Below are 439,382 nucleotides of genomic sequence, written 5' to 3' on the forward strand. Positions count from 1 at the left end.
GCCTGGTACTGGGGCTGTTCGCTGTCGTGACGGTTGGCGCCGTTACAGTGCTGCAACAATTCACTGCAGAGCGCATCGAAGCGTCGGAACGTGCAGCGCAACTGCGCGCCTTGAACGAAATCCTGCCGAGCGGCAGCTATGACAACCAACTGCTCGACAACAGCCTTGAGGTACAGGATCCGCTGCTTGGCACCCGGCAGCCATTGCCGGCCTATATTGCCCTCAAAGAGGGCAATCCGGTGGCGGTGATCCTGCAAGCCGTAGCGCCGGATGGCTACAGCGGCGCGATTCACCTGCTGATTGGCGTGCATGCAGACGGTCGGGTTGCCGGTGTACGCGTTGTCGCTCACCGCGAAACCCCAGGCTTGGGTGACAAGATCGAGCTGAGCAAAAGCCCCTGGATACGCACTTTTGAAAACCGATCATTGAACAATCCAGAGGCATCAGGCTGGGCCGTCAAAAAAGACCGAGGTGATTTCGATCAGTTCGCTGGTGCGACCATCACGCCGCGAGCCGTTGTTGGCGCCGTGCATCGAGCTCTGCAGTATTTCGATGCGCATAAACAGGAGCTGCTGACGGCTAGCACGGCACCGATAACGGCTGATCAGGCACTGGAAAGCGAGGTCGAACCGGACGAGGTAACTACCCATTCGCGTGCCGGTGCCGCCGCGACCCGGGACGACCTGCAAGCCGACGACCCTCAGCCCGAGCAAGAAGGCCAAATACAATGAGCAACCCCAGCTACCGCGAACTAAGCGTCAACGGCCTGTGGAAGAACAACCCGGCATTGGTCCAGCTGCTGGGACTTTGCCCCCTGCTCGGCGTAAGCAACTCGGCAGTCAACGCCTTGGGGCTGGGGCTAGCGACTGCCCTTGTTCTGGTGTGTTCGAACATTGGCGTGTCGCTTGTTCGAGGGGTCGTCAATACCGCAGTGCGCCTGCCGGCGTTCGTGATGATCATCGCAGCCCTGACGACCTGCATCGAACTACTGATGCAGGCCTATACCTACGAGCTCTACCAGATCCTCGGCATCTTCATTCCGCTGATCACCACCAACTGCGTGATTCTCGGCCGAGCAGACGGCTTCGCCGCCAAGCACAACCCGTTGATAGCCGCTTACGATGGCTTGCTGATGGGAGTGGGATTCGCGCTGGTGCTGGTGGTGCTGGGAGGCTTGCGAGAACTGCTCGGGACTGGCGCCCTTTTCGCCAACATGCATTTGCTGTTCGGACCCATTGCTGCCGACTGGCAAATCACAGTATTCACTGACTACAAGGGATTTCTCCTGGCAATCCTGCCGCCAGGCGCTTTCATCGTGCTGGGCCTGCTTATTGCGCTAAAGAATCGCATCGACCATCAACTGGCCGAACGCGCCAAGGTCAAGCAGCCGGACGCGCCCGTGCAGAGCCGTCGTGTCCGCGTTACCGGCGTGATCGAATGACCCCGGACGGAACGCGATCATGAATGCTGCAAAACGACTTGAGATCTTTCGTCGCCTTCACGAGGACAACCCTGAACCGAAAACCGAGCTGGCTTACAGCACGCCGTTTGAACTACTGATTGCAGTGATCTTGTCAGCGCAGGCGACGGATGTTGGCGTCAACAAGGCCACCGCAAAGCTCTACCCGGTTGCCAATACGCCAGAAGCCATTTATGCACTCGGCTACGACGGGCTGTGCAGCTACATAAAGACCATTGGCCTCTATCCTAGCAAGGCCAAGAACGTTCTCGAGACCTGTCGCATCCTGATTGAAAAACACGACAGCCAAGTTCCGGACAATCGGGAGGATCTCGAAGCACTGCCAGGCGTAGGCCGCAAGACGGCCAATGTAGTTCTGAACACCGCGTTTCGCCAGTTCACCATGGCGGTGGATACCCACATATTCCGTGTTGCTAACCGCACTAATATTGCCCCCGGCAAGAACGTGCTCGAAGTCGAACGCCGGCTGATCAAGTTCGTTCCCAAAGATTATCTCCTCGACGCCCACCACTGGCTGATCCTGCATGGCCGCTACGTCTGCAAGGCACGCAGACCGCAGTGCGGTAGCTGTCGTATCGAAGACCTCTGCGAATACAAACACAAGACCACTGACGATTAAGCCTTTAGACGAAAACCTGTCGCCTGATTGAAAAAATCTTTTTTACGGCCCTCACATTTGTCGCTATAAGGTGCGCCAACAGCGCGCCTATGCCGTGGAGTACTACAAGTGTCCGAAAAAGAAGATATCCAGATCGAAGACGACTTCGTCGCCGAAGACGAAGATGATGCTGCTGAAGCTCCGGTTGAAGTCGCCAAGACCAACCTCACCAAGCGCCGCATCATTGATAACCTTCTCGAAGAGCGCCGTTTACAGAAACAGTTGAACGAGTTCGACTTCGACCTTTGAAATGAAAAAGCCCCGATTACGGGGCTTTTTCTTGCGAAGGCTGTCAATCCCGGCGCGATGGTGAAAGCAGCTCGACCTTGTAACCATCCGGATCTTCGATGAACGCCAGGATACTGGTCCCATGCTTCATGGGCCCCGGCTCGCGGGTAATCTTGCCACCACGGCTGCGAATATCCTCGCAGGCTTTGTAGACGTCCTCTACTTCGAGTGCGATGTGGCCGTAACCGTCGCCCAAATCGTATTTTTCAACGCCCCAGTTGTGCGTCAATTCCAGCACGCTGTTATGAGCTTCGTCGCCATATCCTACGAAGGCCAGGGTGAATTTGCCCTCAGGATAGTCCTTACGGCGCAAGAGGGTCATGCCCAGCACTTCGGTGTAAAAGGCGATGGATCGATCCATATCGCCGACACGCAGCATGGTATGCAGCAGTCTCATGGTGTGGTTCTCCTCATTTTCGGCAAGGCAAAAAGCATAACCCCGGCTCGTGGCCGGGGTTATGTCAGAGCCGCGCCCGTTCGGTTTAGAACTGGGTCCGGCCCTTGTTCGCAGCAATGCGCATACGCAATGCGTTGAGCTTGATGAAGCCCCCTGCGTCAGCTTGATCGTATGCGCCGGCATCGTCTTCGAAGGTTGCGATGTTGGCATCGAACAGCGAGTCGTCCGATTTACGGCCAGCAACAATGACGTTGCCCTTATAGAGCTTCAGACGAACCACGCCGTTCACATTGGTCTGTGACGCATCGATCATCTGCTGCAGCATGCTGCGCTCCGGGCTCCACCAGTAACCGTTGTAGATGAGGCTGGCGTACTTGGGCATCAGCTCATCTTTCAGGTGGGCGACTTCACGATCCAACGTAATGGATTCGATGGCCCGATGGCCCTTGAGCATGATGGTGCCGCCGGGCGTCTCGTAGCAGCCACGGGACTTCATGCCCACATAGCGGTTCTCGACGATGTCCAGACGACCGATGCCGTTCTCGCCGCCGACCTTGTTCAGGTACGCAAGCACTTCGGCCGGGCTCATATCCTTGCCGTCGATCGCAACGATGTCGCCTTTGCGGTAGGTCAGCTCGATATAGGTGGGAGTGTCCGGCGCAGCTTCCGGCGACTTGGTCCAGCGCCACATGTCTTCTTCGTGCTCGGTCCAGGTGTCTTCCAGCACGCCGCCCTCGTAGGAGATGTGCAGCAGGTTGGCATCCATGGAATAAGGCGACTTCTTCTTGCCATGACGCTCGATCGGGATCGCATGTTTCTCGGCATAATCCATCAGCTTCTCGCGCGAGAGCAGATCCCACTCACGCCAGGGTGCTATCACCTTGACGCCCGGCTTGAGCGCATAAGCACCGAGTTCGAAACGAACCTGATCGTTGCCCTTGCCGGTGGCGCCGTGAGAAATGGCATCGGCTCCGGTTTCGTTGGCGATCTCGATGAGACGCTTGGCGATCAGCGGACGTGCGATGGAAGTGCCCAGCAGGTACTCGCCTTCGTAGACAGTGTTGGCGCGGAACATCGGGAAGACGAAATCGCGGACGAACTCTTCACGCAGATCATCGATGTAGATTTCCTCGACACCCATGGCCTTGGCCTTGGCACGGGCTGGCTCGACTTCCTCGCCCTGACCGAGGTCAGCAGTGAAGGTCACCACTTCACAGTTATAGGTGTCTTGCAGCCACTTGAGGATCACCGAGGTGTCCAGGCCACCGGAATACGCCAGGACCACCTTCTTTACGTCGGCCATTGCCATCCACTCCCGGGATTTTAAGGAAAGCGGGGATTCTACTGGTCGCGACGTATGTTTTACAGGGGCGCGAGTGCCGCCAGGCATCAGGACGACGGAGCGCTCCCTGCAGCAGCGGCAGTGGTGGTCGCAGGGCCCCGCTCTAACTTCAGCGTCACCCGGCGATTCTTCGCCTTGTTCGCCTCGCTGTTGTTTGGGACTACCGGATAGCGCTCGCCATGAAAGCGAAGCGTGATCTGCTCCTTCGGAACCCCATTGGCAATCAGGTATTCCTCGACCGCCAGCGCGCGACGGCGGGAAAGGTCCCGATTGGTCAGCCGGTTGCCGCTGTTATCAGAGTGCCCGTCGAGCTGGATGCGATTGACGCTTGAGTCAGCCTTGAGGAACTGCAGAATGATATCGAGCTTTGCCTGCCCAAGCGCATCCAGCGCGATGTCGCCGGAAGGGAAACCAATCTGTGACTGGCGGACCTGGTCGAAATTGACTGGTAACAGCTTCGCCGCACAGGCGCGAAATTCTTCGTAGGCCTTAGCGAAACGCGCAGGTAGCAGCCGCACCTCCAGTGACTCGCCCCCGTGCAGTGTCCGGTGACGCACAACCGGACTGCGCCCCTCGAGAAGGCCACTGAGCAAACGCCCAGCTTGCAGTTGTGAACTGTTGAACGGGATTTCCCCGCTGCCAATAACAGAGACCATGCCCAGGTCGATGTCGCCCCGCCCCGGCTGCCATGGCGCAGCTGCAGCAAGCAGGGTTGCATAGCCATTGCCCATCCAGCGATCAGGCGACTGCAAGCGAAAGATCGCCTGCTCGCCAGCACGCCGAACAAACTCACCCGCCCCAAAGCCGGCCACCGGTTGGGTCAACCGACACTCGAACTGGTCGCCCTCCACCTGCCACTGCACACGCTCCAGACGGGTCTGGAACGTAAGCGCGTTGGCCGGTGAGGCCAGCAGACAGACGATGGTGAGAAGGCGCAAGCGCACGGTAGGCTCCACGATGAACTACATTCAAACGGGGTATCGGTGCGTGCCTGCAAAACTTGAACCGGTAACGGCAACGGTCGCGCTTGGCATGTGGGCTTTTGTTTTGGCCAGACATCCCGGCTGCGGCGATTTTTTTACAGCTTTCCGGTAGCATTCCCGCACGTTTTACCCGCCTGGAACCCTGCATGTCCGACCGACTGACCTTACTGCGCCCCGACGATTGGCACATCCACCTGCGCGACGGCGCAGCGTTGCCTCACACCGTGGCGGACGCCGCACGCCAGTTCGCGCGCGCTATCATCATGCCGAACCTGGTTCCCCCGGTTCGCAATGCGATCGAAGCCGACGCCTACCGTCAGCGTATTCTCGCAGCACGGCCGGCCAGGAATGGCTTCGAGCCACTGATGGTGCTTTACCTTACCGATGGCACGCAGCCCGACGACATACGTGCAGCCAAGGCCTGCGGCTACGTTCATGCGGCCAAGCTTTATCCGGCCGGCGCGACAACCAATTCGGCCTCAGGTGTGACGCGCATCGACAACATCTTTCCGGTGCTGGAAACCATGGCTGAAGTCGGCTTGCCGCTACTGGTGCACGGCGAAGTCACACGCGCGGAAATCGACATCTTCGATCGCGAAAAGTACTTCATCGATGAACAGCTGAGCCGCGTGACCGAGCGCTTCCCCAGCCTCAAGGTCGTGTTCGAGCACATCACTACCCGCGATGCAGTGCAGTTCGTCGAAGGTGCCAGCAGCAACGTAGGCGCTACCATAACCGCACACCACCTGCTCTATAACCGTAACCACATGCTGGTCGGCGGTATCCGCCCGCATTTCTTCTGTCTGCCGATCCTCAAGCGCAACGTTCATCAGGAATCGCTGCTCGACGCAGCCACCAGCGGCAACCCGAAGTTCTTTCTCGGCACAGACTCCGCACCGCATGCCCAACACGCCAAGGAAAACGCGTGCGGTTGTGCCGGGTGCTATACCGCGTTTGCGGCAATCGAGTTGTACGCTGAAGCGTTCGAGCAGCGCAAAGCACTGGATCGTTTGGAAGCCTTCGCCAGCCACTTCGGCGCCGACTTCTATGGCATGCCCCGCAACACCGACCAGATCACACTTGTGCGTGAGTCCTGGAGCGTTCCAGCCAACTTGCCATTTGGCGAACATAACGTGGTGCCGTTGCGCGCCGGCGAAACCCTGCAATGGCGGCTGGAGACAAACGCATGAGTGACGAGCAGTTCGACGACGAACTCGAAGGCAACCTCCCCGGAAAGCCGCGCTCGCCCATGGCAAGGCGCTTCCGAGGCTTCCTGCCGGTGGTAGTGGACGTCGAGTGCGGGGGATTCAACTGCGCCACCGATGCGTTGCTGGAAATCGCTGCGGTAACCATAGGCATGGATGAGCAGGGCCTGCTCTACCCACAGGAAACCCAGTTCTTCCGGGTGGAGCCCTTCGCCGGTGCCAATATCGAGGCCGCCGCACTGGAGTTCACCGGCATCAAGCTGGATCACCCGCTGCGCATGGCTGTCCCTGAGTCACAAGCGATGAACGAGATCATCCGCAGCGTGCGCAAGGCGGTGAAATCGGCAGGATGCAAACGCGCAATCCTGGTTGGCCATAACAGCAGCTTCGATTTGGGCTTTCTTAACGCAGCCATTGCTCGCTGTGACATCAAGCGTAACCCGTTCCACCCTTTCTCGAGCTTTGACACCGCCACCCTCGCCGGCCTCGCCTACGGCCAGACGGTGCTGGCCAAGGCGTGCCAGGCTGCCGACATCGACTTTGATGGCCGCGAGGCCCACTCCGCCCGCTACGACACTGAGAAAACCGCAGAGCTGTTCTGCGGCATCGTTAATCGCTGGAAGGAAATGGGCGGGTGGGAGGAATTCGACGAGTAAATCGCAACAGGACGTGCAATCGCGGAAATAAAAAAGGCCAGTCAGTCGACTGGCCTTTTTGTCCTCATCATCGATTACAGCGGTTTGCCGCGATTGCCGTGCTCGGTGACAAAGGCTTGCATGGCCTTCAGGTCGTTGCTCAGGACCGTACAGCGCTCGGGACGCTCGAACAGGTCAGCCAGATGAGCCGGTAACTCCAGCGCCTTGCCTACGCCAGCTTTCTCTACCGCCTCCGGGAATTTGACCGGGTGCGCGGTGGCTAGCGTCACCATTGGTATCGCCAGGCTGCGGCGGCATTCACGCGCCGCGTAGACGCCGATCGCCGTATGCGGGTCCAGCAGCTCACCAGTGGCCTCAAAGACCTCGGCGATGGTTTTGCATGTCTGCTCATCGTCTACGGCAAGCGAATCGAAGAGCTTGCGTGCTTCGGTCCAGCGCTCTTCCTCTACCGAGAGTTTGCCGCTGGCTTTGAAGGCACTCATGAGTTCGGCTACCGCAGCACCATTACGGCCGTGAAGGTCGAATAGCAGGCGTTCGAAGTTGGACGACACCATGATGTCCATCGACGGTGAAAGCGACGGATGCAGGGTGTCCTTATCGTAGCGGTTGCCGCTCATGAAACGATGGAGGATGTCGTTGCGGTTGGTGGCGACCACCAGCTGGCTGATCGGCAGGCCCATATTGCGTGCCAGATAACCTGCGAAGATGTCGCCGAAATTACCGGTCGGCACCGAGAATGCAACCGAGCGAGCCGGCCCGCCAAGCTGCAGCGCCGCATGGAAGTAGTAAACGATCTGGGCCATGATTCGCGCCCAGTTGATCGAGTTGACGGCGACCAGACGAGTACCTTTCAGGAAGCCCTGATCGGCGAAGCTATCCTTGACCATCTCTTGGCAGTCATCGAAGTTGCCTTCGATGGCGATATTGTGGATGTTCTCGCCAGAGATAGTGGTCATCTGCCGACGCTGTACTTCAGATACGCGGTTATGCGGGTGCAGGATGAAGATATCCACGTTATCGCAGCGGCGACAGCCTTCGATCGCCGCTGAACCAGTGTCCCCGGACGTCGCACCAATGATTACGACCCGCTCCCCGCGCTTTGCGAGCACATAGTCAAGTAGACGCCCTAACAACTGAAGGGCGAAATCCTTGAACGCCAACGTTGGACCATGGAACAGCTCGAGCACCCATTCATTGCTATCCAGCTGGCGTAGCGGCGCGACGGCGCTATGCGCGAAGACGCCATAGGTTTCTTGCAAAATCTGTTTGAAATCTGCATCCGGAATACTGCCGGCAACGAACGGGCGCATCACTTTGAATGCAAGCTCGTGATACGGCAGGCCCGACCAGGATGCAATCTCCTCGACGGTGAACCGCGGCAGATTTTCTGGCACATAGAGGCCGCCATCGCTGGCCAGCCCGGCTAGCAGTACGTCTTCGAAATTCAGAGCGGGCGCCTGGCCACGGGTACTGATGTAGCGCATTGTTCAAACCTTCGTTGGAAGCGAATTGCGGGAGCGCTCACGCAGCCCGGCATTGCTGATTAGTTCAGTTGCTCGACCCGGATGCGCACCACGCTGCCGACCACGTCGGCCAGCGCTTCGAGCGCCGCAATGGCGTCGTTGATCCGCTGCTCGACTACACGGTGCGTAACCAGAATGACGGGCACCAGCCCATCCTGGACCTCGGCTTCCTTCTGCATGATCGATTCGATGTTGATGCCACGCTCGGACAGGATGGTTGCCACTTGAGCGAGAACGCCCGGATGATCTTTGGCCTGAATACGAAGGTAGTAGGCACTTTCACAAGATTCGATCGCCAGGATCGGATGGGCAGAAAGCGAATCAGGCTGGAACGCAAGATGCGGAACGCGGTTGTTAGGGTCGGTGGTCAGCGCGCGCGCAACATCGACTAGATCCGCCACCACAGCCGAGGCGGTTGGCTCCATTCCGGCGCCAGCGCCGTAGTAGAGGGTCGAGCCAACAGCATCGCCGTTGACCATGACCGCATTCATTACACCGTTGACATTGGCAATCAGCCGATCCGCAGGAATGAGCGTCGGATGAACGCGCAACTCGATGCCCGACGCCGTACTACGAGCCACACCTAGATGCTTGATGCGGTAGCCCAGCGCTTCGGCATAATTAACGTCGGCTGTGGTTAATTGTGAGATACCCTCGGTATAGGCCTTGTCGAACTGAAGCGGCACGCCGAAGGCAATAGAAGCAAGGATGGTCAACTTGTGGGCCGCGTCGATGCCCTCGACATCAAAAGTGGGATCAGCTTCCGCGTAACCAAGCTCCTGGGCTTCCTGGAGAACGTCCTCGAAGGTCCGCCCTTTCTCACGCATCTCGGTGAGAATGAAGTTGCCAGTGCCATTGATGATGCCAGCGAGCCAATTGATCTGATTACCAGCGAGGCCTTCGCGGATCGCCTTGATGATGGGAATGCCGCCCGCGACCGACGCCTCGAAAGCGACGATCACACCTTTCTCACGCGCTTTAGCGAAGATTTCGTTGCCATGGACTGCGATCAACGCCTTGTTTGCAGTGACCACATGCTTGCCGTTCTCGAGAGCTTTGAGCACCAACTCACGAGCCAGGGTATAGCCACCTATCAGTTCGACAACGATATCGATCTCGGGATTATTGGCCACTTCGAATATATCGGCGGTAATCGGGGTGTCGCCGGTGTCGCACTTGGGGTTTGCACGACGAGCCGCAATTTGCGCGACTTCAATCCCACGGCCTGCTCGGCGTGCGATCTCCGCAGCATTGCGCTCGAGCACATTGAAGGTACCGCCACCGACGGTTCCCAACCCACAGATGCCCACTTTCACCGGTTTCAAGATGCGCTCCCCATTGCCAGCGAACGGCGCCACACAGCGGCCGAACAAAAGAGTCGCACATTACGAAGCGAGCGAGATTTAGTCAAATCCGCGGCGACGGTGAACGCCGCTAGTCAGCGTTGTCCTGCAATCCTAGACGCTGATGCCATTGGGCAAGGGATTCGTCCGGATACTCATCGAAACAACGATCGTCGGGCCCAACCTGTGGTTCTACCCAGGATGCCTTGGAGCCGAGCATCAGATGGGTGCACTCTGGTGGGCTGGGCAAGTCGCTGTCTATCGCCGAGGCCAGCGGATGGACAAGATCGGGCCAGTTCGGATCCCACAGCCAAAGCGCACTACCACAGACTTTGCAAAAGTGGCGCTGACCATCGCTGACCCGGGCTGAGCCGGTTTCAGGATCGATCATTCGAGCTTGATAAACGCTCAGATTCTCCCGACCCTCGACGGCGAGGGTCCGATTGTCTCCGCCCAGATTGATTGCATAACCGCCCGCCCCAGCCGTCTTGCGACAGATTGAGCAATAACAGCGCATGAACGGATAAGGCTCAGCCGATTCGAGTGAAAAACGAACAGCCTTGCAGTGACAGGAACCTTCAAGTTTCATCTAATCGCCTCCTCAGTGCACCTTCTAGCTTTGAACACGGGAGGCGTTACAGTTCCAAGGTCCGGTAAGGAGTGGCTACCTTATTGCGTCGGCGCCACCCCCACCCTATCAGGCTACTGCGCTCTAAGGGCCAGCTCTGCGAGCTGCGGTGCCGGCTGATAACCAGGAATGATCTGACCGTCGGCCAGAATGATCGCTGGGGTTCCTTGAACGCCGATCAACTGGCCCAACTCATATTGCTTGGCAACCGGATTCTCGCAACTGGCGGCCGGGACCTCCTCACGGGCCTTGGCTTTGTTCATTGCTGCTTGAGGATCTTTCGCGCACCAGACACTGGTCAGCGTATTGGCACCATGACTCCCCATCCCCTGCCGTGGGAAGGCCATGTAGCGAACCTCGACACCCAGCCGGTTAAGCTCGGCGACCTCGCTGTGTAGCTTCTGGCAGTAACCGCAGTCCGTATCGGTGAAGACGGTGATATGAGTCTTCGGATTCTTGGGTGCGAAGATGACCATCTCGTTTTCAGGAACCGCCTCGATAGTCTTTTCAACGGAGCGGTTTTGGGCCTGCTCGGTCAGATTGGAAGCTTGGCCGTCCTTGAACTGAAACATGTATCCCTGAATCACAAACTGGCCGTCAGCGCTGGCGTAGAGCTGCCGCCCACCTTTGAGCTGAACTTGATACACACCGTCCATGGGGCTTTCGGCAATCGCCTCGATTGGCATGTCGGGCTGGATGGAGTGGAGCGAATCACGAATGGCCTTGTCGGCATCGGCATCGGCAGCCAGAGCAAAAGTGCTGGCAAGGCCGAGCGAAACGGCAGCAAATAAACGAGTCACGCGCATGGAGTCTCCTGGCGACTTCGATCGAGGGAAAGGCCAGCAGATTAACATAGCCCCAACTATCGAGCCCGAGGCGTCGGCTGCCCGTGCAATGACTTTGTGGGACGCCGCGCACCTTTGCGCCCGCCGTCAACCGCGCGGGTGATGTTGCGCATGCAGTTCTTGCAGACGCGCGCGCGCGATGTGCGTATAGATCTGCGTGGTCGACAGATCGCTGTGGCCCAACAACATCTGGACAGTTCTAAGATCGGCGCCGTGATTGAGCAGATGCGTGGCGAATGCGTGACGCAGGGTGTGCGGGGAGATGGACGCCGCTATTCCAGCCTGGCGTGCATGCAGTTTGATTCGATGCCAGAACGTCTGACGTGTCATCAGATCGCCACGCCGGCTGGGAAACACCACATCGCTGGGCTTACCTGCAAGAAGCACCTCACGCGCATCGCGCATGTAACGCGTAACCCAATGCAGCGCCTCTTCACCAAGGGGAACCAGTCGCTCTTTGTTGCCCTTGCCGAAGGTGCGTAAGACTCCCTGCCGAGTATTGATCTGCTCCAGGCTCAGACTGACCAGCTCCGTTACCCGCAGCCCGGTTGCATAGAGCATTTCCAGCATTGCCCGATCACGCATCCCCAGAGCATCCCCTATATCCGGAGCGCCCAACAGCGCTTCGACATCAGCCTCCGAGAGCGCTTTCGGCAAGGGACGCCCAAGCTTCGGTAGCTCGACCCGCAGCGTCGGGTCAACCGTAATCACGCCTTCCCTGAGCAGGAAACGATAGAAGCCACGAAGCCCGGACAGCAATCGGGCGGTAGAGCGCGCTTTATAATTGGTAGCCAGACGCCAGGCGAGGTGATCGAGGATCATCTCGCGGCCTGCCTCTACCAAACGAACACCGCGCTCATCGAGCCAGGCATTGAACAATGCCAAGTCGCTGCGATAAGCGTCGCGGGTATTGTCTGAGAGCCCCTTCTCTAGCCAGAGAGCATCGAGAAAATGGTCGATCAAGGGATCATCAAGAACAGGCATTGTCGGGCGCCATCAGAATGGAGCGCTAGTGTTCCACAGCCGGCTGCCGTCTCGCCAGAATGCTTGGTCATGTCTTACGGCCAGCTGAGCAAGCGCCGTCTATGCAGGGAATAACGGATTACATAAACGAAAAAAGCAGCCCGAAGGCTGCTTTTTTTTGCTGGAAAAAACTTTCTTAGGAAAGCTTTTCCTTGATACGTGCCGCTTTGCCGGACAGCGCTCGGAGGTAATACAACTTGGCCTTGCGAACGTCACCACGACGCTTGACGCTGAGGCTGTCGACCATCGGGCTGTAGTACTGGAAGGTACGCTCAACACCAACGCCATTGGAAATCTTACGTACAGTGAAAGCGCTGTTCAGGCCGCGGTTACGCTTGCCGATCACTACGCCTTCGAAGGCCTGTAGACGCTCACGCTCGCCTTCTTTTACCTTGACCTGAACAACAACCGTGTCGCCGGGGGCGAACGGGGGTAGTTCTTTGGTCATCTGCTCTGCTTCGAGCGCCTGGATAATCTTGTTGGTCATGCTGTGCTCCTAAGACAAGCCTTCATGGCGTGCCATCGATACGTTAACTATCGTCCCGCTGACGGATGTATTCCTTCAGCAGCTTTTGTTCTTCCCCAGAAAGCGAGCGGCTATCCAGAAGATCAGCGCGGCGTTCCCAGGTCCTTCCAAGGGATTGCTGCAAACGCCAGCGCCGGATGTGTTCATGGTTGCCGCTTAGCAGCACCTCAGGAACACGTTTATCCGCATACACTTCCGGTCGTGTGTAATGCGGGCAGTCGAGCAGGCCGTCTGTAAACGAGTCCTCCTCGGCGGAATCAGCATGACCCAGCGCCCCAGGGAGCAAGCGGGTCACCGCATCGATCAGCACCATGGCCGGCAATTCACCGCCAGACAGGACGTAGTCGCCAATCGACCATTCCTCATCGACATGCGCTTCAATGAAGCGCTCATCAATACCTTCGTAGCGACCCGCAATCAGGATAAGTGCCTCATCCTTCGCCAGGTCGCGGACATCAGCCTGTTTCAGCTGGCGTCCCTGAGGCGATAGGTAGATCACCTTCGCACTCTCGCCAGCGGCCTGCTTGGCATCCGCCAAAGCAAGCTCGAGTGGCTTGATCTTCATTACCATACCTGGGCCACCGCCGAACGGCCGATCATCCACCGTCTGGTGGCGATCCTCGGTGTAGCTCCTGGGATTCCAGCATCTGAGCTGGAGAAGCCCCTGCTTGACCGCGCGACTGGTGATACCAAAGTCTCGGATAGCAGCGAACATCTCCGGGAAAAGACTGATCACTTCGACGCGAAAACCGGACATGTCACTCAGAAGTCCGCATCCCATTCGACGTGCATCTCGCCTGCATCCAGATCGACCTTCAGCACACAGGGGTCGGTATAGGGCAGCAAACGCTCACGATCATCCAGGCTGCCGTCGAACGGCTTGACCACCAGAACATCGTTGGCACCTGTCTCAAGAAGATGATCCACCCGCCCGAGCACTTGCCCAAGCTGGTTGATTACCGTCAGTCCCTGAAGCTGGAACCAGTAATAGTCGTCGCCAGACAAGTCGGGCAGTTCGCTACGAGGAATACAGATCTCGAAGTCGGCGTAAGTGCGCGCCTCCTCACGATCAGTCAGCCCTTGAAGCGTAGCCACCAGTATTTTGCCCTGGAGACGACCCTTGACCAGCTCAACCTGCTTGACCTCATCGCCTCGCCTCAGCGTCCAGCGCTTATAGCCCAGCAAGTTGTCAATCGGATCGGTAAAGGAATAGACCTTAACGTCACCACGCACGCCATGCACCGAAACGATCTTGCCGATGACGATCAGGTCTTCGACCGGAGCTGACGTTGCGTTCATGGATTTAGGCAGCAGCCTTGGATGCTTCCTTCAGCAGCTGAGCAACACGCTCAGACGGCTGGGCGCCCTGGCTCAACCAATAAGTAGCACGCTCCTGATTGACAGAAAGCTTCACTTCCGCACCCGAAGCGATCGGATTGAAGAAACCGATACGCTCAACGAAGCGACCATCGCGCGGGTTGCGGCTGTTGGTCACGGTCAGGTGGTAGAAAGGGCGCTTCTTGGAGCCGCCACGGGCGAGACGAATAGTTACCATGTGAACATCGTTCCTGTAGTCGGTACAGCAAATCTGGATTGCAGGGCCCAAGGCCCGAAAGGCCGCATATTCTAAGGATTATCCGGACTTTTGCAAATGGCTTTTTCAAAATGGACTGCAGCCCCCGCGCCAGGCCTGCTCCGCCTGAATCGCAGGCCCGGTATCGCGCCGCGGCGCAGCTAGAAACTAGAACTTGGGCATCCCGCCGCCGCCGGGAAACATGCCGCCCATACCGCGCATCATCTTGGCCATGCCGCCTTTACCGCTGACCTTCTTCATCATCTTCTGCATCTGTTTATGCTGCTTGATCAGACGACCAATGTCCTGCACCTGCGTGCCTGAGCCCATGGCAATGCGACGCTTGCGCGAACCACTGATAATGTCGGGGTTGCGACGCTCCACAGGTGTCATGGAGTTGATGATGGCTTCCATCTGCTTGAACTGTTTCTCTGCCGCACCCTGGGCATTGCCCATCTGCGACAGGTTAACGCCGCCAATCGATGGCAACTTGTCCATCAAGCCACCAAGACCACCCATATTCTTCATTTGCTGGAGCTGGTCGCGGAAATCCTCAAGATCGAAGCCCTTTCCTTTTTTGAGCTTCTTGGTGAGTTTCTCGGCCTTTTCTCTGTCAAGCGTCTGCTCTGCCTGCTCGATAAGGCTGAGCACGTCGCCCATACCCAAGATCCGCGAAGCAATACGGTCCGGGTGAAACGGCTCAAGCGCATCGCTTTTTTCACCCATACCGAGGAATTTGATCGGCTTGCCGGTGATCTGACGCACCGAGAGTGCGGCGCCGCCTCGTGCATCACCGTCGACCTTTGTGAGTACCACACCGGTCAGCGGCAGCGCTTCACCGAACGCCTTGGCAGTATTCGCCGCGTCCTGCCCGGTCATCGCGTCGACGACGAACAGCGTCTCGGCGGGCTTGATAGCGGCGTGAACGGCCTGGATCTCGGCCATCATGTCAGCATCGATAGCCAATCGGCCGGCGGTATCGACCAGTACTACGTCGATGTACTTGAGTTTGGCCTCGCGAATGGCCGCCAGGGCGATCTCGACAGGCTTCTGGCTGCTGTCCGACGGAAAGAAGGTAACTCCCACCTCGGCGGCCAATGTCTCTAGCTGCTTGATAGCCGCAGGACGATAGATGTCGGCCGACACAACCAGCACGGACTTCTTCTTGCGCTCCTTGAGGAATCGGGCCAGCTTGCCCACTGTAGTGGTCTTGCCTGCACCCTGAAGACCCGCCATCAGCACCACAGCCGGCGGCACCACTCCAAGCGAGAGATCTTCATTGGCCGCGCCCATGAGCTCTTCGAGCTCAGCCCGGACAATCTTCACAAATGCCTGGCCTGGCGTCAGGCTCTTGGAGACCTCCGTACCGACGGCTCTGTCCTTGACCTTGGCGACGAACTCCTTGACCACAGGTAGCGCGACGTCTGCTTCAAGCAGCGCCATGCGTACTTCCCGCAAGGTGTCCTTGATGTTTTCCTCGGTCAGCTTGGCCTTGCCGGTCACATGGCGAAGCGTTTGCGAGAGGCGGTCGGTTAGGTTTTCAAACATGTGCCAATTCCACGCTGGGTGTGGTTAAGGGAGCGGATTATAGAAGCTGCGAGCCCCGGCCCGGTACCCCGCCACTATGCATTTCATCAATGCCCGCGAAACCAACTATGCAGAAGTGCCCTAAAAGCAAATTCGGCAAGCCGGTTTACGACTGCGATACCCGCAACAGACCGCACAGTTCGCCCACTTTTGTGCATCCGGTCTTTGTGCCACACTCAACGCCTTTCGAGCCTGCTAACAGACCTATGCACCCTCTGCTCCCGAGCTTAGCTGCCGCCTGCCTTTATGCTGGCGTCACCGGATATCAAGGCCTGCGCCTGGCGCAACGCACCGTTCCGGACAAACGTCTGCTTCTCGTCCTGGGCGCCCTGGCTCTCATTGCGCATGGGGTGAGCCTGTTCATCCAGTTGCTCTCGCCGGATGGGCTGCACCTTGACTTTTTCACGGCTTCGAGCCTGATCGCGGCGGCAGTGATCCTTCTGATTCTGCTGGCGCTGCACCGCATGCCGGTCGAAAACTTACTACTGCTGCTTTTCCCGCTGGGCTGCCTGACTGTTCTGTTCGCGCAGTTCGCGCCATCCGGCACAGTGCCGGCCATCAGTGAGCAGCCGGGCATACTCGCCCATATCCTGTTTTCCATACTCGCGTATGGAATGCTGACGATCGCTGTCTTTCAGTCACTGCTGCTGCTCTTGCAGGACCACCATCTCAAGCACAAGCACCCCTCCGGTCTCATCAAGAACTTTCCGCCGCTTCAAACCATGGAAAGTCTTCTTTTCGGATTTCTACTCGCGGGCTGGCTGCTGCTCTCCGCATCGCTGGTCTCTGGCTGGCTGTTCCTTGACAACCTTTTTGCCCAGCATCTGGTGCATAAGACCCTGTTGTCGGTGACTGCCTGGGTGGTTTTCGGGCTGCTGCTCTGGGGTCGCCATCAATTGGGCTGGCGAGGCTACACGGCTATCCGCTGGACCCTGGCGGGCTTCTGCTTGCTGATGCTGGCCTATTTCGGCAGCAAGCTGGTACGCGAATTCATCCTGCATATCTAGGACCACCACGTGGAGAACTTACACCCCGGCTTTCTGGTCGGCATGCTGGTCTTTTTGCTGTTGTGTTCGGCTTTCTTTTCGAGCTCAGAAACCGGGATGCTCAGCCTCAATCGCTATCGTCTGCGCCATCAGGCCAAGGAAGGGCATCGCGGTGCGAAACGGGCAAGCGCGCTGCTAGAGCGCCCGGACCGACTGCTCGGCACCATTCTTGTCGGCAACAACTTCGTCAACATTCTCGCATCGGCGATCGCAACCGTACTGGCTATCAAGCTGTGGGGCGAAGCCGGCATTGCAATCGCGACCATCGGCCTGACCATCGTCCTGCTCATTTTCGGCGAGATCACGCCCAAGACTCTCGCTGCTTTGCGGCCCGAGTCGGTGGCTTACCCTGTCAGTCTTCCGTTGCTCATGCTGCAAAAGGTGCTGTACCCACTGGTGGCCTTGCTGAGCTGGATCAGCAACGGCCTGCTCAGGCTACTTGGAGTCGATCTGTCCAATAAAGGTAGCGACAGCCTTACCACCGAGGAACTGCGCAGCGTGGTGCATGAGTCCGGCAGCGATATGCCGATGAAACGACAGAGCATGCTGCTTGGCATTCTCGACCTCGAACGGGTCACCGTCGATGACATCATGATTCCGCGAAACGAAGTGGCGGGTATCGACCTCGAGGACGACCTAGAAACCATTGTGAGCCAGTTGCGCACGACGCCACATACTCGACTCCCGGTATTCCGCAAGGATATCAACCAGATTGAAGGCATCGTGCACATGCGCCAGATTGCACGTCTGCTCAGCCATGACCAGCTGACACGGGAAAGCCTGCTGGCGGCCTGCGACGAACCCTATTTCATCCCGGAAAACACTCCACTCTCAACGCAGCTGGTGAATTTTCAAAAGCAGAAACGACGCATCGGCATCGTGGTCGATGAGTATGGGGACGTGCTGGGAATCGTCACGCTTGAAGACATTCTCGAAGAGATCGTTGGCGAATTCAGCAATCAGGACGCATTGCGCAGCCCTGACATACACCCTCAGGAAGACGGCACACTGGTGATCGATGGTGCCGCCTATCTTCGTGAAGTGAACAGAGCCCTGGGCTGGCATCTTCCATGCGATGGCCCCAAGACCATCAATGGGCTGATCACCGAAGCGCTGGAACATATTCCAGATAGCGGCATCTGCCTGCAGATCAACCAGTACCGGCTGGAGATCCTGCAGGCCGCTGACAACCGGGTAAAAAGCGTACGCGCGTGGGTCGTCGAAGATAGCCAAGCGGCGGTCGACGCTCAGTAGTGCGCGTCGACCGGTGTGCTTACGGCTGCTAGCCCCTACAGCTGAGTATCGATTGCCGAGGCCGCTCGTGACGCCTTGGCGCGCGCAGCCTCTATTGATGCATCTCGGGCCAGCGCGACGCCCATGCGTCGCTGCCCACTGACACCAGGTTTGCCGAACAGCCGCAGCGCAGTATCAGGCTCAGCCATCGCAGCAGCCAGATTGCCGAAGCTCACCTGCTCTGACTCTCCTTCTACCAACAAGACTGCAGATGCCGATGGCCCGAACTGCCGAATCGCAGGGATCGGCAGACCGAGAATCGCTCGCGCATGCAGCGCGAACTCGGAAAGATCCTGGGAGATAAGCGTGACCAGGCCAGTATCATGAGGGCGCGGAGAAACCTCGCAGAACCAGACTTGATCGCCCTTGACGAATAGCTCGACACCAAAGATGCCGCGGCCACCCAATGCATCGGTGACCGCTCGAGCTATGCGTTCTGCCTCAGCCATTGCGCCGGCAGCCATGGGTTGCGGCTGCCACGACTCCTGATAGTCGCCCTTTTCCTGCCGATGCCCGACAGGCTGGCAAAAGGTGGTGCCGCCCGCGTGCCGAACGGTCAGCAAAGTAATTTCGTAATCGAAATCGATGAAGCCCTCGACGATCACGCGACCTTTTCCGGCCCTCCCCCCTGCCTGGGCGTACTCCCACGCCGAAAGTACATCGTTTTCACTCCGCAGAACCGACTGACCTTTACCAGACGAACTCATGACCGGTTTGATCAGACAAGGGAAACCAAGCACAGCGGTCGCTGCGCGACATTCGTCCAGAGAGTCTGCGAACCGATAAGGCGAGGTAGGCAAACCCAGCTCTTCTGCAGCCAAGCGACGAATGCCCTCGCGGTTCATGGTGAGCTGCGCGGCGCGGGCAGTGGGGATGACGGTATAGCCTTCGCTCTCCAACTCGACCAGAGTTGCGGTCGCGATCGCCTCGATTTCCGGCACGATGAAATGCGGTTTTTCATGTTCGATGACTGCTCGCAACTCAGCACCATCCAACATGTCGATGACGTGATGTCGATGTGCGACCTGCATGGCCGGGGCATTGGCGTAGCGGTCCACAGCGATGACCTCGACTCCTAGACGCTGAAGTTCGATCACCAATTCCTTGCCGAGCTCACCGGAGCCGCAGAGCAGCACGCGGGTGGCGCTGAGGGAAAGCGGCGTACCAATTCGGGACATGACATTCCTCGATATGCAGAGATGTTAATTAGGGCCGCCGGCACGTAGCCGTCGATGCTAGAAAAGCAGCCCGCTCGCGCGTGCACGCTCGTGGCAGCGCAGCAGCACCTGACGTCGTTCGAGATTGTCCATCCGGCTCCAGCGGCCGATCTCCTCAATGCTGCGCTGGCAGCCGGTACAGATCTCGTCTTCGTCCAATGCACATACGCTCACGCAAGGAGAAGCGACCGGCTTGTCAAGGTCAGTCAATCGTTCTGCTCCACAAGATCACGCGCATAGCGCTGAGCGTTGTGCACGTAGTGGGCAGCGCTCGCCTCGAGCATTTTCTTCTGTTGCTCGGTCAATTCCCGCACCACTTTGCCAGGCGACCCCACTACCAGCGAGCCGTCTGGAATCTCTTTGCCTTCGGCGATAAGCGTATTGGCGCCGATGATGCAGTACTTACCGATCTTCGCGCCGTTGAGGATTACTGCATTGATACCCACCAGGCTGTAATCGCCAACGGTGCAACCGTGCAACATGGCATTGTGGCCCACCGTAACGCCCGTCCCCAGTGTCAGGGGAAACCCCATGTCGGTGTGCATGACGCTACCATCCTGCACATTGCTGTTTTCACCGATATGGATGAGCTCGTTATCCCCACGCAGCACCGCGCCGAACCAGACGTTCGCGCCCGCTTCCAGGCGAATCTTGCCGACCAGTGTGGCGCTCGGCGCGACCCAGCTCTGTGGATGGGTTTCTACCCGGGAATCACCAAGGCGATATTTCACGATCACGTCCTCTTCTTGCTCAAGTCGATGTATGAAGCAGGCGGACGACGCATCTCGATACCGGCGTCATACACCAGGTTGACCAGCTCGACGATCATGATCGCTGTCAGCCCCCATATTTTGTACTCGCCGTATCGATAAGAGGGGACGTACCACGCGCCACCCTGATAGTCGATTCGATGGGTAACTTCGCGTGCGTCCTGGCAGAAGAAATCCAGCGGGACGGAGAATACCGCTGCAATTTCCGCGTCATTGGGTCGATATTCGACGTAATCAGGAACGATGCCCACGTATGGCGTGACATGTATACCGTGCAAGGAAACGAGACTGCTGAGCGGCCCGACGACCTCGACGATACCCGGCGCAAGCCCAACCTCTTCCTCGGCCTCCCGCAAAGCGGTGTGGATAAGGTCTCGATCTTCTGGATCGCGCCGGCCGCCAGGAAATGCCACCTCCCCGCCATGGGTGGAGAGGCCGCTGGCTCGCAGAGTGAGCACCAATTCGGGCGAATCACCCCGGGTGATTGGCATCAGCACGGCCGCTTCGGGCATCCGTCCTTCCGGCTCCAGAAGATGCGGAGAATAGTCACGCACCCGTTGGAGAATCTTGTCCAGCATGAAACTTCTCTATTTATCTTTACCAGGCATCATGGCATGAATCATCAAGGCGCCCAATACGGACAAAGTCGAAAGCCAGCCCAGCTGCGATTCAACGCAACCTTGCCGACGGCATCCATTCAGGTTGACAAACTTCCTGCGGCAGACACGCTCTGACCAATAGCCAGATCGGCCAGACGACTTCGTTCAGCTCATACAATTGCAAAAGGAATCCTGATGAAATTCTGCAGCCACTGCGGCGGTTCGATCACTGAGCGTGTGCCCGAAGGTGACAACAGGCTCCGTTTCGTCTGTTCATCCTGCGAAACGGTCCACTATCAGAATCCGCGAATCGTCGCTGGCTGCCTGCCGGTCTGGGAAGATCATGTGCTGCTTTGCCGCCGCGCAATCGAACCCAGGCGCGGATTCTGGACGCTCCCCGCGGGCTTCATGGAAAACGGCGAAACAGTGCAGGAAGCTGCGGTGAGAGAAACCCTGGAGGAAGCCTGTGCCAGAGTCTCCGATTTAGAGCTCTATACGCTTTTCGATCTGCCGCATATCAACCAGGTCTATATGTTCTTTCGCGCCTCACTGATCGACGAGCATTTCTGTGCCGGCGACGAGAGCCTTGAAGTCCGACTATTTCGGCAGGCCGACATCCCTTGGTCTGAGCTGGCTTTCCCGACTGTTGGGCGTACCCTAGAATACTTTTTCGCCGACCGGGTGCAGCAGACCTTCCCGGTGCGTAACGAAGCCATCGAAGCGATGCGGGTGGCGCGCAGACAGGTCTGATGTCGTAAGGATTCAGGAAAGCTCATGCGCTGGCTGTTAGCGATCTTCTGCATTACGTTTGCTGCCCTCACCCACGCCACTGCCGCGCCGGCATTCGACGATACTTTCATCGACAAGGTGCTGGTGATCAAATCCGAGCGCCAGCTTCATCTCATCAGCCGCGGCACCACGATGAAGAGCTATCGGGTTTCGCTTGGCAAACAGCCCGGTCCAAAAGAGCGCGAAGGCGACCAGCGCACCCCCGAGGGTTTTTACTGGATCGACTGGCGCAAGAACTCAGACAAATACAACCTTGCGATGCACATCTCCTATCCGAATGCCAAGGATCTAGCCCGTGCCAGCAGCGAAGGAGTTCGGCCAGGCAGCATGATCATGCTTCACGGCACCCCGCTGGACGAGGAGTATCCTGAGTGGTTCTTTCATACTCTCAACTGGACCGAGGGCTGCATCGCGCTGAAAAATGATGACATGCGGGAAATATGGAATCTGGTGAAGAACGGTACGCTGATCGAGATCCGCCCTTGAGCAGGCGCGCAGAACTGGAAGAGAGCCAGACAGCGCGGTAACGTGAATCCTCTCACCTAGCCCCGGTCACCCATGACGAAGACTCGCCTAAACCAACAGTTACAGCTGGACAACCAGCTGTGTTTCGCGCTCTATTCCGCATCGCTGCAGATGACCAAAGCCTACAAGCCACTTCTCCAAGCGATTGGGCTTACCTACCCGCAATACCTGGCGATGCTGGTCCTCTGGGAGCGTGACGGCATCACGGTTGGGGAGATAAGCGCTCGGCTTCTGACCGAACCCGGATCATTAACGCCGCTGCTCAAGCGGCTTGAAGCAGAGGGCCTTATCAGCCGCACCCGCAGCAGCAACGACGAGCGCGTTGTCGAACTTCACCTCACGGAGGCCGGATGCGCTCTCGAAAAACAAGCAGCCGACTTCCCTGCTTGCATGCTCGAGTGCACCGGTCAATCGCCTGATACCATCATGGCGCTTCGCGACCAACTTGTTTCCCTTCGCAATGCACTGCTGAAAAGCAACTGACTGCCCGGCCCCGGCCGTCCTCCACTTAACGCCACGAAACGGACACTGATGATATTTATCTTGCGCGATAAATATCATCGCGATAACTTTACCTCAACCAAATCAAACCCGGAGGAATCGAGCCATGCAAACACTCAAGCCCCTTTACACTGCCACCGCTACTGCTACTGGAGGTCGCGATGGGCGTGCCGTGTCGTCTGACAATCTGCTGGAAGTAAAACTTTCCACTCCGCGCGAATTGGGCGGCCAGGGTGGCGAAGGCACCAACCCCGAGCAACTCTTCGCGGCTGGTTACTCCGCTTGTTTCATCGGTGCGCTCAAGTTCGTTGCCGGACAGCAAAAACAACAGCTGCCCGCCGAAACAGCAGTAACAGGAAAGGTTGGAATTGGTCAGATCCCCGGCGGATTTGGGCTTGAAGTAGAGCTTGATGTCAGCCTGCCTGGGCTTGAGCAGACCGCAGCGGAGCAATTGACCGAAGCGGCTCACAAGGTTTGTCCGTATTCGAACGCGACTCGTGGCAATATCGAAGTACGACTTAACGTCAGCGTATGACCGCATCGGCGGTCGCCCTGCCATAGAAAACCCCGAGCTCGCATGAGATCGGGGTTTTTGTTTATAAGCTGTCAGAACTGCATATCTGACAGCCGCCAGACTTCGAACGCTGGCGTTTCATAGGGATGCGCCCGCTTTAGCGCCTTGACGCTGTCGTGAATCAACTCGTCTGCGACCACCAGCTCAACCTTCCACTCCGAGACTGACAGCAACTGGCCAATCTGTCCGAGAAACGGCTGACTGCCTTCGAGCGGGCGATACTGGCCATGACCAAGTACCTGCCAACAGCAACTGTCATAGCTACCGATTTTCCCGGCCCCGGCTGCAAATACCGCTTTCTTGACTGCGTCCAGATGGCTTTCCGGAACATAGAAACACAGCTTGTACATCGACTTCTCCGCACAGAAAACCGTTAGCCGTGCATGACTCCATGCGACATCTATAACGTTCAGGCTCACCCTTAAGCCCCAACCCGATCAAGCTTAGACGCAGAGCCCCAATGCTTGGTTCAGGGATCGCTGGCGATCAATTCACAGGCAATAAAAAGCCCGAGACACATAAGCGCTTCGGGCTCCCTTTACTCAATCCAGCTTCAATCCACCCAGACCCTGGCGTTGCGGAACATGCGCATCCAGCCGCCGTCCTCTTGCCATTCGTCAGGACGCCATGAGTTGGTAACAGCGCGGAAAACCCGCTCCGGGTGCGGCATCATGATGGTCACACGCCCATCGCGGGTGGTCAGGCCAGTGATGCCACGCGGCGAACCGCCCGGGTTGGCTGGATAGCGCTCGGTGACCTTGCCGTGGTTGTCGACGTAACGGAGCGCCACGGTTCCGGAAAGATCGGCTTCGAGCAATGCCTCCTCGCTTTCGAACTCGGCATGGCCTTCACCATGGGCGATAGCAATCGGCAGGCGGGATCCGGCCATGCCTTTCAGGAAGATGGAGGGAGAATCCTGCACCTGCACCATGGCAACCCGGGCTTCGAATTGCTCCGAACGGTTGCGCACGAAGTGCGGCCAGGACTCACTTCCAGGGACTAGTTCGTGAAGGTTGGAAAGCATCTGGCAGCCGTTGCATACGCCCAAAGCGAAGCTGTCCTTGCGCTCGAAGAAGCTGATGAAATCCTCGCGGGCGCGGCTATTGAAAAGAATCGACTTGGCCCAGCCCTCACCCGCGCCCAACACGTCGCCATAGGAGAAGCCGCCGCATGCGACCATCCCTTTGAAACGCTCAAGGCTGATTCGCCCGGAGAGGATGTCGCTCATGTGCACGTCGACAGCGGCAAAGCCGGCACGGTCGAAGGCCGCCGCCATCTCGGTCTGACCGTTAACGCCCTGCTCACGCAAGATTGCCACTTCGGGGCGCACGCCGCGCTTGATGTACGGCGCAGCGATATCGTCATTGACGTCGAAGCCGAGAGTGACGCTAAGGCCTGGGTTATCCTCTTCGAGCAGCGCGTCGAACTCCTGGTCAGCACAATCGGCGTTATCCCGCAGGCGCTGGATCTGATAGCTGGTTTCGGACCACTGACGCTGCAGCAGACGACGGTCGCCGGAGAAGACATCAACGCCTTCAAACTTGATCGCGACATGTTCATTGTTGACTGGCTGGCCGATGACCGACACACAGTCGGCGAGACCTGCAGCGCTGAATTGGGCGAGCACGACCTCGGTGTCGCCCTGGCGAACCTGAACCAGCGCACCCAGCTCTTCATTGAACAAGGCGGCAGGGATCTGATCGGCACTCTCCACCAGCGCGTCAAGGTTGAGATTGAGCCCGCAATGCCCGGCGAATGCCATTTCCAGCGCGGTTGTCAGCAGGCCACCGTCGGAGCGATCGTGATAAGCCAGTAACAGCCCATCGGCATTGAGGCCCTGAATCACGGCAAAGAATGCCTGCAAGTCTTCGGCATCATCGACATCCGGCGCTTTTCGCGCCATCTGGCCGTAAACCTGTGCAAGGATCGACGCGCCCATGCGGTTCTGTCCACGCCCCAGGTCGATCAGGACCAGATCGGTTTCGCCCTTATCGAGCCGCAACTGAGGCGTCAGGGTCTGGCGAATGTCCGCGACTGGGGCAAAGCCGGACACCACGAGCGAAAGCGGGGAAGTCACGCTCTTGTCGACGCCCTCTTCGCTCCACCGGGTTTTCATCGACATGGAGTCCTTGCCGACCGGAATAGTGATGCCTAGTTCGGGGCAAAGCTCCATGCCAACAGCCTTGACCGTGTCGTACAGGCGCGCATCCTCGCCCGGATGACCTGCTGCCGCCATCCAGTTTGCGGAGAGCTTGATGTCGGAGATTTTTTCGATACGCGCTGCCGCGAGGTTGGTCAATGTTTCACCAATCGCCATACGCCCTGAAGCCGGTGCGTCCAGAAGCGCCAGCGGAGTGCGCTCGCCCATCGCCATGGCTTCGCCGGTATAGACGTCGTAACTGGTCGAAGTCACCGCACAATCAGCCACAGGCACCTGCCAGGGACCTACCATCTGGTCGCGCGCCACCATGCCGGTGATGCTGCGATCACCGATGGTGATCAAGAAGCTCTTGCTCGCTACGGCCGGGTGATGCAGCACTCGGCCGATGGCCTCGGACAGGTCCACCTGATCGGCTGCGAAATCATCGCCGAGCTCGGCTTCGCGATTTGCGCTGCGGTGCATACGGGGCGCCTTGCCCAGCAAGACATTGAGCGGCATTTCGACCGGGTTGTTGCCAAAATGGCTATCGGAAACTGTCAGGTGCGGCTCAGCAGTGGCTTCGCCTACGACAGCAAAGGGGCAACGCTCGCGCTTGCAGATCGCCTCGAAACGCTCCAGATCGGCAGCATCGACCGACAGCACATAACGCTCCTGAGACTCGTTGCACCAAATCTCGTGCGGCGCCATGCCGGGTTCGTCATTCGGCACATTGCGAAGCTCGAAGCGCCCGCCGCGGCCCCCATCGTTGACCAGTTCTGGGAAGGCATTCGAAAGGCCGCCCGCGCCGACGTCATGTATGAACTTGATCGGGTTCTTATCGCCCAGCTGCCAGCAACGGTCGATGACTTCCTGGCAACGCCGTTCCATTTCTGGGTTGTCGCGCTGCACCGATGCGAAATCGAGATCCGCCGAGCTGCTGCCGGTAGCCATGGACGAGGCCGCGCCTCCACCCAGGCCGATAAGCATTGCAGGACCACCCAGCACGATCAGCTTGCCGCCCACCGAAATCTCGGCTTTCTGCACATGGTCTTCACGGATGTTGCCCATGCCACCGGCGAGCATGATCGGCTTGTGATAGCCGCGGACCTCTTCGCCATGCGGGGTGCTGATCGACTGCTCGAACGTACGGAAGTAACCGCTCAGCGCGGGCCGACCGAATTCGTTGTTGAACGCCGCGCCGCCCAGCGGGCCTTCAATCATGATGTCGAGCGGAGTGACGATGCGCTCGGGCTTGCCGTACGGCACTTCCCACGGCTGCTCGAAACCGGGAATGTTGAGATTCGAAACAGTGAAACCGGTCAGACCCGCCTTCGGCTTGGCGCCACGGCCGGTTGCGCCTTCGTCACGAATTTCACCGCCTGAGCCGGTGGCGGCGCCCGGGAACGGCGCGATGGCGGTTGGGTGGTTATGGGTTTCCACCTTCATCAGGATGTGCACCGGCTCCTGGCTGGCCGCGTACTCGCCTGTTTCGGGATCTGGATAGAAGCGTCCTGCCACGTTGCCGACGATGACTGCGGCATTGTCCTTGTAAGCCGACAGTACGCCTTCGCCATGCAACTGGAAGGTGTTCTTGATCATGCCGAACAGAGACTTTTCCTGGCTCTCGCCATCGATGTCCCAGCTCGCGTTGAAGATCTTGTGCCGGCAATGTTCAGAGTTGGCCTGGGCGAACATCATCAACTCGATGTCATGCGGATTGCGCCCCAGGTCGGTGAAACTGGTAACCAGGTAGTCGATCTCGTCCTCAGCCAAGGCCAGGCCCAGCGAGACGTTCGCCTGCTCCAACGCAGCGCGACCACCACCGAGCACGTCAACGGCGGTCAGGGGCTTGGGCTGGGCATGGTTGAAGAGGCTTTCGGCTTCTTCGAACCGCTCGAGTACAAGCTGGGTCATGCGGTCATGCAGGGCGGCGGCGATCTGTCCTGCGTCGGCGTCGGACAGCTCTCCTGAGACGTAGTAAGCGATGCCGCGTTCAATCCGATGAATCTTCTCGAGGCCACAGTTGCGCGCGATGTCGCTCGCCTTGCTTGACCAGGGGGAGATGGTTCCGAATCGCGGAATCACAAGGAACAGTCGGCCGGCTGGTTCCTGTACCGGTACGCTCGGACCGTACTTCAACAGCCGGGCGAGCACTTGCTCCTCGTCCGCGCCAAGCGTGCCGGATAATTCGGCGAAATGAGCAAACTCGGCGTACAACCCGCTTACAGCGGGGACCTTCGCGGTCAGTTGTGCCAGGAGCTTACCGTGACGGAAGGCGGAAAGAGCGGGAGCGCCGCGCAGGATCAACATCGTCGGAACAGCCTCGGAGGGGGGAGCAGTCGGGCCGCGTATTCTAGCCCATGACAGCGTCCGAGGCTAAGGGCGCTGCAAGGGAAGCGAGCAGGATCTGGCGATACCGGGAGCAGACCCAAAGTGGATGCGCGAGAAGCGACATCCACTCGGACCTTGGTCGGCGTCCCGCCGCATGTCGTCAGTGCAGGATCTGGCTCAGGAAGAGCTTGGTGCGCTCATTGTTCGGCTGGGTGAAGAAGGTTTCCGGGTCGGCTTCCTCCACGATCTCCCCTTTGTCCATGAAGATCACCCGGTCAGCGACCGTGCGGGCGAAGCCCATTTCATGCGTCACGCACAGCATTGTCATCCCGCTTTCAGCGAGGCCGACCATGGTATCAAGCACTTCTTTGACCATTTCAGGATCCAGTGCCGAGGTAGGCTCGTCGAAAAGCATGATCTTGGGCTTCATGCACAGGGCCCGGGCGATCGCGACACGCTGCTGCTGGCCGCCCGAAAGTTGCCCCGGGAATTTCCCGGCCTGCTCAGGAATGCGAACTCGCTCCAGATAGTGCATCGCGATTTCCTCTGCCTGACGTCGCGGCATTTTGCGGACCCACATTGGCGCAAGGGTGCAGTTCTGCAGCACCGTGAGATGAGGAAACAGGTTGAAGTGCTGGAACACCATGCCGACTTCGCTGCGGATCGCCTCGATCTGCTTCAGGTCATTGGTCAGTTCTTCACCGTTGATCACGATGCGCCCCTGCTGATGCTCCTCAAGCCGATTGAGGCAGCGAATGGTGGTGGACTTGCCAGACCCCGACGGACCGCAAAGGACGATGCGCTCACCCTGGGTGACGTTCAGGTTGATGTCCTTGAGGACGTGAAACTGCCCATACCATTTGTGTACGCCTTGCATCTGGATGACCGGTTCACTGGCCCGCTCAGGCTGCTCGGATTGAATGCGTTTGTCGTTCATGATGCTGTCCTTAATTCCGGTGGCCGGTGTCGAGCTTGCGTTCCAGATGCATGGAATAGCGCGACATACCAAAGCAGAAGATCCAGTAAACCAATGCTGCGAAAACGTACCCCTCGGTCGACATCCCTAGCCAGGCAGGGTCGGAGGTGGCGCGCTTGATGCTATTGAGGAAGTCGAACAAGCCGATGATGATCACCAGGCTGGTGTCCTTGAACAGTGCGATGAAGGTATTGACGATGCCTGGAATCACCATTTTCAGCGCCTGCGGCAGGATCACCAGCACCATGCTGCGCCAGTAACCCAGGCCCATCGCTGCGGCCGCCTCGTACTGCCCCTTTGGGATTGCCTGCAGACCACCACGCACCACTTCGGCGATGTAGGCAGCTTCGAAGAAAATCACCATGACCATGGCCCGCATGAGCTTGTCGAGGTTCATGCCTTCGGGCAGAAACAGCGGCAGCATCACCGATGACATGAACAGCACCGTGATAAGCGGTACGCCTCGCCAGAACTCGATGAAGGTTACGCAAAGCACCCGGATGGCCGGCATGTTCGAGCGCCGCCCTAGCGCCAGCAGGATGCCCAGGGGCAACGCTCCGGCTATGCCTACCGCTGCGATGACGATGGTCAGCATCAACCCACCCCAACGGCTGGTCGGTACTGTTTCGAGCCCCAGGAAACCACCGTGTAACAGCCAATAGGCGACCAGCGGATAGATCACCAGAAAGGCGATCCCGTAGCTTGCCTTATGACGCATCTGCCGCAGGAACAGCGGAGCTGCACCGATGACGGCAAGCCAGGCTGTGGCATCCACACGCCAACGCAGTTCAGGCGGATAGAAGCCGTACATGAACTGGCTGAAGCGCGTCTGGACGAAAACCCAGCAAGCGCCCTCGCGAGAGCAGTCGGCGCGCGTCTCGCCAGTCCAGTCGGCCTTGATGATCGCCCACTCGATGAGGGGTGGAACGATCAGCCAGATCAGATAGATGCCAACCAGCGTCAGCAGCGTGTTGATCCAACTGGAGAACAGATTGGCCCTCATCCAGCCCAGGACACCGATATTGGTGGATGGCGCCGGCAGGTCCGGTTTGAAAGTATGAGTTGTCATGCGCTTGTCCTTACCGCTCGATCAGCGCAATGCGCTTGTTGTACCAGTTCATCAGTAGCGAGATGCTGATGCTGATGGCGAGGTACACACTCATGGTGATGGCCATGGTTTCGATGGCCTGCCCGGTCTGATTCAGCACGGTGCCGGCGAACAGCGAGACCATGTCCGGATAGCCGATAGCCGCAGCCAGCGAGGAGTTCTTCGCCAGATTGAGGTATTGGCTGGTCAATGGCGGAATGATCACCCGCATCGCTTGGGGGATGATTACCAGACGGAGCACCCGACCAGGGCGCAAGCCTAGCGACGCAGCCGCCTCGGTTTGGCCATGGCTGACCGATTGAATACCCGCGCGAACCGTTTCACCGATGAAGGCTGCGGTATAGACCGACAACGCCAGCACGATAGAGACCAGCTCCGGGATAACCACCCAACCGCCGCGGATGTTGAACCGCTGCAACTCGGGTACTTCCCAGAGAAACGGCGCACCGAACAACATCGAGCAAAGTGTGGGGATACCGATGAACAGCGCAAAGCTGGCCCAGAAGACAGGGAACATCTGCCCTGTCGCGTGGCGCCGCGCTCGTGCCCAGCGGTTGAGCATGACGATTGCTACCAGCGCCACGAACAGCGCAATCCAGAACGGCCAGAAGCCGTCCCCCGCGCTGGGCGATGGCATCTGCACGCCGCGATTGTTGACGAAGACCACGTCCCACAGGCTCAAGCTGTCTCGCGGACCCGGCAGTGGTGCGAGCACGGCGAAGTAGACGAAGAAGATCTGCAGCAGCGGCGGAATGTTACGGAACGTCTCGATGTAAACAGTGGCGATCTGACGAATCAGCCAGTTCGGAGACAACCGGGCCACCCCGAGAATGAAACCAATGATCGTCGCCAGGATGATCCCGACAACGCTCACGAGCAGCGTATTGAGCAACCCAACCCAGAAGACGCGACTATAGGAGTCGCTCTCGCTGTAGTCGATCAGATGTTGAGAGATGCCGAAACCGGCTGCATTGTCGAGAAAGCCGAAGCCTGACGTAATGCCCCGATGGGCGAGATTGGTTTGGGTGTTGTGGAACAGAAACCAGCCAACTGCAACGACTGTGATAACGGCAATGACCTGAAACAGCCAGGCACGCGCCTGCGGATCCGTGAGCAACGAGCCGCGCGCTGCCCCCGATTTAGCGATGGTTCGCATCAAGAAACCTCATACGGCACTGCCGGTGCAAAGGCACCGGCAAGGCTCATCCTTGAAACAAGGCCGGCTGATCACCGGCCCAGCTCGGTCAACGCACCGGAGGTGCGTACTGCAGACCGCCATTGGTCCAGAGCGCATTGAGACCGCGTTCGATCTTCAATTCACTGCCAGAGCCAATGTTGCGCTCGAACACTTCACCGTAGTTGCCAACCTGCTTGACGATCTGTACTGCCCAGTCCTTCGGCAGCTTCAGATCCTTGCCGTATTCACCTTCTGCGCCCAGCAGACGAGCCACGTCAGGGTTCTTGGTGCTCTTTGCTGTTTCCTCGACGTTCGCCGCGGTGATGCCCAGTTCCTCAGCGTTGATCATCGCAAACAACGACCAGCGGACAATGTCGAACCACTCTTCGTCGCCTTGACGCACGGCTGGGCCAAGCGGCTCCTTGGAGATGACTTCAGGCAGCACGACGTAGTCGTCCGGCTTGGCCAGCTTGATGCGCTGGGCATACAGCTGCGACTGGTCGGAGGTGAGCACGTCGCAACGACCGGACTCAAGCGACTTGGCGCTCTCATCGGAGGTGTCGTAAGTGATCGGGGTGTACTTGAGGCTGTTGGTGCGGAAGTAGTCGGAAAGGTTGAGCTCGGTCGTAGTACCAGCCTGAATGCAGACAGTTGCGCCGTCGAGCTCCTTGGCGCTGGAAACACCAACCGATTTGTTTACCAGGAAGCCCTGGCCGTCATAGTAGGTAACGCCGGTGAAATTCAAACCCATCGCCGCATCGCGTGAACTGGTCCAGGTGGTGTTGCGCGACAGCACGTCAACCTCACCGGATTGCAGCGCAGTGAAGCGCTCCTTGGCGGTCAGCGGGCTGTACTTGACCTTGCCTGCATCACCGAAAACAGCAGCCGCCACCGCGCGGCAGATATCCACATCGATCCCTTTGTACTCACCCTTTGCATCGGTGTACGAGAAACCCGGCAACCCGTCGCTGATGCCGCACTGCACGAACCCCTTGCTCTTGACTGCGTCAAGAGTCGCCCCCGCCTGTGCCAAGCCGCTAGCGCCTAACAATGCTGCAGCGCCAAGAACGGCCAGTGTGGATTTAGCCCTAATCATCGAAACCTCCAGTTTGCTTTTATTCTTGTGGTTAGCATCTTCTGCCTGGATCACAGGCTGCCGCTCGATGTCCGTCGAGGGGACGAAGAAGAAACTGACCTCAGTCTAGCCGCCGTTTGGTTATCAGCAACACCCCCGATGTGCTTTGTCTTTAGGCGTACTGAAGACGTGCTCACACATCGGATAAATGAATCAAAGCAAGCGCCGTACCAGAATGTGAACGCGGCCGCGCTCTAAGCCTTGTGCTTCATTACAGCGCCCGCTGCAGGTAACCTCGCCGCAATTCGCAGCATTTCACCGCCGCGCCCGCACCAAGTTGGCGCGCACCACCCGAACGGAGCCCCTAATGAGTGACCCGCTGATCATCGAGCCCTCTAAAACAGCCGACGCATGCGTAATCTGGTTGCACGGCCTGGGCGCCGATCGCTACGACTTCCAACCCGTGGCCGAAGCGTTGCAGCAACGTTTGCACACGACCCGCTTCGTATTGCCTCAGGCGCCAACAAGGGCGGTTTCCATCAACGGCGGCTGGGCCATGCCGAGCTGGTACGACATCCTCGCGATGAGCCCCGCCCGGGCCATCGACCAGGCTCAGCTGGAGCAATCGGCACAAAGCGTGATCGACCTGATCGAGGCGCAGCGCGACAGCGGTATCGACCCCGCCCGAATCTTCCTGGCTGGTTTCTCCCAGGGAGGGGCCGTGGTCTACCACACCGCTTTCCTGCGCTGGCTCGGCCCACTGGGTGGTGTTATCGCGCTATCGACCTACGCACCGACGTTCAATCCAGACTTGAAGCTCTCGCCAGCACAGACCGGCTTGCCGGTGCTGGTGCTGCATGGTTCGCGGGATGAAGTAGTGCTCCCGGCGATGGGCCGTGCCGCTTACGATTGCCTGATCCAGAATCAGGTGAAGGCGCAATGGAAGGATTACTCCATGGCCCATGAAGTGACACCTGCTGAAATCCGCGATATAGGAGATTGGCTGGCGGACCAACTGGGCTAGAAACCCCGTAATGGCTGACTTTGTTCAAAGAAAAATGTGACGTTGCGCGCCTGTCCCTGTCAGCAATTACAGCTACGCTTGTCGGGGGTAGATTAATACTCGATGCACCTGCACTCGTAGCGAGCATCGCGGCCAGAAGAAGCCGACCTAGCCAGTAATTGGACGCGTACGATCTCATGACGAGGAAGTCAGCCAATCGGGTGTTGCAGTCATGAAGTCAGCCGAATGGCGGGTCGAGATGCAGCACCTCAAAAAGGTAAGGCTGTTGGACCGGGTGGACGAACCCTGTCTACGGCTGTTGCAGGAAGTACTTGAGCCCTATGAGATCGATATGGGTGAGCTCCTGCTTTCCCCGCTCGAACACAACCGGTACCTCTACCTACTTCTCGAAGGCGAACTGGCTGTCCATCTGGACACGCTCGATGGCAACCCGGTTCGTGCTATCGGACCTGGCGACTGTGCCGGCGAGATCAGCTTCATGGACGATCTGCCCCCATCAGCTTTCGTGGTTGCACTGAAACCTTCGATCCTGCTGCGCGTACATCGTCGCTCGATGCAGTTGCTGACCCGCTCGCCACAACTGATGCAGAACCTGGCCGAGTTACTCTGCCATCGGGTTCGCCTGAGTGATCGACTGATCATCAACAGCGAACAGAACGCGAACATCGACAAGCTGACTGGCTCTTTCAACCGCCGGTGGCTTGAGCATATCTACGTTCGCGAGAGTGCCCGTTGTGCCCTCAGCGGTCAGCCACTGTCGCTGCTCATGCTCGACGTGGATCGGTTCAAGGATTACAACGACAGACACGGCCACCTTGCGGGCGACCATGCGCTATGCCTGGTGGTCAACACGCTCGGCAAGCTGCTCCGCCCGGCTGATAGCCTGGTGCGATACGGTGGCGAAGAGTTTGTGGTGCTGTTACCCGAGATGGCACTTGAAGACGCAAGGAACGTCGGGGAGCGGCTACGCCAGAGCCTGGAAGACATCGTATCCTTTCAATCGCCGATCGGCCTGCTGCCCGGCGTGACCATTTCCATCGGCGTTGCACCCATGCGAGTCAACGATGATCTGGACAGCCTTATCGACCAGGCTGACCAAGCGCTGTATCAGGCCAAGGAACAAGGACGAAATCGCGTCTGCGGATAATATTTGGTGCTGGATCGACGAGCTTTGAGCAGGTCTTCGCCGTCTGTGTGTCTTGCATTACACTGATGGGCAAACCTTAAAGATAAAGACGAGAATACCGTGCTCAAAGCACTCAAGAAGATTTTCAGCAAAAGCGCGGCCGAGCCCACTGCCTCCGAGTCTCGCAGCAGTACTGCTACATACACCGAACCCAGTACATCGCCGCGTCCTGCCCCCCCCGAGAGACAGGCTGAGACCGCCCCAAGATCCTCCGCCAAACCGCGGTCTGAACGCACCCGCAAACCTGCCGCTCCTCCCGTCCCGGCCTGGAAACTGGATGACTTCGTGGTAGAACCCGTTGAAGGCAAAACCCGGTTTCATGACTTCAAGCTCGCGCCCGAGCTGATGCACGCGATTCACGAGCTGGGCTTTCCGTACTGCACCCCCATCCAGGCGCAGGTATTAGGCTTTACACTGAAGGGCCGCGACGCCATTGGTCGCGCGCAAACCGGCACGGGTAAAACGGCTGCGTTTCTCATATCAACCATCACTCAGCTGCTGCAAACGCCACCGCCAAGTGACCGCTACATGGGGGAACCCCGCGCGCTAATCATCGCGCCGACGCGCGAGCTGGTGGTGCAGATCGCCAATGATGCGCTGAACCTGACCAAATATACCGGCCTGAACGTGATGAGCTTCGTGGGCGGCATGGACTTCGACAAGCAGCTCAAAGCGCTGGAATCACGCTATTGCGACATCCTGGTCGCAACCCCGGGTCGTCTGCTGGACTTCAACCAGCGCGGCGAAGTGCACCTGGACATGGTCGAAGTGCTGGTACTCGATGAAGCGGACCGCATGCTCGACATGGGTTTCATCCCGCAGGTACGCCAGATCATTCGCCAGACCCCGCCGAAGAGCGAACGGCAGACGCTGCTGTTCTCGGCGACTTTCACCGAAGACGTGATGAACTTGGCCAAGCAGTGGACCACGGACCCGGCCATCGTCGAAATCGAAGCGCTGAACGTAGCCAGCGACACCGTCGAACAGCATGTTTACGCCGTCGCAGGCAGCGACAAATACAAGCTGCTTTACAACCTCATCACCCAGAATGACTGGACCCGAGTGATGGTGTTTGCCAACCGTAAGGACGAAGTCCGGCGCATAGAAGAACGTCTTACGCGAGATGGCATCAGTGCGGTGCAGATGTCAGGTGACGTTCCGCAGCATAAGCGCATTCGTGCGCTCGAAGGTTTTCGCGAAGGCAAGATTCGCGTCATGGTCGCCACCGATGTCGCAGGCCGCGGCATTCATGTTGATGGCATCAGCCACGTGATCAATTTCACCCTGCCGGAAGTACCCGATGACTACGTGCATCGGATCGGGCGTACAGGTCGAGCCGGCGCCAGCGGCACATCGATCAGCTTTGCCGGCGAAGACGATTCATTTGCCCTGCCAGCAATCGAGGCGCTGCTGGGACGCAAGATCAGCTGTGAAATGCCGCCGGCGGAATTGCTGGCACCAGTGCCGCAGAAACGCTAACGCTCGTATGACGCAAAAGGCGAGGCCATAACCGGCCTCGCCTTTTTTATTATTAGATTGCCTCGCGCTGCGACAGCACTGACCTGCATCACCATGTGTTGCGCATGAGCACCTAAAGTGAATGAAAGCCACTCACAGCGGGAGCCTTTTATGGATCGCATCGACACCATGCTGCTACTGATCGTCGCGAGCTTCATTCTTATGGGGGCAGGCTTCAATTTTCGCGAGCACAAGTGGGGCGTAGCACTACTCGGCCTGGGGATCGTCTCGGTGCTGTCGACCCTGCTGTACAAACTGCAGATCACTTTCAGTTAGTCGGCCGCGCCACCCTTCCAGCGGTCGGCGGCGTCCCGATCGCTGCACCGCCCTTCTACCCAGCGCGGCCCGTCCGGCGTGTCTTCCTTCTTCCAGAAGGGCGCGCGGGTTTTCAGATAGTCCATGACGAAACGACAACCATCGAAAGCGGCTTCACGATGGGCACTGGCCGCTCCGACAAAAACGATCGGCTCTCCCGGGCCCAGATGCCCGACGCGGTGCAGGATCTCAAGCCTGAGCAGGGGCCAACGTTCATTCGCTTCATCAATGATTTTCTGCAACGCCTTTTCGGTCATGCCTGGCGCATGCTCAAGGAACATCCCGGCGACGTCCCGCCCGTCATTGAAATCGCGGACGTAGCCAACAAACCCCGTCACCGCTCCGACACCAAGGTTGGCGGCATGAAGCGCGTTTAGTTCGCTACCAGGGTCGAACGCTGCTTGCTGGACGCGTACTGCCATGCTCAGCCTCCGGTTACCGTAGGAAAGAACGCCACCTCATCGCCATCGGATAGCGCTTCGGTCAAGCTGCATAATTCCTGGTTTCGAGCACACATCAGGTTCTGCTCGGCCAAGACATCCCAGGCGGCACCGCGTGCCGCCAGGCGAGCACGCAGATCATCGAGGTTGCGCAGGGAGGCGTCCCACTCCAACTGTTCAGAATCGAGCCCCAGGATTTCGCGGTAACGGGCGAAATATTGAACCTGAATCATGCCGACACCTGCCAATGGCCACTCTTGCCACCCAACTTCTCCAACAACCGAACGCCGTCGATGACCATGCCTTTATCGACTGCCTTGCACATGTCGTAAATGGTCAGTGCGGCGATACTCGCAGCTGTCAGCGCTTCCATTTCCACGCCGGTCTGACCAGCCAGTTTGCAGCGTGCCTCGATCCGCACGCAGTCTTCACCATCCGCTTGCAGATCGACCTTGATGCTGGTCAGTAGCAGCGGATGACAAAGAGGGATAAGTTCATGAGTTTTCTTCGCCGCCTGGATGCCAGCGATACGCGCCACTGCAAAGACGTCTCCCTTGGGATGGCCACCCTGCTGGATCATCTGCAGGGTTTCAGGAAGCATGCGGATCCTGGCCTCCGCTACCGCCTCGCGAGCCGTAACGGCCTTGGCAGTAACGTCGACCATGTTCGCCCGACCCTGGGCATCTAGGTGAGTAAGCATAGGTTGGCAGCTCCGGATATCGATGCGGCATTGTAAACACAATGGCCGCACCGCATCCCTGCCCCGCCAGATTTACATATGAGCCTCGGCGTACTCGGCCAGCACCGAGCGAGGCACGCCCTGAAGCGTGATGTGCATCCCGTGCGGGAAGTCCTTGAAACGCTCAGTGAGGTAGGTCAGGCCCGAACTCGTCGCGGAAAGATAGGGCGTATCGATTTGCGCAAGGTTGCCGAGGCATACCACCTTCGAACCGCTGCCAGCCCGCGTGATGATGGTCTTCATCTGATGCGGCGTCAGGTTCTGGCACTCATCGATAAGGATGAGACTTTGCTGAAAACTGCGGCCACGGATGTAGTTGAGTGATTTGAACTGCAGCGGGACCTTTTGCAGAATGTAGTCGACGCTGCCGTGAGTGCTTTCATCATCCATATGCAGTGCTTCGAGGTTGTCAGTGATCGCCCCAAGCCAAGGTTCCATCTTTTCCGCCTCGGTGCCCGGCAAAAAGCCGATGTCCTCATCCAGCCCCTGTACGCTGCGTGTGGCGATGATTCGGCGGTAGCGCTTGCTCACCACCGTTTGTTCGATCGCAGCGGCCAGGGCAAGAATCGTCTTGCCTGAGCCCGCAGCGCCCGACAGATTTACCAGATGAATATCCGGATCGAGCAAGGCGAACAGCGCCAGCGCCTGATGGATGTCACGCGGCCGCAGACCCCAAGCTTCCTGATGCATCAGGGGTTCCTGGTGCATGTCGAGCAATAGCAATTCGTCAGCCTTGATGCCTTTGATCCAGCCTACGAAGCCCTGCTCGTCGAGAATGAACTCGTTGATATGTACGGCTGGCAGATTGTCGATCAGCTGCACCCGATGCCAGGTTCGACCGTGCCCTTGATGCGTATCGACCTTACTGACCCTGTCCCAGAATGAGCCGCTCAGACTGTGGTATCCGCGCGACAGCTGCCCCACGTCATCAACAAGCTTATCGGTGTGGTAGTCCTCCGAAGCTACGCCACAGGCTCGGGCCTTGAGCCGCATGTTGATGTCGTTGGTGACGAGCACCACCGGAACGCCTGCGATACGACGTTGCAGGTCCACGACCTGATTGATGATCTTGTTGTCATTGAGGTCGTCAGGCAAAGCGCTGGAGTCCGCACCCTTGCTCATGAGGATAGAAAGGCTGCCACAGGGACCGCTCTTCTCACGCTGGATCGGCACACCCAGTTCGACCTGTTCAGGCGTCGCATCACCCAGCACCTTGTCGATCAAACGAATCGCCTGCCGACACTCAGCCGCAACACTGTGCTTGCCTGCTTTGAGTTGATCCAACTCTTCGAGCACGGTCATGGGGATAGCGACCTGGTGCTCTTGAAAATTCAATAACGCGTTAGGGTCGTGAATCAGAACGTTCGTATCCAGAACGTAGAGGGTGGGCTGAGTTGCGCGGGGTCTGCCGTAGTCATCCATACGCGATCACCTTTTTCGAGCCGGGACGACGGAGGGCCGAATGCGCTCCGCCGTAGAGAAAACCACCGTGCGCAAGGTGAGCGGACTTGGGAGGCAGGGGCTTGGGGCCACCCAGAGGCCGCCACCTGTGAGTGCAGGTTTCGGCGGTCTTGCATCTGGTAATACCGCAAAACAGATGACAGGAAAAAGTCTTTTTCGGGCAGATGACGTTTTTTTTTCGGAACGACGAATAGCGCTTGGCGCATGCTGGACGGAGGACTAGGCTCAGTAATCAACCTGCGCCCTTTCGCCGCAGCGATTGACCTCAGCGGTTACATGCACGAGCTTCGCAAATCCCGCCAGCTGTGCCTTGTAGTGGTCCGCTGAATACGGCTGGTGTGTGACAACGCTGAAAATGCAGCTGTACTGCGCACGTCCCACTCGCCAAAGGTGCAAATCGACCAGCTCTGTATCAGGCACACACTCCAACCTTTCCCGAACCTGCTGCACCAGCGGATCGTCCATCTCCCGATCCAGCAGTGCCTTGGTGGTATCGCGCAACAATCCCCTGGCCCACATCAGGATGATGATCGCGCCGACGATGCCCATCAGCGGATCCAACCAGCCCCAGCCGAAGTACTTACCGCCAAGCAACGCAATAATCGCAGCCACCGAAGTCAAAGCGTCAGTAAGCACATGGATGAAGGCCGCATGGCGATTAAGGTCCTTCCCTGAATTTTGATCGTGATCGTGATCGTGATCGTGATCGTGATCGTGATGAGCATGCTGATGTGGCTGGTCACGTAGCAACCAGGCCGATAACAGATTCACCACGAGCCCTAGCGCAGCCACCCACAACGCTTCGTTGAAGCCGATACGCGCAGGCACCCAGAACCGCAGAAGCGACTCGCCGATCATCAGCAGTGCAACCATGACCAGTACCAGCGCACTGGCAAACCCTGCCAATACCTCGATCTTCCAGGTACCAAAGGCGAAACGCCGATCATGGACGTGCCGTCGGGCAAACGCATAAGCGACGGCGGACATACCTATGGCCACCATGTGCGAAGCCATGTGCCAGCCATCTGCAAGCAAAGCCATCGAATTGAACAGATACCCGGAAACGATCTCGGCGATCATAGTCAGGCCCGTCAACACCACTACTGCCCAGGTTCTCTTTTCTGAGCTCTGCTCCAGCGGCCGGTAGTCGTGGGATGGCTGCCACTGCGAGTGATTGCAATTGGTCATCCGTTCTCCTTTCAATAACAGGTAGGCGTAACGCACTCCCGGCGCAATGCTGGGGTAATCGAGTCCATAGCTGGAGCGTCGACAGCGATACGGCCTAGAATCGCCCCCACATTAAAGGAGACCCTTGCATGCTGATGGTGATTTCCCCGGCCAAGACCCTGGATTACGACACCCCGCCGTCTACTCGACGCTTTACTCAACCTGAACATCTTGACCACAGCCAGCAGCTGATCGACCAACTGCGCGAACTGTCGCCTCAACAGATCAGCGAACTGATGCATCTATCCGATAAGCTCGCCGCTTTGAACGTGGCCCGGTACGGCAGCTGGAATGCCGACTTCAATCCAGACAACGCCAAACAGGCACTACTTGCATTCAAGGGCGACGTCTATACCGGCTTGAATGCCAGCGACTTCACCGAGGATGATTTCGAGTTTGCCCAGCGGCACCTGCGCATGTTGTCCGGGCTTTATGGAGTGCTACGGCCCCTGGATCTGATGCAGCCCTACCGCCTGGAGATGGGCACTAAGCTCAACAACTCTCGCGGCAAAGACCTCTATGCGTTCTGGGGCGACCGAATCAGTCAATGGCTCAACGAGGCGCTGGCCGCGCAGGGCGACGATGTGCTGTTGAACCTCGCTTCGAACGAATATTTCGGTGCCGTTAAGCGCCAAGCGTTAAACGCTCGGATCATCGAGGTCGACTTCAAGGACATGAAGAACGGCCAGTACAAGATCATCAGTTTCTATGCGAAGAAAGCACGCGGCCTGATGAGCCGCTATGTCATCAAAGAGCGTATCGAGGACCCCGAGAAACTGAAGGATTTCAACTACGACGGGTATTGCTACAGCGCTGACGATTCATCCGCTGAGCACTTGGTGTTTTTGCGCGACGCCACGTCCTGACACCTTGCCTTCCGTCCCCCTCGTCGACCAAGACGAGGGAAAGCGCCGTACACTCCCGCAACTCCCCCGTCCCTCAAGCCACTTACTCGCCGCGCCGTCAGTTCTCATCAGTAGAACGTGACGCTCTGCTTTGTGCCAAAAAACTCTCCGATCAGCGGCACAGACGCAGGGAACTAACCCTAGGCACCCGCAATCATAAGCGCGTACCGGCATTTCCAGATGGAAAGGGACGTCGCACATGAACGTGCAGTGGAATTCAAAACAGGATTTTCAAGGTGTCAGCCGACGCAGACCTGAAAGGTCGCCAAGCATGACCAACCGATTACAAACAGGCCGGACCAACGCAGCATCGGTGTTCACCGTACAGCGTAGGCAGCGCCAGCTCCAGGCAGAGAAAGCGCGTGCAGAACAGACGCCATCCTGCTTGTGGCAGATCGATAGAGGGTTCGCACGTACCCCTTTCAGCACGGCGATCAGCTCCGCGAGCTTTAACGCGGCATCAATCGACTATCAGGCAAAACCCCAAATTTCAGGCTCGGAGCACGCAGTTCGCCCCGAAGATTGTTTTCCTGCAGGAAAACGAAACTTGACGGCGCGCGGCACCTGAAGGCCCGACCAACAGATGTACGGTGAGCATGCATGCCCATGCCGCCCAAATGGACAAGAAGAACTTCCCCTTCTCAACGATTCAGGAGAAACAACATGATTCCGGTCATCCTCTCAGGCGGCAGCGGTTCCCGGCTTTGGCCTCTTTCGCGTAAAGCGTTCCCTAAGCAGTTCCTCGCTCTGACAGCCGAGCAGACCTTGTTCCAGCAAACCATCGAGCGTCTGGCCTTCGAAGGCATGCAGCCTCCCTTGCTGGTCTGCAACCAGGAACATCGTTTCATCGTCAAAGAGCAGCTGGCAGCACGCAAGCTGAGCATTCAGGGCCTCATGCTCGAGCCTTTCGGCCGTAACACGGCCCCGGCGATCGCCATTGCGGCCATGAAACTGCTTGAAGATGGCCGCGATGAGTTGCTGCTGGTCCTTCCAGCGGATCACGTGATCGAGGACCATAAAGCGTTTCAACGCTCCCTGGCGCTGGCGACCAACGCAGCGGAAAACGGCGAGATGGTCCTGTTCGGCATCCCTGCGACGAGTCCAGAAACCGGTTACGGCTACATCAAGTGTGACCACACTCAGCGCAATGGCCTACCTGAAGGCGTCAATCGCGTTACCAACTTCGTCGAGAAGCCCGACGAGGCGCGCGCGCAGCAGTACGTTGAATCGGGCGACTACTATTGGAACAGCGGCATGTTCCTGTTCCGCGCCAGCGTGTTCCTGGAAGAGCTGAAAAAGCACGACCCGGACATTTACGACACCTGCTGGGTCGCTCTGGAGCGCAGCGCCAAGAATGGGGAAGAAGTCTTGATTGATCCGGCCACGTTCGCGTGCTGCCCGGACAACTCGATCGACTATGCCGTGATGGAAAAGACCGAACTGGCCTGCGTCGTACCGATGTCAGCTGGCTGGAGCGATGTCGGTTCCTGGTCGTCTCTCTGGGACGTGCTGGAAAAAGACGAGAACGGCAACGTGACCAGAGGCGATGTGATCGTCGAAGACAGCCGCAACTGCCTGGTACACGGCAACGGCAAACTGGTCACAGTGGTTGGGCTGGACAACATCGTTGTGGTCGAGACCAAGGACGCGACAATGATCGCGCACAAGGACAAGGTCCAGGACGTCAAGAAGCTGGTCAACAAGCTCGACGCCATGAAGCGCTCTGAGACGCAGAACCATTGCGCCGTATACCGCCCATGGGGCTGGTACGATTCGGTCGATATGGGCGGCCGCTTCCAGGTCAAGCGCATTTGCGTGAACCCGGGCGCGCAACTCTCCTTGCAGATGCATCATCACAGGGCCGAGCACTGGATCGTCGTTTCCGGCACTGCCCAAGTCACCTGCAATGACAAGACCTTCCTACTGACCGAGAACCAGTCGACTTATATTCCGGTGACGTCTATCCATCGTCTGGCCAACCCGGGCAAGATTCCGCTGGAAATCATCGAGGTTCAGTCTGGTAGTTATCTAGGCGAAGATGACATCGAGCGACTCGATGACGTTTATGGCCGTGCGCCCGACAACATTGCCAGCCAGTCTCGCTAAATCGGCAATGTGATGAAGACCGCGCCAATTTCTGGCGCGGTTTTTTATTGCTTAAAAAAAGGTGGGCGTAACTGAACGCTACTGCAGCTTTCCTGCAGAGCAAGGCGGTTACTGAGAACAACAAACGAGACATTCACTGGTTTTTCTTTGATACTTGGGTCCGGCATCAGGCGGACACAGAGGCTCCAAGTGGCTCGACTAGAGCTACCTTGAGGAGGCGCCGCCGGATTCGGCAAGTGTAACTTCTCAATAAGCTTGTTCGATTCCGCCCGCTTGCAATGCCGCCATTCAAACCTTTTAAATAGGCCGCGCCTCTGAAAAGCTGCGCCACACCTTAGTGCGCTGGCGCCTCGCGTCAGCAGTTTCAGAAAGGAAAATAAAGAGTGACAAAAGAAGAACTACGCGCCGAATTGGAAAAGCAGGCCAACCGCTTCAAGACGGTATATGGCGGCGAGATAACCACTTATGCAGCGCAACCCGATCCAGAGCGCAAGCCTTGGCGTAAAAAACAGACCATCCACGATCAGGCTTTTAAGAAAGAACTGGAAAAGATCGAGAAAGAGATCGCGCAGAAAGAACCACTCGCCGATTGAAGCCGGCACCATACTTCACATTAATGACATTGTTTCAGGCAATCATTTCAGCCAGTGCTGATTGCTCAGAACTAGCGCTTTTTGCCAAGAAGAGAGCCCATCAACCCCCTCGCCAGTTGTCGTCCCAGTTGTGACGCAGCCTGACGCGCTGCGCTCTTGACCACACGTCCGACAAGATCGCCTAACGCATCGCCGGGCGCCGCCGCGGGTTTTCCACTTTTCACCGTAGGCTCGGCTACGGCCGCCTGTTGCGCACGTTCGAGCAAGATTTCGTAAGCCGACTCTCGATCAACAGCTTTCTCGTAGCGCAAACGCAATGGTGAGGCGGCGATCAACGCACGTCTTTCATCCTCGGTTAGCGGCCCAATCCGAGATTGCGGCGGCGCGATCGCTACGCGCTGCACTATGGTCGGCACGCCCTTGTTTTCCATCCCGCCCACCAGCGCTTCGCCGATTCCCAAGTCTACCAGGCAGTCGAGAGTAGAGAATGCCGGATTGGCACGAAAGCCATCCGCCACAGCACGCAGGGCTTTCTGTTCCTTTACGGTATAGGCCCTGAGACCATGCTGGATACGTAGCCCCAACTGCGCCAATACTTCATCGGGCAAATCGGTCGGCGACTGGGTAACGAAGTACACGCCGACGCCCTTCGAACGAATCAACCGCACGACCTGTACCAGCCGCTCCTGCAGCGCTTTCGGTGTATCGCCGAATAACAGATGCGCCTCGTCGAAAAACAGCGCCAGCAGCGGTCTGTCTGCATCGCCACGTTCGGGCAATTGCTCGAACAGCTCGGCCAACAACCACAAGAGGAAGGTGGCGTAGACCTTCGGTGCCTGATGCACGAGCTGACTGGCGTCCAGCAAATGAATAGGTCCGCGTCCATCGCTGGCCGGCTGCAAGATATCTTCCAATGCCAGCGCAGGTTCACCGAACAGAGCCTCGGCCCCTTGCTGTTCAAGCGTAGCCAGACGCCGCAGTAGTGCCTGGGAGGAAGCACCGTTCAACAGCGCCTGATCATCCCCCAGCGCTGTCGGATTTTGCTTGAGATAACCCAGCAGCGCCTTGAGGTCCTTCAGATCCAGTAGCAGCAAGCCCTCACTGTCAGCCACCTTGTAGGCGGCATAAAGTGCGGCCTGCTGGCTATCGGTCAGATCGAGCAAACCACCAAGCAGGAGTGGGTCCATTTCGGTGAGCGTTGTGCGCAAAGGATGGCCGGACCGACCATGGACATCCCAAAGAGTGACGGGATATGCCTGCGGCTTGTGATCAAGCCAGGGCATGCTGGCGATACGATCAGCGATCTTGCCATGCGGCGCTCCGGCCGCCCCCAGCCCGCAGAGGTCGCCTTTGATATCGGCTGCGAAGACAGCGATCCCCGCGTCGCTGAACTGCTCGGCAAGTCGCTGGAGGGTAACAGTCTTGCCTGTACCTGTTGCACCGGCAATCAGGCCGTGGCGATTGACTAACCGTAACGGGTGGGTGTTCGGCTCGCCAGACGCGTCGGCACCCAATACAAAACGATCACCTTCACTCATCAGATGAATTCCTTGACGTGGTGGCGTAGAACTGGCGATAGCTGTTCGCTGAGCGGAAGCGCGATATTCATCTGTCGGCCTCAGTGGCATGGCTGAGTTCTGCTCCTTCCCTCCGGCGGTGGAGCGGTACAGCTTCCAAAGCTCAGCAGCGCCCGGGAAGTCCGTACCGAGATCCGGCCCCAGGTACTCTGGATCGAACCGTTGCGTACATCCGGCGCCAATGATTGGCGGCGCGGTTGCACCTGCTTTTTCCATTGGATCGGTCACTCACACCTCCGCGCCGGAGTGGCAGTCAGTTAAATACCAACGTCTTGTTGCTATGAACCAGTACGCGCTCCTCCAAGTGATAGCGCAGCCCACGCGACAGCACCATCTTTTCCACATCCTTGCCCAGCCGAACCATGTCCTCGATGCTGTCACGATGGCTGACGCGTACCACGTCCTGCTCGATTATCGGGCCAGCGTCCAGCTCTTCGGTTACGTAATGACAGGTTGCGCCGATCAGCTTCACGCCCCGCAGAGAGGCTTGATGGTATGGCTTGGCGCCAACGAAAGAAGGCAGAAAGCTGTGGTGAATATTGATTACGCGCTGCGCGAACTCTTCACATAACTCCGCCGGCAGAATCTGCATATAACGAGCAAGCACAATTACATCCGCTTGTTGTTCACGGACCAGGCGTGACACCTCGGCGAATGCCTCTTCCTTGCGCCCAGGCTCAACGGGCACATGAAAGTACGGAATACCGTGCCACTCGACCATGCTGCGCAAATCATCGTGGTTTGAAATGACGCAGGGAATGTCGCAATCCAGCTCGCCGCTGTGCCACCTGTGCAGAAGATCGGCGAGACAATGCGACTCTCTACTGGCCATGAGTACGACGCGCTTGCGCTCTTGCGAATCGGTAATTCGCCACTCCATGGAGAACTCACGGGCAATCGGCGAGAACGCCTGACGGAAGCCATCGAGATCGAAAGGCAGCGAGTCGGCGCGGATTTCATGGCGCATGAAAAACCAGCCACTCTGATGGTCCGAGTGATGGTTGGCTTCCGTGATCCAACCATTGTAAGTAGCCAGGAAATTACTGACCTTGGCAACGATGCCAACGCCATCGGGGCAGGCAATGACCAGCCTGAACGTGCGCATGAATAAACTCCGACATGTAAAAGGTCGCGCATTCTAGCGCAGCGAAGAAAACCGCAACCAGATGATTGGCCCCCAGGCATTGAACGACCGAGCTGTGCGGATGCCCTATTCCTCAGCGAGCGCAGGGCTTTACTGTTAGTTTTTATAACCGTAGCGCTGGCCTATCACCCGTTTCCTAAGAGCGCTGCGGACCTTGGCGGTTAATACGCAGCCGCTAACATAGCTGGAAATATTTGATGACAACCCGCTCTACGCAACTTTCTCAGCGTGAGAACCAGCAAGTCATTGAACTAACTGGTACTCAATAAAAAGTAATGGTTAAAAACCATAACTTTATTCAACGCTATATTTACTTGTGCATTGCAGCTGTCTATGATTGGCGACACTTGCGTTCAAACCTATACCAAGGAAGTGACATGTCGCTGATCAATGAATACCGCGCCACAGAAGAAGCTATCAAGGAACTCCAGGAACGCCTGAAGTCTCTATCGGCCGATGACAAGCTGAAGAAAGAGCTCGAGTTCGAAGGTAAGCTGCGTGAACTGATGGGTGAATATCAGAAGTCGCTGCGCGACATCATCGCCCTGCTCGATCCAGATGCCAGAAACAGCAAGACAGCGCGAGCCACGAAAACACCTACGGCGACCAAGCGCGCCCGTCGCGTCAAGCAGTACAAGAACCCGCATAACGGCGAAGTTATTGAAACCAAAGGCGGCAATCACAAAACCCTGAAGGAATGGAAAGCCCAGTGGGGCTCCGACGAAGTTGAGGGCTGGGCCACTCTGCTCGGCTAAAACTTTCGCTCTATCCAAGCCATCTGAAGCTTCGAAACGAAGCCAGATGGCTTTTTTGTGGTTGGAAGAAAGATCAGCGAATGTAGCGCTTTCGCAATTCATTGGCGTGCGCTGACCATTGCTGCAGTAGAACCAGCTGCTTCGAGCTCGCTGATGACTGCAGCGCCTGCACGGCAGCGTCGAATTGCTGCAGCGTGTTTGGCGCGCCGAATTCAGGAAGAGTTAAGCGTTGCAGGCAAAACGTATCCCAACGCATTCTTTCCTCGGCCGAAAGGGATTCGGGGTAATTACGCGCCCGATAACGAAAATGAAGTTCTGGCAAACGTGCATCGTCAAAAGACGGCGCATCACCTGAATACCAGTCCCCAGTACGGACCTGATCACAGAGCCGACGATCCCAATCACCCAGAAACCCTTCATATAGCTGTTGTTCGGGATCCACCAGCCCCGCGAACGCCTGCTCCTCGTAAACATCGGCGAGCTTCGAACTCCACTCAGGAAGGCGGTCACGCAGCTCTTGAGCGCGGCACTCGCAACACTGGAGATCGAGACCAAGCCGCTCGATATCCGACTCACGCAAAACATTCATGGGCACCAGAACCGGGCATTTATTCACGTGCACCAATTTCAACGGGGTCGGAAGTTTGTCCCCCAAGTCTTCCCTCCGGGTATACAGCCGGTGACGAAGGTCCTCGCCGGTTTCCTCCCACAGCGGGGAGCACTCGGCGTTCAGGTCACACACGATCAGCGCGTTGCGGTTGCGCGGATGCCACGCCAGCGGCAGGACAACCGATAGATAATGCCGGGCGGCGGAGAAGCGCCCGGAAATGTGCACCATCGGCCTGAGCAGCTTGATCTGCTCGATGACCGCGCTCTTGCGTCGCAACTTGTACAGGTAGTCGTAGAGTTTTGGCTGGCGCTGGCGTATCAGCCTTGCCAGGGCGATGGTTGCGCGTACGTCCGACAGCGCATCATGCGCGTGCAGATGTTCGAGCCCATTGGCCGAACTCAGCCGCTCGAGCTTGAGCGAAACGCGACCGTCTTCCTCCGGCCAGATCAGCCCTTCGGGTCTCAGCGCATAAGCAGTACGAACCAGGTCTATGAGATCCCAGCGGCTGTTGCCACCCTGCCACTCCCGCGCATAGGGATCATGGAAATTCCGGTACAGGGTGTATCGCAGCACCTCATCGTCGAAACGCAGGGTGTTATAGCCAGCACTACAGGTGCCCGGCTGGGCCAGCTCTCGATGCAGGCGCGCGACAAACTCGGATTCAGGCAGGCCCTTTTCGGCCAGAGTGCGCGGAGTGATGCCAGTTACCAGACATGCCGCAGGGTGCGGCAAAATATCGTCGCTCAGACGACAATAGATATTCAGCGGCTCGCCGACTTCCTCCAGCGCCTCGTTAGTGCGAATGCCAGCGACCTGCAGCGGTCGGTCGCAGCGCGGGGAAATACCGGTGGTTTCGAAGTCATACCAGAAGATGCTGGACGTCACGGGAGCCTCCCTATCAATCTTCGGGCGCAGTCTAGCGCGCCTGAGCGCTGCAACCGGCATCCTGGCCCAAATCAGAGCAGAGCCTCTGGCCGAAACAGACAGTTCGGTGGTTTCATAGTGCCTTGCAGCGGGGCTGATCGTACCTATGTGCGCTGATCGACAAGTCGACCAGATGAGCGTCGCCCCAAGCGATCCCCCACCTTACTCGTCATCGAGCACAGCCATTGCCTCCTGACTCACCACCTCTGGACAACACATACCGGGTTGAAACGCCAGAGGGCATCGACCTGGTGCTGCGTCCAGCCGGCCTGGTGCCCCGCGTCCTGGCGTTTGCGCTTGATCTGGTAATCCGCCTGGCTCTACTGGCAACGCTGGGCCTGGGGCTGGCGTCCTTGGGTCAGTTCGGCATGGGCGCCGGTGCGCTGCTGATGTTTGTCGTGCAGTGGTGGTACATGGTGCTTTTCGAAGTGCTGAACGATGGTCGAACGCCAGGCAAACACTGGCTGGGCCTGAAGGTGATTCACGATGACGGCACTCCGGTAGGCTGGGCCTCATCGCTAACACGCAATTTGCTGCGGTTCGTCGACATGCTGCCGTTCGGCTACTTTCTCGGGGCTATCTGCTGCCTCTGGCATCCGTCGTTCAAACGCCTCGGCGACCTGGCAGCCGGCACGATGGTTGTCTATCGCGAGCCGGTAGGCACGAAAGCGCTACTTCCGAATGTCGATCCCGTTGCGCCGCCCTTCCCGCTCGAACTTTACGAGCAACGCGCGCTGATCAGTTTCGCCGAGCGGCAAGCAAGCCTGTCGCCCGCGCGCAGAGAGGAGCTGGCTGGGATTCTCGCCTCCCCATTGCAAACGACACCCGAACTGGCCGAAGCGCAACTCCATGGGATCGCCCGCGGCCTGGTAGGCCCGGCATGAAACAGAGCCAATTCCAACGCCAACATCAGAGCGAATGGGAGGCCTTTGCCAAAACGCTCGATGCCCTTGAGCGAGGCAAGCAGTCCTCTGCGATTTCCATCGCGGGTTTCCCCGCTGCCTATCGGCGCATTTGCCAACAGCTCGCGCTGGCTCAGGCCCGCGGGTACAGCGCTCAAGCGGTCAATGATCTGCAGTCGCTGGCACAGCGCGGGCACCAGCAGCTTTATCGCCACCGCAGTCCTCTGCTTGGGCGCCTGTTAGGGTTCATTTTGGGCGGCTTTGGTCGATTAATCCGCCAGGAATGGCGGTATATCGCGGCAGCTAGCCTGCTGTTCTATGGCAGCCTACTTGGCATGACTGTGCTTGTACTGATCTTTCCTGAGCTGATCTATAGCCTCGTCAGCCCGGATCAGGTGGCGCAGATGGAGGATATGTACGACCCCGACGCCAGCCGCCTTGGCCGCTTCGGCGAGCGTGGTTCGAGCGATGACTGGATGATGTTCAGCTACTACGTCATGCACAACATCGGCATCGCCTTCCAGACGTTTGCCGGCGGCCTCCTGTTCGGCGCGGGCAGCGTCTTCTACCTCTTGTTCAATGGCCTGATCATAGGCGCCATCGCTGGTCATCTGACCGGAATCGGCTATCACGAGCCATTCTGGTCGTTCGTGATCGGGCACGGAGCCTTCGAGCTGACGGCCATTACGCTCGCAGGTGCAGCCGGCTTGAAGCTCGGCGCCGCACTCATCGCGCCCGGGCGACTGAGAAGAACCGATGCCCTTCGGTTAGCAGCCAGGCAAGCGGTACGGCTCATCGCTGGCGCCACACTCATGTTGCTGATAGCCGCATTTGTAGAAGCGTATTGGTCATCAATGACTTATCCGTCAGCGCTGGTGAAGTACGCGGTCGGCTTGCTGTTATGGCTGATGGTAGGCCTTTATCTGCTGATGAGCGGCAGGAACGACCATGCAACTGAATGACGCAACCATGGCGATCCGTCCCCGCAGCGCCTGGGAGGCATTGGATCTGGGGATCCTGCTGGCGCGTCGGCACGCCGGGCTGCTGATGCTCAGCTGGGCGCTTTTGACCCTGCCTGTGTTTGCGCTGACCAGTGCCCTGCTGTGGCAACACCCGACGCTGTCTCTGCTGCTGTTCTGGTGGTGCAAGCCACTTTATGAGCGTCTGCCGTTGCTCATTCTGTCCCGCTCGCTGTTCGGTGATACGCCAACCCTGCGCGAAAGCTTCAGGGCATTACCCAGCGTGCTGCGCCCACAGTGGTTTTCTAGCCTGACATGGCGTCGTTTCAGCCTGACCCGCAGCTTCGATCTGCCGGTCGTTCAGCTCGAAGGCCTATCAGGCGCGACCAGACAGCAACGTCTGAGCGTGCTGAGGCAACGCGACAGCGGTCCTGCACGCTGGCTCACCATCGTTGGCGCCCACCTTGAAAGCGGCCTGTGGCTGGGTGCGCTCGCGTTGCTTTACATGCTGATTCCGTCACAAATGCTAGCCGACTGGACCTGGCGTGACTTATTGAATATGGAGGGCAACTGGCTCTGGTTCGAGCATCTGACCAATCTGCTTTACGTGCTGGTCCTGATGATCTGGGAGCCGATTTACGTTGCCAGCGGTTTCAGCGTCTATATAAATCGCCGCACCATACTCGAGGCCTGGGATATCGAGTTGAGCTTCCGCCGGTTACTTCAGAGGCTCGCACCGCTGCTGCCCGCGGTAGTGCTCGCCATGGGTCTATTCCTCAATCCATTGGCAATGGACGCCCAAGCGGCGCCGGAAGTCGAACAACTGCCCAAATCTCTCGAGCCCGAAAGCGAACGCCTGCTCAATCAACCGCTGACCGGCAAAGATGCACGCGAACAGATCTCTCACCTTCTGAATCAGCCACCGTTCCGGAACCAGGAGACGGTCACCCGCTGGCGCTTCGGCGATGACCAGACCGAGGGGGAACCCGGCTGGCTTGCGCAACTGCTCGATACCTTGCTGGGAACAGGCGGCATGCAGCGCAGCGTCGAGCACTTGGCTTCGGCGATAGAGGCACTTCTCTGGGCCACGCTTTTCGGCCTTATGGCCTACACCATCTGGCGATATCGTGACTGGCTCAAGTTGCATGTCTCGCCATCTCGCATAACTGGCAAAACGCGACCAAACACACCTGCTGTTATGTTCGGCCTCCAGCTGCAGCCTGAAAGCCTGCCACCGGATATTGCCGCAGAAGTCGAACGGCTTTGGCCGGACCACCCGCGCAAGGCGCTTGGCCTGCTCTACAGAGGCCTGCTTAGCCATCTGTTGCATGAACACCAATTGCCGTTGAGGACCGCCCACACCGAAGGAGAGATTCTCGCGCTGTTGCGCCAGTATGATCCGACGCTGCTCAGATTTGCCGAAGCGCTCACGGAACACTGGCTGAGGCTCGCATACGGGCATCAGACTCCGCCTGATTCCGTTAAGGACGAGCTATGCGAGCAGTGGCGAGCCCTGTTCACAGGAGCCGCAGCATGAGCCGCCGTCGCATCTCCAGCCTGCTGCTGGTCGCGGTGCTGATCGCCGCCTTGCTGGCCTTCGCTGCCAGCAAGGCAACTTCTTATAGTGAAGTGATCGAACACGGGCCAGCACCAGAGGTACGCAGTACGCCGTATCTGGCAGCCGAGCAGTTCCTCGTCGCCCAAAAACGCGCGGTCGATCGTGCAGACAACTTGGCAGCATTGGGCGGGTTGCCGCCGGAAAACCGGATTTTGTTATTGCTGGGCGAGCGCGCAGACATGACCCCGATGCAAGCGGAGCAGCTGCTCGAATGGGTGACCAATGGAGGCCATCTGGTATTTGTCGCAGAGCGCATCTGGGACGAGCGTTCGGCCAGTAGCGGCGATCTGTTGCTCGACGCCCTTGGTTTGCAGCAGTACGAAACGATCGCAGAAGAGTCAGCTGATTCAAGCAAACAATCGGGCGCCGATAGGAATCTTGAACTGACCCGGCTATATCTTGAAAACGAGGAAGCACCGGCGTATCTCGCTTTCGACACCAGCTTTCACCTCTACGATGCGGGTAAGAAAGCGCACGCCTGGGCCAACAGCCAGGGGGCCACGCATATGCTGCAACTGCAGCACGGAGCAGGCCTGATCACGGCGCTGACCGACAGTTGGATTTGGCAGAACGACAGAATCGATGGCTATGATCACGCCTGGCTACTCTGGTACCTAACGCAGGACCGGGAGGTGACCTTTGTTTATCGCACCGGTCACGACAGTCTGGCCAAACAGTTGCTAAAGCACTTTCCCGAAGCACTGCTGGCATTGCTGTTGATCCTGGCATTCACGCTATGGCACCTGTCACATCGTCTGGGGCCGCTCATCGAGACTACCAATCACGGCCGGCGGCAGCTCGAGGAGCACATTCGGGCAAGCGCGGATTTTCTCTACCGGCGTGCCGGTCAAGGCCATCTGCTGACCAGCCTGCAACACGACATCATGCGGCAGGCACAGCGCCGACATCCCGGTTACGAAACATTGGCCCATGACCAGCAATGTCAGGTACTGGCGGCATTCAGCGGCCTTACCATCGACACCATTGATCACGCCTTACGGCCGCCAACGCCCAAGCCGGTCAGCGTTGCCGAGTTCACCTCACAGGTTGCCCATCTGCAAACCCTCAGGAATTCTCTATGAGTGAAGCCACAAGCGAACCGAATCAGGTTGCCCAAGACGCCTCGCCTGCCGCCCATGCAAGCAGCCAGCTCCAACGCGCCACTCAACTGGCACAGGCGCTACGGCAGGAACTGCACAAGGCCATCATCGGCCAGCAGGATGTTGTCGATGGCGTGCTCACCGCCCTGATCGCTGGCGGACATGTACTGGTCGAGGGCGTCCCGGGGCTTGGCAAGACGTTGCTGGTACGTGCCCTGGCACGCTGCTTTGGCGGAGAGTTTTCGCGCATCCAGTTCACTCCGGACCTGATGCCGAGCGACATCACAGGCCATGCTGTCTACGACATGACCAGCGAGCAGTTCAAGTTGCGCAAGGGCCCGGTATTCACCAACCTGCTTCTGGCCGACGAGATCAACCGCGCGCCGGCAAAGACCCAGGCGGCGCTGCTGGAAGTCATGCAGGAACGCCAGGTCACTCTTGAGGGCCGAGCACTGGCCGCACCGCAGCCCTTTCTCGTAATGGCCACGCAGAACCCGATCGAACAGGAAGGCACCTACCCGCTACCGGAAGCAGAGCTGGATCGTTTCATGCTGATGTTGCGCATGGATTATCCGCTGGCCGAAGAGGAGCTGGAGCTGGTTCGCCAAGTCACCCGCTCCGCGCGCACCGACATTCTCGACGTCAGTGGGCTTCGAGTTTTGCTGCAGGCAAAGGACGTCCAGGCCCTGCAGAAGATTGCCAGCGACCTGCCGCTCGACGAGCAAGTGCTCGATTACGCCGTACGCCTCGCACGCTCGACACGCGACTGGCCGGGCCTCGTACTTGGGGCAGGTCCGCGGGCGTCTATCGCGCTGGTTCGTTGCGCACGGGCTAGAGCGTTGTTGCGCGGGGGTACATTCGTGACCCCCGACGACGTGAAGGGCTGCGCTCTGGCCGTACTGAGGCATCGCGTACGACTCTCGCCCGAGACAGATATCGAAGGCGTTTCAGTTGACCAGTTGCTCCGCCAGTTGCTCGATCAGGTGGCGGCGCCAAGACTGTGATTCGATCCGCTTCGAGGAGCACGCGATGAGTCCATCACGGCAAATGGTCTACGGGCTGATCGCGCTGTTCACCCTTGCACTGACGCTGGGCTTGCTTTCAGCGCTTGGCAAGCCAACACCTGCCGCGGCCAGCACCGCTTGGTGGGGCTTGCTGCTATGCGCCGGTGCGGTAATGACCCTCGACGCTTGGCGCCTGAGTCGGCTGCCATCACCAGCGCTGCAACGCAGCCTGCCAGGTCACCTGGCACTGGGTCGCTGGCAAGAAGTGCGACTTCAGCTTCACGCCGCACCAGTCGGGCCAATGCGGGTCGACATCTTCGACCATGTGCCAGTCGGCATGACGCTCCAGCATCTGCCCCAGTCAGTGAGGCTTTTGCCCGGCGAACACTGCGAAATCAGCTACCAGCTTTGCCCCGATCAGCGCGGTCACTTCCGTTTCGACAACTGTGAGCTTCGACTGCACAGCCCGCTGGGGTTGTGGCGCCAGCGTCGCCTGCTGTCATTGACCTCGCAGACGCGCGTATTTCCTGACTTCACCCGTCTGCACGGTGCACCGCTAATGGCTGTGGATAGCTGGCTGAGCCGCCTCGGTGTGCGCCAGCAACCACGACGCGGCCTGGGCCTGGACTTTCACCAGCTCCGCGAATTTCGCGAAGGTGACACGCTCCGCCAGATTGACTGGAAGGCCACAGCGCGTAAGCGCGCGCCCATCGCTCGCGAGTATCAGGACGAGCGCGATCAACAGATTCTGCTGATGCTAGATTGCGGCCGCCGCATGCGCAGTCAGGACGGCACTTACTCACATTTCGATCATGCGCTCAACGCGAGTCTTTTGCTGGCCTACACCGCCTTGCGCCAAGGCGATGCGCTGGGCCTGTACACCTTCGCAACCGAGCAGCCGCGCTTCCTCCCGCCGGGCAAGGGGCAATCGCAGCTCAGCGCATTGCTCAATGGCAGCTACGACCTGATCAATACCCGACAACCCGCAGACTTCATGCAGGCAGCCAGCGATGTGCTGAGAAAGCAGAAGCGACGGGCACTGGTAATCGTTCTGAGCAATCTGCGCGACGAGGACGATGAAAACTTGCTGGGTGCGGTTCGCCAGCTTTCCCAGCGCCACCGTGTACTGGTGGTGAGCCTGCGCGAGTCCGTGCTCGACGAACTTCGCGAGCGGCCGCTGCGCACGTTCGAGGACGCGCTAGCCTACTGTGGGACCATGGATTATCTGAGTGCCCGCAGCCGTCTGCATGAACGGCTGCAAGCCCAAAAAGTGCCGGTACTAGACGCTAGACCCCAGGAGCTGGGGCCGGCGTTGATCAGTCGTTACCTGGCGTGGAAGAAAGCCGGCTCATTCTAGCGAACGTGTCGTTCAGACGCCGTGACAGCGGTCCTGATCGGCTGCCCGGCTGGGTGGCGCCTCACCGTGTGGCAGACGAGCCGGTGGAATGCTCAACATCGGACGAAAACTGAAATAGTGATGCAGCGCGTCGATCATGTTGCGGATGTCGCTGGGCGGTGTGTTCAGCACGAAACCAGAGTCGAAGCTGCCTGGCGTGACGTCCTCACGAGACCAGCGACAGGTGGCGCTGAAGTCGATAAAGCGCAGCTGACCGTGCTGACCAGGTATCTTCAGGCGCATATCGAAACGCGCATTGGTCATCATAGGATAAGGGCTGATGAGCATCAGCCCGGTCTCTGACAAATTGCCGATAAAGCCCAGCGGCTTATCGGTAAACCGATTGAAAACGTTGAGGTAATACGGCAGCTGGTGCCGCTGGATACTGCGTTGATTGAGCATGTTCATCGGTTCCGGGCCTGCCGCCAAAATGATCGCCGCGACCGTTGCCAGCCGCTCAGCTGCAGTTCTGACCGATACGACTGGCCAACTGCCGCCGCGTTGCCCCTATTTCTTCATCACTGTAGTAGACCCGCTCACCCTTTGCATCTTCACGAAAGTAGCGTCCACCTTCGGACAACTGCGACAACTGCTGCTTCCACTCGCTGCACGCCCGCTCACGCTTTACGCGCCACTCACCTGCGGCCTGTTTAGCGGCCTGCTGCTCCTGCCGTCGAGCGTCGAAGAACCGCTCGGTCCGCGCTTCCCGGACACGCGTCGCCTCGTCGCGCTCGATGACCTGGGGCCGCACCTCAACCTGCTCGGCACCAGGGCGCGAACGAGAGTCGAAGTGCACGTTTCCCTGGGCATCGACCCAGCGATAGATCTCGGCTGTCGCCCAGGGCGATACAACAAACGCTACCAATACAATCGGAGTGATGCGCATGGGTTCCTTCCCGCCCAGTCAGTCATAACTGGTTTTCTGCTTCAAGGTTTGACGGCGTGGGTCACCGCCCGTTCCTCTGGCTGATAGTGCCCTAACTGACGTAACGTCTCCAGCCTCGCGCGACCACGGAACGCATATTCGGTGGCCGGATAACGGGTCTGAATGAAGCGATAGGTTTCCACTGCATCGACGAAAAGCCCGAGGCGCTCCAGGCACTGGCCGCGCAGCAGAGATATCTCGGGTTGAAGATTATCGCGCGGGCGACTGCGTCGCTCTGCCTGAGAAAGTTCGAGCATTACCCGGTCGCAATCACCGAGCTGATAATGCTGATACGCGGCGTCCAGATGACGATCGAGTGCGTTTCTGCTGCTGCAGCCTACGCTTAGGGTGGCCAGAAATAGAATGACAAGAGTGCGCATGGGTAAGAATCCTCCGATCACCGCATATCGACCACCGCGGGAAGAACTGCAGCCCGTTCGGCGCTTTTGTTAAGCCTTCAAGGGCCTCGCAGCTCTCGATCAAAGAGTAGTGCAACCCAACGATGACTACATCCCCACGGCATAGTAGCCTGCCGGCCATTCTGAAAAAGGAGCATTGAATGATTTCGCGCCGTACCAAAATCGTCGCCACACTGGGCCCTGCCAGCAGCTCGCCCGAGGTGCTGGAAAAAATGATCGTGGCCGGACTCGACGTCGCACGCCTCAATTTTTCTCACGGCGCACCGGACGAGCACCGCGCTCGGGCTCAACTGGTACGGGATATCGCCGCCAAGCACGGCCGTTTCGTCGCCCTGCTGGGCGATCTGCAAGGTCCGAAGATCCGCATCGCCAAGTTCACCAACAAGCGCATCGAGTTGGCTGAAGGCGACAGCTTCCGCTTCTCCGTCACCCACCCTCGTGATGCCGGCACCCAAGAGGTAGTCGGCATCGACTATCCCGACCTGGTGAAAGACTGCAGCGTTGGCGACGAGCTGCTGCTCGACGACGGTCGTGTGGTAATGCGAGTAGACAGCGCCACCGCGGATGAGCTGCATTGCACCGTGCTGATAGGCGGGCCGCTTTCGGATAACAAGGGCATCAACCGCCGTGGGGGCGGGCTGACCGCGCCGGCCCTGACGGCAAAGGACAAGGCCGATATCAAGCTGGCCGCCGAAATGGATCTTGACTATCTGGCTGTATCCTTCCCGCGTGACGCGGCCGACATGGAGCTGGCCCGCCGCCTGCGCGATGAAGCCGGTTCGAGCGCCTGGCTGATTGCCAAGATCGAGCGTGCCGAAGCGGTAGCCGATGACGAAGCCTTGGATGGACTGATTCGCGCCAGCGATGGCGTGATGGTCGCCCGGGGCGACCTTGGTGTTGAAATCGGCGATGCCGAGCTGGTGGGCATACAGAAGAAAATCATTCTGCACGCACGCCGGAACAACAAGATCGTGATCACCGCGACCCAGATGATGGAGTCGATGATCCAGAACCCAATGCCGACTCGCGCCGAAGTGTCCGATGTAGCCAATGCGGTGCTCGACTACACCGATGCGGTAATGCTCTCGGCCGAAAGTGCCGCAGGCGAGTACCCGATCGAGGCAATCAAGGCCATGGCGCGCGTGTGCGTTGGCGCCGAGAAGCACCCGACCAGCATCAAGTCCGGTCATCGCCTTGGCCAGAGCTTCGAGCGCAGCGACGAGAGCACTGCGCTGGCGGCCATGTACACGGCCAACCATTTTCCGGGCGTCAAGGCGATCATCAGCCTGACCGAAAGCGGCTATACCCCATTGATCATGTCGCGGATTCGCTCGTCGGTTCCGATTTTCGCCTTCTCACCCCATCGCGAAACCCAGGCACGTGTGGCCATGTTCCGCGGCGTGCAGACCATTCCCTTCGACCCGGCAGCGCTACCCGCCGACAAGGTCAGCCAGTCTGCCGTGGATGAATTGCTCAAGCGCAACATCGTCAATGTTGGTGATTGGGTGATCCTGACCAAGGGAGACACCTATCATGGCACCGGCGGCACCAACACCATGAAGATCCTGCGCGTCGGCGACTCGCTCAGCTGATCAATCTTCCCTTCAGGCACGACCTCTGCCGGTCGTGCCTGTTGGCATGGCAACCTCTCAGCCTTCTACCTGACGCGTGATAAAAGCGTCACCCAATATCTGCCCCCTGGGCAACCCCGCCAGAAACATCCGCTTTGAGCAGGCATCGACGAAGTCACTGCCTCCGCAGATCAACGCCATCTCATGCCGCGATGTCACACGCAAGGCTTGCAGGCGACCAGCCAGTTGCTCACGAACGATCATCTCGACACTAAGGTTCGCATGCTGTTCGGCAAGATCTGCCAGGGCGGCCTGGAGATAGGAGTGAACACGACAGACGTGTATCAGCCGGATCGGCCCTTCATGCCCCTGCCGCAGTGCTTCACGGAGCACTCCCCAAAGCGGCGCGAGGCCAGTACCGGCGGCCATCAGCAGCAGCGGACGGCTCTGCCAGTCCGGATCGTAGCGCAACGCTCCGGCATGCAACTGGCCAAGCATCAACTGATCACCCTTGGCCAGCGAACGCGCTACGTTGCTGAAAGCGCCAGGGCGCGCGCAGTCGATATGGAACTCGAGCCAGCGCTCATCAAAAGGGATACTGGCCAGCGAATAAGGCCGCGCCAGGCCGTTGGCCGACCACAACAAAACATGCTGACCGGCGTGATAGCGCAAAGGGCGTTCAGGTATCAGCCTTAGCCGAAGCACATGTTCACTAAGCCAATCGAGCCCCTGCACATGTGCTGGCAATCCCTCCCTGGCGGGATCGAAAACGGCGACGCTGAGGTTTTCACTGACGGAGCACTGGCAGGCCAGCCGCCATCCTTCCAGTCGCCGCGCAGGATCCAGGGCCTCCGGATGAGCATCATCCGGTTCACCATCGAGGCACCGCACCAGACAGACATGGCAACTACCAGCACGGCAGCTATGGGGCACGTTGAGACCGGCGCCATTGAGAGCATCAAGCAGATTGGTGCCGGTGGCCACCGTCCAAGTCATGCCCTGGTGAGTGATCTCAGGCACTGGTCGTCGTCCAGCTTGCCTCACAGCGGTTGCGGCCGTTGCCCTTGGCTCGATAGAGTGCCTCATCGGCACGCTGCAAGGCCTCGTCGAGATTGTCGCCGGCTCTGAGCAGCGTCAGCCCTACCGAGAGGCTGAGATGGCCAGGCTGCAGCTTCACATCCAGCGGCTGGGCATTGGCAAAGGCTTCGCGCAAGCGTTCGCAGCAGGCGCTAACCTGATCGGCATCGGTATGCGGAAGTAACAGAACAAATTCTTCGCCGCCGTAACGCGCCAGGATGTCCCCATCACGCAGACAGGAACGCGCCACGGAGGCGAAGGTTTGCAATACCCGGTCGCCCGTCGCGTGCCCGTGCAGATCATTGATGCGCTTGAAGTGGTCAAGGTCGATCAGTGCCAGACCTGACTGGTGCGCTGCCCGTAACCGACTAAGCTCCGTCTCGGCCAGGCGGATGAAGTGCCGCCGGTTATAGAGGCCTGTCAGCTCATCGGTCGAGGCCAGATCCTCCAGCTGCCGCATCATGCCCCGCAGCGTTTCCTGATGCGCCTGCAGGGCGAAACGACGTTGACGCATCCGCTGGCGCAATTTGTACACATACCCGACAAATAAGCACATCCAGATCAGTGTGACCAGCAACACGCCGGTCTGCAGAAGCGCGGCCTGGGGATCGGTCAAACGCCCCTGATATGCGTCCAACAGCGACATGCTGCCAAAGCTGAGCAGCGCCAGAACGGCGTAGCGCGCGAACTTTTTCGGCGGCAGGAAAACAGCGAACATCAGCACCAGCACATACAGCACCAGCAGATAGCCGCGGTTCTGACCCAGATTGAATAGAAAAAATGTCAGCCAGACCAAGGCCACCAGAACCTGAGGTTCAGTCAGGCTAGGATCTCTGAAGCGCAGGTTGTGACCTTTGTAGAAGACCCAGAACAAGCCCAACTGGCTGCACAGGATCAGCATGGATCCGGCGATGGCAGTTTCAATCGGCGCCTGGTAGAAGCCACCGACATACGTAATCCAGGTCAGCAGCAAGGCAAGGCCATAGGTGGCAGCAGCCATGCCGAAGCGCTTGGTTACCAACAACTGCAGCGCCTGCTGATCGCTCTCATCACGACTCGCGCGCATGGATTCCTTCCCATAATGGCAATCCGACACACTTTACGCTGAGCCTTGGAAAAAGCCCATAAGTCGCCGGATCAGTGGTACAGCGAAACACCATCTGCCGGCACTGTAGCCGGCAGTTCACATCCAACCTGTTCATGCTCATCGACCTCGCGCCATAGCCGAGGCAACGATCCGATCTGGCGCAAAACCCTTGTTTTTGGGCAGCGTCATGCCAGCTTTGTAGTGCATCCCTTCACCTTTGGTCCGTCTGTGTTCCCTTCGTCACGGCAGGTTATACTGCCGCGCCTTTTTCAACCTGAGCGCGCTGGTTGCCTTCCTCGGCGCGCCTTGTCTCCGCCCCGCCAAGAGGACGCGCTGCATGACCGTGATCAAGCAAGACGACCTGATACAAAGCGTTGCAGACGCTTTGCAGTTCATCTCCTATTACCACCCCGTCGATTTCATTCAGGCGATGCACGAGGCCTACCTGCGCGAAGAGTCTCCAGCCGCACGTGATTCAATGGCGCAGATTCTGATCAATTCGCGGATGTGCGCGACCGGTCACCGGCCGATCTGCCAGGATACCGGCATCGTGACTGTATTCGTTCGCGTGGGAATGGACGTGCGCTGGGACGGCGCCACCATGAGCCTGGACGACATGATCAACGAAGGCGTTCGCCGTGCCTACAACCTGCCGGAGAACGTTCTGCGGGCTTCGATCCTTGCCGACCCCGCAGGTTCCCGTAAGAACACGAAAGACAACACCCCCGCCGTCATTCATTACTCCATCGTTCCCGGCGACAAGGTTGAAGTGGACGTCGCAGCCAAGGGCGGCGGCTCGGAAAACAAGTCGAAGATGGCCATGCTTAACCCGTCCGACTCCATCGTCGACTGGGTTCTCAAGACCGTTCCGACCATGGGCGCTGGCTGGTGCCCGCCCGGAATGCTCGGCATCGGCATCGGCGGCACTGCCGAGAAAGCCGCGGTGATGGCCAAGGAAGTCCTGATGGAATCCATCGACATCCACGAGCTGAAGGCCCGCGGCCCGCAGAACCGCATCGAGGAGATGCGTCTGGAGCTGTTCGAGAAGGTCAATCAGTTGGGTATCGGCGCACAGGGCCTGGGCGGCCTGACCACCGTGCTCGACGTGAAGATCATGGATTACCCGACCCATGCCGCTTCCTTGCCGGTATGCATGATCCCCAACTGCGCCGCTACGCGCCACGCACACTTCGTGCTCGACGGCTCCGGCCCTGCTGAGCTGACCCCGCCGCCGCTGGACGCCTATCCGGAAATCGTCTGGGAAGCCGGCCCGAGCGCGCGCCGCGTCAACCTCGACACCATCACCCCGGAAGAAGTGCAGAGCTGGAAGCCGGGCGAAACCGTCCTGCTCAACGGCAAGATGCTCACCGGCCGCGATGCTGCCCACAAGCGCATGGTCGACATGCTGAACAAGGGTGAGGAGCTGCCAGTGGACCTCAAGGGCCGCTTCATCTACTACGTCGGCCCGGTCGATCCGGTTGGCGACGAAGTGGTTGGCCCGGCTGGCCCGACCACCGCGACGCGCATGGACAAGTTCACCCGTCAGATTCTCGAGAGCACTGGTCTGCTGGGCATGATCGGCAAGTCCGAGCGTGGCCCGATTGCCATCGACGCTATCAAGGACAACAAGGCCGTCTACCTGATGGCGGTCGGCGGTGCGGCTTATCTGGTTGCCCAGGCGATCAAGAAGTCCAAGGTACTGGCATTCGCCGAGCTTGGCATGGAAGCGATCTACGAGTTCGAAGTGAAGGACATGCCGGTCACCGTTGCCGTCGATACCAACGGCGAGTCGGTGCACATCACCGGTCCGGCGATCTGGCAGAAGAAGATCGCGGACAGCCTGGCGGTCGAAGTGCAGTAAGCGTCACGCCAAAAAAAGCCCGGCTAGAGTGCCGGGCTTTTTGTTTGCGTGAAGGTCAGCGATTGAAGCGCTCGACCAGTGCTCGCAGTCCACGTGCCGCGCCTTCCAGGTCGCGACCGCGCTGCATGGTCAGATCCGCCTTGCTTACGTTGCTATCGGTTGTCACGGCAATGCTGGTGACCTGCCGGGCGATATCTTCCGCCACATGTGCCTGCTCCTCGGCCGCAGCGGCCATCTGCTGACTCATCCCGGTAATGCGATTGACCGCTTCCCGAATCCCCTGCAGGGCTTGCTGGGCTTCGATGACCTGGGCCAGCCCTTGTGCGGCTTCCTTGTCGCCAACCTGCGCAATCGCAACCGCTTCACCTGCCTTGCTGGTCAGGGACTGGATGATGCCCTGGATCTGCTGCGTCGAATCTCGGGTCTTGCTGGCCAGCGCGCGTACCTCGTCCGCAACCACTGCGAAGCCACGGCCCTGCTCGCCAGCGCGCGCAGCCTCGATCGCGGCATTGAGCGCCAGCAGATTGGTCTGCTCGGCGATGCTCTGGATCATCCCAGCGGCCGACATGATCTGCTGGGTTTCGCCGGCCAGATCATTTACCGCATTGCCGATATTGGTCACGGTGTTGGCGAGCATTTCCATCGCCTTGCGCGAACTGGCGGCGACCCGGTCGCCTTCGTTTGCCAAACCGTTGGCCGTACCCGCCTCTATCGCGGTCTGCTGAACGTGACTGGCAACTTCGGTGATCGACGCCGTCATCTGGGTGACTGCGGTTGCGGTCATATCGGTTTCACCGAGTTGCTGGCGCAGATCGTTCTCGGTCTGGCTAGCTAGTACGGAGGTTTCCGCCGATGCGCTTTCGACCTGCTCGGCCAGGTCGGAAAGACGAGTCAACGCAGTGCGCAAACGGGCGTCTTCACTGATCAATGCCATTTCCAGCCGCGCCGCGTTACCGAACTGAGGGGTATAGGTCAACGCGACGACCGGGTCGGTGAATGCCTGGGGAACACGGTCCAGAATCCGTTCGAGCTGTCGCTCTGCGGAGACATGGCAGCTAAGACCCAGCGCGAAGAACAGGCCAAGCACCACGACCACCTCTACCGCAGGCGGTAACCAGAACATCCCCGCCGTCGCCAGGACGGCAGCGCTCATAGGCAGCGCCAACGCGCGCGCCCAGCCAGTGATCCGGCGCGCGAGCGGGACGGCAGGCTGCCCCGCGCGCAGCCGCGCATAAAGCGCAGAGGCCTGCGCAACCTGCTCAGCAGTCGGCTTGACCCGCACCGACTCGAAGCCAGTCAGCCTGCCGTCGTCGAGAATTGGCGTGACATAAGCGCTGACCCAGTAGAAGTCGCCGTTCTTGCAACGGTTCTTGACCACCCCCATCCAGCTCTTGCCGGCCTTGAGGTATCCCCACATTGCCTGGAACACCGCTGGAGGCATGTCCGGATGGCGAACCAGATTGTGATCACTGCCGATCAACTCATCTCTGGCATAGCCGCTGATCGCGACGAATTCATCGTTGCAATACAGAATTTTGCCCTGCGTATCGGTAGCAGAGATCAGTCGCTGATGCGCCGGAAAGCTCCGCTCGGTGTTGCTAACCGGCCCGTTATTTCTCATTTCTGATCTCCGTGATGGCTATTTGATTCCAGACAGACCCACCAGTCATGACGAATCAATCTGTTACAGAGATCGGGCGGAGATCGACGAACTTGAGCGAATGCGGTGATTATCTGGGAGGTGGCTGACCAGCGGAATGCAGCAAGGAAAACTGTTAGCCGATCAAACGTTCCCGATTTGGCGCAGCTGCACGAACAGGGCTTCGACCTTTGCCCGAGCCCATGGGGTTTTCCTGAGGAAGGTCAGGCTCGACTTGATGCTTGGGTCGCTTTTGAAACAGCGGATGTCGACCCGCTCCGCCAAGCCGTCCCAACCTAGATGCGCTTGAAGCTCGACGAGAATCGCTTCAAGCGTTACGCCGTGAAGGGGATCTTTTGCCTGGGTCATGGAGTTCTCGAGCGTAACGGCTGAATAAAAGGCCCGCCAAGCAGGTCGCAAGCGCGGGCCTTCCGAACGGCGCGACATCTTACAGGGTGATGCGTGTTCCTAGGAGTTCCAGGAACGCTGTCAACCAGGCAGGATGAGCGGGCCAGGCGGGAGCGGTCACCAGATTACCTTCGGTGTGAGCCTTATCGACAGCGATGTCGACAAACTCGCCACCAGCGAGTCGTACCTCCGGTGCGCAGGCTGGGTAAGCGCTGCAAGCACGCCCTTTGAGGACATCAGCCGCGGCGAGCAGTTGGGCGCCATGACAGACCGCCGCGATCGGCTTTTTCGCTTCTGCGAAATTCTTCACCAGTCCCAAGACCTGATCATTGAGCCTCAAATACTCAGGGGAGCGACCACCTGGCACAACGAGGGCGTCATAGTCTTCGGCGCGGACCGCAGCGAAATCGAAATTCAGCACGAAGTTATGCCCAGGTTTTTCGCTGTAGGTCTGGTCACCCTCGAAGTCGTGGATGGCGGTACGCACCGTATCCCCGGCTTTCTTGTCAGGGCAGACTGCGTGCACGGTGTGGCCCACCATCTGCAACGCCTGAAATGGCACCATGGTTTCGTAATCTTCGACATAGTCGCCGACCAGCATCAGAATCTTCTTCGCAGCCATAAAGTACGCTCCATTGGTTACATCGTTTCAAGGACGGCTCGGGCGGCGCCGTCAGCCGCTTCGGTTGAATATGTTGATCACCAGGCGATCCAGCAGCCCCCACATGCGTTGATAGATGCGCTGGCTCAGTGGCCGAGAGTGCCACTGCTGAAGGTCGATCTCGATACTGCGGGAGAAATCATCTTCGAAGCTTTGCGCCACGGAGGCGCTGAAGGGCCTGTCGAGTGTTTCGAGATTGGCCTCCAGATTCCAGCGCAGATTCCAATGATCGAAGTTGCATGAACCAACGCTGACCCAGTCATCGACCAGCACCATTTTCAAGTGAAGGAAGTGTGGCTGATATTCATGAATTCGCACGCCAGCCCGTAGCAGCCGCGGGTAATAACGCTGTCCTGCATAGCGAACCGATGGGTGATCGGTATTGCGGCTGGTCAGCAACAGCTGCACATCGACACCGCGCCTGGCTGCGCGCATCAGCTCCCGACGCACGCGGCCGGTAGGCAGGAAGTATGGCGTCGCCAGCCAGATCCGACGCTCCGCACGGCGCAGGTTACGGAGCAGGCTATGGAGGATGTCACGGTGCTGGCGCGCAGCCGAATAGGCGACTCTCCCCATACCATCGCCGACTAGCGGGTTGGCCGGCACCTTGGGCAGCCGCTGCGGTAGCGGCAGCTGCCAGATGCGTTTTTTCAAGCACAGCGTCCATTGCACGTCGAAAAGACGACGCCAGTCGGTGACCAGTGGACCGGTAATTTCCACCATTGCTTCGTGCCAGTGCTCGTCGGAACGTTCGGGATTCCAGAACTCGTCCGTTGCCCCCGTGCCGCCGACGAAACAAAGGCTGTCGTCGACCACAATGAGCTTGCGGTGATCCCGGTGCAGGTTTCGAAACTTCAGATTGATCTTGAGCGGGTTGTACAACCGCAACTCGATGCCCGCATCGGCCAACCGCTGCCTGGCCTTCTGCCCAAGCTTGAGGCAGCCGAAACCATCGAACAGGCAACGCACCCGTACCCCGCGCTCAGCAGCAGCCACCAGGCTGTCAAAGAGTAGCTCGACGCACTGGCCGTCTTCGACCAGGTAAAGTTCGATATCCACCCGCCGGTCGGCAGCCTCGATGCTCGCCAACATGCGTGGGAAGAACTGCGGCCCGTCGATCAGCAACTGGAAGTGATTGGCATCTCGCCACGGGAAGACTTCCCCGGCGAGCATCATGAGCGGCCATCCCGCGCGGGCGATGAACACTGGCCGAGAATCGCGATGCAGCTCAATAGTGAAATCCTTGTCCAAATGGATACGCAGAATGACGCAGGGTCGACCGTCATTGAAAAGGCGGAAAATGAGCCGCCCGCTGCGGCACGCCTGTTATAGGTCCGTGGCGCTTCGATAGGTTCCCGAGCCCGAAGCGTTAGCTCATTCGGTCACGTCGCCTTCGGCAGTCAGGCCGACCGCAGCTGCAGCCTGGGCCAGGCGTTTGGCCTGAGCGGCACGGGCCAGCTGCAGCACGCCCCGGTCGCGGTGCCAGAGTTGACGCCACTTCGCCGGACCATTGCCCAGCGCTACATCGATGTCACCGGCAAGGGTGTCGAACTGAAGACTCAGCGACGCCAACAAAAGGTGTGTGGCTGCATCTGCCGGCGAGGATCGTGAGCATTCAGCCGCCCCGGCAAGAATGCCAGCCAACTGTAACTGGAGCCGCTGGGGCCAGCCCTCCTCCAATCCGATTCCGTAGAGCCAGCTGACCAGCGCGGTCAGCACGTGCAGATCTTCCAAGGTTCTGAATGGCTTGACGTAATCGTCCCAGCCGTCGCCGTGCAAGCGGCGGCACGGCGCGCTTTCAAGGTGCAGGCGGCCGTGCGGAATATCGGGAACCACCGGCAACGGCGGGCCGATCTCGACGTGTACGCCCAGCTCACCGCTGTCAACAACGCACAGGGTCAGCCGTGGAGAATCACCTGTCGGTTCATCGCGCGCCGGGACCAGCAGCCAGTTCGCTGCGGGACCCCCGGTCACAAAATCCTTTCGCCCGGACACCTGCTGCCCGGATAGACGCGTCTGCATGTCAGCCGGGCGCAACCTACGATTCTCCGTTGCGCACAAGGCACCGAGCCCATCTGGCGCCTCCGGCCAGAGGCGACGCAACGCTGCCTGGTAGCCGGCAAGGAAGGCTAGACCGGGCGTGATCGAGACACGGCCACCCAGCACTGCGAGCTCGAAAGGGTCTGCCGCATCCTGTGCTCGCAGGGCTGCGAACCAATCGTCCAGCGCCGCAAATTGCGGCAGGCGTTGCTGCGGACCAAGCAGATCATGCCAGCGCATCGATCGGACTCCAAGGTTGAACCCAATGCTGAGAAATCGTGATGCGCCGTCATCCAAGCATCATCGATTCGTAACCGCCGTGACACCACCCCTGCATAGCCTGAGCCGGCATCAGATTGACGGAACGCCAACCATAACAATCAAGCGCTCCGAATGCATTGCCACGCCAAGGCTGACCAGGAGACAGGGCATGACCACCATTGATTTCCCTCGCACCACTCGACGCCTGCAAGCGGAGCGTCTACATGGACATGTGGCACTTCGTGAGGCTCAGGCGCTGCGTTACAGAGTATTCAGCGCCGAGTTCGGAGCGCTGGCGCAAGGCACCGAAACCGGGCTGGACTGCGACGAGTTCGATGTCCACTGCAGCCACATAGGCGTACGCGATCTCGATAGCGGCGAACTCGTTGCCACCACTCGACTGTTGGACAATCTTACGGCCCGCGGGCTTGGACGTTTCTACAGCGAAGGGGAGTTCAACCTGGACGGCCTCGCCGAACTGGATGCGCCCATTCTGGAGATCGGACGCACCTGCGTGCATCCGGCCTACCGCAACGGCGCAACCATCGCAGTGCTCTGGAGCATGCTGGCAGACGCACTCAACCAGGGCGGCTATCGCTATCTTATGGGCTGCGCAAGCATCCCCATGCGCGACGGCGGCATCCAGGCCCACGCCATCATGCAGCGCATCCGCGAGCGCTACCTGAGCACCGAGCTGCTGCGCGCCAACCCCAAGAACCCGCTGCCCCTTCTGGAAATCCCGGAAAACGTCATTGCCGAAACCCCACCTCTCCTCAAAGCCTACCTGCGGCTTGGGGCGAAAATATGCGGAGAGCCTTGCTGGGACCCTGATTTCCAGGTGGCCGACGTGTTCATTCTGCTCAAGCGCGACGAACTCTGTCCGCGCTATGCCAGGCACTTCAAGGCAGCCGTCTGATGCGCCGGCTGAGGCTTTATGCGCGTCTCGCCCGGCTGGCCGCTGTAGTGGCGATCGGGTTGATACTGGCGAGCGGTTTACGGCTGCAAGCCGTGATCGGCAAGTCGCCGAGACATGCGGCGCGCCACTGGCTCTGCCGCTGGTGGCTTGCGCGATTGGCAGCAGCCTTACCCTACAAGGTGCACCTGACAGGCGTTCAGCCTAGTCGCACAGCACTGTGGCTCTCCAATCACCAGTCCTGGGCGGACATCCCCCTGCTTGGCATGCTGCAGCCGATGGCGTTCCTGTCCAAATCCGAGCTGCGCCACTGGCCCCTGCTTGGCTGGCTAGCCGCCGAGGCTGGCACCTTGTTCATCAAGCGAGGCAGCGGTGACAGCGGCATGCTCAACCAACAGCTGGGCGAGGAGCTCCGTCAGGGACGCAGCCTGCTGATCTTTCCCGAAGGGACTACTACGAACGGCGCCGCGCTGCGTACTTTCCACTCCCGCTTGCTGGCGTGCGCAATTGAAACCGGCATGCCCATACAGCCTGTAGCGATTCGCTATTTGCGCAATGGTGAGCTTGACCCCATCTCGCCCTTCATCGGCGACGACGATCTGCTGTCCCATCTAATCAGGTTATTGGGTGCAGACCATGCGGCAGTAGAGATTCAGTTGCTACAACCGATCGATAGTCGCGGCATGGAGCGCAACCGGCTCGGCCGCGCCTGCCATGCGGCCATCAGTGAAGCATTGTATGGTCCTGTCCCGGTCAGGGAGGCCGCCTGATGCAAGCTCAGCGCAAGCAAGCGCTGCTAGACTCGGCGTATGAACTATCTTGCACATCTCCACCTTGGCGGCTCCCAACCTGGCGAGCTGCTCGGCAGTCTGTACGGTGACTTTGTCAAAGGGCCTTTGCAGGGCCGCTGGCCGGCTGACATCGAGGCCGGCATCCGACTTCACCGGCAGATTGATGTTTTCACTGACAGCCACCCGGTCGTCCTGCAAGCCAAGCAGCGCTTCCCTAAGGAGCGCCGTCGCTACGCCGGCATCCTGGTCGATCTGTTTTTCGACCACTGCCTGGCTGCAAACTGGACTGACTATGCCGACGTGCCTTTGGACGACTTCACCACTCGGGTCTACCGGATACTGCACGAGGAGGCCGAGCTGCCCGGCACACTGGCGCTGATCGCACCACGAATGGCAGCTCAGGACTGGCTCGGTAGTTATCGGGAGTTTGCCGTCATGGAGCAGGTAGTGGCAGGCATGAGTCGACGACTGTCACGCCCGGAAGGGCTTGTTGGCGGGGTCACTGAGCTGGAGCGGCTATACGTGCCACTCCAGCAAGACTTCGAGGAGTTCTATCCGCAACTACAGGCGTTCGCCAAGAGCAGAGCTGCCCAAGATAACGGCGCGTCTTCGCCTTAGGCAGGGTCAGCCACGCAAGGCTGCGATGAAGCGCTCCAACCAGGGTTCGGCGTCCGATTCCGGCGTCACTGTTTCGCTGGCATCAAGACGCAGCATTTCCAGTACTTCCCGCACGCCCAATTCCGCGTACAGCTCGCGGATCAGCTCGCCACCACCGCAGAACGTATCGCCGTAGCTGGCATCACCCAGCGCTATGACGCCGCCAGGCAAGCCCTGCCAGGCTGGAAACTGGTCGCGAATGGCGGAGTAAAGCGGTACGAAATTATCCGGAAGCTCGCCCATCCCTGTAGTGGCCGTCACAACCAGCAGCGCTTGCGGCGCAAACTCCTGAATCTGCGCAAGCTGCGCGCGTGGATCGTGCCAGGCCTCGAAACCAGCGGCCTTGAGCACCGTGGCGGCATGACGAGCGACGTCTTCGGCAGTGCCGTAGACCGTACCGGAGAGGATGGCGACTTTCATGCTGGGCTCCATGCAGATTGAGGCCGAGCATTATGCCGCATTCGACACACCTGATTGGCATCCAGAGCTCTACACTTCGCTGACAGACCGGGGAATTTTTCGGCAGATACATTGTCGCAAGGCCGTCCTGGCAGAGGATCTCACGGAAACCGTCTCGACCTACGAGCGCACCGGAGCGACCGAGGCATGGGCAGGCCTGGCCTGTTGCCCTGAGAGGGAAATCGAAATGCCAAAAAAGACCGTTCTGACCAGCGCCGAGCTGGCCTATATAAATGATCTGGTAAGCAGCACCTCGACCGAGTCCGGGGAAGCCCGCGCAGGTTTCAACGTGGACGGTGGCGAGAAGGCCAACGGCCTGCTGCTGCAACTGGCCGCCAAGGCCAATCTGACCCTGGAAGCCGAGCTCGAAGACTATTGCATGTCATTCCCGCTGAAGCTCACCCAGGATGAGTTCCAGGCGATTCACCTGCGCCTCGCCCCGCCGACCATATATGAGCGGGGCCCGGTGCTGCGGGCTTGGCGCCTGCATCTGGACGAGCCATTGCCGCTGCTCTCCGATGACGGCAACGAAACCGCCCTGAGCGTCCATGAGCTCTCACCAAATGGTTTGCTGGTGGATGTCGGCCCCAAGAACGCACCCAAGCATCTACACATGCATCTGGCTCTCCCGGGTGAGGGTTCGCTTGAAATCGACGCGCATCGAATTCGCGATGCCGAGGGCGGGATGACCGCCTATGAAGTGGAATACCCGCAAGACAGAGATGCTGAGCGCATCCGCTCGTATCTGTATGAGCAGCACCAACGACTTCATCCGGAACTGCAACCGGAACTGCCTAGCGAGATGCTCGCAGCAACGCCCGAGCCGTCCTGATCGATCCTTCCAAGGTGGGCCGAGCCGCTCCCTGCAGCGCCTACGCCCTCCTTGGGTTAAGCTGGCGCTCGACAAATGCCGCATGAACGCGGCATGCAAGGCTCAGCTCGACAACGACGCATGAAACCATGACCCAGCCAACGGCCCCAATCCTGATCACAGGCGCCAGCCAACGCATCGGCCTGCATTGCGCCGAGCGCTTGCTCGATGAAGGGCAGTCCGTCATCGTCAGTTACCGCAGCCCTCGCGAAGGCCTGGATCGGCTTCGTGAGCGTGGCGCTATGACCTTGCATGCGGACTTCTCCGGCGTTGACGGCATACTTGCCTTCATAGCGACGCTAAAGCAGCACGCGTCGGTTCTACGCGCCATTGTTCACAACGCATCGGACTGGCGCACCGACACGCCGGGCGAAGAAGCAGCGGTGTTCCAGCAAATGTTCGACGTCCACATGCTCGCGCCCTACCTGATCAATACCCATTGCGCCGAACTGCTGGGGCATGGCGGCCCGGCAGACATCATCCACATCAGCGATGACGTCACTCGAGTGGGCAGCAAAAAACACATCGCCTACGCTGCCAGCAAAGCCGGACTGGACAACCTCACGCTATCGTTCGCCGCTCGACTGGCGCCAGCAATCAAGGTCAATGGGATTGCCCCGGCGCTGATACAGTTCAACGAAGGCGATGACGAGGAATACCGCCGCAAGGCGTTGGCAAAGTCCGCCCTTGGTATCGAGCCCGGCGCCGAGGTGATCTACCAGAGCTTGCGCTATCTGCTCGATAACCCCTATGTCACCGGCACTACGCTGAGCGTGAATGGCGGCCGTCATCTGATCTGAGGCGCGAAGGAATGCCAGGCGGCCGACGCGGTGCGTCAACGGCATCAAGCACGCACCGAACTACTGCACTGTAACCAAGATGATCATTCAGCACGTCGAGGGCAACCGATTCGCGCTGCGCGAGCGCCTCACGCAGGAACCTCGATCTGATCATGGTGCTTCCGCAGGTACGCTACGCCGAAGTGATAGATAAGCCCTGCGCCTTGCGTATCGCCGGATCGGTATCTTTCACCCTGACGGCGCATCGCGACTGCTGACCCTGCCATCGCAGCATTCCACCATTGACCGTAATCGCTCAGCTCATTGCGGATTGACGTCTCTCACACTCGATGCCGGCATGCAGGTTAAGTTGTTTGGTCGTATGGCTCAGGGCAACTGTGGAGGTTATGATCCCGCCGACGTCTGCAACGCCGAGACCCATCTCATGAATGATCAAGAACGCACCGAACTCGAAGCCGCGGCCTTCCGTCGTCTGGTCCAGCACCTGCGTAGCCGCCCGGACGCACAGAACATCGACCTGATGAACCTGGCTGGTTTCTGCCGCAACTGCCTGTCCAAGTGGTACAAGGCCGCAGCCGATGACCTGGACATCGAGGTCAGCATCGATGAAGCCCGTGAAGAGGTGTACGGCATGCCTTACGCGGAATGGAAGAAGCGCTACCAGAAGGAAGCAACACCAGAGCAACAGGCCGCTTTCGACAAGAGCCAAAAACCATGACCAGCCTCAGGGATTTTCGCGCCAGCCTGCGCAACCGCAATCACCCCTTCAGCGAAACGCTGGCGTTCATATCCAACGCCTACGACTATCAGCCGAGTCGCTTTTTCAATGGCAACGTTGAAAACGCCGCCGGTGAGAACGAGGGGTCATGTAAGACGCTTGGACTTGCCGTTCTGGAAGGCTTTTCCACCGAAGAGGCTCTACTGGCGTTTGGCGAGCATTATCAGTCGGTACTGGAAAATCCAAGCGGCACCGACCATCGCAACATTCGAGCACTGATGGAAACCGGGTTGCCGGGCGTGCGCTTCGATCAGCAGCCGCTGAGACGCAAACCCGTCAACTTCGAAGAGAAATAAAAAAGGGCCGGCCATGCACTTGGGGAAGGCTTGATAGCGGACGGCCCTGAAACCAAAGAGGCGTTTTCGAGACCAAGTGTCGGCTTCAAGCGCAACGGCAGCCATTCACCAATATCGATTGCTCATATAGTCGAAGTCTATTGAACGGCCGCGAAGGCCAGCCTTTTCCCTGCAGGGCAAAGCGGGTAAGGTCCTGTCCGTTCCCATCCTGAGTAAACTATATGCCCATCACGGCACTTTCCGGCCCGCAGTATCTGCGTGAAGGCCTGAAGCTGATCCTCAGCCCCGGGTTACGTCTGTTCGTCATACTCCCTCTGACGGTCAACCTGCTGTTGTTCGGCGGCCTTATCTATCTTGCCCTTAGCCAGTTTGGCAGCTGGGTCGATACATTCATGCCAAGCCTGCCCGAATGGCTGATGTTTCTGGAATACATCCTCTGGCCGTTATTTGTCGTCCTCGTCGTGCTGATGGTGTTTTTCACCTTCACCATGCTGGCGAACATCATCGCCGCCCCGTTCAATGGCTTTCTTGCCGAGAAGGTTGAAACGGTAGCCCGCGGTGAAGACAGTTCCCCGCCCTTCAGCTGGACCGAGCTGCTGGCCATTCTTCCCCGCACGATCGGGCGCGAGGCGCGCAAGTTGGCCTACTTCGCCCCCCGTGCGGTGGCATTGCTGATTCTTTCATTCATCCCGGTGGTCAACCTGGTCGCTGCACCTCTGTGGCTTCTATTCGGGATATGGATGATGGCGGTGCAGTACATCGACTACCCGGCGGACAACAACAAGATGAGTTGGGCAGAGATGATGATCTGGCTACGCCAGCGACGCTGGAAGAGCTTGAGCTTCGGCGCGGTGACCTACGCTGCACTGCTCATTCCGGTGCTGAACCTGCTGATCATGCCGGCGGCTGTGGCAGGCGCGACGCTATTCTGGGTCCGCGAAGGCGGAAAGAAACACCTTGTACCGGTGAAAGCCCCGTAAGGGCTGGCTGAGTAGTTGCATAATTCCGCGGCGCGCACGCCAAGCGCACCGCGGGATTGGTCGAAAGCGCTTACGCCAAGGTTTTCAGCGCCTCTCGGCTGAACGGCAGAATGTCCTGCATGCGTCCTTCACGCACTTTCAACGCCCAATCAGGATCACAGATCAGCGCACGACCCACAGCGACGAGATCGAACTCCTGCTTGTTCAACCGCTCGAGCAGCCCTTCGATATTGGCCGGTTGCGCGACCTTGTCGGTTTTGACCATGAACTGCAGGAACTCGCCGTCCAGTCCGACACTGCCGACAGTGATCGTTGGCTTACCCGTCAGCTGACGAGTCCAGCCAGCCAGATTGAGGTCCGAACCTTCGAATTCGGGCTCCCAGAAGCGCCGCGTCGAGCAATGGAAGATGTCTACACCGGCCGCCGATAGAGGCGCGAGAAACTCGCCCAGCGCATCAGACGTCGTGACCAGTCGCGCCGTGTAGTCCTGTTGCTTCCACTGAGAAAAACGGAAGATTATTGGAAAACCCTCCCCTACCGCTGCTCTGACTGCTCTGATCAGCTCGATGGCGAAGCGCGAGCGGTTGGCCAAGCTACCGCCATATTCATCGCTGCGCTGATTGCTGCCTTCCCAGAAAAACTGGTCGATCAGGTAGCCGTGAGCACCATGAATTTCTACCCCATCCATGCCGATTGCTTTGGCGTCTGCTGCGGCCTGAGCGAACGCGGCAATCACTTCCTGGATGTCTTCTTTGGTCATGCCATGCACGACCACCTGGCCATCCTTGACCTTTTCCATCGGGCCATAGCCGGGCACGTCAGCTTCTGGTTCGGTACCTATGCGCCGCACGTTGCCCACATGCCAAAGCTGCGGGACGATCTTGCCGCCCGCGGCATGTACGGCATCAACCACGTCTTTCCAGCCCGCCAGCGCGTCGTCTCCGTAGAAACGCGGCACATGCGGATAACCATTGGCCGCCTTATGCCCTACCGTAGTGCCCTCGGTAATGATCAGTCCGACGCCTGAAGCGGCACGGCGACGGTAATACTCGACCACGTCGGCAGTCGGCACACCATTGGGTGAAAAGGACCGAGTCATCGGTGCCATGACCACGCGCGTAGGGAGGCGCAGGTTACCGAGTTCGAACGGCTGGAACAGAGCATTTACGGCAGCAGTCATCGTTATCTCCTTGTTGGTTTCAATCGAAAGGCGACCGGTCGTCTCACCCGTCGCGCAAAAAAAATCAGCGAACCTTCAGCAGACGCTCAAGTTGGGCCAGGAAGATCTCCAGAGGCGCGACCGAACGGCCAACCTTCATGCGCAACAGCGCGCCTTCCCAGGCGTTACCGATAAACTCTGCCAGCGCATGGCAATCGGTGTCCGAATCAAGCTCTCCTTCGAGCCGAGCTTGCTCGAGGCAGTCAGCCAGAGTGCTGACCGATTGCGTCAGAATGCTTTCAACTCGATGGCCGATCGGTTGCGAAAGCTCCGCCATTTCAAAGCTGAGACTTCCGATAAAACAGTGGTACTCCGGGCTCTGCTGGCGAGAGAAGTGCGCCAGCAACTCAGCGTAGTAGCCAACAATGCGCTGACAGGGAGGTGAAGCCAGACTGGTAAGCGCTGACCGATAACGTGCGAGTCTGGGCGAGTAAAGGTACTCCAGTGCCTGCAGCGCAAAGTCTTCCTTGCTGGCGAAGTAGTGATAAAAGGAGCCTTTGGGGATGCCGGCAGCCTTGACGATCTCCAGCACACCGGTGCCGTGATACCCGCGACGTGTCATGACCTGCGCGCCTTTGGCCAGGATCAGGTCACGCTTGTCGTTTCGAGCTTGAAGATTCATGGACCGAGCATATGACCGGTCGTCTAACGCGGACAGTACTATCGACCGTGTTTATTTTGAGGAAACTGCCGAGACGATAGCGCGGCTCGAAAGAGCAGCGGATGGACCAGTACCAGACGCAGCGGCTGGGCGCTTAGCGACTGGCAACCAAGGTCAGGCGAGTGCGCTTTCGATGGCCTGTATCAGCGCTGGGTCATCTGGCGCCGTGCGGGGTGAAAACCGCGCCAGCACTCGCCCGTGCTTGTCGACGAGAAATTTTTCGAAGTTCCAACTGATGTCCCCAGGAAAATCAGCCCCCTCGCCTGCCAGCAGTCGATACAGCGGATGCCGATGAGCGCCGTTGACTTCAAGCTTGCTGCTCAAGGGAAAGCTGATTCCGTACTGCTCATTGCAGAACTGCAGAATCTCGGCATCGCTTCCGGGCTCCTGCGCGGCGAACTGATTGCAAGGAACGCCCAACACGCCGAATCCACGATCTTTATAGCGCTGATGCAGTTCTTGCAAGCCAGCATACTGAGGAGTCAATCCGCATTCGGAGGCGACGTTGACCACCAGTGTCAGCTGATTTTTGAAGGGCGCCAGGGGCAGCTCCTGGCCAGCGAGGCCGGGTAGGACCAAATCATGGAACGCGCTCATCTCACTTCTCCAGAGGGTAAAAAAGCGCTCCGGCAGTACCGAAGCGCTTCCATTGCTCGATCACCCGGATCGAAGCCAGTCGCTGCCTGTACGCGTTCCCGGCGGGGTATCAGTGGTGATGACCACCTTCACCATGAACGTGACCATGTGCAATTTCTTCATCGCTGGCCTCGCGCACTTCGACAATCTTGACCTCGAAATTGAGGCGCTGCCCAGCCAGCGGATGGTTTCCATCGACGATGACATCGTCGCCCTCAACGTCACGGATGGTGACGATCTGCATACCGCCATCCGGGCCCGAGGCATGGAACTGCATACCGACTTCCAATTCGTCGACGCCTTCGAACATCGCGCGATTAAGGGTCGCAACCAGCTCGGGGCTGTACTCACCGTAAGCATCCTGCGGCTCGATGGCGACCTTCACCTCATCACCGCCCTGCTTGCCTTCCAGAGCTTTTTCCAGGCCAGCGATGATATTGCCTGCACCGTGCAGGTAGACCAGCGGCGCGCCGCCGGCAGAGCTGTCGATCACTTCACCGGCATCATTGGTGAGTGTGTAGTCGATTGACACAGCCTTGTTAGCGGCAATCTGCATGAGGCGAAACCTTTATGGAGGAATGTGATGCCAAAGTCTAACCGCGAGCTGCGCCGATTGCGAACAGAGCCCGGATAAACGGGACCATTCTTGATTCAAACCAACTTTCTCGAACACCTGCCTCGGACGGTGTCGCATACAACCTTTGGAGAGCATCGAAACGGCCCAGTCTGTGACAGAATCCGCGACGCAAGCTAAGCGATCTATATCAACAATTACCACGCACCCAAGGAGCACCGATGTCGGCTCGAAACATCCTGGTGATTAACTGCGGCAGCTCGTCGATCAAGTTCGCGCTGGTCAACGAAGCGCAATCGACCTTTCCTTTGCAAGGCCTGGCCGAACGCCTCGGCAGCCCGGAAGCCGTGCTCCATTGGCAATTGGGCGACACCAAGCAGAGTCTGGACATTCCAGGCGCGGACCATCGCGCAGCGTTGGAAAAGCTGCTGCCACTGGCGCAGGACGCCGCGGGCGGCAAGCTCGACGGCATCGGGCATCGGGTCGTGCACGGAGGCGAACACTTCACTGGTTCGAGCCTGATCAACGAGCAGGTGCTCCAGGCTATCCGTGACAGCGCCCAACTGGCGCCCTTGCATAACCCGGCCAACCTGGTCGGTATTGATGCCGCCATTGCGCTGTTCCCAGGTCTGCCACAAGTAAGCGTATTCGACACCGCATTCCACCAAAGTATGCCGGAACACGCGTTCCGCTACGCGGTGCCGGAGTTCCTCTATAAGGAGCACAGCGTCCGCCGCTACGGCTTCCACGGCACCAGCCACAGCTATGTCAGCAAGCGTGCCGCCGAGATGACCGGCCTGCCAGTGGACGACAGCAGCTGGCTTACCGCTCACCTGGGCAATGGGTGCTCCACCTGCGCCATCGTCAATGGTGAAAGCCGCGACACCAGCATGGGCCTTACCCCGCTGGAAGGCTTGGTGATGGGCACCCGCAGCGGCGATGTCGACCCCAACCTGCACAGCTATTTGAACCGGACGCTGGGCTGGAGCCTCGAGCAGATCGATCGCATGCTCAACCATGACAGTGGCCTGAAGGGCCTCTCAGGACTGTCCAACGACCTACGTACGCTGCAGGAAGCCCGTGCCGCCGGGCACGCCGGCGCCAACCTGGCATTCGAAGTCTTCTGCTACCGCCTGGCCAAGTCGCTCGCGAGCATGGCCTGCGCCCTTCCGAAGCTCGATGGGCTGATCTTCACCGGTGGCATCGGCGAGAACTCCACAGCCGTGCGGACCCGGACGCTGGAACACCTCAAGCTGTTCAACTTCAAGCTGGACGAAGAAGCTAACGCGCGCTGCACCCGCGGCGTGGGTGGGGAAATCCAGGCTCCGGGCAGCCCGAGGGTGCTGGTTGTGCCCACCAACGAAGAACGCCAGATCGCGCTGGACACGCTGGCGCTGCTCGACGCCTGATTGCGCGCCGACAGTCATGCTCATTGCACGGACCCGACGACCATCCACGGCGTCGGGTTTCGTCTACCTGGCATCCCCCTTCGCTAGATAGGAGATCATCATGCATACGCTCTTTCTCGCCCCCTGCGGTTTCGGTGGCGGCCTAAACTCCATCAGCCTCGGTCTGATCCGCGCCCTGGAGCGCGCCGGACTGACGGTGGGGTTCTTCAAACCGATCGCCCAGCCCTTCCCGCTGGACCAGGGCCGCGAGCGCTCCTGCGTTCTGGTTGAACGCACCCTGAGCATCACATCGCCCGAACCGTTGCCGCTGGAGCAGGTTGAACGGCAACTGGCAGACGGGGAGCTGGATCTGCTACTGGAAGACGTGGTCAGTCGCTACCAGGAAGTAGCCGCCGGCAAGGATGTCGTCATCGTCGAAGGCATGGTGCCGACGCGCGAGTTCAACCACACCTCCCGGATCAACACTCATCTGGCCAAAAGCCTGGATGCCGAAGTCATCCTGATCGCCGCACAGAGCAACGACACACTCAAGCGTCTGGCCGAACGTATCGAGATCCAGGCGCAGCTGTTCGGTGGGGCCAAGGATTCGAAGGTGCTGGGGGTGATCCTCAACAAGGTCAAGAGCGCCGAGGGCGTGCCTGCCTTTGTCGACCAACTCAAAGCTCAGCTTCCCGTACTAGGGACTCCGGACTTCCAGCTACTAGGTGCGATTCCGTTCGACGAGACGCTCAACGCGCTGCGTACTCGTGACATCGCCGAACTGCTCGGCGCCAAGGTGCTTCATGCAGGCGAGTCGGAACAACGCCGCGTCAACAAGATCGTCCTCTGCGCCAGAGCTGTTCCCAATACCGTCCAGCTGCTCGAGCCTGGGGTTCTGGTCGTAACACCGGGTGATCGCGACGATATCATCCTTGCCGCGAGCCTGGCATCGCTCAATGGCGTCGAGCTTGCAGGCCTCCTGCTGTGCAGTGATTTCGCGCCCGATCCACGCATCCTTGAACTGTGTAAAGCGGCGCTCGATGGCGGTCTTCCAGTGATGACCGTCCAGACGGGTTCTTACGATACCGCCACCAACCTGTTCGGCTTGAACAAGGAGACTCCGGCTGACGACATCGAGCGCGCCGGCCAGGTCACCGACTTCATCGCCAAGCACTTGCAGCCTGAGCTGCTGCGTACCCGCCTGAGCGCACCACGCAGCGAGCTGCGACTGTCACCTCCCGCGTTCCGCTATCAGCTGGTCAAGCGCGCTCAGCAGGCGAACAAGCGTATCGTGCTCCCGGAAGGCAACGAGCCCCGCACCATTCGCGCGGCTGCGATCTGCCAGGAACGCGGCATAGCCCGTTGCGTACTGCTAGCCAAGCCCGAAGAGGTACAGGCCGTCGCCCGCGAGCAGGGCATCAACCTGCCGGCAAGTCTGGAGATTCTCGATCCGGACCTGATCACCAACCAGTACGTCGAGCCTATGTGCGAGATGCGCAAGGCCAAAGGCCTTACACCCGACGATGCCCGCGAACAACTCAAGGACACCGTCGTATTGGGCACCATGATGCTGGCGCTCGATGAGGTGGACGGCCTGGTTTCAGGCGCCGTGCACACCACCGCCAACACCATTCGCCCGGCGTTGCAGCTGATCAAGACGGCACCGGGATACAGCCTGGTATCTTCGGTATTCTTCATGCTGCTGCCTGACCAGGTACTGGTCTACGGTGACTGCGCAGTAAATCCCAACCCGTCCGCCACCGAGCTGGCTGAGATTGCACTGCAGAGTGCCGAATCGGCCGTTGCGCTTGGCGTCACGCCGCGCGTGGCGATGATCAGCTATTCCACCGGTACATCTGGCAGTGGTGCTGAAGTGGAGAAGGTGGCCGAGGCAACGCGCATCGCCCAGGAGCGCGCGCCCCAGCTACCTATCGACGGGCCGCTGCAATACGACGCGGCATCGGTTGCCAGCGTTGGCAAACAGAAAGCGCCGAACAGCCTGGTTGCCGGGCAAGCCACGGTGTTCATCTTCCCTGATCTGAACACTGGCAACACGACCTACAAGGCCGTCCAGCGCAGCGCAAACGTGATCAGTGTCGGGCCGATGCTCCAGGGCCTGCGCAAGCCGGTCAACGACCTGTCCCGCGGCGCCTTGGTTGATGACATCGTCTTCACCATCGCCCTGACCGCTCTACAGGCCGATAACCAGAAAGCCTGACCTGCGACGCCCGGCCCTTCGTGGCCGGGCTTTCCCAACGTCTGGCAACGTTTTACCTTGCAGTTCATCGCACAATCGGTACGCTTGCCGCCGTTATTGACGGACATACGAGCCAATTGATGCTGCGCATCCTTCCTCCCCCGCTCAGGGGCGTTCTCGCGGGCCTGACCCTGGCGCTGAATACGCTGTTCTGGTGCTGGCCGCTTTTCATCCTTTCGCTTCTCAAGCTGGCGTTACCCGTACCGCGCATCCAGCGCGCCTTGCGTTTTGGCATGCACTGGATCGCCGAGTCGTGGATAGCGGTCAACAGCTTCTGGATGGACCAGGTACGACGTACCGAATGGGATGTGCAGGGACTGGAAAAAGTAGACCTTCAGCATTCCTACTTGGTTACTAGCAATCACCAGAGCTGGGCAGACATCTTGATGTTGCAGTACCAGCTGAACCGACGGATGCCGATTCTGAAGTTCTTTCTCAAACAAGAGCTGATCTGGGTGCCGGTGATTGGCCTCTGCTGGTGGGCGCTGGAATTTCCGTTCATGAAGCGCTTCAGCAAGGAGTACCTGGCCAAGTATCCCGAGAAGCGCGGCGAAGACCTGGCGACCACGCGCAAGGCATGCGAGCGCTATCGCACCAACCCTGTATCGGTATTCAACTTCATCGAAGGCACTCGCTTCACCGAGGACAAGCACATCGAGCAAGGGTCGGCCTACCGCTATTTGCTCAAGCCGCGCGCAGGCGGCATTGCGTTCGTGATCGATGCCATGGGTGAGCAACTGACCGCGCTGATCAACATCACCATTCACTACCCGAACGGCAATCCAAGCTTCTGGGATCTACTGTGCGGAAGGGTTAGCCGGGTGGTGATGCGAATCGACTCCCAGCCGATCCCAGCCGAATTCCTGCGCCGAAGTTATGATCAGGATGAACGCTATCGGCTTAGCTTTCAGGAATGGGTCAATGAGCTCTGGAGCGCGAAGGACGCAGAACTCGAGCAACTGCACCAGCAATATCCACCGGGGCGCGAGTCCTAGTCTGAGCAGGCGGCCGGCTAGCCGGCCGTCTGGTGATCCAGCTGGTTCCAGTCAACTATGCGCGGAAACTCCAGGGCATCCTCCACCGCCAGGCCCGGCGCCACCAGGAAGCCCTGCATCACCTGACAGTCATGGGCAAGCAGCCATTCACGCTGGGCAAGCGTTTCGACGCCTTCGGCGATCACTTCCAGCCCCAGGTTCCGCCCAAGGTCGATGATGGTGCTGACCACTGCCGCATCACGCGGCGAATCGAGCATATTGGCGATGAACAAGCGGTCGATCTTCAATGTATCGAGATCGAAATGGCGCAGATACGCCAATGACGAGTAACCGGTGCCGAAGTCATCCACGGCCACCCTGACGCCCAATTCACGCAGCTGGCGAAGCTTTTCGCAGCTCTGCTCGAGGTCCTGCATCAGCGCCCCTTCGGTCACCTCCAACTCCAACTGGCGGGGATCGAGCTGGTACTCTTCCAGCAGGCGCCGCAATTCATCGATCAATCCAGCCCGGCCGAATTGCACGGGGCTGACATTGAAGCTCAATACGAGCTTGTCACCGAACCGCTCACGCCAATCGCGGCATTGAGCTAGGCCTTCACGCAGTGCCCATTCGCCGACCCGATCGATCAGCCGGGTCTCCTCCAACAGGGGAATGAAGACATTGGGTTCAACCACGCCGCGGCCGGCATAATCCCACCGCAGCAGCGCCTCGAACCCACGCAGCTCGCCGCTTTCCAGCATGATCTGAGGCTGATACGCCAGGGCGAACCCGTTACGCTCGATGGTGCTACGCAGGTTTTCTTCCATCATCAGTCGCGCATGGGCACGGCCATTCATTTCGCTGGAGAAAAACCGATACTGTTGCCGGCCGTTGCGCTTGGCTTCATACATCGCCATGTCAGCCGAACGCAGCAGCTCTTCCACGCTCTGCCCACAATCAGGGAAATGCGCGATCCCGATACTGGCACCAAGAGTCACATCGGTACCTTCGATGGTATGGCGCACGGAAATGAGCTCAATGAGCTTTTCCGCGACCTTGGCGGCGTCTTCTGGGTGGTCGAGTGAATCCAGCAGGGCAGTGAATTCATCACCACCCATTCGCGCAATGATGTCGTAAGGGCGCATGCAGGCTTCGAGCACCCGGGCCACACGACAAAGAATCTCATCGCCGGCGTCGTGGCCGAGCGAATCGTTGATGCGCTTGAAACCGTCGAGGTCGATGTAGAGGATCGCCATCCGCTTGCCGTTGCGGTCCACGCGGGCAAGGGCCGAATCCAGCGCCTGGTGAAAGCCACGTCGGTTGAGCAGGCCGGTGAGCGAGTCCGTCACCGCCTGGGTTTCCAACTGCACATGCAGGTTCCGCACAACCGACATATCCAGCGCGATCACCACCATCGATCGCTGTTGACGAGGCAAGGGGGATGACGACAAGGCCACCGGCAGAGTGCCGCCATCGGCCGTATACAGCTGCGCCTCGTGCAAGCGATAAGTATTGCCGCTGCGCCACTGCTTGTAGAAGTCCGTGTCGCGCCATGCGCCTGGCATCTGTGGCGAAGCGAGATGCTTCACCAGTGTTGTCCCCTGCAGGTCTTCAACGCGCGTATGCAGCATCTGCGCAATCGCCGGATTGGCGAAACTGATGTAGCCGTCCTCGCCGACTACCAGAATGCCCTCGGCTGCATTGTTCAATACCGAAGCGTTGAATGCCCGAGCGCTATCTAGCTGCTGGCTGAGCAGTTGCAGATCACGCCTGTTGTGCTCATGACTGAGCAGCGTATTGATCTTGTGCTTGAGCACCTGCGGATCGAAAGGCTTGAGAATGAAGTCAACCGCCCCCGTCGCGTAGCCACGCAGCACCGACTCGCGGGTATGCGCAATGGCCGAGACAAATATGATCGGGGTGTAACGTGCATGCGGGCTACCGCGCATCAGACGCGCGACCTCGAAGCCATCCATGCCTGGCATCTGCACATCAAGCAGCACCAGCTCGACATCCAGGTCTAGCAGCGCTTGCAGCGCGGCCTCTCCGGAGTTCACCGTATGGACCTGCCAGTCGCCATCACCGAGGAGCGCTTCCATTGCCACCAGGTTTGCTTCTCGATCATCGACAACCAGCAACGTCCGGGTACGCGGCTCAGATTTTGTCTGTGCCCGAGCCATTACCTGGCTCCCCGCACGAGAGCATAATTAATTCCGACTTCGACGGTGTCAGCAAGAACACCAATCCGGCTTGAACGATGCGTCACATACTTCTCCTTACGGACTCTCGTGGGAACCATCGTTTGGTTCCAGGCAACGCTTCAACATTTCGACCAACTGGGTCCGCTCGACCGGCTTGAGCAACACATCATCGGCCCCGGCCGCAACGCTCTTGTCACGCCCCTCTGAAAGATCACCAACCACCAGTGCCACGATAGGCACCTGACAACCATAGTCGCTTCTGAGCTGATGAATCAGTGAAGGGCCGCCGTTATCCGGCACTGATATGTCAACCAATGCCAAATCAAACGCGTCTTCATCGAATCGTTCAAGTGCCTCACTACGAGTGGTCGCTGGAACCACCTGCAAGCCCTGCTCATCGAGCAGCGCACTGATCGAATAGATTGCTCGTACGTCAGAATCCACCAACAGTACGCGCTGGCCCAGCAGAGGATGCCCTACGTCCTCCAAGCCCAATGCCACGGCCTTGACCGCGGTGGGCTTCAATGCATCTTCCATATGCTCCATTCCTTCTGTTTTTGACAACACTACTGATGAATAACGTTGAAGCCTCTGCAGATTCTTTTCCGACAGGGATTCTCGGCTGTTCAGTACAACCCTTACATCCTTGAGCGAGCGCAGGCGGTCGAGTGCTTCTAGCAGATCCAGCCCATCTTCTCCCGGCAGATCGAAGTCGACGATCAGCACGGTGTAGCTGTGTTCGGCATAAGCCAGCCGAGCTTCCTCGCTGCGCTGACATTCAGTGACGCGGTAGCCAAGCCGCTCGAAATGGTCACGCAGTTGCCGACGCCGCTCTGTGTCGGTCTCGACCAGCAGCAGGCGTATCGAGTTGTCTTCCTGCTTCGCCAGGTCGACGAACAGACGCTCCAGCTCCGATTGCGCCACGGGCTTGAGCAGATAGCGTGCATCGTCATCGGACCAGCCCTGCGGCTGCGGAACGCAGGAAATAATGTAGACCGGCATGTCCTGGTGGCGAGGGTCGGCGCGCAGCGTCCTGTGGACCTGCCAGCCGCTGATATCCGGCAGCAGAATGTCGAGAATGACGGCGGCGAAGCGCTCCTGCCCCAGAGCATCCAGCCCCTCTTGCCCAGTTCCGCAGATGACACTGGAAAACCCGTGCGACTGGCCAACCTCGGCGACTACCGAAGCGAAATCGGCATCGTCCTCGACGATCAGAAGAGCGCCACCCTGGCCTCGCCGTTGCGATGGCCGCAACGTCCTGACTTCGGTGGTCGGCGCGAGCTTCAGTGGGAGGTCGACTGTAAAACTGGAGCCGCGGCCCGGAGCGCTCTTAAGCCGGATGCCGCCGCCCAGCACTTCCGCCAGCTGCCGCGCAATCGACAGTCCAAGTCCCGTGCCGCCGTATTGCCGGCTGATTGAGCCGTCAATCTGTTGGAAGGCCTGGAATATGCGCTCATGCTGGTCTTCGGCAATACCGATGCCGGTATCGGTTACGCAGATCTGCAGCATGTCCTCATTGATCGGCGGCTCGCCGCTCACCCGAGAAACGTGAATATCAACGGAGCCTTGCTCTGTAAACTTCAGGGCATTGGTAACGAGATTACGAAGAATCTGCTGCAGCCTCGCCCTGTCGCTGACCAGCAACTCAGGCACATCGGGGTCGACTCTGGACCTCAGGCTCAGCCCATTCTGCTGGGCCATTGGCTCGAGGCTGGTTACCAGTTCCACCAATAGCTCGCCGAGATTGAGCGGCTCCAGCTTGATCTGCATGTGCCCGGCTTCGATCTTTGCCAGATCGAGCACATCGTTGATGAGCTGCAACAGATCGTGCCCAGCGCGATGGATGATGTCCGCGTGCCTGACCTGTTTCTCGGTCAGATTACTTGCCGCGTTCTGCCTCAGCTGGTCACTAAGGATTAGGATACTGTTGAGCGGAGTACGCAGCTCATGGGACATGTTGGCAAGGAATTCGGATTTGTAGCGATTGGCGACCATGAGCTCATTCGCCTGATCACGCAGCCGCCGCTCGGCTGCCTTGCGGTGGCCGATATCGGTCACGACCGCTTGTACCAGTTGCTCGTCGCCACTTCGCAATGGCGATATACCTACCTCGACAGGCAGCAGGTGCCCATCCCGGTGGCGGCCGAACAGCTCTCGGTTTTCACCCAGCCTGCGCGACTCAGGGGTTTGACCGAAACGGTGGCGAACTTCGATGTAGGTCTTGCGCATCGACTCAGGGATGAGCATTTCCACAGGCTGATCGAGCAGCTCCTGCCGGCTGTAGCCAAACAGCAGTTCGGTCTGACGATTGACCATCACGATGCGGCCATCATGGTCGAACAGCAAAAAAGCATTGGGGGAGGCTTCGACCACGTTGCGGAAGCGCTCTTCATCACGCTTTCGCTGTTGCAGATCGACCAGATTCAGCAAGTGATGGACCGTTTTGTCGCGCTTGAAACTGGTCAGGCTCAGAGACACAGGTATGGGCGTACCGTCTTCGCGCAATGCCTGGCTTTCATGCTGGTTGGTCTCTTCGCGTGGACCTCCAGCCGGACCATCCAGCGCACCAGGCACATAGCGACCGAGCCGTTCGCCCGCGAGCATCCCCGCGCTGCTGCCCAGCAGAGCTGCGGCGCTCTGATTCGCAAGCTCGATTCGGCCCTGGTCGTTGCACAACACCGTTGCCACTGGTAGTTGTTCAATCAGCTGCCGGAACCATGCCTCGCGCTCCTGGAGTTGCGCGCCGAGCGCCTGACTACCGCGCAGAGTACGCTCGCGCAGGAACAGATAACCGCCTATCAACATGGAGAATAAAATCGCGGCAGTGAGCGCAGCCGCGAGATTGAAGGCGCGCCCGACCCGATTCAGGATCGCTTCGTACTCCGGCGTGCTGGCGACTTCCAGCTGCCAGCTTCGACCGTACATGTAGATGTTGCGAGTGCGATGGAAGCCGGCATCGGCACTCACCGGAGCACGACCCACCAGCAATGGCTCATCTGGCTCTGAGGCATCGAACAACTGAAGCTGGAACAGTTTGCTACGCGAACCTAATACTCCTTCCATCAGGTCCGTCAGCCGAAAGGCGCCGTGCAGCGTGCCGGCAAAAGCGCTCTGTCGCTCTTCCAAAGTCGTTACTGGCGCACCGGCTCGATAGAGCGGCAGGTAAAGCAGGATGCCAACTTGCGCGTTCTGCTCGGTCTCCTGCTTGAGCCGCAGAGGGCCGGTGAGCATTGGGGTTCCGATATTGCGAGCAGCGGTGATAGCTTCCCGGCGCGTTTCCTCACTCAGCATGTCGAACCCAATGACCCGGCGGTTGCGCCAATCCAATGGATGTATGTAATCGGTGATCAGGTATTCATCACGCTCGCCCGGCGGATATACCCTGAAGTCACTACGACCGCCCTGCTGAATTTTGGTGATCACTTCGCTGAGCGTGTCGGCACGCGCATAGCGGGCAAGCGCGATAGCTTGAATACCCGGGTAGAAGTCTTGGAGTTGGAGCTGATCGGACGCTCGGTTCCAATCCTGCAAGGTGACGTTATCGCTGCCGACGAAAAGTCCGGCCAGACCGCGGAGGACCATTTCATAAGCGCGCATGCGCTCTCGCAGATTATTTTCGACGTCATTGACGGCCAGGTTGAACCGCTGGGCCTGTTCGGCACGCACCCGTGATTCCTGTACCTGCCATTGCCAGACGACCCATCCTCCGAGCCCGGCCATTAAGGCCAATGTCACTACCAATGGCAGCCAAGGCTTACGAGAATGGAGAGCGGAACGATCATCCATTCGACCTCCTCAGTGCCACAACATGGCGCGCTGTCACGAGTCTCAGAGTCGCGATTTGCTTAGAGGTTCAATGATCAATGGACAAAGATATAAAGCTGACGTCACAAAAATGGCAAAGGCAAGACCATTGCGGTCTTGCCTTTTTCTAAACAGCTTACAGGGGACGCAAATTGATCTCGACGCGACGGTTCTGCGCACGACCTGAAGCGGTATCGTTACTGGCGATGGGTTGGCTTGGGCCTGCGCCGAATGACGATATGCGAGAACCTGCTACACCGTTGCCTTCAAGATAAGCAGCTACGCTGCGAGCGCGGCGGTTCGATAGATCCTGGTTCAGCTGCTGCGAACCCGTGCTGTCGGTGTGGCCGACGATATCGATGCCGTTCTTGTTGAACTCTTTGAAGACCTGAACAAGGGAATTAAGCGTAGGGTAGAAGCTGCTGGAGATATCAGCCGAATTGCTTGGGAAGGTGATATTGCCCGGCATGATCAACGTCAGGTTGTTGCCGTCGCGTTGAACTTGAACGCCGGTGCCTTGCAAAGTCTGGCGAAGCTTGGCTTCCTGGGTATCGACGTAGTAACCGTACCCACCACCTGCAGCTCCGCCAACCGTTGCGCCGATCAGTGCACCTTTGGCGCGGTCCTTCTTGCTGGACGTGGCAGCACCGATCACCGCCCCACTGACCGCCCCGATCCCGCCGTAGACGCCGGCTTTGCCAGCTTCTCGTTCTCCGGTGTAGGGATTGTTGGTACAGCCAGCCAACAACGCAAGGGTGGCGGCAACTACGGTCAGGTTAGTCATCTTCTTCATCATTACTTCCTTTCATCTGCGGGACGCCAGCCTGTCGAACGACGTTCCACAGCTGGAATGCGCCGATAGGTTAACACTCGTCCGACCGCAGAACCGGAACGTGCCGACGAACCCGCGATGAAACGTCGGGGCCAAGCCCTTGGTTGTGCCTAGCCACTGAACAACATGGCTGGATGATCCCGGCAACACCTCATCAACGATGCACAACTGGCGCAGGCCGGAGAGTTCAGCCAGGCCGCTTCCCGTATATGTTACGTATACAGGTCGGGCGTTCTGCGCCTGGCGGACAATGCACCGCTTAGACGGAAGAAATCGCGCTGCTGCCCTCCTCCAGCCAGCGGGCGATGTCTATCCGGATGCGTTTCTTGTCGAGCTTGCCCACGCTGGTTTTGGGAATGTCCTCAACCACAGCGATCTGCTGCGGAATCGCCCATTTATTGATCTGCCCCTGCTCCACAGCCGGTTCGAGAAACTCCTGCAGCGATCGAGCGTCGAGCTGTCGGCCTTCGCACAGGACGAGCAGGGCAAATGGCCGCTCGCCCCAACGCTCGTCAGGCACCCCAACCACCGCGACGTCGCGGACGGCCTCATGACGGCTGATCAAGCCTTCGATGGCCAGCGAGGAAACCCACTCGCCTCCGGTCTTGATGACATCCTTGATACGGTCGCGAATATCGATGTTACCCATCTCGTCGATGGTCGCTACGTCGCCGGTATGCAGCCAGCCCCCGGCCCAGAGATCTTCGCTCTTCTCCGGATTGCCCGCATAGCCCTGGGTCAGCCAGGGTGCTCGAAGTACCAGCTCACCCTGGGACGCGCCATCAGCAGGAAGGAAGCTGCCGTCCGGCGCCTGGATCGCGGCATCAACCAGGACCACTGGCACGCCCGCCTTGAGCCGATAATTCGTTTGTTCGTCTTCACTTGCCTCGCGCAGCTCATCATTGATATGGGCGCCAGCGATCAATGGGCATGTTTCAGACATCCCGTACGCAGCAACCAGTTGCATACCGCAGGCCCGGGCCGACTCATAGAGGCCGCGCGTCAGCGCACTCCCGCCGATAGTGATTTTCCAGCCGTTGAAATCCGTACCCTGCGCCGCCTTGGCCTTGAGCAGCATCTGCACGATGGTCGGAACGCAATGGGAAAACGTCACCTTTTCCCGGCGCCACAGTTCGATCAGCAACTCCGGATCATAGCGCCCCGGATAGACCTGCTTGAGGCCCATCATGGTTGCAACGTACGGAAGCCCCCATGCATGTACGTGAAACATTGGCGTGATGGGCATGTACACGTCGCCAGCAGCCATTAGCTGGGGATTCTCGCGACAACCAACGGTCACCGCGCCGGCGAGCGTGTGCAGCACCAATTGCCGGTGAGTGAAATACACGCCTTTGGGATCGCCAGTGGTGCCGGTGGTGTAGAAGGTGGTCGCCACCGAGTTTTCATCGAAGTCGGGGAAATCGTAGTGGGGCTTTGCCGATGCCAGCAGGTTTTCGTATTCACCGACACAATTAGGCAAATCGCTGCTCTTTTCCTCGGCGTCGGTGATCAGCAGGGTTTTATCGACGGTTGTGAGCTGTCCGGCGATAGCCTGATACAGGGGCACGAACTCGCTATTGACGAGAACAAAACGGTCCTCGGCGTGGTTCATGGTGTAGAGGATCTGCTCGGGCGAAAGGCGCACGTTGATGGTGTGAACCACGGCGCCAATCATCGGGATCGCGAACATGCACTCCAGGTAGCGATGACTGTCCCAATCCATCACAGCGACCGTGTCGCCCGCCTTGACACCAGCATCGGTCAACACATTGGCCAGACGGGCAATGCGCTCACCCAGGGTTCGGTAGTCGTATCGCAGCTGATCGCGGTAGACGATTTCACGGGTACGCTCGTAGCGCTGCCCTGACAGCAGCAGGCTCTTGATCAACAGAGGATACTGATAGGCATTGGCGGCGGGTTTGATCACTCGTGTCTGCAACATAGGGCTTCCTGTTATTGATGTTATGAGATGCACGCTAAGCAAGGTCGCGACCGCTCACCGGGCCGGGCCAAGCCGCATTCACGCGGGTCGCCGGCGTGGCGACTGCTCGATCGCAGTTGGATGCGCGCGAAGCGGCAGGCCACGCCGTTCAGGCGATTTCGCTGGCCGCAAGCCGAACCCCAAGCCCGATCAACACAGCGCCAGTGACCCTGTCGAACCAGTGCCCCATGCGTGTGAAACCGGCTCTGACGCGCTCACGGCTGAACAACCAGGCCACCAGGCAAAACCAGAAGCCGGTAGCGAATGCCAGATATACCCCATACCCTGCCTGAACCGCGAGCGGGGTGTGGGGGTCAATAACAACCGTGAATAACGAGAGAAAGAACAGCGTGGCTTTAGGGTTCAGGCCATTGGTGACGAAACCGATGGTGAACGCCCGCCGAGGTGACAAGGCCGCGCCTGAGCCAGAGGTCGGGATGTCCCCTACCGCAACGGGCTTTGCTCGCAGCGCCTGGAAGCCGAGATAGAACAGATAACCCGCCGCCAACCATTTGAAGAGGTTGAACAGCACGATCGACTGCGAGACGATCAGGCCGATCCCGAGTAACGAATAGGCGACGTGTACCAAGATTCCTCCGCCCACACCGATGGCAGTCCAGCTGCCACTGCGCTGTCCTCGAAGCACGCTTTCACGAACGACCACCGCAAAGTCCGGACCTGGACTGGCAACAGCCAAAAGGTGAACCAGCGCCACGGTGAGAAATTCCGTCCAATACATCGAGTAACTCCGTATTTCCGGGGCGGGTCAACCACCCGCCGATTCGAATGAGTAAAGTCCATGAGCAATCGCCGCGCCGTATTCCTTGACCTGCTTCCACTCGACCAGGGTGACCTGGACCTGTCGCCTCTGCAGTCAGCGTTCGCTGAACTGGTCTGCCACGAGCACACCAGCGAAACGCAGATCATCGACCGACTGGAAGGTGCTCAGGTCGCAATCGTCAACAAGGTCGCCTTGAGCGCCGACGTGCTTGCCGCCTGCCCAGAGCTCAAGTTGATTCTGGTCGCTGCCACGGGCGTTAACAACATCGACCTGGCAGCTGCAAAGCAACACGGCATCGCCGTATGCAACTGCCAGGGTTACGGCACCGCTACTGTGGCTCAGCACACGATAATGCTACTACTCGCGCTAGCCACGCGACTCCCGGATTACCAGGGCGCCGTGGCCCGCTGCCGTTGGCAGGAGAGTGGGCAGTTCTGCCTGCTGGATTTTCCGATCGTTGAATTAGCGGGCAAGACTCTTGGTGTGCTTGGGCATGGCGAGCTTGGTAGTGCCGTAGCCCGACTGGCAGAAGCGTTGGGCATGCGTGTCGTGACCGGCAATCTGCCGGGCCGCACGCCACGCGATGGTCGCCTGGATCTCGATGAACTACTGCCGCAAGTCGACGCCCTGACGCTGCACTGCCCGCTCACCGAGCAGACGCGCAATCTGATAGGCGCGCGCGAGTTGCAGCTCATGAAGCCATCGGCATTCATCATCAACACCGCGCGTGGCGGACTCATCGACGAGCAGGCCTTGGCCGATACCTTGCGCAGCGGCCATTTGGGCGGCGCCGCTACTGACGTTCTTACCAGCGAACCGCCGAGCAATGACAATCCCTTGCTGGCAGCGGACGTGCCGCGACTTATCGTGACGCCGCACAGCGCCTGGGGCAGCCGCGAAGCGCGTCAACGTATCGTTGGCCAGCTGAGCGAGAACGCCGAAGCATTCTTCGCCGGCGCGCCCAAGCGTCAGGTGGGCTGACCCTTCTACCACCGGGCGGAACGCTGATAAGCTCGCCAGCTTTTGCCCGGAGGCATCATGGATCCCCGTAGCGAAGTACTGCTGCGTCAGCCTGAATTATTCAGCGGCAAACTGCTGCTTGCCGGGCTACCAGCTGATGATTTGCTGGGTCGATTGCCCGACTCCGTGGGCTGGAGCTGGCATGCGGGCGATTATCAGAAGTTGCAGGCGCGCTTCGCAGGTCGTTGCACCTTTGCCGTTGAACCACCGGCAACGGCATTTGATACCGCCGTGCTGTTTCTACCCAAGTCCCGCGAACTCACCGACTACCTGTTGCACGCGCTGGCCGCCACATTGCCGAGCCGGCTGCTCTATCTGGTTGGCGAGAAACGCGCCGGTGTCGAACGTGCCGCCCGCCAGCTCGCTCCCTTTGGCGAGGCGCGCAAGCTCGATAGCGCTCGGCACTGCCAGCTGTGGCAACTGAGAGTGACGAACAGCCCAGACGCCCCAGATCTCGAAAAGCTCGCTCAACGATTCGACCTCAAGCTAGACGACGGCTCCTTGGCGATCGTCAGCTTACCGGGGGTGTTCAGCCACGGCCGGATTGATCGGGGCACAGCTCTGCTGTTGGAACAGCTCGACGGGCTCCCACCAGGTCGGCTGCTCGATTTCGGCTGCGGCGCAGGGATCATCGGCGCATCGCTGAAACGCCGCTACCCGGATAGCGAAGTGGTAATGCTGGACGTCGACGCCTTCGCAGTCGCCAGCAGCCGCATGACCCTTGCGGCCAACGGGCTGCAGGCGCAAGTCATTGCGGGCGACGGCATTGACGGGGCACCTGGGGAATGCGCAGCCATCGTCAGCAACCCGCCATTCCACCAGGGCGTTCACACCCATTACGAAGCCAGCGAAACGCTCCTGAAACGGGCCGCAACCCATCTGCGGCCTGGTGGCGAGCTGCGACTGGTGGCCAATGCGTTTCTCAAGTACCCGCCGCTGATCGAGGCCCACCTGGGCCGATGCGATACGTTAATCAGCGCAGACGGCTTTCGTATCTACCGCGCGCAACGTGCATGAATTGGCTATTGCGCGACTTGCACAACGGGCGGCCCTTGGGCAAACTCGCGCCCGTCCTGGGGGAGTAGTCTCCGGCGAGCGCCCAGCTTGCCTGGCATGCGTCAACATACTTGGTCCACAGACCATGGTGCATGCGACCCGCGCGGCCTGCCTACAGCCCGTGCCCGGTTTGACAAGACCCATGACACGTACACCTGACCCGGGGCGGGCAGGCGGTGCGTGTCATGGTGATTCGTCGACCCGCCCCCGCAAGGAAGTCTGTTGGAATCGTTCTACATCCCCACCCTGATCGTTGCGCTCGCCGAGATTGGCGATAAAACGCAGCTGCTCGCACTGCTCCTGGCTGCCCGCTATCGAAAACCCATCCCGATCATAATGGGCATCGTGGTGGCGACGCTCGCCAACCATGCCGCAGCTGGTGCCGTCGGCAGCTGGGTTTCATCGCTGGTCTCCCCCGCCATACTGAGCTGGATTCTGGCCGCCTCATTTGCGGCTGTTGCGTTGTGGACGCTGGTACCGGACAAGCTCGAGGAAGAGGAAGCCTCGAGAGGCCGGCGCTTCGGCCCCTTCGTCGCGACGCTGATCGCGTTCTTCCTGGCCGAGATGGGCGACAAGACACAAGTCGCCACCGTCATGCTTGCCGCGCAATATCCCGACTTCGTCCTGGTGATCATCGGCTCGACGCTCGGGATGCTGATCGCCAACGTACCTGTGGTACTGGCCGGCAACTTCGCCGCTGACCGGATGCCACTCACGGTTATCCGCCGAATCGCCGCCTTCGGCTTCGCCGCTTTGGCGCTATATGCCGTCTTCCAGGCGTTACGTCTGAGCGGCACGCTTCCAGTCTGATACACAGCGCAAATTGCTGCATCAGGTGTGCTGTTAGAGTGCGCGTTCACCGCGTTCTGGCGGCACACGAGGGGAGCAGGCGGCATGTCACCGGAGGAACGAAAACGGCGGGTTCAGCAGCATATCGACCTGAGCTGGAGCAAAGGTCGGCTGGCACTGGCTGAACAGCTGCAGAGCCGTTACTTCAGCTACAGGAGCTCGTTCATCTCCCAGCCGGTCAACAGTGCCGGTTTTGGCTTGATCGTGCGGGAAATCCGCCAGGCCATTCCGGACTTGGAAGTCGCAGTCGATGAGTGCCTGAGCGAAGGCAACCGTGTCGTGACGTCCAGCACGCTGTTCGGCACTCTGGAGAAATCCGTCTTCGGTCTCGCACCGAGCGGCAAGATTCTCACGGTCGCAGCGATGTCGATCTGGACGCTCAACCCGAGCGGCGACATCGAGGAGATCAATACCCTCTTCGACCTCGAAAGCGCCCGCAGCCAATTGGGCCTGGAAAGCCCGATTCCCGTGACGTTGCCACCGACCTGATCAGGTGGTGGCAACCGCAGTCATCAGCGGCGCTGCTGGTACAACGGCATGACCTTCGGGATGGTCTGCTGCAGCGCTTGGGTCCGACTACTTGAAGATGGGTGAGTGCTGAGGAATTCCGGCGGCGCCGAGCCACCAGCGGCACCCATCTTCTGCCAGAGGCTGACCGCCGCATTCGGGTTGTATCCCGCACGCGCAGACAACTCCAGGCCGATCAGGTCCGCCTCGTTCTCATTGCTGCGGCTGTTAGGCAGCGTCATCAGGTATTGCACACCCATATTGGCCAGCTGAAGGCTGCCGTCGCCAATGCCGACCGCCGAACCGAGTTGCGTAGCCATCTGCACACCATAAGCCTTGGACATGGCTTCGCGCCCATGCTCGCGCAGGGCGTGGGCAATCTCGTGGCCCATCACGGCGGCGATCTCGTCATCGGTAAGCTTCAGTTTTTCGATCAATCCGGTGTAGAAAATGATCTTGCCGCCCGGGCCGCAGTTGGCATTCAGCTCCGGACTGTCAATCACGTTGACCTCCCATGCCCACTGCGCCGCATCAGGACGGAATGCTGGCACTTCGGCAATCAGCCGTCGAGCGATGGCGTCGACGCGTTTGGCGACTGGGCTGCTTTTCTCCAGCACGCCTTTCTTTTGGGCTTCACTCAAGGTCTGCTGGTAGGACTGGGCGTACATCTGATTGACCTGTTCGGTCGACAGCATGCTGAACATGTATTGCTTGCGTTCAACCCCGACCGCACCGCCGCTGGTGGTGTTTACGGCCTGACAACCAGCAAGCAGTGAGGCTGCCAGAAAAAGAGCTAATGGATGCGGCTTGAACATGGCGCGTCTCCCGAGAATTCAGCGCCGTATGCTAGAGCCAGGCTGCGCCTCGGGCAACTGCCGCTGGCGTGCAAGCACCGCAATCTAGTAAGCAGATACGCAACAACCAGAACTTCATCGCGAACTTAACTTGGCCACGCCACGCGTGATCAGTTCACCGGCGTCAGACATTCAGGCGCGTCGAGTTCTGGGTCATTGACGAACGTTGCCAGCGGCCGCTCGCGGAGCGCCGGCTGCGGCGCGCTCAGCAAGGTATCCAGCGTTTCGAGTGGCGTCTGCGGATCGAGCCAGGCGGCCATGGCTGCCTGGTCCAACATCAGCGGTCGCCGCTGATTTGCCGCTGGATGCGTCACCACAGCGGCGCTCAGATAAGTGCGCCCTTCTACCGGATAGGCTTCCCAGATGGCCGCGAAGTACATCAGCGAATCATCAGACGTCATCCAGTAGGGACGCTTGCGCGCCGTGCCGCGCCATTCGTAAAAGCCATTAGCCGGCAGCACGCCTCTTCGCAGTCGATACGCGTCGCGAAACATCGGTTGTTCGGAGAGGGTTTCAGCCCGCGCCTGCGCTGGCGTTCGGGTGAAGTCAGCCAGCCAGGGCGGGGTCAGACCCCAGCGCACGCTGCTCAATTGCAGTTCCTCCTCTACTTGACGCAGCAGCAGTACCGTTGCACCAGGCGCAAGGCTCCAGTGAGGTTGCTGATCAGCAGGGAAACCAGGCAGCGCGGCGAAGGTGGGACTCCAGCGAAACAGGGCGAAACGGCCACACATAGATTCGAAACTCGTTTAGGAAAGGGTCCGACTGAGCGCTGGAGGCCAGCCAACCTCGAATCAACAGATCAGTTCTCCGGGATAGCTTTCGGGTTCGTCTCCGGGCAGCGGCTCGGCGCCATTGTACTCAGCGATCAACCGACGCGCGCGTTCGGCCTCGTCATCGGCCACCATAAGGCTGAGCAGCCCGGCGACGGGCAACTCACCAACAGCACCGATCAAATGCCTCCCGTTGAGATACACCTCGATGCCCTCGGCGATCAGCATGCCGCGCAGCATCTCGGCTTCGAGCAGGTCACGAGGCTCGTATATCCGCTGCATCTATTCATCCTCCCGCAGCACGTCGAGCTGCCAGTCATGGCCATCGGTCCGTAGGTCGAAGACGATCGGCCGGCAACAAACGGAGCAATCTTCGATATAGCGTTGATCGCCGCCGCTCAGATCAAGCAACGCCTCCACGCCTTCGCCACAATAGGGGCATTGATAGTCCTGTGATTCGAGCATCAGCGTCTCCTGCTTCAGTTGTCGCTATAATCGCCGCCAGTCTGTTGACCGCCCACGCGAATTGCCGTCCGCGTAGCCGAGTCGTCCTGGTACGCACATTGATTTACCGCAGCTTGCGGCAATCTTGATAATGCCAAGCGCACAGACACATTCGACCCGAAACCACCGGGGTTATTCAGTTGTTACCCTTACAGAGAGCATGATGGACGAATTCGAAGCCATCCGACCTTATGCCGATGCGGAAGTCCCTGCCGTGATGGCGCGACTGTTCGCCGATCGGGAATTTCTCGACATCCTGGCGCGCTTCCGCTTTCCCCGGCTGGCTGGCCCTATGGGCTGGATGCTTAAACCACTTATAGCTCAACGACTGCGGCGCGAGTTCGCCGGCATTCATTCGGTCGACACGCTCCAGGCGCGAATCGAGATGTACCTTGATCGCACCATCGAACGGGCCACCGATGGCATTACCTATTCAGGGCTGGAAAACCTGCAGCCCGGCCGCGCCTACCTGTTTATTGCCAATCATCGCGATATCGTCATGGACCCGGCTTTCGTCAACTACGCGCTCTATCAGACCAAGATGCGCACGCCCCGCATCGCCATTGGCGACAACCTGCTGCAACGACCTTTCGTCAGCGACCTGATGCGCTTGAACAAGAGCTTTATCGTGCGCCGCTCGATCACCGGACGACGTGAAAAATTGGCCGCGTATCAGGTGCTTTCGGCCTACATAAACCATTCGATACGCAACGACGGCGAGTCGATCTGGATTGCGCAGGCTGAGGGGCGCGCCAAGGACGGAGACGATCGGACTGACTCGGCGATCCTGAAGATGCTGCACATGAGCCGTAAAGACGAGCCTTTTGCCGACTCGCTGGCCACGCTAAGACCTACTCCAGTGTCGATCAGCTATGAATACGACCCCTGCGATCAGGCGAAGGCACGCGAACTCTATATACGCGCCACCACGGGCAGCTACAGCAAAGCGCCCGGCGAGGATGACACGAGCATCGCGCTCGGGATCACCGGCTATAAAGGACGGGTGCACGTCAGCTTCGGAAAACCCGTTACCGAAGTGCCAGAGGATGCCAAGCAGCTGGCTGTCGATATCGACCAACAGATTCTCGGCGACTATCGCCTTTTCCCAGTGAACTACCTGGCTTATCGAATCTGGAACGACCGAGACCCTGAGATCACGATTCCTGATCTAGGGGATTTGTTCACCCCCGCGGAAATCGAGCGGGCCGAAGCCGAATGGGGCAAACGCCTCGCGGGCTGCCCAAGCGTTCAGCAACCCTACCTGATTCAGCAGTACGCCACTCCGGTCCGTAATCAATATCGATTGAAGGCCGGGCTTAGCCTCTGAGCGTTTGCCGGACCCGGCTGCCTAAACCAGCCGGGTAAGCGAAGACAACAGCCAGGCAAGCACGAGGCTGCCAGAGCCGAACGCATAGAAGAACTTGTCGATCGGCTGTATGGCCGCCCCGCCACGCGACCTGCCCATGCCCACCTGGCTCTCGGCCAATTGCCCAGTAGGGCCGGCGAGCTGCCGGCGCCAGCGGGTAGCCAAAAGCAACCAACTCCCGCATAACGCAATCAGCAGCGCCATCGAGTTGAGCATGAATGCAACACTTGCCAGCCCGGGAAAATCGATACTCAGTGACAACCGAACCTCCAAAAACACTGAACGCATGAGCCCGCCGATGGGCGTCGACGCGGTTGCGGAGTCTATCGAAGCGGCAGTAAGGGCTCAGCTGATTTCCGACCAAATGGAAGGCAACCAAGAGATGGCAATTTGCCGGGTATTTGCGCCATTTATGCAGATGGGAACCGTCCCGATTGTTGACTTATAGTCCGTCGCAGCTTCACCCTCTCCTTGCCTCGAACAACCGAAATAGAGCGTGCGCCTGGGTTGATTAACCAGGCGGGACTGCCGCGGGGTCGAGCAAACGGCTACTTGTAATAGCTGCGCATCTGGCGTGATTACCGGGCTAGCAGCCCGCCACCTCCTTCGTGGAAGTCGCCACTGGCAAGCGCCGCGCTTACGGCATCGCTTGCCGGGAATCCGTTACTAGATCAACAGGACCGAACAATGAATAAGAACAAGTTTAAGTCGGGGGCCCTCACACTCTCTTTGCTGGCAAGCGCTGTGCTGGCAAGTGGAGCCATGGCGGCTGTATCTGAATCGGAAGCAGCCAAGTTGGGCGAAAGCCTGACCCCAATTGGCGCAGAAAAAGCCGGAAACGCCGCGGGGACCATTCCTGCCTGGACGGGCGGGCTTACAACGGACGCCGCAGCCGTAGGCTCGGATGGATTCGTCAGTGATCCTTATCCGAACGACAAGCCGAAGTTCACCATCACTGCGCAGAACTTCGAGCAATACAAGGACAACCTGAGCCCTGGGCAGATCGCCATGCTCAAGCGCTATCCAGATACCTATCGCCTACCTGTATTTGAAACCCGCCGCAGTGCCGCAGTGCCTCAGCGCATTTACGAGGCAGCGGCAAAGAACGCGACGCAGACCAAACTGGTCCGTGGCGGCAACGGTCTGGAGAACTTCGATACTGCCGTAGCCTTCCCGATCCCCCAGGACGGCATGGAAGTGATCTGGAACCACATTACCCGTTACCGGGGCGGTTCAGCCCGCCGGACGGTGGCTCAGGCGACGCCTCAGGTGAACGGCAGCTACAGCCTGGTCAAGTTCGTCGACGAAGTCGTCTATACCGACACCCTGACCGACTACAACCCCGAGAAGCACAGCAATGTGCTGTTCTACTTCAAGCAGCAGGTAACCGAGCCGTCGCGCCTGGCAGGCAACGTCTTGCTGGTCCACGAAACGCTCGATCAGGTCAAAGAGCCGCGCATGGCGTGGATCTACAACGCTGGACAACGCCGCGTCCGTCGTGCGCCTCAGGTCGCCTATGACGGCCCCGGCACGGCTGCAGACGGTCTGCGCACTTCCGACAACCTGGATATGTTCAACGGGGCGCCAGATCGTTATGACTGGAAGCTGGTGGGCAAGAAGGAAATGTACATTCCGTACAACGCGTATCGCCTGGATTCACCGCAACTCAAGTACGACGACATCATCAAGGCCGGCCACATCAACCAGGACCTGACCCGCTATGAGCTGCATCGCGTATGGGAAGTCGAAGCGACCCTCAAGAAAGGCGAACGCCACATCTATGCCAAACGTAACTTCTTCATCGATGAAGACACCTGGCAGGCTGCGGTTATCGACCACTACGACGGCCGCGACTCCCTATGGCGCGTAGCTGAAGCACATGCCGAGTACATCTACAACGCCCAAGTGCCTCTGTATGCCATGGAGACGCTGTACGACCTGATTTCAGGCCGCTACCTGGTCATGGGTATGAAGAACGAGGAAAAGAACCCCTACACCTACAACTACAACGCCAACTCGAACCAGTACACCCCGGCTGCACTGCGTAACTCTGGCGTACGCTGAGTCACAACCTTCGGCATCCGTGCCGAGCGAACGCCCCGCATTAGCGGGGCGTTTTTATTTCCTGCTTATACCTCTGCTCGCATTCCGACGGTCACCGGGCCGTACTGGAAGGCCGTTACGGCGCACATCTACCGATGCGTCCAGTGGCCAGGCCAAAAAAAACCCGCACCTTGATGCGGGTTTCTTTTTTTGCCGACGGCTAGCTCACACCGACTACTGCGATAGAACCTGACCGATGCTCTGATCGCGGAAGGCGCGGCTCAACGCATCACTCAACACATCGCTGACCAGCTTTGTGTTGGTCTGCTCGTTAGGTGCCATACCGAATCGCTGATTGAGCGATGCACCGTAGCGTCCTGTATAGCGACGGCCACCATTCTGCACCTCGACGCGGAAGGTCGCGCCGATGGTCGCCTCGGTCACGTACAGGCCTTCCTTGGGCGACTGGTACTTAAGCTCGGCGAGGGTCACGGTCAGTTGCGGGGCGTTATAGGCGTTGGGCGACGGGGTGAAGCCAAGCAGACGGACTGCAGCTTCGGCTTGCGCCTGCAGCTTGGGCACTACCTTGTCTTTCGGAACGATAACGGCGCTGGTTTCAGGGTAGAGCCCACCGCGGGTACCGAGCGTAGGCGATGGCCGACCATCCACAACCCTTACCGATACGGGCTGACCCTGACCGACGGGGTTGATGGTGCCGTTGATTTTAGGATTGGGGTCTAGCTGCTGAGGGCTGTGAGCACAACCAGCCAGAGCCAGGGCTGATACGGCGGCAAGACTGAACAACAAGCGTTTCAGCATGCTGTCTTTCTCCAAATCAAGGGATGAATGGCGCGCAGTATAACCAGCCCTGCAAGCGCCTGACAGCGGAGGCGACAAAGACCAGGGCTGCAGCGTTTTTATACCCTTCATCTAACGGTAACGCAGGCGTGCGATAACCCGAGCAATTCCCTGAGGACAACTCTCATGTCGCTGCTGACTGCACTGTTTCGGCGCCCAGTTTGTCGCCACTACGCGCTGCTAGACGAAGCTCAATGCTGCCGCATGCTGCTGACCGCCGCAGAGCCGCCTCAGAACGGGCATTGGGTCCAGGTCGACGAACTCCGTTTAAGCTGGATTGGCCGCCCATTACCGCAACAGGCGCGCCAAGACGAAATTTCACTCTCGCATTGAGAGCAATAAAAAAAGCCGCGCGGCTCGTCGAGCAGCGCGGCTTCGGCTGACAACTGGCGCCAGGCTTAGTCGGCCAGTCCCAAGCGCTTGTCGACCATGGCGGTCACTTCGCGATAGGCCATGGCGTCGGCCTCCAGGACCTTTTCCCGTGCCGGGAACATTTCAGCCAGCTTGCGGCTCCAGGCTTCACTTTTCGCCTTCTCGGGAAAGCAGCGCTCGATCAGATCGAGCATGATCGAAACGGTGACCGAGGCGCCGGGCGAGGCGCCCAACAGTGCGGCGATCGAACCGTCCTTCGCCGATACCAGCTCGGTACCGAATTGCAGGATGCCGCCTTTCTTGGGGTCTTTCTTGATGATCTGCACACGCTGACCTGCTACTTCCAGGCGCCAGTCTTCAGCCTTGGCCTCGGGATAGAAACCGCGCAGGGTTTCCAGCCGGTCTTCCATGGATTGGCGGACTTCCTTGATCAGATAGCGGGTCAAGTCCATGTTGTCCCGCGCAACGGCAAGCATTGGCTTGAGGTTGGCAGGCCGGATCGACATTGGCAGATCAAGCGGTGAACCGTGCTTGAGGAATTTGGTGGTGAATCCAGCGTAAGGCCCGAACAACAGCGATTTTTTGCCGTCGACGACGCGGGTGTCAAGGTGCGGTACCGACATCGGCGGTGCGCCAACGGCTGCCAGGCTGTACACCTTGGCCTGGTGATGCTTGACGATTTCCTGGTTGTCGCAGCGAAGCCACTGACCGCTGACCGGGAAGCCACCGTAACCCTTGCCCTCTTCAATATCGGACATCTGCAACAGTGGCAGCGCCGCGCCACCTGCACCGAGGAAGACGAAGCCGGCATCCAGCTCACGGCTGCCGCCGTCGCGGGTGTTCTTGATTTCAACGCGCCAGCCTTTGCCATGGCGCGCAAGGCCGGTGACCTTCTGGAAATAGGACATCTTCACGCCCGGTTTGGCCGCGAGATAATCCAGCATCTGCCGGGTGAGCTCGCCGAAGTTCACGTCAGTACCGTTCATGGCACGGGTCGCGGCAATGGGCTCGTCGACGGGCCGACCAGGCATCATCAGTGGCATCCACTCTTCCATGGTCGACCGATCTTCGGTGTAGACCATGTTCTCGAACGCGTGATGGGTTTTCAGCGCGTTGAAACGGCGCTTCAGGTAGTCGATGTTCTTGGGGCCGCGGACGAAGCTCAGATGCGGCACGACATTGAGAAAGTCGCGCGGACTGCCGAAGCCTTCGCGGCCGGTCAGATAGGCCCAGAACTGCTTGGAGACCTCGAACTGCGTATTGATGGTGACGGCTTTCTTGATATCGATCGAGCCGTCTTTGCTGTCTGGGGTGTAGTTCAGCTCACACAGGCCTGCATGGCCGGTGCCGGCGTTGTTCCAGGGATTGGAGCTTTCGACGGCCCCGGATTCCTGCAGTTCTACAATTTCCAGCCTGATGTCGGGATCGAGCTCTTTAAGCAGTACGGCCAGAGTCGCACTCATGATGCCGGCTCCCACCAGCACCAAATCCACGGCTTCGCTATCGTGTTGCGTCATTAACGCGTTCTCCAGAATCACAGCATTAAACTGTCACGACCGCAGTACGCGATCATGTAGAACCACCAGCCAGGCGGATAGCGACGGAGGGGTCTCTATACCGCTGCTCGGGCTTGTGCCCGAAGGCAGACACCGGTGGCGTCTGCCCGCTGTTGAGAGAAAGGCTTTTGGCCTTCTCCCTCTCGCTCCGATGCCTCCCGGAGCAGGGCCACGGGCCTGGGCTCTACGGGATGCGTGCAGCGAGAAAATCATTGTGGCCGCCGGTTGCTCAGCCTATATGCAGTGTCACCAGCCCCGGGATTCCCGATTGCAAGACCGATGTCAGCCGCGGGCGGCTTTAACCAGTTCGATGTAGGGCTCGGCCCGGCGCTGATCGGCGATCAAATCGACGAAGTCATGCCCATTGGCGTCCTTCGCATTCAGGTCCAGTCCGGCTTCGACAAAGAATCCGAGAAAACGCTCGAAATCATCAACACGTAGACCGCGATAAGCCTTGATCAACTTGTGCAGCGACCGAGGTGTGTCATCAGCCGGCTCCGGTTCGAGAAACAATTTGATCGACTGATCGCTGACTTCTTCGCCGATCACTTTCTGCTTGTCTTTGCGCATGGTTTCTCCGATCCGACGGGCCTTACGGGGGCGGCAGTTTACTCCGCGGGACGAGCGCACTCAACGCGTCCGGCGCCGATGCGACCAAGGTCGTACACGAAAATCCGCGATTTGCCCGGGATGTTGCGCTCAGCCGGTCCGACGCCATCAGACCTGTGCTTATACTGGCGCTTTGCGCACATGGAGTGTCTGGCATGAAGCTTCCGCCGCTATTCGCCGCCTGGCGTCAGGCCTTGATGTCGGGCTATGGAGGCCAAGCGCTGCAGGGCGACATCACGGCAGGATTGACGGTGGGCATCATTGCCATCCCGCTGGCCATGGCGCTCGCGATCGCAGTCGGCGTGGCGCCACAGCATGGCCTCTATACCGTACTGGTCGCTGCTCCGCTGATTGCGCTGACGGGTGGCTCCAGGTTCAACGTATCAGGCCCGACGGCCGCGTTCGTGGTCATCCTGCTGCCCATCACACAGCAGTTCGGCCTCGGCGGTCTGCTGCTCTGCACCATGCTGGCCGGCTTGATCCTGATCGCGCTCGGGCTGTTACGCGCAGGCAGGCTAATCGCCTTCGTGCCCTACCCCGTCACGCTGGGGTTCACGGCAGGCATCGGAATCGTCATCGCCACACTTCAGCTCAAGGACGTGCTTGGTCTGACGCTCACCGAGCAACCGCAGCATTATGCGGAACAGTTGGGCCTGCTGGTGCGCGCCCTGCCAAGCGCCCAGCTGGGGGATGCGCTGATCGCCGCTCTCTGCCTGACCGTCCTGATCGTCTGGCCTCGCCTGGTGCCGAAGGTGCCGGGGCATCTGGTAGCGCTGATCGTCGGCGCGATGGCCGGCATGCTGCTCGAGTCGTCGGGGCTTGCGGTTGCCACACTGGGCGAACGTTTCAGCTATATGGTAGACGGGGTAACACATCCCGGTATCCCGCCATTTCTTCCTGACTTCGCCTGGCCCTGGCTGTTGCCCGGCCCAGACGGCCAGCCACTGGTTTTGAGTTTTGAGCTGTTCCATCAACTCCTGGCTCCAGCGTTCGCCATTGCCATGTTGGGCGCCATCGAGTCATTGCTTTGCGCAGTAGTCGCCGACGGCATGACCGGCAGCAACCATGACCCGAATGCTGAGCTTCTGGGGCAAGGCATCGGCAATCTTGTCGCCCCGCTGTTCGGCGGCATCACCGCAACCGCCGCCATCGCCCGTACGGCCACCAATGTGCGAGCGGGTGCCTTTTCTCCTTTGGCGGCAATCATTCACGCTGGCGTCGTATTGGTTGCCATTCTGTGGCTGGCCCCTTTATTCAGCTATTTGCCGATGGCGGCTCTCGCTGCGCTGCTGTTGATGGTGGCGTGGAACATGAGCGAAGCACCGCATGTGATCAAAACACTGCGGATTGCACCGCGCAGCGACGTCCTGGTGTTGCTGACCTGCCTGGTGCTGACCGTGCTGTTCGATATGGTGCTGGCAGTAGGTGTGGGCTTACTGCTCGCGGCGGGCCTGTTCATCAAGCGCATGAGTGAACTGACCGACACGACCAGCTTGCGAGAAGGCCAGAGCGAGATATTGAAGGACCTGCCCGAGCACGTGGCGGCCTATGCGATTCGAGGCCCGCTTTTTTTCGGCGCTGCAGAAAAGGCCCTGAGCGTTTTGCGACGATTCAATCCGGACGTGTCGATCGTGATCGTCGATATCAGCGCTGTGCCGATGCTGGACATGACCGCTCTGGCGGCTCTGGAAAACGTTCTGCTGGACTACCGCAAGCAAGGCATTGCCTTGATTCTGTGCGGCAGCACCGCGCGGCTGCGCCTCAAATTGCGCCGGGCCGGCATTCACAGACTGGAAGGGCAGCTCTACCACGTACGCGATCTTGCCCAGGCGCGGGCGAAAGCGCTGCGCCTGCTACCCCCAGCCGCGCTCGACGTCACCCGCTGACGTGAGCATGAGGGCGCTTCGCGCGCCCTCCAGTCGAGGCCTAGCCTGCGTACTTCTGCAGATTGGCCATCATTTCCTTCAGTGCTTCCATGTTGTCAGCCGGGTGCGCTGCGTTCTCGAAATTGCAGATTTGCTGCCAGTTGGCCGCGACATCTTCCGCGTCGAATCCGGCCTTCGGATCGAAACCTGCGCCCAGGCTGCGCTCCCAGCGCACCTTGCCCATCCAGCCACCGCCGACTTCGAACAAACCGGATGTGTCCTGGCACTGCTCGCTGGCGAGGTAGATCACCAGGGGGCTCACCAGCTCGGGCTTGAGCTGTTCGAAGACCTGCGGCGGGATCAGGCCTTCGGTCATGCGAGTGCCGCCGGTTGGCGCGATGGCGTTGACCAGGATGTTGTTCTTGCGCCCTTCCAGCGCCAAGGTTCGGGTGAGGCCGTACAGGCCCAGCTTGGCCATCCCGTAGTTGGACTGGCCGAAGTTGCCGTAAATACCGGACGTGGACGCGGTGAAGATAACCCGGCCATAGGCTTGCTCGCGCATGTAGGGCCAGGCGGCCCGGGTGACCTTGTAGGCACCCTCGACGTGGACCCGGTAAACCAGATCCCAGTCGGCGTCATCCATCTTGTGAAAAGTCTTGTCGCGCAGGATGCCGGCATTATTGACCACCACATCTATGCGGCCGAAGCTGTCCAACGCCTGCTGAACGACCTTGTCTCCATCAGTCACCGAATCATGGTTGGCAACTGCGGTGCCGCCAGCCTGGCGGATCTCTTCAACCACGCGATCAGCCGCTGAGGCATTGGCACCCTCGCCCTGGGCACTCCCGCCAAGGTCGTTGACCACGACCTTCGCGCCGTGACGGGCAAACAACAGTGCATGCGCGCGGCCGAGGCCACCACCGGCACCGGTCACGATCACCACCTTGTCTTCAAAGCGAATGGCTTCACTCATCGAGGTTCCTCCAGCAGATTGTTATTGAATGGTTGCGAAAGACTGCGGCGAGTGTCGGCGAGGCCAGAGCCGCCCACAATCAAACCGCCACGACTGAATGCCCGGGCATAAGGCTGCGGGATGATGTCGCGAATCATGGGGCGGTCAGAAATGACTGAATAGCCTCGGCGACTCGTGCCGGATCTTCTTCCTGCGGCACATGGCCGAGATCGTCGAACATCACCAGCTGACTGTTTGTGATGTCCTCGTTGAAGCGGCGCGCATTAAGTGGCGGGATCAGCCCGTCGCGCCCACCCCAAATGATCAGCGTGGGCGTCTGGATCGAGGCGATCCGCTTGGAATGGTCCACTGCCGGCACCTGTTTGAAGCGCTCGCGCAGCGCCTCACGGTTCCCTTCACGCAGGGTCAGCTCATAGTAGCGATCCACCAGCTCGGGGGTCACCTTGGCTGGGTCACCATAGACGCTGCGAGTGCTGGATTCGACCAACCGGCGCGGCAGGATGTTAGCCATCAACGGAGCCAGTGCAGGAATGCCTGCCAGCTTGAAGCCGAGCGGCACCGAGGTCGACTGACGGGGATAGCCGGCTGCATCGATCAGCACCAGCTGCGCCACACGTTGCGGCTGGTCCAGCGCCATTTCCCAGGCCAACTGGCCGCCAAAGCTGTTGCCGACAAACACCGCTCGTCCAACGTCCAAGCGATCCAGCACGGCGGAAAGAAACTCGACATAGTGACTCATGCGGTAGTTGCCGTCCGGAAAGGGCCCGGTCAGCCCAAACCCCGGCAAATCCAGGCTGATCACGCGCCGCTGCTCGCTCAACCGATCCACCACGCCTTCCCAGGTATGCAGACTGGCTGATGTACCGTGCAGGAGCACAAGTGGGACCGGATCCTCACTCGGACCTTGATCACGCATGTGGACCTGCAAGCCAGAAATTGGAATGAAGGTGGAAGGCTCGGGGGCCCAGCGTTCGGTCAGGCTTTCAACCGGACGTGGCGGCGCCCAATTGCGTATCACAAGCACCGAGACGGCCAGGGCGAGCAATACGATGGCAGCAACTACTACCCTCAGAATGACTTTCAATCTGTTGTCCTTGTTTGCTGGAAGCGGGCATGAGATTAGCCCAGACACCCCTTTTCACAGCAAAGCAGATCGCTGACAACCGAAACAGCGGCGTCTAGCCAATCACAAGCACCATCATGCGAGCGGCGCGCGAGCGTAATCGGTTATCAGACGAGGCAGGTTTTCCAGCGACTCGGTGCACTGAGCGGCGCCAAGCTGGAGGGCTTCTTTGGGCATTCCGAATACGACACAGCTGGCTTCGTCCTGAGCCACTGTACGTCCGCCTGCCTCGCGCATGGCCAAAAGACCGCGTGCTCCGTCGTCGCCCATTCCGGTCATGATCACGCCCAGCGCGTTGTGGCCGGCATGTCGCGCCACGGACCTGAACAACACGTCTACTGAAGGCTTGTGCCGATTGACGGGGGGCCCATCCAGTACCTCGACGAAATATTGCGCACCGCTGCGTTTGAGTTGCATGTGCCTGCCACCAGGGGCCACCAGGGCCAGCCCCGAACGCACGCGATCCAGATGCCTGGCCTCACGCACCTCGATCTGGCAGAGGCTGTCGAGGCGCTGGGCAAAGGCGGCGGTAAATTTCTCCGGCATGTGCTGCACGATCACGATGCCTGGCGAATCGACGCGCAGCTGTTTGAGCACCAGTTCCAATGCCTGGGTGCCGCCGGTTGACGTGCCAAGGGCTATTACCCGGTCAGTCGTAGTCAGCGTACTGCTGCCGGAATCTGCCATGCGCGGCACCGATGGCGTGGCGGCGCGCGGCGTGGCGACGCGGGGCCGAGTGGCCGCGGCCTGCTGGATCTGCTTGATAAGATCACCTGAGAGCTGCAGGAGGCTATCCTTCAACCCCAGCCGGGCCTTGGTGAATACGCCGACGGCTCCGGCCGACAGCGCATCGAGCGTGATAGCAGCGCCCGCCTCGGTCAACGTCGAGCAGATGATCGTCGGAGTCGGCCGTTCAGCCATTAGCTTTCGCAGAAAGGTAATACCGTCCATTCGCGGCATTTCCACGTCTAGCACAAGCACATCGGGCCAGTTTCGTTGCATCTTCTCCATCGCAAAAAGAGGATCTGCCGCCTGGCCAATCACTTCGATATTCGGATGGTTCTCCAGGCACGCTGACAGGACCTGACGTACCAATGCCGAGTCATCGACGATAAAGACCTTGATCATGCCGTGCCCTCGAGCAATTCAGGGGGGGTGAAGGACTGACAGGCCAGGAGCCCGTCCCGGCCATCAACTGTCAATCGCCGATAGCCCATGCCGCCGAGTTGTTGATCATCGACACGCCAGCCGAACTGACCGAACCGCTCCCGTGCGAAGGCGATGTTTTTCAGCCCTATCTGCAGGCTCCCAGGTCGGCCTGGCTGCAGGCAGGTGCCGCCACCATAAATACCTTTGCGATACTCCTCGGGCGCCGTGCGGTGGCGAACCATATCCTGCTGCAGAAGTAGGAACACCGCCTCACCGCTGCGCGTGTCGTTCTGATCGAAGGCGCCGCCCGGCACGACGAAGTGGCTAACGGCGAGTATGCGACGCTGCGGATGCCACAGAACGATAGCGACGCACGAGCCTAGCAGAGTGACCACAGACCCCGGGTGCTTACCAAAAAGGTACTCGCCGGGCAGGAGAAAACGTGGCGCAGTCATAAGCGTTCGAAGACCGATGAAGCAACGCTGCGCAATGGCAGCCCGAAGCCATGCAGGCTCTCCGCATGGCCGATGAACAGAAGGCCGCCAGGGCGCAGGCGCTCGAGCAAGCGGGCGACGATGGCGCGCTTATCCTCTGCGCTGAAATAGATGAGCACGTTGCGCAGGAAAATCACGTCGAAGCGCCCTATGTCCTCGGGCATCGGCCGCATCAGGTTGAGTTCGCGAAAACGCACCCGCTCGCGCAAGCCCTGGCCAAAGCGAAAAAAACCTTCGTGATCGCCGATACCGCGCAGGCAATGGCGCTTGAGCCAGCCGGGCGGAAAGTCGCTCGACTCGTCCAGCGGGTAGATGGCCGCCTCGGCCTTTTCCAGAACCGTGCGGCTGAGGTCGCTGCCTAGAATCGACCACTCCGCTGGCCCATGCTCAGCCAGTATCATTGCCAGCGTGTAAGGCTCCTCGCCTGATGAGGAGGCTGCGCTCCACAGGCGTAACGGTCCACGCCTGCCATCCAGCCAGCGGGCCAGAAACTGGAAATGCTGCGGCTCACGGAAAAAGTAGGTTTCGTTGGTAGTCAGCAGATCGATGACCAGGCGCTGCTCAGCCTGCTTCGTTGGGTCCTTGAGCAGCATCAGGTATTCGCCATAGCTGCGTAGGTTCAGGGCCCTTAGCCGGCGCATCAGTCGACCGGCGACCAATGGCCGCTTGCTATCGCTCAGATGGATGCCAGACGCCTCGACCATCAGTTGCTGCAGAAAGCGGAACTCCTGGTCGCCCAGGACCGGTAGGCTCGACGCCGACATCCTCAGCTTGCCTGCGCCATCGCCTGGCTGATCTGCAGGATGTCGTCCAACGACAACACCTTGCGCACGTCCAGAATAATGGTGAAGCCGCGTTCGTCACGCGCCATACCGGCGATGAACTCCGTGCGAATCCCGGCGCCGAATCCCGGCGCGGGTTCGACGTCGGCGGCCTGGATGTCGAGCACCGCGTCAACCGCATCGACCACCAGGCCGATGCGTTGCAGCGATTCGTTCAGTTCCAGCTCGATGATGACGATGCAGGTTCGCTTGCTCGGCACCGTGCGCTCCATACCGAAGCGCGCGGCCAGGTCCAGCACCGGAACGACGTTGCCACGCAGGTTGATGACCCCGTGGATGCACGCCGGCATCATCGGCACACTCGTGATCTGCCCGTACTCGATGATCTCCCGTACCAGCTCGATGGGCAGCGCATAGCGAGCCTGGCGAACCCGGAACGACAGGTGCTGGATGTCGGCCGGCGCGGTGCTGACGGCACCGCTTACCTGTGGAAGGTTCATCTGCGCCTCCTTATGTGAAGCTGACGAACTGACCGTCGTCAGCCATGACGGTCGGCTTGCGTGGGCTACGTACAGAGCGGTTACCGCTGGGTTTAGCACTGGGAGCTTGCGGCTGGCGACCGAGGCTCTGCGGGGCGACATCACGTGCATCCAGACGGAAGAAGCTGATCAGCTCCAGCAGTTGCGAGGCCTGGGCGTTCATCTCCTCGGAGGTGGCGGCAAGCTCTTCGGACGCCGAGGCGTTCTGCTGGGTGATCTGATTCATCTGGCCCATGGCAATGTTGATCTGGCCTGCGCCGGTACTCTGCTCCTGCGAAGCCGCGGTGATCTCCTGCACCAGGTCGGAGGTCTTCTGGATGTTAGGCACGATATCGTCCAGCAGGCGCCCGGCCTGCTCGGCCAGCTGTACGCTGCTGCCCGCTACACCACCAATCTCCTGCGCAGCGACTTGGCTGCGCTCTGCCAGCTTGCGCACCTCGGCGGCTACTACTGCGAAGCCTTTGCCATGGTCACCGGCACGCGCTGCCTCGATGGCTGCGTTGAGCGCCAGCAGATTGGTCTGGTAGGCGATGTCGTCGATGATGCCGATCTTGTCGGCGATCTGCTTCATGGCAACCACCATGTCACGCACCGCACGGCCGCCGGCTACCGCATCGTTGGCTGCCTTGCCGGCAATGCTGTCGGTGATCTTGGCGCTTTCGGTGTTCTGCGCAATCGACGCCGACATCTGCTCAACCGAGGCCGTGGTCTCTTCTACGCCGGCCGCTTGCTCGCTGGCTGCCTGGCTCAGCGATTGAGAGGTGGCGCTGACTTCCTCGGAGGCCGAGGACAGGGAATCGGCAGCGCTGCGGACATCGCCCATTACACTGCGCAGGCGCTCAGTCATGTTTTTCATGGCGTTGAGCAGCTGACCGGTTTCGTCCTTGCTGTTGACCTCGACCTCGATACCCAGGTCGCCGGCGGCGAGCGAATCGGCGACCGATACAGCGCGGTTCAGCGGCCGGGTAATGCTACGGGTGACCAGAATGCCGATGCCGAAGCCCAACACGGCGGCGATGATTACCAGTGCGATCATCTGGGTTCGCGAACTCAGATAGATGTCGGTGATCTCCTCGTTAGCCTCTTTGGCACGCGAGACCTTGCGCTCGACCAGTGCGGTCAGCAGGTCGTCGGCCTTGTTACCGGTTTCACGCAGTTGCGGCAGCATCACCGATAGCTCGTCGGCCGAGCGCACCTCGCTGGATGCCTCACGCAGCTTGAGCACCTGCTCGACGATCTGTACATAGGCGGCCATAGGCTCGCTGAGCGCTTCGAACTGGGCGATTCCTTCGGCGGTCACGAAGCTAGGGCGGGTGAGCTCGATGTACTCGTACATCTTGCTGATCGCGGCGCGGGTCTGCCGAATGGCGTAATCACGCTCGTCCAGACTCGTGGCAAGCATGCTCGAACGCAAGCCACGACCGACGTAGATCAGCTGCACATTGGCCGACTGGATATTGTTCAACGCGATCAGCTCGCGGTCATACATCTGGTCGGACAGTTCGTTGACGTGGGCAAGGTTGCGAATACCCAAAAGGCCCACGGTGACCGTCAGCGCCACCACCACCAGGAAGCCAGCGATCAGGCGGGCCCCTATTTTGAAGTTACCGAACAATTTCATGGTGTTTCTCCTTACTGGCCTGCGAGGTCCTGGCGGGATTGACTGATGCGCTGGGCAGCAGGACTCGCGTCGACGTGGTTTTGCAGGTAACGGAACAGACTGGGAATATCCAGGATCAGGGCGACTTGCCCCGTTCCAAGAATGGTGGAGCCACCAATGCCTTGCAGGTGCTGGAATAGCTGCCCGAGAGGCTTGATGACGGTTTGCAGTTCACCGTGAAGGTGATCGACGATCAGCCCGGCCTGTTGGCGCCCCTGGCTGACGACAATGATGTTGCGGCGCTTGCCGTGGCTTTCTGGCAGGTTGAAGTGGGCTGCAAGAGAGAGGCAGGGCAGCGGCTTGCCGCGCAGATTGAGGTAGCCGTAGGCGCCTGAACTCAGCTGTTCGGCGTCCATCTCCAGACATTCGGTGACCATATCCAGCGGAATGACGAAATAGTCGTCGTTGAGGCTGACTAGGAAGCCGTCAATGATCGCCAGCGTCAGTGGCAGACGAATACGGAACGTACACCCCTGTCCTTCACGGGAGTCGATCTCGATGGTGCCGCGTAGCGCATCGATGGCGCTGCTCACCACATCCAGCCCCACCCCCCGACCGGATAAGTCGGAAACGCTTTCTGCGGTAGAAAAACCGGCTGCAAAAATGAGCGCCTGGATATCCTGTTCGGGCAGGTTTGCCTGCGCATCGATCAGGCCGCGCGCGATCGCCTTATCACGAATACGCGCTGTGTTGAGGCCGCGCCCGTCATCAGCGACTTCGATCACGATCATGCCCGACTCGTGATAGGCGTTCAGTCGGAGGTTGCCCTCGACGGGTTTGCCGGCTGCGACCCGGCCCTCAGCCGATTCGATGCCATGGTCGATCGCGTTGCGTACCAAGTGGGTCAACGGATCGGCTAGCTTGTCGATTACCGCCTTGTCCAGTTCGGTGTCGGCGCCGCGGATCTCCAGCCGGATGTCCTTACCCAGTTGCTGGCTTACATCGCGCACCACGCGCTGGAAGCGGTTGAAAGTGTCGCCAATCTCGATCATGCGCAGCTTCAGCGCTGCCTCGCGGATCAACTCCACATGCTGGTTGACCGTTTGAGTGCTTTCGATACAGCTGGCATCGCCGTGAGCGCGCGCACGTAGCTGTGCACCGGCAGCGCTGATGACCAACTCGCCAACCAAATTGATGAGTTCGTCCAGCTTGTTTGCAGCCACACGGATCTGGCTGTTTTCCTGGCTGCGCTTTTCGCGGGCAACCTGTTGCTTGGCCAACGCTGCATTGACCACTTGTGGTGCTACCAGCCCTTCGTTCACCAGCACCGTACCCAATGGCGGCTTGACCTGCGCACTTTCGGCTGCCTGCAGCGCCAGCCCTTCTTCGAGTTCTCGCTCGGTCAACAGGCCGCTGGCGACGAGAATCCGGCCAATCTGCGCATCGGTTTCCGGCAGCTCATGAATGAGCTGCAGGTAATCCTCAAGGGCGCTTGTCGGAGGGAGAATCCGCAGGGTGCAGAAGTCTTCGATGAACTCGAAAACCTCTTCGATCTCGGCCTTTCCAGCCGGCGTACAGAGTGCGATTTCCAGCCCGAGGTAGCAGGTCTCAGGTTGCAGATCAGCCAATGACGGCAGGGACTGGCTAACCGTCTCCAGATGCAGGATGTCGCCGAGGCGGCTGAGGTAACGAACGAACGAGCTAGGCTCAAATCCGTTTCTCAGCAGATCGGCATGGAAACGCAATGAAATGTGCCAGGCCCCGTCAGCATCACAGGTGGCGCAGCGCTCCAGAAGTCCGCGCGTACCGCAAGATTGTTCAGGCAGCATAACGACCGGAATATGGGTCGCCTGTGCTGCGGCGCCAGTGCAACTGGCGAGCTCGGCCAGAAGCGGCTGCTGACGGCTATCGTCAACCAGCAGCTCGCCCTTGTCGGTGTCGATCAGCTCGATCATGGCGCTGACTTCGTCCAGGCAGCGCAGCATCAGCGAGATAAGATCTGGAGAGAGGCTTTGCGCACCGTCACGCACTGCCATCAACAGGTTTTCCAAATGATGGGTAAAGCTCACCAGCGGGCCAAGCGAGAACAGCCCAGCCGAGCCCTTGAGTGTGTGCATCGCCCGGAATAGACCATTGATGGCCTGCTCGTCGTTGGGAATTTGATCGAGCTGCAGCAGGTACTCTTCTGCCTGCTTGGCCAGATCACGGGCCTCCTCGACAAAGCTCAGCAACAGCTGACTCCATTGTTCGCCATCAAGCATCACGGTCTCCCTTCAGCGATGGGCCGGTAGTACGTCGGGGTAAAGCGACTTCAGGCGCAACAGTTCGATCACCTCGGTCACCGGCGCAGTCGGGGCATGCGTCTTCAGGCTGCCACCGGCCTTTTCGAAATGGCGTTGGGCGGCAAGCAACAGCTGCGCGCCCGCGGTATCGAGCTCTTCGAGCGCTTCGAGATCGAGCACGCACGGGCTCGCATCCGCCTTCTCGAGCATTTTCAGCAGAGTCACGTGGGCCTCACCGACCTCGTAGATGGTCAGGCTGCCAGTCAGGACGAGCCTGGCTGGAACAACGCTGCGGTCATAGGTAAGTTCGAGCATGTCAGCCGACCAGCTTGTCGACCGCGGTCAGCAGCTGCTGCGGCTGGAACGGCTTGACGATCCAGGCCTTGGCGCCTGCTGCCTGCCCTTCGGCCTTCTTGCCCTGCTCACTTTCAGTGGTAAGCATGACGATGGGCGTGAATCGATAGGCCGCATTGGCCTTGACCGCTTTCACCAGGCCGATGCCATCCAGATTGGGCATGTTGACGTCGCTGATGATCAGATTGATTTTCTGCCCGTTGAGTTTGGTCAACGCGTCCTTGCCATCTACGGCCTCGATGACTTGATGGCCCGCGCCGGAAAGGGTCATCTTCACCAGCTGGCGCATGGAGAGCGAGTCGTCGACGATCAGAATGGTCTTGGCCATGTATGAAGCTCCTGTTGAATCAGAAAAAGGTCACGTCATCGCTGGAGCTCTTGCTACGGGCTTTGCCGTGGCGCTCCTCGTCGGTAGTGAAGTGTTGGTGTAACTCTCGCAACCAACGCTGTGGGTCGTTCACGCAGTCGTCACCGGTGCGCACCGCCTGATCGAGCCGCTGCATGTCGTGCTGCAAGTGGTCGAGCATTTGGTCTGTGCGATCCTGAAACTGCAGGCTGACAACGATTTCCTCGATGGTCCCCTGCGTGACGCGGGTCTCCTGCTGCAGCTGCAGCGAAGTAACCGACAGCTCATTGAGGCTTTGTCCCAGGCCATGCATGACGTCGCCAGCAACGGTGTCGAGATAGCTCAGGTTGTCTCGCTCGCTGGTCGTCAGCTCATCGGCTGCAGTCACGGTCGCCCGAATCGCCTGATTGATTTCACTGACTTTGCTGCCCATCCGATGGCCTGTCTCGGCTGATAGGGTCGACAACTTGCGGACCTCGTCAGCCACGACGGAGAACCCACGTCCGTAATCGCCGGCACGGGCAGCTTCGATGGCAGCATTCAGCGCCAGCAGGTTGGTCTGGCTGGCAATGTCTTGCACATGCTTTGCCATTGCCTGCAGCTCACTGGCGTAGTTGTTGAGGTCGCTAATGGTGCCCAGCAGTTCTGCCTTGCGTCCGCTGGCGGAATGAAACGCCGAGGTGACTTCGTTCAGCCGGGTCTGCGCCTGGCGCAGGCTGTTGGCCATGCCGTCGCCGCCGATAACGTTGTCCGAATTGCTGAGTGTCTGGCTAAGGCGAGCAGACAACCCGGCGAAATGGTCGAACAACTGGCGCACGCTGTTCTGCTGGATGTCGCGGACTTGGCCGATGTTCTTGTCCCACGTCGGCAGGACCGCACTGAGCAGCGGTTCGACGGACGGCATGGCGACAGACTGTGCCGCCACAGGCGAGACGCTTTCCCGTACGCCGGATGCTTGCGGCTTCAGGAACAAGGCGGAGGCGATGCAGACAGCGCTGCCACCCCCCGCAATCCATGGGGAGCCCAGCGCGAGGCCTGCGAGCCCGGCGGCTATTCCAATCCAAAGTGCTGTGTATGCAAACACGGTGCGGCCTCGCGGCGGAGAGTCGAATGGCCGGCACGATAGGGGCGACACGTTACTGGCGGTATCAGGCAAAACCCTAGGGCGCCGTAGGGTGTCATAAGGCTAAAGTTTTCGTCGTCGGTGCCGGTCCCGCGGGACTGGCTGATTCAAGGCAGGGTTGCGGGTACTGCCCTGCCGACTAGGCTGAATAGAGCCGTCGCATAACACCGATAAGGCGCAGTCGCTTACCAGATGCCACAGCTTGCAGGTGAAAGTCTTCCAATGACGGTGCGTGCTCCCGATGTAGCTGGACCTATGAGCGCTTCCCGCCGCCTGTTGCGGTGGTTTCCGTGGGGTATAGCTTCGCTCCATGCGGTCGCGCTTCTAGTTGGATGGGTGCTCGTCGGCGCGCGCACATCAGATGCAATGCCCGTACTGCTATTGGCTTTGCCGGTGCTTTCCACCAGCGCGATGTGGATAGCCGCGTACGCCTGCATGCAACGCATACCCGAGCACCGAGAAGCAGTGGCAGGTCATAAACCTCCACCATCAAGCCCCATAGGCCCACTCCCCGTACCGCAAACGCGCGATACCAAACAGGGGGCTTACGAGCGCATGATTGCCAGTCTGCCTGAGGGGGTTGTCATCATCCGCGATGGGCGAGTGCACTACAGCAATGCTGCAGCGTGCGCGATTTTCAACCCCGCGCATACGATGATGTCGGCGTCACGGGAACTCGATCAGTACTTCCATATCTCGCTCCTATTTGAGGAATCCGAGCGGATACGACAGCTGCAGCATGGCCTCATCGATGCGGCGCGCTTTCGGCACGTCACGCTCCAACGTCTGGATGGCAGTCCTTTTCAGGCAGAGGTAACTGAGATATTGCTGGAAAACGATGGGCACCATGACGTGCTGCTCATGGTGCGTGATATCAGCGAGTCGGAGCGGATACGGCTGGAGCTCGAACAGGCCAACCAACGACTACAGCATCTCTCGCAGCGCTTGATGGAAGTGCAGGAAGCCCAATGTCGCCAACTGGCGAGGGACCTGCACGACGATATCGGGCAGCAACTCACCGGCCTGAAACTGCACCTGCAGCGCCTGGAGGGGTCGCTGTCACATGAGCCATCGCTGGCGTCCCTGGTCGGCCAGCTGACCGAGGCCGTGGACGAGGCACTGAACAAGGTACGCAGCCTGTCGCTGGCGCTGCACCCCCTGCAGCTTGAAACACTGGGACTGCAAGCCGCTGTCCACTGGCACCTGTCACGCTTTCTTGAGGCGGGACAAACGCGCTGGTCGCTTAAGCTCGACGGTGAAACGGTCGACCTTTCTCCCGATATCGCGCTAGTTGCGTTCCGAATCATCCAGGAAGCGGTGAACAACGTCGCCCGTCATGCGCGTGCCGGCACGGTAAACGTGCGAATCTGTCGCACCGACACGGCGCTGCGCGTCGAAATTGTCGACGATGGAATTGGTTTCGACTATCTAGCGGCGCGCGCACGGGCGCAGAGTCTGGGCCTGACCAGCATGGAGGAGCGCGCCGCAGCGTTAAGCGGAGAAGTCAACATTGCAAGCCTCAGCGGGGGCGGCACGCGGGTGACGGTGAGACTGCCGATACCGGACACGCCCCCGCACAATGGAGTACGAAGATGAAACGGGTAGCACTGATCGACGATCATGGACTGGTCAGGGCGGGCCTGCGGGCGCTGGTACAAGACCAGCCTGGGTATGAGGTAGTAGCAGAGGGCGAGGACGGGAGCGAGGTTCACGCCATCCTGACCGAATGTAATCCGGATATTCTGCTCCTGGATATCAGCATGAAGCACATGAGCGGCCTGGACGTTCTGCGTCAGTGGCGCGCCGAATTTCCCAATGTGCAGATCCTCATTCTGTCGATGCATACAACAGCCGACTATGTATTGCAGGCCCTGCGCCTGGGTGCCAGTGGTTACCTGCTCAAGGATGCAGCCGCTCAGGAACTGGAGATGGCCCTCAGGGCCTTGTCTCGCAACGAGTCATATCTAAGCCCGGGCATTGCCCAGACAGTCATACAGTCGGCCGTGATAGAAGGCGGCCCACGCGAAATACCCAACGCCCCAGCCTTGACGCCACGTCAGGTGGAAATACTGCGCCTGATCGTGCGGGGTGTCTCCACAAGGGATATTGCCGGCGGTCTGGGTCTGAGCGTAAAGACAGTTGATGCCCATCGAGCCCAGATAATGGATCGCCTCAATCTCAGAGACGTGCCGTCGCTGGTCCTTTACGCGCTGCGCAAGGGTTTGGTAAGCCCTGACGACTGACCGAGTCCATCATGCCGGCATCCGCTCGGATGCCGAGGGATGCTGTCGTGAGCGATCGCAGGATTGACGCTGACATCATTGATCAGTTTTTAACCAAAGAGCTAAGCGCCGCGCAGTCAAACGCCCGACGACTTATCTCCCCATGTTATCCACAAAGCGCTCCACAGCTATCTTGGAAAACAACATAAACACATGTTATGGAGCTCGGCGGCGGTCATCTCTACGCTTTTTGCTTTTATATCAAGCGGTTCAAATCGTCGGACAAACTATTGATCAAGATTCATACAACGTCCTGGAGAGCAGGTCGCTAGCGGTCTACCGCAATGTCTTAAGAGCTTATCCACAGGTCGTTGCACAGCGGACGGGGATAACTGCATGTGCTTCTGGAAAGATGCGGAAACGGCGCCACAAATGCCAGCGAGGCGCTTAGCTCACAGCACTGCTACCAACGAACAAGCCATCCCACTCTTTAGCGTGGCGACGGGACAATGCTTGATGTGGATTCGCTATCAAATAACCCCACATCCCCACATCGCAAGTTGATCAAAATATGGCCACTTCTGTGTAAGCCAGGGTTGACGCACCTTTGGGGCAGTTCACCGCTTGTTATCCACAACACCTTCCACAGCATCCGTGGATAACAGCGACGGCTCGGTCTCGCTTAAAATAATCTATTTAAATCAGTGATTAACGGTTGACAGATCTAGGTCATGGGCGACCGAAATCTATTTCATCAGGCTTGTATAAAATTTGCTCAGCGCCCGCTAAGGCTGGTCTTTCAGGGCGTAGAGACATCAGTACATCGCTTATCCACAGGCTGACCCACAGCAATCTGGGATAACTGACATCTCTTGCCTACTCCTATATTCCTGGCCTACTTGGGGGAGAATTGAAGGATGCCGAACTCTACCCTCAGGATTTGCTCCAAATATCTGTCGACCATATCTGGTACGCGGAGATCTCATGCCTGCTACTCACCCGCCATGTAACAGGAATCGCTCGCTCAACCTGTCAAGGATCGCTACCCGATGATGGCATTTCTAGGATTGGTCCTGGCTGCATTCATCTGCTTTTCGCTGGTGTTCTTCATCAAGCAACGTCAGTACAACCACCCCGCGTTGCGCATGCCTTACCAACTCAAGAAGCCCTTCTTCGAAGCGGAGGAGCGCAACCTGCTAGGTCTGCTGCAACAGGCAGTGGGGAACGAATACCGGATTCTTTCCAAGGTGCGACTCGCTGATGTGATCGAAGTGACTGCTATTCCGAGGCGGGCGCCTTGGTACCGAGCGCACAATCGGATATCCGCGGCCCGCTTCGATTTCCTGCTATGTCATCCCGAAACTCTGGACCCCCTTTGCGCGGTCGAGATGGAGCCGGCAACCGAAGCCAATGCCTTCCTCGACGAGCTATGCCAGACGGTAAGCTTGCCTCTGGTGCGTCTGAAGCCTGAAACCGCCAGGGCCTACGATGAGGTATGCGCCGCCATCGAACGCGCACTGACAAGCCACCCTCCAAGCAAACCGCCCGTCTAACGCGACGAATCGCACCTCTATCCCATGGTCGAAACAGGCAATCGGCGAATGCCCATCGCCGGTGCGCTCGCGCGCTGTTTCTTTCAAAACAAAGGGGATTGCCATGAAGTACTCACTCGCATTGTTGCTGGCCGGTGCCAGTACGGTCTCATTTTCGCTCCACGCGGCAGAGGGCACCGAGCAGTGCCGGGCTGTGGATGAAGCGCAGGTGTCTGCACTCTTTCAACGTTGGAACGAAGACTTGGCCAGCGGCGATCCTAAGCAAGTGGTAGAGAACTATGCCAAGGAGTCGATACTGCTGCCCACCTTGTCGAACCTGCCCCGACGTACCGCAGAGGAGAAACAGGATTACTTCGTCCACTTTCTGGAAAAGAAACCCAGCGGCAGTGTCGATGAGAGGATGATCCAGATCGATTGCAATACCGCAGTTGATGCCGGGATCTATACCTTCTCCTTCGCTGACGGTAACGAAGTGAGGGCACGCTATACCTTTACCTACAAGTGGTATCCGGAGAAGGATCAATGGCTGATAACCAGCCACCATTCCTCGGCAATGCCTGAAATAGTTCCGGTACTCGATTAACCGCCAGCGCTGCCGGCTCAAGCCGGCAGCACATCCGACAATGTGACACCTCACGAATAGCTGCTACCGACAGATCAAACCATGTAGCCCGAGGTGAGCCCTTGCGCCACACCCTATCTTCTTCTTACGTGAACATTTGATGCTGCTGAAATCGCGGATATCCTCCCTCGTTGACTTGGTTTCAAGATTGATTCGCCGATATCCCGGCACCGTCGCCCTCTTTGGTTTCTGTTCGGGTATTGCCAGCTTCGTACTGGTGGAGCGTCACGCTGGTCTGGCGAAAGTCATTGCGGTGATCATGCTGGTCAGCTGGCTATGGCTGATGCTGGAAAATAGCCTGCGTCTAGGCCTTGAACGCTGGTTCGGGTGGAAAGTACCACCACCTCTGCTGCGCTACGTGACGCAGATGGTGCATCAGGAAAGCCTGTTCTTCATCATCCCGTTCTTTTTCATCACCACCACCTGGAACAGTGGCCAGTCCGTATTCACCGTCCTGCTGGGCGTCGCAGCGCTGATATCGCTTGTCGATCCGCTCTACTACAAGTGGCTTGCACCACGCCGCTGGGTCTACCTGTCGTTCCACGCCCTGACACTGTTTGCCGTGCTGCTCACGGCCCTGCCGATCATCTTTCACCTGACCACGCCGCAGAGTTATCAATTGGCATTGGGTATCGCCGTAGCGCTTGCACTGCCGAGCCTCAGCGGGCTGTTTGCAACCTGGAATTGGAGAAGTGTATTGGGCATGTTGGCCCTCGCATCTGTGGTTGGGGTTGCAGGCTGGATGGGGCGCACCTGGGTGCCACCAGCGACGCTATGGCTGACGGACGTGGCCGTTACCACCACCCTTGACGATGCCTCTCGCAAACCCGGCAATCGCCTGCGCCAGCTGACCAATCAGCAACTGCATGGCAATGGCCTTTATGCGTTTACAGCAATCAACGCGCCGCGGGGCTTGAAAGAGCGGATCTACCATGAGTGGACGCACAACGGCCGACGGGTCGACCGCATTCCGCTTGACATCAGCGGTGGTCGCGAAGCGGGCTATCGTGCATGGACGCACAAGCGGAATTTCCCGGAGCATGCCGAGGGCCGGTGGCGTGTGCGAGTGGTCACCGAAGCCGGGCAGATGATCGGCATGCTTCGTTTTCGGGTGGTCGAATGAACCGCTGAAGCCAGACGGCACTCGAAAGTGCGAACGCCCATCGCAGAATGCAAAAGGGAGGAGCGCATGGAATGGTGGGACATATTCAGCCGCACCGTGGCATCGGAATTCTCCGACATTCCTGACTTCGAGCATGCCGTTCGCGTTTCGGTGCGACTGATTCTGGCTGCATTCCTCGGCGGCGTACTTGGCTATGAGCGAGAGTTCAAAGGCAAGGCCGCAGGCTTGCGCACACACATGCTGGTGTCGCTCGGCGCCGCACTTTTCGTCCTTGTCCCCCTTGAAGGCGGGATGGAAATCGATGATCTGTCACGGGTGATGCAGGGCATCATCACTGGAATCGGCTTTCTCGGCGCGGGGACCATTCTCAAAGGTAGCTCGGTGCAGGACGTCAAAGGCCTCACCACTGCCGCCGGTATCTGGCTGACCGCTGCCATAGGCGTTGCCGCGGGGCTGGGGCATGAGTCCACTGCGGTAATGACCACCGCCTTTGCGCTTATCATCTTTATGCTGATGCCCAGACTGGAGCAGCACGCAGCACGCGGATCGGCCCACACAACCAAGAAAGGTCGCGACCAAGACGGCTCAGAGTAGCCGCACCCGACTCATCAAAATAGGAACGGACCATGCGCAGCCCCTTCGCCCATCTGGCCACAGGTACTCTCATGCTCAGCCTGGCGGGCTGCGGCGACATGGCTAAGCTGCCGGCCGAGGCCAGCTATGGCCCGGATCCAAAGCTACCTGAACCGAACGAGACCCTGGTGCCTACCGTAAACATTGCAAAGGCCGTCGGATGGCCTGATGGAATGAAACCTCTTGCGGTTGAGGGGCTGGAAGTCCATGCGTTCGCCCGCGATCTCGACCATCCACGCTGGCTGTATGTGCTCCCCAACGGCGACGTTCTGGTCGCGGAAAGCGATGCCCCGCCAAAGCCTGATGGCCAGGGCATCCGCGGGTGGATCATGAAGAAAATCATGGCCCGGGCAGGATCAGGCGGAAAGAGCGCCAACCGCATCACGCTGCTGCGTGACAGCGATGGTGACGGTACGCTTGAAGATCGCACGGTGTTTCTAGACGGCCTGAACTCCCCGTTCGGCATGGCGCTTGTCGGCGACCAGCTGTACATAGCCAACACCGATGCGCTGGTGCGCTTCCCCTACCGCGAAGGCATAACAAGGATCGATGCTGCTGGCGAAAAGGTCGTCGACCTGCCCGCCGGGCCGATCAATCACCACTGGACAAAGAACGTGATCGCCAGTGCGGACGGCTCACGTTTGTATGTCACCAGCGGCTCCAACAGCAACATCGCCGAGAACGGGATGGAGGCAGAGGAGAATCGCGCGGCAATCTTGGAAGTCGACCCCGAGCGGAGAACGCTGCGGCTGTTCGCCTCTGGCTTGCGCAACCCAAACGGGCTGGCTTGGCAGCCGGACAGCGGAGAGCTGTGGACTACCGTCAACGAGCGGGATCTGATCGGAAGTGACCTGGTCCCCGACTACATGACCTCGGTGAAAGACGGTGGCTTCTACGGCTGGCCTTACAGCTACTTCGGTCAGCACGTGGACAGTCGAGTGAAACCTCCGCGCCCTGATCTGGTGGAAAAGGCCATCGTGCCCGACTACGCGCTCGGTAACCATACGGCGTCACTCGGCCTGGTCTTCTATGAAGGGGGGTTGCTGCCCGAGCGATACAGCCACGGCGCCTTCATCGGCCAACACGGCTCATGGAATCGCAAACCCCACAGTGGCTATAAGGTGGTGTTCGTACCCTTCGCCAATGGAAAGCCGGATGGCGCAGCGAACGATGTACTGACTGGATTTCTCAGCAAGGATGGCAAGGCGATGGGCAGGCCAGTTGGCGTCGCCGTGGATAAGGTCGGCGCTCTGTTGGTGGCAGACGACGTAGGCAATGTGATCTGGCGGGTGACCCCGGCGAATCGCTGACAACGTCAGCCCCGCCGGTATCAAGGGTCAGCCTGCGATGCCTAGAGGATGACCGGTAGACGTCGCACCAGCCGAATCTCCTCCGGCGACAACTCCACGCCGTATGCCAGCACCTCGACACCCGCCTCAACCGCGTCACGCAAAGCAGCGGTATAAAGCGGATCGATTTCGCTGGCAGGGCGAACAGCTTCGATGCCTGTGAGATTCACGCAATACAGCTGCACTGCCCGCACGCCATCACGCGCCAGCGCCGCTAATTCGCGCAGATGACGAGCGCCTCTGCTCGTCACCGCATCGGGAAAGGCGGCTACCGCCGTATCACCAAATCCAAGGGTCACGCTTTTGACTTCGACGAAGGCCGACCCGAGCGGATAGTCCAAGCGAAAGTCCACACGACTGTTTTCCACGCCATAGGCCACCTCTCGCTTGAGTGCGGTAAAGCCGTTCAACTCTTCGATAACACCAGCCAGCAGTGCCTCTTCCACCAAGCGATTGGCTCTGGCCGTGTTAACGCAAGCGAGCCGCCCCTGCGGTGTTTCAACCAATTCCCAGGTCCCGGGCAGTTTGCGCTTGGGGTCGCTGTTGCGCAGAAACCAGACGCGTGCGCCCTCGCCCATGCAATTGAGCATCGAGCCAGTGTTGGGGCAGTGAATGCAAAGCGCCTCGCCGGCATCGGTGACGATGTCGGCAAGAAAACGCTTGTAACGCCGCACTAACGTGCCCTGCTCCAACGGAGTGACGAAGCGCATCAGCCTGTCCAGCTCTGCAAACCGCGAGCGATCCGCTCGATCGCCTGCTCGAGCCGCGGCAGACCCTGGGTGTAAGCGAACCGCACATGATGCCCAGCCTGGTAACGACCGAAATCCAAACCCGGAGTGATCGCGACGAACTCGGTTTCCAGCATGTGTTGGCAAAAGGTGTACGCGTCTCCGCCAAAGGCGCTGATGTCCGCATACAGATAGAAGGCACCCTCAGGCTCAACGGCTATACCGAAACCAAGCTCGCGCAGCGCTGGCAACAGGAAGTCCCGGCGTTTGGCAAACTCGCCTCTACGGGCCTCGAGGATCTCCAGCGTGGCCGGCTCGAAGCACGCCAGAGCCGCGTGCTGGGCCATGGTCGGCGCACTGATGTAGAGATTCTGCGCGAGCTTCTCCAGTTCGCTCACAGCCTCCGGCGGCGCGACCAGCCAACCGAGACGCCAGCCCGTCATGCCGAAATATTTCGAGAAACTGTTGAGCACGAAGGCCGACTCGTCAACTTCGAGCACGCTCGCGGCATCGGTTCCGTAGGTCAGGCCGTGATAGATCTCATCCACCACCAGATGCCCGCCTCGCTCCTTGAGCGCCCCCGAAAGGCTCGCCAGCTCATCGCGCTGCAGCAGAGTCCCGGTGGGATTGGCCGGCGAGGCGACCAAAGCGCCAACGCTGTCCTTGTCCCAGTAACGCTCAACCAGCTCAGCGTTGAGCTGATAGCGCACCTCCGGGCCAACTGGCACCAACTGTGCGGCGCCCTCGATCAGCCGCAGAAAGTGTCGATTGCACGGGTAACCAGGGTCCGCCAGCAGCCAGTGCTTGCCGGGGTCGACCAACAAGCTGCTGGCCAGAAGAAGCGCACCGGATCCGCCGGGAGTAATCAGGACCCGTTCGGGGTCAATAGACAGTTGATATCGTGCGGCGTAAAAACCGGCAATCGCTTCGCGTAGTTGCGGCAGGCCACGGGCGGCGGTGTAGCGGGTATGGCCCGCCGCGAGGGCAGCCTGACCGGCCGCTACGATGGGCGCAGCGGTAGTGAAGTCCGGCTCACCGATTTCAAGGTGAATCACATCACGTCCCGATGCCTGAAGTTCGTTGGCCCGAGCCAGCAACGCCATGACATGAAAGGGTTCGATTGCACGGCTACGCGCGCTATATGACGAGGTCATCTGACCTTCCTGATGAGTACAAAGCGTGAATTCTACCGAAGGTCCCTCTGACACCGCAGCCACCGTGATATTCGGGAGTAGCGCACCCCGATACGATCTGGTAAGTTCGCCCGCTTGCAGCCGCAGGGCCGGCACGGGCCGGCAGAGGGATTCACTATCCTGCGCAATGGACATAGCGAGAGGCGTTCATCCATGCCCATTACCAAAACGACAAACAGCAACCAACTGATTCGCGCCTTCGTGCCCTATAAAGAGTCCAAGGGCGAGGAATACATGAGCGACAACATGCGCGCTCATTTCAGCGGCATCCTCAATAAGTGGAAGCTGGAGCTGATGGAGGAAGTCGATCGCACCGTGCACCACATGCAGGACGAAGCCGCCAACTTCCCCGATCCAGCAGACCGCGCCAGCCAGGAAGAAGAATTCAGCCTGGAACTGCGCGCCCGCGATCGCGAGCGCAAGCTGATCAAGAAGATCGACGAGACGCTGCAGCTGATCGAAGACAACGAATACGGTTGGTGCGATTCCTGCGGCGTCGAGATTGGCATCCGCCGTCTCGAAGCCCGCCCCACTGCCACGCTGTGCATCGACTGCAAGACGCTGGCGGAGATCAAGGAAAAGCAGATCGGTTCCTGATCCCGAACGGGGCGCTACGGCGCCCCGTTTCATTTCAGCCCCACGCTCACTGCCTCATCCCGCCTCGATGATCCCCCAACCGAGCCGGCTCATGTCCACACCCGCATCTTATATAGGCCGCTTCGCGCCGACTCCGAGTGGCTACCTGCACTTCGGCTCGTTGATTGCCGCCCTCGCCTCCTACCTCGATGCACGAGCCGCTGGCGGTCGCTGGCTGTTGCGCATGGAAGATCTCGACCCGCCTCGGGAAATGCCTGGCGCACAGACAGGGATTCTGCAGGCGCTGGAAGCCTACGGCTTCGAGTGGGACGGGCACATGGTTCGCCAGAGCGAACGGCTGGATATCTACAATGCACAGATCGAGCGCCTGGTGCAGGAAGGACATGCTTACGCCTGCACCTGCTCACGCAAGCAACTGGAGCCTTTCAATGGGCTCTACCCAGGCTTCTGCCGTGACGCCGGGCGCGCTACACACGACGCTGCGATCCGACTGCGCGTGCCTGACCGACAATATGGCTTCAGCGACCGTGTACAGGGCGAGTTTCACCAGCACCTGGGCCGCGAGGTCGGTGACTTCGTGATTCGACGTCGGGATGGTTTGATCGCCTACCAACTGGCCGTGGTGCTCGATGATGGCTGGCAGGGAATCACCGACATCGTGCGCGGCGCGGACCTGCTCGATTCCACACCACGGCAACTCTATCTGCAGCAATTGCTCGACCTGGCGCAACCGCGTTATCTGCACGTCCCGCTGATCACTCAGCCCGACGGCCACAAGCTGGGCAAGCGCTATCGTTCGCCGCCACTACTACCCGCCGAGGCCACACCGCTGTTGCTCAGGGCATTGCGCGCCCTCGGACAGCCAACTACGGGCGAGCTCAACGACGCACTGCCCGCCGAGGTCATGAGCTGGGCCATCCCACGCTGGGACGCCCGGCGCATCCCGCAGTGCCGTACGCTGCCCGAGGCACAGCTGGTCTGAAGCTGCTTCCCTTTGACGCGACTCCTTGTTTGCGCTGTGGCTTGTCGCCTGCCGCTTCCTTTACCATCCGCGTACTTTCGACACGAGTTCCAGCATGTACATCTACCGACTGGTGCTGCTCCTGGTGGTGGGGATCTACTTGTTTTCCCCCGCGATCATGGACTGGTGGATCGACCCCAATGGCGCCTGGTACCGGCCCTATCTTCTGTGGCTGATCCTCATCGTGGTGACTTTCATTCTCCAGAGCCAGCGCGATGCCGACGAGCTTTAGCCTCAGCCACCTGATCCTGATCAGCGTCGCCTACCTGCTTGTGTTGTTCAGCGTGGCCTGGGTCAGTGAGCGCGGGCTGATACCGCGCTGGATCATTCGCCACCCCCTGACCTACACCCTGTCGCTTGGCGTATATGCCAGCGCCTGGGCCTTCTATGGCACCGTCGGTCTGGCCTATCAATACGGCTATGGCTTCCTCGCCACCTATCTAGGAGTCTGCGGCGCCTTCCTGCTGGCGCCGGTGCTGCTTTACCCGATTCTTCGGATCACCCGCACCTATCAATTGGCTTCGCTGGCCGACCTTTTCGCTTTCCGCTTCCGCAGCACCTGGAGCGGCGCGCTGACCACCATCGTCATGCTTATCGGCATGCTTCCGTTGCTGGCGCTGCAGATCCAGGCAGTGGCCGATGCAATTGGCATCCTCACCCTCGAGCCGCTGCAGGAACGGGTCGCGCTGGGCTACTGCGTGATGATCATGCTGTTCACCATCCTCTTCGGTGCTCGGCACATCGCGACCCGCGAAAAGCATGAGGGGTTGGTATTCGCCATCGCCTTCGAGTCTGTGGTCAAACTGCTGTCCTTCGGCGCCATCGGCCTATACGCACTGTTCGTGGTGTTTGGCGGACCGCATCAGCTGGAGATCTGGTTGCTGCAGAATCAGTCCGCGCTGCAGGCCCTGCACACGCCGTTGCAAGAAGGCCCATGGCGAACCCTGCTGTTGGTGTTCTTTGCCTCAGCCATCGTCATGCCGCACATGTATCACATGACCTTTACCGAGAACCTCAACCCGCGCGCCCTGGTCAGCGCCAGCTGGGGCCTGCCGCTGTATCTGCTGCTGATGAGCCTCGCGGTGCCGCTGATCCTCTGGGCCGGTCTCAAACTCGGTGTCAGCACAAATCCTGAATACTTCACCCTCGGCCTCGGCATCACGGCGCAGAGCGAGGCGCTTACCCTGCTCGCCTTTGTCGGCGGGCTATCGGCATCCAGCGGCCTGATCATCGTCAGCACCCTCGCGCTGTCAGGAATGGCGCTCAATCACCTGGTACTGCCGCTGTATCAGCCACCTACCGAAGGCAACATCTATCGCTGGCTGAAGTGGACCCGCCGCAGCCTGATCCTGGCGATCATCATGGCCGGTTACGGTTTCTACCTGCTACTTGGTGCAGAGCAGGACCTCTCCAATCTGGGCATCGTCGCCTTTGTTGCCACCCTGCAGTTCTTGCCGGGCGTTCTCTCGGTGCTCTACTGGCCGACCGCCAACCGCCGCGGCTACATCGTCGGGCTCCTGGCCGGCATTGCCGTATGGGTAGTGACCATGCTGTTGCCGCTGGTGGGCAACCTCGACGGTTTCTATATACCGCTGTTCAACGTGGTCTATGTGCTCGATGACACCAGCTGGCACCTGGCGGCAATCGCCTCTCTGGCGGTGAACGTGCTGGCGTTCTCCCTGTTCTCGCTGTTCACCGAAACCAGTGCCGAGGAACAAGCCGCGGCCGAAGCCTGTGCGGTGGAAAACGTCCGTCGTCCGCAAAGACGTGAGCTGGCAGCCGCCTCGCCGCAAGAGTTCGCCACACAGCTGGCGAAACCCTTGGGCGCCAAAACTGCGCAGCGGGAGGTCGAGCAGGCGTTACGTGACCTGCAGCTGCCTTTCGATGAGCATCGCCCCTACGCCCTGCGACGCCTGCGCGACCGTATCGAAGCGAACCTGTCCGGGTTGATGGGGCCGAGCGTAGCGCAGGACATCGTCGAGAACTTCCTGTCCTACAAGAATGGCGCCGACGGTTATGTCACCGAAGATATTCACTTCATTGAAAGCCGTCTGGAGGACTACCACTCACGACTGACTGGGTTGGCCGCTGAGCTTGACGCTCTGCGCCGCTATCACCGTCAAACACTGCAGGAATTGCCCATGGGCGTCTGCTCACTGGCCAAGGATCAGGAAATCCTGATGTGGAACCGTGCTCTGGAAGAACTTACGGAAATCCCGGCCCTTCAGGTCGTGGGCTCGCGACTCTCCACCATCGCCGAACCCTGGCAGAGCTTGCTCAGTGGCTTCATCCAGCAGCGGGAGGAGCATCTGCACAAGCAGCGGCTGCAGCTCGATGGCCACAGCCGCTGTTTGAACCTGCACAAGGCGGCCATCGCCGAACCGCTGGCGCCCGGTAACAGTGGGCTTGTACTGCTGATCGAAGACCTCACCGAGACCCAACAACTGGAAGACCGGCTGGTGCACTCCGAGCGGCTGGCCAGCATCGGCCGACTGGCTGCCGGCGTCGCTCATGAAATCGGCAACCCGATCACCGGCATCGCTTGCCTGGCGCAGAATCTGCGCGAGGAGCGTGAAGCCGATGACGAGATCAGTGAAATCAGCAACCAGATCGTCGAGCAAACCAAGCGTGTTTCACGCATCGTCCAGTCCCTGATGAGCTTTGCCCATGCCGGCAGCAGGCAGCAGGACCTCTACCCGGTCAGCCTGGCCGAAGTAGCTCAGGATGCCATCGCCCTGCTTTCGCTCAATCGTCGCGGGACCGATGTGCGCTTTTTCAACCTATGTGATCCTGACCACCTCGCAGAAGGCGATCCGCAGCGCCTGGCTCAGGTACTGATCAACCTGCTGTCCAACGCCCGCGATGCATCGGAACCCGGTGGCGCGATCAGGGTGCGCAGTGAGGTATCCGAGCAGACCGTTTACCTGATCGTCGAAGACGAAGGCAGCGGCATTCCGCAGTCGATTCAGGACCGGCTCTTCGAGCCGTTCTTCACTACCAAGGACCCAGGTGAGGGAACAGGACTGGGCCTCGCACTGGTCTATTCGATCGTGGAAGAGCATTATGGCCAGATCAATATCGACAGCCCGGCAAACCTGGAAACCCAACGCGGCACGCGTTTCCGCATCACCCTGCCGCGGCATGTCGAGGCGACAGATCCCCGTGACTAACGAGGCGATGTCCGCTTTTTCGCCACGTACTGGCAATGAACGGCTCAGTGTAAAGCTGGCTCAGCCAAGACAAGGATGTAGACAGGATACCGCCCCGCACTGGCACACCCACGCCGCACTGCGGCAGCTTGCAAAGCCTTGGGAACGATCGTCCGTCGTGGCCGGTTCCCACCCGCTCATAGCCGCCTTCAGCCCGTCGAGAGAGTACTGATGTCCCATATTCTGATCGTCGAAGACGAAACCATCATCCGCTCCGCCTTGCGTCGATTGCTCGAGCGCAACCAGTACGAGGTCAGCGAAGCCGGCTCCGTACAGGAGGCACAGGAGCGATTCAGCATTCCGGGTTTCGATCTCATCGTCAGCGACCTCCGCCTGCCCGGCGCGCCTGGCACCGAGCTGATCAAGCTTGCCGAAGGCACGCCAGTGCTGATCATGACCAGCTATGCGAGCCTTCGCTCAGCCGTGGACTCGATGAAAATGGGCGCGGTGGACTACATCGCCAAGCCCTTCGATCACGACGAAATGCTGCAAACCGTGGCCCGCATCCTCACTGATAGACAACAGGCAGCCGCGACACCGGCAGCGGTTTCGCGTAGCGCTGCCACGTCTCCAGCCTCAGCCGCGCACGATGGCTCTGCAAGCGGCGAGATCGGCATCATCGGGCGATGCGGCCCAATGCAGGATCTGTTCGGAAAGATTCGCAAAGTCGCGCCGACCGACTCCAATGTGTTGATCCAAGGCGAGTCAGGTACCGGCAAGGAATTGGTCGCTCGCGCGCTGCACAACCTCTCTCGACGCGCCAAGGCCACGATGATCTCGGTCAATTGCGCCGCCATTCCTGAATCGCTGATCGAATCCGAACTCTTCGGCCATGAGAAAGGTGCCTTTACGGGTGCCAGCGCTGGACGCGCCGGACTGGTGGAGGCTGCCGACGGCGGCACACTGTTTCTCGACGAGATTGGCGAACTGCCACTGGAAGCCCAGGCCCGCCTGTTACGCGTGCTCCAGGAAGGCGAAATTCGGCGGGTTGGTTCGACTCAGTCCCAGAAAGTGGACGTCCGCCTGATCGCAGCAACCCACCGTGACCTGAAAACGCTGGCGAAAAACGGTCAGTTCCGTGAGGACCTCTATTACCGGCTGCACGTGATCGCGCTGAAATTGCCGCCCCTGCGCGAGCGCGGTTCCGATGTTCTGGAAATCGCGAAAGCCTTCCTCGCCCGACAAGGCGATCGCATGGCTAGGGAAGATTTGCACTTTTCCCGAGAGGCAGAGCAGGCCGTACGTCATTACACCTGGCCGGGTAACGTGCGAGAACTGGAGAACGCCATCGAGCGGGCAGCGATTCTGAGTGACAGTGAGGAGATCAGTGCCGAGCTGTTGGGCATAGACATCGAACTCGACAACCTCGACGACGATTTCGACGAGCCCTGCGCCCCCCTGGGCGCGCCTATCTCCACGAGCAACGAGCCAACCGAGGATCTGTCACTGGAAGACTACTTCCAGCATTTCGTGCTCGAGCATCAGGACCACATGACCGAGACCGAACTCGCGCGCAAGCTCGGCATCAGCCGCAAATGTCTATGGGAGCGTCGTCAGCGGCTGGGCATTCCGCGGCGCAAATCGGCTACCGCTGGGTAGTGCGCTGTTACCGCCACTACCTAGACGTAACAAAATGCGGGGTTATCGGTAACGAAGATTTGCCGACATTTGTGCAAGACCCATCAGCAGAATCTTCAAGTCATTGATTTAAAAGAGTTTTAAAAAACTGGCACGGCGAATGCTTTATATCTGGCACAACAACAATAACAAGCAGACCCACAATAAGAACAAGACGTACCGGCTCTAGCAAAATAAAGACAATAAGGCAGAGACGTAGCTAACTGATTCTTTTGGAGAGGATGTGCCACATGGGGTTTAGCCCCGCGACCAGGCCGAGAACAACAAAAACTGCATAAGCAGCGCCTGAACTGGTTGGATCATTGATCGATGGCAAATCAGCGACCAAAGAAATCCGTTTGCTCTTTGCTCCCAATGTAGGAGCAATTCCCGGACGCGGTAGCGGATGGGAACGGGTGATCAAACAAAAACAACACGCCCGAAATACTAATAACAACAAAGCACGCGACATCATTTAAAGGGGGAGCTTCGGCTCCCCCTAGTGCTTTCTGGCTTTGACCACCGCTTTGACACCTCCCCGCGCTTCGTTCACCATCCCAGCTCCCGGTGCTAGAATCCACGCTCGTTTCGTGGCAATTCCCTTCGCCACCTTGTCATTTCGCCACACAGTGCCTCTCATGCTGAAAAAGCTGTTCCAGTCTTTTCGTTCTCCCCTGCGCCGCTTCCCGCATCCACGTCGCACGCCCGAAATACTGTCCAGCCGGCAGCATTCGCTGCACCGCGACGACCTGAGTCGCCATGCTGTCAGCGTGGTCGAACGGCTTCAGCAGGCAGGTTACGAGGCTTACGTCGTGGGTGGCTGCGTCCGCGATCTGCTATTGGATCTGGACCCCAAGGATTACGACGTCGCTACCAGCGCGACACCCGAGCAAGTTCGGGCGGAATTCCGTAATGCACGCGTCATCGGCCGCCGCTTCAAGCTGGTCCATGTGCACTTTGGACGCGAGATCATCGAGGTCGCGACCTTCCGCGCCAATCACCCGGAAGAGGATGATGATGACGCCAGCCCCATGGCCTCTCGCAACGAGAGCGGTCGCATCCTGCGCGATAACATCTATGGAACGCTCGAGGACGATGCGCAGCGCCGTGATTTCACCATCAATGCGCTGTACTACGACCCCTCCAGTGAACGTATCCTCGACCATACACACGGCGTCAAGGACATCCGCAACAAGCTGATCCGCTTGATCGGTGACCCGGAGCAGCGTTACCAGGAAGACCCCGTGCGCATGCTCCGCGCCATCCGCTTCGCCGCCAAGCTGGACTTCGAGATCGAACAGCACAGCGCCGAACCGATCGCCGATCTGGCGGAACTCCTGAACGACGTCCCCGCGGCGCGGCTGTTCGACGAAATCATCAAACTCTTTCTCAGTGGCAAGGCCGAACGGACCTTCGAATTGCTGCTTGAATACGAGCTGTTCGCGCCCTTGTTTCCGGCCAGCGCCGAGGCCCTGGAGGACAACCCCGAGTACGCGGGCACTCTGATTCGCAATGCATTGGCCAATACTGACGAGCGCATCGCGCAAGGCAAGCCTGTCACGCCTGCGTTCCTGTTTGCCGCCTTGCTCTGGCCAGCCCTTCCCGCCCGCATCGCGGAAGCTCAGGCACGCGGGCTGCCACCCATACCTGCGGCACAGGAGGCCGCGCACGACATCATCTGGGAACAGTGCCAGCGCACGGCGATCCCCAAGCGCTTCACCATGCCGATGCGCGAGATATGGGATATGCAGGAGCGACTGCCGCGACGCCAGGGCCGCCGGGCCGATCAGTTGCTGGAAAACCCTCGATTCCGTGCCGGTTACGATTTTCTCCTGCTACGAGAAAGTGCAGGTGAGGAAACCGACGGGCTGGGCGAATGGTGGACCGAGTATCAAGAAGTCAACGATAGCGAGCGTCGCAACATGATTCGCGGCCTCAGCAAGGACGACGGCAGCGGTGCACCACGTAAACGCCGTCGCAACAACAGGCGCAAGCGAGGCCCGAACGAAAGCACTCCCTCCTCCGCCGACTGACATGGAACGCGCATACATTGGTCTTGGCAGCAATCTGGCCGAGCCCCGCCAGCAACTGCGCGGGGCGATCGAAGCATTGGCGGGTATTGCGCACTCGAAGCTGGCAGCCGTTTCTTCTCTTTATCTGAGCGACCCCCTCGGTCCTTCTGATCAGCCGCGATACAACAACGCTGTCGCAGCGCTGGATACCGCATTGCCGCCGCTGGAGCTTCTCGATGCCCTACAAGCCATCGAGCAGGCTCATGGCCGCGAACGCAAAGCCGAGCGCTGGGGCCCGCGTACGCTTGACCTCGACATCCTGCTGTATGGTGATCGCCTGATCGACGAGCCTCGCCTGAAGATCCCGCACTATCATTTGCATGCCAGAGCCTTCGTGCTTTATCCGCTTTCGGATATAGCACCGCAGGATCTCCGCCTACCCGATGGGCGCACGCTTTCCGAGCTGCTTGCTGCATGCCCATTCTCAGGCATCGAGCGCCTCGACGTGCCGCTGTAACCCTCCGGTAACAGGTGTAACGCGCAGGTAACACTCGCAATTGACTTAGGTCGCCACCATCAGGACTATAAGCGCCCTCTGCCGGTACGCATCGACCTGAGACCAACCCGCCTCACCGCTGACGCTCCGACTGAAACGGTGATTCTTCAGAGGCTCTAGGAGGACGGCATTCATGCCAGACGTAACCCTGACAACCCTGCAAAGCCTCAAACAGAAAGGCGAAAAGATCGTCATGCTTACCTGCTATGACGCAACCTTTGCCAAGACCGCCAGCGAAGCCGGGGTCGAGATGCTGCTGATTGGCGACTCTCTGGGCATGGTCCTGCAAGGCCACGACAGCACGCTGCCGGTATCCGTAGAAGAAATGGCTTACCATACAGCTTGCGTCAAACGCGGCAATCGCGGCGCCATGATCGTTGCCGATCTGCCGTTCATGGCCAACGCAACCATCGAGCAGACACTGGACAACTCAGCAACCCTGATGAAGGCCGGCGCGCACATGGTCAAGGTGGAAGGAGCAGCCTGGCTGGCCGAGTCCATCCGGTTGCTCGCCGAGCGCGGCATTCCGGTCTGCGCGCACATGGGGCTTACTCCCCAGGCTGTGAACATTTTTGGCGGCTACAAGGTGCAGGGTCGCCAGGAAGCGCAGGCGCAGCAGATGATCGCCGACGCCAAGGCGCTCGAGGAAGCCGGTGCGGCAATGCTGCTGCTCGAATGCGTCCCCAGCGAACTGGCTGCGCGGATCACACAGGCGGTAGCGGTACCGGTGATCGGCATCGGCGCTGGCAGCGACACGGACGGGCAAGTACTGGTTCTGCACGACATGCTCGGCTTGTCGCTCACCGGCCGCGCACCGAAGTTCGTCAAGAATTTCATGCGCGAGCACGGCGATATCCCCGCTGCAATCGCCGCTTACGTCAACGCGGTGAAGACCGTTGAGTTCCCTGCAGCCGAACATGGATTCTCCGCATGAAGGTCGTCAAAACCGTAGCGGACTTGCGCGCCGCAGTCACGCACGCGCGCAGTGAAGGCAAGCGCATCGGGTTCGTACCGACCATGGGCAACCTGCATGCCGGCCATATCGCACTGGTTGACACTGCTGGTCAGCACGCCGATTTCGTGGCTGCCAGCATCTTCGTCAATCCGTTGCAGTTTGGTCCCAACGAAGATCTCGCCAGCTACCCGCGAACCTTGGCTGCCGACCAGGACAAGCTGGCCGAAGCAGGCTGCCATCTGCTGTTTACCCCGAGCGTCGAAGAGATGTACCCGAACGGCCAGGCACTGCAAACCATCGTTCGCGTTCCAGGTGTCTCGGAAGGCCTGTGCGGCGGCAGCCGTCCGGGACATTTCGACGGCGTTTCCACCGTGGTCAATAAGCTGTTCAACATGGTGCTGCCGGACCTCGCGGTCTTCGGCGAAAAGGATTTCCAGCAATTGGCGGTGATTCGTACCATGGTGCGCGACCTCAACATGCCGATCCAGATCATTGGCGAACCCATCGTGCGTGCCCACGACGGGCTGGCACTGTCCTCGCGTAATGGCTACCTGAACGCAGATGAGCGCGCTACCGCCCCAGTGCTCCATCGCACCCTGTCACAACTGGCTGATGCCATTCGCCGAGGCGAGCGCGACTACTCCGCCCTGCTTGACTCGGGCAAGCAGGCGCTAGAGGCAGCAGGGCTTCGTCCCGATTACCTGGAGATCCGCAACGCTCTGGATCTGCAACCGGCGACCGGCGAACATCGCGAACTGGTGATCCTTGCGGCCGCGTTCCTCGGCAAGACTCGCCTGATAGACAATCTTGTGGTGCAAACCAGTCCAGCCGCTTCATGACCGCGAGCCGATTATCGGCACCAACTGTGCCCTCCTCCGGTATTGATCGCACTCCGGGGTTCGGGCACACTCTGCGCCGCTTGCGCACCCGGAGGACCCCGCCATGCACGCCATCATGCTCAAGGCTAAACTGCACCGCGCCCAGGTGACCCACTCGGTTCTGGACTACGAAGGCTCATGCGCCATCGACGGTGACTGGCTGGATCTGGCTGGAATCCGCGAATACGAGCAGATCCAGATCTATAACGTCGATAACGGAGAGCGCTTCACCACCTACGCTATCCGCGGCGAGGAAGGCTCCAAGATCATTTCCGTCAACGGCGCCGCCGCTCACAAAGCCGGTGTTGGACATCGCCTGATCATTTGCGCATATGCGCATTACAGCGAAGCCGAACTGGCCAGCTTCAAGCCTCATGTTCTTTACATGGGCGCTGATGGCGAACTCAGTCATACCAGCAACGCCATTCCGGTCCAGGTCGCCTGACCCTGACGAACCTGTTTCGGAAGCCCGCAACGCCATCCGCGCTGCGGGCTTTTTTGTGCCCCAAGGGTTTCCCCCTATGGCCAAAATCTGCAATGGTCTCGCTGTTAATTGCGAGAACCACTGCGCGCACGAAACCGTTCGGAACGCCGCGCGTTTTTGCCAGTCAGACCAGTCTCGGCGGTGCAGGATGTACCGCCGCCGTTGCGGTGCTACCGCAGCGGTACGCGCCTGCTGCATTCAGGACGAATGCGAGCGTGCCAGCATGATCGAATGACTGTCCAAACGAATTGCAGAGCCGCAGACAGTCCGCCAAAGCAAAGGAAGCCGCACACCCATGAGCTACTACCAGAACCCCCTCGATGCCACCGGCCTGTCGTCCTGGAAGGCCTTGGAAGATCACCGCCTGTCCATGCAGAACTTCAGCATGCGCGAGGCATTCAAGGCCGACCCGACCCGCTTCGATGACCTCTCAGTTTCCTGCTGCGGTCTGTTTCTCGACTATTCAAAGAATCTGATCACTCCCGAGACCCGCACGCTGCTAGTCAACCTGGCTCGCGAAGCCGGCGTCGAACAGGCTGCTCGCGCGATGTTCGAGGGTGAGCGGATCAACGCCTCGGAAAACCGTCCGGTTCTGCACACGGCCCTGCGTCGCCCGATGGGTGATTCGGTCATGGTCGACGGGCAAAACATCATGCGCGACGTACACGCCGCGCTGGCTCAGATGACCGATATCGTTACCCGCATTCACAACAATCTGTGGCGCGGCTTCAGTGACAAGACCATTACCGACGTGGTGAACATCGGTATTGGCGGTTCGTTCCTCGGCCCGCAACTGGTATCCGAAGCGCTGTTGCCTTTCACTCAGCACGGGGTGCGCACGCACTACCTGGCGAACATCGACGGCAGCGAGTTCCGCGAAGTAACCGCCAAGCTGAACGTCGAAACCACGCTGTTCATCATCTCGAGCAAGACATTCGGCACGCTTGAAACCCTGAAGAATGCTCAAGCCGCACGCACCTGGTATCTGGGCAAGGGCGGCACCGAGGAAAAGCTCTACCGTCACTTCATCGCCGTTACCAGCAACAAGAAAGCCGCCGTCGAATTCGGTATTCGCGAAAAGAATATCTTCCCGATGTGGGACTGGGTCGGAGGCCGTTATTCGCTGTGGTCGGCGATCGGCTTGCCTATCGCACTGGCCATCGGAATGTCCAACTTCAAGGATCTGCTCTCCGGCGCATACAGCATGGACCAGCATTTCCTCAATGAACCGTTCGAAAGCAACATGCCGGTCCTGCTGGCGATGCTGGGTATCTGGTATCACAACTTCTGGGACGCCCAGAGTTATGCCTTCCTGCCTTACGACCATTACTTGCGTAACTTCGTAAAGCACTTGCAGCAGATGGACATGGAGTCCAATGGCAAGAGCGTGCGTCAGGACGGTACACCCGTTTCCTGCACCACGGGCCCGGTGATCTGGGGTGGCGTCGGTGCCAACGGTCAGCACGCCTACCACCAGCTGCTGCATCAAGGCACCCCGCTGATCCCTGCTGATTTCATCGTGCCAGTCGTCAGCCACAATCCGGTTGCCGATCACCACGAATGGCTCTATGCGAACTGCCTGTCACAAAGCCAGGCGTTGATGCGCGGCAAGACCCGCGAGGAAGCCGAGGCGGAGCTGCGCGCCAAGGGGGTCAGCGAAGCTGAGATCGAGCGCCTGGCGCCACACAAGGTGATCCCGGGCAATCGGCCGAGCAACACCGTGGTGATGGAAACCATCAGCCCTGGCCGCCTCGGTGCGCTCATCGCTCTCTATGAGCACAAGGTGTTCGTGCAGGGCGTGATCTGGGGTATCAACTCCTTCGATCAGTGGGGCGTGGAGCTGGGCAAGGATCTGGGCAAGGCCGTTTATGGCCAGATGACCAGCTTCGATGGACAGCCCGCCGAAGACGCATCGACCCAGGGCCTGATCGACTTCTTCCGCGGACGTCATCGCGGCTAGATTCGACTCGCCGGACAGCGCACAGCCGCTGTCCGGCCCCCTTCGCCCCACCTCTCTCCGCCATCTCGCGTAGCCCTGAAGCCCAGCAGCTGACAGCTAGTCGGCCAAAACCGGGTAACAGCGGCACTTCAGGTAACATCTGCGGCCCGAGCCTCCCGAGAAATCTCCGTGGATCTCATTCGTCGACATATTGAGTCGCAGGTGCTAAGCCTCACAGGCCTGGCGATTGGAGGCGTCGACTACGAAAACCCACCGGGTGACCCAGGGCTGTTCGGGCCGGACTCGGTGTGTTGGCGCGTTCACGGCGATTTCACCTCGATGCTGGTGGGCGGCATCGCCGCGCTGCTACTGCAAGCGCTGCATCCGCTGGCGCTCTCGGGAGTCTGGGACCATTCGAACTTTCGTGAAGATCTTCTCGGACGTCTGCGCCGTACCGGTCAGTTCATCTCGGCGACAACCTTTGGCAGCCAAGCAGACGCCGAGCGATTGATCGAGCGCGTCAAGGCAATCCACCTGAAGGTCACCGGACATGCGCCGGATGGCCGACCTTACGCCGCCTACGACCCGAAACTGCTGACCTGGGTGCATGTAGCCGAAGTCAGCTCTTTCATGAAAGCTCACCTGCTCTACCTGAACCCCTCGTTGTCGCCAGCCGATCAGGATCGTTATTACGCCGAGGTAGCCCGGATTGCCGAAGCACTAGGCGCGCGCGACGTGCCGCGCTCACGCCAGCAAATCGCGGACTATCTGCACGCAGTCCGCCCGCAGCTTCTGTGCGACGACCGCTCTCGGGAGATCGTGCGAATCTTGTTCGAAGCACCCGCGCCTAGCCGGCTCGCCGCTCCCTTTGGCGCCTTGATGATGCGCGCAGGCGTGGAGCTCCTGCCGGACTGGGCCAGCGACATGCTCGACCTCAGCCAATCCCCGCGCGAACGGCACCTTATCCGCATCGGCGTATCCCGAACCGCTCCGGTGCTGCGTTGGGCCGTACGCAGTGGTTCGGTGCATCGTGCCCGCAGGCGCATGGGGTTGCCGATTCGCTAGCGTGACCGGCAGGTTCCACGTGTGGAGGCATGTCCCGGGCTGTGCCACCATGGACGGCCCGCGGAAGCCCGCCCGTCAAGAGGTCAATCAGCATGCAGGAAGTCGTCATTGTCGCCGCCACTCGTACTGCCGTCGGCAGCTTTCAGGGGTCGCTGGCCAGCATCCCGGCCGCCGCGCTGGGCGCCGCCGTGATACGCCGCCTGCTGGACCAGACGGGAATCGAGCCAGCCGAAATCGATGAAGTGATCCTCGGTCAGGTGCTGACCGCCGGCGCGGGCCAGAACCCGGCTCGTCAGGCGGCCATCCATGCGGGCCTCCCCCACGCCGTTCCCGCTTTGACGCTGAACAAAGTCTGTGGCTCCGGGCTCAAAGCGCTGCATCTGGGCGCCCAGGCGATCCGCTGCGGCGATGCCGAGGTAATCATCGCAGGCGGCATGGAGAACATGAGCCTCGCCCCCTACGTCATGCCCGCCGCCCGCACCGGATTGCGCATGGGCCATGGGCAGTTGGTCGACAGCATGATCCAGGACGGCCTTTGGGACGCCTTCAACGACTACCACATGGGCATCACGGCGGAAAATCTGGTTGAGAAGTACGGTATCTCCCGTGAAGAGCAGGACGCGTTTGCCGCCGCCTCCCAGCAAAAAGCCATGGACGCGATCGACTCAGGACGCTTTGAGAGCGAGATCACGCCGATCGAAATTCCTCAGCGCAAGGGCGACCCGCTGATCTTCGATACCGATGAACAACCGCGCGCCGGCACCACTGCAGAGAGCCTCGCCAGACTCAAACCCGCCTTCAAGAAGGACGGAAGCGTAACGGCGGGAAATGCCTCGAGCCTCAACGATGGCGCCGCCGCCGTTGTACTGATGAGCGCTGAAAAGGCGAAGGCGTTGGGCCTGCCGGTGCTGGCGCGCATCGCCGGTTACGCCAACGCCGGTGTCGACCCGGCGATCATGGGAATCGGCCCGGTTTCGGCTACTCGCCGCTGCCTTGATAAAGCCGGCTGGTCGCTCGACGAACTTGACCTGATCGAAGCCAATGAGGCCTTCGCCGCTCAGGCTTTGTCCGTCGGCAAGGAACTCGGATGGGATGCACGAAAGGTCAACGTCAACGGCGGCGCCATCGCCATTGGCCATCCCATTGGCGCCTCAGGCTGCCGAATTCTCGTCACGCTGTTGCATGAGATGATCCGTCGCGATGCCCACAAAGGCTTGGCGACCCTGTGCATCGGCGGCGGCCAGGGCGTCGCGCTGGCAATCGAGCGCTGATCGCTCCGCCATCCGTGCGATGGCGATTTCCGATAAACTGCGCGGCCACCTATCCGAGTCGCCGCGCATGTCTTCTCTCCAACTGGCGCTGCGCGCCGCCTTCGAAAACCGTGAAGCATTGCTGGCCGAGCTGCATGGCCAGGGAACCGATTGCTATCGATTATTTCATGGCAGCCAGGAAGGCGCGCCAGGCCTGACGGCTGACCGTTACGGCCCGCTGCTACTGGTACAAAGCTTTCATCAGTCCCTCCATCGCGACGCCCTTTTGCAGTTGCACGAGCAACTTTGCACCAGCCTCGGCGAGCCACTGTCGCTGGTCTACAACGACCGCTCTCAGAGCAACTCCCGCATCGATCGTGACGATTTGGTGTATCGCGCCGATGCCGCTGCACTTGGCGATCAGATCGGGCGTGAATGGGACCTCAACTACAGGATCCGCACACGTCACAGTGGCCAGGACCCTCTACTGTTTCTCGACCTGCGGGAGGTCCGCGGCTGGATCAAGCGCAACAGCATCGGCAAGTCGGTGTTGAATCTGTTCGCTTACACCTGTGGAGTCGGCCTGTGCGCAGCAGCGGGTGGCGCGCGTGAGGTGTGCAATCTCGATTTCGCTGAGAGCAATCTTGCGGTGGGACGGGAGAATGCCGCACTCAACCCCGATCTCCCACCTATGCAGTACGTTCAGTCGGATTACTTTCCAGCGATCCGGCAGCTGGCTGGCTTGCCGATCCCCCAGCGCCGCGGGCGGGCGCTTCCTGACTACCCACCATTAGCAGCAAAGCAGTTCGATCTGGTGTTGCTCGACCCTCCTGCGTGGTCGAAAAGCGCTTTTGGTACGGTGGACCTGCTGCGTGACTATCAGAGCCTGCTCAAGCCTGCATTACTCGCCACCGGGGAAGGCGGCACGCTTGTCTGCTGCAATAACCTGGCGAAGGTCGACCTGGAGGACTGGCGTGAACAGGTGCTGCGATGTGCTATCAAGACTGGCAGGCCGGTGCGGGATTTCCAGGTGCTTTCACCGGGCCTCGACTTTCCCTCGGTCGATGGTCGGCCTCCACTCAAGGTGTTGATGCTGCAGCTGTGATGCGGGGCCTACTCCGGCAAATCAGTGAACCGGAGTGGCGTGCCATACTCCAAGGCAGTCAACTGCCCGGAATGTAGGTCCGCATGCACAACGGAATGAAGCGCACGCTCATCGGCCTGAGCACTGCCCTCGTCGTTTACAGCCTGCTAGGTTTTCTAATCTTGCCCGGTGTCGCCCAGCGGGTCGTCAACCAACAACTCATCCAGTACGCGACCGTTCCGGCCCGCCTGGGGCGAATCGAGTTCAACCCCTTCAGCCTTGAGCTGAGCCTGTTCGATCTGCGTCTCGGCGAGGTGGATCAACCGCAGCTCGGTTTCGAGCGTCTCTATGTAGACCTGCAATGGAGCAGTCTCTGGCGCCGAGCCCTTCAGATCGAGAACATCGAACTCGTCAAACTGCACACCGAAGTTGTGTTCGGCAAAGATGGAAACCTCAATCTGGCGCAGTTGTTCGACCTGCCGCCCGCGGACGAGAAGCCTGCCAAAGATGAACCCTTTGCGCTGAGCATTGGACGCCTGCAGCTGATTGAAGGCTCGGTTCGATTTGCCGATCAGCGCCCTGCCGAGCCCATCGACTTTCTCCTCGACTCTCTTAACTTCGAGCTGCTGAACTTTGCCACCCGTTCCGATGACGCTGCCGATGCCGTGCTGGTTGCAACAGGACCAAGCGGCGCCCGGGTGGACTGGAATGGGCAGATCAACCTTGCACCGATCAGCTCGTCCGGCCGCTTGAAGGTTAGCAATCTGCAGCTCAAGGATTTCTGGCCCTATGCGCGGGATGCCGTATCGCTGCAGCTGAAGGAAGGCCAGCTGAGTTTCGCTGGCGACTATCGGCTGGATCTTACCGAGCGTACCGATCTGCTGTTGAGCAACCTGAGCGCTGAGTTGGCGCCGCTCAACCTCGATACGCCCGACGGGCAACCCTTGATACGCCTGGAAAACCTCGAGCTCAGCGAGACGTCGCTGGACCTGGCCAAGCAGCAGGTGACTATTGGCAAAGTGAGCAGCCGTGCGCTGGAAACATGGGTAACACGCGAGCGCGACGGCGAGTTGAATTGGCAGAAATTGCTAGGGCAGCAATCAGCCGTGAGGGATGAGGCCGGCCAGGAACCGGGCTCCGCTCAGCAAGCTCCACGGTCCACAACGAATATCAGTGGCGAGCAAACTGCTAACGCATGGCAGGTCCAGCTACGGAATGCTCAACTGCGTGGTTATCAGATACACCTGAGCGACCAAGTACCAAGTGCCGAGGTGGCGCTGGAGCTGGGGCCGCTGGACCTAGATCTATCGGACTTCGACAGCCGTGGCACCTCGCCCTTCAAAATCCAGCTAAATAGCCAGGTCGGCAACCAGGGAGCGGTCAGCGCGATAGGACAGCTCCAGCTTCAGCCCGCCACGGGGCAGTTCAGCATCGACACCCAGGATATCGACCTGAGGATCGCTCAGTCTTATCTGACGCCATTGGTACACCTTGAACTACGCAGCGGAATGCTAGCCAGCCAGCTTCAGCTGGCGCTGACCGGGACCGAGCCGCTGGTGTTCGAAATCACTGGGGACGCGCAGGTGACACAACTGCATACCCTGGACACCATAAACAACCGCGACTTCGTCAAATGGGAGCGCCTTGAGCTCGAAGGTCTTCGGTATGAGCATCCAGCAATGCTGCAGATCCAACAGGTGGATCTCAACCGGCCTTATGCGCGCTTCATCATAAACCCTGACCTCACCACCAATATCAACGACCTACTGGTGGAAAAATCTCCTGCCGCCGTGTCGCAAACCAGGTCAGGGGTTGCTACCGATATCGATCAGCAGGCCGACGCAATGGGCATTCGCATCGGCGGCGTCAATATCAAGAACGGTTCTGCCAACTTTTCCGACCTCAGCCTGCGCCCGCCCTTCATCACTGCGGTCGAAGAGCTCAATGGCCTTATCGGCACCATTAACAACCAGGCACAGCAGTCAGCCACCGTTGACGTCACTGGTAAGGTCGACAGATATGCCCCGGTCAGCATCAAAGGCGGCCTGACCCCATTCGACCCAATGCAGAGCCTGGATATCGCAACCCGTTTCCGCCAGGTCGAACTGACCACTCTGTCGCCCTACTCCGGTAAATTCGCCGGTTACCGAATCCGCAAAGGGCGGATGGACCTTGATCTGCACTACCGCATCGAACAAGGCAAGTTGAATGCTGAGAACAAGGTGGTACTCCAGCAACTCCAGCTCGGTGAGCAAGTTGACAGTCCCGAGGCCGTCGACCTTCCGGTAAGGCTGGCCGTCGCCCTACTGAAGGACAGCCGTGGCACCATCTCGCTGGAATTGCCGGTTCAGGGCGACCTGAACAATCCACAGTTCGACGTCATGCCTATCGTCTGGCAAACGTTACGCAATCTGGTCACCCGAGCAGTCAAGGCACCGTTCAAGTTTCTGGCCAGTATTGGCGGGGGCGAAAAGAGCGACCTCAGTCAGGTCCACTTCGCGCCTGGCAGCAGCGAGCTTGACGAACAGATGCGCGCCAATCTGGACACCCTTGCCCGCGCGCTGCAGGAGCGTCCGGTACTTCGCTTGGAGGTCGAAGGTCAGAGTTCCCCTACTGCCGATGGGCCGCTGTTGGCCGAGCAATGGCTACAGCGGGAGTACCAGCAGACCTGGTACAAGGTCTTGCAAAGGCGTGGTGATAAAGTCCCCGCTGATGCCGCGCAGCTAGAAATTGGCGAGGAGGAAAAGGCCGCCATGCTTGAAGGCATATACCGCAGCCGTTTGGGTCAACAGCCTCCCGCACAGTGGAACGAGCTTGACGAGCAGGCACGGAGCGAGAAGCTGCGTGAAGCAGTGCTTGCCAGTAGAGCCGACAGCACCGCACTCCTTCGTCGGTTAAGCCGCGCCCGCGCAGCGTCCATCAAGGATTATCTGGTTGACGCTTCCGGGCTCGATGATTCTCGTGTCTATCTGCTGGATACTGGCATTACCCAGGCTGTAGACGACGGTCAGGTACCCAGCGTTTTGCATCTGGGAGTTGAGTGAGATGTCGCCTGCCTTCGCTCGCACGTTTCTATTTCTGACCCTAGTAACACCTCTGGCGCACGGTCAGACATTGCGTTGTGGCACCCAGTTGGTCAGCGCAGGAGACAGGGCATTCGAAGTCGAGCGCAAGTGCGGCCCCCCTGCCCAGCGCGACCTAATCGGCCACACCCTCGGCGCCTACGCCAGGCAGGAATTCATCGTCGAAGAATGGATATATGGCCCTAATAACGGCATGCTCCGCATCCTCACGTTTGAAGGCAATCGCCTCAGACGTATAGAGACCCGCCGCGCACACTGACTACAGGAATCACATGTCTCCAGCTTCGACTGTTATCGCGCTGAGCGTGCTGGTGTACGCCTGCGCAACCCAAGCAGCGTCTACTCACCGATGCGGCAGCGCTCTAGTCAGCCTCGATGCCTCTACCAGCGAAGTAAGGCAGAAATGTGGTGCACCTCCGAGCGCAGCGCTCATTGGCTACAAAGAGGTCCTGGATGACTACGGTTTTCGCCATGAAGTCCAGGTTGAAGAATGGACGTACGGGCCTACCAACGGGATGTATCACTTCTTGCGTTTTGAAGGTAATCGGCTGCGCCGTATCGAAAGTCAGCGCGGCCGCTGATCTTCCAAAAAAAAGCCCCGCCTAGGCGGGGCTTCTTGCAGGTGCGTCTTATGATCGGCGCACCTCGCTGAAAGCTTAGTCAGCGGCTTTCAGGCCGTCCGCCGAAACGTCGCGAACGCCTTCGATTGCCTTGGCCTTGTTGATCGCGACTTCACGCTCTGCTTCGGTGGCTACAGTCCCCGAAAGCGAAACAACGCCTTGATTGGTTTCGACCTTGATGTCCATACCTGGGGTTGCATCTTCAGCGAGCAGCGAGGATTTGACCTTGGTGGTGATCCAAGTATCGGAAGTAGCGTCGCCAGCATCCTTCATGGTGTCGTTGGCGGCCAGCATGACCGTATCAGCCTTATCCAGCGCTGGGGTGGTGTCTGCAAAAGCGGCACCTGCCATTGGCAAGCTAAGAGCAGCGGCTACGGCAGCGGCGGTAAGCGAATTCTGGATCATGTTCATAGTGGCACTCCTGTTTTCTTCAGATGTCTGCGGCATCAATCCGACCGCAGATTCACAGTAGATATCGCAATCGACGTGCCATCTTTGCGAGAAAAAAACTCCTTATATTTCAATAAGATGAAAACAGCAGTAGCTTAAAGCCACTAGCACACTGCAAGTTTTGCTGATCCCAGGCGTGCAAGATGCAATAACTTCAATGTGCGCCAGGACGCTCTTTAGGGACAATTAGAAACCCAAACAAGAAAAAAGGACCCGAAGGTCCTTTTTTCCAACGCCCGATATCGAGGTTAAGCGCCAGAAGCTTCCGCAGCAGCGACATCTTTGATCGACAGCTTGATTCGGCCACGATTGTCCACATCCAGTACCAGGACTTTCACTTCCTGGCCTTCCTTCAGGACGTCAGTGACCTTCTCCACACGCTGATCACTCAGCATGGAGATATGCACGAGACCATCCTTGCCCGGAAGGATGTTGACGAATGCACCGAAATCAACGATTCGCTCAACCTTGCCAACGTAGATCTTACCGATCTCAGCCTCGGCAGTGATGCCCAGGACGCGCTGTTTGGCGGCCTCTGCGGCTTCCTTAGTCTCACCGAAGATCTTGATCGAGCCATCGTCTTCGATATCGATCGAAGCCTTGGTTTCTTCACAGATGCTACGGATGGTGGCGCCACCCTTGCCGATGACGTCGCGGATCTTGTCCTGATCGATCTTCATCGCAATCATGGTTGGGGCGTTGGCAGACAATTCGGTACGCGACTGACCAATCACCTGATTCATCTGACCGAGGATGTTGAGACGGGCTTCCAGCGCCTGGCCCAAGGCAATTTCCATGATCTCTTCAGTGATGCCTTGGATCTTGATGTCCATCTGCAGCGCGGTCACACCCTTGGCGGTACCGGCTACCTTGAAGTCCATGTCGCCCAGGTGATCCTCGTCTCCGAGGATGTCGGTCAGAACAGCGAACTTCTCACCTTCCTTGACCAGGCCCATGGCGATACCAGCTACAGGAGCTTTCATCGGTACGCCAGCGTCCATCAGCGCGAGCGAAGCACCACAGACAGAGGCCATGGAGCTCGAACCGTTCGACTCGGTGATCTCCGAAACTACACGAATGGTGTAGGGGAACTCGTCAGCACTCGGCAGCATGGCAGCAACCGAGCGACGCGCCAGCCGACCGTGACCGATTTCGCGGCGACCGGTAGCCCCCATGCGGCCACACTCACCCACCGAATACGGAGGGAAGTTGTAATGCAGCATGAAGGGGTCTTTCTTCTCACCTTCGAGGGTGTCGAGCAGCTGCGCGTCACGGGCGGTGCCGAGGGTGGCAACGACCAGAGCCTGAGTTTCACCACGGGTGAACAGCGCAGAGCCGTGGGTCTTGTCGAGTACGCCGACTTCGATGTTCAGGCCACGAACAGTGCGGGTGTCGCGACCGTCGATACGTGGCTTGCCGTTAACGATGTTTTCGCGAACGGTGCGGTACTCGATCTCGCCGAATGCTTCTTTGACTTCACCAGCGGAGGGCTGGCCTTCTTCACCGGAGAACTTGGCAACGACCTGGTCTTTCAGTTCGCCCAGGCGCGCGTAGCGGTCCTGCTTGATGGTGATGGTGTATGCCTGCGAGATGGCCTCGCCAAATTCGCTACGAATCGAGCTGAGTAGCTGAGTGTTTTCAGCCTTTGGCTGCCAATCCCAGGTCGGCTTGCCGGCTTCGGCTGCCAGTTCGGTAACGGCTTGAACTACGGCCTGGAACTCGTCGTGGGCGAAGAGCACCGCGCCCAGCATCTGGTCTTCGGTCAGTTCTTTAGCTTCCGACTCGACCATCAGTACGGCATCTTTGGTACCGGCGACGACCATGTCCAGGCTAGACGCCTTGAGCTGCTCGTAAGTCGGGTTCAGCAAGTAGCCGGTTTCCGGGTGGAAGGCGACACGAGCAGCGCCGATCGGGCCATTGAACGGGATGCCGGAGATCGCCAGAGCAGCCGAGGTACCGATCATCGCAGCGATGTCCGGATCGGTCTTTTTGCTGGTGGAAACCACGGTGCAGATGACCTGCACTTCGTTCTGGAAACCTTCAGGGAATAGCGGACGGATCGGTCGATCGATCAGGCGCGAAGTCAGGGTTTCCTTTTCGGAAGGACGCGCTTCACGCTTGAAGAAGCCGCCCGGAATTTTGCCTGCTGCGTAGGTCTTTTCCTGATAATGGACCGAGAGCGGGAAAAAGCCCTTGCTCGGATCGGCAGTTTTGGCGCCGGTGACGGCGACCAGAACAGTGACGTCATCATCAACGGTGACCAATACGGCGCCACTGGCTTGACGGGCGATACGGCCTGTCTCGAGGGTTACGGTCGACTGACCGAATTGGAATTTCTTGATTACCGGGTTCACGGTGGTTCCTTCTCTTTGTTGCCTTGGGGGAAACTTTACTCACACCTCGCGGGCCATGCCTCGCGCGAAGCGCTTCATCGAATGCTTGGGCAGTGGTGGGTATCGAACCCGAACGCTGTCCAGATGTATCTCTCTGAAAGGCAAAAGCTGGAAGCAGGGACGAGCCCCACTTCCAGCTTCGGCATTCAGCTTCGCACCAGCATCGCTTAGCGACGCAGACCCAGACGACCGATCAGGGTGCTGTAACGAGTGGTGTCCTTACCCTTCAGGTAATCCAGCAGCTTACGGCGCTGGTTAACCATACGGATCAGACCACGACGCGAGTGGTGATCTTTACCGTTAACCTTGAAGTGACCTTGCAGCTTGTTGATGTTGGCGGTCAGCAGGGCTACCTGCACTTCCGGAGAACCGGTATCGCCTTCAGCTTGCTTGTACTCGTCAACGATCTGGGCTTTTTCTTCAACGCTAAGTGCCATGATGGGCTCCTTCAATGAACAGGCCGGGACATGTCCCGTGTTTTAAAAAAGGTGTGACCGTGCCTGCCAACAGCCAACCTCGTAACGCGGCACACCCTGGGGCGCACCACGTATCGGTCATTCCGACCGAATCAATCGACGCGGCGCAATGCGCCCGTCGTCGCTCACTTCACCGATGCCAATGAAGCGACCATTGTGATCCTGCACCCGCAACATACCGAATTTTGGCGCTTCCGGTGCACGTACCGGCTGACCATGCAGCCAATAGAACGAGCTGTGCTCCGAAAGCTGGAGCAGCGGCCAGTGTTCGAGCCCGCTGTCGACTGGCTTGAGGAAAGCGTCCACCGCCTCTGCCCCGCCTTCGCCATGCACTCGCTCCAGCTCTTCGAGGCTCACTGTCTGGCTCAGATCGAACGGCCCTGCTTGAGTTCTTCGCAATTCGGCCACGTGCGCACCACAACCCAACGCATGTCCGATGTCTTCTACCAAGGTCCGGATGTAGGTGCCTTTGCTACAAGCGACAGCCAGACGCGCCCGGTCCGCTTCAAACGACAGCAAATCCAAGCGGGCAATGGTAACAGAACGAGGCTCACGCTCCACTACCTCTCCTGCACGAGCAAGCTTGTATAGCGGCTGGCCGTCACGCTTGAGCGCCGAATACATGGGCGGAACCTGCAGCAGATCTCCCCGAAACTGGGGTAATAACGCCTCGAACTGCGCCTGGGTTGCTGTTACAGGCTTACGCTCGATCACCTCGCCCTCGGCATCGGCCGTCGTTGTGGTGACGCCGAGCTGTGCAACAGTCTCGTAACCTTTGTCAGCATCGAGCAGATATTGCGAGAACTTGGTCGCTTCGCCGAAACATAACGGCAACACGCCGGTTGCCAGCGGATCGAGGCTACCAGTGTGTCCGGCTTTCTCGGCGTTGAGCAGCCAGCGAACTTTCTGCAGGGCGGCATTGGAAGTGAAACCGCGAGGTTTATCGAGAAGAATGATGCCGCTGACCGCTCGGCGTACACGTTTTACCTGGGCCAATCCTTACTCTCCAAGATCGTCGCTGTGCTTGCGGTCTTCAGCTACCGCTCGCTCGATGAGCGACGTCAGCTCGACACCACGACGCACACTGGCGTCATAGTTGAAATGCAGCTGTGGCACGGTACGCAACTTCATCGCCTTACCCAGCTGCATCCGCAGGAAACCACCGGCATCGTTGAGGATTCGGAGATTGCCCTTGACCGCATCTTCATCGTCATCCTTGCCCATGACCGTGATGAAAATCTTGGCGTGAGAAAGATCACGACTGACTTCAACTGCGGTGATGGTTATCAGGCCCAGACGGGGATCTTTCACTTCACGCTGAATGAGCTGCGCCAATTCGCGCTGCATCTGGTCGCCGATACGCTGGGTACGGCTGAATTCTTTGGCCATGAAATCTGCCTTGAGCAGCAAGCTGCTGATTTGAAAAACTCGTACTGCAAAGGCAAACGGCAAGCTTCCAGGATCTCTCCTGAAAGCTTGCCGCCGATTAGCCTAACAGCTGCTGTTAGAGCGAACGCGCCACTTCGACTTTCTCGAATACTTCGATCTTGTCGCCAGCTTTGACGTCGTTGTAACTCTTCACTGCGATACCGCACTCCATGCCGGCACGCACTTCCGCGACGTCATCCTTGAAGCGGCGCAGGGATTCAAGCTCACCTTCGAAGATGACCACGTCATCACGCAGGACACGAATTGGGCGGTTGCGATGCACCATACCCTCAGTGACCATGCAGCCTGCCACGGCTCCGAATTTCGGTGAACGGAACACGTCGCGCACTTCGGCGATGCCAAGAATGTTCTCTCGAACATCGCTGCCCAGCATGCCGGTCAGCGCTTTCTTGACGTCTTCGATGATGTCGTAGATCACGTTGTAGTAACGCAGATCCAGACCTTCCTGCTCGACGATCTTGCGCGCACCAGCATCGGCACGGACGTTGAAGCCGAACAGCACGGCATTGGATGCTAGCGCCAGGTTGGCATCACTCTCGGTGATACCACCAACACCGCCCCCGATCACACGTACCTGAACTTCATCGTTACCCAGGCCGCCGAGCGAACCCTGCAAAGCCTCGAGCGAACCGCGAACGTCGGATTTGAGGACAATATTGAGCGTCTTCTTCTCTTCCTGGCCCATGTTCTCGAAGATGTTTTCTAGCTTGCCGGCATGTGCACGGGCCAGTTTCACTTCGCGGAACTTGCCTTGACGGAACAAGGCCACTTCGCGTGCCTTCTTCTCGTCAGCCAGAACGCTGAGCTCGTCGCCTGCGTCCGGCGTACCGTCGAGGCCAAGAATCTCGACCGGGATCGACGGACCAGCTTCCTTGATCGGCTTGCCGTTCTCGTCGAGCATCGCGCGGATACGGCCGTAGTTGGAGCCGACCAGCGCCATGTCACCCTGACGCAAAGTACCATCCTGCACGAGTACTGTAGCGACCGGGCCGCGACCTTTATCCAAACGCGACTCAACTACAACACCACGGCCAGGAGCCGACGGCGTAGCGGTGAGCTCGAGGATCTCGGCCTGCAACAGAACCGCTTCGAGCAGATCGTCCACACCCGTACCCATTTTTGCGGATACAGACACGAATGGCGTATCACCGCCCCACTCTTCAGACGTAACTTCGTGAACAGACAACTCGCTGCGGATCCGATCCAGATCAGCGCCAGGCTTATCGATCTTGTTCACGGCAACCACCAGCGGAACACCAGCAGCCTTGGCATGCTGGATCGCCTCGATGGTCTGCGGCATCACGCCGTCATCGGCTGCCACCACCAGGATGACGATATCGGTCGCCTGAGCACCACGGGCACGCATAGCGGTAAACGCCGCGTGACCCGGGGTATCGAGGAACGTCACCATGCCGCGATCGGTTTCCACATGGTAGGCACCGATATGCTGGGTGATGCCGCCCGCTTCGCCGGCAGCAACTTTGGCGCGACGAATGTAGTCGAGCAGCGACGTCTTACCGTGGTCGACATGACCCATCACAGTCACAACCGGTGCACGAGTAATAGCCTCACCTTCGAACTTCAACAGCTCGGCCAGCTGCTCTTCAAGGGCATTGTCACTGACCAGCTTGACCTTGTGGCCGAGCTCTTCGGCGATCAGCTGCGCTGTTTCCTGATCGAGTACCTGATTGATGGTCACCGGGGTGCCCATCTTGAACATGAACTTGATCACTTCGGCTGCTTTAACCGACATCTGCTGAGCCAAATCGCCAACCGTGATGGTTTCGCCAATGGCGACTTCACGAACGATCGGGCCAGTCGGGCTCTGGAAGCCATGCGCGTTGCGCTTCTTCAGCTTCGATTTGCCACGTCCACCGCGACGGAATCCATCAGCGTCATCATCACCGCTACGTACGGTGCGCGACAGCGGCGCTTTAGCCTTCAGGGAAGGACGATGCTGAGCCTGTTTGCGATCACGACGTTCGTCGTCATCACTTCGGGCCTTGTCAGGACGACGCGGTTCATCCTTCTTGCGATCCTCGACAGGCGCGGCAGGAGCAACCGGTACGGGCTCAGGCGCAACAGCGGCAACAGGCTCTGGGGACGCGGTAGGCGGAGTTTCCGCCTTGGTCGCTTCGGCCTGGCGGCGAGCTTCTTCCTCGGCGCGCAGCCGTTCTTCTTCAGCCGCCTTCTGACGAGCAGCTTCCTCAGCGGCGCGCTGCTCTTCCAGCTCGCGTTGCTTCTCTGCTTCGATCTCATCAGGGCTGCGCTTGACGAAAGTCTTCTTCTTGCGCACTTCAACGCTGATGGTCTTGCTACCACCGACCTTAAGCTTGGTCGTGGTCTTGCGCTGCAATGTGATCTTGCGCGGCTCGTCCACCTTGGCGCCGTGGCTGCTCTTAAGGTGCGCCAACAGGGCCTGCTTTTCGTTATCGGTCACTACTTGCTCGGCGCTGGTGTGCGACAGTCCTGCCTCACGCATCTGCTGTAGCAGTCGCTCGACCGGTGTGTCGACCACCTGGGCCAGTTCTTTCACCGTGACTTGCGTCATGCATCTCTCTCCTCAGGCCGCTAATTACTTACTCGAACCAATGGGCTCGGGCGGCCATGATCAGCTTGCCGGCACGCTCTTGATCTATGCCGTCTATGTCGAGCAGGTCGTCAATCGACTGCTCGGCCAGGTCTTCGCGGGTGATGACACCTCGCATTGCCAACTCGACCGCCAGTTCCTTGTCCATGCCTTCCAACGCGAGCAAATCCTCGGCTGGCTGGGCGTCTGCCAGTTTTTCTTCCGTTGCGATCGCTTTAGTCAGTAAACGATCTTTAGCGCGGGTTCTCAGCTCATTGACGATATCTTCGTCGAAGCCTTCAATGCCGAGCATTTCCTCCATTGGGACGTAGGCGATCTCTTCGAGTGAAGTAAAACCTTCCTCGACCAGTACTTGTGCCAGTTCTTCATCGACATCCAGCTCTTCGATGAAATTGCGCAGAATGTCGCCAGTTTCTTCTTGCTGCTTGCTCTGAATATCCGCTTCGGTCATTACGTTCAGTGTCCAGCCGGTCAACTGGCTGGCGAGGCGAACGTTCTGGCCACCACGTCCGATGGCCTGAGCGAGGTTATCTTCGCCGACCGCGATGTCCATTGCATGGGCATCTTCATCAACGATGATCGCGGCCACTTCTGCAGGTGCCATTGCGTTAATGACGAACTGCGCCGGGTTCTCATCCCAGAGGACGATATCCACACGCTCACCGCCGATCTCGCCCGATACCGCCTGCACGCGAGAGCCGCGCATACCAATACAGGCACCCTGCGGGTCGATTCGCTTGTCCTTCGAGCGCACCGCGATCTTGGCGCGTGAGCCCGGATCCCGTGAGGCAGCCATCACTTCGATAAGACCTTCGGCAATTTCCGGCACTTCAATGCGGAATAGCTCGATGAGCATCTGCGGCGCCGTACGCGAAAGAATCAGCTGGGGGCCGCGATTCTCCGTACGAATTTCCTTGAGCAGCGCACGTACCCGAGCACCGACGCGGAAGGTCTCGCGAGCGATGATGTCTTCGCGGGCCAGTAGTGCTTCGGCATTGTTTCCCAGATCAACGATCACGCTGTCACGGGTCACTTTCTTCACGGTGCCGGAAATGATTTCACCGAGCCGATCACGATAAGCCTCGACGACCTGGGCACGCTCAGCCTCGCGGACTTTTTGCACGATGACTTGCTTGGCAGTCTGTGCCGCGATCCGACCGAACTCGATGGAGTCGATCTTTTCTTCGAGCACGTCACCAACCTTGGCGTCGGCTTCTTGAGCTTGCTTCATGTCAGTGGTTAGCTGATGAGCCGGATCGTCGAAATCCTCTTCCTCGACCACGGTCCAGCGGCGGAAGGTCTCATAGCTACCATTCTGCCGATTAATCTCGACCCGCAGGTCCACTTCATCCTCGAAGCGCTTTTTGGTAGCAGTGGCTAGAGCCAGCTCCAACGCTTCGAAGATCACACCGGCCGGTACGCCTTTTTCGTTGGATACCGACTCCACAACCAGCAGTACTTCTTTGCTCATCGTACGCCTCGCCTATCGCAATCCATTGGGGTCCGCGGGATCCGCGATTCACTCAAAACGGGGGATTATGTTGGTCTTGTCGATCATGTCGATTGGCAACAGATATTCGTGATCATCGACCAGCACCACCACATCTTGCTCCTCGATCCCGCGCAAAAGACCTTGGAAATTACGCCGACCTTCGAAGGGCGAGCGCAGCTTAATTTTGACCTGTTCGCCGACGTGCGCCTTGTACTGCTCTAGTGTGAACAGTGGCCGATCCATCCCTGGTGAAGACACTTCAAGCGTGTAATCAGAGCTGATCGGATCTTCGACGTCGAGAATGCCACTGAGTTGACGGCTAACCTTTTCGCAATCGTCGACAAGGATCCCATTGGGATGATCGATATAGACGCGTAATAAGGAATGCCGGCCCTGTGAAATGAATTCGATGCCCCAGCACTGATAGCCAAGCGCCTCGACTACTGGGGCCAACAAGGCCTGCAACTGTTCTAGCTTGCTCGACATTGAAGTCCCTCGTGCATGCCGTACAAATGAAAAATGGGCGAAACGCCCATCCATGATGATCGCCTGTAAATGCCGGCGACCTGGCTTGAAGCTAATAAAAAGCCCCTCAACAGGGGCTTTTCATCAACTGGTTGCGGGGGCTGGATTTGAACCAACGACCTTCGGGTTATGAGCCCGACGAGCTACCAGACTGCTCCACCCCGCGTCAAACTGGGCACGAATTATACGACCGCACCTAAACCAGGTCAACCCAAACACTAAAAACAAGAAAGCCCGCATCTGCGGGCCTGCTTGTTTGGTACCGAGGAGGGGACTCGAACCCCTACAGCCTATGGCCACTACCACCTCAAGGTAGCGTGTCTACCAATTCCACCACCTCGGCAAAAACCTTGACTACTGAACCTCTACGTCAGGCACTTCGTCTGTCGCTGCTCCAGACGGAGCAGACTCCAAAACCGGTACATCTTCAACAGCTGGCTTAGCAGCTGGCACTTCCAGGACAGCCGGGTTAGGCAGGCCTGCTTGTGACATTTGATCGGCCTGGCGGGTTGCGAAAAACGCAAGCCCCAAACTGGTCACGAAAAAAACGCCGGCAAGTATAGCAGTAAATCGACTGAGAAAGGTAGAGGAACCTTGGCTTCCGAATACAGTGGCCGAAGCACCCGAACCAAAGGAAGCACCCGCATCAGCCCCTTTACCCTGCTGCAGCAACACCAGTACAACCACACCAATGGCAACTAGCAGATGCACCACAATCACAACAGTCTGCAACATCTGATCAGTTCCCTGCGGCGCGACAAATCGCACCGAAATCATTCGCTTTCAGAGAGGCACCACCGATCAGCCCCCCATCGATATCCGCCATCCCAAACAGCTCAGCGGCGTTCTCAGCCTTTACGCTACCGCCATAGAGGAGACGAATGCCATCAGCGATCCGCTGATCCTCACTAGCGAGCTGCGCCCTGATAGCCGCGTGCACTTCCTGGGCCTGCTGGGGCGACGCCGTAAGACCGGACCCAATCGCCCAGACCGGCTCATATGCCACAACCGCGCGCCCGAAGGCTTGAACACCAGCTTGAGCCAACACATGAGCCAGCTGGCGCGCTACCACTTCAACAGTTTTTCCAGCTTGACGCTGCTCAAGCGTTTCACCGACACACAGCACCGGAGTCAACCCGCACTCCAATGCTGAAACAAATTTCTTACTCACAACATCATCGCTTTCGCCAAATATCAGACGACGCTCCGAGTGTCCTACCAGGACCCATTCACAACCTGAATCAAGTAACTGCGTTGCGGACTCTTCGCCAGTAAATGCGCCAAATCCAACATCTGCTGCGCAGTCCTGCGCACCTACATCAATTGCAGCACCATTCAGACCATCCACCACTTGCATCACATGCAGAGCGCAGGGAAACACAACCACTTCAACCGATGTAGGCATATCCTGCATACGAAGCGACTCGGTTAGCTCAGCGACGCTAGCGCGGGTACCGTTCATCTTCCAGTTACCAGCTACCAGTGGGCGACGCATGCCGTACCTCGTCGGTCAAAGTGGGCGCAGATGGTACTCAACGAAAACAGCTCTGGCAAGCGCGAATCACGCACAAACTTCAGTAACCGCATTCGCAAGCTCTTCAGCGTACAGGCGAACCTGTTTTTCATCATCGCCTTCGACCATGACCCGAACTAACGGCTCTGTGCCAGACTTACGCAGCAATACTCGCCCGCGCCCTGCCATCCGCTCACTCACACTGTCGCAAACCGCTTTTACTTGGGGATGAGAGATCGGATCCTGGCTACCGCTGAAGCGCACATTGATCAGAATCTGCGGACATTTCTTCCAGGCCATGCGCTCATGGGCAAGATTCTGCCCCCGCCGCCTCAATGCAAGAACAACCTGCAACGCCGCGATGATTGCGTCCCCGGTGGAGACATGCTGCGCGCAGACGATGTGCCCAGAATTTTCCCCACCAAGCACCCAGGCTCGCTCAAGCATTTCAGCCATCACATAGCGATCGCCAACCTTGGCGCGCACGAACGGTATGTCGCGGGCCTGAAGCGCCAGCTCCAAGCCCAGGTTGCTCATCAATGTGCCGACAACCCCTCCCGCGAGACGATCCTGGTCCTGCAGATCAGTTGCAATGATGTATAGCAGTTCGTCGCCATCCACCTGTGCACCGGTATGGTCAACCATCATTACCCGATCCCCATCACCGTCAAAGGCAATACCAAGATCGGCACCATGATCGATAACAGCCTTCTGCAGCTGCGCGACATGCGTCGACCCCACTTCGGCGTTGATGTTCAACCCGTCCGGTTGTGCGCCAATAACCACAACCTCAGCGCCGAGCTCTCGAAACACACTTGGCGCAACCTTGTAAGTGGCACCATGAGCGCAATCCAGAACGATTTTCATACCGGAAAAGTCGGTACTGGTCGGCACGCTGCTCTTGCAGAACTCGATGTAGCGACCGGCGGCATCATTGATTCGTGATGCTTTGCCAAGCTGCGCAGACTCAACTACTGTCATCGGAGCGTCCAAGAGCTCTTCGATCATCAGCTCTACTTCATCTGGCAGTTTTGTTCCCCGGCCAGAGAAAAACTTGATGCCATTATCGTAATGAGGATTATGCGATGCACTGATGACAATGCCGGCGTCGGCGTGAAACGTGCGCGTCAGATAGGCAACCGCCGGAGTCGGCATTGGGCCCAGCAGCAGCACATCGGCACCTGCCGCTGAAAGCCCGGCCTGCAAGGCGGACTCGAACATATAACCCGATATGCGAGTGTCTTTGCCGATCAGGATTCGACATTTGCCGTGCTTGCGAAATGCCATTCCTGCGGCCCAGCCGAGCTTGAGCATGAACTCTGGCGTGATTGGAAACTGGCCAACATGCCCCCGAATGCCATCCGTACCGAAATACTTTCTACCCATCAAAATTCCTATTCGGCCGCTTGAACTGCGGCGATCATTCGAACCACATCAACCGTTTCGGCCACGTCGTGCACCCTGATGATGGAGGCGCCTTTGGCGACAGCAAGGGCCGCCAGGCCGAGACTTCCGCTTAGCCGGTGAGCAACCTCACGCTGCAGCGTTTGGCCGATGATACTCTTACGTGAAACACCGATCAGCAATGGACGCCCCAACTGGTGTAGCTGCTCCATGTGCTTGAAGAGGCTTAGATTGTGCGCCAGCGTCTTGGCAAACCCAAATCCCGGATCCAGCAGCACCCTGTCATTAGGGATACCTGCAGCAGCGCATGCCTCAAGTCTTTCGCGAAGAAAATTCGAAACTTCGCGCGTTACATTTTCATAGCTGGGGTCTTTCTGCATGTCGCCGGGCTCACCGACCATATGCATCAAGCACACCGGCAGCCCTGAGGCGGAGGCAGCATCTAGAGCGCCATCTCGTGAAAGTGAACGAACGTCATTGATTAACCCCGCGCCTAGACGCGCAGCCTCTCGCATCACCGAAGGCGTCGACGTATCGACTGAAATGATTACATCAAGCTCCCGAGCGATCGCTTCGACGACGGGCGCGACGCGCTCCAACTCCTCCACCGGAGCAATCGAGCGAGCCCCTGGCCGGGTGGATTCCCCGCCTATATCAACAAGCGTGGCGCCTGCTGCGAGCATGGCTTCAGCATGACGCAGCGCCGCATCGACATCGACAAACCGACCGCCATCTGAGAAAGAATCAGGAGTGACATTGAGGATGCCCATTACATGCGGGCGCGATAAATCAAGAACCCGGCTGCCACATGGCAGCCGGGTCTGGTCAAACATTCCAGTCATCTAACGCCGCCCCGGCTCAATGCTCGCCAGCGGGACCACCGATCGGTGTCTGTGGACGCCCGCCTTCGGGCTGAACCGGAGTTCCGGTAGGGCCGGAGCCGTCCTGCCAATCTCTAGGTTCGCGGGGCGTACGACCCGCCATGATGTCATCGATCTGATCAGCATCGATGGTCTCGTATTTCATCAACGTTTCGGCCATGAGATCAAGCTTGTCTCGGTTGTCAGCCAGGATCTGTTTGGCAGTGCCATAGCATTGGTCGATGATGCTACGGACCTCCTGATCGATCAGCTTGGCTGTGTCACCGGAGACGTTAGCGTGCTGGCTACCAGCACTGCGCCCAAGGAACACCTCGCCTTCTTCCTCCGCATACATCAAAGGACCCAGCTTTTCCGACAGGCCCCACTTTGTGACCATGTTACGGGCCAACTGAGTGGCGCGCATGATGTCGTTGGATGCTCCAGTGGTAACCCCTTCGAATCCGAGGGTCATCTCTTCGGCGATACGCCCACCAAAGAGGGAACAGATCTGGCTGATCAATGCTCGCTTGGAAAGGCTGTAGCGATCTTCCTCAGGGAGGAACATGGTCACGCCTAGAGCCCTTCCGCGCGGGATGATCGACACCTTGTAGACCGGATCATGCTCAGGTACAACGCGTCCAACGATGGCATGGCCGGCTTCGTGGTAAGCAGTGTTGAGCCGCTCCTTATCAGACATAACCATCGACTTGCGCTCTGCGCCCATCATGATCTTGTCCTTCGCCAGCTCGAACTCCTTCATTTCGACCACGCGCTTACCTGCCCGCGCAGCGAACAAGGAGGCTTCGTTGACCAGGTTCGCCAGGTCAGCACCGGAGAAGCCAGGCGTTCCACGCGCGATGAGCGCCGGCTCAACTGTATCGCCAAGGGGAACCTTGCGCATGTGAACCTTGAGAATCTGCTCGCGACCGCGAATGTCAGGCAGGCCAACCACGACTTGGCGGTCGAAACGACCAGGGCGCAGAAGCGCTGGATCCAGAACATCCGGGCGGTTGGTCGCAGCAATGACGATGATGCCGTCATTCATCTCGAAGCCGTCCATCTCAACCAGAAGCTGGTTCAGCGTCTGCTCACGTTCGTCATGCCCGCCGCCAAGGCCGGCACCACGATGACGCCCGACGGCGTCAATCTCGTCGATGAAGATGATGCATGGCGCGTGCTTCTTTGCCTGTTCGAACATGTCCCGTACACGGCTCGCGCCAACCCCGACAAACATCTCGACGAAATCGGAACCAGAGATCGTGAAGAATGGAACCTTGGCCTCACCCGCTACCGCCTTCGCCAACAAGGTCTTACCCGTGCCTGGCGAACCTACCATCAGCACGCCGCGCGGAATGCGGCCGCCTAAACGCTGGAACTTGCCCGGATCTCGAAGAAATTCCACCAGTTCGGTGACTTCTTCCTTGGCCTCGTCACAGCCCGCAACATCGGCGAAGGTTGTCTTGACCTGATCTTCCGAAAGCAGACGCGCCTTGCTCTTGCCGAAACTCATCGGCCCGCCTTTTCCACCAGCTCCGCCCTGCATCTGCCGCATGAAGAACATGAAGACTGCAATGATCACCAGGATCGGGAAGCTGGCCACCAACAGCTGAGTCCAGATGCTCTGCTGTTCAGGCTGCTTTCCTTCAATAACCACATTGTTATTGATTAGGTCTCCGATCAACCCATTATCCTGGATAGCCGGGCGTACCGTTTTGAAGCTCTCGCCGTCGCTTCGCTTTCCGGTAATAACGAACCCATCGACGGTCACCCGCTCGACGCGTCCCTCTTTGACCTGCTCGATGAAATCCGAGTAGTTGAGCGACTGCGGTTCAGTCGGGCTGGAAAAGTTGTTCATCACCGTCACCAGGACAGCGGCAATGATCAACCAAAGAATCAGGTTTTTCGCCATGTCGTTCAATTCACTACCCTCTAGAGCAGGCGCGTAGTCGGGAGCCTGCATGACGGCCGATGGTTCGGTCTCGGCCTAAATTACTACACAACGTCGCTGAACGCGCAGCTTGGTCTGTAACCCGATATGAAACAGCCTAGACCGTAAATCCGGTCGCGGCAGCGGTGGGCTCGTTAAAATCGCATGTTCGTTATGACCGCGGAAGATCCATGTCGTTGCCGTCACCTCGGTAGCCACGCGCCAGCAAATATTGCTCGCGAGAACGATCCCTCGATGACAATGGTTTGCGCATCTGCACCTTGTCGAAATTCTGACGTACATCCTTCAAATAGGCATCAAAGCCATCGCCCTGAAAGACCTTGATCAGGAAATCGCCGCCAGGACGCAAGACACGCATTGCCAGATCCAACGCCAACTCGCACAGGAACATTGCGCGCGCCTGGTCCGCCACCTTCACCCCACTCATATTGGGGGCCATATCGGAAATCACAAGGTCAACCCGCGTGCCTCCGATTGCCTGGAGGATTTCAGAGAAGACTTCGTCTTCGGTGAAGTCCCCGAGCACGAAGGTCACATCAGCGATACTGTCCATAGGCAGGATGTCAGACGCAATCAGACGGCCCCGATCGCCGATGACACGACTTGTGACCTGTGACCAGCCCCCCGGAGCGGCCCCTAGGTCCACCACTGTCATGCCGGGGCGCAAGATTCGATCCTTTTCCTGAATCTCGAGCAGCTTGTAGCTAGCGCGAGATCGATAGCCGTCTCGCTGCGCCATCTTCACATAAGGGTCGTCAAAGTGTTCTTTAAGCCAACGCGGGCTGGTCTTGGAGCGTGCCAAGCTGATACCTCATCTGTGCGGCTCAAGGCGTGTCAGTTACACTAGCCGACGTTTTCAGGGTTCTGACGCAAGGGTCGAATTATGCCGCTCACTAACGAGCAGAAGAAACAGTACAAATCCATCGGCCATCATTTGAAGCCGGTGTTGATCGTGTCGGAGAACGGCCTGACTGAAGGTGTGCAGGCAGAACTGGAGCGCGCCTTGAGCGATCACGAGTTGATCAAGGTCCAGCTGCGGATTACCGAGCGTGATGATCGGCGGGCGCTAATGGAAGAGCTGTGCAAGATCGGAAGCTGCGAGCTGGTCCAGTCCATCGGCAAAATGGCCCTTATCTATCGCAAGAATCCGAAGGTCAACAAGCAGCTCTCCAACGTTCATCGCTTTCAGGCATAAGCTTTCGCAAGTATCGCGAATCATGGCCGCTCTCGCCCGGGAGTGGCCTGCACTACCAAAACCAGCCCACATAGACCGATAACCAGGTAACTGAACACCAGCCAATACGGTGACTCAACAACACCTGCACCGACTGCCAAATGACTTGCCGCCAGCAGCAGTACTGTCAGCAAAAGCTGACCGCGCAGGTCCTCCCACAAGCTACGCAGACCGCCGAGCTGAACCAGCACCAAAGCCTGTAGTGCGACGCAGAATGCAGCGAAGCCCACCAGTAGCGGCCGAAGACTGTTACCTATCTCGTCGATAAGCATAGGCGCAAGGCCGATCTTAGCGAGCGCGGGAAGCATTACGAACTGAAGCAGCCAAAGGCCGCCGACCCAGAATGTCTGGGCCAGCTGCCAACTTATGGTTCCAGCACGCATCGCCTGACGCTTAGAGATGGCGAACCTCAACGATCTCGAATTCGACCAATCCGCTCGGCGTTTTCACTACCGCAACGTCACCCTCTTCCTTACCGATCAGAGCGCGAGCTATCGGCGAGCCTACCGAGATCTTGCCCAGCTTGATCTCCGCTTCGTCTTCGCCAACGATTTGATAGGTGACGCGCTCATCGGTCTCGACGTTAGCTATCTCGACCGTCGTCCCAAAGATCACTTTGCCAGTGTGTGGAATGCTACTGACATCAATGATTTGCGCGTTCTGCAAACGCCCCTCGATGTCACGAATTCGCGCTTCGACCATACCCTGCTGTTCACGGGCGGCATGGTACTCGGCGTTTTCCTTCAGATCGCCCAGCTCGCGCGCTACGCCGATATCGTGACTGAGCTTGGGACGAAGCACCTTGGTCAGATGGTGGAGCTCCTCTTCCAGAGCGCGAGCACCCTGGACCGTCATTGGGTACTTAGTCATGCCTTGATTCCTGCATGGAGATCCTGCAAACGGCGCACGGTCTTCTCGGGACCGTATTTCAGCGCCTCACAGATTGCCTGCCCACCAGCCAACGTGGTGGTGCAGCAGATCTTGTGCTGCAGTGCGTTACGACGGATCGAGTAGGAATCAGCGATCGACTGACGCCCCTCGGTTGTGTTGATAATCAGGGTTACTTCATCGTTCTTGATCATGTCCACTACATGTGGACGGCCTTCGGTCACCTTGTTGACCCTGCGGACTGGCAGGCCTGCGGCCTCGATGATCTTGGCCGTACCCGCAGTGCCCACCACCTCGAAGCCGAGTTCGATGAGGTCACGCGCGACCTGAGCCACATGCGGCTTGTCATCGTCACGTACGCTGATGAAAGCGCAGCCGCTGTTTGGCAGAATCTCGCTGGCGCCTAACTGCGCTTTGGCAAATGCCTCAGCGAAGCTGTCACCGACTCCCATCACTTCACCGGTGGATTTCATTTCCGGCCCAAGAATCGGATCAACGCCTGGGAACTTGGCGAAAGGGAAAACTGCTTCTTTCACGCTGTAGAAGTTTGGAATGATTTCCTCGGTCAATCCGGCTTCGGCCAGTGTCTTGCCCGCCATGACTCGCGCAGCAATCATCGCCAGAGACACACCAATGCACTTGGAGACGAATGGAACGGTACGCGAGGCGCGCGGGTTAACTTCGATGACGAAGATATCTTCTCCCTGCACAGCCATCTGCACGTTCATCAAGCCGACAACGCCGAGCTCCAAGGCCATTTTCTTGACCTGGTCACGAATTTCGTCCTGGATATGCGCCGGGAGCGAGTAAGGTGGCAGCGAGCAAGCAGAGTCACCCGAGTGAACGCCTGCCTGTTCGATGTGCTGCATGATCGCGCCAATCACTACGTGCTCGCCGTCGCATACAGCGTCGATGTCGACCTCGATAGCGCAGTTGAGGAAGTGGTCAAGAAGAACCGGACTGTCATTCGAGACCTTGACCGCCTCACGCATGTAGCGGCGCAATTCTTCTTCCTGGTAGACGATTTCCATCGCCCGACCACCAAGCACGTAAGAAGGACGAACCACCAACGGATATCCAATAACTTTGGATGCCGCCAGCGCTTCTTCTTCGCTCCGAGCCGTTGCGTTTGGCGGCTGACGCAGGTTCAGCCGCTCAACCATTTGCTGGAACCGCTCGCGATCCTCTGCCCTGTCGATAGCATCCGGACTGGTGCCAATGATCGGCACGCCGGCCTCCTCCAATGCACGCGCAAGTTTCAGCGGCGTCTGGCCACCGTACTGCACGATCACGCCCTTCGGCTGCTCCACCCGTACGATCTCGAGAACGTCTTCAAGTGTTACCGGCTCGAAGTACAGACGATCCGACGTGTCGTAGTCAGTCGAGACGGTTTCCGGGTTGCAGTTGACCATGATGGTCTCATAGCCATCATCCCGCATCGCCAACGCGGCATGTACGCAGCAGTAATCGAATTCGATGCCTTGACCGATCCGGTTGGGACCGCCGCCGAGAATCATGATCTTGTCACGGTTGGACGGATTAGCCTCGCACTCCTCCTCGTAGGTTGAATACATGTAGGCCGTATCCGTGGCGAACTCGGCCGCGCAGGTGTCGACGCGCTTATAGACCGGCAGGACCTTGAGCTTGTGACGATGAGCGCGCAGGTTCTTTTCGGTAACGCCGAGCAGCTTGGCCAGCCGGGCATCGGAGAAGCCCTTGCGCTTGAGCTTGTACATGACGTCGCGATCGATGCTGGATAGACCCATGGTCTTGATCCGCTCTTCTTCCTTGATCAAATCCTCGATCTGAACCAGGAACCACTCATCGATACGCGTCAGGTCGAACACTTCTTCGACCGTTTTGCCTGCACGGAATGCATCGGCGAGATACCAGATACGGTCTGCACCAGGGACGGTAAGCTCGCGCTTGAGCGTGCTCTCGCTTTCCGGATCAGCCAGATCGAGCTTCGGATCGAAGCCGGACACACCAACTTCCAGACCACGCAGCGCTTTCTGCATTGATTCCTGGAAGGTACGCCCGATTGCCATGACCTCGCCGACAGATTTCATCTGGGTAGTCAGACGGGCATCGGCTTTGGGAAATTTCTCGAAAGCAAAACGGGGGATCTTGGTGACGACGTAGTCGATAGCCGGTTCGAAAGAGGCCGGCGTACGACCACCGGTGATGTCGTTCTGCAGCTCGTCGAGGGTGTAACCCACAGCAAGCTTTGCCGCGATCTTGGCGATCGGGAAACCGGTGGCCTTGGAAGCCAGGGCAGACGACCGCGAAACACGTGGATTCATCTCGATCACGACCATGCGGCCGGTGTCCGGGCAGATCCCGAACTGCACATTGGATCCGCCGGTCTCGACGCCGATTTCGCGCAGCACCGCCAGCGAGGCGTTACGCAGAATCTGGTATTCCTTGTCGGTGAGGGTTTGCGCCGGAGCAACGGTGATGGAGTCACCAGTGTGCACGCCCATGGGGTCGAAGTTTTCGATGGCGCAGACGATGATGCAGTTGTCCTTCTTGTCACGGACCACCTCCATCTCGTATTCCTTCCAGCCGATCAACGACTCGTCGATCAGCAGCTCGCTGGTCGGCGAAAGATCAAGGCCACGGGCACAGATCTCTTCGAACTCTTCACGGTTGTAAGCAATGCCGCCACCGGTGCCGCCCATGGTGAACGAAGGCCGAATGATGCACGGGAAACCAACCTTCTCCAGAACACCGTAGGCTTCGTCCATGTTGTGGGCGATGCCGGAAACCGGGCAGGCCAGACCGATGTTCTTCATGGCCTTGTCGAAGCGCGAACGATCTTCTGCCTTATCGATGGTGTCGGCGTTGGCTCCGATCATCTCGACGCCGAATTTTTCGAGTACACCGTGTTTTTCAAGGTCCAGGGCACAATTGAGCGCTGTCTGGCCGCCCATGGTGGGCAACAGCGCGTCCGGACGCTCCTTCTCGATGATCTTGGCTACGGTGGCCCACTTGATCGGCTCGATGTAAGTAGCGTCGGCCATGGCCGGATCGGTCATGATGGTGGCAGGGTTGGAGTTGACCAGAATGACGCGGAACCCTTCCTCACGCAGCGCCTTGCACGCCTGAGCGCCGGAGTAATCGAACTCGCACGCCTGGCCGATTACGATCGGGCCAGCGCCGAGGATCAGAATGCTTTTGATGTCTGTACGTTTTGGCATGGTCTCTCTCGAATTCTGTGCTCGGCGGGCTTAGCGGCGCTTGGCCATGGCGTCGATGAAGCGATCAAATAGCGGCGCCACATCGTGTGGGCCGGGGCTCGCTTCTGGATGGCCCTGGAAACTGAAAGCGACTTTGTCCGTGCGCTCGATTCCTTGCAGCGTCCCATCGAACAGCGACTTGTGCGTTGCGCGAAGATTGCTAGGCAGGGTGGCCTCGTCCACAGCGAAACCGTGGTTCTGGCTGGTGATCATCACCACACCCGTGTCCAGATCCTGTACTGGATGGTTGGCGCCGTGGTGGCCGTTAGGCATCTTCACTGTCTTGGCACCCGAGGCCAGTGCCAGCAACTGGTGCCCGAGACAGATACCGAATACCGGGACCTCAGTCTCAAGCACTTCCTGAATCGCCTTGATTGCATAATCACAAGGCTCCGGATCCCCCGGACCGTTGGCCAGGAAGATCCCATCCGGGTTCAGGGCCAGCGCTTCGCTTGCGGTCGACTGCGCAGGGAGCACAGTGATGCGGCAGCCGCGGGCGACCAGCATGCGCAGGATGTTGTATTTCACCCCATAGTCGAAAGCGACGACATGATAAGGCAGCTCGCTGGCAGGGATTTCAGCGTGGCCGTCGTCCTTAAGACACCACACCGTGGAGCGCCATTCGTATGCTTCCTTGACGCTGACTTCCTTCGCCAGATCCATCCCTTTCAGTCCGGGAAAGCTCCGCGCCAGCTCCAGCGCCTTCTCCTCGGTGGCGTCAGCTCCTGCCAAAATGCAACCATCCTGAGCACCCTTTTCCCTCAGAATTCGCGTCAACCGGCGAGTATCGATACCGGCGATCGCAACGGTGCCATTGGATTTGAGGTAATCAGGAAGGGATTGCTTCTCACGCCAGTTGCTCGAAGTGAGCGGCAGATCGCGGATCACAAGGCCCGCCGCCCAAATTTTCCACGACTCAGCGTCTTCTGGGGTGGTCCCAGTGTTGCCGACATGGGGGTAAGTGAGGGTGACGATTTGCTTGGCGTAGGAAGGATCGGTGAGGATTTCCTGATAGCCGGTCATGGCGGTATTGAACACCACCTCACCAACGGTTTGCCCATCGGCGCCGATGGATTCGCCGCGAAAGATACTGCCATCGGCAAGAGCCAAAATGGCTGGCGTAGGGGCTGGCTTAGTCAAGAGACCTCCCAAAGATCAAGGCTGAAGCAGGCGCAGATTGTAAAAAAGCGGGATGACGTGTGAAGGTCATCCCGCTTTTTATTTGAGTCATTTCTGCGCAACTTTTAGTGGACACACTAAAACGGGAAGCTTACAGAAAACGACTTTTGAGGTCTAGCCGAAATCAGCCCACACGCCAGTCCAAGCCGATTTAGCGCAGCCCTAACACGTCCTGCATGTCGTAAAGCCCCGGCGGCTGCTGTTCCAACCACATCGCAGCGCGCACGGCGCCTTTTGCAAAGGTCATGCGACTGGAGGCCTTGTGGGTAATCTCGACGCGCTCACCCTCGGCCGCAAAAAGCACCGTATGGTCACCAACCACATCACCGGCACGTACCGTCGCGAATCCGATGGTCTCCCGCGCGCGCGCCCCGGTCTGCCCTTCGCGCCCGTACACCGCGACCTTCTGCAGATCCCGGCCAAGCGCTTCAGCCACTACCTCCCCCATGCGCAATGCCGTACCCGAAGGCGCATCGACTTTATGACGATGGTGAGCTTCGATGATCTCGATATCCACCTCATCTCCGAGAACCCTGGCGGCCGTGTCGAGCAGCTTGAGGCAGAGGTTAACCCCCACGCTGAAATTGGCGGCGAATACGACAGGGATATCCCGCGCGGCAGCCGCGAGCTTTTCCTTTTCCTCAACTGAAAACCCGGTGGTCCCGATGACCATGGCCTTGCCAGCCCGACGGCACACGTCAAGGTTCTTCAGCGTGACGGATGGATGAGTAAAGTCGATCAGCACATCAAACTCTTCCACGACTCTTGCCACATCACCAATCAAGGGGACGCCCAGGCGGCCGATCGCTGCCAGCTCGCCAGCGTCAGCCCCAACCAGCGTACTGTCCGGACGGTCGATTGCTGCAGTCAGCCCAGCAGCCCCGCCTGTCTGCTGAACCGCCTCGACCAGGGTCTTACCCATGCGCCCGGCGGCGCCCATCACTGCTATACGTCGCATAGAAACAGCTCCAAACTGCAAGCCTCACGCTGCAGCGGCGCTGGTGCGCCGCGTGCAACCCGCGCTGGATTAAAGGTCGCCGAAGAAGCGCTTCATGCCCTCGAACCACCCGCTGGCTTTGGGCGAATGGGAGCTGTCACTTTGCAAGGTCTTGCGGAACTCGTCGAGCAGCTCGCGTTGACGCTTGCCGAGATTGACCGGCGTCTCCACCGCAACCCGACACAGCAGATCACCTGCCGCCCCACCGCGAACCGGGGCCACACCCTTGCCACGCAGACGGAACTGTTTGCCCGTCTGAGTTCCTTCCGGAATCTTCAGCTTGACCCGACCATCGAGGGTCGGCACTTCAAGCTCGCCGCCCAAAGCCGCATCGGCGAAGCTGATCGGTACTTCGCAATACAGATGCTTGCCGTCACGCTGGAAGATGGGGTGCTCGCGTACGTTGACGACCACATACAGGTCGCCTGCAGGCCCACCCTGAGCACCCGCCTCGCCTTCGCCGGTAAGACGGATACGGTCGCCTGTATCAACGCCTGGCGGCACCTTGACCGACAAGGTTTTCTGCTCTTCGACCCGACCTTGGCCGTGGCAGCTGCCGCAGGGATCAGAGATCATCTTGCCGCTACCATGGCAACGCGGACAGGTCTGCTGTACCGAGAAGAAGCCCTGCTGCATTCGCACCTGACCAATACCGCCACAGGTGGTACATGTCACAGGGCTGGTACCTTTCTTGGCGCCAGACCCATCACACGTCTTGCACTCCACCAGGGTGGGCACGCGAATGGTCACGGTGGTGCCGCGCACCGCCTCTTCAAGATCCAGCTCCAAGGTGTAACGCAGGTCACTACCGCGCTGCGCACCGCCGCGGGAGCTGCCCCGCCCACCAGCAAAGAAGTCACTGAAAACGTCGCCGAAGATATCGGAGAAGTTTGCACCGCCGTATGCGGCACCAGCACCGGCGCCCATCTGCGGATCGACACCGGCATGACCGTACTGGTCGTAGGCCTGACGCTTGCTCGCGTCCGACAGCACTTCATAAGCCTCATTGGCTTCCTTGAAAGCGTCTTCGGCGGCTTTGTCTCCGGGATTACGGTCCGGATGATGCTTCATCGCAAGGCGGCGATAAGCTTTTTTCAGCTCCGCCTCGCTGGCGCCACGCTCGACACCCAGCACTTCGTAATAATCACGTTTGGCCATAAATTTCCTGAACCTTCAATTCGTACCCTCCAGACGCGCCGACGCGGGAGCAAGCCCCCGCGCGGCAGTCACACCCGTGGCGGCAATGCCGCCAGGCGTTTGAGCAAAAGCAACAGTCATCGAGTGACCGCGGCTCTGGAGGCATAAGCCGCGGCTTATTTGTTGTCCTTGACCTCTTCGAACTCAGCGTCGACAACGTCGTCACCAGCCTGCCCGCCATTGTCAGCCTGCTGGCCTTCGCCACCTTGAGGCTGCTCGGCGTACATCTTCTGCGCCAGCGGCGTGGAAGCCTGGGAAACCGCAGCAATCTTGGCTTCGATCTCGGCCTTGTCGTCGCCCTTGATCGCAACTTCCAATTCGCCAATCGCTTTCTCGATGTTGGCCTTGTCTTCTTCGGTAGCCTTGTCGCCGGCTTCGGTCAGCATCTTGCGGGTCGCGTGGACTAACTGATCGCCCTGGTTACGTGCAGTGACCAGCTCTTCGAACTTGCGGTCTTCCTCGGCGTTGGCCTCAGCGTCACGCACCATCTGCTCGATCTCTTCTTCGGACAGACCGGAGTTGGCCTTGATCACGATGGACTGGTGCTTGCCGGTGGCCTTGTCCTTCGCTGATACGTGGAGGATGCCGTTGGCATCGATGTCGAAAGTAACCTCGATCTGCGGCACGCCACGCGGAGCCGGCGGAATCTCGGCCAGATCGAAACGACCCAGCGACTTGTTCTGCCCCGCCTGCTTACGCTCACCCTGCAGCACATGAATGGTCACTGCGCTCTGGTTGTCGTCAGCGGTGGAGAACACCTGCGACTTCTTGGTCGGGATGGTGGTGTTCTTTTCGATCAATGCAGTCATCACACCGCCCATGGTTTCGATACCCAGGGTCAGCGGGGAGACGTCGAGCAGCAGTACGTCCTTGACGTCACCGGCCAGAACGGCACCCTGAATGGCGGCACCCATGGCGACCGCTTCGTCCGGGTTCACGTCCTTGCGCGCTTCCTTACCGAAGAACTCCGCAACCTTCTGCTGCACAAGCGGCATGCGAGTCTGGCCACCGACCAGGATCACGTCGTCGATCTTCGACGCATCGATACCGGCGTCCTTCATTGCCATGCGGCAAGGCTCGATAGTGCGCTGCACCAGATCCTCGACCAGCGCTTCCAGCTTGGCACGAGAGATTTTCACATTCAGGTGCTTTGGACCTGTCGCGTCTGCAGTTATGTATGGCAGGTTGACGTCGGTCTGCTGGCTGGAAGAAAGCTCGATCTTGGCTTTCTCAGCGGCTTCCTTCAGGCGCTGCATAGCCAGCGGATCACCCTTGAGGTTCATGCCGCTTTCTTTCTTGAACTCATCCACGAGGTAGTCGATCAGACGAATGTCGAAGTCCTCACCACCGAGGAAGGTGTCGCCATTGGTGGCCAACACTTCGAACTGGTGCTCACCGTCGACTTCAGCGATCTCGATCACCGAGACGTCGAAAGTACCGCCGCCCAGGTCATAGACGATGACAGTGTGATCGCCCTTGGCTTTATCCATGCCATACGCCAACGCAGCCGCTGTCGGCTCGTTGATGATGCGCTTGACGTCCAGACCGGCGATACGGCCCGCGTCCTTGGTAGCCTGACGCTGACTGTCGTTGAAATAGGCCGGAACGGTGATGACCGCTTCGGTAACTGGCTCGCCGAGATAGTCTTCGGCGGTCTTCTTCATTTTCTTCAAGATCTCGGCAGAGATCTGTGGCGGCGCCATCTTCTGGCCGCTCACCTCAACCCAGGCGTCGCTGTTGTCAGCCTTGACGATCTTGTAAGGGACCATCTGTATGTCTTTCTGCACGACTTCTTCGTCGAAACGACGGCCGATCAGACGCTTAACGGCATACAACGTATTGTGCGGGTTGGTCACCGCCTGACGCTTGGCCGACTGGCCGACCAGGATCTCGCCATCATTGGCGTACGCGATGATCGACGGCGTGGTGCGACCGCCTTCGGCGTTCTCGATCACCTTGGCCTTGCCGTTTTCCAGGATGGAGACACAGGAGTTGGTCGTTCCCAGGTCGATACCGATAATCTTGCCCATATGCTTCTCTCCGAACTTTGATTGGTCCGCGCCTGTTTACCGGCTGCGGGTAACACAAAAACGCTTGGCTACGAGATGGGGGTCACTAGCCGAAATTCAAGCCTTCTCATCAATCGAAGGCGGTGTTTCTGCAGGCGCCTTGCTGACCACGACCATGGCCGGACGTAGCAGGCGCCCGTTGAGCAGATAGCCTTTCTGGAAGACCTTGAGCACGCTTCCCGGCTCGGCATGGGTGCTTTCTTCCATTGCCATCGCCTGATGGTGCTCGGGATTGAAGGGCTCGCCCTGCGGATCCAACTGGACCAATTGATGGCGGGCCAACGTATCCAGCAGCAGCTTGAAGGTCAGCTCCACACCCTCACGCATCGGCTTGACCGCTTCGTCGTTAGGATTCGACAGCTCCAGGCCGCGCTCCAAGCTGTCTGCTACGGCAAGCAAATCACCGGCGAACTTCTCCAGCGCAAACTTGTGCGCCTTCTCAATATCCTGCTCTGCGCGGCGACGGATATTCTGGAGCTCGGCCGCCACGCGCAGCGACTGATCCTGCGCGGCTGCCAGCTGCTCCTCGAGGGACTGCACGCGAGCAGCCAGATCCTCGGTCTTCCCGGCTTGCTCGCTTTCGTTCTCTTCGGGGGTCTGGTTGTCCAGGTTCTGCTCGTCGGCCATGCGGTCCTCCTCATCGATACGTCTGCGGGCGTTGGCCCGCGCTTGTGCCGCTATATGGGGGCAAGAATTCATGCTTCAAGGGCAAATTCACATCTCAACCCACGGCGAAGAAACAGGCGAAGTCGCTATGCGCACCTTGTTTACAGGCCATTGGGCTCTGGCTGCTTGAAGGGCAAACCAAAAGCACTGTATAAATAGCCAGTCGCCTACGCAGGAGCCCTGCCATGCTGGTCCACCTCTCGGTTCATAATTACGCCATCGTCGAGCATCTTGATCTCGAGCTGAAACGCGGCATGAGCGTGATCAGCGGGGAAACCGGCGCTGGCAAGTCGATCATGCTCGACGCCTTAGGGCTCACCCTTGGAGACCGGGCAGACAGCAGCGTGGTGCGTATTGGCGCCGACAAAGCCGACATCCTGGCCAGCTTCGACCTGGATGACATCCCGGACGCTCGCACCTGGCTCGCTGAACGGGATCTCGACAACGACGGCCCGTGCATTCTTCGGCGGGTCATAACGGCCGAGGGCCGGTCCCGCGGCTACATCAACGGGACGCCTTGCCCGCAGGGAGACCTGAAGGCCCTGGGCGAGCTATTGATCGACATCCACAGCCAGCATGAACATCAGTCGCTGCTCAAGCTCGACACCCATCGCCGTCTGCTCGACGAATATGCAGGGAGCCAGGATCTGGCGCGCCAGGTGCAATTGGCTGCGCAGCGCTGGCGCCAGACGCGTCAGACACTGGAACGTCTGAGCAACAGCAGTGATGAGCAGCGCGCTCGCCATCAGTTATTGAGCTATCAGCTCGAAGAGCTTGAAACGCTGGCTCTCGGCGAAGACGAGCTCGAACAGCTTGAGCAGGAGCATAAGAATCTCGCAAATGCCGAGCACTTGCTCGGCGCCTGTCGTCAGGTCCTGGACCTTTGCAGCGAGAGTGATGCGGGCAATGTGCTTTCGGCATTGACGTCGAGCCTTCAGCGTCTGACGTCATTCCAGAACCAACCAGGGGCCCTTGGCGAAGCAGTCAACCTTTTATCGAGCGCTCAGATTCAGGTTGAAGAGGCCGTAGGCGAGCTGAACCGATTCCTCGACCATTTCGACTCCGACCCGCAGCGCCAGCAGACGCTGGAGGAACGACTAGACACCATTTATACGCTGGCGCGCAAGCATCGCGTAAAGCCACAGGAACTGACCACCCTCCAACAGGGATTGTTCGAGGAACTGGAAAGCCTCAACGCCGATGATGATGCGCTCGAGCAGCTCGGAGAGGAATTGGCTGCATACGCACAACACTACAGAGACAAAGCCGAGGAGCTCAGCGCCGCTCGACAGCGCGCGGCCGAATCTCTCGCGGTGGCGGTCGCAGCGGAAATCCAGCGGCTGGGGATGCCGGGAGGCCAATTCAGCGTAGTGCTCAAACCTACGCCAGGCGATGACCTCATGCCGCATGGACTTGAGCAGGTTGAGTTTCTCGTCAGCGCCAACCCCGGACAGCCGCTACGCCCTCTAGCGAAGGTGGCGTCCGGTGGCGAGCTTTCGCGGATCAGCCTCGCAATTCAGGTGATTACTGCCCAAACCTCGCGGACACCAACCCTGGTCTTCGACGAAGTGGACGTCGGCATTGGCGGCCCCACTGCCGAAGTCGTCGGCCAACTGCTGCGCAGGCTTGGCGAGCGCGGCCAGGTGCTCACTGTCACGCATCTACCTCAGGTGGCAGCGCAAGGGCACCATCATCTCTTCGTGCATAAAGCGCGCGGCCGGGATGAGACGCACACGGCGGTGGCGGCTCTGGAAGGAGCCGAGCGGGTGGAAGAGATCGCACGAATGCTCGGCGGCGTTGACTTGACCGAGCAAGCACTGGCTCACGCACGGCAGATGATCCGCTCTGCACAACCCTCATGACCGAGACAAAAAAGGCGACCATCAAGGTCGCCTTCTACTGTTCAGCCATCGCGTAATCAGTCAGCTTTCTTACGGACGTAAAGCACCAGGTTATGGTCGACCAATTCGTATCCGTGGCGCTTTACGATCTCTTTTTGCAGCTTCTCGATCTCAGGATCGAAAAATTCGATCACATCACCGCTGTCCACGCAGACCATGTGGTCATGGTGACCACCGTCAGCCAATTCGAATACCGCATGGCCACCGTCGAAGTTATGCCGAACCACAAGGCCAGCTGCCTCGAATTGGGTCAACACGCGGTATACGGTCGCCAGACCGACATCCTCGCCGGCTTCCATCAACGCCTTGTAGACGTCCTCGGCGCTCATGTGGCGCTGGTCGGTGGTATCCAGCATTTGCAGGATCTTGACCCGTGGCAGGGTTACTTTGAGACCGGCTTTACGTAGTTCGCTATTTTCGACCATGGTTGGCTTTCTCGCTGCTGCTGTTTCGCAGCCTCCTTCAATACGGGTATGATCCGGGCTTTGCCCAGCCAAGATAGTGGAAGTCACCTACCGATGCAAAACACCAAGCTCATGCTGTCCAGCCTCACGCTCGTGGGCCTGTTCGCACTCGCCGGTTGTTCATTCCCCGGGGTTTACAAGGTCGACATTCAACAGGGCAATGTCGTTACGCAGGACATGATAGACCAGTTGCGCCCAGGAATGACCCGATCGCAAGTGCGGTTTATCATGGGCAATCCGCTGATTACCGACACCTTCCATGCCAATCGCTGGGATTATCTGTACAGCATCCAGCCAGGTGGCAGCCAGCGGCAGCAGGAGCGCGTAAGCCTGGTCTTCAATGCCAACGACCAGCTGGCTGGCCTCGCAGGCGACTTCAAACCTGGCGTCAGTCGTGACGAGGCCATCCTGGGCACCGAACGCCGCCCGACCGATGCACCGGCTCGTCCGGCACAGGATGCGGTCGAGGCGGGATCTCTGCTCGATCAGATTCAGCGCGATGTCGATGCAGCCGAGCCTGTACCGGTGCCTACCCCGGACCGCCTCGAAACGAACTAATAAACACGCGCAGATACAAAAAAGCCCGGCGCGCCGGGCTTTTCTTTGCGCCACTGTTCAGCAGTTAGGCCTTAGCGGCGTCGTCAGCCTTGTTTTGCGCTGCTTTGGCTGCTCGTTGTTTACGCACTTCCTTAGGGTCAGCAATAAGCGGCCGATAGATCTCCACTCGCTCCCCTTCCTCAAGCACCCGTTCATCCGGCTTGGGCACCGCCTTGCCGAAAATACCCAGCGGCGCCGTCACAAGATCAAGCCCAGGGAAGAAGCCATCCATTGCGGAACGCAATGCAGCCTCTCGAACGGTTGTGCCCTGCGGAACAGCCAGACGTAGCAGCTTTTGCTTGTCAGCCAATGCATAGACCACTTCAACAGCGATCATCGGTTTATCCATAGAGCGCTTTTGCCCTTTCACAGAATGCGTCGACAAGTGTGTTGGCAGCTTGATTGAACAGCGGGCCGAGTGTGGCGCGGACTAGCGGCCCGGCATAATCGAAGGTGAGGTCAAGACTGATCTTGCAGGCCTTCTCGCCCAAGGCCTTGAACTCCCAGATACCGTGCAGATGACTGAACGGCCCTTCCTCCAGCGTCATCTCGATGCGTTTGCCTGGCTGCAGCTCATTACGCGTCAGAAATCGCTGACTCATGCCTGCTTTGGCCACCGTCATGCTGGCCTGCATCTGGCTTTCACTGCTGGACAGAACCTCGGTAGCCGAACACCAGGGAAGAAATTGCGGATAACTGGCTACATCATTGACCATGTCGAACAGTGCGTGCGCCGGATAGGGCAGCAGCGCCGAACGTTGAATATGCGTTGTCATTCAGTCCCTTCTACTTCGTCAGTCGACTATCGGCAGCTGCGGCCAGGGCTTTCAGCTATTCCGAGAGCTTGCGTAGCCCCGGAGCGCCGCAAAGCGAGCATTTGAGCATGAGCAACCTCAAAGATGCCCATTGTCGGGGATAAGCGCACCCCTCTCAAGTTTCGCACCGTCGCAGCATCAGGTTATCGCCAGCCGCAACGCGACTCCCTATAATGCGCAGCCTATGGCCAAACAGAAGAAACAGTCCCCCGGGACCATCGCGCTAAACAAGAAAGCGCTACACGACTACTTCATCGAGCAGAAATTCGAGGCTGGCCTCGTTCTGGCCGGCTGGGAAGTGAAAAGCCTCCGCGCTGGCAAGGCGCAACTGGTAGACAGCTACGTTCTGCTCAAGGACGGCGAAGCCTGGTTGATGGGGTGTCATATCACGCCTCTGACTACTGCCAGCACGCATGTCATTGCCGATCCGACTCGCACCCGCAAGCTGCTTTTGAACAAACGAGAGCTGGGCAAGTTGTTCGGCGCCGTGCAGCAAAAGGGCTATGCCTGCGTAGCGCTGTCGATCTACTGGAAGAAGCACCTGATCAAGTGCGACATTGCACTGGGTAAGGGCAAGAAGGAATTTGACAAGCGCCATACCGAGAAGGAGCGCGACTCCGACCGCGAGATCCAGCGCGCCATACGCAGCAAGGGCAAGGACGACTGAGTCCGCAGCCATTCAGAGCGGGTTCGCCCGCTCGTCACGCATCTCGCCTTAGGCTGGCAAAGCAACACCATTAGCCAGGCATTCCCGAAATCACTCCGAACGACCCTGCCGGCGCTGCGCCCGAGCCAGGCGCTGGGCTGCCTGCTGCCCTTCGGCCAGTACCTCCTGCACATAGCTGATGTGACGATGGATCACATCGCGAGCCTCACCTGCGCGACGCGCAATGATGGCGTCGTAAAGCTCCTGATGCTGGCTCATGAGCATGTCCCTCGTTTCATTGCGCAGCGCATACATACCGCCGATATTGGTCACGACGTTACGCTTGAGCAGATCGAACAGCCCACGGATGGTGTGCAGTAAAACCGCGTTGTGACTGGCCTCGGCAATGGCCAGATGAAATCTCGCATCGGCAGCGCCCTCTTCAGCGCGGGTCACAGTGCCTTCACGCTGATAGCAATCCTGCAGAGCCGCGAACGCTTCGCCCAAGCGTTGCTGATCAACTTCCGTTGCCCGCAGAGCCGCATAGTAGGCGCAACTGCCTTCAAGGGTATGGCGAAACTCCAGAAGGTCGCGCTGCGCGTCGGCATTATTTTCCAGCAGATGCAGCAAGGGATCACTGAACGTCGAGCCCAGTGATTCAGCAACGAAGTTGCCCCCACCGTGACGACTCACAAGCAGCCCTTTGGCCGCGAGCTTCTGAATTGCCTCGCGCAACGACGGCCTGGACACACCGAATTGCTCTGCCAGGACACGTTCGGCCGGCAGCCGCTCGCCGGCTTTGAGAGTACCTTCGAGGATCATCGCTTCCAGCTGTTCGACGATGTTATCGGCCAGCCTCCGCTGACGCACCATTCCCACTTCCATGCCGCCTCTCGATTGGTTTGACCACTTGCGTGATATCCAGCGTAGCCAGTGGCGTGGCGCCTAGCAACAAGCGCAAATGCTACGAAAGTCTATACGACCTCAATTGACGCCTCGCCATGAGACCTCATACGCTGGCCAGACCTTCCTGTAAATTGGTATTACCAGTTTACAGTCAAGAGCTTCCAACAAGAAGAGGACACATCATGCGGTCTCCATTCATCCGTTCAATACCAGTCCACTCAGGGCTCCGTTCGTTCACTTCGATCATGGGAGCCTGAAATGTCTAACGGATTGCTCGCCCTGTTCGCTTTCACCCCGATCCTGCTCGCGGCGGTACTTCTGATCGGTCTGCGTTGGCCCGCGAGTCGCGCCATGCCTGTCGTGTTTCTGTTCACGGCCGCCATCGGCTTGTTCGTCTGGGACATGAGCGTCACCCGGATCATCGCTTCAACCTTGCAGGGGCTGGTCATTACCCTTGGCCTGCTCTGGATAATCTTCGGCGCGATACTGTTGCTGAATACACTGAAGCATTCCGGCGGTATCACCGCAATCCGTGCTGGCTTTACGACCATCAGCCCCGACCGACGAATCCAGGCGATCATCATAGCCTGGCTGTTTGGCTGCTTCATCGAAGGTGCATCCGGTTTCGGTACGCCCGCTGCGATCGCTGCACCTCTGCTGGTCGCGGTGGGGTTCCCTGCCATGGCGGCGGTTCTGATGGGCATGCTCGTGCAAAGCACACCGGTATCCTTTGGAGCAGTAGGCACACCAATCGTGGTTGGCGTGAACAGTGGCCTTGATACCGCCACGCTCGGCGAGCAGCTTGTTGCTCAAGGCTCCAGCTGGCCGATTTTTCTGCAGCAGATCACCAGCAGCGTGGCGATTACCCATGCCATCGCTGGCACCGTCATGCCGCTGATCATGGTGATGATGCTGACGCGCTTCTTCGGCAAGGATAAGAGCTGGAAACCAGCATTCGAGGTGCTGCCTTTTGCACTTTTCGCAGGCCTGGCTTTCACTCTCCCCTATGTCGCCACTGGCGTGTTTCTCGGCCCGGAATTCCCATCGCTTCTAGGCGGCCTGGTTGGTCTGGCAATCGTTACCACGGCAGCTCGCTTCAACTTCCTGACGCCGAAATCCACTTGGGACTTTGCCGACGCCAAAGACTGGCCCGCCGAGTGGATCGGAACCATAGAGATGAAGCTGGACGACCTGGCTGCACGCCCCATGAGCGCCTTCCGCGCCTGGCTGCCCTACGTGCTGGTCGGTGCGATTCTGGTGATCAGCCGAGTCTTCCCGCAGGTCTCGGCGGCGCTGAAGACGGTCTCCATCGCGTTCGCCAATATCCTTGGCGAGACGGGCGTCAGCGCCAGCATCGAGCCGCTCTTCCTGCCAGGCGGAATTCTGGTTGCCGTAGTACTGATCACCTTCTTCCTTCACAGCATGCGCGCCTCGGAACTCAAGGCAGCGGTCAAGGAATCGAGCAGTGTGCTGTTGAGCGCAGGTTTCGTGCTGCTGTTCACCGTGCCGATGGTGCGCATCCTGATCAACTCCGGGGTAAACGCTGCAGACCTGCCAAGCATGCCGATCGCCATGGCGCGCTACGTCGCAGACAGCGTCGGTGGAATCTACCCGCTGCTTGCACCCTCCGTCGGTGCGCTGGGCGCGTTCCTGGCAGGATCGAATACTGTCAGCAACATGATGTTCAGCCAGTTCCAATTCGGCGTGGCTCAGTCGCTAGGTATTTCTGGCGCGATGATAGTGGCAACGCAGGCGGTCGGCGCTGCGGCGGGCAACATGGTTGCCATCCACAACGTGGTTGCGGCTTCGGCCACTGTGGGCCTGCTTGGTCGAGAGGGAGTCACCCTGCGCAAGACCATCTGGCCTACCCTGTACTACGTACTGGCTACCGGCATCATCGGCATGGTCGCGATCTACGTATTCGGCGTAACGGACCCGCTGGTTGGTACCTGACGCAACCTCGTTCTGCCCCTACTCGTCGGGGCAGAACTGTTTGGCCCTAAGCCCTGTAGCTGCGCCGCGTCCGCGCTGACAGGGCAGAATTATTTGAGACGACGCCTTCGTCACGTCATGGACGGGAGCGCCCGGGACCCACTTTGTTTCACTCGGTGAGTACACACGATGATCATCTCCGCCTCTACAGATTACCGCGCTGCCGCAAAACGCAAACTGCCCCCTTTTCTTTTCCATTACGTCGATGGCGGCGCCTACGCCGAGTACACCCTGCGTCGTAATGTGGAGGACCTGGCAAGCATTGCCCTGCGCCAACGCGTGCTGCGCAACATGTCGGAGTTGAGCCTGGAAACCCAGCTGTTCGGTGAAACCCTGTCGATGCCGGTTGCACTCGCGCCGGTCGGGCTCACAGGCATGCTTGCCCGCCGCGGCGAAGTGCAGGCAGCGCGTGCAGCCGATAAGAAAGGCATCCCGTTTACACTGTCGACGGTGTCGGTCTGCCCGATCGAGGAAGTCGCACCGGCAATCAAGCGTCCCATGTGGTTCCAGCTCTACGTGCTGAAAGACCGCGGCTTCATGAAGAACGCCCTGGAGCGCGCCAAGGCGGCCGGCGTCACTACCCTGGTGTTCACTGTGGATATGCCGACACCCGGTGCCCGCTACCGCGACGCGCATTCCGGCATGAGCGGCCCGAATGCCAATATGCGTCGGATGGTACAGGCCATGACTCATCCACTCTGGGCCTGGGACGTAGGCCTGCACGGCAAGCCGCATGATCTGGGCAACATCTCCACCTACCGCGGAAATCCTACGGGGCTTGAAGACTACATCGGCTGGCTGGCCGCCAACTTCGACCCGTCGATATCCTGGAAGGACCTGGAATGGATCCGCGAATTCTGGGACGGCCCGATGGTGATCAAGGGCATCCTCGATGCAGAAGATGCGCGTGACGCCGTCACCTTTGGTGCAGACGGCATCATTGTGTCCAACCACGGCGGCCGGCAGCTGGACGGTGTGCTGTCCAGTGCCCGCGCCATGCCGGCCATCGCTGACGCAGTCAAAGGCGATCTGAAAATCCTGGCCGACTCTGGTATTCGCAGCGGCCTCGATGTCGTGCGCATGATCGCTCTGGGTGCAGATACGGTCATGCTGGGTCGCGCTTTCGCCTACGCCCTGGCGGCTGCTGGCGAAGCAGGCGTAACCAACCTGCTCGACCTGATCGAGAAGGAGATGCGCGTCGCCATGGTGCTGACGGGGGCCAAGTCCATCAGCGAAATCACCACCGACTCGCTGGTCCGCGAAATCGACCGCTACCAGACCAGCCGCGTCGTGGACTAAGCAACACTGATACAAAGAGAAGGCCGCGCGTCCGACGTGGCCCGCTTTCTTACCGGAGCCTCCGATGACCGCGACTGCCGCTTTACCGACCGACTTCCTCGCTGCCGTCGAAACGCTGATCCCGGCCGAACGCCGCTTCGACGACCCGCTCTCGACGCTGGCCTTTGGCACCGACGCAAGCTTCTATCGGCTGATTCCCAAACTGGTCGTTCGGGTCGAGTCGGAAACGGAGGTAGTGAGCCTGCTCAAGCTGGCCCACGAGATGAGGGTGCCGGTGACTTTTCGCGCCGCCGGTACCAGCCTGTCCGGTCAGGCAATTTCTGATTCCGTATTGATCGTGTTGGGTGATAACTGGAACGGCCGCGAAATCCGGAATGACGGCGCGCAGATTCGCCTGCAGCCTGGCGTCATCGGCGCTAACGCCAATGCGGTCTTGTTACCCTTTCAGCGCAAGATCGGCCCTGACCCGGCCTCGATCAATGCAGCCAAGATCGGCGGAATCGTCGCTAACAATTCCAGTGGGATGTGCTGCGGCACGGCACAGAACAGCTACAAGACACTTGCAGGCCTGCGCGTGGTATTGGCAGACGGCACCGTTGTCGACAGCGAAGACGCGGCCAGCGTCCAATCCTTCCGCCAGAGCCACACTGCCCTGCTCGATCAGCTCGCCGAGCTGGGCCGTGCTACGCGCGCCAATACCGAACTGGCCGCCAAGATCCGCCACAAATATCGACTGAAAAACACAACGGGTTTCTCGCTCAACGCCTTGGTCGATTACGACGAGCCGCTCGACATCCTCAACCACCTCATGGTCGGTTCGGAAGGCACGCTCGGCTTCATCAGCGCGGTTACGTACGACACCGTGCCGGACCACCCGCACAAGGCCAGCGCACTGGTCGTCTTCCCTGACGTGGAAACCTGCTGTCTTGCCGTTCCGGTACTCAAACAGCAACCCGTATCAGCGGTCGAACTGCTTGATCGGCGCAGCCTGCGTTCGGTCGAGAACAAGGCCGGCATGCCCGAATGGGTCAAGGCGTTGTCGGTTAACGCCTGCGCCTTGCTGATCGAGTCCCGCGCGGCGAGCCAGACGCTTCTTCACGAACAGATCAACCTGATCATGACGTCCATCGCGCATTTCCCTGTGGAAAAGCAAGTCGACTTCAGCGAAGACCCGGTTGTTTATAACCAGCTCTGGAAGATCCGCAAGGACACCTTCCCCGCCATCGGAGCGGTACGTCAGACCGGGACCACAGTCATCATCGAAGACGTGACCTTCCCTATCGAGCGCCTGGCCGAAGGCGTCAACCGCTTGATCCAGCTATTCGACAAGCACGCCTACAGCGAGGCGATCCTGTTCGGCCACGCCCTGGAAGGCAACCTGCACTTCGTCTTTACGCAGGGCTTCGACGATCCACTGCAAGTCGCTCGTTACGAAACATTCATGCAGGACGTCACCCAGCTGGTCGCCGTTGAGTTTGGCGGCGCGCTGAAAGCCGAGCACGGCACCGGCCGCAACATGGCGCCCTTCGTAGAACTGGAATGGGGGCAGGAAGCCTATCAGCTGATGTGGCAGATCAAGCGTCTGCTGGACCCGCAAGGCATCCTCAACCCGGACGTCATCCTCAGTGAAGATCCGCAGATCCATCTCAAGCACCTCAAACCGATGCCGGCTGCCGACGAGATCGTCGACAAATGCATCGAGTGCGGCTTCTGCGAGCCGGTCTGCCCATCCAATGGGCTGACCCTGACGCCGCGCCAGCGCATCGTCGTCTGGCGCGACATTCAGGCAAAGACGCGCGCCGGCATAGACACATCTGAACTCGAGCGCCTGTTTGGCTACCACGGAGTCGAGACCTGTGCGGCCACCGGTCTATGCGCTCAACGCTGCCCGGTAGGCATCAACACTGGAGATCTGGTGCGCAAGCTCCGTGGCCGCGACGCTGACAACACCCGTGGGGCAAACTGGTTGGCCGAACACTTCAGCACCGGCGTTCAAGGTGCGCGTTTCATGCTGCATGTCGCCAATGGCGCGCACCTGATGATGGGCACTCGCCTGCTCAGCAAGACCTCGGCGGCATTCACCAAAGCCAGCAAAGGCCGAGTTCCGCAATGGACGTCGGCAATGCCGCAGCCCCTGCAGCGGCTGCATCTGCCAAAACCGTCGCCGGATGACGAAAGACCACGCGTGGTCTACCTCGCTGCGTGCGTATCCCGAGCCATGGGCCCGGCGGCACGCGATCAGCAGCAGGAGCCGCTGCTCGACACCACCCGCGCCCTTCTGGAAAAAGCAGGCTATCAGATCGTATTTCCCGATGATCTGAACAACTTATGTTGCGGGCAACCCTTCGCTTCCAAGGGCTATGCCGAACAAGCCGAAAAGAAACGACAGGAAACGTTGGATGCATTGCTCAAAGCAAGCCGAGGCGGCCTCGACCCCATCTATTGCGACACCAGCCCCTGCACGCTCCGCATGGTGCAGGAGCTGACGGACGATCGCTTACAGATATTCGACCCTGTACGTTTCATCCGCACCCACCTGCTCGACAAACTTGATTTCGAGCCGCAGGCCGGCCCCATCGCCGTCCACGTAACGTGCAGCACTCAGCACCTCGGCGAAGCCCAGGCATTGATTGATATCGCCCGCCGATGCGCCAGCGAAGTGGTGGTGCCAGAAGGTATCCATTGCTGCGGTTTCGCAGGCGACAAAGGCTTCACTACCCCGGAGCTCAACGCACACGCGTTGCGAAACCTCAAAAATGCCGTGAAGACCTGCGAAGAAGGCATCTCCACCAGCCGCACCTGCGAGATCGGCTTGTCGCAACATGGCGGTATCGACTACCACGGACTGGTCTATCTGGTTAACCGAAACAGCCGGGCCAGAGCGGCTGCTGTCTCGACCTGAGCCCTCATGAGAAAGTAAGCGCGTAACAACGATAGAACGCTCGAGCGGAGCCGCAGTCCGATATTGGGAGCCCAGGAACAGAAACGGGCTCGACTCACCTCGGTGCCGCCACGCAATTTGCGTAACCAAGCGGACCGCCGGGAAGTTAACCCCCTGGAGGACTCTCATGAAGAAATTTGCCCTACTCGCCGCCGCCGCTCTGATCGCCAGCCCAGCAGCTTTCGCCGCTGACAAAGATCTCTGCCAGCTGAATATGCAAGAGATCGATGACAACATGACCACCAACCAGGCAACCCTTGGCGAGCCTGCCCGCAGTGAAATCGAAGAGCTGGTCAGCCAAGCCAAACAGGCTCAGCAAGCTGGCAACACCGAAGAGTGCATCGCTCACTCCACCAAAGCGCTGCAGGAACTCAAAGGCCCAGGCAGCACTGGTTCGGGCGGCACAGCTGGATCCGGTTCGGGTGCGAGCAACTAAGTCGCACATGGCAAGGCCGCACGTTATTCGGCCTTGCCGGTTTCACCCTTGAAAATCGACTGACCGACCTTATCTATTACATCAAGCGTTCGACGTATCCCGTGTGGAGGCGTACACTGCGCAACACATGAGGCTGCTACACGCTTCATGGGGCCGATTAGGATTCGACGCCGGTAACAAAGCTCTAGGTGCATGCCGAGTTGGTAACAGAACTCGTAAATCCACTGTTGCAACTTTCTATAGTTGCCAATGACGAAAACTACGAGGGCTACGCTCTCGCTGCGTAAGCAGCGCGACTAGTCCTTCTGGTAGCTTCGGCTCCAGCGATCACTAGGGGATGCCTGTAAACCCAAAGTGATTGTCACGTAGAACAGGATCGCCGCGTAGTACGTTGTGGACGAAGCGGCTAAAACTTACACAACTCGTCCAAAGCACCCTGCCAGTCGGGCGGCTGCGGATTAACTTAATAGACACGGCTAAGCATGTAGTACCGACAGTGGAGAACTGGCGGACGGGGGTTCAAATCCCCCCGGCTCCACCAAATTAAAACCCCTGACTTTTCACGAAGTCAGGGTTTTTTGCTTTATGGGGTTAATACAACATAGGTTCTTTGGTTCACTGATTCTCACTTGGCACTCGCTTTCATCCCTTCCAGCGCCCGAGCCAGACTCGCCTCGGACAATTCACCGATGTGGCTGCCGATCTGGCGTCCCTGGGCATCGTAGAACAGTGTCGTGGGCAACGCCGATGAGCCAACATGCTGGCCAAGCCGCCCGCCGGAGTCGAGCAGGACGTTTTCCAGAACGTATCCCTCGGCATCTAGAAATTCCGTGATGAGGTGCGCTCCTTCGCCCTGATTGACGAATAGGAAGGTCACCTCTGGTTCGTTGCGCTGCGCTTGGGCCAGCACGGGCATTTCCCGACGGCACGGTGGACACCAGGTCGCCCATAGATTGACCACTAAGGGTCTGCCGACGAATTCATGCAAGGCAACTGGTGCCCCACGGTTGTTCCTCAGGCCGATATCAGGAAGCCGCGTGCCTTGCTCGAACGCATATAGGCCGATACTACCGAGCCCCCAGCTCAAGACCCCAACCGCCATTGCCCACCCCAAGGGCTTGCGCACCGCACCATCGCGCCAGGCAAGCGATACGCCCCACAGGATGGCGACCAGAATCCCCGGCCATACAATGAACCCGCCGTCGCGGATATCGATCACGCGCCAGGGCTCGTCCCGAAAATACTCGACATAGACCACCACGAAAGACAAGCGAGCGACTACCAGTGCAACCAGTAACAACCTGAACAGTTGCTGCTCTGGATTGCGCTGGCTACGTCGCCCGAGCCACCACCCCGTCAGCATCGAGAGGAACAGGCTCACCAGTAGCAGCACGTGCGAAACGGCCAGTGCCAGTGGTCCCACATTGACCGTTAACATTCGTCGTGCTCCGTCGTTGGGTTCCACCAGCTGGGCATTGACGTTGTGCGCCCGTGCAGTCCCCGACCGGCAGTGCTGATCTTCAGCGGGTGGCAAGCATACCCACCACACAGGCTTGGCCTGCATCGAATCCCCGCAGAAAACCGTTACCGGATTTCACTAAAGCAACTGCGAGCGGCTTCTGGTCAACTCATTCATTAGCAATCGGCGAAGGCACCGCGCGGACCACATCGGGACTTAACCGTTCAGCGGGAAACGGCTTCAAGGCGATGAGCGGATGCTTCCAAACGAGCGCCAGCTGTCAGAATGACATCACGGCTGCACAGAGGCGCAGCCACTCTTCTGAACCGAGCACGAGCCTGCTAACCATGTCTTGCGAAAAACTCTACACCATTGTCCTGGAGCACAGCCTGGAGGTACTCCTCGAGGCCGCCACGATGGAGCAGGTCGAGGCATTTTGGGATGCGTATGACACGCGCTACTTTGGTCTGCGCATGGAGGAAGAAAACAGCCACCACGCCCGCGTGATCGTGACTGACGAGATCCCCGAGGAAGAAGAGGAAGCCGAGCTCTGCCTCGACTGATCGACTCCGTCTCATTCCTCGTCGATAAGTCGCGCCGCCATGGTCTGCTTGCTGTCCAGTTGAAAGAACAGCGATGCAGCCAGCATCGACATCCCGCCGATACACAGGAAAGTCAGATGGAAGGCGTCCAGCACCGCCTCCCCTTCAGCTCCTGGCGCGGTAAAGCCACCCAGTAACGCTCCCGCCGAGGCAACTCCAAGGCTCATCGACAACTGCACGACCACCGAGAGCAGGCTGTTGCCGCTGCTGGCGTTCCGATTGCTGAGCCCAACGAGGGTGACGGTGTTCATTGCGGTGAACTGCATCGAATTGACCATGCCGATCAGACTAAGGTGCACGAGTAGCAGCGCCGTAGGTGTGTGTGCGTCGATGGTCGCCAGGCTTGCGATCAGGCTGCCCAACAGCAGCGTGTTGCCAATCAGGATGCGACGGTAGCCGAGACGGTCGATCAGCGGCTTGGCCAACGGTTTGATGAGCATTGCGCCAAGTGCCAGCGGGATCATCGTCATTCCGGCCTGGGCCGGCGAATAGCCCAGGGCAACCTGAAGCAGCAACGGCACCAGAAACGGCAACGCACCGCTGCCCAGCCGAGCAAACAGATTACCGAAGATGCCCACTGCAAAGCTGCGGGTGTGGAAAAGCGCTGGGCTGAATAGCGGCTTTTCGATATGTCCCGCACGCAGCCAGTAAGCGGCCAGGCAAGCAGCGCCGATCATCATCAGCAACAGGACACGTGCGTGTGGCATGTGCATTTCGCCGAGGCCTTCCAGCGCAATGGTGATCAACACCATGGCGCCGCCGAAAAGCAGAAAACCGACCGTATCGAAACGGATTCGCTCAGCGCTTTTCAAATCCGGCATGAACCGGAACGCAGCAATGCAGCCGATCAACCCCACCGGCAGGTTGATCAGAAATATCCAGTGCCAGGACGCGTATTCCACCAGCCAGCCACCAAGGGTCGGACCGATCAGCGGGCCGACCATGCCCGGTAATGCAATGAAGGTCATCACCCGCACGAACTCGCTGCGCGGATAGGCTCGCAGGATCACAAGACGTCCTACCGGCAGCATCAGCGCGCCGCCCACCGCTTGCACGATCCGCGACATCACCAGCTGATTGAAGCTATCGCTGATCGCACAGAGCAACGAGCCAAGGGTGAACAACAGGATGGCCGAGAAAAAGATGCGTCGGGTACCGAAACGATCCGCCATCCACCCGGACGCGGGTATCAGCAAGGCCACCGTGAGCATGTACGCGATTATCACGCCCTGCATACGCAATGGGTCCTCGGCGAGATCGCGCGCCATGGCTGGTAATGCGGTATTTAGGATGGTGCCGTCGAGGGTCTGCATGAAGAACGCGATGGCGACCAGCCAGGGCAATACGCGGGCGGTTCGAGCGTCCAGTACAGCGGTTTGCATGAAATCTCCCGACTCGAAAATGCATATGGTAGGCCGCGCCTCCAGTCACGGCACTGACATTAGTCTCTTGGCACTCAGGCCTCGCTCGATCGCCCGAGCGGGCGCGCCGACAGGGTGTGACAACGCAACGCACCCACCCGCTCCCAACGCCCGTGACCCGCGCGATTGAGCCGTTCAAGCACTGTTGAGACGTCCAGCCAAGCCTATACGTAACAAACTATTTCATCCAGAATTGACGCGAATCATTATCGTTAACCCTCGCGAATGCGAACCTCTGTTCGTCATTCCACAACGCCCCGTTTGGAGGCCTCATGCGTATCCCCGCGACAATCGCCATTGCATCGCTGCTCCTCGCCCCCCTCGCTCAAGCCAAGGAATACCCCATCGGCGAACCGCAACAGTGTGGTGGCATGGAAGTCGGCGCCGTCTATCTGCAGCCGGTCGAGATGGAGCCAGCAGGCATGATGCTGGACGCCTCGAAGTCCGATGTACACCTTGAAGCCGACATTGCTGCGACCGAAGACAACCGTAACGGCTGGCAGGAAGGCAGTTTCGTCTCGTATCTGAATATCCGTTACTCCCTGACCAAGAAAGGCTCGGATGAGAAGATCGAAGGCGACTTCCACCCGATGGTCGCCAACGACGGACCGCACTATGGCGACAACGTCAAATTGATGGGCCCAGGCAAATACTCACTGACCTTCACCATCTCGCCTCCAGGCGGCGATCACGCCATGTTTGGCCGTCATGTCGACAAGGAAACCGGCGTCGCGCCCTGGTTTGAGCAGTGCACGTTGAACTACGAGTTCACCTACGCCGGCATCGGCAAGAAAGGCGGTTATTGAGCCGGAGGTCAGTATGCGACGCGCTCTGCTCCCGACCCTCGCCCTGCTCGCTGCCGGTTTCGCTGGTAGCGCCCAGGCCGGGTTGCCCACCTACGAGCTGACCATCCGTGACGGCCACTTCGAGCCGTCGACCATCGAGGTACCGGCTCGCCAGCGCTTCAAGATCGTGGTCATCAATGCCGGCAGTGGGCCGACCGAGTTCGAAAGCACGCCACTGCGGGTTGAAAAGGTGCTCTCACCCGGCGTCACCTCGTTCGTCGTGATCCATCCGCTCAAACCCGGCCGCTACCCCTTCTTCGATGAGTTCCACATGGATCTTCCGGAAGGGGAAATCATCGCCAAGTAGCGCCTTCACAGGAGAAGCGAAATGGGCCAATCAATGTTCATCGTCTGGCGCGAAAGCGTCGAGGCGCTACTGGTCATCGGCATCCTGCATGCCTGGCTGAGCCAGCAACCGGGCAATCGTCACGCACTACGCATGCTCTGGAGCGGCGTGGTGGCTGGGCTGGGACTGGCCTCGCTGCTGGGCTGGGGCATTCTCAGTGCTGGCGACTGGCTGGCCGGTCCGGCCGGTGAATGGTTCCAGTGCGCCATGCTGGTAATCGCCGCGTTACTTATCCTGCAGATGGTCGGGTGGATGCACCATCACGGGCGCGACCTCAAACGCAACCTGGTGAACAGTGCCGCAGCCAGCCTCAGCCAGGGGAGTGGCATCGGGCTGTTGGTGCTGGCGATGCTTGCCGTAGCGCGTGAAGGCAGTGAAACCGTGGTGTTTCTCTACGGCATCGGGCACCAGCAGCAAGGCGCCGACCTCACCGGATTCGTGATCGGCGGTGTACTCGGTTTCGTACTCGCCTTGCTCAGCTACGCGACGCTGCAAGCCGGCAGCCGATTTATCTCGTGGAAACGTTTCTTCAAGGTCAGCGAAGCCCTGCTGTTGCTGCTCGGCGCTGCCTTGCTGATGGCCGGGCTCGACCGCTTCAGCGGTCAACTGATGGGCATGGATATCCCAGAAATCTTCTACACGGCTTTTGGCGATCCACTGTGGGATACCTCGTCACTGCTCGACGATGGCGGCACGCTGGGTAGCACCATCGCGGGTCTCACCGGATATCGCGCCATGCCATCGACGGCCGCGGTTGCGATCATGGCAATGTACTGGCTGGCGGTCTGGCTCTGGTTGAGGCCGCGTATGCAACCGCAGCTGGAGGCTCAGCCCGCATGATGGCCGCCTCGCCGTGGCTGGAACGCGCAGGCGACCTGTTGCGCCAGCATGCCCGGACCATCCGACTGATCCAGTGGCTGGTGGTGGGGTTCTATCTGGTATTGCTGCTTGTGCCAGCCGTCCTTTCGCTGCCGCCCTCCGAGGCGCGCATGCTGGACAACATCACAGTGTTCGCTCAGTTCCTGTTCTGGGGGCTGTGGTGGCCGTTCGTGCTGCTGTCGATGGTGTTGTTCGGCCGCCTCTGGTGCGGCGTTCTTTGCCCCGAGGGTTCGCTCAGCGAATGGATCAGCTGGCGCGGATTGAACAAGCGTACCCCGCAGTGGATTCGCTGGAGCGGCTGGCCAACCATTGCCTTCGTACTGACCACCGTTTATGGGCAGCTCATCAGCGTTTATGACTATGGCCGTGCTGCGGCGCTGATTCTTGGCGGATCTACCGTTGCCGCAATGATCGTCGGCTTCCTCTATGGCCGCGGCAAGCGGGTCTGGTGTCGGCATCTGTGCCCAGTCAGCGGCGTGTTCGGCCTGCTGGCGCGCCTCGCGCCGATGCACTACAAGGTCGATGAAGCGCGCTGGCAGGCCAATCAGGGCCCGAAGCTGGCCACGCCCAACTGCGCCCCGCTGATCGATATTCGCCGCATGCAAGGCAACAGCGAATGCCACGCCTGTGGGCGTTGCAGCGGGCAGCGCGGCGCCGTCGCCCTCGCTGCTCGATCACCGAACCAGGAGATTCTCATCGTCGGCGACAAGCCGCAGCACGACCATTGGGACAGTACGCTGCTGCTGTTCGGCATGATCGGGCTGGCCATGGGCGCTTTCCAGTGGACGGTCAGCCCCTGGTTCATCACCCTCAAGCAGACCGCAGCTGAATGGCTGGTGGACCGCGATATTTTCTGGCCGCTGGAGGCCAACGCACCCTGGTGGTTGCTGACCCACTACCCGCAAGCTAACGACGCCTTCACCTGGCTCGACGGCGCGGCCATCCTCACCTATATAGGCGCCAGTTCGCTGGTGATCGGCGGTGCCCTGTGGCTGCTGCTGCGCGGCGCCGTCGGTTTGATGAACCGCGGCGACAATGTGTTCCAGCATCTGGCCCTGGCATTGATACCTTTAGGCGGCGCCGGGCTGTTCCTTGGCCTCTCAGCGACCACCATCAAGCTGTTGCGCTACGAGGGTTTCATCCTCGCCTGGGTGCAACCGACCCGCGCCCTGCTCCTGGCCGGCGCCATAGCCTGGAGCCTGTACCTGGCCTGGCGTGTGATCAGCCGTCATGGCGCCAATGGCCTGCGTCGGCTGGCGGCGTTCGGTTGCGTCGGGGTGGCCACCGCGGTAGTGGGTTACGGCTGGTATCTGCAGTTCTGGGGTTGGAGCTGATCGTACAATCAGAACGTCGCTGGACCAGAGCAAAGTTTGTCTGGTGTCGCCCGCAGGCCCTGATCTCGCGCGCCTTGCGAGCTTGCTCGACCCCACAAGAGCGAGCCAGCGCCGAATAGTCAGAGGGAGGCACCTGCTGCGAAACGGTATAGCCGACAGCCTTTTGGTTCGGGATGCGTTTAGTATCCGCTACAGGTTTCTCTGCGAGTCGGCGCCATGTCAATCAACTGGATCAGCAAACACCACACTGAACTCAGCACGCAGGAGCTCTACGCCATTCTGCGCCTGCGCGCGGATGTCTTCGTGGTCGAGCAACAATGCGTGTACCTGGATGTCGATGGCCAGGACCTGCTGGGCGACACCTGCCACTTGATGGCCTGGCAAGAGCAGCAACTGGTGGCGTACCTGCGGCTGCTCGACCCGATTCAGCAAAACGGAGACGTGGTCATCGGCCGCGTCGTCACTGCGCCTTCGGCCCGCGGCCAGGGCATTGGACATGAATTGATGGTGCAGGCACTCGACCATGCCGGAGAAAATTGGCCGGGCCAGCCGATCTACCTGTCCGCACAGGCCCACCTGCAAGGCTATTACGGCCGCTACGGCTTCGAGCCGGTGGGCGAGGTTTATCTCGAGGACGGGATTCCACACATCGGCATGCGCCGGGATTTTGGATAACCGCGCACAGCCCGCTTGGGCTCAGCTTCATCTGGCTTCTTTGTAATGGTGGGCTCAAGCCCACCCTACCTGACTATGACCGGTATCTGCAGTTCTGGGGTCGGAGTCGATCATCAACGCCACCCTCTGTAAGAGTCAGCTTGCTGGCGATCTTTGTTCAACGACTCAAGAGCCGTTCAAGCACCTGATCGCGAGCTCGCCCCGACGAAAAGCAGCATATGAGTGCGCCGCTCCGCACATCTTCAGGAGCAAGGTCTGCTTATGCCTGCAGCGCGTAGGTTGGGCTTTAGCCCGCCGCCACGCGGCAACGAAGACCTTCTCCCTTACCCTCGCAGCACGAAGGTTGGAAACAGCGTTCCCATCCGATCCCAGAGCTTCTGCTGATCATATGGCGGGTGGCTGTCTGTGAGGGTCTCGTCGAGCATCCGCGAGGTACGCACACATTGCACGGCAAAACGCTCCACTCCCAAAGCGCGGAGGCGCTGGGCCATGTCCCACAGACGATCTGCATCGAACAGCTGCCAATGGACCGTGGTGCGGCACTCGTGGGCAACCTCGCTTTCCAGCAGGTGCTCCAGACTCTTCCAATTGGCTTTGCCGCTGCCTTCTACGCCGGTGATCAGCGTGCTGTGCTCCGGCAATGCCTTGACGTCGAAGCCCACCCAATCCACCAGCGGTAGCACCTGACGGAACAACCTGGGCTTGATGCCAGCGCTGTGCAGCCCGACTTTGAAGCCCATCGACCGGACCTGGGCAATGGCGTCTGGCAGGGCCAGTTGCAAGGTAGGTTCGCCACCGCTGAACACCACCGCCTCGAGCAAGCCGACACGCTGCTCGAGAAAACCTAGTACGTCCTGCCAGCTGCGCTCCTCGGCGCCGCAACTCGGAATCAACTGCGGGTTGTGGCAATAGCGACAACGCCAGCCACACCCCTGGCAGAACAATACGCAAGCCAGGTGATCGGGGAAATCCAGCGTGGTCAGGGGCACCATGCCCCCGACCCTTAATGCAGCACCCACGGCTACCGCGCCAAGCTGGCCGCTTGCTCGGTGAAATGCATGCGCTCCCGGTGCTCGGACTGCTTGCCGGGATTGAAGGCGGTAACCGGACGGTGATAGCCCATCACGCGGGTCCAGACTTCGCAGCGCTGGCGTTGGGCTTCGGGTAGTTGAGTGGCTTGGTTCATGTGGCTCTCCTTTAGCATTGATGGTTTGGCGCAAGATGGTCGCCAGCAAGCTGGCTCCTGAAACTCGATCAGGCGCAGCAGCTTTGTTGCTTGGCGATAAGCGCCTCGTCGCATTTCGGGCAGAACTCGTGTTCACCGGCCAGGTAGCCGTGTACCGGGCATATCGAGAACGTCGGCGTCACGGTCAGGTAAGGCAGGCGGTACCGACCTAATGCGGTACGGACCAGGTTCTTGCACGCCTGTGCCGACGAGATCTGCTCGGCCATGTACAGGTGCAGCACCGTGCCGCCGGTGTACTTGGTCTGCAGTTCGTCCTGCAGCGCCAGCGCCTCGAAAGGGTCATCGGTAAAGCCCACCGGTAACTGCGAGGAGTTGGTGTAATACGGCGCATCGGACGAACCGGCCTGCAGAATGTCAGGGAAGCGCTTCTGATCTTCCTTGGCGAACCGGTAAGTAGTGCCTTCGGCCGGCGTCGCTTCGAGGTTGTAGAGATGGCCGGTTTCTTCCTGAAAGCGCACCAGCACGGCGCGAACGTGATCGAGCAGTTCGATGGCCATGGTGCGGCCTGCCGGCGTATGAACACCCTCGGCGTCTTCGGTGAAGTTGCGCACCATCTCGTGCAGACCGTTCACGCCGATGGTGGAGAAATGATTACGCAAGGTGCCCAGGTAGCGTTTTGTGTAGGGATAAAGCCCGGCATCCATGTGATGCTGAATCACCTTGCGCTTGACCTCGAGGCTCTGCATAGCCATTTCCAGCAGAGCGTCCAGGTGCTCGTAGAGACTCTTGCGATCACCCTGATGCAGATAGCCCAGCCGCGCGCAATTGATGGTCACCACACCCAGAGAACCCGTCTGCTCGGCAGACCCGAACAGCCCACCGCCACGCTTGAGCAGTTCGCGAACGTCCAATTGCAGGCGGCAACACATGGAGCGCACCTGGTTGGGCTGCATGTCCGAGTTGAGGAAGTTCTGGAAGTACGGCAAGCCATAGCGCGCCGTCATCTCGAACAGCCTGTCGGCGTTTTCGCTGTCCCATGGGAAATCGTGGGTGATGTTGTAGGTTGGGATTGGAAAGGTGAACACCCGACCGAGCCCGTCGCCCGCCTGCATCACTTCGATATACGCGCGGTTGATCAGCTCCATCTCATGCTGCAGCTCGCCATAGGCGAACGGCATCTCTTCGCCGCCGATATAGGGGATCTGCTCACGCAGGTCTTCCGGGCAAACCCAGTCGAAGGTCAGGTTTGTGAACGGGGTCTGCGTGCCCCAGCGCGACGGAACGTTGAGGTTGTAAATGAACTCTTGAATGGCCTGGCGGATTTCAGCAAAGCCCAGATTGTCCTTGCGCACGAACGGCGCGAGATAGGTATCGAAGGAGCTGAAGGCCTGCGCTCCGGCCCATTCGTTCTGCAGCGTTCCGAGGAAGTTGACCATCTGCCCGAGCGCACTCGACAGATGCTTGGGCGGCCCCGCCTCGACCCGTCCCGAAATCCCGTTAAAGCCTTCGTTGAGCAAGGTGCGCAGCGACCAACCGGCGCAATAGCCGGCCAGCATGTCCAGATCATGGATATGCAGATCGCCTTCGCGGTGCGCCGTTCCGATTTCCGGGCTGTAGACCTCATCCAGCCAGTAGTTGGCGGTGACCTTGCCGGACACGTTGAGGATCAGCCCGCCCAGGGAATACCCCTGGTTGGCATTGGCACGCACGCGCCAGTCCTCACGGGACAGGTATTCGTTCATCGAGGCAGCGACGTCGACGATCGCCTTGCGGTCGCGTCGCAATCGACCATGTTGCTCGCGATAGACAATATAGGCGCGCGCGGTGCCGTAATGCCCGGATTCCATCAGCACACGCTCTACCGCGTCCTGGGCCTGCTCGACCTCCACGACCCGTTGCGGCAGACGCTCCAGCACCTGCGCGGCCAGCTCCCGAGCGGTGGCCTGATCGAACTCACCAGTGGCCAGACCCGCCGCCTCGATAGCAGCCCTTATCTTGTCCAGTTCGAATGCCACCAGACGACCATCCCGCTTGCGCAACGAGATCGGTCGGCTCATCTGATCAAGCCCCAACATTACGCCTCCATCACCATATGTAGTTAAAAGCAAACCGCTAAACACAACATGATGGGAATGTAGGCAATATCGGCGTAGAACGAATTGACCATCGTCAATTCGGCCCGGATGTATTCACAGTCCGGCCCAAAGCCTCTGCGGCCAGCAATCTTGTCCGTGATCAAGGAGGCAGGCGGATGCGTGCTTCTAGGATGCAACCTCCAACATTCCCGGACGTGCGCCGGTGGAGGAAACATGCTGACCGAAACATCGCTCGTTGCGGACCTTCGCCGGCATCACCTGTTCAGCCGGCTGCCTGAGACGGCACTGCAGGAAGTCTGCGCCTCGGCCAATCTCAAGCGACTGCCTGCGGGCGCCTCGCTTTTCCACCAGGGTGACAAAGCCGAACGCTTTTACTTTCTGTTCAGCGGCCAGGTGAAGCTGCACCGGGTGGTCTGCGATGGTCAGGAAAAACTGGTCGAAGTCATCCGCCCCGGCGAGTCATTCGCAGAGGCCCTGCTGTTTACTGGCGCACCGAACTACCCGGTCAGCGCCACGGCACTCAAGGCAAGCCTCGTCGCCAGCCTCAATGGCGCGCACTACAGGCGCATGCTCGAGCAACACCCCAGTATCTGCCTGGACATTCTCGGCACCCTGAGCATCCGCCTGCATCAACGCCTGAACGAGATCGACACCTTGACGCTGGCCAACGCCAGCCACCGTGTGGTGCGCTTTCTCTACCAGTCCCAGGAGGATGACAGCGGCGTGGTCACCCTGGATGTGCCCAAGCGTTTGATCGCCTCCAAGCTCGGCATTCAGCCGGAAACCTTCTCGCGCATCCTGCACCGTCTGATCGAGTCCGGGATGATCAGCGTGCAACGGCGGCGCATCGAGATACTGGATAGCCGGGGGCTGGCTGCTTACCACGACTGATCAAGGGCGAAACGGCTCAGGTTCTTGATGATCATCATGGGTCGTCAGTCGATCGGCCAAGATACTGCGGTGAGTCATTCAGGATCGGGAGAACAAACATGACAACACCCCGCCTACCGCTTGTGTATTCCTGTTCGGGTTGCTCCAACGTGGCGCAACTGGCCAACACCCTGGCGGTGCGCCTTGACCGTGCCGGGCTCGCGGAAATGTCCTGCATCGCCGGCGTCGGCGGGCGGGTCAGCTCACTGGTCAATAAAGCCAACTCGGGCCGGCCTATCCTCGCCATCGACGGCTGCCCCCTGCATTGCGCCCGCGCATGCCTGGCCCAACATGGCGTGGTTGCCGATGTGCACATCACGCTCAGCAGCTACGGCCTGCGCAAGCGCTATCGGGATGACTGCTCCGAAGCCGAAGCGAACGCCCTCTTCGAAGACATGCGCAACATCATCGCCAGCGATCGCATGAAGCCCCGGCATCGGCTTCATTCGGTCTAGCTCGCCGGCTGCACAAGGCCTGCCTGGGCGACTTCCTCCCCCGCGCCTTGCAACAGCTTCCACAGCCACGGCGGCAGCATGTCCGGATCAAGACTGTCGATCAGGTTCTTGATCGAAAGACCGAGTTCGGTATCGCCCTCGATCACCAGCCGACGCCGAAAGAATAAGGTATCGGGATCCTCCTGGCGGCTGGCCAGCAGCAGGAACTCCCGCCAGTTGCCCCGAATGGTGACCTGCACCGGAGCCTGCTCGGCGATCTTCAGTTTCTGGCCGTCGCAGGTCAGGCACCAGGCCAGTTTGAGATCAGCAACTTCGAGGCGCATCCAGTTACCTTCCAGCGCTTCGAACGCATTCTCAGACAGGGGCGCAGCAAAGATCTGATTCAGGCTGCGCTCCAGCGCGATGCGTTGTAGCTGGAACGGCGCTCGGGCCGCCAGGGGCAGCAAGCGCTCACTGAGCTTCAATAAATGGGCGCGCGGCTTCAGCATAATCCAGCCTCCTCGGCGCGCAGCATGCCGGGCTGGCCATGCCAGTAGCCGTTACATCCATCGACGGCGAGCGGCGGCAGACCGCCCTTGCGCACCGCGTCGAAAGCCTCGACCACCTCGACCATTCCCGATGCGCGCGGGCTCAGGCGCAACAAATCAGCGCCGCACTCGACAAGCGCCGGATAATCCGCCAGCAGGTTGCTGACCGAAGCAGACATGGTCTGGATGCCGTTGATGGTGAACAGCGCCTCGCCCTCCTGGCTCAGCAGCGGGATGCCTTCGGGGTAGTTCTGGCAGCAGAACTGGCAATCGTCCTTTGGCCGGTTTTCCGCCCGGGCCGTGAAGCAGCGCGCCGAATAGGCCAGCGGCAGATGACCATAGGCGAAGATTTCGACTTCCGGCACCGCAACGCCCAGTTCCGTTAGCTGGGCCCGAGCGCTCCTGATCATCGCGCCGGAAACCTCGACTGGCGGCACCCAACGCTGCATGCCGCTGTTTACCAGCTCGGCCAGTGCGTAGCCGTTATAGAGATTCAGCGCAGGCCCACCCACGAAGGAGACGCGCTTCTCGGATAGGTATTGCACGGCGCCCATGTCATTGGCTTCCACCAGCAGCTCGCCGTTATCGCAGAGCCGACGCAGGTTGGACAGCTCCGAGGCCGCCTCGACCAGCGTCAATCCGGACATCACCAGCTCGGCGCTCGACTGCTGCGCCAGCTCGCGCGCCAGTCCGAGCCAGTCATCCAGCCCCATGTCGCGGCGTTTCGAACAGACGGTTTCGCCCAGGTAAATGACATCCAGCGGCAGATCTACCATGTCGGCGTAGAAATCCAGGGTTTGCTGGCGATCCCAATAAAACAGCACAGGGCCAAGGCTGAGCTTCATGATTGATTCCTTGCAGGGGATTACTGCCACGCGCGGTGGTAGGCACCAAGGGTGGTTTGCGAGCCTTCCGAGAGCCCATCGAGCACTGCACGCCAGCCAGGCTGAACGGCATAACGCTGCGGCGCCTGCAGGTAGGCATCGAGCGCCGAGCGCCAGACCCGCGTGACCTGTTCGACGTAGGCGGGGCTGCGCTGCCGGCCTTCGATCTTCATCGCGGTCACGCCGATGTTGGCGAGTTCCGGGATCAGGTCCAGGGTATTGAGGCTGGTGGGTTCTTCTAGGGCGTGGAAGCGCTGGCCGTTGACCATGAAGCGGCCTTTGCACAGGGTCGGATACCCTGCCGACTCGCCTTCGGCATAACGATCGATTAGCACATTGTTCAGCCGCGACGTGAGGCCTTCCGGTTCCTCGCTCCAGCGCACTGCCTTGGCCGGCGAACATACACCGCAGAGGTTCGGCGACTCGCCGGTGAGGTAGGAGGAAAGATGGCAACGACCTTCTGCCATGATGCACAGGCTGCCGAAGGCGAACACCTCGATAGGCACCGGGCTGCTGGCAGCCACTTGCTTTACCTGCTTGAGCGACAGCACCCTCGGCAGCACCGCGCGCTTGATGTTGTAACGCTGCTGGTAGAAGGCCAGCGCTGCGGCATTGGTGGCCGAGCCCTGGACGGACAGGTGCAGATTCAGCTGCGGATGTCGCCTCGCCGCGTAGCCCAGCACGCCAGGATCGGCGGCGATCAGCGCGTCGACGCCCATATCAGCGGCCTGATCCACTGCGCGCTGCCAGCGTGACCAGCCTTGCGGCTGGGCGTAGGTATTGACGGCGATATAGAGCTGACGGCGCTTCTCGCGAATCAGCTGCAACCCTCTTTCGAGCTGCTTCGCATCCATGTTGAGGCCGGCGAAATGCCGGGCGTTGGTGTCGTCGCGAAAACCAACGTAAATCGCATCGGCACCCTGCTGAACGGCAGCCTTGAGTGCAGGCAGGCTACCTGCGGGACAAACCAAGTGCATGGCAACTCCTAGACATGCGGACGCACCACATCGGACGCAGAAGTGGCCGTCCGGGGTCGGATGGAAAGCCGGCAGTCTAGGTAGGCCTCATGCGAGAGGCATTGATAAAGGTCAAGGGCAACACGGCAGGCGGGAGAGAAGGCATCAGCCGAGCTCGCGACCACTATCGTTGCCCTTTGGCGAGCAAAGCCGCTCCCTCATTCAGAAGGCGTCGGCGCTACTGCTGTAGGTAGCTACGACGCCGAGGTCGTATCCAGCGGCGCTGCCGAGTGCGGCAGTTGCCTGTGCCGCTGGCTAATGCAATTAATTCGCTGGGCATCAGGCAGGTGGCGGTGACATCAGCACGACGTCCTCAGACACCCTCGCTGCCCTCGAACTCTTCCGTGGCGCGGGCGACTGCCTGCCGCCAATCGCCGGACTCTTCCGCCAGCATACGCATCGCCTTGAGGCTGGCTTCGAAAGCCTGCTGGTAATGCTGCGGATTGTTCTCGCTAGCGGCCCGATCAGCGTGCGCCTGGGCTTCTGTCAGCAGTGTCTGGAACTGGTCTCGGTCCAAAGCCATGGGATTCTCCTCGTTCAAAGTGATTGAAGCTTAGACCACCACTGTGCACAGACGACTCGCACCGGCCGGCGGCCCGCATGCCGTCTACCACCTAGGTAGTTTCCTTTACTTGAGCTTTAGCCGCCTGGCCAGCTTGTGCAGATTGCTTGAATCGACATCGAGCAAGCGGGCCGCCTGCGCCCAGTTCTCACCACTGGCCTGTAACGCACGGACGATGGCCTGGCGCTGGGCGCTGTCGACAGCTTCACGTAACGAGACGATTTCGGCCTCGGTCGGGGCTGGCGCTGGACCGGAATCGGCAAGCGTCATGAGTGGGCCGGTGTGCTCGCTGTCCAGGTCGAGCAGCTCTGGCTCCAGGGTGAGTATCTCGCTGCGCGAAGCACCTCGACTGAGCAGTCGCAAGGCGGCGCGGCTGATGACATGCTCCAGCTCGCGGATGTTGCCCGGCCAGGCATAGCCCAGCAATGCGCGCTCGGCTGCAGGCGACAGACGCATGCTGCGCAGCCCCAAGCGAGCACGGTTCAGCTCCAGAAAGTAGCCGGCCAGTATCAGCACATCGTTATCACGCTCGCGCAGGGGCGGGATCGGCACCGGATAGACGGACAAGCGGTGATAAAGGTCGGCGCGAAAATGGCCGTCGCGGACGCTTTCTCGAAGATTACGGTTGGTCGCGGCAATGATCCGCACGTCGACCTGACGCGGCTTGTCGGCACCCAAGCGCTGTATTTCACCGTTCTGCAAGGTGCGCAACAGTTTGGCCTGGACGCTTAGCGGCAGCTCACCCACCTCATCCAGCAGCAAGGTTCCACCGTTGGCCGCATCGAAGCGGCCCGGGCGGTCGGTAGTCGCACCCGAGAAGGCGCCTTTGACGTGACCGAACAGCTCGCTCTCGGCCAGCGATTCAGGCAACGCGGCGCAATTGACCAGTACCAGCGGTTTGTTGCGGCGACGGGAGTGCCGATGCAGCCAACGCGCGAATAGCTCCTTGCCCACGCCCGTTTCGCCAAGCAGCAACACGGGTAATTCGGAATCGGCAACCACCGCAAGTTCGCGCAACAGCTCGCGAATCACGGCGCTCTGGCCGAGGATTTCACCCTCGCCTGCAAGCGGCGCGGTCTCCAGCACATCCGTGCGAGCCAGCCGCAACCCGCGGTTTTCATGCTCGAGGCGGGTAATGCGTATGGCGGCCTCGATCACCAGGGTATAGCGCTGCAGGTCACGCCGTGCATCGTCATCAAAGGTGCCTGCATGCAGCGCATCAAGGGTCAGCGCGCCCCATAGTTTGCCTTCGACGTACAGGCTGACGCCCATGCAATCGTGCACAGGCAAAGGCTCGCCGATACGGGCGTCGAGCAGGCCATCGTAGGGGTCTGACAATCGGCTATCAGGCTCGAACCACGTGGGCTCACGCTGCGAAAGAATGGCCGCCAGCCGCGGATGCTGGGCCACGACGAAACGCCTGCCGAGCGCCTCTTTAACCAGCCCCACCGCCGCCAGCGGTCGTAATGTGTCGTCATCGAGGCGCAGCAATACCACTGCGCCACAGCGAAACCGCTGATGCAGCGTATGTACCAGCCGTTGCAGCCGAACTGCATTGGGCAACTCGGTTACAAGATCGGCGAGCAGCGCCTCTTCCATCATGGTCTTTACTACCCGTCAAGGTTTTTCAAACCCTATAACGTTCAGGTATTTTTCACCAGCCCTCACTAATTTGTCTCATATTTCATAAGCTTACGTGTGGCACATGGATTGCGTTGGTAGGTCAAACGTCACTTCATGGAACGCCAGCATGACGACCACACTTACCGAGCAAACCCTGGGCAGCCTCGCTTGCCTGATTCCCGGCGCCACCCGCGTGTTTCGCCAGTACAAGCTGGACTTCTGCTGCGGAGGCGACACGCCGCTGCGCGATGCAGCCTTGCAGCGCAATCTTGATGCCCTGGCTATCGCTGACGAACTCGCCGCGTTGGCCACCGACCCCGCAAGCGAGCCGGACTGGCGCAACGCTGCTGCCAGCGAGTTGATTGAGTTCATTCTCGAGCGTTACCACGAGCGTCATCGTGACCAGTTCCCCGAGCTGATCCGCCTGGCCAGCCGCGTCGAGCAGGTACACGGCAACAAAGCCGATTGCCCAACCGGCCTCGCCGAGCATCTCTGGACCATGCAGCAGGAGCTCGAAAGCCACATGCTCAAGGAGGAGCAGATTCTGTTCCCCATGCTGCGTCGCGGCGTCCAGCTGCCTCAGAGCCAGGGCCCGATCGCGGTGATGCGCTACGAACATGATCAGCATGGCGACGCCTTGCAGCGCCTGGCCGAACTCACCAATGACATCACCCCGCCTGCAAACGCCTGTAATACCTGGCGAGCGCTATATCGCGGATTGGAAGAGCTGCGCGACGACTTGATGCAGCACATCCATCTGGAGAACAACATCCTTTTCGCCCAGGCCGCCACGCACTGAGGCAGCGCCAGCACACGGCAGGCCCTGGCGCCCGCCCCTGCGTTACCGGAGGTGCATATGAAAGCGTTCATCCAACCCATGGCATGGGGCCTTGTCATGGCGTCGATGCTGGCATTGGCCAGTGGCGTGGCGCTCGATATGGTCGTGGATAGCACGCAAGCTGCAGTCATGCATGAAGACCATGCGGCACCCGCCATACCCTTAGCGGGCGAGGACCAGCAATGATCGATCGATGCGGTCCGCGGTTTCGCCTTGAGCGCCTCCGCCTACCGTGAACTGACGCCACCTCGTTGACCTCAACCCGGCCTGTATCAATATTTGGGTCATCGCATTTGGGCTAGGCTTTGTACTGATAGATCTACTGCGCACCGGTAACGGCCTACCCCACCGGAGCGTAATCACCTTTTGCACTCCGCCGTTTCGCTGGCGGACGGCCGATTATTAGAAACAGGATGCCTTTGCATGGTGCTTCACCGCGTACACAACCAGATTCTCCGCAGCCACCACCTGTTCGAGCCCCTGAATGACGAGCAGATGGACGAGTTGATGAGTGCGAGCCAGCTGCTCAACCTCGACAAGGGCGACAACCTCTTCCATCAGGGCGAACCGGCCCATGCCTTCTACTTCGTCATTTCCGGTGCGATCAAGATCTACCGGCTGACCCCAGACGGGCAGGAAAAGGTGTTTGAGGTCATAGGCAACCGCCAGACTTTTGCCGAAGCCATGATGCTGATGGACACGCCCAACTACGTCGCCTCGGCCCAGGCCGTCTGCCCGACGCAGGTCTACCGCTTCTCCAATGCGGCCTACATGCGCCTGCTGGAAGCGAACCAGAAGCTCTCGTTCGCATTGCTCGGCAAGCTGAGCGTGCGACTGCATCAGCGCATCAATGAAATCGAGACCCTGTCGTTGAAGAACGCCACCCACCGCGTGGTGCGCTACCTGATGACGCAACTGGCGCGATTGAAGGACGAAGGCAACAGCTTCGAGCTACCAATGGCCAAGCAGCTGATTGCCGGGCATCTGTCGATCCAGCCGGAAACCTTTTCCCGGATCATCCGCCGCCTGATCGATGAAGGGATCATTACCCAGGAAGGTCGGCAGATCACCGTGCTCGACCGGCAGTTGCTGGAGCAATTCGAGTAACGGACGGGGTAGCGCCGGCTTCAATTCTGTTCACTAGGTCCGGCGCTGCAAGGATCGAACGGCTTTTTTAGACGATTGATTGCGGTCAACCTGCAATCGGTATGGCGCATGGCAAGCTGCATTTGAATCGAGAGGATGCCGCCATGCCCAACTGCTTGTACTGCCAGCAACTCAACCCGCCGCAGGAAGCCGAGTGCAGCAACTGCGGCATGCCCCTCCCCGCCCACGCCGACACGGCTGGTGAACGGCGTCAGCGCAAATTTCTGTGGTTCTGCATCGCCCTCACGATTTTCTGCGCGGTGATGATCGTCTGGCTGCCGCGCTGACCTAACGCGCCCTTCTTTCCGCTGAATACCTGCCTACCCCTTAGATTCCAGCTTGCTGGCAATCAAAAAGTAGCGTGATGCACCTCAGCGGGCCGGACCCGCTTGATCGCGAGCAAGCTCGCTCCTACAAAAGCAACGCAGCGGTAGGTGCTCAGCCGCGCTCGCCTACGTAACCGTAGGAGCCAGCTTGCTGGCGATCAAAAGGTCCGTAGGGTGGATCACGCCCCACCGATCCACCGAGCAGCGCCACGGTGGATGTAAAAAGCGACATCCACCCTACGGCTGGGTCAGTTGCTTGTACAGCTGCGGCAGGCGGAAGGGCAGCTGTTGCGGCTCTTTGATCAAGGTGTAGCCGTTGGCGCCGAACATGTAGGGCAGGTAATCACCGGCCTCCTGATCGATGGTGATGCAGAACGGGAGCAGCCCGTGGCGGCGTGCTTCCATGACCGCTTGCCGGGTGTCTTCGACGCCATAACGCCCTTCGTAGAGATCCAGATCATTGGGTTTGCCATCAGTGACCAAGAGCAACAGCTTGCGCCGCTGCTTGCACCTGCCGAGCAGTTCGGTGGCCTGGCGAATGGCGGCGCCCATGCGAGTGTAGTAGCCGGGCTTGAGCGCCTGGATGCGGCCGCGGGTGTCGTCACCGTAACGCTGCTTGAAGCTCTTGAGTTCCTGCATGCGCACCTGCTGGCGACGCAGCGAGGAGAAGCCGTACAAGGCAAACTCATCACCGACCGCCGACAGCGCTTCGCCGAACAGCAGCAGGCTGTCGGTGATTACGTCGATCACCTTGTGCTCGTCGTCCAGGTGCGCGTCCGTGGACATGGACAGGTCCGCCAGCAATAGGCACGCCAAGTCGCGGCGGTTCTGTCGCTGCTCCATGAACAGCCCGCGCTCGGCACACTGACCATGCTGACGCTCGACGTGGAAATCCAGCCAGGCCTGCATGTCCAGCTCGGAGCCCTGCGGTTGGCTGCGCAGCCATTGCCGATCATTGCGCAGGTGCTCGAATTGCCGACGCAGCTTGCGCGCCAGTGGGCTCAGCCGCAGCGGCAGGCCCAAAGGTTCAGAGCCGCGCGGCAACATCATCTGCAGACTGACGAAGTCCTCCTGCATGCGCTGCTTGCGGTAGTCCCACTCCGGCAGTTTTACCCCCTCTCCCAATGGAATGTCGTCTACATCGGTCGGGGGCAGGTCGAGGTGCAGTTTGAGGCCGCCGCCTTTGCGCATGCGCTGACGCGACATGGCGATCTCGTCGAGGTCTTCGGCGACGCGCGAGGCGTCTTCGTTCTCGCTGTCGTCGCCCTGGCGATCCAGCTCGACATGTTCGGACCAGCTGAACAGGTTCTCCAGGCGGAACAGCATGAGCCCACCCTTGCTGGTGCTGTCCTCGACGCGCTTGGCGCGCTTACGCATGCCCTTCCGTTCTACAGGCGGGGCTTGCAGATTGTTATCGGGGTCTTCCTCGGCGAGCTCGGTGGCCTGAGGCACACCGAGATTTTCCGCCGGATAGAGCCACATGGGCAGCGGCCACGGCGCAACTTCGCTGCGGGGAAATTGCGTCACGCTGCCTGGCTCACGCAGGGCCTGGCAGATGGCTCGCTCCAGCGCACTTTCGGCCCGGGGCAGCGTGTCCGGGTCCGGACGCAATTGCAGATGCGCTTCGACCAGTCGCTCGTAGCGCGGCCGCATGGCTGGAAAGCGCTCAAGAATGGCCTGGGTCCAGCGCTGGTTGTCACGCGCCCAATGGCGCATTTCGCCTGCCTGCGCCGCGAGCAGCGCCAGCCAGCGATAGAGATCCTGATTGAGAGAGACTTCGGGGTATACCGCGAGGCTTTGGGGCAGGCGCAGGTTGCTCGCATCGCACCAGGCCACCGGCAGTTGTTTGCAGGTCCCGGCGACCTGTTGCAGCAGGTTTCGCCGCAGCATCAGGTCCCGCGCATTGGCCGCCTCAACGCCAATGCCGCTGGCACCGCCCATCGCACGGAACAGCACCGACAGCGGCCGATGCATGCTTTCCAGGGCAACGCTGGCTTCGGGAAAGTCGGGGCTGGCGCGGCGGGTGATGAACCGATGCCAGACACTACCGACCCACTCTTCGACTTCGATGGTAAAGGCCATGGTCAATCACTCCGTAACGCCGTGTTGAGACAAAAACGGCCCGCTGGGTCAGCCGGGCCGTTGCTCCTGTTGCGATCCGAATCAGGCCGCGGCAACAGCTGCAGGCACATCCGCGGTAACCCGCCCGCGCTGCCGGAAGCTGTAGAGGTAGAAGCCCAGACCGATGAGGAAGAACACCCCGGCGACCAGCCGCAGCCAGAAGAACACGGCCAGTTGGTCAGCGGTATTCATGAAGGACATGGCAGCCCCGTCAGCCGGAATCCGCTGCAACCAGACCTGCACCACGCCAGCAGCGGTGAGGAACAGAGTGATCGCCACCATCGACAGAGTCATCAGCCAGAAGCCCCAGATCTCGATGCGCTGAGCCCGTGCATCCGGCGCCTCACCCAGACCACGCAAGCGCGGCATGGCGTAGCTGATCATGGTCATCACGATCATCGCGTAGGCACCGTAGAACGCCAGATGGCCATGCGCGGCAGTCAGCTGCGAACCGTGGGTGTAGTAGTTCACCGGAGCCAGGGTGTGGAGAAAGCCCCATACGCCGGCGCCGAGGAAGGCAGTCACGGTAGTGCCGATGGCCCAGAGCGAAGCGGCCTTGTTCGGATGCTGGCGACGACGACGGTTCACCATGTTCAGCGAGAACAGCACCATGGCGAAGAACGGCAGCGGCTCAAGGGCAGAGAAGATCGAGCCCAACCACAACCAGACTTCAGGGGCGCCAATCCAGAAGAAGTGGTGACCCGTACCGATGATGCCGGTGATCAGTGCCATGGCGATGATCACGTAGAGCCACTTCTCGATCACCTCACGGTCGACACCGGTGATCTTGATCAGGACGAAGGCGAGCATCGAACCCATGATCAGTTCCCAGACGCCTTCCACCCAAAGGTGCACCACGAACCACCAGTAGTACTTGTCACGCGCCAGGTTGCCCGGGTTGTAGAAGGAGAACAGCCAGAACACTGCAAGGCCGATCAGGCCGGTCATCATGACCATGCTTATGGCGGTCTTGCGGCCCTTGAGCATGGTCATGCCGAGGTTGTAGAGGAAACCCAGGACGACTACTGCAATACCGATCTTGGTGATCGTGGGTTGCTCGAGGAACTCGCGGCCCATGGTCGGCAGCAGCTCATTGCGGGTCAACTCCGCCAGACCTGCATATGGCACGAACAGGTAGCCGAGAATTGTCAGCACGCCTGCAGCGGCGAACACCCAGAACAGGATGATGGCCAGTTTCGGGCTGTGCAGTTCGCGGTCCGCTTCCTCGGGGATGAGGTAGTAGGCGGCGCCCATGAAGCCGAACAACAGCCAGACGATGAGCAGGTTGGTGTGGACCATACGTGCCACGTTGAAGGGCAGCAGCGGGAACAGGAAGTCGCCGACGACGTACTGCAGCCCCATGATCAGACCGAACAGGATCTGACCGACGAACAGGATCAGCGCAAACACGAAGTAGGGTTTGGCAACGGCCTGCGATTGGAATTTGAGATGCGGATTCATGATGCTCATCTCTCAGCCCTCCTTGTTTGGCGGCCAGTTGTTGGTATCGATCTTCGAGGTCCACTTGAGGAATTCGGCCAGATCGTCAACTTGGTTATCGCTCAGGTTGAATTGCGGCATCGCCCTGCGCCCTGGAGCGCCCAGAGGCTGAGCTTTCATCCACGCATTCAGGAAGGGCTTGAAGGCCGCATCCTCACCGCGACGAACGAAGACATTTCCCAGTTCCGGCGCGAAGTAGGCACCTTCACCAAGCAGGCTGTGGCAGCCGATGCAGTTGTTGTTTTCCCAAACCTCTTTGCCTCGCACCACCGCTTCGGTCAGCTCCGATTCGTTGGATCGTTCTGGAAAGGTCTGCTCTGTGTGATAGGTAAGGCCCAGAAAAACCAGGAGGAAGAACACGCTTCCCCCGAAGTAGATATTTCTGGCCATTCCCTTGGTAAAGGTCTCGGACATGGTCGCCTCCTCATGGCGTTGGCGTGGCCAGTTTAAGAAGGGAGCTATCGAAATCTGCTTGATAGCGATCAAGAAAAACCTGAACGCGGTACTGGGTCTTTCGCAGGCCGCTGTGCCTGCCCAAGGCCAGGCGCTGGGCCGCGATATATGTGAGTTATCGACGCTTCGGCGAGAGGTTGATCGCCAGCAAGCTGGCTCCTACGACGTGCGACACGGTGCGGTGCGCATGGTGGAGCGCGGAGGGACGCTAAGGCGGCACCCTCGAATCCGCTGCGGATTTGCAAAAGCGATCGCCAGCAAGCTGGCTCCTACAATGAGCGGAGCAAGGCAGCGGATGGAGCGCTCACAGGTTTAGCCGCAAGGGCGTTAAGCAAAGCCCGCCAGCCTGGCGACTGATTATCGGAGCACCCCTGCCCTATGTAGGAGCCAGCTTGCTGGCGATCAAGGCGCTACCTATACCTTTATCGCCAAGGACATCCCACCGCGAAAGCTTCCGATCAAACGGACGACGCGGGACCGGCTTTCACCAAGATCGTCAGCGCACCGCTGCCCTGTGTAGGAGCCAGCTTGCTGGCGATCGAAGGCTGATGATCGACGCTCGCTGTCTACGCCATCATCGCCAACAGAATCCCGCCAGCCATCACCAACGGCCAGACGAACAACAACAAGCGCCACATGGCCGGCGCATGACGCAGCTCCATGAAACCTTCGGTGATCACCCAGGCCTTGACCAGCGCTATGGCCAGCACCGAGCCGGCGAGCAGCAGCGTAGAGCCGGCGTTACCCAGCACAACGGTGACTGTGGACAGTATCGCCAAAGCCAGCCAGCAACCGATCAGCACTTGTGAAGCGGACATCACGGCCTCCTCAGTTGATGACGTAGACCAGCGGAAAGAGCAGCACCCAGACCATGTCCACCATGTGCCAATAGAGCACACCGGACTCGAGTCCGGCACAGTCCGAACCGGTATAGAGGCCGCGCTGACAACGCATGGCCATCCAGCCGAGGATGACCATCCCGAGCAGTACGTGCAGGAAGTGAAAGCCCGTAAGAATCCAGTACAGAGTGAAGAAAGTGTTGTGCTCGATCCCCAGCCCCATCGAGGAAAGGTGACCGTACTCGTTGAGCTTGAGCACCACATAGACGCAGGCCGAAGCCAGCGCAGCGACCAGAGACAACGACCCTCGCCCTGATTGCGCTGCACGCACCTGCTCTACCGCGAGGGCGGCGAACAGGCCGGACGTCAGCAGGCTCAATGTCAATGCGAGCCCCATGGAGCTGTCCAGTGCCGCACGGCTCTCGCTGAACAACTCGGGGTTGAGCACCTGTGTCACGGCAAAGGCCAGGATCAGGATGGCGAAGACTGTCAGCTCGGCGAGGATGAAAAACCACATCGCCAGGTCGCCCGGCAGCCGCCGGGAAACCTCGACGGGGTGGTTAACCGAAATGGACATCGACCACATCCATCAGCGCAGCGACGGTTTGCGGATCGTCCGAGAGCGGCTCGGCCAGACAGGCCATGCAGGCCTCGCGCGGGCTCATGCCGGAGCGGATCATCCGTGCGGTGAAAATCAGCAGGCGGGTCGAGGCGACTTCTTCCAGGTCATGCTGTTCGAGCCGACGCAGGGCCTGCCCGAGCTTGACCACCTGCGCCGCCAGAGCGGCATCCACCTGGGCCTCGTTGGCGACGATGCGCTGCTCCTCCGCCGCGGGCGGGTAGTCGAAACGCATGGCGACGAAGCGTTGCCGCGTGCTGGGCTTCATGCCCTTGAGCAGGTTCTGATACCCGGGGTTGTAACTGACGACCAGCATGAAGCCTGGCGGCGCCTTGAGTGCTTCGCCAGTGCGCTCGATGAACAACTCGCGGCGGTCGTCTGCCAGGGGGTGCAAGACCACCGCCGTGTCCTGCCGCGCTTCGACTACTTCGTCCAGATAGCAGATGCCTCCCTCGCGCACCGCGCGGGTCAGCGGGCCGTCCTGCCACCAGGTGCCCTGTGCACCGATCAGGTGGCGGCCGACCAGGTCTGCGGCGGAGAGGTCGTCATGGCAGGCCACGGTGTAAAGCGGCAAGTTCAGGCGGTGCGCCATGTGCTGCACGAAGCGGGTTTTGCCACAACCGGTCGGACCCTTGATCAGCACCGGCATACCGTGCTTCCAGGCCTGCTCGAAGAGCACCTCTTCGTTGCCCAGCGACTGGTAGAACGGAGCACCAGCCATGCCGACAAGGTTCTCGGGCGCGTTCATTGGCAATACCTCACAGCAGCGGTTGGATTTGACTGGCGCCAAACTAATCCCCGCCCCGCACCGCCCTCAAGCCGTCCGCCGGCGAAGCTTGATTACGGTCAAGCCCAAGTCGAAATGAGCAAGCACCCGCCCCCGGCGAAGATGTCTGGCTCGCGACTTCTGGCCAATTTTCGCCGCCCCCGCGACAAGGCGTCACGCTTGGGGCATGACGGATCGACTCTTGATTGCCATCAAGCGCTTTCGCAAAAGCCCTCTCTAGGATGCAAACCGCAGACAGCAAACCCGGGAACTGCCACATCGCCGTCATCAGCAGGAACCGCACAAGCGGTCAGAGGAGAAAAAGAGTATGAGCAAACTAATATTGGCTGGCGTCATCGCCAGCTTTTCGCTGCTCGGTCTGGCCGTCGCCGAGGAGGGAGGGCATCCGAACAAATTCGAGGGCGCTTACAAAGCCCGAGGCTCAGCAGTTGACCCCGCCAGCGCTGAAGTCGTCCACTCCCCCGGCGCGCCGGACCTTACCAAGGCCGAATTCGAACACGCCAAGGAAATTTATTTCCAACGATGCGCAGGCTGCCATGGAGTCCTGCGTAAGGGCGCGACTGGCAAACCGCTGACACCGGACATTACCCAACAGCGGGGCCAACAGTTCCTCGAGGCGCTGATTACCTACGGCTCCCCAGCCGGAATGCCCAACTGGGGCACATCCAACGCGCTGACCAAAGACGAAATCACGTTGATGGCCAACTACATCCAGCACACTCCGCCGACCCCGCCCGAGTGGGGCATGGCAGAGATGAAGAATTCCTGGAAGGTGCTGATCAAGCCGGAAGACCGTCCGAAAAAGCAGATGAACAATCTGGATCTGCCCAACCTGTTCTCCGTCACCCTGCGTGACGACGGCAAGATCGCGCTGATCGACGGCAAGAGCAAAGAGATCATCAAGACCATCGACACCGGCTACGCCGTGCATATCTCGCGCATGTCCGCTTCAGGTCGTTACCTGCTGGTGATCGGCCGTGACGCCAAGATCGACATGATCGACCTCTGGGGCAAGGAGCCGATCAAGGTTGCCGAAATCAAGGTTGGCATCGAGGCGCGCTCGGTGGAAACGTCCAAGTTCAAGGGTTATGAAGACAAGTACGTGATCGCCGGCGACTACTGGCCGCCGCAGTACGCCATCATGGATGGCGAAACCCTCGAGCCGCTGCAGATCGTGTCCACTCGCGGCATGACGGTCGGCACTCAGGAATACCATCCCGAGCCTCGCGTGGCGGCGATCATTGCCTCTCACGAGCACCCGGAGTTCATCGTCAACGTCAAGGAAACAGGCAAGGTCCTGCTGGTCAACTACGAGGACATCGACAACCTGACCACCACCATGATCGGCACCGCTCCCTTCCTGCATGACGGCGGCTGGGACGTCAACCACCGCTATTTCATGACGGCGGCGAACAACTCCAACAAGGTCGCAGTGATCGACTCGAAAGAGCGCAAGATGGCTGCCCTGGTGGATGTCGGCAAGATCCCGCACCCAGGCCGCGGCGCCAACTTCGTGCATCCCAAGTTCGGTCCGGTCTGGGCGACCAGCCACCTGGGCGACGAGACCATCTCGCTCATCGGTACCGATCCGGACAAGCATCCCGACCAGGCCTGGAAGGTAGTCGAAACCCTCAAGGGCCAAGGCGGCGGTTCGCTGTTCATCAAAACCCACCCGAAATCCAACCACATCTATCTGGACACCACCTTCAACCCGGACGCCAAGATCAGCCAGTCGGCTGCGGTGTTCAAAATCGACGATCTGGGCGCTGGTTTCACCGTGCTGCCGATCGCCGAATGGGCCGGAGTGACGGACGGCGCCAAGCGTGTCGTACAACCGGAGTACAACCAGGCGGGCGACGAAGTCTGGTTCTCGGTGTGGAGCGGCCAGGAGGAGCAATCGGCCATCGTTGTGGTCGATGACAAGACGCTAAAGCTGAAAAAGGTGATCAAGGACAAAAGGTTGATCACCCCAACCGGTAAATTTAACGTCCATAACACTCAGCACGATGTGTACTGAGTAAAAACCGGGGGGACGCCAAGATCCCCCTTTTAGCCTTGAGGAAGTAACTCATGAAGAAAGTACTCATCCCACTGCTCGCCCTCGGCGGCGCACTGATTCTGCAGCCTGCAATGGCTCAGGATGGTGAAGCGCTGTTCAAGAGCAAGCCCTGTGCTGCCTGCCACAGCGTCGACGCCAAGCTGGTCGGCCCGGCACTGAAGGAAGTTGCCGCCAAGTACGCCGGTCAGGAAGGCGCCGCCGACCTGCTCGCCGGTCACATCAAGAACGGCGTACAGGGCATTTGGGGCCCCATCCCGATGCCGCCAAACCCGGTAACCGAAGAAGAAGCCAAGACCCTCGCCGAGTGGGTTCTTAGTCTCAAGTAATACCTGAGGAGGACACCATGATCCGGTCCCGACATGCAGTTTTCAGCTTGGGGCTCAGCCTGGTGTCCCTCCTCCCCCTTTCATTCGCCCAGGCCGAGGCGCCCACAGCCGCCCGCCAGGCTCAACTCGAACATCTGCTGGTTCAGGACTGCGGCTCCTGTCACGGCCTGCGTATGACCGGCGGCCTCGGTCCGGCACTGACGCTCGATGCAATCGCCGGCAAACCCCGCGAAAGCCTGATCGCCACCGTGACCCACGGGCGACCCGGTACCGCCATGCCCGGCTGGAATGCCCTGCTCGACGAACAGGACATCGCCTGGCTGGTCGATCTACTCCTCGAAGGATATCCAAAGCCATGATCCGTCCCCTATTGCTGTTGGCCGCGGCCAGTCTGCTGCTTGGCTGCGCGCAACAAACCTTGCGAGGCACTGGTGATCTCGGAGTCGTGGTGGAACGCGCCACCGGTAGCGTGCAGATCATCGAAACCAGCCATCAGACCCGATTGGCGCGAATAGACGGCCTGGGCGACCTGTCCCACGCGTCCGTGGTCTTTTCCCGCGATCAGCGTTACGCCTACGTATTCGGCCGCGATGGCGGACTGACCAAGGTCGACCTGCTGAAACAGCGCATCGATCGGCGGGTGATCCAGGGTGGCAACAGCATCGGCGGTGCGATCAGCCAGGACGGCGCTTTGATCGCCGTTGGCAACTACGAGCCAGGCGGCGTCAAGGTCTTTGATTCAAAGACCTTGGAGCTGGTTGCCGACATACCCGCCACGCCGCTGGCCGACGGCAGCCGCAATTCGCGGGTGGTGGGCGTTATCGATGCACCAGGACGTCGCTTCATCTACAGCCTGTTCGACACGGACGAAACCTGGCTGCTGGACTTCAGCCAGGGCAATACGCCCAAGATCACCCGCTTCAAGAATGTCGGCAAACAACCCTACGATGCCCTGCTGACGCCTGATGGCCGTTACTACGTAGCAGGGCTGTTCGGCGAAGACGGCATGGCCAAGATCGACCTCTGGCACACCCGTCGTGGGGTCGAACGCATTCTCGATGGCTACGGCCGCGGCGAGCAAAAGCTGCCCGTGTACAAGATGCCCCACCTCGAAGGCTGGACTGTAGCCGGCAACCAGACGTTCGTTCCGGCGGTTGGCCAGCATCGCGTGCTGGTGATGGATTCACAGACCTGGAAACAGACCGATGCGATCGATGTGGCGGGCCAACCGATCTTCGTCATGGCGCGGCCAGACGCACGGCAGATCTGGGTCAACTTCGCCCACCCCGACAACCATCAGGTGCAGGTGATCGACAGCGAGACGCACGAAATCATCGCCACCCTCGAACCCGGCCCCGCGGTCTTGCACATGGAATTCACCGCACGGGGCGATCAGCTCTGGCTGTCGGTTCGTGACGGCAACGAAGTCCAGGTCTGGGATCCGTACCAGTTGAAGCTACTCAAGCGCCTTCCGGCCGAAAGCCCGAGCGGGATCTTTTTCAGCAGCCGCGCACATGAGACGGGGTTGTGACATGCAAATCGATACCCTCAGCCGTCGCCTGATCGATCGTTTCCAGCACGGGATGCCGCTTTGCGCCGAGCCCTATCGAGCCATGGCAGAAGCGCTGGACTGCAGCGAAACCGAAGTACTGGCCTGCCTCGAACGCCTGGAGCACGGCGGCGGCCTGTCTCGTATTGGCCCGGTTTTCGAGCACAGCCGTGCCGGCGCCAGCACCCTGGTTGCCCTCGCAGTGCCCGAAGCGCGACTGGAGCAGGTGGCCGAGCACATCAACAGCTATTCCGAGGTGAATCACAACTACTTGCGCGAGCATCACTACAACCTGTGGTTCGTGGTCACCGGCCCGTCGCGCGCCCACATCGATGCCATCCTCGCGCAGATCAGCGCCGAAACCGGACTGGAACCACTCGACCTGCCGATGCAGGCCGCCTACCGCATCGACCTCGGCTTTCCCATTGGAGAGGCACCATGAACAGCGTGCTCAATGACCTGCAAGCCATGCAGCTGCGCCGCCTGCTCGAAGCGGGTCTGCCGCTCGCTGCACGCCCCTATCAGGTATTGGCAGAACGGCTCGGTGCGAGCGAGGACGCCGTTCTGGAACAGGTTCGGCTGTGGAACGAAAGCGGGCTGTTCCGACGGGTCGGGCTGGTGATCAAACACCGCGCCATTGGCTTTCGCGCCAACGCCATGCTGGTCATGGATATCCCCGACGAGCAGGTCGACGAGGTCGGACGCAAGCTCGGCGAGGCCGCTGGCGTCAACCTCTGCTACCAGCGTCCGCGCCGCCTGCCAGACTGGCCCTACAACCTGTTCTGCATGGTCCACGGCCGCGAGCGGCAGCAGGTCTGCCAGCTGATCGACGCGTTACTGGCCGAGCACGGCTTGAGTGAAGTGCCGCACCAGCTGCTGTTCAGCACCCGTGCGTTCAAGCAGTGCGGGGGTCGATTCGCGCCACCCGCTGCGCTGGAGCTCGCCCATGGATGATTTCGATCGCGTTTTGATCAATCGCCTGCAACACGGTTTGCCACTGGTGCGGCACCCCTGGGAGGCATTGGCTCAAGAGCTGGGCACCGACTCCAACGCATTGCGCGCGCGGGTTCAGGCGCTACTCGACGACGGCACCCTGACCCGCTTCGGCCCGATGTTCGACATCGAACGTCTCGGCGGCGCTTTTACGCTAGCAGCGCTGTCGGTTCCCGAAGAGCGGTTCGATGCCGTTGCCGCACAACTGGATGCAATGCCTGAAGTAGCCCACAACTACCGCCGCGAACACCGCTGGAACATGTGGTTCGTGCTCGGCTGCGCGACGCCTGAAGGCATTGCGGACACCATCGCCCAGATCGAAACGCAAACCGGCCTGCCGGCGCTCAACCTGCCAAAGGAGGAGACATACCATGTCGGCCTGCACTTCCCGGTCTGATCCGTCTAAGCCTACTGAGCCAACCAGCACCTTAGGGACTGCACAACTGGCGCAGCGCCTGGTCGCCCTTACCGAGTCAGGCCTGCCACTGGTAGACGACCCATGGGCGTGGCTGGCCGAACGCCTGGAAATCAGCGTCGACGCTACTCTCCAATTACTGCAGACACTGCAGGCCGAAGGCGCGATCCGACGCATTGCCGCAGTGCCGAATCATTACCGCTTGGGCTATCGCCACAACGGCATGACGGTCTGGGATGTGGATGATGGGCAAATCGAACGCCTCGGTCCGCTGATCGGCTCTCAGCCCTTTGTCAGCCACTGCTATCGCCGCCCACGTCGTGAAGGCTGGCACTACAACCTGTTCGCGATGGTGCATGGCCGCAGCGCCGAAGAAATCGAGACATACCGCGCCGAAATCCGCCAACTGCTCGGCGACGCCTGTCGTGCAGAAGAAATGCTGGTCAGCAGCCGGATACTGAAAAAGACCGGCCTGCGAGTGGGGAGCCGGCGGTAAAGATGGTGTTCAAAACCGCCATTCAGGTTTGAACAGCCCCACCAGAAAGAAGATCGTGGTGAAGGCCCATATCACCACGGCGTAGAGCCGTATCTGTTCGGCGTTCCAGGACCAGGCGAACCAGTCGAGAAACAGCATACTTTTCCACCCCTCGAGCCACTGGGCGCCGCCCCAGCTGATGACCCATTTCCAGAACAGGCTGCTGAGCAGGTACATGCCCACGAACTCGCCGATGCTCATGGCCGGTCGGAGCGCTTGCCGGTCTGCACGACCAGCGTGCCCGCCAGCTTGTCGTGCCAGCCTTGCTTACGCTTGTCGAAGGCGATCCAGATGAATCCGAGGCCCAATGGCAGGCCCGCGATCAGGTATGCGAAATAGCGCCCGATGAGTTGAACGTTGGAAGCGGCACCGCCCGTTTGTGCATCGACGATCTTGGCGGCAAACACCATCTTGCCGGGCGTGGCCTGTTGGTAGATCCAGAACGCGACCACCACCACGACCGGGAATAGCCAGGAAATCAGCAGATCCGCCGGCCCGGCGATAAGGCTGGCGTTGTCACCGTCGAAATAATCCCAGCCGTAGACGGCAAGCAAGGCGGGACAAGTGACCAGAGCGGTCAGAAGCGTATCGATGATGGCTGCGCCGAAGCGCGCCCAGAAGCCAACGTAAGCAGTGCCGTGTTCAGTCATGGTCATTTCATCCTTGAACTCGATATGAAAGCAGCTGGCAGGCTTGACGCTTCAGCGGTTCGCCGCACGCACCATACCGACCACGATCAAGAAGCAGGCGAATAAAAGCAGGTGGTTGAGGCGCGAATTGGGCAATCGGTAAACCTTGCCCCGGCTCTTGAGATAGACGTCGCCGGTCAAGGCGATGATCAGCGCTGCCGGCATGAAGCACAGAAGTGAAACGAAGATGAACCAGCGCCGTCGGTAGAAGGGTATCTGGGAATAATCGAGATCCACTTTTACGGCTTCGGAACCTTCCATGCTCAAGTCCTTTTGAACGTCTGGGTACTGTGATGGTAGGGCTTTCTATCCCTGGGACGTCTTTATACAGACTGTTCGCGACACTATCGAGACAGATCTACCGCCGTCCATCATCGAAGCCGGTCGGTCCCGCCAAGTGTGACGAGCGTCAGACCCGATACGCGGCCTGCAACCCACCTGCGCCCATGCGCCGGCAATGACCGCAAACACGGAATGACCTTGGCCATACCACGGTTTTTATTGTTTCCAGTCAAGGATCGACCCGGCCTGCTCGGAGATGCTGCGCTCAACTAATCACGCTACCCAGCGTAAGACGAGCTACCTCCCGGGGAGAAACGCTCATGTTGAGAATCAGCCATTACCTGCGTGCGCTTGCCCAACCGGCCATGCCGGTGCTGGGTGCACGCAGCACCGGCACCAGCCGGCCACCGGTGGTGATCTGGAATCTGCTGCGCCGCTGCAACCTGACCTGCAAGCACTGCTATGCGACCTCCGCTGACAGTGTCTTTCGCGACGAACTGGACACCGGCGAAGCACTCAAGGTTATCGATGACCTGCACGCCGCCGGGGTTCGCGTTCTGATTCTGTCAGGCGGCGAGCCGCTGCTGCGTGATGACATCTTCTTGCTCTCCGAGTACGCGCGGGAAAAAGGCTTTTTCGTCGCACTGTCCACCAACGGGACGCTGATCAACGACGGCAATATCGAACAGATCGCGGCAGCCAGATACGATTACGTCGGGATCAGCATCGACGGCCTGGAAGCGGTTCACGACGACTGGCGGCAGCTCAAGGGCAGCTTTGCCGCCTCCATGCACGCCATCGACCTGTGTCGCCAACATGACATTCGTGTCGGCCTGCGCACCACCCTGACCCAGAACAACTACCCGCAGCTTCCCGCTCTGCTGACGCTGATGCGCGAGCACGACGTACAGAAGTTCTACCTCTCGCATCTCAATTACAGCGGCCGCGGCAAGCGCAGCCGCAAGGCCGACGCCCATCACCAGATGACACGTGATGCCATGCATCAGCTGTTCGAGCAGGCCTGGGACGACGTGCAGAACGGCCGTGAAACCGACTTTGTCAGCGGCAACAACGATGCCGATGCAGTCCTGCTGTTGCAGTGGGTCGAAGCCCGGATGCCCGAGCACCGTGACCGTCTGGAACGGATGCTCCGCGCCTGGGGTGGCAATGCGTCCGGTGGCGGCATTGCCAATATCGACAACATCGGCGACGTACACCCGGACACCTACTGGTGGCAGCACACCGTCGGCAATGTGCGCCGACAGTCCTTTCGCGAGCTGTGGCTCGACCAGCCCGAGCCGTTGCTCGCCCAACTGCGCCAGCACCCCCGTGCAGTCACCGGACGGTGCGCCGAGTGCCGCTGGCTATCGATCTGCAACGGCAATACCCGCACTCGTGCCTGGGCCGAAGGCAATCTCTGGGGCGAAGACCCCGGTTGCTATCTCAGCGATGAGGAAATCGGCCTGCCCCAACCACAGCGCATACCCAGCATCGCCATTTGATATCGAGAGCGGCCACGAGGCCGCCCCAGACATACCGACAGCCCGCTGAGAATTCAGGAGTCCGCATGGATCAGCCAATCACCCTCCCCGCTTCGCTCGGCGCGACACTGGCCGTTGGCGAAGTTGCCCTGGTCGGCGCCGGCCCGGGCGACCCCGGGCTGCTCACCCTGCGGGCCTGGAGCCTGCTGCAGCAAGCCGACGCGGTAGTCTATGACCGCCTTGTCAGTGACAGCCTGATGGAACTGGTGCCGGCCAGCTGCGCACGCCACTACGTCGGCAAAACGAGTGGCTATCACAGCCTGCCACAGCCACAGATCAACCAGTTGCTGGCCGACCTGACCATGCAGAATCTGCGCGTGGTGCGCCTCAAGGGCGGCGATCCGTTCATCTTCGGCCGTGGCGCTGAGGAATTGGAGTTCCTGTTGCAGCGGGGCATCGACTGCCAGGTCGTTCCGGGGATCACCGCTGCGGCTGGCTGTAGCGCCTACGCCGGCATTCCGCTGACTCACCGTGATCTGGCCCATTCCTGCCAATTCATCACCGGCCACCTTCAAGCTGATGGCGACCTGCATCTGCCCTGGGATGCCTTGGCCAAGGGCGGCCAGACGCTGGTGTTCTACATGGGCCTGGCCAGCCTCGGTGAGATCTCGCGCAACCTGATCGCCGCCGGCCTGCCCGTGGATACACCGGCCGCGCTGATCGGCAACGGCACTCGGCCGAACCAGCAGGTGGTGCGTTGCACGCTGCGGCAACTGCCAGGCATGGCCGACGAGCAGAATCTGACCCCACCGACCCTGACCGTCATTGGCCGAGTGGTCAGCCTGTTCGCAGAACGCCAGGTCGAGCATCCGGCGTGCCTGCATGGCGACTCGATTCCCGTTGCGGAGGCCCTATGCAACTGATGCCCGCCCTGCTGTTGGCCGCCGCGCTGCCTGCAGCCACTTATGTCGCCCTCGACCTGGCCATTCCACACGCGGCAGCGGCCACCCCATCCACCAGCAGCCAAGCGCTGTACGAACAACACTGCCAGGCCTGCCACGGTGTCAATCGGCTTGGCGGGGCCGGCCCTGCATTGCTGCCCGAAAGCCTCAGCCGCATCAAGCCCGCCGAGGCTCACGCCGTCATCCGCGACGGACGCCCGGCCAGCCAGATGGCAGCGTACTCAGGCGTACTGGACGAATCGCAGATCGCCGGGCTGGTCGACTACCTGTACCAGCCCTCGGCCGTACCGCCGACCTGGAGCGACGCGGACATCCGCTCCAGCCATCGCATCATCGAAGATGTGAGCGCACTGCCGAGCACGCCGCAGCACGGCGCCGATCCGCTCAACCTGTTCGTCGTGGTCGAGGCCGGCAACCACCATGTCCGGGTACTGGACGGTGACAACTTCGCAGAACTGGCCAATTTCCAATCGCACTTCGCGCTGCACGGCGGGCCGAAGTTCTCGCCCGATGGCCGCTTCGTCTACTTCGCCTCACGCGACGGCTGGATCAGTGTCTACGACCTGCACAACCTGCGCATGGTCGCCGAGGTTCGTGCCGGCCTGAACACCCGCAACCTTGCGGTCAGTAACGACGGCCGTTGGGTACTGGTGGGCAACTACCTGCCCGGCAACCTTGTCCTGCTGGACGCCCGCGACCTGTCCTTGGTCAAGCACATCCCGGCAGTTGGCGCAGACGGCACACCGTCTCGGGTCAGCGCCGTCTACACCGCACCGCCGCGCGACAGCTTCGTGGTCGCGCTCAAGGATGTGAAAGAAGCCTGGGAGCTCTCCTACGCCGGTGAGCCGGACTTCCAGCCCCGCCGAATCGAAGCAGCGGACTTCCTCGACGATTTCTCCTTTACCCCTGACTATCGGCACCTTCTGGCCACGTCACGCGCAGCCCATGGGGGCCAGGTTATCGACCTCGATACCGGAAAGGCGGTCACGGACATTCCACTGCCGGGCATGCCGCATCTGGGCTCAGGCATCTATTGGAAGCGCGACGGTCAATGGGTCTTTGCCACACCGAACGTGAGCAAGGGGCTGATTTCGGTGCTGGACCTGCAGAGCTGGAAGCTGATCAAGGAGATCCCAACCGAGGGCCCGGGCTTCTTCATGCGCAGCCAGCAGAACTCTCCGTATGCCTGGACCGATGTGTTCTTCGGCCCGAACAACGACGCCGTGCACCTGATCGACAAGCAGACCCTGGAAGTGGCCCACACGCTACGCCCGATGCCCGGCAAGAACGCCGCCCACGTCGAGTTCACCAATGATGGTCGTTATGCCCTGCTCAGCGTCTGGGATACCGACGGTGCCTTGATCGTGTACGACGCCAATACCCTCGAAGAGGTCAAGCGCATCCCCATGAACAAGCCATCCGGCAAATACAACGTCGGCAACAAGATCGAATTTGCCGAGGGCACATCACACTGAACGAGCAGCCGCGCCAGGACCAGGCGCCTGGCGTGGCTGCCGCGTCGATGTGTTTTCAGACCGGCCGACGCTTCACTGTGATCGGCGCGACTGCCTTTCATGTCCCTGGCATTCAGCCTGCGTGCCCCATTTTTGTGCGGCTTCGCTACAATCCCTGCCCCTTCCTTGATGAGGCCTGCACATGGACATCGATCTCGCCCGTACTTTTCTCGAGATCATCCGCAGCGGAAGCTTCATCGCCACCTCCGAGCGACTGCACGTAACCCAGACCGCCGTGACTGCAAGGGTTCGCAGCCTCGAAGCACAGCTCGGCTGCCGGCTTTTCATACGCAGCCGATCAGGGGCGCGGTTGACGAATGATGGCGAACGCTTCGTCGCCTACGCCAATCAGCTGGTGCAGACCTGGGAAGCGGCACGCCGCGACCTGCCGCTGCCGCGGGGCTACGATAAGCTGCTGTCGCTGGGCGCTGAAGTCAGCCTGTGCAATCCGCTGATGCTTGCCTGGGTCAAACGGTTGCGGCACGCGCTGCCCGATCACGCGCTGCGCAGCGAGGTCGCGACTGACAGCGAGCTGCAGCACAAGCTGGACCTGGGCACGCTCGACGCAGCATTGGTGCACCAACCCGAATATCGCGCAGGGCTGCAGGTTGAACAGCTGCTGGAGGAAAAGCTGATTCAGGTGGTGCATAGCCACATCCCCGAACCTTATCTGTACATCGACTGGGGCCCGGCGTTTCGCAGCCAGCACGACCGCGCCCTGCCCGAGCATATCCGCTCCGCGCTCTCGTTCAGCCTCGGTCCGTTAGCCTTGCAATACCTCATGCGACACGGCGGTCGGGGTTATTTCCGCACACGGGTGGTTCAGCGCTACCTCGACCAGGGGGTGCTCAAGCGGGTCGAGCACGCCCCGGAATTCAGCTACCCGGTCTATCTGGTCTATCCACGCGCCGCCGAATCGCCAGCGCTGACCCAAGCCATCTCGTTGCTGAGAGAAGTGGCCGAAGAGGAATACGACTGGTCGCGCTGGAATTACGAGATTTGAGCGGGACACTAGAGTAGGTTTTCAAGGACCAGAACGCTCATTCGCCGAGGCGCTTCATCCAGTTCTGATACAGCCCGGCAACCAGATCGCTCTGCGTGATCATCCCCACCAGGCGCTGCTCGGCATCCACCACCGGCAGGCAGGACATGCCCCGGTCGGCCAGCAGATGAACGAGATCGGTGAGATGGGCGCCTTCCTGCACAGAAACCACCGGCGCGCTCATGAGCCGCTCGACCCGGGCCTCGCGGTTGAACGTCAGCCGCCGAACGTTGAGCCGGGAGGGGCTGGGCTCGAAGTGCTGCAAGAGATCGGTCAACGTGATGATGCCGACCAGCTCGCGGCTGTCCGGCTCGACCACGGCCAACGAGTGCAGCCGATGCTGACGGATGGTCTGCCAGGCTTTGCGAATCCGGGCACCGGGTCCGATCCAGTGCAGCTCGCGGCACATGATGTCGCCCGCCGTTACCCTTCCCATGCTGCGACGTATGGCGTGTGTCTCGGTGCGTTTGATCAGCTCGACAAGGTCGTCACGGGTGATATCGACGATTTCGCCAAAGTCTTCCAACGCGCGATCCACATCGTTACCGGTAAAGCTCATTCGGGCCTCGCCCAGAGGAACGCTAGGGCGCTCTGCATCGCTGCTGGATGTACGTGGCTTGGGATAGGGATGATGGGTCAGGTTGTTGTAGACCAGGGCCGCAGCTATCAATAACAGTGAGTTGAAACCCACCGGAACAAGCAGACCATAGCCCAGCTCGCTGATTCCTGGCCCACCGATCGCCGCCACCATCGCCAGAGCACAGCTGGGTGGGTGCATGCAGCGCAGCAAGAACAGGCAGCCAATGGCCAGGCACACGGCAAGCACCGCTGCTGCCACCGTCGGCAACGCACTCAAACCGAGGGCAACCCCAATGGTGGTAGCAATAATGTTGCCGCCAAGTACAGACCAGGGTTGTGCGAAAGGGCTGGACGAAGCACTGAACAGAATCACCGCCGACGCTCCGGCTGGCGCGACGATATGCAGCGTGACCGGGCCGCCAAACAGCCACAGGCCGATCGAAACCATCGGCAGCACTACCAGGCCCACGCCGATCACCGCGCGCCCCCACTCCTTCGGCCCCACGCTCAGGGGCGCTGGAAAGAAGGAACGCAGCCAGTCTTTGAGGCGCTCTTGCATGGGGGCTCGGCTTGGGGAGGGCTATTGCTTTGAGGCACTGGCCCAAGCCACTGGTTCCGACGAAGCCTGTTGGCCGGCTACGCGGTTGAACGCCTGGATGCGTCAGTCCGGCAAGTGTTTCAACCAATTCTGGTAAAGGGCTGCGATCAGGTCGGTCTGGGTGATCATGCCCACCAGCCGCTGCTCGCCATCGACCACCGGCAGGCAATGCAAGCCGCGGTCAGACAGCAGAAATACGAGATCGACCATATGCGTGTCCTGGTTCACCGTGACCACCGGAGACGTCATGATCGAGCGCAAGCGAGCGCCAGCGGGGCGTCTCAGCTGACCGAGGCGGATGCGTGCAGGGGCGGCGCGCAGGTGCTTGAGCAGGTCGACCAGGGTAACGATACCCAGCAGCTCACGGCTGTCACCCCTGACTACCGGCAATGAATGCAGCCGGTGTTCGCGCAAACTTTTCCAGGCCGTTTGCGTTGAGCATTCCGGCGTCGCCCAGTAGAGATCACGGGACATGATGTCGGCAGCTGTCACCTCTCCCATGGTGCGGCGCAGGGCGTGCTTCTCGGTCTGCTTGATCAGCTGGGCAAGATCATCGCGGGTGACGTCCACGTATTCGCCGAAGTCGGCGAGCGCCTTGGCAACGTCATCCTCGCTGAAACTCATGCGCTCACTGGGCAGCGAATCGAAGGTGTGGTGGCTGTTGCCCCGAGTGCCACGCGGCTTAGGGTAGGCGTGTCCGGTGAGGTTGTTGTAGACCAAGGCCACGGCGACCAGCAGTGCCGAATTGAACGCAACGGGATAAAGCAGCGCGTAACCGGTCGCATGAATCTCTGGACTGCCGACCACCGCCACCAACGCCAGCGCGGCGCCAGGCGGGTGCAAGCAACGCGCGCCCAGCAGGCAGATGATCACCAGCGCCCCCGCCAATCCAGCCGCCGCGACCACCGGCAGGCTGCTGGCACCGAGTGACACGCCGATCAGGGTTGCCAGCAGATTGCCGACAAGCACTGACCAGGGCTGAGCGAACGGGCTTGAAGGCGCGGCGAAAACCAAAACAGCTGACGCCGCCGCGGGTGCGGCGAGAGGCAAAGTGAGGGACGTACCGAACACCCAGGCGCAGGCTGGCAACACCACCAGCATCGACAGCGCAACGCCCACAGCGACGCGCAGCCACTCGGCGGGCCGCGCCGACAACGGCGCAGGCACGAAGGATCGGCACCAATCTAGAAGGCGTTCCTGCATGAGTCCTGCTTGATCATCAGTAGGTTCGATGCATCGCGATCTGAAAGCTCGTCGCGACACAGGAGATCAGCTGGCGCGCCATAATGTCGCGCCAGCTGACAAGAGCGCACATTATCGGTGCGTGATCGAAAGCGGACTAATGATTCGTCTTGCAGCGTTGCAGCAAACATCCTGCTGCAAACGATTTCACTCAGCAGTTTTGGTGCATCTAGAACACTAACGAGACTGCAGCTTCAACGGCCGTGGATCCAGACCCTTTGATGTCATTGAAGCGTGTAGCCGTTATCCACGACCCAATCCTGCCCATAAACACCGCGCGCGCCTTGGGAGAGTTGGAACAGGACGACATTGGAGACCGCCGCGGCCTCGAGAAAATGACCGGGCAACAAGCGCTTGGTAACGCCTTCGGCAACCTGTTCAAGCTGCTCGTCGGGTAGCCCGAGCGTGCCCCAGATGGCAGTAGCGGTCGGGCCGGGCGAAACTATATTGATGCGCACATCCAGGGGTGCGAATTCCACAGCCAGGGTGCGCGCGTGGGCGACCAGCGCAGCCTTGCTGGCGATGTAGGCAGCCAGGCCCGGAAAGGTGCTGCGCGTCAGGAAGGTCCCGATGAATACCACCGATGCCGGTTTGGCCAGCTCAGCCCGCAATGCGCTGAGGGTATTTATCGCGGCAGCGCCATTGACCGCCCACTGGCGGTCGAAACAAGCCGTATCGAGGCTGTCGCCCAACTCCGCGATCCCCGCATTCGGCACCAGATAGTCCACCGGCCCCAGCTCTGCTGCCCGGCGCGCCAGTAGCTGCAGATCATCGGCAGACGTCACGTCGCCAGTCAGCCAGTGCAGGTGTTCTGGATAGGTTTCCAACAGTTGTGACAACCCACCCAGGCTACGCGACATCGCCAGCACCCTGGCACCTCGCTGCAGCAATGCCGAGCACAGCGCCAAGCCAATTCCGGAACTGGCGCCGGTCACAACGGCCAGGCGATCTTTGAATTCACTCTTCATCATCATCTCCGATGTCGGCAATCGCCGAGCCGCAAGCTGCCCGTCCCGAATGGGCAGGCAGCGGTTTCAAGAGGTAAAGCAGGGATAACGTGCAGCCGAAGCGGTCAGCCGGGGTGACCATCAACCCGCGCGGCAACCAGCATGGGTGCGTAGCGCCAAGCGTAAAGCGCGAACGCCAGTGTCCAGCAGATAGCGGCCATCCACAGACCGGTCACTGGCCATTCGCTGGCAAGGAAAACTCGTGCCGCGGCGCCAAGGTTGAACAATACGAAGGCGCTAACGATGCCGGTCGGCAGCTGCAACGGCCTACCGGTGTGGCCAAGCGTGACCCGCGCAATCATCGCCAGGATCAGGCCACTCATGGAGCCAACTGAAAGCGCGTGCAACGACGAGCTGGAGTTGGCCAACAGGCCGAAATTCCAGAGTGCCAAACCCGCCGCCGCGACCACCAACCAGAGCATGGCCAGGTGCAGCGACCAGAGCAGCGGCACGCGCCAGATCCCGGCGTCATACCAGCGCACCAGCCGGAGCAGATGTCCAGCTGCAATGGCCAGAAAAAGCCCCCCCAGCAGCGCATTTTGCTGCAGCGCCGGGCCCGCGGCATACAGCACCGCAATCAGCCCGGTGCCGACCAGCAATGCAACGTCCAACCAGAGCCAGGGCTTCACCGCTTCGGTATGACCAAGGCCGCGCTGGGTAAAAAAGGGAATGACCCGCCCGCCGATGATCGCCATCAATGCGGCGACCAGCCAGAGCCCGGCCAGTACGCCCTGGCGTTGCAGGCTGTCGTCATTCCGAGCAAGGCCGCAAAGCACCAGCACGTCCGCTCCAATCATCAACGTCAGGACAGCGATGATCGGGTAATTGCGCTTCTGCCGGACCACCCAGAGCATGCGCGCCATCAGGCCTGTTACGCCGAGCATGAACAGCAGGTCCAGTGGGATCAACAACATCAACGGCAGGCCGAACAGCCAGCCCAGACGCGCCAGCAGCCACACCGCCGCGAGCGCCATCAGCTTGTTGCCGGATATACCTGGCTGACCGGTCCAGGTTTGTCCAGCGGTCAGTAGAAAGCCCGCAACGATAGCCATCGCAAAGCCGAACAACATTTCGTGGCGGTGCCAGGACAGCCATCCACCAGTTGGCTGAAAGCCCGGCCAGAGACCGGTCCAAACGGCAACCCAGAGCGGAATTGCTAACAGCGCGAAGAGGCTCCCCGCTAAAAAGAACGGGCGAAAGGCAAGCCGCCACACGGGCGGGATACTCAAGGCTTTTCGCCGATCGATGACTTGCACAAAGGCCTCCTGACGATCTCTACAACGCCCCGCGACAACTCAGCAGCGGGCCGAAGAACCACGGCCTCAGAGATTTCCGAAGCCAGGATTACTTTCTACAGGTTAGGAGGCGTTCTCAGACTTGATTGCGATCAGCTTTTTTTGGAGAGGGAAATCGGGCGATGATCGGTCACGCACCGGCGACTGGGTCGACAAGCTGCCAATTTCGAGTCGCCATGAGCAGCGGCGCCTCGAACGCACCGCGCCGGCAGGAGCCAGCTTGCCTGCGATCAGAGTCCATGGCTGACCAGCCCCCCGGATCCCAATCGACGTTCGCGAGCAGGCTCACGCCTACGACAAGCAGGCCAATCCGAACAAGCCATGAACAGCGTCCTCGAACGCACCGCGCCCCCGTAGGAGCCAGCTTGCTGGCGATCAGTGCTTCGCAATGCTACCGATGCGCTCTTAAAGCCCGCGCAGCTTGTGGGAGGCTGTTTACTTCAGTTCCTGCTTCACCGTTTCAGTCTGAGGGGCGCTTTCGCCGTCACCCATGGATTTGCGAAAGCCACTGATCGCGCCGCCCAGATCCGAACCCAGCCCGCGCAGACGTTTGGTGCCGAACAGCATCACCACGATCAGCAGAACGATCACGAGTTGCCAAATGCTAATGCCCATCATGTTGCGTTACCTCATCGAGTTATAGGTTGCGGTCTAGTGACCGGCGTGAGCCTGTTGGTGATTCGACGTGCCGTGTTGCATGCCGGACGCCTGTTGCAGTATCGACTGATCGATGTCCTCGAAGCGCAGCACCCGGCCACCGTGCAGCGCAGCAAGGCCTTTGGCGGCCGACTCTTCGGCAAAGGTCGCCAGCACGGCGCCCATCGCACCCTTCAACTGGGTGCCGGTGACATAGTAGGCGCTGGTCGCATCGATCAAGTATTCATCATCCGGTTGTTCCCAGGTGCTGCGGCCCATGTCATGGACGTAGAGTTTTGCTTCGAGCATCCGGTTTTCTGGTTGCAGCCACCATCCGAGCATTTCAGCGGTGGAGCAGAACTTGCGCACCCCGCCTTTTTCCACGGCCTGGCCCTTGGGTCCGGGAAAGTCGCTGATCACCATGCCGCAAACGTGGCATTCGTCGCTGCTGTGGAACGCGACCGGTTCGAGCGGCTGTTCATCCCGCTCCGCCTCACCGCAAGCGGCCAGCCCCAGAAACAGTGCAGCGGCGAGCATGACGCGTGAAGCATGGGTATATAACGCATTCATGGTTACAGTTTTCCTTCTGGTTGATCACGCCATGCGGCGACGGAACACGCCGTACGCCAGCGAAAGTGCTGCCGCTACCCAGAGCATGAGGCAAATCCAGAGCGCGGCGGACGGCACCGGCAGATCCCCGCCCAGCGAAAGCACGCCCATGGCATTGCCGCCCTCGAATCCGGCCAGATTGATCAGCCGGTAGATGTCCGCGGGGTTGAGTAGCAGCAGCCAAGGCAGCAGTTCGGGGCTGAAGGTGCCCTCGCTGAGCACCAGCAAAGCCAGCAGCACCAGATCGAACACCAGCACGAAGAGGAACCAGACGCCGAGAGCCAACCCCGCTGCGCTGGACTTCTCGCTGACCTTGCTGCTCAGCACATAGGCCATGGCCAGGAAGACCCAGCCGAGCAGTGTCGACGAGATCATGAAACGGCCGAATGCCCAGAGCAGCAAGCCGATCTCCACATCCTCGACCAGCACGGCGATGGCGAGCATGGCGCAGCCGAATCCGATCAGCACCGCCAGCGCCAGGATCAATCCGTGACCGACGAACTTGCCCAGCAGGATCTGGCCACGCCCCAGCGGATAGGTGAGCAGCAGCATCAGTGTGCCGCCCTCGTCCTCACCCACGATGGCATCGTAGGCCAGCAGCAATGCGATCAGGGGCATCAGGAAGGTCGCCAGGCTGGCCAGGCTGGCAATGGTCGCTGGAATGGAAGTGAAACCGAGCTGCCCGGACGCCGCAGCGCCGAGCCAGGCAATGCCCACCGCCAGAACGGCGAACAACAGGCTGATGGCAAGCAACCAGCGATTGCGCAAACCGTCGCTGAATTCCTTGCGGGCGATGTTCCAGATCTGGTTCATAGCGCGCCCTCCGCCGTGCGTACGTCGCCGGCGCTCTCCATGTAGTAGCGGTAGAGATCTTCCAATGAAGGCTGGTGGATCTCGATGTCTTCCGGCTGATCTTCGCCAAGCAGTTGGCGCAGCAGCGGAAGCTTGTGGCCATTGATCGCCGACACCTCGACGCTGCATTCACCCAGCGCACGGGCATTGTGTCCGGCAGCGCCCCACCGCTTGAGCCAACCGGCACTGTCGTCGATGCCGCTGGCACGGATGCGCACCGGCAAGCCTGCCTCGGCTCGCAGTTGCGCCAGGCTGCCGACCGCCTGCAGCCGCCCCTTGGCAAGGATTGCCGCGCGGTTGATATGTGCCTCCACGCCAGGCAACACGTGCGAGCAGAGGATGATGCTGGTGCCGCGCTGGCGCAGACGATCCACGAGCTGATAGAGGTCAGCCGTGGCGATGGGGTCCAGCCCCACGGTGGGCTCGTCGAGCAATAGCAGGCGTGGTTCGCCGAGCAACGCCTGGGCCAAGCCGAGGCGCTGGCGCATGCCCTTGGAATAGGTCTTCACCCGACGCTCAGCGGCGTGGGACAGACCGACCTGTTCCAGCAATTGCTCAACCTGCTTCAGGGGCGCGCCTTTGAGCCGAGCGAAATGCCGCAACGTCTCGCGGCCGCTGAGCTGTGGGTAGAAGGTCACGTTCTCCGGCAAGTAGCCGAGTTGGCGGCGAACCTGCGGATCATTCGGCGCTCGACCAAGAACCCGCACCTGCCCATCGCTCGGCGTCAGCAGGCCGAGAATCAACTTCATGCTGGTGGTCTTACCCGCGCCGTTGTGGCCGAACAGGCCCAGCACTTCGCCCTCGCCCAGGGTCAGGTTCAAATCATGCAGCACGGTCATGTTGCCGTAACGCTGGCTCACGCCCTGGATCTCTACAGCGCTCATGGCGTTGGCTCCTGCGGCTTGCGCATAGATGGTTCGGTTGGCGGCTTCATCAGCGGATGGCTGTCCTGCACACCCGGCGACTTGACCACCGGAAAGGCGCGCTGGACCCAGCGCAGCACTTCGATGCTCGGGCTGTTCATCAGCAGCCGAACCTGCGGATAAAGCCAGAGCAGGCGATCGACGTTGTCGTTGGGTTCGTAGGGGACGTCGCCCAGGCCATCGCTGTTGCGGTCCCAGCCGAGGTAATCGCTCCAGTAGTTACCACGCCCGTCCTGCGACCACTCCTGGGTGCGGGTGGCCACGTACTTGACCTGCTGCTGGTTGCCGACGAAGGCGTTTCCGGAGATGCGGTTGTCTTCCGAGCCAGCAGTCAGATGGATGCCCATGTCACTGAGCCGGAAGTGGTTGTTCTCGATGGTGTTGAACAGGGAGTTGTAGATGAAGAGCGCCTTACCCTCGCCTCCGCTGATCATGGCGTCCCCGCCGGTATCGCCCCGTTCGACGTTGGTGACGACGTTGTCCTTGAGGGTCGAGTAGGTGATGTAGTTCATCAGGATGCCGTAATTCTGATCATGCTCGGAGCGGTTGCCGATCACGGTCAGTTTGCGGCTTTGCATCAAGGCATAGCCGGTGCGTGTACGGCGGGTGATGTTGCCGATCACGCTGTTGTCGTTTGCGAACATGTAGTGCACGCCGTAGCGCAGGTCCTCCAGCACATTGCCTTCAAGATGGTTGCCGTTGGAGGTGTCGATGTAGATACCGTCGCGGGTGTTGCTCACATGGTTGCCGATGATCCGTGCGCCGCTCACGGCGAACAGATGGATGCCGTTACCGCGGTCCTGGGAGCGGACGCTCGCATCGCCCTCGATGCGGTTGCCGATCAGGCTGACATCCCGCGAGCTGTCGACCCAGATTCCGAAGCCCGGGCCGCGCAACCGGTTGTTGCGGATCACCACGTGCTGGGCCTTTGGCCGAATGAAGATGCCGGCATTCATGGCGGTAAGGTTGCGCCCCCAGTCCATGACGCTGCAGCCGTCGACCGTGACATCCGATGCCTCGATCAGCAGGCCGTTGCCCTCGCCACCTGCCTGAAAGACAGCGCCCGGCTCGCAGAGCAACTCCATGGATTGGTCGATACTGAACTGGCCATGGTATTCACCGGCCGGCAGGCGCCAGCGGTTCTCCCCTTGCGCCTGCAATGGCAGGCCTGTGATCGGTTGCGGAGCCGCCTGAGCCACCCCACAGAAAAGGGCCAGCAGCAGCGCTGCCAGCGGGTGTAACCGGAATATCGCCTGAGATCTGAGCACTGCATTGTTCCTCTTCAGCTTCCAGGCAGGGTGGGTGCGGCGCGAAGAGTGAAGCTGCCCGCGCCTCGTTTGTGTCGCTCCCTGTGCAGTTGCACTGTGTCGCTCAACGGACGCTCCGCATCCTTGATCGGGATGCAGGACGCGAACGTCCCGCACCCCGGCTCGCATTACGCCGGCTCGACCAGCATCCGGCCAACCATCTCCATGTGCAGCGCGTGGCAGAACCAGCTGCAGTAGTACCAATGCAGGCCCGGCTTGTCGGCGATGAAGGTGATGGACGAGGTCTGCTGCGGGCTGATTTCCATGCTCGCACCGTGGTTGACCATGACGAATCCGTGGGAGACGTCCTCGATCTGGTCGATGTTGGTGATGGTCACGGTGACTTCATCGCCCTGCTTGACGGTGAACTCCTGCACGCCGAACGCCGGCGCCATCGAGGTCATGTAGACGCGTACCTTGTTGCCGTCGCGGATGACCTTGTTGTCGGTGTCCAGGTTGATGCCGTCCTTCTTCGCCCTTTCCACGGTGGGGGCAAAGAACGGGTCGTTGCGGTCCCAGATCTTCTTGGTCTTGATCTGGTCACGACGAGCCATGATGCAGTCGTGCGGTTCTGCATAGGTCGGGCCGTCATGCACCAGCTTCATTTCCTCGCCGGAGATGTCGATCAGCTGATCGTTCTCCGGATGCAGCGGGCCGGTCGGCAGGAAGCGATCCTTGCCGAACTTGCACAGCGCCACCAGCCACTTGCCGTCCGCTTCGCTGGTCTCGCACAGCGAGGCGTGGATGTGGCCGGGCTGGTAGTGCACGTCCAGCTTCTGCTTGATGTAGTTGACCTTCTCGCCGTTGTACGCGCGTACCGCGTCGGCCATGTTCCACTTCACCACCTGGCTGTCGATGAACACGGTGGTGTAAGCGTTACCGCGACCGTCGAAGGTGGTGTGCAGCGGGCCGAGGCCCAGCTCCACTTCGGCAGCGATGGTGTCACGCGGGTCCTTGAGCTTGTCGGCGAACAGGTCAGGCAGCTTGGCGATCTCGATCATCGATACGGTCGGCGACAGCTTGCCGTTGGCGATGAAGTACCTGCCGTCAGACGAGGTGTTGCAGCCGTGCGGGTTCTTCGGCACCGGGATGTAGCGTGTGAACTGGCTGTCCTTGTCGCCCTGCTTGCGACCGTCGAGCACCGGCACCTTGGAGTCGCCGAGCGTGATGAACTTGCCGGCCTTGACCGCCTTCTCTGCCGCCTCGATATCGAACACCACAACCCAGTCGCGCTCGTTGCGCATCATGCCGCCGAGGTCATAGGCCTTTTCCGAGTTGTAGCAGGTAGCGGCGGTAAAGCGACCGGTGTAGTCCGCGTCGGTGTTATCGAGGTTGCCGTCGACGATGATCTGAAAGGCCATTTCCATCTTTTCGGCGTCGATGACGTTGTACATGGTGTAGCTGTTTTCGTCCTGCAGATCGAACACCTTGCCGTCGTTCGGGTGCGGGATGACGAATTCGGCATTGGCGAACACGTACTTGGTGTGCGGCACTTTCTGCAGGCGCAGGCCGTGGATGGCCTGACAGTTCGGCACGGTGATCATCTTGTCGCACTTCATGATATCCAGACGGATACGGGCGACGCGGGTGTTGGCCTTGTCGTTGATGAACAGGTACTTGCCGTCGTACTTGCCGTCGGTCATGGAGATGTGAGGGTGGTGGCAGTCGCCATTCAGGAACTTGGCACTGTCGCCCATGATCGCGCGGCTTTCGTTGGTCAGGCCCCAGCCGGTGGCCGAGTCGACGTTGAACACCGGGATACGCATCAGTTCACGCATCGAGGGGATGCCCATCACGCGGACTTCGCCCTGGTGGCCGCCGCTCCAGAATCCGTAGTAGTCATCCAATTCGCCCGGAGCCACATGGATGTTCTGGCGAGCTTCCTTGACCGCAGCCGCCCAGGAATCGCGCGTCATCACCGCGCCACCGAAGGCAGTGGCCGCGACGGCAGCGCCGGTTACAGCGCTGGCACCGAGGAAGCCGCGACGGCTCATGCCGCCTTTTTCCAGCACCTCGGGATTGTTCTTGCTCTTGTCACTCATGGGGTTTCGCTCCTGTGAGACATCTGCTTCAAACACTTGAACGAGCACCTCGCCAGCGGCGACGGCTCAGGGTTCCACTACTTGCACTACAGGGATCAGCGTCGGGTCGGCCGGCGCCTTCTTGCCGCGCTTTGCGCGCTTGTTCTTCAGGATCAGTGGTGGGCATTTGTTCTCGTTGTGGTAAGTCATCTGGCAGTCGAGGCAGTAATGGCATTCGTTGTGGTTGATGCGCCCGTCGGGGTGTATGGCCTGGATCTCGCACTCCTTGGCGCATAGCTGGCAGGGGTCGCCGCATTCCTTGCGACGCTTGAGCCAGTCGAACAGGCGGACCTTGCTGGTTACCGCCAGCGCCGCACCCAGCGGGCAGACGTAGCGGCAGTACACCTTGCGGGTGAAGATGTTGATGACCAGCAGGAACACGGCGTAGGCGACGAACCACCATTGGCGGTCGAACTTGAGGGTGATGGCGGTTTTGAACGGCTCTATCTCGGCCGCCTTCTCGGCCATCATCATCGACTCGAGCGACAGGCCGAACAGCACCAGCAGCACGATGTACTTGATAGCCCACAGGCGCTCATGCACGGCGAAGGGCAATTCGTACTGCGCAATCCCCAGCTTGCGTGCGGCCTCGTTGATCAACTCCTGCAAGGCGCCGAAGGGGCACAGCCAACCGCAGAACACACCCCGCCCCCAGAGCAGAATGCTGGCGGCGGTGAAGGTCCAGATGATGAAAATCACCGGATCGGAAAGGAACAGCTCCCAGCGGAAGTCCTGGAACAGCGCATGGGTGAACGTCAGCACGTTGACGACAGACAGCTGCCCCAGCGCATACCAGCCGATGAACACAACGGTGAACACCAGGTAGCCGCGGCGAAGCCAGTGCAGGAAGCGGGGCCGCTGGGTGAGTTTGTCCTGCAGGAAGAGAATGACCGTCAGCAGGCCCAGCGCCGCCAGAATCACGCCGATCTGGAATGACTTCTGGTACCAGATATTGACCCACACCGGCCGGTTGGCTTCCTCGATAGCGGCCAGTTCCTCGGCGCTTGGCTGGGGCCGCTCGATGTACTGTTCAGGCATCTGATACGGCAGCTCGAAGCTGGTAAACATGCCGCTGACCGGGCCGGTCTGGCGGCGCACCAGCAACTCCAGCGTCCAGGGCGAACCGGGATCAAACGCGGCGTGCTCACGGACGAAGAACACCGCCATCTCGCCGAAATCCGGCATGCCGTCGGCGTACACATCATCCAGACGCTGGAAATCCATGTCGCGGAAGCTGATGACATTGCCGAACTGACGCAGCTGCACCCGATCGAAAATGCCGCCGCGCACATAGCCCGAGCCCTTGAACGAATACTCTCCGCTGCCCATCACGGCGATGGCGTGCTCGCCCGGCTTGAGCGCCTCCATCAGGCTGGCGTAGTGGCTGTCCCCCAGCAAGGCCCGGCCTATGGTCGGCGGATTCAGGTGCGTGGCGTAGAGGTCGATGAAAGTGTCTTGCACTTCGTCGGCGGCGGCTTCGTCGATGCCCTCGGCCTCGGTGCCTTTGAAGGCCTGGTCGATGTCGCCTTTGGTGAGGTGCAGACGGCGGATTGCGCCATTGCCGGTCAGGTCGCTCCAGGTCGCGGGCTCGTAGTAATCCTCGCGGACGGTGGCCGGCTTCTGCGCGATGCCGGCGTTGTCTTCCACCAGACCCAGCGATACCGCGACCTCATGGGCGGCGCGCATGACGATCTCGTTGACCACCATGACAGTCACGGTGGCTCCCGTGACGGCATCTATGGTCACGGCTTTCTCGTCACGAGACCGGCCAACCACGACCCGCTGATCCACCCCGATACCCTGATACTTGGCAGTGAACGCATGCAGCTGTTCTTCGGGAATGCCGATCAGCAGAATGGGTTCGTGATGCTCGAGCACAAAGGCATCGACGATCACGCCCTTGGGATCGAGCAGCACCTGCATGTTGATGGGTTTGCCTGAATAGGCCGGAATGTCCACCACGTTGATGGACTGGAAGGCATAGCCCAGCACCTCTTCACCGTTGGTGATAGTGCGGACCTGGTGTTCGCCTTCAGCGGCCGATATCTCTGCACCGGGAAAGAACTGCTCGATACGCTGCTGCTCGACCTCGTAGTCCTTGGCTTGCCCCGGGGAGATCCAGAAAAGCAACGCCAGCACCAAAGCGAAGCCACGCCCCCATGCGCGTGCAGCGCCGGTGAGGAAAGAGCAATGCGGCTTCATGTACGGCCCACTTCGCGGCTGAATGTGGTGCCATGGTAGGAAGCGCTACCGGCCGCTCTCCTTGATGAAGATCAAGCTTGCTTCGCGTGGGCCGCTCCAGGCCATACCTTGACCGTAGGAGCCAGCTTGCTGGCGATCCGCACCCGCTCGGGGGCCATGATCGCGAGCAAGCTCGCTCCTACGAAAAACGAAACCCGTGTGGGCGGAGCCTCAACCAACGCGCCGCCATCCCCGACCGTCGCAGCCAGCTTGCTGGCGATCCGCACCCGCTCGGGGGCCATGATCGCGAGCAAGCTCGCTCCTACGAAAAACGAAACCCGTGTGGGCGGAGCCTCAACCAACGCGCCGCCATCCCCGACCGTCGCAGCCAGCTTGCTGGCGATCCGCACCCGCTCGGGGGCCATGATCGCGAGCAAGCTCGCTCCTACGAAAAACGAAACCCGTGTGGGCGGAGCCTCAACCAACGCGCCGCCATCCCCGACCGTCGCAGCCAGCTTGCTGGCGATCCGCACCCGCTCGGGGGCCATGATCGCGAGCAAGCTCGCTCCTACGAAAAACGAAACCCGTGTGGGCGGAGCCTCAACCAACGCGCCGCCATCCCCGACCGTCGCAGCCAGCTTGCTGGCGATCCGCACCCGCTCGGGGGCCATGATCGCGAGCAAGCTCGCTCCTACGAAAAACGAAACCCGTGTGGGCGGAGCCTCAACCAACGCGCCGCCATCCCCGACCGTCGCAGCCAGCTTGCTGGCGATCCGCACCCGCTCGGGGGCCATGATCGCGAGCAAGCTCGCTCCTACGAAAAACGAAACCCGTGTGGGCGGAGCCTCAACCAACGCGCCGCCATACCTTGACCGTAGGAGCCAGCTTGCTAGCGAACCGCATCCGCTCGGGGTCCATGATCGCGAGCAAGCTCGCTCCTACGATAAACGAAACCCGTGTGGGCGGGGCCTCCACCAACGCGCCGCCATACCTTGACCGTAGGAGCCAGCTTGCTAGCGAACCGCATCCGCTCGGGGACCATGATCGCGAGCAAGCTCGCTCCTCCGAAAAACGCAACCCGTGCGGCCGGAGCCTCAACCAACGCGCCGCCATCCCCGACCGTAGGAGCCAGCTTGCTGGCGATCCGTACCGGCTCGGTGAAGAGCCCGATACGTAGGATCGATGAGTCTGCGATACCCATGGGTGAGTCCAAAATTGGATGAGTATCGATTCGCTCAACGCCATCCTACGGGCGGCATCGGCGGTGTCAGGTAAGCCGCCGTGGCGCCACGATTGGCCTCGCTGGCTTTGATCTCCATCTTGGCAATGCTGCGCAGATGCACCTGATCCGGGCCGTCGGCGAAGCGCAGGGCGCGGCCAGCAGTCCACATCTCCGCCAGCGGCGTGTCAGGGGTCAGCCCCATGGCACCGTAAGCCTGCATGGCCCGATCGGCGACACTGGTCAGCATGCGCGGCACCAGCGCCTTGATCATGGCGACTTCCTTGCGCGCGGTCTTGGCGCCTACTTCGTCGATCATCCAGGCCGTCTTGAGTACCAGCAGCCGCGCCTGCTCGATCTCTATACGCGACTCCGCGATCCAGTCAGCCACATTGGAATACTGTTGCAGGTACTTGCCGAACGCCTTGCGCTCCTGGCAGCGCTCGACCATCAGCTCCAACGCCAGCTCGGCCATACCGATAGAGCGCATGCAATGGTGAATCCGACCCGGCCCGAGGCGTGCCTGGGCCATCATGAAACCTTCGCCTTCGTGGCCTAGCAGGTTGGCGACCGGCACCCGCACATTGCGCAGCAACAGCTCACTGTGCCCCTCCGGGGCCAGGTGATTCATCACCGGGATGTTACGTACCAGCTCGACGCCTGGTGTGTCGAACGGCACCAGAATCATGCTCTGCTGGTGGTGGGTCTCAGCATCCGGATCGGTCTTGCCCATCACGATCAGCAGCTTGCAATTAGGGTGCGAGGCGTTGGTGATGAACCATTTGCGGCCGTTGATCACATAGCTGTCGCCATCGCGGCGGATCAACGTCTGGATATTGGTGGCATCCGAAGATGGCACGTCCGGTTCGGTCATGGCGAACGCCGAACGGATCTCGCCTTCGAGCAATGGCTGCAACCAACGCACGCGCTGGTCTGCCGTCGCGAACATGTGCAAGAGCTCCATGTTGCCGGTGTCTGGCGCATTGCAGTTGAAGACCTCGGAGGCCCAGTGCACGCGGCCCATGATCTCTGCCAGCGGCGCGTACTCGAGATTGCTCAGCCCCATGCCCGGTTCATCTATGCCTAGGGAAGGCAGGAACAGATTCCACAAACCTTCGGAGCGCGCCAGGGCTTTCAGATCGCCCATGAACGACACCGGATACTGCCCCGCCGCGACCTCCTCCTGCCAGGCGCCGATACGCGGCACGATGTACTGATCCATAAAGGCACGCAGCTGTTGGCGCAGCGATTCGACGCGTGGGCTATAGGCGAAATGCATGGAAACCTCGGCTATTCGGGTTGGGCTGGGTGTGGCCACGATAGCCCCAAGCAGAACCCGGACGAACCAGCCTCACGCCACTGAATCTGCCAAGATCACCAAAGCTGCGAGCCCACCTAACATTGATCCGGATCATCGCGAGGCTGGCACCGATGAACTAGACGCGTGCCAATGAAGCACTCACCAATGGATATAAAACATGCCCTTGGCGAGCACCACGATGCCGATCATCTGCGCAAATATCGCCCAGTGAATGCGCCGGTAGCGCGCCGGCGTCATTCGCCCCGAGCGAAGCAGCATGGCCACCATGCCGAAGGTGAAGAACACTCCGATGGCCAGCAGAATCTTCAACGACAGCATGGTGCCGAAACTGCTGGAGAACGGATTCGCCAGCGCCTGGCGGTGATACCAGGCCAAGCCGATCCCAGCGCCATAAACGAACAGAACGACCCAGTGCAGCACCACCCGCGAGCGTGCACTGATCGCTTTATCGACGAGCTGCATAGGCTGCGGCTCGATCTGCCGGCGAACGCGGCTGAGTAATGCCACCTCGACGAACAGGGTGCCGATGAAAAAAATCGCCGCCAGCAGATGAATGAGATGTAACAGGGAATAGCTCATCACGGCTCCTCCGGACATTGATGCGCGCCAGCCTAGCAGAGCCATACCTGTTCACGGCCCATGCAACCGCACCGTCGTCCACCTCTCTTGACTCCGCTCAAGTTTCGCCAGCGAGCGACGCCGGGCTACCTGCCAACGACTCGGGTTGCAGTGCCATGAACGCTACCAGCCGCGCTATGGTTCAATGCATCAACAAAGTCCGGCCAGGAGACCCCGCATGCAGGTCGAGCTGATCGAAATACGCGACCACCTGAGTCGCTTCGCCCCCTTCGATGGACTGCCGGACGACACCCTCGACGATATCGCCCGGCAGATAGAGGTCGCCTATTTCAAGGCTGGTAGCGACATTCTTCGTTATGGAGAGCCGATCGATGAACTGCACTACATCCGTAGCGGTGCGGTGGAGATCTACCGGCGCAACGGCGAACTGTACAACCGGCTATCGGAGGGCGAGGTCTTCGGCCAGTTCGGCCTGCTGCGTGGCCACAAGGTCCGCCTGCCGGCAAGGGCGATCGAGGACAGCCTCATCTACTTCATCCCCGGCCAGCTGTTTGAACAATTGTGCGAGGCCCATGATGCCTTTGCCGACTTCGTCGAGGCCGAAGGCCAGTCCCGCCTGAAAGTCGAAGAACCCCAGGGCAAGGCCAGCGAGCTGATGAAGATCAAGGTGCGCAAGCTGGTTACGCGGCGCACCGTCAGCGTGCCGCTAGGTACCAGCGTGCAGGAGGCGGCGCAGGTGATGACCGAGCATGGAGTGTCTTCGCTGGTGATCTTCGGGCCACCCACTACCGGTTCGGCACCACAAAGCCAGATCATGGCTGGCATCACCACTGACCGAGACCTGCGTATCCGGGTATTGGCCGAAGGCCTGCCGTTGGATACGCCGGTCGATAAGGTGATGTCACCCAGCCCGATCACCATTCAGGCCGACGACTCGGTATTCGAGGCAATGCTGTGCATGTTACGCAACAACATCCATCACTTGCCGGTGGTGCACCGTCAGCGTCCGGTCGGGGTGATCAATCTGTCGGACATCATCAAATACGAGTCGCAGAGCAGCCTTTATCTGGTCAACAGCATCTTCAACAAGCAATCGGTTGCGGAGTTGCAGGCCCTGCTGCCCGACTTGCGTGCAACCTTTTTGCGGATGGTCAACGAAGAGGCCTCCGCACACATGATCGGCAGCGCCATGTCAGGCATCGGTCGCAGCCTGACCCATCGCCTGCTGGAGCTGGCCGAACAGCATCTCGGGCCGCCGCCGGTGCCCTACTGCTACATGGTCCTGGGATCGATGGCGCGCGACGAGCAGCTGATCGTCACCGACCAGGACAATGCGCTGGTGATCGATAACCGCTTCGACCCGCGCATCCACGATGAGTATTTCCGCCAATTGGCGACCTTCGTCAGCGACGGCCTGGCGGCGTGCGGCTACAGCTACTGCAAGGGCGGCATCATGGGTAGCAATCCCAAATGGCGTCAGCCGTTGCGCGTCTGGAGAAGCTATTTCACCCAGTGGATAGAGCAACCGAATCCGGAAACGCTGCTCAACAGCAGTATTTTTTTCGACCTCGACAGCGTTTATGGCGAGGCTGGCCTGGTGGAGAACCTCAAGGATCTGATCGCACAGAAGGCCAGCAGCAACCCGCTGTTTCTGGCAAACCTCGCGCGCAACGCGCTCAACCGCAAACCGCCACTGGGTTTCTTCCGTACATTCGTGATGGAGAAGGACGGCCAGCAGAACAACATCATCAACCTCAAGGGTCGCGGCACCGCCCCTCTCACCGATCTGATCCGCGTGCATGCCCTCGCAGCCGGCTCCAAGGCGCAGAACTCGCTGGAGCGCCTGGACGCCATCGCAGCCACCAAGCTGCTGACCGAGGACGCCATCACCCAGTTGCGCAATGCCCTGGAGTTCCTCTCCATCGTACGCATCCGCCATCAGGCCATGGACTTGCTGGAGGGGCGCGAACCGGACAACTACATTGAACCTGAGAAGGTCTCCGCCAATGAGCGGCACAACCTCAAGTCGGCTTTTCAGGTGTTGAGCAATGCGCAGCAGTTCCTGCGCTTCCGTTATCCGGGCCAACTGCAAAACCGGCCATTATGAAGCGGAGCAGATCACCCATAGCCACGGACTGGCCAGGCCTCTTCGCCGAACTGGCACAGACGGCCCGCGACCCGCGCCTGGCGCGTTTCTACCAGGCCGGCACGGTCAGCGCCGACACGCCCCTGGAGCAAGTGCCACTATTGGCCCATGATGTAGAAACCACGGGGTTGGACAGCCGCAAGGATTCCATTGTCAGCCTTGGTCAGGTGCCCTTCGATCTGCGTCGCATCCGTTGCCGTGACGCCAGTTACTGGGTGGTCAAACCGGTATGCGAACTGAGCAGCCAATCGATCACTTTTCACCACATTACCCACTCGGACGTAAGCCAAGCGCCAAGATTGGCCAACGTGCTCGACGAACTGCTCACGGTCATGGCCGGCAAGCTCGTGGTGGTGCACTACCGCAATATCGAACGCGGCTTTCTCGACCAGGCGGTTCGCCATCTGCTGGGTGAAGGGCTGCAGTTTCCGGTCATCGACACCATGCAGCTGGAAGCGCGCCTCTATCCGCGCCAGCGTCGGCGCGGCTGGTTGCGCCAGCTGTTCGGTAAACCACCGATATCGATCCGCCTGGCCGATAGCCGCTTGCGCTATGGTCTGCCGCTCTACCAGGCCCACCATGCCCTGACCGATGCCCTGGCGACTGCTGAACTTCTGCAGGCACAGGTGGCCATGCACTATCCACCGACAACCCCAGTGGGGGATCTTTGGAGTTGAGCAAGACGCGACCATGACCAGTCGCGCCTGCCTCCATGTCCACTTCAGATGTGTCAAAGATGGTCAGGGGGGCGTCCGCGCGCGCCCCCGAATCGGTACTGGCGCGAGCTAGCGTGGCTCGCTCATCAAGCCTTTCACGATTGATATACAGCCCACCAGCAGAACGATGGTGAACGGCAGGCCGGTGGAAACCGCCATGGCCTGTAGTGCGACCAATCCACCGCCTAGCAGCAGGGAGATCGCGACAATCCCCTGCAGGATTGCCCAGAACGCCCGTTGTGGCACCGGCGCGTTGATCTTGCCGCCTGCGGTGATCGTGTCGATGACCAGCGAGCCGGAATCCGACGAGGTGACGAAGAACACAATCACCAGCAGGATGCCCACGAAGGAACTGATCTCCGTCAGCGGCAATTGGCCAAGCATGGCGAACAGCTTCAACTCCAGCGCCGCTTCCTCTACCCCGGTAAATCCTTCAGTGACGAACTGGCCCAGGGCGGTAGTGCCGAATGCTGTCATCCACAGGACCGAGACCAGTGAGGGCACAAGCAGCACAGCGATCAGGAACTCACGTACGGAACGGCCGCGGCTGACACGGGCGATGAACATACCCACGAACGGCGACCAGCTGATCCACCAGGCCCAGTAGAAAGCAGTCCAGCCTTGGCTGAAGTTCGCGTCTTCACGACCGATCGGGTTGGACAATGCCGGCAGATTGGTCAGGTAGCTGCCCAGATTGCTGAAGAAGCCGGTCACGATGGCAAGGGTCGGCCCCACCACGATAATGAATAGCAGCAGCAGGACCGCGAGCCCCATGTTGATTTCCGACAGGCGCTTCACACCTTTGTCCAAACCGACCAATACGGATACCAAGGTGATGACTGTAATGCCCGCGACCAGCAACACCCTGCTGGTGTCGGTATTCGGCGTTCCGAAAAGAAACTCAAGGCCCGCTGCCGCTTGCTGAGCACCCAGGCCTAAGGAGGTAGCCAAACCGAACAGCGTCGCCAATACCGCCAGGATATCGATGATGTGCCCCGGCCATCCCCACACGCGCTCCCCCAGCAGCGGGTAGAAGATCGAGCGGATGCTAAGCGGCAGCCCCTTGTTGAAGGAGAACAGCGCCAGAGCAAGCGCCACGATGGCGTAGATCGCCCAAGGATGGAGGCCCCAATGGAAGATGGTCGCCGCCATGCTCAGGCTGGCGGCCGCCTGGGCATCGCCAGCAGCGCCTCCCAGCGGAGCCCAGTCGGTGCGCACGCCATTCTCCACGGTAGTGCCGCCGATGGCCGTGGAGAAGTGCGACATGGGTTCGGCGACGCCGTAGAACATCAGGCCGATGCCCATGCCGGCGGCGAACAGCATGGAAAACCAACCGGTGTAGGAATAATCCGGCGTCGCTTCCCTACCTCCCAGGCGCACTCTGCCTAGAGGTGAAAGGATCAGCCCCAGGCACAGCAGAACGAAGATGTTGGCAGAGCCGAGGAAGAACCACGCCAGATTGCCGGTCAACCAGTCGCGCATCGCGGTGAACATCGGCTCTACGTCGCTGCGCAAGGCGAGCGTAACGACCACGAACAGAACGATGGCAAGCGCGGAGACGCTGAAAACCTTGCTGTGAACGTCGAAGAACCTGCGTTTGATATTGTCCTGACCGATGACGTAATCGGTATCGATCAGGTTGGCCGCCCCGGTCGGTGCGGGAATACTTTCCCCGGCTGTCGCCGGGTCTTGCCCAGGATTACTTGCCACGTGCTGTTCTCCTTCTTATTCGATGACGGGTCTAAACGCTGGCATCAGGGGCGGATACCCTCCTTGAAAACGGGCTGAATCCACGCTGCTTGAGGATGCTAGCAGCCTGCTTTCCAGGGACGCAGGTCAAAGACCGGCATCGACGAGCCCATAACCGTCATCACATGGCGCATTCGAGCCATGAGGCAAATCGTGAAATGGCGGAACTTGCCTTTCATTCAGGGGGCGCAGTTTCTGCGCGAAGGGGATGCCAGGCCGATCTGTGTTAGTCCGCGCTGCAGATGGCGACAGATCAACACCATGGATGGCGCAATGGTGGAGCAAGAGTGAGGGCGGCGCGGTGCGCCAGGCTCGGCGGGCGGTGATGCAGCGGGTGGATGTCGTGCGACCGGGGCCGGCCGCACGATTGTAGAGGTCTAGCGCTTGCGGTTGACGGTCAGCGCGGCGCGGATCACATCAGCACCGATATCGGCTTCGTAAGTCTTCCATACCGGCATCATCTGCTCGCGCCAAGCCTGGCGCTGCTCCGGCGTCAGAGTGATCAGTTTGCTGGTGCCGCTGGCAACGATGCGGTCACGGTCGCGCTGGTTGAGCGCTGCAGCTTCCTTGTTCACCGTCTGGGTGACTTCAAGCACGATGCCTTCGAGCTCCGAGCGCACGGCAAATGGCATGCTCATCCAGAATTTCGAGGTAGTCACCAGCATGTAGTTGAGCACGCCGTGATTACTCTCGGTGATGAACGGCTGCACGGTATTCATCTTCTGGCTGGCGATGTTCGACCAGGGGTTTTCAGCGCCCTGCACCACGCCGTTCTGCAGCGACTTGTAGACATCGGCGAACGGCAGGCGTACCGGCTTGGCCCCAACGGCATCGAACTGGGCTTCGAGCACGGTCGACGGCTGAATACGGAAAGCCAGGCCAGCGGCATCTTCCGGCTTGACCAGCGCGCGAGTGGCGGAAAGTTGTTTAAGACCGTTGTTCCAGTAGGCCAGGCCATAGATGCCGGAATCAGCCATGGAGCGCAGCAGCTCGCGGCTCATTTCGCGATTCTGGAAACGCTGAACAGCCGCTTCGTCATCGAACAGGAACGGCAGGTCGAACACCTGCAGCTTCTTTGTGTACTTGTCGAACTTGGACAGGGACGGGGCCAACATCTGTACCTTGCCATCCAGCAGCGCCTGCATTTCGTCGGCATCGCCCACCAGGGTGGAGTTCGGGTAGACCTCGACCTTCACCTTGCCGGCCAGGCGTTCGCCGACCAGCTTCTGGAACAACAGCGCGCCTTTGCCCTTGGGCGTGTCATCGGCCACTACGTGAGCGAACTTGATGACGATCGGCTCACCTTCGGCCGCCATCGCCGGGGCACTCAACCAATACAGGGCCGCGACCATCGCAGCAACACAAGACTTGTACATCTGACCCCCAACGGGAAAAGCCCGAAGGCGCCTCATGAGCACCGTTCGAGTGGTTGATCGACTAACGATTGGTCCGGACTCACGCAACAACGTGGTCGGTCCGCTTTTAGGTTTGGGTAGCCAGATCGGCTCGACTGCGGCGGTCGGCGGCTGGCCTTTATTGGAATGAGACGGGCAATGGCTCCGGAGCTAGAGCCTCTGCCTACCGAGGGGAAGTCTTCGTGATCACCGGGCGCGGCACAAGGCCAGGAAAGTCCAACCAGCTCTCAAAACGGCACATTGGTTGCGCGGTGATGCCCGACAGGGGTTCATTGCGAGCCCCTGCTGTTCGGCTCGACCGGCGTTACGGCTGTCAGCGGCGATTGACAGTCAGCGCCGCACGCATCACGTCAGTTCCGATATGCGCCTCGAAGGACTTCCATACCGGCTGCATCTTGTCGCGCCAAGCCTGACGCTGCTCGGGAGTGAGGGTTACCAGGGTGCTGCTGCCGCTGGCCAGAATGCGTTCGCGCTCGCGCTGGTTGATCGATGCCGCTTCGGCGTTCACCGTCTGAGTGACCTCGAGCAGGATATTGTCCAGCTCCGAGCGCACCGCAAACGGGATGCTCGTCCAGAACTTGGCGTTGGTTACCAGCATGTAATTGAGCACACCGTGGTTGGTTTCGGTCACGTAGGTCTGCTTGGTTCCGGCGCTCTGGCCGCGGATGTTCGACCAGGGTCCCTCGGTGCCCTGTACCGTCCCGCTCTGCATGGCTTTTGCTACATCCATGAAGGGAATACGAACGGCCTTGGCGTCCACCGCAGCGAACTGCGCTTCGAGCACAGGGGAAGGCTGGATGCGGAACGCCAAGCCCGCTGCATCGGCCGGAGTGCGCAAAGGCTGGTTGGCGGTCAGCTGCTTGAGGCCGTTGTTCCAATATGCCAAGCCGTAGATACCTCTATCGGCCATCGAGCGCAGCAGCTCGCGGCTCATTTCGCGTTTCTGGAAGCGCGCCACCGCCGCTTCGTCATCGAACAGGAATGGCAGGTCGAACACTTCGAGCTTCGGCGAATACTCGGTGAATTTGGACAGTGACGGCGCCAGCATCTGCACCTTGTTATCCAGCAGGGCCTGCATCTCGTCAGCGTCGCCTACCAGGCTCGAATTCGGGTAGACCTCGACCTCCACCGTACCGCCCAGACGCTCGCGCACCAGCTTCTGGAAAAGCAGCGCGCCCTTGCCCTTGGGTGTGTCTTCCGCCACGACATGGGCGAACTTGATGACGATAGTTTCGGCTGCGGTTGCGACCGGAGCCAACAACAAGTACAGCGCGGCGCATGGCGCAACGATAAGTGATTTGAACATTTTGACCCCCACGGGAAATAAGCTCGAGGCGACGCCTTGTGAGCACCGTTCGAGTGGTTGATTGCAGTTCGATATGGGTTCAGACGGCCCAAGGTGTGACGCGCCTGACTCAGTACAGCGGGGTGACCACGGCTCGGTGACAGGAATCACGGCTGGTCTTTGTTGGAATGGCAATGTGACCGATCGGTGCAGGATAGCTCTGGCCGGTCAAAAGCGCGCGCAGTGTTGGCCATCGCAGGCTCTGGCACAAGGGTTGAAGGTCCGACCAGCTCTCAAATCTGCACATTGCGCTCATCGGAAGAAACGAACTTTCAAACCTGCCTTCACTTCTACAGCCAACACCACCAGCCAGGCCAGTGCCATGAATGATGTATCGACACACAGCCAGAACGCCGACGTGATCGACTGCCTCATTGTCGGCGGCGGCCCGGGTGGGCTGACCGCAGCGCTGTATCTCGCCCGGTTTCGCCGCAGTTGCCTGGTCGTGGACGCTGGGTCCAGCCGCGCTTCATGGATCCCGCGCTCGCACAACTACCCAGGCTTTCCGCCGGGCATCAACGGCAACGAGCTACTGGCTCGCTTGCGGGAACAGGCCAGCAGCTATGGCGCAAAACTGGAGCATGGTCGCGTGGAGCAGATCGAGCCACACACCGAGGGTTTCAGTGTTCGCTATGGCGACCGCACCTGTGTGACCCGGCGAATCATCCTTGCCACCGGCATCGAAGACACGCTGCCGGACATGCCCGACGTCGAGCAGGCCATAGGCGATGGCAAGCTCAGGCTTTGCGCCATCTGCGACGGCTATGAAGTCGACGGGCATAACGTCGCGGTCTACGGCGAGGCAGAAAACGCCATCAATCACGCAGTATTCCTGCGTACTTTCACCGATCAGGTGACCGTGGTCGTGCATGGCGAACCCAATGCCTGCAGCCAAGCCATCGCTCTGGCTGAGCACTACGCCATCCGTGTGATCAGTGACCGCGTCGAGTCCTTGCACCCTTGCGAAACCGGTATAGAGCTGCTGACCTGCAGAGGTGAGCGGCACCACTTCGACATCATCTACCCGAGCCTCGGCGCGCGTTTTCGCTCGGATCTGGCGGTGCAGCTTGGCCTCGAGTGTGACGAATGCGGCGGGATCCAGGTGGACGGGCACCAACAGTCTTCCATGCATGGGCTTTACGCCATCGGCGACGTCACCATGGGTCTCAAGCAGATAAGTGTTGCCATCGGCCAGGCAGCCCAGGCGGCAACCTGCGTGCACAACAGCCTGGAAGCCAACCCATGGGGCGGATCCGAAGCGACCCGATGCGACGGCCAGTCAGACAAAGGCGCGCACAATTGAAACAGCTGAGCGGCATAGAGGGTCTAGGCTAGACAAGAGCCTTTAGACTCGGAGCCCAGCATGTCACTCAGCGTTTTCGATCTGTTCAAGATCGGTATCGGCCCATCCAGTTCGCATACCGTCGGCCCGATGCGCGCGGCGTTGCGCTTTGCCGAAGGGTTGCGGCGCGATGAGCTGATCGATTCGGTCGAGCGCTTGAAGGTTGAGCTGTACGGCTCGCTCGGCGCTACAGGCAAAGGTCACGGGAGCGACAAGGCTGTGCTGCTCGGTCTCGAAGGAGAGCTGCCCGAAGACGTCGACACCGCTGGCATCCCACAACGCCTGGGAGCGATCCGCGAGTCCGGTCAGATCCGGCTGCTAGGCAGCAAGCCCGTGCGTTTCGATGTCGGCGCGGACCTGCAGTTCATCCGCAAGCCGCTGGCCTTTCACCCCAACGGCTTGATCATCCGAGCTTTGGACGCAGCCGGGCTGCAGTTGCGCAGCCGCGAGTATTACTCGATAGGCGGCGGTTTCGTGGTCGATGGGGATGCTGCGGGCAACGACCGCATTGTGGAAGACCGAACGCCCCTGCCCTATCCCTTTCATAGCGGCGCAGAGCTTTTGGCTTTGTGCGACGAGCACGAACTGTCCATCAGCCAGATCATGCTGGCCAACGAATCGGCCTGGCGCCCGGAAGCCGAGACCCGTACCGGCCTGCTGAACATCTGGCAAGTCATGCAGGACTGCGTCACCGCAGGTTGCCAGACCGAAGGCGTGATGCCTGGCGGCTTGAAGGTCAAGCGTCGTGCTGCCGGTCTTTATCGACAGCTCAGTGAACACCCAGAAGCCAATCTGCGCGACGCACTGACCGTCCTCGACTGGGTCGACCTCTACGCCCTGGCCGTGAATGAGGAGAATGCCGCCGGGGGACGCGTGGTGACAGCACCCACCAATGGCGCTGCCGGCATCATTCCGGCGCTATTGCACTACTACATGCGCTTCATCCCTGGCGCCGATGAGGAGGGCGTGATCCGCTTTCTGCTGACGGCGGCAGCCATCGGCATTCTGTACAAGGAAAACGCCTCGATTTCCGGGGCCGAGGTGGGGTGTCAGGGCGAAGTGGGCGTGGCCTGCTCCATGGCCGCAGGTGCGTTGTGCGAAGTGCTCGGCGGTACGCCAAAACAGGTCGAGAACGCGGCTGAGATCGGCATGGAGCACAACCTAGGTTTGACCTGCGACCCGGTTGGCGGGCTGGTCCAGGTGCCATGCATCGAGCGCAACGCCATGGGCTCGGTGAAGGCGATCAATGCAGCGCGCATGGCTCTGCGCGGAGACGGCACCCATTTCATATCGCTGGATAAAGTCATCCGAACCATGCGCCAGACCGGCGCCGACATGAAGAGTAAATACAAGGAAACCGCCCGAGGCGGCCTGGCGGTCAATATCATCGAGTGCTGAACGGGCCTGAGCACGGCAGATTGCTCAGTAACATTCGTCGCGGCAAAAAACTCTATCATCCTGCAGACGGCACCCCGTCTGATGAATTGTCTCGTCCGGTTTGCTGTCATTCTTCTGATATCTGTCAGGACAGTGCAAAAAACGCGAGGATTCGATGAGCACCAGTGGTGAGCCTTCCACCCCGAAAAACACTGAGCTTGCACGCAGCACGCTACGTTTCCCCGTGGTCGGTATCGGCGCCTCGGCGGGTGGCCTCAAAGCACTCTTGACCTTGTTCGAACACATGCCGGCCGACTGCGGCATGGCTTTCGTCGTGATCATGCACCTGTCGCCCAAGCACGAGAGCAACGCCGACAAGATTCTGCAGAACGTCATCAAGATGCCCGTTCTGCAAGTCACCCAGTCGGTCCCTATCGAGCGCAACCACATCTATGTGATCCCGCCGGCGATGGACCTGTCGATGAACGACGGCTACCTGCGCCTGTTGGAGCCCAAGCGGAAACGTGGCCCGCAGGTTGCTGTTGACCTGTTCTTCCGCGCTCTGGCCGATGTGCACCACAGCCACGCGATCGGCATCGTACTTTCCGGCAGCGGCTCGGACGGATCCGTTGGGCTATCGCGTATCAAGGAACAGGGTGGCGTCACGCTGGCGCAGACACCGGAAGACGCCGAGTACGACTCGATGCCGCGCAGCGCGATCGAGACCGGCATGGTAGACATTGTGCTCCCCGTGGCCGAGATCCCGCAGAAGCTGGTAGAGCTGGGTCATAACCTGGAAGCGCTGCTCGCCAAGCAAGAACCCATTGCGTCTACTGGCGACACTGAGCAAGCCGGCAACGCCCAGGGTGAGGTTGAACACGACCATGCCCATGCTCAATCGAAACCAAATGAACGGGCCCTTCGCGAGATTCTCGGTGCGTTGCGCGCACGCACTGGCCATGATTTTCGCCATTACAAGCAGGCCACGGTATTACGACGGATCGAGCGTCGAATGCAGGTCAACGCACTGCGGGATATGCCGAGCTATGCCAGGCACTTGCAAAGCCACCCGGAAGAAACCCCGGCCTTGCTGGCCGACATGCTGATCGGCGTGACCAATTTCTTTCGCGACCGAGAGGCGTTCGAGGCGCTTGAACGCGACGTCATCCCGACGTTGTTCGAGGAAAAGGAAAGCGCCGGGAATAAGACCCTGCGCGTCTGGTCGGCCGCCTGCTCGACCGGCGAAGAGGCTTATTCACTGGCCATGTTGCTTGCAGACCAGGCCGAACTTAGCGACAGCACCCGGATGTCACTGCAGGTGTTCGCCACCGATATCGATGACCGCGCCCTGGATACAGCCCGTGTCGGTGTCTACACCGAAGGCATTGTCACGGACGTACCGCCTGGGCGGCTGCGTAAATACCTCGTCAAGGAGCAGAATCACTTCCGCATGCGGAAGGAGCTGCGCGAGCGCATTCTTTTTGCGCGTCACAACATCCTGCGTGACCCACCATTCTCTCGCCTCGACCTGATTTCCTGCCGGAACCTGCTGATCTACCTCGACCGGGATATTCAACTCGAAGTACTGCGCATGTTCCACTTCGCGCTCAATCCCGGCGGCTTCCTGTTTCTCGGCAGCTCGGAAACCGCTGATCCATGTAGTCAGTTCTTCGCGCCGATCGACAAGAAGAACCGCATCTACCGTGCCAGGGAAGTGAGCTCTCCACTTCGCCGCGCGCCTGCCGGACCTTTCCGTGGCTTTGCATTAGCAGCACCGGCTCGGCCATCGCTCAGTGAGCCCAGCAGACGCAGCAGGAAGTTCTCCTTTGCCGACGTTCACCAGCGCGCTCTGGAGCAGTACGCCCCGCCGAGTGTCATCGTGAACCACGAGGCCGAGATCGTGCACATGTCCGATCGGGCCGGGAATTTTCTGCGCTACGTCGGCGGCGAACCTTCACTGAACCTGACAACACTGGTACATCCACAGCTGCGGCTCGAGCTCCGCACCGCGCTGTACCAGGCCACGCACACCGGCAAAAGTGTCGAAGCTCGGCGAGTGCGCTTAGAGCGCGACGGTAGAAACTACTGGGTGAACATGGTGGTACGGCCCTTCCGCGACGACGAGGCCGGCAGCGACTACATGCTGGTGCTCTTCGATGAAGTGGAAGCCTGCATGGACAGCAACGCAAAGGATGCCGACAGCAGGGACAGCGTCCTGACCCAGCTGGAGGCAGAGCTGCAACAAACCAAGGAACGGCTGCAGGCCACCATGGAGCATTCGGAAACCTCCACCGAAGAGCTACGCGCCTCCAACGAGGAACTCCAGGCCATCAACGAGGAGCTGCGCTCGGCCACCGAAGAGCTGGAAACCAGCAAGGAAGAGCTGCAGTCGATCAATGAAGAGCTCACCACCGTCAACTTCGAACTCAAGACAAAGGTAGACGAAACCTCCAAGATCAATGACGACCTGCAGAACCTGATCTCCTCGACCGACATCGCGACAGTCTTCGTCGACCGGAAGATGCGCATCAAGTGGTTCACTCCGCGCGCGAAGGACATCTTCAACGTCATCGGCAACGATGCGGGACGATCCCTGTTCGATATCACCCATCGCCTCGATTACCCGCAACTGCACAAAGACGCCACTCAGGCGTTCGAAGAGCTCCGTCTGGTGGAGCGCGAAATCAGCGATCAGAAGCGTGAGCGCTGGTTTCTGGCACGCCTTCTCCCCTACCGCACGCTTGACGACCGCATTCAGGGCGCCGTGCTGACCTTCATCGATATCACCGACCGCCGTCGGGCCGAAGAAGAACTGCGCGCGGGCGAGGCTCACATGAAGTTGCTGGCGCAAAGCACCAAGGGCTACGCCATCATCACCCTGGACTGCGATGGCACCATAACGACCTGGAACCGCGGCGCGGAGATCATATTCGGCCACCGCGAGCAGGAGGCTATCGGGCGGAAGGTCGATCTGATCTACACCGAAGAGGATTGTCGGCAGGGGGTGCCTGAGGCAGAGCGTAAACGCGCGCTGCGCCAAGGCCAGGCAACGGACGAGCGCTGGCATGTTCGCAAGGATGGCACCCGCTGCTTCTTCAGCGGCCTGGTCAACCCCCTGGTCGATAACGACGGCAAAGTCACCGGCTTTGCCAAGATCGCCCGCGACCTCACCGAGGACAAACAACGCAGCACCGAACAGCAAAGCGAGCTGGAGAGCATCCAGGCTGCCAACCTGCAAAAGGATCAGTTCTTCGCCGTGCTATCCCACGAGCTCAAGCACCCGCTGAACCTGGTCCAACTCAACACCGACCTGATTGCACGTTCGCAAGCCACGAAGAGCTCTCCAAGCCTGCGCAAGGCCGCCCAGGCAATCCAGAACGCAGTACGCAGTCAATCGCGGATCATCGATGACCTGATGGACGTCTCGCGGATCCGTACCGGCAAACTCAAGCTGCAGTTTTCCACGCTGCAGTATCAGGACGTCTTACGCGGCATCGAAGCCGTGTTCGCGCCACTGGCGCAGGCCGAAAACGTGACCTTCGAGGTGTTCAAACCGGAGCAGGCTGTCTACGTTCAGGCCGATCCGACACGTCTCGAACAAGTCATCTGGAACCTGCTCAACAACGCCTGGAAATTCACTAAGGGCGGCGATCGCATCTGCATGCAGCTTGAGCGCGATGGCGAGCAGGCCCGGCTGGACATCATCGACACAGGCGAGGGAATCTCGGCTGACTTCCTGCCCAAGGTGTTCGACATGTTCGGCCAGGCCGAAATGCAACACGCGCAACGCTCCAAACATGGATTAGGTATCGGACTGGCGCTGGTCAAGCAGCTGGTCGAGGCGCACAACGGGCGCATCGAAGCCTTCTCCGAAGGGATCGGTCGGGGTGCGCGCTTCAGCGTCTGGCTACCGATTCACCTGCAGACCGAGCTGGAGCTCAACGACCTCGCCAACAAGGGTGATATCGGTGGGCTGGCTGGCATCAGGATTCTGCTGGTGGATGATTCGCCAGACATCCTCGAGACCATGTGCGAACTGCTGGAAAGCGAAGGCGCACATGTCACGACCGCCGACGGCGGCGCACGCGGGATCGATCTGGCTGAGCGGATGACCTTTGACGTGATCGTCTCGGACATCGGCATGCCGGAAATCGACGGCAACAAGATGATGACGGCCATCCGTGAAGATGGGCAGAACACAGACACGCCCAGCATTGCCCTGACCGGGTACGGCACCCTGCGCGACGTGGAAAAAGCCAAGGCCGCCGGCTTCACCCTGCACCTGCGCAAGCCCATCGACCTGCAGGCATTGATCGACGCAGTGACGCAGGCTGTGCATTAGCCAGGACGCGCAATTCCTTGCTGCTTTTACGTAGAAGCCAGCTTGCTGGAGATCCGCGTCAAACATGACACCGCTGTAGCGCCCATCTCAGATCGCCAGCAAGCTGGCTCCTACAGGTGGCTGCTGTGCGGTGGTTGAGTGAATGCGAATTCGATGCACAAAACGATTACATGTCGGACGGCGTTCAAATCCATCAAGCGGGCACGATCTCACTCTTCGTAGGAGCCAGCTTGCTGGCGACCCCTGTGCGTCAAACCCAACACTGATGCAGCGCCCATCTCTGATCGCCAGCAAGCAGGCTCCTACAGATGGCTGCTGTGCGGTTGTTGAGTGAATGCAATCTCGATGCACAAAACGATCACTTGTCAGACTGCGTTCGAATCCATCAAGCGGGCACTATCTTGCTCTTCGTAGGAGCCAGCTCGCTGGCGATCCCTGTGCGTCAAACCCAACACTGATGCAGCGCCCATCTCAGATCGCCAGCAAGCTGGCTCCTACAGGTGGCTGCTGTGCGGTGGTTGAGTGAATGCGATGCCGATGCACCAAACGATTACATGTCGGACGGCGTTCAAATCCATCAAGCGGGCACTATCTCGCTCTTCGTAGGAGCCAGCTTGCCGGCGATCCCTGTGCGTCAAACCTAACACTGATGCAGCGCCCATCTCTGATCACCAGCAAGCTGGCTCCTACAGGTGGCTGCTGTGCGGTGGTTGAGTGAATGCGAATTCGATGCACAAAACGATTACATGTCGGACTGCGTTCAAATCCATCAAGCGGGCACTATCTTGCTCTTCGTAGGAGCCAGCTTGCTGGCGATCCCTGTGCGTCAAATCTGACACCGCTGTAGCGCCCATCTCAGATCTCCAGGAAGCTGGCTCCTACCGGTGCGGGCTGCGCTGTGATCGGTGGCTGCCGCAGCGATGCAAGGCAGTCAGCCCTCCTTGCCAACGCCATATTCCCGCAGCTTGTTGGCCACGGTGGTGTGTGACACGCCGAGCCGCTTGCCTAGCAACCGGCTGCTGGGGTGGCGTTGATAGAGTTCCTGCAAAACGGCCTTCTCAAAACGCCCGACAATGCTGTCCAGGTCGCCTTCAAGCGAAAAATCACCCAGCGGCTTCGGCGTCCCGTAGTCGGGCAGCCGAATATGTTCGGGTTTGATCACGCCGCCCTCACACAACGAAACCGCCTGAAACAGGGTGTTTTCCAGCTGCCGAACATTGCCTGGCCAGTGATAGCCGGCCAAACGCTCGAGCGCGGCCGGCGAAAGGCTCGGCAAGGCGCAGCCGATCTGTCGGCTGGCCTGATCGAGAAAGTGCAGCGCCAGCGGTTCAAGACCATCCAGGCATTCACGCAGTGGCGGTATGTGCAATGACAGTACGTTGAGGCGGTGATAGAGATCCTGGCGAAACTCGCCCTTGGCGCAGAGTTCGGACAAATCCAGCTGCGTCGCGCAGATCACTCGCACATCGAGGTAGACCTCTTCGTCGCTGCCGACCCGGCGGAAGCAGCCGTCCTGCAGGAAGCGCACGAGCTTGGCCTGCAGCCGGGTGCTCATCTCACCCACACCGTCGAGAAACAGCGTGCCGCCCGCCGTCAGTTCCAGCAGACCGAGCTTGCCCTCGGGCCGGGCACCCTCGAAAGCGCCGGGTCCGTAACCAAACAGCTCTGTCTCGGCCATGGATTCGGGCAGCGCGGCGCAGTTGAGCGCCATGAAGGGTGATTGGCCACGCGGGCTGGACAGATGACAGGCACGCGCCAGCAGCTCCTTGCCGGTGCCAGTCTCGCCCTCGATCAGCAGCGGCGCATCCAGCGGTGCCATGCGCCGCGCCTCACGCACCACCGCGGCCATCACTTTAGAGCTCTGGAAAATGCTGTCGAAGCCGCGCAGCTCCTGCTTGCGCACGTTGTAGATGCGCTCGCCCAGACGGTCGGCGCGGTGCAGCGTCAGTACCGCTCCGGCCAAGGCCTCGCTGTCGTCATGCTCCGATTGCAGCGGCGCGATGTCCGCAAGAAATATGTCGCCTTTGATGGTCACGCGCAGGCCGTTGATCCGCGCCTTGTTGGCCCGCACCAGCTCCGGTAGATCGAAGTCTTCTGCGTAGCGCGACAGGCTCATGCCCGGCACCTCATCCACCCGCACGCCGAGTAGCTGCGCAGCGGCGCGGTTGGCAGCGACGATAGCGCCAGCCATATCGATGGACAGGACCGGAAATTCCAGCGCGCCCAGCAAGGCATTGAGCTCCAGCGAATGGCGCTCGCTGGGCATCAATCCGACCTTGCGCACCTCGAATACGCCTTGCAGTGCCTCGATCTTGGGCCGCAGCGCCTGCAATTGCAGATTCATCAGGTTGGGGCAGTGCAGGTACACCGCGTTGCCGTGCTCACCGCCAACCTCGCCACGGGCAACGTTTATGCCGTAGTCGACCAGCAATTCGAGCATGTCGCGAAGAATGCCGACACGGTTTTGGCAGAGGATCTTGATTCGCATGCAGGCCGCCTTGGGCATTTTGTTATGTACGGCAGTGTTTTTTTAATGACCGCCGTGAATTACCGTCAAGATTATTTGACAGCAGAGCCGCCAAGCAAGACTAGATCTCCAATTAATCGAGAACGCGTAAGCTTTTCGTTACGCTTATGCGAGACGATTTGCCGCAGCGTGGCACTCGGCGCCTGGCTATCCAGCGCCCAGCGGGATCAGATGGAGGCATCTACAACAACAAGACTTACGCGGCCATCCCGCTCAGGAGGTCAGATGAAAGCCACGAAATACGTTGCCCGCGAGCCCGATGCGCAAGGCCACATTGCCTACCCCGACGCCGAACATGGGGTTTGGCAGACGCTGATCGAACGTCAGCTGAAACTGCTCGACGGCCGTGCCTGCCAGGAATACCTGGATGGCATCGAACAACTCGCCCTGCCCCACGACCGAATTCCGCAGCTCAATGAGATCAACCGCGTGCTGGATGCGACCACCGGCTGGCAGGTGGCACGTGTACCGGCACTGATTCCGTTCCAGACGTTTTTCGAGCTCTTAGCCAGTAAGCGCTTTCCAGTTGCCACCTTTATCCGTACGCGCGAAGAGCTGGATTACCTGCAGGAACCGGACATCTTCCACGAGATTTTCGGCCACTGCCCGCTACTGACAAACCCCTGGTTCGCAGAATTCACACATACCTATGGCCAGCTCGGCCTCAAGGCCAGCAAGGAAGAACGCGTCTACCTGGCACGGCTGTACTGGATGACCATCGAGTTCGGCCTGGTGGATACCCCGGCAGGCCGGCGCATCTATGGTGGAGGTATTCTTTCCTCGCCGAAGGAGACGCTTTACAGCGTTTCCGATGAGCCCGAGCACCAGCCATTCGACGTGGTTGAAGCGATGCGCACGCCGTATCGCATCGACATTCTGCAGCCGGTTTACTTCGTCCTGCCCGAGCTCAAGCGTCTGTTCGAAGTGGCCCATGAGGACATCATGGCCCACGTGCGCACTGCCATGCAGCTGGGCCTGCACCAGCCGAAGTTTCCGCCGAAAGCAGCGTAGGGTGGAAAACTGCGAAGCATTTCCGCGCGTTGGCTTCGACCTCGACGATGTCTGGCGGCGCGGGTTGTCCCGACCAACTGGTGGATGAGCCTCTGGCGTCATCCAACCTACGTTGCTCGGGCAACGCGGCGGACCGAACCCGACGTGTGGACAAGCCTGAGGCGTTGTCCACCCTACGCTGCTTAACTCTCATCAAACCCATCACATAGGGTGGGCTTTAGCCCACCGCTCCACTCAACCAACCGATCATCATAAGGACCCATCAATGACCGCCCTCAACCAAGCCCACTGCGAAGCCTGCCGCGCGGACGCGCCGAAAGTCTCCGATGACGAACTGGCCGAGCTGATCAAGCAGATCCCGGACTGGAACATCGAGACCCGCGACGGACACATGGAGTTGGAGAAGGTCTTTCTGTTCAAGAATTTCCGCCACGCCCTGGCCTTCACCAATGCCGTCGGCGAAATCGCTGAAGCCGAGGGTCACCATCCTGGCCTGCTCACCGAGTGGGGCAAGGTCACCGTCACATGGTGGAGCCACTCCATCAGAGGCCTGCACCGCAACGACTTTATCATGGCTGCTCGTACCGACGAGGTCGCGAAAACCGCAGAGGGCCGTAAGTGAAGCATTTCAGCGACGTTGCGCGGGTGCCCGGCGACCCTATCCTCGGGTTGCTGGATGCCTATCGCGCCGATCCGAACCCGGCCAAGCTCGACTTAGGGGTCGGCGTCTACAAAGACGCTCTGGGCCTGACGCCGATCCCCAAGGCGGTAAAGCAGGCGGAACAGCGGTTGATCGAAAGTGAAAAGACCAAGAGCTACATCGGTGGTCACGGCGATACGCTGTTCGGTGAGCAGCTCCTGAAACTGGTGCTGGGTGAAGGCTCGCCGGCGCTCGTCGACAACCGCGCCGGCTGCACTCAGACACCGGGCGGAACCGGTGCACTGCGGCTTGTAGGAGACTTCATCGCTAAATGTCTGCCGGGCCGCAGCCTCTGGCTCAGCGACCCGACCTGGCCGATTCACGAAACGCTATTCACTGCAGCCCGATTGAAGGTCGAGCATTATCCCTACGTCGACTCGCAGAACAGACTCGACGTACCGGCGATGCTTGCCGCGATGGAGAGGATTCCCAGTGGCGATGTGGTGCTGCTGCACGCCTGCTGCCACAACCCCACCGGGTACGACCTGACTCAGGACGACTGGCGCCAGGTGCTGGACATCGTCCGGACGCGTGAATTGCTGCCGCTGTTCGACTTCGCCTATCAGGGCTTCGGCGACGGGCTGGACGAAGACGCCTGGGCGGTGCGGCTGTTCGTCGAGGCACTGCCGGAGGTGCTGATCACCAGCTCCTGCTCGAAGAACTTCGGTCTGTACCGGGAACGCACCGGCGCGCTCATTGCGGTTACTGCGGACGGCGACTCGCTGATCGATGTGCGCAGCCAGTTCGCCTCGGTAGCGCGCAATCTCTGGTCCACACCGCCGTCCCACGGCGCCGCTGTAGTTGGGACGATCCTGGCCAACAGCGAGCTACGCCAGCTCTGGCAGCAGGAAGTGGCCGCCAAGCGCGAACGCATCGCAGCGTTGAGGCAGGGATTGGTGGAAGCACTTGCGCCGCATGGCCTGGCCGAGCGCTTCGCGCATATTGCCGAGCAACGCGGGATGTTCTCCTACACCGGGCTGACAGCCGATCAGGTGCTGCGTCTGCGCCGCGAGGATGCGGTCTATCTGGTGGAAAGTGGTCGGGCCAACATCGCGGGGCTCGATGCTGCACGGCTCGATCAGCTGGCGGCCGCCATAGCTCGGGTTGTGGGCTAAGGGCCAGACTCCACCCTGCCATGCATCGACCGGCAAGTCGCGACGATTGCTGTGGCAGGGGCGAAATCATCTCGATTTCACCCAGCATCGTCTTTGACGACCTCAAGCATTTCCGCCGACCACACTAAAACCGACAATCAGCTAAGTCAGAACCGGCTTAATCCACCCGGAACTCAAATGAATATGGCGTGTCGTAGCACTTAGCCATCATCGCGTAGCGTTTCTAACCTACTATGGTGGTAGATAGCTCAGCTGAACGTGACTGACCGGTCCGGTGACGAGTGGGCTATAGGGCCGGCTGTACCGGCCGCTACAACCCAGCACAGGTTTCTTATACGAGCGCCGCCATGATCCAAAGCAACACTGCCGGTAACCCAGCTCCAAGCGAATACGCCTGCCACGCTGCCAGCGAACATGGCGCCTGCCCAAGCTGCGCCAGCGGCGAGCGCCTGGGCTTTCGCTTCAGCTATGCCTACCAGCCGATCGTCGACATTTCCAAGCGCGAGATCTTCGCTCATGAAGCGTTGGTGCGCGGCGTCAATGGCGAGCCCGCGCCCAGCGTGCTGTCACAGGTGACTGAGGACAATCGCTTCCGCTTTGACCAGGCCTGCCGGGTCAAGGCCATCAAGACCGCTGCCAAGCTCCAGATGCAGGGCATGCTGTCGATCAACTTCCTGCCTAACGCTATCTATCGTCCCGAGCTGTGCATCCGCTCGACGCTGGAAGCGGCGCGTGCTCACAATTTCCCGGTCGAGCGGATCATCTTCGAGACGGTTGAAGGCGAGCGCATCAGTGATGCGAAGTGGCTAACGGAGGTGTTTCGTGAGTACCAGCGCATCGGCTTTCTTACGGCCATTGATGATTTCGGTGCTGGTTTTGCCGGCCTCAACCTGCTCGCGGATTTTCAGCCAGACCTGATCAAACTGGACATGGATCTGATTCGCGGAATCGACCAGAGCAGGGTAAGGCAGGCCATCGTCCGTGGGACCGTAGGGATCTGCGCCGAGCTGGGAATCAAGGTGATCGCCGAAGGTGTGGAAACCGCCGATGAATGCAGCGCCCTGCAGGATTTGGGAATCAACCTGCTGCAGGGCTATCTGTTCAGCAAACCGCTGTTTGAAACCTGCAGCCAGACCGAGTCCATGGTCTGGCCTCGCTAAGCCGCTTCAGCCCGCTTTCAGCAGCTTGAGCAGTTCTTTCGCGGCTTCTTCGGAGGAGGCAGGGTTCTGGCCGGTCACCAGCAGGCCATCGACCAACACGTATGAGGACCAGTCCGGGCCCTTGCTGTAGTCGCCACCGATTTCCTTGAGTTTATCTTCGAGCAGGAAGGGCACCACCTCGGTGAGCTGGACGCCCTCCTCTTCGGTGTTGGTAAAGCCTGTCACGCGCTTGCCCTTGACCAGATACTCGCCGTCCACCCCACGCACCTGAACCAACGCCGCCGGCGCATGGCAGACCGCACCCACTGGCTTGCGCGCCTTGATGAAGGATTCGATCAGAGCGATGGAAGTGGCGTTGCCTGTCAGATCCCACAGCGGGCCGTGGCCGCCGGGATAGAACACGGTATCGAAGTCTGCCGCCGACACCTCGTCCAGCTTGCGGGTGTTGGCCAACAGTGCATTGGCCTCGCCATCGTCCTTGAAACGTTTGGTCGCCTCGGTCTGGGCATCGGGCGCATCGCTTTTCGGATCCAGTGGCGGTTGGCCGCCCTTCGGAGAGGCCAGCACGATCTCGGCGCCGGCGTCCTTGAAGACGTAATAAGGGGCGGCGAATTCTTCGAGCCAGAAGCCGGTGGGTTTGCCGGTGTCGCCTAGCTTGTCGTGGGATGTGAGCACGATGAGAACTTTCATGGGGTCTCCTTTGATCGGGGGCCCGAATGCAGGCCCTTGATTCATCTCGACCATGGGGGTGGGGAATCGATCGATTGGGTGTCCCGGTAAGGCTTCCGTGCCGTATGCCCGCTCCGCCGCCTTCAGTAGGAGCGAGATTGCTCGCGAAGGCTTCTGGCTTGTGCTTCGTTGGCGCAGCTTATTTACGGAGTTGGCCGACGCATTGGTTTCGCCCTGCTGGGCGAAACCAATGCTTTGGCCGACACCGCAATTAGGCCGACCTAATGAAGCCCAAGCCCAAGAGCCTCGCAACCGCGCCGCCTATTTGTTGCCCACAAAAAAAGGGCGCCGAAGCGCCCTTTCATTTAAACAAGAAATCAGATCCTGAAACTCCCCACCAGCTGCTTCAACCTCGCTGCCTGCTGCTCCAAGTCTCCACACGCCCGCAAGGTCGAATGCAGGTTCTCCACACCCTCCTGGTTCAAGGTGTTGATCTCCGTAATGTCCATGTTCAGCGACTCGATCACCGAGGTCTGCTCCTCGGTCGCGGTCGCCACCGACTGGTTCATCGCGTCAATCTCGCCGATGCTGCGGGTCACACTGCCAAGGCGCTCGCCGGCCTGGTTGGCGATGCCAACACTCGACTCACACTGCCGCTGACTGGCGGTCATGGTGCTCACAGAATCGCGGGCGCCAACCTGCAACTGCTCGATCATGCCGTGGATTTCCTGCGCCGACGTCTGGGTGCGATGGGCCAGGCTGCGGACCTCATCGGCCACCACCGCGAAGCCTCGCCCGGCTTCACCGGCGCGGGCTGCTTCGATGGCTGCGTTGAGCGCCAGCAGGTTGGTCTGCTCGGAGATGCCCTTGATGACGTCGAGGATCTGTCCGATGCCAACCGTCTGGCTGTTCAGCGCTTCGATCTGCGCACAGGAAGCGCTGATGTTGTTCGACAGCTGCTTCATCGCCTCGATGTTCTGCTCGACGACTTTGCGCCCGTCTTCGGCCTGATGGCTGGCACCGCTGGCCTGCTGCGAAGCATCGGCCGCGTTGCGGGCGATCTCCTGGGCAGCGGCACCAAGCTGGTTGATTGCCGCCGCGACACTGTTGGTGCGGCTGGCCTGCTCGTCGGAGTTGACCATCGAGGAGTTCGAGGCAGCCAGTACGCGTTGTGCCACCTCATTGACCTGTTCGGTCGCCGAGGAGACCTCCCGGATCGAGCCATGGATACGTTCGACGAAGCGGTTGAATGCGGCCGCCAGCACCCCGAACTCATCCTGCGATTGCACGGTGAGACGGCGGGTCAGATCGCCCTCGCCCTCGGCAATGTTGGTCATCGCCCGGCCCATGTCGGTGAGCGGACGCATCAACACGCGGATGAGCATGCCGAGCAGCACGAGGATGAACACAACAGCGATAACCGTGGCCGCCAACGCCGAAGCGCGGAAGCTGGCCAGGGCCGCGTAGGCTTTGTCCTTCTCAACCGAGATACCAACGTACCAGGTCACCGAAGGCAGGCCGGGAACCGGGCTGAAGCTGAGAATGCGCGCCTGGCCGTCCACTTCGGATTCGCTCAAGCCTTTGGTCAGAGATGGAGTGTTCTGCGGATAGATTTCGGCCAGTGTCTTCATGACCCTGGTCTTGTCGGGATGGACCAGCACCTTGCCATCGCCACTGACCAGGAAGGCATAGCCCATGCCATCGAAGTTCAGGGCATTGATGATGTCCACCAACGCTTGCAGGCCAAGGTCCCCGCCGACCACGCCAACGGTCTGGCTGCCCTCACGTGCCGGGGTCGCAATGGTAATGATCAGCTCACCGGTAGCCGCATCGACATAGGGCTCGGTGAGGGTCGTGCCGCCGGCGGCCACCGCATCCTTGTACCAAGGGCGGACACGCGGATCGTAGTCGGCAGGCATCTCCTCTTGCGGGCGCATGGTAAAGCTCCCGCTTTGCTCACCCAGATATGTGAAGGCGAAGGTCGAAGTCAGCGCTTTCTGCTCGAGCAGACTGACAACAGCGTCGTCGGAGCGATCGTTGCCGATCGACTGAGCCGCGCTTTCCACAAGGAGGATGCGTCCGGATAGCCAGTTATGGATGTTATGGGCCGTCACCTCGCCCATCTCATTCAGATAGCTCTCGAGATTCTCGCGAATCGAGTTGCGCTGCAGGTAGTCGTTGAACAGCGTGAACAGGGCGAAGGTCGCAATCACCACGAGTGAGGCGGCCAGCAGAATCTTATGGCTGAACTTGAGGCGGCTAGGCATAGCGCATGTCCGGAGTTGATCTATGTCAAATCGGAGGTCCCTTTCCTGGCTGAGCATCCTTGTGCTAATCGACTTATCGGCTTGGGCCAGAAGACCTTGAGATGACCGTCTGTCAGCTGAAAGCGATAAAGACGAATGAGCTACGCCTCCCGCTACAGGCGAACCCCAAGCAAAAACGGCACTCCCGTTTCCGGAAGTGCCGTCTGGTCAGCTCTGTGGATTGCGATTCAGGCGTTGCGCCCGGCCAGCGCCGGCAGTACACGCGGCCGCAAACCCTCTCCCAGGATAGTCAGCACGCCGATGGCGCCGGCAATCCAGTACCAGCGCACCAGTGGGTCGAAGCCCAGCCAGCCCAGCGCATGCAGGAACACCATGGTGATCAGCACCGGGCAGACATAGCGCACCATGAACAACCACAGCGCATAGCCCAGCGGTGGCAGATCCAGCTCGTCACGCATGATTTCACTGCGCAGCGCGTAGCCGGCGAAGATTACGGTGAAGATCCCGCCCAGCGGCATCATCCAGCGCGAGGTCAGGTAATCGAGCCAGTCGAAGAAGTTCTTGCCCATGGGCGTCCAGCCTGCCATCAGGTTGAACGACAGCATCGCCAGCATGCTGATGACCAGCAGCACAGCGCCTGCGGCCATGGCGGCCTTGAGGCGGCTGATGCCATGTTTCTCATTGAGGTAGGCCACCGTGGCTTCGATCATCGAGATGGCCGACGTCATCGCAGCGACCGAGACCATGGCGAAGAACAGCACGCCAAAGACGGTACCGAACGGCATCTGCTGGAAGGCCAGCGGCAGGCTCATGAAAATCAGCCCCGGCCCAGCGGTTGGGTCCATGCCGTTGGCGAAGATGATCGGGAAGATCGCCAAGCCTGCCAGCAACGCAACGCAGGTATCGGCGATGGCCACCACAAAGGTGGTGCGGGCAATCGACTGCCCATCGGGGATGTAGGAGCCGTAGGTCATGATGGCCCCGGCAGCCAGGCTCAGGGTAAAGAAGGCATGACCAAGTGCGGTCAGCAAGGCCTCACCGGTGAGCTTGGACGTATCGAAACTGAACAGAAAGGCAAACCCCTGCTCGAACCCGCCACTGGTAAAGGCGTAGCCAACAAGAATCAACAACATCAAGGCCAGGCCCGGCATCATCCAACGCACCGCGCGCTCAATGCCTGCCTGCACGCCTTTGGCCACGATCCACAGGGTCAACGCGGTAACCAGCAGGCTCCAACCGCCCAGCTGCCAGGGATTGGCGTTGTGCGCCTCGAACACCTGAGCCAACCCGTCTACGGAACTGGCGGCGAGTGAGCCATCGAGCATCTTCAAGGTATAGGCAAAGGCCCAACCAGCCACCACCACATAGAAGCAAAGGATCAGAAAGCCGGCTGCCATGGACATCAGGCCGATGCCCTTCCATAGCGGGCTGCTGCCATTTTCCTGCGCCGTACGGCCTACCGCATCGATGGGGCTGCCGCGGCCACGGCGACCAATGGCGATCTCGGTCATCATCACGGGCACGCCGATGGCGAAAATGCACGCCAGGTACATCAGTACGAACGCGCCGCCGCCGTACTCGCCGGTGATGTAGGGGAATTTCCAGATGTTGCCCAAGCCGACTGCGGAGCCGGTCGCGGCAAGAATGAAGCCCCAGCGGGACAGCCAGAGGTTCTTGGGTTTTTCACGGGTCATGCGTCACCTGTTTGTTGTTATCTGTGACGGGATCGAACCCGCCGCGCTCGTGACGCGACGGAATGCAAGGCGGATTACTGAGCGTCTGGCTGCACCTCCGGAGCTGCTTTGGAAAAGGCTTCGAGGGATTCGCACTGCTCGGTCATCTGCAAAATGCGCGGGTACGCATTGAGGTCACAGGCAAAACGGCGCGCATTGTATACCTGCGGAATCAGGCATGCTTCCAGATAACCCGGCCGTCTGCCGAGTGACAGCTTGCCGTCGAAGGCAGCCAGACCCTGTTCGACACCTGCCAGTCCGGTTGAGATCCAGTGCTGAATCCATTGCTGCTTCGCTGCATCATCGACACCCAGGGTGCCGCTCAAGTACTGCAGTACGCGCAGGTTGTTCAGCGGATGCAGATCACAGGCAATGTGCAGCGCTAGGGAGCGCACCCGCGCACGATCGGCCGGGTCGTCCGGTAGAAGCGATGGAAGCGGGAAGACTTCTTCCAGATATTCGAGGATAGCCAGCGATTGGCTGATGCGAACGTCCCCGTCGACCAGCAGGGGCACCAAGCCTTGGGGGTTGAGCGCCTTGTAGTCGGCCGAATGCTGCTGGCCGCCGTCCTTGACCAGATGCACCGGCAGGTTCTCGAATGCCATTCCTTTCAGATTCAGGGCGATGCGTACCCGGTAGGCGGCACTTGAACGCCAATAACCGTAGAGTTTCAGTGTGGGTGAACCGACTGTTTGATTCATCTCGGTGTTGATCATGAAAGTCCCTGATTCGTGGCTAACCCGGCGTCCTCGATGGATCCGCTCGCTGCCTTTTAGTTGCCTTCGCTGACACGCTGATTGCCATCTCAAACCAGCCGAGATGAGGACACAAGCCTGTCTTCGCGCCGATCAGACGCCACTCGACCAAGTGGGCGGAAGCTTTTCTTTACGGCCCGCCGGTGCGCTGGAGCGCCAGCCTTTCACACCTTCGTCCGTAACGAAAAGCTGACGACGCGGTGCGACAGGACGCCGCACCTCGAACAAGCGGAGCCTCAGATCAGCCCACTCAGGTTGAGAAACACCAGCACGATGGCCAGCGGTGTGCCGAAGCGCAGCAGCAGCCACCAGGCTTTGAACAGCCCCGCATGCTGAATACCTATGGAGTCGCGCACCGTCTGCTCCTTCATCACCCAGCCGGTGAACAGCACCGTACACAGCCCTCCCAACGGCATCAGCCAATTGGTGGTCAGGTAATCGAGGGTGTCGAAGAAGGTCTTGCCGAACAGCTGGTAGTCCGCCCACAAGTTGAACGAGAAGACACTGCCCAGGCTCAGCAGCCACAGCAGCGCGCCGCTGGTCAGCACCGCTTTCAAGCGGGTCATGCCGAAACGCTCGGTCATCCAGGCAATGCTCGGCTCGCTCAGCGATATGGCCGATGTCAGCGCAGCGATAACCAGCATGATGAAGAACAGCCCGCCCACCACCTGGCCCAGCGGCATCTGGCCGAAAGCGATGGGCAGCGTGACGAAGATCAGCCCTGGCCCGGCGCCCGGCTCCAGACCGTTGCCGAAGACCAGCGGAAAGATCGCCAAGCCGGCCAGCAGCGCTACGACGGTATCGGCCAGCGCCACGAGCACAGCGGTTTTGGCGATCGAGGTACCTTCCGGCAGATAAGAGCCATAGACCATCATCGCGCCGGCACCCAGGCTGAGCGTGAAGAAGGCATGCCCCAGCGCGACCAGCACACTGGTGGCGGTCAACGCGGAGAAATCCGGCACGAAGAGGAACTGCACTGCCTGAAGAAATTCCCCGGTCACAGCGGCATATCCAACCAGCCCAAGCAGCAGCACGAACAGGCCGGGCATGAGGAACCGCAGCGAGCGCTCAAGTCCGCCACGCACACCAAGGCCAACGATCAGCACTGTTGCGGCCAACACCAGCGTGCCGCAGAGGATCAGGCGCATCGGGCTGGCCAGCAAGCCGTTGAATACCTCGCCGCTGACATCACCCCCTGCGCCACTGAAAGTCCCGCTGAGCGTGGTTGGCACATAGGACAACGCCCAGCCGGCCACAACCAGATAGAAGCTGAGAATCAGAAAACCGGTCAGCCCACCGAGCCAACCCGCAACGCGCCATTTCGTGCTGGCGCCCGCCTCACGCGCCAGCCGCGCCACCGCGCCATCCGGGTTCTGCCGACCGCGGCGGCCGATCATCACCTCAGCCATCAGCAATGGGATGCCGATCAAGAGGATGCATCCGAGATAGACCAGCACGAAGGCGCCGCCCCCGTTCTGGCCGGTGATGTAGGGGAATTTCCAGATGTTGCCCAGACCTACCGCAGAGCCGGTAGCCGCCAGGAAGAAAACCCAGCGCGAGGACCAGAGGCCGCGAGCGGCACTTTGCTGAGTACGAACGGAGGCGCCACCGAGCGTACCGGCGGCGAGGCTGCTTTTGTCAGTCATTGTGGTTTCCTGTTTGTTGTTTTTGTCAGGCTGCATGTTTCATCGATGGAATCGAAACGCTCGGCAACGCCAAAAGCCGATGCCGAAAAGAACGAGGGCAGCCCGTAGCTGCCCTTGCGTGCTGCTAGGCGTGCAGACGCTGCTCGGCAGGCCGCAACGCATCGCCGGTCTGTAAGCGCTCGAGCGCTAGATGGTCGGCAATGATCGAGGTGGGCTCACCACTGGCGGTGGCTCGGTTGAAGATCTCCCGCAGGGTGTCGCCGATACTTCTGACGTGCGCATCGCTTTGCGCCGCGCTGCCGCCGATACGCTGGTAGTAGACATCGATAATGCCGCCGGCATTGATGGCGTAATCCGGTGCGTAGAGGTGATTGCGGCGCTGCAGTTCGACCCCGATCTCGGGGCTCGCCAGCTGATTGTTGGCCGCCCCGGCGATGACCGGCGCCCGCAGGCTCTGCAAGGTTTCAGCGTTCAGGATGCCGCCCATGGCGCAAGGCGCGAACACATCCACATCCAGGCCATAGATATCGTGTGGGCGCACTGCGTTGGCACCGAGCTCTTCCATCGCCTGGCGTACATTGGCATCGAAGATGTCGCACACCCACAGCTCAGCCCCGGCCTGCTTCAGATGCCGTGCCAGGCCCAGCCCCACGTGCCCGACCCCCTGGATGGCGACCTTGAGCCCGGCCAGGTCGTCGCGGCCAAGCCGCTGACGCACTGCTTCGCGCAGGCCGACGAACACGCCGAGCGCGGTGGAAGGCGACGGATCGCCGCTGGCGATGCTGCCGTCAACGGTGGTGCGTGGCGTAGCGCCGATGACGTGGCGCGTGCGCTGGGCGAATGCCTGCATCTCCGGCTCGCCAGTGCCCGAATCGGCCGCCGTGATATAGCGTCCGCCCAGGCTGTCGACGAAATCACCCATGGCATGCAACAGCGCTTGGCTCTTGCCTGTATGCGGGTCACCGATGATCACGGCCTTGCCGCCGCCGAGCTTGAGCCCGGCCAGCGAAGACTTCAGCGTCATGCCGCGAGACAAGCGCAGTACGTCGCACAAGGCATCGTCGTCGCTCGCATAAGGAAACATCCTGCAGCCGCCGAGCGCCGGGCCGAGCGTAGTGTCATGGATGGCGATGATGGCGCGCAGACCCGAGGCCTCGTCATGGCAGAACACCACCTGCTCGTGGTGATCGAAATCGGGATGGGTGAAAACGGACATTGCGGATTCCTCTATTGTTTTTCTGATCGAGAGTCCTGCCGTGCAGGCCCTTCAATGTTCTGTGCTGCGCATTGGGGAACGGAGGGTCAAAGCCCACCCTACAAGGCTGCAGCTCGCCGTAGTGGCCTGGCCCTAGGGTGGGCTTGAGCCCGCCATAAACCGTATTTCCCTGGGCCAAAGCGGAACGCGGTCGGTCCACCCTACGAACGTCGCGTAGCGCTTTGGAGGTGCCTCAGGCGGCCGGCTCGAACAACCGTACGGTCTGCACCTCGTCGCCACGGTTAAGCTGCTCCTTGAGCAACTTTTCCTGCTGACGAGCCTTGGCAATGGAGCGCTCCTTCACCGGGCCGTAGCCACGGATCAGCTCGGGTAGCGCAGCGATGGCCACAGCGGTGCGGTAGTTGGTCGGCTTGAGTTGCGCCAGCAGCCCTTCCAGGTTGCGCTCGTACTCGCTGATCAGTTCACGCTCGACACGGCGGTCATGGCCGTAGCCGAACACATCCAGAGGCGTCCCGCGCAGGAATTTCAGCTTTGCCAGCACGCCGAAGGCATTGAGCACCCAAGGGCCGAGCTCACGCTTGCGTGGCTCTCCAGTGGTGCTGTCGCGCTTGGCCAGCCAGGCAGGTGCCAGGTGGAACTGCAGCTTGTAGTCGCCTTCGAACTGCGCCTCGAGCTGTTGGCGGAACTCCGGCTCGCTGTATAGCCGCGCGACTTCGTACTCGTCCTTGTAGGCCAGCAACTTGAAGTAGTAGCGCGCAACAGCTTTCGAGAGTGCCAGGTCATCAGCGGTATCCACCGCGCGCACGCGCTCGACCATGGAGCGATAGCGTTTGGCATAGGCCGCGTTCTGGTACTTGGTGAGGAAGTCCACCCGCCAGTCCACGATCTCTTGCAGGGTCTGGCAAATTGGCCCGGCCAGGCTTGGCTCAGCCATTTCCACCGGCCGCGCCAGCTTCTCGACCGCCTCACGCTCCAGCACCGCACGGCGGCCCCAGCGGAACGCCTGCTGGTTCAGCTCCGCGGCAACGCCGTTGATGCTGATGGCCTTCTCGATGGCCTCGGAGGACAGCGGCAACAGACCTAGCTGATAGGCGTAGCCCAGCAGGAACAGGTTGGTGGCGATGCTATCGCCCAGCAGCCGGGTGGCCAGATGCGTCGCATCGACAAAGTGGGTCTTCTCGGCGCCCACCGCATCCATCAACGCCTCGCGCATGGCTTTGCCCGGCACCTGCGCATCAGGGTTGCGGGTGAATTCGGCGGTGGCCGACTCATGGCTGTTGATCACCGCATGGCTGATCTGATCGTTGAGACGGGTGAGCGAATCATCACCCGCCGCCACGATGAGGTCGCAGCCCAGCAGCAGGTCGGTCTCACCGGCGGCAATGCGCACGGCGTAGATGTCGTCCTGCTTGGCCGCGATGCGGATGTGCGTCACCACCGGGCCGAATTTCTGCGCCAGACCGGCCTGGTCGAGCACGGTGCAGCCCTTGCCTTCCAGATGCGCGGCCATGCCCAGCAGCGCGCCGAGCGTCGTGACGCCGCTGCCACCAACGCCGGGAATCAACACATTCCAGGGGCGATCGAGGGCTGGGCGCTGCGGCTCCGGCAGCTGGTCGCCGGCGATGCCACCGGCCATGGCCTTCGGCTTGCGCAGCCCGCCGCCATGGACGGTGACGAAGCTCGGGCAGAAGCCTTCGACGCATGAGAAGTCCTTGTTGCAGGCGTTCTGATCAATCTCGCGCTTGCGCCCCAGCTCTGTTTCCAGCGGCATGACCGCCAGACAGTTGGACTTCTCGCCACAGTCGCCGCAACCCTCGCACACGGCAGGGTTGATGAAGGCACGCTTGGCCGGATCTTCGAGCTTGCCGCGCTTGCGCCGACGGCGCTTCTCGGTGGCGCAGGTCTGGTCATAGATGATCACCGAAACGCCCTTGAACTCACGCAACTCCCGCTGCACGGCGTCCAGCTCGCGGCGATGGTGGAAGCTGGTGATGGACGAGAAGGTCTCACGGGTCGGGTATTTGTCCGGCTCGTCGCTGACCAGTGCGATGCGTTTCACGCCTTCATCGGCGATCTGCCGGCTGAGCTGATCGACGCGCAATTCCCCATCGATGGGCTGGCCACCGGTCATGGCCACCGCGTCGTTGTAGAGGATCTTGAAAGTGATGTTCACACCGGCCGCCACAGCGGCGCGTACCGCAAGGCTGCCGGAATGGAAATAGGTGCCATCGCCCAGATTCTGGAACATGTGCGGCGTTTCGGTGAAAGGCGCCTGACCAATCCAGTTGACGCCCTCCCCGCCCATCTGGGTGAAGGTTTCGGTGCGCCGGTCCATCCACTGCACCATGTAGTGACAGCCGATGCCGGCCGAGGCGCGGCTGCCCTCGGGCACCTTGGTGGAGCTGTTGTGCGGGCAGCCCGAGCAGTAATGCGGGGTGCGTACAGTGTCGTAGCTGCGTGCGGCCAGGGCTTTTTCCTTGGCGGAAAGAAACGCCAGCCGTGCCTGGATGCTGTCGCTGGTATAGATCGGTGCAAGGCGTTTGGCGATCACGCGGGCGATCATCGCCGGCGTCAGTTCTGAGAGGTTAGGCAGCAGCGAATTGCCCTGTTCGTCGAACTCGCCGACCACCCGTGGCCGCTTGCTCACCGGCCAGTTGTAGAGCTGCCCGGTTAGTTGGTCTTCGAGAATGCTGCGCTTTTCCTCGACAACCAGAATCTCGTCCAGACCCTGTGCGAACTCGTGTACCGAGACCGGCTCCAGTGGCCAGCTCATGCCGACTTTTAGCACCCGCAAGCCGACCGAGGCGCACAAGGCTTCGTCGAGGCCGAGATCATCGAGTGCCTGACGCACGTCGAGGTAGCTCTTGCCAGTCGTGATGATGCCCAGACGCGGGTTCGGTGAATCGAGCATCACCTGGTTCAGGTTGTTGGCGCGGGCAAAGGCGCGGGCGGCGTAGATCTTGTAGAGGTTGAGGCGCTTTTCCTGCGCCAGCGGCGGGTCCGGCCAACGGATGTGCACACCGTCTTCCGGCAGTTCGAAATCATCGGGAATGCGCGTCTTGACCCGAAGTGGATCGACTTCCACCACGGCGGATGAATCGACGTTCTCGGCGATGGTCTTGAGCGCCACCCAGCAACCGGAGTAGCGCGACAGCTCCCAGCCGATGATGCCGTAGTCGAGGATTTCCTGGACGTTGGCAGGGTTGAGCACCGGGATAGAGGCGGCAATGAACGCATGCTCGCTCTGATGCGGCAGCGTCGAGGACTTGCACCCGTGATCGTCACCGGCCAGCAGCAACACGCCGCCATGGGGCGATACGCCCGCAGCGTTGCCATGTTTGAAGACGTCGCCGGAGCGGTCGACCCCCGGACCCTTGCCATACCACATGGCGAAAACGCCGTCGTACTTGGCACCGGGGAAAAGGTTGGTCTGCTGACTGCCCCAGACCGCCGTCGCCGCCAGTTCCTCGTTGAGGCCCGGCTGGAAATGGATGGCGTTCTGCTTGAGGAAATCGCGCGCGTCCCAGAGGCTCTTGTCCAGATTGCCCAGCGGCGAGCCGCGGTAGCCTGAGATGAAGCAACCGGTGTTCAGGTTCTGAGCCTGGTCGCGCTGATGCTGCAGCATGGGCAGGCGGGTCAGCGCCTGGGTGCCGGTGAGGTACAGATGTCCGGTTGCGAGCCGGTACTTGTCATCCAGGCGGATCTCGGCCAATGACATGTGGCGCTCCTGTTTGTTTTTATCGGAGTCTGGATAGCGTCTTGAGCTATCCGCCTAACAGTCGTGGGCGGCCGCACGGTAAGCCGTCCCACGCCAGCGAGCGACAGGGGATCACCCCACCGTTGCGCGTTGGATAAGAGTTTGGCTGTGACAGGGAGCGATTTTCTTTCTACTTTTGCGGTACAAGCGCAATCGCGTGCATGATCCATCCACTAACAACAACAAAAAGAGCACAACCATGCAGACTCCGCTGAGCAGCATCGACCGCAAGATTTTGCTGCTGCTGCAACACAATGCCGACCTGTCCGCTGCCGAGATCGCAGAAAAGGTCGAGTTGTCGCAATCGCCGTGCTGGCGCCGCATCAACCGCATGCAGGAGGAAGGGCTGATCGAGCGCAAGGTCGCCCTGCTCAATCCCAAGAAGCTCGGGCTGAACATGACGGTGTTCGTCAACATCAAGCTCTCCGCTCACGGGCGCAGCAACCTGGATGAATTCGAGCGCGCCGTTGTCGGTTACCCCGAAGTGCTGGAATGCCACACCATGGCCGGTGAATCGGACTACCTGCTCAAAGTGGTGGCCAAGGACATCGACACCTATGAACGCTTCCTGCGCGACCAATTGCTGCAACGCCCTCACGTGCAGGAGGCGCATTCCCATATCGCGATGAGCGAAGTGAAACGGACGACAGAATTGCCGCTGGATTGAATCGCCGGCGATGGACGCGATGAGCCTAGCGAGCACCCTGTAGCCCTGAGACGTCTCAGGGGCTTTGGCGCGGCAATGATAACCGCGCCTAACAGTACGCTAGACCTTGAACTGGCTGACCAAGCTGCGCTGTTGTTCGGCCATTTGAGTGAGCTGCTCGCTGGCTCGTGAGGCCTTGTCTGCGCCGTCGGCCACTTCGGACGCCACCATGCCAATGGTGGTGACGTTGCGATTGATGTCTTCGGCGACCGCGCTTTGCTCCTCGGCTGCGCTGGCGATCTGCGCGTTCAGCTCGTTGATTACCGAGATGGCCTCCGTTATCTCAGCCAGCGCACCAACCGTCTCAGACGACCGTTTAACACTGACCTGCGCCTTGTCCTGGCTGTTTTGCATGACCTTGACGACTTCCAGCGTGTCCTCCTGAAGGCCGTGGATCATTCCGTTTATTTCCTGCGTGGCCTGCTGGGTCTTCTGCGCCAGGTTGCGAACCTCGTCAGCAACAACGGCGAACCCGCGCCCCTGATCCCCGGCCCTCGCCGCTTCGATTGCGGCGTTTAGCGCAAGCAGATTGGTTTGTTCGGCAATACTCCTGATGCTCGTAACGATAGCGGTGATGGCCTCGCTATTCCTGGCCAGCGATCCAACACTGCTAACCGCCAGGTTGATCTCTTCAGCCAACTCGACAATGGCTTTCGTGGAGTTCTGAACAATGCTCTTGCCAAGGGCGGCTGACTCGTCCGCACGCAAAGCCGCCTCGGCTGCCTTGCTCGCGTTGGCGGCGACGTCCTGCGCGGTTGCCGACATTTCATGTATGGCGGTAGCTACCTGATCAATTTCGACTTGTTGCCGCTGAACACCTCGGTTCGTACTAATCGCGATCTCCGCCGTATGTCCCGATGCGTCGCTTACCTTTTCCACCGACGTGACGACGGCAGTGATCATCGTTTGCAGCTTGCTCAGGAAGAGGTTGAAGCTTTTGGCGATCGTGCCCAGCTCATCGGCACGGTCAACGTTTAATCGCTTGGTCAGATCCCCTTCCCCGCGGGCAATGTCGTTGAGCATTACGACCATTTGCTTCAACGGCCGAGCGATACCCAAGCTTACGAACCAAAGGACGAGGAGCCCCAGCGAAGCTATGGCGAGCCCAACTGCCGCCATCCCGAACAGGTTGCTGTCGTGCTGAGTTTTGAGGTCGCTCTGCAACTTCATCGCATCGCGCATTGCGACCTCTAGAGGAATCTGGATGGACAGCTTCCATTTCGCAGACGTGTCGGCGACAGCGAACGGCAGCACCAGCTCTATCAGCCCTTTGCCAGGGTCAAGGCTGTAAGTGGTCTGTTCACTGCTGAGGTTTTTGTTCTGAATGTGCTTGCTGGCGATCTCACCGATCCTGGACGGATCGGCCGTGTAGGCGACTAGCGAGCCGTTCGTAGACACGATGGCCATGGTGCCCGCCCCGTCGTAAAGCGACTGGTTCGTGCTGGTAAGCATTTTCTGGATGAAGTCTACGGACAGGTCGGAACCTGCTATTCCATGAAACCTGCCCTCCAACAAGATCGGCGCTGTAAAAGACGCCATCATGATGGGTTTTCCAGCGATCTCGTAAACGTATGGGTCAGGCAGGCAAGCGATTTTGCTCTCTTTGGGGCACAGATAATATTCACCTTCGCGCACGCCGGTCTCCGAACGCTTTTCGCTTTCCATCCCAACGAGAAGGTCGTGCCCCAACGAGCCATCCTCATTCCGGAACCAGTACGGGATGAACCGGCCATTGGCGTCGTGTCCGTTCTCCCCTATGTACTGCGCATCGTCATCCGCAAAGCCATTTGGCTCGAATCCGTAATAGGCTCCCAGCAGCTCGGGATGCCTCTGCATGATGTCTTGCACGAGCCTGTTCAGGTCCGCCCGGGCCAACGGAAGCCTGCCTGCGCTTTGATCGCTGGCCTGCGCTCCCAGACTGGCGAGGCTTTTGGAAATATTCAGCGGGGCCTCAAGCTCTTTTTGGAGGCGCACCGCGCTGAACTGAGCGAGGGCCGTGACCCTTTGCTGGATAAGCTGCTCAAGCAGCTCTTGAGTACCATTAGCGGCCGCCGCTTGCTCACGCGAACCGGATATCAACGCATAGCTCACCAACGCGACCACGATGGCCAATATGCATGCCCCCGCGTACAGCATGATCGAGAACTGCATGGATTTAAGCTTCATTGCCGGGTCACCTTGAACTTGGATATCAAGGTATCGGCCACTGGGCTTTGCGGCATGAGGCGGGAGGTGACGAACGGAGCTTCGTTTGCGCGTATGGATTCGCAAAGCAGGCCTAGGCGTGGCGCAACCCAGGTTGCCAATGAGCAGCTATTTTCGGCTAACGCTCCGAGGGGATATCGGGAATTCCGAGCACCCGCTCGCCCACCTCGACCCCCTTTGCCTCGAACCAACCCTGGTTCATTTCCAGCGCATAGCGCGCCGGCCCTTGCGAGCAGCGGATCGAGGTGTCCAGAGGCTGCAGATCGATGATGTCAACGATGCGCCCCTGCTCGTCCATGAATGCGGCGGACAACGGCAGTGGCGTGTTCTTCATCCACAGGCAATGCCGGCGTAACTCATCGAAGCGAAACAGCATCCCGTGGTCGGCATGCATTTCGGTGCGCTCCATGAGCCCGCGCTCGCGCTCGTTCGGAGTACGAGCGTACTCAGCCTCGAGCCGAGCATCGCCGACCCGCAGTTCGAGTAGCGGCTCACTTGCATTGGCCATGGGCATCAAAACCAGGGCAACGAGTGGGAGCAACAGAATACGCATTGACGAGCAGGCCTCGGGACAGGACGCGGAACTGAGAAAAGTGGCGTAAAGCATATACCGCGGGCATCGCTACTCTTCAGCGACGGGTGCATTGACCGAAACCTTTTCGCTGTCGCCGTGGCGCTTCTGGCAGCGCTCACAGTAAAAGGCGCGGCGCTTGCTGCGACCCAGCGACTTGGCTTTGACGAAGGGGATCTTGCAGCGCGGGCACGTGGTTTTCGTATGCGCCAACCAGTTCGCCTTGAGCTTGCCCTCGCGCTTCCACCGCAGGAAATCGAAGCTGTAAACGCGCACTTCCTTGGCCAGCTCCCGCAACTTGGCCGCGGGTAGTTCGCCGATCAGCGAAAGCGGATGAATGCGAGTACGAAACAGCACCTCGTTCTTGATGATATTGCCCGAGCCGGAAAACAGCGTTTGGTCCAGCAGCGCATCGCAGGCCAGCAGGCGGGGTCGGGCGCGCAGTTTCTTCAGAACGGCGCGGCTGTCCCACGCGTCGCCCATGACGTCCGCGCTCCATTCGTAGGCCTCATCCAACGGGCCTTCGATGAACTGCACCGAGCACGCGTAGAAATTCAGCTCGCCGTTGGCAAAGCCCAAGCTCAGGCGCGGCGAGGACTGCTTGCGCTCATTGATCCGATAACTGCCAAACAGAAGCAGATGGATGCGCAGGGATACGTCGTCCAGCTCGATCAGAAAGTGTTTGCCCCAGCTGCGAAAGGACTGAACCGTCTGACCAACCAGCCTGGACTTGTCGAGCTTGCTGTTCCCCTCCGCACGCTCGACGGCCTTGCCGGTGAACGCGGCAACTTCTTCGCGAAGGATGACGATGGACGGACCTTCAGGCATGACGTCGCTGCTTCGGTGCGGGGATAGGAATATCGACTGGGACCTGACGAGAAGGTGCCGCGAGGGCGCGCAGTTATACGGGGCTCGGAGTCCTTGCATGCACCGCAACACTGGCGCGGAAGCAGATCGCCAGCAAGCTGGCTCCTACAAGAGCGGTGCGGTGGTCGTACGCACCAGCCTGGGCACGCCGAGGCGGGTTTACGGGTCGCCGATCCGGCGCTCTGCAATCCTGATTAGTCCCGTAGGGGCCAGCTTGCTGGCGATCCAGAAGCCAATGCACCCCACGAAGGGGGCGGAGTAACGCTGACCTACCAATTCAGCTGTAGGTGACTCTCGAACTGCCGTCTCTCGCCGGTCAGCGGATCGTTGAATTCCAGCCCACGTGCCAGCAGCTTGAGAGGCTTCGAATAATCGTCCTGATCACGCCGGCCGCGCTCGATCAGCTCAGGGTAGAAAGGGTCATTGCAGATACCGGCACCCAAGGTGGCCATCTGCAGGCGCAGCTGATGCTTGCGCCCGGTAATCGGATAAAGCGCATATCGCCAAAGCTCACAACGACGCTCGAGCACCTCGATGCGCGTCTCGCTATTGGCTTCGCCGTCGCCGCGCTTCATCAGGAAGAACGGCTCGCCGTCGATCATGTGCAGCCGCTCCACACGGGGAAATTCCAGCTCAGGCAGCGCAGGACAGATCGCTTCATAACGCTTGTCGATACGGCGCTCCCGGAACAGTGCCTGATAGCGCCCGCGACTCTCGGGATTGGTGGAAAACAGCACCAGCCCGGCCGTCAGCCTGTCGATGCGATGAATCGGCACCAGATCGGGATTCCCCACACGCTTGCTCAAGCGCGCCAGCAGCGTCTCGTTTACGTACTCGCCGGCCGGCATCACCGGCAGGAAGTGCGGTTTGTCGGCGATCAGCAGGTGGTCGTCCAGATGCAGCACGTCCTCCTCGAAAGGGATCGGCTTCTCGTCCGGCACCTCACGAAAGTAATGGACCTTCATCCCCACCTGATAAGGATGGTCGAGTGTCAGCGGCTGCCCGTCCGCGCCCAGCACACGGCCGCGGGCGAAACGGTCAAGCCAGATGGTCCGGTCGATCGCATGAAAATGCGCGCACAGGCAGTCGAGCACGGTGGCCCAGTGACCTTGAGGCAGATGCAGAGTGCTGCGGGCGTTGGGAGCGGGCATGGCGGGGATGCTGAAGGAAACGGCCGTTGATGATACCCGACTGAACGGCCCGCACCTCGCTGTCGATTTGTGCAAAAGCCAATCGACCATTGCTTGAATGCATCGGAATCCCGATGCGCGCCGCGCTACCGGAGGCCCACAGTGACGAACCACTCGATTGTTTCCCGCCAGCAATGGCTGGCCGCTCACGCCGAACATCTGGTCAAGGAAAAGCAGGTCACTCACCAGCGAGAAGCGCTTGCCGCCGCTCGCCGCGATCTGCCCTGGACACCGGTGGAGGAGGACTACCGATTTCAGGACGCACAGGGCACGGTGAGCCTGGACGACCTCTTCGAGGGCCGTAGCCAGCTGATCATCAAACACTTCATGTTCGGACCAGACTGGCAGGAAGGTTGCGTCGGCTGCTCGTTCGAGATGGACCATCTGCAGGGAACGCTGGTGCATCTGGCTAATCACGATGTCAGTGTCGTCGCGGTCTCGCGCGGGACCTTCGCAGCGCTCGATGCCTTTCGCAGGCGCATGGGCTGGAGCATTCGCTGGGTGTCTTCGGCGGGTAGTGATTTCAACCGTGACTTTCACGTGTCTTTCGATCCCGAGGACATCGTCGACGGCAAGGTCTTCCACAACTTCGCCTGGGAGCCGTTCGTCTGCGAAGAGTTATCGGGTTTTAGCGTGTTCTATCGCGACGAGGACGGGCGTATCTATCACACCTTTTCCGCCTATGGGCGTGGCGCCGAGGAGCTGCTGGGTAGCTATGTGCTTCTCGACATGACCCCTAACGGGCGCAACGAAAACGGCCCGAGGTACAACCTGACCGACTGGGTGCGCCACCACGATCGCTATGGCAGTGCGGACACCGTAGATGCAACCGGCCGCGCCAATCGAAGTGGATCGGCCACCAGCGAAGGCTGCTGTCATCAGGCAGAGACCCTGTCATCCGGCTGAAACCCGCGAACCCTGGCGGCAACGCCCGGTCCAGACTAATACACCAGGCGTACGGCAATCGTCGCCTGGGCTGCTTCCAGTCCAGACCAGGCGAAATCTCATGGCGATTACAGTTGGTGACTTCCTGATCGAACGCCTCTACCAATGGGGTGTTCGGCGCATTTACGGCTATCCGGGCGATGGCATCAATGGCGTGTTCGGCGCGCTAAACCGTGCCAATGAGAAAATCCGCTTCATTCAGGCGCGGCATGAGGAAATGGCTGCATTCATGGCCTCGGCCGATGCCAAGTTCAACGGCGGGCTGGGCGTGTGCATCGCCACCTCCGGCCCAGGCGCAACGCATCTGCTGACCGGTTTATACGACGCTCGCATGGACCACATGCCGGTGCTGGCGATCGCTGGCCAGCAGGCCCGTACTGCAATGGGCGCGCACTATCAGCAGGAGGTCGACCTGGCCTCGATGTTCAAGGACGTCGCGGGCGCGTTCGTCCAGCAAGCCAGCACGCCGGCGCAGGTACGCCATCTGGTGGACCGAGCGATACGCACCGCGCTGGGCCAGCGCACGGTTACTGCGATCATCCTGCCCAACGATCTGCAGGAGATGGAGTACAGCGACCCTCCGCGTACCCACGGGGCCGTATTGTCCGGAATTGGCTACACCCGACCGAAAGTAGTGCCCTACAACGATGACCTGATCCGTGCGGCCGAGGTGCTCAACGCCGGCGAGAAGGTGGCGATTCTGGTGGGTGCCGGCGCGCTGGACGCCACCGATGAGATCATCGCTGTCGCGCAGAAACTCGGCGCGGGCGTGGCCAAGGCGCTGCTGGGCAAGGCCGCCGTGCCGGATGACCTGCCATGGGTAACCGGGGCGATTGGTCTGCTCGGCACCGAGCCGAGCTACAAGATGATGAACGAGTGCGACACGCTGCTGATGGTCGGGTCGGGCTTCCCTTACTCCGAATTCCTTCCCGAAGAGGGCCAGGCGCGCGGCGTACAGATCGACCTCAAGGCGGACATGCTCAGCATCCGCTATCCAATGGAAGTGAACCTGCAAGGGGACTCGGCGGAAACCCTGCGAGCACTGCTGCCGCTGTTGCTGCACAAGGCAGATCGCGAATGGCGGGATCGCATCGAGAACTGGCGAGACGACTGGGACGAGACTCTGGTAGAGCGCGCCATGGTCTCGGCCGAGCCGATCAACCCGCAGCGAGTGGCGCTGGAGCTCTCGCCACGGCTGCCGGACATGAGCATCGTCACCAGCGACTCAGGCTCCTGCGCCAACTGGTATGCGCGTGACATCCGCCTGCGGCGCGGCATGTTGGGCTCGCTGTCCGGTGGGCTGGCATCCATGGGCGCGGCGGTGCCCTACGCCATTGCAGCCAAGTTCTGTCACCCGGAGCGCACGGTGGTGGCGATGGTGGGCGACGGTGCGATGCAGATGAACAACATGGCCGAACTGATCACGGTAGCCAAGTACTGGCAGGAATGGGAGAACCCGCAATGGATCTGCTGCGTGTTCAACAATGAGGATCTGAATCAGGTGACCTGGGAGCAACGGGTCATGGAGGGCGATCCGAAGTTCGAAGCGTCGCAAAACATCCCTAATGTGCCCTATCACCGCTTCGCCGAATCAATTGGGCTGGTAGGTATTTACGTCGACCGCGAGGATCAGGTCGTTGCCGCCTGGGAGCAAGCCTTTGCCGCGGACCGGCCCGTCTTGATCGAATTCAAGACCGACCCCAACGTGCCGCCTTTGCCGCCGCATCTGAAAATCGACCAGATCAAGAAATACGCCTCGACATTGTTGCAAGGCGACCCAGATCAGGCGGGCATCCTGGTGCAGTCGGCCAAGCAGATCTTCGCCAAGGTGATGCCGAACCGGAACAAGGACAAAGACGAGCAATAGGGATATACACAAGCAAGCGGGGCGGATCAGTAATGACCCGCCCCGCCTGGCAGCATGTGGTCGCCGCGCCGCTTGATCAGTCTTCCTTGTCGCGGGTCACTTCACCTGACTTGCCGTCGATCTTGAATTCCCAGACCTTTCCGTCTGCCTTCACGCCCTCGCCTTCCCAATAGTCGCCATCGGCTTCGATGGCGTGCAGGGCTGTATAGCCGGCAGCCTTGGCTTTCTCCACGGCCTGCTCCAGGGTGATCCAGTCAGCGCCTGGCTTGTCGGCCAGCGCAACGCCACTGGTCGCTCCAAGTACGGCAATGGCGAGGGCAGCAGTCAGTTTCTTGTGGTACATGAGTTCGATCCTTTTTGGCTGTAAATCGGAACGGGCCGCTTCGCAGCCCTTATAGATACGAGCCCAACGGCCAGGCGGAGGTTCACTCCGGACGCTCAAGCGCGGGCAATCAGCCTGTCACTGCTTGTCGATTGAGACGATGGCAGCCTGCTCGCCCTCGCTCTGAAAGCTGATCTGGACCGCGTCCCCCACGGACAAGCCTTCGAGCTGTTCACGCCTGGCCTGGAAATCCATGGTCGAGGCCGGCCATTTCAATGCCGGAACCGGCCCATGGGCAATGCTCACCAAGCCTCGTTGGAGATCCAGCGCTTCGATGGTACCGGTGGCCCGCATGACCGGCTCGGAGACCATTTCAGTCGCCGGCCCTCCGTCGATTTGTGCGGTGCCGGCGGGCGGCGCGGGCTTGAGCAGATCCTCAGCCACCACCGGCTGGCCGAGCAGCAGCAGACTCAAGGTAAAGCAGTGCAGCGTTTTCATAACGGACCCTCCCTGAAGGGTGGACGTACGCGTATTGGACAATGCCCTCGCGCCCTTTGCTGCGAGCCGGCGTTTTTAAGCCGCGCCGCCTCGTTCAGTTTCGCGTAAGCCATGCCTCGTAACCTGTGAAGCGTCGAAACCCACACAGGAAAACCAAACCATGAAAACACTGACTACGCTGATCACTGCCGCCACCCTCGCCCTCGGTGCCAACCTGGCCATGGCGCGCGACCTCGGCCCGGATGAAGCCTTGCAACTGCGTGACGCGGGCACCATTCAATCCTTCGAAAAGCTCAACGAAGCCGCATTGGCCAAGCACCCCGGTGCCAAGGTCGAGGAATCCGAGTTGGAGGAAGAATACGGCCGCTACATCTATCAGGTTGAATTGCGCGACGACAAAGGTGTGCAATGGGACATGGAGCTCGACGCCAAGACCGGCGAAGTACTCAAGGACCAACAGGATGACTGATGCGCGCCGCTACTCTTCTCACCATTCCACTGACGCTACTGCTCGCTGCCACCCCGGCAGCGAGCCGTGACCTCGATCAGGATGAAGCCCTGCGGCTGCGCCGCGAGGGCCTGATCCTGCCGCTCGAAACCCTGCTGCACAAGGCAATGGAGCGCCACCCCGGCGCCAGGTTTCTGGAGGCTGAACTGGAAGAGGAAGATGGCATCTATGTGTACGAAATCGAACTGATCACAGCCGACGGCGTTGCGCGTGAAATCGAACTGGACGCGCGCGATGGCCGCTTACTCAAAGACGAAGAAGACTGATGCGCCTGTTATTGGTCGAAGACAATGTGCCGCTTGCTGACGAACTGGTCGCCAGCCTTTCCCGTCAGGGCTACGCAACCGATTGGCTAGCAGATGGCCGGGATGCCGACTACCAGGGCAGCAGCGAACCCTATGACCTCATCGTTCTGGACCTTGGCCTGCCCGGTAAGCCGGGGCTCGACGTATTGCGCGACTGGCGCGCCCGCGGTCTGGCTACGCCTGTACTCATCCTGACCGCCCGAGACTCCTGGTCCGAACGCATCGAAGGGCTGAAAGCCGGCGCCGACGATTACCTGACCAAACCTTTCCATCCTGAAGAATTGCTGCTGCGCATTCAGGCGCTGCTAAGGCGCGCCCACGGCGTAGCCAATCAACCCCTGTTGCAGGTCGGCGGGCTAGCGCTCGACGAAGCACGCCAACACTGCCGCAAGGACGGCCAGGACGTTGAGCTGACTGCCGGCGAATTCCGCCTGCTGCGCTACTTCATGTTGCACCCTGGCCAACTCTTGTCGAAAACACAGCTCGCCGAGCATCTGTATGACGGCGAAACCGAGCGCGACTCGAATGTAATCGAAGTGCACGTCAATCGCCTGCGCGGAAAGCTCGGGCGCGAGCTGATCGAAACCCGCCGCGGCCAGGGTTACCGCTTCGGCGGCGCGGCTTGAAGTCGATCCAGCGCAGTCTCAGCCTGGGGCTGATCTGCGTCCTGCTGCTGGTCGGGCTGCTGCTGGTTCAGAGCAGCCTATGGCTGTTCGAGTCCGGCCTGCAGCGCAACCTGGCGACTGACCTGCGCGAAGAAACCGAAGGGTTGCTGACCGCTGTAGTGAGGGGTCCGGATGGCTTCAAGCTCGATACGAGCCGGCTCAACCCGCGCTACCAGCGTGCATTCTCAGGCCACTACTTCCGCATCGACCTGCCCGGACGAAGCTGGCGATCGCGCTCGCTATGGGACGCCGAGCCTGCCTGGCCCGAACGCAACGGCCTGGCCGACGATCTGCTGGACGGGCCGCAAGAGCAACGATTGCTCAGCTATCGCGCCGAATATCGACGCGACGGCCAGACCGTCACGATCACGGTCGCCCGCGACTACACCCCTATCCTCAAGAGCTTCGCCCAGGTTCGCCTCGGTGGGCTGGGCCTGGTCGGCCTGGCATTGCTGATATTCCTGCTGCTGCAGCGCTACGCCGTGACCCTCGCCATGCGCCCGCTCGAACGCGCGCGACAGCAGATCGCGCAGCTGCAGCAGGGCCAGCGCCAGCAGCTGGATATTCAGGTGCCGGTGGAGCTGCAGCCACTGGTAGAGCAGATCAACCACCTGCTCGCCCACACCGATGACACCCTCAAGCGCTCCCGCCACGCGCTGGGCAATCTCGGCCACGCGCTGAAAACCCCGCTGGCCGTACTCGGCAGCCTGACGTTGCGCGAAGAGCTGGGCGCACATCCAACACTTCAGGCAGGGCTGCGCGAACAACTCGAGCAGATCCAGCAACGTGTATCCCGCGAACTCGGCCGGGCCCGCCTGGCCGGTGAAGTGCTGCCAGGCTCCTACTTCGAATGCGCCGAAGAACTCGCCCCGCTGTTTGAAACACTGCAGATGATCCACCGCCGCGATCTCGATCTGCAGTGGCAAACCCACGATGGTTGCCGCCTGCCCTGGGACCGGGAAGACATGCTCGAACTGCTTGGCAATCTGCTGGACAACGCCTGCAAATTCGCGCGTTCCAAGGTGTTGCTAAGCATCGATCAGGAGGCAGACGGCTTCGTCATTCAGGTTGAGGATGACGGCCCCGGCATTCCCGAAGATCGGCGCGAAGCAGTGCTGGAGCGTGGCACGCGCCTCGATGAGCGAGCCGAGGGGCACGGCTTGGGGCTGGGCATTGTGCGGGACATTCTTGCCGCCTGGAGCGGCGAGCTCTGGCTTGAGCAAAGTTCGCTTGGCGGATTGCGCGCACGGATCTATCTACCGATGCATAAACGCCGGGCGGGATGATCGATGGATGGATGCTGCGGATAACGCGGAGAAATTACTGTGAGCGGGCCAGCTCGTTACGCATGTCTTCCAAAATCGTTTCCACCAGCAGACCGTTCTGCACATGCTGGCCGGACACCATACGCGTGGCTTCGGTGCCATTGATGGGATAACCGACACGGACGACCAGATAGCCGTCATCTTGAGGCTCGACTCGGGTTTTGTAGTCCGCCGGGAAGTTATCGGCGAGGTGGCGCGACAAGGTTTTCATAGGTGCCTCTTGCACATGGTCTGACACAAAGACCCGGCGAAGCACTCGGAGATTCCATCCACTCATCGGATGACTGTTCTCAATACAAAAAACTGTCATGCAATGAGGGGTGGCGTCGTTCTATTTACCTTCATTTTTTCCGTATGCCAGCCAGGCAAGCAAACCCATTCCGGCAAAGGCCGTTAGGGAAAAAATAAGCGCATTCAGTAACAGGCTCATCGTGAATTTCCTCGTTCTGCTCGCTTGAAGTACACCCCGAATATATGTAGCTTCTGGCGACACGTCGAGTCACCCGATAGTCGCGTGTAAAGTTTTCCAGCAGATGAGGCCACCATGAAACGCAAACAATCGATCAGCCAGATCCGCTGGGACCTGGCTTTGCGGTATCGCCTGATCGAGACAATTGCCTGGTGGGAGGGCCGTCTGACCACGGGCCATCTGATGCAGAGCTTTGGCATCAGTCGGCAGCAGGCCTCCAAGGACATCAACACCTACCTGAGTGAGCACGCGCCGAAAAACCTTACATATGACCGTCAGCTGAAGGGCTACAAGCCGAGCAAAGCGTTCGAGCCATTGTTCATCGACGGCAGTGCCAGCGCCTACCTGCATCTGTTGGACCAGAACCGCGACCGCGCCCCGCATATCGAAGGCCTGGCGCTGGCATATGCCCACACCGAAGTGCTTCACATGCCCGACCGCAGCATCTGTCCCGAGGTGTTGCGTCCGATCCTGAAGGCCTGCCGCGAAGGGCTGCGACTGGAAGCCGAATACGTCTCGCTCGCCCACCCGGACGTCGAGATCCGCGTGATGGCCCCGCACACCCTGGTGTTCACCGGCACGCGCTGGCATGTGCGCGCCTACTGCGAGAAGAACCGCGGTTTTCGCGACTTCGTCCTCAGCCGGTTTCGCGGCGAGCCAGATCTGATGGACGAAAGCGACAACACCCAGGAAACGGACGAGGCCTGGAACACTCCAGTGGACGTGATCATCGAGCCTGATGTGCGGCTGACAACAGAACAGAAAGCGATCATCGAAAGCGATTACGGGATGCAGGATGGCGAGCTGCGCATCGCCACTCGTGGCGCGCTGGTGCAGTACGTGCTGCAGCGGTATCAGATTGATCCGAATACGGTGCTGGCCAATCCGGCAGCGCAGCAGATTCAGGTGAGGAATCTGCAGGGGTTGAAGGGGTGGTTGTACGCATGACCATTCCCTACGGCCGCCGCCCCTGTAGGGGCGAATTCATACGCCCACCCTCCTCCATTAGGCCGATTGCGAGTGAAGCGCCTGTTGATTGGGCGACGCACTGGCCCGTCGCTTTTCGTAGGAGCGGAGGAGGACGCCGAGTTCTTGCTCGCGATCAGGCGTTGGAGGCACAACCAGATTTGGCAGACAAAGCGCTTAAGATGGCCCTAACGTCAGGTTTCGCCCTGCTGGGCGGGTCCCTTTTGGCAGTTGCCCCAAAAGGAACCAAAAAGTCTTGCCCCTGCATCCGGATCTCGCTGCGCTCGACTCCCCTCATTCCATCCACACTCCGGGGGCCGGCGTACAAGGGCCATCCCTGGCTCTTTACGCCTCTCGCGGCATCCATGCCGCTCGCTCCCCTCCGCGCGAATTCCATTCGGCCTCCTGAAAGGGGCGTTTGGCGTCGTCTGATGGTTCGTCTGTCGACAAAGAAGCAAAGGCCACTTGTTACGCTTTTTGAGGGTTGCGAGGCGACTAGGACTCAATCCCTTTTTAGCTTCGTAGGGTTGAAAACTACGAAGCATTTTCCACCGGGATCGACACGGGAACCGGAAGCTATCTGCGGCCGAGAAAAGCACTGGGCAAGTTTCGCGTTACCCACTCTACAGATAGCTGGTTTTACCGCTTCGGTGCACGGGCCATCAGACGCCACCAAATCGCCCCTTTCAGGAGGCCGAGCGCAGGTGGGGTGGAATGGGATGAGCGGCATGGATGCCGCGAGAGCCGCGCTGGGCCATGGATGGCCCGTCGCGGCGGGCCCCTGGAACGTCACCGGAACGAGGGAACCCCGGCGCAGCCGGGGCCGGATGCAGGGGCAAGCGTTTTTGCTTACTTTTTCCGCGCCTGGAAAAAGTGAGTCGCCCAGCAGGGCGAAACCAATGCCCCAGCCTATCCCGCCAATAGGCGATACCTCAGGAAGCAAAAGCCAAAACGCTTCCCGTGGGAGCACTACGCGTACTGCTCCACGCCTTCAGCCAGACCTCGCACCCCTAGCGCGCCGGCAGACGCCCAACCGCCATTACAAAAGACTCCTCGTATGCGCCTGATCCACACCTCCGACTGGCACCTCGGCCAGACCCTCCATGGCCAGGACCGCGACTACGAACACGCGCAGTTCCTCGCCTGGCTGCTCGACCAGCTCACCGCGCATCAACCGGACGCCCTGCTGATCGCAGGCGATATCTTCGACACGGTCAACCCGCCATTAAAAGCTCAGGAACGCCTCTACGACTTCATCGTCCGCGCCCACGAAAAGCTCCCGCAGCTGGACATCGTGATGATCGCCGGCAACCACGATTCGGGCGGGCGCATTGAGCTGCCCGGGCCGCTGATGCGGCGCCTCAACGCCCATGCCATCGGCCGCATCAGCTGGATCGCGGAAAATCAGCTCGACCACAGCCGCCTGCTGGTGCCTCTGCACGACGCCAAGGGCCAGGTTGCCGGCTGGTGCCTCGCCCTGCCCTTTCTGCGCCCGGCGGAAGTCACCGGCGGTGAGGCCGGTGAGGACTACATGGCCGGCATCCGTCACGTCCATCAGCACCTGATCGCCGCGGCCGAAGCGCAGCGCCAACCCGGCCAGGCGCTGATCGCCATGAGCCACGCGCATATGGCCGGCGGTGCAGTCTCTGAAGATTCGGAGCGCAACATCGTCATCGGCAATGCCGAGGCACTGCCGGCCAGCCTTTTCCCCGAGCCCATCGCCTACGTCGCCCTCGGCCATCTGCACAAGCCGCAGAAGGTCGCCGGCCAGGAGCGCATCCGCTACAGCGGCTCGCCGCTACCGCTGTCGTTTGGCGAGATCAACTACCCGCATCAGGTGTTGCTGGTCGATTTCGAGGGCGAAGGGCTCGCCAGCGCCGAGCCGCTGCCAGTCCCACGCGCCGTGGAGATGATCCGCATTGGCCGTGCGCCCCTGGCCGAGGTCATCACCAAGCTCGAAGCACTACCGCCGGTGGGCCTGTTCGCCGAGAACCTGCCCTGGCTGGAAGTGCGCGTGCAGCTCGACGAACCCCTTCCTGACCTGCGCCAGCGCATCCAAGCGGCCATCACTGGCAAGGCCTGCCGGCTGGTGCGCATCGCCAGCGAATACGCCGGCAAGCGCGGCGAGGCCGAATCGGAGGTGCTGCTCGGCCTTGACCAGATCACGCCGCAGGAGCTCTTCGCCCGTGCGTGGGAGGAACAGTTCGGCAACCCGCCGGACGAACAGGCGCTGGATGACTTTGCCAGCCTGCTGCAAAGCGTCGAGTTCGCCTGTGAAGGAGACGCCCGATGAAGATCCTCGCCATTCGCCTGAAGAACCTCGCCTCGCTGGCGGGTGAGCAGGCCATCGATTTCACTGCCGAACCCCTGGCCAGCGCCGGCCTGTTCGCCATCACCGGGCCTACAGGTGCCGGCAAGAGCACCATCCTCGATGCCTTGTGCCTGGCGCTGTTCGGCAGCACGCCGCGACTCGATGGTGCCTCGCTGCTGAGCAAGGTGCCAGACGGTAGCGACGAGATAGGCAGCGGTGACGAGCGCAACCTGCTGCGCCGCGGCTGCGGCAGCGGCTATGCGGAAGTGGATTTCGTCGGCGTGGACGGGCATCGCTACCGCGCCCGCTGGGAGGTCAAGCGCGCCCGCGAGAAGATCGATGGGCGCCTGCAAGCCAGCAGCCAAAGCCTTCAGGATCTGGATAACGGCCAGCTACTCGCCAGCGGCAAGAAGCGTGAGTTCAAGGAATTGCTCGAAGCCAAGCTCGGCCTGACCCTGCCGCAGTTCACCCGCGCTGTACTGCTGGCGCAGAGCGAGTTCTCGGCTTTTCTCAAAGCAGACGACAACGACCGCGGCACCCTTTTGGAAAAGCTCACCGACACCGGCCTCTACAGTCGCCTCGGTCAGGCCGCCTTCGAAGCAGCCAAGCGCGCCCGCGAGACGCTCACCGCCCTGCAACAGCAGGCCGGCGGCGTACAGCCCCTGGAGCCCGAAGCGCGCCAGGCGCTGGAGGTTCAGCACCAGACTCAAATGGCCGAGCTCAAAACGCTGCAGCAGCAGCTCGAGACGCTGAAACAACAGAGCCAATGGCTACAGGATCTGGCCCGTTTGCAAGGCGAACGCGACCAGGCCAGGCAGCAGCTGAGCGATGCGGAAACCGAGCACGAGAATCTGGCGGACGCCCGCCGCATTCTCGCGCTGTTCGAACTCCTGGCGCCGCAGCGCCATCGCTTCATTCGTGAGCAGGAACTGGCGCCGCAGCTGGCGAAGGTCGAAGACAACCTGGCTCGCCATAGCCGCGAGCACAGCGCAGTGCAGCAGCGGCTCGACGAGCTGGAACAACTTTGCAAGACATCGACCGAGGCATTGAAATCCGCCGAGCAAGCACTCAAAGCCGCCGAACCCAGGCTGGTCCAGGCGCGCCGCGAAGAGGAACGTCTAAGCCATCTGGTCAACGACCTGAGCGATGCGCGTCGGCAAGCCGAACACGCCGAAGCCGCGGGCAAAGCTGGCGAACAGATCCTCGCTCAGCTGCACCAGCAGCAGGAACTGACCACCGCACACCTGGCGACTCTGACCGACGACCTGGCCCGCAGCGCCGAGCTGCAACCGCTGTGCGCCGCCTGGAACGGCTACCGACCGCGCCTGCAACAGGCCGTGCAGATCGCGGCTCGCCTGCAGCAAGGCCGTCAGGAGCTTCCCGCCCTGGAAAGCGCTGCCAAGACTGCCGAGGCCGCGCAAATGCACGCACGCCAGGCGCTCGACGCGTTGCAAGCCGAAATTGGCGGTGAAACCGGCCTCGCTGAGCAGCTTGCTCAACTCAACGCGCAGCTGGAAGGTTGGCGCGAAGCCCAGCGCGAAGGTGAAAGCCTGCTGGGGCTCTGGTCCCGCCAGCAGCAACTGGCAAATCAGCAACAGGCATTGCTCGACGAGCAAAGCCGTCAGCAGCACGAACTCAACGCCCTGACGCAGGCCGGCAAACTCGCTCGAAGCGAGCGGGACGACGCGGAAAAGGCGCTCAAGGTGGTGCAAGCCCTGCTGGATCGCCAGCGCCTGGCACGCAGCGCCAATGTCGAAGCCTTGCGCGCGGCGCTCGCCCCGGGCGAGCCGTGCAGCGTCTGCGGCAGCCTCGAACATCCCTGGCATGACGGCAAGGCGTTGCTCGCCGCGCTTGACCAGGACGACGAGCGTGAAGCCGAGCAGGCCCAGCTGCAGCTGAAACGTCACGACGAAAAACTTCAGGCACTGCGCGACCAGCACATCGCCCTGACCACGGGCATCAAGCAGAACGGGCAGCGAAAGGCGGAAATCGCCGACGAGCTGGCGAAGCTGGACTCGCAACTGGCCGCCCTGTCCCTCTATGCCGAGCTGCTGAAGAAGCCGGAAGCGGAGCGCCAATCCTGGCTCGACGCCAGACTTGCCACGCTCAAAGCCGACATGACCACGGCCAACGCCCGACAGCGCGAACTGCTGGCGCTTCAGCAGCGCAGCGAAAACCTGCAGGGCGCTTGGCAGAGCGCACGTGAAGCCTGCGTCCAGGCGACTCAGACCCTCACTGGTCAGCGCGACGCCATCGCCCGCGACGAGGAACGGCTGGACGAAGAGCTGGCCGAATTCGCCAATCTGCTACCTGTCACGCTCCTGGGCCGTTGGCGTGAGGCGCCGGCCGAAACCTTCATGCAGCTCGACAGCCAGGTCGAGGCCCGGCGTCAGCAGATCGACCAGCAGACAGAACTCGGCGGAGAGAGACAGGAGCGCCAGAGCGCACTGGATCGCGAGCAGCTGCAACAGCAGCATCGTCTCGACCAGCTCAAGGCATGTGGGGCCCGCCTCACCGATCTTGAAAGCCGCGAGCTGGCCTGTCGCCAGAGCCTGCGTGACAGCCTGGGTGAGCAAGCCAACGCTCAAGGCTGGCAACAGCAGCTGGAGATCGCAATCCAGGCCGCCCGCCAGCAGCAAGCTGATATCGATCGGCAACTGAACGAGGCGCGCGTCGAGCTGACCCGGCTCGCCAGCGAGCAGCAGAACTGCGCCGGGCGCCGCGACGAGCTCCTTGCCGAACGCAAATCCCTCGGCGAAGACCTTGTCGCCTGGCGCGCCGCACACCCCGATCTGGACGATGCGACCCTGACCCAGTTGCTGCAACTGGACGACGCTTTGCTCGCCGAAGCCCGCGAGCGCCTGCGCGCCAACACCGAGCAGCTCGCCCGCAGCCGTGAACGGCTGGACGGCTGCACGCAGCGGCTGGCCACGCATCAGGCCGGGCAACCCGATGCACCGGACGGCGAAACCCTGAAACGGCAGTACGCCGAGCAGGAAATCAGCTGCAACGCGGCCGAGCAACGCAGCGCCGAGAGTCGCGCTGCGCTCCTTGACGATGACCGGCGGCGCAACCAGAGCCGGGCGCTGCTCCAGCAGATCGACGATGCGACGGCCGAAAGCCAGCGCTGGGGCCGCATCGCTGCCTTGATCGGCTCCAGCGATGGTGGTGCCTTCCGCAAGATCGCCCAGGCTTACAATCTCGATCTACTGGTGCAGCACGCCAACGTGCAGCTGCGCCAGCTGGCCCGGCGTTACCGGCTCAAGCGCGGCGGCAGCCCGTTGGGGCTGTTGGTGATGGATACGGAGATGGGCGACGAGCTGCGCTCGGTGCATTCGCTGTCGGGTGGAGAGACCTTCCTCGTCTCGCTGGCCCTGGCCCTGGGACTGGCCTCGATGGCATCGAGCAAGCTCAAGATCGAGTCGCTGTTCATCGACGAAGGCTTCGGCAGCCTCGATCCGGAATCCCTGCAGATCGCCATGGACGCCCTGGACTCGCTGCAGGCCCAAGGCCGTAAGGTCGCGGTGATTTCCCACGTGGCGGAAATGCACGAGCGCATTCCGGTGCAGATTCAGGTGCAGCGCATGGGCAATGGTCAGAGCGGATTGAGGATCATCGGCGCGGCGGGGTTGTAACCAAGTGAGCGGCACGGCACCGGATAACGGATGCCGTGCCTGCGTTGTCAGGCCAAGGCCGCCTGATAGCGCCGCTGCACTTCCGGCCAGTTGATCACTTGATAGAAGGCGTTGATGTATTCCGGCCGGCGGTTCTGGTAGCGCAGGTAGTAGGCGTGTTCCCAGACGTCCAATCCCAGAATCGGGGTATTGCCTTTCATCAACGGGCTGTCCTGGTTGCCGGTGTGTTCGACTACCAGTTTCTTGTCCGGCGTAACGCTAAGCCAGGCCCAGCCACTGCCGAAGCGCGACACGGCAGCTTTGGTGAAGGCTTCCTTGAACTTATCGAAGCCGCCTAGCTGCTCATCGATAGCCTTGGCGAGCTCGCCGTCCGGCGCACCTCCGGCATTGACCGCCATTACCGTCCAGAACAGCGAATGGTTGGCGTGCCCTCCGCCCTGATTGATCACTGCAGCATGTTTATCGGATGGCAGCTGCTGGATCATCGTCAGCAGTTGTTCTACCGGAATCTCAGCCCACTCTGTGCCTTCCAGCGCCGCGTTGAGGTTGTTGATGTAGGTCTGGTGGTGCTTGGTGTAGTGAATTTCCATCGTCTGGGCATCGATATGAGGCTCCAGCGCATCGTAGGCGTAAGGAAGATCGGGAAGCGTATGTGGCATGTCAGTGAACTCCGTGAGAGGGGCCTTCATGCAAGAGAGCCTGCTGTTGCAGCATGGATGCAGGCTGGTTGGCGCTGCGCCTGAGGACGCGGCGGATGCGCGGGGTGTCGCCATGGGCAGTGGTGAACTGGATAAGCTCGACGTAACTGTGGCGGCTGTGACGCAAACAGGCCTGGCGCAGCTCTTCTGTCATCCGCGGATCGACGAGGCATTGCAGGAGGTGTTCGTGAATGGCGCAGAGGTATTCAGCGCTCTCCTCCGGCTGCTTCAACCGCAGGTGCACGTCGGCAAGGTTGTGATGGGAAATCACGTAGGCCGCGACCGCTTCGTCAGCGTCATGCCAGCGCTCGAACAGGACTCGGCTGAGTGCCAAGGCCTGCAGGTAGTGCTCTCTGGCATCGATATATTCGCCTCGGCTGAAATATCCGTTGGCCAGTTCGATGATCCGTTTCCAGTGCTCCATGATGATTCTCCTTGAAGCGATGCTTCGTCGGATGGGAGATGCACAACGAGCAAGGCACAGCGAGAAAGAATGTGTCGCCCTTGCGATAATGAGTTTAATTATCATTTGCGCGTGACATGGACAAGCTTTCAGTCCATCGCACCGACGAACGTGCATGCGCGCAGAGCTGGTGCGAACAATCTGAAACGGGCTAGCGCGAGGGTCAGCGCTGGAGCGGAGCGGTTGGCAGAACGCCAGGAAAATTGGCCAAGAAAGATGAGCTCCAGGCCTGAAGATGCGGGAAATGAGCTGTAGAGAAAGCGAACCGGCAGACGCCGCTTGTGGCCACGCCGCCGAGATTCGCACGAGAGAGGGTGTCGCCGGCGCGCCGCTTGTGGCCGAACGCCTGCTGGGCCGATCTAGATCAACCGCGAGCCGGGCGAGCTTACGAACCGAAGCTTTCGCCAAGCTGTCGACCATGCATGCATCGCCGAGTCACCTTCATGAGCCGAGCCCGTACCACCGAGCAGCTGCACACCATGCACGAGCAAGGTTTCGTCCTGCTGCGCCAGATTTTGCAGCCGCAGCAGATCAAGGCCGTGCGCGCCGCTATCGATCGCCTTGAACCCGTCCATTGGGATTACCAAGGGCTGGTCGACGACCACTACAAGTGCGTGTTCAACCGTGATCCGTTCTGGCTGCAACTGCTCGATCCACCTGGCGTGATCGAGCTGGCCGAGGCCTGCCTCGGTAGGGATTGCCACGCCATCGGGCAGACTGCGTGGCGCAGCCATCCCGGCTTCGTCGGCGGTGAGCTGCATGCCGACTACCTAGCCATGGAGTTGCCGGAGCAATGGCTGCAAGATCCGGCTTTCGAATTGCCGATGCAGGTTTGCACCGCACATCTCTATCTCGACCGGATCGATGCCGACCTCTGCCCTACCCTGGTGATACCCGGCAGCCACCGAGCTGGCCGCAAACCACGTCCGGGTGAAACCCACTGGCAAGGTCGCGATCCGCAGCCGGTGCTCTGCGAGGCCGGTGACGTGCTGCTGTTTCGCAGCGACCTCTGGCACGCTGGCAGCCGAAACCGTACGGCCGACCGCAGCCGCTATCTGCTTCAGGTGCATTACGGGCGCCGGATGGTGGCGCAGAAGTTTTCGCCTTATCTGCAGTGGCACTTCAACCCGGAGGTAATCGCCGCCGCGACGCCTAGACAACGCCGGTTACTGGGAGAGCATGAGGCGTCCGAATACGACTGATCCGATTTCCGGGAGCAACCTGGTTACCGAGTGGCACATCCTCTGCATCGCCTTAGCCATCCAGCCGCAACGCGCGGCTCACTCCTGCCCGATGAAGAGGAACCCGCAATGATTTCCTGCCGTAGCCAAGTGACCCAGATGATCGTTTCCGCCAAGGTGCGCAAGAGCCTGAAATGGACGCAGGTAGCTGAATCCATCGGCATGTCCAAGGAATGGACCACCGCTGGCTGCCTCGGCCAGATGGCGTTCGACAAGGCCCAGGCGGAGACGCTCGGCAAGCTGTTCGAGTTGCCTGACGAAGCCATCGCCTGGCTGCAAATCGTGCCCTATAAAGGGTCACTTCCCACCTCCGTGCCCACCGACCCGCTCATTTACCGCTGGTATGAGCTGGTCAACGTCTATGGCAGCACCATCAAGGAACTGATCCATGAAGAATTCGGCGACGGCATCATGAGCGCCATTGACTTCTCCATGGACATCCAACGCCAGCCGGACCCAAAGGGCGATCGGGTCAATGTCGTGCTGTCCGGCAAGTTCCTGCCGTACAAGAGCTATTGATCAGCGGGTACGGATTTCCCCACGCGCCAGGCTCTCGACCTTGTTGCCCAGCGGATCGGTTGCCTCGAGGTCGGCCCCGCGCTCGCGTAGCGCTTCGAGCAAGGCGTCACGCTGGAACAGGGCGGCATACATGGCCGGAGTCTGTCCGGCATTGTTGCGTATGTCGGGGTCGCACTCGGTTGCCAGCAAGCGCTTGGCAATACGCAACTCGCCTTTGAAGATCGCGCCCATCAAGGCGGTATTACCGCGTTTGTCCTTTGCGCAGGCATCGGCCCCGGCGCTGATCAATCGCTCCACCGTGTCCGAATGGCCGTTATAGGCGGCCAGGATCAGTGCGGTGTAGCCCTTTTCGTCGGAGGTGTTAAGGTCGTATCCGGCCTGGATGAATTCGTCGAGCACTTCATCATCGCCAAAGCGTGCGGCGTTGAAGAAATAGTCGCGTAACTGAGTCTGGACATGCTCGGAATCGTTCGCTAGCTCGCTCGGTTCCGACGCGGCGAACGCCTGCCCACTGCCGAGCAGCAAGGCAGCCAGTAAGTAAAGGCACTTCATGCTCCACTCCTGAAAATAGGTGACCCGAGGCTGGCTCGGGTCAGTGGCCGCCGTACTCGGCGACGGCCCGTTGCTGCGTCAGTCCTGCAGATCGGCGGCCAGCGCCTGAACCCGCTTGAGATCGGACTTGGCGACCTTGGTCAGCCCCTCGCCATACTCGGCATCGGCCTTGTAGAAGAAGGACAGCAGGTGATGGCGAGCCTCCTCGTCAGCCTTGGCCAGTTCGCCACCCAGGGTGTTGATCAGGTCCTTCTGCTCCTTCGCGCTGAACGAGCGATACAGATCGCCAGCCTGCTTGAAGTTCTGCTGACGCTGAATCGGTGCCTGTTGAGTGGTACCGCTGAGTTCCAGTTTGCTGAGCTCGGCACGCGGGGTTTCTTCACGATTCTCGCGGCGGCTCGGCTGGTAGTTGACGCTGGTGGTGGTGTGCCCGCCGTTCAGCTGGCCGTCCTGGTTGCCGTTGTTGACGTCCACTTTCGGGCGGTTGATTGGCAGGCTCATGCCGTTGGCACCGACGCGATACATCTGAGTGTCGGCATAGGAGAACAACCGCCCCTGCAGCAGACGATCTTCGGAGGGCTCGATACCGGGCACCAGATTGGCCGGCGCCATGGCAACCTGTTCGGTTTCCTGGAAGATGTTGTCGGGGTTCTTGTTCAGCACCATCTGGCCAATCTTGCGCTCCGGCACGTCAGGCCAGATTTTTGTGGCGTCCAGTGGATCGAAGTCGAACTTGGCAAGGTCTTGCGGCTTGAGCACCTGAATGTAGAGATCCCACTTGGGGTAGTCACCCTTGTCGATCGCGGTGATCAGGTCACGGCTCAGATGGCTGTAATCCTTACCCTGCATCGCCTCGTTTTCTTTCGGGTCGAGGTTCTTCAGGCCCTGCTGGCTTTTCCAATGGAACTTGACGTAGTGCACCTGGCCTTCGTCGTTGACCAGCTTGTAAGCGTGCACGCCGTTGCCATCCATCATGCGATAGCTGGCCGGGGTGCCCTGATTGGAGTACAGCAGGGTAAGGGTGCGGGTGGCTTCCGGGTGATGCGAGAGGAAGTCGAAGCGGCGAGTGTCGTCGTCCAGATTGGTACGCGGATCCGGCTTGAACGAGTGGACCATGTCCGGAAACTTCACCGCGTCGCGGATGAAGAAGGTCGGGAAGTTGTTGCCAACCAGATCCCAGTTGCCGTCGGCGGTGTAGAACTTGGTGGCGAAGCCGCGCGGGTCACGCAGTGTTTCGGGCGAATGCAGTCCGTGTACCACGGTGGAAAAACGGACGAAGACCGGGGTTGTTTCACCCTTCTCGAAAACCTTGGCCAGGGAGAGGTCGGAGATGTCAGCGGTAGCGGTGAACTCACCATGCGCGCCCGTACCCCGCGCATGCACGACGCGCTCAGGAACGCGCTCGCGCCCGAAACGCTGCAGCTTCTGCAGCAACTGGACATCCTGTAGCAGAGTTGGGCCGTTGGGGCCGGCCGTCTGCGAGTTCTGATTGTTGCCGACCGGCGCGCCATTATCGCGGGTCAGCGGAGCGGCATGTGCCGAAAGGCTCAGCAAGCTGGCGGAAAGCACGCTCAGTAGCATGCGGGCAGGCAAAGCGCCTGACAGGTAACGATTCATCTAGTCGTCCTCTTCTCGTTTTAGTTGCGTGTTGCACGCGTCGAGGAGACTAGGGTCCGGGGACCGATAGGCGAAATTGAATAAGCGAAGCGGCGCGATAGGCAATTTCTGGTTGCTTCACGCCTGCCTTGGGCTCACGCGCGCCTACAGCCGGGGCGCGAGGGGGAATCAGCAATTGATAGCGTCAGCGGGGCACCGCGCCGGTCAGCTGGGCACTTGCCCGCTGCTCTTGCATATCGCTCAGGCGCAGTTGAGTCAGGTAGGCGGCCAACGAGGCGATGTCCGTATCGGTCAGCTTGCTTGCGATGCCGATCATCACTGAACCGGCGCGGCTCGGATCGTTGGCACGGAACCGGGTAAGCGCCTTGCGAACGTACTCATCAGGTTGGCCGGCCAGGCGCGGCATGGTTTCCATGCCCTGTGCATGATCGCCGTGGCAGACCGTGCAAGTGCTCTGGAACAGTGCGCCACCACGTTTGACGAGCTCGGAGTCAGCCGTGACGTTACCTGGAGCTACCTTCTGCTGACTGAAATAGACCGCAATATTGACCCTGTCCTCGAGAGTCAGGCTCTTCGCCAGCTTCGACATTACGTAATCAACGCGCTCGCCGCTGGCGAACTTCTCGAACGAGTGAAAGAGATAAACGGGGCTCTGCGCAGCCAGGTTTGGAATGTGCGGGCGCTTGCTGTTGCCGTCCTCGCCATGACAGTACCCGCAGAAGACTGCTCGCTCCTTGCCTGCCGCATAAGCCTGCTCGCGACGCCTGGCGTCGTCCATCAGATAGCTGAAGCGCTCCATCGCCTCCTCGCTAGCATGGACGATGGATGCAAAGCAGCAACACAGGATAAGAATGATCGGGCGCATTGAGAATCCGGCACTGTTGAAAGGAAGCATGGCAGCCGGACTATAGGGATATGCGCAACCGGGATACTGGCGCAGGTCAATAAAGCCGCACAGAGGCGGATACTCCAGCCGGACGAGAGCGGAAATAAATGCAGCTGTGCGCTCTTGCCGCATTGACCGTGCAAATAAAAACTGAAGGCGCCGCCAATATGACGAACACAGCCGGTGTGTATTCGACTAAAGTAGCGGCCCTTTTTGCCAGCACGAGCCGCGAAACATGTTAGATGCACATGCCCAACTGACCATGACCGTCCTGATGACGCCGGACAAGGCCAACTTTTCGGGCAACGTACATGGCGGCACGCTGCTGAAATACCTCGACGAAGTGGCTTATGCATGCGCCAGCCGCTATGCCGGCCAATACGTAGTCACGCTATCAGTCGATCAGGTCAACTTCCGTCAGCCTGTACACGTGGGCGAACTGGTGACCTTCCTCGCCTCGGTCAACTACGTTGGGACCACGTCGATGGAAATCGGCATAAAAGTGATAACCGAAGACATCCGGCAGAAAACCGTCCGCCACACCAACAGTTGCTTTTTCACCATGGTCGCGGTCGGTGAGGATGGCCGTCCCGCCGCTGTCCCCCCGCTGAATCCGCAAACACCTGATCAGAAGCGCCGCTGCGCCCAGGCCCAGCAGCGTCGTCAGATACGTCGTGAGCTGGAAGACCGTTACCGCGCCATCAAAGATGAATACTGATCCATCGATGCAGCAGGCGGTGTCAGCCCCTAGCGGTTAAAAACCCTATACAATCCGCGGCTTTTCGCTACTGCCATCGAGGATTCGCCGTGAGCGCTTTGCCACCCTGCCCCCAATGCAACTCCGAATACACCTATGAAGACGGCCAGATGCTGGTTTGCCCGGAGTGCGCTCACGAGTGGTCGGCCAACCCGGAAGCTTCAGCCGGCAAGGACGAAAAGGTTATCAAGGACTCGGTCGGCAACACCCTACAGGACGGCGACACAGTCACGGTGATCAAGGATCTGAAGGTCAAGGGTTCATCACTGGTGGTGAAGGTGGGCACCAAGGTGAAGAACATCCGCCTCGTCGACGGCGACCATGACATCGATTGCAAGATCGATGGCATCGGCGCAATGAAGCTGAAATCCGAGTTCGTTCGTAAGGTTTGACCGGCACCAGGCGAGCCCTGCAATTGCCATAGGAGGCAGGTTGCTGCCGGTCAATGCCTCAAACGGTGCTGATCGACAGCTTGCAGGGTGGATCGCCTCATCGATCCACCGAGCGAGGCCCAGGTGGATCTAAAAAGCGCCATCCACCCTACGACCAATGGCTAGCCTGCTGACGATCAGGGCGTCAGATACGAAGACCGCGTCAGCCCCAGCCGCAGCGCATCGATGTACTGAGTGCGCTCCTTGGCACTGAGCCGTGCACTCGACACCTTATCGCGGTAGTAAGTCATCAACTCCTCCGGCGACAGGTGCACATAGCGCAGCATATCCTCGATAGTGTCGTGGGTCTCAATGCCGGCGTGATAGAAGCTGCCATCCTCACGCTGATAGACGTTCACCGAGTCGGTATCGCCGAACAGGTTGTGCATGTCGCCAAGAATTTCCTGGTAAGCACCCACCAGGAAAACGCCGAGGAAGTACTCCTCCCCCGCCTGAATGTCGTGCACCGGCATGCTGTTTTCGATGCTCTGCTCGTCGACGTAATGCTTGATCTTGCCGTCCGAGTCGCAAGTCAGATCCTGCAGTACTGCGCGACGTACAGGCTCTTCGGTCAGGCGATGCAACGGCACGATCGGCAGAATCTGGTCGATCGCCCAGGTGTCCGGCAGGCTCTGGAAAACCGAGAAGTTGCAGATGTACTTGTCCGCGAGCTTGTCGTTCAACTCATCAAGTACGGCGCGATGCGAACGCTGACGCGCCTTAAGCTGGTTGTACAGGCGGCGGCAAATGGCGAAATAGCTCTGCTCGGCCAGTGCTTTCTGCGCCAGGCTCAGCTTGCCGGATGCGTACTGCGCCGCGGCCTCGCTCATGTAGTGAGTCGCGCGCCAATAGGTTTCGGTGACCATCTCCGGATCGGTCGGGCCGAGCAAATCAGCCAATGCCTGCACGATCTCGGGCAGCTCATCGTAGTTCTCGATGGTCGGCGCCTCGTCGTTATGACGCTCAAAGTCGGTTACCTGCATGACCAGCACCGCGTGGTGCGCAGTCATCGCCCGACCGCTCTCGGAGAAGATGTGCGGGTGCGGCAGCTCCTGCCGGTCGCAGAATTCCTTGAGCATGCCGACCACGGTGCCGGCGTATTCGTCGATGTCGTAGTTGATCGAGCTGGCGTTGCGAGAATGGGTACCGTCGTAGTCCACGCCAAGACCGCCACCAACGTCGATATGGTCGACCGGCAGCCCAAGCGCCCGTAGCTCGGCGTAATAACGGATGGCTTCACGGAAGCCGTCACGGTAATCGGCCAGGTTGGCGATCTGCGAGCCCATGTGGAAGTGCAGCAAGCGAACACCCTGGTCGACGCCCGCCGCGCGGAAGCGGTCGATGACCGTAAGCAGCTGAGCAGCTGAGAGGCCGAACTTGGATTTTTCGCCACCAGTATCGGCCCACTTGCTCGATGCCAGCGATGACAAACGCACACGCAACCCAACTTGCGGCATCACCTTCAGCTCTGCGGCTTCCTCGATCACCAGCCCTACTTCCGACATCTTCTCGATGACGATGAATACGTTGTGGCCGAGTTTCTGTCCCATCAGCGCCAGGCGAATGAACTCACGGTCCTTGTACCCGTTGCAGACGATGGTGCCGCCCTTGGGCGCCAGCGCCAGTACGGCCATCAACTCGGGCTTGGAGCCCGCTTCCAGGCCAATGGAAACGTTCTGCGTGGCGATGATGTTTTCGATCACCGCCTCTTGCTGGTTGACCTTGATCGGGTAAAGCGCGGTGTACTTGCTCTGGTATTCCAAGCGTTCGATATTGGCGTCGAAGGCACCGGTCAAGCGACGCACACGGTCCTGGAGAATATCGGGGAAGCGCACCAGCAACGGGAGGGTCAACCCGGCATCGCGCAGCTGTTCGATCAAGCTGGTGAACTCGATGGCCTCGCCGTTGGGGCCCTGAGGTCGCACCTCGACATGGCCCTCATCGCTGATCGAAAAATACCCGGCGCCCCAGTGCCGGATACCGTAGACGCTGCGACTATCCGCTGCGGTCCACTGGCTTCCGTCATCTTTACGTGTGCGTCGTACAGGCATCTAAGCCTCCTGAAAATGAGATGGGGGTCTGTCGAGCGTAGCGCGACAGCAAGGCAATGCAGATTGGACAGCAGGCAGGCCGTGAAATAAGCGGCCCCGCCAGATTGGCTTGGAAATCGGTCAACCGCCGGACTTCTTGGCCTTGAAACCGCGCTTGATCAGCTCATCGATCAGCAGTTGAACATGGTCACCTTGTATTTCGATGACGCCTTCCTTGAGTGATCCGCCTGTCCCGCAGCGACGCTTGAGTGCGCTGGCCAAGTCCTTCAGCTCAGCCTCGGCAAGTGGCACACCCGTAATGGTCGACACTGTCTTGCCACCCCGCCCTTTGCTTTCCCGGCGGACCCGGGCGATGCCGTCGCCTTCGGGAATGGTCGTCTGCTTGCAGATACAAGCGTCCAGCGGCTGGCTGCAGCTCGGACAATGCCGCCCGGAATCGGTAGAAAAAACGAGGCCACCAAGGCCGGAGAAGGAGGTGGTTTTCTTGGCCACACGAACCTCTTGAGCGAAGAAATCGGCACCGCTACGCCCAGTGCCACACAGCCGCGCAATTTAACAGCAAAAACGAATCAGACGTAGACCCGGACGCCACCCTTCGATACCGATACCAGGAGCGCCGTCGGCGAGGACGAAGTCGAACGGTGACAGCGGTAATGCGCGAGGCCCGAACTCCGGCGAAGCTTTGATTTCTTGCACCGAGCTTCAAGCAGCAAGCTCGGCAGAGAGGCGCCCTCTCGCAGTCAGATTCGCCAGCAGGTCCGCAACCGACGTCAGAGCCTGCCAACCGGCGCATACGGCGAGGGATCAATACAGGGGGCACGCCCCAGCATCAGCTCAGCGAGCAACTGACAGGACGCCGGTGCCAGTACGAGTCCATTTCGGAAATGCCCGCAATTGAGCCATAACCCCTCGTAACCCGGCACCGCACCTATATAAGGAATGCCTTCAGGCGAAGCGGGCCTGAGACCTGCCCAGTGCTTGATCACCTTAGCATCGGCGAGCCCTGGCAGCAGGTCGATAGCAGTCGCCCTGAGGCTCTCCAGTGCATCCTCAGTGGGCGTTTTGTCGAAGCCGACGTCTTCCAATGTACTGCCGACGAGAATATGCCCATCACGCCGCGGAATCGCATAACGCCGCTTGGCCAGCACCATGCTGGGCAGGAAATCTTCGGCGCATTTGAAGAGGATCATCTGCCCTTTCATGGGCCGGACCGGTAATTCCAAACCCAGGCGAGCTATCAGATTGCCGCTCCAGGCGCCCGCCGCGACCACCACTTGCTCGGCCCGCATTTCTCCCAGCGCCGTTTGAACGCCTAAGATCCGCTGCCCTTCCCGCACGAAGCCATGCACTGGACAGCGCTCGACGATTCGCACGTTTGGCATCTGCGCCAAGGCCCCTCGCATCGCCTGTAGCAGCCTTGGGTTACGTACGTTGGCAACGCCCGGCATGTACACCGCCTTGGCGAAACCGTCACCAAGCGCAGGGACCGCGGCGTGCACCTCCTTCATGTGGACACGGTGAAGGGCTCGCCCTTCCCGCTGCGCCCAAGCCAGCGCGTGGTCTTCATCTTCAAGATCCAACCAGTAAAGCCCGGTCTCGTGCACCTCCGGATCCACACCGCTCTGCTGCTTCAACACCTCGCCAAGCCCCGGATAGTAATCCTGCGACCAATGGGCCAACGCCGTTACTGCGGCGCTGTAACGCCAGGGATAGAGCGGAGAAACGATACCGCCGCCGGCCCAGGAGGCTTCGGTGCCAGTGTCCGACGCATCGATCAAGGTTACGGGAACGCCCCCGGCCGCCAGCCCATAGGCAGACAGCAATCCAATGACACCACCGCCCACCACAATAGTCTGTCGCTTCACTCCACCTCCGGCACTCGGGTTCACATTTCCAGCTTTTCGTCCTTGGACTCTCCGCCACGCTGGTCTACAAAGCTCACTCGCCAACTGGAAGTTGGCGGAATGGAGCAAAAGACACCGCCAGGACGGCGGCAGATGATACGTGCAAAGGACCTGCACCATGCCAGACAAGGATCAAGGCTTCACGCTTGTTGAGTTGCTTATGACGCTGACGGTACTTGCCGTCGTGTTGGCCATAGCCATCCCCAGCTTTACTTCAGCCATCGAGTCGGTTCGCCAGCGCACTCAGATCAATCAGCTAGTAGCCGACCTCAATTTCGCTAGAAGCCGGGCGATAACAAGCAGACGGCCCGTGAGCATTTGCGCAGGCCAGGAGAACTGTAACGGCACGCGAAGCTGGAGTGGCCAGATACTGACGTTCGAAGACCTGAACGGTAACGGCAAGCTTGATATAGAAGACGCTTCACTTCGGATATCGATGATAGACGCGAGTCTCGACTGGACCTGGCGAAACTCTCGCCAGCAGCGGCACATGACCTTCAAACCGGACGGTACGACCCACAGCCTGAACGGCACCTTCATTCTTTGCCGCCAACGTGTAGCGCTTAAGACGGTTGTGATCAATGTCACAGGACGAGCGAGACTTGGGACACCCACTGCTGACGACCATTGCACCTAACATGCCGCACAACCTACGAAACCAACCGGACGTCCGGGGACAATAGGAAGCGCAACGGCTTATCGGGATGATCTGATGACTTTAAAATCGAGAAAAACCATGCGGTATTCCCGAGCTTTCACCCTTATCGAGTTGCTTGTCACCCTGGCGGTTCTGGCCATCGTGATGGCGATCGCTGCACCTTCTTTCACCAACCTCATCCAGAGCAACCGGACCCAGACGATATCAAACGATCTCTTAGGTGCGCTGCAATACGCCCGCTCCGAAGCAGTTAAGCGAGGCGCCAAGGTCGATATATGCCGACGCAATGGCGAAGTTTGTGCCAACGCTACGGACTGGGGCAACGGCTGGCTTGTAAAGGTAAATGGTGGAGCGGTACTGCGCGTATGGGAAGCAGTTGGCGGGCGAGATACCGTTACTGGCCCCAACGAAACACTGACCTATCGCCCGAACGGTTTGCTGGTCAAGGCAGACGATGCTGTTGACTCGACCTTCACCGTTGCTTTTGCAAACTGCACTGGCAAGCCCCAGTACACCATCGCGCTCACAGCTACGGGACGGGCTACAAGCGCAAAAGGAACTTGCCCATGAGACAAAATTTAAAACCTGCAAGCATTCAGCGAGGCGCGACACTTATCGAAGTGCTGGTGGCCATGTTGATTCTTTCGGTCGGGTTGCTAGGACTTGCGGGCATGCAAATGACCGCACTGCAGAGCAACCAGAGCGCCTACTACCGATCCCAGGCAACCGTGCTGGCTTACGACGTGATCGACCGCATGCGGGCCAATCGGGCCGATGCGCTCAACGGGGTATACGACATTGCCCTTAAGAACGAAACGTGCAACCCGCAGCTCGCTCCGAGCGGAACCCTTGCACAAAGAGACGTCGCCGAGTGGCTGAACTCACTCTCCTGCCTCTTATCTCCCGATGCCCGCGGCAGTGTGGTGCGTAATGGTCGGCTGTTCACCGTATCCATCGAATGGAATGACAACCGCGGACGCATCGACGATGCCGAAGAGAACGACCGCGAAACCTTCGTTTACCGGACACAGCTATGAAACAAGTCTCTTCGAAACAGCAGATGGGCTTGTCGCTCGTCGAGCTAATGGTCGCCATGCTGATCAGCCTGATCTTGCTCGGCGGGGTTCTGCAGGTTTTTTTGTCCAGTAAGGATATGTACCGCACCAATATTGCCGTTGCACGCGTACAGGAAGCAGGTCGATTTGCGACTGAGTTCATTGCTTTCGATGTCCGGCAAGCGGGATATAAAGGCGAGTGTCTAAGTGAACCTTCAAATCACCTGAATATTAGTAATGCGAACGCAAACCTTCAAAATGCCTACAGCACGTCACCCGCCATTCAAGGGTGGGATAACACGAAACCGGTGTTTTTCGCAGCTGCCGATACGACGCGCGCTAATACCGACTCGTTTGTAGTTAAGTATGCTGGAGATGGTCAAGAGTTCCAGGCCAACGGGACTAACAACACCAACGCCCAAAGCTTAACAGTTGATAAAAGTACCGATGCGTATGCCGGACAAATTATTCTCCTCGCCAACTCCACGGGCTGCGAGGTATTTCAAAACACCAACAACAACAACGCAAGTGCATTTCAGAAAGCTGGTGGCAATGCCACACCCGGCAATATCAATCAACAGTGGAGCCAGTCATATAACGGTTTTATGACAGCGCACATTTTGCGCAGCCACACCTATTTCATTCGAAATAACGATGGTCGCCTGCCCTCGCTTTGGCGTCGCGTGCTTAGCCCAAGCCCGAAAATGGAAGAATTGGTTGAGGGCATTATTGAGATGCAGGTGACATATGGAATTGACAAAGATGGTGACCGCCTTGCCGATGAATATGTCAAGGCGGGTACCAACAACCTCACCGCAAGCGGTGCCGGCGACTGGAACAAGGTGGTTTCAGCTCGCATCTCGGTTATTGCCATCAGTCCTGAGACCAATGTTCTGGACGAACCTCAGAAGTTCGTATTTCCCGCAATCATCGGCATAAACAGGGACGACGAATACGCGACTTACGGGAATGACGGCACCGTCACCATCAAGAACAACCGTGTCGCCCAGGTCTACACCGCCACGGTTGCCATACGGAATCGTCTGCCATGAGAAATGGATCTTTCAGCCAATCGAAGCAGCGCGGCGCCGTGCTGCTCGTCGCACTCATCATGCTTCTCCTGCTTACCGTCCTTGGTGCTGCGGCGATGCGCGATACCAATCTGCAGGAGCGCATGGCTGGCAACATGCGCGATCAGAGCCTTGCCTTTCAGGCTGCAGAAGCAGCACTCCGCTTCGCCGAGCAGGAAGTCAGAACTGACTATGCCAATCTTATTAGCGACACCAAATACCCCATAGACAACCGGATAGGGAACACAGTTGTGCCGCCTACGGTAGTCACTTTCAATGGCTTTACCGGCGAGGTCGCCAGCAAGCCGACCTACACCATTACGCGGCTTCCGCACCCCGGACAGCTCGATATGCAGAACATGGTCAATTCGACGACTGCAGGGGGCGACTCACTTGCCGCTGGAGAGTCGCTGATTCTCGATTTCGTCCTGGTACGCATCGAAGCCACAGGCACCGGCGCCAGCCCAGATTCGAAGGTAACCCTTCGTTCACTGTATTTCGTAGAGGAGTGACATGATGCCGCTCAAAAACCGCCACATGTCTGAAAGTGGATTTTGGTCTAAATCCCGCCCGCTAGTGCTTGCCGGAACTGCATTGATCTGGACACTTAGCGCTGGCCAAGCCGCAGCTGACGTGTCGCAGACGCCATTGCTGCTCGGTGGAGGCAACGTTCCTGGCAACCTTGCTCTTGTCCCATCAGTAGAATGGCCGACACTTCTGTCAATCGCCAACACAGGCAATTACAGTTCAGCCAATATATACCTCGGCTATTTCGACTCCGCCAAGTGCTATACATACGACAAGACCAATGAGTGGTTCCAGCCAGATGGGTACGCTAACGCCAGGAAGTGTGGCGGCGCTAAACAATGGAGCGGCAATTTTCTTAACTGGGCGGGCACACCAACTATCGATCCTTTCCGGAGTGCGCTTACAGGCGGATACCGCTACAAGGATGAAGTAGGCCTGACAGTACTTGAAAAAGCACGCCATACTGGTCAAAGCGCCGCCGGCAATCGAACCGCAAACGCTAATATTCCTCAGACGGAAATAGTGGGTGCCACCCCCGCAAAAAGTGACTGGACCAACTTTTACCTACGCTTAAGTGGCCTGGGTGTTGACATGTTGTTCTCAACTTGGAACGACAAGCTAGACGACACCGACGCAGCTAAACTTGAGCAGGTTGCATACGACCCGACGATCACCGCACCTTGGGATGCCGGCCGACTCCTCAAAAGCTATAAACCTACTAACAACACAATCAAGACAGTTTATCGTCTAAAAATGCGGGTCAAAGTTTGCGTCCCAGGCCAGCTAGAAGCCAATTGCAAGAAGTATAGTGACACTAACTACAAACCCGAAGGGCTGCTCCAACAGTACAATGAGAGTATACGTTATAGCGTGTTCGGTTATCTCAACGACGAGAATCAGCTTCGCGACGGCGGCGTGCTACGTGCCGGGCAGAAATATATCGGACCACTTAAAAGAGAGCGAGGTGTAGCCGGACAGCTTGAGAACGCTCAGACCGAGTGGAGCAGCGTGACCGGCGTTTTGGTGACCAACCCGAATCCTGCTGATGCCACTGCAACGCAAACAGCTTTTGGTCGCGCAGTGACTAACAGCGGAGTTATCAACTATCTTAACAAGTTTGGACAACTTACCACCTACAACCATAAGAGCAATGATCCCGTCAGCGAGCTTTATTACTCGGCATTTCGTTACTTTCGAAACCTCGGAAACGTGACTGAATATAGCACCCCATCACCAGCCCACAACGCAGCTCCAAGTAATGCGGCGAAGGATAAATGGTTGGATGGGTTCCCGGTTGTTACAAACTGGAACGACCCCATTCAATATGCGTGTCAGAAGAACGTGATTCTAGGCATTGGCGATACTAACACCCACGCCGACCGTAACCTCCCGGGTGCCACCAAAAGTAACCTGGAACCAGCGACCCCAGCGCAGATAACGGCTGACTCTTTTAATGTGACCACCGCGACTGCAAAGGTAGGCACGCTAGAAGGCGTCGACACTAAGGCAACTGCCGCTACCGCATTTGGAGACTGCTGCAGCAACAACTCTGCCTACATCGCCGGGATGGCGTATCACGCCAACACAGTCGACTTGCGCGACGATATCAGTGGCAAACAGCTGCTATCCACCCATTGGGTCGATGTTCGTGAAAATGGCGTATTGAAAGGCAGGGCGAAGAATCAATATTGGTTAGCGGCAAAGTATGGTGGCTTGAAAATCCCGGAAGATGTCAACTTCGGCGACCCTTATGAACGGACCGAAGCTATACCGACGGCCTGGTGGACAGACGGAGACCGGACCGAACAGAACGACTTTCGTCCACGGAATTTTTATGTGGCAAGCGATGCCACCAAAATGGTCGAAAGTCTTAAAACCGCGTTCGCAAATATTGCTGACGAAGTGCGCAGCACTACCGCAGCCCTGTCGACCAACTCTACAAAGCTTGACACCGGTACAGCGGTATTTCAGTCAATGCTCGATAGCGCCAATTGGAGCGGCGATCTGCTAGCGAAAGCCGTATCTGCCAACGGAACAGTTAGCGCTACACCGAGCTGGAAAGCAGCAGCGAAGCTGGATGAGCTAAGCAATGCTCAGTTGGCTGACCGCGTGATTCTTACCTCAGCCCCTCCGACCGCGGACGGCACCTCAGGTGCCTTGAGATCTACCACGGGCCGCACCTTCTTTTGGGAGCAATTGAACACGACTCAACGGAACGCCCTGCGCGCGACTGCCGGCGGAACCTTAGCGACCGAACAGGTTGGCCAGGATCGGCTCGCATTCATTCGCGGTGACCGCAGCAAGGAGCGGACAGATACCGCCCCAAACAACCCATTCCGCCAGAGAGGCAGCCGTCTCGGCGACATTGCCAACTCTGACCCGCAATATATCCACAAACAGAATTTCGGCTATTCGCAGCTGCCCGAAAGCGCTGGTTTTACGAACACCATAAAGAGCGCGTACACCGCTTTTCGCGCCCAGAGTTCTTACCAGAACCGCCCCCCTCTTGTTGTGGTGGGCGCGAACGACGGAATGCTGCACGGATTCAATGCGAGTCTAGGAGCGGCGGGGGGCAAAGAGCTTTTTGCCTATGTGCCAAACGAACTGATCAAAGACCTTTACCAACTCACGGAGCCTACCTATTCCCACCGCTACTACGTAGATGGCACGCCACGGATCGGCGATGCGCTGGTGGGTAATCAGTGGAAAACAGTAGTAGTTGGTTCCTCTGGCGCGGGCGGCAGAAGCATCTTCGCGCTGGACATCTCAAATCCCGGCAGCATGTCTAGCGGAAACTTCCTTTGGGAGTTCACGCACCCGGAAATGGGTTACAGCCTCGGGCGGCCTAGCCTTGTGCCTCTTTATAACGGTAAGTTCGGCGTGGTCGTGACCAGTGGATACGCTAGACCTTCAACAACCACTAACGGATATGTCTGGATTCTCGACGCGTCGAACGGCAGTGTACTAAAGCGCTTTGATCTACCAAACAGCGGCGACCTGGGCTCCCCTCTTTCGGTCGATCTGGACAACGATCGAGTTGCCGACCGGTTATACGTCGGAGATACCAAGGGCAACGTATGGCGCCTGGATATCAACAGCACAACTGTCGGCAACTGGGACGCACCAGCGGCTTTGAAAACAGGCGGCAGTATTGGACCCTTGTTCATAGCCAAGGACAGTGCCGGAATCCGCCAGCCAATCACCGCGCCGCTTGATGCGGCCTACACCAAGGATCGCAAGGTCATCCTGGTGTTCGGGACGGGCAGTTTTTATCAGACCACAGATAACGAGATCCCGACATCCCCGCAAGTTCAATCGTTCTATGGCGTCATTGACAGTGGTGCTCAAATCGAAGGACGTCGCACCTTGAGGGAGCAAGAAATCCTCAAAGAGGTGTCCGGTACCGAACTCAATGGCCGGGCTGTCAGCCAGAACGCCATGGTTGAAGGCGATAATGGTTGGTATATGGACTTGGTTTGGAAGACCGGCCGAGGCGGACCAGGGGCCAAGGGGGAGCGAGTAATCTCCCAAGCCCAGTTAGGTGGAAACAGGGTTACATTCAGCACGCTTATCCCATCCGCCGACCCTTGCGATGCTGGCGGAACAAGCTGGATCATGAGCCTCGACCTGGCTACAGGTAGCCGGCTTGCGTATTCCTACTTCGATTACAACGGTGACGGAAAAATTGACGAGAGCGACTACATTGAGCTCGAAGATGGAACGAAAGTCCCGGTAAGCGGGGTAGCGGATCCAAATGAGGGTGCCGTGAAAGGCACAATCGGCCTGAACGACCAAAGCACAGGCAAGCGTTACCTCTGCTATGCCAGCTCAGCCTCTAGTACCGGCTCTGAGGGTGTAACTCCGGTATGTATTGAGGTCATGGGAGATAACAACGACTCCAATCGCCTGTCATGGCACGAAGTGAGGAACAACCTGTGATGGTATCTATGCGCCGCCGTCCGAGCAGTCGTGGCTTTACTTTGATCGAGCTGATGATCGTAGTCGCGATCATTGGAATCATCGCCGCCATTGCCTACCCAAGCTATCAAGAATACGTCCGTAGCGCGAAGCGTGCAGATGCGCAATCAGCTCTGATGGAACTCTCACATTTCATGGAGCGTCACTACACCGCCAATGGTCGCTACGATAAGAATGGTGAAGGAAATGCGACATCTTTGCCGTTCGCCCAGGCACCCAGGGACGGATCGTCTAAGACGTACGATATAGACTTCGCTGATGGTAGCCCTGATGCCTCGACATACCTTCTTGTGGCGACACCTACAGGAAGCATGGCCAACGATAAATGCGGGATGTTGACGCTTAGCAATACCGGCGCCAAGGGGCAGAAAGCAGGGATGACGCTTGCGGAATGTTGGAAACGTTAAGAGAAAAAACAAAAGCCCGGCATAGCCGGGCTTTATTTATGTGTGGTCTGTTTAAATGGCCTTCAACCGCAACTCCTTCGGCATCGAAAACGTCACGTTCTCCGGTCGCCCATCAAGCTCATCCAAGCCAGCCGCGCCCCACTCTTTCAGCTGATCAATGACCCCACGCACCAGCACTTCAGGTGCTGAAGCTCCGGCGGTTATGCCGATGCGCTCGATGTTCTCGAACCACTCCCGCTTTAAGTCTTCCGCGCCGTCAATGAGGTACGCCGGCGTGTTCATGCGCTCAGCAAGCTCGCGCAGGCGATTGGAGTTGGAGCTGTTGGGGCTGCCCACTACCAGCACGACGTCGCACTCGTCAGCCAGTTGCTTGACCGCGTCCTGACGGTTCTGTGTGGCGTAACAGATGTCGTCCTTGCGCGGGCCACCGATGCTCGGAAAGCGTGTGCGCAATGCATCGATTACTCGACTGGTGTCATCCATCGACAGCGTCGTCTGCGTCACGAACGCCAAGGCCTCCGGGTTACGGACTTTAAGTTCGGCGACGTCCTGTTCGTCCTCCACGAGATAGATGGCGCCTCCATTGGCTGTGTCGTATTGGCCCATGGTGCCTTCGACCTCAGGATGCCCTTCATGCCCGATCAGGATGCATTCGCGGCCCTCACGGCTGTATTTGGTGACTTCCAGATGCACCTTGGTCACCAGTGGGCAAGTCGCATCGAATACCTTTAGGCCGCGCTTTTCCGCTTCCATCTTCACCGCTTGAGAGACGCCATGCGCGCTGAATATGACGATAAAGCCATCCGGCACCTGATCCAGCTCATCGACGAATATGGCGCCCCGCTCGCGCAGATCTTCTACAACGAACTTGTTGTGCACGACTTCGTGGCGCACGTAGATCGGGGGACCGAACACCTCGAGCGCACGGTTGACGATTTCGATGGCACGGTCGACACCGGCACAAAAGCCACGCGGATTGGCGAGTTTGATCTGCATAAGGGTTCTCGACGCTCGGGGGCGGGTAAGTTGTGAAGTGTACCGGCTGTTGTAGGCACGACGTTAAACTGGGTCATTAGGAAGAATGCAGGATGCTGCGGCCTAATCGCCAGCAAGGACTGAGTGCCCCTCTGGCTCGTACAACAGCGAACGCAAACGACCGGACGAATCAGACCGGCTGAACCTCGAATACCTCCACTTCGAAGGTCAGCGCCTTGCCTGCCAACGGATGATTGAAATCCACGGTGACCTGGCGCTCATCGAAGCTTTTGACGATGCCTGGAAGCTCAGTCTTAGCTGCATCGTTGAAGATCACCAGCAATCCCTCGGACAGCTCCATGCCTTCGAACTGGCTACGCGGCATGACTTGAACGTTCTGCGGGTTGTGCTGGCCAAATCCCTGTTCAGGAGCGATCTGGAAACTGCGCTTGTCACTCGCCCTGAGCCCGAACAGCTGTTGTTCGAATCCTGGCAGCAAGTTGCCATCGCCAATCTTGAACGTTGCCGGCTGCTTGTCGAAGGTACTATCCACCAGCTCGCCATTTTCGAGACTGAGCGAGAAATGCATTGTCACCTGCATACCCTGCCCGATGCGCTGCTCACTCATTTACGGTTTCTCCCGTTTTACTGCTACGGAACATGTCAAGCGCCAGCATTACAGCGCCTATGGTGATAGCGCTGTCCGCGACATTGAATGCTGGGAAGTACCAGCGGTTCTGCCAATGCACCAAAATGAAGTCGACTACATGACCAAGTACGACGCGGTCATAGAGGTTTCCGAGCGCGCCACCCAATACCAGCGCGAGAGCGACAGCGAGCCAGGTTTCCTCGGGTTTCAAACGCTTCATCCAGACAACCAGCACCGCACTGACGCCAAGCGCGATGGCGGCGAACAGCCAACGCTGCCAACCCGAATGATCCGCGAGGAAGCTGAACGCCGCGCCCGTGTTGTACGCCAATGTCCAGGCGAAATAACCGGGAATGACGTCAAGCTTCTGGTACAGGCTGAAATTAGCCTCGAAGTAATGCTTAGTCGCCTGATCCAGCGCGATGACCAGGATGCTCAGCCAGAGCCACGTCAGCTTGCCGAGACGAGCGCTCATACGTTGCCACCTACGCCGGCATGGGCCCTGACGCTACGCATAATGGCGGACCTCACCAGCACCCTCGATGTTCTCGATGCAGCGTCCACAGATCTCGGCATGTGCGGCATGTGTGCCAACATCTGGAAGATGATGCCAGCATCGGCCGCACTTGGAGTGATCCGTTTTGCTGATTTTGAGCTTCAAGCCAGCCAGCTCGCTCTGCACGGCTTCAGTCGGTGCGCTGGCAAAAGGCGCCACCGTGACGGCAGAGGTAATCAGTACGAAGCGCAGCTCGTTACCCAGCTTGGACAGGTCGTTGACCAATGAGTCCTCGGCATACAGCACAACCTCGGCCTGCAAGTTGCCGCCGATTGTCTTGGCGGCCCGCTGGGCTTCTAGCTCCTTGTTGACCGCGGCCTTCACGGCCATTACCCGATCCCAGAATTCGCGACCCAACTCGATGTCGGACGGCAGTTCGGTGAGGCGTTCATACCAAGTGTTGAGCATCACCGATTCGTTGCGCTCGCCTGGCAGGTACTGCCATATCTCATCAGCGGTGAATGACAGGATAGGCGCGATCCAGCGCACCAGCGCTTCTGCAATGTGATACAGCGCGGTTTGGCAGGAGCGCCGGGGAAGGCTATCGGCACCGGTGGTGTACTGGCGATCCTTGATGATGTCCAAATAGAAGCCGCCCAACTCCTGCACGCAGAAGTTGTGCACCTTCTGGTAGACATTCCAGAACTTGTACGTGCTGTAGGCTTCTTCTATTTCCCGCTGCAACAACAGGGCACGGTCGATGGCCCAGCGGTCGAGTGCAATCATCTGATCGACCGGAACCTGATGCTGCTCGGGATCAAAACCGTCGAGGTTGGAGAGTAGAAAGCGCGCGGTATTGCGAATCCGCCGATAGGAGTCCGCACTGCGCTGGAGGATAACTTTGGAAACCGCCATCTCACCGGAGTAGTCGGTAGAGGCAACCCACAAGCGCAGGATATCGGCACCCAGAGTGTCGGTAACTTCCTGCGGCGCGACGACGTTGCCCAGCGATTTGGACATCTTGCGGCCGTTCTCATCGACCACGAAACCGTGCGTCAGCAGCCCTCTGTAAGGCGCGTGACCGTCAATGGCAGAACCAGTCAGCAGCGACGAATGGAACCAACCACGATGCTGATCGGAGCCTTCGAGATAGAGGTCTGCGCGCGGTCCGCTTTCATGACCCATAGGATGGGAGCCACGCATGACGTGCCAGTGGGTAGTGCCGGAGTCGAACCAGACGTCCAGAGTGTCACTGATCTTCTCGTACTGCGCCGCCTCGTCACCCAAGAGTTCGGCCGCGTCCAGCTTCGACCACGCCTCGATGCCGCCCTGCTCCACGCGCTGCGCAACGGCTTCCATCAAATCGACGGTGCGCGGGTGCAACTCGCCGCTTTCCTTATGCAGGAAGAACGGAATAGGTACGCCCCAGGTGCGCTGGCGCGAGATGCACCAATCAGGCCGTCCGGCGATCATGCCGTGCAGTCGCGCCTGGCCCCAGGCGGGTACGAACTCGGTCTGCTCGATGGCATCCAGCGCCCGGCGACGCAGTGAGCTGCCGTCATGGGCCACCTTGTCCATACCGACGAACCACTGTGCCGTCGCGCGGTAGATCAGCGGCGTCTTGTGCCGCCAGCAATGCATATAGCTGTGCTGGATCGACTCGTGTTTGAGCAGCGCACCCACTTCACGCGATTTCTCAACGATCGCTGGATTGGCCTTCCAGATGAACTGCCCGCCAAAGAAAGGCAAGTCAGATACATAGACCCCATGGCTCTGCACGGGACTGAGGATGTCATCATTTTCCATGCCGTACTGCTTACAGGACCGGAAGTCGTCCTCACCATACGCCGGGGCGGAGTGAACGATACCTGTGCCGGCACCGGTCTCGACATAATCTGCCAGATATACCGGTGCGAAACGCTCATAGAAAGGATGCCGGAAGCGGATAAGCTCCAACGCTCGGCCTTCGCAGCGAGCGATGATCTCACCCTGCAGTTCGTAGCGTTGCAGACATGACTCGACCAGTTCTTCGGCAAGCACCAAGAGCTGATTTCCAGTATCGACCAGGGCATAGACGAAGTCGGGATGGACGTTGAGCGCCTGGTTGGCTGGGATGGTCCAAGGCGTTGTGGTCCAGATGACGATGCTGGCCGGCTTGACCAACTCGGCGATGCCGAAAGCCGCAGCCAGTTTGTCGGCATCTTCGACCTGAAATGCCACATCGATAGCATCGGATTTCTTGTCCTGGTATTCGACCTCAGCTTCGGCCAGCGCCGAACCGCAGTCGAAGCACCAGTTCACCGGCTTCAAACCTTTGAAGACAAACCCACCTTCGACCATCTTGGACAGCGCCCGGATTTCTCCGGCTTCGTTGGCGAAATCCATGGTGCGGTAGGGGTTGTCCCACTCACCGAGCACACCAAGGCGGATGAAGTCGGCCTTCTGTCCTTCGATCTGCTCGGCGGCGTAGGTACGGCAGCGCTCGCGGGTCAGGTCAGCTGGCTGATTCTTGCCAAAGGTGATCTCGACCTTGTGCTCGATCGGCAGACCATGGCAATCCCAACCAGGCACATAAGGCGCATCGAAACCGGCCAATGTCTTGGAGCGAACGATGAAATCCTTTATGACCTTGTTCACCGCATGCCCGATGTGGATGCTGCCGTTGGCGTACGGCGGGCCGTCGTGCAGGACGAACTTCGGGCGACCCTCTCCGATCTGCCGCAGCTTTCCATAGAGGTCAATGCTGTCCCAGCGCTGCAGGATCTCCGGCTCGCGCTGTGGCAGACCGGCCTTCATCGGAAACGCCGTGGACGGCAGATTGAGGGTCGCTTTGTAATCGGTCATTTCAGTCCTGACTCGTGGTGAAGGGTGAAGCCCGCCAGTATTCGCGAGCCGCGGCGATATCCGCTTCAATCGCCGCCTTTAGTGCATCCAATGAGGCAAAGCGCTGCTCATCGCGCAGCTTGTGGTGAAAGGTCACGCGCAACTGACGACCATATAAATCGCCCTGGTAATTCAACAGATGCACTTCCAAGTGCGGATTGCCATCGCTTTCGACTGATGGGCGCATACCGATGTTGGCGACTGCCGGCTGCGTCTGCCCATCGACTTCAGTGCTGACCATGAACACGCCGCTGAGGGGCGTACTCTTGCGCTTCAATTGAATGTTAGCCGTCGGGGCGCCTAACTGGCGCCCCAGAGCCTGACCATGCATGACCCGACCAGAAATGCTGAAGGGCCGACCTAGCAGCTTTTCAGCCAGCGTCAGATCACCCTCTGCAAGTACCTGTCGCAGCCGAGTACTGCTCACTCGGTCGCCATCGACTTCAATCGTTGTTGCCGCCTCGACGGTAAAACCTTCGGTGACACCTGCCTTCATCAGGAAGTTGAAATCACCCGCTCGATCACAGCCGAAGCGGAAATCATCACCTACTTCCAGATGCTTGACGCCGAGCCCTTCGACCAGCGTTGCATGGACGAACTCCGAAGCGCTCAACTCGCGCAACCTGCGATTGAACGCCAGGCACAGCACCAGATCGACGCCCTGCTCATGGAGCAGATGCAGTTTTTCGCGTAGCCGGGTCAATCGCGCAGGTGCTTGGCTCGGCGCAAAATACTCTCGGGGCTGGGGTTCGAAGATCACTACGCAGCTCGGCAGCCCAAGCTCGGCCGCACGCTCACGAAGACGCGCCAGGATTGCCTGGTGGCCTCGGTGAACGCCGTCAAAATTGCCAATAGTGGCGACGCAACCCCGATGCCGGGGCCGCAGGTTATGAAGACCTCGAACCAGCTGCATACCGCACTTCTTGATTGAAAAGTCGTCGATTATACGCATGAGGCAGCAGCCGCGGACAGGTTTGCCATCCGCTTGAACCTCGATCAGTGACGAAGGTGGCGAGGTCGCAATCCGAGCAAAATCAGCGCTGCCGCAAAAGCGCCCAACCCCGCGAAAACCAGGATGGCGAGTTGCAACGCCCGCTCTTGCCAGCTCCATGCGAACCATTCGACCGACGGCGCGTTCAGCCACCAGACTATTGCCACCATCGCAGCGCAACCACCCGCCAGCCGCAGAAGAAACGCACTCCAGCCCGGCGCGAACTGGAAGACGCCAACGCGGTACAGCCCCCAGAACAGCAGTCCGGCGTTGAGCATCGATGACAGCGAAGTCGCCAGCGCAAGCCCGACGTGCTTGAGCGGCCAGATCAGAATCAGGTTCATCACCATGTTGGCGACCATGCAAATGATTGCAACCCGCACCGGCGTTTTCAAATCCTGGCGAGCGAAGAACCCCGGCGCCAACACCTTGATCAGCATGAACGCCAACACGCCTAACGAGTAGGCTTCGAGCGCATTGGCGGACTGAACGACCGCTTCCTCACTCATTGCTCCGTAGAAGAAAAGGCTGGCAATCAGCGGCTCGGCCAGAATCCCTAAAGCCAATGCTGCTGGAATACCAACCAGCAACACCATGCGCAGCGCCCAGTTCAGGGTATTGGAAAACGCCTTGGGGTCTTCACCGGCATGTTGACGGGACAGGCTGGGCAGTATGACCGTACCTATCGCAATACCAAAGGCACCAAGCGGCAATTCCGAAAGCCGATCGGCGTAGTACAGCCAGGACACGCTACCTGTCTGCAAAAACGAAGCGAGCACAGTGTCGAGCAGAAGATTGATCTGGCTGACGGACACGCCAAACAGCGCAGGCACCATCAGCATCATGATCCGCCGCACGCCCTCGTCGCCGAACTTCACACGCGGTCTTGGCAGCAACCCCAGCTTCGCCACATATGGGAGCTGAAAAGCCAACTGAGCGAAGCCGGCAATGAATACACCCCAGGCAAGCGCCATGATCGGCTGATCGAAATAAGGGGTCAGGAAAATCGCAGATGTGATCATGCAAACGTTGAGCAATACCGGGGTGAAGCCCGGAACCGCAAAATGCCCATACGTGTTAAGCACTCCAGACGTAAAGGCGGTAAGCGAGATCAGTAGTAGATAAGGAAACGTGATGCGCAGCAGCTCGCCGGCCAGCTGCATTTTTGCCGGATCATCATGAAAGCCTGGCGCAAACAGCATGACAACATAAGGAGAGGCCAGGACCCCAATGGCCGTGATCCCGGTGAGGATCAAACCAAGCATGCCAGCCGTCCGATCGACCAGCAGCTTGACCTCGAGCAGCGTTCGCTTGGTCCGATACTCAGACAAGACAGGGACGAAAGCCTGAGCGAAAGCTCCTTCGGCAAACAGGCGCCGTAGAAAATTGGGGATCTTGAACGCAATGAAAAATGCGTCCGCTGCCGCACCGGACCCGAAGTAGCTCGCCACCACCATATCGCGTACCATGCCCAGCACTCGCGACAGCAGTGTCATGACACTGACTACCGCGCTGGAACGCAACAAGCCACCTTTAGCGGATGTCTCGGACATTAGTTTTCCTAGAGTTGCTGCAGAAGTTCCGGCCGGGCCCAGGCCACCGGAGTAGACGGGCAATTACGACAGATAAAGAGGCCGCGAGTTTAGCGGCACCCCATCTGTCAGGCCAGCGTCATCAATCTACAAGCACGCTTGACAAGCCTTCGCCGCATCGGCATGATTCGCGGCCTTATTTGCTTTGTAATCCCACGTTTTCGAGGAGTTCGACGGTGGCCAACAGCCCTTCCGCCAAAAAACGCGCAATTCAGGCTGAGAAGCGTCGCAGCCACAACGCCAGCTTGCGCTCCATGGTTCGTACCTACATCAAGAATGTGGTCAAAGCCATTGATGCAAAAGATCTGGATAAAGCTCGTACTGCTTACACCGCAGCCGTGCCTGTAATCGACCGTATGGCCGACAAAGGCATCATCCACAAGAACAAAGCAGCTCGGCATAAAAGCCGCCTGAACGGCCACATCAAGGCCCTCGGCGAAGCTGCTGCAGCCTAAACTGCATGTTCTTGAAAAAAACCGGCCTAGGCCGGTTTTTTTTGTGCTCGCAATTCGGACATGCCAGGCGCTCCATCCAAAAAGCGAACGGCCAATCAGGCCAATTCTATGGTTGAACCCACGGCAGAATAGGGATCGCCGTAACGGCATTCTGTGGGCTACCTTCGATTACGCGATCACTGTAGACCAGGTATACGAGCGTATTTCGGGCCTCATCGAAGAAACGCACCACCTGCATGGTCTTGAAGACAAGTGACGTTCGCTCCTTGAAGACCACCTCTCCATCCTTGAGGTTCTTATCCATCCGGATAGGCCCGACCTGACGACAAGCGATCGAGGCCTCAGCACGATCTTCGGCCAACCCTAACCCACCTTTGATTCCGCCTGTTTTCGCCCGCGACAAGTAACAGGTTACACCGTCGACCTTCGGATCATCGAATGCCTCAACGGCAATCTTGTGATTAGGGCCAAGCCATTTGAAGACCGTATCAACCTCGCCCACCTCACGCGCCATGCCTACCGCAGGCAAAGCCAGCAATACCAACAGAGCCTTAGCCAAACGCATTGAGCACCTCATACCAGGATCATGTTGTCGCGATGGATGAGTTCGGGCTCATCGACATACCCGAGCAGCTTCTCGATCTCGTCCGAGGGATGGCCGAGGATCCGCTGGGTTTCAGCCACACTGTAATTGACCAGACCGCGCGCCACTTCCTGACCATCCGGACCGGCACACACCACCATCTCGCCACGGCGGAAACCACCTTGAGCCGCTTTAACACCGACCGGTAACAAGCTGCGATTACCCTGCTTCAGCGCGTGCACAGCTCCGGCATCGAGAGTTATGACCCCTCTCGTCTGCAGATGCCCGGCAAGCCACTGCTTACGAGCAGCGTGACGATTGCACTCTGGCGCTAACAAGGTCCCCAGCCTTTCCCCGGCCTTCAGTCGCGCCAGCACCTGCTCGATACGACCACCAGCGATAACCGTGTGCGCGCCCGAACGAGCGGCCAACCGCGCCGCGCGCAGCTTCGTCTGCATCCCACCACGCCCAAGAGCACCACCCGTGCCGCCCGCCACCAGGTCCAGCGATGGATCGTCGGCCCGCGCCTCACTGATGAGCTGTGCTTCTGGGTTGTTGCGCGGGTCCGCATCGAACATGCCGTCCCGGTCGGTAAGGATGACCAAAAGGTCAGCCTCTACAAGATTTGCGACCAGCGCAGCGAGGGTATCGTTGTCACCAAAGCGGATTTCGTCCGTCACTACCGTATCGTTTTCATTGATAACCGGCACGACACCCAGATCGATCAACGTACGAAGAGTACTGCGGGCATTGAGATAGCGCTTGCGATCCGAAAGATCATCATGCGTCACGAGTATCTGCGCCGTTTGCTGATCGCAGCGGGCGAAACTGGTTTCCCAGGCACGAATGAGCCCCATCTGCCCCACGGCCGCAGCAGCCTGCAGCTCGTGCACCGCCTTGGGTCGTGCAGACCAGCCAAGTCGACTCATGCCTGCCGCAACGGCACCCGATGACACCAGAACCAGCTCTACGCCAGCGTTTCTCAGGGAAACCATTTGGTCGACCCAGACTGCCATTGCCGTCTGATCAAGCCCTCGCCCATCAGCCGTCAATAGCGCACTGCCGATCTTTATCACCCAGCGCCGCGCGCCGCTCACCTTGTCCCGCATCGCTCCCGCCTTCTATTCAATATCCGGCCAAACTACCCGTGAGCTGAAGATCGCAGCTCGACGACCACCCGCACCCAGAAGCGCAACTAGCGAGCAACGATTTAGCGTACGTAGAAGATCTCTGCGCCACCTTCGTCGTCGTCATCATCATCGAAGTCGTCGTCATCAGCCTCAGCGGCCGCCTTGACGCCGGCACGACGCAGGGCACGCTGATCGTCAAGCTCCTGCAAGCGCGCACGCGCTTCGTCTTCGATCTGCTGATCGAGTTCAGCAAGCGCTTCGGCAAAGGCAGGCTCCTCACTTATACGCAAGGTGCGCTCATCCAGATAACGCATGATGGCCTGGCTCAGCTCTTCGGTACCCTCGCGCTCCAGCGCAGAGATAACGAACACCGGACCAGTCCACTCAAGACGCTCCACAACCTGACGAACGCGTTCCTCGCGATCCTCCTCGAGCAACTGATCAGCCTTGTTCAACACCAGCCAGCGATCACGCTGAGCCAGCGCCGGGCTGAATTTTTCGAGCTCACTGACGATCACTTCAGCTGCATCAGCCGGATCGCTCTCATCAAGCGGCGCCATATCCACAAGGTGCAGCAGCAGACGTGTGCGGGCCAAGTGCTTTAGAAACCGGATGCCAAGCCCCGCGCCTTCCGATGCACCCTCAATAAGACCGGGGATGTCGGCAATCACGAAGCTCTTGTAGCGACCCACACTCACCACGCCGAGGTTGGGCACCAGTGTGGTGAACGGGTAGTCGGCGACCTTAGGCTTGGCCGCTGAAACGGAGCGAATGAAGGTACTCTTACCGGCGTTCGGCAGGCCCAGCAGACCGACGTCAGCCAGAACTTTAAGCTCCAGCTTCAGATCGCGAGCGTCACCGGGCTTACCTGGAGTGGTTTGCCGCGGCGCACGGTTGGTGCTGGACTTGAACCGGGTATTACCCAGACCATGCCAGCCGCCCTGCGCCACCAACAGTCGCTGACCGGCCTTGGTCAGGTCGCCGATCACGTCCTGAGTCGCCGCATCGATTACGGTCGTACCTACCGGCACCGGCAGGACCAGATCGTCGCCTTTGGCACCGGTACATTCCGTGCTACCGCCCTTCTGCCCGTTGGGCGCATTGAAGCGGCGGGTATAGCGGTAATCAACGAGCGTATTGAGGTTCTCGTCAGCTTCCAGGTAAACGGAGCCGCCATCACCACCATCGCCGCCGTTGGGACCGCCCTTTTCGATGAACTTTTCGCGACGAAAACTCATCATGCCGTTACCGCCGTCGCCGGCTTTTACAAAAATCGATACTTCATCGACGAATTTCATGGGAACGCCTCCCGCCGCAAGGACGGGCTAAAAAACAGGAACATAAGGGTCTTGCAAAACCCGGCGATAATTAGAGCACAGCAGTGTTTTGCAAGAGCCCTACTGAGGATACAGAAACAAAAAAGCCCCGTCGCATGACAGGGCTTTTCCAGCTACGTCGCGATTAGGCTGCGACGACGCTCACGTAGCGACGGCCAAAAGCGCCTTTCACTTCGAACTTGATCACGCCTTCCACTTTCGCGAACAGGGTGTGATCCTTACCCATGCCAACGCCGTAACCGGCATGGAACTGGGTGCCGCGCTGACGCACGATGATGTTGCCGGCCTTGATGACCTGGCCGCCGTACATCTTCACGCCAAGACGTTTGGCTTCTGAGTCGCGACCGTTGCGGGTAGAACCGCCAGCTTTTTTGTGTGCCATGAGTTCAATACTCCTATAAGGGGATTCAGGCCCGATTAGCCCTGAATGCCGGTGATTTTGACCTCAGTGAACCACTGACGGTGGCCCTGACGCTTCATGTGGTGCTTACGACGGCGGAATTTGATGATGGTGACCTTGTCATGACGGCCCTGAGCGATCACTTCAGCAGTGACCTTGGCACCATCGACCACCGGAGCGCCGATCTTTACATCATCGCCGTTGCCAATCAGCAGAACGCGGTCAAAGGTGACAGCTTCGCCAGTGGCAACTTCGAGTTTTTCAATCTTGAGGTATTCGCCTTCGGCGACCTTGTATTGCTTGCCGCCGGTAACGATAACTGCGTACATCTGTGTATCTCCGTTGATCCTGCTCACCCAGCGCTTAAGTGAAATAGTTGGAGGCTGGCATGGCTGCTCGGGGCCGGATAGGACGCCCTTGCAATTGCGTAAGGCAGGGAAATGCCCAGGGGGAAAGTTCAGGGTCCGCGATTGTACGCATCCACCCGACCCGGCGCAATAGCCGCCGGGCCTTGCCTTGACACTGCATGACCCGACCCATAGCATGCCGCGCAATCTCCGAGGAGTACTCGTCCCCGATGCAACCCCAGGCCTTTTACCAAGTAGTGGCTGAAGATTTCGCCGCTGTTGACGGCATTATCCGCAACCAGTTGACGTCCCGCGTACCGCTGGTGGAAAAGATCGGGGACTACATTACCTCGGCTGGCGGCAAGCGCCTGCGACCTCTGCTCGTTCTGCTCAGCGGAAATGCGCTGGGACTCAAAGGTGAGCAGTTGCGCCTGCTCGCCGCCATCATCGAATTCCTGCATACCTCGACCCTGCTTCACGATGACGTGGTCGACATGTCCGGCATGCGTCGCGGTCGCTCCACGGCCAACGCCCTTTGGGGCAACGCTCCCAGCGTGCTGGTTGGCGACTTTCTTTACGCACGCTCGTTCGAAATGATGGTGGACCTGGATTCGATGCCAGTCATGCGCATCATTTCCCAAGCAACTCGAGTGATCGCTGAAGGCGAAGTGCTCCAACTGTCGAAGGTACGAGACGCCAGCACAACCGAAGAAATCTATATGGAAGTTATCCGTGGCAAGACGGCCATGCTCTTCGAGGCGTCTACCCACAGCGCTGCCACCCTGGCAGGTGCCAACGACGACCAACGCGAAGCGCTGCGTAACTTCGGAGATTACCTGGGCATAGCCTTCCAGCTGGTTGACGACCTGCTCGATTATCAGGGCGATGCGGAAACACTGGGTAAGAATGTCGGCGACGACCTCGCAGAAGGCAAGCCGACACTGCCGCTGATCTACACCATGCGTGAAGGTACGGCAGAGCAAGCCGCGCTGGTGCGTCAGGCGATCCAGAAAGGCGGAATAGAGGATCTCGAGAAAATTCGCACGGCTGTAGAAGCATGCGGTGCGCTGGAATATACCGCTCGCATGGCGCGCGACTATGCCGATCGTGCGATTGCCTGTCTCGAACACATCCCGGCCAGTCCCTATCGCGATGCGCTGGTTGAACTGAGCCGTTTCGCTGTAGCCCGCACTCACTAAGTTCAAGCCAATAAGGGCGACGCTGCGCGCCCTCCTCCTCACACCTCCACATGTGCCTGCAAGATCGCCGCTGATCCGTTGCAAGAATCTTTGCGCTTGCATGTTTGCGAATAGCAATTATTCTCATTAAGGAAATCAACTGGAGGTGCACATGACTTATCTGATCGATGCCTGGCTGGATCGGCCGCAGCCATACTTGCGGATACTCGACCGTAATACCGGAGCGGTATGCATCTCACTGGATGGTGACGCTCTTGACGAATTACGAGACCTGGGCGACCTGGATCTGCATGAGTTGAGTACCAGCGAACCCTGTGTACTCAAGGAACAGGTACGCAACCTGTTCCTTTTCTCTTATGCCCGGGCGTTGCGCCCGTAGCTCGATCAGAGAACGGCGAGCAGCTCGACGTCAAAGACCAGCACGCTGTGTGGAGGAATACTGCCAACACCCTGCGCCCCGTAGGCCAGCTCGCTTGGGACATAAAGACGCCATTTGCTGCCTACGCCCATGAGCTGCAGCGCCTCGGTCCATCCGGCAATCACGCCCCCAACCGGGAACTCGGCGGGCTGGCCACGCTGGTAGGAGCTATCGAAGACGGTGCCATCGATCAAAGTGCCGTGGTAGTGCGTGCGGACCTGGTCGTCAGCGGTCGGCTTGGCGCCTTCGCCAGAAGCGAGAACCTCATACTGCAGGCCTGATGGCAATGTAGTGACGCCTTCACGCTTTGCGTTGTCGGCCAGGAAGGCTTTGCCCTCGCCTGCAGCCGCTTCGGCTTTGCGCTGCGCCTCGGTCTGCATGCGCTCACGGATGACAGCAAAACTGGCGTTCAGATGCTCCGGGCTAACCCGACTTTCAGCACCAGCGAACGCATCACGAATGCCGGCAATGACCGCATCAAGGCTGATACCCGGTGGCGGATTCTCACGCAATTGATCACCCAACTGGCGGCCGATACCGTAACTCACGCGTGTTTCGTCGGTTGAAAGATTCAGATCGGTCATGCATCGGCTCCGCTGGAAAAAAGGGCGGACAGCCTAGCACAGCAATAACGGACTGACCGACTCACGCCGCAGCCGTCCTTCGATCCAGGCACGCGCTACCAGGCGGAGCGCAGGCTGATCGGCACGCGCAACGGCTCACGAATGCCCCTTGGAAGACCACACATCTCGTCGTAAGCCGAGCTATGTACAAGATAAAAAGGAACGATCGGCATTTCGCTGAGCAGATCGCGGGCATGCTCAACGGAGCGCAAGTGGAAGACCTTACTGCGCTCATCGCGTAGCAGATGGGTTTCGCCACTGGAGCGGACGCTCAATAGGTAGAAGCCGCCCTCGATAGAAATCAGGTCAAGTGCCTCGACTCGCTGCGCCTGGACATTTTCCAGCAGTGTCTGCAGATTCATGACGGCCACTCCTGTACAAATAACATTAGCTTGTACAACAGCGAAAACGCGATCACAACCTGCAATTTGGTCTAGCGCATATGGAGTTTCAATGCTTGGTCAGCTTGTCCAGGTAGCCCATGGCGAACGCTGAAAAGACGAACGTAAGGTGAATGATCACATACCACATCAACTGTTCGCTCTCGAGCTGCTGGGCATCCATGAACATGCGCAGAAGATGAATCGAAGAGATCGCGACGATGGATGCAGCGACTTTCATCTTGAGCGAGCCGGAATCCATCTTACCCAGCCAGTCCAGCTTTTCCTTGCCCTCATCTACGTTCAGTTGTGATACGAAGTTCTCGTACCCTGACAGCATGACCATTACCAGCAGGCCGCCCACAAGCGCCATGTCGATCAATGACAGCAATTTGAGGATGAGGTCGGCCTCGCTGAGCGAAAGGATGGCCGGAAGGATGTGCCAGATCTCTTGAAAGAATTTGATGGCAAGCGCCAAGAGCGCGAATGCCAGACCAAAGTAGATAGGCGCCAGCAGCCAACGGGCGGCGTACATGGTGTTTTCGATCAAGCGTTCCATCTGTTCTCACTAAAGGGGCAGAAAACCGGCATGCGAGTATACGCAGCGCTACGAGGTCTTCAATAAGGCACGCTCGCAGAGTCGTTCGAGCTGTGGATAACACTCGCAACAGTCGGCCCTGACTTCAGTAAATCAGCACTCCGCACTGGCTATAACTATGGCAATTACGGGTTGGCACCCCAGCCAGTCAGATAGCGGGCCTGGTTTGCATTCACCTTGCGCAGCTCAGCTTGCATATGAAGCTGCCAGATCGAAGGTGAGTCGGATTGAGCGTAACCCTGGCCAAAGAGATTGTCGGCGATAGCTTTGAGGACTTTCTCAGCCTCGCGAGGCCCGTGGAATGGGCCTTGCGCCTTGATTGCCGTAGGTTGGCCGTCGGAGAGACCCGCAGCGCATAACAGAGTCCACAACCCGTTACCGCCGGACAGCGGCCGGATGATGCACTCGATACGGGTGACCAGGCCAAGGCATTGGCGATTCAGACACAGAGTTTGCTGCATGTTGGCGATCCTCGCGCTCAGTTGCGACCGCCATCCTGGCGAATGGGCGGGTCAACCCGTTTACCCACAAGCTTGTGGATAACCATGTGGATAGAGAGTTGAACTCTCTTCCATTGCAGACCCGCGACATGCCGTATCGTTCCGTCCGTTAGCAACCAGTTGCCTGTCCGCTACTGAGCGGTGCCACCCTGCGCCGCTGCCAACACCTCTTCGGGTGAAGCCGCATCACTTTTGTGATCATCCTCCAGTTCGATCTCGGCGATATCGCGCAAGCGCTCGACCACTCGGGCGTTAACGCTGCCTTTCGGGAACTGGCCATCCTTGTCTGCAGCGCCCACCGGCTCACCCACCAGAAGCGAGAGCGCCTCGTCGACATGGCGCACGGCATAGATGTGGAAGCGCTCCTGCCGCACCGCCTCAAGCACGCGGTCATCGAGCATCAAGGTGGCGACGTTCGCGAACGGAATGATCGCCCCTTGATCTCCGGTCAAACCACGCGCCTCGCAAAGCCGGAAGAAGCCCTCGATCTTTTCGTTGACACCTCCGACTGCCTGCACCTCACCGAACTGGTTGATCGAGCCGGTGATCGCGAAGCACTGCTTGAGAGGTGTACGGGAAATCGCAGAGATCAACGCGCAGCATTCGCCCAGCGAGGCACTGTCGCCGTCGACGTAACCGTAGGACTGCTCCAACGCAATGCTGGCCGAAATTTCCAGCGGGAATTCCTGCGCATAGCGACTGCCGAGAAAACCGGTCAGGATCATCACACCCTTGGAGTGAATGGGCTGCCCCAGGTTGACCTCGCGCTCGATGTCGACGATGCCCGAGCCGCCGGGGTAGACGGTTGCGGAAATCCGTGCCGGCATACCGAACGCCGAATCGCCCACTTCCAGAACGGTCAGGCCGTTGCACTTGCCAATGGCAGCGCCTTCGCTATCGATCAGAATAACGCCGGCAAGAATGTCTTCGAGGATGCGGGCCGAGACTCGCCCCGTGCGCGTGGCCTTGGCCTTCAACGCGCGCTCGATGTGGCCGACATCCGTTACTTCGTCCTTGGCCAGCTGACGAATGAAGTCCGCCTCGCTGACCAGCTGGAACAGGTCACCGATTCGCGCTGACAGACGTCCCTGATGCTCGGCGAGGCGAGCACTGTAGGTCGCCAGCCGCGCCACCGCCGCAGCGGTGAGCGGCGCCATGCCCTCCTCCGAGGTACGCGTCTTCATCAGTTGCGCGAATTGCTCGAGGCTGTCCTCAGCCAGCGGGATGTCCTCGTCGAAATCCACCAGGACGCGGAACATCTCCTGAAAGTCCGGATCGAGGTCCTGCAGGGTGTAATAGAGCTGGCGTGAACCGATGATTACCACCTTCACGTTCAGCGGAATGACGGCAGGATTCAAGGTCACCGTTGCCAGACGGCCGAGTTCGGCCAATGGCGATTCCATCTTCAGCTTGCGCGACTGCAGCGCGCGCTTGAGCGCTTCCCACACGAAGGGCTCGCTGAGCATCTTCTCCGCTTCGAGCATCAGAAATCCGCCATTGGCACGATGCAAAGCACCCGGACGCAACTGGCGATAACTGGTGTAGAGCGCTCCCTGGTCGGTGCTGTACTCAATACGGCCGAACAGGTTGTCGTAGGTCGGATGCGGCTCGAAGACCACAGGCGCGCCGCCATCGAGCGGATGGCCGACCACAAGGCTTGGGCTGTACTGTTCTTCGAGGAGCTGGCGGGTTTGGGCGTCGGGACGGTTTTCGTCCACCAGCTGTTCCACCACGGTTTTCAGCAGATTCACCTGCACCGCCTGCAGGTAGGCCTCGATGCCCGCGTTCTCGGCGTACTTCTCCGACAGCGGTGCCAACAGAGGTTGCAGCGCCTGGCTGATGGTCTCGTCGTTGAGCTGACGCAGCTGATTGCTCGACTCGCGCTTCCACTGCGGCAGGCTGGCAAGCCCTTCGTTCAGGTGGACTTCCAGCGCGGAGATGTCTTCGTGATAACGCTCACGCTCCGCTTCTGGCAGCTGGGCGAACTCCGCCTCGTCCATCGACTTACCATCCTTCATTGGTGTGAAGGCGATGTTGCTGCTGTCGCGGTAAAGGGCGATTTCCTTTTCCAGCGCCAGTTTTTCGATGACATCCAGCGCCTTGTCGTAACGCTGGTTGAATGCGCGGTCGATGGCGCTCTTCTTCTGCTGGAAGCTAGGGTGCTCGAAAACCGCCGGAAAGGTTGCCATCAGGTTGTCGATCAGCTGACCGATATCGGCAATGAACTCGGCCGCTCCGCCCTCAGGCAGCTCCACCACACGTGGCTCACGCGGCTCATCGAAATTGTTTACGTAAAGCCAGTCCGAGGGCGTATCCAGGCGCTTGCCCTCGGCCCTTAGATAACGTCGCACGAATGAAAACCGCCCGGTACCCGGCTCGCCCATCACATAAACGTTGTAACCAGGACGCGGCATTGCCACGCCAAACTGCAATGCCTCAACTGCTCGCTCCTGCCCGAGCACGCCAAGGAAGGGCTCCAGCTCATCGGTGGTTTTGAAGGCGAACTGGCTGGGTTCGAAGGGACGGGTCAGCGCATCGGGCGCCAGGCGCAGGCCGGCAGCGACAGTTTCGGGCATTTGAAATCCTTGCTGGAGTGGCCGATTGGCCACGATTGATGCCGCCATTCTGGCGATGCCCATGCGCGGCTGCAAGGCCAGGCCAATGGCCCACCGCGGTTGCGCCCGCTGCCTGCCGCTCACAAAGGGACAGCGGCAAAGGTGCGACATCCCTGCCTACCGCCCCAGACCACTGCCTTGATTCAAATCAACTCCTTCAAGCCGTGAAAGCGCTTTCTTGGGTCGCCAACATAAAAAAGGATTCCGTGATGCGCCCTTCTCTTTCCGTCCTGATCAGCGGACTGATGCTGATGACCCAAGTGGCAGCTGCCGATGACTTGCGTGACCGCGCCAATGCCATATTCAAGCCGATCCCCGACAAGGTCACCGAAGTCCGAGGTAAAGCCGTCAGCGCCGAGCAAGCGCAATTAGGGCATAAGCTCTGGTTCGATCCCCGGCTGTCGCGCAGTCATGTCATCAGTTGCAACACCTGCCACAACCTCAGCCTGGGAGGCGGTGACAACGTCACGACCTCGATCGGCCATGGCTGGCAGAAAGGCCCGCGCAACTCGCCCACGGTGTTGAACGCGGTATTCAACGCTGCGCAATTCTGGGACGGCCGCGCTGAAGACCTGCAGGCTCAAGCGAAGGGACCGGTGCAAGCGGGTGTTGAAATGAACAACACGCCGGAGCGCGTCGTCGCTACGCTAAAAAGCATCCCGGAATACGCCAGCGAGTTCAAAAAAGCCTTTCCTGGCGAACAGGATCCAGTCAGCTTCGACAACATGGCCTATGCCCTCGAGGCTTTCGAGGTCAGTCTGACCACCCCTGATTCGCCATTCGACCGCTATCTCAAAGGTGACGACAAGGCGCTCGACGCCAAGCAGAAAGAGGGTCTGGCCCTTTTCATGGATACCGGCTGCTCCGCCTGCCACAGCGGCGTTAACGTTGGCGGCCAGGGCTATTTCCCGTTCGGGGTAATCAAGAAGCCGGGCGCCGAGATTCTGCCTAGTGGGGATAAGGGGCGCTTCACCGTGACCAATACAGCTTCGGATGAATACGTGTTCCGCGCAGCACCACTGCGCAACGTAGCGCTGACGCCCCCCTACTTTCACAGCGGCGAGGTCTGGGACCTGGAACAAGCCGTCGCAATCATGGGAGACAGTCAGCTTGGGCGCACCCTCAAGGAAGATGAGGCCGGTGCAATCGCAGCCTTCTTGCGCAGCCTAACGGGCAGGCAACCGCAGGTGACCTATCCGGTACTACCCGCCAGCACACCCGACACCCCTCGGCCTGAATAAGCTTGACGTCCAGCCTGCGGCCTTAGGCCGCGGGTTTGAGCCTCGACGCTCATACCCTCCTGAACTAGCCTCCGGTTACATGCACCAAAATGGTGAACACCGATGGCTTTGCATCACGCTCGATCAGGGGAAGTAGTCAACGTCCTCACTCACTCGGAACTGCCCGCGGTTCAATCGCAGGCCATCGTCAGCACACCCGATCTCGAAGTCATGCGGCTGTGCATGCCCGAGGGCAAGCAGGTCCCGCCCCACGCCGTTGCTGGCGCCATCACGCTGTTGTGCTTGCAAGGCGAGGTAGAAGTTCAGGCGCATGGCGCCTGGCACACCCTGCAGGTGAACGATCACCTGTATCTCGATCGCCATGTAGAACATGCCCTGAGGGCACTCTCAGACGCCGTGGTACTGGTGAACATCCAGCGCCGGATTGAAACCAGAGCGGACGCAAACCAGACAAGCACTAACTAACGGCAGCCGTGCAGCGATGCGTCGGTCAACGAAAGGAGCACAGCTTTGGTGAAGTTCTTACGAGTTCTCAGTTTTGTGGTGTTGGCGCTGATGGCTACCGCGGTCATCTACGCCGGCGTCATGGGTATCGTCCACTGGGCCGGTATCGGCGTTTGAGCGGAGCCTCAAGATGAATAAAAGACAAACCCGGTTGTTCGCCATTGGCTCGACATTGGTAGCGTCATTGGTATTCATCGGCCTGACGATCGACAGCCACAGGCAGTTCCCCAAGTTGACCAACGCCGAAAACATCACTCCGGCCGTCACTCGCGGTAATGATGTATGGCACGCCAACAACTGTATCAACTGCCACACGCTGTTTGGTGAAGGTGCCTACTACGCACCCGACCTGACAAAGATCACCCAGCTTCGCGGCGCACCCTATCTCAAGGCGTTCTTGCAGGACCCGGAACGTTTTTATGACGAGCAGCGCCATCGCCGGCTGATGCCCAACCCCGACCTCAAAGATGAAGAGATCGATGATCTAATTGCTTTCTTCGACTGGGTTGCGAACGTCGACAATCAGGGCTGGCCACCTCGACCGATTCTCGTAACGGGATCGTCCATTCCCGGCACCAGCCTGACCATTGCACAGCAGGACGCTTCCGGGCCAGGCAGAACCCAAGAGCAGATGCCGCCTGGTGCTCGCCCAGTCACCGGCGACGAGGACCCCATCGCACTTGGCGAGGCGCTCTTCCGCACGGCTAGCCCTGCCTGTAACGCCTGCCACTCGATAGCGCCCGGTGTGAACATGGCCGGGCCGACGCTGGCGGACTTGGTGACTCGAGCGCAGCAGACCATCGCCTCACCTGAGTATCAGGGCGAGGCCGAAACGGTAGAAGACTTCATCCGCGAATCAATCGTGGCGCCAAGCGCCTACCTGCACCCCGGCGATATGTACTCGGCCGGCGGTGTGTCCTTCATGCCCACCAGTTACGGCGAATCGCTGACCGACGAGCAGATCGATCAGCTGGTGCAGTACCTGGCGTCTTTCAAATGAGCGCGGTGCCAAAGGCCCGCCGGACGAACATGCAGGGGTTCAGCCATGCGCTATAAATCACAATCGGTCGCCTACTGGTACTTCGCCGTGGCGATGGTGCTTTTCGGACTGCAGTTGGTGTTCGGCCTGCTGTCCGCCACCAAATACCTGGGCCCGGATCCATTGCTGAACATCCTGCCGTTCGATGTCACCAAGGTGATCCACACCAACCTGCTGATCGTCTGGGTGCTGACCGGCTTCATGGGAGCCACCTATTGGATGGTGCCGGATGAATCGCGTACCGAACTGCACAGCACCAAGCTCGCCTACATCCAGCTGGGCCTTTGGACAGCCATGGGCGTCACCGCAGTCATCGGTTACCTGTTCGGCTATGGCACAGGTAACAAGCTGCTGGAGCAGCCACTGCCACACAAGATCGTCATCGTCATATGCATGCTGATCTTTCTCTACAACATCGGTATGACCATCAAGAAATCCGGCCGCTTCACCACCACAGAAGGCGTGCTGCTGCTCGGTCTGGTCAGCTCCGCCGTGCTGTTCTTCCCCGCCCTGCTGCACTACGAGAATTACACCGTCTCCATCTTCTATCGTTGGTGGACCATTCATCTGTGGGTGGAAGGCGTATGGATGATGATCATGGGCGCCTTCCTTGCGTATCTGCTCATTCGACTGTCTGGAGCAGACCGTGAGGTGCTGGAGAAATGGCTTTACGTCATCGTCGGCCTGGTCTTCATTGCCGGCATTCTCGGCACCGCGCACCACTATTACTGGGTCGGCGTGCCGCATTACTGGCTGCCCATCGGCGGCTTCTTCAGCGCGCTTGAGCCGTTGGCAATCATCGGTATGGCCATGTATGCCTACAGCGCCATGCGCCGCTCGGGGATGGCACACCCCAACTCCCTGGCACTGCACTGGACACTCGGCAGCACCATCTTCACGCTGTTCGGCGCAGGCTTGCTGGGGCTGGCACATACCTGGCCGAGCATCAACAAGTGGACCCATGGCACGCTTATCACAGCCATGCACGGGCACGCCGCTTTCTATGGCGCCTACGCCATGATCGTGCTGGCGATGATCACCTATGCGCTGCCATCACTGACCAACAAGCGTCCTGAGCAAGGCACCACCATTGGCTACTGGGCGTTCTGGTTGCAGCTGGCCGGCATGTTCGGCATGACCCTTTCATTCGCCACGGCAGGAATCGGCCAGGTCTATCTGGAACGGATCATGGGCATGGGCTATCTGGATGCTCAATTGAAGATCCAGATTCACTTCGTGATGCTGATCTCCACTGCCTGTATCTTCTCCCTCGGCGTCGGCTTGTTCATCTACGATTTCTTTAGCTATCGACCGCGTTTCGAGGTCGATGCAAACGAAGCGATGGAAACCAACTTCGCCGCAGAGCGGGCAGTCTGAGGTGGGCATGGATCAATCGGTGCACGACCTCACTGCTAACCAACCCAGGGACGAGCCCTGGTACCGCCCTGCAGGCAACGAAGTCAGCCTGTTCGAGCACTGCCACAACCGCGGTCTGGCCGTCATGCTCAAGGGGCCGACCGGCTGCGGCAAGACCCGCTTCGTCGAACACATGGCATGGCGCCTGGGTCGGCCGCTGATCACCATCCCCTGTCACGACGACCTAGCGGCAAGCGACCTTATCGGTCGCTACCTGATCCGCCACGACGGCACCGTCTGGCAGGATGGGCCGCTCACCCGAGCGGTTCGCGAAGGCGCCATCTGCTATCTCGACGAGGTGGTCGAGGCTCGGCAGGACACCGTGGTCGTGCTGCACGCACTGACCGACTACCGACGGACATTGCCGATCGACAAGACCGGCGAGAGCGTCAGGGCTGCGCCGGGTTTCCAACTGGTCGTTTCCTATAACCCCGGCTACCAGCGCATGCTCAAGGACCTGAAGCCCAGCACCCGACAACGCTTCGTCGCCATGGACCTGGACTTTCCAGCAGCCGAGCACGAAGCGCTGATCGTGCAGCATGAAAGCGGGGTCGAAACGGCCCTCGCCAAAGGGCTGGTCAGCCTTGCCGGGCGGATTCGCCAGCTGCGCGACCGCGGCCTGGCGGAGGTGCCAAGCACTCGACTGCTGATCGCCGCGGGCACACTGACCCTCTGTGGCATTCCGGTACGGGAGGCCTGCTATGCCGCCATCGTCTCGCCGCTGTCCGATGAACCCTCGATGGTCAGCACCCTGCGCGATCTGGTTGACGGCACTTTTGTTTAGGACTTGCTTGAGCGCGTTTTCATCGGCGAGCGACGAGCAGCCCGGTTGCGGCCTTGATCTGTCAAGAAGCCGCAGTGAGCCAACCCATGGCTGAAGCCGAAGAGCTGGTCAGCGACGCCGCGCGCCACGCAACCGTTTTCGCGCAGCGGCTGTGGCGACGCTATCGTCCCTTACCCAAAGGCCCGCCAACAGTGCTGCTCGCCGATAACGCAGCCCGCCTGGACCTTTTGATTACGGCCGTTACGGGTATGAGCTACCCGATCAGGATCGCTCAGCCACCGGCGCTGCCAACCCTGCTAGCGCGGCTCTTCCGACGCTCCCAGGCCCCCTGGCAACGGCAGGCAGTTCCAGCTACAGACGGCCGGAGGCTTTGGCTACCTGCTGACTCCTGCATCGAGGACCCCGTCAGAGGGAGTGAACACTATCGAGTCATGGCGCTGCAGCAGGCGATACGGGCTAAACGAGGCAGCGCAGACCTCAGTGACCAGATGCTGTCGCCGCTGCAAGCGGACGCCTACCTGCTGCTCGAAGCCTGGGCGGTCGATGAAGCACTGGTCGGAATGCTGCCAGGCCTGGCTCCAGCCGTTGAGGCCTTTCGGCAACATGCATTGCGACAACGGCCCGCCTTCTCGACCTTCTCACGCGCTCGGCAGCCGCTCGAAGCACTGCTGCGCCAGCTGCTCGCCAGCCCCTGCAGTCAGAGGCCACCTGGCTTCACCTTGAGCGAGTCGCCAGAGCATTCAAGATCTCTGATCGGACCATTGCTCGCCACGCTGAACCTGCCATCGGATGCTCGCTCGCTGGGTAACGCGCCGCTGCTCAGGGATTGCTGGACCGGCAGCCTCGTGCGCCCCAGCGGGACTACCGAAGTGCTGACCGAAAGACAGCCAGCTGACGATTCATTTACCAAGGACGCCACTCCACCGCGCGGTGCCAAGCTGGCACGTCGCCCCGATCTTCGCCAAGCGACGGAGGACGAGGACAAGCACGACGATGGAATATTCATGGTGCAGGCCGACGAGCCGCACCAGCATGCGGAGGACCCGCTGGGCTTGACTCGCCCGGTGGATCACGATGAGAACACGAGCGCCGATGATTATGGCGACATGCTTTCCGAACTCCCGGAAGCACGTCTTGTGTCGATGCCTGGCAGGCCCAAGGAAGTGCTGATTTCGGACGACCCGCCCGACGGCAATACAGCCCTGCAACTCAAGCGAGCTATCGCTGATGGACAGGGCCTGCGATATCCCGAGTGGGACTACCGGGCCGGGCACTATATACAGCCAGGAGCGACAGTCAGAGTGTTGCCCAACCTGCCCGGATCTCAGCAGTGGGTCGAGGCCACACTGCAAGAGCACCGCTCGATGCTGAACCAGATCCGCAGGCGCTTCGAAATGCTCAGGGCCCGTCGAGTAACGCGACGGCGTCAGCTGGACGGCGATGAGATCGACTTGCAGGCCTATATCGACAGTTATGCCGACTTCAGAGCAGGCGGTTCGCTTTCCGACGCCTTGTATCAGAACCGCCGCACAGCGGAACGGGACCTGGCCATCACATTGCTCATCGATGTCAGTGGTTCAACCGATGGCTGGGTGTCGGCCGAACGCAGGATCATCGATGTGGAGCGCGAGGCGCTGCTGATCGTATGCGTCGCGCTGGAAGGCCTGGGCGAGCCCTATGCCGTGCAGGCCTTTTCCGGAGAAGGGCCGGACGCCGTCATCGTTCGACAGCTGAAAAGCTTCAACGAACCCTTCAGCAACGATGTGGCACTGCGGATCAGCGCTCTCGAGCCTGAGCATTACACCCGGGCGGGCGCGGCTATTCGCCACTCAACCAGCAGCCTTCTGGAGCAACCGGCAACTCACCGCCTGCTGCTCCTGCTCTCGGATGGCAAGCCAAACGACAAGGATGAATACGAAGGGCACTACGGCGTTGAGGACATGCGACAGGCCGTGACCGAAGCCAATCTTCAAGGCATTTCGACGTTCTGCCTGACGATCGATCGCCAGGCAGCCAGCTATCTGCCGAAGGTGTTCGGCGCGCACCAGTACGCGTTGCTTCCCAAGGCAGAGCTGCTCCCGGTCGTTCTGCTGGAATGGCTCAAGCGGCTGATCGCGACGTGACTGCTGGACTGCCTCTATGGCGGACTGCTTTCAGAAGACAGCTGTCAGGGGCGATTCTGAGCGCGCAGCGCATCCCTGATCTCGGTCAGCAACACCTCTTCTTTACTTGGAGCTGGCGGCGCAGACGGTGCTTCGGCCTCTTTGCGCTTGAGATGGTTGATGCCCTTGACCGCGAGGAAAATCGCAAAGGCCACGATAGTGAAGTCGAATACCGTCTGGATGAAGCGCCCATAGCTCAAGGTAACGGCGGGCGTATCACCTACCGCCTGCTTGAGCACGATAGCCAGATCCGAGAAATCCACCCCGCCGATCAACATGCCCAGCGGCGGCGTAACGACATCGGCAACAAAGGACGAGACAATCTTGGTGAACGCAGCGCCGACAATGATGCCCACTGCCATATCGATGACATTGCCCCTGACTGCAAACGCTTTGAATTCGCTGATCATGCCCATCTGTGGAGTTCCCGTTCGGTTGAAATGAGTCGTCTTGCCCGTTTCGGCTGCACAAGCATAGGCGGGCTTGATCTACCGGGCCAGACCGCTTCGACGACCGACGGGTAAAGTGCTTTGGCGACCTCTTGATCGCCGTCAAAAGCAATGCACGGGCGCGCGGCTAAGGTACAGCTCTCAGCACACAACCGGAGCGGCACCATGCACGTCGAACATCACCCACTGGTCAAGGATTTCCCGGAAAAGCGCGAATTGCTTCAGCAGATGCGCCAGCAGGATCCGAACTTCGCTCGCAAGGCCCACACCTACGAGGAGCTGGACAAGCAGATATGTCGCGCGGAAGACGGCGTGGAAACGCTCGATGACGCAGCGCTCGGTGCCCTCAAGCAGGAGCGCGTTGCGCTGAAGGACGACATTGCCCGCGACCTCAAGCGCGCCAGTGGCAGCTGCTGTGGAGGCTGTTGCGGCTGATCCAGCCCTATAAATTGCCCACCCACCCACCCGCCCGCTCAGGCTCAGCCTGACGAGGCGGGTTGTGTTACACCCCCTCGATTGCGCCAGCCCTGCAACGCTCTTCCGAGCGCGACGCAATGCTACGGTGTCAGAACAAGCCGCCGAATCTGAAGCCCGAGCCAACCCAAACGAACGCGACCGCCGTCAGGGTGATAAGCACGATATGCACGCCTAGTTGCGGCAGCCGCTGGGCATCGAGTTTCGGAATAATCGCCAGCCGTGCATGCACGCCCAGCACCGCAGTGAAGACCGACAGTGCCAGCTTGGCCTGAACCAGATGAGCTATAGGCGAATCGCCGAACCACTGCGAATGCGGAAGCCACCGCCCGGCCAGCCAGATCCCGGTGACGATCTGCAGTAACAGCGCCGGGATACCGACCCTCTCGTAAAGCTGCTCGAATGCCCGTACCGGCTGCACATCGCGGCGTTGCAAAGCGCCTGGTAGCACGCTGAACAGCAGCACCAGATGGCCGCCCACCCAGACACTGGCGCCGAGCAGATGCAGAAACAACAAATGGCGCATGACGGGTCACTCCTGTTCGATTTGTTTACAGTCTGGCGGTTGTAGCAGCGCTTTTGGCTGATGACGATCAAGTCAGCCGTTATCATGCGGCTCCACTCGTCCGACGCGGAGCTACCATGGCCAAGGCCAAGCGCATGTATGGCTGCACAGAATGCGGCTCGACCTTTCCAAAATGGGCCGGCCAGTGCGGCGACTGCGGCGCCTGGAATACCCTGGTAGAAACCGTCATCGACGGTGCCGCCCCACCTTCGGGCCGCGCCGGCTGGGCCGGTGACCCGGCCAACATCAAGACCCTGGCCGAAGTCAGTGTTGAGGAGGTGCCGCGCTTCTCCACCGCTTCTGGTGAGCTGGACCGGGTTCTCGGCGGCGGATTGGTAGACGGCTCCGTCGTCCTGATCGGCGGGGACCCAGGGATCGGCAAGTCCACCATCCTGCTACAGACCCTATGCAACATTGCTCGGCAGTTCCCTGCGCTCTACGTCACTGGTGAGGAATCTCAACAGCAGGTCGCCATGCGCGCGCGTCGCCTGGACCTTCCCCAGGACAAACTCAAGGTCATGACCGAGACGTGCATCGAATCGATCATCGCCACCGCCCGGCTGGAAAAGCCCAAAGTGATGGTGATCGACTCGATCCAGACCATCTTCACCGAACAGCTGCAATCGGCACCCGGCGGGGTCGCCCAGGTCAGGGAGAGCGCGGCATTGCTGGTGCGCTTTGCCAAGCAGAGCGGCACGGCGATCTTTCTGGTCGGACATGTGACCAAGGAAGGCGCACTGGCTGGGCCGCGCGTACTGGAGCACATGGTGGACACCGTGCTCTATTTCGAAGGCGAGTCGGATGGGCGTCTGCGCCTGCTGCGCGCGGTGAAGAACCGCTTCGGCGCGATCAACGAGCTGGGCGTGTTCGGCATGACCGACAAAGGCTTGAAGGAAGTCACCAATCCCTCGGCCATCTTTCTAACCAGGGCGCAGGAAGCGGTACCCGGCAGCGTGGTCATGGCGACCTGGGAAGGCACCCGGCCGATGCTGGTGGAAGTGCAGGCGCTGGTCGACACCAGCCACATGGCCAATCCCCGCCGCGTGACGCTCGGTCTCGACCAGAACCGCCTGGCCATGCTGCTGGCGGTGCTGCATCGCCACGGCGGCATTCCTACCTATGACCAGGACGTGTTCATCAACGTGGTGGGAGGGGTCAAGGTACTGGAGACTGCTTCTGACCTGGCGCTCATGGCTGCGGTGATCTCCAGCCTGCGCAATCGCCCGCTGGATACCGATCTGCTGGTGTTCGGCGAAGTGGGCCTGTCAGGTGAAATCCGCCCGGTGCCGAGCGGCCAGGAGCGCTTGAAGGAAGCCGCCAAACATGGATTCAAACGCGCAATCGTACCCAAGGGCAATGCGCCGAAGGAGTCGCCCGCCGGCTTGCAAGTGATCGCCGTAACACGCCTGGAGCAGGCACTTGATGCACTCTTCGAATAAGGCCAATACCCGGCGCTGCAGGTAACGGCAGCGCGCCTACTGAATCGCGGCGCCCCGGGAATTCGAGTGCAACTGATCAGCTCGCATCGCTTGCCTGGCCAAGCGCCGCCAGTTCACGTTCGAGCAGCGCCTCGTCACCAAGGTTGAGCTCCACCAGACGCCGCAGGTGGCTGATCGAGTCGACATCGATGTGCCGACAGACCATGCCCAAGAGTTCACCTTCTCCGTGCGTCATCTCCACCTGCATGCGCACTTCGGCATCATCTGACAGCCGTATGCGGGCCTCGAATGGCTGGGCGGGATCGGCTTCCCAGTCTGCAGGACGATGCACCAGCAGCCCCTTGAGTGAAAGATCGTTAAGCTGCACGGGCCAATGGTTCTGACCTTGCACCAGCTCCGTTTCGGCGTCGAATTCGAAGCGCTGGAAGCGCCGGCGATCACTGCTCGTTTCGTTCATCCTATCCACTCCACTAGATTTCTCATTCAACTATAGGCCAGGCGCGTCAGAGGTCGCGCTCACAGCCAGCGGCGCACACGCCGGCGGTAGGTTCGATAATCGTCACCAAACAACCGGGTCAACAAATGCTCTTCGTGAACGATCACAGTGCGCTGCATGCAAAAGATCAGCAAGGGCAGCAGCAGCCACGGCCATATACTTTCGAGCAACAGCCCGATCCCGCAATAAACGAGGGTATCAGCCAGATAGATGGGATTGCGGGAGAAGCGAAACGGCCCGGTTTGCAACAGGCTGGTCGGTTTACCATAGGGGTTGATGGTGGTGCGATGGCGGTACATCTCCAGTGCAGACCACAGCATCAGGCCAGCGCCAACCGCGATTGAAACCCAGCCGGCATAGCGCACCAGCTCAAGGGACGGGAGGTCGAGCGCAACCCATTTCGCAAGCCCCCACGCGCATCCAACGAAAACCAGATAGACCAAGGGCGGCGGCGGTATCACGCTGGCAGAGGGCTGAGTCATGGTGCGTCCCCGAGATATGGAAAACACTATCCTACAGAGCCATCGCGCCAATTCGATGGTTAATTCGCCTTATGGATACTCGCTCGATCAATGCTGACCCGGCAGCCAACCGTGCACCATAGCGTGCTTCATCAGGTCCGCAGGTCGGTCGATATCGAGCTTGCGCCGAATGCTCAGCCGGTGAGTTTCCACCGTACGCACGCTTATTTGCAGAGCACGTGCCATGGTCTTGTTGTTATGACCCTGGGCCAGCATCAGCAGCACTTCACGCTCGCGCGGCGTCAGCTCGCGCTCCTCGGTGCCGCGGCTGGCCAGCTTTTCGGCGATCCCCTCGCTGTAGTAGGTGCCTCCGGCCGCAATCGCCTCGATGGCGACGATGATTTCTCGGGACGGCGCATCCTTGAGTACATAACCGCGCGCGCCGACTTTCACTGAGGTGTTCAGATACTCCTGATTGTCGTACATGCTCAGGATCAGCACGCGCAGATCCGGAAACTGCTGGCGCAGCGACTGGGTCAGTTCGAGGCCATTGACGTCCTTTAGGCCGATGTCCATCAACACCACATCAGCATCGACCCGGCTGAGCAGTTCGAGCGCTTCTGCACCACCACCTGCCTCGCCGACCACATCCAGTTCGGGTACGGCCATCAGCAGTGCGCGGATGCCGTCCCGAACCAAAGCATGGTCGTCGATCAGTACCACCTTGATGCAATCTTGCGGGTGCATTGAGCGAGCCTCTTGTTATTGAACAACCCTGAACTCAGCCAGCTCGTGCCGGCAAGGTGACGTCCAGCTCGGTACCGCCTGCTGCCGACAACAGGGTGAATTTGCCGCCAAAATGCTCCACCCGTTCACGAATGTTGCGCAAGCCGATAGCGCCACCCTTGATACTGTCGAGCCGGCGCGGGTTGAAGCCGACGCCGTCATCTCGAACCCTCAACCGTACCGACGCATCATCGCCGTCCAGGCTGATGTGCACCGCTTGTGCCGCGGCGTGCCGTTCGATGTTGGTCAGAGCCTCTTGCAACACACGAAACAGCGCAACGGCCACCGCGTCATCCAGATCGTCATCGCCCAGATCGTTGCTGTATAGCATCTTCAGCCCGCTACGCTGCTCGAACTCTGCCACAAGCTGGCCGATAGCCGCCGGCAGCCCCAGCGTATCCAGCAGCGAAGGATGCAGATCGTGGGAAATCCGGCGCACCTCGCCGATTGCGCCAGCCAGCCGCTCAACCCCTGTATCAAGGGTAATCATGCCTTTAGGGTTACCGATGGCAAGTTCATGGCTGGCCAGCTCGAACTGGAACTTGATCGAAACCAGTAACTGGCTGATACCGTCGTGCAGTTCTCGCGATACGCGAGAACGCTCCTCCTCCTGCAGGCTGACGATGCGCTGGGTCAGCAGCTGGAGTTTGCGGTCGGCCAAGCGTCTTTCGCTGACGTTCAACGTCAAACCACTGGCGAACACCAGCAGTACCGCGACCAACGCTACGCCAGCGATGGCCAGCATGGTCGTGTAGATACCGCTGGCCACTTCCTCGCGTACTTGAAGGATCGCTTGATCCACATCCTCCAGGTAAATCCCGGTGCCTAGCATCCAGCCCCAGCGCTCCAGCATCACCACATATGCCAGCTTCTCGGCGAACTGCCCGGTCGAGGGCTTCTGCCAGGCGTAGCGCTGGAAGCCCTTGCCGGTCTCGGCACTGTGCATGAGCGCCTGAATGACTGGCAAGCCGTTGGGGTCGGTCATGTTCCACAAGTCTTTGCCGACCAATTCGCTCTGTCGCGGGTGCATCAGGTTGCGACCACTGCGGTCGTAGACGAAGAAGTAGCCATCGCTGCCAAAGCTGAATCGGCCCAGGGCTGCGAGCACCTTCTGTTTGGTTTCGTCGTCATCCCGACCATTGTCGTAGAGCGGAGCGATGGTGCTGAGCGCCATCTCGACGTAGTTTTTAAGCTCGGCATGCTTGCTGGCCAGGATACTGCTCTCGATCAGCTTGGCCTGTTGCTCGCCAAGCCGTTGGTTCTGGAACAGCACGAGCGCACAAACCACCGCCACGGCAAGCAACAAAGGCAGGATGCTGAGCGCGGCGATCTTGTGCTTGAGCTGCATCGAGCGTCTCCGTCGAACTGAACCGGGCCATGGGGAACGAACGTTAACCTACAGGGCGCGGCTGGGACAGTGCTACATGGCACTTTGCCTTGATCGCCGTATGCTATGGCACATAGCCTACCCTCGGAAACGAAAAAGCCCGGCGCAGGCCGGGCTTTCTGTGTTGCATCGAATGTTACTTACCGTAGACCGGGAATGTGGCGCATACCGCCTCAACCTTGCCACGCACCGCTTCGATCACCGACTCGTCGCCCATGTTGTCGAGGATGTCGCAGATCCAGCCAGCCAGGTCACGGCACTCGGTTTCGCCGAAGCCACGGGTAGTGACCGCCGGGGTGCCGATACGCAGACCGGAAGTCACGAACGGCGAGCGCGGGTCGTTCGGCACGCTGTTCTTGTTCACGGTGATGTGGGCATTACCCAGCGCCGCGTCAGCGTCCTTGCCGGTGATGTCCTGCTTGATCAGGCTGAGCAGGAACAGGTGATTCTGAGTACCACCGGAGACCACATTGAAGCCGCGCTGGATGAACACGTCGGCCATGGCCTGAGCGTTCTTGACCACCTGCTGCTGGTAAGCCTTGAACTCGGGCTGCAACGCTTCCTTGAAGCAAACCGCCTTGGCGGCAATGACGTGCTCCAGCGGGCCGCCCTGAGCGCCAGGGAATACGGCGGAGTTCAGCTTCTTCTCGATCTCGGCGTTGGCACGCGCCAGGATCAACCCGCCGCGTGGGCCGCGCAGGGTCTTGTGGGTGGTGGTGGTGACGACGTCCGCGAACGGAACCGGGTTCGGGTAGACGCCAGCGGCGACCAGACCGGCAACGTGAGCCATGTCGACGAACAGGTAGGCACCGACCTTGTCGGCGATCTCGCGGAAGCGCGGGAAATCCAGTTTCTGTGAGTAAGCGGAGAAGCCGGCGACGATCATTTTCGGCTTGTGCTCGACGGCCAGACGCTCGATTTCGTCATAGTCGATCAGGCCTTGATCGTTGATACCGTACTGCACCGCGTTGTACAGCTTGCCCGAGGAAGAAACGCTGGCGCCGTGGGTCAGGTGACCGCCGTGGGCCAGGCTCATGCCAAGGATGGTATCGCCTGCGCTGAGCAGCGCCAGGTAGACAGCGGCGTTGGCCTGGGAACCGGCGTGCGGCTGGACGTTGGCGTAATCAGCACCGAACAGCTCCTTGGCGCGATCGATAGCCAGTTGCTCGACCACGTCGACGTACTCGCAACCGCCGTAGTAGCGCTTGCCCGGATAGCCTTCGGCGTACTTGTTGGTCAGTACGGAACCCTGGGCTTCCATCACCGCCGGGCTGGTGTAGTTCTCCGAGGCGATCAGCTCGATGTGGTCTTCCTGACGCTTGGCTTCCTGCTCCATGGCAGCGAAGAGATCGGCGTCGAAACGGGCGAGGGTCAAATCACGGCTGAACATGGTTGGCAGTCCCCTGAGAATCAGCTGGCGGTAAAAAGAGAGCCGCGGATTCTACCTCATCCACTAAAACGCGGGTATGAAGCTTGGTCATCTGCAACATGAATCGAGCAACCGAGCCGGCGATCAACCCCAGGCTTGTCGACCTGCCAAAAGCGCGCTGGCTGAAATCGGTCGACCAAGATAGAAGCCCTGCACCTCGTCGCAGTTGTGCTCGCGCAGAAAATTCAGTTGCGCCTGATTTTCAACGCCCTCGGCGATCACCGACATGCCCAGACTGTGGGCCATGGCGATGATGGCCCGAGCGATCTGTCCGTCCTGCTCGCCCTGCGGGAGACCGTCGACGAAGCTGCGGTCGATCTTGAGCACGTCGATGGGGAACTGCTTGAGGTAGTTGAGTGAGGAATACCCTGTACCGAAGTCGTCGATAGCGATGGAGGGCCCGAGTTGCTTCAATGAGCCGAGAACTCGCATGGCCTCTCCGACATCCTGCATCAGGATGCTTTCTGTGAGTTCCAGCTCCAGGCAAGCCGGGGCGATACCGCTGGCAGCCAGTAGCGTGGCGATCCGTTGCGCGAGCTTGCCGTCGGCGAATTGGCGAGCGGAAATATTGACTGACACCTTCGGCACCGCCCTGCCCTGCGCCTGCCACTGAGCGATTTGCCTGCAGGCTTCACCGATCACCCAGTCACCTACTTCAACCACCAACCCCAGCTCCTCAAGTGCGGGAATGAAGTCGCCGGGCGGCACCAGACCACGCGCTGGGTGCTGCCAGCGCAACAAGGCTTCGACCCCAGTGAGCGTCCGCCCATCGGCGAGAAACTGCGGCTGGTAGTGCAACACGAACTGCTGCTGCTCGAGCGCATGGCGCAGGTCGCTTTCCAGTTCGAGACGCTCCAGCGCACGAGCGTTCATCTCGGCCTGGTAGAACTGGAAGTTGTTCTTGCCGCGTTCCTTGGCGTGATACATCGCGGTGTCGGCGTTCTTCATCAGCTGGCTGATGTCGTCGCCGTCCTGTGGGCTGAGGGCGATGCCGATGCTGGCGGTGACGAAGAACTCACGCCCGGACAATACGAAGGGTTCGGTAAGACTGGCCAGGATCCGCTCGCCGACATGAATGGCGCGGGTCAGGGCCTCGTCGCGATCAGGCGCGGCGCGTAAGAGAAAGGTGAATTCATCGCCGCCCATACGGGCAACCGTGTCGTCTTCCTCGACACAAGAAGCCAGACGCATGGCGACTTCCTTGAGCATTCGGTCGCCCGCGGCGTGGCCGAGGGAATCATTGATCGGTTTGAAACGATCCAGATCCAGGAACATCAACGCGACCCAGGCACCACGACGCGAGGCCAGTTGCAGGCTGCTGTGCAGACGATCCTGGAACAGTGTCCGGTTGGGTAGCTGGGTCAGGCTGTCGTAATAGGCCAAGCGGTGAATGCGCTTCTCGCTGGCCTTACGCTCGCTCATGTCGCTGAAAAAGCACACGTAACTGACCAGATCATCCTCGGCGTCTCGCACCGCGGTGATCCCGATCCAGCACGGATAGGTGTCGCCGTCCTTGCGCTTGAGCCAGAGTTCACCCTCCCACTTGCCGGCCCTGAGGATCTGGTCGCGCACGAAGGTCATCTGGTTGGCCTGCTGTCGATCCGCGCTCAGTGCCGTCGGCCATAGCCCCACTACTTCGTCGCCGGAGTAGCCGGTAATCCGCTCGAACGCGTCATTCACCTGCACGATCCTGCCAGCCGGATCGGTTACAACGATCGCGGCCGAAGAATGTTCGAACACGGTCGCGGCGCGGCGAAGCTCCTTTTCAGCCTGGCGTTGCTTGCTGATGTCTCGACCGACACACAGGGTACCGTCGAATCGATTGTTCTCATTCCAGATCAGCGTAATGCGCAGCTCGATCGCCACTGGCCGACCATCAGCGGTGAGGCAATCGAAGTACAGCGTCTGACCCTGCAGGCTCTGCCCGAGCTCGGCCAGCGCAGTTGGGTTGAACGAAGCCTTCCGAACCTTGCGCATCAGGTCGTAGAAGCGCGCCGCCTGCCGCGGCTTGGTCACCACACGATCCAATCCGTGCTGCATCGTCCACTCCGCGCTATACCCCAACACGGTCTGTACAGACGGACTCACATAGTCGATCTGAACCGCACTGTCGGTGGTGAAGATGACGTCCTGCAGGCTGCCGGCCAGCATGCGGTAGCGGCGCTCGCTGTCGCGCAGCGAATGGCTGTATTCGATGGTGGACGTTACGTCGCGCGCAACACCGATCAGTCGTCGCACCTTTCCCAGTTCATCCCGGGCCAGCACCTGCTCGGTCACGCAGAACCAGTGCCACTTGCCGTTTCGATGACGCCAACGCAAAAACGACTCCTGCACCACGCCGTCGACCATGGACCCGCGCAGCGCCAGCAACCGCCAGATGTACTCCTGGTCATCCGGGTGACTGATGCGACGCCAGAACAGATTGCCATCTTCGCCGCGCTCCTCTTCGCTGTAGCCCAGCCGGGACGCTAGGTTGCTGTTGCTGAACAGCAACTTGCCCGCGACCAGATCCTGTACATAAAGAGTGTCGGGCACTGCACGCAGCACTTCGGACCAGAAGCGCTCGCGTTCGGAAAGCGCTTGCTGAGCCAGCTGCTCGGCGGTGATATCGCGCATCACCCAAACGAATCCGGACGATTGCAATGCACCTGCCGGATTAAGATGACGGCGGGTCACGGAAAACAGCCGACTTTCGCCATTCTGCAACAGCCGCACCGCATCAAGATTGAGCTCGGCGTGCGCGCTGGTCGCGTCGAGAGCCGCCGAATCCAGCATCGGTAATAGCTCGCGCAATGCGTAACGCCGAGCATGCCGATTACTAACGCCGAACATCTCCTCGGCCCGGCCGTTGAGAAACTGAAGCCGGCCGGCAAAATCGCTGATCAGAATGCGCTCTTCAATCGCTCCAAGTGCGCTGGCCGAATAGCGCAGTGCCTGCAATTGGGTTCTCAGTCGCGGCGGGATCGGCAGCCATGCCGCTGCTGCAAACATCAGCCGAGCGAGCCTGCCGAAACGGGGCGAGACGGACAGCGAAGGATGTGGACCGGCCAAACGACTATGTCCTTTTCTCTGGCAGTTGGAGATGCCGACTCATCGACATTCGAATGGCGCCAAGAATGCCTCGATGGATATCAAAGCGCCAGCATCGATTGAGCAGTTGGTTTGCCCTGTATGGAGCATTCCGGTAGCTTTGCCAGTTCGGTCCGACCCGCCCACGCTGGCGGGATTCGCCTCCTTTTTCCTCGTCACGGGCATTCGTCTCCATGGCTCAATACGTCTATACCATGCACCGGCTCGGCAAAGTCGTTCCGCCGAAGCGTGAAATCCTCAAGAACATCTCCCTGTCATTCTTTCCCGGCGCCAAGATCGGCGTACTCGGCCTTAACGGCTCGGGCAAGTCCACCCTGCTGAAGATCATGGCGGGCGTCGACACTGAATTCGATGGCGAGGCGCGGGCGATGCCCGAGCTGAATGTCGGCTACCTGCCACAGGAACCCGAGCTCGATCCGAACAAGACGGTTCGCGAAGTGGTGGAAGAAGCTGTCAGCAGCATCAAGGACGCCCAGGCACGACTGGACGAGGTCTACGCGGCCTACGCCGAACCGGACGCCGATTTCGACAAGCTGGCCGCCGAACAGGCCAAGCTCGAAGCCATCCTGCAGGCCAGCGATGGTCACAACCTCGAGCGCCAGCTCGAAGTTGCCGCGGATGCCCTGCGTCTGCCGCCATGGGATGCCAAGGTCGAACATCTATCCGGCGGCGAGAAGCGCCGTGTCGCGCTGTGCCGCCTGCTGCTGTCTGCACCGGACATGCTGCTGCTCGACGAACCGACCAACCACCTGGATGCCGACTCGGTCGCCTGGCTGGAGCACTTCCTGCACGACTTTCCGGGCACCGTGGTCGCGATCACCCACGATCGTTACTTCCTCGACAACGTGGCTGGCTGGATTCTGGAACTCGACCGCGGCCAGGGCATCCCCTACGAGGGCAACTACTCCGGCTGGCTGGAAGCGAAATCCAACCGTCTGGCGCAGGAATCCAAGCAGCAGTCGGCCCATGAAAAAGCCATGAAGGAAGAGCTGGAGTGGGTGCGCAAAGGCGCCAAGGCCCGCCAGTCCAAGTCCAAGGCACGCTTGCAGCGCTTCGAGGAAATGCAGTCGCAGGAATTCCAGAAGCGCAGCGAAACCAACGAGATCTACATCCCCGCCGGCCCGCGTCTGGGTGACAAGGTGATCGATTTCAACAACGTCACCAAGAGTTACGGTGATCGTGTGCTGATCGAAAACCTGTCATTCAGCATGCCCAAAGGCGCCATCGTCGGCGTGATCGGCGGAAACGGCGCAGGCAAATCCACTCTGTTCCGCATGATCATGGGCAAGGAGCAACCCGACTCGGGCAGCATCGAGATCGGCGACACCGTTCAGGTCGCCTGCGTCGATCAGAGCCGCGATGATCTGGACGGGGGCAAGACCGTTTGGGAAGCCGTTTCCGATGGCGCGGATATGATCCGCATCGGCAACTACGAAGTCCCGTCGCGCACTTACGTGGGACGCTTCAACTTCAAGGGGGGCGACCAGCAGAAGTTCGTCAAGGATCTTTCCGGTGGTGAACGCGGACGGCTGCATCTGGCGCTGACGCTCAAGGAAGGCGCCAACGTGCTACTGCTCGACGAACCGTCAAACGACCTCGACGTAGAAACCCTGCGCTCGCTGGAAGAAGCGCTGCTGGACTTCCCTGGCGCGGCCATCGTCATCTCTCACGATCGCTGGTTCCTGGACCGTGTCGCCACCCACATCCTGTCCTATGAGGACAACGGCGACATCGTCTTCTTCGAAGGCAACTACACCGAGTACGAGGCCGATCGCAAGAAACGCCTTGGCGACGCTGCTGCTCAGCCGCACCGGGTGAAGTACAAGAAACTCGCCTGATGAAAACGGAAAACGGAGCTGCAAAGCTCCGTTTTCCTGCGTGCACAACAAACCGGTAGCGACTGGCTGGATGCCAGGCTTGCCACCTTGGACGCTCGGCATCGCCCCCAGCAATGCCAGCTTTGGATTCAAAGGACGGATAACCACCACATGGCGGCCCTGGGATTACGTGGCAAATCGCTGTTGGCGTTATTGCTTACCTTTGTTCTTGCGATAGGTGTTGCGGCGCTGGTCGGGCGAGAAGCGCTCAAAGGTGTTCAGAGCCGTTTCGGCGACGCCTATGCGCGCAACGTCGTGCAGTTCAACCGCGAGCGGCTTTTCGCTCCGGTTACGCGCGAGCTGGCACTGGCGCAGCGCCTGGCCGAATCGCAGATCACACGAGGATGGCTGCGCGAAGAAGAGGATCCCGCGAAGCGTGCGCTGTTCTTCAGCGAGGCAGCCGGTTATCAGCGAGCGCTATCCGATCACTCCTACTTCGCCGCTTCGGCGGCCAGTGGCCGTTACTACTCGAACGGTGACGACCTGGTGCCGAGCGAGGCGCCGCGTTACGAGATGAGCCCGGATGCCAGTGAGGACGAATGGTTCTATATCACCCTCAGATCCGAGGCGCCCTACCACCTCAACGTTGATCGCTCAGCCGTCAGTCAGGACCTGAAGATCTGGTTCAACGTCGTCGTACGTGACGATGATCAGCCCCTCGGCGTTGTCGGCTCGGGAATCAGCCTGAATGCGTTCATCAATGATTTCATCAGGGATGACAAGGCAGGCGTCGAGTCGATGGTGCTCGACAGCTACGGCTCGATTCTGGTCCACCCCAACCAGAATCTGGTCACGCTCAACGCGGACACCCCCCAGGGCCGATCACTGTCAACCAATCTGCTGGGCCTGCTCGATGACATCGAGCAGGCCACGGCGCTGCGCCAGGCCATGGCATACAGTCGAGAGCACCCGGGCGACACCGCCACGCTGCAGGTAAGCATCGACAACGAACCAAGGTTGTTGGCGATGGCCTGGATTCCAGAGTTGGAATGGTTCGTCACCAGCGCTGTGGATCTGCGCACGGCACAGGTAGTCGAGATCAGGCCGCTGCTGCCGGCCATCGGTGCGATTCTACTGCTGTTTCTGCTGCTCATCGCCGGAGGCGCCTGGCTGGTCGACAGACGCGTGCTCCGCCCCCTGCGTCAGCTGCGCAAGAGCGCTCAAGCTATTGCTGCCGGGCAATTCGATACGCCGCTGCCGAAGATGCGGAACGATGAGATCGGTGAGCTCAGCGCTGCATTCGGCAGCATGGCGCAGAAGGTTCGCAGCCATACCGGCGAACTGGAAAGCCGCGTGCGCGAGCGGACCCGTGAACTTGAGCAGGTCAACCGGGACATGGCCGCCGCCCACAAGAAAATCGACGATTCGATCGAATATGCCAGTCTGATTCAGCATTCGATCCTTCCCAAGCGTCAGCTGATGGCCGATCTCGACGAACGTCACGCAGTGCTCTGGCATCCTCGGGACATCGTCGGCGGCGACTTCTATGTCTATCGCTCCGCTGAGCACGGCTGCCTGCTTGGTGTGGTCGACTGCGCCGGACACGGTGTTCCGGGTGCCCTGATGACCATGCTTGCCCATGCCACGATCGACCAGGCGATTGCCGACGCCGGGTTGCATGACCCTGCCGCGATTCTTGCCCGCACCGACGCCATCGTGCGCAAGATGCTGCGCGACGATGCAGTCGAACACGCGCTCGCCACCAACATGGACGTGGGTTTGGCCTACGTTGACTTCATTCGCAGGACCGTGACTTATGCAGGCGCCAAGGTCGCGCTTTACTACAGCGACGGCGAACGCATAGACGAACTGCGCGCAGGGAGGCGAGCGATCGGAGACCGTCGACCTTGCGAATACCAGAATGCCGACATCCAGCTCGAGCCCGGACGTACCTTTTATCTCGCCACAGATGGGTTCCTTGACCAGGCAGGCGGTGAGCTAGGCTATGGCTTCGGTAACAGTCGCTTCGCTGAGATGATCCTGCGTCATGCTCGTCTGCCCATGAATGAGCAGTGCGCCGCGTTCAAAGCCACTCTGGATGAATACCAGGGCGATTACCCCCAGCGTGACGACATCACAATGCTGTGTTTCCGTTTCGATTGAGCGTCATCCACCGGAGCCGAGTTACCCCATGGAAAGCCTTGACCTGTTCGCCATGCGCGAAAGCTACAATCGGCAGCAGATTATGCTGTGCTTCAACGGACCGATATCACGCAGCCTCATCGAGGAGATAGGCAACGCGCTGCGCAATTACCTGGCCGCCGATCACGCCAACCCGTCTTCCGCCATGGATGTCTTCGCCGTTTACATAGAGATGACGCAGAACATCCGCCACTACGCCAAGGTCCACAACTGGGCGGACCAGGAGGCTGGCGCCACGGTCGTGGTCGCGCGTAACGATGACGATGGTCGCTACGTAGTCTCAGCCGGCAACCTGATCGAGACGGCCGACGGCGAAGCGCTGCTGGCGACGATCAAGGATCTGGCCGGCCTGGACAAGACGCAGCTCAAGGCCAGGTACAAAGAACAATTGCGCAAACCCCGTAAAGACAACACTGTCAGCGGTGCCGGTCTAGGCCTTATCGATATCGCACGCAAATCCAGTGAACCATTGAAAGCATCGCTCCAAGCCGTTGCCGATGGCCGATCCTTCATCAGCCTGAGCGCGGTCATCTGACTTCAAGAGCCATAACCACATGAACGATTTCATCATCACCGGCAGCCAGTCATCGCCTGCCATACAGTCGGACTGGGAAAACGGCGTGCTCGCCATGCAAGGCGACTCCTACCCGGAAAACTCGTACGAGTTGTTCCACCAGGTCATCGAGTGGATCGAGCGCTACCTCGCTGAAGCCGGCCGTCCGCTTCGACTCGAGCTGCACCTGCTGTATCTGAACACCAGTAGCATCAAGGCCGTCATGGATATCTTCGATCTGCTCGAGGCGGCGCATCAGGACGGCAAGTCGGTCGCGGTCAACTGGCACTACGATCGGCGCAATGAGCGTGTGGTAGAACTGGCCGAAGAATTCAAGGAAGACTGCACCTTTCCGTTCATGATCCTCAGTGACGACTAGTAGGTCCTTATGCGTGGGCAAAATCCGTTGGAAAGCCAGGTCGTGGAATCGTTGTCCGATCCGCACAACCAGGGCCACCCGTTGCATGAAACGCTGAGCCAGCTGTGGGAAGCACACCACAACCTGCTCAACCGCATCGAGCGAATTGCCCGTGTATCCGATGGCTATCAGAGCATCGTGCGTGAACGTGAGATGAGTCTTTCAGCCCGTTTCGACAAGCAGCTCCGACAGCTCGAGAAAGTGGCGAGGATTTCCGATCGCTACCAGACGATGATGCGCGATCTGAACATTGCCCTGCGGGAAGCCTCCACCCATGACGCCCTGACCGGTATCGCCAACCGCCGCCTGCTCACCGAACGGCTACGCGAGGAAAGCGAACGCGCCAAGCGTTACTCCAGGCCCCTATGCGTGGTCATGGTCGACATAGATCGATTCAAGGCCATCAATGACGAACACGGCCACGAGATCGGCGACAACGTGTTGATGGAGGTCGTGCGCGTGATGGAGGCCGAGATCCGCGAGCATGACCTGGTCGGCCGGTGGGGTGGCGAGGAATTCCTTGTGCTCATGCCCGAGACCTCAACCGACAGCGCAATTCTCGTGATGGAAAGATTACGTGAAGCGGTCGCCCGACTCCGTGTCAGGATCAACGACGAGTCGCTGTCCGTCACTGTAAGCCTGGGCTTGTCCGAGCTGCGTGCCGACGAAAACTACTCCAGCGCGATCAATCGCGCCGACGTGGCGCTGCTTCGCGCCAAGCGCAATGGGCGCAACCGCTACGAGCTGGCTGACTGACGTCACCCTCGGCCTTTAGCCGGTTGTATCCATACGCGATAGGCGTTGCACAAGCGTCTCGACGATCTGCTCAGGTGCTGGCGTGATATCCACTCGAAGCGCCTCGTCGTCGGCAGGTATCTCCAGCGTCTGCATCTGGCTGCGCAACAGGCTGGGATCGAAAAAATGTCCGGCGCGCGTGGCAAGACGCGTCATCAGCAGCTCTTCCGAACCGTCCAGATAGACCCAGACCACTTCGTCATCGCCATCACTGAGAAGCTCCCGATAGCTTCGCTTGAGTGCGGAACAGGCGAATACCCAGTCGTTTCCCTGCTCGCGTTGAGCGACGATTGCTGCCCGCATGGCTTCAAGCCAGGGGCGGCGATCTTCGTCTTGCAAGGCGACGCCGCTGGCCATCTTCTGCCTGTTGCCTTCGCTATGGAACTCGTCAGCGTCGGAAAAGCCGCAGCCGAGGCGATCGGCCAGCATCTCGCCAATGGTGGTTTTTCCGCTTCCCGCAACACCCATGATAATGACGATCACTTGAACCCCTACATTGCAGCGACATTCCGGATAGGCCGCATTCTGGACGAGCCACGGCCTTGCGCTTCCAGTCTTCGGTCTTGAGGCCGCAGCGAAGTTCCTTGGAACCGGCTGCCAGAAACGCTACATCTCGGCCAGGCAAGCCCCGACGCGTTACGCAATCTGGAAATGAAAACGGCGTCCCTTCGCCTTCGCGAGGGGGACGCCGTTCGGTGCTGAGGGTTGGTCTGTTATGTATTGATTTGCCGCAGATAAGGCGCGGCGGCAGAACCGAGGTTGTTCAACATGCGCTCGCTGTACCAATCGATGAAGTTGACCACGCCGAATTCATACGTCTTCGAATACGGCCCTGGCTGGTAAGCCGTGGAGTTGATTCCACGCTGGTTTTCCTCGGCGAGGCGGCGGTCCTGATCATTGGTGGCGTCCCATACCTGGCGCAGACGCGCCACATCGTAGTCCACGCCCTCTACGGCATCCTTGTGCACCAGCCACTTGGTGGTGACCATTGTCTCCTGAGCACTGATCGGCCAGACGGTAAAGACGATGACGTGATCGCCCATGCAGTGATTCCAGGAGTGCGGCAGATGCAGGATACGCATCGAGCCTAGCTCGGGGTTCTTGATCCGTCCCATCAGCTTCTGGCAACCCTGCTTGCCATCCATGGTCATCGACACGGTGCCCTTGAGCAGTGGCATACGCACGATGCGGTTGCGCAGCCCGAAGCTGGCATGGGCATAGGGAATCTGCTCGGCGTCCCACTTGGCAGCGGACTCGGCCACATGGTCCTTGAACGCCTGGCTGGCACGCGGATCGGTGACGTCATCCCATTCCAGCAGGGTATTGAGCAACTCCGGGTGTGAGCCGTTGCAGTGGTAGCACTCGCGATTGTTCTCGAGCACCAGTTTCCAGTTGGCCTTTTCCACCAGGGTGCTCTGTACCGCCACCTTGGTGTTCTCCATGTCGTAGGGTTCCATGTAGTGCGACAAGGTCGCCAGGAAGTCATCGATCGCAGGTGGGTTCTCAGCCAGTGATATGAAGATATAGCCGCCAGCCGTCTTGCACTGCACCGGCTTGAGCCCGTACTGATTGAGGTCGAAGTCCGTGCCCATTTCGGTGCCGGCGAACAGCAGGCGACCGTCCAGCTCGTAAGTCCACTGGTGGTAAGGACACACCAGTTTGGCGACCTTGCCCTTCTCACTCGTGCACAGCCGCGAACCACGATGACGGCATACGTTGTGGAAGGCATGCACAACGCCCTCCGCGCCGCGAACGACCAGAATCGGATTGCTACCGATCTGCAGCGTCATGAAGTTGCCCTTCGCTGGAATTTCGCAGGTCATGCCCGCAATCAGCCATTCCTTGTGAAAGATCTCCTGCATGTCGATCTGGAACAGCCGTTCATCGCTATAGAACGGTTGCGGGAGAGAAAAATTCGGCTCGCGCCCCTGCAGCATTTCGGCAGTGGCCTTACGCGCTGCTTCGAGCGGATCGCCCAGGCTCAGGTTGGAAGTGGCATCCATCGGTTGCTCCTCAAGCCGGCCGCGCCTTGCAGGCGTCTGTGGCTGGCGACATAAAGTGGCTATTCAGTAACTACGCAAGGCGGCGAGCCGGATTGCAGCCATGCCATCAAAAAGAAAGCGACTCCGGCGAGATCACCTTCCCTGCTCGGCTGCGACCGAGTGTGTCGCGGAGCAATGGTGAAACCTTATCCATGGGCGACAGGCACACATCCGTTTCCGACGCCCGAACGCCCGTGACATAGGGCTGGTCGCGATAAGCATGCCGATGTCGCGGGTAGGTAAGTGACCGAGTAGCGCGTTGCGCACAATTCTGCGCCAGAAGGGCCATGCGTCGTGGCAGTCGCAGCCCTGCAAAAGGGCCTTACAGGCCGTTGTAGCCAGCGCAATCGAGGTGAGCATGTCCAGCAATTTCCTCAATCCGGTCAATACCCAGACATGGACCAACGGCCGCCATCTGGTGCGCTGTGTGAAGGTGATCCAGGAAACCTGGGACGTTCGCACCTTCTGCTTCATGTCCGATCAGCCGATCATGTTCTTCTTCAAGCCAGGCCAGTTCGTCACCCTGGAACTGGAGATCGATGGCCAGCAGGTGATGCGCTCGTACACCATCGCCAGCTCACCCTCGGTGCCCTACAGCTTCTCGGTGACGATCAAGCGCATCCCCGGCGGCAAGGTATCCAACTGGCTGCACGACAACCTCACCGAGGGTGATCTGCTGCCGGTACACGGTCCCGTGGGCCTGTTCAATGTCATTGATTATCCCAGCGACCGGGTGCTGTTCCTGTCAGGCGGCGTCGGCATAACACCGGTCATGTCGATGGCGCGCTGGTATTTCGATACCAACGCCAACGTGGATATGGTGTTCGTCCACAGCGCACGCTCCCCCAAGGACGTGATCTTTCATCGTGAGCTGGAGCACATGGCGTCGCGGGTCAGCAATTTCAGCCTGCACATCATCTGCGAAAAACATGGCATGGGTGAGGCGTGGGCCGGCTACCGAGGCTATCTCGACCAGCGCATGCTGGAGCTGATAGCGCCCGACTTTCTTGACCGCGAAATCTTCTGCTGTGGACCGACGCCTTACATGAATGCGGTCAAGCGGCTGTTGACCGCCAATGGCTTCGACATGCAGCGCTATCACGAGGAATCCTTTGGCGCGACGCCGGCCGATGTGCGCATCGATGTTCAGGAACTGGCGGAGTTGGCGGCCGGGGAGCCTGACGTACCACTTGCCGACCTCAACCAGGTGGAGTTCACCGCAACCGGGAAAAGCATCCGCGTGGGCCCGCGCGACACCGTTCACTCGGCCGCCGCGCAGCTCGGCCTGCATATACCCAAGGCATGCGGCATGGGCATTTGCGGCACCTGCAAGGTAATGAAGACGTCGGGCGAAGTGATCATGGAGCACAACGGCGGCATCACCGATGAGGATGTGGCTGAAGGCTATATCCTGTCCTGCTGCAGCGTGCCGCAAGGCGACGTAGTCATCGATTACTGAGCCTTCCTGCCGGGCGCGATGACCGCGCTCGGCCGCTGTCTGTCCGTTATCTGCACGCCTGCCTGAACCCGCCAGGCGCTTCTCGCGCGCTCTTCAAGAGTACGCCCTTCCCCTCCAGTTCCCACCCACGCCAACGCACCCGGCGCAAGTTGCTGTAATTGAACCTCACGCTCGGGGATCGGACCGCAGTGCGCGCCTTTCTTCCCCTTTCTTTCAACTGCACCGAACAGCTTCAACGGCGCTTGGTGCCTGCCTTTGCGGCAAAAGCTGGCAAGCGACAGTGCGAATTCCGATAACGACGGAGGCATGTCGCAAACGAACTCTCACAAGACGCAGGCAGGCATCTTCCCGGCAAGGCCCAGCCCTACCATCGCATCCAGACAGACCAAGGCCTTCACCGAGGCGAATGGCGCCGCTGCGCCTTTAGGAGATCCGCGATGTTCAGCAAGCAAGACAAAATTCAAGGCTATGACGACGAACTCCTGGCGGCGATGGATGCCGAGGAAGCGCGTCAGGAACATCACATCGAACTGATCGCCTCGGAGAACTACACCAGCAAGCGCGTGATGCAGGCACAGGGCAGCGGGCTGACCAACAAGTATGCCGAAGGTTATCCGGGCAAGCGCTACTACGGTGGCTGCGAGCACGTCGACAAAGTTGAACAGCTGGCGATCGACCGCGCCAAGGAGCTGTTCGGCGCCGACTACGCCAACGTCCAGCCTCACTCCGGCTCCTCGGCCAACAGTGCGGTGTACCTCGCACTGCTGCAGCCAGGCGATACCCTTCTGGGCATGAGCCTGGCCCATGGCGGGCACCTGACCCACGGCGCCAAGGTCAGCTCGTCCGGCAAGCTGTACAACGCCGTGCAATACGGCATCGACACCGACACTGGCCTGATCGACTACGACGAGGTCGAGCGTCTGGCGGTCGAGTGCAAGCCAAAGATGATCGTCGCTGGCTTCTCGGCTTACTCGAAAACCCTGGATTTCCCGCGCTTTCGTGCCATCGCCGACAAGGTCGGTGCGCTGCTCTTCGTCGATATGGCGCATGTGGCAGGCCTGGTGGCCGCCGGCCTTTATCCGAACCCGATTCCGTTTGCCGATGTCGTCACCACGACCACCCACAAGACCCTTCGCGGTCCGCGTGGGGGCCTGATACTGGCCAAGGCTAACCCCGACATCGAGAAGAAGCTCAACGCGGCGGTATTCCCGGGTGCTCAAGGCGGCCCGCTGATGCATGTCATCGCCGGCAAGGCCGTGTGCTTCAAGGAAGCGCTGGAGCCTGGCTTCAAGGACTACCAGCAGCAGGTGATCAACAACGCCCAGGCCATGGCCAAGGTGTTCATCGAACGCGGCTTCGACGTCGTCTCCGGCGGCACCGATAACCACCTGTTCCTGGTCAGCCTGATCAAGCAGGGCATCACTGGAAAGGATGCCGACGCCGCCCTGGGTCGCACCGGTATCACCGTCAACAAGAACGCCGTACCCAACGATCCGCAGTCGCCCTTCGTCACGTCGGGGCTGCGTATCGGTACACCGGCCATCACCACGCGCGGGCTCAAGGAAGATCAGAGCATCGAACTCGCTGGCTGGATCTGCGACATCCTCGATCACCTCGGCGATGACGATGTCGAGGCGCAGGTGGCGCGACAAGTGGCTGGGCTGTGCGCCGACTATCCGGTGTACCGCTGATTCGCAGGGTGGAAGGCGCAGGTTCCTTCCACCCCCAGTTGGTGGATCGCTGATCTCCGCTACGAGTCGCATCACCGCTTCGAGGCGGTCGTTCTTCAGGAGCATTCGACATGCAACGTTATTCCGGCTTCGGCCTGCTCAAGCACTCATTCAGCCATCACGAAAACTGGCAGCGCATGTGGCGCAATCCCAAGCCCAAGCCGGTATACGACGTAGTCATCGTCGGCGGCGGTGGCCATGGCCTGGCTACGGCTTATTACCTTGCGAAAGTGTTCGGCGTTAAGAATGTCGCGGTGATCGAGAAGGGTTGGCTGGGCGGTGGTAATACCGCACGCAATACCACCATTGTGCGTTCCAACTATCTGTGGGACGAATCGGCGCGGCTCTACGAGCACGCGATGAAGCTTTGGGAAGGCCTGTCTCAGGACATCAACTACAACGTGATGTTTTCCCAGCGCGGCGTGTTCAACCTTGGCCACACCCTGCAGGACATGCGCGACATCGAGCGCCGCGTCAGCGCCAACCGCCTCAACGGTATCGACGGTGAAGTGGTAGATGCCCGGCAGGTGGCCGAGATGATCCCCTACCTGGACTGCTCGAAGAACACCCGCTACCCGATTCTCGGCGCGTCTCTACAGCGCCGCGGTGGTGTTGCCCGTCACGATGCGGTTGCCTGGGGCTATGCCCGCGCCGCCGACGCCCTGGGCGTCGATCTGATCCAGCAAACCGAAGTGATCGGCTTCCGCAAGGAAAACGGCGTGTGCATCGGCGTTGAAACCAACAAAGGCTTCATCGGCGGCAAGCGCGTCGGTGTGGTCACTGCCGGTAACTCCGGACACATGGCCAAGCTGGCTGGTTTCCGCCTGCCGCTCGAGTCCCATCCGCTGCAGGCTCTGGTGTCCGAGCCGATCAAGCCGATTATCGACACCGTGATCATGTCCAACGCCGTGCACGGGTACATCAGCCAGTCGGACAAGGGCGACCTGGTCATCGGCGCCGGTATCGACAGCTATGTCGGTTACGGCCAGCGTGGCTCCTACCCCACCATCGAACACACGCTGCAAGCCATCGTCGAGATGTTCCCGATCCTCTCGCGGGTGCGCATGAATCGCCAGTGGGGCGGCATCGTCGATACCACCCCGGACGCCTGCCCGATCATCGCCAAGACCCCGGTGCCAAACCTGTTCTTCAACTGCGGTTGGGGCACGGGTGGCTTCAAGGCCACGCCGGGCTCGGGTCACGTGTTCGCCGCCAGCCTGGCCAAGGGCGAGATGCACCCGCTGGCCAAGGCGTTTTCGATCGAACGGTTCCACAACGGCGCCTTGATCGACGAACACGGCGCGGCTGGGGTCGCACACTGATTTAGTGCCCCCTCCGCCGACGGCGGGGGGAGGAAGGTTTTCTGGAGGTACCGACCATGCTGCATATCTTCTGCCCTCACTGTGGCGAACTGCGCTCCGAAGAAGAATTCCACGCGGGCGGCCAGGCGCACATCCCTCGCCCACAGGACCCGAACGCCTGCACCGACGAGGAATGGGGCGACTACCTGTTCTTCCGTGACAACCCACGCGGGATTCACCACGAACTGTGGATTCACGCAGCCGGGTGCCGCCAGTACTTCAACGTCACCCGTCACACGGTGAGCTACGAAATTCTAGAAACCTACAAGATCGGCGAGCAGCCCAGCGTGACCGAGGCTTCGCTCGCTGCGAAGAAGGCTGTCGACCAAGGAGTAAGGGCATGAGCCAGGTCAATCGTCTTTCCCAGGGTGGCCGTATCGACCGCAGCCGGCCCCTGACCTTCAGCTTCAATGGTGAAACCTATCAGGGCTTCGTCGGTGACACGCTTGCCGCTGCGTTGCTGGCCAACGGTGTCGATGTGGTGGGTCGCAGCTTCAAGTACTCACGCCCGCGCGGCATCGTCGCCGCGGGTTCCGAGGAGCCGAATGCCGTGCTGCAGATCGGCGGCACCGAAGCTGCGCAAATCCCCAACGTTCGTGCCACTCAGCAAGCCCTGTACGCAGGCCTGACCGCGAAAAGCGTAAACGGCTGGCCGAGTGTCGACACTGACCTGATGGGTATTCTCGGCAAGGTCGGCGGCGGGATGATGCCGCCCGGTTTCTACTACAAGACCTTCATGTACCCGCAAAACCTCTGGCTGACCTACGAGAAGTACATTCGTAAGGCCGCAGGCCTGGGGCGCGCGCCGACGGTGAATGACCCGGACAGCTACGACCATCTGAACCAGCATTGCGACGTGCTGGTGGTCGGTTCTGGTCCTGCGGGTCTGGCCGCAGCCCTCGCTGCTGGTCGCAGTGGCGCCCGGGTGATTCTGGCCGACGAGCAGGAAGAGTTCGGAGGCAGCCTGCTCGCCACACGCGAGACGCTCGATGGCAAGCCCGCTGCCGACTGGGCCGCCAGCGCCATTGCTGAACTGGAAGCGATGGCGGAAGTGACGCTGCTGCCACGCGCCACCGTGACCGGCTACCACGATCACAACTTCCTCACCATTCACCAGCGCCTGGCCGACCACCTCGGAGAGCTAGCGCCCATGGGCGCGCTCGGGCAGCGAATCGTCCGTCAGCGCATGCATCGCGTCAGGGCCAAGCGTGTGGTGCTGGCGACCGGCGCCCACGAGCGCCCACTGGTCTATTCGAACAACGACGTGCCCGGAAACATGCTGGCCGACGCGGTTTCCACATATGTGCGCCGCTACGGCGTGACGCCTGGTCGTCAGTTGGTTTTGTCGACCAATAACGATTATGCCTACCGTGTGGTGCTCGACTGGCTGGACGCAGGCCATAAAGTGGTCGCGGTTGCCGATGCCCGCAGCAATCCACGCGGTGCCTGGGTCGAGGAAGCACGCCGGCGAGGCGTACGTGTTCTCGCCGGCAGTGCGGTGGTCGAAGCGCGCGGCAGCAAGCGGGTAACGGGCGCACGTATCTGTGCAATCGACATTGCCAGCCACAAGGTCACCAACGCCGGTGAGGTGGTCGATTGCGACCTGATTGCCAGCTCCGGTGGCTACAGCCCCGTGGTCCACCTCGCCTCCCACCTGGGCGGTCGTCCAACCTGGCGCGAAGACATTCTTGCCTTCGTTCCCGGTGAAGGCTTCCAGCAGCGTATCTGTGCTGGCGCCGTCAACGGGGTCTTTGCCCTGGGCGATGCGCTTGCCGACGGCTTCGAGGCTGGCGCCAAGGCTGCCGCCGATAATGGCTTCGGTGCTGTAACGGGGAGCCTGCCGACAGTCGAACAGCGTGTCGAGGAGCCGAGCGTCGGACTGTTCCAGGTCCCTCACGACAAACCCACTGAACGTGCGCCCAAGCAGTTCGTAGACCTGCAGAACGATGTCACCGCGGCGGGCATCAAACTCGCTACCCGTGAAGGCTTCGAGTCGGTCGAGCATGTAAAGCGCTACACCGCGCTGGGCTTCGGTACCGACCAGGGCAAGCTCGGTAACATCAACGGCCTGGCCATTGCCGCTCATTCGATGGGCATCAGCATCGCCGAAATGGGCACCACGATGTTCCGCCCGAACTACACGCCGGTTACCTTCGGCGCAGTCGCCGGTCGTCACTGTGGCGAGCTATTCGAGCCCAAGCGCTACACCGCCATGCAGAAATGGCACCTGGAGAACGGCGCCGAGTTCGAGGATGTGGGCCAGTGGAAGCGCCCCTGGTACTTCCCCAAGAAGGGCGAGAACTTGCACGCCGCCGTGGCCCGCGAATGCCTGGCCGTGCGCAATCAGGTGGGTATCCTCGACGCCTCCACGCTGGGCAAGATCGATATCCAGGGCCCGGATGCGCGCGAATTCCTCAACCGCGTCTACACCAACGCCTGGACCAAACTGGACGTGGGCAAAGCCCGTTACGGCTTGATGTGCAAAGAAGACGGCATGGTCTTCGATGACGGCGTGACCGCCTGCCTGGCCGACAATCACTTCCTGATGACCACCACCACCGGCGGTGCCGCACGGGTGATGGAGTGGCTGGAGATCTACCACCAGACCGAATGGCCGGAGCTGAAGGTGTACTTCACTTCGGTCACTGACCACTGGGCGACCATGACCCTGTCCGGCCCCAACAGCCGCAAGTTGCTGGCCGAGGTCACGGACATCGACCTGGAAAAAGAAGCCTTCCCGTTCATGAGCTGGAAAGAAGGCAAGGTCGGCGGCGTGCCCGCACGGGTGTTCCGCATCTCCTTCACCGGGGAGCTGAGCTACGAGGTCAACGTGCAGGCCGACTACGCGCTCGGTGTCTGGGAGCAGATCATCGAAGCGGGCAAGAAGCACGGGCTGACCCCCTATGGGACCGAGACCATGCACGTGCTGCGTGCCGAGAAGGGTTTCATCATCGTTGGCCAGGACACCGACGGTTCCGTGACCCCGGACGACCTGAACATGGGCTGGTGCGTCGGTCGCTCAAAGCCCTTCTCCTGGATCGGCTGGCGCGGCATGAACCGCGAGGACTGCCTGAAGGAAGACCGCAAACAGCTGGTCGGTCTCAAACCGCTGGATCCGAAGAAGGTCTTGCCAGAAGGCGCGCAGCTGGTGTTCGACCCCACGCAGCCAATTCCGATGACCATGGTTGGCCACGTGACCTCCAGCTACATGAGCGCAGCCATGGGCTATTCCTTCGCCATGGCCCTGGTCAAGGGCGGCCTCAAGCGCATCGGCGAGCGTGTCTTCGCGCCGCTGGTCGATGGCAGCGTGATAGAAGCCGAAATCGTCAGCTCGGTGTTCTACGACCCTAAAGGCGAACGGCAGAACGTGTGAGGTGAGCGTGAGGCTGGCGCGCCAGCCTCACCTCGGTACACCAGAATTCAACGGCGCAAAGTGGCGCCAGGCAGGTAACCCATGACCGCAGTGAACGTTTACAGACAACGGCCGGACACCCTCGAGGCGCAATCGCCGCTGCACCACGCAGGCCTCGCCGAGCTGGTCGGCAAGGGTCGCGCCGGAGCCGGCATACGCCTGCGTGAAAAAAAGCTGCGCGGTCACCTGACCCTGCGCGGCGATGCACACGACCAGTCTTTTGCCAGCGGCGTACAGGCTGCGCTCGGCCTGCCGTTGCCGGTCGCTCTGACACTGGTGGCAGACGGCGAGACGTCCCTGCAGTGGATGGGCCCGGACGAATGGCTGCTGATCGTGCCGCAGGGCGAAGAGTTCGCCGCTGAACAGAGACTGCGCGAGGCCTTGGCCGGACAGCACATCCAGGTGGTCAACGTCAGCGGCGGGCAGACCCTGGTCGAGCTTTCCGGGGAAAAGGTCCGCGAGCTGCTGATGAAGTCCACGCCCTACGATGTCCACCCGAGCAACTTTCCGGTGGGCAAGGCGGTGGGCACCCACTTCGCCAAGAGTCAGCTGGTCATCCGCCACACGGCCGAGGACGTGTGGGAGCTGGTGGTGCGGCGCAGCTTCGCCGATTACATCTGGCTCTGGCTGCAGGACGCCAGCGCCGAGTATGGGCTGGCGATCGAGGCGTGAGATTCACTTTAAGCCTGCTCCGGGGCGCACCGTTTGTAGGCTCGACAGCGCAAGCGTCGCCTCCCTGCCGGAACGCAGCGCATAGCGCCAACCTGAGTTTGTGCAGCATTCGGAGAACACCATGAGCCGCACGCCCGATACCTGGATTCTCACCGCACACAGCCCGAGCCTGCTCGGCACGGTGGACGTGGTGACCCGCTACCTGTTCGAACAGGGCTGCTACGTCACCGAGCACCACAGCTTCGATGATCGGCTGGTCAGCCGCTTCTTCATCCGCGTCGAGTTCCGTGCGCCAGACGGTTTCGACGAGGCGCAGTTCCGCACGGGTCTGATCGACCGCGTCACGCCGTTCGAGATGCATACCGAACTGACACCACCGGGCTACAGGGCCAAGGTGGTTATCATGGTGTCCAAGTCAGATCATTGCCTGAACGACCTGCTCTATCGCCAGCGCATCGGCCAACTGCCGATGGATATCGCTGCGGTGGTCTCCAACCACCCGGATCTGGAACCCCTGGCACGCTGGCACGGTATCCCCTATCACCACTTCCCGCTCGATCCGCGCGACAAGCCGGCCCAGGAACGTCAGGTGTTGCAGGTGATAGAGGACAGCGGTGCGGAGCTGGTGGTGCTCGCACGCTACATGCAAGTGCTCTCGCCCGAGCTCTGCCGCACGCTCGATGGGCGTGCCATCAACATCCACCATTCCTTGTTGCCCGGTTTCAAAGGCGCCAAGCCCTACCATCAGGCGTACCAGAAAGGCGTCAAGCTGGTGGGCGCGACCGCGCACTTCATCAATAACGACCTCGACGAAGGGCCGATCATCGCTCAGGGCGTCGAGCCCGTGGACCACACTCACTATCCCGAGGACCTGATCGCCAAAGGCCGCGACATCGAATGCCTGACACTGGCCAAGGCCGTCGGCTATTTCCTCGAGCGCCGCGTGTTCCTGCACGCCAGTCGCACGGTCGTGCTTTGAGACGCCAACACCACCAGGCGGCCAGCAGGTCCGCATCCAAGCAACTGCCGGCTGACGCAGACGGCAACTGACAGCTCCACTACAAGCCCGCGCGGCCTCCCGTCGCGCCTTGTATTCACAAAAACAAAGGAGAAAGGCAGATGGCTGACAATCGTGGCGTCGTTTATCTCGGCGCAGGCAAGGTCGAAGTACAACGCATCGACTATCCGAAAATGCAGGACCCACGCGGGCGCAAGATCGAGCACGGTGTAATTCTGCGCGTCGTTTCCACCAACATCTGCGGCTCGGACCAGCACATGGTCCGCGGGCGCACCACTGCTCAGACCGGCCTGGTGCTGGGCCACGAGATCACGGGTGAAGTGATCGAGAAAGGCAGCGACGTCGAGAACCTGCAGCTTGGCGATCTGGTTTCCGTGCCCTTCAACGTCGCCTGCGGCCGTTGCCGCTCCTGCAAGGAGCAACACACCGGCGTCTGCCTGACCGTCAACCCGGCACGCGCCGGCGGTGCCTATGGCTATGTCGACATGGGTGACTGGACCGGTGGCCAGGCCGAGTACGTGCTGGTTCCCTACGCCGACTTCAACCTGCTCAAGCTGCCCGACCGCGACAAGGCGATGGAGAAGATCCGTGACCTGACCTGCCTGTCCGACATCCTGCCCACCGGCTACCACGGCGCGGTCACCGCGGGCGTAGGCCCGGGTAGCTCGGTGTACATTGCTGGTGCCGGTCCGGTCGGTCTCGCTGCGGCGGCATCCGCGCGGCTGCTAGGCGCAGCGGTGGTCATCGTTGGCGACGTCAATCCAGTGCGTCTGGCCCACGCCAAGGCCCAGGGCTTCGAAATCGCCGACCTGTCCCAGGACACGCCACTGCACGAGCAGATCGCGGCTCTTCTGGGCGAGCCGGAAGTGGACTGCGCGGTTGATGCGGTTGGCTTCGAGGCACGCGGACATGGCCATGCGGGCGCGCAGAGCGAAGCGCCCGCAACAGTACTCAACTCGCTGATGGGCGTGGTGCGGGTCGCCGGCAAGATCGGTATTCCGGGTCTCTACGTGACCGAAGATCCGGGAGCAGTGGATGCAGCAGCGAAGATGGGTAGCCTGAGCATTCGCTTCGGTCTGGGCTGGGCCAAATCCCACAGCTTCCACACCGGCCAGACCCCGGTGATGAAGTACAACCGCGCCCTGATGCAGGCCATCATGTGGGACCGCATCAACATCGCCGAAGTGGTGGGTGTGCAGGTGATCAGCCTGGATGACGCGCCCAAAGGCTACGGCGAGTTCGATGCCGGCGTACCGAAGAAATTCGTCATCGACCCACACCGGATGTTCAGCGCCGCCTGAGCCAAAGCGCGGCCTGCGCCCGTCGCGCACAGGCATGGTGTCACCCTTTTTGGGGAGTCTTCTGGCTCCCCCTTTTTTGGGCGCTTGTTTATGCGCGCCCACTTGGTGGGCCGCCATGTCCGGCCTCGCCAGGAAGCCCAATCACCCGCCCGATGTGAATGGGCCTGGGCAAACCACGCTGCGTCTCGTGCAACGCCCGAACGGACGCCAGTACCTCCTCGTCAAAGGCCGACGAGCGCCCGACGCTACGGTCGATGTTCATCAGCATCTGCTCGCTGGCCGCCAGCAACTGCTCCTCACCGGGGCGATATAGAGCGAGATGGACGTGCAGACGCTTGTGGTCATATGCCAGCAGGTGAGTACGCACCTCGACCTCGTCACCAAGCTTTACCTCGTTCAGGTAGTTGAGATGACACTCGAGGGTATAGAGGGTATGCCCCGTTCGAGCTCGACCCGCCTCATCCAGGCCGATTCGATCCATGAGCGCATCCGTGGCATAGCTGAAGATCAGCAGGTAGAAGGCATCGCGCAGGTGCCCGTTGTAGTCCACCCATTCGGCGGGTATGGCGGTGCGGTAGCTGGTCAGGAGCATGGTGATGGTCGTCCTCGGAACTGGCAGTCGAGTGCGCTGAGCCCATGTCGCAGGCTCGACGACGCAACGGCTAATCTAGCAGTGAATGGTTTGCACCCCCACCGCTGTGGCGCGGCAATAGCGCATCGCTTGCGACGGCTTCATTCAGTAAAGCCGAAGCCGTGGCGTGCCTTGGTTTCCTTTATAGCCGCCAGCACGGCCAGCAGGCGGTCGTCGCGATAGCGTTCCAGTTCAGCAATGCTGCGCTGCCCCTGCTCTTGGCCGGCGCCTTCAACCCCACTGTCAATCAGCGCGTAGGCCAGCGGTGGTGCTTTCAGGCAAGCGCAGGGCATCTGCAAGGCCGGCCTGAACTGGGTCATGAAGTGGCATATGCCTTAGGCCACAAGCCCAGCATCCCTTGATGCGCGGTCGATGATCCATCTCGTGGAACCACGCCTGCCGTTTTAAGCAATACCCCAGTCGTTTTTGCATCGGGACGACATGCCCCCCAGGGATAAGCTGCCGCAAAGCGTCGACAAAGGTTTCGATGCGCCGCACTGGGGAGTTACCTGATGAACCCAACCGAACTGCACGCTGACAGCATCGTCATTGACGGACTGGTCATCGCTAAATGGAACCGCGAACTGTTCGAAGACATGCGCAAGGGTGGTTTGACGGCCGCCAACTGCACCGTCTCGGTATGGGAAGGTTTCCAGGCAACGGTCAATAACATCGCCGCCAGCCAGAAGCTGATTCGCGAGTGCAGCGATCTGGTCATGCAAGTGCGTTCCACGGCCGACATCCGTAAAGCAAAGGAGCTGGGCAAGACCGGCATCCTGTTCGGCTTCCAGAACGCTCATGCATTCGAGGACCAGATCGGCTACGTCGAGGTCTTCAAGCAGCTCGGCGTCGGCATCGTACAGATGTGCTACAACACCCAGAATCTGGTCGGCACGGGCTGCTACGAACGCGACGGCGGGCTGTCTGGCTTTGGCCATGAGATCGTCGCGGAGATGAACCGCGTCGGCGTCATGTGCGATCTCTCCCACGTGGGCAGCAAAACCAGCGAAGAGGTCATCCTGGCCTCCAACAAGCCGGTTTGCTACTCCCACTGCCTGCCTTCCGGCCTGAAGGAACACCCCCGCAACAAGTCCGACGAAGAGCTGAAATTCATCGCCGACCACGGCGGCTTCGTCGGCGTGACCATGTTCGCGCCGTTCCTCGCCAAGGGCATCGACTCGACCATCGACGATTACGCCGAAGCCATCGAGTACGTGATGAACCTCGTCGGCGAAGACGCCATCGGCATCGGCACCGACTTCACCCAGGGCCATGGCCAGGACTTCTTCGAGTGGCTGACCCACGACAAGGGTTACGCGCGCCGGCTGACCAGCTTCGGGAAGATCGTCAACCCGCTGGGCATCCGCACTGTTGGCGAATTCCCCAACCTCACCGAAACCCTTCTCAAGCGCGGCATGCCCGAACGCACGGTGCGCAAGGTGATGGGCGAAAACTGGATGCGCGTACTGGCGGACGTCTGGGGCGAATAAGGCTTGTCTCCCCTCTCTCACGGCGAGAGGGGCCAAATCAACGAATTCTGGAGTACCTGAAACATGTCCACCCACGCCCCTGAAATGCCCATCCAGGTCGACGACGAAACCGGCGTCTGGACCACTGACGCCCTGCCGATGCTCTATGTGCCGCGGCATTTCTTCGTCAACAATCACATGGGCATCGAGGAAGTTCTCGGCGCCGAGGCTTACGCCGAGATTCTCTACAAGGCTGGCTACAAGTCGGCCTGGCACTGGTGCGAGAAGGAAGCCGAGTGCCACGGTCTGGTCGGCGTTGAAGTCTTCGAACACTACATGAAGCGCCTGTCACAGCGAGGCTGGGGGCTGTTCAAGATCCAGTCGATCGACCTGGACGCGGGCACCTGCGAAGTGCGCCTGGACCATTCGGCCTTTGTCTACGTGTACGGCAAATGCGGCCGCCCGGTGGATTACATGTTCACCGGCTGGTTCGCCGGTGCCATGGACCAGATTCTCCAAGCCAAGGGCAGCAGCATCCGCACCGTCGCCGAACAGGTCTACGGCGCGTCGCAGGACGGCCATGACCACGGCTTGTTCCGCGTCAAACCACTCTAAAAAAGGTATGCGTGAGGAGCTTCAGCCGCAGCATCATCGCCGCTGAAGCATCCCCGCAGAGAAACCGCTAGGCCGCTTTTCCGTGAGGGTGCCGCAATGGCTTTCGAAGCAATGTTTCAGCCGATTCAGCTCGGCAAGCTGACCATCCGCAACCGCGTGATCAGCACTGCCCACGCCGAGGTCTATGCCACCGACGGCGGCATGACCACCGAGCGCTACGTGAAGTACTACGAGGAGAAGGCCAAGGGTGGTATCGGCCTGGCGATCTGCGGCGGCTCTTCCGTGGTGGCCATCGACAGCCCTCAGCAATGGTGGAGTTCGGTCAACCTATCCACCGACCGTATCATCCCGCACTTCCAGAATCTGGCCGACGCCATGCACAAGCACGGCGCCAAGATCATGATTCAGATTACCCACATGGGCCGCCGCTCGCGCTGGGACGGCTACCACTGGCCGACCCTTATGTCGCCGTCTGGCGTCCGCGAGCCGGTGCATCGTGCCACCTGCAAGACAATCGAGCCGGAAGAGATCTGGCGGGTAATCGGCAATTACGCCCAGGCCGCACGCCGTGCCAAAGAAGGTGGCCTGGACGGGGTCGAGCTGTCCGCCGTGCATCAACACCTGATCGACCAGTTCTGGTCGCCGCGCGTGAACAAGCGTACCGACGAGTGGGGCGGCACCTTCGAGGGCCGCATGAAATTCGGCCTGGAAGTGCTCAAGGCTGTGCGCGCCGAGGTGGGTGACGACTTCTGCGTCGGCATGCGCATCACCGGCGACGAGTTCCACCCGGACGGCCTCACCCATGAGGACATGAAAGAGATCGCCAAGTACTACGATGCCACCGGCATGGTCGACTTCTTCGGCGTGATCGGCTCGGGCTGCGATACGCACAACACCCTGGCCAACGTGATCCCGAACATGAGCTACCCACCAGAGCCGTTCCTGCATCTGGCTGCTGGCATCAAGGAAGTGGTGTCTGTTCCGGTTTTGCATGCGCAGAACATCAAAGACCCGAACCAGGCCCAACGCATCCTCGAGGGCGGCTACGTGGATATGGTCGGCATGACGCGGGCGCATATCGCCGACCCACACCTGATCGCCAAGATCAAAATGGGCCAGGTTGACCAGATCAAGCAGTGCGTCGGCGCCAACTACTGCATCGACCGCCAGTATCAGGGCCTGGACGTACTTTGCATCCAGAACGCCGCGACCAGCCGCGAATACATGGGCCTGGCGCATATCATCGAAAAGACCACCGGATCCAAACGCAAGGTAGTCATCGTTGGTGGCGGCCCGGCGGGGATGGAAGCTGCACGCGTCGCGGCCGAGCGGGGCCACGACGTCACCCTGTTCGAGAAAAAGGACAGTCTTGGCGGGCAGATCAGCATTGCCGCCAAGGCGCCCCAGCGTGACCAGATGGCCGGCATCACCCGCTGGTTCCAGCTTGAACTGGCGCGTCTGAACATCGACCTGCGTCTGGGCACCGGCGCAGATGTCGACACCATTCTCGACCTGCGTCCGGACATCGTGGTGCTGGCCAACGGCGGCCATCCTTTCATCGAGCAGAACGAGCACTGGGGCGCCGAAGAAGGCCTGATCGTCAGCAGCTGGGACGTGCTCGACGGCAAGGTCGCGCCGGGCAACAACGTTCTGGTCTACGACACCATCTGCGAATTCACCGGCATGTCGGTGGCTGACTTCATCGCTGAAAAAGGCGCCAAGGTCGAGATCGTCACCGACGACATAAAACCCGGCGTGGCCATCGGCGGTACAAGTTTCCCGACCTACTACCGCAGCCTGTACCCCAAGGAAGTGATCATGACCGGCGACATGGTGCTGGAAAAGGTCTACCGCGAGGGTGACAAGATGGTGGCGGTACTTGAGAACGAGTACACCGGCGCCAAAGAAGAAAGGGTCGTCGATCAGGTGGTGGTTGAGAACGGTGTACGGCCGGACGAAACGCTCTACTACGCACTCAAGGAAGGCTCGCTCAATAAAGGGCAGGTCGATGTAGAGGCGCTGTTCGCCATTCAACCGCAGCCCTGCCTCGCCAGTCTTGATGGCAAGGCTGCCGGTGGCTATGTGTTGTTCCGCATTGGCGACTGTGTGGCTCAGCGCAACACCCATGCGGCGATATATGACGCGCTGCGGATCTGCAAGGACTTTTAAGCCCGTCTCCCCTCTCCCACCGGGAGAGGGGCCGGGGGTGAGGGAGGGTTGGCGCTACTGAGAGATCCAGGCGCCTGACAGAACCCTCACCCCAGCCCTTTCCAAAGGGAAAGGGCGCTATCCGTGCCGCTTTCAGGTCCCTCTGAGGAGACCATACGATGTTGAACACCCTACTCCCCATCCTGCTGTTCGCCGCCCTCGGGCTCGCGGTGCTTGGCGCCGGCAAGCGCTTCGCCATGTGGCGTCGTGGGCGTCCCTCGAAGGTCGATTGGCTGGGCGGCCTGATGGCCATGCCGCGACGCTACCTGGTCGACCTGCACCACGTAGTCGAGCGTGACAAGTACATGTCCAAGACGCACGTCGCCACCGCTGGCGGCTTCGTGCTGGCCGCGATACTGGCGATCGTTGTGCATGGCTTCGGTCTGCAGAACCGTATTCTCGGTTTTGCCCTGTTGGGTGCCTGCGTGCTGATGTTCGTCGGCGCGTTGTTTGTCGCCAAACGCCGCCGCAACCCGCCAGCGCGGCTGTCGAAAGGCCCTTGGATGCGCCTGCCGAAAAGCCTGCTGATGTTCTCGTTCAGCTTTTTCATCGCCACCCTGCCGGTGGCCGGCATTCTGCCCGAGGGCTTCGGGGGCTGGATATTGGCGGCTGTCCTGGCTGTCGGCGTGGCCTGGGGTGTGTCGGAGATGTTTTTCGGCATGACCTGGGGCGGGCCGATGAAGCATGCCTTCGCCGGTGCCCTGCACCTGGCTTTCCATCGTCGTCCGGAGCGATTTCGCAGCCCGCACAATGCCAGCGCGGCGCGCTCCAGCGGGTTGAAGGCCCTCGATCTGAACGACCCGAACGCACCGCTGGGCGTGGAAAAACCCAAGGATTTCACCTGGAACCAGCTGCTCGGCTTCGATGCCTGCGTGCAGTGCGGGCGCTGCGAGGCCGCGTGTCCGGCGTTCGCCGCAGGCCAGCCCCTGAACCCGAAAAAGCTGATCCAGGACATGGTCGTCGGCCTGGCCGGCGGCAGCGACAAAGGCTATTTCGGCAGCCCCTATCCGGGCATTCCTGTCGGCGAGCATGGCGGCAATCCGCACCAGCCAATCGTCTTTGCCGAGGGCAAGGGTCTGGTCGAGGCGGAAACCCTGTGGTCCTGCACCACCTGCCGTGCATGCGTCGAGGAGTGCCCGATGATGATCGAGCACGTCGATGCCATCGTCGACATGCGCCGCCATCTCACCCTTGAGAAAGGCGCCACGCCGAACAAGGGCGCCGAGGTGCTGGACAATCTGATCGCCACCGACAACCCCGGAGGCTTTGCTCCTGGCGGGCGACTCAACTGGGCGGCTGACCTCAACCTGCCGCTGATGAGCGAAAAGAAGCAGGCCGAGGTGCTGTTCTGGGTCGGTGACGGCGCCTTCGACATGCGCAACCAACGCACCCTGCGCGCCTTCGTCAAAGTCCTGAAAGCTGCCGAGGTGGACTTCGCCGTGCTCGGCCTGGAGGAGCGCGACAGCGGCGACGTTGCACGCCGGCTCGGCGACGAGGCGACCTTCCAGCAACTGGCCAAACGCAACATTGCAACCCTGGCTCAGTACCGCTTCCAGACCATCGTCACCTGCGACCCGCACAGCTTCCATGTGCTGAAGAACGAGTACGGCGAGCTGGGTGGTCGCTACGAGGTGCTGCACCACAGCACCTACATCGCCACCCTCATCGCCCGCGACAAGCTGGATCTTGGCAAGCACCAGAGTGCCAGCGTCACTTATCACGATCCCTGTTACCTGGGCCGTTACAACGGCGAGTATGAAGCGCCGCGCGCCGTGCTCAAGGCGATCGGGATCGAGGTCAAGGAAATGGCCCGCTCCGGCTTCCGTTCGCGCTGCTGCGGTGGTGGTGGCGGCGCGCCGATCACCGACATTCCCGGCAAGCAACGCATCCCCGACATGCGCATGGCCGATATCAAGGAAACCGGCGCCGAAGTGGTGGCCGTGGGCTGCCCGCAGTGCACAGCAATGCTCGAAGGCGTGGTTGCGCCGCGGCCTGAAATCAAGGACATCGCCGAGCTGGTCGCCGAGGTGCTGATCGAAAGCACCAACACCCCTGCAAAGAAACGAGCAGTGGCCAAACATGAGGAAGTAGCGGAGGTGCATCCATGATCATCCAGCATCGCCGCGCTGAGCCGCTCGCGAACAAGCTCGCCACTACGATGAGTGCCCTGAACCCGGAGGCTTCGTCATGACTGTGATCCGTCGCGACCCTCGCACCGAGTGGATCGCCCGCAACCGTCTGCACCCACTGCATGCCGCCATGCAGATCAGAGGCGAGACAAGCTGGATGGGCCCCAACGGCGTCGTTCGTAAAGACCCGCATGCGGTCGGCTTCATCGGCCCCAACGGGATCAAACGCATCGATCGCAGCGGTGCCCAGCAAGGCGGCAGCGGCCGTTCGGCCACCGCCAAAGATGTCGTGCTGCTGCCGCTCCACCGCATCGAGCATCCGAGCTTCTACATCGTTGCCGTACCGGACATGCCAGGTGGCCGGCTCTCCAGCCACGACCGGGATCTGCTCGGCCTGGCACGCAAGCTCGCCGGGGCGCAGGGAGCGGTGTTGGCCATCCTCTTCGGCGATCACAAGGAGTCCGCCCTGGATACCGCTGGTGTCGATCGCCTCCTTCATCTTGAGGGTGCCGAATACGAAGGCTACGCGCCGGAGCAACGTCTGCAGGCGCTGGTGGCAGTTGATCGTCAGTTTGCTCCGCGCCACTGGCTGTTGCCCGACAGCCGCAGCGGTGGCGCAGAACTCGGTCGTCGTCTGGCCGCCAAACTCGGCGAACGCCCTGCGACACGCGTTTGGCAGGTGGACGAGACCCATTGCACCGGGCGCGCAGGTGCTGGCCTCAAGGACCTGCAGCGGCCGCTGCCGAAGCTGGTGCTGGCCGCCGCCGAATGCGCCGAGCCTGTGGCCGATACTCGCCATGAAGTACTACCGATGTCGCTTCAAGACGCTGTGGCTCGCAGCCTGCCGCGGCTGGAGAATCTCGGACCGGTTGCCGTCGATCCCGCGCTGATACCCATGGCCGAGTCGGAATTCATCCTCGCCGGTGGCAACGGCGTGAAGGACTGGGACCTGTTCCATCGCGCCGCAGAAGTGCTCGGCGCTACCAAGGGCGCGTCCCGCGTCGCGGTCGACGATGGATTCATGCCTCGCCATTGCCAGGTCGGCGCGACCGGCACCTGGGTTACCGCCCGGGTCTATCTGGCGGTGGGTATTTCCGGGGCCGTCCAGCATCTTCAAGGAATCGGCGCTTGCGACAAAGTCGTGGCGGTCAACATGGACCCAGGCTGCGACATGATCAAACGCGCGGATCTGTCGGTTATCGGTGACTCCGCCGCGATTCTCAAGGCGCTGATGGAGCGGGTCGCCGAATGGCGCCAGGGAGGACAACGTGATGCCGCTTGAATGGGAAGGGTGTATGCCAATTCATGCATCCACCGTCACCACGTGCTGGTGGATCGATGAAGCGCGATCAACGCTACGGAGCACCCGTCATGACTGACTTGAACATCATCGCGCTGGTATCGGTCGGCACGCATCCGACCTCGGGACGCACCCGCCGAGCCGAGCAGGACGCCCGTGCCGTGGAGCTGGGGCTGCGTCTGGTCGGGGAACGGCTGCAGTTGGTGCATGCCGGCAATCCCGAAGAGGAAGCGCTGCGGGGCTACCTCGGGATGGGTCTGGAAGAACTCACCGTGCTGCAGCAGCCGCCGGGGGCCGACGCCCTGCCCGTCCTTGCCGAGTACCTGGTCAACGCCGGGGTACAGATGGTCTTGACCGGCAGCCAGGCAGAAACCGGTGAAGGCTCGGGCATGCTCCCCTACCTGCTGGCCGAGCGACTGGGCTGGCCGCTTGTGGTGGGACTGGCTGAGGTCGAGAGCGTCGAAAATGGCAGCGCCCTGGTGTTGCAGGCGCTGCCTAGAGGACAAAGGCGCCGGCTCAAGGTGCGGCTGCCGTTTCTCGCCAGCATCGACAGTGCCGGGCCTGTGCCACGGCAAAGCGCGTTCGGCCCTGCCCGCCGTGGCCAGCTCGATGCCGAAGAGGTGGTCGTTGTCGAGGATGAGCTGTTCGCCCAGGCACAACTGCAACCGGCCCGCCCGCGCCCAAAACGACTCAAGGTGATCCATGGCAAGACGGCCGCGGACCGTTTGAAAGCCGCGACGGCCAAGGCGTCCGGAGACGGTGGGCAGGTATTGCGTGATCTGACGCCGGAAGCCGGCGCCGAGGCGATCTTCAAGTTACTGCGAGAGGAAGGCGTCCTGCGATAGCCGCGACGCCGTTTAAAGCTGAACCAAAGGAACCAGGACGATGATGCATGCCGATCTGATCGACCAGGACGATTTTCGTGATCGTCTCGTGTCGCTGGGTTTTGAAATACCTATGAACGCTTCCGCAGAACAAGCTTGCGAAAGGGCTGTAATGGGCCTTTCCCACGAGCGAGCGCAGGTACTGCGCAGACTGGTCGAGGACCTCCTGGGGGGTTCGGCCACATTGCTGCCCGCGGTGCGCGAGGCCATCTGCAGGAAATTGCTGCCGGCCTTGGTGAAGCCCTAGCAAGGAGCTGGGAAGTGACATGCGCCACTTGTATGCGTGGCGCCCGCTTACCCCTCGAAGGGTTGCTGAACATGAGATCAACGGGATGGGTAACGCTGCATGAGCATGAGCATCTGGAACCCGTTGGAGTCGCGGCTGGCTGAGGACATACCGGAAAATACAGCGCTGTTCAGGCGTTCGATTGTTCTGACCGGGCGGGAGGATCTGTCATCCCGCCAGGTCACTCATGCGCAAGCGCTGATCATATTCGGACGCTGGCGTAGGTCGACTCCCCCTGAGCGCGTTGCAGGGCTGCCATGACGGCTGGGTTCTTGTTGCCTTCATCGGGGCTCGGGATCATTGCGAGCACCTGCCCGGAATGCTGACCAGAACGCTCGTCACGTGGCGGAATGCCGAAGTACTCGCGGTAGCACTTGGAAAAATGCGGCGTGGAAACGAAGCCACACACCGAGGCCACCTCGATGATCGACATCGGCGTCTGCTTGAGCAGTTGACGAGCACGTATCAGCCGCAACTTGAGGTAGTAACGCGATGGCGAGCAATGCAGATATTTCTGGAACAGCCGCTCCAGCTGACGTCGAGAAACATTGACGTAGCAGGCCAGCTCGTCGAGATCGATCAACTCCTCAAGGTTGGCTTCCATCAATGCCACGATTTCCAACAGCTTCGGCTGATTGGTACCCAGCATGTGCTTGAGCGGCACCCGCTGGTGATCTTGCTCGTTGCGGATGCGTTCGCACATGAACATGTCCGAGATGGCCGCCGCCAGCTCACGCCCATGTTGGGCGCCGATCAGGTGCAACATCATGTCCATGGGTGCCGTCCCGCCGGAGGCAGTAAAGCGATTGCGGTCGATGGAAAACAGGCGGGGCGTGACCGTCGTGCGGGGAAAGGCTTCCTGCATGGCGGCCAGACATTCCCAATGCACGCTGCAGTCGAAGCCATCGAGCAGGCCGGCCTTTGCCAACCCCCAGCTGCCGGTACACACAGCACCCATCTGGCGACCATGACGGGCTTGAGCCTGCAGCCAGTGGACGTGGTCGCGGGTCACGCTGTGCAGAATGTCCACACCACCACACACAACCACAGCATCGAGCTTGGGCGCCGTTTCGAAACTGGCATCCGGCGAGATCTGCAGTCCGTCGCTGGCCATGACTGCCTGGCCGTTGTGAGTCACCGTGAACCAGCGGTAGAGCTCCTTGCCGGATAGCTGATTCGCCATCCGCAAAGGCTCCACAGCTGAAGCCAGGGAGATCAGGGTGAAATTATCCAGCAGCAAAAAGCCGATAGTCTGCGGGAGTCGGTTCGGGGGCTGTACCCCTGGGTTGATCTGTGACAATGGCGGACCCTCACGTAGGCATTTATGAGCCTTCGACGAGGCTCTTTTTATAATTTTCGACTCACTGGTCGAATCATGAATATAGCAAGGCAAACTGCATGCCTATTTTGAATGCGCGTTCAATAAAAGAATTTGAATCTGCTTCAAAGCCCTCGATAGAGGCCTCGCAATAGGCCGGGCAAGCCCTATGGGATCTGTCGGCAGCCTTGCGATTGCTGGGCCTGAGCACTTTCGTAGCAGTCCAGGGACCCCTCCTCGACAATATCTGAGTAGTGAAAACCGGCGGTAACACACAGGTAACAATAGGCGATCCTGCGGACGCACATGAGCGGCGGGACACTTGTTACCGCGCAAGCAATCCGTCGACTGCACCGCAAGCAGCCACCGAGGTCACGGCCATGCACGGATTCGGGTCAGCACTCGATGGCATTGACCGCCAGACCGCCGCGGGATGTTTCCTTGTATTTGTCATGCATGTCGGCGCCGGTGTCGCGCATCGTTCGGATCACTCGATCCAACGAGATGAAGTGCTCACCATCACCGCGCAATGCCATCTGCGCAGCGTTGATCGCCTTCATTGCGGCGATGGCGTTGCGTTCGATGCAAGGGACCTGCACCAGCCCGCCGACCGGATCGCAGGTCAACCCAAGGTTGTGCTCCAGGCCGATTTCGGCCGCGTTCTCCAGCTGCTCGGGCGTTGCACCCAAGAGCTCTGCAAGACCTGCGGCAGCCATGGCACAGGCAGAACCAACCTCGCCCTGGCACCCGACCTCAGCCCCTGAAATCGATGCATTCTTCTTGCACAGAATGCCCACCGCTGCCGCTGCGAGGAGGTAATTCACCACGTCGTCGTCGCAGGCTTCGGGATGAAACTTCATGTAATAGTGCAGTACCGCGGGGATGATGCCGGCAGCTCCGTTGGTGGGCGCAGTAACCATCCGCCCGCCGGCTGCGTTTTCTTCATTCACCGCGAGCGCGAAAAGGTTCACCCATTCCATGGCACTCATGGTGGAGCCGATGACGTTGGGTTTGCCAAGCTCCATGAGGTTCTGATGCAGCCTGGAAGCGCGCCGCCGCACATTCAGTCCGCCTGGTAGCACCCCCTCGTGCCGCAGCCCGTTGATCACGCACGCCTGCATCGCTTCCCACAGGCGCAACAGACCACTGCGCACTTCCGCTTCGCTGCGCCAGGCCAGCTCATTGGCCATCATCAGTTCACTGACGCGCAGCCCGTGCAGCTTGCACAGCTGCAAGAGCTCCACGGCGCTGGAGAAGTCATAGGGAAGTTCGGTGTGATCCTGATCCAGCTGGCCGGCAGCCGCTTGTTCGGCATTGACCACGAAGCCGCCGCCCACCGAGTAGTAAGTGTCCTGATAGAGCACACCCGAGTCGCCCTCGGCGACGAACGTCACGGCGTTGGGGTGATACGGCAGGTTCTCCTCGAGCAGCAGAAGATCCTTGGACCAGTCGAACGCAATCGGCCAGTGATCATCGAGCCGCAGTTGTCCGCAGGACTTGAGGGCCGCGATGCGGGGTGCTATCTGCTGCGGGTCGATGAGGTCGGGCCGCTCACCCATCAACCCCATGATCACGGCGTTGTCGGTGCCATGGCCGACACCAGTGGCGGACAGCGAGCCATACAGGCGAACCTCGACGCGCGAGACGCGTTCCAGCAACTTGCGTTCGCGCAGCGCACCGACGAACAGCGCGCCAGCGAGCATGGGCCCAACGGTATGCGAGCTCGAAGGCCCGATTCCGATTTTGAAAAGGTCGAATACGCTGATCGCCACGCTGAACACTCCACGGGATGTCACAAGTCGGAAGTCATCATCGGGCTTTTGCAGGCTGGGAGAAGTCTGGCACCGACGTACTCATATCCAAATCCGTCAGGCCGAACGCCGCCACAACGACCGGCGGTTACTCGTAGCGCGCTGGGTAACGCATATCGAATTACGTAACGCGCATGCACGGCAATTGCGGAGATGATCAGTCCGTTGTCGATGACTTTTAATTGATGCCATGTCGCCGGCCAGCATGTAGGGGTCGCAACCCGACAATCGCCGGCTCTGAAGGGGAATATCGTTAAATCATGTTCCCCCCGGCCAAGGATCAGAATGGTATCCGACGCCTATGAATGCTTTGCGTAGACCAATCGCAGCCGCACCGAACGACAGCTGCGCATAACAATAATGAATTTCGGCTCAGCGCCTCCCAAGCGAGGAGCCACGATGGTTTTGCTAGTACTGCCAGGACGGAAGTAGCTAACAGCACAGAGGTGACCGAAGAACGATGCCACGCCAGCCGCTGGGCGAGATGATCATTCATCCGCACCTGAGGCCGAGGCTCGTCGAGTCCCGCCGCCGCGCCGCTTCCATCCGCGAATGAGTCCACACACAAGCCATAACAGTTGGCATCAGCCGTAAGCGCTGCAAGGCGCGTGCGGTCTCCGTTTAGCTGATCTGGATGTCTACTGAGGGGAACCATCCCATGCGGTCTGGAAAAATCGTCGTCGAAAACCTCTACAAGGTCTTCGGCTCGCAGCCACAAGAAGCCATCGACCTGCTCAAGCAAGGCTGGAGCAAGGACAAGATTCTCGCCGAACGCGGCGCCGTCATCGGTGTAAGTGACGTGTCCTTCAGTGTCGAGGAAGGTGAAATCTTCGTGCTGATGGGCCTGTCCGGGTCCGGCAAATCGACGCTCATACGCCTGATCAATCGCCTGATCGAGCCCACTGCCGGCGATGTGTACATCGATGGGCAGAACGTCGCGAAGCTGCCCCACGCGCAGCTGATAGATCTACGCCGTCGCGACATGAGCATGGTCTTTCAATCTTTCGCCCTGATGCCCTCGCGCTCGGTTCTGGACAATGCAGCCTTCGGCTTGGAGGTTGCCGGTGTCGGCCGCAAGGAGCGTGAGGAGCGCGCCATGGCGGTCCTTACGCAAGTCGGCCTGGATACCTTTGCGCAAAAATTCCCGCACGAGCTGTCGGGCGGCATGCAGCAGCGCGTCGGCCTTGCACGCGCGCTGGCGGTGAATCCTTCGATGATCATCATGGATGAAGCCTTCTCGGCGTTGGACCCGCTCAAGCGCAGGGAAATGCAGGACGTGCTGCTGGAGCTGCAGAAGACCCATCGCCGCACCATCATCTTCGTCTCGCATGACATCGAAGAGGCCATGCGCATCGGCAACCGCATCGGCATCATGGAAGGCGGCAAGCTGATCCAGGTCGGCACGCCACAGGAATTGATCGACAACCCCGCCAGCAGCTACGTGCGCAATTTCTTCGACACGGTCAACACCAGCCGCTACCTCACTGCCGGCCAGCTCAAGACCAACAGCGTTCCGCTCTACGTACACAACGGCAAGGCACCAGATGCGTTGCAGGTGTGCCAGGAACTGCAGGCAATGGACAAGCACTACGCCTTCGTCGTCGACGAGGAAAACAAGTTTCGAGGCTCCATCAGCCTGGAACGGATCGCGCTGCTCGTCGAGAACGGCCAGACCTGCAGTCTCGATGCACGGGTGCTCAAGCATATCGACCCGCTGACCGAAGACCAGCCGCTCGACCAGGTGATCGAACGTCTGGTGGATAACGAGGGCCCGATGCCGGTGGTCGACAGCCAGGGATTCTACGCGGGCGCCATCAGCAAGGGCCGCCTTCTGACCCGCCTGCAGGAGGAATGAACCATGGATAAGCAACTGGATCTGGGCAGCTGGGTCGACAGCGTCGTTCAGCACCTGCTGGAAAACTATAGCGGCGCTTTCGACAGCCTTGGCGGCATCGTCAGCGGGTTCTCCGAAGGTATCGAGAGCTTGCTGATGCTTCCGCCCGCGTGGCTGCTCATCGCCATTTTCGTGGGCCTCGGACTCTGGCGCATTGGTGCCCGGTTCGCCGCCTTCACTGCCGTTTCCTTCGTGCTAATCGTGCTGACCGGCTTCTGGGAACAGACAGTCGTGACCCTCGGCCTGACGTTCTCCGCGACGCTGATCAGCCTGCTTCTCGGAATACCCCTCGGCATATGGTCGGCACGCAGTGAGCGCGTCGCCATGATTACCCGACCGGTTCTGGACTTCATGCAGACAATGCCGGCATTCGTCTACCTGATCCCGGCAGCGATGCTGTTCGGCCTCGGACGGGTACCCGGCATCATCGCCACGGTGATCTTCGCCATGCCGCCAGCCGTGCGGCTGACGAACCTTGGCATTCGTCAGGTCAACAAGGAGATCGTCGAGGCCGGGCAATCGTTCGGCTGCAACGGCCGGCAACTCCTGTTCAAGGTACAGCTGCCCAACGCGATGCCCTCGATCATGGCGGGCGTCAATCAGACCATCATGATGGCGCTGTCGATGGTGATCATCGCCTCGATGGTGGGTGCCGGTGGCCTGGGTAACGACGTGCTCGCCAGTATCCAGCGTCTCGACATCGGTCTCGGTTTCGAGAGCGGCATGGCGGTGGTACTGCTGGCGATCATCCTTGACCGGATTACCGAAAGCTTCGGCACGGCGAAACGAGCCACTGAAAAGGCCGGCTGGTATGCCTGGGTGAGCACCAAACTCCGGCTACAGCGTCAGTAGCCGCCAAGAACCGCAGACACAGGGAATCAGAATGAATAGGTTCAAGACGATCACGGGTATCGGCCTGCTCTCCTGCACGTTACTGCAGAGTGCATGGGCACAGGAGCCCGCCAGCTGCGAGAAGGTGCGTTTCGCTGAAATCGGCTGGGCGGATATCGCTGCTACGACCGGCGTGGCCATGGTGCTGACCGAAGGCCTGGGCTACGCGCCAAGCAAGGTGATGGCGTCGGTACCGATTGCCTTCACCGGCGTGAAGAACAAGCAGATCGATGCGTTTCTCGGCTACTGGTCGCCCTCAATGGACGCGGTCATCGAGCCGTTTACCAAGAACGACGGTGTCAGGGTTCTCGAATCGCCGAATCTGGAGGGCGCCAAATACACGCTGGCGGTGCCGAGCTACACCGCCGAAGCCGGCCTCAAGAGCTTTCAGGACATTGCCAGGTTCAAGGACCAGCTGGGTGGAAAGATCTACGCAATCGAACCCGGCAACGACGGCAACCTGCTGATCGAGAAGATGATCAAGAGCGACCAGTTCGGCCTTGGCGGCTTCCGCATGGTCGAGTCCAGCGAGGCCGGCATGCTTGTTCAGGTCCAGCGGGCAATCAGGAAGAAGGAGCCGGTGGTCTTCCTCGGCTGGGCCCCCCACCCTATGAACACGCAATACGACCTGACGTACCTCTCCGGCGGCGACGAGGTATTCGGGCCCGATTACGGCGCAGCCAAGGTCTTCACCGTAGTGCCGCCAGACTACCTGGAGCGCTGTGCGAACGTCGGCCAGCTGCTACAGAATCTGCAGTTCACCGTTGCTATCGAGAGCGAATTGATGGAGATGGCGGTCGAGCGAAACGATCCGCAGAGCGTCGCGAAAACCTGGATCAAGGCCAACCCGGCCATCCTGGACAAGTGGCTTGCGGGCGTGACCACCTATGACGGCCAGGACGGCATCGCCGCCGTGAAGAAGTTCGTCGGGCTCTGACGATTCCAGACGTTTGAAGCGAGGCGCGTCCAGGCGTGACAAGTCACTTGGACGATGCCTCGCTTGATCGCCACAGCACCAGCAACCCCATCCATTTCACCGGCGCGAGCACCAGCCCGCGCGACCGCGCGCGGGCCTTCGCCTGACCGGCGAGGCCCTGCAGTAAACCGCGAGCCCGACTGACGGGTTCACGGTCGGCATCAATGCCACCCACCGACATGGAGCTAAAACGCATGCGTCTACTCAAGCACCTTCTTTGTGGCCTCGGCGCCGCCAGCATGGCGCTCGGCATGGCTGCCAGCATGGCGGCTGATAAACCCGAGCTGAAGATCGGCTACGTCAACGGCTGGGACGATAGCGTCGCTGCGACTCACGTCGCGGGGGAAATTCTCAAGAGCAACCTGGGCTACCCGATCAAGCTGCAACCGGTCGAGCCGGCCATCATGTGGCAAGGCGTTGCCCGGGGCGATCTGGATGCCACACTCTCCGCCTGGCTTCCGGCAACCCATGGTGAGTATTTCGAAAAGCTGAAGGACAAGGTCGTGGTGCTGGGCACTAACTATGAGGGCGCGAAGATCGGTCTGATCGTGCCTGATTACGTCGAGGCCAAAAGCATCGCCGATCTCAAGCAGCACAGCAAAACCTTCGACAGCAAGATCACCGGCATCGATGCAGGGGCCGGCGTGATGCGCCGCACCGAGGAGGCCATCAAGCAATACGACCTCGATATTCGTCTGATGGCCAGTTCCGGTCCAGCCATGGCCACGGCCCTGACACGCGCTGAAAAAGCCAAGGAACCCATTGTGGTCACTGGCTGGATTCCGCATTGGATGTTCGCCAAATGGAAGCTGCGCTTTCTGGAAGACCCGAAAAAGGTCTTCGGAGACGATGAGCACGTCGACACCGTCGCCAATCCGGCCCTGGCCAGCAAAGCCCCCGAAGCCGAGGCCTTCCTGAAGAAGTTCAGCTGGAGCGCAGAAGAGGTAGGTGAAGTGATGCTGGCCATTCGCGATGGTGCCAAGCCGGATGCAGCGGCTCGCGACTGGGTGAAGAAAAACCCGGAACGCGTCGCCGGCTGGCTCGAGTAAGTACCCCTTTCCCTGCGACCCCCCTCATCCAAACGGCGCCCCAGCGGGCGCCGTTCCTAACAATCGAACACTACGCCCCCGGCGAGAAGTCCGTTCAAGCCCCCTACGACCTCAACATGGCGGCTTATGGTGTTCCGGGCCTGACGCTCATGGCCAGGTACATCAAGGGAGACATCGATGGCGCGAGCGCCGGTCCAGATGGCGCCTATTGCCTACTACACGGGCAGCTCCGGCAAGCGAGGAAAGGAGTGGGAAGGCGACCTGGAAGCCAGATACGTACTGCAGCAAGGCAATCTCCAGCACCTGTCCTTTCGCGCGCGCTATGCCACAGCTCGCAGGTTCGCGTGCGACATCGACGAACTCCGGGTGATCACCGGGTACCCGCTGGACATCTTGTAATCATCTTAACGAGCGATTACCGACCCATGCCGTAACCGCGCCATGGGTAAGCCGCCCTGTGCGACATCGCGTAGGACGGCCCTAGAAACCTACCCGCGACGCAGACTTGCCCATTCTCGACAGCCCGCCTTTTATTGATTGATCGTTCAATTAAACGAATCTAGGCTGCGCCCTATCCATCACTCACCCGGACCCTCTCATGCCTAAGGTTGGGATGCAGCCGATTCGGCGCAAGCAGTTGATCCATGCCACTCTCGAAGCGGTGGATCAGGTCGGCATGAGCGACGCCAGCATTGCCATGATTGCGCGCCTTGCGGGCGTCTCGAACGGCATCATTGCTCACTACTTTCAGGACAAGAACGGCCTGCTCGAAGCCACGATGCGGCACCTGATGAAAGCACTCAATCAGGCCGTTCGCGAGCGTCGCGAGCTGCTTGCCGACGACAGCCCCCGCGCCCATTTGAAGGCGATCATCGACGGCAACTTCGACGACAGCCAGGTAAACGGTCCGGCGATGAAAACCTGGTTGGCGTTCTGGGCATTCAGCATGCACCAGCCTTCGCTGCATCGCTTGCAGCGTGTCAACGACCACCGTCTGTACTCGAGCCTTTGTTGTGAATTTCGCCGGGTGCTCCCGAAAGAACAAGCACGGTCGGCCGCGCGAGGTATGGCGGCATTGATCGACGGCTTGTGGCTACGCGGGGCCTTGGCCGGCGACGATTTCGATATCGACCAGGCCCTGCAGCTGGCCTACGAGTACCTGGATCAGTTGCTGGCCAAACAGGTGCACTGACCCTCCCTTCCTCCACCACGCCTCCGCACGAGAAATGACCATGCCCCGTTTCGAGCAGCAGAAACTCTACATCGATGGCCGTTATGTCGAAGCGACCAGCGGAGCGACGTTCGAAACGGTGAACCCCGCGACGGGTGAAGTCCTTGCCGAGCTTCAGCGTGCATCCCAGGCCGATGTCGACAGGGCTGTAGCCAGCGCGACCGCAGGGCAGAAGGTCTGGATGGCGCTGACGGCCATGCAGCGCTCGCGGATCCTGCGCCGAGCGGTGGACATCTTGCGCGAGCGCAACGATGAACTGGCCGAACTGGAGACTCTCGAGACCGGTAAGCCTCTGGCCGAAACCCGCACCGTGGACATCGTCACCGGCGCCGACGTACTCGAGTACTACGCCGGGCTTATTCCCGCCATCGAGGGCGAGCAGATCCCGCTGCGCGAAAGCAGCTTCGTTTACACCCGCCGCGAGCCGCTCGGAGTTGTGGCAGGCATTGGCGCGTGGAACTACCCCATTCAGATCGCCCTGTGGAAGTCCGCACCCGCATTGGCCGCCGGTAACGCGATGATCTTCAAGCCCAGCGAAATGACTTCGCTGACCACGCTGAAGCTGGCCGAAATCTATACAGAGGCAGGCGTACCCGATGGCGTGTTCAACGTGCTCACCGGCAGTGGCCGGGACGTGGGCACCTGGCTCACCGAACATCCGGGCATCGCGAAGATTTCGTTCACAGGGGGCACCAGCACCGGCAAAAAGGTCATGGCCAGCGCCTCGAGCTCATCGCTCAAGGATGTGACCATGGAGCTTGGCGGCAAATCGCCGCTGATCATCTTTGAGGACGCCAATCTCAACCGCGCCGCCGACATCGCGGTCATGGCCAATTTCTTCAGCGCGGGTCAGGTGTGCACCAACGGCACTCGCGTGTTCATCCCTCGCTCGTTGCAGTCGCGGTTCGAATCCAAGGTGCTCGATCGAGTGAAACGCATTCGCCTGGGCGATCCCCTGGACGAGCAGACCAACTTCGGGCCGCAGGTTGGCTACGCCCACATGGACAGCGTGCTGGGTTACATCGAATCAGCCCGGGCCGAAGGCGCACGTCTGCTCTGCGGCGGAACACGGATAACTGACGGCGAGTACGCAAAGGGTGCCTATGTAGCACCGACCGTCTTTACCGATTGCCGCGATGACATGCGCATCGTGCGCGAGGAAATCTTCGGGCCGGTCATGAGCATTCTGGTTTTCGATGACGAAGCAGAAGTCATACGTCGCGCCAACGATACCGATTACGGCCTGGCTGCCGGCGTGGTCACCACCGATCTGGCCCGCGCCCATCGCGTGATCCATCAGTTGGAAGCGGGCATCTGCTGGATCAATACCTGGGGTGAGTCGCCTGCTGAAATGCCGGTCGGGGGCTACAAGCAATCCGGTATAGGCCGAGAAAACGGTCTGGCCACCCTGACGCATTACACCCGGACCAAATCGGTTCAGGTTGAACTGGGCGATTTCGCCTCGGTGTTCTGAAACGCCGTAAAACCATTGGCTTCAAGGGCAGCGCTCGCTGTCGCACGCAATTGTCGACTTGAAGCGTCCATCGAAGGGTGCTGCTCATGGAATTCGACTTCATCATCATCGGCGCCGGTTCGGCTGGTAACGTTCTGGCCACCCGGCTGACCGAAGACGCCGAGGTCAGCGTGCTTCTGCTCGAAGCAGGCGGCCCTGATTACCGTATGGATTTCCGCACCCAGATGCCGGCCGCCCTCGCCTTTCCGCTGCAGGGGCGGCGCTACAACTGGGCTTACGAAACCGATCCCGAACCACACATGAACAACCGCCGCATGGAGTGCGGCCGAGGTAAAGGGCTCGGCGGCTCCTCGCTGATCAACGGTATGTGCTACATCCGTGGAAACGCCCTGGACTATGACGGCTGGGCAAAGGCGCCCGGCCTGGAACACTGGACCTATCTCGATTGCCTGCCCTACTTCCGCAAGGCCGAGACCCGTGACATCGGCCCCAACGATTACCACGGCGGCGACGGCCCGGTGAGCGTGAGCACACCCAAACCCGGGAATAACCCGCTGTTCCGCGCCATGATCGAGGCCGGCGTGCAAACCGGTTATCCGGAGACCGACGACCTCAACGGCTATCGGCAGGAAGGCTTCGGCCCGATGGATCGCACGGTTACACCAAAAGGCCGTCGCGCCAGTACCGCACGCGGTTATCTGGATATGGCGCGCGGGCGACCGAACCTGACCATAGTCACTCACGCACTCACCGACCGTATCCTGTTCAGCGGCAAGCGTGCCATCGGCGCGGCGTACCTACAGGGCAATAGCGACGCACCGGTGATTGCCCATGCCCGGCGTGAAGTGCTGCTGTGCAGCGGCGCCATCGCCTCGCCGCAGATCCTGCAACGCTCCGGCGTCGGCCCCGGCACGCTGCTGCGCGAGCTGGACATTCCCATCGTGCAAGAACTGCCGGGCGTCGGTGCCAATCTTCAGGACCATCTGGAGATGTACCTGCAGTACGCCTGCAAGCAACCCGTCTCGCTCTACCCCGCCCTGCAAATGCACAACCAGCCGATGATCGGCGCCGAGTGGCTGTTTCTCGGGTCGGGCGTCGGCGCCAGCAACCAGTTCGAGGCAGGTGGCTTCATCCGTTCCCGGGCCGAGTTCGAATGGCCAAACATCCAGTACCACTTCCTACCGGTAGCGATTAACTACAACGGCAGCAATGCAGTGAAGGAGCATGGCTTCCAAGCCCACGTCGGCTCGATGCGCTCACCCAGTCGCGGGCGTGTGCATGCACGGTCGAGGGACCCGCGCCAGCATCCGAGCATCCTGTTCAACTACATGTCCTGCGAGCAGGATTGGCAGGAGTTTCGCGATGGAATCAGGATCACCCGGGAAATCATGGCGCAGCCCGCCCTGGACGCCTACCGCGGCCGCGAATTGAGCCCTGGTATCAGCGTTGAGAGCGATGCAGAGCTGGACGCCTTCGTTCGTCAGCACGCCGAAACGGCCTTCCATCCGTCCTGCTCCTGCAAGATGGGCGAAGACGAGATGGCAGTGGTCGACGGCGAGGGCCGCGTTCACGGGCTGGATGGGCTGCGCGTGATAGATGCCTCGATCATGCCCTTGATCACCACCGGCAATCTCAATGCGCCAACCATCATGATCGCCGAGAAGCTTGCAGACCGGATTCGCGGCCGCGCTCCATTGCCGCGCAGCACCGCGCCTTACTACGTCGCGGGGGCCGATCCGGTGCGAGGCGCAACGCAAGCCCAGCCGATCGATGTGGCTCTGACCAGTCGCCGCTAGGTTCGATCGTTCCATGAACGGTGGATGCAGGGTTCAATATCACCCTTCCTAGAGCCCATGGTCTAAGGGAATGATCTGGGTGTCCCGGAGCGGAACAGCTACGGCTTGAGCATGGCCGCTCCGACGGATCGCCAGCAAGCTGGCTCCTACATAGCAGCTAAGCGGAGACGGCTTAGGGCGGATATGCGTTTTCCATCACCCTTGCAGAGCTATGGTGTTGGAAAAAGAATTTGAGTGCTCCACAGGTGGACACCTGTGGATTGGCGCGTAATCCGTCGGCCGAATCGCCAGCAAGCTGGCTCTGCATAAATGGAGACCGGCCTAGGGTTCGCCTGTCGTAACGTCCAACAGTTGCAGATGGCGATCAGCACCCTTCCTCGATGCTGATCGCCCGCTTGCCGACTCCGACTAAAAGCGCGATCAGAGCGAGGCTTTCACCGCAGCCAAACCCTCTTTGCCGTCGAGCGTCGTGACACCCTCGAGCCAGCCTTCAAGCACTTCGGGATGGGCCTTGACCCATGCTTTGACCGCCGCGTCGTTGCTGGCTTTCTTGTCCAGCACCTCGTTCATGATGGCGTTCTCCATTTCCTGCGTGAACGACAGGTTGGTGAGCAGCTTGCCTACATTGGGGCACTGCGCCGCGTAGCCCTTGCGCACCAGCGTGTTGACGGTGCCGCTTTCGCCAAAATAGGCCTCGCCACCTTTGAGGTATTTGATGTCGAACTGCACGTTCATCGGGTGCGGAGTCCAGCCAAGGAAGACAACGCCCTTGTCGCGTTTCACCGCGCGCCCTACCTGCACCAGCATGGCCTGTTCGCTGGATTCCACCAGTTTCCAATCACCGAGGCCGAACTCGTCCTGATCAATCATCTTCTGGATCGACAGATTCGCGGGTGCGCCTGCGGCGATGCCATAGATCGTCTTGTCGAACATCTCCCCATTGGCATCGAGATCCTCGAACCGCTTCACGCCGGCATTCCAGGCCGAGGTCGGGACCGCGAGGGTGTATTCGGTGCCGGTCAGATTCACGCTGTGCTCGTCGATTTCTCCGCTGGCGACGAACTTGTCATAGTTGTCCTGCTGCGCCGGCATCCAGTTGCCAAGGAATACATCGACTTGATTCTTGGTCAGCCCGGCGAAAATGATCGGCACACCCAGCGTCATGACCTGCGGCTTGTAACCAAGCCCTTCGAGCAGCAGGCTGGTGATGCCGTTGGTGACGGCGATATCGCTCCAGCCAGGGTCACCGAGGCGTACGGTGGCGCATTGTTTGTCTTCGACCGGTCCCTGGGCGTGAGCGCCCGCGACAGCCAGCAGCATGCTTCCGGCTACAACTGCACTTATCGTTTTCTTCATATCCATCTGCCTTCTCTCTTTTCGAAAGGATCCTGTGCACGGCCGAACTGCCGCCGTGTCGCCTCGGCGTTCACGGCCTGGGGTATCGAGCCTTGCGCTCGAGATCGTCCAGGTCGATATGGTTGCGCATGTATTGCTGGCTGGCGTCGACCCAGGGCTGGTGATCCCAGCTGGTCAGCTTGCCCAGGCTTAAGGCCTCCCTTACAAGCCGCCGACGACGCTGGCTGGCAAGCACCTGCTGGTGAATGGTGGGCATGTCCCATCGCTGCCGAGCCTCAGCGAGAAAGGCTTCGGCCAGCATCTGGTGATCGGGCGAGCCGATGAGGTTCTCCCGTTCCAGCGGATCATTGACCAGGTCGAACAGCATGCAGGGGTCCTGCTCGGAATAGATGTACTTATAGGCACCACGGCGGATCATCATCACCGGGCTGGTGGTGCCCTCGGCCATATATTCACCAATCACTTCATCGTGCCCCTCATGGCCGGTCAGATGAGGCATCAGCGAGCGGCCATCGAGTGGCAGGCTTGCCTCCACTGCGCCACCTGCCAACTCGACGAGGGTAGGCAGCAGGTCGGCTGTGGAAACCGAAGCACCGATGCGCGATGACTCCATGCCCGGCACGCGGATGATCAGCGGTACGCGAGCAGCCATTTCGAACCAGTGCATCTTGTACCAGAGGCCCCGCTCGCCCAGCTGGTCGCCGTGGTCCCCGGAGAACACCACGATGGTGTCCTCGGCAAGGCCGCAGGCTTCCAGCGTTTTCAGCAGCTTGCCGACGTTGTCGTCGATGTAGCTACAAGCACCGAAGTAGGCGCGCCTGGCGTCCTTGATTTTCTGTTCGGGCAGTGTCTTGCCCCATAGATCGATGACCTTGAGCAGACGCTGCGAATGCGGGTCCTGCTCATCCTGGGCGATGTCCTGCCGCGGCAGCGGGATATCCTCGTCTGCGTAGCGGTTCCAGTACTCCTCAGGAATGGTGTACGGGTCGTGAGGGTGGGTCATCGATACCGTGAGACAGAACGGCTGGCCCTCCTCGGCACGGACGAAGTCGAAAAGATACTGCTGCGCCTTGAAGACGACCTCTTCATCGAAATCCATCTGATTAGTGCGCACGCTGGGCCCAGCCTGCAGCACCGAAGACATGTTGTGATACCAGCTCAGCCTGGTTTCCGACTCGTCCCAGTTCACCGCCCAGCCGTAATCGGCCGGATAGATGTCGCTGGTGAGCCGTTCCTCATAGCCGTGCAACTGATCGGGGCCACAGAAGTGCATCTTCCCTGACAGCGCGGTTTTGTAGCCCAACCGCCGCAGGTAATGAGCATAGGTCGGCACGTCAGCCGGGAAATCGGCGGCGTTGTCGTAGGCGCCTATCTTGCTGGGGAGCTGGCCACTGACCAGGGTGAAGCGCGACGGTGCGCATAACGGACTATTGCAATAGGCTGACTCGAACACGGCGCCTTCGGCTGCCAGACGCGAGAGATGGGGCAGCTTGATCGGTGAGGCTGGGTCATACATCGGCAGGATAGGCGCGGCCATCTGGTCGGCCATGATGAACAGTATGTTGGGGCGCTTCATATGCGATTGGTCCATTCCTGTTTTTTATGCGAGATTCTTTAGCACACAGTCTGGACTCTGCATGGCTGCAGTAAACCCGGCTACGCCCAATGCCTAGGATAAGCACAGCTAATGGGAAACAGGCTCGATCAAATTCCGTTGGATACGTTGCGGGTGTTCGAATCCGCGGCGCGGCTGCAGAGCTTCACCGGAGCGGCAGTAGAGCTGGGGAGCACGCAACCGGCGATCAGCCAGCAGATTAAGCGTCTGGAACGACAGCTGGCGTGCCGCCTGTTCGATCGCATCTATCGCGGTATCGTCCTCACTGAAGCCGGGGAACTGCTGCTGGGTTACGTGCAGCAAGGGCTGGCAATGCTGGACAGCGGTGTCGCGGCCGTCACCATGCAACAGCAACATGAGGTCCTTCAGGTAGCGACGGACTTTGCCTTCGCCGCGTATTGGCTGATGCCACGCCTTGAGCGCTTTCATCAGCTTCATCCTGAAGTGGACGTAAGCCTGGTGACCAGCGAGCGGGGCCTGGGCGTACTGCCGCCGGAAACCGATGTAGCGATCATCTTTGGCGATGGCCGCTTCAAGAATGGCCAGGTACATCCCCTTTTCCATGAAGAGGTCTACCCCGTATGCAGTCCACGGTTGCTGGAGGGACGGCCTGCACCCTTGCCGCCGGTAGCACTGGCGGGCTTGCCGTTGCTTCATCTGCGCCCGGAAAGCCGCTCGCGCTGGCTCGACTGGAGCGGGGTATTTCGCGCACTCGATATCAGCGAGCAGCCCAGTTCGGGCATGCTGCGATTCGACAACTACACCCTGCTGATCCAGGCCGCCATTGCCGGTCAGGGCGTCGCCATCGGTTGGCGCCATCTGGTGGACGACCTACTGGCACAGGGTCTGCTATGCCGTGTCTGCGCTGAAAGCGTACGAACCGAATACGGCTACTACGTGCTACTGCCGGAACGCAAACGCCGCCAGCGCCTCGTCGAGAGCTTCGTGATCTGGTTGCAGAGCGAACTGACTGACCGCCCGCAAGACTGACCACGCACCTACGCGCCTGCCAGATCCAGCTGGCCAGACTGCACCCCATTAAACGAAGCAAGCCGCACCATTGATGTGCATCTCGCCCTGGCACGCACTATCGCGGGGCAAGGCCACTTGCTAGAGTCGAAGGCCTATCATTTTTTCATGACCGCTAATGGCGGTCATCGAGGCCTTCTGCATGACTGAAACCGTTGATGCTTTTCTTCTTCGACTGAAACAGCGCGATCCGCACCAGCCGGAATTCCATCAGGCCGTCGAAGAAGTGCTCGGCAGCCTCTGGCCTTTTCTCGAGGCGAACCCAAAGTACCAGCAGGCCGGCATACTGGAGCGCATGGTGGAGCCTGAGCGAGCCATCCTTTTTCGTGTCCCGTGGGTCGATGACCAAGGCCAGGTTCAGGTCAATCGCGGCTTCCGAATTCAAATGAACAGCGCCATCGGCCCCTACAAGGGCGGCCTGCGCTTCCACCCTTCGGTCAACATCGGCGTATTGAAGTTTCTGGCCTTCGAACAGGTCTTCAAGAATTCCCTCACCTCCCTGCCCATGGGCGGTGGCAAAGGCGGCTCGGATTTCAACCCCAAGGGTAAGAGCGACAGCGAAGTAATGCGCTTCTGCCAGTCGTTCATGAGCGAGATGTTCCGCCACATCGGCGCTGACGTGGATGTACCGGCCGGCGACATCGGGGTTGGCGCACGTGAGATTGGCTACCTGTTCGGGCAGTACAAGCGCCTGACCAACCAGTTCACCTCCGTCCTGACCGGCAAGAGCCTGTCCTATGGCGGCAGCCTGATCCGCCCGGAAGCCACCGGGTACGGCTGCGTGTACTTTGCCGAGGAGATGCTCAAGAGCACCCACAGCAGTTTCGACGGTAAGCGGGTGGCCATTTCCGGGTCGGGTAACGTCGCCCAGTACGCGGCGCAGAAGGTCATGGAGCTGGGTGGCAAGGTGGTTTCGATGTCCGACTCGGGCGGCACGCTGCACTTCCCCGAAGGGTTGAGCGAGGAACAGTGGGCTTATCTGATGGACCTTAAGAACGTGCGGCGCGGTCGGCTGTTGGAGATGGGCGACCACTTCGGTCTGACTCATCTTAAAGATCAGCGCCCGTGGGGCCTGCCCTGCGAGATTGCCCTGCCTTGTGCAACGCAAAACGAACTCGATGGCGATGACGCGCGCCGGTTGCTGAACAACGGCTGCGTTTGCGTAGCCGAAGGGGCAAACATGCCCTCGACGCTGGAAGCGGTGGACCTGTTTCTCGAGGCCGGCATTCTTTTCGCACCGGGCAAGGCATCCAATGCCGGCGGTGTCGCCTGTAGCGGTCTGGAAATGAGCCAGAACGCCATGCGCATGCACTGGACAGCCGGCGAAGTGGACACCAAATTGCACGGCATCATGCAATCGATCCACCACGCCTGCGTCGCTCACGGCGAAGAAAATGGCCGCACCAACTATGTCAAAGGCGCCAACATTGCCGGCTTCGTCAAAATCGCCGACGCGATGCTGGCCCAAGGCGTGGTTTAACGCAGGGGCATTTGCGCACTAACGAGAAAAGCCCCCGCATGGGTTAACCGGCGGGGGCTTTTTCATGTCTGGACAGGTGTCGTCACATTGCGGGTGCAGCTCATGAGCTACCAATAATTCTCCACCGCGACCTGCCCAGGTCGCCGGGTCAGGGCCAGGTTCATGTCCCGTGTCTTGAGCATCGCCCGGGTGTCTTCGATCATCTGCGGATTGCCACAAAGCATGATCCGCGAATGTTCGGGCTCAAGTTGCAGATCCGCCGCTCGCTCCAGCTCTCCGTTTTCGATCAGCGTGGTGACACGACCGTGCAGCGCGCCGGGCATTTGCTCGCGGGTCACTACCGGCAGGTAGGTCAGCTTCGAACCAAGTCCTTCCAGATAGTCGCGCTTCGGCAGCTCGCGAATCAGGTCCTGATACGCCAGTTCCGATGCGGTGCGTGCGCTGTAGACAAGGATTATCCGCTCGAAGCGCTGCCAGACATCGAAGTCCTGCAGGATGGAGAGAAACGGCGCAATACCGGTACCGGTCCCCAGAAACCAGAGATCGCGGCCATCGTTGAAGCGATCGAGCGTAAGGAAGCCGAATGCCTGCTTGTCCACCAGTAGCTCGTCGCCGGGCTTGAGGCGACTCAGCTCGCTGGTGAATTCACCGTCCGGCACTACGATGGAAAAGAAATCGAGAAACTCATCATGGGGTGCCGATACCATTGAATATGCACGCCACACGATGCTGCCGCTGGGTTTACGGACGCCGAGGCGGGCGAACTGGCCAGCGGTGAACCGAAAACCGGGATCGCGGGTGGTGCGCAGGGTGAACAGACTGGGCGTCAGCGTCTGCACCTCGAGCAGACGCTGGCGGGTGAACTTCTCTTCGCTGACGGTCATACTTCGCTCCCTTCGCTGAAAACTGCGGATTCGAGGTAGTTATGCCCCTGACTGCTTCCCTAGATACTCCTTTCCGACGCTCATAAACACCGCCAGTTCTTATGCCTATTCTCGAAACCCCGTACGCCCGTCTCGATCTGATCCGCCAGCCGGAGCAGCCCAACGAACCCTTGCAGGCTTTCGATGCGGCGGACGAGTACCTGTTGGCGCAGCTCCATGAACAGACCCTGGATGCTTCATCGCGGGTACTGGTCCTCAACGACAGCTTTGGCGCCCTCGCCTGTTCGCTGGCGAATCAGGCGCAGGTGATCAGCAGTGGTGACTCTCACCTGGCACTAGTGGCGCTGGGAAAGAACCTGCAACGCAACGCTCTGCAGGCTGGCGCCGTGACTTTCGTGCCCGCCAGCGAGGTGCCTCAAGGCCCATTCGACCGCGTACTGATTCGCGTACCAAAAACCCTCGCCCTACTGGAAGAACAGCTGATTCGCTTGCATGGCCAACTGGCGCCTGGTGCCCAGGTGATCGCTGCCGCGATGATCAAGCACTTGCCGCGTGCCGCCGGCGATCTGCTGGAGAAGTACATCGGCCCGGTGCAAGCCTCGCTGGCGGTGAAGAAAGCGCGTCTGCTGACCGCGACACCGAGCGACAAGCCGGCACCCCGCTCGCCATACCCGACCCGCTACCGCCTCGATCAGCCAGGCATCGAACTGATCAACCACGCCAACCTGTTCTGCCGGGAAGACCTCGACATCGGTACCCGCGCCTTCCTGCCGCATCTGCCCAAGGCGCTCGGCAACCTGCGCGTCGCGGACCTGGGTTGCGGCAACGGAGTGCTGGGTATCGTCTATGCGCTGAGCAACCCACAAGCGCAGATGACGCTTGTGGACGAGAGCTACATGGCAGTGCAGTCGGCACAAGAGAACTGGCAGGCGATCCTCGGCGAGCGCCCTGCGGATATACGGGCCGGCGACGGGCTTGCCGAACAGCCGATGGACTCGCTGGACCTGGTGCTATGCAATCCGCCCTTCCATCAGCAGCAGGTGGTGGGTGATTTTCTCGCCTGGCGAATGTTCACCCAGGCCAAGACAGCGCTCACCAAGGGCGGCGAGCTGTGGATCGTCGGCAACCGCCACCTTGGCTATCACCTCAAGCTCAAGCGCCTGTTCGGCAAGGTCGAGCAGGTCGCCGCGACGCCCAAGTTCGTCATCCTCAGGGCCATCAAGCCATGAGCGACGCGCCGGTTCGACTGAGCATCCAGCAGTTCGCCACACGAACCGGCCTCTCGGCCGACACCCTGCGCTATTACGAAAAGATCGGCCTGCTGCGCCATGTCGCCCGGGACGCCAGCGGCTTTCGCGTATATGGCCCGCGCGATCTGGAATGGGTCGGCTTCATCCTGCGCCTCAAAGACACCGGCATGGCGCTGGACGACATCATTCGCTACGCCGAATTGCGTGAACGCGGCGATTCGACCCTTGCGGCGCGGCAGGCACTGCTCGAAGACCACGCAGCCAGACTGCAGGACCGTCTAGAGCGCGACCGCGAGCATCTGACCGCACTGCAGGCAAAGATCGAGCTGTACCGCCAACAAACAACCGCTTGACCTGGAGTCCACTCCAACCCTCAGGCTTTCCTCTTACTAATCAAGAGGAACATTCCATGTCCGCATACACCCGCTACACCGAAGGCTTGGCCAAACTCGAAGAGATCGACGGTGAAGCCGGCCGCAAGGTCATCGACAGCCTGCAGGCCATCGCGCCGGATCTGGCTCGTTACGTCATCGAGTTTCCCTTTGGCGATATCTACCAGCGTCCGGGCCTGGATTTACCCCAACGTGAGCTTGCGACCGTCGCGGCGCTGACGGCGCTCGGCCATTGCCAACCGCAGCTGGCGGTGCATATCCATGGCGCGTTGAACGTCGGCTGCACACCCGAGCAGATTGTCGAGGTGATCATCCAGATGTCGGTGTATGCCGGCTTTCCGGCGGCATTGAACGGCATGGCGACCGCCAAGGCGGTGTTTGCCGAGCGAGGGCTGTTGCCTGACCTGAAATCCGACGCCTGATTGCATACGCACGGCGATTCCAGCCCGTTACAGATACAGCGTTCGTCCACGGTGGGCGTCAGCCCACCAGAGCAACATGCTTCAACTCTGACGGGCCAAAGCAAACCGCCGTTCGTTCTCCTAGCACGGCTTTCTGCAGATAGATTGCCTCACAGCGCTCCCGCTGCTGAATGCTAATCTGGCCCACTGCCCACCTTGTGCCTCGACCTGATGTCCACACACGCAAAACTTCTGCTGCGCCACCAACGCCCCTTCATCAAGTTCTGGTTCGCTCGCGTGTTCACCGCCAGCGGTTTCCAGATGCTCGCCGTTGCCATCGGCTGGCATATGTACGAGCTGACCGGCAGCGTGCTCGACCTCGGCCTGGTGGGCCTGGCCGAGTTCTTCCCCCGCCTGCTTTTCATTCTCTGGACCGGCCATGTCGCCGACCGTTTCGATCGTCGCCGGGTAGCGGCGCTGTGCCAGGGATTGCAGGGGCTGATTGCCCTCTCGCTGGTACTTGGTGCAGGGGGGCTCGGGATAACGCGCGAAATGATCTTCGTCCTCGCTTTCCTGTTGGGCACTGCACGGGCCTTCGAAGGCCCCGCCACTCAGGCGCTGCTGCCGAGTCTGGTGCCCACTCAATTGTTCCCGGCGGCGGTAGCGGCCTCATCTTCAGCCATGCAAGCAGCTACCATCGTTGCCCCGGCACTCGGCGGACTGTTATTCGCCATCGGTCCGTTATGGGTTTATGGACCGGTAGCGCTGCTGTTCGCCCTGGCCTGCAGCCTGATGCTGAGCCTGCCGAAACGTCCCGCGCCGCCAAAGCAGACCGGCCCGGCGATGGACAACCTGCTCGCAGGGATGCGCTTCATTCGCAGCCGACCGGACATCTTCGGCGCCATTTCCCTGGACATGTTTGCCGTGCTGCTCGGCGGCGCCACGGCGCTGTTACCGGTATTCGCCAAGGACATCCTGCTCACCGGCCCCTGGGGCCTCGGGCTGCTGCGCTCGGCGCCAGCGGTGGGCGCACTGCTGATGTCGTTGTGGCTGGCACGCTACCCCATCAACAAGAAGGTCGGGCGCGTCATGTTCGCCGCCGTCGGGGTGTTCGGCGTTGCGACGATCGCATTCGGCCTGTCGACGTCGTTCTGGTTTTCAATGGGTGTGCTGGTGGTGCTGGGCGCTGCTGACATGATCAGCATGGTGATTCGCGGCGCTTTCGTGCAGCTGGAGACGCCGGACGCAATGCGCGGTCGGGTGAGTGCGGTCAATGGCCTGTTCATTGGCGCGTCCAACCAGCTCGGCGAATTCGAGTCCGGCCTGACGGCTCACTGGTTCGGCACGGTGCCGGCAGTGGTGATAGGTGGCGTCGGTACGCTGGTCGTCACCGCCACCTGGATGAAGCTGTTCCCGACGCTGGCCAACCGCGACCAATTGCATCGGGATCTGAATTAGCGGTTTCGGTGGAAGACGCTTCGCGGTCTTCCACCCCAGGGCTGATCAACCGTAGGGTGGAAACTGGCGAAGCCTTTCCACGCGTGCCGTCTGTTACAACAACTTGTCCATGGTGATCGGCAGGTCGCGCACCCGCTTGCCGGTGGCGTGGTAGATGGCGTTACCTACCGCCGCCGCTACGCCAACGATGCCGATCTCGCCGACGCCCTTGGAACCCAGCGCGTTGACGATCTCGTCTTTCTCGTCGACGAAGATCACGTCGATGTCACCGATATCAGCGTTCACCGGGACGTGGTACTCGGACAGGTTGTGGTTCATGTAGCGACCCAGGTTGTGGTCGATCATGGTTTCCTCATGCAGCGCCTGGCCGATGCCCCATACCACGCCACCGACGATCTGATTACCTGCGGTCTTCGGATTGACTACCCGACCGGCAGCCACTGCGCTGACGACGCGGCTGACTTTCACGGTGCGCAACGACTCGTCCACACGCACCTCTACGAAGATCGCCGAATGCGTTGCGGTCGAGTAGTCGTTGCGCTTCTCGCCCGGTTCGGCACTGGCCTCTGCCTCGATGACACCACTTGCGGCAACGATTTGCGTGAGCTCGACACCCTGCTCCGGTGACGCCTTCAAGCGCATCTGACCGGCGACGAACTCGACATCGTCCAGCTTGGCGCCGGTAAAAGGCGAGACGGGTGACTGCTGGGCGGCATCGAGCAGCTTCTCCTGAAGCGCCTCACAGGCCTGCTGAACCGCAGTACCGACGGAGGAGACCGTGAAGGAGCCACCTTCAAGAGGGGCCTTCGACATGCTTGAGTCGCCGAGGCGGAATTCCACCTGATTCATCGGCAGGCCCATGGCGGCCGCAGCGATCTGCGTCATTACCGTATAGGTTCCGGTGCCGATGTCCGAGGTCGCGCTGCTGACGATCAGACGCCCGTCAGGGTCCATACAGGCCTTGGCCGCAGCGGGCATTTGCATGGCTTCCCAGACACCGGTCGCCATGCCCCAACCGATCAGTTGATCGCCATCGCGCATCGAGCGCGGCTCAGGGCTGCGGCGCGCCCACCCGAAGCGCTCGGCGCCTTGCTCGTAGCATTGGCGCAGCTCCTTGCTCGAGTAGGGTTTGTCCTCGTTGGCGTTGCGATCGGAATAGTTGGTCAGGCGCAGCTGGACCGGGTCGACGCCCGTCGCATAGGCAAGCTCATCCATGGCGCTTTCCAGCGCATACACGCCAATGGTTGCACCCGGCGCACGCATATCCAGCGGTGTGTAAACATCCAGCGGGACCAGCTGGTAGTCGAGCTTAACGTTCGGGCACTTGTAGAGCATTCCCGACCATTCGACTTCGTGCTCGGTGAAGTCCTCGAAGCGAGAGGTCTGGCCAATCGCCTGATGGGTTATCGCTTGCAGCTGCCCGTCGGCACTCGCGCCAAGGGCAAGACGCTGCACGGTCCTTGGGCGGTAACCAAAGGTGAACATCTGCTGGCGCTTGAGCGTGACGCGCACCGAGCGCTTGAGCTTGAGCGCCGCCATTACCGCCAGGGTGAGTTGATACTGGGGCCGCAAGCCAGAGCCGAATGCACCGCCGACGAAGGGCGAAAGAATGCGGATCTTGCCTTCCATGTCGAACACGCCTTCGAGATAGCGCATGCAGTTCTGTACACCCTGGGTCTTGTCGTAGATCTCCAGGTTACCCTCGGGGAAATAGTGAACGGTGGACGCATGCGGCTCCATCGGGTTGTGGTGCTCGACGGGCGTGCTGTACTGCACCTCGACCTTGTACTGGGCAGTGGCAAGGGCGCTATCCGCGTCTCCGCGCGGCTCCGGCAGCTCGGCCGGCGCCTTGTGCATGGTGTGCAGCTCGCTGAGCAGGTCGGTCCGGTGTGGCTCGGCGGCATACTCCACCTTGACCAGGCTGCCGGCATAGCGGGCCAGCTCCAGATTTTCCGCAACGACCAGCGCGATCGGCTGGCCGCTGTAAAGGATGCGGTCATTGAACAGCGGACGGAACGGCGAGCCATCGGCAGCATCGTCATCCTCGTAGGGCTCGTCATAGCTGGCGATCGGCGGGCGGTTCTGGTGGGTCAGCACCAGCGCTACGCCCGGCACCGCTTCGGCTGCGCTGGCATCGATACTGACGATCCGACCACGGGCAACGCTGCTGTTGACCACGCTGCCATAGAGCAACCCGGGGACATCGAATTCACTGGCGTAATGCGCTTGGCCGGTGACTTTCAGCGGGCCGTCGACACGGTCGAGTGGCTTGCCGAAGGGGGAAGAAACGGAGTTCATTGGGCGGCTCCTTTGGCGGCGTCGGTCAGGGCGCGAACGATGGCGCGACGGCCCAGTTCGATCTTGAAGGCGTTGTGCTCGAAGCCGCTGGCACCTTGCAGCAGGATCTCCGCGGCGGCGGTGAACGCAGCCTCGTCAGCCGTCTTGCCGACCAGCACTGCCTCCGCTTCGGCCTTGCGCCAAGGTTTATGCGCCACGCCGCCCAAGGCGATTCGCGCGCTTCTAATGCTGTCGCCCTCCATGTCCAGCGCAGTTGCCACTGAAACCAGTGCAAACGCATAAGAGGCGCGGTCACGCACCTTGAGGTAGCTGCTGTGCGCGGCAAAGCCCTGCGCCGGCAGTTCAACCGCAGTAATCAGCTCGCCGTCGACCAGCGTGTTGTCGCGCTCGGGTGCATCGCCCGGCAACCGATGGAAGTCGGCGAATGCGATTTGTCGCTCACCTTGTGGGCCTTTCACGTGCACTACCGCATCCAGTGCCGCCATGGCTACGCACATGTCCGAGGGATGGACGGCGATGCAGGCATCGCTGTGACCGAGAATGGCGTGGATGCGATTCAAGCCGTCCCGCGCGGAGCAGCCGGTGCCGGGCTCACGCTTGTTGCACGGCGTAGTGCTGTCATAGAAGTAGTAACAACGGGTGCGCTGCAGCAGATTGCCGCCGGTGGTCGCCATGTTGCGCAGCTGAGGCGATGCGCCAGCCAGTATCGCCTGGGACAGCAACGGGTAGCGCTGTTCCACCAGAGGATGCCAAGCCAGGTCCGCATTGCTTACCAGGGCGCCGATGCGCAGGCCGCCGTCTGCGGTCTCTTCGATATCGGCCAGCGGTAGCTGGGTGATGTCGATCAGCTGGGAAGGACGGGTAACGTTCTCCTTCATCAGGTCGAGCAGATTGGTACCGCCGGCAATGTAGCGGCTGTCCGGACGGAATTGTCCGATGGCTTCATCGACACTACTGGGGCGCGCGTAGCTGAAGGGATTCATGGCGTCACCTCTCGGGCACCAGCCAGGCGCTCGCGAGTTTCCGCCGTGGCATCCTCGATAGCAGCGACGATGTTCGGGTAGGCACCGCAACGGCACACGTTGCCGCTCATCTGCTCGCGCAGTTCGTCACGGGTCTGGGCACGCCCTTCGGCGACCATGCCCACCGCTGAGCAGATCTGCCCCGGCGTGCAATAGCCGCATTGGAAGGCGTCGTGTTTGACGAATGCAGCCTGCATGGGATGCAGCTCTTCGCCGTGGGCCAGCCCTTCGATGGTGGTCAACTCGGCGCCGTCGTGCATTACGGCCAGGGTGAGGCAGCTGTTGATGCGCTTACCATTGAGCAGCACCGTGCAGGCCCCGCACTGGCCGTGGTCACAGCCTTTCTTGGTGCCGGTCAGATGAAGTTGCTCACGCAACAGATCGAGCAAGGTGGTCCAGGGATAAACTTCCACTTCGCGGCGCTGGCCGTTCAGTTGAAGCGTGATGGAACAGGTGGAAATCCCGCCTGCAGCGGTAGACGTTTCGCTCATGACAGCCTCACGGTTTGGGGGGCTTCGGGGGCCTGTTCTTTGCAGGATCGCCGAAGACCTCAGGCATTTGGATGCGCTTTCCGTGCGCCTAGGGGTACGACTGCCAGCGTTGAAAAAACGTTCAGCCTGCGGGCTGAAAGGCTTCGAGTGGCGGCCGGCAGGCATAGAGCACCATCATCGGCCCGCCTCGACGATGAGGAGCCATGCGGCCGATTTCAGACGGGGCGCCGATCCTCGGGGCGGTCGATATCTTCGAGAGCGCCTGGATCGTCGACATCAACGTCGGTCACTGAGCCAGCCGCGAACAACGCTTGCGCACCCCGCTCGCCATCCAGGGCGATCAGTTGGGTGCGATAGCCGCTGCCGATGCCGCGGGGGTTGCCGCGCTGCCCCCCGTAAGAGGGCACCACGAGATGTTCCTGCTGAATTTCAGATGCAATCCGGCGAATGGTTTCGGGACGCAGGTACGGCATGTCTCCAAGCGCAACGAGCCAGCCGCGCTCGGCGGGATAGTGTGCAACGGCCTGCGCCAAGCTATGGCCGAGTCCATTGGTTCGTACCGACAGCACCTCAGCGCCAAACCGGCCAGCCTCTTGGTCGAGCCAGGCACGCAGCGCAAGGTTGTCTTCCCGGGTAACGACGACAAGCCGCTCGGTGATCCCCGCGAGCGATGCAAGCGTCCCCGCCAGCACCGTCGGTGCAGCAGGCGCATCACGGGCGGGAACGAGCAGCTTGTCTTCACCCGATCGCTCGCGGTAACGACTCCCCTGCCCGGCTGCCAGCACCAGCGTGCACACACCCAGGATCGGCTCAGACATGGGCCGACGTGCTCGCGGTTATTCGGCCAGCAAAGCACAGCGGCTTCATTGGCGGGCTGCTCCGATGAGTCATCACTGTTCTCAATTAACTATAGCGGTCATCGCGTGATGCCCTTGATGCGTGGGTAAGCTCGCATCTGGACATGCCGCAGTTAAAAAGGTGGCAGCTGCGTGCCGATCAGAACCGGCTGGTCAGCCTAATCAAATTCAACCCGGTGGGGTGACGGTGTAAGATGCGCCGCTTTTGCGGGCAACGCCCGGATGAGCTTTGCTGTACTAGCGAGTCGTCCCTGAGACCACCCCCACGCATCACCGACCGGCAAGAAGAGGAATCACCATGCTGGAGAAGCTGTTCCAACTCAAGGCGCACAACACCACGCTGCGCACCGAGATCCTCGCCGGTCTCACGACCTTCCTGACGATGGCCTATATCCTTTTCGTCAACCCGAGCATCCTCGCCGAGACGGGCATGGACCATGGCGCCGTGTTCGTCGCCACCTGCCTGGCCGCGGCCATTGGCTCGGCGATCATGGGCCTGGTCGCCAACTACCCGATCGCCCTGGCACCGGGCATGGGCCTTAACGCCTTCTTCACCTACACCGTGGTGCTGACCATGGGTTACACCTGGCAGACGGCGTTGGGTGCGGTGTTCCTCTCGGGTGCGATCTTCTTTCTGCTGTCGATCTTCAAGATCCGCGAGTGGATCATCCACAGCATTCCGCTGGCGCTGCGTTCGGGTATTGCCGCCGGTATCGGGCTGTTTCTGGCAATCATCGCGCTGAAGAATGCCGGGATCGTGGTCGACAATCCGGCCACGCTCGTCGGCCTCGGCGACCTCACTGCCGGCGGCCCGCTGCTTGCCTGCCTCGGCTTCTTCCTCATCGCTGCGCTGGCTTATCGCAAGGTAACGGGCGCCGTGATGATCGGCATCCTGGTTGTCACCGGGCTCTCGATTCTGCTCGGCCTGTCCGAACTCAACGGTGTCGTATCGATGCCGCCCTCCCTGGTTCCAACATTTATGGAGCTGGACATCATGGGCGCGCTGGACATCGGCCTGCTCAGCGTCATCTTCGCCTTTCTATTCGTGGACCTGTTCGATACCTCCGGCACCTTGATCGGTGTGGCGCAGAAGGCCAACCTGCTGGACAAGGACGGTAAAATGCCGCGTCTGGGTCGCGCACTGCTAGCCGACAGCACCGCGACCATGGCGGGCGCCGCCCTTGGCACTTCGACCACCACCAGCTACATCGAATCGGCAGCGGGCATCAGCGCCGGTGGGCGCACTGGCTTGACCGCCTGCGTGGTGGCGCTGCTGTTCCTGCTCAGCCTGTTCTTCGCCCCACTGGCCGGCGCCGTACCGGCTTATGCGACGGCACCAGCGCTGTTGTTCGTCGCCGTACTGATGATGAGCAGCCTGGCCAATATCGATTGGGAAGACCTCACCGTCGCCGCACCGGTTGCCATCGCTGCGCTGGCTATGCCGCTGACCTTCTCCATCGCCAACGGCATTGCCTTCGGTTTCATCGCCTGGACGGCTATCAAACTGCTCGCCGGCCGCTGGCGCGAGCTGAGCCCGGCGATGTGGATCCTTTCGATCCTGTTCGTGATCAAGCTGGGCTGGTTCGCCGGTTGACGTCGTAGGGTGGATGACGCTTCATCCATCCAACAGATCGCATAGCAAGGGGGATGGATGAAGCGCCAGCTGCGCGCCCCGATCCACCCTAAGATTTACCTACTTGCCCAAGAGTCTCCATGAGCCGTCCGCAATTCGACCCCGCCACCTACGATGCCCAACTCGCCGAGAAAGCCGCCCGGCTGGTGGAACTGCTGGCGCCCTTCGAAGCACCCGAGCCGGAAGTCTTCGATTCGCCGCGTGAGCATTATCGGCTGCGCACGGAGTTCCGCCTGTGGCGCGAGGACGGCCAGCGCCACTACGCGATGTTCGAACAGGGCGACAAGCACACCCCTATCCTGATCGATGAGTTCCCCATCGCCAGCCGCCGCATCAACGAGCTGATGCCGCAGCTCAAGGCAGCTTGGCAAGCCAGCGAGACCCTGAGCTTCAAACTGTTCCAGGTCGAGTTTCTAACCACGCTTTCCGGCGATGCGCTGATCACCCTCGCCTACCACCGCCCGCTGAACGACGTCTGGCAGGTAGAAGCCGAAGGGCTCGCGGCGAAGCTTGGCGTAAGCATCGTCGGGCGCTCCAAGGGCAAGCGCATCGTCATCGGCCGGGATTACGTGACAGAGCAACTGACCGTTGCCGGCCGCGTCTTCAGCTATCGCCAACCTGAAGGCGCCTTCACCCAGCCCAACGGCGAGGTGTGCCAGAAGATGCTGAACTGGGCGTATGACGTCCTTGGCGAGCGCACCGATGATCTACTCGAGTTGTACTGCGGCAACGGCAACTTCACGCTGCCGCTGGCCACCCGGGTGCCCAAGGTGCTGGCCACCGAGATCAGCAAGTCCTCGGTGAACGCCGCGCTGGCCAACCTGGACGATAACGGCATCGACAACGTGACCTTGGTACGTCTGTCGGCTGAGGAACTGACCCAGGCACTCAACGAGGTTCGCCCGTTCCGACGGCTCGCCGGCATCGATCTGAAAAGCTACAACTTCGGCAACGTCTTCGTCGACCCACCCCGCGCGGGCATGGACCCGGACACTTGCGAGCTGACGCGTCGCTTCGAACGCATCCTCTACATTTCCTGCAACCCGGAAACGCTGGCCGCCAACATCGCCCAGCTGCAAGACACCCATCGCATCGAACGTTGTGCCCTGTTCGACCAGTTCCCGTATACCCATCACATGGAGTCGGGCGTTTTGCTGGTACGGCGCTGAGGAAGTGTTTCCAAAGTGAGAAGCAGCGCTGGGACCACGGGCGGCAGGCTCTAACTCGGGACCAGCGCGGCAGCGAAGCATCCGAGCCGCAGCAGTAACGCCAGGTGTTCGAAGCCGTGTTTTGTGCACGAACGCGCATCTGGAAAATTCGCCCTCTCGGCTTTGACATCCATCAAGGCCCGAATCAGGAAGCGCACTATCGTCGCCCCGCCGTTGACCGACAGGTCAACTCAGACGAGGAGCGACCATGTCCAGAACACTCATTACCGCTTCGCTGCTCGCGACCCTGTTCCTGAGCAGCGTGAACGCCCAGGCCGCGATCAGTGATGCGGAGGCAGTTAACCGTGCGGGGATGCAGCGCATGCTCGGGCAGCGCATCGCCAGAAGCTATCTGATGATCGGCACCGACACACGTGTCGAGCTGGCGGCCACGCAGCTGGACAGCAGCATCGCCAGCGCCGAGGAGAATGCCGAACTTCTCAGCGGCTACGCGCCAAACGATAGCATCCGACAGGCGCTCGACGACGCCAATGAGACCTGGCTGCGCTATCGCCAGTTGGCGCTGACAAAGCCCGACGCCCAGCGCTCAACCGAAATGTTGCAACTGGCGGAGCTATTTCTGGCCAGGAGTGAAACCCTCGTTCAGGCCATTGAGCGTCACAGCGGTAACCAAGGGGCCGGGCTGGTCAACCGCAGCGGCCGCCAACGGATGCTCAGCCAGCGCATCGCGATGCTGTACCTGGCGATGGCCTGGAAGCTGCCGGATGCCAAGTTGCGCAGCAACTTCGACGCCGCGGTCGTGGAATTCGAACGCGGCCTGGAAGAGCTACGCAAGGCGCCTCAGAACACCGACACGGTGAGACGTCAGTTGGAACAGGTAACTGCTCAATGGCGTTTCGCCCGGGCCGGCTTCAATCTGGCGGAGGATGCCCAGTACGTGCCGACCGTCATCGTTACGACCAGTGATTCACTGCTGCGCAAGATGGAAAAGCTGACCGAGGACTATCAGCATCTGGCGGACGAGGCTCGGTAATTTGCGGGCGCTTCGGCTGCCATACCGGTCAGCCTGCAGGGTCGCCCCGGCGAAAAGGCTTCGGCATCACGTCTTCAGGCGGCTCCGCATTCGGCGGGGTATCGCCAACCTGGAAAGGTTTCGGCGGCTCGCTGGGTAGCCGCCGCGTCGCCGGTTCGAGTCGCTCGGGCTGAGGTTCCGACCGTTCACGGATCATCATCAAGGCAGCGCCCGCCAGCACGGCGGCCAGCAATCTATAGACTAGCGAAACCAAATCGAAACCGATCAGTTCACCGCCGTCCAGCCATAGCGAACCGAGTCGACCGGCAACGAGGGCAAGCATGGTGATCACCAGCATCACCAGCGCTGCGCGTGCACGATCCGGAGTCTTCAATGCCCAGAGCAGAAAGAGTGCAAGCCCAAGCTGCAACCCACCGTAATAGACGCGCATGTGGCTGACCGACGCGGTCTCCATCAGAAGCATCCCGTTGAGGTTGGCCATCTCATAAGGGCGCAACCAGTACGCAAGGCTGAAGCCGATCATGATTGCTGCCTGAATGACCAGAACGACACGGGCAAAACGCATCTAAAACTCTCCTGACAGCGGCTCCGCACACGATGGATATCCGACCTGACCCGCCGTCATTGGTTCGCTTCTACGGCGCCTGCTGTGACATCCGTTCACACCACCGCACTTGGGCCACATCGGGCATACGGATATGCTGCGCGAATCTTGTCGGAGGAACCGCCATGCGCCGTCTGTTAATCGCTACCGCCCTATTCACTGGCCTCGTTCATGCCGCCGAGCCCGTTGCCATCGACGTCCATCGCGACGCCAACTGCGGATGCTGCAAGGCCTGGATCGAACATCTCGAAAACAACGGGTTCCAGGTGAACGACCACGTCGAGGCCGACATGGCCGCCGTCAAAACACGCCTCGGTGTACCTCACCAGCTGGGCTCCTGCCATACCGGCGTCATCGACGGGAAGTTTGTCGAAGGCCACGTGCCGGCTTCGGACATCTTCAAGCTCCGTGCCCGACCGGATCTGATAGGCGCTGCAGTGCCGGGCATGCCGATGGGCTCCCCCGGAATGGAGATGGGTGATCGAAAGGATGCCTACAGAGTGATCGTGGTCGGTGAAGAGGGCAAGCAGTCCATCCTGACGGAATACCCGGCGGACTGACGGAACAGACGAAACGCTCGATCACTCGCTGAATTTGCGCCCCACTGCGCAGGTCTGACCAGAACGAAAACTGGCAGAAGGAAACACAGGCATGCGCTGGAAGAAGGGGCGTCGCAGTGACAATGTAGTGGATGCTCGCGGACGTAGCGGCGGCATTGGCGGCGGCCGCCTGAGCCTGGCGGGCGTTGTAATCGTAGTGGTGATCGGACTGCTATCCGGGCAGGATCCGATGCAGATCCTGGGTCAGCTGGCGAACCAGACCGGTCAGGCACCGACGCAACAAAGCAGCGCACCGGCCAACGCGGACGATCCTCAGGTGGCCTTCGTGCAGTCGATTCTCGGCGACACCGAAGACACCTGGCGCGCGTTATTTCAGCAGTCTGGCGAGCAATACCAGGACCCGAAGCTTGTGCTGTTCCGCGGCGGCGTCAACTCGGCCTGCGGATTCGCCAGTTCCGCAGCCGGCCCGTTCTACTGCCCGGGCGACCGGCAGGTTTATCTGGATCTGCAATTCTTCGATGAGATGGCCAAGCGTTTCTCGGTAGCTGGGGACTTCGCCCAGGCATACGTGATCGCTCATGAAGTCGGCCACCATGTACAAACGCTGCTAGGTGTATCGCAGCAAATGCAGTCAGCACGCCAGCGCGGAGCCAAGATGGAAGGCGACAACGGTTTGCTGGTTCGCCAGGAGTTGCAAGCGGACTGCTTTGCCGGGGTCTGGGCCTATCATGCGCAGCAGCGTCACGACTGGCTGGAAGAGGGCGACCTGGAACAGGCGCTCAAGGCAGCCAATGCCATCGGCGATGATCATCTGCAGAAGCAGAGCCAGGGGCGTGTGGTGCCTGATGCATTCACCCACGGCACTTCAGCGCAGCGGGTCAGGTGGTTTCGCACCGGCTTCGAGAATGGCGAGCCAGCGCGCTGCGACACCTTCCAGGCTAGCCGCCTCTAGCGCTTAGCTCGACTCTGCTATCCAGCTGTAGATTGGCGCGTCGGTGTCGCTCCGCACCTTCACCTGGGTACTGTGGCGCAGGCGCACCAGCAGCCGCTTGCCCGCAACCGCACTGCCGGCCAGCGCTTCCAGTTCGGCCAGCAGCTGCGGGCCGTCCATGCTGCCCGCATCTCTAAGCACCTGTTGAGCCCCGAGCCAAAGCGAGTCGGCGTCCTCAGCGATGGGCGCCGGGGCGGCCTGTACATTGGCAGTCAAGGGTAGCTGCTTTGCCAGCTGCGCCCAGTCCTGGTCATCCATTTCAATGCTGAGATCAACGGGCCATTCGCCGACCTGCCCACGAATTCTAATCATCCTCACCTCCGCTTAGCGCCAGCAGCAATGCTCCCATGTGGCCGGCAGACTGGCCAGCGTCCCGCAACCTTTGTTATAACGTAACCAACTTAAAACACGCCGGAGTTCTCCATGCGCAGTCTGCTGCTCGCTCTTCCCTTCGCCTTGCTGCCTGGCTTCGTTCAGGCCGCCGAACACCACAACCATGATCATGACCACTCGCATGGAAGCCTGGACGCTCATGAGCATGGTGCAGCCGAGCTGGACGCTGCGCTGGATGGGGCAATGCTGGAGGTTGAGCTGCGCAGCCCGGCGATGAACCTGGTGGGCTTCGAACATGCGCCGCGCAGTGAGGCGGACAAAGGTAAGATCGCAAACGCACGTAAGCAACTGGAGCAACCCGACAGGTTGCTCGGCCTTACGGCCGCTGCAGGTTGCACCCTGGCAAAGACCGAACTGGAAAGCCCGCTCTTCGAAGGCGACCATCAACATGAGCATGAGCATGAGCATGAAGAGGATCATGATGGCCAGCACAGCGAGATCCACGCGCATTATCACTTCGAGTGCGCAACACCTCAGGCGCTCACGGGGCTTGATCTACAGGGCTTGTTCAAGACCTTTCCAGGCACCGAAAAAATTCAGGCACAGTTGATTGGCCCGAACGGTCAACGTGGTGCGCAACTCAGCGCCAAGCAGCCTCGCGCAGAGTTCTGATCGGTCCGTTGTCTGCCGCTGCCCGGCCCGACGCAGTAAACTCCCGGCTCGCCTGACACGGATCCACTTGATGACCGCACCGCTGCTTGAGCTTCATCACCTGGGTTTCGCCTGGCCCGGCCAGGCGGAACTGCTCGATATTCCAGGATTTGCGCTGGAGCAAAACCAGAGCCTGTTCCTCAAAGGACCGTCCGGTAGCGGCAAGACCACCCTTCTCGGCCTCATCGGCGGCGTGCAGAAAGCCCAGCGTGGCACGGTGCGGCTGCTGGACAACGACCTGGCTGCGCTTTCAGCCGGCGCACGGGATCGCTTTCGCGTCGATCACACCGGCTACATCTTTCAGCAGTTCAATCTGCTGCCCTTCCTGTCAGTTGCCGAGAACGTCGGTCTGCCTTGTCACTTCTCGAAGTCCCGCGCCGCGCGTGCCTGCCAGCGACACGGCAGTGTTGCGGATGCGACGGCACGACTGCTGTCACATCTCGGGATACCTGCCGACCTGCTCAATCGGCGCGCCGAAGCGTTGTCCATCGGCCAGCAGCAACGTGTCGCGGCAGCCCGAGCGCTAATTGGCCAGCCCGAGCTGGTTATTGCGGACGAACCCACCTCGGCGCTTGATGCCGACAGCAGGGAGGCCTTCTTGCAGTTGCTGTTCGCCGAATGTCGCGAGGCGGGCTCGAGCCTGCTGTTCGTCAGCCACGACCAGAGTCTGGCACCTCTTTTCGACCGCAGCCTGTCCCTGTCGGACCTGAACCGCGCGGCACGCGCACCGGAGATCTAGGCCATGTATCTGTTACGCCTGGCCTTGGCTAGCTTGAACAACCGTCGCTTCACCGCCCTGCTCACTGTCTTCGCCATTGCGCTGTCGGTGTGCCTTTTGCTGGCAGTCGAGCGAGTGCGTACCGAGGCGCGTGCCAGCTTCGCCAGCACCATCAGCGGTACCGACCTGATCGTGGGCGCCCGCTCCGGGTCGGTGAATCTGCTGCTGTATTCGGTCTTTCGCATCGGCAACGCCACTAACAACATCCGCTGGGAAAGCTTCGAGCACTTCGCCCAACATCCGAGGGTCAGCTGGGCCATCCCTATATCCTTGGGCGACTCTCATCGCGGCTACCGGGTGATGGGTACCAGCGACGCCTATTTCGAACACTTTCGCTATGGCCGCAAACAACCGATAGAGCTGGCCGATGGTCGCCCATTCGCAGAGGATCCCTTCGAAGTGGTTCTGGGTGCGGAGGTGGCGCAGGCGCTGAATTACAAGCTGGGCGACGAACTGGTGTTGGCCCACGGCGTTGCCACGGTCAGCCTGGTCAAACACGATGACAAGCCCTTTCACGTCGTAGGCATCCTCAAGCGCACCGGCACTCCCGTGGATCGCACGCTGCATATCAGTCTGGAGGGCATGGAGGCACTGCACATCGACTGGCAGAACGGCATGCCGGCCCGCGGCGCAGCACGCATCGACGCCGATCAAGCGCGACAGATGGACCTGCAACCCGCGCAAATCACCGCGTTCATGCTTGGCTTGAACAGCAAGATCGCGACCTTCACCCTGCAAAGGGAGATCAATCAATACCGCGGCGAACCGTTGCTGGCGATTCTTCCCGGCGTTGCGCTACAGGAACTATGGAGCCTGATGGGCACGGCGGAAAAAGCACTGTTCGTGGTTTCACTATTCGTTGTACTGACAGGGCTTATCGGGATGCTGACCGCGATCCTGACAAGCCTCAACGAGCGTCGCCGGGAAATGGCCATCCTGCGTTCAGTCGGGGCCCGTCCCTGGCACGTGGCCGGCCTGCTGATACTCGAAGCATTCAGCCTGGCGTTGTCTGGCGTTCTGTGCGGCCTGCTGCTTTTGTACGCCGCAATCGCCGCTGCCCAAGGGCCGCTGCAAAGCGGCTACGGACTTTACCTGCCGCTGGCCCTGCCTAGCGCCTATGAGTGGTCGCTGCTTGGAGGCATACTGGTTGCTGGATTGCTGATGGGTAGCGTGCCCGCCTGGCGCGCTTACAGGCAGTCCTTGGCCGACGGCCTGTCGATCAGATTATGAGGAAAGCCATGTCTCGCCTGTTGTTCGCCGCGCTGCTCGCCTTGGCGATGCCTTTCGCGACTGCCGATGTACGTGAACTGCAGTGGTCGGACCTCATTCCGCCCGACGCCCCTCCACCGCCACCACCGATGGCGATTCACGACATGTCGCAGTTGGCCGATGCCCTCGCTGCCGAAGCTGGCCCCGCGGCCGCACAGCAATCGCCTGCAGAACCCGTGGTCAAGGAGCTGGATGGTGTGCAGGCCAAGCTGCCTGGCTACATCGTCCCGCTGGACATGAGTGAGGACGGGCGAGTGACCGAGTTTCTTCTTGTGCCCTACTTCGGCGCTTGCATTCATGTGCCTCCACCGCCATCCAACCAGATCGTGCATGCCACCAGCGAGCTGGGCGTGAAGGTGGACGAGCTATACCAGCCGTTCTGGATCGAGGGCCCGATGAAGATCGAACACACCAGCAGCGAGCTCGCCGAAGCGGGTTACCGCATGGATGCGCAGAAGATCTATCTATACGAGCTCGAATAGCGGTGAGTGCAGTACAGGTTCCGGTGCAGCGCGCTGGAACTCGTGTAACTCCTAACGAGCAGCCATGCCAGCGATATCGAAGGCCTTTCGCCTTGTTCGTATCTACGCTGCGCCGCTTTCGACAGGCGCCGCTGCCGCCGTATTCCGAGGGCGAGCCTCTCAGTAGTTAGAGTTCAAAACAAAACCCCGCCAGAGCGGCGGGGTTTTCGTTCTGCCCCTCAACTTCGTATCACCGGATGTGCAGCGAGTCCGGTGACTCGATCAACGGGTACTGGCAACCTGGCGCTGACGCTCGAAGCTCAACTCGCCTTCGGCCCATTCGCGCCACGCCCTCACCTTCCGGCGCTCGGCACCAGCACGCTCGGCCTGCTTCAGGGCATCAAGGCCCGCCTGCCAGTGAGCCTGCTCCAGCTCGAGCTGAGCGACGTTCAACCAGAACTTGGCGTTGCCGGATTGCGTCGCCAGGTCGCGATATATCTGCGCCGCCTGCGTACGTTCCCTTGCCTGCCACCACAGCATGCCCAAGCGCTCTCGCCGGGTAGCATCGCTGGAAAGCAGACGCGAATCGAGCATTCCTTGCAGCAATTTTGCACCTTGCCAAGGCTGGCCGGCGGCGCCAGCCAGCAAGACCAGGTTATCCAGCTCAGCTTCGCTGAAACTCAGCCCTTTGGCATGCGCAGCACGCAGGGTTGCAAGCGCCTTGTCTTCGTCCCCAGCCATTTGCTGCAACCCGGCCAACTGGCGCCAGCTCTTGGCTTGATCGGGGTGGCGCGCCAGCAGCCTGCTCTGCCAGCGCTCAGCGGCCTCGTAACGTTTCAGCTCGGCATTACCCGCAACCAAGAATTGCAGCCAGGTATCGGCAGCCTTGGGGTTGGCCTGCACGTAACGCTCTGCCAGCGGCAGCGCCTTGGCGTGCTGCCCAAGGCCCTGATACGCCTGAACCAACATCTGCAACACATCCTCGCTGGCCCGCGCCGGCGAGCCCAGCAGGCTGACGACCTTCGCGTATCGGCGCTCGATCAGGTTGAGCTTCGCTAGATTGAGTCGCTCGTTCGCCAGTATCGACTCGTCCAGCTTGCCGCTGGCTACCGCTTTATCGAGCAGTTCGAGTGCCTGTCGATTATTACCCTCGGCCCAGGCCAAATAGGCCCGGCTGCGCCAAAGCAACGCCTCTTCGGCGCTACCCGGTTTTGCTTCGGCTTCCTTGAGCACCCTGTGTGCGGCACCGTAATCGCCCTTCTCCTGGGCGCTCTGGGCACGCTCCAATGCCTTGAACACCGCGGGATCAATGCTTTGGGCGGCGTGAGACGACACAACGAACAACAACGAGATCAGCAACAGCAGACGGGGCATGTCAGCGTTCTCCTTGCAGACGGAAATGAAGGGTTTTAACGGCTTCGCGCGATACAGCGGAGCCGTTCTCGGTACGCGGCGCGAAACGCCAGCGCGAGGCAGCACGGCGGGCTTCACGGTCGAAGACATTGGGCGGCGAGGCTTCCACTACCCGGATGTTTTCCACCTTGCCGGCTGCTGTAATGGTGAATGCGAGCTTGATGTGTCCTTCGATACCGCGCTGGCGCGCCCGATATGGGTACTCGGGACGAACGTCATTGAGCGGCATCACCTCCTGCTCGGGGCCTGACTGCGCTGGCGCCTCAGCCTCCGAAGGGGCGGCCGGCGCAGGGGGCGCAGCCGGTGCGGACGCGGCGGTCAGTCCAGCAAGGCTGGGCGCCGGTGCGCTGGCGACTGACACACCCGTATCGATGTTCGGCAGAGGAAGATCGAGCTTGGGCAAGTTGGCGCTCGGACTCGCCATGCTAGGCGTCGGTGGTGTGGGCGTTTGAGGCGTCTTTGGCTGAGGCGGCTGCGGTGCCTGCTGCCGCGAACGTGTGGACGTGCTTTCTTGGCTGTTATCCATACGCACGAAATTGGCGATGGCTACCGGATCATCGGCAACCTCGCTACGTGGCGGGTTGACCATGCTCAGCATCAAGGCAAACAACAGCAGCGCCACCACGCAGGCGGCGACAAAGGACAACCCCACACGGGTCAGTCCACGAACCATCACCGCGCTCCCGAACTGGCAGCGAGCGCCACGTCCTGGACCCCAGCCAGGCGTGCCTGATCCATGACCTGGACGACAAGACCGGTGCGAGCATCCTGATCGGCCTGAACCACGACGGCACCTTCGGGCTGATCTACACGCATGCGTTCGACATGAGCGCGCACGCTCCGTACATCGACTGTCTGCTTGTCGATCCAGACCTGGCCGTCTGCAGTCACGGCGATCAGGATATTGCCTTTGTCCTGAGCACTGGCGGTGTCAGCCTGAGGCCGCTGGACTTCAACGCCGGATTCCTTGATGAAGGAGCTGGTGACGATGAAAAAGATCAGCATGATGAAGACAACATCGAGCATCGGGGTCAGGTCGATACCGGTGTCTTCTTCCTGCTGGTAATGGTGACGACGCATACGCATCCGTTAATCCTCAATCGTGACGCAGCTGGTCGGCCAGCCGGTCGAGAGCCTGGCGAGAAATACGTTCGAGACGCGCCAGGCTGAACAGTCCAGTAATGGCCAGCACCATGCCGGCCATGGTCGGCAGGGTTGCCTGCCATACGCCCGCTGCCATCCCGCGGGGGTTGCCAGTGCCGTTGAGCGCCAATACATCGAAAACCGCGATCATGCCGCTGACTGTGCCAAGCAGCCCCAACAGCGGATACATTGCGACCAATGTCTTGCTCATCCGCAGCGGGCCGGTCAGTTGCTGCTGGGCCTGGGCAAGCCAGGCACTGCGCACTGCGCGCTGCCAGCTGCCGGTATCACTGCCCAGCTCCGTCCATGCCTGGCGTCGCGCATCTACCCAACGCGGAAACACCCGCCGCATGAACCAGAGTCGCTCGAACACCAGCGTCCAATAGAGCACGCACAACGCCGCCAGCGCCCACATTACGGCGCCACCCGCGGCCATGAAGTCGAGCAGCGCATAGGCGCTATCGACCAGGCTCAGCCAGCGCACATGCAGATCAGTCACGGCGCGGCGTCCCCGACAGATGAAGGGCGATCAGGCCAGCACTTTGTTGCTCCAGCAGCTGGATCAGCGACTTGCTGCGACTGGCAAGCAGGCTATGCAGGAACAGCAGCGGAATCGCTACGACCAGCCCCAGCACTGTAGTCACCAGAGCCTGCGAAATGCCGTCGGCCATGAGGCGCGAATCGCCGCCGCCGCTCTGAGTAATGGCCTGGAACGTCACGATCATGCCGGTCACCGTACCCAGCAGGCCGAGCAACGGCGCGACCGCACTGAGTAGCTTGAGCAGAGGCTGGCCGCGCTCCAACGGTGGAGTCTCTTGCAGAATCGCCTCGTCCAGCCTCAGCTCCAGCGTTTCGAGATCGGACAGCTGAGGCTTGGGGCCAAGCACGCCGATGATGCGCCCGAGCGGGTTGTCGTCACGTGGCTGATGGATCTCACGCACCTGCCGATTGACCGCGCGGCTGACACCGGCCAGATACACCATGCGCCAGATCGCAAGAAGCAGACCTATAGCACCCAGGACCAGAATGACCCAGCCAACCAGTCCACCTTGCTGAACCCGGTCCCACAACTGCGGTTGGCGCTGTAACTGAGCCAGCAGAGAGCCGCGGCTTGGATCGATCGGCAGAGTGGACAACGCGTCATTGCTGTTCAGGTAGTCGCTGACCATACCCACACCCGAGGGCTGGCGACCGGGCGTCAGCAACTGGCGGGTGTCACTGTCGTAGCGCAGGAAGTTGTCATCGGTGAAGGCTGAGAAGTTGCCGACCCGCAGTACCGACTGCTCGCTGCGTTGGCCGTCGACGCCCACCACTGGCAGCTCGACCCGCTGGACCTGCCCACTGGCCGTGAGGTCTTCGAGCAAGGTCATCCAGAAGCTGTCCAGATCCTCAGCTGACGGCAGCGTGCGGCTTTCAGCCAGTGCTCTGAGGCGCTGAAGCCGCTCGGGATACTGTGCATTGAGCAGGTTGTCCTGCCACTGGCCGGCGATATCCCCGGCACTCTGGCGGACCACGCCGAAGAGTTCGCCGAGATGACCAACCCGTTGCGCCAGGAGCTTTTCCTGCTCGGCCAGCTCAGCTTCCTGGCGATCAAACTCTGCCTTCAGGCGTTCGGCTTCGGCCTTCTGCTGCTCAAGCGCTGCGTTGGCCCGCGCAAGCAGCTGTGCCTGCTCACTGCGGTTCTGGATGAACGCCTGCTCGCGTGACTGCATGGCGCCCACTTCCGCAGCGCGCTCGCTGCGGATTCGCTGCAGCAATTGCTCCGGGCTCAACGGTTCGGCAGCCTGGGCTAGCGCAGGCAACAAGCCGATTAGCAGCAATGTCAGCAAACGGTTCATTGGGCAGCCTCCTTGGCCAGGGTCTTGACCGGCAGTTCAAGCCAGGTAGGTGCTTGCTGTTGGCGGGCAATCGCGATCGCCTTGGTAATCGGGCGACGGGCACTGCCGTCCAGGACTTCCCAGGCACGCGCCTGAGGGTTCCACCAGCCGCTCTCGTGCGCATCCAGCGTCTGGTAATAGAGCATGGTGCGCCCCAGCCGCAGGAACTCGACGCTGCGGCTGCCACCTTCGACGGGAAGTTCGCCGCGCCAGGCTTCAAGGGTGCGGCCGTAGTCACTTTCGATCTGATACGCCTCGAGAATGCGGCGATACTTCTCGGCCAGACTCACATCTGCACGGGCTTGCATGTCCTGCAGACTGGCCAGCCGGTCGGCGCGCTCGTCGGGCAGGAACGGCAGATCTGCCGCTATGAACTCTTCGAGCACTTCGATCATTCGCCCCATTTGCGGCGCAACGGCTTCTTGAGTGCGTTCGATGCTGTCCAGCTGGCGCTGAAACCCATCCAGCTCCTTGCGCTGCGCTGCGGTGAGTTCGGTCAGCTGCTCGTTATAGGCTTTCAGTGCCTCGGCCTGCTGAACTGCATTGCGGTAGTCATTGAGCATCTGCCGGGTTGCATCATCGAGCTGATCGATGCGTGCCTGGGAGGCCTTGGCTTCGGCAGCCAGGCGCTGGCTTTCATCAAGCGCAGCATCCAGTGGAGCAGCCTGCAAGGGCAGGCAAAACGACAAAACCACGCCTGCCAGCAAGCGAGTCGGATGCAGATTCATGCGGAGAGGACCCTCAGTTCACAGCAGCTTTAAAAGCGTTACGTTATAACACTTTATGGCATATACCGCATTCACCAAGTAGTGCGGCAACACCAGTCTTGCTACAGCGGATTCAGAAAGAGAAACATTATCATCCGCAACCAAGAGACAAAGCAACCCGCTCAACCGACCTGCGCAGCGGGTGAGGCTTTATTGAGCTGGATCAAAATGGCCAGCGGCGAGCGCTCTACCATAGGCATCACACGCAATACACCATGTCTGGATGGAGTTTCACCATGCGCAAGACCCTTTTTACCGCTTCCGTGTTGGCCCTAGCCCTCGCCGCCCCTCTCGCTCAGGCTCATCAGGCTGGTGATGTGATTCTCCGCGCTGGCGCCATCACCGTTGATCCGCGCGAGGACAGCAGTGACATCTATGTAGGCGCGCTCAACACTAGCGTTCCGGGTACCAAAGCCACGCTCGACAGCAACACACAGCTCGGCCTCAACTTCGCCTATATGGTCACCGACAAGGTCGGAATAGAACTGCTCGCTGCTACGCCTTTCAGTCATGACGTAGGTGTCGCGGGAATGCCCGGCCCGTTTGCCAGCCTCAATGGCAAGCTAGGCGAACTCAAGCACCTGCCGCCGACCCTCAGCGTCGTTTATTACCCGCTAGATACCAGGTCTGCGTTTCAGCCTTATGTTGGCGCCGGCATTAACTACACCTGGTTCTTCGATGACAAACTGACCAGCGAAGCCGAGGGCAAGGGCTTCAGCGGTCTGGACATGAAGGATTCATGGGGTTTCGCAGCTCAAGTCGGAATGGACTATATGCTGACTGACAACATCATGGTCAACGCTCAGGTCCGTTACATCGACATCGACACAACTGGCACAACCAACTACGGTGGCGCCAAGGTGAAGGTCGATGTGGACGTCGATCCGATGGTCTACATGGTTGGTCTCGGCTACAAGTTCTAAGGACTCGAGACACGCCTGAATTACAGGCAAGAAAAAGGCGCCATTGGCGCCTTTCTTGTCTCTACAGAATCTCCTTACAAACCTAGCAGCTTCGCCAGGCCGTCGCGCATTCCGGTAGGAGGTTCTGGCAGACGATAGCGCTGAACCAGCCGCGCGTTGTTAGCGCGCGAGTGACGGATGTCCCCCTGCCGTGCGGCCTGGTAGCTCACCTCGGGCAAGCCCCCAAGCACATCACCAACCGCATCGAGCAGCTGCTTGAGCGAGGTCGCCTGATTTAGCCCAACATTCACAGCGCCTTCCTGAACTTCGGATGACTCCAGCGCCTGCACCAGAACCTCGACAAGATCGCCAACGTATACGAAATCTCGTGTCTGCTCGCCATCACCAAAAACGGCGATGGGCAAACCATTCCGGGCACGCTCGGTGAAGATGCTGATCACACCTGAATAAGGTGAGGAAGGATCCTGGCGCGGCCCGTAAATATTGAAGAAGCGGAAAATGGCAGGTTCAAGACCATGCTGGCGCCGGTAGAAATCCAGATAGTATTCGCTGGCCAGCTTGTCTGCAGCATAGGGCGTGAGCGGAGCCTTGGGTGTCTCTTCCTTGATCGGCTCACCCTCTCCATTGTTTCCATATACCGCTGCACTCGACGCGAAAAGAACCCGGCGGATGCCTGCTTCGCGCATTGCCTCACAGAGATTCAGCGTTCCCACCAGGTTGCTCTGGTGCGTACCAACCGGGTCATCGACCGAGGCCTGCACAGACGCCACTGCGGCTAGGTGCACAACGGCACGACAGCCCTGAACGGCGCTGCGTACCGTGTTTGCGTCGGCAACGTCGCCCACAATCAACTCGACACTATCTACGCTCGGCAGATTGCTGCGTTTGCCAGTCGAAAGATTATCCAGTACTCGAACGGCATAACCGCGAGCAATAAGTGCATCAACTAGGTTGGAGCCGATGAAGCCAGCGCCCCCGGTCACCAGAATCGGCAGTTCAGCCATGGCGGTAATAACGCTCCAGCAGGTTGGGCAGTCCGGTGCGCCAGGCACGCGGCTTGATGCCAAAGGTATTGAAGATTTTCTTGCAAGCCAACACCCCGTGCTGCGGTTCATCTGCCGCGTCGGTGCAGGCCGCGTGGGCGACAGCGGTCAGAGTGTCGATTTTCAACTGCCGATGATGAGCTGCCTCAGCCATCAAGGCCTGGCCGACCACAAGCGGGGTGGAGGCTTCATGACCGCCATAATGGTAGGTTCCCCACAGCGGCGCCTGACAGTCCAACTGTTTCAGCACGGCAAGAATTACTCGCGCCGCATCTTCGACCGGTGTCGGATTACCACGACGGTCGTCTGCCAACGGCAGTTCATCGCTTTGCTCGAGGCGCTGCAGGAAGCGTCCCATCAGCCCGTGCGAACTGTCATCGAGCAACCAGCCGAAGCGGAGCAGTACATGCCGAGGGCATAGAGCTCGGACGCTTTGCTCCATGCGCCAGAGAGCCCAACTGCGCGCATCCAAAGGAGCGACCTCGTCCTTTTCGCTGTAGGCGGTTGTCCGCGCACCATCGAATACCCGATAACTGGACGGCTGCATTAGTACGAACTGATGGTGCTGACAAAGCTCAGCCAGTCGCTCTACTGCGCGCTCCTGATTGCTGAGCACGGCCTCGTCGACATGGCCGCTCTGGAACCAGTCGAAATAGTAGGCAAGGTTGATGACGACGTCCGGACGATTATCGTCGAGCAGATTGGTCAAACTGGGCGCATCCCAACCCTGGTCGGGTGGGCGCGGGGCGAGAAAGCCGATGTCTTCCTCGGCGCCCAGGCGGATAAGCGCCTGACCCAGGGCATTACCGCCGCCCAACAGCATCAGGCGCATTCGCATGGAGTGAACTCTAGAACGGGATATCGTCGTCGAAGCTGTCGTAGTCTGGAGCCGGCTGCTGAGCGGGCTGAGGCTGAGACTGCGGGCGTGATTGCTGTTGCGGCTGGGAGTCACGCTGTGGGCGTGGCTGAGACTGACGTGGTGCGTCATCGGAGTTGCCGCCACGACCGCCGAGCAGCTGCATGGTGCCGCCCATGTCCACGACCACTTCGGTGGTGTAGCGCTTTACGCCGTCTTTTTCCCACTCGCGAGTCTGCAGGCGGCCTTCGATGTAACACTGCGAGCCCTTGCGCAGGTACTCGCCCGCAATCTCAGCAACCTTGCCAAAAAGGACTACCCGGTGCCACTCGGTGCGTTCCTGCTGCTGTCCAGTCTGCTTATCCTTCCAACTATCGGTGGTGGCAAGCGTGATGTTGGTCACCGCATTGCCATTGGGCATGTAGCGGGTTTCCGGGTCGCCGCCGACATTGCCGACCAAGATGACTTTATTCACCCCTCTGGCCATGGGTAACTCCTTCAATCAGACAAGAAAATTGGTTGGGCTCACTGGAGTAAACCCCAAAACAGGGAATTGCCGGTGACCCCGAATCTTACCCTACCACCAAATGTCGGCCAACCGGCGTGGCGGTGGATTGATAACAGCATGCACCGACAATCTCACTGTGTGGACATTGCAGGAAGCTTCAAGCGACCAAGCGGTCAAGCGCAGGCCGGTCCAGCACCTGCATGTCGACCTTGACGTAAGCGGCGGCCTCTTCTGCGATGACGACAGCATCCGACACGCCGGGAACCGCCAACATCTGTTCAGCCAAAGCTGGATCGAGCAGAGCCTCTGCCGACAGGGGCAAACGCAACCCTGTGACGTAAGGCGGCTCATTCATACGCCACACCGCCATCAACCAAAGCACGCACAGGACTGCACAGCCGGCGAACACCAGCGCCAGCCCACCCTGCTGGTAGAACCATCCGCCCAGCACTCCGCCCACCCCGGCCCCGAGAAACTGGCTGGTGGAGTAGACCCCCATCGCCGTACCTTTGCCTCCAGCCGGCGCGACCTTGCTGATCAGCGAGGGCAACGAAGCTTCGAGCAAGTTGAAAGCAACGAAGAAGATGACCATACCGCCGACCAATGGCCAAAGCCCGGAACCAAACCACCAGAAAAACAATTCGGCAAATAGCAGCACTGCCACCGCGCCAAGCACGACGCGCTTCATCTGGCGTTTCTTCTCGCCATAGATAATGAAAGGCACCATCCCGAAAAATCCGACCACCAAGGCAGTGAGATAGACCCACCAATGCTCTTCCCTGGGCAGGGACGCTTCACCCACCAAAGCCAGTGGCAACGCGACGAAACTCGCCATCAGAATTGCATGCAGTGCGAGGATGCTGAAGTCCAGGCGAAGCAGATCCGAATGACGAAGCGTCGCACCGAGGGCTTGCTTGGCCACGCCCGATTCCCGGTGTCGCAGATGGTGATGAGCACGGGGCAGCACCGCGACTACGAGCATGCCCATCAATGCCATACCCGCAGTCGCCCAGAACAGCCCCGACAGACCGAAAGCACGCGTCAGGAGCGGACCGACGATCATCGCCACGGCAAATGAAACACCGATGCTCATACCGATCAGCGCCATTGCCTTGGTGCGGTGCTGCTCGCGGGTGAGGTCCGACAGTAGCGCCATCACAGCAGCTGAAATGGCCCCGGCGCCTTGCATGATACGGCCCGCGATGACCCCCCATATGGAGTCGGCGGACGCCGCAAGCACCGCACCTGCCGCAAAGATGAGTAGACCGAAGTAGATCACTGGCAACCGCCCGATTCGATCGGAAAGCATGCCGAACGGAATTTGTAGCAGCGCCTGGGTCAAACCATAGGCACCGATGGCGAGGCCGATCAGCGCGGGGGTCGCACCTTGCAGTTCCATGCCGTAGGTCGCCAGAACCGGCAAGACCATGAACATACCGAGCATGCGAAACGCAAATACCAGGGCCAGCCCAGACGCTGCACGGGTTTCTCTGGCGCTCATGCGCTCGCTGTAAGGATCCTGCATCTGGGGTCTCGCTTGAATTAACCGGCGGCGATTCTAGCAGTCATACCGCTACTCGGCACAGGCTCGCCGCTTTGCCGCGATGTCGCCCCTGGCCGTATACTTTCGGGTTTTCGCCCGCCATGCGAGGCTGTTTTGGACAAGATTCTGATACGTGGGGCTCGTACCCATAACCTGAAAAACATCGACCTGACATTGCCACGCGATAAATTGATCGTGATCACCGGCCTGTCGGGCTCGGGCAAGTCCTCGCTGGCCTTCGACACGCTTTATGCCGAAGGGCAGCGCCGTTACGTCGAATCGCTCTCGGCGTATGCCCGGCAATTTCTTTCGATGATGGAAAAGCCGGACGTCGACACGATAGAGGGCCTTTCCCCCGCTATCTCCATTGAGCAGAAATCGACGTCTCATAACCCGCGGTCGACCGTCGGGACAATCACCGAGATTTACGACTACCTGCGCCTGCTCTATGCCCGCGTCGGCACTCCACGCTGCCCGGATCACGATGCGCCGCTTGAAGCTCAAACCGTCAGCCAGATGGTCGATCAGGTCATGGCTCTTCCGGAGGGACGAAAACTCATGCTCCTCGCTCCGGTCATCCGCGAGCGCAAGGGCGAACACCTGGCAGTATTCGACGAGCTCCGCGCGCAAGGCTTCGTACGTGCGCGAGTCAACGGCCGGCTCTATGAGCTGGATGAGCTGCCCAAACTCGACAAGCAAAAGAAGCACTCCATCGACGTGGTCGTCGATCGCTTCAAGGTCCGTAACGATCTGCAACAGCGGCTCGCCGAGTCGTTCGAAACCGCGCTGAAGCTTGCCGATGGCATTGCACTGGTCGCATCGATGGAAGAAGAGGATGGCAGCGAGGAGATGATCTTCTCTGCCCGCTTCGCCTGCCCCATCTGCGGGCATTCGATTAGTGAGCTCGAACCGAAGCTTTTTTCCTTCAACAATCCCGCCGGGGCATGCCCTACGTGCGACGGCCTTGGCGTCAAACAGTTCTTCGATGCCAAGCGCCTGGTCAACGGTGAGCTGACCCTGGCAGAAGGCGCCATACGCGGTTGGGACCGGCGCAACGTTTATTACTTCCAGATGCTGGGCTCACTCGCCTCGCATTACGGTTTTAGTCTCGACGTACCCTTTGACTCGCTGCCGCCGGATCAACAGAAGTTTGTCTTGCGTGGCAGTGGTAAAGAAAACGTGGATTTCCGCTATCTGAACGACCGCGGGGATATCGTCAAACGTTCGCACCCCTTCGAAGGCATCATTCCCAACCTCGAGCGGCGCTACCGCGAAACTGAGTCCAACTCTGTACGCGAAGAGCTGGCCAAGTATCTCAGCACCCAGCCTTGCCCTGAATGTCGCGGGACCCGCCTGCGCCGCGAGGCTCGGCATGTCTGGGTTGGCGACAAAACCCTGCCCGCCGTTACAGGCCTACCGATCGGCGACGCAACCGAGTATTTCGGCGGCCTTACGCTTAGCGGCCGTCGTGGTGAGATTGCGGACAAGATTCTTAAGGAGATCTGCGAGCGATTGCAGTTTCTGGTCAACGTCGGTCTGGACTACCTCACCCTGGACCGCAGCGCTGATACTCTTTCGGGTGGTGAAGCCCAGCGCATCCGCCTGGCCAGTCAGATCGGCGCCGGCCTGGTCGGCGTGATGTATATCCTCGACGAGCCTTCCATCGGCTTGCACCAACGCGATAACGAACGCCTGCTCGGCACCCTGCGCCACCTGCGGGACATAGGTAACACCGTTATCGTCGTCGAGCACGATGAAGACGCCATCCGCCTGGCGGACTATGTCGTCGATATCGGTCCGGGCGCTGGCGTTCACGGCGGCCAGATCGTCGCTGAAGGCACACCGGACGAGGTGATGAGCAATCCTGCCTCTCTTACAGGTGGTTATCTTTCGGGGCGAGTGAAGATTCTCTACCCGGAAAAACGCACACCTCGCGACTCTGGGAAGCTGCTGAAACTCAAAGGTGCACGGGGCAACAACCTGCGCAATGTCGACTTGGAGATTCCTGTCGGTCTACTTACCTGCATCACCGGGGTGTCCGGATCAGGCAAGTCGACACTAATCAACAACACGCTATTTCCGATCACGGCCACAGCCTTGAACGGCGCCACCACCCTCGAGGTGGCGCCGCATGACTCGTTCGATGGCCTGCAGCACCTGGACAAGGTGGTGGATATAGATCAAAGCCCGATCGGCCGTACGCCACGCTCCAACCCGGCTACATACACCGGGCTCTTCACGCCTATCCGCGAGCTTTTCGCTGGCGTACCGGAAGCACGCTCTCGCGGCTATGGCCCTGGGCGCTTTTCCTTCAACGTCAAAGGCGGGCGCTGCGAAGCTTGCCAGGGCGACGGCGTGATCAAGGTGGAGATGCACTTCCTTCCCGACATCTACGTACCCTGCGATGTATGCAAGGGCAAGCGCTACAATCGTGAGACGCTGGAGGTGAAGTACAAAGGCAAGAGCATCACGGAAGTGCTGGACATGACGATCGAAGAAGCCAGGGAGTTCTTCGATCCGGTCCCTGCGGTGGCGCGCAAGCTCCAAACGTTGATGGATGTCGGCCTTTCTTACATCAAGCTGGGACAGAGCGCGACCACACTTTCCGGCGGAGAAGCCCAGCGTGTCAAATTGTCGCGCGAACTCTCCAAGCGTGACACCGGCAAGACGCTATACATTCTGGACGAGCCAACCACCGGGTTGCACTTCGCCGATATCCAGCAGCTGCTGGACGTCCTGCACAGGCTACGCGACCACGGCAACACGGTGGTCGTCATTGAACACAACCTGGATGTGATCAAAACAGCCGATTGGCTAGTGGACCTGGGCCCAGAGGGCGGCTCCAAAGGCGGCCAGATCATTGCAGCCGGCACGCCGGAAGATGTTGCTGATATGCAACAATCACATACCGGACACTTCCTTAAGCCCCTACTGGAGCGCGACAAGGCTTGATCCGAATAGACAAATGCCGGGTACGAAACCCGGCATTTTCTTGCTACGCCACTTCGCAGGGATCGATCCCCAGTCCCGCCGCTATACCTGTACCGTACGCTAGATCAGCCTTGATGAAATAGGCAAGCTGGCGAAGCTGCACTTCGCGGGTAACGGGCTTCATCGCACCCACAATGTTGTCAATCAGCAGCGCTTGCTGCTCTATGCTCATCAATCGGAAAAGAGCACCCGCATGGCTGAAATAGTCTCCATCGGCACGATGGTCATAACGGGCTGCTGAACCGCTCAATGCCGATGCGGGCTCTGCGTACTGCGCAGCTTGCTTCGGCGAATCCGAGTAGCTGTTCGGTTCGTAGTTGGGTGCTGACCCGCCATTGCCATCGAACCGCATCGCACCATCGCGCTGGTAGTTCTGATAGGGGCAACGCGGTGCATTAACCGGCAACTGCTGATGATTGGTACCTATGCGATAACGGTGCGCATCTGCGTAAGCGAACACTCTGCCCTGCAACATGCGATCCGGCGAAAGCCCGATACCTGGTACCAGGTTGCTGGGTGCAAAAGCCGCCTGCTCGACTTCGGCAAAATAGTTCTTCGGGTTACGGTTAAGCTCCAGCACACCGACTTCAATCAGTGGGAACTCTTTCTGCGACCAGGTCTTCGTCACATCAAAGGGGTTCTCAGCACGAGCCGAGGCCTGGGCTTCGCTCATAACCTGGATACACATGCGCCATCTAGGATAGTCACCGCGATCGATCGCGCTGAAAAGATCCCGCTGGGCATAGTCAGGGTCGACACCGGCCAAGCGCGCCGCTTCTGCAGGAACTAAGTTCTTGATGCCCTGCAGACTTTTGAAGTGGAATTTCACCCAGCTGCGTATGCCTTCTGCATTTATCAGACTGAAGGTGTGGCTCCCGAATCCATGCATGAAACGGTAGCCATCAGGTATGCCGCGATCTGAGAAAAGTACGGTTATCTGATGCAGCGCTTCCGGAGAGTGCGACCAGAAATCCCACATCATCTGCGGGCTTTTCAAGTTGGTCCAGGGATCGCGCTTCTGCGTATGTATGAAGTCCGGGAACTTGAGCGGATCCCGAATAAAGAAAACCGGGGTATTGTTCCCGACGATGTCCCAGTTACCCTCCTCCGTATAGAACTTCACTGCAAAGCCACGGGGGTCACGCTCGGTATCAGCTGATCCCCGCTCACCCCCAACCGTCGAAAAGCGCAGGAAGAGTGGGGTCTGCCTACCAACGGCTTCAAACAATCTGGCTGAGGTGTACTGAGTGATGTCGGCAGTGATGGTCAGAGTCCCATGCGCGCCTGAGCCCTTAGCATGAACGCGACGCTCTGGGATAACTTCACGATTGAAGTGGGCAAGCTTCTCCACCAGATGAAAATCGTCCAGTAAAAGCGGACCGCGCACCCCAGCAGAACGGGAATTTTGATTATCAGAAACCGGCGCGCCGGACGCTGTTGTGAGAGTGACTTTCTCGTTCATGCTCTTTCTCCATTGACTGCCATGCTGGCTTGGAGAAGATTCTAGCGAGACGGCGATTTAGATCTAATTCATTAAACGAAGTCGCCCAATAGGCTGAGACTAAAAACAGGTCATAAAAAAAACCGGGCTATGCCCGGTTCTTTCAAGCAAGCATTAAAGCTTACTCTGCGGCTTCCACTTCACCGGTAACCGGACGGTCCACCAGCTCTACGTACGCCATAGGTGCGTTGTCACCTGCACGGAAACCGCACTTGAGGATACGCAGGTAACCGCCCTGACGGGTGGCATAACGCGGGCCAAGATCATTGAACAGCTTGCCAACGATAGCTTTCGAACGGGTACGGTCAAAAGCAAGGCGACGATTGGCGACGCTATCTTCCTTAGCAAGAGTGATCAGCGGCTCAGCAACACGACGCAGCTCTTTCGCCTTGGGCAGGGTAGTTTTGATCAACTCGTGCTCGAACAACGACACCGCCATGTTCTGGAACATGGCCTTGCGGTGAGCGCTTGTGCGGCTGAGGTGACGGCCACTTTTACGATGACGCATGATTGAAATTCCTTACCAAACGATCAGTTCGGTGACTATGGGCGATCAGGCCGTAGCCTTATCGTCCTTCTTGAGACTAGCCGGCGGCCAATTGTCGAGGCGCATTCCGAGGGACAGACCACGAGAAGCCAGAACATCTTTGATTTCAGTCAGAGATTTCTTGCCCAAGTTCGGCGTCTTCAACAGTTCTACCTCGGTGCGCTGAATCAGGTCACCGATATAGTAGATGTTCTCCGCCTTGAGGCAGTTTGCCGAACGTACGGTCAGTTCCAAGTCATCAACTGGACGCAACAGGATCGGATCGATCTCGTCTTCTTGCTCGACCACCACTGGCTCGCTGTCACCCTTGAGGTCGACGAACGCGGCCAGCTGCTGTTGCAGAATGGTCGCGGCACGACGGATCGCTTCTTCAGGATCCAGGGTTCCGTTGGTTTCCAGGTCGATGACCAGCTTGTCCAAGTTGGTACGCTGCTCAACACGAGCGTTTTCGACAACATAAGCGACACGACGGACCGGACTGAAAGTCGCGTCGAGCTGAAGACGGCCAATGCTACGGCTCTCATCTTCATCGCTCTGACGTGCGTCAGCCGGTTCGTAGCCACGGCCGCGAGCGACCTTTAGCTTCATGTTGATCGAGCCATTAGCCGCCAGGTTGGCGATCAGGTGATCGCCATTGACGATTTCGACATCGTGATCCAGCTGGATATCGGCAGCGGTAACAGCGCCCGCCCCTTTTTTCACCAGGCTCAAGGTCACTTCATCACGGCCGTGCAGCTTGATGGCGATACCTTTGAGGTTCAGCAGGATTTCGATGACATCTTCCTGCACGCCCTCGATGGCGCTGTACTCGTGGAGCACACCGTCGATCTCAGCCTCGACCACAGCGCAGCCGGGCATGGAGGACAACAGAATACGACGCAGCGCGTTGCCCAGGGTATGGCCAAAACCGCGCTCGAGTGGCTCGAGCGTGATCTTGGCACGGGTCGGACTGACCACCTGCACATCGATATGGCGGGGGGTCAGGAACTCATTTACCGAAATCTGCATGGATACACCTATTTTCTAGCCCTTACTTGGAGTAGAGCTCGACAATCAGGTTTTCGTTGATGTCGGCAGACAGATCACTGCGAGCCGGAACATTCTTGAAAACACCAGATTTCTTGTCGGCATCTACTTCGACCCATTCAACGCGACCGCGCTGTACGCACAGTTCAAGGGCTTGGGCGATACGCAGCTGGTTGCGGCACTTCTCACGAACGGCTACCACGTCACCAGCTTTAACCTGGTACGACGGAACGTTCACAGTCTGACCATTCACGCTGATCGACTTGTGCGAGACCAGCTGACGCGATTCGGCACGAGTAGAGCCAAAGCCCATGCGATACACGACGTTATCCAGACGGCACTCGAGCAGTTGCAGAAGGTTTTCGCCGGTAGCGCCCTTACGGCTGGCAGCTTCCTTGTAATAACCGCTGAACTGACGCTCAAGCACGCCATAGATACGGCGGACTTTCTGCTTCTCACGCAGCTGAGTACCGTAGTCGGACAAACGACCACGACGCTGACCGTGAACACCCGGTGGGGTTTCGATGTTGCACTTTGATTCGAGCGCGCGCGCACCACTCTTCAAAAAGAGATCGGTGCCTTCACGACGAGACAGTTTGCACTTGGGACCAATATAACGAGCCATTTCTCACTGTCTCCTGATTACACGCGGCGCTTCTTCGGCGGACGGCACCCGTTATGCGGGATCGGCGTCACGTCGGTGATGCTGGCGATTTTATAACCACAACCATTCAATGCACGAACGGCAGATTCACGACCTGGACCTGGACCCTTGACGTTCACGTCCAGGTTCTTGAGGCCATACTCCAGTGCTGCTTGACCAGCACGTTCAGCAGCCACCTGGGCAGCGAACGGGGTGCTCTTACGCGAACCGCGGAAGCCAGACCCACCAGATGTCGCCCAGGACAACGCATTGCCCTGACGGTCAGTGATAGTGATGATGGTGTTGTTGAAAGAAGCGTGGATATGGGCGATGCCATCAACCACCGTCTTTTTTACTTTTTTACGAGGACGAGCAGCAGGTTTTGCCATGATTAGATTCCTGTCGATGCGCTAATGCGATTACTTGCGGATCGGCTTACGCGGACCCTTACGGGTGCGAGCGTTGGTCTTGGTACGCTGACCGCGAACCGGCAGACCACGACGATGACGCAGGCCGCGATAGCAACCCAGGTCCATCAAGCGCTTGATCTTCATGTTGACTTCGCGACGCAGGTCACCTTCAACGATGAACTTGCCCACTTCGCCACGAAGCAGTTCAACCTGCTCGTCTGAAAGATCCTTGATTTTCGCTGCCGGGTTCACACCGGTAGCGGCACAGATTGTCTGTGCACGAGTGCGACCAACACCATAGATGTAGGTCAGCGAGATAACAGTGTGCTTGTTATCCGGAATGTTTACGCCTGCAATACGGGCCATTCAGTGAAACTCCAATTGACAGCTACCCAACGCCCCGGAAGCCAAGAAAAGGGCGCGAGATACTAACGCTGTAATAACAAATAATCAACCCGACAGCGCACTAGCTGCCGGGCTCGAGCCTTAGCTCACAATCAGCCTTGGCGCTGTTTGTGTCGCGGTTCTGCGCTGCAGATCACTCGGACGACGCCTTCGCGACGAACGATCTTGCAGTTGCGGCACAGCTTCTTAACCGATGCACGAACTTTCATGACCAACTCCTAGAACCTTACGAGCCGACTTCAGCGAAGCATTCCGCTGCCGTAGCCCTTCAGGTTGGCTTTTTTCATCAGGGAATCGTACTGGTGGGACATCAGATGTGACTGCACTTGAGACATGAAGTCCATTACAACCACGACCACAATCAGCAACGAGGTCCCGCCAAGGTAGAACGGCACATTCGCCGCGACCACAAGAAACTGTGGAAGCAGGCATACAGCCGTCATGTACAGGGCACCGAACATGGTCAAACGAGTCAGTACGCCATCGATATAGCGCGCGGACTGCTCACCAGGACGTATCCCAGGGATAAACGCACCGGACTTCTTCAGATTTTCAGCCACGTCTTTCGGGTTGAACATCAACGCCGTATAGAAGAAGCAGAAGAAGATGATTCCAGCACTGAAAAGCAAGATATTCAGCGGCTGACCAGGGGCGATCGACTGAGAGATGTCAGCTAACCAACCCATATTCTCGGACTGCCCAAACCATTGCCCCAACGATGCGGGAAACAACAGAATACTGCTGGCGAAGATCGCGGGAATCACCCCGGCCATGTTCACCTTCAACGGCAAGTGGCTAGTCTGCGCAGCAAAGACCTTACGACCCTGCTGACGCTTGGCGTAGTGCACGGCGATACGCCGCTGACCACGCTCAATGAATACCACGAACCCGATAATGGCTATAGCCAATAGACCTACCGCCAGCAATGCAATGATATTGACATCACCCTGACGTGCCGACTCGAAAGACTGCCCTAACGCACCAGGCAGACCCGCAACGATACCGGCAAAGATCAACATCGAGATCCCATTACCGACACCCCGCTCAGTGATCTGCTCGCCGAGCCACATCATGAACATTGCACCAGCCACGAAGGTGGTGATTGCCACGAAGTAGAAGCCGAAATCAGTACTGAACGCGACGCCTTGCCCAGCAAGCCCAACCGACATGCCAATCGCCTGCACGAATGCCAGCACTAGCGCGCCGTAACGCGTGTACTGACTGATCTTGCGGCGACCGGCCTCGCCTTCCTTTTTCAACTGCTCAAGCTGCGGACTGACTGCCGTCATGAGCTGCATGATGATCGATGCCGAGATGTACGGCATGATCCCCAATGCAAAGATACTCATGCGCTCCAGCGCGCCACCGGAAAACATGTTGAACAAGCTAAGAATGGTCCCTTCGTTCTGACGGAACAGCTCGGCCAACCTATCGGGATTGATACCCGGCACCGGGATATGCGCCCCCACCCGATAGACGATGATCGCCATCAGCAGGAATCGCAGACGAGCCCAGAGTTCAGAAAGCCCGCCATTACTCAGCGCGGAGAGAGCACCTTGCTTAGCCATTTATTCCTCGAACTTGCCGCCAGCTGCTTCGATAGCCGCACGCGCACCTTTGGTTGCGGCGATACCCTTCAGAGTTACCGCACGACCAACCTCACCCGACAGCATGACTTTCACACGCTGGACGTTCTGATTGATGATGTCGGCATCCTTGAGGCTCTGCAGGCTCACAACTTCACCCTCGACTTTGGCCAGCTCAGAGGTGCGAACCTCAGCGCGGTCCATAGCCTTCAGCGAGACGAAGCCGAACTTCGGCAGACGGCGATGCAATGGCTGCTGGCCGCCTTCAAAACCCGGAGCAATCTTGCCGCCAGAGCGGGAAGTCTGACCCTTGTGACCACGGCCACCGGTCTTGCCAAGTCCGCTACCGATACCGCGACCCGGACGCAGCTTTTCGCGACGGGCACCTGGCGCAGAACGCAAATCGTTCAGTTGCATGGCTTAGCCCTCCACACGGAGCATGTAATAAGCCTTGTTGATCATCCCGCGGTTTTCAGGAGTGTCCTGAACCTCAACGGTATGACCAATGCGACGAAGACCGAGGCCCTTGACGCAAAGCTTGTGATTAGGGATACGACCGCTGACGCTTTTAATCAGCGTGACCTTGACGGTATTAGCCATGATCAGGAAATCTCCTCAACGCTCTTGCCGCGCTTGGCAGCAATAGACTCAGGCGACTGCATCGCTTTCAAACCCTTGAAAGTGGCATGAACCACGTTCACCGGGTTGGTCGAGCCGTAGCACTTAGCCAGAACGTTCTGCACGCCAGCGACTTCGAGAATGGCGCGCATGGCACCACCAGCGATCACGCCGGTACCTTCGGAGGCAGGCTGCATGTAAACCTTCGACGCACCATGTGCTGCCTTGGTTGCGTACTGCAGCGTGGTACCGTTCAGATCCACCTGGATCATGTTGCGGCGAGCCGCTTCCATAGCCTTCTGAATGGCAGCTGGCACTTCGCGGGATTTACCGCGACCGAAGCCCACACGGCCTTTACCATCACCAACAACCGTCAACGCGGTGAAAGTGAAGATACGACCACCCTTTACAGTCTTGGCGACGCGGTTAACTTGAACCAGCTTCTCAATGTAGCCTTCGTCGCGCTTTTGCTCGTTATATGCCATAACTTAGAACTCCAGCCCGCCTTCACGAGCAGCATCAGCCAGTGCTTTAACACGACCGTGGTACTTGAAGCCAGAACGGTCGAACGCCACCTGGGTGACACCTGCGGCCTTAGCGCGCTCAGCGACCAGCTGACCAACTTTTTTGGCAGCGTCGACGTTGCCAGTGGCTCCGCCGCGCAGTTCTTTGTCGAGAGTCGAGGCACTGGCCAGGACCTTGCCGCCGTCGGCCGAAAGGACCTGGGCGTAGATGTGCTGGGAAGAGCGGTACACACAAAGGCGTACGGTTTCCAGCTCGCGCATCTTCAGGCGTGCCTTGCGAGCGCGACGCAGACGAGTAACTTTCTTTACGCTCATTTGCTATGCCCTACTTCTTCTTAGCTTCTTTACGACGGACCACTTCGTCCGAGTAACGTACGCCCTTGCCCTTATAAGGTTCTGGACGACGGAAATCGCGGATTTCAGCAGCCACCTGACCGACCAGTTGCTTATCGACACCCTTGATCAGGATATCGGTCTGGCTGGGGGTCTCAGCGGTAACGCCTTGCGGCAGTTCATATTCCACCGGATGCGAGAAGCCGAGAGCCAGGGACAGCACTTGACCTTTGGCTTGTGCCTTGTAACCAACACCAACCAACTGGAGCTTGCGCTCAAAACCTTGGCTAACACCGATCACCATGTTGTTGACCAGCGCACGAGTAGTACCGGCCATGGCACGGTTCTGCTGATCGCCATTGCGGGCAGCAAAACGCAACTCACCGGCCTCGTGAATAACTTCCACGGACGAGTGCACATTCAGTTCCAGAGCGCCCTTGGCACCCTTTACCGAAAGCTGCTGGCCGGACATGTTGAATTCAACACCAGCTGGCAGCTTGACGGGGTTCTTAGCAACGCGAGACATGCTTATCCCCCCTTAGAACACTGTGCAGAGCACTTCGCCGCCAACGCCAGCAGCGCGAGCAGCCCGATCAGTCATCACACCTTTATTGGTGGATACGATCGAAACACCCAGACCGCCGCGAACCTTCGGCAACTGATCGACGGACTTGTACTGGCGAAGGCCAGGACGGCTTACACGCTTGAGCTCTTCGATGACTGGACGGCCTTCGAAGTACTTAAGCTCGATAGACAGCTGCGGCTTGGCGTCGCTGCTGACGTTGTATCCTGCGATATAGCCTTCGCCCTGAAGGACATTGGCAACAGCCACCTTCAGAGTGGAAGACGGCATGCTTACGACGGACTTTTCGGCCATCTGGGCATTACGGATACGAGTTAGCATGTCCGCTAACGGGTCCTGCATACTCATGGGCTCTTAGCTCCTAATACTAAAAAATAAGCCCTTTCGGGCTCGTGTCGCCTGCTAATGAGCACACCTATGAACGCGTGGCTCGGGCGAGCCGGACATTCTAAAGAGAGTCCAGAAACGAATCAAGCCCCATGAAGGGGCTTGATTAAAACAGGGCGCCCGAAAGTCCGGGCACCTAGCTTTCTTACCAGCTGGCCTTAACCAGTCCCGGTACGTCACCACGCATAGCGGCCTGGCGCAGCATGTTACGCGCAAGACCAAACTTGCGGTAAACACCATGCGGACGGCCAGTAAGGCGGCAGCGGTTGCGCAGACGCGAAGCACTCGCATCACGAGGCTGCTTCTGCAGTGCGACTTGAGCCTCCCAACGCGCCTCCGGAGTTGAATCCGGACTCGCGATGGTTGCTTTCAGCGCAGCGCGCTTCTGCGCATACTTGGCAACCGTTTGCTGACGCTTCAGCTCACGGTTCTTCATGCTTTGCTTAGCCATGTGCCTACTCCAATCAGTTGCGGAACGGGAAGTTGAAAGCGCGCAGCAACGCGCGACCTTCTTCATCCGTCCGAGCAGTAGTAGTCAGGGTGATATCCAGACCACGCAGCGCATCGATTTTGTCGTAATCGATTTCCGGGAAGATGATCTGCTCTTTTACGCCCATGCTGTAGTTGCCGCGACCGTCAAACGACTTGGCGTTCAGGCCACGGAAGTCACGCACCCGCGGCAGGGAGATGGAGAGAAGACGATCCAGGAACTCGTACATACGATCACTGCGCAGCGTCACCTTGACACCGATCGGCCAGCCTTCGCGAACCTTGAAGCCAGCGATGGACTTGCGAGCGTGAGTCACGACGACCTTTTGGCCGGTGATCTTCTCCAGGTCAGCAACAGCATTATCGATGATCTTCTTATCACCGATAGCTTCGCCGATACCCATGTTCAGGGTGATCTTGGTAATACGCGGAACTTCCATCACGTTGCCAAGCTGAAGCTCTTCTTTCAGCTTGGGAGCGATCTGCTTCCGATAAACTTCTTTTAGTCGTGCCATGGTTATCTACCTAGCAGTCTCAAGCTTCAACCGGCTTTTGGGTCGACTTGAAGACACGAATTTTCTTGCCGTCTTCTACTTTAAAACCAACGCGGTCAGCCTTGTTGGTTTCGCCGTTGAAGATAGCGACGTTAGAGGCGTGCAGAGGTGCCTCTTTCTCGACGATACCGCCCTGAACGCCGGACATCGGGTTCGGCTTGGTATGGCGCTTTACCAGGTTGATGCCACCGACAACCAGACGGTCGTCAGCGAGAACCCGGAGCACCTTACCGCGCTTGCCCTTGTCCTTGCCGGCGATGACGATGATCTCGTCGTTGCGACGAATCTTTTGCATGCGGCTTCTCCTTACAGCACTTCAGGCGCGAGCGAGACGATCTTCATGAACTTCTCAGAGCGAAGTTCACGCGTCACTGGCCCGAAAATACGGGTGCCAATAGGCTCCTGCTTGTTGTTCAGCAGAACAGCAGCGTTGCCATCGAAGCGGATAATGGAGCCGTCTGGACGACGAACACCATGACGGGTACGGACTACAACAGCAGTCATTACCTGGCCTTTCTTGACCTTGCCACGGGGAATCGCTTCTTTGACGGTAACCTTGATGATGTCACCGATGCCGGCGTAACGACGGTGAGAACCGCCGAGAACCTTGATACACATGACGCGACGCGCGCCACTGTTGTCAGCCACATCGAGCATTGATTGAGTCTGAATCATATAATTTCTCCGACCCCTAGCCCTTAGACTTCGACGGCACGTTCAACGACATCAACCAACATCCAGCACTTGGTCTTAGCCAGCGGACGAGTCTCGCGGATAGTGACCTTATCGCCTATACGGCACTGGTTGGTTTCGTCGTGAGCGTGCAGTTTGGTCGAACGCTTAACGTACTTACCGTAGATCGGGTGCTTAACGCGACGCTCAATCAGTACGGTGATGCTTTTGTCCATCTTGTCGCTGACGACGCGGCCAGTCAGCGTGCGGACAGTTTTTTCAACTTCAGCCATGATTACTTACCTGCCTGCTGGTTGAGCACAGTCTTGACGCGAGCAATGTCGCGCTTGACTTGCGAGAGCAGGTGAGACTGCCCCAACTGGCCAGTTGCTTTCTGCATGCGCAGATTGAACTGGTCGCGCAGCAGCTCGAGCAATTGCTCGTTCAGCTGCTGAGCGGATTTTTCACGAAGCTCATTCGCTTTCATCACATCACCGTCCGCTTAACAAAGGAGGTGGCGAGCGGCAGCTTTGCAGCGGCCAGGGCGAATGCCTCACGCGCCAGCTCTTCGGAAACACCCTCGATCTCGTAGAGCACCTTGCCCGGCTGAATCTGGGCCACCCAGTACTCAACGTTGCCCTTACCTTTACCCATCCGCACTTCTAGAGGCTTCTTGGAAATAGGCTTATCGGGGAAAACGCGGATCCAGATTTTGCCGCCACGCTTTACATGACGAGTCAAAGCACGACGAGCTGATTCAATCTGACGCGCCGTTAGACGACCACGAGCAACAGACTTAAGAGCGAATTCGCCGAAGCTGACTTTGCTACCGCGCTGAGCCAAGCCGCGGTTGTGGCCAGTCATCTGCTTGCGGAATTTTGTACGCTTAGGTTGCAACATTTGGCGTACTCCTTACTTGGTAGCTTTTTTACGAGGAGCAGGCGCTTGCGGCTTGAGCTCTTCATGGCGACCACCAATTACTTCGCCTTTGAAGATCCAGACCTTGACGCCAATCACACCGTAAGTGGTGTGTGCTTCGTAGGTGTTGTAGTCGATATCGGCACGCAGGGTGTGCAAGGGCACACGACCTTCCCGATACCATTCCGTACGGGCGATTTCAGCCCCACCCAGACGTCCGCTCACCTGGATCTTGATGCCTTTGGCACCAATACGAATCGCGTTCTGCACCGCGCGCTTCATGGCGCGACGGAACATCACACGACGCTCCAGCTGCTGAGCGACGTTCTGTGCTACCAGCATTGCATCGAGTTCCGGCTTGCGGATTTCTTCGATGTTGATGTGCACAGGCACACCCATTCTCTTGGTCAGGTCCTGACGCAGCTTCTCAACATCCTCACCCTTCTTACCGATCACGATGCCGGGACGAGCTGTGTGGATGGTGATGCGGGCTGTCTGAGCCGGACGATGGATATCGATACGGCTTACGGACGCGCTTTTTAATTTGTCTTGGAGATACTCACGCACATTCAGATCTGCAAGCAGATAATCGGCGTACGTGCGACCGTCTGCATACCAGACGGAAGTGTGCTCCTTGACGATTCCCAGGCGTATGCCAGTGGGATGTACTTTCTGACCCATCTGATCGACTCCGTTACTTGTCCGCAACCTTGACAGTGATATGGCAAGACCGCTTGACGATGCGATCAGCGCGGCCTTTGGCACGCGGCATGATGCGCTTAAGCGAACGCCCCTCGTTGACGAAGACGGTGGAAACCTTCAGGTCATCCACGTCAGCGCCTTCGTTGTGCTCGGCGTTGGCTACAGCCGACTCCAGCACTTTCTTCATGATCTCGGCGGCTTTCTTACTGCTGAAAGCCAGCAGGTTGAGCGCTTCGCCCACCCTCTTCCCGCGGATCTGGTCGGCGACCAGGCGGGCTTTCTGGGCGGAGATGCGAGCGCCCGACAACTTAGCGGCTACTTCCATCTTTCCTTACCCCTTAGCGCTTGCCTTTCTTGTCCGCTACGTGCCCGCGATAAGTGCGGGTACCAGCGAACTCGCCGAGTTTGTGACCGACCATGTCTTCGTTCACTAGAACTGGAACATGTTGACGGCCGTTATGCACAGCGATGGTCAGACCGACCATTTGCGGCAGGATCATAGAACGGCGCGACCAGGTTTTAACCGGCTTACGATCATTCTTTTCCATCGCCACTTCGACCTTCTTCAATAGGTGAAGATCGATAAAAGGACCTTTTTTCAGAGAACGCGGCACTGTCGTATCCCTCTAGTTACTTGCGACGACGGACGATCATGTTATCGGTGCGCTTGTTAGAGCGAGTCTTCGCGCCCTTAGTTGGGAAGCCCCATGGCGACACCGGATGACGACCACCGGAGGTACGACCCTCACCACCACCGTGGGGGTGATCGACCGGGTTCATTGCCACACCGCGTACGGTTGGGCGAACGCCACGCCAGCGCTTGGCACCAGCTTTACCAAGTGAACGCAGGCTGTGCTCGGAATTCGAGACCTCGCCCAGCGTTGCACGGCATTCAGCCAATACTTTACGCATCTCGCCGGAGCGAAGACGCAGGGTTACGTAGGCACCTTCACGCGCTACCAGCTGAGCCGAAGCACCAGCAGAACGAGCGATCTGTGCACCCTTACCCGGCTTGAGCTCAACACCGTGAACGGTAGAACCAAGCGGAATGTTACGCAGCGGCAGGCTGTTGCCAGCTTTGATCGGAGCGTTGACGCCCGAAAGCAGCTGGTCGCCAGCGCTCACGCCTTTTGGCGCGATAATGTAACGACGCTCACCGTCTGCATACTTCAACAGCGCGATGTGGGCAGTACGGTTCGGATCGTACTCGACACGCTCAACGACGGCAGGAATGCCATCCTTGTTGCGACGAAAATCGACCAGACGATAGTGCTGCTTGTGACCACCACCAATGTGACGGGTAGTGATACGACCGTTATTGTTACGGCCGCCAGACTTCGACTTCTTCTCGAGCAGCGGAGCATAGGGAGCGCCTTTGTGCAGCTCCTGATTGACCACCTTGACCACGAAACGGCGGCCCGCGGAAGTCGGTTTGCATTTAACGATTGCCATGATGCACCCCTTCCTTACTCAGCGTTGCCGGAGAAATCGAGATCTTGGCCCGGCTGAAGTGCGATATACGCCTTCTTCCAGTCGTTGCGCTTGCCCAGACCGCGAGCGGTACGCTTGGTCTTACCCTGTACATTCAGAGTGCTGACTTTCGCGACTTTCACGTTGAACAGGCTTTCGACGGCCTTCTTGATTTCCAGCTTGGTTGCATCAGTAGCAACCTTGAAAACGAACTGGCTCTTGCTGTCAGCCAGCATGGTTGCCTTCTCGGAGACGTGCGGACCAAGCAGGACTTTGAATACGCGTTCCTGGTTCATCCCAGCAGCTCCTCGAATTTCTTCACAGCCGACACGGTGATCAACACCTTGTCATAGGCGATCAGGCTGACAGGATCCGAACCTTGCACATCACGAACATCGACGTGCGGCAGGTTGCGAGCTGCCAGATACAGGTTCTGATCAACAGCATCGGAGACGATCAAAACATCGTTCAGGCCCATGCCAGTCAGCTTGTTGGCAAGCAGCTTGGTCTTGGGGCTGTCAACCGCGAAATCCTCAACAACGACCAGACGCTCGGAGCGAACCAGCTCGGAGAGGATGGAGCGCAGCGCGGCGCGATACATCTTCTTGTTGAGCTTTTGCTCATGGTTCTGCGGGCGAGCTGCGAACGTGACACCACCGCCACGCCAGATCGGACCACGCGAAGTACCGGCACGTGCGCGACCGGTACCCTTCTGGCGCCAGGGACGCTTACCGCCACCGGATACATCGGAGCGAGTCTTCTGCTGCTTGCTACCCTGACGACCGCCAGCCATGTAGGCGACGACTGCCTGGTGCACCAGCGTCTCGTTGAACTCACCACCAAAGGTTTGCTCGGAGACTTCGATGGCTTGTGCGCCATTAACATTCAATTGCATGTGAACTCCCCCTTACCCGCGAGCCTTGGCGGCCGGACGCACTACAACGTCACCACCGGTGGCGCCAGGCACTGCGCCCTTGACCAGCAGTAAGTTACGCTCGGCATCGACACGCACGATTTCCAGGGACTGCACGGTTACGCGCTCGGCGCCCATGTGCCCGGACATCTTTTTGCCCTTGAAAACACGGCCTGGAGTCTGGCACTGGCCAATGGAGCCCGGGACGCGGTGGGATACGGAGTTACCGTGAGTATTGTCCTGACCACGGAAATTCCAGCGCTTGATGGTACCGGCAAAGCCTTTACCCTTGGACTGACCGGTGACATCCACCATCTGTCCTGCCTGAAAGATTTCAGCGTTGATCTGGTCACCAACCTGGAACTCCTCGCCATCAAGGCGGAATTCCCAGACACCGCGACCAGCAGCCACATTCGCTTTAGCGAAATGACCAGCCTGTGCCTTGGTAACACGGGACGCACGACGCTCGCCGACAGTTACCTGCACAGCGCGATAGCCATCGCTTTCTTCATTCTTGAACTGAGTGACGCGATTCGGCTCGATCTCAATGACCGTAACCGGAATAGAGACACCATCTTCGGTGAAAACGCGGGTCATGCCGCATTTACGACCGACTACACCAATAGTCATGTTGTAACCTCTTGAGTGTACGGGGCTTTCACCCGCTATGGCCGCCCATTTCAGAGCGTTACACGACTAAAACTCCAGGTTTTAGCCGAGGCTGATCTGCACTTCCACGCCAGCCGCAAGATCAAGCTTCATCAGCGCATCGACTGTTTTGTCAGTCGGCTGGACGATATCCAGCACACGCTTATGAGTACGGATCTCGTACTGGTCACGCGCATCTTTGTTGACGTGCGGAGAAACCAGAACAGTGAACCGCTCTTTGCGGGTCGGCAGTGGAATCGGACCACGCACCTGAGCACCAGTACGTTTCGCGGTTTCCACGATTTCCTGGGTTGATTGATCGATCAGGCGATGGTCAAAAGCCTTCAACCGAATACGGATTTGTTGGTTTTGCATTTTGACCTCAGACTCCAATTAGCCATCCCTACCAAACGCAGATACGCCCGGTAAAAGGAGGCGCAATTGTACGGATGCGTCCAGGGGGTGTCAATAAATGATCAGCAATAGAAAAAGGGGCCCCGAGGGGCCCCTTCCTACATCGAAAGTATTATTCGATGATCTTGGCAACCACACCAGCGCCAACGGTACGACCACCTTCACGAATAGCGAAACGCAGGCCGTCTTCCATGGCGATCGGGGCAATCAGAGTAACAACCATTTTGATGTTGTCACCCGGCATAACCATCTCAACGCCTTCGGGCAGCTCACAGTTACCGGTCACGTCGGTGGTCCGGAAGTAGAACTGCGGGCGATAGCCTTTGAAGAACGGAGTATGACGGCCGCCTTCTTCCTTGCTCAGGACGTACACTTCGCCTTCGAACTTGGTGTGCGGCTTGATGGTGCCCGGCTTGGCCAGAACCTGGCCACGCTCGACGTCATCACGCTTGGTGCCACGTAGCAGTACGCCGACGTTCTCACCAGCGCGCCCTTCGTCCAGCAGCTTGCGGAACATTTCAACGCC

429 protein-coding genes, 2 tRNA genes, 1 other RNA gene, 1 pseudogene and 1 riboswitch (1 of these 434 running past the window's edge) are annotated in these 439,382 nt (G+C 59.9%); of the genes and pseudogenes, 193 read left to right on the forward strand and 240 right to left on the reverse strand.

Annotation, left to right across the window (positions count from 1 at the left end; genetic code table 11):
- From rsxG to EA797_RS12100, 4 genes are all read left to right on the forward strand, one after another.
- Positions 1-731 carry the 3' portion of an electron transport complex subunit RsxG gene (gene rsxG / locus EA797_RS12085; RefSeq protein ID WP_122165460.1) on the forward strand. Its footprint begins 40 nt before the window's first position, so 731 of the gene's 771 nt are visible here — the last part of the coding sequence; its start codon lies off the left edge, out of view; it ends in the stop codon at positions 729-731.
- Positions 728-1,441, forward strand: a complete 714-nt coding sequence (locus EA797_RS12090; RefSeq protein WP_122165462.1) for an electron transport complex subunit E — start codon at positions 728-730, stop codon at positions 1,439-1,441. The genes rsxG and EA797_RS12090 overlap by 4 nt, the downstream gene beginning before the upstream one ends.
- A 19-nt stretch (positions 1,442-1,460) precedes the next feature.
- The gene (gene nth, locus EA797_RS12095) at positions 1,461-2,099 is read left to right on the forward strand and encodes an endonuclease III (protein ID WP_122165464.1); all 639 of its coding nucleotides are present in this window, start codon (positions 1,461-1,463) and stop codon (positions 2,097-2,099) included.
- A gap of 108 nt (positions 2,100-2,207) precedes the next feature.
- A complete protein-coding gene (locus EA797_RS12100; RefSeq protein ID WP_122165466.1) occupies positions 2,208-2,387 on the forward strand; it encodes a PA3496 family putative envelope integrity protein in 180 nt (59 codons plus the stop codon).
- A 43-nt stretch (positions 2,388-2,430) separates the two neighbouring features.
- On the opposite strand, the gene gloA is transcribed toward EA797_RS12100, so the two are convergent.
- The 3 genes from gloA to EA797_RS12115 form a co-directional block, all read right to left on the reverse strand.
- Positions 2,431-2,823 carry a lactoylglutathione lyase gene (gene gloA / locus EA797_RS12105; protein ID WP_122165468.1) on the reverse strand — a complete coding sequence of 131 codons (393 nt, stop codon included), beginning with the start codon at positions 2,821-2,823 and terminating at the stop codon, positions 2,431-2,433.
- An 85-nt stretch (positions 2,824-2,908) separates the two neighbouring features.
- Positions 2,909-4,126, reverse strand: coding sequence for an argininosuccinate synthase (locus EA797_RS12110; protein WP_122165470.1), 1,218 nt, complete (start codon positions 4,124-4,126; stop codon positions 2,909-2,911).
- 86 nt (positions 4,127-4,212) lie between these two features.
- The gene (locus EA797_RS12115; protein WP_122165472.1) at positions 4,213-5,109 is read right to left on the reverse strand and encodes a flagellar protein MotY; all 897 of its coding nucleotides are present in this window, start codon (positions 5,107-5,109) and stop codon (positions 4,213-4,215) included.
- A 185-nt stretch (positions 5,110-5,294) separates the two neighbouring features.
- Here EA797_RS12115 and pyrC point away from each other — a divergent pair, with 185 nt between their 5' ends.
- Complete coding sequence (gene pyrC, locus EA797_RS12120) at positions 5,295-6,338, forward strand: dihydroorotase (protein WP_122165474.1); 1,044 nt, start codon at positions 5,295-5,297, stop codon at positions 6,336-6,338.
- The gene (gene rnt / locus EA797_RS12125) at positions 6,335-7,009 is read left to right on the forward strand and encodes a ribonuclease T (protein WP_122165476.1); all 675 of its coding nucleotides are present in this window, start codon (positions 6,335-6,337) and stop codon (positions 7,007-7,009) included. The genes pyrC and rnt overlap by 4 nt, the downstream gene beginning before the upstream one ends.
- Before the next feature lie 74 nt (positions 7,010-7,083).
- Here rnt and thrC read toward each other — a convergent pair whose 3' ends face one another.
- The 10 genes from thrC to ffh all read right to left on the reverse strand — a co-directional run bounded on the left by thrC (position 7,084) and on the right by ffh (position 16,018).
- Positions 7,084-8,493, reverse strand: coding sequence for a threonine synthase (gene thrC, locus EA797_RS12130; RefSeq protein ID WP_122165478.1), 1,410 nt, complete (start codon positions 8,491-8,493; stop codon positions 7,084-7,086).
- A gap of 59 nt (positions 8,494-8,552) precedes the next feature.
- Positions 8,553-9,857 carry a homoserine dehydrogenase gene (locus EA797_RS12135; RefSeq protein WP_122166292.1) on the reverse strand — a complete coding sequence of 435 codons (1,305 nt, stop codon included), beginning with the start codon at positions 9,855-9,857 and terminating at the stop codon, positions 8,553-8,555.
- A gap of 109 nt (positions 9,858-9,966) precedes the next feature.
- Positions 9,967-10,464, reverse strand: a complete 498-nt coding sequence (locus EA797_RS12140) for a GFA family protein (RefSeq protein ID WP_122165480.1) — start codon at positions 10,462-10,464, stop codon at positions 9,967-9,969.
- A gap of 113 nt (positions 10,465-10,577) precedes the next feature.
- Positions 10,578-11,309, reverse strand: coding sequence for a DsbC family protein (locus EA797_RS12145; RefSeq protein ID WP_122165482.1), 732 nt, complete (start codon positions 11,307-11,309; stop codon positions 10,578-10,580).
- A gap of 126 nt (positions 11,310-11,435) precedes the next feature.
- Positions 11,436-12,332: a site-specific tyrosine recombinase XerD gene (gene xerD / locus EA797_RS12150; RefSeq protein ID WP_122165484.1), complete on the reverse strand. Its 897-nt coding sequence runs from the start codon at positions 12,330-12,332 to the stop codon at positions 11,436-11,438.
- Positions 12,333-12,507: 175 nt separating this feature from the next.
- On the reverse strand, positions 12,508-12,858 hold the full coding sequence (gene rplS / locus EA797_RS12155) for a 50S ribosomal protein L19 (RefSeq protein ID WP_021208319.1): 351 nt from the start codon (positions 12,856-12,858) through the stop codon (positions 12,508-12,510).
- 43 nt (positions 12,859-12,901) lie between these two features.
- A complete protein-coding gene (trmD, locus tag EA797_RS12160) occupies positions 12,902-13,654 on the reverse strand; it encodes a tRNA (guanosine(37)-N1)-methyltransferase TrmD (protein ID WP_122165486.1) in 753 nt (250 codons plus the stop codon).
- Positions 13,655-13,659: 5 nt separating this feature from the next.
- Positions 13,660-14,196, reverse strand: coding sequence for a ribosome maturation factor RimM (gene rimM / locus EA797_RS12165; protein ID WP_122165487.1), 537 nt, complete (start codon positions 14,194-14,196; stop codon positions 13,660-13,662).
- Positions 14,197-14,200: 4 nt separating this feature from the next.
- On the reverse strand, positions 14,201-14,452 hold the full coding sequence (gene rpsP / locus EA797_RS12170; protein WP_122165489.1) for a 30S ribosomal protein S16: 252 nt from the start codon (positions 14,450-14,452) through the stop codon (positions 14,201-14,203).
- 186 nt (positions 14,453-14,638) lie between these two features.
- Entirely contained in the window at positions 14,639-16,018 is a 1,380-nt protein-coding gene (gene ffh / locus EA797_RS12175) for a signal recognition particle protein (protein ID WP_122165491.1), read from the reverse strand.
- A 245-nt stretch (positions 16,019-16,263) separates the two neighbouring features.
- Between ffh and EA797_RS12180 the strand changes: the two genes are divergently transcribed.
- Both EA797_RS12180 and EA797_RS12185 read left to right on the forward strand, forming a co-directional pair.
- Positions 16,264-17,064 (forward strand): cytochrome C assembly family protein, encoded by an 801-nt coding sequence (locus EA797_RS12180; protein ID WP_122165493.1) that lies wholly within the window; start codon positions 16,264-16,266, stop codon positions 17,062-17,064.
- Positions 17,065-17,073: 9 nt separating this feature from the next.
- Complete coding sequence (locus EA797_RS12185; protein WP_122165495.1) at positions 17,074-18,357, forward strand: HlyC/CorC family transporter; 1,284 nt, start codon at positions 17,074-17,076, stop codon at positions 18,355-18,357.
- Positions 18,358-18,392: 35 nt separating this feature from the next.
- Here the strand turns inward: EA797_RS12185 and purT are convergent, their stop codons facing one another.
- Genes purT through EA797_RS12205 form a run of 4 tightly spaced genes read right to left on the reverse strand, consistent with a single transcriptional unit; the run spans position 18,393 to position 20,961 of the window.
- Complete coding sequence (gene purT / locus EA797_RS12190; protein WP_122165497.1) at positions 18,393-19,574, reverse strand: formate-dependent phosphoribosylglycinamide formyltransferase; 1,182 nt, start codon at positions 19,572-19,574, stop codon at positions 18,393-18,395.
- Positions 19,575-19,631: 57 nt separating this feature from the next.
- Positions 19,632-19,823 (reverse strand): DUF1289 domain-containing protein, encoded by a 192-nt coding sequence (locus EA797_RS12195; RefSeq protein WP_122165499.1) that lies wholly within the window; start codon positions 19,821-19,823, stop codon positions 19,632-19,634.
- The gene (locus tag EA797_RS12200; protein ID WP_122166294.1) at positions 19,820-20,344 is read right to left on the reverse strand and encodes a gamma carbonic anhydrase family protein; all 525 of its coding nucleotides are present in this window, start codon (positions 20,342-20,344) and stop codon (positions 19,820-19,822) included. Before EA797_RS12200 ends, EA797_RS12195 begins: the two co-directional genes overlap by 4 nt.
- Positions 20,345-20,346: 2 nt before the next feature.
- Entirely contained in the window at positions 20,347-20,961 is a 615-nt protein-coding gene (locus EA797_RS12205; protein ID WP_122165501.1) for a CoA pyrophosphatase, read from the reverse strand.
- 216 nt (positions 20,962-21,177) lie between these two features.
- On the opposite strand from EA797_RS12205, the gene EA797_RS12210 reads away from it, so the two are divergent.
- The 4 genes from EA797_RS12210 to EA797_RS12225 all read left to right on the forward strand — a co-directional run bounded on the left by EA797_RS12210 (position 21,178) and on the right by EA797_RS12225 (position 23,332).
- On the forward strand, positions 21,178-21,732 hold the full coding sequence (locus EA797_RS12210) for an NUDIX hydrolase (RefSeq protein WP_122165503.1): 555 nt from the start codon (positions 21,178-21,180) through the stop codon (positions 21,730-21,732).
- A 24-nt stretch (positions 21,733-21,756) separates the two neighbouring features.
- A complete protein-coding gene (locus EA797_RS12215) occupies positions 21,757-22,257 on the forward strand; it encodes a L,D-transpeptidase family protein (protein ID WP_122165505.1) in 501 nt (166 codons plus the stop codon).
- 72 nt (positions 22,258-22,329) lie between these two features.
- Positions 22,330-22,779 carry a MarR family winged helix-turn-helix transcriptional regulator gene (locus EA797_RS12220; RefSeq protein ID WP_122165507.1) on the forward strand — a complete coding sequence of 150 codons (450 nt, stop codon included), beginning with the start codon at positions 22,330-22,332 and terminating at the stop codon, positions 22,777-22,779.
- 124 nt (positions 22,780-22,903) lie between these two features.
- A complete protein-coding gene (locus EA797_RS12225) occupies positions 22,904-23,332 on the forward strand; it encodes an organic hydroperoxide resistance protein (protein ID WP_122165509.1) in 429 nt (142 codons plus the stop codon).
- A 71-nt stretch (positions 23,333-23,403) separates the two neighbouring features.
- Here EA797_RS12225 and EA797_RS12230 read toward each other — a convergent pair whose 3' ends face one another.
- The 6 genes from EA797_RS12230 to EA797_RS12255 form a co-directional block, all read right to left on the reverse strand.
- Complete coding sequence (locus tag EA797_RS12230; RefSeq protein ID WP_122165510.1) at positions 23,404-23,721, reverse strand: YqfO family protein; 318 nt, start codon at positions 23,719-23,721, stop codon at positions 23,404-23,406.
- A gap of 203 nt (positions 23,722-23,924) precedes the next feature.
- Positions 23,925-27,821, reverse strand: coding sequence for a phosphoribosylformylglycinamidine synthase (gene purL / locus EA797_RS12235; protein WP_122165512.1), 3,897 nt, complete (start codon positions 27,819-27,821; stop codon positions 23,925-23,927).
- A 181-nt stretch (positions 27,822-28,002) separates the two neighbouring features.
- Positions 28,003-28,779, reverse strand: coding sequence for an amino acid ABC transporter ATP-binding protein (locus EA797_RS12240; protein WP_122165514.1), 777 nt, complete (start codon positions 28,777-28,779; stop codon positions 28,003-28,005).
- Positions 28,780-28,789: 10 nt separating this feature from the next.
- Positions 28,790-29,887: an amino acid ABC transporter permease gene (locus EA797_RS12245; RefSeq protein ID WP_122165516.1), complete on the reverse strand. Its 1,098-nt coding sequence runs from the start codon at positions 29,885-29,887 to the stop codon at positions 28,790-28,792.
- A gap of 10 nt (positions 29,888-29,897) precedes the next feature.
- Positions 29,898-31,082: an amino acid ABC transporter permease gene (locus EA797_RS12250; RefSeq protein WP_122165518.1), complete on the reverse strand. Its 1,185-nt coding sequence runs from the start codon at positions 31,080-31,082 to the stop codon at positions 29,898-29,900.
- 88 nt (positions 31,083-31,170) lie between these two features.
- Positions 31,171-32,199 carry an amino acid ABC transporter substrate-binding protein gene (locus tag EA797_RS12255; RefSeq protein WP_122166296.1) on the reverse strand — a complete coding sequence of 343 codons (1,029 nt, stop codon included), beginning with the start codon at positions 32,197-32,199 and terminating at the stop codon, positions 31,171-31,173.
- A gap of 346 nt (positions 32,200-32,545) precedes the next feature.
- On the opposite strand from EA797_RS12255, the gene EA797_RS12260 reads away from it, so the two are divergent.
- From EA797_RS12260 to EA797_RS21835, 4 genes are all read left to right on the forward strand, one after another.
- Complete coding sequence (locus EA797_RS12260; protein WP_122165520.1) at positions 32,546-33,202, forward strand: alpha/beta hydrolase; 657 nt, start codon at positions 32,546-32,548, stop codon at positions 33,200-33,202.
- Between the two features lie 211 nt (positions 33,203-33,413).
- Complete coding sequence (locus tag EA797_RS12265; RefSeq protein ID WP_122165522.1) at positions 33,414-34,349, forward strand: GGDEF domain-containing protein; 936 nt, start codon at positions 33,414-33,416, stop codon at positions 34,347-34,349.
- A 99-nt stretch (positions 34,350-34,448) separates the two neighbouring features.
- On the forward strand, positions 34,449-35,867 hold the full coding sequence (rhlB, locus tag EA797_RS12270; protein ID WP_122165524.1) for an ATP-dependent RNA helicase RhlB: 1,419 nt from the start codon (positions 34,449-34,451) through the stop codon (positions 35,865-35,867).
- Positions 35,868-36,017: 150 nt separating this feature from the next.
- A complete protein-coding gene (locus EA797_RS21835) occupies positions 36,018-36,182 on the forward strand; it encodes a hypothetical protein (protein ID WP_167468807.1) in 165 nt (54 codons plus the stop codon).
- On the opposite strand, the gene moaE is transcribed toward EA797_RS21835, so the two are convergent.
- The 5 genes from moaE to dmeF all read right to left on the reverse strand — a co-directional run bounded on the left by moaE (position 36,179) and on the right by dmeF (position 40,049).
- On the reverse strand, positions 36,179-36,643 hold the full coding sequence (moaE, locus tag EA797_RS12275; RefSeq protein WP_122165526.1) for a molybdopterin synthase catalytic subunit MoaE: 465 nt from the start codon (positions 36,641-36,643) through the stop codon (positions 36,179-36,181). The two genes, EA797_RS21835 and moaE, sit on opposite strands and share 4 nt — an antisense overlap.
- Positions 36,644-36,645: 2 nt before the next feature.
- The gene (locus EA797_RS12280) at positions 36,646-36,894 is read right to left on the reverse strand and encodes a MoaD/ThiS family protein (protein ID WP_122165528.1); all 249 of its coding nucleotides are present in this window, start codon (positions 36,892-36,894) and stop codon (positions 36,646-36,648) included.
- A complete protein-coding gene (gene moaC / locus EA797_RS12285; RefSeq protein WP_122165530.1) occupies positions 36,891-37,361 on the reverse strand; it encodes a cyclic pyranopterin monophosphate synthase MoaC in 471 nt (156 codons plus the stop codon). Before moaC ends, EA797_RS12280 begins: the two co-directional genes overlap by 4 nt.
- Before the next feature lie 72 nt (positions 37,362-37,433).
- Positions 37,434-38,822 carry a PhoH family protein gene (locus EA797_RS12290; protein WP_122165532.1) on the reverse strand — a complete coding sequence of 463 codons (1,389 nt, stop codon included), beginning with the start codon at positions 38,820-38,822 and terminating at the stop codon, positions 37,434-37,436.
- 264 nt (positions 38,823-39,086) lie between these two features.
- On the reverse strand, positions 39,087-40,049 hold the full coding sequence (dmeF, locus tag EA797_RS12295) for a CDF family Co(II)/Ni(II) efflux transporter DmeF (protein ID WP_122165534.1): 963 nt from the start codon (positions 40,047-40,049) through the stop codon (positions 39,087-39,089).
- Between the two features lie 128 nt (positions 40,050-40,177).
- Here dmeF and yaaA point away from each other — a divergent pair, with 128 nt between their 5' ends.
- The 4 genes from yaaA (at position 40,178) to EA797_RS12310 (ending at position 43,692) form a co-directional block, all read left to right on the forward strand.
- Entirely contained in the window at positions 40,178-40,954 is a 777-nt protein-coding gene (gene yaaA / locus EA797_RS12300; RefSeq protein WP_122165536.1) for a peroxide stress protein YaaA, read from the forward strand.
- Positions 40,955-41,192: 238 nt separating this feature from the next.
- Positions 41,193-41,561, forward strand: coding sequence for a hypothetical protein (locus EA797_RS21700; RefSeq protein WP_147456818.1), 369 nt, complete (start codon positions 41,193-41,195; stop codon positions 41,559-41,561).
- A 95-nt stretch (positions 41,562-41,656) separates the two neighbouring features.
- Positions 41,657-43,099 (forward strand): mannose-1-phosphate guanylyltransferase/mannose-6-phosphate isomerase, encoded by a 1,443-nt coding sequence (locus tag EA797_RS12305; protein WP_122165538.1) that lies wholly within the window; start codon positions 41,657-41,659, stop codon positions 43,097-43,099.
- Between the two features lie 383 nt (positions 43,100-43,482).
- A complete protein-coding gene (locus EA797_RS12310) occupies positions 43,483-43,692 on the forward strand; it encodes a hypothetical protein (protein ID WP_122165540.1) in 210 nt (69 codons plus the stop codon).
- Between the two features lie 71 nt (positions 43,693-43,763).
- Here EA797_RS12310 and EA797_RS12315 read toward each other — a convergent pair whose 3' ends face one another.
- Entirely contained in the window at positions 43,764-45,230 is a 1,467-nt protein-coding gene (locus EA797_RS12315; RefSeq protein ID WP_122165542.1) for a helicase HerA-like domain-containing protein, read from the reverse strand.
- 292 nt (positions 45,231-45,522) lie between these two features.
- Positions 45,523-46,374 carry a formyltetrahydrofolate deformylase gene (gene purU, locus EA797_RS12320; RefSeq protein ID WP_122165544.1) on the reverse strand — a complete coding sequence of 284 codons (852 nt, stop codon included), beginning with the start codon at positions 46,372-46,374 and terminating at the stop codon, positions 45,523-45,525.
- 416 nt (positions 46,375-46,790) lie between these two features.
- Here purU (EA797_RS12320) and mvaT point away from each other — a divergent pair, with 416 nt between their 5' ends.
- The gene (gene mvaT, locus EA797_RS12325) at positions 46,791-47,168 is read left to right on the forward strand and encodes a histone-like nucleoid-structuring protein MvaT (protein ID WP_122165546.1); all 378 of its coding nucleotides are present in this window, start codon (positions 46,791-46,793) and stop codon (positions 47,166-47,168) included.
- Between the two features lie 73 nt (positions 47,169-47,241).
- On the opposite strand, the gene sbcB is transcribed toward mvaT, so the two are convergent.
- Positions 47,242-48,663, reverse strand: a complete 1,422-nt coding sequence (gene sbcB, locus EA797_RS12330) for an exodeoxyribonuclease I (protein ID WP_122165548.1) — start codon at positions 48,661-48,663, stop codon at positions 47,242-47,244.
- A gap of 224 nt (positions 48,664-48,887) precedes the next feature.
- Between sbcB and EA797_RS12335 the strand changes: the two genes are divergently transcribed.
- The 6 genes from EA797_RS12335 to EA797_RS12360 are packed head-to-tail and all read left to right on the forward strand — an operon-like array spanning position 48,888 to position 55,642.
- On the forward strand, positions 48,888-49,586 hold the full coding sequence (locus tag EA797_RS12335) for an RDD family protein (protein ID WP_122165550.1): 699 nt from the start codon (positions 48,888-48,890) through the stop codon (positions 49,584-49,586).
- Positions 49,583-50,566, forward strand: coding sequence for a stage II sporulation protein M (locus EA797_RS12340; RefSeq protein ID WP_122166297.1), 984 nt, complete (start codon positions 49,583-49,585; stop codon positions 50,564-50,566). The genes EA797_RS12335 and EA797_RS12340 overlap by 4 nt, the downstream gene beginning before the upstream one ends.
- Positions 50,553-52,100, forward strand: coding sequence for a DUF4129 domain-containing protein (locus EA797_RS12345; protein ID WP_122165552.1), 1,548 nt, complete (start codon positions 50,553-50,555; stop codon positions 52,098-52,100). Before EA797_RS12340 ends, EA797_RS12345 begins: the two co-directional genes overlap by 14 nt.
- Positions 52,097-53,263 carry a DUF4350 domain-containing protein gene (locus EA797_RS12350; protein WP_122165554.1) on the forward strand — a complete coding sequence of 389 codons (1,167 nt, stop codon included), beginning with the start codon at positions 52,097-52,099 and terminating at the stop codon, positions 53,261-53,263. The genes EA797_RS12345 and EA797_RS12350 overlap by 4 nt, the downstream gene beginning before the upstream one ends.
- A complete protein-coding gene (locus EA797_RS12355; RefSeq protein WP_122165556.1) occupies positions 53,260-54,285 on the forward strand; it encodes an AAA family ATPase in 1,026 nt (341 codons plus the stop codon). Before EA797_RS12350 ends, EA797_RS12355 begins: the two co-directional genes overlap by 4 nt.
- A 25-nt stretch (positions 54,286-54,310) precedes the next feature.
- Positions 54,311-55,642: a DUF58 domain-containing protein gene (locus EA797_RS12360; RefSeq protein ID WP_122165558.1), complete on the forward strand. Its 1,332-nt coding sequence runs from the start codon at positions 54,311-54,313 to the stop codon at positions 55,640-55,642.
- A gap of 12 nt (positions 55,643-55,654) precedes the next feature.
- On the opposite strand, the gene EA797_RS12365 is transcribed toward EA797_RS12360, so the two are convergent.
- From EA797_RS12365 to EA797_RS12375, 3 genes are read right to left on the reverse strand one after another with little or no spacing between them, the layout of a single operon-like run.
- A complete protein-coding gene (locus tag EA797_RS12365) occupies positions 55,655-56,089 on the reverse strand; it encodes a PilZ domain-containing protein (RefSeq protein WP_122165560.1) in 435 nt (144 codons plus the stop codon).
- Between the two features lie 49 nt (positions 56,090-56,138).
- Entirely contained in the window at positions 56,139-56,561 is a 423-nt protein-coding gene (locus EA797_RS12370) for a DUF4124 domain-containing protein (protein WP_415846364.1), read from the reverse strand.
- Positions 56,562-56,608: 47 nt separating this feature from the next.
- Entirely contained in the window at positions 56,609-56,986 is a 378-nt protein-coding gene (locus EA797_RS12375; protein ID WP_122165563.1) for a tetratricopeptide repeat protein, read from the reverse strand.
- A 179-nt stretch (positions 56,987-57,165) separates the two neighbouring features.
- On the opposite strand from EA797_RS12375, the gene pyk reads away from it, so the two are divergent.
- Entirely contained in the window at positions 57,166-58,617 is a 1,452-nt protein-coding gene (gene pyk / locus EA797_RS12380; protein ID WP_122165565.1) for a pyruvate kinase, read from the forward strand.
- 57 nt (positions 58,618-58,674) lie between these two features.
- Here the strand turns inward: pyk and EA797_RS12385 are convergent, their stop codons facing one another.
- Positions 58,675-59,616, reverse strand: coding sequence for an iron-sulfur-binding ferredoxin reductase (locus EA797_RS12385; RefSeq protein ID WP_122165567.1), 942 nt, complete (start codon positions 59,614-59,616; stop codon positions 58,675-58,677).
- Positions 59,609-60,739: a GGDEF domain-containing protein gene (locus EA797_RS12390; protein WP_122165569.1), complete on the reverse strand. Its 1,131-nt coding sequence runs from the start codon at positions 60,737-60,739 to the stop codon at positions 59,609-59,611. The genes EA797_RS12385 and EA797_RS12390 overlap by 8 nt, the downstream gene beginning before the upstream one ends.
- Before the next feature lie 358 nt (positions 60,740-61,097).
- On the opposite strand from EA797_RS12390, the gene EA797_RS12395 reads away from it, so the two are divergent.
- The gene (locus EA797_RS12395) at positions 61,098-62,621 is read left to right on the forward strand and encodes a fumarate hydratase (protein WP_122165571.1); all 1,524 of its coding nucleotides are present in this window, start codon (positions 61,098-61,100) and stop codon (positions 62,619-62,621) included.
- 55 nt (positions 62,622-62,676) lie between these two features.
- Here the strand turns inward: EA797_RS12395 and EA797_RS12400 are convergent, their stop codons facing one another.
- The 5 genes from EA797_RS12400 to EA797_RS12420 all read right to left on the reverse strand — a co-directional run bounded on the left by EA797_RS12400 (position 62,677) and on the right by EA797_RS12420 (position 67,609).
- A complete protein-coding gene (locus EA797_RS12400) occupies positions 62,677-64,242 on the reverse strand; it encodes a methyl-accepting chemotaxis protein (protein ID WP_122165573.1) in 1,566 nt (521 codons plus the stop codon).
- 162 nt (positions 64,243-64,404) lie between these two features.
- Positions 64,405-64,629, reverse strand: a complete 225-nt coding sequence (locus EA797_RS12405) for a VF530 family protein (protein WP_122166299.1) — start codon at positions 64,627-64,629, stop codon at positions 64,405-64,407.
- Between the two features lie 79 nt (positions 64,630-64,708).
- Complete coding sequence (locus EA797_RS12410; protein WP_122165575.1) at positions 64,709-65,290, reverse strand: DJ-1/PfpI family protein; 582 nt, start codon at positions 65,288-65,290, stop codon at positions 64,709-64,711.
- Between the two features lie 51 nt (positions 65,291-65,341).
- Positions 65,342-66,502: a phospholipase D-like domain-containing protein gene (locus EA797_RS12415; protein ID WP_167468821.1), complete on the reverse strand. Its 1,161-nt coding sequence runs from the start codon at positions 66,500-66,502 to the stop codon at positions 65,342-65,344.
- A 201-nt stretch (positions 66,503-66,703) separates the two neighbouring features.
- Positions 66,704-67,609: an acyl-CoA dehydrogenase family protein gene (locus EA797_RS12420; RefSeq protein ID WP_122165577.1), complete on the reverse strand. Its 906-nt coding sequence runs from the start codon at positions 67,607-67,609 to the stop codon at positions 66,704-66,706.
- Between the two features lie 190 nt (positions 67,610-67,799).
- On the opposite strand from EA797_RS12420, the gene olsB reads away from it, so the two are divergent.
- The 3 genes from olsB to EA797_RS12435 are packed head-to-tail and all read left to right on the forward strand — an operon-like array spanning position 67,800 to position 69,952.
- Complete coding sequence (gene olsB, locus EA797_RS12425) at positions 67,800-68,546, forward strand: L-ornithine N(alpha)-acyltransferase (protein WP_122165579.1); 747 nt, start codon at positions 67,800-67,802, stop codon at positions 68,544-68,546.
- Positions 68,546-69,313, forward strand: a complete 768-nt coding sequence (locus EA797_RS12430) for a lysophospholipid acyltransferase family protein (protein WP_122165580.1) — start codon at positions 68,546-68,548, stop codon at positions 69,311-69,313. The genes olsB and EA797_RS12430 overlap by 1 nt, the downstream gene beginning before the upstream one ends.
- A gap of 39 nt (positions 69,314-69,352) precedes the next feature.
- A complete protein-coding gene (locus tag EA797_RS12435) occupies positions 69,353-69,952 on the forward strand; it encodes an acyl carrier protein phosphodiesterase (protein WP_122165582.1) in 600 nt (199 codons plus the stop codon).
- Positions 69,953-69,958: 6 nt separating this feature from the next.
- Here the strand turns inward: EA797_RS12435 and EA797_RS12440 are convergent, their stop codons facing one another.
- A complete protein-coding gene (locus EA797_RS12440; protein WP_122165584.1) occupies positions 69,959-70,411 on the reverse strand; it encodes a flavodoxin in 453 nt (150 codons plus the stop codon).
- Here EA797_RS12440 and EA797_RS12445 point away from each other — a divergent pair.
- The 6 genes and pseudogenes from EA797_RS12445 (at position 70,410) to cysZ (ending at position 74,175) form a co-directional block, all read left to right on the forward strand.
- A complete protein-coding gene (locus tag EA797_RS12445; protein ID WP_244214105.1) occupies positions 70,410-71,282 on the forward strand; it encodes a PilZ domain-containing protein in 873 nt (290 codons plus the stop codon). The genes EA797_RS12440 and EA797_RS12445 overlap by 2 nt on opposite strands.
- 128 nt (positions 71,283-71,410) lie before the next feature.
- Positions 71,411-72,121 carry a dihydromonapterin reductase gene (folM, locus tag EA797_RS12450; RefSeq protein WP_122165586.1) on the forward strand — a complete coding sequence of 237 codons (711 nt, stop codon included), beginning with the start codon at positions 71,411-71,413 and terminating at the stop codon, positions 72,119-72,121.
- Between the two features lie 37 nt (positions 72,122-72,158).
- Positions 72,159-72,378 (forward strand): annotated as a pseudogene (locus EA797_RS22010) (tunnelling fold family protein); the annotation flags it as partial.
- Between the two features lie 167 nt (positions 72,379-72,545).
- Entirely contained in the window at positions 72,546-72,839 is a 294-nt protein-coding gene (locus EA797_RS12460) for a DUF1244 domain-containing protein (protein ID WP_102853604.1), read from the forward strand.
- Positions 72,836-73,195, forward strand: coding sequence for a HopJ type III effector protein (locus EA797_RS12465; protein ID WP_122165588.1), 360 nt, complete (start codon positions 72,836-72,838; stop codon positions 73,193-73,195). The genes EA797_RS12460 and EA797_RS12465 overlap by 4 nt, the downstream gene beginning before the upstream one ends.
- Before the next feature lie 221 nt (positions 73,196-73,416).
- Positions 73,417-74,175, forward strand: coding sequence for a sulfate transporter CysZ (gene cysZ / locus EA797_RS12470; RefSeq protein WP_122165590.1), 759 nt, complete (start codon positions 73,417-73,419; stop codon positions 74,173-74,175).
- A gap of 70 nt (positions 74,176-74,245) precedes the next feature.
- On the opposite strand, the gene EA797_RS12475 is transcribed toward cysZ, so the two are convergent.
- The 4 genes from EA797_RS12475 to EA797_RS12490 all read right to left on the reverse strand — a co-directional run bounded on the left by EA797_RS12475 (position 74,246) and on the right by EA797_RS12490 (position 77,247).
- Entirely contained in the window at positions 74,246-75,355 is a 1,110-nt protein-coding gene (locus EA797_RS12475; RefSeq protein ID WP_122165592.1) for an NADH:flavin oxidoreductase, read from the reverse strand.
- Positions 75,356-75,419: 64 nt separating this feature from the next.
- Complete coding sequence (locus EA797_RS12480; protein WP_122165594.1) at positions 75,420-76,016, reverse strand: TetR/AcrR family transcriptional regulator; 597 nt, start codon at positions 76,014-76,016, stop codon at positions 75,420-75,422.
- Positions 76,017-76,169: 153 nt separating this feature from the next.
- A complete protein-coding gene (locus tag EA797_RS12485; protein ID WP_122165596.1) occupies positions 76,170-76,652 on the reverse strand; it encodes a glutathione peroxidase in 483 nt (160 codons plus the stop codon).
- Between the two features lie 109 nt (positions 76,653-76,761).
- Positions 76,762-77,247, reverse strand: coding sequence for an FKBP-type peptidyl-prolyl cis-trans isomerase (locus EA797_RS12490; protein ID WP_122165598.1), 486 nt, complete (start codon positions 77,245-77,247; stop codon positions 76,762-76,764).
- Positions 77,248-77,486: 239 nt separating this feature from the next.
- On the opposite strand from EA797_RS12490, the gene EA797_RS12495 reads away from it, so the two are divergent.
- The 3 genes from EA797_RS12495 to EA797_RS12505 all read left to right on the forward strand — a co-directional run bounded on the left by EA797_RS12495 (position 77,487) and on the right by EA797_RS12505 (position 81,905).
- The gene (locus EA797_RS12495; protein ID WP_122165600.1) at positions 77,487-78,674 is read left to right on the forward strand and encodes an acetate kinase; all 1,188 of its coding nucleotides are present in this window, start codon (positions 77,487-77,489) and stop codon (positions 78,672-78,674) included.
- Positions 78,675-78,774: 100 nt separating this feature from the next.
- Entirely contained in the window at positions 78,775-80,871 is a 2,097-nt protein-coding gene (gene pta, locus EA797_RS12500; RefSeq protein WP_122165602.1) for a phosphate acetyltransferase, read from the forward strand.
- 119 nt (positions 80,872-80,990) lie between these two features.
- On the forward strand, positions 80,991-81,905 hold the full coding sequence (locus tag EA797_RS12505; RefSeq protein WP_122165604.1) for an acyltransferase: 915 nt from the start codon (positions 80,991-80,993) through the stop codon (positions 81,903-81,905).
- A gap of 17 nt (positions 81,906-81,922) precedes the next feature.
- Here the strand turns inward: EA797_RS12505 and EA797_RS12510 are convergent, their stop codons facing one another.
- The 5 genes from EA797_RS12510 to EA797_RS12530 form a co-directional block, all read right to left on the reverse strand.
- Entirely contained in the window at positions 81,923-84,064 is a 2,142-nt protein-coding gene (locus EA797_RS12510) for a putative bifunctional diguanylate cyclase/phosphodiesterase (RefSeq protein ID WP_122165606.1), read from the reverse strand.
- Positions 84,065-84,160: 96 nt separating this feature from the next.
- Positions 84,161-87,871 (reverse strand): CHASE domain-containing protein, encoded by a 3,711-nt coding sequence (locus EA797_RS12515; RefSeq protein ID WP_122165608.1) that lies wholly within the window; start codon positions 87,869-87,871, stop codon positions 84,161-84,163.
- 154 nt (positions 87,872-88,025) lie between these two features.
- A complete protein-coding gene (locus EA797_RS12520; protein ID WP_122165610.1) occupies positions 88,026-88,682 on the reverse strand; it encodes a YiaD family glycine zipper/OmpA-like lipoprotein in 657 nt (218 codons plus the stop codon).
- A 298-nt stretch (positions 88,683-88,980) separates the two neighbouring features.
- The gene (locus EA797_RS12525) at positions 88,981-90,663 is read right to left on the reverse strand and encodes a fatty acid--CoA ligase (protein WP_122165612.1); all 1,683 of its coding nucleotides are present in this window, start codon (positions 90,661-90,663) and stop codon (positions 88,981-88,983) included.
- A 148-nt stretch (positions 90,664-90,811) separates the two neighbouring features.
- Complete coding sequence (locus EA797_RS12530; RefSeq protein WP_122165614.1) at positions 90,812-91,441, reverse strand: LysE family translocator; 630 nt, start codon at positions 91,439-91,441, stop codon at positions 90,812-90,814.
- Between the two features lie 60 nt (positions 91,442-91,501).
- Here EA797_RS12530 and EA797_RS12535 point away from each other — a divergent pair, with 60 nt between their 5' ends.
- The 4 genes from EA797_RS12535 to EA797_RS12550 all read left to right on the forward strand — a co-directional run bounded on the left by EA797_RS12535 (position 91,502) and on the right by EA797_RS12550 (position 94,897).
- Complete coding sequence (locus EA797_RS12535) at positions 91,502-92,464, forward strand: 2-hydroxyacid dehydrogenase (protein WP_122165616.1); 963 nt, start codon at positions 91,502-91,504, stop codon at positions 92,462-92,464.
- 57 nt (positions 92,465-92,521) lie between these two features.
- Positions 92,522-93,520, forward strand: a complete 999-nt coding sequence (locus EA797_RS12540) for a class I SAM-dependent methyltransferase (protein WP_122165618.1) — start codon at positions 92,522-92,524, stop codon at positions 93,518-93,520.
- 40 nt (positions 93,521-93,560) lie between these two features.
- Positions 93,561-93,764: riboswitch (yybP-ykoY riboswitch) on the forward strand.
- Positions 93,765-93,781: 17 nt separating this feature from the next.
- Positions 93,782-94,369, forward strand: coding sequence for a TMEM165/GDT1 family protein (locus EA797_RS12545; RefSeq protein ID WP_122165620.1), 588 nt, complete (start codon positions 93,782-93,784; stop codon positions 94,367-94,369).
- Positions 94,370-94,453: 84 nt separating this feature from the next.
- Positions 94,454-94,897: an ester cyclase gene (locus tag EA797_RS12550; RefSeq protein WP_122165622.1), complete on the forward strand. Its 444-nt coding sequence runs from the start codon at positions 94,454-94,456 to the stop codon at positions 94,895-94,897.
- 23 nt (positions 94,898-94,920) lie between these two features.
- On the opposite strand, the gene EA797_RS12555 is transcribed toward EA797_RS12550, so the two are convergent.
- The 4 genes from EA797_RS12555 to EA797_RS12570 all read right to left on the reverse strand — a co-directional run bounded on the left by EA797_RS12555 (position 94,921) and on the right by EA797_RS12570 (position 97,004).
- Positions 94,921-95,730, reverse strand: a complete 810-nt coding sequence (locus tag EA797_RS12555) for a M48 family metallopeptidase (RefSeq protein ID WP_122165624.1) — start codon at positions 95,728-95,730, stop codon at positions 94,921-94,923.
- Positions 95,731-95,879: 149 nt separating this feature from the next.
- A complete protein-coding gene (locus EA797_RS12560; protein WP_122165626.1) occupies positions 95,880-96,500 on the reverse strand; it encodes an SOS response-associated peptidase in 621 nt (206 codons plus the stop codon).
- Positions 96,501-96,560: 60 nt separating this feature from the next.
- Entirely contained in the window at positions 96,561-96,821 is a 261-nt protein-coding gene (locus EA797_RS12565) for a putative signal transducing protein (protein ID WP_122165628.1), read from the reverse strand.
- A complete protein-coding gene (locus tag EA797_RS12570) occupies positions 96,822-97,004 on the reverse strand; it encodes a CPXCG motif-containing cysteine-rich protein (RefSeq protein WP_122165630.1) in 183 nt (60 codons plus the stop codon).
- Between the two features lie 202 nt (positions 97,005-97,206).
- On the opposite strand from EA797_RS12570, the gene EA797_RS12575 reads away from it, so the two are divergent.
- Positions 97,207-98,370 carry a 1-acyl-sn-glycerol-3-phosphate acyltransferase gene (locus EA797_RS12575; protein ID WP_208644439.1) on the forward strand — a complete coding sequence of 388 codons (1,164 nt, stop codon included), beginning with the start codon at positions 97,207-97,209 and terminating at the stop codon, positions 98,368-98,370.
- A 21-nt stretch (positions 98,371-98,391) separates the two neighbouring features.
- Here the strand turns inward: EA797_RS12575 and EA797_RS12580 are convergent, their stop codons facing one another.
- Entirely contained in the window at positions 98,392-98,625 is a 234-nt protein-coding gene (locus EA797_RS12580) for a hypothetical protein (RefSeq protein ID WP_244214106.1), read from the reverse strand.
- Here EA797_RS12580 and EA797_RS21840 point away from each other — a divergent pair.
- Positions 98,624-98,857, forward strand: a complete 234-nt coding sequence (locus EA797_RS21840; protein ID WP_167468790.1) for a hypothetical protein — start codon at positions 98,624-98,626, stop codon at positions 98,855-98,857. The genes EA797_RS12580 and EA797_RS21840 overlap by 2 nt on opposite strands.
- 239 nt (positions 98,858-99,096) lie before the next feature.
- Positions 99,097-100,473 (forward strand): DUF1329 domain-containing protein, encoded by a 1,377-nt coding sequence (locus tag EA797_RS12585; protein ID WP_122165635.1) that lies wholly within the window; start codon positions 99,097-99,099, stop codon positions 100,471-100,473.
- Positions 100,474-100,686: 213 nt separating this feature from the next.
- Here the strand turns inward: EA797_RS12585 and EA797_RS12590 are convergent, their stop codons facing one another.
- The 3 genes from EA797_RS12590 to EA797_RS12605 form a co-directional block, all read right to left on the reverse strand.
- Positions 100,687-101,271 carry a YajG family lipoprotein gene (locus tag EA797_RS12590; RefSeq protein WP_122165637.1) on the reverse strand — a complete coding sequence of 195 codons (585 nt, stop codon included), beginning with the start codon at positions 101,269-101,271 and terminating at the stop codon, positions 100,687-100,689.
- Between the two features lie 437 nt (positions 101,272-101,708).
- Positions 101,709-103,220 carry a malate dehydrogenase (quinone) gene (mqo, locus tag EA797_RS12600; RefSeq protein ID WP_122165641.1) on the reverse strand — a complete coding sequence of 504 codons (1,512 nt, stop codon included), beginning with the start codon at positions 103,218-103,220 and terminating at the stop codon, positions 101,709-101,711.
- A gap of 300 nt (positions 103,221-103,520) precedes the next feature.
- The gene (locus tag EA797_RS12605; RefSeq protein ID WP_122165643.1) at positions 103,521-103,808 is read right to left on the reverse strand and encodes a PA4642 family protein; all 288 of its coding nucleotides are present in this window, start codon (positions 103,806-103,808) and stop codon (positions 103,521-103,523) included.
- Positions 103,809-104,002: 194 nt separating this feature from the next.
- On the opposite strand from EA797_RS12605, the gene dauA reads away from it, so the two are divergent.
- On the forward strand, positions 104,003-105,733 hold the full coding sequence (gene dauA / locus EA797_RS12610) for a C4-dicarboxylic acid transporter DauA (protein WP_122165645.1): 1,731 nt from the start codon (positions 104,003-104,005) through the stop codon (positions 105,731-105,733).
- A 40-nt stretch (positions 105,734-105,773) separates the two neighbouring features.
- Here dauA and EA797_RS12615 read toward each other — a convergent pair whose 3' ends face one another.
- The 11 genes from EA797_RS12615 to EA797_RS12665 all read right to left on the reverse strand — a co-directional run bounded on the left by EA797_RS12615 (position 105,774) and on the right by EA797_RS12665 (position 116,438).
- A complete protein-coding gene (locus tag EA797_RS12615; protein ID WP_122165647.1) occupies positions 105,774-106,685 on the reverse strand; it encodes an SDR family oxidoreductase in 912 nt (303 codons plus the stop codon).
- 133 nt (positions 106,686-106,818) lie between these two features.
- Positions 106,819-107,769: an alpha/beta fold hydrolase gene (locus EA797_RS12620; protein WP_122165649.1), complete on the reverse strand. Its 951-nt coding sequence runs from the start codon at positions 107,767-107,769 to the stop codon at positions 106,819-106,821.
- Positions 107,770-107,883: 114 nt separating this feature from the next.
- Positions 107,884-108,936 (reverse strand): protein-glutamate methylesterase/protein-glutamine glutaminase, encoded by a 1,053-nt coding sequence (locus tag EA797_RS12625; protein ID WP_122165651.1) that lies wholly within the window; start codon positions 108,934-108,936, stop codon positions 107,884-107,886.
- The gene (locus tag EA797_RS12630; protein WP_122165653.1) at positions 108,933-109,412 is read right to left on the reverse strand and encodes a chemotaxis protein CheD; all 480 of its coding nucleotides are present in this window, start codon (positions 109,410-109,412) and stop codon (positions 108,933-108,935) included. Before EA797_RS12630 ends, EA797_RS12625 begins: the two co-directional genes overlap by 4 nt.
- Positions 109,409-110,215 carry a CheR family methyltransferase gene (locus tag EA797_RS12635; RefSeq protein WP_122165655.1) on the reverse strand — a complete coding sequence of 269 codons (807 nt, stop codon included), beginning with the start codon at positions 110,213-110,215 and terminating at the stop codon, positions 109,409-109,411. Before EA797_RS12635 ends, EA797_RS12630 begins: the two co-directional genes overlap by 4 nt.
- 2 nt (positions 110,216-110,217) lie before the next feature.
- On the reverse strand, positions 110,218-110,733 hold the full coding sequence (locus EA797_RS12640) for a chemotaxis protein CheW (RefSeq protein ID WP_122165657.1): 516 nt from the start codon (positions 110,731-110,733) through the stop codon (positions 110,218-110,220).
- Positions 110,734-110,743: 10 nt separating this feature from the next.
- Positions 110,744-112,393: a methyl-accepting chemotaxis protein gene (locus EA797_RS12645; protein WP_122165659.1), complete on the reverse strand. Its 1,650-nt coding sequence runs from the start codon at positions 112,391-112,393 to the stop codon at positions 110,744-110,746.
- Positions 112,394-112,404: 11 nt separating this feature from the next.
- Entirely contained in the window at positions 112,405-114,633 is a 2,229-nt protein-coding gene (locus EA797_RS12650; RefSeq protein ID WP_122165661.1) for a chemotaxis protein CheA, read from the reverse strand.
- Positions 114,634-114,645: 12 nt separating this feature from the next.
- Positions 114,646-114,969, reverse strand: coding sequence for an STAS domain-containing protein (locus EA797_RS12655; RefSeq protein WP_122165663.1), 324 nt, complete (start codon positions 114,967-114,969; stop codon positions 114,646-114,648).
- Between the two features lies 1 nt (position 114,970).
- Complete coding sequence (locus tag EA797_RS12660) at positions 114,971-115,336, reverse strand: response regulator (protein WP_122165665.1); 366 nt, start codon at positions 115,334-115,336, stop codon at positions 114,971-114,973.
- A 19-nt stretch (positions 115,337-115,355) separates the two neighbouring features.
- Complete coding sequence (locus tag EA797_RS12665) at positions 115,356-116,438, reverse strand: methyl-accepting chemotaxis protein (RefSeq protein WP_167468808.1); 1,083 nt, start codon at positions 116,436-116,438, stop codon at positions 115,356-115,358.
- Positions 116,439-117,032: 594 nt separating this feature from the next.
- Here EA797_RS12665 and EA797_RS12670 point away from each other — a divergent pair.
- The 7 genes from EA797_RS12670 (at position 117,033) to EA797_RS12700 (ending at position 123,940) form a co-directional block, all read left to right on the forward strand.
- Entirely contained in the window at positions 117,033-118,073 is a 1,041-nt protein-coding gene (locus EA797_RS12670) for a sensor histidine kinase (RefSeq protein WP_208644440.1), read from the forward strand.
- Positions 118,070-118,720: a response regulator gene (locus EA797_RS12675; RefSeq protein WP_122165669.1), complete on the forward strand. Its 651-nt coding sequence runs from the start codon at positions 118,070-118,072 to the stop codon at positions 118,718-118,720. The genes EA797_RS12670 and EA797_RS12675 overlap by 4 nt, the downstream gene beginning before the upstream one ends.
- A gap of 1,031 nt (positions 118,721-119,751) precedes the next feature.
- Positions 119,752-120,252 carry a DUF2726 domain-containing protein gene (locus EA797_RS12680; RefSeq protein ID WP_122166307.1) on the forward strand — a complete coding sequence of 167 codons (501 nt, stop codon included), beginning with the start codon at positions 119,752-119,754 and terminating at the stop codon, positions 120,250-120,252.
- Positions 120,253-120,355: 103 nt separating this feature from the next.
- Positions 120,356-120,835: an SgcJ/EcaC family oxidoreductase gene (locus EA797_RS12685; protein WP_122165671.1), complete on the forward strand. Its 480-nt coding sequence runs from the start codon at positions 120,356-120,358 to the stop codon at positions 120,833-120,835.
- Positions 120,836-120,974: 139 nt separating this feature from the next.
- The gene (locus EA797_RS12690; RefSeq protein WP_122165673.1) at positions 120,975-121,997 is read left to right on the forward strand and encodes a DUF5924 family protein; all 1,023 of its coding nucleotides are present in this window, start codon (positions 120,975-120,977) and stop codon (positions 121,995-121,997) included.
- Positions 121,998-122,063: 66 nt separating this feature from the next.
- On the forward strand, positions 122,064-122,591 hold the full coding sequence (locus EA797_RS12695; RefSeq protein ID WP_122165675.1) for an MgtC/SapB family protein: 528 nt from the start codon (positions 122,064-122,066) through the stop codon (positions 122,589-122,591).
- Positions 122,592-122,623: 32 nt separating this feature from the next.
- The gene (locus EA797_RS12700; RefSeq protein ID WP_122165677.1) at positions 122,624-123,940 is read left to right on the forward strand and encodes a PQQ-dependent sugar dehydrogenase; all 1,317 of its coding nucleotides are present in this window, start codon (positions 122,624-122,626) and stop codon (positions 123,938-123,940) included.
- Between the two features lie 41 nt (positions 123,941-123,981).
- Here EA797_RS12700 and sfsA read toward each other — a convergent pair whose 3' ends face one another.
- Positions 123,982-124,689: a DNA/RNA nuclease SfsA gene (gene sfsA, locus EA797_RS12705; protein ID WP_122165679.1), complete on the reverse strand. Its 708-nt coding sequence runs from the start codon at positions 124,687-124,689 to the stop codon at positions 123,982-123,984.
- Positions 124,689-125,861, reverse strand: a complete 1,173-nt coding sequence (locus EA797_RS12710; RefSeq protein WP_122165681.1) for a pyridoxal phosphate-dependent aminotransferase — start codon at positions 125,859-125,861, stop codon at positions 124,689-124,691. The genes sfsA and EA797_RS12710 overlap by 1 nt, the downstream gene beginning before the upstream one ends.
- Before the next feature lie 192 nt (positions 125,862-126,053).
- Here EA797_RS12710 and dksA point away from each other — a divergent pair, with 192 nt between their 5' ends.
- From dksA to EA797_RS12795, 17 genes are all read left to right on the forward strand, one after another.
- Entirely contained in the window at positions 126,054-126,497 is a 444-nt protein-coding gene (dksA, locus tag EA797_RS12715; RefSeq protein ID WP_122165683.1) for an RNA polymerase-binding protein DksA, read from the forward strand.
- Positions 126,498-126,588: 91 nt separating this feature from the next.
- On the forward strand, positions 126,589-127,479 hold the full coding sequence (gluQRS, locus tag EA797_RS12720) for a tRNA glutamyl-Q(34) synthetase GluQRS (RefSeq protein WP_122165685.1): 891 nt from the start codon (positions 126,589-126,591) through the stop codon (positions 127,477-127,479).
- 94 nt (positions 127,480-127,573) lie between these two features.
- A complete protein-coding gene (locus EA797_RS12725) occupies positions 127,574-127,750 on the forward strand; it encodes a hypothetical protein (RefSeq protein WP_003095129.1) in 177 nt (58 codons plus the stop codon).
- A complete protein-coding gene (locus EA797_RS12730) occupies positions 127,734-130,688 on the forward strand; it encodes a sensor histidine kinase (protein WP_122165687.1) in 2,955 nt (984 codons plus the stop codon). The genes EA797_RS12725 and EA797_RS12730 overlap by 17 nt, the downstream gene beginning before the upstream one ends.
- 210 nt (positions 130,689-130,898) lie before the next feature.
- A complete protein-coding gene (locus tag EA797_RS12735) occupies positions 130,899-132,326 on the forward strand; it encodes a sigma-54-dependent transcriptional regulator (protein WP_122165689.1) in 1,428 nt (475 codons plus the stop codon).
- Positions 132,327-132,982: 656 nt separating this feature from the next.
- On the forward strand, positions 132,983-134,377 hold the full coding sequence (locus tag EA797_RS12740; RefSeq protein ID WP_122165691.1) for a polynucleotide adenylyltransferase PcnB: 1,395 nt from the start codon (positions 132,983-132,985) through the stop codon (positions 134,375-134,377).
- Position 134,378: 1 nt separating this feature from the next.
- Positions 134,379-134,873: a 2-amino-4-hydroxy-6-hydroxymethyldihydropteridine diphosphokinase gene (gene folK, locus EA797_RS12745; protein ID WP_122165693.1), complete on the forward strand. Its 495-nt coding sequence runs from the start codon at positions 134,379-134,381 to the stop codon at positions 134,871-134,873.
- Between the two features lie 172 nt (positions 134,874-135,045).
- Positions 135,046-135,846, forward strand: coding sequence for a 3-methyl-2-oxobutanoate hydroxymethyltransferase (panB, locus tag EA797_RS12750; protein ID WP_122165695.1), 801 nt, complete (start codon positions 135,046-135,048; stop codon positions 135,844-135,846).
- Positions 135,843-136,706, forward strand: coding sequence for a pantoate--beta-alanine ligase (gene panC / locus EA797_RS12755; RefSeq protein WP_122165697.1), 864 nt, complete (start codon positions 135,843-135,845; stop codon positions 136,704-136,706). Before panB ends, panC begins: the two co-directional genes overlap by 4 nt.
- A gap of 103 nt (positions 136,707-136,809) precedes the next feature.
- On the forward strand, positions 136,810-137,190 hold the full coding sequence (panD, locus tag EA797_RS12760) for an aspartate 1-decarboxylase (RefSeq protein ID WP_003298244.1): 381 nt from the start codon (positions 136,810-136,812) through the stop codon (positions 137,188-137,190).
- A 334-nt stretch (positions 137,191-137,524) separates the two neighbouring features.
- Positions 137,525-139,189: a glucose-6-phosphate isomerase gene (gene pgi / locus EA797_RS12765; RefSeq protein WP_122165699.1), complete on the forward strand. Its 1,665-nt coding sequence runs from the start codon at positions 137,525-137,527 to the stop codon at positions 139,187-139,189.
- 168 nt (positions 139,190-139,357) lie between these two features.
- Positions 139,358-140,233 (forward strand): oxygenase MpaB family protein, encoded by an 876-nt coding sequence (locus tag EA797_RS12770; protein WP_122165701.1) that lies wholly within the window; start codon positions 139,358-139,360, stop codon positions 140,231-140,233.
- A gap of 92 nt (positions 140,234-140,325) precedes the next feature.
- Positions 140,326-141,504: an acetyl-CoA C-acetyltransferase gene (locus tag EA797_RS12775; RefSeq protein WP_122165703.1), complete on the forward strand. Its 1,179-nt coding sequence runs from the start codon at positions 140,326-140,328 to the stop codon at positions 141,502-141,504.
- A gap of 67 nt (positions 141,505-141,571) precedes the next feature.
- Positions 141,572-142,588: a class I SAM-dependent rRNA methyltransferase gene (locus EA797_RS12780; RefSeq protein WP_122166309.1), complete on the forward strand. Its 1,017-nt coding sequence runs from the start codon at positions 141,572-141,574 to the stop codon at positions 142,586-142,588.
- An 83-nt stretch (positions 142,589-142,671) separates the two neighbouring features.
- Positions 142,672-145,611 (forward strand): DUF748 domain-containing protein, encoded by a 2,940-nt coding sequence (locus EA797_RS12785; protein ID WP_122165705.1) that lies wholly within the window; start codon positions 142,672-142,674, stop codon positions 145,609-145,611.
- A gap of 1 nt (position 145,612) precedes the next feature.
- Positions 145,613-145,909, forward strand: coding sequence for a DUF2845 domain-containing protein (locus EA797_RS12790; RefSeq protein WP_122165707.1), 297 nt, complete (start codon positions 145,613-145,615; stop codon positions 145,907-145,909).
- 13 nt (positions 145,910-145,922) lie between these two features.
- Positions 145,923-146,231 (forward strand): DUF2845 domain-containing protein, encoded by a 309-nt coding sequence (locus tag EA797_RS12795; protein WP_122165709.1) that lies wholly within the window; start codon positions 145,923-145,925, stop codon positions 146,229-146,231.
- Positions 146,232-146,306: 75 nt separating this feature from the next.
- Here the strand turns inward: EA797_RS12795 and EA797_RS12800 are convergent, their stop codons facing one another.
- The 16 genes from EA797_RS12800 to rlmE all read right to left on the reverse strand — a co-directional run bounded on the left by EA797_RS12800 (position 146,307) and on the right by rlmE (position 162,172).
- Complete coding sequence (locus EA797_RS12800; RefSeq protein ID WP_122165711.1) at positions 146,307-146,681, reverse strand: BON domain-containing protein; 375 nt, start codon at positions 146,679-146,681, stop codon at positions 146,307-146,309.
- 287 nt (positions 146,682-146,968) lie between these two features.
- The gene (pnp, locus tag EA797_RS12805) at positions 146,969-149,074 is read right to left on the reverse strand and encodes a polyribonucleotide nucleotidyltransferase (RefSeq protein WP_122165713.1); all 2,106 of its coding nucleotides are present in this window, start codon (positions 149,072-149,074) and stop codon (positions 146,969-146,971) included.
- Positions 149,075-149,280: 206 nt separating this feature from the next.
- Complete coding sequence (rpsO, locus tag EA797_RS12810) at positions 149,281-149,550, reverse strand: 30S ribosomal protein S15 (protein ID WP_122165715.1); 270 nt, start codon at positions 149,548-149,550, stop codon at positions 149,281-149,283.
- A 117-nt stretch (positions 149,551-149,667) separates the two neighbouring features.
- Entirely contained in the window at positions 149,668-150,585 is a 918-nt protein-coding gene (truB, locus tag EA797_RS12815) for a tRNA pseudouridine(55) synthase TruB (protein WP_122165717.1), read from the reverse strand.
- A gap of 3 nt (positions 150,586-150,588) precedes the next feature.
- Positions 150,589-150,978, reverse strand: coding sequence for a 30S ribosome-binding factor RbfA (gene rbfA / locus EA797_RS12820; protein ID WP_122166311.1), 390 nt, complete (start codon positions 150,976-150,978; stop codon positions 150,589-150,591).
- 115 nt (positions 150,979-151,093) lie between these two features.
- A complete protein-coding gene (gene infB, locus EA797_RS12825) occupies positions 151,094-153,589 on the reverse strand; it encodes a translation initiation factor IF-2 (protein ID WP_122165719.1) in 2,496 nt (831 codons plus the stop codon).
- Between the two features lie 28 nt (positions 153,590-153,617).
- Complete coding sequence (gene nusA / locus EA797_RS12830; protein WP_122165721.1) at positions 153,618-155,099, reverse strand: transcription termination factor NusA; 1,482 nt, start codon at positions 155,097-155,099, stop codon at positions 153,618-153,620.
- A gap of 48 nt (positions 155,100-155,147) precedes the next feature.
- Complete coding sequence (gene rimP / locus EA797_RS12835) at positions 155,148-155,606, reverse strand: ribosome maturation factor RimP (protein WP_122165723.1); 459 nt, start codon at positions 155,604-155,606, stop codon at positions 155,148-155,150.
- Between the two features lie 128 nt (positions 155,607-155,734).
- Positions 155,735-155,811: transfer RNA gene (locus tag EA797_RS12840), tRNA-Met, on the reverse strand.
- Positions 155,812-155,902: 91 nt separating this feature from the next.
- Positions 155,903-155,988: transfer RNA gene (locus tag EA797_RS12845), tRNA-Leu, on the reverse strand.
- 11 nt (positions 155,989-155,999) lie between these two features.
- Positions 156,000-156,380 carry a preprotein translocase subunit SecG gene (gene secG, locus EA797_RS12850; RefSeq protein ID WP_122165725.1) on the reverse strand — a complete coding sequence of 127 codons (381 nt, stop codon included), beginning with the start codon at positions 156,378-156,380 and terminating at the stop codon, positions 156,000-156,002.
- A gap of 4 nt (positions 156,381-156,384) precedes the next feature.
- Positions 156,385-157,140, reverse strand: coding sequence for a triose-phosphate isomerase (gene tpiA / locus EA797_RS12855; protein ID WP_122165727.1), 756 nt, complete (start codon positions 157,138-157,140; stop codon positions 156,385-156,387).
- Positions 157,141-157,206: 66 nt separating this feature from the next.
- Entirely contained in the window at positions 157,207-158,544 is a 1,338-nt protein-coding gene (glmM, locus tag EA797_RS12860) for a phosphoglucosamine mutase (RefSeq protein ID WP_122165729.1), read from the reverse strand.
- Between the two features lie 8 nt (positions 158,545-158,552).
- Entirely contained in the window at positions 158,553-159,404 is an 852-nt protein-coding gene (gene folP, locus EA797_RS12865; RefSeq protein WP_122165731.1) for a dihydropteroate synthase, read from the reverse strand.
- 16 nt (positions 159,405-159,420) lie between these two features.
- The gene (ftsH, locus tag EA797_RS12870; RefSeq protein WP_122166313.1) at positions 159,421-161,331 is read right to left on the reverse strand and encodes an ATP-dependent zinc metalloprotease FtsH; all 1,911 of its coding nucleotides are present in this window, start codon (positions 161,329-161,331) and stop codon (positions 159,421-159,423) included.
- A 190-nt stretch (positions 161,332-161,521) separates the two neighbouring features.
- A complete protein-coding gene (rlmE, locus tag EA797_RS12875; RefSeq protein WP_122165732.1) occupies positions 161,522-162,172 on the reverse strand; it encodes a 23S rRNA (uridine(2552)-2'-O)-methyltransferase RlmE in 651 nt (216 codons plus the stop codon).
- 81 nt (positions 162,173-162,253) lie between these two features.
- On the opposite strand from rlmE, the gene EA797_RS12880 reads away from it, so the two are divergent.
- Positions 162,254-162,565 (forward strand): YhbY family RNA-binding protein, encoded by a 312-nt coding sequence (locus tag EA797_RS12880; protein WP_122165734.1) that lies wholly within the window; start codon positions 162,254-162,256, stop codon positions 162,563-162,565.
- A gap of 20 nt (positions 162,566-162,585) precedes the next feature.
- On the opposite strand, the gene EA797_RS12885 is transcribed toward EA797_RS12880, so the two are convergent.
- The 8 genes from EA797_RS12885 to grpE form a co-directional block, all read right to left on the reverse strand.
- Positions 162,586-162,987 (reverse strand): DUF4149 domain-containing protein, encoded by a 402-nt coding sequence (locus EA797_RS12885; protein WP_122165736.1) that lies wholly within the window; start codon positions 162,985-162,987, stop codon positions 162,586-162,588.
- 10 nt (positions 162,988-162,997) lie between these two features.
- Entirely contained in the window at positions 162,998-163,474 is a 477-nt protein-coding gene (greA, locus tag EA797_RS12890; protein ID WP_122165738.1) for a transcription elongation factor GreA, read from the reverse strand.
- Positions 163,471-166,692, reverse strand: a complete 3,222-nt coding sequence (gene carB / locus EA797_RS12895) for a carbamoyl-phosphate synthase large subunit (protein ID WP_122165740.1) — start codon at positions 166,690-166,692, stop codon at positions 163,471-163,473. The genes greA and carB overlap by 4 nt, the downstream gene beginning before the upstream one ends.
- Before the next feature lie 30 nt (positions 166,693-166,722).
- Positions 166,723-167,871, reverse strand: coding sequence for a glutamine-hydrolyzing carbamoyl-phosphate synthase small subunit (gene carA, locus EA797_RS12900; RefSeq protein WP_122165742.1), 1,149 nt, complete (start codon positions 167,869-167,871; stop codon positions 166,723-166,725).
- A gap of 190 nt (positions 167,872-168,061) precedes the next feature.
- Positions 168,062-168,868, reverse strand: a complete 807-nt coding sequence (gene dapB / locus EA797_RS12905; RefSeq protein WP_122165744.1) for a 4-hydroxy-tetrahydrodipicolinate reductase — start codon at positions 168,866-168,868, stop codon at positions 168,062-168,064.
- A gap of 69 nt (positions 168,869-168,937) precedes the next feature.
- Entirely contained in the window at positions 168,938-170,065 is a 1,128-nt protein-coding gene (gene dnaJ, locus EA797_RS12910; RefSeq protein WP_122165746.1) for a molecular chaperone DnaJ, read from the reverse strand.
- 155 nt (positions 170,066-170,220) lie between these two features.
- Positions 170,221-172,134 carry a molecular chaperone DnaK gene (gene dnaK / locus EA797_RS12915; protein ID WP_122165748.1) on the reverse strand — a complete coding sequence of 638 codons (1,914 nt, stop codon included), beginning with the start codon at positions 172,132-172,134 and terminating at the stop codon, positions 170,221-170,223.
- A gap of 96 nt (positions 172,135-172,230) precedes the next feature.
- Positions 172,231-172,800, reverse strand: coding sequence for a nucleotide exchange factor GrpE (gene grpE / locus EA797_RS12920; RefSeq protein ID WP_122165749.1), 570 nt, complete (start codon positions 172,798-172,800; stop codon positions 172,231-172,233).
- 224 nt (positions 172,801-173,024) lie between these two features.
- Between grpE and recN the strand changes: the two genes are divergently transcribed.
- Positions 173,025-174,701, forward strand: coding sequence for a DNA repair protein RecN (gene recN, locus EA797_RS12925; protein ID WP_122165751.1), 1,677 nt, complete (start codon positions 173,025-173,027; stop codon positions 174,699-174,701).
- Between the two features lie 56 nt (positions 174,702-174,757).
- On the opposite strand, the gene fur is transcribed toward recN, so the two are convergent.
- Positions 174,758-175,165 carry a ferric iron uptake transcriptional regulator gene (gene fur / locus EA797_RS12930; protein ID WP_021209135.1) on the reverse strand — a complete coding sequence of 136 codons (408 nt, stop codon included), beginning with the start codon at positions 175,163-175,165 and terminating at the stop codon, positions 174,758-174,760.
- Between the two features lie 93 nt (positions 175,166-175,258).
- Between fur and EA797_RS12935 the strand changes: the two genes are divergently transcribed.
- Positions 175,259-175,762 carry an outer membrane protein assembly factor BamE gene (locus EA797_RS12935; protein ID WP_122165753.1) on the forward strand — a complete coding sequence of 168 codons (504 nt, stop codon included), beginning with the start codon at positions 175,259-175,261 and terminating at the stop codon, positions 175,760-175,762.
- A gap of 64 nt (positions 175,763-175,826) precedes the next feature.
- Here the strand turns inward: EA797_RS12935 and EA797_RS12940 are convergent, their stop codons facing one another.
- On the reverse strand, positions 175,827-176,150 hold the full coding sequence (locus EA797_RS12940) for an RnfH family protein (protein WP_122165755.1): 324 nt from the start codon (positions 176,148-176,150) through the stop codon (positions 175,827-175,829).
- Complete coding sequence (locus EA797_RS12945; protein WP_122165757.1) at positions 176,143-176,577, reverse strand: type II toxin-antitoxin system RatA family toxin; 435 nt, start codon at positions 176,575-176,577, stop codon at positions 176,143-176,145. Before EA797_RS12945 ends, EA797_RS12940 begins: the two co-directional genes overlap by 8 nt.
- 223 nt (positions 176,578-176,800) lie before the next feature.
- On the opposite strand from EA797_RS12945, the gene smpB reads away from it, so the two are divergent.
- A complete protein-coding gene (gene smpB, locus EA797_RS12950; protein WP_122165759.1) occupies positions 176,801-177,283 on the forward strand; it encodes an SsrA-binding protein SmpB in 483 nt (160 codons plus the stop codon).
- 90 nt (positions 177,284-177,373) lie between these two features.
- Here smpB and EA797_RS12955 read toward each other — a convergent pair whose 3' ends face one another.
- A complete protein-coding gene (locus tag EA797_RS12955; RefSeq protein WP_122165761.1) occupies positions 177,374-178,147 on the reverse strand; it encodes a GntR family transcriptional regulator in 774 nt (257 codons plus the stop codon).
- A 279-nt stretch (positions 178,148-178,426) separates the two neighbouring features.
- On the opposite strand from EA797_RS12955, the gene EA797_RS12960 reads away from it, so the two are divergent.
- The 5 genes from EA797_RS12960 (at position 178,427) to ssrA (ending at position 185,377) form a co-directional block, all read left to right on the forward strand.
- On the forward strand, positions 178,427-180,121 hold the full coding sequence (locus EA797_RS12960; RefSeq protein WP_122165763.1) for an L-lactate permease: 1,695 nt from the start codon (positions 178,427-178,429) through the stop codon (positions 180,119-180,121).
- A gap of 168 nt (positions 180,122-180,289) precedes the next feature.
- Positions 180,290-181,459: an FMN-dependent L-lactate dehydrogenase LldD gene (lldD, locus tag EA797_RS12965; RefSeq protein WP_122165765.1), complete on the forward strand. Its 1,170-nt coding sequence runs from the start codon at positions 180,290-180,292 to the stop codon at positions 181,457-181,459.
- Positions 181,460-181,523: 64 nt separating this feature from the next.
- Positions 181,524-184,361: an FAD-binding and (Fe-S)-binding domain-containing protein gene (locus EA797_RS12970; RefSeq protein ID WP_122165767.1), complete on the forward strand. Its 2,838-nt coding sequence runs from the start codon at positions 181,524-181,526 to the stop codon at positions 184,359-184,361.
- Positions 184,362-184,527: 166 nt separating this feature from the next.
- Entirely contained in the window at positions 184,528-184,836 is a 309-nt protein-coding gene (locus tag EA797_RS12975; protein ID WP_122165777.1) for a hypothetical protein, read from the forward strand.
- A gap of 149 nt (positions 184,837-184,985) precedes the next feature.
- Positions 184,986-185,377, forward strand: a transfer-messenger RNA (tmRNA) gene (ssrA, locus tag EA797_RS12980).
- An 84-nt stretch (positions 185,378-185,461) separates the two neighbouring features.
- Here ssrA and EA797_RS12985 read toward each other — a convergent pair.
- Positions 185,462-186,274, reverse strand: a complete 813-nt coding sequence (locus EA797_RS12985) for a TlpA disulfide reductase family protein (RefSeq protein ID WP_122165779.1) — start codon at positions 186,272-186,274, stop codon at positions 185,462-185,464.
- Between the two features lie 368 nt (positions 186,275-186,642).
- Here EA797_RS12985 and EA797_RS12990 point away from each other — a divergent pair, with 368 nt between their 5' ends.
- A complete protein-coding gene (locus tag EA797_RS12990; protein ID WP_122165781.1) occupies positions 186,643-186,858 on the forward strand; it encodes a hypothetical protein in 216 nt (71 codons plus the stop codon).
- An 11-nt stretch (positions 186,859-186,869) separates the two neighbouring features.
- Here the strand turns inward: EA797_RS12990 and mdtD are convergent, their stop codons facing one another.
- Positions 186,870-188,279: a multidrug transporter subunit MdtD gene (mdtD, locus tag EA797_RS12995; protein ID WP_122165783.1), complete on the reverse strand. Its 1,410-nt coding sequence runs from the start codon at positions 188,277-188,279 to the stop codon at positions 186,870-186,872.
- Positions 188,280-188,590: 311 nt separating this feature from the next.
- On the opposite strand from mdtD, the gene EA797_RS13000 reads away from it, so the two are divergent.
- The 5 genes from EA797_RS13000 to EA797_RS13020 all read left to right on the forward strand — a co-directional run bounded on the left by EA797_RS13000 (position 188,591) and on the right by EA797_RS13020 (position 192,397).
- Positions 188,591-189,124, forward strand: coding sequence for an iron transporter (locus EA797_RS13000; RefSeq protein ID WP_122165785.1), 534 nt, complete (start codon positions 188,591-188,593; stop codon positions 189,122-189,124).
- Between the two features lie 13 nt (positions 189,125-189,137).
- Positions 189,138-189,470, forward strand: a complete 333-nt coding sequence (locus EA797_RS13005) for a cupredoxin domain-containing protein (protein WP_122165787.1) — start codon at positions 189,138-189,140, stop codon at positions 189,468-189,470.
- Positions 189,471-189,491: 21 nt separating this feature from the next.
- Positions 189,492-190,349, forward strand: coding sequence for an FTR1 family iron permease (locus EA797_RS13010; protein WP_122165788.1), 858 nt, complete (start codon positions 189,492-189,494; stop codon positions 190,347-190,349).
- Positions 190,346-191,722, forward strand: a complete 1,377-nt coding sequence (locus EA797_RS13015) for a 4Fe-4S binding protein (RefSeq protein ID WP_122165790.1) — start codon at positions 190,346-190,348, stop codon at positions 191,720-191,722. Before EA797_RS13010 ends, EA797_RS13015 begins: the two co-directional genes overlap by 4 nt.
- 216 nt (positions 191,723-191,938) lie before the next feature.
- On the forward strand, positions 191,939-192,397 hold the full coding sequence (locus EA797_RS13020) for a GNAT family N-acetyltransferase (protein ID WP_122165791.1): 459 nt from the start codon (positions 191,939-191,941) through the stop codon (positions 192,395-192,397).
- 323 nt (positions 192,398-192,720) lie between these two features.
- On the opposite strand, the gene EA797_RS13025 is transcribed toward EA797_RS13020, so the two are convergent.
- The 3 genes from EA797_RS13025 to EA797_RS13035 form a co-directional block, all read right to left on the reverse strand.
- Positions 192,721-193,416, reverse strand: a complete 696-nt coding sequence (locus EA797_RS13025) for an anaerobic ribonucleoside-triphosphate reductase activating protein (protein ID WP_122165793.1) — start codon at positions 193,414-193,416, stop codon at positions 192,721-192,723.
- Between the two features lie 2 nt (positions 193,417-193,418).
- A complete protein-coding gene (gene nrdD, locus EA797_RS13030; protein ID WP_122165795.1) occupies positions 193,419-193,583 on the reverse strand; it encodes an anaerobic ribonucleoside-triphosphate reductase in 165 nt (54 codons plus the stop codon).
- Between the two features lie 68 nt (positions 193,584-193,651).
- On the reverse strand, positions 193,652-195,640 hold the full coding sequence (locus EA797_RS13035) for a ribonucleoside triphosphate reductase (protein WP_425275571.1): 1,989 nt from the start codon (positions 195,638-195,640) through the stop codon (positions 193,652-193,654).
- Positions 195,641-195,892: 252 nt separating this feature from the next.
- Between EA797_RS13035 and EA797_RS13040 the strand changes: the two genes are divergently transcribed.
- Entirely contained in the window at positions 195,893-196,570 is a 678-nt protein-coding gene (locus EA797_RS13040) for a Crp/Fnr family transcriptional regulator (RefSeq protein WP_122165799.1), read from the forward strand.
- Between the two features lie 98 nt (positions 196,571-196,668).
- Positions 196,669-197,064, forward strand: a complete 396-nt coding sequence (locus tag EA797_RS13045; protein WP_122165801.1) for a putative zinc-binding protein — start codon at positions 196,669-196,671, stop codon at positions 197,062-197,064.
- Here the strand turns inward: EA797_RS13045 and ubiT are convergent.
- The 5 genes from ubiT to norR all read right to left on the reverse strand — a co-directional run bounded on the left by ubiT (position 197,061) and on the right by norR (position 201,655).
- Positions 197,061-197,552: a ubiquinone anaerobic biosynthesis accessory factor UbiT gene (ubiT, locus tag EA797_RS13050; RefSeq protein WP_122165803.1), complete on the reverse strand. Its 492-nt coding sequence runs from the start codon at positions 197,550-197,552 to the stop codon at positions 197,061-197,063. The two genes, EA797_RS13045 and ubiT, sit on opposite strands and share 4 nt — an antisense overlap.
- Positions 197,546-198,436, reverse strand: coding sequence for a U32 family peptidase (locus EA797_RS13055; protein WP_122165805.1), 891 nt, complete (start codon positions 198,434-198,436; stop codon positions 197,546-197,548). The genes ubiT and EA797_RS13055 overlap by 7 nt, the downstream gene beginning before the upstream one ends.
- Before the next feature lie 20 nt (positions 198,437-198,456).
- Positions 198,457-199,452 carry a ubiquinone anaerobic biosynthesis protein UbiU gene (gene ubiU / locus EA797_RS13060; RefSeq protein ID WP_122165807.1) on the reverse strand — a complete coding sequence of 332 codons (996 nt, stop codon included), beginning with the start codon at positions 199,450-199,452 and terminating at the stop codon, positions 198,457-198,459.
- Positions 199,453-199,804: 352 nt separating this feature from the next.
- Positions 199,805-200,014, reverse strand: a complete 210-nt coding sequence (locus tag EA797_RS13065; RefSeq protein ID WP_122165809.1) for a hypothetical protein — start codon at positions 200,012-200,014, stop codon at positions 199,805-199,807.
- Between the two features lie 105 nt (positions 200,015-200,119).
- Positions 200,120-201,655, reverse strand: a complete 1,536-nt coding sequence (norR, locus tag EA797_RS13070) for a nitric oxide reductase transcriptional regulator NorR (protein WP_122165811.1) — start codon at positions 201,653-201,655, stop codon at positions 200,120-200,122.
- Between the two features lie 148 nt (positions 201,656-201,803).
- On the opposite strand from norR, the gene ytfE reads away from it, so the two are divergent.
- The 4 genes from ytfE to EA797_RS13085 all read left to right on the forward strand — a co-directional run bounded on the left by ytfE (position 201,804) and on the right by EA797_RS13085 (position 203,947).
- A complete protein-coding gene (gene ytfE, locus EA797_RS13075) occupies positions 201,804-202,475 on the forward strand; it encodes an iron-sulfur cluster repair protein YtfE (RefSeq protein WP_122165813.1) in 672 nt (223 codons plus the stop codon).
- A gap of 57 nt (positions 202,476-202,532) precedes the next feature.
- Positions 202,533-202,700 (forward strand): hypothetical protein, encoded by a 168-nt coding sequence (locus EA797_RS21845; RefSeq protein WP_167468810.1) that lies wholly within the window; start codon positions 202,533-202,535, stop codon positions 202,698-202,700.
- A 237-nt stretch (positions 202,701-202,937) separates the two neighbouring features.
- Positions 202,938-203,621, forward strand: coding sequence for a Crp/Fnr family transcriptional regulator (locus EA797_RS13080; RefSeq protein ID WP_122165815.1), 684 nt, complete (start codon positions 202,938-202,940; stop codon positions 203,619-203,621).
- A 143-nt stretch (positions 203,622-203,764) separates the two neighbouring features.
- Entirely contained in the window at positions 203,765-203,947 is a 183-nt protein-coding gene (locus tag EA797_RS13085; RefSeq protein WP_122166315.1) for a DnrP protein, read from the forward strand.
- 276 nt (positions 203,948-204,223) lie between these two features.
- Here EA797_RS13085 and EA797_RS13090 read toward each other — a convergent pair whose 3' ends face one another.
- The 6 genes from EA797_RS13090 to EA797_RS13120 form a co-directional block, all read right to left on the reverse strand.
- Positions 204,224-206,068: a nitric oxide reductase activation protein NorD gene (locus EA797_RS13090; protein ID WP_122165817.1), complete on the reverse strand. Its 1,845-nt coding sequence runs from the start codon at positions 206,066-206,068 to the stop codon at positions 204,224-204,226.
- 81 nt (positions 206,069-206,149) lie between these two features.
- Positions 206,150-207,577, reverse strand: coding sequence for a cbb3-type cytochrome c oxidase subunit I (locus EA797_RS13095; RefSeq protein WP_122165819.1), 1,428 nt, complete (start codon positions 207,575-207,577; stop codon positions 206,150-206,152).
- Positions 207,578-207,580: 3 nt separating this feature from the next.
- A complete protein-coding gene (locus EA797_RS13100; RefSeq protein WP_122165821.1) occupies positions 207,581-208,021 on the reverse strand; it encodes a c-type cytochrome in 441 nt (146 codons plus the stop codon).
- 605 nt (positions 208,022-208,626) lie between these two features.
- The gene (locus tag EA797_RS13110; protein ID WP_122165825.1) at positions 208,627-208,878 is read right to left on the reverse strand and encodes a cytochrome C oxidase subunit IV family protein; all 252 of its coding nucleotides are present in this window, start codon (positions 208,876-208,878) and stop codon (positions 208,627-208,629) included.
- Between the two features lie 10 nt (positions 208,879-208,888).
- Positions 208,889-209,476: a cytochrome c oxidase subunit 3 family protein gene (locus tag EA797_RS13115; RefSeq protein WP_415845552.1), complete on the reverse strand. Its 588-nt coding sequence runs from the start codon at positions 209,474-209,476 to the stop codon at positions 208,889-208,891.
- Positions 209,460-210,266 carry a CbbQ/NirQ/NorQ/GpvN family protein gene (locus EA797_RS13120; RefSeq protein ID WP_122165827.1) on the reverse strand — a complete coding sequence of 269 codons (807 nt, stop codon included), beginning with the start codon at positions 210,264-210,266 and terminating at the stop codon, positions 209,460-209,462. The genes EA797_RS13115 and EA797_RS13120 overlap by 17 nt, the downstream gene beginning before the upstream one ends.
- Positions 210,267-210,612: 346 nt before the next feature.
- Here EA797_RS13120 and EA797_RS13125 point away from each other — a divergent pair, with 346 nt between their 5' ends.
- Genes EA797_RS13125 through ahbB (EA797_RS13160) form a run of 8 tightly spaced genes read left to right on the forward strand, consistent with a single transcriptional unit; the run spans position 210,613 to position 216,143 of the window.
- Positions 210,613-212,322 (forward strand): nitrite reductase, encoded by a 1,710-nt coding sequence (locus EA797_RS13125; protein WP_122165829.1) that lies wholly within the window; start codon positions 210,613-210,615, stop codon positions 212,320-212,322.
- Positions 212,323-212,375: 53 nt separating this feature from the next.
- Entirely contained in the window at positions 212,376-212,690 is a 315-nt protein-coding gene (locus tag EA797_RS13130) for a c-type cytochrome (protein ID WP_122165830.1), read from the forward strand.
- A 17-nt stretch (positions 212,691-212,707) separates the two neighbouring features.
- On the forward strand, positions 212,708-213,049 hold the full coding sequence (locus EA797_RS13135) for a c-type cytochrome (RefSeq protein WP_167468811.1): 342 nt from the start codon (positions 212,708-212,710) through the stop codon (positions 213,047-213,049).
- A complete protein-coding gene (locus EA797_RS13140) occupies positions 213,046-214,221 on the forward strand; it encodes a cytochrome D1 domain-containing protein (protein ID WP_122165832.1) in 1,176 nt (391 codons plus the stop codon). The genes EA797_RS13135 and EA797_RS13140 overlap by 4 nt, the downstream gene beginning before the upstream one ends.
- A 1-nt stretch (position 214,222) precedes the next feature.
- Positions 214,223-214,681: an Lrp/AsnC family transcriptional regulator gene (locus tag EA797_RS13145; RefSeq protein ID WP_122165834.1), complete on the forward strand. Its 459-nt coding sequence runs from the start codon at positions 214,223-214,225 to the stop codon at positions 214,679-214,681.
- Entirely contained in the window at positions 214,678-215,193 is a 516-nt protein-coding gene (gene ahbB, locus EA797_RS13150; protein ID WP_122165836.1) for a siroheme decarboxylase subunit beta, read from the forward strand. The genes EA797_RS13145 and ahbB (EA797_RS13150) overlap by 4 nt, the downstream gene beginning before the upstream one ends.
- On the forward strand, positions 215,186-215,629 hold the full coding sequence (locus EA797_RS13155; protein WP_122165838.1) for an Lrp/AsnC family transcriptional regulator: 444 nt from the start codon (positions 215,186-215,188) through the stop codon (positions 215,627-215,629). The genes ahbB (EA797_RS13150) and EA797_RS13155 overlap by 8 nt, the downstream gene beginning before the upstream one ends.
- The gene (gene ahbB, locus EA797_RS13160) at positions 215,604-216,143 is read left to right on the forward strand and encodes a siroheme decarboxylase subunit beta (protein WP_167468812.1); all 540 of its coding nucleotides are present in this window, start codon (positions 215,604-215,606) and stop codon (positions 216,141-216,143) included. Before EA797_RS13155 ends, ahbB (EA797_RS13160) begins: the two co-directional genes overlap by 26 nt.
- A 9-nt stretch (positions 216,144-216,152) precedes the next feature.
- Here ahbB (EA797_RS13160) and EA797_RS13165 read toward each other — a convergent pair whose 3' ends face one another.
- From EA797_RS13165 to EA797_RS13175, 3 genes are read right to left on the reverse strand one after another with little or no spacing between them, the layout of a single operon-like run.
- A complete protein-coding gene (locus EA797_RS13165; protein WP_122165840.1) occupies positions 216,153-216,383 on the reverse strand; it encodes a hypothetical protein in 231 nt (76 codons plus the stop codon).
- Complete coding sequence (locus EA797_RS13170; RefSeq protein ID WP_122165842.1) at positions 216,380-216,832, reverse strand: RDD family protein; 453 nt, start codon at positions 216,830-216,832, stop codon at positions 216,380-216,382. The genes EA797_RS13165 and EA797_RS13170 overlap by 4 nt, the downstream gene beginning before the upstream one ends.
- Positions 216,833-216,883: 51 nt before the next feature.
- Positions 216,884-217,132 carry a hypothetical protein gene (locus tag EA797_RS13175; protein WP_122165844.1) on the reverse strand — a complete coding sequence of 83 codons (249 nt, stop codon included), beginning with the start codon at positions 217,130-217,132 and terminating at the stop codon, positions 216,884-216,886.
- A gap of 341 nt (positions 217,133-217,473) precedes the next feature.
- Here EA797_RS13175 and nirJ point away from each other — a divergent pair, with 341 nt between their 5' ends.
- The 4 genes from nirJ to EA797_RS13195 all read left to right on the forward strand — a co-directional run bounded on the left by nirJ (position 217,474) and on the right by EA797_RS13195 (position 222,113).
- Positions 217,474-218,655, forward strand: coding sequence for a heme d1 biosynthesis radical SAM protein NirJ (gene nirJ, locus EA797_RS13180; protein ID WP_122165846.1), 1,182 nt, complete (start codon positions 217,474-217,476; stop codon positions 218,653-218,655).
- A 65-nt stretch (positions 218,656-218,720) separates the two neighbouring features.
- A complete protein-coding gene (gene cobA, locus EA797_RS13185) occupies positions 218,721-219,557 on the forward strand; it encodes a uroporphyrinogen-III C-methyltransferase (protein ID WP_122165848.1) in 837 nt (278 codons plus the stop codon).
- The gene (locus EA797_RS13190; RefSeq protein WP_122165850.1) at positions 219,548-221,071 is read left to right on the forward strand and encodes a nitrite reductase; all 1,524 of its coding nucleotides are present in this window, start codon (positions 219,548-219,550) and stop codon (positions 221,069-221,071) included. Before cobA ends, EA797_RS13190 begins: the two co-directional genes overlap by 10 nt.
- A 181-nt stretch (positions 221,072-221,252) precedes the next feature.
- Positions 221,253-222,113: a LysR family transcriptional regulator gene (locus EA797_RS13195; protein WP_122165852.1), complete on the forward strand. Its 861-nt coding sequence runs from the start codon at positions 221,253-221,255 to the stop codon at positions 222,111-222,113.
- A gap of 37 nt (positions 222,114-222,150) precedes the next feature.
- Here the strand turns inward: EA797_RS13195 and EA797_RS13200 are convergent, their stop codons facing one another.
- The 14 genes from EA797_RS13200 to EA797_RS13270 form a co-directional block, all read right to left on the reverse strand.
- A complete protein-coding gene (locus EA797_RS13200) occupies positions 222,151-223,290 on the reverse strand; it encodes an HPP family protein (protein WP_122165854.1) in 1,140 nt (379 codons plus the stop codon).
- 102 nt (positions 223,291-223,392) lie between these two features.
- Entirely contained in the window at positions 223,393-224,532 is a 1,140-nt protein-coding gene (locus tag EA797_RS13205) for an HPP family protein (protein WP_122165856.1), read from the reverse strand.
- 263 nt (positions 224,533-224,795) lie between these two features.
- On the reverse strand, positions 224,796-225,539 hold the full coding sequence (locus EA797_RS13210; RefSeq protein ID WP_122165858.1) for an SDR family NAD(P)-dependent oxidoreductase: 744 nt from the start codon (positions 225,537-225,539) through the stop codon (positions 224,796-224,798).
- Positions 225,540-225,643: 104 nt separating this feature from the next.
- Complete coding sequence (locus EA797_RS13215) at positions 225,644-226,834, reverse strand: NnrS family protein (protein WP_122165860.1); 1,191 nt, start codon at positions 226,832-226,834, stop codon at positions 225,644-225,646.
- Between the two features lie 474 nt (positions 226,835-227,308).
- A complete protein-coding gene (gene tatA / locus EA797_RS13220) occupies positions 227,309-227,491 on the reverse strand; it encodes a twin-arginine translocase TatA/TatE family subunit (RefSeq protein WP_208644441.1) in 183 nt (60 codons plus the stop codon).
- A gap of 33 nt (positions 227,492-227,524) precedes the next feature.
- On the reverse strand, positions 227,525-228,079 hold the full coding sequence (locus tag EA797_RS13225; protein ID WP_122165862.1) for a nitrous oxide reductase accessory protein NosL: 555 nt from the start codon (positions 228,077-228,079) through the stop codon (positions 227,525-227,527).
- Between the two features lie 24 nt (positions 228,080-228,103).
- Positions 228,104-228,931 (reverse strand): ABC transporter permease, encoded by an 828-nt coding sequence (locus EA797_RS13230; protein ID WP_122165864.1) that lies wholly within the window; start codon positions 228,929-228,931, stop codon positions 228,104-228,106.
- Positions 228,928-229,854: an ABC transporter ATP-binding protein gene (locus EA797_RS13235; protein ID WP_122165866.1), complete on the reverse strand. Its 927-nt coding sequence runs from the start codon at positions 229,852-229,854 to the stop codon at positions 228,928-228,930. The genes EA797_RS13230 and EA797_RS13235 overlap by 4 nt, the downstream gene beginning before the upstream one ends.
- Complete coding sequence (locus EA797_RS13240; protein WP_122165868.1) at positions 229,851-231,161, reverse strand: nitrous oxide reductase family maturation protein NosD; 1,311 nt, start codon at positions 231,159-231,161, stop codon at positions 229,851-229,853. Before EA797_RS13240 ends, EA797_RS13235 begins: the two co-directional genes overlap by 4 nt.
- Positions 231,162-231,328: 167 nt before the next feature.
- Positions 231,329-233,242, reverse strand: a complete 1,914-nt coding sequence (nosZ, locus tag EA797_RS13245; RefSeq protein WP_122165870.1) for a TAT-dependent nitrous-oxide reductase — start codon at positions 233,240-233,242, stop codon at positions 231,329-231,331.
- A gap of 66 nt (positions 233,243-233,308) precedes the next feature.
- Positions 233,309-235,483 (reverse strand): transcriptional regulator NosR, encoded by a 2,175-nt coding sequence (nosR, locus tag EA797_RS13250; RefSeq protein ID WP_122165872.1) that lies wholly within the window; start codon positions 235,481-235,483, stop codon positions 233,309-233,311.
- 71 nt (positions 235,484-235,554) lie between these two features.
- Positions 235,555-236,268 carry a hypothetical protein gene (locus tag EA797_RS13255; protein WP_122165874.1) on the reverse strand — a complete coding sequence of 238 codons (714 nt, stop codon included), beginning with the start codon at positions 236,266-236,268 and terminating at the stop codon, positions 235,555-235,557.
- A 429-nt stretch (positions 236,269-236,697) separates the two neighbouring features.
- Complete coding sequence (locus EA797_RS13265; protein ID WP_122165878.1) at positions 236,698-237,960, reverse strand: acyl-CoA dehydrogenase family protein; 1,263 nt, start codon at positions 237,958-237,960, stop codon at positions 236,698-236,700.
- Positions 237,961-238,140: 180 nt separating this feature from the next.
- Positions 238,141-238,581 carry a CopD family copper resistance protein gene (locus tag EA797_RS13270; RefSeq protein ID WP_122165880.1) on the reverse strand — a complete coding sequence of 147 codons (441 nt, stop codon included), beginning with the start codon at positions 238,579-238,581 and terminating at the stop codon, positions 238,141-238,143.
- A gap of 217 nt (positions 238,582-238,798) precedes the next feature.
- Here EA797_RS13270 and EA797_RS13275 point away from each other — a divergent pair, with 217 nt between their 5' ends.
- Positions 238,799-240,688 carry a DUF294 nucleotidyltransferase-like domain-containing protein gene (locus EA797_RS13275; RefSeq protein WP_122165882.1) on the forward strand — a complete coding sequence of 630 codons (1,890 nt, stop codon included), beginning with the start codon at positions 238,799-238,801 and terminating at the stop codon, positions 240,686-240,688.
- A complete protein-coding gene (locus EA797_RS13280; RefSeq protein ID WP_122165884.1) occupies positions 240,685-241,404 on the forward strand; it encodes a 3'-5' exonuclease in 720 nt (239 codons plus the stop codon). The genes EA797_RS13275 and EA797_RS13280 overlap by 4 nt, the downstream gene beginning before the upstream one ends.
- Positions 241,405-241,512: 108 nt before the next feature.
- Here EA797_RS13280 and EA797_RS13285 read toward each other — a convergent pair whose 3' ends face one another.
- Together EA797_RS13285 and EA797_RS13290 are read right to left on the reverse strand one after the other, a co-directional pair.
- Entirely contained in the window at positions 241,513-243,153 is a 1,641-nt protein-coding gene (locus tag EA797_RS13285) for a BCCT family transporter (RefSeq protein ID WP_122165886.1), read from the reverse strand.
- A gap of 416 nt (positions 243,154-243,569) precedes the next feature.
- Positions 243,570-244,568, reverse strand: a complete 999-nt coding sequence (locus EA797_RS13290) for a TRAP transporter substrate-binding protein (RefSeq protein WP_167468813.1) — start codon at positions 244,566-244,568, stop codon at positions 243,570-243,572.
- Between the two features lie 34 nt (positions 244,569-244,602).
- On the opposite strand from EA797_RS13290, the gene EA797_RS22130 reads away from it, so the two are divergent.
- Positions 244,603-244,737, forward strand: a complete 135-nt coding sequence (locus tag EA797_RS22130; protein WP_255832046.1) for a hypothetical protein — start codon at positions 244,603-244,605, stop codon at positions 244,735-244,737.
- A 183-nt stretch (positions 244,738-244,920) separates the two neighbouring features.
- Here EA797_RS22130 and EA797_RS13295 read toward each other — a convergent pair whose 3' ends face one another.
- On the reverse strand, positions 244,921-245,913 hold the full coding sequence (locus EA797_RS13295; protein WP_122165888.1) for a TRAP transporter substrate-binding protein: 993 nt from the start codon (positions 245,911-245,913) through the stop codon (positions 244,921-244,923).
- A gap of 361 nt (positions 245,914-246,274) precedes the next feature.
- Here EA797_RS13295 and EA797_RS13300 point away from each other — a divergent pair, with 361 nt between their 5' ends.
- From EA797_RS13300 to EA797_RS13310, 3 genes are all read left to right on the forward strand, one after another.
- Positions 246,275-247,255: an NAD(P)/FAD-dependent oxidoreductase gene (locus tag EA797_RS13300; RefSeq protein WP_208644442.1), complete on the forward strand. Its 981-nt coding sequence runs from the start codon at positions 246,275-246,277 to the stop codon at positions 247,253-247,255.
- A gap of 60 nt (positions 247,256-247,315) precedes the next feature.
- Entirely contained in the window at positions 247,316-248,692 is a 1,377-nt protein-coding gene (locus EA797_RS13305) for an L-serine ammonia-lyase (RefSeq protein ID WP_122165890.1), read from the forward strand.
- A gap of 154 nt (positions 248,693-248,846) precedes the next feature.
- Complete coding sequence (locus EA797_RS13310; protein WP_122165892.1) at positions 248,847-253,013, forward strand: CheR family methyltransferase; 4,167 nt, start codon at positions 248,847-248,849, stop codon at positions 253,011-253,013.
- 931 nt (positions 253,014-253,944) lie between these two features.
- Here the strand turns inward: EA797_RS13310 and EA797_RS13315 are convergent.
- On the reverse strand, positions 253,945-255,501 hold the full coding sequence (locus EA797_RS13315; protein WP_122165894.1) for a sigma-54-dependent transcriptional regulator: 1,557 nt from the start codon (positions 255,499-255,501) through the stop codon (positions 253,945-253,947).
- 264 nt (positions 255,502-255,765) lie between these two features.
- On the opposite strand from EA797_RS13315, the gene phhA reads away from it, so the two are divergent.
- The 4 genes from phhA to rimA all read left to right on the forward strand — a co-directional run bounded on the left by phhA (position 255,766) and on the right by rimA (position 259,526).
- The gene (gene phhA, locus EA797_RS13320) at positions 255,766-256,551 is read left to right on the forward strand and encodes a phenylalanine 4-monooxygenase (RefSeq protein WP_122165896.1); all 786 of its coding nucleotides are present in this window, start codon (positions 255,766-255,768) and stop codon (positions 256,549-256,551) included.
- Between the two features lie 265 nt (positions 256,552-256,816).
- Complete coding sequence (locus EA797_RS13325; RefSeq protein ID WP_122165897.1) at positions 256,817-257,173, forward strand: 4a-hydroxytetrahydrobiopterin dehydratase; 357 nt, start codon at positions 256,817-256,819, stop codon at positions 257,171-257,173.
- Complete coding sequence (locus EA797_RS13330; RefSeq protein ID WP_122165899.1) at positions 257,170-258,366, forward strand: amino acid aminotransferase; 1,197 nt, start codon at positions 257,170-257,172, stop codon at positions 258,364-258,366. Before EA797_RS13325 ends, EA797_RS13330 begins: the two co-directional genes overlap by 4 nt.
- 347 nt (positions 258,367-258,713) lie before the next feature.
- Positions 258,714-259,526, forward strand: a complete 813-nt coding sequence (rimA, locus tag EA797_RS13335; protein WP_122165901.1) for a S6 modification regulatory phosphodiesterase RimA — start codon at positions 258,714-258,716, stop codon at positions 259,524-259,526.
- A 6-nt stretch (positions 259,527-259,532) separates the two neighbouring features.
- Here rimA and EA797_RS13340 read toward each other — a convergent pair whose 3' ends face one another.
- The 7 genes from EA797_RS13340 to EA797_RS13370 form a co-directional block, all read right to left on the reverse strand.
- On the reverse strand, positions 259,533-260,216 hold the full coding sequence (locus tag EA797_RS13340; RefSeq protein ID WP_122165903.1) for a type 1 glutamine amidotransferase domain-containing protein: 684 nt from the start codon (positions 260,214-260,216) through the stop codon (positions 259,533-259,535).
- Positions 260,217-260,572: 356 nt separating this feature from the next.
- On the reverse strand, positions 260,573-262,462 hold the full coding sequence (locus EA797_RS13345) for a methyl-accepting chemotaxis protein (RefSeq protein WP_122165905.1): 1,890 nt from the start codon (positions 262,460-262,462) through the stop codon (positions 260,573-260,575).
- A gap of 227 nt (positions 262,463-262,689) precedes the next feature.
- Entirely contained in the window at positions 262,690-264,156 is a 1,467-nt protein-coding gene (locus EA797_RS13350; RefSeq protein ID WP_122165907.1) for a sodium-dependent transporter, read from the reverse strand.
- Between the two features lie 74 nt (positions 264,157-264,230).
- Entirely contained in the window at positions 264,231-264,911 is a 681-nt protein-coding gene (maiA, locus tag EA797_RS13355; RefSeq protein WP_244214108.1) for a maleylacetoacetate isomerase, read from the reverse strand.
- Positions 264,912-265,186: 275 nt separating this feature from the next.
- Positions 265,187-266,596, reverse strand: a complete 1,410-nt coding sequence (locus EA797_RS13360; RefSeq protein WP_122166330.1) for a sodium-dependent transporter — start codon at positions 266,594-266,596, stop codon at positions 265,187-265,189.
- Positions 266,597-266,720: 124 nt separating this feature from the next.
- Positions 266,721-267,812 (reverse strand): Glu/Leu/Phe/Val dehydrogenase dimerization domain-containing protein, encoded by a 1,092-nt coding sequence (locus EA797_RS13365; protein WP_122165909.1) that lies wholly within the window; start codon positions 267,810-267,812, stop codon positions 266,721-266,723.
- Positions 267,813-268,044: 232 nt separating this feature from the next.
- The gene (locus EA797_RS13370; protein WP_122165911.1) at positions 268,045-271,530 is read right to left on the reverse strand and encodes an indolepyruvate ferredoxin oxidoreductase family protein; all 3,486 of its coding nucleotides are present in this window, start codon (positions 271,528-271,530) and stop codon (positions 268,045-268,047) included.
- A gap of 238 nt (positions 271,531-271,768) precedes the next feature.
- Between EA797_RS13370 and EA797_RS13375 the strand changes: the two genes are divergently transcribed.
- Positions 271,769-272,236 carry an Lrp/AsnC family transcriptional regulator gene (locus EA797_RS13375; protein ID WP_122165913.1) on the forward strand — a complete coding sequence of 156 codons (468 nt, stop codon included), beginning with the start codon at positions 271,769-271,771 and terminating at the stop codon, positions 272,234-272,236.
- A 99-nt stretch (positions 272,237-272,335) separates the two neighbouring features.
- Here EA797_RS13375 and EA797_RS13380 read toward each other — a convergent pair whose 3' ends face one another.
- The 4 genes from EA797_RS13380 to EA797_RS13400 form a co-directional block, all read right to left on the reverse strand.
- Positions 272,336-274,441, reverse strand: coding sequence for a methyl-accepting chemotaxis protein (locus EA797_RS13380; RefSeq protein ID WP_122165915.1), 2,106 nt, complete (start codon positions 274,439-274,441; stop codon positions 272,336-272,338).
- Positions 274,442-274,598: 157 nt separating this feature from the next.
- A complete protein-coding gene (locus EA797_RS13385) occupies positions 274,599-275,033 on the reverse strand; it encodes a DUF192 domain-containing protein (protein ID WP_208644443.1) in 435 nt (144 codons plus the stop codon).
- Positions 275,034-275,102: 69 nt separating this feature from the next.
- Positions 275,103-275,879: a DNA-formamidopyrimidine glycosylase family protein gene (locus tag EA797_RS13390; RefSeq protein WP_122165917.1), complete on the reverse strand. Its 777-nt coding sequence runs from the start codon at positions 275,877-275,879 to the stop codon at positions 275,103-275,105.
- Positions 275,880-276,187: 308 nt separating this feature from the next.
- The gene (locus tag EA797_RS13400) at positions 276,188-277,069 is read right to left on the reverse strand and encodes a pseudouridine synthase (RefSeq protein ID WP_167468814.1); all 882 of its coding nucleotides are present in this window, start codon (positions 277,067-277,069) and stop codon (positions 276,188-276,190) included.
- A gap of 141 nt (positions 277,070-277,210) precedes the next feature.
- Here EA797_RS13400 and EA797_RS13405 point away from each other — a divergent pair, with 141 nt between their 5' ends.
- Positions 277,211-278,014: a DUF899 domain-containing protein gene (locus tag EA797_RS13405; RefSeq protein ID WP_122165921.1), complete on the forward strand. Its 804-nt coding sequence runs from the start codon at positions 277,211-277,213 to the stop codon at positions 278,012-278,014.
- Positions 278,015-278,114: 100 nt separating this feature from the next.
- Positions 278,115-279,920 carry a thiamine pyrophosphate-requiring protein gene (locus tag EA797_RS13410; RefSeq protein WP_122165923.1) on the forward strand — a complete coding sequence of 602 codons (1,806 nt, stop codon included), beginning with the start codon at positions 278,115-278,117 and terminating at the stop codon, positions 279,918-279,920.
- A 76-nt stretch (positions 279,921-279,996) separates the two neighbouring features.
- On the opposite strand, the gene EA797_RS13415 is transcribed toward EA797_RS13410, so the two are convergent.
- Positions 279,997-280,263, reverse strand: coding sequence for a PepSY domain-containing protein (locus tag EA797_RS13415; RefSeq protein WP_122165925.1), 267 nt, complete (start codon positions 280,261-280,263; stop codon positions 279,997-279,999).
- Between the two features lie 117 nt (positions 280,264-280,380).
- A complete protein-coding gene (locus EA797_RS13420; protein ID WP_122165926.1) occupies positions 280,381-280,740 on the reverse strand; it encodes a copper-binding protein in 360 nt (119 codons plus the stop codon).
- Positions 280,741-280,900: 160 nt separating this feature from the next.
- Here EA797_RS13420 and EA797_RS13425 point away from each other — a divergent pair, with 160 nt between their 5' ends.
- From EA797_RS13425 to EA797_RS13440, 4 genes are read left to right on the forward strand one after another with little or no spacing between them, the layout of a single operon-like run.
- Complete coding sequence (locus tag EA797_RS13425) at positions 280,901-281,209, forward strand: PepSY domain-containing protein (RefSeq protein ID WP_122165928.1); 309 nt, start codon at positions 280,901-280,903, stop codon at positions 281,207-281,209.
- On the forward strand, positions 281,209-281,514 hold the full coding sequence (locus EA797_RS13430) for a PepSY domain-containing protein (protein WP_122165930.1): 306 nt from the start codon (positions 281,209-281,211) through the stop codon (positions 281,512-281,514). The genes EA797_RS13425 and EA797_RS13430 overlap by 1 nt, the downstream gene beginning before the upstream one ends.
- Complete coding sequence (locus tag EA797_RS13435) at positions 281,514-282,179, forward strand: response regulator transcription factor (protein ID WP_122165932.1); 666 nt, start codon at positions 281,514-281,516, stop codon at positions 282,177-282,179. The genes EA797_RS13430 and EA797_RS13435 overlap by 1 nt, the downstream gene beginning before the upstream one ends.
- A complete protein-coding gene (locus tag EA797_RS13440; protein ID WP_122165934.1) occupies positions 282,176-283,504 on the forward strand; it encodes a sensor histidine kinase in 1,329 nt (442 codons plus the stop codon). Before EA797_RS13435 ends, EA797_RS13440 begins: the two co-directional genes overlap by 4 nt.
- Before the next feature lie 34 nt (positions 283,505-283,538).
- On the opposite strand, the gene EA797_RS13445 is transcribed toward EA797_RS13440, so the two are convergent.
- Positions 283,539-283,754: a hypothetical protein gene (locus tag EA797_RS13445; RefSeq protein WP_122165936.1), complete on the reverse strand. Its 216-nt coding sequence runs from the start codon at positions 283,752-283,754 to the stop codon at positions 283,539-283,541.
- Between the two features lie 333 nt (positions 283,755-284,087).
- Here EA797_RS13445 and EA797_RS13450 point away from each other — a divergent pair, with 333 nt between their 5' ends.
- The 3 genes from EA797_RS13450 to EA797_RS13465 all read left to right on the forward strand — a co-directional run bounded on the left by EA797_RS13450 (position 284,088) and on the right by EA797_RS13465 (position 290,924).
- A complete protein-coding gene (locus EA797_RS13450) occupies positions 284,088-284,960 on the forward strand; it encodes a helix-turn-helix transcriptional regulator (protein WP_122165938.1) in 873 nt (290 codons plus the stop codon).
- Between the two features lie 1,075 nt (positions 284,961-286,035).
- A complete protein-coding gene (locus EA797_RS13460) occupies positions 286,036-287,271 on the forward strand; it encodes an exonuclease SbcCD subunit D C-terminal domain-containing protein (protein WP_122165942.1) in 1,236 nt (411 codons plus the stop codon).
- Entirely contained in the window at positions 287,268-290,924 is a 3,657-nt protein-coding gene (locus tag EA797_RS13465; protein WP_122165944.1) for an AAA family ATPase, read from the forward strand. The genes EA797_RS13460 and EA797_RS13465 overlap by 4 nt, the downstream gene beginning before the upstream one ends.
- Positions 290,925-290,971: 47 nt before the next feature.
- Here the strand turns inward: EA797_RS13465 and EA797_RS13470 are convergent, their stop codons facing one another.
- Positions 290,972-291,583: a superoxide dismutase gene (locus EA797_RS13470; protein ID WP_122165946.1), complete on the reverse strand. Its 612-nt coding sequence runs from the start codon at positions 291,581-291,583 to the stop codon at positions 290,972-290,974.
- Between the two features lies 1 nt (position 291,584).
- On the reverse strand, positions 291,585-292,046 hold the full coding sequence (locus EA797_RS13475; protein WP_122165948.1) for a tetratricopeptide repeat protein: 462 nt from the start codon (positions 292,044-292,046) through the stop codon (positions 291,585-291,587).
- Between the two features lie 482 nt (positions 292,047-292,528).
- Here EA797_RS13475 and EA797_RS13480 point away from each other — a divergent pair, with 482 nt between their 5' ends.
- Positions 292,529-293,287: a phytanoyl-CoA dioxygenase family protein gene (locus EA797_RS13480; protein WP_122166336.1), complete on the forward strand. Its 759-nt coding sequence runs from the start codon at positions 292,529-292,531 to the stop codon at positions 293,285-293,287.
- 108 nt (positions 293,288-293,395) lie between these two features.
- A complete protein-coding gene (gene cynS / locus EA797_RS13485) occupies positions 293,396-293,845 on the forward strand; it encodes a cyanase (RefSeq protein WP_122165950.1) in 450 nt (149 codons plus the stop codon).
- On the opposite strand, the gene EA797_RS13490 is transcribed toward cynS, so the two are convergent.
- The 3 genes from EA797_RS13490 to EA797_RS13500 form a co-directional block, all read right to left on the reverse strand.
- Entirely contained in the window at positions 293,846-294,397 is a 552-nt protein-coding gene (locus EA797_RS13490) for an ankyrin repeat domain-containing protein (protein ID WP_122165952.1), read from the reverse strand.
- Positions 294,398-294,475: 78 nt separating this feature from the next.
- The gene (locus EA797_RS13495) at positions 294,476-295,978 is read right to left on the reverse strand and encodes a catalase (RefSeq protein WP_425275576.1); all 1,503 of its coding nucleotides are present in this window, start codon (positions 295,976-295,978) and stop codon (positions 294,476-294,478) included.
- A gap of 220 nt (positions 295,979-296,198) precedes the next feature.
- The gene (locus EA797_RS13500) at positions 296,199-296,879 is read right to left on the reverse strand and encodes a c-type cytochrome (protein WP_122165956.1); all 681 of its coding nucleotides are present in this window, start codon (positions 296,877-296,879) and stop codon (positions 296,199-296,201) included.
- 256 nt (positions 296,880-297,135) lie between these two features.
- Here EA797_RS13500 and EA797_RS13505 point away from each other — a divergent pair, with 256 nt between their 5' ends.
- Positions 297,136-297,618: an acyl-CoA thioesterase gene (locus EA797_RS13505; RefSeq protein WP_122165958.1), complete on the forward strand. Its 483-nt coding sequence runs from the start codon at positions 297,136-297,138 to the stop codon at positions 297,616-297,618.
- 89 nt (positions 297,619-297,707) lie between these two features.
- A complete protein-coding gene (locus EA797_RS13510; protein ID WP_122165960.1) occupies positions 297,708-298,049 on the forward strand; it encodes a zinc ribbon domain-containing protein YjdM in 342 nt (113 codons plus the stop codon).
- A gap of 176 nt (positions 298,050-298,225) precedes the next feature.
- Here EA797_RS13510 and speA read toward each other — a convergent pair whose 3' ends face one another.
- From speA to thiO, 3 genes are all read right to left on the reverse strand, one after another.
- Positions 298,226-300,139 (reverse strand): arginine decarboxylase, encoded by a 1,914-nt coding sequence (speA, locus tag EA797_RS13515; protein WP_122165962.1) that lies wholly within the window; start codon positions 300,137-300,139, stop codon positions 298,226-298,228.
- A gap of 120 nt (positions 300,140-300,259) precedes the next feature.
- Complete coding sequence (locus EA797_RS13520) at positions 300,260-300,631, reverse strand: translation initiation factor Sui1 (RefSeq protein WP_122165964.1); 372 nt, start codon at positions 300,629-300,631, stop codon at positions 300,260-300,262.
- Between the two features lie 278 nt (positions 300,632-300,909).
- Positions 300,910-302,004, reverse strand: coding sequence for a glycine oxidase ThiO (thiO, locus tag EA797_RS13525; protein ID WP_122165966.1), 1,095 nt, complete (start codon positions 302,002-302,004; stop codon positions 300,910-300,912).
- A 157-nt stretch (positions 302,005-302,161) separates the two neighbouring features.
- Between thiO and EA797_RS13530 the strand changes: the two genes are divergently transcribed.
- The 7 genes from EA797_RS13530 (at position 302,162) to EA797_RS13560 (ending at position 309,739) form a co-directional block, all read left to right on the forward strand.
- Positions 302,162-302,680 (forward strand): GspH/FimT family pseudopilin, encoded by a 519-nt coding sequence (locus tag EA797_RS13530; RefSeq protein ID WP_122165968.1) that lies wholly within the window; start codon positions 302,162-302,164, stop codon positions 302,678-302,680.
- Between the two features lie 99 nt (positions 302,681-302,779).
- Complete coding sequence (locus tag EA797_RS13535) at positions 302,780-303,271, forward strand: GspH/FimT family pseudopilin (RefSeq protein WP_122165970.1); 492 nt, start codon at positions 302,780-302,782, stop codon at positions 303,269-303,271.
- Positions 303,268-303,738: a type IV pilus modification protein PilV gene (gene pilV, locus EA797_RS13540; protein WP_122165972.1), complete on the forward strand. Its 471-nt coding sequence runs from the start codon at positions 303,268-303,270 to the stop codon at positions 303,736-303,738. The genes EA797_RS13535 and pilV overlap by 4 nt, the downstream gene beginning before the upstream one ends.
- Complete coding sequence (locus EA797_RS13545) at positions 303,735-304,808, forward strand: PilW family protein (RefSeq protein ID WP_122165974.1); 1,074 nt, start codon at positions 303,735-303,737, stop codon at positions 304,806-304,808. Before pilV ends, EA797_RS13545 begins: the two co-directional genes overlap by 4 nt.
- Positions 304,805-305,338, forward strand: a complete 534-nt coding sequence (locus EA797_RS13550) for a pilus assembly PilX family protein (RefSeq protein WP_122165975.1) — start codon at positions 304,805-304,807, stop codon at positions 305,336-305,338. Before EA797_RS13545 ends, EA797_RS13550 begins: the two co-directional genes overlap by 4 nt.
- 1 nt (position 305,339) lies before the next feature.
- On the forward strand, positions 305,340-309,293 hold the full coding sequence (locus EA797_RS22020; RefSeq protein ID WP_244214109.1) for a pilus assembly protein: 3,954 nt from the start codon (positions 305,340-305,342) through the stop codon (positions 309,291-309,293).
- On the forward strand, positions 309,293-309,739 hold the full coding sequence (locus EA797_RS13560; protein ID WP_279635038.1) for a type IV pilin protein: 447 nt from the start codon (positions 309,293-309,295) through the stop codon (positions 309,737-309,739). The genes EA797_RS22020 and EA797_RS13560 overlap by 1 nt, the downstream gene beginning before the upstream one ends.
- 51 nt (positions 309,740-309,790) lie before the next feature.
- On the opposite strand, the gene ispH is transcribed toward EA797_RS13560, so the two are convergent.
- The 6 genes from ispH to murJ all read right to left on the reverse strand — a co-directional run bounded on the left by ispH (position 309,791) and on the right by murJ (position 317,286).
- Positions 309,791-310,735 carry a 4-hydroxy-3-methylbut-2-enyl diphosphate reductase gene (ispH, locus tag EA797_RS13565; protein WP_122165977.1) on the reverse strand — a complete coding sequence of 315 codons (945 nt, stop codon included), beginning with the start codon at positions 310,733-310,735 and terminating at the stop codon, positions 309,791-309,793.
- Positions 310,736-310,904: 169 nt separating this feature from the next.
- Positions 310,905-311,342, reverse strand: a complete 438-nt coding sequence (locus tag EA797_RS13570; protein WP_122165979.1) for an FKBP-type peptidyl-prolyl cis-trans isomerase — start codon at positions 311,340-311,342, stop codon at positions 310,905-310,907.
- Complete coding sequence (gene lspA / locus EA797_RS13575; protein WP_122165981.1) at positions 311,335-311,838, reverse strand: signal peptidase II; 504 nt, start codon at positions 311,836-311,838, stop codon at positions 311,335-311,337. Before lspA ends, EA797_RS13570 begins: the two co-directional genes overlap by 8 nt.
- A gap of 33 nt (positions 311,839-311,871) precedes the next feature.
- Positions 311,872-314,703: an isoleucine--tRNA ligase gene (gene ileS, locus EA797_RS13580; protein ID WP_122165983.1), complete on the reverse strand. Its 2,832-nt coding sequence runs from the start codon at positions 314,701-314,703 to the stop codon at positions 311,872-311,874.
- Between the two features lies 1 nt (position 314,704).
- Positions 314,705-315,655 carry a bifunctional riboflavin kinase/FAD synthetase gene (ribF, locus tag EA797_RS13585; protein ID WP_122165985.1) on the reverse strand — a complete coding sequence of 317 codons (951 nt, stop codon included), beginning with the start codon at positions 315,653-315,655 and terminating at the stop codon, positions 314,705-314,707.
- Between the two features lie 83 nt (positions 315,656-315,738).
- The gene (murJ, locus tag EA797_RS13590; protein WP_122165987.1) at positions 315,739-317,286 is read right to left on the reverse strand and encodes a murein biosynthesis integral membrane protein MurJ; all 1,548 of its coding nucleotides are present in this window, start codon (positions 317,284-317,286) and stop codon (positions 315,739-315,741) included.
- A gap of 215 nt (positions 317,287-317,501) precedes the next feature.
- Between murJ and rpsT the strand changes: the two genes are divergently transcribed.
- Positions 317,502-317,780, forward strand: coding sequence for a 30S ribosomal protein S20 (gene rpsT / locus EA797_RS13595; RefSeq protein ID WP_003281567.1), 279 nt, complete (start codon positions 317,502-317,504; stop codon positions 317,778-317,780).
- Between the two features lie 106 nt (positions 317,781-317,886).
- On the opposite strand, the gene EA797_RS13600 is transcribed toward rpsT, so the two are convergent.
- The 5 genes from EA797_RS13600 to rplU all read right to left on the reverse strand — a co-directional run bounded on the left by EA797_RS13600 (position 317,887) and on the right by rplU (position 321,559).
- Entirely contained in the window at positions 317,887-318,345 is a 459-nt protein-coding gene (locus tag EA797_RS13600) for a CreA family protein (protein ID WP_122165989.1), read from the reverse strand.
- Between the two features lie 8 nt (positions 318,346-318,353).
- Entirely contained in the window at positions 318,354-319,472 is a 1,119-nt protein-coding gene (proB, locus tag EA797_RS13605; protein ID WP_122165991.1) for a glutamate 5-kinase, read from the reverse strand.
- Positions 319,473-319,573: 101 nt separating this feature from the next.
- Positions 319,574-320,791 carry an Obg family GTPase CgtA gene (cgtA, locus tag EA797_RS13610; RefSeq protein ID WP_122165993.1) on the reverse strand — a complete coding sequence of 406 codons (1,218 nt, stop codon included), beginning with the start codon at positions 320,789-320,791 and terminating at the stop codon, positions 319,574-319,576.
- 163 nt (positions 320,792-320,954) lie between these two features.
- The gene (rpmA, locus tag EA797_RS13615; protein WP_025240448.1) at positions 320,955-321,212 is read right to left on the reverse strand and encodes a 50S ribosomal protein L27; all 258 of its coding nucleotides are present in this window, start codon (positions 321,210-321,212) and stop codon (positions 320,955-320,957) included.
- Positions 321,213-321,247: 35 nt separating this feature from the next.
- Complete coding sequence (gene rplU / locus EA797_RS13620) at positions 321,248-321,559, reverse strand: 50S ribosomal protein L21 (RefSeq protein ID WP_003302133.1); 312 nt, start codon at positions 321,557-321,559, stop codon at positions 321,248-321,250.
- Positions 321,560-321,807: 248 nt separating this feature from the next.
- Between rplU and EA797_RS13625 the strand changes: the two genes are divergently transcribed.
- Both EA797_RS13625 and EA797_RS13630 read left to right on the forward strand, forming a co-directional pair.
- Positions 321,808-322,776, forward strand: a complete 969-nt coding sequence (locus EA797_RS13625; RefSeq protein ID WP_122165995.1) for a polyprenyl synthetase family protein — start codon at positions 321,808-321,810, stop codon at positions 322,774-322,776.
- 151 nt (positions 322,777-322,927) lie between these two features.
- Positions 322,928-323,155 carry a PA4570 family protein gene (locus tag EA797_RS13630; protein ID WP_122165997.1) on the forward strand — a complete coding sequence of 76 codons (228 nt, stop codon included), beginning with the start codon at positions 322,928-322,930 and terminating at the stop codon, positions 323,153-323,155.
- 5 nt (positions 323,156-323,160) lie between these two features.
- On the opposite strand, the gene bamJ is transcribed toward EA797_RS13630, so the two are convergent.
- The 5 genes from bamJ to EA797_RS13655 form a co-directional block, all read right to left on the reverse strand.
- Entirely contained in the window at positions 323,161-323,778 is a 618-nt protein-coding gene (gene bamJ, locus EA797_RS13635) for a BamJ family beta-barrel-assembly machinery protein (protein WP_122165999.1), read from the reverse strand.
- 95 nt (positions 323,779-323,873) lie between these two features.
- The gene (locus tag EA797_RS13640) at positions 323,874-324,179 is read right to left on the reverse strand and encodes a DUF6482 family protein (RefSeq protein WP_122166001.1); all 306 of its coding nucleotides are present in this window, start codon (positions 324,177-324,179) and stop codon (positions 323,874-323,876) included.
- 88 nt (positions 324,180-324,267) lie between these two features.
- A complete protein-coding gene (locus tag EA797_RS13645) occupies positions 324,268-324,756 on the reverse strand; it encodes a TIGR00645 family protein (RefSeq protein WP_122166003.1) in 489 nt (162 codons plus the stop codon).
- Positions 324,757-324,920: 164 nt separating this feature from the next.
- Entirely contained in the window at positions 324,921-325,256 is a 336-nt protein-coding gene (locus EA797_RS13650; protein ID WP_122166005.1) for a PA4575 family protein, read from the reverse strand.
- Between the two features lie 170 nt (positions 325,257-325,426).
- A complete protein-coding gene (locus EA797_RS13655; protein ID WP_122166007.1) occupies positions 325,427-327,871 on the reverse strand; it encodes a Lon protease family protein in 2,445 nt (814 codons plus the stop codon).
- A 248-nt stretch (positions 327,872-328,119) separates the two neighbouring features.
- Between EA797_RS13655 and EA797_RS13660 the strand changes: the two genes are divergently transcribed.
- Complete coding sequence (locus tag EA797_RS13660) at positions 328,120-329,151, forward strand: cytochrome-c peroxidase (RefSeq protein WP_122166009.1); 1,032 nt, start codon at positions 328,120-328,122, stop codon at positions 329,149-329,151.
- A 123-nt stretch (positions 329,152-329,274) separates the two neighbouring features.
- Here EA797_RS13660 and EA797_RS22025 read toward each other — a convergent pair whose 3' ends face one another.
- Positions 329,275-329,514: a hypothetical protein gene (locus tag EA797_RS22025; RefSeq protein WP_244214122.1), complete on the reverse strand. Its 240-nt coding sequence runs from the start codon at positions 329,512-329,514 to the stop codon at positions 329,275-329,277.
- Here EA797_RS22025 and EA797_RS22030 point away from each other — a divergent pair.
- From EA797_RS22030 to EA797_RS13685, 5 genes are all read left to right on the forward strand, one after another.
- Positions 329,428-329,616 (forward strand): cupin domain-containing protein, encoded by a 189-nt coding sequence (locus EA797_RS22030; RefSeq protein ID WP_244214120.1) that lies wholly within the window; start codon positions 329,428-329,430, stop codon positions 329,614-329,616. The two genes, EA797_RS22025 and EA797_RS22030, sit on opposite strands and share 87 nt — an antisense overlap.
- A gap of 169 nt (positions 329,617-329,785) precedes the next feature.
- Positions 329,786-330,655, forward strand: coding sequence for a c-type cytochrome (locus EA797_RS13670; RefSeq protein ID WP_122166013.1), 870 nt, complete (start codon positions 329,786-329,788; stop codon positions 330,653-330,655).
- A gap of 45 nt (positions 330,656-330,700) precedes the next feature.
- On the forward strand, positions 330,701-332,071 hold the full coding sequence (locus EA797_RS13675) for a cbb3-type cytochrome c oxidase subunit I (protein WP_122166015.1): 1,371 nt from the start codon (positions 330,701-330,703) through the stop codon (positions 332,069-332,071).
- Between the two features lie 7 nt (positions 332,072-332,078).
- Positions 332,079-332,894, forward strand: a complete 816-nt coding sequence (locus tag EA797_RS13680; protein WP_122166017.1) for a CbbQ/NirQ/NorQ/GpvN family protein — start codon at positions 332,079-332,081, stop codon at positions 332,892-332,894.
- A gap of 86 nt (positions 332,895-332,980) precedes the next feature.
- On the forward strand, positions 332,981-335,017 hold the full coding sequence (locus EA797_RS13685) for a nitric oxide reductase activation protein NorD (RefSeq protein ID WP_122166019.1): 2,037 nt from the start codon (positions 332,981-332,983) through the stop codon (positions 335,015-335,017).
- A gap of 44 nt (positions 335,018-335,061) precedes the next feature.
- On the opposite strand, the gene mscL is transcribed toward EA797_RS13685, so the two are convergent.
- Entirely contained in the window at positions 335,062-335,472 is a 411-nt protein-coding gene (gene mscL / locus EA797_RS13690) for a large-conductance mechanosensitive channel protein MscL (protein WP_122166021.1), read from the reverse strand.
- Positions 335,473-335,670: 198 nt separating this feature from the next.
- Between mscL and EA797_RS13695 the strand changes: the two genes are divergently transcribed.
- The gene (locus EA797_RS13695) at positions 335,671-335,940 is read left to right on the forward strand and encodes an HP1242/YdcH family protein (protein ID WP_122166022.1); all 270 of its coding nucleotides are present in this window, start codon (positions 335,671-335,673) and stop codon (positions 335,938-335,940) included.
- Positions 335,941-336,070: 130 nt separating this feature from the next.
- Here EA797_RS13695 and EA797_RS13700 read toward each other — a convergent pair whose 3' ends face one another.
- Positions 336,071-336,505 (reverse strand): CopD family protein, encoded by a 435-nt coding sequence (locus EA797_RS13700; protein WP_122166024.1) that lies wholly within the window; start codon positions 336,503-336,505, stop codon positions 336,071-336,073.
- Between the two features lie 116 nt (positions 336,506-336,621).
- Between EA797_RS13700 and radA the strand changes: the two genes are divergently transcribed.
- The gene (gene radA / locus EA797_RS13705; RefSeq protein WP_122166026.1) at positions 336,622-337,983 is read left to right on the forward strand and encodes a DNA repair protein RadA; all 1,362 of its coding nucleotides are present in this window, start codon (positions 336,622-336,624) and stop codon (positions 337,981-337,983) included.
- 76 nt (positions 337,984-338,059) lie between these two features.
- Here the strand turns inward: radA and EA797_RS13710 are convergent, their stop codons facing one another.
- The 6 genes from EA797_RS13710 to EA797_RS13735 all read right to left on the reverse strand — a co-directional run bounded on the left by EA797_RS13710 (position 338,060) and on the right by EA797_RS13735 (position 345,593).
- Positions 338,060-338,440, reverse strand: coding sequence for a PilZ domain-containing protein (locus EA797_RS13710; RefSeq protein ID WP_122166028.1), 381 nt, complete (start codon positions 338,438-338,440; stop codon positions 338,060-338,062).
- Positions 338,441-338,499: 59 nt separating this feature from the next.
- Positions 338,500-338,961 (reverse strand): methyltransferase family protein, encoded by a 462-nt coding sequence (locus EA797_RS13715; RefSeq protein ID WP_122166030.1) that lies wholly within the window; start codon positions 338,959-338,961, stop codon positions 338,500-338,502.
- 87 nt (positions 338,962-339,048) lie between these two features.
- Positions 339,049-339,687, reverse strand: coding sequence for a response regulator (locus EA797_RS13720; protein ID WP_122166032.1), 639 nt, complete (start codon positions 339,685-339,687; stop codon positions 339,049-339,051).
- A gap of 34 nt (positions 339,688-339,721) precedes the next feature.
- Positions 339,722-341,074: a cache domain-containing protein gene (locus EA797_RS13725; protein WP_122166034.1), complete on the reverse strand. Its 1,353-nt coding sequence runs from the start codon at positions 341,072-341,074 to the stop codon at positions 339,722-339,724.
- A 175-nt stretch (positions 341,075-341,249) separates the two neighbouring features.
- Complete coding sequence (gene glyA, locus EA797_RS13730) at positions 341,250-342,503, reverse strand: serine hydroxymethyltransferase (RefSeq protein WP_122166036.1); 1,254 nt, start codon at positions 342,501-342,503, stop codon at positions 341,250-341,252.
- A gap of 123 nt (positions 342,504-342,626) precedes the next feature.
- Positions 342,627-345,593, reverse strand: a complete 2,967-nt coding sequence (locus tag EA797_RS13735) for a sensor domain-containing protein (protein ID WP_425275573.1) — start codon at positions 345,591-345,593, stop codon at positions 342,627-342,629.
- A 212-nt stretch (positions 345,594-345,805) separates the two neighbouring features.
- Here EA797_RS13735 and ettA point away from each other — a divergent pair, with 212 nt between their 5' ends.
- From ettA to siaD, 5 genes are all read left to right on the forward strand, one after another.
- Positions 345,806-347,470, forward strand: coding sequence for an energy-dependent translational throttle protein EttA (ettA, locus tag EA797_RS13740; RefSeq protein ID WP_122166039.1), 1,665 nt, complete (start codon positions 345,806-345,808; stop codon positions 347,468-347,470).
- Positions 347,471-347,620: 150 nt separating this feature from the next.
- Positions 347,621-349,612: a biofilm regulation protein phosphatase SiaA gene (gene siaA / locus EA797_RS13745; RefSeq protein ID WP_122166041.1), complete on the forward strand. Its 1,992-nt coding sequence runs from the start codon at positions 347,621-347,623 to the stop codon at positions 349,610-349,612.
- A gap of 28 nt (positions 349,613-349,640) precedes the next feature.
- Positions 349,641-350,186 carry a biofilm regulation protein kinase SiaB gene (gene siaB / locus EA797_RS13750; protein ID WP_122166043.1) on the forward strand — a complete coding sequence of 182 codons (546 nt, stop codon included), beginning with the start codon at positions 349,641-349,643 and terminating at the stop codon, positions 350,184-350,186.
- A 19-nt stretch (positions 350,187-350,205) separates the two neighbouring features.
- Positions 350,206-350,583: a biofilm regulation phosphoprotein SiaC gene (gene siaC / locus EA797_RS13755; RefSeq protein WP_122166045.1), complete on the forward strand. Its 378-nt coding sequence runs from the start codon at positions 350,206-350,208 to the stop codon at positions 350,581-350,583.
- A gap of 9 nt (positions 350,584-350,592) precedes the next feature.
- A complete protein-coding gene (siaD, locus tag EA797_RS13760; protein ID WP_122166047.1) occupies positions 350,593-351,378 on the forward strand; it encodes a biofilm regulation diguanylate cyclase SiaD in 786 nt (261 codons plus the stop codon).
- A gap of 15 nt (positions 351,379-351,393) precedes the next feature.
- On the opposite strand, the gene EA797_RS13765 is transcribed toward siaD, so the two are convergent.
- Together EA797_RS13765 and gbcA are read right to left on the reverse strand one after the other, a co-directional pair.
- Positions 351,394-351,900 carry a gluconokinase gene (locus tag EA797_RS13765; protein ID WP_122166049.1) on the reverse strand — a complete coding sequence of 169 codons (507 nt, stop codon included), beginning with the start codon at positions 351,898-351,900 and terminating at the stop codon, positions 351,394-351,396.
- Positions 351,901-352,130: 230 nt separating this feature from the next.
- Positions 352,131-353,420, reverse strand: coding sequence for a glycine-betaine demethylase subunit GbcA (gene gbcA / locus EA797_RS13770; protein WP_122166051.1), 1,290 nt, complete (start codon positions 353,418-353,420; stop codon positions 352,131-352,133).
- 397 nt (positions 353,421-353,817) lie between these two features.
- Here gbcA and gbcB point away from each other — a divergent pair, with 397 nt between their 5' ends.
- From gbcB to fdhA, 8 genes are all read left to right on the forward strand, one after another.
- The gene (gene gbcB, locus EA797_RS13780; protein ID WP_122166054.1) at positions 353,818-354,918 is read left to right on the forward strand and encodes a glycine-betaine demethylase subunit GbcB; all 1,101 of its coding nucleotides are present in this window, start codon (positions 353,818-353,820) and stop codon (positions 354,916-354,918) included.
- A gap of 437 nt (positions 354,919-355,355) precedes the next feature.
- Positions 355,356-356,609: a serine hydroxymethyltransferase gene (gene glyA / locus EA797_RS13790; protein WP_122166058.1), complete on the forward strand. Its 1,254-nt coding sequence runs from the start codon at positions 355,356-355,358 to the stop codon at positions 356,607-356,609.
- Positions 356,610-356,719: 110 nt separating this feature from the next.
- Complete coding sequence (locus EA797_RS13795) at positions 356,720-357,970, forward strand: sarcosine oxidase subunit beta family protein (protein WP_122166060.1); 1,251 nt, start codon at positions 356,720-356,722, stop codon at positions 357,968-357,970.
- A 56-nt stretch (positions 357,971-358,026) separates the two neighbouring features.
- Positions 358,027-358,353: a sarcosine oxidase subunit delta gene (locus EA797_RS13800; RefSeq protein ID WP_122166062.1), complete on the forward strand. Its 327-nt coding sequence runs from the start codon at positions 358,027-358,029 to the stop codon at positions 358,351-358,353.
- Positions 358,350-361,382 (forward strand): sarcosine oxidase subunit alpha, encoded by a 3,033-nt coding sequence (locus tag EA797_RS13805; protein WP_122166064.1) that lies wholly within the window; start codon positions 358,350-358,352, stop codon positions 361,380-361,382. The genes EA797_RS13800 and EA797_RS13805 overlap by 4 nt, the downstream gene beginning before the upstream one ends.
- Before the next feature lie 81 nt (positions 361,383-361,463).
- Positions 361,464-362,093: a sarcosine oxidase subunit gamma gene (locus EA797_RS13810; protein ID WP_122166066.1), complete on the forward strand. Its 630-nt coding sequence runs from the start codon at positions 361,464-361,466 to the stop codon at positions 362,091-362,093.
- Between the two features lie 121 nt (positions 362,094-362,214).
- A complete protein-coding gene (gene purU, locus EA797_RS13815; protein ID WP_122166067.1) occupies positions 362,215-363,072 on the forward strand; it encodes a formyltetrahydrofolate deformylase in 858 nt (285 codons plus the stop codon).
- A 140-nt stretch (positions 363,073-363,212) separates the two neighbouring features.
- On the forward strand, positions 363,213-364,412 hold the full coding sequence (gene fdhA, locus EA797_RS13820; protein WP_122166069.1) for a formaldehyde dehydrogenase, glutathione-independent: 1,200 nt from the start codon (positions 363,213-363,215) through the stop codon (positions 364,410-364,412).
- An 88-nt stretch (positions 364,413-364,500) separates the two neighbouring features.
- Here fdhA and EA797_RS13825 read toward each other — a convergent pair whose 3' ends face one another.
- Positions 364,501-365,004 (reverse strand): thioesterase family protein, encoded by a 504-nt coding sequence (locus EA797_RS13825; protein WP_122166071.1) that lies wholly within the window; start codon positions 365,002-365,004, stop codon positions 364,501-364,503.
- Between the two features lie 140 nt (positions 365,005-365,144).
- Entirely contained in the window at positions 365,145-365,363 is a 219-nt protein-coding gene (locus EA797_RS13830; RefSeq protein WP_122166073.1) for a hypothetical protein, read from the reverse strand.
- 192 nt (positions 365,364-365,555) lie between these two features.
- Between EA797_RS13830 and EA797_RS13835 the strand changes: the two genes are divergently transcribed.
- The 7 genes from EA797_RS13835 (at position 365,556) to EA797_RS13865 (ending at position 373,895) form a co-directional block, all read left to right on the forward strand.
- The gene (locus tag EA797_RS13835) at positions 365,556-366,533 is read left to right on the forward strand and encodes a dipeptidase (RefSeq protein WP_122166075.1); all 978 of its coding nucleotides are present in this window, start codon (positions 365,556-365,558) and stop codon (positions 366,531-366,533) included.
- A gap of 63 nt (positions 366,534-366,596) precedes the next feature.
- The gene (locus EA797_RS13840; RefSeq protein WP_122166077.1) at positions 366,597-367,127 is read left to right on the forward strand and encodes a 4-vinyl reductase; all 531 of its coding nucleotides are present in this window, start codon (positions 366,597-366,599) and stop codon (positions 367,125-367,127) included.
- Between the two features lie 96 nt (positions 367,128-367,223).
- On the forward strand, positions 367,224-369,296 hold the full coding sequence (gene dgcA / locus EA797_RS13845) for a dimethylglycine demethylation protein DgcA (protein WP_122166079.1): 2,073 nt from the start codon (positions 367,224-367,226) through the stop codon (positions 369,294-369,296).
- 158 nt (positions 369,297-369,454) lie between these two features.
- The gene (gene dgcB, locus EA797_RS13850; RefSeq protein WP_122166080.1) at positions 369,455-371,443 is read left to right on the forward strand and encodes a dimethylglycine demethylation protein DgcB; all 1,989 of its coding nucleotides are present in this window, start codon (positions 369,455-369,457) and stop codon (positions 371,441-371,443) included.
- Between the two features lie 79 nt (positions 371,444-371,522).
- The gene (gene etfA / locus EA797_RS13855; protein WP_122166082.1) at positions 371,523-372,746 is read left to right on the forward strand and encodes an electron transfer flavoprotein subunit alpha; all 1,224 of its coding nucleotides are present in this window, start codon (positions 371,523-371,525) and stop codon (positions 372,744-372,746) included.
- 89 nt (positions 372,747-372,835) lie between these two features.
- Complete coding sequence (etfB, locus tag EA797_RS13860; protein WP_122166084.1) at positions 372,836-373,609, forward strand: electron transfer flavoprotein subunit beta; 774 nt, start codon at positions 372,836-372,838, stop codon at positions 373,607-373,609.
- Positions 373,610-373,649: 40 nt separating this feature from the next.
- Positions 373,650-373,895, forward strand: a complete 246-nt coding sequence (locus EA797_RS13865; protein WP_122166086.1) for a hypothetical protein — start codon at positions 373,650-373,652, stop codon at positions 373,893-373,895.
- Between the two features lie 241 nt (positions 373,896-374,136).
- Here the strand turns inward: EA797_RS13865 and gbdR are convergent, their stop codons facing one another.
- Both gbdR and EA797_RS13875 read right to left on the reverse strand, forming a co-directional pair.
- Positions 374,137-375,234, reverse strand: coding sequence for a choline metabolism transcriptional regulator GbdR (gbdR, locus tag EA797_RS13870; RefSeq protein ID WP_122166088.1), 1,098 nt, complete (start codon positions 375,232-375,234; stop codon positions 374,137-374,139).
- A gap of 413 nt (positions 375,235-375,647) precedes the next feature.
- Entirely contained in the window at positions 375,648-377,024 is a 1,377-nt protein-coding gene (locus EA797_RS13875; protein WP_122166090.1) for an L-serine ammonia-lyase, read from the reverse strand.
- 697 nt (positions 377,025-377,721) lie between these two features.
- On the opposite strand from EA797_RS13875, the gene EA797_RS13880 reads away from it, so the two are divergent.
- The 3 genes from EA797_RS13880 to EA797_RS13890 are packed head-to-tail and all read left to right on the forward strand — an operon-like array spanning position 377,722 to position 380,785.
- Entirely contained in the window at positions 377,722-378,918 is a 1,197-nt protein-coding gene (locus EA797_RS13880; protein WP_122166092.1) for a quaternary amine ABC transporter ATP-binding protein, read from the forward strand.
- Between the two features lie 3 nt (positions 378,919-378,921).
- The gene (locus EA797_RS13885; protein WP_122166094.1) at positions 378,922-379,809 is read left to right on the forward strand and encodes an ABC transporter permease; all 888 of its coding nucleotides are present in this window, start codon (positions 378,922-378,924) and stop codon (positions 379,807-379,809) included.
- Positions 379,810-379,840: 31 nt separating this feature from the next.
- Positions 379,841-380,785 (forward strand): choline ABC transporter substrate-binding protein, encoded by a 945-nt coding sequence (locus EA797_RS13890; RefSeq protein WP_122166096.1) that lies wholly within the window; start codon positions 379,841-379,843, stop codon positions 380,783-380,785.
- 43 nt (positions 380,786-380,828) lie between these two features.
- On the opposite strand, the gene EA797_RS13895 is transcribed toward EA797_RS13890, so the two are convergent.
- Positions 380,829-381,020 (reverse strand): hypothetical protein, encoded by a 192-nt coding sequence (locus tag EA797_RS13895; protein ID WP_122166098.1) that lies wholly within the window; start codon positions 381,018-381,020, stop codon positions 380,829-380,831.
- Here EA797_RS13895 and EA797_RS13900 point away from each other — a divergent pair.
- The 5 genes from EA797_RS13900 to betA all read left to right on the forward strand — a co-directional run bounded on the left by EA797_RS13900 (position 381,019) and on the right by betA (position 386,374).
- Entirely contained in the window at positions 381,019-381,873 is an 855-nt protein-coding gene (locus EA797_RS13900) for a glycine betaine ABC transporter substrate-binding protein (RefSeq protein WP_122166100.1), read from the forward strand. The two genes, EA797_RS13895 and EA797_RS13900, sit on opposite strands and share 2 nt — an antisense overlap.
- Positions 381,874-382,050: 177 nt before the next feature.
- On the forward strand, positions 382,051-382,272 hold the full coding sequence (locus tag EA797_RS13905; protein WP_255831366.1) for an OprD family outer membrane porin: 222 nt from the start codon (positions 382,051-382,053) through the stop codon (positions 382,270-382,272).
- A gap of 199 nt (positions 382,273-382,471) precedes the next feature.
- Complete coding sequence (betI, locus tag EA797_RS13910; protein ID WP_122166102.1) at positions 382,472-383,065, forward strand: transcriptional regulator BetI; 594 nt, start codon at positions 382,472-382,474, stop codon at positions 383,063-383,065.
- A 40-nt stretch (positions 383,066-383,105) separates the two neighbouring features.
- Positions 383,106-384,578 (forward strand): betaine-aldehyde dehydrogenase, encoded by a 1,473-nt coding sequence (betB, locus tag EA797_RS13915; protein ID WP_122166104.1) that lies wholly within the window; start codon positions 383,106-383,108, stop codon positions 384,576-384,578.
- Positions 384,579-384,658: 80 nt separating this feature from the next.
- A complete protein-coding gene (gene betA / locus EA797_RS13920; RefSeq protein ID WP_122166341.1) occupies positions 384,659-386,374 on the forward strand; it encodes a choline dehydrogenase in 1,716 nt (571 codons plus the stop codon).
- Between the two features lie 420 nt (positions 386,375-386,794).
- Here the strand turns inward: betA and choX are convergent, their stop codons facing one another.
- Both choX and betC read right to left on the reverse strand, forming a co-directional pair.
- Entirely contained in the window at positions 386,795-387,694 is a 900-nt protein-coding gene (gene choX / locus EA797_RS13925) for a choline ABC transporter substrate-binding protein (RefSeq protein ID WP_425275577.1), read from the reverse strand.
- A gap of 106 nt (positions 387,695-387,800) precedes the next feature.
- On the reverse strand, positions 387,801-389,306 hold the full coding sequence (gene betC / locus EA797_RS13930) for a choline-sulfatase (RefSeq protein WP_122166106.1): 1,506 nt from the start codon (positions 389,304-389,306) through the stop codon (positions 387,801-387,803).
- A gap of 111 nt (positions 389,307-389,417) precedes the next feature.
- Between betC and EA797_RS13935 the strand changes: the two genes are divergently transcribed.
- Positions 389,418-390,335, forward strand: coding sequence for a choline sulfate utilization transcriptional regulator (locus EA797_RS13935; RefSeq protein ID WP_122166108.1), 918 nt, complete (start codon positions 389,418-389,420; stop codon positions 390,333-390,335).
- A gap of 181 nt (positions 390,336-390,516) precedes the next feature.
- Positions 390,517-391,854, forward strand: coding sequence for an NADP-specific glutamate dehydrogenase (gene gdhA / locus EA797_RS13940; protein ID WP_122166345.1), 1,338 nt, complete (start codon positions 390,517-390,519; stop codon positions 391,852-391,854).
- 107 nt (positions 391,855-391,961) lie between these two features.
- Here gdhA and EA797_RS13945 read toward each other — a convergent pair whose 3' ends face one another.
- Positions 391,962-392,738 (reverse strand): ferredoxin--NADP reductase, encoded by a 777-nt coding sequence (locus EA797_RS13945; protein WP_122166110.1) that lies wholly within the window; start codon positions 392,736-392,738, stop codon positions 391,962-391,964.
- Between the two features lie 101 nt (positions 392,739-392,839).
- On the opposite strand from EA797_RS13945, the gene EA797_RS13950 reads away from it, so the two are divergent.
- From EA797_RS13950 to EA797_RS13965, 4 genes are all read left to right on the forward strand, one after another.
- Positions 392,840-393,967, forward strand: a complete 1,128-nt coding sequence (locus EA797_RS13950) for a methyltransferase (RefSeq protein ID WP_122166112.1) — start codon at positions 392,840-392,842, stop codon at positions 393,965-393,967.
- Positions 393,964-394,341 carry a MerR family transcriptional regulator gene (locus EA797_RS13955; RefSeq protein ID WP_122166114.1) on the forward strand — a complete coding sequence of 126 codons (378 nt, stop codon included), beginning with the start codon at positions 393,964-393,966 and terminating at the stop codon, positions 394,339-394,341. The genes EA797_RS13950 and EA797_RS13955 overlap by 4 nt, the downstream gene beginning before the upstream one ends.
- A 56-nt stretch (positions 394,342-394,397) precedes the next feature.
- A complete protein-coding gene (locus EA797_RS13960; RefSeq protein WP_122166116.1) occupies positions 394,398-394,802 on the forward strand; it encodes a carboxymuconolactone decarboxylase family protein in 405 nt (134 codons plus the stop codon).
- Positions 394,803-395,012: 210 nt separating this feature from the next.
- Positions 395,013-396,239: an MFS transporter gene (locus EA797_RS13965; protein ID WP_122166118.1), complete on the forward strand. Its 1,227-nt coding sequence runs from the start codon at positions 395,013-395,015 to the stop codon at positions 396,237-396,239.
- Positions 396,240-396,332: 93 nt separating this feature from the next.
- Here EA797_RS13965 and EA797_RS13970 read toward each other — a convergent pair whose 3' ends face one another.
- The 4 genes from EA797_RS13970 to EA797_RS13985 all read right to left on the reverse strand — a co-directional run bounded on the left by EA797_RS13970 (position 396,333) and on the right by EA797_RS13985 (position 400,868).
- Positions 396,333-398,537: a xanthine dehydrogenase family protein molybdopterin-binding subunit gene (locus EA797_RS13970; RefSeq protein ID WP_122166120.1), complete on the reverse strand. Its 2,205-nt coding sequence runs from the start codon at positions 398,535-398,537 to the stop codon at positions 396,333-396,335.
- Positions 398,534-399,520: an FAD binding domain-containing protein gene (locus EA797_RS13975; protein WP_122166122.1), complete on the reverse strand. Its 987-nt coding sequence runs from the start codon at positions 399,518-399,520 to the stop codon at positions 398,534-398,536. Before EA797_RS13975 ends, EA797_RS13970 begins: the two co-directional genes overlap by 4 nt.
- Positions 399,517-400,050 (reverse strand): (2Fe-2S)-binding protein, encoded by a 534-nt coding sequence (locus tag EA797_RS13980; RefSeq protein WP_122166124.1) that lies wholly within the window; start codon positions 400,048-400,050, stop codon positions 399,517-399,519. The genes EA797_RS13975 and EA797_RS13980 overlap by 4 nt, the downstream gene beginning before the upstream one ends.
- A gap of 215 nt (positions 400,051-400,265) precedes the next feature.
- The gene (locus tag EA797_RS13985) at positions 400,266-400,868 is read right to left on the reverse strand and encodes a nucleotidyltransferase family protein (protein WP_122166126.1); all 603 of its coding nucleotides are present in this window, start codon (positions 400,866-400,868) and stop codon (positions 400,266-400,268) included.
- 337 nt (positions 400,869-401,205) lie between these two features.
- Here EA797_RS13985 and EA797_RS13990 point away from each other — a divergent pair, with 337 nt between their 5' ends.
- The 3 genes from EA797_RS13990 (at position 401,206) to EA797_RS14000 (ending at position 404,742) form a co-directional block, all read left to right on the forward strand.
- Positions 401,206-402,501, forward strand: coding sequence for an NCS2 family permease (locus tag EA797_RS13990; RefSeq protein WP_122166128.1), 1,296 nt, complete (start codon positions 401,206-401,208; stop codon positions 402,499-402,501).
- A 119-nt stretch (positions 402,502-402,620) separates the two neighbouring features.
- On the forward strand, positions 402,621-403,709 hold the full coding sequence (gene trmA / locus EA797_RS13995; protein ID WP_122166130.1) for a tRNA (uridine(54)-C5)-methyltransferase TrmA: 1,089 nt from the start codon (positions 402,621-402,623) through the stop codon (positions 403,707-403,709).
- 247 nt (positions 403,710-403,956) lie between these two features.
- A complete protein-coding gene (locus EA797_RS14000) occupies positions 403,957-404,742 on the forward strand; it encodes a type IV pili methyl-accepting chemotaxis transducer N-terminal domain-containing protein (RefSeq protein ID WP_122166131.1) in 786 nt (261 codons plus the stop codon).
- Between the two features lie 28 nt (positions 404,743-404,770).
- On the opposite strand, the gene EA797_RS14005 is transcribed toward EA797_RS14000, so the two are convergent.
- On the reverse strand, positions 404,771-405,307 hold the full coding sequence (locus tag EA797_RS14005; RefSeq protein WP_122166133.1) for a DUF4345 domain-containing protein: 537 nt from the start codon (positions 405,305-405,307) through the stop codon (positions 404,771-404,773).
- 164 nt (positions 405,308-405,471) lie between these two features.
- Between EA797_RS14005 and EA797_RS14010 the strand changes: the two genes are divergently transcribed.
- A complete protein-coding gene (locus EA797_RS14010) occupies positions 405,472-405,906 on the forward strand; it encodes a DUF411 domain-containing protein (RefSeq protein WP_122166135.1) in 435 nt (144 codons plus the stop codon).
- Between the two features lie 91 nt (positions 405,907-405,997).
- A complete protein-coding gene (ypfJ, locus tag EA797_RS14015) occupies positions 405,998-406,858 on the forward strand; it encodes a KPN_02809 family neutral zinc metallopeptidase (RefSeq protein ID WP_122166137.1) in 861 nt (286 codons plus the stop codon).
- 3 nt (positions 406,859-406,861) lie between these two features.
- On the opposite strand, the gene EA797_RS14020 is transcribed toward ypfJ, so the two are convergent.
- A complete protein-coding gene (locus EA797_RS14020; protein WP_122166139.1) occupies positions 406,862-407,209 on the reverse strand; it encodes a hypothetical protein in 348 nt (115 codons plus the stop codon).
- A gap of 111 nt (positions 407,210-407,320) precedes the next feature.
- On the opposite strand from EA797_RS14020, the gene EA797_RS14025 reads away from it, so the two are divergent.
- From EA797_RS14025 to EA797_RS14040, 4 genes are all read left to right on the forward strand, one after another.
- Positions 407,321-407,902 carry a DUF2796 domain-containing protein gene (locus EA797_RS14025; RefSeq protein ID WP_122166141.1) on the forward strand — a complete coding sequence of 194 codons (582 nt, stop codon included), beginning with the start codon at positions 407,321-407,323 and terminating at the stop codon, positions 407,900-407,902.
- Positions 407,903-407,972: 70 nt separating this feature from the next.
- On the forward strand, positions 407,973-408,680 hold the full coding sequence (locus EA797_RS14030; RefSeq protein ID WP_122166143.1) for an ABC transporter ATP-binding protein: 708 nt from the start codon (positions 407,973-407,975) through the stop codon (positions 408,678-408,680).
- Positions 408,681-408,683: 3 nt separating this feature from the next.
- Positions 408,684-409,949 carry an ABC transporter permease gene (locus EA797_RS14035; protein ID WP_122166145.1) on the forward strand — a complete coding sequence of 422 codons (1,266 nt, stop codon included), beginning with the start codon at positions 408,684-408,686 and terminating at the stop codon, positions 409,947-409,949.
- 8 nt (positions 409,950-409,957) lie between these two features.
- Positions 409,958-410,470 (forward strand): DUF3299 domain-containing protein, encoded by a 513-nt coding sequence (locus tag EA797_RS14040; RefSeq protein ID WP_122166146.1) that lies wholly within the window; start codon positions 409,958-409,960, stop codon positions 410,468-410,470.
- A 261-nt stretch (positions 410,471-410,731) separates the two neighbouring features.
- On the opposite strand, the gene EA797_RS14045 is transcribed toward EA797_RS14040, so the two are convergent.
- Genes EA797_RS14045 through EA797_RS14070 form a run of 6 tightly spaced genes read right to left on the reverse strand, consistent with a single transcriptional unit; the run spans position 410,732 to position 415,610 of the window.
- Positions 410,732-411,823, reverse strand: coding sequence for a tetratricopeptide repeat protein (locus EA797_RS14045; RefSeq protein WP_122166148.1), 1,092 nt, complete (start codon positions 411,821-411,823; stop codon positions 410,732-410,734).
- A 1-nt stretch (position 411,824) separates the two neighbouring features.
- Positions 411,825-412,535, reverse strand: a complete 711-nt coding sequence (locus EA797_RS14050) for an energy transducer TonB (RefSeq protein WP_122166150.1) — start codon at positions 412,533-412,535, stop codon at positions 411,825-411,827.
- Entirely contained in the window at positions 412,535-412,948 is a 414-nt protein-coding gene (locus EA797_RS14055) for an ExbD/TolR family protein (RefSeq protein WP_122166153.1), read from the reverse strand. The genes EA797_RS14050 and EA797_RS14055 overlap by 1 nt, the downstream gene beginning before the upstream one ends.
- 10 nt (positions 412,949-412,958) lie before the next feature.
- Positions 412,959-413,504 carry a MotA/TolQ/ExbB proton channel family protein gene (locus EA797_RS14060; protein ID WP_122166155.1) on the reverse strand — a complete coding sequence of 182 codons (546 nt, stop codon included), beginning with the start codon at positions 413,502-413,504 and terminating at the stop codon, positions 412,959-412,961.
- The gene (locus EA797_RS14065; protein ID WP_122166157.1) at positions 413,497-414,843 is read right to left on the reverse strand and encodes a MotA/TolQ/ExbB proton channel family protein; all 1,347 of its coding nucleotides are present in this window, start codon (positions 414,841-414,843) and stop codon (positions 413,497-413,499) included. Before EA797_RS14065 ends, EA797_RS14060 begins: the two co-directional genes overlap by 8 nt.
- On the reverse strand, positions 414,840-415,610 hold the full coding sequence (locus EA797_RS14070; RefSeq protein ID WP_122166159.1) for a DUF3450 domain-containing protein: 771 nt from the start codon (positions 415,608-415,610) through the stop codon (positions 414,840-414,842). Before EA797_RS14070 ends, EA797_RS14065 begins: the two co-directional genes overlap by 4 nt.
- 275 nt (positions 415,611-415,885) lie before the next feature.
- On the opposite strand from EA797_RS14070, the gene EA797_RS14075 reads away from it, so the two are divergent.
- Positions 415,886-416,572 carry an OmpW/AlkL family protein gene (locus EA797_RS14075; RefSeq protein WP_122166161.1) on the forward strand — a complete coding sequence of 229 codons (687 nt, stop codon included), beginning with the start codon at positions 415,886-415,888 and terminating at the stop codon, positions 416,570-416,572.
- A gap of 74 nt (positions 416,573-416,646) precedes the next feature.
- On the opposite strand, the gene EA797_RS14080 is transcribed toward EA797_RS14075, so the two are convergent.
- The 4 genes from EA797_RS14080 to EA797_RS14095 all read right to left on the reverse strand — a co-directional run bounded on the left by EA797_RS14080 (position 416,647) and on the right by EA797_RS14095 (position 420,504).
- The gene (locus EA797_RS14080; RefSeq protein ID WP_122166163.1) at positions 416,647-417,576 is read right to left on the reverse strand and encodes an NAD-dependent epimerase/dehydratase family protein; all 930 of its coding nucleotides are present in this window, start codon (positions 417,574-417,576) and stop codon (positions 416,647-416,649) included.
- Positions 417,569-418,453 carry a sugar nucleotide-binding protein gene (locus EA797_RS14085; protein WP_122166165.1) on the reverse strand — a complete coding sequence of 295 codons (885 nt, stop codon included), beginning with the start codon at positions 418,451-418,453 and terminating at the stop codon, positions 417,569-417,571. Before EA797_RS14085 ends, EA797_RS14080 begins: the two co-directional genes overlap by 8 nt.
- A gap of 10 nt (positions 418,454-418,463) precedes the next feature.
- Positions 418,464-418,958, reverse strand: a complete 495-nt coding sequence (locus EA797_RS14090; protein ID WP_122166167.1) for a single-stranded DNA-binding protein — start codon at positions 418,956-418,958, stop codon at positions 418,464-418,466.
- A 178-nt stretch (positions 418,959-419,136) separates the two neighbouring features.
- The gene (locus EA797_RS14095) at positions 419,137-420,504 is read right to left on the reverse strand and encodes an MFS transporter (protein ID WP_122166169.1); all 1,368 of its coding nucleotides are present in this window, start codon (positions 420,502-420,504) and stop codon (positions 419,137-419,139) included.
- 132 nt (positions 420,505-420,636) lie between these two features.
- Here EA797_RS14095 and uvrA point away from each other — a divergent pair, with 132 nt between their 5' ends.
- A complete protein-coding gene (gene uvrA, locus EA797_RS14100; protein ID WP_167468815.1) occupies positions 420,637-423,474 on the forward strand; it encodes an excinuclease ABC subunit UvrA in 2,838 nt (945 codons plus the stop codon).
- Positions 423,475-423,517: 43 nt separating this feature from the next.
- On the opposite strand, the gene EA797_RS14105 is transcribed toward uvrA, so the two are convergent.
- The 30 genes from EA797_RS14105 to EA797_RS14250 form a co-directional block, all read right to left on the reverse strand.
- Positions 423,518-424,975: a catalase gene (locus EA797_RS14105; RefSeq protein ID WP_122166173.1), complete on the reverse strand. Its 1,458-nt coding sequence runs from the start codon at positions 424,973-424,975 to the stop codon at positions 423,518-423,520.
- A gap of 160 nt (positions 424,976-425,135) precedes the next feature.
- Positions 425,136-425,522 carry a 50S ribosomal protein L17 gene (rplQ, locus tag EA797_RS14110; RefSeq protein ID WP_019339959.1) on the reverse strand — a complete coding sequence of 129 codons (387 nt, stop codon included), beginning with the start codon at positions 425,520-425,522 and terminating at the stop codon, positions 425,136-425,138.
- Between the two features lie 45 nt (positions 425,523-425,567).
- Positions 425,568-426,569, reverse strand: a complete 1,002-nt coding sequence (locus tag EA797_RS14115) for a DNA-directed RNA polymerase subunit alpha (protein WP_019339960.1) — start codon at positions 426,567-426,569, stop codon at positions 425,568-425,570.
- Between the two features lie 22 nt (positions 426,570-426,591).
- Positions 426,592-427,212, reverse strand: a complete 621-nt coding sequence (gene rpsD / locus EA797_RS14120; protein ID WP_102838124.1) for a 30S ribosomal protein S4 — start codon at positions 427,210-427,212, stop codon at positions 426,592-426,594.
- Positions 427,213-427,229: 17 nt separating this feature from the next.
- Positions 427,230-427,619, reverse strand: coding sequence for a 30S ribosomal protein S11 (gene rpsK / locus EA797_RS14125; RefSeq protein WP_014854207.1), 390 nt, complete (start codon positions 427,617-427,619; stop codon positions 427,230-427,232).
- Between the two features lie 30 nt (positions 427,620-427,649).
- Positions 427,650-428,006, reverse strand: a complete 357-nt coding sequence (gene rpsM, locus EA797_RS14130; protein WP_045430560.1) for a 30S ribosomal protein S13 — start codon at positions 428,004-428,006, stop codon at positions 427,650-427,652.
- A 131-nt stretch (positions 428,007-428,137) separates the two neighbouring features.
- Entirely contained in the window at positions 428,138-428,254 is a 117-nt protein-coding gene (gene rpmJ, locus EA797_RS14135; protein ID WP_014854209.1) for a 50S ribosomal protein L36, read from the reverse strand.
- Between the two features lie 30 nt (positions 428,255-428,284).
- Complete coding sequence (gene secY, locus EA797_RS14140) at positions 428,285-429,613, reverse strand: preprotein translocase subunit SecY (RefSeq protein WP_122166175.1); 1,329 nt, start codon at positions 429,611-429,613, stop codon at positions 428,285-428,287.
- The gene (gene rplO, locus EA797_RS14145; RefSeq protein ID WP_122166176.1) at positions 429,614-430,048 is read right to left on the reverse strand and encodes a 50S ribosomal protein L15; all 435 of its coding nucleotides are present in this window, start codon (positions 430,046-430,048) and stop codon (positions 429,614-429,616) included.
- 3 nt (positions 430,049-430,051) lie between these two features.
- Complete coding sequence (gene rpmD, locus EA797_RS14150; protein ID WP_003281818.1) at positions 430,052-430,231, reverse strand: 50S ribosomal protein L30; 180 nt, start codon at positions 430,229-430,231, stop codon at positions 430,052-430,054.
- 2 nt (positions 430,232-430,233) lie between these two features.
- Positions 430,234-430,734: a 30S ribosomal protein S5 gene (gene rpsE / locus EA797_RS14155; RefSeq protein ID WP_019339966.1), complete on the reverse strand. Its 501-nt coding sequence runs from the start codon at positions 430,732-430,734 to the stop codon at positions 430,234-430,236.
- Positions 430,735-430,737: 3 nt separating this feature from the next.
- Positions 430,738-431,088 carry a 50S ribosomal protein L18 gene (gene rplR, locus EA797_RS14160; RefSeq protein WP_019339967.1) on the reverse strand — a complete coding sequence of 117 codons (351 nt, stop codon included), beginning with the start codon at positions 431,086-431,088 and terminating at the stop codon, positions 430,738-430,740.
- Positions 431,089-431,098: 10 nt separating this feature from the next.
- A complete protein-coding gene (rplF, locus tag EA797_RS14165) occupies positions 431,099-431,632 on the reverse strand; it encodes a 50S ribosomal protein L6 (RefSeq protein WP_019339968.1) in 534 nt (177 codons plus the stop codon).
- A 12-nt stretch (positions 431,633-431,644) separates the two neighbouring features.
- Entirely contained in the window at positions 431,645-432,037 is a 393-nt protein-coding gene (rpsH, locus tag EA797_RS14170; protein ID WP_003281824.1) for a 30S ribosomal protein S8, read from the reverse strand.
- A gap of 184 nt (positions 432,038-432,221) precedes the next feature.
- Positions 432,222-432,527, reverse strand: coding sequence for a 30S ribosomal protein S14 (gene rpsN / locus EA797_RS14175; RefSeq protein ID WP_122166178.1), 306 nt, complete (start codon positions 432,525-432,527; stop codon positions 432,222-432,224).
- Between the two features lie 13 nt (positions 432,528-432,540).
- Positions 432,541-433,080 carry a 50S ribosomal protein L5 gene (gene rplE / locus EA797_RS14180; protein WP_019339970.1) on the reverse strand — a complete coding sequence of 180 codons (540 nt, stop codon included), beginning with the start codon at positions 433,078-433,080 and terminating at the stop codon, positions 432,541-432,543.
- 19 nt (positions 433,081-433,099) lie between these two features.
- On the reverse strand, positions 433,100-433,414 hold the full coding sequence (gene rplX, locus EA797_RS14185; protein ID WP_019339971.1) for a 50S ribosomal protein L24: 315 nt from the start codon (positions 433,412-433,414) through the stop codon (positions 433,100-433,102).
- A gap of 11 nt (positions 433,415-433,425) precedes the next feature.
- A complete protein-coding gene (rplN, locus tag EA797_RS14190; RefSeq protein WP_003289207.1) occupies positions 433,426-433,794 on the reverse strand; it encodes a 50S ribosomal protein L14 in 369 nt (122 codons plus the stop codon).
- Between the two features lie 23 nt (positions 433,795-433,817).
- A complete protein-coding gene (gene rpsQ / locus EA797_RS14195; protein WP_029404618.1) occupies positions 433,818-434,084 on the reverse strand; it encodes a 30S ribosomal protein S17 in 267 nt (88 codons plus the stop codon).
- 2 nt (positions 434,085-434,086) lie between these two features.
- Complete coding sequence (gene rpmC / locus EA797_RS14200) at positions 434,087-434,278, reverse strand: 50S ribosomal protein L29 (RefSeq protein ID WP_003289209.1); 192 nt, start codon at positions 434,276-434,278, stop codon at positions 434,087-434,089.
- Positions 434,278-434,691 (reverse strand): 50S ribosomal protein L16, encoded by a 414-nt coding sequence (rplP, locus tag EA797_RS14205; protein ID WP_003176421.1) that lies wholly within the window; start codon positions 434,689-434,691, stop codon positions 434,278-434,280. The genes rpmC and rplP overlap by 1 nt, the downstream gene beginning before the upstream one ends.
- Positions 434,692-434,703: 12 nt before the next feature.
- Complete coding sequence (gene rpsC / locus EA797_RS14210; protein ID WP_122166180.1) at positions 434,704-435,390, reverse strand: 30S ribosomal protein S3; 687 nt, start codon at positions 435,388-435,390, stop codon at positions 434,704-434,706.
- Positions 435,391-435,403: 13 nt separating this feature from the next.
- Positions 435,404-435,736: a 50S ribosomal protein L22 gene (rplV, locus tag EA797_RS14215; protein ID WP_007924194.1), complete on the reverse strand. Its 333-nt coding sequence runs from the start codon at positions 435,734-435,736 to the stop codon at positions 435,404-435,406.
- A gap of 13 nt (positions 435,737-435,749) precedes the next feature.
- On the reverse strand, positions 435,750-436,025 hold the full coding sequence (rpsS, locus tag EA797_RS14220) for a 30S ribosomal protein S19 (RefSeq protein ID WP_019339974.1): 276 nt from the start codon (positions 436,023-436,025) through the stop codon (positions 435,750-435,752).
- 16 nt (positions 436,026-436,041) lie between these two features.
- Positions 436,042-436,863 (reverse strand): 50S ribosomal protein L2, encoded by an 822-nt coding sequence (gene rplB / locus EA797_RS14225; protein WP_122166182.1) that lies wholly within the window; start codon positions 436,861-436,863, stop codon positions 436,042-436,044.
- A gap of 14 nt (positions 436,864-436,877) precedes the next feature.
- Entirely contained in the window at positions 436,878-437,177 is a 300-nt protein-coding gene (gene rplW, locus EA797_RS14230) for a 50S ribosomal protein L23 (RefSeq protein WP_021209378.1), read from the reverse strand.
- Positions 437,174-437,776, reverse strand: coding sequence for a 50S ribosomal protein L4 (gene rplD / locus EA797_RS14235; protein WP_019339977.1), 603 nt, complete (start codon positions 437,774-437,776; stop codon positions 437,174-437,176). The genes rplW and rplD overlap by 4 nt, the downstream gene beginning before the upstream one ends.
- Before the next feature lie 12 nt (positions 437,777-437,788).
- A complete protein-coding gene (gene rplC / locus EA797_RS14240) occupies positions 437,789-438,424 on the reverse strand; it encodes a 50S ribosomal protein L3 (RefSeq protein WP_045160596.1) in 636 nt (211 codons plus the stop codon).
- 81 nt (positions 438,425-438,505) lie between these two features.
- Complete coding sequence (gene rpsJ, locus EA797_RS14245) at positions 438,506-438,817, reverse strand: 30S ribosomal protein S10 (protein ID WP_003186070.1); 312 nt, start codon at positions 438,815-438,817, stop codon at positions 438,506-438,508.
- Between the two features lie 151 nt (positions 438,818-438,968).
- Positions 438,969-439,382, reverse strand: a 414-nt coding sequence (locus EA797_RS14250; RefSeq protein WP_341866922.1) for an EF-Tu C-terminal domain-related protein, incomplete at its 5' end; no start/stop codon positions are given.

This window comes from Stutzerimonas zhaodongensis (assembly GCF_003696365.1).
Classification (GTDB): domain Bacteria; phylum Pseudomonadota; class Gammaproteobacteria; order Pseudomonadales; family Pseudomonadaceae; genus Stutzerimonas; species Stutzerimonas zhaodongensis.

Coding starts and splice junctions, on each gene's coding strand:
- EA797_RS12090 (WP_122165462.1), top strand. CDS start 728: ATGAGCAACCCCAGCTACCGCGAACTAAGCGTCAACGGCCTGTGGAAG.
- nth (WP_122165464.1), top strand. CDS start 1,461: ATGAATGCTGCAAAACGACTTGAGATCTTTCGTCGCCTTCACGAGGAC.
- gloA (WP_122165468.1), bottom strand. CDS start 2,823: ATGAGACTGCTGCATACCATGCTGCGTGTCGGCGATATGGATCGATCC.
- EA797_RS12110 (WP_122165470.1), bottom strand. CDS start 4,126: ATGGCCGACGTAAAGAAGGTGGTCCTGGCGTATTCCGGTGGCCTGGAC.
- pyrC (WP_122165474.1), top strand. CDS start 5,295: ATGTCCGACCGACTGACCTTACTGCGCCCCGACGATTGGCACATCCAC.
- rnt (WP_122165476.1), top strand. CDS start 6,335: ATGAGTGACGAGCAGTTCGACGACGAACTCGAAGGCAACCTCCCCGGA.
- thrC (WP_122165478.1), bottom strand. CDS start 8,493: ATGCGCTACATCAGTACCCGTGGCCAGGCGCCCGCTCTGAATTTCGAA.
- EA797_RS12140 (WP_122165480.1), bottom strand. CDS start 10,464: ATGAAACTTGAAGGTTCCTGTCACTGCAAGGCTGTTCGTTTTTCACTC.
- EA797_RS12145 (WP_122165482.1), bottom strand. CDS start 11,309: ATGCGCGTGACTCGTTTATTTGCTGCCGTTTCGCTCGGCCTTGCCAGC.
- xerD (WP_122165484.1), bottom strand. CDS start 12,332: ATGCCTGTTCTTGATGATCCCTTGATCGACCATTTTCTCGATGCTCTC.
- rplS (WP_021208319.1), bottom strand. CDS start 12,858: ATGACCAACAAGATTATCCAGGCGCTCGAAGCAGAGCAGATGACCAAA.
- trmD (WP_122165486.1), bottom strand. CDS start 13,654: ATGTCCGGTTTTCGCGTCGAAGTGATCAGTCTTTTCCCGGAGATGTTC.
- rimM (WP_122165487.1), bottom strand. CDS start 14,196: ATGAACGCAACGTCAGCTCCGGTCGAAGACCTGATCGTCATCGGCAAG.
- rpsP (WP_122165489.1), bottom strand. CDS start 14,452: ATGGTAACTATTCGTCTCGCCCGTGGCGGCTCCAAGAAGCGCCCTTTC.
- ffh (WP_122165491.1), bottom strand. CDS start 16,018: ATGTTTGAAAACCTAACCGACCGCCTCTCGCAAACGCTTCGCCATGTG.
- EA797_RS12180 (WP_122165493.1), top strand. CDS start 16,264: ATGCACCCTCTGCTCCCGAGCTTAGCTGCCGCCTGCCTTTATGCTGGC.
- purT (WP_122165497.1), bottom strand. CDS start 19,574: ATGTCCCGAATTGGTACGCCGCTTTCCCTCAGCGCCACCCGCGTGCTG.
- EA797_RS12205 (WP_122165501.1), bottom strand. CDS start 20,961: ATGCTGGACAAGATTCTCCAACGGGTGCGTGACTATTCTCCGCATCTT.
- EA797_RS12210 (WP_122165503.1), top strand. CDS start 21,178: ATGAAATTCTGCAGCCACTGCGGCGGTTCGATCACTGAGCGTGTGCCC.
- EA797_RS12215 (WP_122165505.1), top strand. CDS start 21,757: ATGCGCTGGCTGTTAGCGATCTTCTGCATTACGTTTGCTGCCCTCACC.
- EA797_RS12220 (WP_122165507.1), top strand. CDS start 22,330: ATGACGAAGACTCGCCTAAACCAACAGTTACAGCTGGACAACCAGCTG.
- EA797_RS12225 (WP_122165509.1), top strand. CDS start 22,904: ATGCAAACACTCAAGCCCCTTTACACTGCCACCGCTACTGCTACTGGA.
- EA797_RS12230 (WP_122165510.1), bottom strand. CDS start 23,721: ATGTACAAGCTGTGTTTCTATGTTCCGGAAAGCCATCTGGACGCAGTC.
- purL (WP_122165512.1), bottom strand. CDS start 27,821: ATGTTGATCCTGCGCGGCGCTCCCGCTCTTTCCGCCTTCCGTCACGGT.
- EA797_RS12240 (WP_122165514.1), bottom strand. CDS start 28,779: ATGAACGACAAACGCATTCAATCCGAGCAGCCTGAGCGGGCCAGTGAA.
- EA797_RS12245 (WP_122165516.1), bottom strand. CDS start 29,887: ATGACAACTCATACTTTCAAACCGGACCTGCCGGCGCCATCCACCAAT.
- EA797_RS12250 (WP_122165518.1), bottom strand. CDS start 31,082: ATGCGAACCATCGCTAAATCGGGGGCAGCGCGCGGCTCGTTGCTCACG.
- EA797_RS12255 (WP_122166296.1), bottom strand. CDS start 32,199: ATGATTAGGGCTAAATCCACACTGGCCGTTCTTGGCGCTGCAGCATTG.
- EA797_RS12260 (WP_122165520.1), top strand. CDS start 32,546: ATGAGTGACCCGCTGATCATCGAGCCCTCTAAAACAGCCGACGCATGC.
- EA797_RS12265 (WP_122165522.1), top strand. CDS start 33,414: ATGAAGTCAGCCGAATGGCGGGTCGAGATGCAGCACCTCAAAAAGGTA.
- EA797_RS21835 (WP_167468807.1), top strand. CDS start 36,018: ATGGATCGCATCGACACCATGCTGCTACTGATCGTCGCGAGCTTCATT.
- moaE (WP_122165526.1), bottom strand. CDS start 36,643: ATGGCAGTACGCGTCCAGCAAGCAGCGTTCGACCCTGGTAGCGAACTA.
- EA797_RS12280 (WP_122165528.1), bottom strand. CDS start 36,894: ATGATTCAGGTTCAATATTTCGCCCGTTACCGCGAAATCCTGGGGCTC.
- moaC (WP_122165530.1), bottom strand. CDS start 37,361: ATGCTTACTCACCTAGATGCCCAGGGTCGGGCGAACATGGTCGACGTT.
- EA797_RS12290 (WP_122165532.1), bottom strand. CDS start 38,822: ATGGATGACTACGGCAGACCCCGCGCAACTCAGCCCACCCTCTACGTT.
- dmeF (WP_122165534.1), bottom strand. CDS start 40,049: ATGACCAATTGCAATCACTCGCAGTGGCAGCCATCCCACGACTACCGG.
- yaaA (WP_122165536.1), top strand. CDS start 40,178: ATGCTGATGGTGATTTCCCCGGCCAAGACCCTGGATTACGACACCCCG.
- EA797_RS21700 (WP_147456818.1), top strand. CDS start 41,193: ATGAACGTGCAGTGGAATTCAAAACAGGATTTTCAAGGTGTCAGCCGA.
- EA797_RS12305 (WP_122165538.1), top strand. CDS start 41,657: ATGATTCCGGTCATCCTCTCAGGCGGCAGCGGTTCCCGGCTTTGGCCT.
- EA797_RS12315 (WP_122165542.1), bottom strand. CDS start 45,230: ATGAGTGAAGGTGATCGTTTTGTATTGGGTGCCGACGCGTCTGGCGAG.
- purU (WP_122165544.1), bottom strand. CDS start 46,374: ATGCGCACGTTCAGGCTGGTCATTGCCTGCCCCGATGGCGTTGGCATC.
- mvaT (WP_122165546.1), top strand. CDS start 46,791: ATGTCGCTGATCAATGAATACCGCGCCACAGAAGAAGCTATCAAGGAA.
- EA797_RS12340 (WP_122166297.1), top strand. CDS start 49,583: ATGAAACAGAGCCAATTCCAACGCCAACATCAGAGCGAATGGGAGGCC.
- EA797_RS12345 (WP_122165552.1), top strand. CDS start 50,553: ATGCAACTGAATGACGCAACCATGGCGATCCGTCCCCGCAGCGCCTGG.
- EA797_RS12350 (WP_122165554.1), top strand. CDS start 52,097: ATGAGCCGCCGTCGCATCTCCAGCCTGCTGCTGGTCGCGGTGCTGATC.
- EA797_RS12355 (WP_122165556.1), top strand. CDS start 53,260: ATGAGTGAAGCCACAAGCGAACCGAATCAGGTTGCCCAAGACGCCTCG.
- EA797_RS12360 (WP_122165558.1), top strand. CDS start 54,311: ATGAGTCCATCACGGCAAATGGTCTACGGGCTGATCGCGCTGTTCACC.
- EA797_RS12365 (WP_122165560.1), bottom strand. CDS start 56,089: ATGAACATGCTCAATCAACGCAGTATCCAGCGGCACCAGCTGCCGTAT.
- EA797_RS12375 (WP_122165563.1), bottom strand. CDS start 56,986: ATGCGCACTCTTGTCATTCTATTTCTGGCCACCCTAAGCGTAGGCTGC.
- pyk (WP_122165565.1), top strand. CDS start 57,166: ATGATTTCGCGCCGTACCAAAATCGTCGCCACACTGGGCCCTGCCAGC.
- EA797_RS12390 (WP_122165569.1), bottom strand. CDS start 60,739: ATGCGCGCGAGTCGTGATGAGAGCGATCAGCAGGCGCTGCAGTTGTTG.
- EA797_RS12395 (WP_122165571.1), top strand. CDS start 61,098: ATGACCGTGATCAAGCAAGACGACCTGATACAAAGCGTTGCAGACGCT.
- EA797_RS12400 (WP_122165573.1), bottom strand. CDS start 64,242: ATGAGAAATAACGGGCCGGTTAGCAACACCGAGCGGAGCTTTCCGGCG.
- EA797_RS12405 (WP_122166299.1), bottom strand. CDS start 64,629: ATGACCCAGGCAAAAGATCCCCTTCACGGCGTAACGCTTGAAGCGATT.
- EA797_RS12410 (WP_122165575.1), bottom strand. CDS start 65,290: ATGGCTGCGAAGAAGATTCTGATGCTGGTCGGCGACTATGTCGAAGAT.
- EA797_RS12415 (WP_167468821.1), bottom strand. CDS start 66,502: ATGCTCGCCGGGGAAGTCTTCCCGTGGCGAGATGCCAATCACTTCCAG.
- EA797_RS12420 (WP_122165577.1), bottom strand. CDS start 67,609: ATGCGCTGGCATGATCTGCTTGGTCCGCAGCAACGCCTGCCGCAATTT.
- olsB (WP_122165579.1), top strand. CDS start 67,800: ATGACCACCATTGATTTCCCTCGCACCACTCGACGCCTGCAAGCGGAG.
- EA797_RS12430 (WP_122165580.1), top strand. CDS start 68,546: ATGCGCCGGCTGAGGCTTTATGCGCGTCTCGCCCGGCTGGCCGCTGTA.
- EA797_RS12435 (WP_122165582.1), top strand. CDS start 69,353: ATGAACTATCTTGCACATCTCCACCTTGGCGGCTCCCAACCTGGCGAG.
- EA797_RS12445 (WP_244214105.1), top strand. CDS start 70,410: ATGCTGGGCTCCATGCAGATTGAGGCCGAGCATTATGCCGCATTCGAC.
- EA797_RS12440 (WP_122165584.1), bottom strand. CDS start 70,411: ATGAAAGTCGCCATCCTCTCCGGTACGGTCTACGGCACTGCCGAAGAC.
- folM (WP_122165586.1), top strand. CDS start 71,411: ATGACCCAGCCAACGGCCCCAATCCTGATCACAGGCGCCAGCCAACGC.
- EA797_RS12460 (WP_102853604.1), top strand. CDS start 72,546: ATGAATGATCAAGAACGCACCGAACTCGAAGCCGCGGCCTTCCGTCGT.
- EA797_RS12465 (WP_122165588.1), top strand. CDS start 72,836: ATGACCAGCCTCAGGGATTTTCGCGCCAGCCTGCGCAACCGCAATCAC.
- cysZ (WP_122165590.1), top strand. CDS start 73,417: ATGCCCATCACGGCACTTTCCGGCCCGCAGTATCTGCGTGAAGGCCTG.
- EA797_RS12475 (WP_122165592.1), bottom strand. CDS start 75,355: ATGACTGCTGCCGTAAATGCTCTGTTCCAGCCGTTCGAACTCGGTAAC.
- EA797_RS12480 (WP_122165594.1), bottom strand. CDS start 76,016: ATGAATCTTCAAGCTCGAAACGACAAGCGTGACCTGATCCTGGCCAAA.
- EA797_RS12485 (WP_122165596.1), bottom strand. CDS start 76,652: ATGAGCGCGTTCCATGATTTGGTCCTACCCGGCCTCGCTGGCCAGGAG.
- EA797_RS12490 (WP_122165598.1), bottom strand. CDS start 77,247: ATGCAGATTGCCGCTAACAAGGCTGTGTCAATCGACTACACACTCACC.
- EA797_RS12495 (WP_122165600.1), top strand. CDS start 77,487: ATGTCGGCTCGAAACATCCTGGTGATTAACTGCGGCAGCTCGTCGATC.
- pta (WP_122165602.1), top strand. CDS start 78,775: ATGCATACGCTCTTTCTCGCCCCCTGCGGTTTCGGTGGCGGCCTAAAC.
- EA797_RS12505 (WP_122165604.1), top strand. CDS start 80,991: ATGCTGCGCATCCTTCCTCCCCCGCTCAGGGGCGTTCTCGCGGGCCTG.
- EA797_RS12510 (WP_122165606.1), bottom strand. CDS start 84,064: ATGGCTCGGGCACAGACAAAATCTGAGCCGCGTACCCGGACGTTGCTG.
- EA797_RS12515 (WP_122165608.1), bottom strand. CDS start 87,871: ATGGATGATCGTTCCGCTCTCCATTCTCGTAAGCCTTGGCTGCCATTG.
- EA797_RS12520 (WP_122165610.1), bottom strand. CDS start 88,682: ATGAAGAAGATGACTAACCTGACCGTAGTTGCCGCCACCCTTGCGTTG.
- EA797_RS12525 (WP_122165612.1), bottom strand. CDS start 90,663: ATGTTGCAGACACGAGTGATCAAACCCGCCGCCAATGCCTATCAGTAT.
- EA797_RS12530 (WP_122165614.1), bottom strand. CDS start 91,441: ATGTATTGGACGGAATTTCTCACCGTGGCGCTGGTTCACCTTTTGGCT.
- EA797_RS12535 (WP_122165616.1), top strand. CDS start 91,502: ATGAGCAATCGCCGCGCCGTATTCCTTGACCTGCTTCCACTCGACCAG.
- EA797_RS12540 (WP_122165618.1), top strand. CDS start 92,522: ATGGATCCCCGTAGCGAAGTACTGCTGCGTCAGCCTGAATTATTCAGC.
- EA797_RS12550 (WP_122165622.1), top strand. CDS start 94,454: ATGTCACCGGAGGAACGAAAACGGCGGGTTCAGCAGCATATCGACCTG.
- EA797_RS12555 (WP_122165624.1), bottom strand. CDS start 95,730: ATGTTCAAGCCGCATCCATTAGCTCTTTTTCTGGCAGCCTCACTGCTT.
- EA797_RS12560 (WP_122165626.1), bottom strand. CDS start 96,500: ATGTGTGGCCGTTTCGCCCTGTTTCGCTGGAGTCCCACCTTCGCCGCG.
- EA797_RS12565 (WP_122165628.1), bottom strand. CDS start 96,821: ATGCAGCGGATATACGAGCCTCGTGACCTGCTCGAAGCCGAGATGCTG.
- EA797_RS12570 (WP_122165630.1), bottom strand. CDS start 97,004: ATGCTCGAATCACAGGACTATCAATGCCCCTATTGTGGCGAAGGCGTG.
- EA797_RS12575 (WP_208644439.1), top strand. CDS start 97,207: ATGGACGAATTCGAAGCCATCCGACCTTATGCCGATGCGGAAGTCCCT.
- EA797_RS21840 (WP_167468790.1), top strand. CDS start 98,624: ATGAATGCAACACTTGCCAGCCCGGGAAAATCGATACTCAGTGACAAC.
- EA797_RS12580 (WP_244214106.1), bottom strand. CDS start 98,625: ATGCTCAACTCGATGGCGCTGCTGATTGCGTTATGCGGGAGTTGGTTG.
- EA797_RS12585 (WP_122165635.1), top strand. CDS start 99,097: ATGAATAAGAACAAGTTTAAGTCGGGGGCCCTCACACTCTCTTTGCTG.
- EA797_RS12590 (WP_122165637.1), bottom strand. CDS start 101,271: ATGCTGAAACGCTTGTTGTTCAGTCTTGCCGCCGTATCAGCCCTGGCT.
- EA797_RS12605 (WP_122165643.1), bottom strand. CDS start 103,808: ATGCGCAAAGACAAGCAGAAAGTGATCGGCGAAGAAGTCAGCGATCAG.
- dauA (WP_122165645.1), top strand. CDS start 104,003: ATGAAGCTTCCGCCGCTATTCGCCGCCTGGCGTCAGGCCTTGATGTCG.
- EA797_RS12615 (WP_122165647.1), bottom strand. CDS start 106,685: ATGAGTGAAGCCATTCGCTTTGAAGACAAGGTGGTGATCGTGACCGGT.
- EA797_RS12625 (WP_122165651.1), bottom strand. CDS start 108,936: ATGATCAAGGTCTTTATCGTCGATGACTCGGCATTGGTACGTCAGGTC.
- EA797_RS12630 (WP_122165653.1), bottom strand. CDS start 109,412: ATGACTGCGCCACGTTTTCTCCTGCCCGGCGAGTACCTTTTTGGTAAG.
- EA797_RS12635 (WP_122165655.1), bottom strand. CDS start 110,215: ATGTCGGCGTCGAGCCTACCGGTCCTGGGCGACCAGGAGTTCCGCTTT.
- EA797_RS12640 (WP_122165657.1), bottom strand. CDS start 110,733: ATGAACCTTCCACAGGTAAGCGGTGCCGTCAGCACCGCGCCGGCCGAC.
- EA797_RS12645 (WP_122165659.1), bottom strand. CDS start 112,393: ATGAAATTGTTCGGTAACTTCAAAATAGGGGCCCGCCTGATCGCTGGC.
- EA797_RS12650 (WP_122165661.1), bottom strand. CDS start 114,633: ATGCTTGATGGCGAACAATGGAGTCAGCTGTTGCTGAGCTTTGTCGAG.
- EA797_RS12655 (WP_122165663.1), bottom strand. CDS start 114,969: ATGCTCGAACTTACCTATGACCGCAGCGTTGTTCCAGCCAGGCTCGTC.
- EA797_RS12660 (WP_122165665.1), bottom strand. CDS start 115,336: ATGGCCAAGACCATTCTGATCGTCGACGACTCGCTCTCCATGCGCCAG.
- EA797_RS12670 (WP_208644440.1), top strand. CDS start 117,033: ATGATTGCCAGTCTGCCTGAGGGGGTTGTCATCATCCGCGATGGGCGA.
- EA797_RS12675 (WP_122165669.1), top strand. CDS start 118,070: ATGAAACGGGTAGCACTGATCGACGATCATGGACTGGTCAGGGCGGGC.
- EA797_RS12680 (WP_122166307.1), top strand. CDS start 119,752: ATGGCATTTCTAGGATTGGTCCTGGCTGCATTCATCTGCTTTTCGCTG.
- EA797_RS12685 (WP_122165671.1), top strand. CDS start 120,356: ATGAAGTACTCACTCGCATTGTTGCTGGCCGGTGCCAGTACGGTCTCA.
- EA797_RS12690 (WP_122165673.1), top strand. CDS start 120,975: ATGCTGCTGAAATCGCGGATATCCTCCCTCGTTGACTTGGTTTCAAGA.
- EA797_RS12695 (WP_122165675.1), top strand. CDS start 122,064: ATGGAATGGTGGGACATATTCAGCCGCACCGTGGCATCGGAATTCTCC.
- EA797_RS12700 (WP_122165677.1), top strand. CDS start 122,624: ATGCGCAGCCCCTTCGCCCATCTGGCCACAGGTACTCTCATGCTCAGC.
- sfsA (WP_122165679.1), bottom strand. CDS start 124,689: ATGCGCTTCGTCACTCCGTTGGAGCAGGGCACGTTAGTGCGGCGTTAC.
- EA797_RS12710 (WP_122165681.1), bottom strand. CDS start 125,861: ATGACCTCGTCATATAGCGCGCGTAGCCGTGCAATCGAACCCTTTCAT.
- dksA (WP_122165683.1), top strand. CDS start 126,054: ATGCCCATTACCAAAACGACAAACAGCAACCAACTGATTCGCGCCTTC.
- gluQRS (WP_122165685.1), top strand. CDS start 126,589: ATGTCCACACCCGCATCTTATATAGGCCGCTTCGCGCCGACTCCGAGT.
- EA797_RS12725 (WP_003095129.1), top strand. CDS start 127,574: ATGTACATCTACCGACTGGTGCTGCTCCTGGTGGTGGGGATCTACTTG.
- EA797_RS12730 (WP_122165687.1), top strand. CDS start 127,734: ATGCCGACGAGCTTTAGCCTCAGCCACCTGATCCTGATCAGCGTCGCC.
- EA797_RS12735 (WP_122165689.1), top strand. CDS start 130,899: ATGTCCCATATTCTGATCGTCGAAGACGAAACCATCATCCGCTCCGCC.
- EA797_RS12740 (WP_122165691.1), top strand. CDS start 132,983: ATGCTGAAAAAGCTGTTCCAGTCTTTTCGTTCTCCCCTGCGCCGCTTC.
- folK (WP_122165693.1), top strand. CDS start 134,379: ATGGAACGCGCATACATTGGTCTTGGCAGCAATCTGGCCGAGCCCCGC.
- panB (WP_122165695.1), top strand. CDS start 135,046: ATGCCAGACGTAACCCTGACAACCCTGCAAAGCCTCAAACAGAAAGGC.
- panC (WP_122165697.1), top strand. CDS start 135,843: ATGAAGGTCGTCAAAACCGTAGCGGACTTGCGCGCCGCAGTCACGCAC.
- panD (WP_003298244.1), top strand. CDS start 136,810: ATGCACGCCATCATGCTCAAGGCTAAACTGCACCGCGCCCAGGTGACC.
- pgi (WP_122165699.1), top strand. CDS start 137,525: ATGAGCTACTACCAGAACCCCCTCGATGCCACCGGCCTGTCGTCCTGG.
- EA797_RS12775 (WP_122165703.1), top strand. CDS start 140,326: ATGCAGGAAGTCGTCATTGTCGCCGCCACTCGTACTGCCGTCGGCAGC.
- EA797_RS12780 (WP_122166309.1), top strand. CDS start 141,572: ATGTCTTCTCTCCAACTGGCGCTGCGCGCCGCCTTCGAAAACCGTGAA.
- EA797_RS12785 (WP_122165705.1), top strand. CDS start 142,672: ATGCACAACGGAATGAAGCGCACGCTCATCGGCCTGAGCACTGCCCTC.
- EA797_RS12790 (WP_122165707.1), top strand. CDS start 145,613: ATGTCGCCTGCCTTCGCTCGCACGTTTCTATTTCTGACCCTAGTAACA.
- EA797_RS12795 (WP_122165709.1), top strand. CDS start 145,923: ATGTCTCCAGCTTCGACTGTTATCGCGCTGAGCGTGCTGGTGTACGCC.
- EA797_RS12800 (WP_122165711.1), bottom strand. CDS start 146,681: ATGAACATGATCCAGAATTCGCTTACCGCCGCTGCCGTAGCCGCTGCT.
- rpsO (WP_122165715.1), bottom strand. CDS start 149,550: ATGGCACTTAGCGTTGAAGAAAAAGCCCAGATCGTTGACGAGTACAAG.
- rbfA (WP_122166311.1), bottom strand. CDS start 150,978: ATGGCCAAAGAATTCAGCCGTACCCAGCGTATCGGCGACCAGATGCAG.
- infB (WP_122165719.1), bottom strand. CDS start 153,589: ATGACGCAAGTCACGGTGAAAGAACTGGCCCAGGTGGTCGACACACCG.
- nusA (WP_122165721.1), bottom strand. CDS start 155,099: ATGAGCAAAGAAGTACTGCTGGTTGTGGAGTCGGTATCCAACGAAAAA.
- rimP (WP_122165723.1), bottom strand. CDS start 155,606: ATGTCGAGCAAGCTAGAACAGTTGCAGGCCTTGTTGGCCCCAGTAGTC.
- secG (WP_122165725.1), bottom strand. CDS start 156,380: ATGTTGCAGACTGTTGTGATTGTGGTGCATCTGCTAGTTGCCATTGGT.
- tpiA (WP_122165727.1), bottom strand. CDS start 157,140: ATGCGTCGCCCACTGGTAGCTGGTAACTGGAAGATGAACGGTACCCGC.
- glmM (WP_122165729.1), bottom strand. CDS start 158,544: ATGGGTAGAAAGTATTTCGGTACGGATGGCATTCGGGGGCATGTTGGC.
- folP (WP_122165731.1), bottom strand. CDS start 159,404: ATGACTGGAATGTTTGACCAGACCCGGCTGCCATGTGGCAGCCGGGTT.
- ftsH (WP_122166313.1), bottom strand. CDS start 161,331: ATGGCGAAAAACCTGATTCTTTGGTTGATCATTGCCGCTGTCCTGGTG.
- EA797_RS12880 (WP_122165734.1), top strand. CDS start 162,254: ATGCCGCTCACTAACGAGCAGAAGAAACAGTACAAATCCATCGGCCAT.
- EA797_RS12885 (WP_122165736.1), bottom strand. CDS start 162,987: ATGCGTGCTGGAACCATAAGTTGGCAGCTGGCCCAGACATTCTGGGTC.
- greA (WP_122165738.1), bottom strand. CDS start 163,474: ATGACTAAGTACCCAATGACGGTCCAGGGTGCTCGCGCTCTGGAAGAG.
- carB (WP_122165740.1), bottom strand. CDS start 166,692: ATGCCAAAACGTACAGACATCAAAAGCATTCTGATCCTCGGCGCTGGC.
- dapB (WP_122165744.1), bottom strand. CDS start 168,868: ATGCGACGTATAGCAGTGATGGGCGCCGCCGGGCGCATGGGTAAGACC.
- dnaJ (WP_122165746.1), bottom strand. CDS start 170,065: ATGGCCAAACGTGATTATTACGAAGTGCTGGGTGTCGAGCGTGGCGCC.
- dnaK (WP_122165748.1), bottom strand. CDS start 172,134: ATGGGCAAGATTATCGGTATCGACCTGGGAACGACCAACTCCTGTGTC.
- grpE (WP_122165749.1), bottom strand. CDS start 172,800: ATGGCCGACGAGCAGAACCTGGACAACCAGACCCCCGAAGAGAACGAA.
- recN (WP_122165751.1), top strand. CDS start 173,025: ATGCTGGTCCACCTCTCGGTTCATAATTACGCCATCGTCGAGCATCTT.
- fur (WP_021209135.1), bottom strand. CDS start 175,165: ATGGTCGAAAATAGCGAACTACGTAAAGCCGGTCTCAAAGTAACCCTG.
- EA797_RS12935 (WP_122165753.1), top strand. CDS start 175,259: ATGCAAAACACCAAGCTCATGCTGTCCAGCCTCACGCTCGTGGGCCTG.
- EA797_RS12940 (WP_122165755.1), bottom strand. CDS start 176,150: ATGGATAAACCGATGATCGCTGTTGAAGTGGTCTATGCATTGGCTGAC.
- EA797_RS12945 (WP_122165757.1), bottom strand. CDS start 176,577: ATGACAACGCATATTCAACGTTCGGCGCTGCTGCCCTATCCGGCGCAC.
- smpB (WP_122165759.1), top strand. CDS start 176,801: ATGGCCAAACAGAAGAAACAGTCCCCCGGGACCATCGCGCTAAACAAG.
- EA797_RS12955 (WP_122165761.1), bottom strand. CDS start 178,147: ATGGAAGTGGGAATGGTGCGTCAGCGGAGGCTGGCCGATAACATCGTC.
- EA797_RS12960 (WP_122165763.1), top strand. CDS start 178,427: ATGTCTAACGGATTGCTCGCCCTGTTCGCTTTCACCCCGATCCTGCTC.
- lldD (WP_122165765.1), top strand. CDS start 180,290: ATGATCATCTCCGCCTCTACAGATTACCGCGCTGCCGCAAAACGCAAA.
- EA797_RS12970 (WP_122165767.1), top strand. CDS start 181,524: ATGACCGCGACTGCCGCTTTACCGACCGACTTCCTCGCTGCCGTCGAA.
- EA797_RS12975 (WP_122165777.1), top strand. CDS start 184,528: ATGAAGAAATTTGCCCTACTCGCCGCCGCCGCTCTGATCGCCAGCCCA.
- EA797_RS12985 (WP_122165779.1), bottom strand. CDS start 186,274: ATGTTAACGGTCAATGTGGGACCACTGGCACTGGCCGTTTCGCACGTG.
- EA797_RS12990 (WP_122165781.1), top strand. CDS start 186,643: ATGTCTTGCGAAAAACTCTACACCATTGTCCTGGAGCACAGCCTGGAG.
- mdtD (WP_122165783.1), bottom strand. CDS start 188,279: ATGCAAACCGCTGTACTGGACGCTCGAACCGCCCGCGTATTGCCCTGG.
- EA797_RS13000 (WP_122165785.1), top strand. CDS start 188,591: ATGCGTATCCCCGCGACAATCGCCATTGCATCGCTGCTCCTCGCCCCC.
- EA797_RS13005 (WP_122165787.1), top strand. CDS start 189,138: ATGCGACGCGCTCTGCTCCCGACCCTCGCCCTGCTCGCTGCCGGTTTC.
- EA797_RS13010 (WP_122165788.1), top strand. CDS start 189,492: ATGGGCCAATCAATGTTCATCGTCTGGCGCGAAAGCGTCGAGGCGCTA.
- EA797_RS13015 (WP_122165790.1), top strand. CDS start 190,346: ATGATGGCCGCCTCGCCGTGGCTGGAACGCGCAGGCGACCTGTTGCGC.
- EA797_RS13020 (WP_122165791.1), top strand. CDS start 191,939: ATGTCAATCAACTGGATCAGCAAACACCACACTGAACTCAGCACGCAG.
- nrdD (WP_122165795.1), bottom strand. CDS start 193,583: ATGAACCAAGCCACTCAACTACCCGAAGCCCAACGCCAGCGCTGCGAA.
- EA797_RS13035 (WP_425275571.1), bottom strand. CDS start 195,640: ATGAGCCGACCGATCTCGTTGCGCAAGCGGGATGGTCGTCTGGTGGCA.
- EA797_RS13040 (WP_122165799.1), top strand. CDS start 195,893: ATGCTGACCGAAACATCGCTCGTTGCGGACCTTCGCCGGCATCACCTG.
- EA797_RS13045 (WP_122165801.1), top strand. CDS start 196,669: ATGACAACACCCCGCCTACCGCTTGTGTATTCCTGTTCGGGTTGCTCC.
- ubiT (WP_122165803.1), bottom strand. CDS start 197,552: ATGCTGAAGCCGCGCGCCCATTTATTGAAGCTCAGTGAGCGCTTGCTG.
- EA797_RS13055 (WP_122165805.1), bottom strand. CDS start 198,436: ATGAAGCTCAGCCTTGGCCCTGTGCTGTTTTATTGGGATCGCCAGCAA.
- ubiU (WP_122165807.1), bottom strand. CDS start 199,452: ATGCACTTGGTTTGTCCCGCAGGTAGCCTGCCTGCACTCAAGGCTGCC.
- EA797_RS13065 (WP_122165809.1), bottom strand. CDS start 200,014: ATGGCTTTGGACCGAGACCAGTTCCAGACACTGCTGACAGAAGCCCAG.
- norR (WP_122165811.1), bottom strand. CDS start 201,655: ATGATGGAAGAGGCGCTGCTCGCCGATCTTGTAACCGAGTTGCCCAAT.
- ytfE (WP_122165813.1), top strand. CDS start 201,804: ATGACGACCACACTTACCGAGCAAACCCTGGGCAGCCTCGCTTGCCTG.
- EA797_RS21845 (WP_167468810.1), top strand. CDS start 202,533: ATGAAAGCGTTCATCCAACCCATGGCATGGGGCCTTGTCATGGCGTCG.
- EA797_RS13080 (WP_122165815.1), top strand. CDS start 202,938: ATGGTGCTTCACCGCGTACACAACCAGATTCTCCGCAGCCACCACCTG.
- EA797_RS13085 (WP_122166315.1), top strand. CDS start 203,765: ATGCCCAACTGCTTGTACTGCCAGCAACTCAACCCGCCGCAGGAAGCC.
- EA797_RS13090 (WP_122165817.1), bottom strand. CDS start 206,068: ATGGCCTTTACCATCGAAGTCGAAGAGTGGGTCGGTAGTGTCTGGCAT.
- EA797_RS13095 (WP_122165819.1), bottom strand. CDS start 207,577: ATGAGCATCATGAATCCGCATCTCAAATTCCAATCGCAGGCCGTTGCC.
- EA797_RS13100 (WP_122165821.1), bottom strand. CDS start 208,021: ATGTCCGAGACCTTTACCAAGGGAATGGCCAGAAATATCTACTTCGGG.
- EA797_RS13110 (WP_122165825.1), bottom strand. CDS start 208,878: ATGTCCGCTTCACAAGTGCTGATCGGTTGCTGGCTGGCTTTGGCGATA.
- EA797_RS13115 (WP_415845552.1), bottom strand. CDS start 209,476: ATGTCCATTTCGGTTAACCACCCCGTCGAGGTTTCCCGGCGGCTGCCG.
- EA797_RS13120 (WP_122165827.1), bottom strand. CDS start 210,266: ATGAACGCGCCCGAGAACCTTGTCGGCATGGCTGGTGCTCCGTTCTAC.
- EA797_RS13125 (WP_122165829.1), top strand. CDS start 210,613: ATGAGCAAACTAATATTGGCTGGCGTCATCGCCAGCTTTTCGCTGCTC.
- EA797_RS13130 (WP_122165830.1), top strand. CDS start 212,376: ATGAAGAAAGTACTCATCCCACTGCTCGCCCTCGGCGGCGCACTGATT.
- EA797_RS13135 (WP_167468811.1), top strand. CDS start 212,708: ATGATCCGGTCCCGACATGCAGTTTTCAGCTTGGGGCTCAGCCTGGTG.
- EA797_RS13140 (WP_122165832.1), top strand. CDS start 213,046: ATGATCCGTCCCCTATTGCTGTTGGCCGCGGCCAGTCTGCTGCTTGGC.
- EA797_RS13145 (WP_122165834.1), top strand. CDS start 214,223: ATGCAAATCGATACCCTCAGCCGTCGCCTGATCGATCGTTTCCAGCAC.
- ahbB (WP_122165836.1), top strand. CDS start 214,678: ATGAACAGCGTGCTCAATGACCTGCAAGCCATGCAGCTGCGCCGCCTG.
- EA797_RS13155 (WP_122165838.1), top strand. CDS start 215,186: ATGGATGATTTCGATCGCGTTTTGATCAATCGCCTGCAACACGGTTTG.
- ahbB (WP_167468812.1), top strand. CDS start 215,604: ATGTCGGCCTGCACTTCCCGGTCTGATCCGTCTAAGCCTACTGAGCCA.
- EA797_RS13165 (WP_122165840.1), bottom strand. CDS start 216,383: ATGAGCATCGGCGAGTTCGTGGGCATGTACCTGCTCAGCAGCCTGTTC.
- EA797_RS13170 (WP_122165842.1), bottom strand. CDS start 216,832: ATGACTGAACACGGCACTGCTTACGTTGGCTTCTGGGCGCGCTTCGGC.
- EA797_RS13175 (WP_122165844.1), bottom strand. CDS start 217,132: ATGGAAGGTTCCGAAGCCGTAAAAGTGGATCTCGATTATTCCCAGATA.
- nirJ (WP_122165846.1), top strand. CDS start 217,474: ATGTTGAGAATCAGCCATTACCTGCGTGCGCTTGCCCAACCGGCCATG.
- cobA (WP_122165848.1), top strand. CDS start 218,721: ATGGATCAGCCAATCACCCTCCCCGCTTCGCTCGGCGCGACACTGGCC.
- EA797_RS13190 (WP_122165850.1), top strand. CDS start 219,548: ATGCAACTGATGCCCGCCCTGCTGTTGGCCGCCGCGCTGCCTGCAGCC.
- EA797_RS13195 (WP_122165852.1), top strand. CDS start 221,253: ATGGACATCGATCTCGCCCGTACTTTTCTCGAGATCATCCGCAGCGGA.
- EA797_RS13200 (WP_122165854.1), bottom strand. CDS start 223,290: ATGCAAGAGCGCCTCAAAGACTGGCTGCGTTCCTTCTTTCCAGCGCCC.
- EA797_RS13205 (WP_122165856.1), bottom strand. CDS start 224,532: ATGCAGGAACGCCTTCTAGATTGGTGCCGATCCTTCGTGCCTGCGCCG.
- EA797_RS13210 (WP_122165858.1), bottom strand. CDS start 225,539: ATGAAGAGTGAATTCAAAGATCGCCTGGCCGTTGTGACCGGCGCCAGT.
- tatA (WP_208644441.1), bottom strand. CDS start 227,491: ATGATGGGCATTAGCATTTGGCAACTCGTGATCGTTCTGCTGATCGTG.
- EA797_RS13225 (WP_122165862.1), bottom strand. CDS start 228,079: ATGAATGCGTTATATACCCATGCTTCACGCGTCATGCTCGCCGCTGCA.
- EA797_RS13230 (WP_122165864.1), bottom strand. CDS start 228,931: ATGAACCAGATCTGGAACATCGCCCGCAAGGAATTCAGCGACGGTTTG.
- EA797_RS13235 (WP_122165866.1), bottom strand. CDS start 229,854: ATGAGCGCTGTAGAGATCCAGGGCGTGAGCCAGCGTTACGGCAACATG.
- nosZ (WP_122165870.1), bottom strand. CDS start 233,242: ATGAGTGACAAGAGCAAGAACAATCCCGAGGTGCTGGAAAAAGGCGGC.
- nosR (WP_122165872.1), bottom strand. CDS start 235,483: ATGAAGCCGCATTGCTCTTTCCTCACCGGCGCTGCACGCGCATGGGGG.
- EA797_RS13265 (WP_122165878.1), bottom strand. CDS start 237,960: ATGCATTTCGCCTATAGCCCACGCGTCGAATCGCTGCGCCAACAGCTG.
- EA797_RS13270 (WP_122165880.1), bottom strand. CDS start 238,581: ATGAGCTATTCCCTGTTACATCTCATTCATCTGCTGGCGGCGATTTTT.
- EA797_RS13275 (WP_122165882.1), top strand. CDS start 238,799: ATGCAGGTCGAGCTGATCGAAATACGCGACCACCTGAGTCGCTTCGCC.
- EA797_RS13280 (WP_122165884.1), top strand. CDS start 240,685: ATGAAGCGGAGCAGATCACCCATAGCCACGGACTGGCCAGGCCTCTTC.
- EA797_RS13290 (WP_167468813.1), bottom strand. CDS start 244,568: ATGTACAAGTCTTGTGTTGCTGCGATGGTCGCGGCCCTGTATTGGTTG.
- EA797_RS22130 (WP_255832046.1), top strand. CDS start 244,603: ATGAGCACCGTTCGAGTGGTTGATCGACTAACGATTGGTCCGGACTCA.
- EA797_RS13295 (WP_122165888.1), bottom strand. CDS start 245,913: ATGTTCAAATCACTTATCGTTGCGCCATGCGCCGCGCTGTACTTGTTG.
- EA797_RS13300 (WP_208644442.1), top strand. CDS start 246,275: ATGAATGATGTATCGACACACAGCCAGAACGCCGACGTGATCGACTGC.
- EA797_RS13305 (WP_122165890.1), top strand. CDS start 247,316: ATGTCACTCAGCGTTTTCGATCTGTTCAAGATCGGTATCGGCCCATCC.
- EA797_RS13310 (WP_122165892.1), top strand. CDS start 248,847: ATGAGCACCAGTGGTGAGCCTTCCACCCCGAAAAACACTGAGCTTGCA.
- EA797_RS13315 (WP_122165894.1), bottom strand. CDS start 255,501: ATGCGAATCAAGATCCTCTGCCAAAACCGTGTCGGCATTCTTCGCGAC.
- phhA (WP_122165896.1), top strand. CDS start 255,766: ATGAAAGCCACGAAATACGTTGCCCGCGAGCCCGATGCGCAAGGCCAC.
- EA797_RS13325 (WP_122165897.1), top strand. CDS start 256,817: ATGACCGCCCTCAACCAAGCCCACTGCGAAGCCTGCCGCGCGGACGCG.
- rimA (WP_122165901.1), top strand. CDS start 258,714: ATGATCCAAAGCAACACTGCCGGTAACCCAGCTCCAAGCGAATACGCC.
- EA797_RS13340 (WP_122165903.1), bottom strand. CDS start 260,216: ATGAAAGTTCTCATCGTGCTCACATCCCACGACAAGCTAGGCGACACC.
- EA797_RS13345 (WP_122165905.1), bottom strand. CDS start 262,462: ATGCCTAGCCGCCTCAAGTTCAGCCATAAGATTCTGCTGGCCGCCTCA.
- EA797_RS13350 (WP_122165907.1), bottom strand. CDS start 264,156: ATGACCCGTGAAAAACCCAAGAACCTCTGGCTGTCCCGCTGGGGCTTC.
- maiA (WP_244214108.1), bottom strand. CDS start 264,911: ATGATCAACACCGAGATGAATCAAACAGTCGGTTCACCCACACTGAAA.
- EA797_RS13360 (WP_122166330.1), bottom strand. CDS start 266,596: ATGACTGACAAAAGCAGCCTCGCCGCCGGTACGCTCGGTGGCGCCTCC.
- EA797_RS13365 (WP_122165909.1), bottom strand. CDS start 267,812: ATGTCCGTTTTCACCCATCCCGATTTCGATCACCACGAGCAGGTGGTG.
- EA797_RS13370 (WP_122165911.1), bottom strand. CDS start 271,530: ATGTCATTGGCCGAGATCCGCCTGGATGACAAGTACCGGCTCGCAACC.
- EA797_RS13375 (WP_122165913.1), top strand. CDS start 271,769: ATGCAGACTCCGCTGAGCAGCATCGACCGCAAGATTTTGCTGCTGCTG.
- EA797_RS13380 (WP_122165915.1), bottom strand. CDS start 274,441: ATGAAGCTTAAATCCATGCAGTTCTCGATCATGCTGTACGCGGGGGCA.
- EA797_RS13385 (WP_208644443.1), bottom strand. CDS start 275,033: ATGCGTATTCTGTTGCTCCCACTCGTTGCCCTGGTTTTGATGCCCATG.
- EA797_RS13390 (WP_122165917.1), bottom strand. CDS start 275,879: ATGCCTGAAGGTCCGTCCATCGTCATCCTTCGCGAAGAAGTTGCCGCG.
- EA797_RS13400 (WP_167468814.1), bottom strand. CDS start 277,069: ATGCCCGCTCCCAACGCCCGCAGCACTCTGCATCTGCCTCAAGGTCAC.
- EA797_RS13410 (WP_122165923.1), top strand. CDS start 278,115: ATGGCGATTACAGTTGGTGACTTCCTGATCGAACGCCTCTACCAATGG.
- EA797_RS13415 (WP_122165925.1), bottom strand. CDS start 280,263: ATGTACCACAAGAAACTGACTGCTGCCCTCGCCATTGCCGTACTTGGA.
- EA797_RS13420 (WP_122165926.1), bottom strand. CDS start 280,740: ATGAAAACGCTGCACTGCTTTACCTTGAGTCTGCTGCTGCTCGGCCAG.
- EA797_RS13425 (WP_122165928.1), top strand. CDS start 280,901: ATGAAAACACTGACTACGCTGATCACTGCCGCCACCCTCGCCCTCGGT.
- EA797_RS13430 (WP_122165930.1), top strand. CDS start 281,209: ATGCGCGCCGCTACTCTTCTCACCATTCCACTGACGCTACTGCTCGCT.
- EA797_RS13435 (WP_122165932.1), top strand. CDS start 281,514: ATGCGCCTGTTATTGGTCGAAGACAATGTGCCGCTTGCTGACGAACTG.
- EA797_RS13445 (WP_122165936.1), bottom strand. CDS start 283,754: ATGAAAACCTTGTCGCGCCACCTCGCCGATAACTTCCCGGCGGACTAC.
- EA797_RS13450 (WP_122165938.1), top strand. CDS start 284,088: ATGAAACGCAAACAATCGATCAGCCAGATCCGCTGGGACCTGGCTTTG.
- EA797_RS13460 (WP_122165942.1), top strand. CDS start 286,036: ATGCGCCTGATCCACACCTCCGACTGGCACCTCGGCCAGACCCTCCAT.
- EA797_RS13465 (WP_122165944.1), top strand. CDS start 287,268: ATGAAGATCCTCGCCATTCGCCTGAAGAACCTCGCCTCGCTGGCGGGT.
- EA797_RS13470 (WP_122165946.1), bottom strand. CDS start 291,583: ATGCCACATACGCTTCCCGATCTTCCTTACGCCTACGATGCGCTGGAG.
- EA797_RS13475 (WP_122165948.1), bottom strand. CDS start 292,046: ATGGAGCACTGGAAACGGATCATCGAACTGGCCAACGGATATTTCAGC.
- EA797_RS13480 (WP_122166336.1), top strand. CDS start 292,529: ATGAGCCGAGCCCGTACCACCGAGCAGCTGCACACCATGCACGAGCAA.
- cynS (WP_122165950.1), top strand. CDS start 293,396: ATGATTTCCTGCCGTAGCCAAGTGACCCAGATGATCGTTTCCGCCAAG.
- EA797_RS13490 (WP_122165952.1), bottom strand. CDS start 294,397: ATGAAGTGCCTTTACTTACTGGCTGCCTTGCTGCTCGGCAGTGGGCAG.
- EA797_RS13495 (WP_425275576.1), bottom strand. CDS start 295,978: ATGCTACTGAGCGTGCTTTCCGCCAGCTTGCTGAGCCTTTCGGCACAT.
- EA797_RS13500 (WP_122165956.1), bottom strand. CDS start 296,879: ATGCGCCCGATCATTCTTATCCTGTGTTGCTGCTTTGCATCCATCGTC.
- EA797_RS13505 (WP_122165958.1), top strand. CDS start 297,136: ATGTTAGATGCACATGCCCAACTGACCATGACCGTCCTGATGACGCCG.
- speA (WP_122165962.1), bottom strand. CDS start 300,139: ATGCCTGTACGACGCACACGTAAAGATGACGGAAGCCAGTGGACCGCA.
- EA797_RS13530 (WP_122165968.1), top strand. CDS start 302,162: ATGCCAGACAAGGATCAAGGCTTCACGCTTGTTGAGTTGCTTATGACG.
- EA797_RS13535 (WP_122165970.1), top strand. CDS start 302,780: ATGCGGTATTCCCGAGCTTTCACCCTTATCGAGTTGCTTGTCACCCTG.
- pilV (WP_122165972.1), top strand. CDS start 303,268: ATGAGACAAAATTTAAAACCTGCAAGCATTCAGCGAGGCGCGACACTT.
- EA797_RS13545 (WP_122165974.1), top strand. CDS start 303,735: ATGAAACAAGTCTCTTCGAAACAGCAGATGGGCTTGTCGCTCGTCGAG.
- EA797_RS13550 (WP_122165975.1), top strand. CDS start 304,805: ATGAGAAATGGATCTTTCAGCCAATCGAAGCAGCGCGGCGCCGTGCTG.
- EA797_RS22020 (WP_244214109.1), top strand. CDS start 305,340: ATGATGCCGCTCAAAAACCGCCACATGTCTGAAAGTGGATTTTGGTCT.
- EA797_RS13560 (WP_279635038.1), top strand. CDS start 309,293: ATGGTATCTATGCGCCGCCGTCCGAGCAGTCGTGGCTTTACTTTGATC.
- ispH (WP_122165977.1), bottom strand. CDS start 310,735: ATGCAGATCAAACTCGCCAATCCGCGTGGCTTTTGTGCCGGTGTCGAC.
- EA797_RS13570 (WP_122165979.1), bottom strand. CDS start 311,342: ATGAGTGAGCAGCGCATCGGGCAGGGTATGCAGGTGACAATGCATTTC.
- lspA (WP_122165981.1), bottom strand. CDS start 311,838: ATGAGCGCTCGTCTCGGCAAGCTGACGTGGCTCTGGCTGAGCATCCTG.
- ileS (WP_122165983.1), bottom strand. CDS start 314,703: ATGACCGATTACAAAGCGACCCTCAATCTGCCGTCCACGGCGTTTCCG.
- ribF (WP_122165985.1), bottom strand. CDS start 315,655: ATGCAGCTGGTTCGAGGTCTTCATAACCTGCGGCCCCGGCATCGGGGT.
- murJ (WP_122165987.1), bottom strand. CDS start 317,286: ATGTCCGAGACATCCGCTAAAGGTGGCTTGTTGCGTTCCAGCGCGGTA.
- EA797_RS13600 (WP_122165989.1), bottom strand. CDS start 318,345: ATGCGTTTGGCTAAGGCTCTGTTGGTATTGCTGGCTTTGCCTGCGGTA.
- proB (WP_122165991.1), bottom strand. CDS start 319,472: ATGCGGGACAAGGTGAGCGGCGCGCGGCGCTGGGTGATAAAGATCGGC.
- cgtA (WP_122165993.1), bottom strand. CDS start 320,791: ATGAAATTCGTCGATGAAGTATCGATTTTTGTAAAAGCCGGCGACGGC.
- rpmA (WP_025240448.1), bottom strand. CDS start 321,212: ATGGCACACAAAAAAGCTGGCGGTTCTACCCGCAACGGTCGCGACTCA.
- rplU (WP_003302133.1), bottom strand. CDS start 321,559: ATGTACGCAGTTATCGTTACCGGCGGCAAGCAATACAAGGTCGCCGAA.
- EA797_RS13625 (WP_122165995.1), top strand. CDS start 321,808: ATGCAACCCCAGGCCTTTTACCAAGTAGTGGCTGAAGATTTCGCCGCT.
- EA797_RS13630 (WP_122165997.1), top strand. CDS start 322,928: ATGACTTATCTGATCGATGCCTGGCTGGATCGGCCGCAGCCATACTTG.
- bamJ (WP_122165999.1), bottom strand. CDS start 323,778: ATGACCGATCTGAATCTTTCAACCGACGAAACACGCGTGAGTTACGGT.
- EA797_RS13640 (WP_122166001.1), bottom strand. CDS start 324,179: ATGAATCTGCAGACACTGCTGGAAAATGTCCAGGCGCAGCGAGTCGAG.
- EA797_RS13645 (WP_122166003.1), bottom strand. CDS start 324,756: ATGGAACGCTTGATCGAAAACACCATGTACGCCGCCCGTTGGCTGCTG.
- EA797_RS13650 (WP_122166005.1), bottom strand. CDS start 325,256: ATGCAGCAAACTCTGTGTCTGAATCGCCAATGCCTTGGCCTGGTCACC.
- EA797_RS13655 (WP_122166007.1), bottom strand. CDS start 327,871: ATGCCCGAAACTGTCGCTGCCGGCCTGCGCCTGGCGCCCGATGCGCTG.
- EA797_RS13660 (WP_122166009.1), top strand. CDS start 328,120: ATGCGCCCTTCTCTTTCCGTCCTGATCAGCGGACTGATGCTGATGACC.
- EA797_RS22025 (WP_244214122.1), bottom strand. CDS start 329,514: ATGGCGATCGAGATACAGGTGATCGTTCACCTGCAGGGTGTGCCAGGC.
- EA797_RS13670 (WP_122166013.1), top strand. CDS start 329,786: ATGAATAAAAGACAAACCCGGTTGTTCGCCATTGGCTCGACATTGGTA.
- EA797_RS13675 (WP_122166015.1), top strand. CDS start 330,701: ATGCGCTATAAATCACAATCGGTCGCCTACTGGTACTTCGCCGTGGCG.
- EA797_RS13680 (WP_122166017.1), top strand. CDS start 332,079: ATGGATCAATCGGTGCACGACCTCACTGCTAACCAACCCAGGGACGAG.
- EA797_RS13685 (WP_122166019.1), top strand. CDS start 332,981: ATGGCTGAAGCCGAAGAGCTGGTCAGCGACGCCGCGCGCCACGCAACC.
- mscL (WP_122166021.1), bottom strand. CDS start 335,472: ATGGGCATGATCAGCGAATTCAAAGCGTTTGCAGTCAGGGGCAATGTC.
- EA797_RS13695 (WP_122166022.1), top strand. CDS start 335,671: ATGCACGTCGAACATCACCCACTGGTCAAGGATTTCCCGGAAAAGCGC.
- EA797_RS13700 (WP_122166024.1), bottom strand. CDS start 336,505: ATGCGCCATTTGTTGTTTCTGCATCTGCTCGGCGCCAGTGTCTGGGTG.
- radA (WP_122166026.1), top strand. CDS start 336,622: ATGGCCAAGGCCAAGCGCATGTATGGCTGCACAGAATGCGGCTCGACC.
- EA797_RS13710 (WP_122166028.1), bottom strand. CDS start 338,440: ATGAACGAAACGAGCAGTGATCGCCGGCGCTTCCAGCGCTTCGAATTC.
- EA797_RS13715 (WP_122166030.1), bottom strand. CDS start 338,961: ATGACTCAGCCCTCTGCCAGCGTGATACCGCCGCCGCCCTTGGTCTAT.
- EA797_RS13720 (WP_122166032.1), bottom strand. CDS start 339,687: ATGCACCCGCAAGATTGCATCAAGGTGGTACTGATCGACGACCATGCT.
- EA797_RS13725 (WP_122166034.1), bottom strand. CDS start 341,074: ATGCAGCTCAAGCACAAGATCGCCGCGCTCAGCATCCTGCCTTTGTTG.
- glyA (WP_122166036.1), bottom strand. CDS start 342,503: ATGTTCAGCCGTGATTTGACCCTCGCCCGTTTCGACGCCGATCTCTTC.
- ettA (WP_122166039.1), top strand. CDS start 345,806: ATGGCTCAATACGTCTATACCATGCACCGGCTCGGCAAAGTCGTTCCG.
- siaA (WP_122166041.1), top strand. CDS start 347,621: ATGGCGGCCCTGGGATTACGTGGCAAATCGCTGTTGGCGTTATTGCTT.
- siaB (WP_122166043.1), top strand. CDS start 349,641: ATGGAAAGCCTTGACCTGTTCGCCATGCGCGAAAGCTACAATCGGCAG.
- siaC (WP_122166045.1), top strand. CDS start 350,206: ATGAACGATTTCATCATCACCGGCAGCCAGTCATCGCCTGCCATACAG.
- siaD (WP_122166047.1), top strand. CDS start 350,593: ATGCGTGGGCAAAATCCGTTGGAAAGCCAGGTCGTGGAATCGTTGTCC.
- gbcA (WP_122166051.1), bottom strand. CDS start 353,420: ATGGATGCCACTTCCAACCTGAGCCTGGGCGATCCGCTCGAAGCAGCG.
- gbcB (WP_122166054.1), top strand. CDS start 353,818: ATGTCCAGCAATTTCCTCAATCCGGTCAATACCCAGACATGGACCAAC.
- glyA (WP_122166058.1), top strand. CDS start 355,356: ATGTTCAGCAAGCAAGACAAAATTCAAGGCTATGACGACGAACTCCTG.
- EA797_RS13795 (WP_122166060.1), top strand. CDS start 356,720: ATGCAACGTTATTCCGGCTTCGGCCTGCTCAAGCACTCATTCAGCCAT.
- EA797_RS13800 (WP_122166062.1), top strand. CDS start 358,027: ATGCTGCATATCTTCTGCCCTCACTGTGGCGAACTGCGCTCCGAAGAA.
- EA797_RS13805 (WP_122166064.1), top strand. CDS start 358,350: ATGAGCCAGGTCAATCGTCTTTCCCAGGGTGGCCGTATCGACCGCAGC.
- EA797_RS13810 (WP_122166066.1), top strand. CDS start 361,464: ATGACCGCAGTGAACGTTTACAGACAACGGCCGGACACCCTCGAGGCG.
- purU (WP_122166067.1), top strand. CDS start 362,215: ATGAGCCGCACGCCCGATACCTGGATTCTCACCGCACACAGCCCGAGC.
- fdhA (WP_122166069.1), top strand. CDS start 363,213: ATGGCTGACAATCGTGGCGTCGTTTATCTCGGCGCAGGCAAGGTCGAA.
- EA797_RS13825 (WP_122166071.1), bottom strand. CDS start 365,004: ATGCTCCTGACCAGCTACCGCACCGCCATACCCGCCGAATGGGTGGAC.
- EA797_RS13830 (WP_122166073.1), bottom strand. CDS start 365,363: ATGACCCAGTTCAGGCCGGCCTTGCAGATGCCCTGCGCTTGCCTGAAA.
- EA797_RS13835 (WP_122166075.1), top strand. CDS start 365,556: ATGAACCCAACCGAACTGCACGCTGACAGCATCGTCATTGACGGACTG.
- EA797_RS13840 (WP_122166077.1), top strand. CDS start 366,597: ATGTCCACCCACGCCCCTGAAATGCCCATCCAGGTCGACGACGAAACC.
- dgcA (WP_122166079.1), top strand. CDS start 367,224: ATGGCTTTCGAAGCAATGTTTCAGCCGATTCAGCTCGGCAAGCTGACC.
- dgcB (WP_122166080.1), top strand. CDS start 369,455: ATGTTGAACACCCTACTCCCCATCCTGCTGTTCGCCGCCCTCGGGCTC.
- etfA (WP_122166082.1), top strand. CDS start 371,523: ATGACTGTGATCCGTCGCGACCCTCGCACCGAGTGGATCGCCCGCAAC.
- etfB (WP_122166084.1), top strand. CDS start 372,836: ATGACTGACTTGAACATCATCGCGCTGGTATCGGTCGGCACGCATCCG.
- EA797_RS13865 (WP_122166086.1), top strand. CDS start 373,650: ATGATGCATGCCGATCTGATCGACCAGGACGATTTTCGTGATCGTCTC.
- EA797_RS13880 (WP_122166092.1), top strand. CDS start 377,722: ATGCGGTCTGGAAAAATCGTCGTCGAAAACCTCTACAAGGTCTTCGGC.
- EA797_RS13885 (WP_122166094.1), top strand. CDS start 378,922: ATGGATAAGCAACTGGATCTGGGCAGCTGGGTCGACAGCGTCGTTCAG.
- EA797_RS13890 (WP_122166096.1), top strand. CDS start 379,841: ATGAATAGGTTCAAGACGATCACGGGTATCGGCCTGCTCTCCTGCACG.
- EA797_RS13900 (WP_122166100.1), top strand. CDS start 381,019: ATGCGTCTACTCAAGCACCTTCTTTGTGGCCTCGGCGCCGCCAGCATG.
- EA797_RS13895 (WP_122166098.1), bottom strand. CDS start 381,020: ATGCGTTTTAGCTCCATGTCGGTGGGTGGCATTGATGCCGACCGTGAA.
- EA797_RS13905 (WP_255831366.1), top strand. CDS start 382,051: ATGGCGCGAGCGCCGGTCCAGATGGCGCCTATTGCCTACTACACGGGC.
- betI (WP_122166102.1), top strand. CDS start 382,472: ATGCCTAAGGTTGGGATGCAGCCGATTCGGCGCAAGCAGTTGATCCAT.
- betB (WP_122166104.1), top strand. CDS start 383,106: ATGCCCCGTTTCGAGCAGCAGAAACTCTACATCGATGGCCGTTATGTC.
- choX (WP_425275577.1), bottom strand. CDS start 387,694: ATGCTGCTGGCTGTCGCGGGCGCTCACGCCCAGGGACCGGTCGAAGAC.
- betC (WP_122166106.1), bottom strand. CDS start 389,306: ATGAAGCGCCCCAACATACTGTTCATCATGGCCGACCAGATGGCCGCG.
- EA797_RS13935 (WP_122166108.1), top strand. CDS start 389,418: ATGGGAAACAGGCTCGATCAAATTCCGTTGGATACGTTGCGGGTGTTC.
- gdhA (WP_122166345.1), top strand. CDS start 390,517: ATGACTGAAACCGTTGATGCTTTTCTTCTTCGACTGAAACAGCGCGAT.
- EA797_RS13945 (WP_122166110.1), bottom strand. CDS start 392,738: ATGACCGTCAGCGAAGAGAAGTTCACCCGCCAGCGTCTGCTCGAGGTG.
- EA797_RS13950 (WP_122166112.1), top strand. CDS start 392,840: ATGCCTATTCTCGAAACCCCGTACGCCCGTCTCGATCTGATCCGCCAG.
- EA797_RS13955 (WP_122166114.1), top strand. CDS start 393,964: ATGAGCGACGCGCCGGTTCGACTGAGCATCCAGCAGTTCGCCACACGA.
- EA797_RS13960 (WP_122166116.1), top strand. CDS start 394,398: ATGTCCGCATACACCCGCTACACCGAAGGCTTGGCCAAACTCGAAGAG.
- EA797_RS13965 (WP_122166118.1), top strand. CDS start 395,013: ATGTCCACACACGCAAAACTTCTGCTGCGCCACCAACGCCCCTTCATC.
- EA797_RS13970 (WP_122166120.1), bottom strand. CDS start 398,537: ATGAACTCCGTTTCTTCCCCCTTCGGCAAGCCACTCGACCGTGTCGAC.
- EA797_RS13975 (WP_122166122.1), bottom strand. CDS start 399,520: ATGAATCCCTTCAGCTACGCGCGCCCCAGTAGTGTCGATGAAGCCATC.
- EA797_RS13980 (WP_122166124.1), bottom strand. CDS start 400,050: ATGAGCGAAACGTCTACCGCTGCAGGCGGGATTTCCACCTGTTCCATC.
- EA797_RS13985 (WP_122166126.1), bottom strand. CDS start 400,868: ATGTCTGAGCCGATCCTGGGTGTGTGCACGCTGGTGCTGGCAGCCGGG.
- EA797_RS13990 (WP_122166128.1), top strand. CDS start 401,206: ATGCTGGAGAAGCTGTTCCAACTCAAGGCGCACAACACCACGCTGCGC.
- trmA (WP_122166130.1), top strand. CDS start 402,621: ATGAGCCGTCCGCAATTCGACCCCGCCACCTACGATGCCCAACTCGCC.
- EA797_RS14000 (WP_122166131.1), top strand. CDS start 403,957: ATGTCCAGAACACTCATTACCGCTTCGCTGCTCGCGACCCTGTTCCTG.
- EA797_RS14005 (WP_122166133.1), bottom strand. CDS start 405,307: ATGCGTTTTGCCCGTGTCGTTCTGGTCATTCAGGCAGCAATCATGATC.
- EA797_RS14010 (WP_122166135.1), top strand. CDS start 405,472: ATGCGCCGTCTGTTAATCGCTACCGCCCTATTCACTGGCCTCGTTCAT.
- ypfJ (WP_122166137.1), top strand. CDS start 405,998: ATGCGCTGGAAGAAGGGGCGTCGCAGTGACAATGTAGTGGATGCTCGC.
- EA797_RS14020 (WP_122166139.1), bottom strand. CDS start 407,209: ATGATTAGAATTCGTGGGCAGGTCGGCGAATGGCCCGTTGATCTCAGC.
- EA797_RS14025 (WP_122166141.1), top strand. CDS start 407,321: ATGCGCAGTCTGCTGCTCGCTCTTCCCTTCGCCTTGCTGCCTGGCTTC.
- EA797_RS14030 (WP_122166143.1), top strand. CDS start 407,973: ATGACCGCACCGCTGCTTGAGCTTCATCACCTGGGTTTCGCCTGGCCC.
- EA797_RS14035 (WP_122166145.1), top strand. CDS start 408,684: ATGTATCTGTTACGCCTGGCCTTGGCTAGCTTGAACAACCGTCGCTTC.
- EA797_RS14040 (WP_122166146.1), top strand. CDS start 409,958: ATGTCTCGCCTGTTGTTCGCCGCGCTGCTCGCCTTGGCGATGCCTTTC.
- EA797_RS14045 (WP_122166148.1), bottom strand. CDS start 411,823: ATGCCCCGTCTGCTGTTGCTGATCTCGTTGTTGTTCGTTGTGTCGTCT.
- EA797_RS14050 (WP_122166150.1), bottom strand. CDS start 412,535: ATGGTTCGTGGACTGACCCGTGTGGGGTTGTCCTTTGTCGCCGCCTGC.
- EA797_RS14055 (WP_122166153.1), bottom strand. CDS start 412,948: ATGCGTATGCGTCGTCACCATTACCAGCAGGAAGAAGACACCGGTATC.
- EA797_RS14065 (WP_122166157.1), bottom strand. CDS start 414,843: ATGAACCGTTTGCTGACATTGCTGCTAATCGGCTTGTTGCCTGCGCTA.
- EA797_RS14070 (WP_122166159.1), bottom strand. CDS start 415,610: ATGAATCTGCATCCGACTCGCTTGCTGGCAGGCGTGGTTTTGTCGTTT.
- EA797_RS14075 (WP_122166161.1), top strand. CDS start 415,886: ATGCGCAAGACCCTTTTTACCGCTTCCGTGTTGGCCCTAGCCCTCGCC.
- EA797_RS14080 (WP_122166163.1), bottom strand. CDS start 417,576: ATGGCTGAACTGCCGATTCTGGTGACCGGGGGCGCTGGCTTCATCGGC.
- EA797_RS14085 (WP_122166165.1), bottom strand. CDS start 418,453: ATGCGAATGCGCCTGATGCTGTTGGGCGGCGGTAATGCCCTGGGTCAG.
- EA797_RS14090 (WP_122166167.1), bottom strand. CDS start 418,958: ATGGCCAGAGGGGTGAATAAAGTCATCTTGGTCGGCAATGTCGGCGGC.
- EA797_RS14095 (WP_122166169.1), bottom strand. CDS start 420,504: ATGCAGGATCCTTACAGCGAGCGCATGAGCGCCAGAGAAACCCGTGCA.
- EA797_RS14105 (WP_122166173.1), bottom strand. CDS start 424,975: ATGAACGAGAAAGTCACTCTCACAACAGCGTCCGGCGCGCCGGTTTCT.
- rplQ (WP_019339959.1), bottom strand. CDS start 425,522: ATGCGTCATCGTAAAAGTGGCCGTCACCTCAGCCGCACAAGCGCTCAC.
- EA797_RS14115 (WP_019339960.1), bottom strand. CDS start 426,569: ATGCAGATTTCGGTAAATGAGTTCCTGACCCCCCGCCATATCGATGTG.
- rpsD (WP_102838124.1), bottom strand. CDS start 427,212: ATGGCTCGTTATATTGGTCCCAAGTGCAAACTGTCTCGTCGTGAAGGC.
- rpsK (WP_014854207.1), bottom strand. CDS start 427,619: ATGGCAAAACCTGCTGCTCGTCCTCGTAAAAAAGTAAAAAAGACGGTG.
- rpsM (WP_045430560.1), bottom strand. CDS start 428,006: ATGGCCCGTATTGCAGGCGTAAACATTCCGGATAACAAGCACACTGTT.
- rpmJ (WP_014854209.1), bottom strand. CDS start 428,254: ATGAAAGTTCGTGCATCGGTTAAGAAGCTGTGCCGCAACTGCAAGATC.
- secY (WP_122166175.1), bottom strand. CDS start 429,613: ATGGCTAAGCAAGGTGCTCTCTCCGCGCTGAGTAATGGCGGGCTTTCT.
- rplO (WP_122166176.1), bottom strand. CDS start 430,048: ATGCAACTGAACGATTTGCGTTCTGCGCCAGGTGCCCGTCGCGAAAAG.
- rpmD (WP_003281818.1), bottom strand. CDS start 430,231: ATGGCTAATACCGTCAAGGTCACGCTGATTAAAAGCGTCAGCGGTCGT.
- rpsE (WP_019339966.1), bottom strand. CDS start 430,734: ATGGCATATAACGAGCAAAAGCGCGACGAAGGCTACATTGAGAAGCTG.
- rplR (WP_019339967.1), bottom strand. CDS start 431,088: ATGAGCGTAAAGAAAGTTACTCGTCTGCGTCGCGCTCGCAAGGCACGC.
- rplF (WP_019339968.1), bottom strand. CDS start 431,632: ATGTCTCGCGTTGCTAAGAACCCCGTCAAGCTGCCAGCTGGTGTTGAA.
- rpsH (WP_003281824.1), bottom strand. CDS start 432,037: ATGAGTATGCAGGACCCGTTAGCGGACATGCTAACTCGTATCCGTAAT.
- rpsN (WP_122166178.1), bottom strand. CDS start 432,527: ATGGCTAAGCAAAGCATGAAGAACCGTGAGCTGAAGCGTCAGCAAACG.
- rplE (WP_019339970.1), bottom strand. CDS start 433,080: ATGGCACGACTAAAAGAAGTTTATCGGAAGCAGATCGCTCCCAAGCTG.
- rplX (WP_019339971.1), bottom strand. CDS start 433,414: ATGCAAAAGATTCGTCGCAACGACGAGATCATCGTCATCGCCGGCAAG.
- rplN (WP_003289207.1), bottom strand. CDS start 433,794: ATGATTCAGACTCAATCAATGCTCGATGTGGCTGACAACAGTGGCGCG.
- rpsQ (WP_029404618.1), bottom strand. CDS start 434,084: ATGGCTGAAGTTGAAAAAACTGTCCGCACGCTGACTGGCCGCGTCGTC.
- rpmC (WP_003289209.1), bottom strand. CDS start 434,278: ATGAAAGCGAATGAGCTTCGTGAAAAATCCGCTCAGCAGCTGAACGAG.
- rplP (WP_003176421.1), bottom strand. CDS start 434,691: ATGTTGCAACCTAAGCGTACAAAATTCCGCAAGCAGATGACTGGCCAC.
- rpsC (WP_122166180.1), bottom strand. CDS start 435,390: ATGGGTCAGAAAGTACATCCCACTGGCATACGCCTGGGAATCGTCAAG.
- rplV (WP_007924194.1), bottom strand. CDS start 435,736: ATGGAAGTAGCCGCTAAGTTGTCGGGCGCTCGCATCTCCGCCCAGAAA.
- rplB (WP_122166182.1), bottom strand. CDS start 436,863: ATGGCAATCGTTAAATGCAAACCGACTTCCGCGGGCCGCCGTTTCGTG.
- rplW (WP_021209378.1), bottom strand. CDS start 437,177: ATGAACCAGGAACGCGTATTCAAAGTCCTGCTTGGTCCGCACGTCTCC.
- rplD (WP_019339977.1), bottom strand. CDS start 437,776: ATGCAATTGAATGTTAATGGCGCACAAGCCATCGAAGTCTCCGAGCAA.
- rplC (WP_045160596.1), bottom strand. CDS start 438,424: ATGACTATTGGTGTAGTCGGTCGTAAATGCGGCATGACCCGCGTTTTC.
- rpsJ (WP_003186070.1), bottom strand. CDS start 438,817: ATGCAAAACCAACAAATCCGTATTCGGTTGAAGGCTTTTGACCATCGC.